Source organism: Streptomyces sp. CA-179760 (genome assembly GCF_050937045.1).
Taxonomy (GTDB): domain Bacteria; phylum Actinomycetota; class Actinomycetes; order Streptomycetales; family Streptomycetaceae; genus Streptomyces.
In genome coordinates this window covers 1,817,844-2,273,953 of sequence record NZ_JBNJLZ010000001.1, presented here as the reverse complement: position 1 = coordinate 2,273,953, position 456,110 = coordinate 1,817,844, and the positions used below count along the sequence as shown (strand labels likewise).

Genomic DNA, 456,110 nt, shown 5'->3' with positions numbered 1-456,110 from the left:
CCCATCAGCGGCGTCGGACGGTCGGCGAGGTCCTCCACACCACCGAGGGAGGCCAGCGACAGCCAGCCGCCCCAGCAGGCCACGGCACCCGAGCCGACCCAGGCGAGCCCCAGCGGCACCGCCACGGGCAGGGCCCGGCCCCGCCGGAACGCCAGCAGGAAGCCACCGGCGACGGCCGCGACGAGGAACAGCACGTACACGGCCTCCAGGACGTGGAAGTCGGCGGTGCGCTCCGCCGCCCGGCCCTCGCTGAGCCCGGCGCTGACACCGCAGGCCCACAGCAGGTGGACGGTGAGCGGCAGCAGGGCGAGCACGGCGGCCGCGACGGCGAGCGCGCGGTGGGCGGGCCCGAGGACTCCGACGGGCAGCTCCCGCACCCGGCCGCGCCACAGGTGCCCCCAGCGGTCGCGGGCGTAGAGCACGAACAGGGCGCCGAGAGCGATCCCTTGGAGGATGAACCCGGTGTACACCACGGTGAACACCCAGGCGTGGAGGAAGGAGTCACGTCCCGGGTCCGGCGCCGCTCCGCCGCCGAACGCCTTCACGACCAGCTGCGCCGGGAACCCGGTCAGGATCGGCGCGAGCAGCCCGGTGGCGACCCAGACGGGAAACGCCAGCAGCCACGCGGGCACCTTCAGCCCCCACGGCCGGGTCAGCATCAGCGCCAACACGATCACCGTGCTGTCCAGCAGCACGGAGAGACCGTTGATCACGGCCATGCCGACACGGTCGTCGAGCAGGGCGCTCCCCTCGGGGACACCGACGTGGCTTCCGGCGATCCAGGCGGCCTTGAGCCCGAGGTACGGCAGGCAGGAGAGGACGGCGACGGCACGCAGAATCCGCCGGGGGCGGCTCGAACGGACGGTGGGGCCGGGAGCGGTGAGGGGAGTGATCGACTGCGTCATGCGATCAGGCTCCCGCGTGGGAGGCGGACGGCACGTCCTCAACAGTGACGATCCGCCTCCGCCGGACGGGGGAGACCACAGGGAGGCTTCTCAGCCCTCCAGGAGCAGCACCGTCTCGTCGATCTCGGCGTCCCGGGCCTGGGCGTACCCCGTGGCCGTCGCCACGGCACGGAACCCGCATTTCTCCAGGACGCGCAGCGACCCCACGTTGTCCGAAGCCGCCCGCGCGTAGAGAGGACGGTCGTCCACCTCCGCCACCAGCGCCCGCAGCGCCTCGGTCGCGATGCCCTTCCCCCAGTACGCGCGGTCGATCCAGTACGTGACCTCGCGCTCGCCCGGCTCCCCGTACACCGCCGTGCTGCCGACCACATCGCCGTCGGCCAGCACCGTGCGGACGACGGCGGACGAGGAGAGGATCTTGGCCCAGTGGGCGTCGAAGGCGTCCCGGTCGGCCGGGTCCTTGGGAGTGAAGGCCGCTATGTGCAGCGCCTCGGGGTCGTTCATCTGCCGGTAGAAGACCGGCAGATCGCTGTCGTGGACCGTACGCAGCTCGACATTCATGCCTCAGAGCCTACGGGTGGCCAGTGTCAGCCGGTCCCGCGCGTCGAACAGCGCGTCCTTCACCAGCTGTTCGTGCGCCGGCGTGAGCCGGGCCACCGGCACCGAGCAGCTGATCGCGTCCCGCGCCGGAGTGCGGTACGGGATCGCCACGCCGAAGCAGCGCAGCCCCAGCGTGTTCTCCTCGCGGTCCACGGCGAAGCCCTGCTCCCGCACCTGGCGCAGCTCCTCGATGAGCTTCTCCCGGTCGGTGATCGTGTGCTCGGTCAGCGCGGGCAGCGTCTCCGGGAGCATCTTGCGGACCTGCTCGTCCGAGTACGTGCTCAGCAGCGCCTTGCCGAGGGACGTGGAGTGCGCGGGGAGCCGGCGGCCGACCCGGGTGAAGGGGCGCAGATAGTGCTGCGACTGGCGGGTGGCGAGGTAGACGACGTTCGTGCCGTCCAGCCGGGCCAGGTGGATCGTCTCCGTGGTGTCGTCCGAGAGCCGGTCCAGCGTCGGGCGGGCCGACGCGACCACCTCGTCGCCGTCGATGTACGACGTGCCGACCAGCAGGGCCCGGACGCCGATGCCGTACCGCGTGCCCGTCGCGTCCGTCTCCACCCAGCCCAGCTCGACCAGGGTGCGCAGCAGCATGTACAGGCTGGACTTGGGATACCCGACGGCCTCCTGGACCGCCGCCAGGGAGTGCATACCGGGCCGGCCCGCGAAGTACTCCAGCAGTTCCACGGTCCGCACCGCGCTCTTGACCTGCGCACCGCCGCCTGTCTCGCCTGCCGACATCGCCTGTGACCCCTTCGTTCGACGAGATGCTGGAGTTATAGTCTCCGACAGCATTCATCATCAGAGACAGCGTTCAGTATATCGAACATCCCTGGTGATGACGTACATACTGCGGCATTGCATGCGGCAACGAATGTGGAGGGATCCGCGGTGGCAGCAGCACCAGTCTGGAGTGTCGACCCCCGAACCGGGAAGCAGCGCGAGCAGGTTGCGGTGGAGGCCACAGCCCAGGAGGTGGACGCCGCCGTCCGGGCCGCGGACGAGGCGCGGGGCGCGCTCGCCGACCGCGCCGTCCGCTCGGCCTTCCTGCGCACGGCCGCCGACGAGTTGCAGGCGGCCAAGGACGGTCTCGTCGAGACCGCCGACGCCGAGTCCGCGCTCGGCCCGGTCCGGCTGACCGGCGAACTCACCCGCACCTGCTTCCAGCTGCGGGCCTTCGCCGACATAGTCGACGAGGGCGCCTTCCTCGACGTCGTCATCAACCACCCCGACGACACCGCGACCCCGCCGATCCCGGACCTGCGCCGCTACAAGGTGTCGCTGGGCGTCGTCGCCGTCTACTCGGCGTCGAACTTCCCCTTCGCCTTCTCGGTCGCGGGCGGCGACACCGCGAGCGCCCTCGCGGCCGGCTGCCCGGTCGTCGTCAAGGCCCACCCGGACCACCCGGCCCTGTCCGAGTACGTCGCCGTGGTGCTGCGCCGGGCCGCCGCCCGGCACGGCATCCCCGAGGGTGTCGTCGGGCTGGTGCACGGCTTCGAGGCGGGCGTCGAGCTGATCAAGCACCCGCTGGTCGCGGCGGCCGGCTTCACCGGGTCCGTACGCGGTGGCCGGGCCCTCTTCGACGCGGCGGCCGCCCGCCCCGTTCCGATCCCCTTCCACGGCGAACTGGGCTCCCTGAACCCCGTCGTCGTCACCGAGGCCGCGGCCGCCGAGCGCGCCGAGGCGATCGGCGCGGGCCTCGCCGGGTCGATGACGCTGGGCGTCGGCCAGTTCTGTGTGAAGCCGGGCCTTGTACTCGCCCCCGCCGGCGCCGCCGGTGACGCGCTGCTGAAGTCCCTGACCGACGCCGTCAGCGACACCGACGCCGGGGTCCTGCTCGACCACCGCATGCGCGACAACTTCGTCGCCGGTGTCGCCGAGCGCGCGCGGCTGTCCGACGTGGAGTCCCCGGTCACGCCCGGCTCGGGCGGCGACCACACCGTCAGCGCGGGCTTCCTCACCGTCCCGGCGAGCAGGCTGGCCGCGGAGGGCGAGCACGACCTGCTCCTGGAGGAGTGCTTCGGGCCGGTCACCGTGGTGGCCCGCTATGAGGACGACGCCGAGGTGAAGGCGGTGCTGTCGCGGCTGCCGGGGAATCTCACGGCGACGGTGCAGCTCTCCGAGGAGGAGGCCGCGGGGGAGGGCCGCGGGGCGGAGATCCTCGCGGACCTGACGCCGCTGGCCGGTCGCGTCCTCGTGAACGGCTGGCCGACGGGGGTCGCGGTCGCACCCGCGCAGCACCACGGCGGCCCGTACCCGGCCACGACCTCCACGTCCACGTCGGTCGGCGGCACGGCCATCGAGCGGTGGCTGCGGCCGGTGGCGTATCAGAACGCGCCGTCTGCGTTGCTGCCCGCGGAGTTGCGGGACGAGAACCCGCTGGGGCTCCCGCGTAGGTTCAACGGGCGTTTGGAGCGGTAGCGCCGGAGGGGCGCGGTCAGCTGCGGTCTGCCGGTTCGTTGTGGCTTGTCGCGCCCACGCGGCGGAGCCGCAAATTGGCACAGTCCCGCGCCCCTGAGGGGCGGACCTGGAAGAGTTGGTTGGATGGATCTGGAACTCTCCGAACTTCCTTTCGGTCTGCGTACGTATGGGCCTGACGGTCACTGGTCTTATGAGGACGGTGTGCTCTCCGGGTGGGCCGGGCCCAGGCAGGATCGGTTCGTGCCGCCCACCGGTGAAGGGCTGGACCCCGCCGCCGACGCGCCCCGACTGCTCGGGGCGCCCGAAGGGGACTTCCAGCTGATCGCCCGGGTCACCGTCGGGTTCGGTGCGGCCTTCGACGCGGGCGTGCTCTACGTGCACGTCGGGGAGCGGGCCTGGGCGAAGCTCTGCCTGGAGTACTCCCCGGACGTCCCCACCGTCTGCACGGTAGTCACCCGGGGCCACTCCGACGACGCCAACTCCTTCACCGTGGGCGGCAGTTCCGTCTGGCTGCGGGTCAGCCGCACCGGCCGGGCCTTCGGCTTCCACGCCTCCCGCGACGGTGAACACTGGACCTTCGTCCGCCTCTTCACCCTGGGCGAGGAGAAGGAGACGGGCGCGGCCCTGGTCGGCTTCATGACCCAGTCCCCGATGGGAGAGGGCTGCGTGGTGACGTACGACCACATCGAGTTCCGCCCGAACTGGCCGAAGGACCTGCGGGACGGCAGCTGAGCCCCGCGGGGGAACCGGCGCCCGGCCGGGTACGTCCTCCGTTCCATGATCAGGGACCGACTGACCCCAGGCCGTGTGATCCGTACCGTGCTGCCCGCCGAGGTGGCGGAGATCGTCGCGCTGCACGCGCGGGCCCGGGCGACGTACTACCCCGACGGGCTGCCGCAGGACGGCACCGACTGGACCGCCTCCTGGCGCAGCGCTGTCGCACGGCCGGACGGCCGCGTGCTGTGCGTCGTGGAGGCGGGCCGCGTCATCGGCCTGGCCTCCTTCCGCACTCCCGAAAGTTCGCCGGCGGACACGGTGAAGCTGTTCCAGTTCCACGTCGACCCCGAGCACTGGCGCCGCGGTGTCGGGGCGGCCCTGCACACCGCCTGCGTGGCGGAGTGGCAGGCCGACGGCAAGCGGACGGCCGCCCTGGACGTGCACATGGACAACCGGCGGGCGCAGGGGTTCTACCGGCGCCAGGGATGGGTGCCGGAGCCGGCCGGGCAGGGCGATCATCATCTGCGGATGCGGTTCGCCCTGCCCGGGGAATGAAGCCTCCTGCTTGAACGTTCATGCACTCGACGGAGGGAGTCTCCGTACCCGTACGAGCTGGAGAGAGCCGAGACATGCGCGTCGAGATCTGGAGCGACATCGCCTGCCCCTGGTGCTACGTGGGCAAGGCCCGCTTCGAGAAGGCGCTGCGGGACTTCCCGCACCGTGACGAGGTCGAGGTCGTGCACCGCTCCTTCGAGCTGGACCCGGGCCGCGCCAAGGACGACATCCAGCCGGTGATCACGATGCTCACCAGGAAGTACGGCATGAGCGCCGCGCAGGCCGAGGCCGGTGAGGACAATCTGGGCGCGCAGGCCGCCGCCGAGGGGCTGGACTACCGCACCCGGGGCCGCGACCACGGCAGCACCTTCGACATGCACCGGCTGCTCCACCTCGCCAAGGAGCACGGCCGCCAGGAGCGGCTGCTCGACGCGCTGTACCGGGCCAACTTCGCCGAGGAGCGCTCGGTCTTCGGCGCGGACGAGCGGCTCGTGGAGCTGGCCGTGGCCGCCGGGCTCGACGCGGACGCCGTCCGCGCGGTGCTCGCCGACCCGGAGGCGTACGCGGCCGAGGTCCGAGCCGACGAGCGGGAGGCCGCGCAGCTCGGCGCGAACGGGGTGCCGTTCTTCGTGCTCGACCGCAAGTACGGCGTCTCCGGAGCCCAGCCCGCCGAGGTCTTCACCCAGGCCCTGACGCAGGCGTTCGGCGAGCCCGCGCCGCTGAAGATCGTCGACGGCGGAGATGGCCGAGATGGCGGAGACGGCGGAGACACCGACGGCGCGGACGCGTGTGGTCCGGACGGCTGTGCGGTGCCCCAGCACTGAAAACCGCAGGTCAGGGTGTATCCATAAGCGTTTCTTAGCGACATCACGCAGTTATCGGCAATGGACGGGGGGTTCCCCGGGGACGCAGAGTGGTCCCATGGAGACCTTCGAGAACCTCGTCCGCGCCGAGTTCACCCCGAAGCACACCTACCTCAACACCGCGAGCAACGGGCTCCTGCCCGCCCGTACCGTCACCGCCCTGCACCGGGCGGTGGGGATGCGTGCCGAGGGCACGCCCCTGGGTCCCCTGTACGAGGAGGTGGAGGCCGCCCGCGCGTCCTTCGCCCGGCTGGCCGGGGTGCCGGCCGAGCGCGTCGCGACCGGCGCCTCGGTCGCCGAGTACGGCGCTCTGATCGCCGCCTCGCTGCCCGCAGGCGCCGAAGTCCTCACGGCCGAGGGCGACTTCGCCTCCCTGGTGAACCCGTTCCACGTGCGCGGCGACCTCAAGGTGCGCGCCGTGCCCCTGGAGCGCCTCGCCGAGTCCGTCCGCCCCGGCACCGCGCTCGTCGCGGTCAGCAGCGTCCAGTCCGCCGACGGCCGGCTCGCCGATCTGCCGGCCGTGCGCGAGGCGGCCCGGGTGCACGGGGCCCGCACCTATGTCGACGCCTCCCAGTCCGCGGGCTGGCTGCCGATGGCGGCCGACGCCGACGACTTCCTCGCCGCCGTCGGCTTCAAATGGCTCTTGGGTCCGCATGGGGCGTCGTTCTTCGTCGTCCCGCAGGACTTCGGAGGGCTCACCCCGCTGCTGGCCGGCTGGGTCGCCGGTGAGGTCCCCTGGGACAGCTGCTACGGCCCCGTCGAGCAACTCGCCCGGTCCGCACGGCGGTTCGACATCAGCCCGGCCCTGTTCACCTACGCCGGGCTGCGCGCCTCACTGGCGCTGATCGAGGAACTCGGCGTCGACGCCGTGTACGCCCACGATGTCGCGCTCGCGGACCGCTTCCGCGCCGGGCTCGACGGACTGGGCCATGTGCCGGTGGCCGCGCCGGGCTCGGCGATCGTGTCCGTGCCGGGGCTCGGCCACCGGCAGGGCGAGCTGAGCAGGGCGGGCATCGAGGTGTCCGACCGGGCCGGTAATCTGCGGGCCGCGTTCCACCTCTACAACACACCGGCGGACGTCGACCGGCTCCTGGACGTCCTGTCCGGCTGAGGACATGACCGGGCCGGACCTCCCGTCCCACACGAGGAGGCCCGGCCCGGTGCTCAAAGGGGCGTCACCGCACCGGCGTCACCGCACCGGCGTGAACTCCCGGGCGCCGATGAACTCGGGACGCCGGACCGGCGCCGCGAACGGCTCGACCGCCGTGTTCTCCACGCTGTTGAACACGATGAACACGTTGCTGCGCGGGAACGGCGTGATGTTGTCGCCGGAACCGTGCATGGCGTTGCAGTCGAACCAGGTCGCCGAACCGGCCTTGCCCGTGAACAACTTGATGCCGTGCTGCGAGGCCAGCTGGCTCAGCGCCTCGTCGGAGGGCGTGCCCGCGTCCTGCATCTGCAGCGACTTCTTGTAGTTGTCCTTCGGCGTCTCACCCGAGCACCCGAGGAACGTCTTGTGCGACCCCGGCATGATCATGAGTCCGCCGTTGGTGTCGTAGTTCTCGGTCAGCGCGATCGAGACCGACACCGTGCGCATCCGCGGCAGACCGTCCTCGGCGTGCCACGTCTCGAAGTCCGAGTGCCAGTAGAAGCCACTGGCCCCGAAGCCCGGCTTGACGTTGATCCGCGACTGGTGGACGTAGACGTCCGAGCCGAGGATCTGCCGCGCCCGGCCGACGACCCGCTCGTCGCGCACCAGCCTGGCGAACACCTCACTGATCTTGTGCACTTCGAAGACCGTGCGGATCTCCTTGGACTGCGGCTCGACGATCGACCGCTCGTCGGCCCGCATGTCCGGGTCGTGCACCAGCCGGTTCAGCTCGTTCCGGTAGACGGCGACCTCGTCGTCGGTGATCAGCTCGTCGATGGCGAGGAAGCCGTCACGCTCGAACGACAACAGGTCGGCCGGCGCCACCGGGCCCGGGGCGTCGGGCGCGCCCCAGACGACCGGATCCTGGCGCGGCGTCAGCACCTCGGCGGCGCCACGACTCGGATAGAGGTCCGGCATACCGGTGGTGGTGTCGTAGGTGGCGGTCATGAAGCGTCACACCTCCTCGGTGAGCAGCGGGTATACGCCGTTCTCGTCGTGGTCCTCCCGTCCGGTGACAGGCGGGTTGAAGACGCAGAGGCAGCGGAAGTCCTGCTTGATCCGCAGCGTGTGCTTCTCGTGCCCGTCCAGGAGGTACATGGTGCCGGGCGTGATCGTGTACGACTTTCCGGTCTCGTGGTCGGTCAGCTCGGCCTCACCCTCCACGCAGACAACGGCCTCGATGTGGTTCGCGTACCACATCGACGTCTCCGTACCCGCGTACAGGACCGTCTCATGCAGGGAGAAGCCGACCTTCTCCTTGGCGAGGACGATGCGTTTGCTCTCCCACGTACCGGACGCCGACTTCACATGCCGGTCGGTACCTTCGATCTCCTTGAACGAACGGACAATCACGGTGCTGCGATGCCTCCTAGGTGAGTGATGCTCGGTTGGTGTGTCAGGCGGTCTCTCGGACGGCGCGGGCGAGCGTGCGCAGGCCCTCGTCCAGCTCTTCGGGGGTGATGGTGAGGGCGGGGAGCATCTTGACGACCTCGCTCTCGGGACCGGACGTCTCGATCAGGAGCCCCAGCTCGAAGGCGCGCTTGGCGACCTTGTTGGCGCGCTCCTTGTCGTGGAACTCCAGGCCCCACACCAGGCCGCGGCCCCGGTACTCCTTCACGTCGGCCAGGTTCTCCTCGGTGATGGAGATCAGCGCCTGCTCGACCTGCTCGCCGCGCTTGCGGGTCTGCTTCTCCATCGCGGAGCCGTCGGCCCAGTACGTCTCCAGCGTCGCGGTGGCCGTGACGAACGCGGGGTTGTTGCCGCGGAACGTGCCGTTGTGCTCGCCGGGCTCCCAGACGTCGAGCTCCGGCTTGAACAGGCACAGCGACATGGGCATGCCGTAGCCGCTGATGGACTTCGAGACGGTGACGATGTCCGGCACGATGCCCGCCTCCTCGAAGGAGAAGAAGGCGCCGGTACGGCCGCAGCCCATCTGGATGTCGTCGACGATCAGCAGCATGTCCTGCCGCTCGCACAGCTCGGACAGGGCGCGCAGCCACTCGGGCCGGGCCACGTTGATGCCGCCCTCGCCCTGCACGGTCTCGACGATCACGGCGGCCGGCTTGTTGAGGCCGGAGCCCTGGTCCTCCAGCAGCCGCTCGAACCACAGGAAGTCCTCGACGGTGCCGTCGAAGTAGTTGTCGAACGGCATGGGCGTGCCGTGCACCAGCGGGATACCGGCGCCGGCCCGCTTGAAGGCGTTGCCGGTCACGGCCAGCGAGCCCAGCGACATGCCGTGGAAGGCGTTGGTGAAGGACACGATCGACTCGCGCCCCTTCACCTTCCGCGCCAGCTTCAGCGCGGCCTCCACGGCGTTGGTGCCGGTCGGGCCGGGGAACATGACCTTGTACGGCAGATCGCGCGGCCGCAGCAGCAGGTTCTGGAAGGCCTCCAGGAACGTGCGCTTGGCGGTGGTCGACATGTCGAGCCCGTGCGTGACGCCGTCACGCTCCAGGTAGTCGATCAGGGCGCGTTTCAGGACCGGGTTGTTGTGCCCGTAGTTCAGTGACCCGGCTCCGGCGAAGAAGTCGAGGTACTCATGGCCGTCCTCGTCGTACATACGGCTGCCCACGGCGCGGTCGAAGACGGTGGGCCAGCCGCGGCAGTAGCTGCGCACCTCGGACTCAACGGTCTCGAAGACACTCAGGTCGGGCTGGGTGATGGTCACGACGAATCGCTCCTCGGTACGTGGGGGAAGTCTGCGGGAGTGGGATGGGGCGGGAAGTCTCAGTGGGGCAGCGGACCGATGCGGTACAGGACCTCGGGGTCGTGCGGCCCGTCGGGGAACACGGCCGTGTCGAAGAGCACCTCGCGCTCCAGCCGGGCGCCGTGACGCTCGGCGAACGATGTGAACAGGCGCTCCGAGGCGGCGTTGCCCGGAGTGATGGTGGTCTCCACGGTCGTCACGCCGCGCTCGGCCACGGTCCGGGCGACCAGACCGTCGAGCAGCGTGGCGGCCAGCCCGCGCCCGCGGTGCGCCTCGTCCACGGCCACCTGCCAGACCAGCAGGGTCTGCGGGCTGTCCAGCCGCACGTACCCGGTGACGAAGCCCATCGGCTCGCCGTGCTCGTCACGCGCCACGGCCGACGTGGCCGCGAAGTCGCGGCACCACAGCAGATAGCTGTAGGACGAGTTCAGGTCCAGGACCTTGGAGTCCTTCGCCATCCGCCACAGCGCGGCTCCGTCGGCCACGGTGGGTCGGTCGATTTGCGGGTCCGCTTGTACGGCAGTCATGCCAATTGAATTTACCCAGAGAAATTCAAAATCGCATCGCCAGTCGGGGTTACGTATGAGCCATGTCTGTGTTATCGCGCGGGCGCGAGTCTTTGGGTGTCGGAGGAGCGAGATGTCTGGTATTGTCCCGGAAATAAGGGGCGAAGCGGTCACAGTGTGTAACGCGTCACAGCCATGTAATCCCCACGAGATCTGCCCGAATTTCCTCGCCGAGTGTCCCCAAAATCTCTGGGTTTAGGACCGAGGAAAGCGGGCAGAAGAATACGGGAAGCTGTTCCCTGATGAATTCTTAATTGTGCGCCAGCTTACATCCGGGATGTAGCGCAATGCGCGTGCAATTCAGGCTCCGGTCACTCCGTCGATGCGTTCTCGCAGGAGATCGGCGTGACCGTTGTGCCGGGCGTACTCCTCGATCATGTGAATCAGCACCCAGCGCAGACTGACCTCCATCCCCGGGACCGGCCCCTCGGCGACCCGCCCGACGTGGTCCAGCGGCAGGCCCGCGCACAGCTCCCGCCCGCGCGCGGTCTCCCGCCGCCAGATCCCCAGCGACTCGTCGAGGCCCCGCTCCGGATCCAGCGTGTATCCGGTCGGGTCCTCGAACAGCGGCGGCACGTCGAGACCGGCCGTCACCCGCTGGAACCAGTTCCGCTCGACCTCCGCGAGATGCTGCACCAGCCCCAGCAGCGTCAGCGCGGACGGCTCGGCGGACGGTGTCCGCACCTGCGCGTCGTCAAGACCCGCGCACTTCAGCGCCAGGGTGGCCCGGTGGAAGTCCAGCCAGCTCTCGAGCATGGCCCGCTCGTCACCGCTGAGGTGCGGCACGGGACGGCCGTCGGGGAGGGCCAGCGGGCGGTCGGCAGGTGTGTCGGTGGTCATGCGGGGAGCATGGCACGCGGCACCGACAACGGGGTGTGCCGTCCCGCTGACGACGGCCGGTGCCTCTCTCGGCCGACCGGCCTCACTCAGCCCGTCCGGCGCTCGAGGACGAGGCCGTTCAGGCCGAAGCGGGGGTTTGGGGGCGCAGCCCCCAGCGGGGTCGAAGGGGCGGAGCCCCTGGAGGCAGGGACGGGAAAGGGCGGCGGGGGCGAAGAGCCGAAAGCCTCAGCCCCCGACCCGACTACGGCCACGCCCCCGGCGAACTACCGCCACGCCCCCTCCACAGCCCGCAGCGCCCCCTCCACATCCACCCGCAGCCCCTGCTCGGAGAGAGCCACCCCCAACGCCGCCAAGCTCGCCCGCACAGCCCCCCGTGTCGCATCCGCCCCGTAGTGGTTGACCCGGATCATCTCCTTGGCCAGCGCACCCCCGCCGGCGGCGACCGGCAAGGCGGGATCCGACGACAGCGCCCTGGCCACCAGCTCCGCCGCCACCACCCCGGACGGCGCCCGGAGCGTCGTGGCGACGGGCGCCGCGTCCCGGGCGTCGTACACATACGGCTCCAGGCCGCCGGCGAGCGCGACCGCCCCGGCCCGCGTGGCCGCCGCGGCGGAGGCGTGCCGGGCCATCACGGTGTCCAGCCCCGCCGCCTCGATCCGCTCCACGCACGCCTCGAGCCCCAGCATCTCCAGCTGCGCCGGAGCATGCGGCAGTGCCTTGCGGCCGCCGTCGATCCACCGCTCCTTCCAGTCGAGGAGCGACAGGTACGACCGGCGCGGCGCCCGCGGGTTCGCCGCCATCCGGGCCCAGGCCCGCTCGCTCACCGACACCGCCGAGACACCGGCGGGACCGCCCATCGCCTTCTGCGCCCCGATCACGCACAGGTCCACGCCCCACGCGTCCGTCAGCACCGGCTCGGCACCGATCGACGCCACCGCGTCCAGGTAGAACAGCGCTCCGTGCGCCCGCACCACCTCGCCGATCTCCGCGACCGGGTTGGTGTTGCCGGTCGCCGCCTCCGCGTGCACCAGGGACACGAAGTCGATCTCCGGGTGCTCGGCGAAGGCCTGCCGGATCTGCTCGGCCGTGACCGCCGTGTGGAAGGGCACCGCCAGGTCGACCACCGTGGCGCCGCAGTCCCGCAGCCAGTCGCCGAAGGTCTGCCCGTACGGGCCCGTGATCACGTTCAGCGCCGTCGTACCCGGACCGGCCGCGGCTCGGATCGCGCCCTCCAGCGGCAGCAGTGCCTCGCCCTGCATGATCACGACGTCCTGGTCGGTGCTCAGCAGCCGCGCCACACGGTCCTCGATCGCGGCGAAGCGGTCCGCGCCGAGCGGGGCCAGGTCCAGAAACGGGTGCGTCACGGTGGGGCTCTCTTCATTCACGGGGCGGGCGCCATCTGCCCGGGGCCGACGGCATCGAGGGTAACCGGCGGGTACGTGCCCCCTCGCAGCCGAGGTCACCGGCTCATTAGGGTGCGGTGCATGAGCGATCGCACGGTGCTGCACGTGAAGGGTCGGGTGCTCGTCGGGCCCGAGGACGTCCGCGACGAACTGTGGGTGGTGGACGGCCGTGTCTCCTACGACCGTCCCGCCGGCGCCCGCGACATCCGCACCGTCAAGGGCTGGACCCTGCCCGGCCTGGTCGACGCGCACTGCCACGTGGGACTCGACCGGCACGGCGCGGTCCCCCAGGACGTCGCCGAGAAGCAGGCCCTGACCGACCGGGACGCGGGCACGCTGCTGATCCGCGACGCGGGCTCGCCCTCCGACACCCGCTGGGTCGACGACCGCGAGGACCTGCCGAAGATCATCCGAGCCGGGCGGCACATCGCCCGCACCCGCCGCTACATCCGCGACTACGCCTGGGAGATCGAGCCGGAGGACCTGGTCGCCTACGTCGCCCAGGAGGCCCGGCGGGGCGACGGCTGGGTCAAGCTGGTCGGCGACTGGATCGACCGCGACCTCGGCGATCTGTCTGCCTGCTGGCCCCGCGGCGCGGTGGAGGCGGCGATCGCCGAGGCGCACCGCCTGGGCGCCCGCGTCACCGCGCACTGCTTCGCCAAGGACTCCCTGCGGGACCTCGTCGAGGCGGGCATCGACTGCGTCGAGCACGCGACGGGCCTGACCGAGGACCTCATCCCGCTGTTCGCCGAACGAGGCGTCGCCATCGTGCCGACCCTGGTCAACATCGCGACCTTCCCGCAGCTCGCCGACGGCGGCGAGTCCCGGTTCCCGCGCTGGTCGGCCCATATGCGCCGGCTTCACGAACGCCGCTACGACACCGTCCGGGGCGCCTGGGACGCCGGCATCCCCGTCTTCGTCGGCACCGACGCCGGCGGCACCCTCGCCCACGGCCTGGCGGCGGCCGAGGTCGCCGAACTGGTCACCGCCGGAATCCCGCCCCTCGACGCCCTGGCGGCCGGAACCTGGACGGCCCGCACCTGGCTCGGCCGCCCCGGCCTGGACGAGGGCGCCCCGGCCGACCTGGTCGTCTACGACCAGGACCCGCGGGCGGACGTACGCGTTCTGGCGGCGCCGCGCCGGGTGGTGCTGAACGGGCGCGTGGTCGGGTAGCCGAGCGGGTGACACGAGGGAACGCCTGTACCGAGGGATTCGAAAACTTCCACGGTATCGCCATGTTGGAGTGAAGAGGCGTCAGATCGCTGACGCCCTACGCCGGGTGCGCGATTCTTTCCGGGTCCCGAGCCTGTCACTCCAGGAGTCCCCGCCGTGAACAGCACTTCCTGCCGCATGCCCGCACGCCGTCTGGCGACCGTGGCGACGGCCACGGCCCTCGCCGCAGGGCCCGTGGCACTGACCGGTGTGAGCCCGGCGCACGCCACCGGCGACCACGGCCGCGCGAGCGCCGCCGTCCTGCGCACCGGCCTCGATGTCTCCCTGCTGAACAAGTCGGTCGTGGCCCCGCTCGCCGTCTCTCTCAACGAGGTCCAGGCCCCGCGGAGCGCCGGTAAGACCGCGCTGACCGCCCGCCTGGACGGGGTGAACGGCGGAAAGCCCTTCAGCGTGCTGCGCGCGGACGTGGCCGAGGCGAGAGCCACCGCGACCGCCACGAAGGCCGAGGGCAGCACCACCCTGGCCCGCGCCCGCGTCCATGTCCCCGGCCTGCCGCTGCTGTCGGTCATCGAGATCGAGCAGATCACCGCGAAGGCCGTCTGCGAGGCCGGGAAGAAGCCGGTCGCCACGACCGGCCTGCCCGGCTCGGTGACCGTGCTCGGCAAGCGCGTCACCCTGACCGCCGACGGCCCGACGGACGTCGAGGTGCCGGGCGTCGGCGACGTACGCCTGGACCTCTCCCAGACGCGGACGACGTCCCGGACGGCTGCCGCCACCGCCCTCGAACTCAAGGTGGCCGTCAACCCGTTGAAGCTGAACGTGGCCGAGGTGAACGGCACGCTCACCCTGGCCGAGGCGACCTGCGAGACACCTGAGGCCGCACCCGCCGCACAGCCACCGGCCGACCTCTCCGCCGAGCCGTCCGACGCCCCCGCCGCGATCGAGCCGCAGGGCGCACCCGCCGAGGAGGGCCTGGCCGAGACGGGCGGCAGCTCGACGACCCCCTACGTCATGGGCGGTGCGATCGCCCTGCTCGCCGTGGGCGGGGGAGCGGTGGCCCTGGCACGACGCCGGGGCTGACCTCTGGCCGACGGGGCGCCAGGCGGGGCGGGAGACCGTGCCACGAGGACGGCAGGACCCGGTCACGCGCTGCCCCGCCGACCCGCCCGGGCCGCACACGGCACACCGACCGGCGCGGAGACAACGGGGGCCGCCCCGGTCGGGCAGCCGCCCGCCGGTGCCGCAGACAGCACGAACGCCTCCGCCGGTGCCGTCGACAGCAGCCCAGCTCCACCGGAGCGCCTTTGCCGTGCCGCCACCGCCACCCGTGCGGGGCGCTCGTCGGGGCACCCCGACGAGCCCGACGGGCGGGCCGAACGCCTGCAGGGAAGCCCGGACAGGGCGCGCACAAAGCGCTGTCAGCCCGTCACCGCACGCTCCCGGAGCCTGTCCGTCGTGGGGCGGCCACGGGCGGCTACCGTGAGCCCTCAGCCGGCCACCGCACGTTCCAGCGCCCGCAGGAACCCGTCCGTCGTCGTCCGGTCCCGTACCGCCAGCCGCAGCCACTCCTCGTCCAGGCCGGGGAACGTGTCGCCGCGGCGCACGGCGTAGCCGAGGTCGCGCAGGCGCCGGCGCACGGCCGCCGCGTGCGGCAGGCGGATCAGGAGGAACGGGCCCTCCGCCGGCTCCACCACCCGCACCCCGGCCTCGGCGAACCGCGCGAGACCCGCCACCAGGTGGGCGCGGTCCGCCGCGACGCGATGGGCGGCGTGGGCCGCCTCGGCCACGCCCCGGGGACCCACGCACGCCCGCGCCGCGGCCAGTGCCGGTGTCGACACCGGCCACAGCGGCTGCGCCCGCTCCAGGTCCTCGACGGTCTCGGGCGCCGCCAGCACGTACCCGATGCGCAGCCCGGCCAGCCCCCAGGTCTTGGTCAGGCTGCGCAGCACCACCAGGCCGGGGACGTCGACGCGGCCCGCGAGGGCCTCGCGCTCGCCCGGCACCGCGTCCATGAACGCCTCGTCCACCACCAGCACCCGCCCGGGACGGGCGAGCCCGGCGATCGTCTCCGCCGGATGCAGCACCGACGTCGGGTTCGTGGGATTGCCGATCACCACCAGGTCCGCGTCCTCGGGGACGGCCGCCGGGTCCAGCCGGAAGCCGTCCGCCGCGCGCAGCAGCACCCGGCCGACCGTGTGCCCCGCGTCCCGCAGCGCCGCCTCCGGCTCCGTGAACTGCGGGTGGACGACGACCGGCCGCCGCACCTTCAGCGCCCGCGCCAGCAGCACGAACGCCTCCGCCGCGCCCGCCGTCAGCAGCACCCGCTCCGCCGGCAATCCGTGCCGCTCCGCCACCGCCGCGCGTGCGGCCCGCCCGTCGGGGTAGGCCGCGAGCCCGCCCAGCGACGCGGCGATGTGCTCCCGCAGCCACACCGGGGGAGTGCCGGCCCGGACGTTCACGGCCAGATCGACGAGCGAGCCGCCGTCGTCCCGGACCTCCGCGTCCCCGTGGTGGCGCAGATCGTGCCCGCTCTCAGTGCGCACGGTGGCCCCGGACGGTCTCTTCGTAGCGTTCCCACACCAGGTCCAGCAGCTCCGGCTCCGGACCGATGACGCCGGCCGAGCGCACGTCGACCTCGGGGTGCGCCTCCGTCCAGCCCTCCGTCTGCTGCCGCACCCGGTCCGGCTGGACGCCGGTGAACAGGAAGTACGGCAGGACCACGATCCGCCGGGCCCCGAGCCGCACACACCGGTCGAGCCCGTTCGGCACGTCAGGCGCCGCCAGCGAGGCGAACGCCGTCTCCACTCCCGCGTACCCGCGGCCCTCCCACAGCAGCCGCGCCGCCCTGTGCACCTCGGCGTTGGCGTCCGGGTCCGTGGACCCGGGCCCCACCAGCAGCACCGTCACATCGGCCCGGTCACCCGGTCTGCGCCCGGCGGTGCCGCCCAGTGCCTCGTTCAGCCGCCGTTCCAGCACGTCCAGCAGCGCGGGGTGCGGGCCGAGCGGGGGCCCGTACGTGTACGAGATCCCGGGGTGCCGCTCCTGCTCACGGGCCAGGGCCGCCCGGAAGCCGCCCTGGGCGTGCCCGGCGGGCACCAGCGTCAGCGGAACGGCGGTGAAGTGCCGTACGCCCCGCTCGACCAGCTCGGTGACGGCCTCGCCCAGCGGCGGCCGCGACTGCTCGACGAAGCCGCCCGCCACGGGCAGTTCGGGGCGCCGGGCCCCCAGCTCCCGTACGAACGCGCGGAACGCCTCGGATCCGGTGTCGTCACGGGTGCCTTGGCCGGCGATGAGCAGGGCGGGCGGGGTCGTCACAGGTGCTCCTCGGCGGAAGGGGGGTGATACGGCGGTACGTTGAGCGCGGCAGGGTACGCGATGCCCGCCGCGGCGGTCCCGATGTCGTGTGAGGTGTCCGGGCGGGCACCGGTCCGGAGCCCGTCCACAGCGAGCCGTCCGGGCCCCGGCCGCCGGACGACGGCACAGGTCGCCCTCGCCGGGCTCGCGGCCGACTTGCGCTTGGGGACGAGGAGTTCACCTCCGCCGGCGAGCGCGGCGGCCTCGGCCACCGACGGGGTGCCGACGGCGGCGAGCGGCGCGTCGGACGGGTTCGGCACCCCGACCTCCGCCAGCTCCCCGGCGGAGTACGTCACCAGGGGCACTCCGAGCAGCCGCGCGGCCTCGGCCACGCCCGGCTCCCCGGCCTTGGCGTCGAAGGTGGCGAGCTCGGCGACGGACGCCGTGGACAGCCCGGCCTCCCGCAGGGTGTCCTCGACGAGCCCGAGCACCTCCTCGACGGGGGCACCCCGCGACGCTCCGACCCCGACGACCAGCGACGGCCCCGCCACCACGCCCGGCCGGGCCTCGAAGTCCCGCAGGGCGGTGATGCCGGGCACGGTCTCCACCGCCACTCCCGGCACCGACTCGGCGACGGTCCGCGCGAGGTGCGCGAAGGCGGAGTCCTCATGGGGGTCGCCGACGGCCGCGAAGGCGACGCGGCAGCGATTCCCCAGCAGCCGGGCCACCCGGTCCCCGGCCGGCGCGAGCACGACCCGGACGACCTTCTCCTCGGGCACGTAGTGCAGCACGGTCGCCTCGGCCCGCCCGCGCTCCCCGGTGTCCGGCACGGGCACGACGACGACGTCCGCCTCCCGCAGGGCGTTCACGCCCCGCACCGTCACCAGCTCCGGGTCACCGGGCCCGACCCCGACGCCGACCAGCGTGCCGCTCATGACGTCCGGCACCTCTCCACGAACCGGAGGACGGCACCCGGCTCGGACGCCCAGTGCGTGTGCAGATAACTCGCGTGCACACCGCGCCGTACGAACCCCTCGACCCGCCGCTCCGGGGTCCGGAACCCCCAGGCGGGATCGGGCCCCGAGCCGGGCTCCACGGCGGTGCGGTGGAATTCGTGACCCCGCATCCGTGTCCCCGCCGCCGCGAGCACACTGTCGCCGACCGCCACGGCGTCCCGGTACCCCAGGGTGAGCCGCCGCGTCATCCGCGCCCCGGCGTCCAGCACCCCGCACATCGGCTGCCCGTCCAGCTCCCGGCACAGATACAGCAGCCCCGCGCACTCGGCGGCTACCGGAGCGCCGCTCTCGGCCAGGCCGGCGACGGCCTTGCGCAGGGGTTCATTGGCCGACAGCTCGGAGACGTACACCTCCGGGAACCCACCCCCGATCACCAGCCCGCTCGTTCCTTCGGGCAGTTCCTCGTCCCGCAGGGGATCGAAGGGCACGACGTCGGCACCGGCGGCGGTGAGCAGCTCGGTGTGCTCGGCGTAGGAGAAGGTGAACGCCTCACCGCCGGCCACGGCGACCCGTGGCCGGGGTCTGTCGTGCGACCGCGTCGGCCGGTGGCCGGCTGAGGAGACCGCCTCGGCCGCGTCCCAGGCCGCGCAGGACAGGGCGCCCGCGCCCCGGGCCAGCCGCATCAACGCGTCCAGGTCGCACCCCTCGGAGACCTGCTGGGCCATGGCGGCGACGGCGGCGACCGCCTCCTCGCGCCGCTCGGCGACCGGCACCAGCCCCAGATGCCGGGACGGCGTGTCCACCTGCGGCGCCCGACGCAGCACCCCGAGCACCGGCACCCCGACCTGCTCCATGGCCTCCCGCAGCAGCCACTCGTGCCGGTCCGACGCGACCTTGTTGAGGATCACGCCCCCGACCCGCACCTCCGGATCCCAGGAGGTGAACCCGTGCACCAGCGCCGCCACCGACCGGGACTGCGACGACGCGTCGACGACCAGCACCACCGGTGCCCGCAGCAGCTTGGCGACATGAGCCGTGGACGCCAGCTCGCCCTCACCGGCCGCCCCGTCGAACAGCCCCATCACGCCCTCGACGACGGCGATGTCACACCCCCGCGCCCCGTGCAGGAACAACGGCCCGACCAGCTCCGGCCCGCACAGATAGGCGTCGAGGTTCCGTCCCAGGCGCCCGCTCGCGAGCGCGTGATACCCGGGGTCGATGTAGTCCGGCCCGACCTTGTGCGGGGACACGGCGAGTCCCCGCGCGGCGAACGCGGCCATCAGCCCCGTGGCGACGGTGGTCTTGCCGCTGCCGGAAGCAGGCGCGGCGACCACCAGCCGGGGGACGGAAGAGGACATCACCACTCGATGCCCCTCTGCCCCTTCTGACCGGTGTCCATGGGGTGCTTGACCTTGGACATGTCGGTCACGAGGTCCGCGAAGTCGACGAGCTTCTCGGGCGCGTTCCGCCCGGTGATCACGACATGCTGGGTCCCGGGCCGGTTCCGCAGCACCTCCACGACCTCGTCGGTGTCGATCCAGCCCCAGTGCAGCGGGTAGGCGAACTCGTCCAGCACATACAGCTTGTACGTCTCCGCCGCCAGGTCCCGCTTGACCTGCTCCCAGCCCTCCCGGGCCTTCTCCTCGTTGTCCATCTGCCCGTCGCGCTGCACCCACGACCAGCCCTCGCCCATCTTGTGCCAGTCGACGGACCCGCCCTCACCGGACGCCCCGAGCACGCGCAGCGCGTTCTCCTCGCCGACCTTCCACTTCGCCGACTTGACGAACTGGAACACCCCGATGGGCCACCCCTGGTTCCAGGCCCGCAGCGCGAGCCCGAAGGCGGCGGTGGACTTGCCCTTGCCGACGCCCGTGTGCACGAAGACGAGCGGCCGGTTCCGGCGCTGTCGGGTCGTCAGACCGTCGTCCGGAACGACACTCGGTTGTCCCTGCGGCATTAAGCGGCCCTCCTCGAAGTGCCCTGCACATCCTTGACCAGCCCGGCGATCGAGTCGGCCCGCAGCTCGTCCAGCGTCACCGCGGTCCCGCCCAGCTCGCCCGCGAGCTGCCCGGCGAGCCCCAGCCGCACCGGACCCGACTCGCAGTCCACGACGACGGACGCGACGCCCTCGGCCGCGAACAGCCGCGCCGCCCGCCCGGCCAGGGCGACCGGCTCCGGCCCCCCGGTGGCCCGTCCGTCCGTCACCACCACGACCAGCGGCCGCCGCGCGGGATCGCGCAGCCGCTCCACCCGCAGCACATCGTGCGCGCGCAGCAGCCCGGCCGACAGCGGCGTACGACCGCCGGTCGGCAGCGACTCCAGCCGGGCCGCCGCCGCGTCCACGGACGAGGTCGGCGGCAGCGCGACCTCCGCGCCCGACCCCCGGAAGGTCACCAGACCCACCTTGTCCCGCCGTTGGTACGCGTCCAGCAGCAGCGACAGCACGGCCCCCTTCACGGCGCTCATCCGCTGCCGCGCCGCCATCGACCCGGAGGCGTCCACGACGAACAGCACGAGGTTGCCCTCGCGGCCCTCGCGGGAGGCCTGCCGCAGGTCGTCGCGGCGCACCACGAGCCCAGGACCGGACCGCCCGCGCGCCCGCTGGTGCGGGGCCGCGGCCTGCACGGTCGCCGCCAGGTGCAGCTTGGTGAGGGAGCCCTTCGGACGCCGGGCGCCCGTGGTCCGCCCGTGCTCGGTCCGGGCCCGCGAACGCCGCCCGGCGGCACCCTCGCCGAGTCCGGGCACGCTCAGCACCTTGGTCCGGAACGGTTCGGAAGCGCGCGCGGCCGACTGTTCGCCGGCTCCCGAAGGCTGCGGCTGCGGCTGTCCGTCCTGTTCGGCCTCCGGCCGGGCCTCCTGGTCACCGCCCCGGGGCCCGTCGTCGGGGGCCGGCTGTCCACCGCCCCCGCCCGGCCCGTCCGGCCCCGAGTCCGGGTCCGGGTCGAGGTCCGGGTCAGGGTCCGGGTCATCGTCCCCGGAGAACTCCTCCAGGGTCTCGTCCAGCTTGTCCTCATCGAGGCCCGGCGCGTCGAAGGGGTTGCGGCGCCGGCGGTGCGGCAGCGCGAGCAGCGCGGCCTGCCGTACGTCCTCGGCGAGCACGTCCGTACGCCCGGCCCAGGCCGCAAGCGCCGTAGCGGTCCGGGCCATCACGATGTCGGCGCGCATGCCGTCCACCTCGAAGGCCGCACAGGTCGCCGCGATCTGCCGCAGCGCGTCGTCGCCCAGCCGCACCGACGGCAACAGCTTCTTCGCGGCCACGATCCGGGCCCGTACGTCGGCCTCCTCCTCGGCCCAGCGGGCGGCGAAGGCGGCCGGGTCGTCGTCGTACGCCAGCCGCCGTCGCACGACCTCGACCCGCTGCTCGGGCTCCCGCGAGGCCGCGACCTCGACGGTCAGCCCGAACCGGTCGAGCAACTGCGGCCGCAGCTCGCCCTCTTCGGGGTTCATGGTGCCGACGAGCAGGAAGCGGGCGGCGTGTCGCACGGAGACGCCCTCGCGTTCCACGTACGAGGCGCCCATCGCGGCCGCGTCCAGCAGCAGGTCGACCAGGTGGTCGTGGAGGAGGTTGACCTCGTCGACGTAGAGGATGCCGCGGTGCGCGTCGGCGAGCAGGCCGGGCTCGAAGGCCTTCACGCCCTCGGACAGCGCCCGTTCGATGTCCAGCGCGCCCACCAGCCGGTCCTCGGAGGCGCCGACGGGCAGCTCGACCATGCGGGCCGGCCGGGAGGCGAAGCCCCCGGGCTCGTGCGGTCCGTCCGGGCAGCCGGGGTCGGGCGAGCCGGGGTCGCAGGAGAAGCGGCACTCGGAGACGACGTCCACCTCCGGCATGAGCGCCGACAGCGCCCGCACGGCCGTCGACTTGGCCGTGCCCTTCTCGCCGCGCACCAGCACACCGCCGACCGCCGGTGACACGGCGTTCAGCAGCAGCGCGAGCCGCAGATCGTCCTGGCCGACCACGGCCGTGAACGGAAAGGGGGTGGTCACTTTTCGTCGTCCTCCAAGTCGCCTTCGAGTTGCGGATGGATGTCGGGTCGAGGATGGATCAGGCAGCCGTCCCAGCGTCTCAGGTGGCTCGCGGTCGCCGTGCCGGCGGTCCGCGCCACCGCCACGGTCCTCATGTGGGCGCTCCCGGCGGGACGAAGGGCAGCCCCGACGGCGCGCCGGACTCGATGAGCCGCCACAACGCGTCCGTGTCCGCGTGCTGTTCGATCAGGTCGCCGAGCCGGTCGAGCTGCTCCTCGCGCAGCGCCGCGAACGAGGTGTCCGGCGCCGGTACGAAGCGGCGGCCGGCGGCGGCCGCCACCTCGCGCAGGAAGGCACGCCGAAATCCGTCCGACTCCAGAGAGCCGTGCCAGTGCGTGCCCCAGGCCTGGCCGACCCGGCAGCCGTCCAGGAAGGGAGTGCCACCGGTGACGTCGGCGACCCCGTGGTGGATCTCGTAGCCCTCGACGTGCTCCCCGAGGGCCTCGCCCGCCGGCCGGGTGAGGGTCTTCTCCCGGGCGAACCGCACCCGCACGGGCAGGACCCCGAGCCCGTCGACCTCGCCCCTTCGGCTTTCGACGTCGTCCTCGATGTGCTCGCCGAGGATCTGGAAGCCGCCGCAGATGCCGAGGACCGGCCGCTGTTCGGCGGCCCTGCGCACGAGCGCGTCGGCCAGCCCGCGCTCCCTCAGCCACTCCAGGGCACGGACGGTCCCCCGGGTCCCCGGCACGATGACGAGGTCCGCGTCGGCCAGCTCCTCCGGCCGGTCCACGAACCGCACGACGACACCGGGTTCGGCGGCCAGCGCGTCGACATCCGTGAAGTTGGACATGAGAGGGACCGCGCAGACGGCGACGCGCAGCACGTCCTCGCCGACGGGCGGGGAGACGACGGACTCCCGGACCGTCCCCCGCAGGGAGACGCGCAGCCCGTCCTCCTCGTCGATCCCGAGCCCGTGCCGGAAGGGCAGAACGCCGTAGGTGTGCCGCCCGGTGAGGCCGTGCAGCATGTCGAGCCCCGGCTCCAGCAGGGAGACGTCCCCGCGGAACTTGTTCACGAGGAACCCGGCGACACACTCCTGGTCCTCGCGCGACAGCAGGGCGACGGTCCCGAAGAACGAGGCGAAGACCCCGCCCCGGTCGATGTCGCCGACGACGACCACGGGCAGACCGGCGTTGCGGGCGATCCCCATGTTGACGATGTCCGTCCGCCGCAGATTGATCTCGGCGGGAGAACCGGCCCCCTCACAGATCACCGCGTCATACGTGCCCCGCAGTCGCTCAAGGCAGTCCAGCACCGTCCCGAGCAGCTTCTGCTGCCGTCCGCCGTGATACCCGCGCGCACTGAGCTCGCCGACCGGCCTGCCCAGCAGCACGACCTGACTGCTCTGCTCGCCACCGGGCTTGAGCAGCACGGGATTCATCAGCGCGGTCGGCTCCACGCGGCACGCCTGCGCCTGCATGGCCTGCGCCCGCCCGATCTCGGCGCCCTCCCGTGTCACGAACGAATTCAGGGACATGTTCTGCGCCTTGAACGGCGCGACCTTGACGCCCTGCCGCACCAGCCACCGGCAGATTCCGGCGGTCACGACGCTCTTGCCCGCGTCGGAGGTGGTACCGGCGACGAGAAGCCCACCGCCCGTCATGACGTACGCCCCTTCACGATGTGGCGCGCGGCGACACAGACGCCGAGCGCGAGCCAGCCGACGCGCCTGGACAGCCGTACGGCCCGTTCGATGTCCCGGGTACCGACGCCGCGCCCCGCGCCGTTGAGGACGGGCCGGTGCTCCACGCGCCCGCCGTAGGCCAGGGTCCCGCCGAGCCGCACCCCGAGCGCCCCCGCGAACGAGGCCTCCACGGGCCCGGCGTTGGGACTCGGATGCTTGGTGGCATCGGCACGCCAGGCAGCCACGGCTCCCCGGGGATCGGCCCCGGCCACGGCCGCGAGCACGGCGGTCAGCCGAGCCCCCGGCCACCCCACGACATCGTCCAGCCGCGCGGAGGCCCACCCGTAGCGCCGGTACCGGGCCGACTGGTGCCCGACCATGGCGTCGAGGGTGTTGACGGCCCGGAACCCGAGAAGCCCCGGCACACCGCCGATCGCCCCCCACACGAGCGCTCCCACGACCGCGTCGGAGGTGTTCTCCGCGACGGACTCGACGACGGCCCGGGCGATCCCGTCGGCGTCCAGTGCCTGCGGATCCCGTCCGCACAGATGCGGCAGCCGCGCACGGGCCGCTTCGACGTCCCCGGCCTCCAGGGCGCGCCCGATGGCCAGCGCCTCCCGCGCGAGCGAAGTCCCCCCGACGACGGCCCAGGTGGCCGCACCGGTCACCACGACGGAAGCGGCATCGGACGTACGCACGGCACGCGCGGCGACGGCCCCCAGCGCGACAGCCCCGCCCGCACACACCACGGTGTGCAGCGCGCCCCATCCCCGGTGGTCCCGCCACAACACCCGTTCCACCGCGCCCGCGGCCCGCCCGAACGCGGCGACCGGATGCCCCCGGCGAGGATCGCCGAGCAGCAGATCACCGATCAGACCGGCGGCGGCACCGTACGCGTGGATGCGACCGGCACTCATGGGCTCAGCCGGCCGCGGGGGCGGGCAACGGCGGGGTACAGACCCTGAATCGGCAGCCGAACATGGCGATATGTCCTCACTCAGGGTGTCCACGCCCTGGTTCGACGAGACCGGCGGGGAGAGTTCCTGGCTCCCGGTGAGTGCTACCCCGGTGACAGTGGCGGGACCGCGCCGGACTTTCACCGGCTTCCTCTCCTGCCGCCGCATTGGCCCCGGCAGTCCACCACGGCCGCGAACAGCCGTCAACTTGCCGTTGACCTGCGAGGGGAGAGTGTGGACAAGCCCACACCGCCTGCCTGGCAGGGGGTGCTGACGGCCGCCCCGCACACGGCAACCGGGCGGCCCGGGGCCGAAGCCCCGTGCCGCCCGGTGACAGACGATCGCGGTCAGGCCACGATCAGATAGATCCCGTACCCGACAGCCGCCGCACACCCCGCGAAGCACGCGTACGCACCCGTCACCGCGAGCCCCGCGGACCCGCCCGCCGCCACCGCTCGTTCGCGGCGCGACAGGCCGGTGATGCCGAGGGTGAACAGGCCGACGAGGGTCACGGTGGCCACGAGGCTGACACCGAAGACGGAGCCGAGGGTCGCCCAGTCGATCTTCATCTCAGAGATTCTTCCTTGTCACCGGGTGGGCGGGATCAGACCGGGGTGGTCGTGGTGGAGGGTTCCCGTTCGGCCTGGGCCTGGGCCGGGATCGTGGCGGCCAGTTCCTCGGACGGGCCCGCCGGAGGCGGCGTCACCGCGGCGATCGCGGTGGTCACGACACCCGCCGGCTCCTCGTCGACCTCGTTGACGTTCGTGTGGTCGACGACCTCGCGGCGCGACAGCTTCCAGATCACCGCGCTGGAGACGACCAGGAAGACCGCCACGACCGCCGTGCCCCAGCTCCCGAAGCCGGTCACGTACTCGGCGAGCGCACCCACCAGGGCCGCCGCCGGCAGCGTCAGACCCCAGGCGACGAACATCCGCGTCGCCGTCGACCAGCGGACCACGCCGCCCTTGCGGCCGAGCCCCGCGCCCATCACCGCGCCGGACACGGAGTGGGTGGTGGAGAGGGAGAAGCCGAGGTGCGAGGAGGCCAGGATGACCGTCGCCGCGCTGGTCTGGGCGGCGAAGCCCTGCTGCGGCTGGAGGTCGGTCAGGCCCTTGCCCATGGTGCGGATGATGCGCCAGCCGCCGAGGTAGGTGCCGAGCGCGATGGCGATACCCGCCGAGAGGATGACCCACATGGGCGGGTCGGAGTCGGGGGCGACGGCGCCGCCGGCGACCAGGGCGAGGGTGATGACACCCATCGTCTTCTGGGCGTCGTTGGTGCCGTGGGCCAGCGAGACCAGGCCCGCGGAGGCGATCTGGCCGGCCCGGTAGCCCTTCTTGGAGCCCTCGCCGTCGGCCTTCTTGCCGAGCGAGTACGTCAGCCGGGTGGCGAGCAGCGCCGCGATGCCCGCGACCAGCGGGGCGGCGATCGCCGGGATCAGCACCTTGGTGACCAGGACGTCACCGTGCACCGCGCCGACGCCCGCCGAGGCGATCGTGGCGCCGATCAGGCCGCCCATCAGGGCGTGCGACGAACTGGACGGCAGACCGACGAGCCAGGTCAGCAGGTTCCAGAGGATCGCTCCGACCAGGGCGGCGAAGATGACCTCGGGACGGATTCCGGCCTCGTCGACGAGGCCTTTGGAGATCGTGTTCGCGACTTCGACGGACAGGAAGGCGCCGACCAGGTTGAGGACCGCGGACATGGCCACCGCGATCTTCGGTCTCATGGCGCCCGTGGAAATGGTCGTGGCCATCGCGTTCGCGGTGTCGTGGAAACCGTTCGTGAAATCGAACGCGAGTGCGGTTACCACCACAATCGCGAGGATCAGCGAGAAGCTTTCCATTTACCCAGGCAATCGTTCGGCGTCGTTGGCGGGACGAACGTAGGTAACCCGAGTGAACGGAAGATGAACTGGGAGGGGCGCAGGGGTGTCGGCAACAGAGGGTCGTCATTCCGCCCTGGTGGAGCTGTCCTTGCGCCCCGACGATCAAGTGCCCCTGGCGAACTGTTTCAGTCGATCGAGTGACCCGTCGAAGAGATTCTGATCACCCGGCAGGGTGCCGCTGCCGTTGTCGTACTGCCAGAAGGTCCAGGAGGACCAGCCGGCCGGCAGCGGCCCCGCGCTCGCCGCGTCGTAGCGGGCGACCCACAGGGGGTGGTTCGCGGCAAACGCGCGGCTGTTGCCCGTGCACGTGTTCCACCAGTGGGTGGTCGTGTAGATCGCCGGGCGGCGGCCGGTGAGCCGCTTGATCTCGTCACTGAACGACTCGACCCAGCCGACCATCGCTGCCTTGCTCAGGCCGTAGCACTTGTGCTTCTTGTCGTACGGGTTGTACTCGATGTCGAGCGCGGGCGGCAGTGTCCAGCCGTCCGCGCTCCAACTGCCGCCGTTGCGTACGAAGTGGGCCGCCTGCGCCCGGCCCGACGACCTGTTCGGCAGCGCGAAGTGGTAGGCGCCGCGGATCAGGCCCGCCGCGCGTGAGCCGTTGTACTGCCGACTGAAGTAGGGGTTGCGGTAGGTGGTGGACTCGGTCGCCTTGACGTAGACGAATCTGGCGCCCTTCGCCCTGGCGCTCCGCCAGTCGACGTTCTTCTGGTGGGACGAGACGTCGTGCCCCTTCGGGCGGCTCGCCGCCTCGGCCGGGGACTCCGCGAGCGAGGTCCCTCCCAGCGCGAGTGCCGCGGCGGAGGCCGCCAGTAAGCGGCTGCGGCGGCGGGTGGGTATGTGGTCACGGGCCATGCGATTCCCCCCGGAATGGCGACGTGCACGGCAAATCACCCAGAGGGTACGGGAGGGCCGTTGAATACCCGATGATCTCCAGCCAAGAGAGGTCCATTACTGGTTTGCGTCGGTATGCGCCCTTACGGATGCTTGGTTTCCGGCCTAAAGTGCCCCCGCCCGGCGGCGCGTTGAAGGGCTGCCTGGCAGGATCGCCGCATGGCTGAGCAGCGAGGCGACGAGCGGGACACGGGGGACGTCCGAGGCGGCGGACAGGGTGTGGGGGAGTCACGGCGGAGCGGTGTGCGACCCGAGGAGGAGCGCGCCTGGGAGGACCTCGTCGCGACGGCCCGCCGGACGGTCAGCGACGGGCTCGTGGTCGGAACGTCCGGCAACGTCTCGGTGCGCGTCGGGGACACCGTGCTGGTCACGCCGTCGGGCGTGCCCTACGACCGGCTGGCGCCGGGCGACGTGACCGGGGTCGACCTCGACGGCCGGCAGGTCCTCGGCACGCTCGTGCCGACCAGCGAGCTGCCCATGCACCTCGCCGTCTACCGCACGACCGGCGCCCGCGCCGTCGTCCACACCCACGCCGTGCACGCGACGGCCGTCTCGACACTCGTGAGCGAGCTCCCACTGATCCACTACATGGCCGCGGCACTCGGCGGACCCGTCCGGGTTGCCCCGTATGCCACGTACGGCAGCGACGAGTTGGCCGAGAACATGCTCCGCGCCCTCGCCGACCGCTCCGGCTGCCTCCTCCGGAACCACGGCACGATCACCCACGGCGCGACCCTGGACCAGGCCTACGACCGCACCGCCCAGCTGGAATGGATGTGCCGGCTGTGGCTGACCGCCGCGTCCGTGCCGGGTCTGTCCCCGAGCCTGCTGTCCACGGAACAACTGGCAGAGGTGCGGGACCGGCTACGGGGTTACGGCCAGCGCGGCTGAGCCCCTCCGGGACCGCCCGGCACCGGCACCGGCACCGCGAGCATCACCTGTCCGACGGCTCCTTCGGCGGCCCCCTGCCCGCCCCAAGGGTGCCCGCTGCCCGCACGGTCGCCGCGCCCCGCGGGTCACCGGTGTTGCGCCCTGCTCGCGTGGCCACGAGCTCTGCCGGCCGTGGCATCTCGCTCTGCGGGTGCGGTCACCGCTCCGTCCGGTCTCCGGTGTTCCGCGCCGCCCTGCTCGTGCGGCCACGCGTTCCGCTGACCGCCGGCGCCCCGCCCTGCGGGTGCGGCCTCGCCCCGCCGACCGCCCGGGCCCGCCCACCGCGTACAACCGTCCCGCCGACCACCCGCGCCCGTCACCCCACCGCCCCCGCCCACTGGTCCGTCGCCCGGTCCGCCGGGACACTGGAGCCGTGCGCACTGTCAGAGCGGCGGCCGCCGCCGCCACCGCCGTGATCGGAGCCGGCGCAGCGGCCGTGGCCGCCGGCCGGTTCGCCAGCGACGCCGCGCTCAAGGCCCCTCCCGGCAGACCGCTGCCCACCGAACCCCGGCTCACCGTGCACGGCACCGCCGCCGGGCAGATCAGCCTCACCCGGCACCTGGCCGCCCTGAGGCCCGGCCGCTACGGCCTCTCCGGTGACGGCGTCCACGCGGTGGTCGGGCCGGTCCTGAGCGCCGCCCCGCACACCGCCGACACCGTCGTACGCCGACTGGAGAGCGTCACGCACGGCACCCTGAAGGCCGGGGACAAGGCCTGGCTCACCCCGAACGTGTACGTCGGCAACCCGAGTGACGCCCTCGGCCTGGAACACTCCGACGTCGACATCCCCGGCGAACTCGGCCTCCTGCCCGCGTGGTTCGTGCCCGGTGCCCGTGACACCTGGGTGATCGCCGTGCACGGCCTGGGCGCCACCCGGGAACTGGCCATGAACGTCATGGAGTTCCTGCACCGCAACCGCTTTCCGGTGCTCGCCCTCGCCTACCGCGGTGACCTGGGCGCACCCCGCCGCCCCGACGGACTGAACCACCTCGGCGAGACCGAGTGGCGCGACCTCGACGCGGCGATCCGCCACGCCGTGCGCCACGGCGCCCGGCAGGTCGTCCTGCACGGCTGGTCCACCGGCGCCACCATGGCCCTGCGCGCCGCCACGCACTCGGGACTGCGCGACCGAGTCTCGGGGCTCGTCCTGGACTCCCCGGTGCTCAGCTGGCAGACCACGCTGCGCGCCCTCGCCGCGGCCCGCCGCACCCCGGGCCCGCTGCTGCCCCTCGCGGTCCGCGCCGCCCAGGGCCGCACCGGCCTGTACGAGGACGGCCTCGCGGGCCCGGCCCAGTTCGACGGTCTCCACATCCCTGCGCTCGTCTTCCACGGACCGGACGACACGGTGGCTCCCTGGCGGTTCTCCCGTCACCTCGCCGACACGCGCCCCGACATGGTCGCCCTGTACACCGTCGGCAACGCGCCCCATTCAGCGATGTGGAACGCGGACCCGCAGGCCTACGAGGAGGCGCTGCGACGCTTCCTGACGCCTCTCATGTGATCCCGTACCTCACCCCGCGCCCCGTCGCGTGCCTGTCCCGCCCCGCTCCCCACCGACCGGTCGCGATGATTCCGTTTAGCGTCGTACCAGTGGCTTGTTCCCGGCCTTCGACCGCTCCCGGGAACCCGTGCGTTGGCCATCCCCGTCGCCCGCCGTGACATTCCGTTTGGGTTTTCGGACCGTCAACCGGAAGACTGCACCCGTGACGTCCCGTATCCCGCGCGACTCCAGGCTTCGACTCGTCCGCCCGCGACCCCTGGCCGCCGCCCCCAGAGCGATGAACCAGCGGCGCTCGCGCCGACCCGCACCGCGCCCTCCGGAGGGCACCCCGGCACCGGCGGAGCTGGCCAGAATGGCGCGCTCAGGTCTGGCCGCCGCGGCCCGCGTCGCCCGCTGGGCCGACGCCGCGCTCGGCCCCGGCGGGGACAGCGCCACCGCCGACGGCAAGGCCACCCTCTCCGACGCGACCGCCGAACGGGCCGCCCGCGACCTGGGTCTGACCTCGGCTCAGGTCAGGGGGGACTGGGACACCGCCCGACTCGCCGGCCTCGTCGAGGTGCACGGCGACAGCGCCCGCCCCGGCTGGCGGCTGCGCGCCTGGGACCGCGACGACAGCGCCGTCCTGCGCGGCTGGGTCGCCCTCTTCGACGCCTGGTCGCTCGCTCATCCGGAGCCCGGGGACCGCGAGGCCGCCGCCGTGGCCGAGGTCGTCTCGGCCATGCCGCAGGCGCTCTCCTTCCTCCAGCTGTCCGCCGGCCCCGTCCCCGTGGAGCAGCTCCTCGACCTCCTGGAGCAGCGCGTCACCGAGCTGCGCACCGCACGCTGCGAGATCCCCTACGGCCCCCAGCCCGAGCCGGTGGCCGAGCAGGAGCCCACCGACGCCCCGCTCGCCCCCCTCCTCGACTGGGCCCTGCGCGCCCTCGCCTCCGTCGGCGCCCTCACCTACGGCGACGGCCAGGCCACGCTCACCCCGCTCGGCAGCTGGGCAGTCTGGGTCAAGCTGGAGCAGATCTGCGTCGCCGCGCAGAGCCCCGCCGGGAACATCGAGCAGGCGGCCGAGGACATGCTCCGCGGCTGCGCCCAGCTGCGCCCGAACGCGGCCCGTGCCGAGTACCGCGCCTGGCTCGCCGCCCGCCCCGTCGGCAGCGCCGTCACCGAACTCCTCGGAGCCGCCCGCGGCGAGGACGCCCTGCTGCGCGGCCTCGCCTTCGAGGCGCTGCGCGTCGTCGGCGCCCCCGCCGAGCCCGACGTCCGCGGTGTGGTCGCCGAGCCGACGCTCAGGCCGTACGCCCTGCTGTGGCTGGCCGAGCACGACGGCGCGGATCCGGAGGACGCCCACGAGGTCCTCACCCGCCAGGAGGCGACCTGGCTGTGGGTGGACACCGCGGCCGCCGTCGCCGACCACGGTGAGGCCCCGCTGCTCGTCCGCCATCTGGAGTCCGCGGTGCAGCCGACCGTCCCGATGCTCCTCGACGAGGTACGTGCCGTGGGACACCCGCGCACCGTGCAGGTCCTGGTCGCCCTCGCCGCCGCCCACCCCGACCCGGCCCTGGCCAAGGCCGTACGCCGGGCCGCGTTCCAGGTGCACACCGGCGGCGGCTAGCCAGGGGCCCGGGGGGCGCTCAGCCCGCCGTCTCGGGCGCGTACGTCCCGAAGCTCCACACATTGCCCTCGAGGTCCCGGGCCAGGTAGTCCCGCGAGCCGTAGTCCTGGTCCGTCGGGGGCATCAGGATCTCCACGCCGTGGTCCACGGCGCGGCGGTGGTGCGCGTCCACGTCGTCCACCACCACGTACACCCCCGTGGTGCCCGCGCCCTTCATGGCCGCGTCGAACACGCCGCCGCGGCCCTTGGTACCGACCATCACCGCGCCGTTGCCCTGCGTCAGCTCGGCGTGCACCACCGAGCCGTCCTCGCCCTCGTACACCGAGAGCTCCGTGAAGCCGAAGGCCTCGGTGAGCTGCCGGATCGCGGCCTTCGCGTCCACGTAGAGCAGCGTCGGGTAGATGCTCGGACGTCCGCCGGACGAGCCTGCCATGGCGATCACTTCCTCGTTGTCCCGCTGCCTGACTCAGTCAAAAGGTGGTTGCACGTCCCCGTTAGACTGTCCCCTATGGCCATTCTCCTCGCGCATTAGACGGCGGGAACGTCCTCAGCCGCCCATCCCGCCCCCGTATCCGCCCTGGAGTCTGTCCGTGATCTCCGCCTCCGGTATCGAGCTGCGCGCCGGTGCCCGCGTCCTCATCGAAAACGCCACCTTCCGTGTCGCCAAGGGCGACCGCATCGGCCTGGTCGGCCGCAACGGCGCAGGGAAGACCACTCTCACCAAGTGCCTCGCCGGCGACGGCATCCCGGCCGGCGGCACCATCACCCGCTCCGGCGAGGTCGGCTACCTCCCGCAGGACCCCCGCACCGGCGACCTCGACGTCCTCGCCCGCGACCGCGTCCTCTCCGCGCGCGGCCTGGACGTACTGATCCGCAAGATGCGCGAGAACGAGCAGCGCATCGCCAACGGCAAGGGCGGCACTCGCGACAAGGCGCTCAAGCAGTACGAGCGCCAGGAGACGGAGTTCCTCACCAAGGGCGGGTACGCCGCCGAGGCCGAGGCCGCCACCATCGCCGCCGCGCTCAATCTGCCCGACCGCGTGCTCGGCCAGCCCCTGCACACGCTCTCCGGCGGTCAGCGCCGCCGTATCGAGCTGGCCCGCATCCTGTTCTCCGACGCGGACACGCTGCTGCTCGACGAGCCGACCAACCACCTCGACGCCGACTCGATCATCTGGCTGCGGGACTACCTGAAGACCTACCGCGGCGGCTTCATCGTGATCTCGCACGACGTCGAGCTGGTCGAGACGGTCGTGAACAAGGTGTTCTACCTGGACGCGAACCGCTCCCAGATCGACGTCTACAACATGGGCTGGAAGCTCTACCAGCAGCAGCGCGAGGCCGACGAGAAGCGCCGCAAGCGGGAGCGGCAGAACGCCGAGAAGAAGGCCTCCGCGCTGCATTCGCAGGCCGACAAGATGCGGGCCAAGGCCACCAAGACCGTCGCCGCCCAGAACATGGCCCGCCGGGCGGACAAGCTGCTGGCCGGCCTGGAGGCCGAGCGGAAGTCCGACAAGGTCGCCAAGCTGCGCTTCCCCGAGCCCTCCCCGTGCGGCAAGACCCCGCTCATGGCCGAGGGCCTGTCGAAGTCCTACGGATCGCTGGAGATCTTCACCGACGTCGACCTCGCCATCGACAAGGGCTCGCGCGTCGTCATCCTCGGCCTCAACGGCGCGGGCAAGACGACCCTGCTCCGGCTGCTCGGCGGGGCCGAGAAGCCCGACACCGGCGAGGTCATCGAGGGCCACGGCCTCAAGCTCGGCTACTACGCGCAGGAGCACGAGACCCTCGACCCGGAGCGGACGGTCCTGGAGAACATGCGCTCGGCCGCCCCCGACCTGGATTTGGTGGAGGTCCGCAAGACGCTCGGCTCGTTCCTGTTCTCCGGCGACGACGTCGACAAGCCGGCCGGGGTCCTCTCCGGCGGCGAGAAGACCCGTCTGGCGCTCGCCACCCTGGTCGTGTCCTCGGCGAACGTGCTGCTCCTCGACGAGCCGACCAACAACCTCGACCCGGCCAGCCGCGAGGAGATCCTCGGCGCGCTGCGCACGTACAAGGGCGCTGTCGTCCTCGTCACACACGACGAGGGCGCGGTCGAGGCGCTCCAGCCGGAGCGGATCATCCTGCTGCCCGACGGTGTCGAGGACCTGTGGGGCGCCGACTACGCGGACCTCGTCGCCCTGGCCTGATGGTCAGTGCCGCTTGATCGAATACGTGATCAACGGCGTATGGATCATTCGGCCTAGCGGTGATCCATCATCTGTGTGAGATCTCCTCGTACCGAGGTGTGTCCTACATCGATTTCGCGGCCGAGCCCCCGATTCTTCCGGGCTCGGCCGCGACGCCTTTCTGACCTGGCATTTTCCGGAACATTCCGTTCGGGTGTACGGGTGTCGATCTTCGGAATTATGTATTCCGGATGTGGGGATGTGCTCCCGTCGTCACAACCTTGTCTCACGGACCTTGCCGAATGGGTGGCCATGAAGGCCCGGAGGGGTGATCATGAGGAGACCAGAGCGCACTTCCCATGAGGAGGCACGGGTGGCCGAGACTCTGAAGAAGGGCAGCCGGGTGACCGGCGCCGCGCGCGACAAGCTCGCGGCAGACCTGAAGAAGAAGTACGACGCCGGTGCGAGCATCCGGGCGTTGGCCGAGGAGACCGGCCGCTCGTATGGCTTTGTGCACCGCATGCTCAGTGAGTCGGGCGTCACGCTGCGAGGGCGTGGCGGGGCGACCCGGGGCAAAAAGGCTACGGCCTGACCCCGGGTGGCCCCTCGGCTTCGATGGTGGCCACCCGGTCGGTCGGCTGATCGACCGGGTGGTTACTGTGCAGTCACTTAGCTGACCGCACACATCGGAGGCGTCCATGGCTTCGCCCGACAAGGACCTCGTTCCCGTACTCGACAAGGACGGCGTACGGCTCACCGTCGACGACGCGGTCGCCACGGTGACGCTGACCAATCCGGACAAGCGCAACGCGCAGAGCCCCGCTCTGTGGCGGGCGCTGACCGAGGCCGGTCGGCAGCTGCCGGGCTCCGTCCGTGTCGTGGTGCTGCGGGCCGAGGGCAAGTCCTTCTCGGCCGGTCTCGACCGGCAGGCGTTCACGCCCGAGGGCTTCGACGGGGAACCGTCGTTCATCGACCTCGCGCGTGGTGACGACGCCGAGCTGGACGCGACCATCGCCGAGTACCAGGAGGCGTTCACCTGGTGGCGGCGCAGCGACCTCGTCTCCGTCGCCGCCGTCCAGGGGCATGCCATCGGGGCGGGCTTTCAGCTCGCCCTCGCCTGCGATCTGCGCGTCGTTGCCGACGACGTGCAGTTCGCCATGCGCGAGACCAGCCTCGGACTCGTGCCCGATCTGACGGGCACGCATCCGCTGGTGGGACTCGTGGGATACGCCCGCGCGCTGGAGATCTGCGTGACCGGGCGCTTCGTCACGGCCGAGGAGGCCGTGAACACCGGTCTTGCCAATGTGTCCGTGCCCGCCGGCCAGCTCGACGACACGGTCCGCGACCTCGCCTCGGCCGTCCTCGCCGCGCCCCGCGACGCCGTCGTCGAGACCAAGGCACTGCTGCGCGGTGCCCAGGACCGCACGTACGAGGCCCAGCGCGGCGCGGAACGCCAGGCCCAGGCCCGCCGGCTGCGGGACCTCGCGGGCATCGGGGACTGAGGCAGACCCTCCCGGCGTAGCGGACCCTCCCGGCGTAGCAAACCCTCCCGCCGTACCGGAACGCCCTGGCGTATCAGGGATCCCTCAGCCGATCCTGCTCACCAGGACCGCCACCGTCGGGTGGTCCGGCAGTGTCCTGCGCACCGCCGTGCGGACCGCGCGGGCCACCTCACGGGCCTGGTGGTCCGCTCCCACCGACAGTTCCAGCCGGACATGACGGTGCGGCAGCGCCGCCTCGCCCGGGAGTTCCTCGATGTGTACGGGGTGGCCCAGCGCTGCGGTGAGGTGGAGCACACCCGGGACTTCGAGGGCGGCGGTCGCGACGCGGCCCTCGTCGCCCGCCTCGGGCCGCGTGGCCCGAGGCGGTTCGGGGAGCCGTACGGCGGGCCCGGGTTCCGGCTCCTCGTCCAGCAGCCCCGTCACACGCAGGTCCACATCCGACACCGCCAGACCAAGCCCCTGCGTCGCGGCGGTCGCCAGCGTCGACCGCAGCAGGGACGCCGTCGCCGGCAGCGGCCGCGAGGCCGTGGTCGCGAACTCCGCCGTCACCCGCAGCGGTCCGGGCGGCTGCGCACTCGGCGGGGCCGGTACGGCCGGTTCCCGGGTGTCCGCCGGGTCGGCGAGCGCGACATGGAGCGCGTCGAGGCGTACGCCCGGAGCGTCCTGAGCCGCGCGCCGCAGCACCGCCTCGGCCGCCTGCCCGGCGATCCACGCGCCGTCGCGCACGTCACCCAGCGGCAGGAGCCTGCCGAGGCCCAGCTGATGTCTCACTGCCTGCGTCCACCGGTCGGCCGTCATTCCTCCAGCCTGCCGCATCAAAGGCGCGCAACCACGTAACCGTGCTTACGGTGGTCGAAGACGACAACCGAAAAGGACGTACGCCGATGACTGACATGACCGAGAACCGGGGCGGGGAGAGCGAGACGCCGGCGGCACGCAGAAGTCCGCTGGCCAAGCGCACTGGCGGAGACCCGGGCTCGCGCGGGCGGACGACCATCGCGGACGGCGTCGTGGAGAAGATCGCCGGGCTCGCCGCACGCGACGTGGACGGCGTGCACGCCATGGGCAGCGGAGTCGCCCGCACCTTCGGAGCCGTGCGCGACCGTGTGCCCGGCGGCGCCAAGTCCGTGACACGCGGGGTGAAGGCCGAGGTCGGTGAGGTGCAGGCGGCCCTCGACCTGGAGATCGTCGTCGTGTACGGCGTGTCGATCGCGGATGTGGCCCGGGACGTACGGGAGAACGTCATCACCGCCGTCGAGCGGATGACCGGCCTCGAGGTCGTCGAGGTCAACATCGCGGTGAGCGATGTGAAGCTGCCGGACGAGGAGGAAGAGGAACCTGAGCGGCGGATCCAGTGAGACGCGGGTCACCGGACGGCACAGCGGCTGAGGAGCTGAGGAGCGCATGAGCATGGCCGTGGTCGGCATGATCGCCGGCATGGCGTTGGCATTCGCCGGATACTTCGGCGGGTTCGGCGCCTTCCTGCTGGTGGCGGCGCTGGGCGCCGTCGGCTTCGTCGTCGGCCGGTTCCTGGACGGGGACATGGACTTCGGCGACTTCTTCCGTCCACGTCACGAACGGCGGCGGTGACGCCTGTGAGCGCGGGGGCCGGTGAGCTCGACAGACCCGTGGCCGCCGTCCCGCCGGGTGAGCGCGGCGGGACCAGGATCGCCGACCGGGTGGTCGCGAAGATCGCCTCGCAGGCGGCCCGTGAGGCCGTCGGGACACTGCCGCCCGACGCCGGCCGGCCGTCCGCCGGCGTGGTCGTCCACCACGAGGTCGCCCATGTCCGGGTGCACGTCGAACTCGAGTACCCCTGCGACGTCGGCGAACGCTGCCGCCGGGTGCGTCACCAAGTCGCCGAGCGGGTGAGCACCCTGGCGGGCATGGAGGTTCCGGAGGTCGTCGTCCAGGTGGAGCGGCTGCATCCGGTCGCCGGGCACGGCGCGGCACAGGGGAGGACACGATGAGCGAGCCCCGGGGCACCGGTCCGGCCGAGCCGCCCGAGTCCGAGGGCACCACACAGCGGCTGCCGGTCGTCGACACGTCGAAGACCGGCGACGGACCCGACAGCTCCGCGCCGGCGGACGCCGGCGGACAGCCGCCCGCACTCGACGGGGAGACCGGAAGCGAGGGCCGCTTCTGGTCGGCGCGCCGCGTCCCCGCGGGCATCGTCGCGCTGCTGCTCCTGGGCCTCTTCGGACTGTTCCTCTACGACATCGTCTCGGTACGGGCCGGCCGGCCCGGCATGTACTGGCGGGGCGAACTCGCCCGGCAGCTCGCCGAACGGCCCCTGGACGACGTCTGGGTGCTCGTCGGGGCCGGGGTCGCCGCCGCTCTCGGGCTCTGGCTGCTCGTCCTGGCCGCCACGCCCGGTCTGCGGGCCGTGCTCCCGATGCGGCGCGCGCACGCCGACGTACACGCCGGACTGCACCGCGACGCCGCCGCGTCCGCGTTGCGGGACCGGGCCATGGAGGTGTCCGGCGTGCAGTCCGTGGACGTCCGGGTGCGCCGGACCAAGGCCAAGGTCCGCACCGCGTCGCATTTCCGTGAACTGGACGACGTACGAACCGAACTGGACGCCGTGCTCACCGACGCGGTCCGCGGACTGGGGCTGTCCCGGCCGCCCGCGGTGTCGGTGCGCGTCCGGCGGCCCGGCCGGAAGGGGTGACCGGAGGTGCTCCGGATCGTCAACCGTGTGTTCCTGGGGCTCGTGGGCCTCGTCCTGCTGGTGCTGGGTGGCTCGGTGCTGGCCGTCGGCCTCGGCGCCCCGGTGCCCTCGTGGTGGATCCACGACAGCCGGCACGACGTCCTGCTGAGCCACGCCGAACGCACGCGCTGGCGGGAGGACGGCTGGTGGTGGCCGACCGTCATCGCCGTACTCGCCGTCGCTCTGCTGCTCGCCCTGTGGTGGCTCGTCGCGGTACTGCGCCGACGCCGCCTCGCCGAGATCCTCGTCGACACCGGCGACGGCGAGGGTGCCCTGCTGCGCGGCCGAGCCCTGGAGAGCGCCCTCGCCCAGGACGCGGAACAGGCCGACGGAGTGGACCGCGCCGACGCCCGCCTGACAGGCCGCCGTACCGCCCCCGAGGCCCGTGTACGGCTCGCGCTGGAACCGCACGTGGACCCGGGAACGGCCCTGCACGACCTGACGACCGGCGCCCTGGCCCACGCCAGAACCTCGGCAGGCCTCGCCTCACTCCCGGCGGAGGTGAGGCTGCGGGGCCTCAAACACCGTGCGGAACGGGTGAGTTGAGTACGACCGGCCTGTCAGGGAGGGGCGCGCGGAGCTGTATGAATGTGCGGCTCCGCCGCGTGGGCGCGACAAACCCCACAGACCCGCAGCCGGCCCAACCTCAGAACCCGTGGCGTGCTCCCCCGTCGACCGGCACCATGACCCCGGTCAGATACGAAGCGGCCGGCGACAACAAGAAGGCGGCCACCCGCCCGAACTCTTCGGGCGCCCCGTACCGCCGCAACGGAATACGCGATTCCGAAGCCGCCCTGGTCGCCTCGGGATCCGCCGACAAGCCGTCCAGCTGGCGCACCCGGTCCGTGTCGATACGGCCGGGCAGCACCCCGACCACCCGGATCCCCCGCGGCCCCAGCTCCTCCGACAACGACTTGGCGAACCCCGCGAGCCCGGGCCGCAGCCCGTTCGAGATCGTCAGTCCCGGAATCGGCTCGTACACCGAGCCGGACAGCACGAACCCGATGACACCCCCGGCCTCCAGCTCGGAGGCGGCGGCGCGGGCCAGCCGTACGGCACCGAGGAACACCGACTCGAACGCAGCCTGCCACTGCTCGTCCGTGTTGTCGGCGACGAACCCGGCGGGCGGGCCGCCCACGCTGATGAGGACACCGTTGAAGCGTCCGAAGTTCTCCCGCGCGGCCCCGATCAGCCGGGCCGCCGCATCCGGGTCGGCGTTGTCGACGGCCACCCCGACCGCGTTCGGGCCCAGCGCGTCCGCCGTCTCGGCGACGCTCTTCTCGTCCCTGCCCGAGACGACCACCTTCGCCCCGTCCGCGACCAGCTCGCGCGCGGAAGCGTTGCCGAGGCCTCGCGTGGCCCCGGTGACGACGTACACCCGGTCCTTCAGTCCAAGATCCATGGTCCCTATCCTGCCCCTTCCTCGCCGAACAGGGCGAGGGCGGTGTTCACGAGTCCGATGTGGCTGAACGCCTGCGGGAAGTTGCCGAGCTGCCGGCCGGTCACCGGGTCGAACTCCTCGGACAGCAGGCCGACGTCGTTGGCGAGCCCCACCAGCCGCTCGAACAGCGCGCGGGCCTCCTTCGTACGGCCCGTCATGTACAGGGCGTCCGCGAGCCAGAACGAGCACACCACGAAGGTGCCCTCGGAACCGGGCAGTCCGTCGACGTCCGCGTCGTCGGTCGTGTAGCGGAGCAGCAGCCCGCGGTGGTCCAGCTCCTCGCGGACCGCGTCGATGGTGCCGATCACCCGCGGATCGTCGGGCGGCAGGAAACCGACGCGCGGGATGAGCAGCAGCGCGGCGTCCAGTTCGCGCGAACCGTAGGACTGCGTGAAGGTGTTGCGTTCGGGGTCGTATCCCCGCTCGCACACCTCGCGGTGCACCTCGTCGCGCAGCGCGCGCCAGCCCTCCAGGTCGCCGTCCAGCTCCGGATGGCGCTCCATGGTGCGCACGGCACGGTCGGCGGCCACCCACACCATCACCTTCGAGTGCACGAACTGGCGCCGGCCGCCGCGCACCTCCCACAGTCCCTCGTCGGGCCGGCGCCAGTGGGTCCGCAGGAAGTCCATCAGGGCCGTCTGCAGCGCCCACACGTCCGGCTGGGCGGAAAGGCCCGACTCGCGGGCCAGCGACAGGGAGTCCATGACCTCGCCGTAGACGTCCAGCTGAAGTTGGTTCACGGCGTCGTTCCCGATACGGACGGGCCTGGACCCGGCGAAGCCGGACAGCCACGGCAGCTCGGACTCCGGCAGCCGCCGCTCGCCCGCCAGGCCGTACATGATCTGCAGATCGGCCGGGTCGCCCGCGACTGCGCGCAGCAGCCAGTTCCGCCAGGCCTCGGCCTCGTCCTGGTAGCCCGCCGCCAGCAGCGCGCCCAGGGTGAGGGTGGAGTCGCGCAACCAGCAGTAGCGGTAGTCCCAGTTGCGCACCCCGCCCGGCTCCTCGGGCAGTGAGGTGGTGAGGGCGGCGACGATGCCGCCGGTCGGGGCGTAGGTGAGCGCCTTGAGGGTGATCAGGGAGCGGACGACGGCGTCCCGGTACGGCCCGTCGTAGCGGCAGCGCGACACCCAGGCCCGCCAGTCCTCGACGCTGTGGCGCAGCGCGTCGAACGGGTCGACGAGCGGCGGGCGCGACTCGTGGGAGGGGTGCCAGGTCATGACGAACGCGACCTTCTCGCCCTTCTTGACGGTGAACTCCGCGTGCGTTCCGAAGTCCTCGCCCCAGCTGCGCACCTCGGGCTCGCTGCGCAGCCAGGTGGAGTCCGGGCCGGCGACGGCGACGCGGTGGCCGTCGGACCGGCGCATCCACGGAATGATCGAGCCGTAGTCGAAGCGCAGCTTGAGGACGCTGTGGAGCGTCACCTCGCCCTCCAGGCCCTCGACGATCCTTACGAGGTCGGGGGCCTGGTCGCGCTGAGGCATCAGGTCGGTGACCCGGACCGCCCCCTGCCCGGTCTCCCACTCGGTGTCCAGGACGAGCGTGTCGGGGCGGTAGGCGCGCCGGGTGCACCGGTCCGCCCCCACGGGGGCGATGCGCCAGAAGCCGTTGTCCTCGTCGCCGAGCAGCTTGGCGAAGCAGGCGGCCGAGTCGAAGCGGGGCAGGCACAGCCAGTCGACGGAGCCGTCCGTGCCCACCAGGGCGGCGGTCTGTTCGTCACCGATGAGCGCGTAGTCCTCGATACCGGTATGCACGGAGTGCGGGTTCCCGGCAAGTCGGGCCTGCAATCAGGGGTGGAGCCGGGGGAGTGACGGGCCCTCGGCGGCGGAGGTGCCGGAGAAGATGACACCGGGATCCGATGGCGCCTGGTTGAGCACCCACAGGCCGATCACCACGGCCAGGGCGAAGACGACCGCGATCAGCACGGCGAGCACGAGCCGCCGCCGGCGTTCGCGCCGCAGCCACTCGCCGCGTGCCGTGCGGTAGGCGTCGGGGTCGGGGAGTACCCCGCCGGCCAGTGCGTCGAGGGCCTCGCGCAGCTCGCGTTCGGTGCGGCCGTCGCCGTCGCCGTCGCCGTGGCCGGTCCGGTCCGGGCTGGTGCCACGCGACGGAGTCGCATCTCGATTCGTCATCGCCGGGCCTCCATCGCCTGGGTCAGGGCGGCGATGCCGCGCGCCGTGTGTGTCTTGACCGAACCGCCGGAGATGCCCATCGCGGCGGCTATCTCACTCTCCTTCAGACCGAGCCAGTGCCGCAGCACCAGTGCCTCGCGCTGTCTGGGCGGCAACCGCTGGAGCGCGTCGATGAGCACGCGCTGGTCGTCGCGCAGCAGCGCGGCGTGCTCGGCGGAGGCGGCCATCTCGTCCGGCGGGCTCGGCGGGTTCTCCTCGTGCCGGCGGGCGACCTGGAGGTGGCGTATCCGCATCCGCGTCAGATTGCAGACGGTGGACCGCAGATACGCCTCCGCGGCGGCCGCTTCCCGCAGGCGCCGCCACTTGCGGTAGATCTGGTAGTACGCCTCGGCCACCACGTTCTCCGGGTCGTCCGCGCCCAGCAGGACGGCGAGCCGCAGCATCGAGGAGTAGTGCGCCTCGAAGAGGCGGGCCACGCCGGCCTCCCGCTCCAGGTCGGCCGGATCGGCGGCCGCCGGGGGCAGGGGCACGGCGGCGGGCGCCGGCACGGCCGGCGCCGCGGTGGGGGAGTTCTCTCTGCGTCTCACGAGTTGTTCGCTCCGGTCTCCGGGCGTCGCCGGACGGTCAGGCGGGACGGCAGGTCGGTCGAGTCGGCGCCGCGCGGGACGCCCAGGCGGTCCAGCACCGGAGTGCCGGCCACCGCGACGGCCAGATTGAGCAGCAGGGCCGCGAGCCCGGCGTAGACCTCCAGGGGCCCGGCGCCGGTGCCGAGCGGCACGATCGAGGAGAACCCCTCGCGCACCACCAGGTACGTCCCCGAGGCCATTCCCACGGCCCACCCGGCGAGCAGCGCCCGCGGATGCAGCCGCCCGGTGAACAGTCCGACGGCGACGGCCGGGAAGATCTGCAGGATCCACACGCCGCCGAGCAGCTGGAGGTTGATGGCGTCCTGGTCGCGCAGCCCGAACACGAACGCCACGGCTCCCGCCTTCGCGGTGATCGACACCGCCTTGGCGATGCGCACCTGGCGCTTGGGCGTGGCCGTCGGCTGGACGTACTCCACGTACACGTTGCGGACGAAGCTCGTCGCCGCGGCGATCGACATCACCGCCGCCGGGACGAGCGCCCCCACGGCGATCGCGGCGAACACCAGCCCGGCCAGCGGCGCCGGCATCAGCCGGTCGACCAGCATCGGCACGGCCGCCTCGGCAGCACCGCGCGGCGCCCGCACCCCCGCCGCGAGGGCGGCGAAGCCGAGGAACCCGAACAGCGCGAGCAGCCCGGTCCAGGCCGGCAGCGCCACCGAGACCTTGCGCAGGGTGCGCGGCCCGTCGGCGGCGAACCCGGCGGTGAGCACATGCGGGTACATCAGCAGGGCGAGGGCGGAGCCCAGGGCGAGGGTGGCGTAGGCGGGCTGCTGGGCGGGGGACAGGAGCAGCGCCGGGTCGCCCAGCCGCGCCGCGGCGCCGTCGAAGACCGGCCCGGGGCCGCCGAACCGTTCGAGGACCAGCCAGGTCACGGCGGTCAGCGAGACGAACACGGCCACCGCCTTCAACGCCGAGATGACCGTGGGCGCGCGCAGCCCGTGCCGGTACGTGGCCACCGCGAGCCCCGCGAACAGCGCCACCAGCACCAGATCGCCGACCACGCCCCGCGGCTGGACGCCCCCGGCCGTCAGCACCGCACGGATGCCGATCAGCTGCAGCGCCAGGTACGGCATCGTCGCGAGGATCCCGGTCAGCGCGACCACCAGGGCCAGCGGCGGCGACCCGTACCGGCCCCGTACGAAATCGGCGGCGGTGACATAGCCGTGCCGGCGGGCCACGCTCCACAGCCGGCTCAGCAGCACGAAGGCGAGCGGGCAGACGATCACTGTGTACGGCACCGCGAAGAAGGCGGGCGCGCCGTTGCCGTACGCGAGACCGGGCACGGCGGTGAAGGTGTACGCGGTGAAGATCGTGCCGCCGAGCAGCAGCCAGGTCCAGCCGGGGCCGAGGGAGCGGTCGGCCAGCGCCCAGCCCTCCAGGGAGGGCAGCCGGTCCACCGGACGCAGCCGCCGCGCGGTGACCGCGAGCAGCGACGCCCCGCCGATCACGGCGAGAAACGTCGCGGTCATGGCGCCGTCAGCCATGGGTCACCGTCCTTGGTGTGCCTGTGCCCTTGCGCGAGAGTTGCGCGGACGGCCCGTCCGGAGGACAGGAAACCGGCGGGAAATCTTTCGCGAACGCCGTGTCATCCACCTCCGGCGGGAGCGCAACTCTTGCACAGACCGACAGCGAGCGGGAGAGCCGCGAGCGCCCCCGCACCGGCACCCGCGCAGGTCCTGTCGCACACCACCGCCACGGTGAGGAGCCGCCATGCCCGTATCAGTCCTGCCCGAATCCGGCCGGTCAGCGCCCGAAAAGCAGCGAATGTCGCCTCGGTCCCTCCTGCTCTGGACCGCCGTCTCCCTGCTCGGCGCGATCGCCTGGGGCGTCCTCGCCCTCGCCCGGGGCGAGGACATCTCGGCGGTCTGGCTGGTCGTCGCGGCGCTCGGCTCGTACGCCATCGCCTACCGCTTCTACTCCCGCTTCGTCGCCCGGCGGGTGCTGCGGCCCGATGACCGCCGGGCCACCCCCGCCGAGCGTCTCGAGGACGGCGTCGACTTCCACCCCACCGACCGCCGCGTGCTGCTCGGTCACCACTTCGCCGCGATCGCCGGTGCCGGACCGCTGGTGGGGCCGGTCCTCGCGGCGCAGATGGGCTATCTGCCCGGGACCCTGTGGATCGTCGCCGGCGTGATCTTCGCGGGCGCGGTGCAGGACATGGTCGTGCTGTTCCTGTCCATGCGACGGGACGGCAAGTCGCTCGGGCAGATGGCCCGGGACGAGATCGGACGGTGGGGCGGGGCCGCCGCCCTGGTCGCCGTGTTCGCCATCATGATCATCCTGCTGGGCGTGCTGGCCCTGGTCGTCGTCAACGCCCTCGCCCACTCCCCGTGGGGCACCTTCTCCGTCGCGATGACCATCCCCATCGCCCTGTTCATGGGCTTCTGGCTGCACGTCCTCCGCCCGGGCCGGGTCGTCGAGACCAGCCTGATCGGCGTCGCGCTGCTGCTGCTCGCCATCGTCGGGGGCGGCTGGATCCAGAATTCCTCCCTGGCCTCCGCCTTCACCCTCAGCCCCACGACTCTCGTCTTCTGCCTGGTCGGCTACGGCTTCGTCGCCTCCGTCCTGCCGGTGTGGATGCTGCTCGCGCCGCGCGACTACCTCTCCACCTTCATGAAGATCGGCACGATCGCGCTGCTCGCGGTGGGCGTGGTGGTCGCCGCCCCGGTCCTGCGCGCGGACGCGGTGACCGACTTCGCCTCGTCGGGCGCGGGGCCCGTCTTCGCGGGCGCGCTCTTCCCCTTCCTCTTCATCACCATCGCCTGCGGCGCGCTGTCCGGCTTCCACGCCCTGGTCGCCTCCGGCACCACACCGAAGCTGATCCAGAAGGAGTCCCAGGTCCGGATGATCGGCTACGGCGCCATGCTGATGGAGTCGTTCGTCGCGATCATGGCGCTGATCGCGGCGGCGACCCTGGAGCCGGGCCTGTACTACGCCATGAACGCCCCGGCCGCCCTTCTCGGCACCACGGCGGAGTCGGCGTCCCACGCGGTCGCCGGTCTCGGCTTCACCATCACCCCCGACCAGCTCACTCAGGCCGCCAAGGCCGTGGAGGAGCAGACACTGATCGCCCGCTCCGGCGGCGCCCCGACCCTCGCGGTCGGCATGTCGGAGATCTTCTCCGGGGTCATCGGCGGCACCGCGATGAAGGCCTTCTGGTACCACTTCGCGATCATGTTCGAGGCGCTGTTCATCCTGACGACCGTGGACGCGGGCACCCGGGTCGGCCGCTTCATGCTCCAGGACATGCTCGGCAATGTGTGGAAGCCGGCCGGCCGGGTCAACTGGAAGCCGGGCATCTGGCTGTGCAGCGCCCTGGTCGTCGCCGCCTGGGGCTACTTCCTCTACACCGGCGCCACCGACCCGCTCGGCGGGATCAACCAGCTCTTCCCGCTCTTCGGCATCGCGAACCAGCTCCTCGCCGCGATCGCCCTGGCCGTCTGCACCACGGTCCTGATCAAGTCCGGGAAGCTGCGCTGGGCCTGGGTCACCGGCGTCCCGCTCGCCTGGGTCGTCGCCATCACCTTCACCGCCGGCTGGCAGAAGATCTTCTCGGACGACCCGAAGGTGGGCTTCTTCGCCCAGCGCGCCCGCTACGCCGACGCCCTCGACGCCGGTCAGGTCCTGCCGCCCGCCAAGAGCCCGGCCGACATGGCGACCGTCGTCACCAACTCCACGGTCGACGGCGTACTGATCGCCCTGTTCCTGCTGCTCGTCGCCGTGGTGCTCGTGAACGCGGCGGTGGTGTGCGTACGGGCGATCCGGGCCCCGGCTCCGCTGCCGACCACCGAGGCGCCGTACGTCGAGTCCCGCATCGAGGCGCCGGGGGAGCAGCCGGCCGAGCCCCTGGCGGGGTCCCGCTCATGAGGGCCGTGCGCTGTGCGCGGGCCGTGGCCTGGTACGTCCGCGAGCTGCTGCGCACGCTGGACCGGGGGTCGGGGCCGCGGGGGCGCTGCTGCTGACCGGGCCGGTGAGCAGCCGGCGGTCACACGGCCGCCGGCTCCGTCTCCGTCGAGTCGGTGTTCTCGGCCGCCGCCTGGGCCCGGTCGCGGGCCTCGCGGCGGGCCAGGACCACCCAGCCGACCGGGACGGCCGCGGCGAACAGCCACCACTGGATGGCGTACGCGTAGTTCAGCGCGGCGTCCTCCTTGCCCGGGTTGCCGAGGAGCTCGGGGGTGTCGCCCTTGGGCTCGGGTGCCGTCTGGACGATGTAGCCGCCGAGTGCCTGGACGTCCAGGCGCCGTGCCTCCTGCTCGCTGCTGATCAGCATGATCTGCCGGTCCGGCAGCCCTTCGAGGTTCTTGATGCCGCTCGCCTCGGTCGTCTCGTCGGGCATCAGCCGCCCCTTGACGGTGACCTCGCCGCCCGGCGGTGCGGGAACCTTCGGGAATGTGGTCTGGCTCGGGCCGTCGGAGGGGATCCAGCCCCGGTTGACCAGCAGGACCTTGCCGTCGTCGAGGACGAACGGGGTGAGGACGTGGTACCCGACCTCGTCGTCGGAGTTGGTGCGGCGGCGGACGACGACCTCGTCCTCCGTGTCGAAGCGACCCTTCGCGGTCACGGTGCGGTACCGCTCGGCGCTGGTGACGGTGTGCCCGGGCCCGGTCAGCTTCTCCACGGGCACCGGGTCGGCCGCCAGCGCGTTCGAGACCAGCTGGTTCCGGGCGGTGCGCTCCTCGTAGCGATGCATCTGCCAGATGCCCAGCCTGATCATCGTGGGGATGAGAAGCAGAGCGATCAGAGTGAGGATCACCCACTGCCGGGACATCAGGAAGCGGTACACCCCACGACCGTACAACTCGGTCGTGGGGTGCCATCAGGCGGGTACGGTTTCATACCTTGTCGACAATTCCCGCCTTTCCCTCCGCGCGTGCGCAGTGCGCGCCGCAGTACCAGTGGCCCTCGACCTCCACGCCCTGGCCGATGATCTGCACCCGGCAGTGCTCGCAGATGGGTGCCATGCGGTGGATCGCGCAGGAGAAGCAGTCGAAGACGTGCACCGCGCCCTGCGCGTGCACCTCGAAGGTCATTCCGTACTGATTGCCACATACCTCACAGGTCGCCATGCGCCACAGGGTGAGCCGTCACCCCGGCCTGGGCGAGCGGGTGCCGGGCGAGTCGCCTCCCAATCACCCGTCCGTACGGTCGCGCTCCGGCGCGGCTCCGCTTGCGGTCACCCCTCCGACGCCGGCTCCACATCCGCGAGGAGCTGCCCGAACGCCGCCTCGTCCACGACCGGCGTGCCGAACTGCCGCGCCTTGACCACCTTGGACGTGCCCGAGTCCGGGTCGTTCGTGACGAGCAGGCTGGTCAGCCGGGACAGACTGGTGGCCACGTGCAGCCCGGCCTCGGTCGCGCGGTCCTCCAGCAGATCGCGCTCCACCGAGGTGTCACCCGAGAAGGCGACCCGCATGCCCTGCTTGAGCCGCCCGCCCGCCTCGTAGCGCCCCGGGTTGGGATAGGGGCAGGCGGGGCGCTTGCGGGCCGGGCGCCAACTGGTCGGCCGGTAACCGCCGTAGCCCGCCTGCTGTCCGATGCGGGGCGCGGGACGGTCCGACCACTCGGTCAGCGGCCGGCACTCGAGCAGCGGCAGTCGCACCCCGTTCGCCGCCGCGGCCCTGAGGCTGGGCCGGAACGCCTCGGCCAGTACGCGCGCGTCGTCCAGCGCGTGGTGCGCCCGCTGCTGGACGACGCCGAAGTGCGCGGCGAGGGACTCCAGCTTGTGGTTGGGCAGCGGAAGCCCGAGTTCCTTGGAGAGCGCGATGGTGCACAGCCGCTGGCGCACCGGTGCCTCGCGCTTCGCGCGCGCGTACTCCCGGGCGATCATCTGCCAGTCGAAGACGGCGTTGTGCGCGACGAGCACTCGCCCCTCGAGCCGGGTCGTGAACTCCTCGGCGATGTCCTGGAAGAGGGGAGCGCCCTCGAGTGCCTCGCTCGTCAGTCCGTGGATCCACACGGGGCCGGGGTCGCGCTCCGGGTTCACCGTCGAGTACCAGTGGTCCTCGACCTCGCCGCGTGCGTCAAGCCGGTAGACGGCCGCGGAGATGATGCGATCGTCCCGGGCCAGACCTGTGGTCTCCACGTCAACGACCGCGTATCCCTGGGGATACGCGGCCGGCCATGACGTGGGAGAGGGCACTGCGGTCGTCAGGTCATCGAGCATGGTCCCTGAGGATACGGGCCACGACTGACACCACCGCCCGCCAGGTGCGCTCACTTGGCCCTTCCGATACTCCCTCAGGCGTGTTGTCCGGTCTGTCCGTTCGCGAGGCGTACGTCTGTCCGACGCTCAGTCATGCCGATTGCACTCCGATTGGTGGAGATCACCAAGAAGCAAGCGCGTACCGTCGGTAATACTTGTGGGTAACAACGTCTAGTCGGGGCAGGACGGCGGTCCTACGGTGCTTGCATGCCGAACCTGCCCGATGTCGTGCTGTGGTCGATCCCCGCCTTTGTGCTGCTCACCGTGGTCGAGATGGTGAGCTGCCGTCTCCATCCCGACGAGGACGCGGAGGGCTACGAGGCGAAGGACGCCGCCACGAGCGTCGGCATGGGCCTCGGCAGTCTCGTCTTCGACTTCCTCTGGAAGATCCCGATCGTCGCCCTCTATACGGCCCTCTACGAACTCACGCCCCTGCGCGTGCCCGTCCTGTGGTGGACCGTCCCGCTGATGCTGCTCGGGCAGGACTTCTTCTACTACTGGTCCCACCGCGGCCACCACGTCATCCGCGTCCTGTGGGCCTGCCACGTCGTCCACCACTCCAGCCGGAAGTTCAACTTCACCACCGCGCTGCGCCAGCCCTGGACGTCCCTGACCGTGTGGCCGTTCTACGTCCCGCTCATAGCCGCCGGAGTCCACCCCGCGGCGCTCGCGTTCTGCTCCTCCGCGAACCTCGTCTACCAGTTCTGGATCCACACCGAGCGGATCGACAAGATGCCCCGCTGGTTTGAGTTCGTCCTCAACACCCCCTCGCACCACCGCGTCCACCACGCCTCCCAGGGCGGTTACCTCGACCGCAACTTCGGCGGCATCCTCATCGTCTGGGACCGGCTGTTCGGCTCGTTCGCCCCCGAGACCGAGCGGCCCGTGTACGGACTGACCAAGAACATCGACACGTACAACCTGCTGAAGGTGGCGACGCACGAATACGTGTCCATCGCGAAGGACTTGAAGGCGGCGCAGAGCTGGCGCGAGCGCGCGGGACGCGTGTTCCGGGGCCCGGGCTGGGGGCCCGCCCCCGCTCCCGCACCGACGGCGACCCTGGCTACGGCTACGGCTACGGCTACGGCTACGGCTACGGTTTCGGCTCCGCCGACAGACCCTGCCGCGGCCCCGACCACCCCCGCCGGTGAGAGCACGCCGGCGTGACCCCCTCCCGCCTCCTCCTCGCAGCCTTCGGTCTCGCCGCCGCCGTCGACCTCGTCTCCCTCGCGGCCGGCTTCGACGCCGGGCACACCGTGGCCAAGCCCCTGCTGATGCCGCTCCTGGCCCTGTGGGCCGGCCTGCGCCAGGCTCCCCGGCTGCTCCTGGCCGCCCTGCTGTTCGGCTGGGGCGGGGACGTCCTGCTGCTGTCCGACGCCGAGCCGGCCTTCCTCGCCGGCATGGGCTCCTTCGCCGCGGGCCATGTCTGCTACCTCGTTCTCTTCAGGACGTACGGCAGCCGGAACGCGGTCCCACGCGCGCGTGCGGGCCTGATCGCCCTCGGCTACGGCACCGCCCTCGTCACGACCGTCGCGCTGCTGTGGCCGGACCTGCCCGCGGACCTGCGCGTGCCCGTCGCCGGATACAGCCTCCTGCTCACGGCCATGGCGTACGGGTCCGTCACCCGGCTCGGCCTCTACGCCGGGCTCGGCGGCGCGCTGTTCCTGCTTTCCGACACGCTCATCGCGACCGGCGTCGCCGACTGGCCGCAGCTGCCCAGGCCGGACTTCTGGATCATGCTCACCTACATCGCCGCGCAGGCCCTGCTGGCCGGCGGCACGCTGGGGACGCTCAACGCGCGCAGGGCACCGGCCGCGACGTACGGCGAGATGCGGGCCGTCTGAGGCTCATGGCTCACCAGCGAATGGGGACCGGAAGGGCCGTCAGCAGTCCGGACAGCGCGACCACCAGGCCCAGCGCGACGACCTCCGCCCGTGCGGGCGCACACGCGCTCAGCGGATCGGCCGCCCGGCGCAGCCGGCTCCGGGCCCACAGGGCGAGGGCGGCGACGGCGGCCACGAGCAGCGCCTTGGCAAGCAGGGCACGCCCGTACGCCGTGGCCGTCAGCTGCTCCAGGATCGTCCCCGGCGGCATCCGGCGCAGCGAACTCCACACACCCGTCGCGGTGATGGCGGCGAGCAGCACGGCCGCCACGCGCGCGTAGAGGCCCAGCAGGGCCGCGCCCGCTCCCTTGTCGGACCGGGCGTGCCACAGGCGCAGGATCCGCAGCGCGTGCAGCAGACCGCCCACCCACAGTGCCGCGCAGGTCAGGTGGACGAGCGTCAGTCCGGAGCCGGTCAGCGGGCTCTGCTCGGCCGGGGGGTGCGCGCGCAGCGCCTCCGTGACGACCACGGCGGCCAGCGGCCACACCTGCGCGGCCGGCCGGCGCGACACGGAGCACAGCCCTGCCACCAGGAAGGCGTTGACCTCGAGCAGGGCGAGCTTGCCGTCCCGGGACGCGTGGAGCCCGCCGACGTCCATGTCCGACAGGTTGCCCGGGGCGAGATTGCCCGTGGCCACGACCGAGGCGAGCCCCAGGGCGGCGACGAAACCGACGGCGGCGGCGAAGGGCGACCAGCTGCGGGGTACGGCCAAGGGGTGGTCGGTGGCCCCCTCCGTACCCGGCACGGAACGTGCCAGCCGGTTCACGAACAGCTCACCGACCGGGACGCACAGCGCCGCGAACAGCATTGTGCGCAGCAGGGCGATGCCGCCGGCCCCGGGCGCCGAGGCCTCCCCGGTGCCGTGCAGCGCGGTGGACGGGCCGAGCAGCGGGATCAGCGCGGCCAGGGCCACCAGGACCAGGACGGCGACGGCACGGCCCGCACCGGTACGCCCTGCGGGCCCGCCGCTGTCGGGCACTCCTGGCGTGGGTCTTGTCAAGGTCACCCCAAGATCTTCACCAACCTTCACATGGTCGGGCAAGTCCAGGGGAGCGAACTCAGTCGGCGTCGGACGCGGCCGCCCACCACAGCCGCACTTCCCTGCTCACGTCCGTGGGGCGCAGCTCCCACCCCTGTGCGAGCGCGACCTCGGCGACGTACCACCCGCCGACACCACGGTATTTCCGTATGGGTATCGCACACTCCAGGGGCGGTCGTGGCTTCTGTCGCTCGACCGGGGCCGAGGCTTGGGCGGTCCACTTCGCGACCGCCTTGTCCACGCGCGCCTTGTAGAAGCCGGCGTCACCCTCATGGCGTAGCTCCGGCCAGGACACGCACCAGGAGGCCAGGCGCCCGACGCGCAGCACCGTCCCGCCCGCGGCTTCGATGAAGCGGCGTTCGAGGGTGCTGCTGAAAGCCGTGATCACCTCGGCGAACATCCCGACGACGAAGAGCACCGCCGCCACCGCCACCCACAGCGCACACACCACCGGAAACCACACCACGCTCCCCGCGAACCGCAGAGCCAACTGCCACCGTGGCCGCACCGGTTCGGCGGTCCAGGTCGGGGGATCTTCGTACACGTCCATGACAAGAGATCCTGCCGCAGGGACGCAGCGGGCCGGGCGGGTGCCCCCGCCCGGCCCGGACCGCTTTCACACGAGCTCTACCTGGTCACCGCGTCCAGTGCGTCCGCGATGCCCCAGCCGTAGAAACCGTTGCGGTTCTTGGAGCCCTCGCACACCGCGTCGATCTTGCCGTCGGCGTCGATGTCGTAGGGGTCCGTGCACGGCGTGGCGTCGGCCTCCGCGTAGAGCAGGGCCTTCACCAGGGCCGGGGAGCGTACGGGTGGGTCGACTTGATGAGGGCGGCGACGCCCGCGACATGCGGGGACGCCATCGACGTACCGGCCATGTAGCCCCACTTGCCGCCCGGCAGCGTGCCCAGGATCAGCCCGCTCGTGGCAGGCGCCTCCGGCTTCTGGTAGGCGGTCGAGTCACCGCCCGGGGCGGCGATGTCGGCGACGCCCAGCCCGTAGTTGGAGAAGGACGACTTGATGCCCTTCGCGCCCGTCGAGGCGACCGTGACGACACCCGGCAGCTGGGTCGGGATGTCGAGGCACTCCGAGGGGTCGACGGTGCGGTCGCCCGGCGTGGTGTCGTTCGGGGACGACGGGTCGGTGATCTCGTCGGCCGAGAGGTCGTAGTTCTCGTTGCCCGCCGCCGCGACGTTGACCGCACCCTTCTTCTCCGCGTACCGGGAGGCCCGGCCGACCGCGTCCAGGAGCGCCTTCTGGTCCGGGTCGTCGCCGCAGTTGAAGTACCAGGGGTCGGTGTAGTAGCTGTTGTTGGTGACGTCGACCCCGTGCTCGGCGGCCCAGACGAAGCCGCACACCACGGCCTCCGTGTAGAAGAAGCCGTCCGGGTTGGACACCTTGATGCCGGAGACCTTCACCCCGGGCGCGACACCGGTCATGCCGATGCCGTTCTTGGCGGCCGCGATCTCACCCGCCACATGGGTGCCGTGCGGGCTCTCCGAGGCACCGGGCCGCCAGGCCCCGTCCGCGGTGTCCGGCTTGCCCGACACGCAGTTGACCGACGCCTTGCGGTCGAAGTTGGGCGCGATGTCGGGGTGGGTGTCGTCGACGCCGGTGTCGATCACGGCGACCGTGACCTTCTTGCTGCCGAGCGACTTCTCGTGTGCCTTGTCCGCCTTGATGGCCGGCAGGTCCCACTGCTGGGGCTGGAGCGGGTCCTGCCCGGCGGGGGCCTCGGCCTTGGCGACCTCGGCCGCGCTCAGCGCCTTCGGCGTGCCCAGGTCGCCCGTCGTCGCCGTGGGCAGCGGCTTGGTGCGGGTGGCACCGGCTGACTGGACGCCGCGCACCTTGCGGACGGTCTTGGCGAAGTCGGGGTTCGAGGAGTGGACGACGATGACGCCTATCTGGTCGTACGACGTCACGATCGTGCCCCCGGCCTTGCCGACGGCCTTCTTCACATGCGCCGAAGTGCCGTGCCCCGGCTTGACGTTGACCACGTAGCTGAGCGGGGTCGCGTCGGCCGAGACCGCCGGGGTGGCGTCCTCGGCGGCCGTGGCCGTGGTGTTCGGCAGGAACGCGAGGGCCGTGGCCATGGCCATCCCGGCCGGGATCGCGACGGCGCGGCGGTAGCGCGCGTGCGGCGCTGTCATGGTGTCTCCAGTAGGTTCGCGGTACGAGCTGATGAAGCTGACGGTGCGTGAAGTCTCAGGATGCACACGTCACTTGACCGCGCGCAGCGCGTTGACGATGCCGTATCCGTAGAAGCCGTTGACACGCTTGCCGCCCTCGCACGTGGCGTCCTGGGTGCCGTCGCCGTCCTGGTCGTAGGACTCGGGGCAGGCGGTCCGGTCGGCCTGCGCCTTCAGCAGCGCCTGGAGCTGGGCCGGAGACGCCTTGGGGTGCTTGGACTTCAGCAGCGCGGCGACACCGGAGGCGTGCGGGGAGGCCATCGAGGTGCCCTGGAGGAAGCCCCAGGTGCCGCCCGGCATGGTGGACAGGATGCGGCCGTTCTTCGAGGGCGTGTCGGGTATCTGGTAGCGCCCGTCACCGCCCGGCGCGGCGACGTCGACGACGCCCTTGCCGTACGTCGAGAAGTACGACTTGACGTTGTTGACGCCCGTCGAGCTCACGGTGACGACACCCGGCAGCTGGTTCGGCACGTCGAAACACTCGTGCGGGTCGATGGTGCGCGGGGCGGGGGTGGAGTCGTCCGGGCTGGAGTCGTCGACGATCGCGTCCGAGTCCAGGTCGTGGTTGGAGTTGCCCGCCGCGGCGACGTTCAGTGTGCCCTTCTTCTGGGCGTACAGCTGGGCCCTGTTGACCGCGTCGACGATGGCCCGCTGGTCCGGATCGTCCATGCAGTTGTACAGCCAGGGATCGACGTAGTAGCTGTTGTTCGTGATCTCGACGCCATGGTCGGCGGCGAACACGAAGGCACACACGACGCTCTCCGGGTAGAAGAGGCCGTTGGCCCGGTCGGTGACGTTGATGCTGGACACCTTCACACCAGGTGCGACGCCCGCAACGCCCGTGCCGTTGCGGGCGGCGGCTATCTCACCCGCGACATGCGTGCCGTGGTAGTCCTCGGGGGTGTACGGCCGCCAGGAGCCCTCGCTGGTGTCGGGCTTGCCGCCGGCGCAGTTGGCGGACTGCGACGCGGAGAAGTTCGGGGCGATGTCGGGGTGGGTGTCGTCGACGCCGGTGTCGATCACGGCGACGGTCACCTTGCGGCTGCCCGGGTTGATCTTCGCGGCCTTGTCGGCGCCGATCGCGCGCAGATCCCACTGGTCGGCTTCGAGGGGCTCGCTCTCGGGCGTCTTCGCCGAGGCGGCCTCGACCCGCGCGGCCTGGGCGCCGGTCAGATACTGCGCCGCGCCCTCCTCCTTCGTCCCCGCCGCGGTCAGCGGCGTCGTCCTGGTCGCACCCGCCGACCGGACGCCGCGCACCTTGCGGATGGACTTGGCGAAATCGGCGTTCGAGGAGTGGACGACGATCACGCCGATCCGCTCGTACGTGGTCACGACCGAGCCGCCGGCCTTGCCGATCGCCTTCTTCACCGACGAGATGGTGCGACGGTCCACCTTGGTGTTCACGACGTACGCCAGCTTCGGCGCGTCCGCCGAGGGCGCGGACGACTCCACACGCGGGGCCGCCGAAGCGGCAGCCGGCAGAAAGCCCAAGGAGGCCGTGAGTGACAGCACGACGGGCACGGCGAGGGCGAGCCGGCGTCTGGAACGCAGCTGGGACATGGGGTCTCCACATCATCCGGAAACGAAACCGGCCCGAGGCACAGGTGGTGCTCGGGCAGGTACATGACGGGGTGGTGCAGGGCGAAGCTATCCCGCGCTCTCGCTGGCCAGCAACGGTTTGCCGAAACGACTTCGGAAAGAACGCCGGGCGGTTGAACCGGTTCTCGCGTGCCGCCGTGACGTTGAGCAGGGAGCGCGAGGACACTCGCCTCCGTCCCCGTACAGAACCGCTTCCGTCGTCACGAGGAGACTCTCCGTGTCCACCGATGCACCGCCCCCCTCGAAAGAGCAACACAAACTCCCCTCACCCGAGGAGTTCGCCGAGGTGCAGGAGAGCGCGGAGTTCGGTGAACTGCGCCGCTCCTACCGCTCCTTCGCCTTTCCGCTGACCGTCGCCTTCATCGCCTGGTACCTGCTGTACGTGCTGCTGTCGAACTACGCGGGCGGCTTCATGGGCACCAAGCTGTTCGGCAACATCAACGTCGCCCTTCTCCTCGGCGTCGCGCAGTTCATCACCACGTTCCTCATCGCCTGGTGGTACTCGCGGCACGCCGCCGCGAAGCTCGACCCCAAGGCCGAGGCCATCAAGTCCCGGATGGAGGGCGGCGCATGAGCACCGCACAGCAGACCCTGCTCGCCGCGAACGAGGCCAGCGAGCACCGCCCGCTGATCATCACCCTGTTCGCGCTGTTCGTCCTGGCCACGCTCGGCATCACCGTCTGGGCCGGCCGCCAGACCAAGGACGCCGCCGACTTCTACGCGGGCGGCCGCCAGTTCAGCGCCTTCCAGAACGGCCTCGCGGTCTCCGGCGACTACATGTCGGCCGCGTCCTTCCTCGGCATCGCGGGTGCGATCGCCCTCTTCGGCTACGACGGCTTCCTGTACTCCATCGGCTTCCTGGTCGCCTGGCTGGTCGCCCTCCTCCTGGTGGCGGAGCCGCTGCGCAACTCCGGCCGCTACACCATGGGCGACGTGCTCGCGTACCGCATGCGCCAGCGCCCGGTCCGCACTGCCGCAGGTACGTCCACGATCGTCGTGTCGATCTTCTACCTGCTGGCCCAGATGGCCGGCGCGGGCGTCCTCGTCTCGCTGCTGCTCGGCATCACCTCCGACGCCGGCAAGATCCTCATTGTGGCCCTCGTCGGCCTCCTGATGGTCGTGTACGTCTCCATCGGCGGTATGAAGGGCACCACCTGGGTCCAGATGGTCAAGGCCGTGCTGCTCATCGGCGGCACGATCCTGATCACCTTCCTGGTCCTGCTGAAGTTCAACTTCAACATCTCCGACCTGCTCGGCCAGGCCGCAGAGAACAGCGGAAAGGGCGCGGCGTTCCTGGAGCCCGGCCTCCAGTACGGCATGACCGGCACGTCCAAGCTGGACTTCATCTCCCTCGGCATCGCCCTGGTGCTCGGCACCGCCGGCCTGCCGCACATCCTGATCCGCTTCTACACGGTGCCCGACGCCAAGGCCGCCCGTAAGTCGGTGAACTGGGCGATCGGCATCATCGGCGGCTTCTACCTGATGACCATCGCCCTCGGCTTCGGCGCCGCCGCGCTGATCTCCCAGGACGAGATCATCGCCTCCAATCCGTCCGGCAACACGGCGGCACCCCTGCTCGCGCTGCACCTCGGCGGTGTCGACTCGACCTGGGGCGCGATCCTGCTCGCCACGATCTCGGCGGTCGCCTTCGCGACGATCCTCGCGGTCGTCGCCGGCCTCACCCTCGCCTCGTCGTCGTCCTTCGCGCACGACATCTACGCCAACGTCATCCGCAAGGGGAAGGCGTCCGGCGCCGAGGAGGTCCGTGCGGCCCGCTGGGCGACCGTCTTCATCGGCGTCGTCTCCATCGGCCTCGGCGCCCTCGCCCGCGACCTGAACGTGGCCGGCCTGGTCGCCCTCGCCTTCGCGGTCGCGGCCTCCGCCAACCTGCCGACGATCCTCTACAGCCTGTTCTGGAAGCGCTTCACCACCCAGGGCGCCCTGTGGTCGATCTACGGCGGTCTGATCGTCGCCGTCGGCCTGGTGCTGTTCTCGCCCGTCGTCTCCGGCGACCCGAAGGCGATGTTCCCCGAGGTGGACTTCGCCTGGTTCCCGCTGAAGAACCCGGGCATCATCTCCATCCCCTTCGGCTTCCTCATGGGCTGGCTCGGCACCGTCCTGTCCAAGGAGGAGCCGGACGCCAAGAAGTACGCCGAGCTGGAGGTCAGGTCCCTGACCGGTACCGGCGCCCACTGAGCACCAGCCCCCTCACGCGGCCGCGTCGTAGGAACCTCCAGGTCCCTGCGGCGCGGCCGCGTTCCGCGTCGTGGGATCGGGCCTGTGGAGTTGTCAGTGGGGTCACGTAGGCTCGCAGGTGCCGGAGAAGAAATGCTCCGGGCACGATCCGCGTCGAGGGAGGGGGCCCACGTGCTCATCGACACCTACGGCCGGCAGGCCACCGACCTGAGGGTCTCGCTGACCGACCGGTGCAACCTGCGCTGCACCTACTGCATGCCCGAGGAAGGTCTGCAGTGGCTGGCCAAGCCGGATCTGCTCACGGACGACGAGATCGTCCGGCTGATCGACATAGCGGTCATGTCCCTGGGTATCGAGGAGGTCCGCTTCACCGGTGGCGAGCCCCTGCTGCGCCCAGGCCTGGTCGGCATCGTCGAGTGCGTCGCGGCTCTGGAAAAGCGCCCCCAGATGTCGTTGACCACCAACGGCATCGGCCTCAAGCGCACGGCGTCGGCCCTGAAGGCGGCGGGCCTGGACCGGGTCAACGTCTCCCTCGACACGCTCCGCCCGGACGTCTTCAAGACCCTCACCCGCCGCGACCGCCACAAGGACGTCATCGAGGGCCTGCACGCCGCCCGCGACGCCGGCCTGACCCCGGTCAAGGTCAACTCGGTCCTGATGCCGGGTCTCAACGACGACGAGGCCCCCGACCTCCTCGCCTGGGCCGTGGAGCACGACTACGAGCTGCGCTTCATCGAGCAGATGCCCCTGGACGCCCAGCACGGCTGGAAGCGTGACGGCATGATCACGGCAGGGGACATCCTGACCTCCCTGCGCACCCGCTTCGAGCTGACCGCCGAGGGCGAGGAGAAGCGCGGATCGGCCCCGGCGGAGCGCTGGCTGGTGGACGGCGGGCCGCATGTCGTCGGCGTCATCGCCTCCGTCACCCGCCCCTTCTGTGCGGCCTGCGACCGCACCCGCCTCACCGCCGACGGGCAGATACGCACCTGCCTCTTCGCCCAGGAGGAAACCGACCTCCGCGCCGCCCTGCGCTCAGACGCCCCGGACGAGGAGATCGCCCGCATCTGGCGCCTGGCGATGTGGGGCAAGAAGGCGGGAGCGGGCCTGGACGACCCGACGTTCGTACAGCCGGACCGTCCGATGTCGGCGATCGGGGGCTAGGAGCCCTGCGCGGACTCCCACTCCTGCAGAAGAACCACGTCCTTCAAAAACCCCCGCACCCCGAGGAACTGCGACAGATGCTCGCGATGCTCCTCACACGCGAGCCACGTCTTGCGCCGCTCCGGCGTATGGATCTTCGGGTTGTTCCACGCGAGCACCCACACCGCATCGGCGCGGCAGCCCTTCGCGGAACAGATGGGCGTCTCGTCACTCACAGCTCTGTCTCACCACTGCACACATAAGAACCGCACACAGAAAAGGCGACGCCGAGCAGCCACGGGGGGAGCTGCCCGGCGTCGGTCCGTCGCTCCGACGGGGGATGCGGAGCGCGTACGAAGTATGTCACGGGTAACCCCGACCCCGGCACCTGAACAACATGATTGATCTGAGCTTTTCTTGAGCTTGGCAGGAAGATGACTTCCGTTTGTCACCGCCCCCGGACGCCCCTACTGCTCCCGCGAATCGGTCTTCGCACCCGGCGTGTGCCCGGACTCCGCATCTTCCGCGGCGGATTCCGCGGAACCGTCCGGCGCACCCGGCGGCGCGATCATCGGCCGCGTCGGCGCCGCGACGAACGTCGACGGCAGAGACGGCGCGTTCTCGCGCCCGGCATTCGCGATCACCACCGCGATGTACGGCAGCACCAGCCCGAGCACCAACGCCACGATGGCGACGTGCCGTTCGACGTTCCACAACGTGGCCGCGAGGATCACGGAGATCGTGCGGACCGTCATCGAGATCACGTACCGGCGCTGCCGCCCGCGTACGTCCTCCTGAAGTCCCGTCCGGGCGCCGGTGATCCGGAAAACCTGGACGTTGCCGTCGCCATGCTGCTTCCGCATCGCATTCCACCATCCGCCCGTATCGGACTCTCCCCGCCCCGTGGCCGTCCCCGGCCGGCCGGGGAACCCGACCAGGACAGCTTCCACGTTACGCCGCGGCTGCGCCCGCTACGAGACCGGGGCCCGTCCGGCCGAGGCGATGGGCGTGCGCCGTGGCGCGTACGGCCATCCCCGGCATGCGGCGTACGGCACCTGGGCCGACACTGGCCGTAGAGCTCACGTCGAGCCGTACGAGGAGGCAGCGATGGGCTGGTTGTGGGCGATCATCGTGGGACTGGTACTCGGCCTGCTCGCCAAGGCGATCATTCCGGGCAAGCAGCACTTGCCCCTGTGGCTGACCGTCATCCTGGGCATCATCGGAGGCATCGCCGGCAACGCCATCGCCCGGGCGGCCGGTGTCGACGCCACATCGGGCATCGACTGGTGGCGGCATGTCTTCCAGCTGGTCATGGCGATCATCCTCGTCGGCCTCGGGGACAAGGCCTGGACGGCCGCACGGGGAGACAGACAGAGGGCGTGACGGCGGGGCGCACGGCGAAGGGGGCCGCCTCCGCACCGGAGACGACCCCCTTCCCACGCATGCTCAGCCGCCCGTGACCTCGACCGCCGCCAGGTTCTTCTTCCCCCGGCGCAGCACCAGCCACCGGCTCTGCAGCAGGTCCTCCTTGGCGGGGACCGCGTCCTCGCCGGTGACCTTGACGTTGTTCACGTACGCGCCGCCCTCCTTGACCGTGCGGCGCGCGGCCGACTTGCTGGCCACCAGGCCGACCTCGGCGAACAGGTCGACGACCGGGCCGAGCTCGGAGACCTGGATGTGAGGCACCTCCGACAGGGCCGCGGCCAGCGTCTTCTCGTCGAGCTCCGCCAGCTCGCCCTGCCCGAAGAGGGCCTTGGACGCGGCGATCACGGCGGCCGTCTGGTCGGCGCCGTGCACCAGCGTCGTCAGCTCCTCGGCCAGGGCACGCTGCGCGGCACGGGCCTGCGGACGCTCCTCGGTCTGCCGCTCCAGCTCCTCCAGCTCCGCACGGGAGCGGAAGGACAGGATGCGCATGTACTTCGAGATGTCCCGGTCGTCCACGTTCAGCCAGAACTGGTAGAACGCGTACGGCGTCGTCATCTCCGGGTCGAGCCAGACGGCGCCGCCCTCGGTCTTGCCGAACTTGGTGCCGTCCGCCTTGGTCATCAGCGGCGTCGCCAGAGCGTGTGCCGTGGCGTCCGGCTCCAGCCGGTGGATCAGGTCCAGGCCCGCTGTGAGGTTGCCCCACTGGTCGCTGCCGCCCTGCTGGAGCGTGCAGCCGTACCTGCGGTAGAGCTGCAGGAAGTCCATGCCCTGCAGCAACTGGTAGCTGAACTCCGTGTAGCTGATGCCCTCGGAGGACTCCAGGCGCCGGGCCACGGAGTCCTTCGTCAGCATCTTGTTGACGCGGAAGTGCTTGCCGATGTCCCGCAGGAACTCGATCGCGGAGAGGTTCTCCGTCCAGTCGAGGTTGTTGACCATGAGGGCCGCGTTCTCGCCCTCGAAGGTCAGGAACGGCTCGATCTGGGAACGCAGCTTGCCGACCCAGCCGGTCACCGTCTCCGGGTCGTTCAGCGTGCGCTCCGCCGTCGGGCGCGGGTCGCCGATCAGGCCCGTGGCACCGCCGACCAGCGCCAGCGGCCGGTGACCGGCCTGCTGGAGCCGCCGCACGGTGAGCACCTGCACCAGGTGCCCCACGTGCAACGACGGGGCCGTCGGGTCGAAGCCGCAATAGAACGTGACGGGACCGTCCGCGAGCGCCTTGCGCAAAGCGTCCTCGTCAGTGGACAGGGCGAACAGCCCGCGCCACTTCAGCTCGTCGACGATGTCCGTCACGGTTCTCGTATCTCCTTGAGTGGGCTCGAACGGAGTGGTCTCGTAATCAGGTACGAGGTTATACGCCCTGACTGACAGAGCTCATATTGAAGTCGGGCACCCGCAGGGCCGGCATCGCGGCCCTGGTGAACCAGTCGCTCCATTCCCTCGGCAGCGTCTTCTCCGTCCGCCCGGCCTCCGTCACCCGGCCCAGCAGGCCGATGGGCGTCTCGTTGAACCTGAAGTTGTTCACCTCGCCGGTCACCTCGCCGTTCTCGACCAGGTAGACGCCGTCCCGGGTCAGGCCCGTCAGCAGCAGGGAGGCCGGGTCGACCTCGCGGATGTACCACAGACAGGTCAGCAGCAGCCCGCGCTCGGTGTTCGCCACCATCTCGTCCAGGGAGCGGTCGTCGCCCCCGTCCAGGATCACGTTGTCGATGCCCGGCGCCACCGGCAGACCGGTCAGGCCCGCGCTGTGGCGGCTGGTCGTCAGGTGCCGCAGCTCTCCCTCACGCATCCACTCCGTGGCCGCCAGCGGCAGCCCGTTGTCGAACACCGACTCGTCGCCACCGGAGGAGTGCGCGATCACGAAGGGCGCCGACTCCAGACCGGGCTCGTTCGGGTCGCTGCGCAGGGTCAGCGGCAGATCGGTCAGCTTCTCGCCGACCCGCGTGCCGCCGCCCGGCTTGGAGAACACCGTGCGGCCCTCGACCGCGTCCCGGCCCGACGCCGACCACAACTGGTAGATCAGCAGGTCCGCCACGGCCGACGGCGGCAGCAGCGTCTCGTACCGGCCCGCGGGCAGCTCCACACGCCGCTCGGCCCACCCGAGGCGCACCGCCAGCTCCGCGTCCAGGGCCGCCGGGTCGACGTCCTTGAAGTCCCGCGTGGAGCGCCCGGCCCAGGCGGACCGGGTCCGGTCCGGGGACTTGGCGTTCAGCTCCAGCGTCCCGTTCGGCTGGTCGTGCCGCAGCCGCAGCCCCGTGGAGGTGCCCAGGTACGTCGACACCAGTTCGTGGTTGGCGAACCCGTACAGCTCCCGGCCGCCCGCACGCGCGCGTGCGAAGGCCTCGCCGAGCGCCGGGGCGAAGTCGGCGAACACCGCGGAGGAGGTCTCGGCGGGCGCCTCCGTGTACTCCGGACTCGCGGCCACGCCCGTGACCAGCGGCTGCGCGTCCTCGGCGGGCCCGGCCCCCCGCGCGGCCGCCTCGGCGGCCCGCACCAGGGGCTCCAGCTCGTCGGCGGTCACGGCGGACCGCGACACCACCCCCGAGGCCGTGCCCTCCTTGCCGTCCACCGTCGAGACGACGGTGAGCGTGCGCCCGCGCGTGACGCCGTTCGTGGTCAGGGCGTTGCCCGCCCAGCGCAGGTTGGCGGTGGACTGCTCGTCGGCGATGACGACACAGCCGTCCGCCCGGGACAGTTCGAGGGCGCGCTCGACGACCTCGTGCGGCTTGCTGGTACGAGGGCTCATCGACCGGCCTCCTGCGTCGTGTTGAGAATGTTGACGCCCTTGAAGAGGGCCGACGGACAGCCGTGCGACACCGCCGCGACCTGGCCCGGCTGGGCCTTGCCGCAGTTGAAGGCACCGCCGAGCACATAGGTCTGCGGCCCGCCCACCGCGGACATCGAGCCCCAGAAGTCGGTGGTCGTCGCCTGGTAGGCCACGTCCCGCAGCTGTCCGGCGAGCCGCCCGTTCTCGATCCGGTAGAAGCGCTGACCCGTGAACTGGAAGTTGTAGCGCTGCATGTCGATCGACCAGGACCGGTCACCGACGACGTAGATCCCCCGTTCCACGCCCCCGATCAGGTCCTCGGTCGACATCCCGGCCGGGTCCGGCCGCAACGACACGTTGGCCATGCGCTGCACCGGCACATGCCCGGGGGAGTCGGCGTAGGCGCACCCGTTGGAGCGCTCGAACCCGGTCAGCTTCGCGATCCGCCGGTCCAGCTGGTAGCCGACGAGCGTGCCGTCCTTCACCAGGTCCCAGGACTGGCCCTCGACGCCCTCGTCGTCGTACCCGATCGTGGCGAGCCCGTGCTCGGCGGTGCGGTCGCCCGTGACGTTCATCAGCTCCGAGCCGTAGCGCAGCCTGCCCAGCTGGTCGAAGGTGGCGAAGGAGGTGCCGGCGTAGGCGGCCTCGTAGCCGAGCGCCCGGTCCAGCTCGGTCGCGTGCCCGATGGACTCGTGGATGGTCAGCCACAGGTTGGACGGGTCGACGACCAGGTCGTACAGGCCCGGATCCACACTCGGCGCGCGCATCTTCTCGGCGAGTAGCTCCGGGATCCGCTCCAGCTCGCCCTCCCAGTCCCAGCCGGTGCCCCGCAGATACTCCCAGCCGCGTCCCACGGGCGGCGCGAGGGTGCGCATCGAGTCGAACTCGCCGCTCGACTCGTCCACCGACACGGCGTTGAACACCGGGTGCAGCCGTACCCGCTGCTGCGTGGTCACGGTCCCCGCGGTGTCGGCGTAGAACTTGTTCTCGTGGACGGTGAGGAGCGAGGCGTCGACATGGTCCACCCCGTCGGCCGCCAGCAGCCGCGCGCTCCAGTCCGCGATCAGCCCGGCCTTCTCCTCGTCGGGCACCGTGAACGGATCGATCTCGTACGACGAGACCCACGTCTTCTCGGCGTGCACCGGTTCGCCGGCCAGCTCCACGCGCTCGTCCGACCCGGCCGCCTTGATCACCTGGGCGGACAGCTTCGCCATGGCGACCGCCTGCCCGGCGACCCTGGCGGCGGCGTCCATGCTGAGGTCGACACCGGACGCGAAACCCCAGGTGCCGCCATGCACCACCCGCACCGCGTACCCGAGGTCGGTGGTGTCCGACGACCCGGCGGGCTTGGCGTCCCGGAACCGCCAGGAGGCGCCCCGCACCCGCTCGAACCGGAAGTCCGCGTGCTCGGCACCGAGCGCACGCGCGCGTGCGAGGGCCGCGTCGGCGAGGGCGCGCAGGGGGAGGGCCGTGAAGGCCTCGTCGATGGTATGAGGCACCGCCGTCTCTTTCTGTCGAGGTGAGCGTGGTTGCCGTACTGCGTGACTGCTCCGATCATGTCGTCCATCCCGCGCGCGGGCCACGAGTTTCCGTACCCCGGGTGCGTGGCTTTCTGTAGGGACCCGACAGTGAGTCCCGTACGCCACTGTCGGTGCCCGATTGTCCGCGGGCGTGCCGGGACCGATAGGTTTTCGGGAAAGCCGCCTGTCATTGCCGCCTGTCGTCCAGGCGCCCGGGCGGGCGTTCCAGTCCGCTATCGAAAGGGTGATCCGTTGAGCCGCTCGGTTCTCGTCACCGGAGGCAACCGGGGGATCGGCCTCGCCATCGCCCGTGCCTTCGCCGATGCCGGCGACAAGGTCGCCATCACGTACCGCTCGGGTGAACCGCCGGCAGCCCTGACAGAATTGGGCTGCCTGGCCGTCAGGTGCGACATCACCGACCCCGAGCAGGTGGAGCAGGCCTACAAGGAGATCGAGGAGAACCACGGCCCCGTCGAGGTCCTCGTCGCCAACGCCGGCATCACCAAGGACCAGCTCCTGATGCGCATGTCCGAGGAGGATTTCACCTCGGTCATCGACACCAACCTCACCGGCACCTTCCGTGTGGTCAAGCGCGCCAACCGCGGCATGCTGCGGGCCAAGAAGGGCCGCGTCGTCCTGATCTCCTCGGTCGTCGGCCTCTACGGCGGCCCGGGCCAGGCCAACTACGCCGCCTCCAAGGCCGCCCTGGTCGGCTTCGCGCGCTCCCTCGCCCGTGAGCTGGGCTCGCGAAACCTCACCTTCAACGTCGTCGCGCCCGGCTTCGTCGACACCGACATGACCAAGGTGCTCACCGACGAGCAGCGTGCGGGCATCGTGAAGCAGGTGCCGCTCGGCCGGTACGCGCAGCCCGAGGAGATCGCCGCGACGGTGCGGTTCCTCGCCTCGGACGACGCCTCGTACATCACTGGAGCCGTCATTCCCGTTGACGGCGGACTGGGAATGGGTCACTGATCACCATGAGCGGAATTCTCGAGGGCAAGCGCGTCCTGATCACCGGTGTGCTGATGGAGTCCTCCATCGCCTTCCACGCCGCCAAGCTGGCCCAGGAGCAGGGCGCCGAGATCATCCTGACCGCCTTCCCGCGGCCCACGCTGACCGAGCGCATCGCCAGGAAGCTTCCCAAGCCCACCAAGGTCATCGAGCTGGACGTGACCAACGACGAGCACCTCGGGCGTCTGGCCGACATCGTCGGCGAGGAGCTGGGCGGCCTCGACGGCGTCGTCCACTCCATCGGCTTCGCCCCGCAGGACGCGCTCGGCGGCAACTTCCTGAACACCCCGTTCGAGTCGGTCGCCACGGCCATGCACGTCTCGGCGTACTCCCTGAAGTCGCTGACCATGGCCTGCCTGCCGCTGATGCAGAACGGCGGCTCCGTCGTGGGTCTGACCTTCGACGCGCAGTACGCCTGGCCGCAGTACGACTGGATGGGCCCGGCCAAGGCCGCCCTGGAGGCCACCAGCCGCTACATGGCCCGCGACCTGGGCAAGCAGAACATCCGCTGCAACCTGGTCTCGGCGGGCCCGATCGGCTCCATGGCCGCCAAGTCCATCCCGGGCTTCGGCGAGCTGGCCGCCGTCTGGGACGACCGTTCGCCGCTGGAGTGGGACCTCAAGGACCCCGAGCCGGCCGGCCGCGGCATCGTCGCGCTGCTGAGCGACTGGTTCCCGAAGACCACGGGCGAGATCATCCACGTGGACGGCGGTCTGCACGCCATCGGAGCCTGATCTCCCGTACGTCGTCGACGCCCCGTTCCCCGCAGCGCGCGGGGAGCGGGGCGTCACCCTTTCGGCCCAGCAGGCCGGGCGGGGGAGGCCCGTGACCGGGCACTCTGGAGTACGCGTTTCACCACGCGGTCCCCTCCCCAGCACGGCCGAGGAGGTCCCCTTGTGCGCTTGTCCCGCCGAACGGCCTCACTGTCCGTCGCCGTCGCTCTCGTGCTGACCCTGGGTTACGAGGCGGTGCCGCACGCGCGCGTGCCCGCCGACGACGAGCGGGAACGGGTCGCCCCCTTCGGGGCAGCGTGCCGGATCCGTGTCGACGACTCCAGGGTGACCGCGTACTGTCACAACCCCTACCCGGAGCCCGACCGCGTGAGCCTGCATGTCGAGTGCGCCCGCTGGTGGGACATCGACACCGACAGCTCCCCGATGGAGGCCGGGCCCGCACAGACCGTACGGATCGAGGGACGCTGCTGGAAGGAAGTCGGCGACGCCTGGGTCAGTCACCGGAGGGCGAGCTGATCCCGCCCAGGCGGCACAGGAACGGATAGCGGGCCGCCTCCGCCCCGCCCTGTCCGCGTCCCCCACGCGGATTGCGTCGAGCAGCCGCCCGTGGTCCATGTACGTCTCCGGCGTGAGCTCCTCGCCGACGTCCTCGCGCAGCCAGTCCCGCAGCACCTCGCCCAGGTCCGCGTACATGGCGGTCATCACGTCGTTGCGGGAGGCGGAGACCACGGCCAGGTGGAAGGTCGCGTCCGCGGTCACGAACGCCTCCGCGTCACCCGACTCCCAGGCCTCCTCACGCCGCAGCAGCAGCGCGTCGAGCTGCTTCAGGTCCTTCTCGGTCCGCCGCTCGGCGGCCAGCCGGGCGGCGGACGACTCCAGCGTGGAGCGCAGCTCGGCGATGTGCCGGGGGTCGGCGCCCGCGAACCGCCGCTGCATCACCCCCGCCAGCTCACTGGTGGCCACGACATAGGTGCCGGAGCCCTGGCGGATGTCCAGCAGGCCGTTGTGCGCGAGCGCGCGGACGGCCTCACGGACCGTGTTGCGGGCGACGCCCAGCTGCTCGACCAGTTCCGGCTCGGTCGGGATGCGGGAGCCGACCGGCCACTCGCCCGACGTGATCTGGGCCCGCAGCGCGGCGATGACCTGTTCGGACAGCGCCGAACGACGGGGATGGCTCAGAGGCATGGTTCACCTTCGCACGGCCGGGGCACCGGACGGCAGCCGAGGAGTGGACGGATTGGACAGTCAATCATCCCATGATTCTATGATGGGCCTCATGGCTAGTGAGGAAACCCGGACGATGACGCCGCCCCGACCGTTCGCAGCTCGGCCGCGCACGAGGCCGGGAAGCACGACGCCGGAAAACCGGGCGGCCCGTCCACGCGCGCGTGGACGACACGGCTGCTCGTCCTCGGCATCGTGCTGTCCGCCCTGAACCTCCGGCCCGCCATCACCAGCCTCGGCGCCCTCCTGGAGGAGGTCCGCGACGGGCTCGGCATGAGCGCCGGCGTGGCCGGACTGCTCACCTCCGTGCCGCCCCTGTGCTTCGCCGTCTTCGGCGTCATGGCCCCGCGGCTCGCCCGCCGCTTCGGAGCGGGCGCCGTGGTGTGCGCCGGCATGGCCGCCACCGGCCTGGCGATCCGGCCGTACGCCGGCGGCACGGCCGGCTTCCTGGCCGCCAGTGCCCTCGCCCTCATGGGCATCGCGGTGAGCAACGTCCTGATGCCGGCCATCGTCAAGCAGTGGTTCCCCGACCGCGTGGGTTCCATGACCGGCGTCTACTCCATGGGACTCGCCCTGGGCACGTCCCTCGCGGCCGCGGTCACGGTGCCCGTGTCGGACGTCCTGGGCGGGAGCTGGCAGTCAGGCCTGGCCCTGTGGGCGGGGCTCGCCGCGGCGGCCGTCCTGCCGTGGCTGCCGTTCGTACGGAGGCGCGCGGCGGCGTCCGGGCCGGGGCGGCGGGCCGAGGGCTACGGCCACGGGACGACGCGGGACCCGGAGACCCCGGCCTCCGGCCGGACGGAGGCCGGGCGCGAGGACGGGAAGGAAACCGGCCGCGAGGACGGGAAGGAAACCGGCCGCGAGGACCGGGCGGGAACCGGGCGTGAGGAGCGCCCCGACCACGCCCCGGCGGACCCCGCGCGCGTGGAGGCGCGGCTGCGGATCACCCGGAGCCGCACCGCCTGGGCGCTGGCCGTCTTCTTCGGGCTCCAGGCCACCGCCGCCTACATCACCATGGGCTGGATGGCGCAGATCTTCCGGGACGCCGGGGTGCCCGCCGGTACCGCCGGGCTGCTGCTGGCACTCACCATGGCGATGGGCGTGCCCCTGGCCTTCGTCATACCCCGCCTGGCGACGCGGCTGCCGCACCAGGGCCCGATCGTGCTCGCCCTGGGCGTCTGCGGCCTCGCCGGCTACGCCGGGCTGTATCTCGAGCCGGCCGGCGGCGCCTGGGCCTGGGCCGTGCTGCTCGGCGTCGCGAACTGCGCCTTCCCGCTCGCCCTCACCATGGTCGGCATGCGGGCCAGGACCGGCCCGGGCGTGGCCCAGCTGTCGGCGTTCGCGCAGAGCACCGGCTACCTCATCTCCATCCCGGGACCGCTCCTGGTGGGCGTCCTCTACCAGCACAGCGGCGGCTGGGGCCTGCCGATCACACTGATGAGCGCCCTGATGGTCCCGCAGATGGTGGTCGGCTGGCTGGCGGGCCGCGACCGCACGGTGGAGGACGAGGCGGGCCGCTGAGAGGACGAGGCGGGCCGCTGAACCGGCCTCGTCGCGTCGGCCTCACCCCGGGGCCCAGCGCGCCCGGGGTGGGTGCGACACTTGCCCCATGCCAGTGCTCGATCCGAATCCCCAGCATGGTCAGAAGAAGATGCTGCTCGTGTTCGGCGCATTCTTCGCGATCTTCATCGTCATCGGCGTCATCGCGACGCTCGCCTCGCCATGACCGGGCCTCGCCCCGTCGATGGTGGGGCTAGCCCCCTGTCCCCTAGGGGGTGAGGGTCAGGGTCAAGTGGGTGGGTCACCGGATGGGTTGCCTGCCGCGGATTCCGTAACTTCGAGGTGTGGCCGCGAGACGGGGGCCACCGGCCACTCGAAGAGCGGAGGCACCCATGTCGGCCCCTACGCAGACCCCGCCCCACCCGGCGACCCGGTCCGGCGCCGACAGCCGGCTTCCCTGGTGGGCCCTGGCCCTGCCGGCGCTTGGCTTCACCGCGCTGCTCGTCCTGATCCTGAACCCGTCCGGCGCCCACGCGGCCACCGGCGATCCCGTGGTCACCCACCTCTTCGAGCGACTGCAGCAGCTGACAGCCCGCTGAGCACGCCGAAACCGGTGGTCAACTCCCTGCGCCCCATGGCGTGTTTCATGCGAAGCTGGATCTCATGAGCGTCGCAGAACCCCGCACGATTGTCCTCTTCCGCCATGCGAAAGCCGACTGGCCACAGGTGACCGATCACGAGCGTCCGCTCGCCGACCGGGGCCGAAAAGACGCGGCGGAGGCCGGGCGCAGGCTGGCCGACACCGGCATCCCCTTCGACCTGGCCCTGTGCTCCACCGCGGTCCGGACCCGGGAGACCTGGAAGCTCGCCGTCCATGAGTTTCCGCATCGGCCGAAAACCGTCTACGAAGAGCGGATCTACGAGGCCTCGCCGGGCGAACTGATCGCCCTGCTCAACGAGACCCCCGACGATGTGCGGAACGTCCTCGTGATCGGCCACAACCCGGGTGTCCAGGGCCTCGCCGACGTCCTGGCGGGCTCGGCCGAGGACGACGCCCGCGAGCGCATGGACCGCCGCGGCTTCCCGGCCGCCGGCTTCGCCGTCCTGTCGTTCACCGGCTCGTGGAAGAGCGTGGAGCCGGGCGTGGCCGCGCTGCGGGACTACTGGGCGCCGGCCGAGTGACCGTCTCCGTGTGAAAGCGGGGCCGTGACAATGAGGCTGTGACAGGGACCCGGCACCGGTGCGGTGCCGGGCCCCTCCAGCCCGCTTCAGACCGTGTCGAGGGTGTCCGCCGCCTCGACCTCTTCGCGCGTGACGCCCAGCAGATACAGGACCGTGTCCAGGAACGGGAAGTTCACCGCGGTGTGCGCGGCCTCGCGCACCACCGGCTTGGCGTTGAAGGCGACACCCAGACCGGCCGCGTTCAGCATGTCCAGGTCGTTCGCACCGTCACCGATCGCCACGGTCTGCGACAGCGGCACGCCCGCCTCCGCCGCGAACCGGCGCAGCAGCCGGGCCTTGCCCGCACGGTCGACGATCTCGCCGGTGACCTTGCCCGTCAGCCTGCCGTCGACGATCTCCAGCGTGTTGGCCTGGGCGAAGTCCAGCCCCAGCCGCTCCTTCAGATCGTCGGTGACCTGGGTGAACCCGCCCGAGACGACACCGACTTGGTAGCCGAGCCGCTTCAGCGTACGGATCAGGGTGCGGGCGCCCGGCGTCAGCCGCACCTCGCTGCGCACCTTGTCCACCACTGAGGCGTCCAGCCCCTCCAGCAGCGCCACGCGCGCGTGCAGGGACTGCTCGAAGTCCAGCTCCCCGCGCATCGCGGCAGCCGTCACCTCGGCGACCTTGTCCTCGCAGCCGGCGTGCGCGGCGAACAGCTCGATGACCTCGTCCTGGATGAGCGTCGAGTCGACGTCCATGACGACCAGGCGCTGCGCACGCCGGTACAGACCGGCGGCGACCACCGCCACGTCGATGCCGAGCTTCGCCGCGTCGGGTGCCAGGGCGGTGCGCAGCGGCTCGGTCTCCACGCCGGACACGGCGAACTCGACCGCGGTCACGGGGTACTTGGCGAGCCGGAAGATACGGTCGATGTTGCCGCCGGTCCTGGTGATCCGCGCGGTGACCGCGGCGGTCGCCTCCGACGTGAGCGGATGCCCGAGCACGGTGACCAGGGAGCGGCCCAGTCCACGCGGCCGGTTGTCGCCGAGGCCGGAGATGATCTCCGCCTGCATCTTCATCGACTCGGCCCAGCTGTGGACGGTCGCCCGCAGATCTCCCTCGAGTCCGGGGGGCGGCTCGGTCACGAGCGCGCACAGCACCATCCGGCCGCGGGTGACGACCTGCTCGATGTCGACGACGTCGACGGAGTAGGCGGCGAGGGTGTCGAAGAGGCCGGCCGTGATGCCCGGCCTGTCCTTGCCGAAGATCTTGACAAGGAGGGTGGGGACGTCAGAGGACGAGGTCTGCGATGCGCTCATGGTGGTTCCACCGTATCCGGCGGGCAGGTCACACCGCCCGTGAGGTCCGGCTGGCGGACAGCGAACAGTGGGTATCGCGTCGATGGCGTGCATCTTACGTACCGGTACGGCGCCCCTCCGGCCTCGGGATCACCTCCCGCCCCGCGGTTTCCGCGGTGGCGGGGGAGGAGGCGGGGGCGGCGGCCCGTCGTCCGGCCGGGCCGGCGGCCCGTTCCCGCCCCGTGGCCCGGGCGGCCGACGGGGGCCTCGCGGAGGCGGCCCGACCGGCCGCGCCACGGTGGGCGCTCCGTACACGTCGCCGTTCCCGGGCTCGGTGGCCCTTGTCTCCGGCCGTCCCTCGTCCGGGGTGTCCGACCGTCCTCCGTCCGGCCACCCTCCGTCCGGCCACCCTTCGTCATGCGGGCCCCGGCGTGCGTCCCCGGGCCGCGCGTCCTCCGGTTCTCGCAGTTCGTCCGGAACCCGGAGGTACGGATTGGTGGCCGGGTTCGGCGGCCGGTACGGCGTACCCGGGGCGTAGGGCCCGGCCTCCCTCCCGTACGACGCCCGCTCGCCCTGCGGATCACCCAGGTTCCCGGACCGCCCGGTGCCCTCGCTCTGCCGGCCCGGAGCCTCGTCCTGCCGGTCCGTGCCCTCGCTCTGCGGGCCCTGGGCCTCGTGGTGCCGCCGGGCCCCGCTGGGCCAGCCGGTGCCCTCGTCGTACCGGCCCGTGCCCTCGTTGTGCCGCCCGGCCACGTCGAATTGGCCCTGGCCCTCGCCGTGCCAACCCTGGCGGCCCTGGCCGTACCGGCCCTGGCTCTCGCCGTACCGGCCTACCCCCGAGCCGCCCCCCGCCCCTGCCACCCCATCCCCCGGGCCAACGCCGCCGCCGACCGCCCCGCGGCCCCGCTCGCCCACGCCAGCGACGCCCCCACGGCCCCGGCTCCCGCGCCCCACACCGCGCCCAGCAGCAGGGCAATGCCGAGATGCCCGTGCAGTTCGATGCCCGCGCCGAACGCGTCGAAGCCGAGTACGGACAGGGAGGCGGTCACGGACACATCCGTCAGCCAGGCCAGCAACGGCAGGGCCGACGCGGTCGCGACCCCCAGCCGCAGCGCGCACCCGCCCGCGAAACCGAGGGCGCCGGGACCCCGTACCGCCGCCTCTTCCCGCACCCCCGCCACAGCGCCCACCGGCGACCGCACCGCCGTCAACACCCCCGCCAGCAGCATCATCAGAGCCGCCGCCACCCCGAGCAGCCACACGCGCCCGTCCAGCTCGGCCAGCCTCCCCAGCGTCACCTGCTGGTCGGGGCGGGCCACGAGCAGGTCGTCCAGCGGGTCAGGCAGGAAACGGGTCAGTTCGCCCGTGGCCCTGCCGTCCCACGGCACGAACAGGCCGATCGGCACGCCCAGCCACACCCCGTTCGGCGCCCCGAGCAGCGCCGCGCCGGTGACGCGCCCGGGGTGGTCGTCGCCGCTCGCCGCGTACGCCGCCGCGGCGAGGCCCGCCGCCACGGCCACCAGCAGCACGGTCACCACCGCGGAAACGGCCGGCCGTACGACCCGGTGCACGGCCTCCCACCCCCGGGGCAGCGGCGTGCGGCGCGAGGCCAGCAGGGCGACGAGGAGGATCCCGGCCGACCAGCCGAGACCACCGAACAGCGTGGGCACGGTGTCGACCGTGAAACCGATCGCCGCCCGCGCGTCGACCAGGTCCCCGATCCGGTCCGGCAGCAGCCCGCCGATGTCCCCGACGTCCCCGAGCCCGGGGATGTCCAGGCCGCCGCTTCCCTCTCCGCCCCCGCCGGTCAGGTCGTCCAGCCCCAGTGAGCCGCCGTCGATCGTGATGACGTCGTGCCCCGCCCAGGCCAGCCCGCCGAGCATCGCCACGAACAACGCGACCACCGCACCGGCGCGCGCGAGGAGTTCGGCCGGTGAGATCACAACTCCCGCCGCCCGCAAGGACCGCAGGAAGAAGTACGACAGCAGCAGCGCTCCGACCAGGCTCACCCCCAGTGGCGTGATCTCGATGGCCGTGTCCGCCTCCGCGCCCGTGAGACCGAACACCGACACATCGCCGGACGGCGTGACCGAACCACCCGCCCCAAGGGCCACCACCGCCGCGGTCATCGGCCCCAACGAGCCCGCCGCGTCCGCTTGCAGCAGACGCAGCCCCAGCGCCGCCGTGCCCGCCATCCCGATCAACGCCCAGCTCACAGCGGCGACGGCGGACATCAGCACGTCACCCCACGGCACACGCGTGCCGTCACTCGCCCTCTCGACACCTGTACCGGCACCCATGGCAGACCCCCCGATCCGCTACGCGGCGGGAACTCCGCGCATGTCCCCCTCGCGACGAAATACCACTCTCCGGCCCGGTTTCAACCCCGTCAACGGAATCGGCCGAGGCGTCCGTGCGCGGTTTTCACAAGGCCCGACTTTCGGTCAGGGGGCCGCTACTGAAATAGTTCCCCCGATGTTCGACATCCCTAGACTCCCCATGTCGGGGGTAACTCGGGGGACAACTCAGTGGGGCATGGAGTGCCGGAACTCGTACTGGAATCAAACGGACGTACCTGGACGCTCGATCCGTCCAGGGCATACACCCTCGGACGTGATCCGCAGGGGGACGTCGTCTTCGACGACGCCAGGGTCTCCTGGCGTCACGCCACGGTCAGCCACAACGGCCGCAGTTGGGTCATCGAGGACCATGGCAGCACCAACGGCACGTTCGTGCAGGGTCAGCGGATCCACCACATGGAGCTCGGCGCGGGCTCGGCGGTGAACCTGGGCAACGCCACCGACGGACCGCGTCTGAACCTCTCCGGCGCCGCGGCCTCCGTCGCCACGCCGCAGGCCCAGCCCCAGCAGCAGCCGTACGCCGCGCAGGGCGCGAACCCCGGCTGGGCCCAGCAGGCGCCCTCCCAGCAGCAGGCTCCGCAGGCCGGCTGGCAGCAGCCGCAGCAGCCCGGCGGGCACATCCCGCAGCAGCAGGCCCCCGGCGGTGCCGCGGGGGCGCCGCCGGCCCACGGCGACCGCAGCCCCACCACGTTCCACCAGTTCTCCCTCGGCCGCGTGATGCGCATCGGCCGTGCCCTGGAGAACGAGCTGGTCGTCTCCGACCTGCAGGTCTCCCGGCACCACGCCGAGTTCCACGCCACGCCCGACGGCCGCATGGAGATCCGCGACCTCGGCTCGCACAACGGCACGTACGTCAACGGTCTGCCGATCCCCAAGGGTGGCGGGCAGTTGCTCGGGCCGGCCGATGTCGTCGGCGTCGGCCACTCGACGTTCCGGCTCGTCGGCGACCGGCTCGAGGAGTTCGTCGACACCGGTGAGGTGTCCTTCTCCGCCCGCCATCTGACCGTAACGGTCGACGGCGGCAAGCAGATCCTCAAGGACGTCTCCTTCGGCGTCCCCGAGAAGTCGCTCATCGCGGTCATCGGCCCGTCCGGTTCCGGCAAGTCGACCCTGCTCAAGGCACTCACCGGCTACCGCCCGGCCGACCAGGGCGAGGTCCTCTACGACAACCGGAACCTCTACAAGCAGTTCGCCGAGCTGCGCCAGCGCATCGGTCTGGTCCCGCAGGACGACATCCTGCACAAGGAACTGACCGTCAAGAAGGCCCTCAAGTACGCGGCCAAGCTGCGCTTCCCCGCGGACACCACGGGCCAGGAGCGCGACGCCCGCATCGACGAGGTGCTGCGCGAGCTCAAGCTGGACATCCACAAGGAGAAGAAGGTCACCTCCCTCTCCGGTGGCCAGCGCAAGCGCGTCTCCGTGGCCCTGGAGCTGCTCACCAAGCCCTCGCTGATCTTCCTGGACGAGCCGACCTCCGGCCTCGACCCGGGCATGGACCGCGACGTCATGCAGCTGCTGCGCGGCCTCGCCGACGACGGCCGCACCGTCCTCGTCGTCACCCACTCCGTGGCCGAGCTGGCGATCTGCGACAAGCTCCTGGTGATGGCCCCGGGCGGCGCGGTCGCCTACTTCGGCCCGCCGGAGGAGGCGCTGAACTTCTTCGGCTACGACACCTGGGCCGATGTCTTCTCCGCCTTCGAGAACTACCGCGACTACGACTGGGCGGGCCGATGGAAGGGCTCGCAGCACTACCAGATGTACGCCGCGGACATCGACGCCGTCGCGCCGCAGTCCGTACAGGTTCCGCCCATGCAGGCGATGAAGCCGCCGAAGCCACAGGGCTGGATGTCCCAGTTCGTCACGTTGGTGCGGCGCTACGTCTCGGTGATCGCGTCCGACAAGGGCTTCCTCGCCCTGATGGTGATCCTGCCGGCCGTGCTCGGCGCGGTCAGCCTCCTCATCGACGCGGACCGGGGCCTGCTGCCGAACCCGGTCAACCCGCAGACGGGCCGGATCATCCCGAACGGCACCGCCACCACGGTCCTGCTGATCCTCGCGGTCGGCGCCTGCTTCGCGGGCGCGGCGAACTCCGTCCGTGAGCTGATCAAGGAACGGGTCATCTACGAGCGGGAGCGCGCGACCGGTCTGTCACGCTCCGCGTATCTGATGTCCAAGGTGTTCGTGCTCGGCATGATCACCGTGCTGCAGGGCCTGCTGGTCGGTGTCATCGGCTTCTCCAGCCGGGAGATCCCCGAGGAGGGTCTGGTCTTCGGCAGCGCCACGCTCGTCGAGCTGTCGGTGCCGATCATGGCCCTGGGCTTCACGTCGATGATGTTCGGCCTGATCATCTCCTCGCTGGTGAAGACCGCCGAGAAGACCATGCCGCTGCTGGTGATGTTCGCCATCATCCAGGTCGTCTTCACGGGCTGCCTCTTCACGCTGCACGGCTCGATCGGCGTCAACCAGTTCTCGTTCCTGATGCCGTCGCGCTGGGCGGTCGCAGCGTCCGGCGCCACGCTGGACTTCAACAAGATCGCCCCGCCGGAGACCGCCGGCGACAACGACCCGCTGTGGGAGCACACGGTCGGCGCCTGGGCCATGGACATGGGCGCGCTCCTCGCGCTCGGCGTGCTCTGCGGCTTCTTCGTGGCCCGCTTCCTGCGCCGCCACGAGCCCGAGGTCATGCGCAAGTAGTCTCCGCCGCACGACGCCCCGAAGGGCGGCACCCTGTCAGGTGGGTGCCGCCCTTCGGCGTTTTCTCGTTCAGCGAGCAGAGGTCCGCGCCACCTCAGTACGCGCTGTCGACGTTGTCCATCGAGCCGTACTTGTCGGCCGCGTAGTTGCAGGCGGCGGTGATGTTGGCTACCGGGTCGTAGATGTCCCAGGAGGTGCCGGCGACGTGCCAGGTCTTGAAGGTCGGCGGGATGACCTGCAGCAGACCCTTCGACGGGATGCCGTTGATCGCGTTGATGTCCCAGTTGTTGATGGCCTTCGGGTCACCGGACGACTCGCGGATGATGTTGCGGTGGATGCCGTCGTAGGACGCCGGGATGTCGTGCTTCTTCAGGATGTCGAGCGACTCGCGGATCCAGCCGTCGAGGTTGTTCGGGTAGGTCTTCTTGGCGGCCTTCTTGGCCTCGGCGCGCTTGGCGTCGCGGCTCGCGGCCTCCTTGGCCTCGCGTGCGGCCTCGGCCTTCTTCTTCGCCGCCTCGGCGGCGGCCTTCTTCTTGGCGGCAGCCGCGGCGTCGGCCTTCTTCTTCGCCTCGATCTGCTCGGCCTTCAGGCTGGCACCGGCCATCTGGTCGGTGACGCTCGCCCTCACGTCCTTGATCTGCTGGTTGCTGAACGCCACCGGAGCCGACTGAGCGGCTTCCGTCGTGGTCTTCGTCGAAGCGCCGCTCGGCACCGCGGAGAACCCGATGGCGGCGGCGCCGAGGGTGGCGACACCTGCCATGGCGATCTTGTGGTGACGGGTGATGTTACGACTGGGGCCACGGCTGAAGATGTTCTTGGGCATGGTGGTTGGACCTCTTCGAATAGCGCGGGAGTCGCTCGGCGTCCGGCGTTGGACTCGGTGTGTTTCCGACACAAACGCCGCGGAGGTGAACCCACGGCGCTGAGCGACGGCAGCCATTCTTAGCGGCCGCAAAATGGCGTGGCAAAGGTGTGACGTACGAAGGAAGATAGTGGATCAGGGAAGGGCAAATCGGGGCAGACTGGACCGTCTGTGCCGCTCAATAGGTGCGGCTTTGTCTCCTACGTCCTTTCGTACGTGACGTGGGTCCTATGCGAGGGCTCACACCAGGCGAAGATCTGCTGCACTGTCAGTTGCTTGAGCAATGCGCTGTGTGAGGGGTCTTCCCCGGCAGGACGAGGTGCACGTCCCCGAACTCGTGCCACAGGTAGCGGCCTTGCAGCGCCGCCTCGTATCCCCGCTCGATGGCCGCCCGCCCCGCGATCGCCTCCAGCATCAGCAGATGCGAGGCCTCCGGCTCGTGCAGCCCGGTCAGCAGCCCGTCCACCACCCGCACCCCACGCTCCGGGGTCACCACCAGACCGGTCCACCCCGCCCGCGGCCGTACGACCCCGTCGGCACCCGCCGCCGACTCCACGGCCCGCACCGCCGTCGTCCCGACCGCGAGAACCCGGCCCGCACCGGCCCTGGCGGCGTTGATCAGCCGCGCCGACGCCGCAGGCACCGCGAAGCGCTCCGGATACGGCGGCTCGTGCGCCTCCGCCGACGCCACCCCCGTGTGCAGCGTGACCGGCGCGAACCGCACCCCCCGGCCCACCAGCTCCGCAACCAGCCGCGCCGTGAAGGGCCGCGCCGCACTCGGCATCTCCGCACTGCCCGCCCCGTCCGCCGACGGCAGCGCGAACACCGTCTGGTAGACGGACAGCGGCTGGTCACGCTCCGTGTAGGAGTAGCGAATGGGCCGCCCGTACGCCCGCAGCAGCCCCGCGACCCCGGGCCCGGACACCCGCGCCCACCACAGCCGCCCGCTCCGCCCGCTCAGCGGCTCCTCCAGCACCAGCCGGGCCCCTCCCGGCAGGCACACCTCCGAACCCGCCGGCCCACCCGCACGTGCGCGCGTGGTGCCCCGCCCGTCGGGCTCCCGCAGCTCCACCGCCCAGCGACCGTCGTCCCCGGAGGTGGAGAAGTGCACCACCACGCGTGCGTGCCCGACCCACCCGTCGACGGCAGCCGCCAGCGTGGCCGAGGTGTTGACCACGAGCAGATCCCCGGCCCGCAACAGCCGCGGCAGCTCCGTGAACGTGTGATGCGCCACCCCCGCACCCCGCGACACCAGCATCCGTACGGCGTCCCGGTCCAGCCCGGGCCCCCGCTGCTCGACCGGCACCCGGGCCGACAGCTCCTCCGGTACCCGCACGGCCGATGTCATCGGGCCCCGTCCAGCAGGGCCGGAGCCCCGTACCGCCCGCTCGCCGGACGCTCGTCCAGCAGCCGCAGGAACCCCGGCACCACAGCCGCCGGCTCCGGCCGCGGACCATGATCGTCCGGTACGGCCGCCGCGTACAGGTCCGTGGCCATGTCCCCGGGATCCACCGCCCAGACCCGCAGCCCCGGCTCCTCCACTGCGAGCACCGCCATGAGATGGTCCAGAGCCGCCTTGGACGCCCCGTAGCCGCCCCAACTCTCGTACGCCTCGGCCGCAGCGTCCGAGCTGACGGCGACGACCGTGCCCGCCCCCGAGGCCCGCAGCAGCGGCAGCGCCTCCCGGACCAGGCCGAGCCCCGCCACCAGGTTCACCTCCAGCGCCCGGCGCAGCCCCTCCAGGGGCAGCGCCTCCAGCCGCACCAGCGGCTCGGCGCCCAGCGCGCTCGCGTTGTGCACCAGCAGGTCGACGCCGCCCAGCCGCCCCGCCGCCGACACCAGCTCCGCCCGGTGCCCGGCGTCGGTGACGTCCCCTGGCAGGGCGGTCACACGCGTGCCGTCCGCGGAGACGGCCCGAGCCGCCTCGGTCAGCGCCTCGGCACCCCTGGCATCGAGCACCAGGTCCCAGCCCCGCCCGGCCAGCGCCTCGGCGAGCGCACGGCCCAGGCCCTTCGAGGCCCCTGTGATGATCGCAACCGGCATGATCGGCTCCCTTGTCGTGATCGCGTGCCCTCAACGTAGGAACGGAGCCGCCCGGACCACCTCGGACGGGGGCCGCAATCCACCGGGTCCCTTCGCCCTACGCCACCGGCCCGGCGCCCCGGTCCTACGCCGCGCAGCCCACCCGGCTCGGCCCCGCGACCTAGGCCCACCGGACCGGGCACCCGCCGCCACCGGTCCGATCCGCGCTGTCACAGCCCGCCGGTACCGTGAGGACATGAGTCACGGTCCCCGGTCCGGCCTCGCCGCGGTGAGCTCGGCGTTGCTGGCCATGAGCAGGCATCTCGAGGTCCGCGACGTCCTCAAGACGATCGTCGCCTCGGCCCGCGAGCTGCTCGACGCGCAGTACGCCGCGCTCGGCGTGCCGGACGATCACGGCGGCTTCGCCCAGTTCGTGGTCGACGGCGTCAGCGAGGAGCAGTGGAAGGCCATCGGCCCCCTCCCGCGCCAGCACGGCATCCTCGCCGCGATGCTGCACGAGGCCAGGTCCGAGCGCCTCGCCGACGTCCGCAAGGACCCCCGCTTCGAGGGCTGGCCGAAGGCCCACCCCGACCTGGTCGACTTCCTGGGCCTGCCGATCCGCGACGGCGACGAGGTCATCGGCGCACTGTTCCTCGCGAACAAGAACTGCGAGAAGCCCGAAGGCGGCTGTGGCTTCACGGCGGACGACGAGGAACTCCTCGGCATCCTCGCCCAGCACGCCGCGATCGCCCTCACCAACGCCCGCCTCTACGAACGCAGCCGCGAACTGACCATCGCCGAGGAGCGCTCCCGCCTCGCCCATGAACTGCACGACGCGGTCAGCCAGAAGCTCTTCTCCCTCCGCCTGACGGCCCAGGCCGCGGCCCGCCTGGTGGACCGGGACCCCTCCCGCGCCAAGGGCGAACTCCATCAGGTGGCGGTCCTGGCCGCCGAGGCCGCCGACGAACTGCGGGCAGCGGTCGTCGAGCTGCGCCCCGCAGCCCTCGACGAGGACGGCCTCGTGGCCACCCTGCGCACGCAGGTCCAGGTCCTCGACCGCGCACACACCGCCGGGGTGACCTTCGCCGGCCATGGCGTGAAGGCCCTGCCCGCTTCCCAGGAGGAAGCCCTCCTGCGCGTCGCCCAGGAGGCCTTGCACAACGCCCTGCGCCACTCCGGCGCCGACCATGTCGACGTGACCCTGGACCGCCGCGGCGGCGGAGCCGTCCTGCGGGTCACGGACGACGGCTGCGGCTTCGACCCGCAAGCGGTGCGGCGCGCGGGGCGCCATCTGGGCCTGGTCTCCATGCGGGACCGGGCGAGCGGGGCCGGCGGCACGCTGACCGTGGAATCGGCGCCCGGCAAGGGCACCACGATCGAGATGGAGGTCCCCGGTGGCTGACGCGATCAAGGTACTGCTCGTCGACGACCACCAGGTCGTCCGCCGGGGCCTGCGCACCTTCCTCGAGGTGCAGGACGACATCGAGGTCGTCGGCGAGGCCGCGGACGGCGCCGAAGGAGTCGACCGAGCCGAGGAGTTGAAACCCGACGTCATCCTCATGGACGTCAAGATGCCGGGCATGGACGGTGTCGACGCACTGCGCAGACTCCGCGAACTCGACAACCCCGCGCGCGTGCTGGTCGTCACCAGCTTCACCGAGCAGCGCACGGTGGTGCCGGCCCTGCGAGCGGGCGCCGCCGGATTCGTCTACAAGGACGTCGACCCCGACGCCCTCGCCGGAGCCATCCGCTCCGTCCACGCCGGGCACATCCTCCTCCAGCCGGAGGTGGCAGGCGCCCTGCTGTCCCAGGAGGAGGCCAACTCTGGGCCGGGAAGGGCCGGCTCTCTCACCGACCGGGAGCGCGAGGTGCTCGGCCTGATAGCGGACGGCCGCTCCAACCGGGAGATCGCCCGCGCGCTCGTCCTCTCCGAGAAGACCGTCAAGACCCATGTCTCGAACATCCTGATGAAGCTCGACCTGTCCGACCGAACCCAGGCCGCTCTGTGGGCCGTTCGCCATGGCGTGACCGGCTGACACGCTCACCCCACGGCAACGTGGAAGGTTCCACTCCGGACCGAGATTCATACTGTCGTGGGAATGTCCCCCGTACGGCGCATCCTCGGTGGAGCTCAGCCGTTCTCCAGTGCGTGCCGCGGCGCCTGCCGCGGCGATCGCAAGGAGGGCTCAGAAGTGAAGAACCTGAAGAAGGCCGCTGCCGTGACGATGGTGACCGGTGGGCTGCTGGCCGCCGGTGCGGGCATGGCCTCCGCCACGAGCGGCTCGCACGCCGACGGCAGCGCCATCGGCTCGCCGGGTGTCGCCTCGGGCAACGTGGTCCAGGCCCCGGTGCACGTCCCGGTCAACGTCTCCGGCAACAGCGTGAACGTCATCGGCGTCCTGAACCCGGCGTTCGGCAACCTCGCCGTCAACAAGTGACTTCACCTTCACCTTCACCTTCGCCTCCGAGCCGAAGGTGACCCCGGCCTCCCGGCCCGCCCGGGAGGCCGTTCGGCATAGCTGCGGGCATGCGGCCGCCCCCGCTGCGGGCATGCGTGCCGCTAGGGGCGGCACGGGTGGGCGCAGCGGCACCCCGCTCCGCCGGGCTGCGCACCCACCTGCCCCAGCACCGACGCCGAGCACCCGGCGACCGTCACCGCACCCCCCGCTCCCGCTCCTCCACAACGGAGTTGTACGCCGCGACCTGCGCCCGCCGAGCCGTCCGCTCCACCGGCCGCAACGCCTCCCGCCGCGCCCCCATCTCGGACGCACTCACCGCACCCCCGTGCCCACTCTCCGTCGCCACCACGATCAACGTCCCCACCCGCTGCGCCAACTCCAGCACCCGCACCGCCCGTGGTGGATACCCAGGTGCCAGCACCTCCCGCCCCCGCTCGGCCCGCGCCCGATACGCATCGATCGCCGCCTCGGCCACCGGCCCCGACCCGGCCACATCCAGCCGCGTCAGCAGCTCCGTCGCCTCCCGCAGGGCCTCCGCCAGCTCCCGCTCGGCCTCACCCAGCGACGGCACATCCGCGGGCGGCGCCTCCCGCACGGGCAGTACGTGCCACACGACCTCGACATGCACATCACCCTCGGGCCCTGCCTCGTACACCTCCGGCACCAGCCCGAACGCGGCGCCGTAACAGACCACCGCCTGCTCGGCATCCAGCGCCCGCGCGTTGAACTCCGGCGGCCCGCTCAGCCCCAGCGGATGCCCGGGCGCGGGCAGCGCGAGCCGCAGCCCGGTCACCCCGAGTGTCCGCAGCCGCCCCAGCGCGAGCGTGAGCCCGACGGGCGCCGAATCCCCGGGCAGCCCCTCCACCCGGTGCACCGCGTCCTCGCCGACGATGGCGAGTACGGCGTCATCAGGTGAGACAAGTCCGGCCAAAAGGGCATTTCCCCAAGCCGCGAGACGTCCAGCACGTGGTTCCGAGAGCATGCCCCCACCCTAAGAGAGCCCAAGACCCGGACCGAGGGAATGCCCGGACCGACCGGTGGCGTAGATTTCATGGAGGGCTGCGCCCACCGGCGCGGCGGACCGAGCCACAGGCTTACGCGACAGCCGAGACCGGCCACACTGCAAGGGGAGACAACGCGCTCATGAGCGATGTTCTGGAGCTTCAGGACGTATCCGTGGTCCGCGAGGGCCGGGCTCTGGTGGACCAGGTCTCCTGGTCGGTCAAGGAGGGCGAGCGCTGGGTCATCCTGGGCCCGAACGGCGCCGGCAAGACCACCCTCCTCAACCTCGCTTCCACCTACCTCTACCCGAGCGCGGGCAGCGCCGCCATCCTCGGCGAGACCCTCGGCAGGCCCGGCACCGACGTCTTCGAGCTGCGCCCGCGAATCGGCATGGCCGGCATCGCCATGGCCGAGAAGCTCCCGAAGCGCCAGACGGTGCTGGAGACCGTGCTGACCGCCGCGTACGGCATGACCGCCACCTGGCACGAGGACTACGAGGAGATCGACGAGCAGCGCGCCCGCGCCTTCCTCGACCGCCTCGGCATGAGCGACTACCTGGAGCGCAGGTTCGGCACGCTCTCCGAGGGCGAGCGCAAGCGCACCCTCATCGCCCGCGCCCTGATGACCGACCCGGAGCTGCTCCTCCTCGACGAGCCCGCCGCCGGGCTCGACCTCGGCGGCCGCGAGGACCTCGTCCGGCGCCTCGGCCGACTCGCCCTCGACCCGATCGCCCCCTCGATGCTCATGGTCACCCACCATGTCGAGGAGATCCCCCGGGCTTCACCCACGTCCTCATGATCCGCCAGGGCAAGGTCCTCGCGGCCGGTCCGCTGGAGCTCGAACTCACCTCCCGCAACCTCTCCCTCTGCTTCGGCCTCCCGCTCGTCGTCGAACAGGCGGGCGAGCGCTGGACCGCACAAGGCCTCCCGCTGTCCTGACCCGGCCCCACGCCGCACAAGTGCCAGAGTAAGAACGGCATTTCACACGCTGGGCGCCCTGTCGGCGACAGGGCGTCGGACCTACCATGACCATGTGGAAATCGACGCATGGCTGTGGTGGCTGATCGGCGCGGCAGCGCTCGGCATCGCGCTCGTGGTCACCGCGATGCCCGAACTCGGCATGCTCGCGGTGGGTGCCGTCGCCGCGGCGACGGTCACCGGCGTCTTCGGTGGCGGAGCCGTCGCCCAGGTCGTGGTCTTCGCGGTGATCTCGACCGCCGGCATCGCCGTCGTACGGCCCATCGCGAACCGGCATCGCGCCCAGCGACCCCAACTCGCCACGGGCGTGGACGCGCTGAAAGGCAGACAAGCCGTCGTCCTGGAACGCGTCGACGCCTCCGGCGGCCGGATCAAGCTGGCCGGAGAGGTCTGGTCGGCCCGCGCCCTCGACACCGACCGTGCCTACGAAGTAGGCCAGGAAGTGGACGTCGTGGACATCGAGGGAGCCACTGCGATCGTCATGTGACCTCGCAGGACGTAACTGGAGTGAACTCCTCGCCAGCTACGCGACGGTCTGACAGACTCGACCAGCAAGATCTTCAACAACCATAAGATCTGCCGAAGTCGCCGAGGCGAAGAAGGGTACGGGGAACGACGATGGAACCGGTCATCATCGTCCTGATCATTCTGGTGGTGTTGGTCTTCATCGCCCTGATCAAGACGATCCAAGTCATCCCACAGGCCAGCGCGGCCATCGTCGAGCGGTTCGGCCGCTACACGCGGACACTCAACGCGGGCCTCAACATCGTCGTCCCGTTCATAGACACCATCCGCAACCGCATCGACCTGCGTGAACAGGTCGTCCCCTTCCCGCCGCAGCCGGTGATCACCCAGGACAACCTGGTGGTCAACATCGACACCGTCATCTACTACCAGGTGACCGACGCACGGGCCGCGACCTACGAAGTCGCCAGCTACATCCAGGCGATCGAGCAGCTCACCGTCACCACGCTGCGCAACATCATCGGCGGCATGGACCTGGAGCGGACCCTGACCTCCCGCGAGGAGATCAACGCGGCCCTGCGCGGCGTCCTCGACGAGGCCACCGGCAAGTGGGGCATCCGCGTCAACCGCGTCGAACTCAAGGCGATCGAACCGCCCACCTCCATCCAGGACTCGATGGAGAAGCAGATGCGCGCCGACCGGGACAAGCGCGCCGCGATCCTCCAGGCCGAAGGTGTCCGGCAGTCCGAGATCCTGCGCGCCGAAGGTGAGAAGCAGTCCCAGATCCTGCGCGCCGAAGGTGAGGCCAAGGCGGCCGCCCTGCGCGCCGAGGGCGAGGCCCAGGCCGTCCGTACGGTCTTCGAGGCCATCCACGCCGGAGACCCGGACCAGAAGCTCCTCTCCTACCAGTACCTCCAGATGCTCCCCAAGATCGCCGAAGGCGACGCCAACAAGCTCTGGATCGTCCCCAGCGAGATCGGCGACGCCCTCAAGGGCCTCTCTGGCGCAATGGGCAACTTCGGCGGCCTCGGCGGCGGTTCCGGCGGCAACGGCGGCTCTTCCGGTGCCGGCGTCCCCGCCCAGGAGCGCCGCGAGAAGCCGTCCATCGACTGACCCGGCACACACCACGAAGGGGGCCCGCTTCCCAGAGAAGCGGGCCCCCTTCGTATGCCAGCCAGGCCATGACGGTCAGGCCACGCCAGTCGTGCCAGGTCAGCTAGGCGGCGGGCTGCGCCAGCCACTCCGGCAGCGCGTCGAAGTCGTCCTGCCCCAGCGCCAGCAGCATCGCGTCCGCCGGCGTCGGCTCGAACGGCTCCTGAAGCAACGGCATACCCGCCTCCACCGGAGTCCGGTTCGCCTTGCGGTGATTGTCCTCCGCACATGAGGCCACCGTGTTCAGCCACGAGTCCTGCCCGCCCCGCGACCGCGGCACCACGTGGTCGACCGTCGTCGCCCGCCTCCCGCAGTACGCGCACCGGTTCCGGTCCCGGACCAGCACGCCCCGCCTCGACCACGGTGCTCGTCTTCGGAAGGGCACCCGTACGTACTGGCAGAGCCTGATGACTCGGGGCGCCGGTATGTCGACTGCGGCTCCCCTCATCCGCAGTTCGGGGTGGGCCTGCTCGACGACGGCCTTGTCCTGAAGCACCAGAACGACGGCTCGGTTCAGCGTTACCGTCGACAGCGGCTCGAAGCTCGCGTTGAGTACCAGCGTGTCCCGCATACCAGCCCACCTCCCGTGTGCACCGGCCCACCCCCTGGCGGGCTGGGATCAACTCTGGCCGGGCACGCCGAGATGGACAACGCAATATCTGCTGCTCTCACGGGGGTGACCCCCGTGCCCCCGGCAACAAAAATGCCCGCTCCTGATCAATTCCAAGACCAGGAGCGGGCAAACGTTCTGTGAACGCTGGGATCGCCGGACGACGGCTCAGCCTTCGGCGGGCACCTCGTACTCACCGATCAGCTGGGCACGCCCGATGGTGTGAAACCGCAGGTTGAAGCCCACGACGGCAGGCGAAGCCTCCGCATCCGGACCGAGCTTCTCCGAATCCACGGCGTACACCGTGAACACGTAACGGTGCGGACCGTCCCCGGGCGGTGGCGCGGCACCACCGAACTCCTTGCTCCCGTAGTCGTTACGCGCCTGGATCGCGCCCTCGGGCAGACCCTCGAACGCGCCGCTGCCCGCACCCACCGGCAGCTCGGTCACCGAGCCCGGGATGTCGAACAGCACCCAGTGCCAGAACCCGCTGCCCGTCGGGGCATCGGGGTCGTAGCAGGTCACGGCGAAGCTCTTGGTCTCGGGCGGGAAGCCCTCCCACCGCAACTGCGGCGAGGTGTTGCCGGCCGCGTAGACCTGAGCGTCCTGGAGCGTCGCACCCTCCTCGACATCCTTGCTCGTGACCGTGAACGAGGGTACGGGCGGATGGAAGTCATGGGGGAGCGGCCGCCGCTTGAGCTCGGTCACCTCGGTACCTCCTGATCGATTCGTTCAGTCAGCCCCGAGCCTAGAACCAGTTGCGCTTGCTGCCGACCTCGGACAGCCACTGGTTGAGGTACGCGGTCCAGTCGGTGCCCTGGTAGTCCTGCAGCCCCACCTTGAAGGAACGGAAGGTGTCGCTGCTCTCGCTGAACAGCCCCGGCTTCTTGTCCATCTCGAGCACCACGTCCATGGCCTGCTCATCGGCCACGAAGCTCAGCTCGACCTGGTTCAGCCCCCGGTACTGCTGCGGTGGGTAGAACTCGATCTCCTGGTAGAACGGCAGCTTCTGCCGCGTACCCCGGATGACACCGCGCTCCATGTCCGCGTTCTTGAACCGGAAGCCCAGCTGGATGAACGCGTCCAGGATCGCCTTCTGCGCCGGCAGCGGGTGAACGTTGACCGGGTCCAGGTCACCGGAGTCCACGGCACGCGCGATCTCCAGCTCAGTGGACACCCCGATGTTCATGCCGCGAAGCGCCTGCCCGTCGATCATCGTGATCGGGGTCTCCCACGGGATCTCCAGCCCGAACGGCACCGCGTGCACCGCGTTCGCCTGGAGCTCGAACGCCCCGCCCAGCCGCGACTTCGTGAACTCGATGTCCTGCTTGTACTCCTGGTCGCCGCTCTCCACCTCGACCTTGGCCTGCAGCCCGACCGAGAGCCCCTCGATCTGCTGGTTCACGGACCCGCCCTGGATCCGCACCTCACCCTGGACGACACCGCCCGGGACGACGTTGACCTCGTGCAGCACCGTCTCGACCGAAGCCCCGCCGGCCCCCAGGCTCGCGAGCAGCTTCTTGAACGCCATGTCTCTCCCTCTCGCCCACTACGGGTGGATCCTTGATCCATACAAACGCGATCCGGCCGTGGCCGGTTCCATGCCCTCACCCTGGCAAGGCCGGCGTCCGCTGGCCACCCCGCCGCACCACCCGTCTTCAGTACCCTCGGACGGCATGATCGCGACCCCCGACCGTACGCCCCTGTCCAGGGAGTTCTTCGACCGGCCCGTCCTCGATGTCGCCCCCGACCTCCTCGGCCGCATCCTGGTACGCACCACCCCGGACGGTCCGATCGCCCTCCGCCTCACAGAGGTCGAGGCTTACGACGGCTCCGACGACTCCGGCTCCCACGCCTATCGCGGCCGCACGGCCCGCAACAACGTGATGTTCGGTCCGCCTGGGCACGTCTACGTCTACTTCACCTATGGCATGTGGTTCTGCATGAACCTGGTGTGCGGCCCTGAGAACAAGGCAAGCGCGGTCCTGCTCCGCGCCGGCGAGATCATCGAGGGCGCCGAACTGGCCCGTACCCGTCGACTCTCGGCCCGCAACGACAAGGAACTGGCCAAAGGCCCTGCCCGACTGGCCACTGCCCTGGGCGTGGACCGCTCCCTGGACGGCACGGACGCGTGCACCCCCGAGGACACCCCCCTTCGCATGCTGACCGGCATCCCCGTGCCCTCCGACCAGGTACTCAACGGCCCGCGCACCGGTGTGTCCGGCGACGGCGCCGTGCACCCATGGCGCTTCTGGGTCGCCAACGACCCGACGGTGAGTCCCTATCGCGCCCATGTCCCGAGGCGCCGCCGAAGTTGACGCGTCCCCGCAGGATGCGTAATGTGGCCCGAGCCGCTGAAACGGGTACGGCAATCGCCAGCACCCGGAAGCGGCCAACCCACTACCTAGTCACCCCCCTCAGCAGGGGCGAATTCGGCGTGCCCGCATGCCTGAATTCGATGTCCACAGACTCGATTATGAGTTGGACGGCGAATCGGCTAACGTAGTGAATGTCGAAAGGCCGACAGGCGAAAGCCAAGGTCCCACGGCAAATCCCGCCGACAGGGAATCGGATCGAAAAAGGATCTGATAGAGTCGGAAACGCAAGACCGAAGGGAAGCGCCCGGAGGAAAGCCCGAGAGGGTGAGTACAAAGGAAGCAACCGTTCCTTGAGAACTCAACAGCGTGCCAAAAGTCAACGCCAGATATGTTGATACCCCGTCTCCGGCCGTCAGGCTGGGACGAGGTTCCTTTGAAAAAACACAGCGAGGACGCTGTGAACGGTCGGGCCTATTCCGCCTGACTGTTCCGCTCTCGTGCTGTGGCACCGGATTACCGGTACACATTCACGGAGAGTTTGATCCTGGCTCAGGACGAACGCTGGCGGCGTGCTTAACACATGCAAGTCGAACGATGAAGCCCTTCGGGGTGGATTAGTGGCGAACGGGTGAGTAACACGTGGGCAATCTGCCCTTCACTCTGGGACAAGCCCTGGAAACGGGGTCTAATACCGGATAACACTTCCACTCTCCTGAGTGGAGGTTAAAAGCTCCGGCGGTGAAGGATGAGCCCGCGGCCTATCAGCTTGTTGGTGAGGTAATGGCTCACCAAGGCGACGACGGGTAGCCGGCCTGAGAGGGCGACCGGCCACACTGGGACTGAGACACGGCCCAGACTCCTACGGGAGGCAGCAGTGGGGAATATTGCACAATGGGCGAAAGCCTGATGCAGCGACGCCGCGTGAGGGATGACGGCCTTCGGGTTGTAAACCTCTTTCAGCAGGGAAGAAGCGAAAGTGACGGTACCTGCAGAAGAAGCGCCGGCTAACTACGTGCCAGCAGCCGCGGTAATACGTAGGGCGCGAGCGTTGTCCGGAATTATTGGGCGTAAAGAGCTCGTAGGCGGCTTGTCACGTCGGTTGTGAAAGCCCGGGGCTTAACCCCGGGTCTGCAGTCGATACGGGCAGGCTAGAGTTCGGTAGGGGAGATCGGAATTCCTGGTGTAGCGGTGAAATGCGCAGATATCAGGAGGAACACCGGTGGCGAAGGCGGATCTCTGGGCCGATACTGACGCTGAGGAGCGAAAGCGTGGGGAGCGAACAGGATTAGATACCCTGGTAGTCCACGCCGTAAACGGTGGGCACTAGGTGTGGGCAACATTCCACGTTGTCCGTGCCGCAGCTAACGCATTAAGTGCCCCGCCTGGGGAGTACGGCCGCAAGGCTAAAACTCAAAGGAATTGACGGGGGCCCGCACAAGCGGCGGAGCATGTGGCTTAATTCGACGCAACGCGAAGAACCTTACCAAGGCTTGACATACACCGGAAACGTCTGGAGACAGGCGCCCCCTTGTGGTCGGTGTACAGGTGGTGCATGGCTGTCGTCAGCTCGTGTCGTGAGATGTTGGGTTAAGTCCCGCAACGAGCGCAACCCTTGTCCCGTGTTGCCAGCAAGCCCCTTCGGGGGTGTTGGGGACTCACGGGAGACCGCCGGGGTCAACTCGGAGGAAGGTGGGGACGACGTCAAGTCATCATGCCCCTTATGTCTTGGGCTGCACACGTGCTACAATGGCCGGTACAATGAGCTGCGATACCGCGAGGTGGAGCGAATCTCAAAAAGCCGGTCTCAGTTCGGATTGGGGTCTGCAACTCGACCCCATGAAGTCGGAGTCGCTAGTAATCGCAGATCAGCATTGCTGCGGTGAATACGTTCCCGGGCCTTGTACACACCGCCCGTCACGTCACGAAAGTCGGTAACACCCGAAGCCGGTGGCCCAACCCCTTGTGGGAGGGAGCTGTCGAAGGTGGGACTGGCGATTGGGACGAAGTCGTAACAAGGTAGCCGTACCGGAAGGTGCGGCTGGATCACCTCCTTTCTAAGGAGCACTTCTAGGCAGCCGCAAGGTTGTCCAGAGGCCAGTACATCAGCGAATGTCTGATGCTGGTTGCTCATGGGTGGAACGTTGACTATTCGGCACACTTGATCGTCTTCTCCTTCTAGTACTGCTCTTTGAGTGTGGAACGTTGAGGGGAGCGGGGAGTGTGTCGGGCACGCTGTTGGGTGTCTGAGGGAACGAATTTTTCCTCAGTCGCCGGCCCCAGTGCACTCACCTGGTAAGGGTGGGGTGATGGGTGGCTGGTCGTTGTTTGAGAACTGCACAGTGGACGCGAGCATCTGTGGCCAAGTTTTTAAGGGCGCACGGTGGATGCCTTGGCACCAGGAACCGATGAAGGACGTGGGAGGCCACGATAGTCCCCGGGGAGTCGTCAACCAGGCTTTGATCCGGGGGTTTCCGAATGGGGAAACCCGGCAGTCGTCATGGGCTGTCACCCTTGCCTGAACACATAGGGCAAGTGGAGGGAACGCGGGGAAGTGAAACATCTCAGTACCCGCAGGAAGAGAAAACAACCGTGATTCCGGGAGTAGTGGCGAGCGAAACCGGATGAGGCCAAACCGTATGCGTGTGAGACCCGGCAGGGGTTGCGTATACGGGGTTGTGGGATCTCTCTTTTACGGTCTGCCGGCCGTGAGACGAGTCAGAAACCGTTGATGTAGGCGAAGGACATGCGAAAGGTCCGGCGTAGAGGGTAAGACCCCCGTAGTCGAAACGTCAACGGCTCGTTTGAGAGACACCCAAGTAGCACGGGGCCCGAGAAATCCCGTGTGAATCTGGCGGGACCACCCGCTAAGCCTAAATATTCCCTGGTGACCGATAGCGGATAGTACCGTGAGGGAATGGTGAAAAGTACCGCGGGAGCGGAGTGAAATAGTACCTGAAACCGTGTGCCTACAAGCCGTGGGAGCGTCGGATGGAAGCTTGCTTCCATCTCGTGACTGCGTGCCTTTTGAAGAATGAGCCTGCGAGTTTGCGGTGTGTTGCGAGGTTAACCCGGGTGGGGAAGCCGTAGCGAAAGCGAGTCCGAACAGGGCGTTTCAGTAGCACGCTCAAGACCCGAAGCGGAGTGATCTAGCCATGGGCAGGTTGAAGCGGAGGTAAGACTTCGTGGAGGACCGAACCCACCAGGGTTGAAAACCTGGGGGATGACCTGTGGTTAGGGGTGAAAGGCCAATCAAACTCCGTGATAGCTGGTTCTCCCCGAAATGCATTTAGGTGCAGCGTCGTGTGTTTCTTGCCGGAGGTAGAGCACTGGATAGGCGATGGGCCCTACCGGGTTACTGACCTTAGCCAAACTCCGAATGCCGGTAAGTGAGAGCGCGGCAGTGAGACTGTGGGGGATAAGCTCCATGGTCGAGAGGGAAACAGCCCAGAGCATCGACTAAGGCCCCTAAGCGTACGCTAAGTGGGAAAGGATGTGGAGTCGCAGAGACAACCAGGAGGTTGGCTTAGAAGCAGCCACCCTTGAAAGAGTGCGTAATAGCTCACTGGTCTAGTGATTCCGCGCCGACAATGTAGCGGGGCTCAAGCGTACCGCCGAAGTCGTGTCATTGCGATATATACCCCCAACGGGGATCGTGATGGGTAGGGGAGCGTCGTCTGCCGGGTGAAGCAGCCGCGTAAGCGAGTTGTGGACGGTTGACGAGTGAGAATGCAGGCATGAGTAGCGATTCACACGTGAGAAACGTGTGCGCCGATTGACTAAGGGTTCCTGGGTCAAGCTGATCTGCCCAGGGTAAGTCGGGACCTAAGGCGAGGCCGACAGGCGTAGTCGATGGATAACCGGTTGATATTCCGGTACCCGCTGTGAAGCGTCAAACATCGAGCATCGTGATGCTAAGGCCGTGAAGCCGTTCCGGACCCTTCGGGGAAAGGAAAGTGGTGGAGCCGCCGAACCAAGCGGTTAGTAGGTGAGTGATGGGGTGACGCAGGAAGGTAGTCCATCCCGGGCGGTGGTTGTCCCGGGGTAAGGGTGTAGGCCGTGGTCTAGGTAAATCCGGATCACTTGTGGCTGAGACCTGATGCCGAGCCGATTGTGGTGAAGTGGATGATCCTATGCTGTCGAGAAAAGCCTCTAGCGAGTTTCATGGCGGCCCGTACCCTAAACCGACTCAGGTGGTCAGGTAGAGAATACCGAGGCGTTCGGGTGAACTATGGTTAAGGAACTCGGCAAAATGCCCCCGTAACTTCGGGAGAAGGGGGGCCACATCCGGTGATCCGATTTACTCGGTGAGCTGGGGGTGGCCGCAGAGACCAGCGAGAAGCGACTGTTTACTAAAAACACAGGTCCGTGCGAAGCCGTAAGGCGATGTATACGGACTGACGCCTGCCCGGTGCTGGAACGTTAAGGGGACCGGTTAGTCAAGATTCGTCTTGGCGAAGCTGAGAACTTAAGCGCCAGTAAACGGCGGTGGTAACTATAACCATCCTAAGGTAGCGAAATTCCTTGTCGGGTAAGTTCCGACCTGCACGAATGGCGTAACGACTTCTCGACTGTCTCAACCATAGGCCCGGTGAAATTGCACTACGAGTAAAGATGCTCGTTTCGCGCAGCAGGACGGAAAGACCCCGGGACCTTTACTACAGTTTGATATTGGTGTTCGGTTCGGCTTGTGTAGGATAGCTGGGAGACTTTGAAACTCGCACGCCAGTGTGGGTGGAGTCGTCGTTGAAATACCAGTCTGGTCGTGCTGGATGTCTAACCTGGGTCCGTGATCCGGATCAGGGACAGTGTCTGATGGGTAGTTTAACTGGGGCGGTTGCCTCCTAAAGAGTAACGGAGGCGCCCAAAGGTTCCCTCAGCCTGGTTGGCAATCAGGTGTTGAGTGTAAGTGCACAAGGGAGCTTGACTGTGAGACCGACGGGTCGAGCAGGGACGAAAGTCGGGACTAGTGATCCGGCGGTGGCTTGTGGAAGCGCCGTCGCTCAACGGATAAAAGGTACCCCGGGGATAACAGGCTGATCTTCCCCAAGAGTCCATATCGACGGGATGGTTTGGCACCTCGATGTCGGCTCGTCGCATCCTGGGGCTGGAGTCGGTCCCAAGGGTTGGGCTGTTCGCCCATTAAAGCGGTACGCGAGCTGGGTTTAGAACGTCGTGAGACAGTTCGGTCCCTATCCGCTGTGCGCGTAGGAATATTGAGAAGGGCTGTCCCTAGTACGAGAGGACCGGGACGGACGAACCTCTGGTGTGCCAGTTGTTCTGCCAAGGGCATGGCTGGTTGGCTACGTTCGGGAGGGATAACCGCTGAAAGCATCTAAGCGGGAAGCCTGCTTCGAGATGAGTATTCCCACCTCCTTGAGAGGGTAAGGCTCCCAGTAGACGACTGGGTTGATAGGCCGGATATGGAAGCACGGTAACGTGTGGAGTTGACCGGTACTAATAGGCCGAGGGCTTGTCCTCAGTTGCTCGCGTCCACTGTGTAAGTTCTGAGACAACGAACAGTTGTCGGCTTTGAGTAGAACGAACAATTAAAGAGTGTGCTTGTTCGCTCGAAACCATTAGGGTTTCGGTGGTAATAGCGTTAGGGAAACGCCCGGTTACATTTCGAACCCGGAAGCTAAGCCTTACAGCGCCGATGGTACTGCAGGGGGGACCCTGTGGGAGAGTAGGACGCCGCCGAACAATCTTTGGAAAGGACCCCTGGTCCCAGCGTTCAGCTGGGACCAGGGGTCCTTTTTTATTTTGCGGTGCGCACCGGGTAGCCGGCTGCGCGAGAATGACTTGCGGTACCGAAGACAGGAGTCACCATGTCCACCAACTCTCCCGACGACCGACCGGAGCGCGACCAGCGGCGACGGGAGGGGGACCGGAGCGACCGCGGTGGTCAGCGCGGGGACCGTGGAGACCGTGGGGGCTTCCGCCGCGACAACGACCGTGGTGGCTACGGGCGTCGTGACGGCGGCCGAGGCGATCGTACGGACCGTGGCGAGCGTGGTGGCTTCCGGCGGGACGACAGCCGTGGTCGTGACGACAGCCGTGGTCGTGACGACAACCGTGGTGGCGGCTTCGGCCGACGCGACGACCGTGACCGGGGACCGCGCAGGGACGACCGCGACCGAGGCGGGTTCCGGCGGGACGACCGCGGTGACCGCCCCTCCTTCCGGCGCGACGACCGTGGAGAGCGTCGCGACGACCGCGACCGTGGTGGCTTCCGGCGTGATGACCGGCGGGACGACAGCCGTGGTCGTGACGACAGCCGTGGTCGTGACGACAACCGTGGTGGCGGCTTCGGCCGACGCGACGACCGTGACCGGGGACCGCGCAGGGACGACCGCGACCGAGGCGGGTTCCGGCGGGACGACCGCGGTGACCGCCCCTCCTTCCGGCGCGACGACCGTGGAGAGCGTCGCGACGACCGCGACCGTGGTGGCTTCCGGCGTGATGACCGGCGGGACGACAGCCGTGGTCGTGACGACAGCCGTGGTCGTGACGACAACCGTGGTGGCGGCTTCGGCCGACGCGACGACCGTGACCGGGGACCGCGCAGGGACGACCGCGACCGAGGCGGGTTCCGGCGGGACGACCGCGGTGACCGCCCCTCCTTCCGGCGCGACGACCGTGGAGAGCGTCGCGACGACCGCGACCGTGGTGGCTTCCGGCGTGACGATCGGCGTGACGACCGCCGCGACGGCGAGCGCGGAGGGTTCCCGCGGCGTGACGACCGTGGAGAGCGTCGCGACAACCGGGACCGTAACTTCCGTGGTGACGACCGGGACCGCGGTTCCCGTGGTGACGACCGGGACCGCGGTTCCCGTGGTGACGATCGCGACCGTGGTTTCCGGCGTGACGACCGCGGTGGATTCCGTCGGGACGACCGGCGTGATGACCGTCGCGACGAGCGCCGTGGGGACGACCGCGGGGAGCGTGGCGGTTTCCGGCGGGACGACGCAGGTCGTGGTGGCCGTGGTGGCTTCCGGCGTGACGACAGCCGTGGCCGCGACGACGCTCCTCGCGGCGAGCGCGGCGGGTTCCGTCGCGACGACCACCGGGGCGACCGCGGCGACCGTGGTGATCGCAGCGAGCGTGGCGGCTTCCGTGGGCGCGATGACCGTGGCGGGCGTGGGCCGCGGCGTGACGACCGCGACCGTGGCTTCCGGCGCGAGGGAAGCGACCGTGGCGGCTTCCGTGGCCGCGACGACCGGCATGGCGCCGGCCGGTTCCGTGAGGAGCGGGAGCGGGACAGGGAGCCGATCAAGCGGCTGCCGATCCCCGAGGACGTCACGGGCGACGAGATCGACAAGGACGTACGGCAGGAACTGCTGAGCCTGCCGAAGACGCTCGCGGACGATGTCGCCAGGAACCTGGTGATGGTCGCGCGGCTCCTCGACGAGGACCCTGAGGGCGCGTACAACTACTCGAGGATCGCGCTGCGGCTGGCGTCGCGTGTCGCCGCCGTGCGGGAGGCCGCCGGGTTCGCGGCGTACGCCAACCAGAAGTACGGCGAGGCGCTGGCCGAGTTCCGGGCCGCCAAGCGGATGACCGGGAACATCGACCTGTGGCCCGTCATGGCCGACTGCGAGCGTGGGCTCGGGCGGCCGGAGAAGGCGCTGGATATGGCCGGGGCCCCCGAGGTGCACAAGCTCGACAAGGCAGGACAGGTCGAGATGCGGCTCGTCGCCGCCGGTGCGCGGCGTGACATGGAGCAGTTGGACGCGGCCATCGTGACGCTGCAGAGCCCCGAGCTGGCCGCCAACTCCGTGCAGCCGTGGACCGCGCGGCTGCGGTACGCGTACGCCGACGCGCTGCTCGCCGCCGGGCGGGAGAGCGAGGCGCGGGAGTGGTTCGCGAAGGCCGTGGAGGCCGACCGGGACGGCAGCACGGACGCGTCGGACCGGCTCGCCGAGCTGGACGGTGTGGAGTTCGTCGACGTCATGAACGATGACGAGAGCGACGGCCAGGACTCCTCCGAGGAGGAGAAGGACTGACGTCCGGTGAAGAACGAGAAGGGGGCGGATCCCGGTGGGATCCGCCCCCTTCTCGTTTTGAGAGGACCGTGTTCAGGGGTCCAGCGTGCGCAGCACCAGGCCCGACGCCGGCTTCGGACCGAACGACGTCGACTTGCGCGGCATCGTCACGCCCTGCCGGGCCAGGTCCCGGACGACCTCCTCGCGGACCGGGTGCATCAGGACGGCCGTACCGCCGTCGCGTTCCGCCTTGGTGACCGTGGCGGCCGTGTCGTGGATGTAGGCGATGTGCGCGGGGGAGTCCTCGGGGATGTGCCAGACGTGTTCGAGGAGCGTGGCGTGCAGGACCGTGGCGTCGAGGGTGCGCCAGGCCGAGGGGCGGTCGGCGGGGATCGTACGGGCCAGGAGAGCCGGGTCAGGGCGGTCGACGAGATGGAAGGAGCCGTCGCCGGCCAGCAGGAAGGCGTTGCCCTCGCAGGCCGCGTCCGCCAGCACCTCAAGGGCCTCGGGCAGGGGGGCCACCAGGCGGCGTACCCGGAACAGACCGTGCAGGGCCGCCACGGCCCGGTCGACCGGCAGGTCGTGGAGGAGACGGTGGATGGCGCGGACCCGGAGGGGGTAGCGGGCCGTGTCGACGAGGAGGACCAGGCCGTGGTCCCAGGGGCTGGGGGAGGGGTGCTCCGTGCGGAGCCGGCGGTAGGTCGCCCAGCGGTGGTGGCCGTCGGCGATGAGGGCCTGGTGACGGGCCAGATCGGTCTGGATCGCGGCCAGGTCGGCGGGGTCGGTCACGGACCACAGGCGGTGGCTGAAACCGTCCTCCGTGGTGGTGGAGAGGAGGGGCGGTCGGTTGGCGGTGCGCTCGATCAGGTCCGCCGTGGCGTTCGTCGAGCCGTCGCCGCGGTAGGTCAGCAGGAGGGGTTCCAAGTTCGCCGAGGTGGCCCGCATCAGGGCCGCGCGGTCGGCGACGATGTGCGGCATGACGTCCTCGTGCGGCAGCACCACCTGCTCGCCGGGGTCCGACACGCGCAGGGCGCCGATGATGCCGCGCTGCAGCATGCCGGCGCCGTCCCGCTGCTCGTAGATGTACAGGCCGGGTTCCGGATCGGTGGCCAGGACGCCCTCGGAGAGCCAGCGGCGCAGGGTCTCGGCGGCCTGTTCGTTGCGGGCGCTGGGCGTCGCGGCCTGGGGCAGGATCAGGCGGACGATGTTGTGCGGGTCGGAGGACTCGAGGTGGTGCAGGCCGTCGGGGCGCACCACGACGTCGTACGGCGGAGATGTGACGGCGGCAAGGCTGCCGACCCGGTCGGGGTCGTAACGAAGGCCTCGGAACGGGGTGAGTTCCAGGCCTCGGTGCGCCGTTGCCTCCGAGTGACCTGCTGTGTTCATCCCGGCATCGTACGGGTGTCAGTGGCATGGGGGATGATCGGGGGAAAGCCGTCGAACGAGGAGCGATGCGGGATGAGCCGGAGCGTCAGGACGAGGCCCGAGGGCAGTGGGCAGGCCCTGAGCGAGGCGTACGACACGGCGCTGCTCGATCTGGACGGGGTCGTGTACGCGGGTGGGAGCGCGATCGCGTACGCCGTCGAGTCGCTGGCCGCGGCGCGGGCGGGCGGGATGCGGCTCGCGTACGTCACGAACAACGCGCTGCGCACTCCGGACACCGTGGCCGCGCATCTGACCGAGCTGGGGATACCGACGGGCGCGGACGACGTCATCACCTCGGCGCAGGCGGTCGCGCGGCTGATCAGTGAGCAGGTGCCGCAGGGTGCCCGGGTGCTGGTGATCGGCGGGGAGGGGCTGCGGGTGGCGTTGCGCGAACGCGGGCTCGTGCCCGTCGAGTCGGCGGACGACGATCCGGCGGCGGTGGTGCAGGGGTTCGGCGGGCCCGAGCTGCCGTGGGGCCGGTTCGCGGAGGCCAGTTACGCGGTCTCGCGCGGTGTGCCGTGGTTCGCGTCCAACACCGACCTGACCATTCCGAGCGGGCGTGGGATCGCGCCGGGCAACGGCGCGGCGGTGGAGGTCGTCCGGATCGCCACGGGCGCCGAGCCGCAGGTCGCGGGCAAGCCGCTGCCGCCGATGCACCGGGAGACCATTCTGCGGACCGGGGCGCGGCGGCCGCTCGTGGTGGGGGACCGGCTGGACACGGACATCGAGGGCGCGTTCAACGGGGACGTCGACTCGCTGCTCGTCCTGACCGGCGTCACCGACGGTGCGCAGTTGCTGGCCGCGCCGCCGCAGCACCGGCCGACGTATGTGGACGCCGATCTGCGGGGGATGCTCAGCGGCCAGCCGGACGTCGAGGCCCTGGAGGACGGCGGCTTCCGGTGCGGAGGCTGGACAGCGAAGGCCGGCGCGGAGGTAATGGGGCTCGACGGGGACGGCGAGGCGCTGGACGGGCTGCGCGCGCTGTGTGCGGCGGCGTGGTCGGCCGCCGGAGAGGGCGTGTGCGAGCTGGACGGGGGGAAGGCGCTGGCAAAGCTGGGCCTCTGAGCACTGGTTGGCCTCCGTGGTCTGTGGGCACGCTTGGGCCGTGCGCGCGAAGGACCGCGACCTGGATCCGAAATCCTGATCGAATGGCAGGGTAGGCTAACCTAACCTGCGTGTTGGTCGAGAGTCCCCCCGAACAGCGCGCGGAGATCGCCCCCGCGCCCCCGACTCGACGGGTGGTACGAGCCTTTGGGCTGGTCCTGGCCGTCGCGATCCTGGTGCTCGTCGCGCTGGCGAGTATCGCGATCGGAGCGAAAGAGCTGTCCCTCGGGCAGGTCTGGCACGGTCTGTTCGAGGACTCGGGGACGTACGGCGATGTCGTCGTCGCCGAGCGGATGTCACGGACCGTGCTGGGGCTGCTCGCCGGGGCTGCCCTCGGTCTGGCCGGCGCGGTCCTGCAGGCGCTCACGCGCAACCCGCTCGCCGATCCCGGACTGCTCGGCATCAACGCCGGCGCGTCCGCCGCGGTCGTCACGGCGATCACGTTCTTCGGGATCACCTCGCTCAGTGGATATGTCTGGTTCGCGTTCCTCGGCGCGGCAGCGGTCGGGGCGCTGGTCTGGTTCCTCGGCGGCAGCCGGGGCGCGACGCCGGTGCGGCTCGCGCTCGCCGGTACGGCGCTCAGTGCCGCGCTCTACGGCTATCTCCAGGCCGTGATGATCATGGACGACGCGGCGCTCGGCAAGATGCGCTTCTGGACGGTGGGTTCGCTCTCCGCGGCTACCGACTCGACCATCGAGCAGGTGCTGCCGTTCCTGCTGGCCGGGACGGTCCTGGCGCTGGCCCTGGCCCGGCCGCTCAACGCCATGGCCATGGGAGACGACACCGCCAAGGCCCTCGGCGCCAACCTGAACCGGACCCGGGCGCTGTCCATGCTGGCCGCGACCGTGCTGTGCGGGGCCGCGACCGCCGCCTGCGGGCCGATCGTGTTCGTCGGGCTGATGGTGCCGCACGTCGTGCGCTCGTTCACCGGGCCCGACCTGCGCTGGATCCTGCCGTACGCGGCGATCCTGTCGCCCGTGCTGCTGCTCGGTGCCGATGTCATCGGCCGGATGGTGGCACGGCCGGCGGAACTCCAGGTGGGCATCGTGACCGCGATCCTCGGCGGACCGGTGTTCATCTATCTCGTACGACGGCGGAGGACGGCGCAGCTGTGAAGACCACCAACCGTGTTGTGAGGTCCCCCGGCGGTCTCTCGATACGCCTGGACGTGCGGGCCTTCGTCGTCGTGCTTCTGCTGCTGGCCACGGCGCTCACGGCGAGCGTCGTGCTCATCGGCACCGGCGACTTCCCGATTCCGGCCGCCGACGTGCTGCGGACGCTGTTCGGCCAGGGCAATGAGGGCCAGGAGTTCATCGTCAACGAGCTGCGGCTGCCGCGGGTCCTGGTCGGACTGCTGGTCGGCGCCTCGCTCGGACTCGGCGGCGCGCTGTTCCAGTCCATCTCCCGCAATCCGCTGGGCAGTCCGGACGTACTCGGCCTCGGACAGGGGGCGACGGCCGGCGCGCTCACGATGATCGTGCTGTTCTCCGGGGACGCGAACCAGGTCGCCCTGGGCGCGCTCGTGGGCGGCCTGGTGACCGGGCTCGCGATCTATGTGCTCGCCTGGAAGCGGGGCGTGCACGGCTACCGGCTGGTGCTGGTAGGCATCGGCGTCTCCGCGATCGTCACCGCGGTCAACGGCTATCTGCTCACCAAGTCCGACATCGTGGACGCGGCCCGCGCCGTCGTCTGGATGACCGGATCGCTCGACGGCCGTGACTGGGACCAGGTGTGGCCGCTGCTCGGACTGTGCGCCGTGCTCGTGCCGCTCGCCCTCTGCAACGCGCGCGGGCTGCGGATGATCGAGATGGGCGACGACGTGTCGTACGCCCTCGGGGTCCGGGTGGAGCGGGTGCGCCTGCTGCTGATGGTGGCGGCCGTGCTGCTCACCGCGTCCGCGACCGCCGCCGCCGGACCCGTCAGCTTCGTCGCGCTCACCGCGCCGCAGCTGGCCCGGCGCCTGACCCGTTCGCCCGGCCCGAACCTGCTGCCCTCCCTGTGCATGGGCGCGGCCCTGCTGGTCACCGCCGACTGGCTCTCGCAGCGGGCGTTCGGCGCCGAGCAGCTGCCCGTGGGCGTGGTCACCGGCGTGCTGGGCGGTGTCTACCTGCTGTGGCTGCTGGTCACCGAGCGCAGGGCGGGCCGGATATGAGCAAGAATCAAAGGAGCACTGTGAACCGTCTGTCCGCCGAGAACGTCACCCTCGCCTACGACCAGCGGGTGATCGCCGAGCAGCTGTCGGTGGAGATACCCGACAACTCCTTCACCGTGATCGTCGGCCCCAACGCGTGCGGCAAGTCGACGCTCCTGCGGGCACTGTCGCGGATGCTCAAGCCCAGCGAGGGCCGGGTGCTGCTCGACGGTCAGGTCATCCAGTCGATGCCCGCGAAGAAGGTCGCCCGGTCCCTCGGTCTGCTGCCCCAGTCGTCCATCGCGCCCGACGGCATCACCGTCGGCGACCTGGTGGGCCGTGGCCGGTACCCGCACCAGGGCATCCTGCGCCAGTGGTCGGCCGACGACGAGCGCGTCGTCCAGGAGTCCATGCGGCAGACGGGCGTCGCCGAACTCGCCGAGCGCTACGTCGACGAACTCTCGGGCGGTCAGCGCCAGCGGGTGTGGATCGCCATGGCGCTCGCCCAGCAGACCCCGCTGCTGCTGCTCGACGAGCCGACGACGTACCTGGACATCCAGCACCAGATCGACGTACTGGATCTGTGCGCGGAGCTGCACGAGGAGCAGGGGCGCACGCTCGTGGCCGTGCTGCACGACCTGAACCACGCCGCCCGCTACGCCACGCACCTCATCGCCCTGCGCGAGGGGAGCGTCATCGCCGAGGGCGCGCCGAAGGACATCGTCACGGCCGAGCTGGTCGAGGAGGTCTTCGGGCTGCGCTGCCAGGTCATCGACGACCCGGAGACGGGCACGCCGCTGGTGGTGCCGGCGGCACGGCGGGCACGCGCCGGGGCAGGGGCCGAGAAGGTGGCTACAGAAGCTTCCTGAGCTGGAGCAGGTCCCGCACGCCCGCGTGCAGCTTGACCCGGCCCGAACCCCAGGCCTTGGCGAAGCTCAGCTCGCCGTCCACCAGCGCCACCAGATCGTCGCCGGCCATGACGAGCCTGATCTCGGCCTTGGCGGGCGGCGGTCCCTGCACGGTGTCGTGCACCTCGATCCGCCCGCCGCGCATCCGGCCGACGAAGGTGACGTCCAGGTCCGTGATGTGGCAGCTCACCGAGCGGTCCAGGGCCGCCGCGTCGCGGACGTCCCCTTCGGCGCGCTGCATGTTGTCGGAGAGCTTGTCGAGTGCGCTGCGGCACTCCTCGATCGTGGCCATCGCCGACGACGGTACCGCAGCGGTTCGCGGTAGCGTCGGGGCATGGACGACGCAGTGCCCGAAGCGGCGGCGGTGCGGGAAGACACCGAGCCGGCCCGGCCCGACCACGACCCGGCCGCCCCCGCGCCCCTGAACGCGCCCCGCACCCCCACGGGCGTCGCCGACGTGGACGCCTCCCTGGACCGGCTCGGCGACGCGGACCACCTCGCCACGGACGGACACATCGAGGTGTACGAGGATGTACACCGGGGGCTGCGCGACGCGCTCACCGCGCTCGACGCACGCCCGGGACCTCCGGCGCCCCCGTCGCAGCACCAGCACGGACCTAGGAGCTGAACCGAACGTGGCAGGAGTCGCACGCCGCCGTCTCGACGCGGAGCTGGTCCGCCGGAAGCTCGCGCGCTCGCGTGAGCATGCCGGCCAGCTGATCGCCGCCGGGCGCGTCTCCGTCGGCAAGACCGTGGCGACCAAGTCCGCCACACAGGTGGAGACGGCGGCCGCGATCGTGGTGGCCCAGGACGACGGCGATCCCGACTACGTGTCCCGGGGCGGCCACAAGCTCGCCGGGGCGCTGGAGGCATTCGTGCCGCAGGGGCTGGCCGTCGAGGGGCGCAGGGCGCTCGACGCGGGCGCCTCCACCGGCGGTTTCACCGACGTTCTGCTGAGGTCGGGCGCCGCCCACGTCGTCGCCGTGGACGTCGGATACGGACAACTCGCATGGGCCCTCCAGAACGATGAACGCGTCACCGTCAAAGACCGTACGAACGTACGCGAGTTGACGCTTGAAGTGATCGATGGGGAGCCTGTGGATCTTGTCGTGGGGGATCTGTCCTTCATCCCGCTCGGGCTGGTCCTGCCCGCCTTGGTGCGGTGCGTGAAACCGGACGCCGATCTGGTGATGATGGTCAAGCCGCAGTTCGAGGTGGGCAAGGAGCGCCTCGGCAGCGGGGGAGTCGTACGCAGCGTGCAGTTGCGGGCCGAAGCGGTGCGGGGGGTGGCCGAGAAGGCCTGGGGACTGGGGCTCGGGGTGAAGGGCGTGACGGCCAGTCCGCTGCCCGGGCCGTCGGGGAATGTCGAATACTTTCTGTGGCTGCGGGCCGGGGCACCGGAACTGGACCCGGCCGATGTCGACCGTGCAGTGGCGGAGGGGCCGCGTTGACCGAGAACCGAGCTCGTACTGTATTCCTGCTCGCCCACACGGGGCGGCCCGCGGCCGTGCGCAGCGCCGAACTCGTGGTGAAGGGGCTGCTGCGCTCCGGCCTCGGCGTGCGCGTCCTGGCCGCAGAGGCGCGTGACCTGCCGCTGCCGGACGAGGTGGAGCTGGTCAAGGAAGCCACTCCGCAGTGCCTCGACGGGTGCGAGCTGCTCATAGTGCTGGGCGGCGACGGCACGCTGCTGCGCGGTGCCGAGTTCGCGCGGGCCTCGGGTGTGCCGATGCTCGGCGTCAACCTCGGACGGGTCGGGTTCCTCGCGGAGGCCGAGCGGGACGACCTCGACAAGGTCGTCGACCGGGTGGTGACCAAGGCGTACGAGGTCGAGGAGCGGATGACCGTCGACGTCGTGGTGCACCGCAACGGCGACATCGTGCACACGGACTGGGCGCTGAACGAGGCGGCCGTGCAGAAGGTGTCCGCGGAGCGGATGCTGGAGATCGTCCTCGAGATCGACGGGCGGCCGGTGACCGGGTTCGGCTGCGACGGGATCGTGTGCGCGACGCCGACCGGGTCGACCGCCTACGCGTTCTCGGCGGGCGGGCCTGTGGTGTGGCCGGAGGTCGAGGCGTTGCTGATGGTGCCGATCAGTGCGCACGCGCTGTTCGCGAAGCCGTTGGTGACATCGCCGGATTCTGTGTTGGCTGTGGAGGTTCTGCCACACATTCCGCCGGGGGTGCTGTGGTGCGACGGGCGGCGGACCGTGGAGCTGCCTGCCGGTGCGCGGGTCGAGGTGCGGCGGGGGGCTGTGCCGGTTCGGCTGGCCCGGCTGCACCATGCGTCCTTCACGGACCGGTTGGTGGCGAAGTTCGCGCTGCCTGTTTCCGGGTGGCGGGGGGCTCCTCATTAGCGTGGTTGTCCGTGGCCGGCGGTCGCGGGGCGTTTGTGGTTGTTCGCGCCCACGCGGCGGAGCCGCATATTGACACAGCCCCGCGCCCCCAAAAGAAGAGGCGCTACCACTCTCGGGGGTGACAGGGACGGGCCGGTCGCAATCCGTGGCTCGGACCTCGTAAGGTCGTGTCCGTGTTGGAGGAGATGCGGATACGGTCGCTCGGCGTGATCGACGATGCCGTGGTCGAGCTGTCGCCCGGGTTCACCGCTGTCACCGGTGAGACGGGTGCGGGCAAGACCATGGTGGTCACCAGCCTGGGGTTGCTGCTGGGCGGGCGCGCCGACCCGGCGCTCGTGCGGATCGGGGCCGGGAAGGCCGTCGTGGAGGGGCGGATCACCGTCCCGGACCACGCGACGGCCGCCGTGCGCGCCGAGGAGGCCGGGGCCGAGCTCGACGACGGTGCCCTGCTGATCAGCCGTACCGTTTCCGCCGAGGGGAGATCCCGGGCGCACCTGGGCGGGCGCAGCGTGCCCGTGGGGGTGCTCGCCGAGCTCGCCGACGAGCTGGTGGCCGTGCACGGGCAGACCGACCAGCAGGGGCTGCTCAAGCAGTCCCGGCAGCGGCAGGCGCTCGACCGGTACGCGGGCGACGCCGTCGCCGTGCCGCTGGCCAAGTACGGCGAGGCGTACAAGCGGCTGCGGGCCGCCTCCGTCGAGCTCGACGAGATCACCACGCGCGCGCGTGAGCGGGCCCAGGAGGCCGACTTGCTGCGCTACGGCCTCGACGAGGTCGCGGCCGTCGAGCCCCGGGCCGGTGAGGACGTGGAGCTGGCCGAGGAGGCCGAGCGGCTGGGGCACGCCGAGGCGCTGGCATCCGCCGCCGCGGCCGCCCATGCGGCGCTGGCGGGCAATCCGGAGGACCCCGAGGGCATCGACGCCGGGACGCTCGTCGCGGGCGGCCAGCGGGCCCTGGACGCCGTACGGTCGTACGACCCGGCGCTGGCCGCGCTCGCCGACCGCATCGGGGAGATCGGGATCCTGCTGCGTGACGCGGCGGGAGACCTGGCCGGGTACGCCGACGATCTTGACGCCGATCCGCTGCGGCTGTCGGCCGTCGAGGAGCGGCGGGCCGCGCTCACCGGGCTGACCCGGAAGTACGGCGAGGACATCGCCACCGTGCTGGCCTGGGCCGAGGCGAGCGCCGCCCGGCTGACCGAACTCGACGGCGACGACGAGCGGATCGGGGAGCTGACCGCCGAGCGGGACGCGTTGCGGTCCGAACTGGGTGGTCTCGCACAGGCGTTGACGGATGCCCGGACGGAGGCCGCCGAGCGGTTCGCCGCCGCCGTGACCGCCGAGCTGGCCTCGCTCGCCATGCCGCACGCGCGCGTGTCCTTCGACATCCGGCAGACCGAGGACCCGGAGGGCGTCGAGGTCGGCGGACGTGCGGTCGCGTACGGGCCCGCGGGTGCCGACGAGGTCGAGCTGCTGCTGGCCCCGCACCCGGGCGCACCGCCGCGGCCGATCGCCAAGGGGGCGTCGGGTGGTGAGCTGTCGCGCGTGATGCTGGCCGTGGAGGTCGTGTTCGCCGGGACGGATCCCGTGCCGACGTATCTCTTCGACGAGGTCGACGCCGGTGTCGGTGGCAAGGCGGCGGTCGAGATCGGCCGTCGGCTCGCACGCCTGGCGAAGACGGCGCAGGTCGTGGTCGTGACCCATCTCCCCCAGGTGGCGGCCTTCGCCGACCGGCAGTTGCTGGTGGAGAAGACCAACGACGGTTCTGTCACCCGTTCCGGAGTGAAGGTGCTGGAGGGGGAGGACCGGGTCCGGGAACTGTCCCGCATGCTCGCCGGCCAGGAGGACTCCGAGACGGCCCGGGCGCATGCGGAGGAGTTGCTGGCGACGGCTCGGGCGGACATGTAACGGGAAGGCGCACTGGCGTTCGGTCGCATGGTCGGGCAGGCGTGCCTCATCTTCACTCGTGTGAGTGACTCGGCCCGGCGCATTCCTCCCGGTGCCGCGCCCCACTGTCGCGCCGCCGGGGTTCCGGCGTTCCCGGAACCTCCCTGTGTCCTGGCATCCTTGGCGGAGTACGCGTAGGAAACCGCGCGGTGCGTTCCCCGCGCTCGTTCGTTCTGTACGTTCGTCGTGACCGCCCGACCCGAACCAGGAGCCCGGCCCCACGTGACCCTCGTGAGCAGCCACTCACCGCCTGGCCAGTCGCCGCTGCGCACCGTGCAGGTGCTGGGCGGAGGCAATGCCGCCAGCAGTGCGCATGTGAGATCGCTGGCCGCGGGGCTTGTCGCGAGGGGCGTGAAAGTCACGGTGTGCGCCCCCTATGAGGCGGATCGCGCCTATGACTTCAGCGGAGTCGGGGCCGATCACGTGCATGTGCCGCGCAGCAGCGACCCCGTGTCGGTGGCGGCCCTGCGGGCGGCCTGTGCCAACGCCGATCTGGTGCACGCGCACGGGCTGCACGCCTCGTTCCGTACCGTGCTCGCCCTCAGTGGACGGCGCGTGGGTACTCCGCTGGTCGTGACGTGGCACGACCGGGCGCACGCCGACGGGGCGCGTGCCCATCTGCTGCGGGTGCTGGAGCGACGGGTCGTGAAGGCGGCCACCGTCGTGCTGGGGACGACGTCGGCGCTCGTCGACCGGGCGCGGTGGACCGGGGCCAGGGACGCGCGGCTCGCGGCCGTGGCGCTGCCCGGCCCCCGCAGGCCCGTGGAGCCCGACGATCCCGACGGGCTGCGCCCCAAGGTGCGTGCCGAACTCGGCGCCATCGGGAGGCCGTTGCTGATGGCCGTCGGCTCGCTGGAGCGGCATCGCGGCTACGACGTGCTGCTGGACGCGGCGCGCGCCTGGCGCCGGCTCGACCCCGTCCCGCTGGTCGTGATCGCCGGGGAAGGGCCGCTGCGCGGCGAGCTCCAGGAGCGGATCGAGGGCGAGGGGCTGCCCGTCCGGCTCATCGGGCGGCGCGACGACATCACCGACCTGCTCGCCGCCGCCGACCTCGCCCTGCTGCCGAGCCGGTGGGAAGACGCACGCTCCGTTCTCGCCCAGGAGGCCCTGCACGCGCGCGTGCCGCTCGTCGCGACCGACGTCGGCGGCATTCCCGAACTCGTCGGCGACGCGGCCGAAGTCGTCCCGCACGGGAACGCCGAGGCCCTCGCCGGCACCGTCGTACGCCTGCTCGGCGACCCGGAGCTCCGGGAGTCACTGCGGGAGAAGGGCGCCCGGCAGGCGGCCACCTGGCCGAGCGAGGACGAGACCGTGGCCCAAGTGCTCAGCGTCTACGACGAGTTGACCCAGCCCCGGCCCCTCACCTGAGGTCGCCACCTGGGGTCGCCTGACGTCACCTGAGGTTCTGCGAGACGTGCCTGCGGGCCCGCAGCGCCAGGCTCAGGGCCAGTACCGTCTGCGGGTCGTCGAGGTCGGTGCCCAGCAACTCCCCGATGCGTGCCAGACGGTTGTACAGGGTCTGCCGGTTCAGGTGGAGCTCCCGGGCGGTCTCCGCCTTGCGTCCCGCGTGGGCGAGGTACGTCGCCAGGGTGGGCAGCAGCGGCGGCCGGGAGCGGCGGTCGTGCTCCAGCAGTGGGCCGAGCGCCCGGTCGACGAACGCGGCCAGGTCGGGGTGGTCGCGCAGCCGCCACAGCAGCAGGTCGATGTCCAGCCGGCGGGCGTCGTACCAGGGCCGGTCCGGCAGGCCCTGGGCCGCGGTCGCCGTCTCCGCCGCATGTCGCAGACCCGACGCCGCCGCCGTCCAGCCGCCGGTCATCCCCACGACCACCACCGGCGGCTGCCCGCCCGGCCGCAGCATCCCGGCCCGCTCCACCCCGGCCCGCAGCGCCGCCGCGACCCGGTCCGCGACCGTCGGCCGCTCCGACTCCGCACGCAGCCCGAGCAGCACCGGCACCCGGCCCTCCACCGGCCGCACCCCGAGCAGCACCGGTACGCCCACCGACGCCAGCTCCTCGGCGACCGCCCGGGCCAGCACGGCCCAGCCTCCCCCACTCTCGGCTCCGCTCGAGCGGGCGGTACCCCCATCCGGGGACAAGGCGTCCCCGAGCCGCATGACCATCGGCAGCAGCGGGCCCTCGCCCGGCCGGAAACCCAGTACCCGTGCCTGCGCCGGGGCGTCTTCCGGTGTGACCCGGCCCTCGGCGAGGTCCGTGAGGAAGTCGCCGCGTCCGCGTGCCGCCAGCTCCTCCTCCTGCCGTGCCTGCATCAGCACCACGGCCAGGATGCCCGCGGCCCGCTCGGCCGCCATCCGGTGCACGGGTGCCAGGGAAGTCCGCACCGGCAGCAGGACGAGACGCGCGCGGACGCCACCGCTGCCGGGCCCGCCGCCCGGTACGTCCACCAGGACCGAGCCCGCGAGCGGCGGCTCGTCCTTGTGCTGGCCGCGCAGCCCCTCCCACACCTGGAGCGGGTCGGCGCCCTCGGGACCGGCCCCGGCGGCATAGAGCAACTGCCCGTCCGCCGTCTCCAGGAAGACCGGGTTGCCGCCGAAGTCCGCGAGAACGCCCAGCACTTGGGGCACACCGCCGCCACCCAGCAGGGCCTCGGTACACCGCCGGTGCACCTCCTCGGCCCGCTGGAGCAGGGCGTAGTGGCCGTTGACGATCTCGGTGTGGACCTCCTCCGTGACCGTGACGAACGGCACCTCGCGATGCAGCTGGACCAGCGGAAGCCCGGCCGAGCGGGCCGTGTCGACGAGGGCGGCGGGCAGGCGTGTGAAGCGCGGGCCGAGTTCCACGACCAGGGCCGCGATACCGCGCTCGGCCAGCGTGCGCACGAACGCCCGCTGTTCGGCCGGGCGGGTGCCGAGACCGTAGCCCGTGGTCAGCAGCAGTTCGCCGCCCTTGAGCAGCGAGGCGATGTGCGGCACCTCACCGGCGTGCACCCAGCGCACCGACCGTCCGAGCCGGTCGGCGCCCGCCAGCACCTCGGGCAGTCCGCTGCGCAGCCCCGGCAGCTCCAGAGCCCGCTGCACGCTGATCCCGGCGCCCTGGGTGTCGTGGCCGCTGTCCGTCCCGCTGTCCATGTGCCGGACGCTACCCGCGCGGGTGCCTCCCCGACATCTCCGGCGGGGCACGGAGCCGATCACGCCCCGGATTACGGCGTGATCGTCCGGGTACGGGCGCTGGCATGGACATCAGCGTGGTGGCGGTAGGCCGGGAGGACGACAGTCCCATCGAGGAGCCGTTGCGGGTCGCGGTACTCGCCGACCGGCTCGGGTACCGGGAGGTGTGGGCGGGCGAGGGACCCACGTGGGACTCGTTCGTCCTGGCGACGGCGATCGGCGCGGCCACCGAGCAGGCCGTGCTGACGGCCGGGCCCGTGCCGGTGTCGGTGCGCGACCCGCTCACCATCGTCCGGGGCGCGGCGTCCACCGCGGCCCTCACCGGCCGGCCCGTCGGTGTGGCCCTCGGCACGTCCAGCAAGCGGGTCGTCGAGGGCGTCCACGGCCGGCCGCGGACCCGGCCCGCCGCAGCCCTCGAAGAGTCGGCGGCTGCCGTACGCGCGCTGTGGGACAGCGTGCCGGGCGAGCCGATCGTGCCCGGCAGCGGCTTCCCGCGCCGGCTGCCGCCGCCCGGGGGCGAGGTCACCGTCGCGGCGTTCGGCGAGCGCGCGATCGCGGCCGCGGTCGCGCACGCCGACCGGATGCTGCTCGACATCGTCTCGCCGGAGCAGGTCCGCGTCCTGCGGGCGCGCATGCTCGCGGCCGCCGAGCGGGCGGGTCGTACGCCGCCCCGGCTGGCCGCCTGGCTGCCCGCCGCCGTGGACCCGGAGCCGGAGACGCTCACACAGGTCCTGCGCAGCGTCGTCGGCTATCTCGCCGTGCCCGGCTACAGCGACATGTTCGTCGAGGCGGGACTCGCCGAGGTCGTCGAACTGGCCGCCAAGGGCGCCGACCGGGACACCCTGCTGCGGGCCCTGCCGCCCGAGGCGGCGGACACGGTCGCCCTCGTCGGCGACGCCGGAACCGTCCGCGCCCGCATCGACGCCTACGCCGAGGCCGGACTCGACGAGATCGCCCTGGTCCCGGCCACGGCGGGCGACCCGGCCGGGGAGCGCACACTCACCGCGCTCACGCCGGCATGACGCGGCGCGCCGCCCCGTCACACGAGGCGGCGCGCCCATCCGCTGTCCGGACCGGTCAGCCGCCGTACGCGCCCGAGGCCGTCAGACGCAGCGCCGTGTCGATCAGCGGCACGTGGCTGAACGCCTGCGGGAAGTTGCCCACCTGGCGCTGCAGGCGCGGGTCCCACTCCTCGGCCAGCAGGCCGAGGTCGTTGCGCAGGGACAGCAGCTTCTCGAAGAGCTTGCGGGCCTCGTCCACGCGGCCGATCATCGCCAGGTCGTCGGCCATCCAGAACGAGCAGGCGAGGAACGCGCCCTCGTCGCCGGGCAGACCGTCGACGTTCTCGTCGCCGCTGGTCGTCGGGTAGCGCAGGATGAAGCCGTCCGACGTGGACAGCTCCCGCTGGATCGCCTCGATCGTGCCGATGACACGCTTGTCGTCCGGCGGCAGGAAGCCCATCTGCGGAATCAGCAGCAGCGACGCGTCCAGCTCCTTCGAGCCGTACGACTGCGTGAAGGTGTTGCGCTCCTTGTCGTACCCCTTCTCGCACACGTCCCGGTGGATGTCGTCGCGCAGTTCCTTCCACCGCTCCAGCGGGCCGTCGGCGTCGCCGGACTCGATCAGCTTGATCGTGCGGTCGACCGCGACCCAGGCCATCACCTTCGAGTGCACGAAGTGGCGGCGCGGGCCGCGGACCTCCCAGATGCCCTCGTCCGGGTCCTGCCAGTGGGTCTCCAGGTAGCGGATCAGCTTCAGCTGGAGCAGGGAGGCGTAGTCGTTGCGTGAGAGGCCCGTCATGTGAGCCAGGTGCAGGGCCTCGGTGACCTCGCCGTACACGTCCAGCTGGAGCTGGTGGGCCGCGCCGTTGCCGACCCGGACCGGGGCGGAATTCTCGTAGCCCGGCAGCCAGTCCAGCTCCGCCTCGCCGAGCTCGCGCTCGCCGGCGATGCCGTACATGATCTGCAGGTTCTCCGGGTCGCCCGCGACCGCCCGCAGCAGCCACTCGCGCCAGGCGCGGGCCTCCTCGCGGTAGCCGGTGCGCAGCAGCGAGGACAGGGTGATCGCCGCGTCGCGCAGCCAGGTGTAGCGGTAGTCCCAGTTGCGGACGCCGCCGATGTCCTCCGGCAGGGAGGTGGTGGGCGCGGCGACGATGCCGCCGGTCGGGGCGTACGTCAGGGCCTTCAGCGTGATCAGCGAGCGGATCACGGCCTCCCGGTAAGGGCCGTGGTACGTGCAGTGGTCGACCCACTCGCGCCAGAAGTCCTCCGTCGCCTCCAGGGACTGCTCCGGCTCGGGCAGCGGCGGCGGCTCCTTGTGCGAGGGCTGCCAGGAGATCGTGAACGCGATCCGGTCACCCGGGGCGACCGTGAAGTCCGCGTACGTCGTCAGAGACTTGCCGTAGGTCTCGGCGGATGTGTCGAACCACACGGAGTCGGGGCCCGCCACGGCGACCGTGCGCCCGTCGTGCTTGTGCACCCACGGCACCACCCGGCCGTAGGAGAACCGCATCCTGAGCGCCGAGCGCATCGGCACACGGCCCGAGACGCCCTCCACGATCCGGATCAGCTGCGGGGCGCCGTCACGCGGCGGCATGAAATCGGTCACCCGGACCGTGCCCCGCTGGGTGTCCCACTCGGATTCCAGGACCAGCGAGTCACCGCGGTAGCTGCGCCGGGCGGCGGTGGGTGGCTGCTGGTCGGAGGCGTACGCGGGGCCGAGCCGCCAGAAGCCGTGCTCCTCGGTGCCCAGCAGGCCGGCGAAGATGGCGTGCGAGTCGAAGCGGGGCAGGCACAGCCAGTCGACCGTCCCGTCCCGGCAGACCAGGGCAGCGGTCTGCATGTCTCCGATGAGTGCGTAGTCTTCGATGCGCCCGGCCACGTGCAACTCCAGTCGAACGGCCACGTCACCCCACGAGGGGGCTGTCGCTAGTGCGGTCAAGGGGGGTCAGCAGGTCTTGCAATGCGTCGTTGAGCTGTGAAGCAAAACAGGTCACTCAGCCGTGACGCAAAGCGCCAATTGTTGCTCAACGAACTGACGAGCTCACGTTGTTCCGGCGCTCACGGGCGGTGGGTGGTGCCGCCCGGCCGGGCGGGCTCGGCAGCGAGTGTCCGAGCAGGATACGACGCACGCAGATGATCTGTGTGCCGCTCCGGACAACGCGGGTACGCCGAACGAGTGAGCAACGGGTGAGGGACCGGTAACGGTGCTCGCCTCCGTGTCGGTATGTGTGCGGAGCGTGGCCGGAAGCCATCGCCCCGAGGCGCTGATACGCTGGTAGCCCGTGGACCGGTGGGCCAGCAAACCCCCGAACCGCAGCGACGGCCACCCCCGGAGAAGCCTCCGGCAGGCAGCCGCACCGCACCCCCAGACCGCGACCACGGGAGCCCCGTCTTGGCCATGCCGCCCGCCGCTTTTCGTAATTCGACGACCAAGCACATCTTCGTCACCGGGGGTGTCGCCTCCTCGCTCGGCAAGGGCCTGACGGCCTCCAGCCTCGGCATGCTGCTCAAGGCCCGCGGTCTGCGCGTCGTGATGCAGAAGCTCGACCCGTACCTGAACGTGGACCCGGGCACGATGAACCCCTTCCAGCACGGTGAGGTGTTCGTCACGAACGACGGCGCCGAGACCGACCTGGACATCGGCCACTACGAGCGTTTCCTCGACCGCGACCTCGACGGCTCCGCCAACGTCACCACGGGTCAGGTGTACAACACCGTGATCGCCAAGGAGCGGCGCGGTGAGTACCTGGGCGACACCGTGCAGGTCATCCCGCACATCACCAACGAGATCAAGCACCGCATCCGCCGCATGGCGACGGACGAGGTCGACGTCGTGATCACCGAGGTCGGCGGCACGGTCGGCGACATCGAGTCGCTGCCGTTCCTGGAGACCGTCCGCCAGGTCCGTCACGAGGTCGGCCGTGACAACGTCTTCGTCGTCCATATCTCGCTCCTGCCCTACATCGGCCCCTCGGGTGAGTTGAAGACGAAGCCCACCCAGCACTCGGTTGCGGCGCTGCGCAACATCGGTATCCAGCCGGACGCGATCGTGCTGCGCTGCGACCGCGAGGTGCCCACCGCGATCAAGCGGAAGATCTCGCTGATGTGCGACGTCGACGAGGCCGCCGTCGTCGCCTGCCCCGACGCCCGCTCGATCTACGACATCCCGAAGACCGTGCACGGCGAGGGCCTGGACGCCTACGTCGTCCGCAAGCTGGACCTGCCGTTCCGGGACGTCGACTGGACCACCTGGGACGACCTGCTCGACCGCGTCCACAAGCCCGACCACGAGATCACCCTCGCCCTGGTCGGCAAGTACATCGACCTGCCCGACGCTTATCTGTCGGTCACCGAGGCGCTGCGCGCCGGCGGCTTCGCCAACCGCGCCCGAGTGAAGATCAAGTGGGTCACCTCCGACGACTGCAAGACCCCGGCGGGCGCGGCCCAGCAGCTCGGCGACGTCGACGGCGTCTGCATCCCCGGCGGCTTCGGCGACCGCGGCGTGCTCGGCAAGGTCGGCGCGATCAAGTACGCCCGCGAGAACAAGATCCCGCTGCTCGGCCTCTGTCTCGGCCTGCAGTGCATCGTGATCGAGGCCGCGCGCAACCTGGTCGACATCCAGGACGCCAACTCCACCGAGTTCGACCCGGCCACCGGCCACCCCGTCATCTCCACCATGGCCGAGCAGCTCGACATCGTCGCCGGTGAGGGTGACATGGGCGGCACCATGCGGCTGGGCATGTACCCGGCCAAGCTGGCCGAGGGCTCGATCGTGCGCGAGGTGTACGACGGCAAGGAGTACGTCGAGGAGCGGCACCGTCACCGGTACGAGGTGAACAACGCCTACCGGGCGGAGCTGGAGAAGAAGGCGGGTATCCAGTTCTCCGGCACCTCCCCGGACGGCAAGCTCGTCGAGTACGTCGAGTACCCGCGCGACGTCCATCCGTACCTGGTCGCCACCCAGGCACATCCGGAGCTGCGCTCGCGCCCGACGCGTCCGCACCCGCTGTTCGCCGGGCTCGTCAGGGCCTCGGTCGAGCGGAAGACTTCGAAGTAACACACCAGTTGTACGGTGGCCGGGGTGCATCCCTTCAAAGGGTGTGCACCCCGGTTTCTTTTCAGCAGGTCGGGTCGGGTACGTGGAAGGACAGGCATGACGATCAAGGACACCCCGGAGGAGTGGGAGGTCCGGGCGACGGACACCCCCTTCGTCGGCAACAAGACCTCCGTCCGTACCGACGACGTGGTCATGCCCGACGGCACCGTGGTCGGCCGTGACTACCAGGTCCACCCCGGTTCCGTGGCCGTCCTCGCCCTCGACGAGGCCGACCGTGTCCTGGTCCTGCGCCAGTACCGCCACCCCGTGCGCCACAAGCTGTGGGAGATCCCGGCCGGTCTGCTCGACGTCCCCGGCGAGAACCCGCTGCACGCCGCGCAGCGCGAGCTGTACGAGGAGGCGCACGTCAAGGCCGAGGACTGGCGGGTGCTGACCGACGTCTACACCACCCCCGGCGGCTGCGACGAGGCCGTACGGATCTTCCTCGCCCGCGATCTGGCCGAGGCGGAGGGCGAGCGCTTCGCGGTCGAGGAGGAAGAGGCCGACATGGAACTGGACCGGGTCCCGGTCGAGGACCTCGTCCGGGGCGTACTGGCCGGCGAACTGCACAACAACTGCCTCGTGGTGGGCGTCCTGTCCCTGGTCGCCGCCCGCGCGGGCGACGGCCTGGACGCACTGCGCCCGGCCCAGGCGCCGTGGCCGGCGCGACCGTTCGAGGCGTAGACGCTCCGCTGGGGGCGCCGCGACAAGTGGGTGCCGATATGGTCGTCGGCCGGGTGCGGCGTCGTCGTGGCCGGTCGCGCCCGCGCGGCGGAGCCGCAGATCAGGCACAGCCCCACGCCCCTTTGGTGCGCGACCCTGATGCCGACAGTCCTACGATCGGCTGATCCGATCGGGGGATGTGGCTGCCGTACCCGTCGCGCTCCACCTGGAACGTTGCAGAGCGTGAACTAGGCTCTGAGGCACGCCCGAACCGGATTCCCGGCGGGCTTGCGTGCGTGGGACGGGAGTGTGGCCCGTGACGGATCAGGTCGTGGAGACAGGCGACGTGCGGCTGACCGGACACGCTGCCGGCGAGAGTCAGTTCCTGGGCCGCACACGGGAGTTGAAGGAGCTGCGCGCCGACATCGAGCGCGCCGGCCTGGACACCCTCGCCGGCCGCAAACCCCCACGCGCGCGCGTGCTGCTCATCGCCGGCCGGCCCGGCTCGGGACGCACCGCACTCGCCGAGGAACTGGTGCACCAGGTCGCGGACCGTTACCCGGACGGGGTATTGCGCGCCCGGCTGACCGACCCGGACGGCACCCCCGTACCCGTCGAGCGCGCCGCCCGCGACCTGCTCGCCGCCCTGGAGCACCAAGCCCCGGCCGGGGCCTGCGGCGACGAGCTCAGCGACTCCCTGCGCGACGCCCTGGCCGACCGCCGCGCCCTGCTCCTGCTGGACGACGCGGCCGACGCCGAGCAGGTCGACGCCCTGCTGCCCGACACCCCGGACTGCCTGGTCGTCGCGGTCTCCGAGGGCCCGCTGACCGGCATCCCGGACGTCCGCCCCTGCACGCTGGGCGGCCTGGACGCCAAGTCCGGGGTGGAGCTGCTGTCCCGGCACACCGGCTCGGTCCGCATCACCGTCGACCCCCGGGCCGCCGAGGGCCTCGCCGAGGAGTGCCAGGGGCAGCCCGCCGCGCTGATGCTGGCGGGCGGCTGGCTCGCGGCCCGCCCCAAGGCGGCCGTCCTGGACCTCGCCAAGCAACTGCGCACCGACCCAGCCGAGGGGACCGCCCTGAGCCGGGTCTTCCGCCTCGCCTACGACGCCCTGCCCGCCACCGCCGCGAGGATGCTGCGCCTGCTCGCCCTCGCCCCGGCCGGGCTGGTCGACCCGCAGACCGCCTCCGCGCTCGTCGGCTGCTCGGTCGACAGCGCCCACACCACCCTGGACGAGTTCGTCGCCCTCGGCTTCCTGCACGCGGTGGACTCGCCGCTGCCGCAGTACGAGGTCCCCGGCTGTCTGCACCCGCTGCTCCGCGTCCTCGCCGGGCACCACGAGCGTCCGGTCGAGCTCCAGGTGGCCCGTGCCCGCATGCTGGAGCGGACCGTACGGCTGCTCCAGGTCTGCCGTGCCATCACCGAGACCGACAGCCCCCAGGCACGCCAGAGACTCCTCGACATGCCGCGTGCCCTGCGGTTTCCCACTCCCAGGGCGGCCGCCGACTGGCTGCGCCTGACCCGGCCCGCGCTACTGGCCTCGGCCCGGCTCGCGGTCGGCGACGGGGAGCTGGACACCCTGGCCCGGCGGCTGATGTCCCAGCTGGTGCGGGCGATGGTGGCGCACGTCGGCACCCAGGCGGCCGCGCCCGACCTCTACGAGATCCACAGCCTGGTCCTCGATGTGGCCGAGCGCCGCGAGCTGCCCCGCGAGCGGGCCGCCGCTCTGCTCAACCTCGGCGATCTCGACGCCAGGTCAGGCCGCACGGCCGACGCGCTGGTGCGCTACCGGGCCGCGCTGGACGCCGGACGCGAGGTCGACGATCCGTACGCGGCCGGACGCGCGATGGAATCCGTAGGCGGCGCGCACCTGGAGCTCGGCGACTACGACCGGGCCGCCGACTGGTTCGGCCGGGCCCTGGTCGAGCGGCTCGCCCGGGGCGAGCGCGCCGACGCCGCCCGGCTGTACGGGCGGATCGCCGCCGCCCACACCTTCGCGGGCCGCTACGGCGAGGCTCTGCGGAACTGGCGCGCCGCGATCTCCGGGCATCGCAAGCTCGGCGACGTGGCCGCGCAGGCGCGGGCCCTGAGCGAGCTGGCGCGGGTCCAGGAGTACGCCGGCCGGCCCGACGAGTCGCTGCGCACCTGCCGGGAGGCCGTGGAATGGGCGCGGCGCGCCGAGGACACGCGGTTGCAGGCCGCGCTGCATCTGCGGGTCGCCGACACCCTCGAACGCCTCGGCGACCCGGCGTCGGCCGGGCTGCACCGGGGCGCCGCCGAGCGGCTCCTCGGAGAGGTAAACCAGGAAGATGACGCTGACGCCTGCGAAATCCGTACCACATCCGCTGAAGATTGATGCAATGAAAGGCTAGACAGCGGGAACACCTTCATTAGACTGGCTCTGCCGCACGTTCTCCTGCGGTCTCTCCCGGTGTGCCCGTGTGCGGCCGGGTATGTGTAGTAATGCCCCCATACCCTCTGAGCCAAGGACCGTGATCGACGTGAAGGTCGGCATCCCCCGCGAGGTCAAGAACAACGAGTTCCGGGTGGCCATCACCCCCGCCGGCGTGCACGAGCTGGTGCGCCATGGCCACCAGGTCGTCATCGAGCGCGGCGCGGGTGCCGGCTCCTCGATCGTCGACGAGGAGTACGTCCTCGCCGGGGCCCGGATCCTGGGCACCGCCGACGAGGTGTGGGCAGCCGCCGACCTGCTGCTGAAGGTCAAGGAGCCCATCGCCGAGGAGTACCACCGCCTCCGCAAGGACCAGACGCTCTTCACCTACCTGCACCTCGCCGCGTCCAAGGAGTGCACGGACGCCCTCCTGGAGTCCGGCACCACGGCGATCGCGTACGAGACGGTCGAGCTGCCCAGCCGCGCGCTCCCGCTGCTCGCCCCGATGTCCGAGGTCGCGGGCCGGCTGGCCCCGCAGGTCGGCGCCTACCACCTGATGCGCGCCAACGGCGGCCGGGGCGTGCTGCCCGGTGGCGTCCCCGGCGTCCTGGCCGGCCGGGCCGTCGTCATCGGCGGCGGCGTCTCGGGCTGGCAGGCGGCCCAGATCGCCATCGGCATGGGCTTCCACGTGACCCTGCTCGACAAGGACGTCAACAAGCTCCGCGAGGCGGACAAGATCTTCGGTACGAAGATCCAGACCGTCGTCTCGAACACCTTCGAGCTGGAGAAGGCCTGCCTGGAGGCCGACCTCGTCATCGGCGCGGTGCTGATCCCCGGCGCCAAGGCCCCGAAGCTGGTCACCAACGAGCTCGTCTCGCGGATGAAGCCCGGAAGTGTCCTTGTCGACATCGCGATCGACCAGGGCGGCTGCTTCGAGGACTCCCGCCCGACCACCCACGCCGAGCCGACCTTCCCGGTCCACGAGTCGGTCTTCTACTGCGTCGCCAACATGCCCGGCGCGGTGCCCAACACCTCCACCTACGCGCTGACCAACGCCACGCTGCCGTACATCGTGGAGCTCGCGAACCATGGCTGGGCGCAGGCGCTGCGCCGCGACCCGGCGCTGGCCCGGGGCCTCAACACGCATGACGGCAAGGTCGTTTACCGCGAGGTCGCCGAGGCCCATGGCGTGGAGCACGTGGAGCTGGCCTCGCTGCTCGTCTGAGCCCGGCGGCCCCGGCGGCCGGTAAATCGGCTAAGTCATCAACCCGTAAAGGCGATACGTCAACACAGGCCGTCAACGCCGCGCACCCGGCCGGACCTTGCCCGACAAGGTCCGGCCGGATGTGTGTATGGTCACTTCGCGCTTCTCGAGCAACTCGCCTCGAACGTAACCCTTCAACCGATTCGCACACCGGTGAAACCTGCCGTGCGACGGCCGTACGCCCTTGACAGCGGGATGTTTCATTGCCGACACATCGGGCCGGGTCCGGCGGATTGTGTTGCTGCGGACGCCCGACACGCCATAGAGTCGCCAGCTGTCGGCATGGTGCCACGCTGACCTGTCTAGAAGTTTCCTGGTCACCAAGGAGGTAAGACGACTTGTGAATGAGTCGACATTTACTCCCGGGGGTGGCCAACCAGGAATGCCTGCACGGGACCAGGAGCCCGCGGGATTCGCGGCTGTCGGCTCCGTCGCTGTGCGCACCTTCGCAGCCCACCAGAGTCAGCAGGCGACTCACACAGCACACCAGAAGATGGATGGCCATCACGTGAACGCCATGGCCGGCGGCGGAAGTGGCGCGCCCCACAACCAACTCGCCGACTTCGACGACCTGCCCGAGGGGCACTTCTACGACCCCGACGCGGAGTACGAGCCCGACCCCGAGTACGCGGCCACTCTCGCACCCGACGCGGCCAGACAGCGCCGGGAGCGCATCGGTCCGACGGGGCGTCCGCTGCCGTACTTCCCGATCCCGGGCCCGCTGGGCGACCACGGTCCCGCGAAGATCATCGCGATGTGCAACCAGAAGGGCGGCGTCGGCAAGACGACGTCGACCATCAATCTGGGTGCCGCGCTCGCGGAGTACGGACGCCGGGTCCTGCTCGTGGACTTCGACCCGCAGGGCGCGCTGTCGGTCGGTCTCGGCGTCAACCCGATGGAACTCGACCTCACCGTCTACAACCTGCTCATGGAGCGGGGCATGGCGGCCGACGAGGTGCTGCTGAAGACGGCGGTCCCCAACATGGACCTGCTGCCCAGCAACATCGACCTGTCGGCGGCCGAGGTCCAGCTGGTCTCCGAGGTCGCCCGCGAGTCGACGCTGCAGCGCGCCCTTAAGCCGCTGCTGCCCGACTACGACTTCATCGTCATCGACTGCCAGCCCTCGCTCGGCCTGCTCACGGTCAACGCCCTGACGGCCGCGCACAAGGTGATAGTGCCGCTGGAGTGCGAGTTCTTCGCGCTGCGCGGTGTGGCGCTGCTGACGGAGACCATCGAGAAGGTCCAGGAGCGGCTCAACCCGGAGCTGGAGCTCGACGGGATCCTCGCCACGATGTACGACTCGCGCACGGTGCACAGCCGTGAGGTGCTCGCGCGTGTCGTCGAGGCGTTCGACGACCACGTCTACCACACGGTCATCGGGCGCACGGTCCGCTTCCCGGAGACCACGGTCGCCGGTGAGCCGATCACCACGTACGCCTCCAACTCCGTCGGTGCCGCCGCCTATCGCCAGCTCGCCAGGGAGGTGCTCGCCCGGTGTCACGCCGAGTGAGTCTGCCGGGGGCCGACGAACTCTTCCGTACGACAGGGGGGATGGGACTGCAGTCGTCCTCGCCCAGGCGCCAGGTCAACGGCGACGCCCGGGTGCCCGCTCCGGCGGGTGAGGGCGACGCGGCGGCGGGCGCGGAGGACGCGCCGCAGTCGGTGCCCGCCCAGGGCGGCGACGGCGAGGGCGCCGAGCATGTGGCGGCGGACGCGGAGTCGGCCGATGCCGGGGAGTCCCGCAGCCGCTCCGCGGCCGCGGAGCGCTCCGGCTCCGGGCGGCGCCAGGCGGCGCAGGAAGGTTCTGCCGCCGGGGCCGCGGACGCGGCGCCACGCAAGCGCGGACGGGCGGCCGCGCGCCGCCCCAGCGGCCGTGAGCGGCACGACGAGAAGATCACCGTGTACGTGTCCGCCGAGGAACTCATGGACCTGGAGCACGCCCGTCTCGTGCTCCGCGGCGAGCACGGCCTGGCGGTCGACCGCGGGCGCATCGTCCGCGAGGCGGTCGCCGTGGTCCTCGCCGACCTGGAGACCCGCGGGGACGCCAGCATCCTCGTACGACGTCTGCGCGGGCGGTAACGGTAGCCTGCGGGGGCTATGACCTCGAACGCTTCTCCTCCACCCGCCGACGGCCCGACCGGCCGTCGGCGCGCGTTGGGGCGAGGCCCGGGCGCTGCGCGCGTGGAGCCGGAACCGCCTCCGGAGGTGGTGGCGTGGGCCGAGGCCGCGCCGCCTGAGCCCATGGCACCGGCCGAGCCGGCAGAGGCGGGGGCCTTGGAGCCGGTGGCCGAGCCGGTGGCGCCCGGCGAGCCGGCGAAGCCCGTTGTGCCGGTGGAGGCCGTCGAGGCGACGCAGTCGGTTGTGCCGGTGGCGACCGTCGAGCCGGATGCGGGGCCCGAGAGACCGGGCGATGCCGGTGACGGGGTATTCAAGGTCAGGCTCGCCAACTTCGAGGGCCCCTTCGATCTGCTGCTCCAGTTGATCTCCCGGCACAAGCTGGACGTCACCGAGGTCGCGCTGTCGAAGGTGACCGATGAGTTCATGGCGTACATCCGGGCGCTGGGGCCGGACTGGGATCTGGACGAGACGACCGAGTTCCTCGTCGTCGCGGCCACGTTGCTCGATCTGAAGGCGGCCCGGCTGCTGCCCGCCGCCGAGGTGGAGGACGAGGGCGATCTGGCGCTGCTCGAGGCCCGGGACCTGTTGTTCGCCCGGCTGCTCCAGTACCGCGCGTACAAACGGATCGCGGACATCTTCAGCGGGCGGCTCGACGACGAGGCCCTGCGCTATCCGCGGACCGTCGGGCTCGAACCCCAGCATGCCGAGCTGCTGCCCGAGGTCGTCATCAGCATCGGGGCGGAAGGGTTCGCCAAGCTCGCCGTGAAGGCGATGCAGCCGAGGCCCAAGCCGCAGGTGTACGTCGACCACATCCACGCCCCGCTGGTCAGCGTGCAGGAGCAGGCCCATCTCGTCGTGGCCCGGCTCAGGGAGCTCGGTGAGGTCAGCTTCCGGGCGCTCATCGAGGACACCGAAGACACACTCACCGTCGTAGCCCGCTTCCTCGCACTGCTGGAGCTGTACCGCGAGAAGGCGGTGGAGCTGGAGCAGGAGGCCGCGCTGGGCGAGCTGCTCGTGCGGTGGACCGGCGGGGACGGGGACGAGACACCGACCGTCACCGACGAGTTCGACCGGCCGCCCGAGCCGCCGAAGGAGGAGAAACCGGCGTGAGCGAAGAAAACAGCGGGATCCCGGCCGGGCTGCGTACCGTCGCCGACCTCGACCTCAAGCCCGCTCTGGAGGCCGTCCTGATGGTCGTGGACGAGCCCGCGAGCGAGGAACATCTCGCGAAGATCCTCGACCGCCCGCGCCGCCAGATCGCGGACGCGCTGCGCGAGCTGGCCGACGAGTACACCGTGCAGGGGCGCGGCTTCGAGCTGCGGTTCGTCGCGAACGGCTGGCGTTTCTACACCCGCGCCGCGTACGCGCCCGCCGTCGAGCGCTTCGTGCTGGACGGCCAGCAGGCCCGCCTCACCCAGGCCGCTCTGGAGACTCTGGCCGTCGTCGCGTACCGGCAGCCGGTCAGCCGCAGCCGGGTCTCGGCCGTGCGCGGAGTCAACTGCGACGGCGTCATGCGCACCCTCCTCCAAAGGGGTCTGGTCGAGGAGGCGGGCACGGAACCCGAAACAGGTGCGATCCTGTACACGACGACGAACTACTTCCTGGAGCGGATGGGCCTGCGCGGTCTGGACGAGCTCCCGGAGCTCGCGCCCTTCCTCCCGGAGGCGGAGGCGATCGAGGCCGAGACCCAGGAGGGCGTACCGTCGTTCGACCCGGACGCGCCTGATGACGACGTGCCGGGCCGCCCGGTCACCCCGGGTACCGACGACGAAGACGACCAGACGGAACTTTGATGCGAAGCAGCGGCAGGAACGGCGGAAACGGCGGGCGCGGCAATCAGCGCGGCGCCGGCAACAACAGGGATGACAAGCAGGGGCAGGGCCGCCCCAGCAAGCCCCGCCCCGAGGAGCGCCGCTACGACGTGGGCCCCGGGGCGACGAAGGACGGGCCCAAGTCCGGGCGCGGCGGCGCGGCGCGCGGCGGCGCCAAGGGCGGCCCCAAGCAGCCCCAGCAGCGTGGGCGCTCGGCCCCGGCGCGCCCACGCGAGTACGAGGCGCAGATCGAGGAGCGCAACCGCGACCGGTACGCCGGGAAGAAGGACGTCAAGCCGCCGAAGACCTTCCCGGGCGCCGAGCAGGAGGGCGAGCGGCTCCAGAAGGTCCTCGCGCGCGCGGGCTTCGGCTCCCGGCGCGCCTGCGAGGAGCTGATCGAGCAGGCCCGGGTCGAGATCAACGGCGAGATCGTCCTGGAGCAGGGGCGGCGCGTCGACCCGGAGAAGGACGAGATCAAGGTCGACGGGCTGACCGTCGCCACGCAGCGCTTCCAGTTCTTCTCGCTGAACAAGCCGGCCGGTGTCGTCTCGACGATGGAGGACCCGGAGGGCCGGCAGTGCCTCGGTGACTACGTCACCAACCGCGAGACCCGGCTCTTCCACGTCGGCCGGCTCGACACCGAGACCGAGGGCGTCATCCTGCTCACCAACCACGGCGAGCTGGCCCACCGGCTGACCCACCCGAAGTACGGCGTGAAGAAGACCTACCTCGCGCACATCGTCGGCCCCATCCCGCGCGACCTGGGCAAGCAGCTCAAGGACGGCATCCAGCTGGAGGACGGCTACGCGCGCGCGGACCACTTCCGGGTCGTCCAGCAGACCGGCAAGAACTACCTCGTCGAGGTCACCCTCCACGAGGGCCGCAAGCACATCGTGCGCCGGATGCTCGCCGAGGCCGGGTTCCCCGTCGACAAGCTGGTGCGGGTCGCCTTCGGGCCGATCACCCTCGGCGACCAGAAGTCGGGCTGGCTGCGGCGGTTGTCCAACACTGAGGTGGGGATGCTGATGCAGGAAGTCGATCTCTAAACGCAGCGCCGACCTCGACATGCTTGAGTTCCCCGTGCCCGGTGGGTGCGGGGAACTGTTCGTGACCGGCCGGAAGGAAACAACCCCGCATGACCCTCCTCGTCCACAAGCAAGCCGCCACCGGAACGCTCACCGGCCTCGCCCTGGGCGACGCGCTCGGCTATCCGACCGAGTTCAGCCTGGTGGACAGGATCGTCGCCAGATTCGGTCCGTGGCGGCAGCTGGAGCTGCCGACGCCGGCGCTCGTCACCGACGACACGCAGATGACACTGGCGCTCGGCAGGGGCGTACGGACGGCGATGGACCGGGGCGTGCTGGAGCCCGAGGGGATGGCCGAGGCCGTGCGGCAGGAGTTCATCGCCTGGAACCGCTCCCCCGAGAACAACCGCGCCCCCGGCAACACCTGCCTGCGGGCCTGCCGCCTGCTGGAGCTCACGGACCGCCCCTGGCAGGAGGCCAGCCAGATCCAGTCCAAGGGCTGCGGTGCCAACATGCGCGTCGCGCCGCTGGGCGTGATCCAGGGCCTGAGCGACGAACAGCGCGCGGGCGCCGCCCAGTTGCAGTCCGCCCTCACCCACGGGCACCCCACCGCGCTCGCCGCCTCCGACCTCACCGCGCACGCCGTACGACTGCTCGCGCAGGGCACCGAGCCGGCCGAGCTGATCGGCCTGCTCCGCTCGTACGCCCTGGAGAACCGCAGCCACTACCACGAGCGCTGGCTCGGCGACCTGTGGAGCCGGGCCAAGGCTCCGACGCCCGAGCAGTTCATCGCGCTCGGCTGGGACGAGTGTCTGGCGATCCTCGACCGGCTCCGGGACGCCGTGGGCACCGTCTCGCCCGAGGACGACCCCTGCCTGGCCACCGGCGACGGCTGGATCGCCGAGGAGGCCCTGGCGACCGGCTTGCTGTGCTTCCTGCTCTTCCCCGGCGAACCGGTGACTGCCCTGCGGCGCGCCGCCTGCACCGCCGGCGACTCGGACTCGATCGCCTGCCTGGCGGGCGCCTTCGCCGGTGCGCATCTGGGCGCGGAGGCCTGGCCGGCCGAGTGGGCCGACCGCATCGAGTACCGGAGCGACCTGCTCACGCTCGGGGCGCTGTGGGACGCGTGACGGTCAGGTGAGGCGGACCGAGTTTCCCTCCACCGTGATCTGCTCGGAGGGCAGGGCGCGTGTCGCCGGGCCGTGGGCGACCGCGCCGTCGGTGATGCGGAACTTGCTGCCGTGGCAGGGGCAGTTGATCGTGCCGTCGGCGACGGTCGTCACCAGGCAGCGCTGGTGGGTGCAGATCGCCGAGAACGCCTTGAACTGACCCTGCTCCGGCTGGGTCACCACGACCTCCTCGTTCTTGAAGATCTTGCCGCCGCCGACCGGGATCTCGTCGGTGGCGGCCAGTTCCTGACCGGCGGGGGCGTCCGTGGTCTCCTTGCCGGTGGGGGAGACCGTCGACGTGGAGCCGTTGCCGTCGCCGCCCCCGCCGCAGGCCGCGACCAGTGCCACCGCGCCTGTCGCGCCCGTCGCGAGGAGAACCGTCCGGCGCGTGGTGTCGTAGGTCATGTCGTCACTCCGAACGTGCCGAAAAGGGAGAAAAGGGACTTTTCTGAATCTTGGCACTGAAAATACCCAAGGAATAGTGATTCGGGTGTCTCATCGGGCGGGCGCCGCGCATCCAGTTCGCGGGGGCTGACTAGGCTGGACGGACGTAGAGCGACACGCACGTCAGCAAGGAGCAGCGCCGTGGCGGTACGAGCGGTCCGGGGGGCCGTCCAACTCGAGCGGGACGAGGCCGGGCACATGGACGAGCAGGTGGGAGCCCTGCTCACGGCCATCCTGGAGCGCAACGAACTCGAGGCCGACGACCTGATCAGCATCTGGTTCACGGCCACGCCCGATCTGCACAGCGATTTCCCGGCGGCCGCCGCCCGCAAGCTCGGCATCGTCGACGTACCGCTGATCTGCGCCCAGGAACTCGACATCGAGGGCGCCATGCCGCGCGTCGTCCGGGTCCTCGCGCACATCGAGTCCGACCGGCCCCGGGCCGGCATCGCCCACGTCTACCTCGGCGCCGCGGCCGCCCTGCGCAAGGACATCGCCCAGTGAGAACCGCACTCGTCATCGGCACCGGCCTCATCGGCACCTCCGCCGGTCTGGCCCTGTCCCAGCGGGGCGTCGTCGTGCACCTCGCCGACCCGGACCCGGAGCAGGCCCGCACGGCGGCCGCGCTCGGCGCCGGCACGGACGAGGCGCCGGACGGACCCGTCGACCTCGCGATCGTCGCCGCCCCGCCCGCCCACGTGGCGGACGTGCTCGCCGACGCCATGCTCAGCGGAGCGGCCCGCGGCTACCTGGACGTCGCCAGCGTCAAGGGTGGTCCGCGGCGCGAGCTGGAGGCACGCGGCCTCGACCTGTCCGCCTACATCGGCACGCACCCCATGTCGGGCCGGGAGAAGTCCGGCCCGCTCGCCGCGACCGGGGACCTCTTCGAGGGCCGGCCCTGGGTGCTGACCCCGACCAGGGACACCGAGACCGAGGTGCTGAACCTCGCCCTGGAGCTGGTCTCGCACTGCCGTGCCGTGCCGGTGGTGATGGACGCCGACGCCCACGACCGTGCCGTCGCCCTCGTCTCCCACATGCCCCACCTGGTCTCCAGCCTGGTCGCCGCGCGCCTGGAGAACGCCGAGGAGGCGGCCGTACGGCTGTGCGGGCAGGGCATCCGGGACGTGACGCGGATCGCCGCCTCCGACCCCCGGATGTGGATCGACATCCTCTCCGCCAACCCCGGGCCGGTCGCCGACCTGCTCACGGACGTCGCCGGCGACCTGGAGGAGACCGTACGGGCCCTGCGCGCCCTGCAGTCCACCGACGACCACAAGCGCCGCGAGGGCGGAACCGGCATCGAGGACGTCCTGCGACGCGGCAACGCGGGGCAGATCCGCGTCCCCGGCAAGCACGGGTCCGCCCCGCGGGTCTACGAGGTCGTGGCGGTGCTCATCGACGACCAGCCCGGACAGCTGGCCCGGATCTTCGCGGACGCGGGCATGGCCGGCGTCAACATCGAGGACGTACGCATCGAGCACGCGACGGGGCAGCAGGCCGGCCTGGTGCAGCTGATGGTCGACCCGAAGGCGGCACCCGTGCTCAGTGCCGCGCTGCGCGAGCGGGGCTGGGCGATCCGGCAGTAGGGCATCCTGGAACAGGGCAGGCCGACGCGCGGCCGGACGAGTGACCCGCACCCAGTAACCTTGTGCGGGGCCCTCGCGCCCTCACCCCGCCAGCCCGGTCCAGGAAGGTCTCCACTGTGGAAAGCCCCACGCCCGTGATTGTCGCCATCGACGGCCCCTCCGGCACGGGCAAGTCGAGCACCTCGAAGGCCGTGGCGGCGCAGCTCGGGCTGAGCTACCTGGACACCGGTGCCCAGTACCGGGCGATCACCTGGTGGATGGTGAGCAACGGCATCGACATCGACGACCCCGCGGCGATCGCCGCCGCGGCCGGCAAGCCGGAGATCGTCTCGGGCACCGACCCGCAGGGCCCGACCATCACCGTCGACGGCGTCGACGTGGCCGGGCCGATCCGCACCCAGGAGGTCACCTCCAAGGTCAGCGCGGTCAGCGCGGTCTCCGACGTGCGGGCCCGGATCACCGAGCTGCAGCGCACGATCGCCGCCTCCGCGCCGGACGGCATCGTGGTCGAGGGCCGTGACATCGGCACGACCGTGCTGCCCGACGCCGACCTGAAGATCTTCCTCACCGCCTCCCCGGAGGCGCGTGCCGCCCGCCGCAGCGGCGAGCTGAAGGGCTCGGACGTCCACTCCACCCGCGAGGCCCTGATCAAGCGGGACGCGGCCGACTCCAGCCGCAAGACCTCGCCGCTCGCCAAGGCGGGCGACGCGGTCGAGGTGGACACCACCGAGCTCACGCTGGCCCAGGTCATCGAGTGTGTCGTCACCCTCGTCGAGGAGAAGCGGGCGGGGAAGTGACCGAGCTGCCTTCGGTACGGGGTGCCGAGGTCGGGCGGCGCATCGGCGTCGGCCTGATGTACGGGTTCTGGAAGCCGCGCGTGCTCGGCGCCTGGCGGGTGCCGACGAACGGCCCGGTGATCCTCGCGGTCAACCACTCCCACAACATCGACGGCCCGATGGTCATGGGCGTGGCGCCCCGGCCGACGCACTTCCTGATCAAGAAGGAGGCGTTCATCGGGCCGCTGGACCCCTTCCTGCTCGGCATCGGGCAGGTGAAGGTGGACCGCGACACCACCGACCGAACGGCGATCACCCAGGTGCTCGGCATCCTGGAGAACGGCGGCGTGCTCGGCATCTTCCCGGAGGGCACCCGGGGCGAGGGCGACTTCGCCGCGCTGCGCGCCGGGCTGGCGTACTTCGCGGTGCGCAGCGGCGCCCCGATCGTGCCGGTCGCCGTGCTGGGAAGCACCGAGAAGCGCGGACGGTTGATAAAGGGGCTGCCTCCGCTGCGCTCGCGCGTCGACGTCGTCTTCGGCGAGCCCTTCGACGCGGGCGACGGCAGCGGGCGCCGTACGCGCAAGGCGCTGGACGAGGCCACCGGCCGCATCCAGAAGCAGCTCGCCGCCCACCTGGAAAACGCCAGGCGCCTCACCAGGCGCTAGGCAACAACACTGAGTAGTGGATCAGCCCGGAAGACAGCGGGTACTCCACCGACCACCAAGATGAACGACGAGGTACGGACTTCATGAACGACCACATCCAGCCCGACGGCTCGGCCGCCTCCGAGGGCGCGCACGAGCACGACCACGGGGCGCTCGGCGACGCCGAGTTCGCGGAGTTCATGGAGCTCGCCGCGGAGGAGGGCTTCGCCCCCGAGGACGTCGAGGGCGCCATCGAGGCGGCCGGACACGGCCCGCTGCCCGTGCTCGCCGTGGTCGGCCGGCCCAACGTCGGCAAGTCGACTCTCGTGAACCGGATCATCGGACGCCGCGAGGCCGTCGTCGAGGACAAGCCGGGCGTCACCCGCGACCGGGTGACCTACGAGGCCGAGTGGGCGGGCCGCCGCTTCAAGGTCGTCGACACCGGCGGCTGGGAGCAGGACGTCCTCGGTATCGACGCCTCCGTGGCCGCCCAGGCCGAGTACGCCATCGAGGCCGCCGACGCGGTCGTCTTCGTCGTCGACGCCAAGGTCGGCGCCACCGACACCGACGAGGCCGTCGTACGACTGCTGCGCAAGGCCGGCAAGCCGGTCGTGCTGTGCGCCAACAAGGTGGACGGCCCGAGCGGCGAGGCCGACGCGTCGTACCTGTGGTCGCTGGGCCTGGGGGAGCCGCACCCGGTCTCGGCGCTGCACGGCCGGGGTACCGGCGACATGCTGGACCAGGTGCTGGAGGCGCTTCCCGAGGCCCCGCGTCAGGCGTTCGGCCCGGGCGGTGTCGGCGGGCCGCGCCGCATCGCCCTGATCGGCCGCCCGAACGTCGGCAAGTCCTCGCTGCTGAACAAGGTGGCGAACGAGGAGCGCGTCGTCGTCAACGAGCTGGCGGGCACCACCCGTGACCCGGTCGACGAGCTGATCGAACTCGGCGGCGTCACCTGGAAGTTCGTCGACACGGCGGGCATCCGCAAGCGCGTCCACCTCCAGCAGGGCGCCGACTACTACGCCTCGCTGCGGACCGCCGCCGCCGTCGAGAAGGCGGAGGTCGCCGTCATCCTCATCGACGCCGCCGATTCGATCTCGGTGCAGGACCAGCGGATCGTCACCATGGCCGTGGAGGCGGGCCGCGCGATCGTCGTCGCCTTCAACAAGTGGGACACCCTCGACGAGGAGCGCCGCTACTACCTGGAGCGGGAGATCGAGACCGAGCTCGGCCAGGTGGCCTGGGCCCCGCGGGTCAACGTCTCGGCCCGCACCGGTCGGCACATGGAGAAGCTGGTCCCGGCGATCGAGACGGCCCTGGCGGGCTGGGAGACCCGGGTCCCGACGGGCCGGCTGAACGCGTTCCTCGGTGAGCTCGTCGCCGCTCACCCGCACCCGGTCCGCGGCGGCAAGCAGCCGCGCATCCTGTTCGGCACCCAGGCGGGCATCAAGCCGCCGCGGTTCGTGCTGTTCGCCTCCGGCTTCATCGAGGCGGGCTACCGGCGCTTCATCGAGCGCCGGCTGCGCGAGGAGTTCGGCTTCGAGGGCACGCCGATCCACATCTCGGTACGGGTGCGCGAGAAGCGCGGCGCGAAGAAGAAGTAGCGCGACGTAGCGCGAAACAGTGGAAGGGGCGGCCCCGCGGGGCCGCCCCTTCCACTGTCCGGTGCTCGCTCAGACGCCGCTGCGGGGTACCGGCGGCAGGGCGGTCGGCACATAGTGCATCGCCGTGCCGTGCGCGCTGACGGTCCCGACGCGCTGCCAGTGCGGCTGCTGTGCGGCGTGGCGGGCGCTCTGGGCTCCCGCGCTGTACGCGCTGTACGAGCTGCCGTACGAATGGCTGTACGAGCCCGTACTGTGCGGGATGCTTCCGAAGGCGGTGAAGCCCAGCTTCTCCTCGCCGCTGCGGTCGCCGGGCAGTGCGCGGAAGGACTTGACGTACTCGGTGTAGAGCGCGTCGTAGATCGGCGTGGCCGATGGGCCGCCCAGGGAGTCCTGAGCCGACCGTGCGGAGGGGATCGGCGAGTAGGACTGGCGGCGGGGAACGTCGTATGCGTGCACGTATGTCCAAACGACCCCGAGGGTCAGGAGATGCGGCCCTTGTACGGCTTTCGCCGGTGTGCGGCGCGTGCGGGTGACCCGCCGGTTCAGGTGCCGGCCAGCGGGAGGGCCGCGCCGACCAGCACTCCTGTCGCCGCCGCCTTGTCCAGGGCGTCCCGCATCAGGTCCTCGCGCGGCTGACGGCCGATCGAGCCGACGGGCGCGGCGAACATCAGTACCTGTTGGTGCTTGTTGGCGGCCGCGCGCCAGGGGTCGGTCACCTGGAGCGGCTGGTGCGCCTGCCACCAGGCCACCGGCTGGCCGCCGTTGGTGCCGGGCTGCAGCACAGCGTGCAGCTGGCCCACGGCGAGCAGCACAGACCAGCCGTGCAGCACCGGCGGTACGGCGGACAGGTCGGCCAGCGGCATGAAGCCCTGCTCGGTGAGCAGCGGCAGGAAGTCGTCGCCGGAGCCGGTGGTGCCGGCCCGGGCGATGGGTGCGGTCGGCTCCACCACCAGGGCCGGGTGCAGCTCCCCGGCGATCAGGACGAGCCCGCTCGTCACGCCGAGTACCGCCGGCTCGGGCGACGACTGGTCGGACACCATGCCGCCGGTGTCGCCGGCGATGGACTTCACGGCGCCCCGGAGCTGCTCCTCGGTCACCTGGACGACCTGCGAGGGCAGACAGCCGGAGTGGGCGAAGGCGAGGACGGCGGTCTCGTCCCCGATGAAGAGGACGGTGCTGGTGCGCTCCTGCTCGGAGTCGCCAGGAGTACGGCAGGACGTGCAGTCGTAACTGCCCGGGGCGGTCTCTCCGGCGAGCAGGCGGTCTGCTTCTTCGTCGCCGATCTCGGCGCGTACCTCGTCGCTGACGTCGAGCATGCGCGGCACGGGGGGCTCCCTCGGGGGTGCGGTGCGTGGCAAAGCCGGGGTGGCTCCCGGCCCGTGGTCCGGGTAGGCCCCGGCTCATGAAGGAGACAACGGGCGATCTGTGGCGGGAGTCACGCCCCAGGGCGAACGGAATCGAACCAACCAGCGCGCAGGGTCACGTTCGGCGCGGAATCGCACACTCACGGTCAAGTCGCCGATTTGCAGGGGACGTTGAGGTGGTGAAGTGGGTCACAGGTCATCAAGCCGGTTGGTCGATAAATCACGAAATCCAGGAATGAAGTGGGTGTCCGGAAATTGCCGTTACCTGGGGTATCGGTGAACTGGCCTGGCGTGACGGGCCGCTGGTTGATGACAGGCCGTCAACTCCTTAGATTCCTCCGCCGTGTGCAGCGAGCACCGCTCGGGTACGTCCGCCGGCCGCACGGTTCTCCGGAACCGCGCAGCATGAACCACCGGCGGGCGGGGCGAGCGCGACCCACGCGCCCCATGGCGCGGGGAGTGGCGTTCCGCCTTGGGGGACCCCGGGTGCTTCGAGAGGGAACTACATGTCCGAATGTGCCGATACCACCCGCGACAGCGCTCGGAAGAACCCGGTTCGTACGACGGCGGTCCTCGCCGGGGCGGCCCTGCTCGCGCCCCTCGGACTGCTGGCGGCGACCGGCAACGCCGCGGCGGCTGACAGCGGGGTGTGGGACCGCATCGCCCAGTGCGAGAGCGGCGGCAACTGGCACATCAACACCGGCAACGGCTACTACGGCGGACTTCAGTTCGCCCCGTCGACCTGGAGCGCCTACGGCGGCACGGCCTACGCGGCCACGGCCGACCGGGCGAGCAAGCCCCAGCAGATCGCCGTCGCCACCAAGGTCCAGCGCGCCCAGGGCTGGGGCGCCTGGCCGACCTGCTCGGCTCGCGCCGGGGCGAGCGGAAGCGCACCCGCGGCTTCCGCCGCCGACCCGGTCACCTCCAAGCCCGCTCCGGCGAAGCAGTGGAAGGCGCCGGCACGGTCCGCGGAACACCCGGACCGCAGCTCGTCCCGCGGCGACTACACCGTCCGCGCGGGCGACACCCTGAGCGGCGTCGCCGCCCGGCACGGAACCACCTGGCAGCGCCTCTACGCCGCCAACCAGGCCGCCATCGGCGCAGACCCCGGCTTTATCGTGCCCGGCCTGCGCCTCGACATCTGAGCCGCTGCCCCCCCCTCGCCGGGACACGGGTCCCGTCCGGTCGGCCGACCGGACGGGACCTTCGCGGTGCGGGGCGGGCGCCGGGTCATCGCCTGAGCTCGCCCGCCTCCCCGGCGAACACGACCGATCCGCGGCGCAGTTCGTAGACGAGGGCGGGCCGGTCCCGCAGGGCGGGCGGGAGCCGCTGCTCGGCGATCACCACGCACGCGTCGAGCGCGCTCAGCAGCTGGTACGTCCGGGTCGCGACCGGGGGCGACATGCCCTGGGCGGGCTCGTCGACGAGCACCACGCGCGCGCGTGCCAGCAGGGCCCGGGACAGCGCAAGCATGCGCTGCTCCCCGCCGGAGAGGGTGCCGGCGCGCCGCTCCAGCAGGGGGCGCAGCTGCGGATAGGCGTCGAGGGCCGGGGCGGGGTCCGGGGCGGCGAGCCCCAGGTTCTCGCGCACGCTGAGCGAGCCGAACACGGCCTGCCGCTCCGGCACCAGGCACAGCCCGCGCCGGGCCCGCCCATGGGCCGGTACGCGGGTCACGTCGGCGCCGTCCCACACCACGGCCCCGCCCGACAGAGGCACGGTGCCGGCCAGCGCGCGCAGGGCGGTGGTGCGGCCGGAGCCGTTGCGGCCCAGCAGGACGGTGAGACCGGGGCCGGGGGCGGCGAGGGTGACGCCGTGCAGGGCTTCCAGCGGGCCGTAGCGCACGCGCGCGTGGCGCAGGGAGATCGTCGTCATCGGCCGGCCGCCGTTCCCAGGGCGTCCAGGACGCGCTCGGGCGGACCGGAGGCGACGATCCGGCCCGCGGCCATCACGTGTACGACATGGGCGAGGCCCGCGACCAGGTCCAGGTCGTGCTCGACGACGAGCAGGGCCGTGCCGTCGGCGGCCAGGGCCTTCAGGACCCGGGCCAGAGCGGTCACTTCGGCGCTGTCGAGGCCGGCGGCGGGCTCGTCGAGCAGCAGCACCCGGGGGCCACCCGCGAGGACCCGGGCCAGTTCGACGCGGCGCAGTGTCCCGGTGGGCAGCCCGGCGGCGGGCAGGGCCCGCACCGGCCCGTCCAGCCCGAGCAGCCTGAGTGTCCGCTCCACCGCGCCGGGGTCGGTCACCCGGCCCTGCTCGGCGCCCACCCGGACGTTCTCGGCCACGGTCAGAGACGGGAAGACGGCCAGTTGCTGGAACGTCCGTGCGACACCGAGCCGGGTCCGGGCATGAGCGGGGAGCGCGGTGATGTTCCGCCCGCCGAGCCGCACGGTTCCGCGCGCCGGGCGCAGCGTCCCGGCCAGACAGTGGAACAGGGTGCTCTTCCCGGCCCCGTTGGGGCCGACGACGGCGGTGATCCGGCCGGGGGAGAGGTCCAGGTCGACTCCGTCGAGGGCGGTGAAGCCGCCGTAGCGGACGTGGAGGTGGCCGGCGGTGAGGAGGGCGGCGGGGGCGGTGGTGGTCGGGTCCGTGGGCGGTGGGGTGGCCCGGGCCGGCCCCGCCGGGCGCCGCCGTCGGCTCGAGGAGGGTTCGCCCGCCGCCTCGGGCCGGGCGGCCGGCGGGCGGCTGACGCCGCTCGGCGCGCGGTGGGGAGCCGGGCCCGACGGGCCGCGTTCCTCACCGCTCTCGCCGTTCCGGTACCCGCGCCGCCCATCCGCTCCTGAGGTCTCCGCCCTCCGCCCCACGCGCGTGGCCCCCGTCGGTGTCGGCGCGCTCCGGGCCGCCCGTGGCTCCGCCGGGCGCAGCAGCGCGCGGGCCCGGGAACCGAGCGGGGTCAGGGCCGATGCCCGGCGCAACCGCAGGCGTTCCGCCGCCATGTGCAGGGCCTCGTACGGGCCGCCGGGGAAGCGGCCCACGAGGATCGCCAGGACGCCGATCAGGGCCGCGGCGACCCCGCCCCGGGTGCCCGCGTCCAGGCCGACCAGGAGGGCCGCGGCGGCCAGGGCGCCGAGGGTGCTGTCGGCGCCCAGCACCACGACCGCCGCGAACCACAGCAGGCCGCGCACCGGGTCGTACGCGGCGGCGTCGAAGGCGCGCAGGCCCATGCCGAGCATGCCGCCGCCCAGCGCGGCCAGCGCCGCGCCGGCGACGAAGGCCAGCAGCTTGAGGGACGGCACCCGGACGCCCGCCGCCTGCGCGCCCCGCTCGTGGTCCCGCATGGCCGCCAGGGCCCGGCCGGTCCGCCCCCGGCGCAGGACGTGCGTCACCAGCAGCGCGACCGCCAGCAGGAGCAGCTCCAGGACGTAGTAGGCACGGTCACCGTCGAAGCCCGCCGGGCGGCCCAGGGACAGGCCCGACGTGGCGTACGGCTGGGCGAAGACGAAGCGGCTCACCCCCACGCCGACCGCGAACGTCGCCAGCGCCAGCGCCAGGCCCCGGCGGCCGATCGCCGGCCAGCCGGTGAGCAGGCCGAGCGGCGCCACCAGCACGACCGCCACCGCGAGGGCCGCCAGCTCCGGCAGCCGGGGCAGCCCCGGGAAACGGCCCGCCGCCAGCAGCGCGGTGAACAGGGCACCCAGACCCGCGTACGCCGCCTGGCCCAGCGAGATCTGGCCGCCCCGGCCGGTGACCACCACCAGGGACAGCAGGATCACGGCCAGCGCCGGCACCTGGACCGAGGTGTGCAGGTCCCGGCCGGCGAGGCCCAGCGGCAGCAGGAACAGGACGAGTGCCACGACCCAGGCACCCGGCGGGGTCCGCACGCGCGCGGTGGCCGTGCGCGGCAACGCGTCACGCGTGTCGGCCACCGGCAGGGCCAGCGCAGCGATCAGCAGCGCGACGACGAACAGGTTCGTGCCTACGGCCTGGAGCAGCGGCTCGACCCAGCCCGGCGGATGCAGCCGCGTCAGCTGGCTCTGTGCCACCCCGATGCCCAGCGCCACCACCACCGCGACCGGCAGGCTCCGCATCCGCGCGGCCACCGCGACCGCCACGACCTCCATCACGAGCAGCGGCAGCCCGTACGGGTCGAGACGCACGTACGGCGCCAGCAGAACGCCCGTCAGACCCGCCGTGAACGAGCCGAACGCCCAGCCCGCCGCCGCGACCCGGTCCGCGTCGATGCCGCCCAGCACGGCGAGCTGCCGGTCGTCCACCACGGCCCGCAGCTCCCGCCCGAACCGCGTCCGGCGGACCACCACCGCGACCCCGGCGGCCAGCAGCAGCACCACCGCCAGCTGGCCCCACGGCTCGTCCGGCACCAGCTCCGGCGCGTCCTCCCGTGCCCCCTGCCCCCACAGCAGCGCGGCCCCGCCCACCAGCAGCACGAACACCCCGATGGACGCCACCAGCGTCTGCGCCGGGTCGCCGCCGAGGACCGCCAAGGGCCGGAAGACGAACCGTTCCAGTACGACACCCAGCCCCGGCGCCAGCACCAGCAGGGTCACCGTGGCCCCGAGCCACAGCGGCCAGCCCCACTCGACCACGCACTGCCGCAGGACATACGCGCACACCATCGCGATCGCGCCGTGCGCGAAGTTGAGCACGCCGGTCGCGCGGTACGTCACGATCAGGCCGATCCCGGTCAGCGCCGCCGCGCTGCCGACCGAGAGGCCGGCCAGGGTGAGGTCGTACGTCAGTGAGGACATCAGTCGGTTTCTTCGGCCGGCTCACAGATCGGGCAGGGGCCCAGTTCACCGCTCGCCACCAGCTTGGAGTCCACCGGGACCGCCTCTGCCTTGCCCGCGACCAGCGGGCAGTCCGCGCGGTGCCACAGCGTGCCGCCCGGCACCATCAGCTGCTCGCCGCTGACCGCGAGCGGCGCGACGGAGGCCTGCCCGGTCTCGTCCGCGTCGGTGGGCTCGGCGGCCACCAGCAGGTCGTACAGCTCCTCGACGCGCGCGGCGGCGATCGACCCCCGGCCCTGGGCCAGCAGCACCGCCCCGGAGACGATCAGCGCGGCGCCGGGGACCGTGCAGGAGGCGAGGTAGGGCAGCTGCCGTTCCGCGAAGCGCTCGCCGGAGACGCCGTACCAGCCGACGACGCACAGCACCGCGCCCGCGGCCAGCGCGGCCCAGCCGGTCCACAGGACGGTACGCACGGTCCGCAGTCGGCTGGTCCGCATCGCTGGCTCCCACACGTCGGTTGGGCTGTGTGCCTGGTGCCTGTTCAAGTCCGGCGATCGCTTGCACTATGCCCTGTGGAAGCTGACCCTGAAAGCACCGGGCGCACATGGCCCGGACCGACACCCGGTGGTGAGCCAGATGGTTCTCGGCAGCGACCTCAGGCGGGGTAAGGCGACAGAGGGCCCGCGAGCCGCGGGACGGGGCACGGCGATCGCGGCCGCCCTGGTCCTGGCCCTCGCCCCGGCCCTCGCGGCGTGCAGTGACGACAGCGGCGGCGGAAGCGAGAGCACGCCGCCCACACCGACCGCGGAGCGGACCACGAGCGCCCCGGCGAGCGCGCCGGCGGACCGGGCCGCAGCCGAGAAGGAGATCAAGCAGAACTGGGAGACGTTCTTCGACCCGCAGACCTCGACCGAGGACAAGCAGGCCGTCCTGGAGAACGGCGACCGGATGGGCCCGGTGCTGCAGGCCTTCGGCGGTGACGAACGCGGCGGGCAGGTCGAGGCACGGGTCACCAAGGTCGAGTTCACCTCGGCGACCGGGGCGGACGTGACGTACACGCTCACTCTGAAGGGGGCCACCGCCCTGCCGGACGCCTCCGGGACAGCCGTCGAGCAGGACGGCACCTGGAAGGTGTCCGTCAAGACGCTGTGCTCGCTGGTGCAGATGAGCGGCAATGGGTCGCCGGTCCCGGGCTGCTGAGATCCTCGCCGCGGTGCTGCTGCTCGCCCTGAGCGCGGCCTGCGGCAGCCGGCTCCCGGAGAGCGACTTCGAGCGCGACGACCGCACCCCGGCGCCCCGCGACTCCGCGCCCCTGCGGGTCGGCGTCATCACCAGCGCCACCAGCCCGGTCGGTGGCAGCGCCTTCACCGGCCCGCGCGACGGCGCCAAGGCCTGGTTCGACCGGCTCAACGCGCGCGGAGGCATCGACGGCCGCCGCGTGGAGGTGCGCCTGTGCGACGACGGCGGCAGCGGCGTCGGCAACAACGAGTGCGTGCACGAACTGGTCGAGGAGGACGACGTCGTCGCCCTGGTCGCCACCACCGCACTGGACTACGCGGGCGCCTCCCGCGTCTCCCGCGCCCGCGTGCCCGACATCGGAGGCCAGCCCATCGGCGGCGCCTACGACACCTACCCGTACCTCTACGGCATCTACGGCAGCCTCGCGCCCCGCGACGGCACCACAGGCTGGGACGGCAAGCTGTACGGCGGCACCGAGGTCTACCGCTACTTCAAACGCGAGCACGGCGCCCGCACCGCCGCCGTCGTCTCCTACAACCAGTCCGCGTCCGCCGCCTACGCCCGGCTCGTCGAGCGGGGCCTGCGCGCCGAGGGCTACCAGGTCGTCACCGAGCAGGTCGACTTCGCCCTGCCCAACTTCCGCGCCGTCGCGGCCGACCTGAAGGAACAGGGCGCCGACCTGGTCTTCGACGCCATCGACTCGCACGGCAACGCCCGGCTCTGCCAGGCCATGGACGAGGTCGGTGCCCAGGTCACCGCCAAGGTGACCAACGTGCAGAACTGGACCTCCACCGTCCCCGACGACTACGAGGACGCCCCTCGCTGCCGCAACGCTCTCTGGGCGACCGGCTCCAGCCGCGACTTCGACGACACCGGCCACCCGGCCGTACGGGAGTTCCGCGAGGCGACGAAAGGCCTGAAGACGCACTCCCAGTGGCAGCTGGAGGGGTGGGCCGCCGCACGCTGGTTCACGGATGCGGCGAAGTCCTGCGCGAAGACGGGCATCACGCGCGCGTGCGTCGACGGCTACATGAACCGCAGCCAGGGCTACACGGCGGGCGGACTGCTCCTGCCCGTCGAGTTCCAGCGGCTCGCCGAGCCCCCGAAGACCCGCGAGACCTGCCTGTCGGTGGCCCGCTGGCAGGACGGCGAGGGCTGGGTCGGCCAGGGCGACATGAACCGCACCTGCTTCGACGTACCGCAACTGGCGTATGCGCCTTGAGGACAGCGGCTGTCCGCAAGGGCTGACAGACTCGCCCCATGTTGGAGACCTCGGCCCGCCTGCTGCGTCTGCTGTCCCTGCTCCAGGCCCACCGCGAGTGGTCCGGCGCCGACCTGTCCGAGCGGCTCGGCGTCAGCGCCCGCACCCTGCGCCGCGACGTCGACCGGCTGCGCGGGCTCGGCTACCCGGTCAACGCCAGCCCCGGCACGGGCGGCGGCTACCAGCTGGGCGCCGGCGCCGAACTCCCGCCGCTGCTGCTGGACGACGACGAGGCCGTGGCCGTGGCGGTCGGGCTGCGCACGGCCGCCGGGCAGGGCATCGAGGGCATCGGCGAGACCTCGGTACGGGCCCTCGCCAAGCTGGAACAGGTACTGCCGAACCGGCTGCGCCGCCGGGTGGGCGCCCTCAACGCCTTCACCGTGCCGATGCTGCGCGGCACGCTGCCCTCCTCGGTCGACCCTGCCGTGCTCACCGAGCTCGCCCACCTCTGCCGGGACGCCGAGCGGCTGCGCTTCGAGTACCGCGGCCACGACGGCACCCTCAGCCGCCGCAGTGTCGAACCGCACCGCCTGGTGTGCACCGAGCGCCGCTGGTACCTGGTCGCCTGGGACCTGGAACGGGAGGACTGGCGCACGTTCCGCGCGGACCGCGTCACGCCCCGGCCGCCGCACGGACCGCGCTTCGTGCCGCGCGAGCCGCCCGCCGAGGACCTGGCCGCCTACGTCTCCCAGGGCGTCTCCACGCGCGTGTACGCCACCCACGCCGTGGTGCGGCTCCTGGCACCCCTGGAGGAGGCCGCCGCCCACATCTCACCCTCCGCCGGGGTGCTGGAGGCCGAGGGCCCCGGCACCTGCCTGCTGCGCTGCGGCGCCGGCAGCCTCGACGTGATGGTGATCCACGTGGTGATGCTGGGCTTCGAGTTCGAGGTGCTGGAGCCGGTGGAGCTGATCGAGGCGGTCAGGAGGACTCGCGACCGGCTTGATGGCGCTTTGGCTCGGGCTGCGCAGTCACCGCCGCGTACTCCGGATGGTGCAGGTCGAACGCCGGCGACTCGGAACGGATCCGGGGCAGCGTCGTGAAGTTGTGCCGGGGCGGCGGGCAGGACGTCGCCCACTCCAGCGAACGGCCGTAGCCCCAGGGATCGTCGACCTCGACCTTCTCGCCGTACTTGGCGGTCTTCCACACGTTGTAGAGGAACGGCAGCGTCGACATGCCGAGCAGGAACGCGCCGATCGTCGAGACGGTGTTGAGCGCGGTGAACCCGTCGGCGGCGAGGTAGTCCGCGTACCTGCGGGGCATGCCCTCGGCACCCAGCCAGTGCTGCACCAGGAACGTGGTGTGGAAGCCGACGAAGAGCACCCAGAACTGGATCTTGCCGAGCCGTTCGTCGAGCATCTTCCCGGTGAACTTCGGCCACCAGAAGAAGAGGCCGCCGAAGATCGCGAAGACGACGGTGCCGAAGACGACGTAGTGGAAGTGCGCGACCACGAAGTACGAGTCCGTCACCTGGAAGTCCATCGGCGGCGACGCCAGGATCACCCCGGTCAGCCCGCCGAACAGGAACGTGACCAGGAAGCCCGTCGCCCACAGCATCGGGGTCTCGAAGGACAGCGAGCCCTTGAGCATGGTGCCGGTCCAGTTGAAGAACTTCACTCCCGTCGGCACGGCGATCAGGAAGCTCATGAGGGAGAAGAAGGGCAGCAGCACCGCGCCGGTGGCGAACATGTGGTGCGCCCACACGATCATGGACAGACCGGTGATCGCCATCGTCGCGCCCACCAGGGTCAGATAGCCGAACATCGGTTTGCGGCTGAAGACCGGGATGATCTCCGTGATGATCCCGAAGAACGGCAGCGCGATGATGTACACCTCGGGATGCCCGAAGAACCAGAACAGGTGCTGCCACAGGATCGCTCCGCCGTTGGCCGCGTCGAAGACCTGCGAGCCGAACCGCCGGTCCGCCTCCAGCACCAGCAGCGCCGCCGCCAGCACCGGGAACGCCATAAGGATCATGATCGACGTGAACAGCGTGTTCCAGACGAAGATCGGCATCCGGAACATCGTCATACCGGGGGCGCGCATCCCGATGATCGTGGTGATGAAGTTGACCGCGCCGAGGATCGTGCCGAAGCCCGCCAGCGCCAGCCCCATGATCCACAGATCGGCCCCGAGGCCCGGCGTGCGCTCCGCGCTGTTGAGCGGGGCGTAGGCGGTCCAGCCGAAGTCCGCAGGACCGGACGGCACCAGCAGCGAGCCGAGCACGATCAGCCCGCCGAAGAGGAACAGCCAGTACGAGAGCATGTTCAGCCGGGGGAAGGCGACGTCGGGCGCGCCGATCTGGAGCGGCATCAGCTCGTTGGCGAAGCCCGCGAAGGTCGGCGTCGCGAACAGCAGCAGCATGATCGTGCCGTGCAGCGTGAACGCCTGGTTGAACTGGGTGTTGTCGATGATCTGGAGCCCCGGGCGGGCCAGTTCGGCGCGCATCAGCAGTGCCATCACACCGGCGACCAGGAAGAAGAGGAACGACGTGGCCAGGTAGAGGTGGCCGATCTTCTTGTGGTCCGTCGTCGTCAGCCAGTCGACCACCACCCGCCCGTGCCGCGTCCTCGGCACGGTCCGCGCCGTCGCCTGTACGGTCTGCGTCCCCATCGCTCGCTCGCCCCTTCGCTCATCGCGCACCGGGCCCGCCGAAGCCCGCGCCGCAGGTGCCCGCGAGCCCACGCCATGATGCTCGGGTCACCGCGCGCTCCGACAGGGGCGTATCGGCCTCTCCGTGCCCGATCCACGCATTTCCCGTGCGGTGCCGGCTCGGCCGGACCGGTGGCGGTGCCGGAATGGAACGAGGCTCCGGGGGTACTTCTCCCGGAACTTTCCGCCGGGCTTTTCCAGGAGCTCATGTGACACGCGGGAATTACGATCGAATGCCTGCGGAAGGCCTACGGAACCGCTCGTCCGGGTGACGGACATCGCCGGAAACAGCTGTCGTGATCTTGTGACAGAAGTGTGACCGGGGCCGGACAGCCACCGGGGTAGCGTGGCGGCATGGCACCGATTCCGACACCTTCCGCGGAACCCGACGACAGCCCGGACACGTATGTCGGCCTGGCGGCCGACCGGGCCGAAGACCTCGCGCGAGAGCGCGGCTGGCAGACGGTGCGCTCGTTGCCGCCGGGGGCGATCATCACGATGGAGTACCGCGTGGGACGGCTGAACTTCGAGGTGAAGGGCGGCCGCGTAGCGCGCGCCTGGAAGGGCTGAGACAGGGCGAAGGCCCCGGTTCCGCTCCGGAACCGGGGCCTTCGTGTGTCTGTCAGGGGTGGGCCGAGGAGGCCGAGCCGCGCGGGTGCCGCTCCGGGTGCGGCGGGCGGCGGCTGCCGGCCGGAGTGACCGGGGTGCGCTCAGAGCGGGCCGTGTGCGGCCCCGGGGCCAGGTATGCCGGGGCCCGGGGGGCACGGGCTGCGGCGTCCTCCCGGTCGGCGGGCAGCGGCGTGACCACCACGGGCGGCGCGCTGACCGGGACGGAAGCCGTACTGCTCCAGCGGGACCGCAAGCGGTCGCGCAGCTCGAAGATCCTGACCTCGGCACGGGCGATCAGTGGCTCGAACCACGGCAGGGCGAGCATGATCAGCAGGCCGGCGACCCAGCCGAGGAGGACATCGCTCAGCCAGTGCGTACCGAGGTAGACGGTGGCCAGCCCGACGCCGAGCGAGGTCACGGCGGACACGGCGGACAGCCAGCGCTGCGCTCTCGCGGTGGAAGCCAGGTAGGCCAGGATTCCCCAGGTCACCACGGCGTTGGCGGTGTGACCGCTCGGAAATATATCGCCGCCGCGCCACATCTCGTTGGAGCCGATCACGGTCGCGTAGTGCGGTCCCAGGCGGCCCATGCCGTACTTGGCGGCGCCGACCGTGATGTTCAGCAGCAGCAGGGAGACGCCGAGGGCGAGCAGCGGACGCAGGGTGTGCTGCCGCCACGAGCGCCAGCCCAGCCAGGCCGCCACCATCACCGCGGTCGGGCCGCGCTGGCCGAGCACCACGTAGTAGTCGACGAACCAGTGGATCTCCGACCACTGCTGGTACGGCCGGAAGAACATGACCTGCCAGTCGAGCCGGACCAGCCAGGATGTGATCACCACGGCCCACACGATCGCGCCGTAGAACGCCGCGGTGGCGGCGACGAGCACGATGCGGTGCCTGCTCATCTTCGGCACATCGATGTGGGCGGGTCGTTCCGGCTCACGATCCAGCCGGGCGAACACCCGGTCCAGACGGGTGAGCTTCGGTTCGGTACGCACCCAATCGACGTTACAGCGAGTGAGCTCTGATCCCGGGCGAATCAAGGGCTTTGTGATGACGATGTGATGTGGGATTCCTCTCAGGAGGAGGTTTATTTCCACCGAATCCGTAATCGTCTGCCGCTGCGACCTTCAATTCCTTTGATCATTCCGGATGGGGGTTTTATTGCGCTTTTGAATTCGTTCACCGCGGCATGGTGCGGAATTCCCCCGGCGCTCACAGCGGGTCAGGGCGGACCGGAGCCGTTCAGCCAGAACGCCCCGTACACCGCGGAGGCTACCGCCACGGACCCGAGCACCGCCGCTGACCTGCGCGTACGTAGCCGGGCCAGGGCCAGTGCGAGGGGCAGCAGCAGCGGGAAGGCGGGCACCAGAAGGCGCGGTTTCGAGCCGAAGTAGCTCGACGCGCACAGCGCGAGCGCCGTGACGACCCCGGTGTAGACCAGCAGCGGGAGCGGCTGGCGCTGACGTACCCCGATCACGTACAGCCAGACGACTGACGCGACCCCGACGATCAGCCCGACGCCGGCCAGGGCCGAGGGGAACGACGTGAACTTCTCGCCGACGAACCGGGCGAAGGCGTAACCGCCGTCGAAGCCGTTGCGCCACCCCGCCTGCACGTCGAGATAGCCGAGCGGCCCCTTGCCGGTGTGGTGGCCGACCCACAGCACGTAGCCGGCGGTGCCGAGGGGGCCATCAGCATGCCGAGGACACGAGAGGCGTCGGCGGAGGCGGAGGCAGGGGAAGAGACGGGGGCGCCCGGGGTGTTCCGTGCGCTGTCCGGCTCGCTCGCGCGTCGGTCCCGCACGAAAGAGGCAATGGCCGCCACCCACACCGCCGCCGCCACCGCCATCCCCACCGGGCGGGTCAGCCCCGCCAGCAGGGCCAGCGTGCCCGCCACCGGCCAGCGGCCGGTCAGGACCGCGTACAGCGCCCATGCGGCGAGCGCCGTGAACAGGGACTCGCTGTAGGCCATCGACTGCACGATCCCGACCGGAAGGACGGCCCACAGCAGTACAGCGCACACCCCGGCCCGGCGGCCGTACACATGGTCGGCCACCGCGAAGATCCCCCAGGCCGCGGCGAGAGAGGCGAACAGACTGACGAGGAAACCCCCGTCCGCGCAGGACAGCGGGGACACCGCCGTCACCAGCCGCTCCAGCCAGGGCAGCAGCGGGAAGAACGCGAGATCGGAGTGCACGTCCCCGTTCGCCAGGCGCACCTCGTAGCCGTAGCCGAGCTCGGCGACCCTGGTGTACCAGAGAGAGTCCCAGCGGGCGGTCAGCAGCGTGTACGCGTTCTTGTCGCGGGCCGCGCTCCACACGGCCAGCGCGACGAGGCCCAGGGCACGCACGGCCGCGTACCCCAGCAGCGCCGGGGCCGCCCGGCGCAGCGCCCCGGCGCGGGACGGGGCCACGCGCGTCTCGAGATCGGTCACGCGCCCGATTATCGACCCGGGGCGGAACCGGGCGGCCGGCCGGGGCGTGGTCGACGCAGAGGGGAGCGGCGGATGAGTGGCGTACGCCACATCGTTCCGCCGGAACTGTGAGAGGTCCGCCACTAGGCTCCGGCGGGGACTCGCGTACGCTGACGTGTCACTCGCTTTTCGTTTGCGCGGGCCGGAGACCACCACCGCTCCTCTCCGGCCGAGTCGCGGGGGCGTCCCCACCCCGTGAGCCCGCCGATCGCGAGGGAACATCTGGGAGGTACGTACATGTCCGGGACGACCACGGCTGCCGCTGCGCTGCGCCGTCGGGCGGCCGGGGCCGGTGCCAACCGCTGGGTGGTTCTCGTCGTCCTCTGCGTCAGCCTGCTGCTGGTCGCCGTCGACGCCACCGTGCTGCACGTGGCGGTCCCCGCCGTCACCGAGGACCTGAGGCCCGGCGGGATCGAGCTGCTCTGGATCGTCGATGTCTACCCGCTCGTCTGCGCCTCGCTGCTGATCCTCTTCGGCACGCTGGGCGACCGCGTCGGACGCCGAAGGGTCCTGCTCCTCGGGTACGCGCTGTTCGGCGTGGCCTCCGGCATGGCTGCCCTGGCGGACAACGCCCAGGTCCTGATCGCGGCGCGGGCGCTGCTCGGCGTGGGCGGCGCGATGATCATGCCGGCGACCTTGTCGATCCTGCGCCAGGTCTTCCCGGACCGGCGCGAGCGGGCGCTCGCGATCGGCATCTGGAGCGCCGTGGCCGCGGTGGGCGCGGCGGTCGGGCCGCTGCTCGGAGGCTTCCTGCTGGAGCACTTCTGGTGGGGTTCGGTCTTCCTCGTCAACATTCCGTTGATGCTGGTGAGTCTTCCGGTGGGGCGGCTGCTGCTGCCCGAGTCGAAGGGCGACGGCAACGGCCCCTGGGACGTCGTCGGCGCCCTGATGGCGGCGGCCGGGCTGTTCGGCATGGTGCTGGGCGTCAAGAGGCTGGGCGGCGGGGAGCCGGTGTGGAGCATGTTCACCGTGCTGCCGCTGGTCCTGGGTGCGGCGCTGCTGGTGGGCTTCGTACGGCGGCAGCGGCGGCGGGCGTATCCGCTGGTCGACCTCAAGATGTTCGCGCGGCTGGCGTTCAGCACGTCCGTCGGCTGCATCGTGCTGGCGATGCTCGCGCTGGTCGGTCTCGAGCTGATCGCGGCGCAGTACCTGCAGCTGGTGCTCGGGCTGTCGCCGCTGGAGACGGGGCTGCGGCTGCTGCCGCTGACGTTCGCCGCGATGGCGGCCGGGCTGGCCGGTGCGCGGATGCTGCGGCGGTTCGGGCCGCGGCGGATGGTGAGCATCGGGTTCTGTGTCACGGCGTTCGCGGTGCTGCTGCTGACGGCACTGGGGCGCACGGACCAGTGTGCGCTGATGCTGGCCGCGTTCGTGCTGCTGGGTTTCGGGCTGGAGACGACGCTGTTCGGGGCGTACGAGTCGATGCTGAGCGAGGCGCCGCAGGACCAGGCCGGAGGAGCGGCGGCGATAGGGGAGACGTCGTACCAGCTCGGGGCCGGGATCGGGATCGCGCTGCTCGGCAGTGTGATGAACGCGGCGTACGCGCCCGGACTGTCGGGTGTGTCGGGGGTGCCGGAGTCGGCGTCCTCCTCGGCGGGGCATTCGCTGGGGGAGGCCTACGAGGTTGCCGCGCGGCTGGGCGGGTCGGCCGGGGCCGCGCTGCGGCATGCCGCCCGGGACGCGTTCGTGCACGGGCTGCATGTGACGTTGCTGGTGAGTGCGGGGCTGTTGCTGCTCGGGGCGGCGATGGCGTTGCGGTTGCCGCGGACCATGCAGTGCGAGGAGGAGGCGGCGGGTGCGGTGGAGGTACCCGCACCGAGGGACGCCGCGGAGTCGCGCGTCTCGGTGTAGCCGCCTCGCCCACCCACGCACCGCCCGTAACTGTTTGAGGGGGTCGAGGTCGCCCGTGGGGGCGGGGCGCCGTCGGCGCCTTGGGGGGGATCGTGGGGCGGTGCCCTGGGCCGCGCCCGGCGGTGAGCGGGCGCCCGAGCCGGAGCTCACAGCTCACGCCCGGTCCAGTGGCCATGCTGCACGGATGTTGTCATGGGCGAAATGCGTTCCGCCGGGCGATGGGAGCCGTTCTTCTCCGGGTACGGGTATCCCGCTCGGGCATGCCGGGATCAAGTCCGCAGTCGCCGATGGTGCTCTGCCTCCACGGGCGACCCTGGCCTCGTCGATCGGCAGCTACGGGTGGTGCGTGGGTGGGAAAAGGTCGTAGCGTCTTGGCTAGCGGTGCTAGTTAAAGAGTTTCGGAGGGTGCCACCATGTCCGAGTCGTCCAGGATTCCTCCTTTCGACCCCGGTGACCCGCTCGGTCTCGACGACCTGCTGGATCCGGAGGACCTCGGGATCAGGGACACCGTCAGGGCCTGGGCCGCGGACCGGGTGCTGCCGTATGTGGCCGACTGGTACGAGAAGGGGGAGCTGCCGGAGATCAGGGAGCTGGCGAGGGAGCTCGGGAGGCTCGGTGCGCTCGGGATGTCGCTGAGCGGGTACGGGTGTGCCGGTGCCTCCGCCGTGCAGTACGGGCTCGCCTGCCTGGAGCTGGAGGCCGCCGACTCCGGCATCCGTTCCCTCGTCTCCGTGCAGGGCTCCCTCGCCATGTACGCCATCCACCGCTTCGGGAGTGAGGCGCAGAAGCGGGAGTGGCTGCCCCGTATGGCCTCCGGCGAGGTCATCGGGTGCTTCGGGCTCACCGAGCCCGATCACGGCTCCGACCCCGCCTCCATGCGGACGTACGCCAAGCGCGACGGCTCCGACTGGGTCCTCAACGGGCGCAAGATGTGGATCACCAACGGCTCGGTCGCCGGTGTCGCCGTCGTATGGGCGCAGACCGAGGACGGGATCCGAGGGTTCGTCGTGCCGGCGGGCAGCAGCGGGTTCTCCGCGCCGGAGATCAAGCACAAGTGGTCCCTGCGCGCCTCGGTGACCAGCGAGCTCGTCCTCGACGACGTACGACTGCCCGCCGACGCCGTACTCCCGGAGGGCACCGGCCTGCGCGGACCGCTCAGCTGTCTGTCCCACGCCCGGTACGGAATCGTGTGGGGCGCCATGGGCGCGGCCCGCAGTTCCTTCGAGGCCGCGGTCGACTACGCGAAGTCGCGGGAGCAGTTCGGGCGGCCCATCGGGGGCTTCCAGCTCACCCAGGCCAAACTCGCCGACATGGCGGTCGAACTGCACAAGGGGATTCTGCTCGCCCATCATCTGGGGCGGCGCATGGACGCCGGCCGGCTGCGCCCTGAACAGGTCAGCTTCGGCAAGCTCAACAACGTACGGGAAGCGATCGAGATCTGCCGCACGGCCCGCACCATTCTCGGCGCCAACGGGATCTCCCTCGAATACCCCGTGATGCGGCACGCGACCAACCTCGAGTCGGTGCTCACCTATGAGGGCACCGTCGAGATGCACCAGCTCGTGCTGGGCAAGGCGCTCACCGGACTCGACGCCTTCCGCTAGACGCCGTCCGGTGAACCCCGCGCGGGGCAGGGCCGGTGAGCGGCCCTGCCTCAGCTCTGGTTGAAGAAGCCGTCCGAGCGGTGCCCGGCCGGGTCGCCGTTCACGATCTCCGTGTTGGCGGGGGTCAGCAGGAACACGCGGGTCGACACCCGCTCGATCGAACCCCGCAGGCCGAAGATCAGCCCGGCCGCGAAGTCGACCACGCGCTTTGCGTCGGCGGCGTCCATGGCCGTGAGGTTCATGATGACCGGCACGCCCTCGCGGAACAGCTCGCCGATCGCGCGGGCGTCCCGGAAGCTGTCCGGGGTCACCGTGCCGATGCGACGGCCTCTCTCCTCGGCGACGTCCGAGGCCACCTTGACACGCGGATCGGTGACCCAGGCCTCCCCGGACTCGGTCCCGTCGGAGTAGTCGTCGTCGTAGTAACGCTCGTCTTCGTTGTCGTCGACGAGGCCAAGCCAGGCACTTGCCTTGCGTACCGATCCCATGGACGCCTCCTCTCACAGCGGTCTTTCTGCTTTCCGCACCCCTATGGTCGTCCATGATGCGGATGGCGCGCCAAGTGGATAGACGCCGCACGGGGGGTTTGTGACGGTACTGGTGCACAGCGATTCCGTCGAGAGTCCGTGTTTCCCAAGGGCCTTGTCGTAAACGACTGCTGACTGTGAGTGAAATATGATTCTTCGCGGCGTATGGGTGATGGGCCGTGCGTACGGGTGAATGGGTTGGCCGATACCATGCGGCACCCAAACAACGTACGGAGCGCGGGGGACGTCGTGTTCGGAATGGTCAGGCCCTGTAGGCATCGGCTCGGTGAGAGTCTCGCCGCTCAGTGGATGGCGCATTTGTGTGGTCTGTGTCTCGCGTTGCGCGGGGACCACGGTCAGCTCGCGCGCATTGTGACCAACTATGACGGGCTTCTCGTCTCCGTATTGACGGAGGCTCAGACACGCCCTGTGGCCGGCGTGTCGAGTGGTGTGGGACGACGTACGGCGGGTCCGTGTCCGCTGCGCGGGATGCGCACCGCGTCCGTCGCGCACGGTGAGGGGGCGCGGCTCGCGGCGGCCGTGTCGCTGGTGCTCGCCTCCGCGAAGATCCGCGACCATGTCGCCGACGGCGACGGGCTGCTGGCGCGGGCGCCGGTGGCGCGCGCCGCGCGCCGGGTCGCGAAGGGCTGGGACCGCGCCGGGGCGCGGACCGGTTCCGCCGTCGGGTTCGACACGGCCGTCCTGGTCGATGCCGTGGACAGGCAGGGCGGTACAGAGGCGCTCGCCGGGCCTGGGACGCCGATCCTGACGGTGACCGAACCGACCGAGACCGCGACCGCCGCCGCCTTCGCGCACACCGCGGTCCTCGCCGGCCGGCCGTACAACGCCGCGCCGCTCGCCGAGGCCGGGCGCCTTTTCGGGCGCCTCGCCCACCTCCTGGACGCCGTGGAGGACCGGCACGCTGACGCCGCGTCAGGCGCCTGGAACCCGATCACCGCGACCGGCATCTCCCTCGTGGAGGCCCGGCGGCTCGCCGACGACGCGGTGCACGGCGTCCGGCTGGCGCTGCGGGAGGCGGAGTTCACCGACGGGCGGCTGGTCCACCGGCTCCTCGTGCACGAGTTGCGCACCTCCGTCGACCGGGCCTTCGGTACGGCCACCTGCGCTCACACCGCCGGTCCCGAGGCGGCCGGCCCTCATGCGCCGCCCGGCACCGGCGTACCGGGCGGCCCCGGCGCCCCGCTGCCGCCGCGCGGCGACCGGCGCGGGCTGCTCGCCGGGTGCGCGGTGTGGCTGGGGCTCGCCTGTACGTGTCAGATGTGCTGCGGCACGTACCAGGACCCGTGGACGGGCCAGCGCAAGGAAGGACAGTGCGGCAACGGCGACTGCGGCGGATGCGGGGACTGCTGCAGCTGCTGCGACTGTTGCGGCAACTGCTGTGACAACTGCGGCTGCGACGGATGCGACTGCGGCTGCAGCTGCTGAGGCACCGGCGGACAGCCGCGGAAGGGTGGGCTCCATGACGACGGCCGACGCATCCGAGAACTGGCGGCCGTGGCACGAGCGTCGCGTCGCGGCGGTGCCGGCGCCTTACGGGCCGTCGCGCTCACCGGCGCCTTCCCCCAGTGCCCGAACGGCCTGGGGGAACCTCCGTGCCGGAGGACTGCGCGGATGGTCGCCTTCCGGACATCCCCGGGTCCTGACGGGCCGAGGGTGACGCGGTCGTGCTGACCGATGCCCGGTCGGACAGCCTCATCGTGGACGGACGGCCCTTCGGCGGTGAGGTGCGGCTCGGGGCCGGCCCGGGCCCGGTGAGCGAGGCGCGGTCGGCGTACGGCGAGCGACGGCTGGTCGTGCTGATGCGCGAGGGGGCGTGGAGCGTACGGGGCTTCGACTCGGAGTCCCCCGCGCGCCGGGCGTTCCGTGGTGTCACGGTCACGCCGTACGACCCGCGTTACGGGGTGCCGGGGTGCCGGGGTGCTTCACGCCGTACGACGCCGATCGCACCGTCCGGGTGCCGGACGCCGACGGCGGTACGACGGTGGACTTCAACCGGGCGTTGCTGCCGCAGTGCGCGTCCGCCGACCACTTCGTCCGCCCTCCCACTGCCGGGGAACACGCTGGACTTCGCGGTCGCCGCCGGGGAGCGCACGCTGGTGTGAGGCGCGTCGGGTCGGCACTTGAGGTGCGGCGGGAGCGCACGGCGCAAAGATCGTTCAAAGGTTGACGGCCGAAAGGCACCCTTGCGCCTACCGGCCGTTCGGCCGAATACTCCCCCACAGCGCTTGTCAGGGGCACGGCGTGTTCGGGAACCGGACGCGCGGTCCCAGGCTGCGCCTCACGGGCCCGAGACCCCACGAGGGCCCCCTACTTCCCCTGTGGAGGAACGAAAAGTGAGGATCAAGCGCACCACCCCCCGCAGCGGCATCTCGAGACGGACCCGGCTGATCGCCGTTTCCACCGGCCTCGTCGCCGCCGCAGCGATCGCGATCCCCAGCGCGAACGCGTCCGACACCCCCACCACCTTCAGCGCCGCCGAGCTCAAGAGCGCGAGCGGCTCGATACTGAAGGCCGACATCCCGGGCACCGCCTGGGCCGTCGACAGCAAGACCGACCGTGTGCTCGTCACCGTCGACAGCACGGTCTCCCAGGCCGAGATCGCGAAGATCAAGCAGCAGGCCGGCGCCAACGCCGACGCGCTCACGATCAAGCGCACTCCCGGCACGTTCAACAAGCTCATCCAGGGCGGCGACGCCATCTATGCGAGTAGCTGGCGCTGCTCCCTCGGCTTCAACGTCCAGAACAGCAGCGGTCAGCAGTTCTTCCTGACCGCGGGTCACTGCACCGACGGCGCGGGGACCTGGTACTCCAACTCCGGCCGTACCACGGTCATCGGCTCCACCGCCGGCTCCAGCTTCCCGGGCAACGACTACGGCCTCGTGCGCTACAGCGGGTCCGTCAGCCGGCCCGGCACCGCGAACGGCGTGGACATCACGCGCGCGGCCACCCCGAGCGTGGGCACCACCGTCATCCGCGACGGCTCCACGACCGGTACGCACAGCGGCCGGGTCACCGCCCTCAACGCCACCGTCAACTACGGCGGCGGCGACATCGTCTCCGGCCTGATCCAGACCACCGTCTGCGCCGAGCCCGGTGACTCCGGCGGCTCGCTCTACGGCAGCAACGGCACCGCGTACGGTCTGACGTCCGGCGGCAGCGGCAACTGCTCCTCCGGTGGCACGACGTTCTTCCAGCCCGTCACGGAGGCCCTGAGCGCCTACGGGGTCAGCGTGTACTAGGCCCTACCGGGCAGCAGCAGACAGCTTCTTGTGCCCCCGCACGCACTGCGTGCGGGGGCATTCCTCTGTGAGGTGGGGCAATTTGTGGCTACTTGTCGCGGTTCAGGGAGAATGCAAGGAAAGGGATGTCAATATCCGCCCCACGGATGCCGATTGGCGCCGGTTGGTTGGGCGATTTTCAGCCATGGCCAGACCGCGCAGAGTGCGCACACATTACTCACGCGTAATGTTTGCAGTGTGAACGCGTGTGAAGCGCGTGCGAGTTGGGTCCGATTTGAGCGTGCACGGTCAAAATATGGGGGCGTGGGGCCCGTAATCTACGCGCGTCCTGAACTCGACCTTGTGTGCTCCCCGTTGTCCTCGGAATAGTGGGCGCTCGTCAACAAGGCCTTCCGGCTCGCGAGGTCCCCACAACCTTTCGGGCCGACCCCCACAGGAGGACATGAGTTGCAGCACCGACGCATACCCAAGCGACGTGCAGCCCTGGCAGGTGCGGGTGTCGCCGCACTGGTCGCCGCTGGAGTGACCTTCCAGTCTGCGAACGCCAGTGAGCCTGCGAAGGCCTCCGCGCCCGAGACCCTGTCGGTCTCCGCGGCCGGAAAGCTCGCCTCGACGCTGGCCAAGGACCTGGGCGCCGACTCGGCCGGTACGTACTACGACACGAAGAGCAAGAACCTCGTGGTGAACGTGCTCGACGAGGCCGCGGCCAAGGCCGTCGAGAAGGCCGGCGCCAAGGCGAGAGTCGTGGCGAACTCCCTCGCCGAGCTGAAGAGTGCCCGCGGCACGCTGAAGGCGGACGCGACGATCCCCGGCACCGCCTGGGTGACCGACCCGACCACGAACAAGGTCGTCGTGACCGCCGACCGTACGGTCTCCAAGGCCGAGTGGGCGACGCTGACGAAGGTCGTCGACGGGCTCGGGACGAAGGCCGAACTGAAGAGGTCGAAGGGGGAGTACAAGCCCTTCATCGCCGGTGGCGACGCGATCACCGGTGGCAGCGGCCGCTGCTCGCTCGGCTTCAACGTGGTCAAGGGCGGCGAACCGTTCTTCCTGACCGCCGGGCACTGCACCGAGGGCATCTCCACCTGGTCGGACTCCAGCGGCAAGGAGATCGGCACCAACGCGGACTCCAGCTTCCCGGACAACGACTACGGGCTGGTCAAGTACACCGCAGAGGTGGCTCACCCGAGCGAGGTGAACCTCTACAACGGCTCGACCCAGAAGATCTCGGGTGCCGCCGAGGCGACCGTCGGCATGGAGGTCACCCGGAGCGGGTCGACCACCAAGGTGCACGACGGCAAGGTCACCGGGCTGGACGCCACCGTGAACTACGGCAACGGCGACATCGTCAACGGTCTGGTCCAGACCGACGTCTGCGCCGAGCCCGGCGACAGCGGCGGCTCGCTGTTCTCCGGCGACAAGGCGATCGGGCTCACCTCCGGTGGCAGCGGTGACTGCACCTCCGGTGGGGAGACGTTCTTCCAGCCGGTGACCGAGGCACTGTCGGCGACCGGTACCGAGATCGGCTGACACCCGCACTGCTTCGCGAAGTCCCGCCCCTTGTGTGAGGGGCGGGGCTTTCGCGTGTGTCCTACGGCTCGTACGCCGGGGGCGGGGTGGCTGCTCGCTTTCGCAGCGCGGCGGCCGCCAGCGTGAGGGCCGCTCCCACCACTGCCCAGGCGGCCAGCACCAGGAGTGATGTGGTCATGGCGTTGTTCTCGAAGTAGGCGATCGAGCGGGTGGCCCAGGTGCCCGCCCCCGGGGGAGTGCCGGGCCGATCGCCTTCCAGAAGGGCGGGAGCAGGGGTGGGGGGAGGGCGCCGCCGGCGCTCGGGTTGCCGAGGATCACCACCAGCAGGATCACCAGGCCGATACCGATCGTGCCGAAGATGCCCTGGAGGGCGAGGGTGGCCGCGCCCACGGCGAAGATGATCAGGGCGCCCAGGCCCCAGAGGGCCGCCGTGCTGCCGGGGAGGGCGTCCAGGATCGGGCCGGCGATGAGGGCTCCGCCCAGGCCGCCGGTGATCGCGACCAGGGCCATGACCGCCAGGCGGATCGCCGCGCGTTCGGGGTTGGAGGGTTTCGCTCCCGCACTGATGGCCAGGGCCGCGGCGCCCAGATAGCCGCCCACGCACCAGCCGACCACCAGGTAGAAGGACGAGAGCCCGTTGGGGTCGTGGGCGGCGGACGGGATGACGTCGACCGTGCGGAGTCTGCGGTTCTCCGACTTCTCCAGCGTGGTGACGAGGGCCGTCAGGGTGCTGGCGAGGACCCGGCCGCCGCCGGTGGCCACGAGGAGGGTGTCGGTACCCGCCGGGTCGATGATCAGAGCGGCGTCGATGTCCCGGTTCGTGATCTGGTTCCGGGCCGTGGCCGCGTCGGGCAGCGCGCGGGGGTCCAGCGGGGAGCCGGGCAGCCGTTCCAGTCGGGTCACCGCTTGTGCGGAGGCGGCCTGGGGGGCGACCACCGCGAAGGGCACGTCCTTGAGTTTCGGGTCGTGCAGTGCCCCCACGTACGAGGCGATGAAGAGCAGCTGGAGGGCGATCACGCCGAGGATGAGCAGGGTGGCCCGCGGGGTGACGGCGTCCTTCACCTCGCTGAGGAACGAGCTGTGCGGCATGCCTCCACGGTCGGGGGTGGCCGGGTGTTTCCGCAGGTGGGGCGGGGCCGAACGGATGTCGTACACACATTCGAAAATTGGTCTATGGTGGGGGTGAGGTAGCTGGGAACAGATGTTCGAGAGCCGTGTGGCTCACGAGTGCGGGAGGTGCGTGTGCCGGGGTTCACGCATCTGCACACCGTCTCCGGATTCTCGTTGCGCTATGGAGCCTCGCACCCGGAGCGGCTGGCCGAGCGTGCCTCCGAGCGGGGCATGGACGCCCTGGCTCTCACTGATCGCGACACGCTCGCCGGTGCCGTCCGGTTCGCGAAGGCCTGTGCGAAGGCGGGGGTCCGTCCGGTGTTCGGGGCGGATCTGGCGGTGGCGGGCGCCCAGGCTCCGGAGAGCGGTGACCGGCGGGGGCGGCGGCGGACTCCGGTGCGGGGCGGTGCCTTCGTCGACGAGTCGGCTCCCCGCGTGATCTTTCTTGCCCGGGACGGTGCCCGGGGCTGGGCCGAGCTGTGCCGGCTCGTCTCGGCGGCGCATGCGGGGGAGGGGCCTGTGCCTCTGCTGCCCTGGGAGCACCGGCACGCCGAGGGGCTGACCGTGCTGCTGGGGCCCGGGTCGGATGTCGGGCGGGCGCTGGCCGCGGGGCGTCCCGACCGAGCGGCGCGACTGCTCGTGCCCTGGCGGGAGGTCTACGGTGACGACCTGCGGCTGGAGGCCGTCTGGCATGGCCGAAAAGGTACGGGTCCGGGGTCCCTGCGGCTGGCCGCCCGTACCGTCGGGTTCGCCGCCGAGCAGCGGATCCGGCCCGTGCTCAGCAACGCCGTACGGTACGCCGACCCGGGGCTGGGCCCGGTCGCCGACGTCCTGGACGCCGCCCGGCGTCTGGTGCCCATCGACCCGACCAAGGAGCTGGACTCCGGCGAGGCCTGGCTCAAGGGGGCGGGGGCCATGTTCGGGGCGGCGGAACGGATCGTGGAGGCCGCTGGGTTCCGGCGGGACACCGCTCATCGGCTGGTGGAGCAGACCGAGGCCGCGGCCGCCGAGTGTCTGGTCGATCCCGAGGACGACCTCGGGATCGGGACCGTCCACTTCCCCGAGCCGCATCTGGTCGGCGCCGGGCGTCGTACCGCCCAGCGGACGCTGGCCTCGCGGGCGGTGGCGGGGATGGTGCTGCGCGGGTACGACCGGCGGCGGGAGTGCTGGGAGCGGCTGCACCATGAGCTGGACATCATCGCCCACCATGGTTTCGCTTCTTATTTCTTGACCGTTGCCCAAGTGGTCGACGATGTGCGGGGGATGGGCATCCGGGTGGCCGCCCGGGGGTCCGGGGCGGGGTCGCTCGTCAATCATGTGCTCGGGATCGCGCACGCCGATCCGATCGAGCACCGGCTGCTGATGGAGCGGTTCCTGTCGAAGGAGCGGGTCGTGCTGCCCGACATCGACATCGACGTGGAGTCCGCGCGCCGGCTGGAGGTCTACCGCGCGATCATCGGCCGGTTCGGCACCGAGCGGGTCGCGACGGTCGCGATGCCGGAGACGTATCGCGTGCGGCACGCCATCCGGGATGTGGGGGCCGCCCTGTCCATGGACCCGGCCGAGATCGACCGGGTCGCCAAGTCCTTTCCCCATATCCGGGCGCGGGACGCCCGCGCGGCACTGGACGAGCTGCCCGAGCTGCGCGCGCTGGCCGGGGAGAAGGAGAAGTACGGGAGGCTGTGGGAGCTGGTCGAGGGGCTGGACGCCCTGCCGCGCGGGGTGGCCATGCATCCGTGCGGGGTGCTGCTGTCGGACGCCTCGCTGCTCGCGCGTACGCCGGTCATGCCGACCAGTGGCGAGGGTTTTCCGATGTCGCAGTTCGACAAGGACGACGTCGAGGACCTCGGGCTGCTGAAGCTGGACGTGCTGGGTGTGCGGATGCAGTCGGCGATGGCGCACGCCGTGGCGGAAGTGGAGCGGGCGTCGGGTGTCCGGGTCGATCTGGACGCCCTGCCGCCGGGGGATCCGGAGACGTACCGGCTGGTGCGGTCCGCCGAGACGCTCGGATGCTTCCAGATCGAGTCGCCGGGGCAGCGGGACCTGGTCGGGCGGCTCCAGCCGGCCACTTTCCACGATCTCGTCGTCGACATCTCGCTGTTCCGGCCCGGGCCGGTCGCCGCCGACATGGTGCGGCCGTTCATCGAGGCGCGGCACGGGCGGGCGCCGATCCGCTATCCGCATCCGGACCTGGAAGGGCCGCTGAATGAGACGTACGGCGTCGTCGTCTTCCACGAGCAGATCATCGACATCGTCGACATCATGACCAGGTGCGGACGTGGTGAGGCGGACCGGGTGCGGCGGGGGTTGTCGGATCCGGAGTCGCAGGGGCGGATCAAGGTGTGGTTCGCGCAGCACGCGGCGGCGAACGGCTATGACGCGGCAACGATTCAGCGGACCTGGGAGATCGTCGAGGCCTTCGGGTCGTACGGCTTCTGCAAGGCGCACGCGGTCGCCTTCGCGGTGCCGACGTACCAGTCGGCGTGGCTGAAAGCGCATCATCCTGCCGCCTTCTACGCCGGGCTGCTGACGCATGACCCCGGGATGTATCCGAAGCGGCTGCTGCTGGCGGACGCGCGGCGGCGGGGGGTGCCGGTGCTGCCGTTGGATGTGAACGCGTCGGGGGTCGCACATCGTATCGAACTGGTGTCCGGTATTTGGGGGCTGCGGCTGGCTCTCTCCGATGTGCACGGCATCAGCGAGGCCGAGGCGGCGCGGCTCGCCGAGGGACAGCCGTACGCCTCGCTGGCCGACTTCTGGGAGCGCGGCCGGCCCAGCCGCCCGCTGGCCCAGCGGCTCGCACAGGTGGGGGCGCTGGACGCGTTCGGCGCCAACCGCCGTGATCTGCAACTGCATCTGACCGAGCTGCACCGGGGCGTGCGGGGCGCGGGTGGTGGGCAGTTGCCCTTGGCCGGAGGACGGAAGACCGCCCCGGCCGGGCTGCCCGACCTCACCTCGGCGGAGCGGCTCAGCGCCGAACTGGGCGTGCTGTCCATGGACGCCTCGCGCCATCTGATGGACGACCACCGTGCCTTCCTGGACGAGTTGGGCGTCGTTTCGGCGCGGCGGCTGCGCGAGGCCCGGCACGGGGAGACGGTGCTGGTCGCGGGAGCCAAGGCGGCCACCCAGACGCCGCCGATCCGGTCCGGCAAGCGGGTCATCTTCTCCACCCTGGACGACGGCACGGGCCTGGTCGACCTCGCCTTCTTCGACGACTCCCACGACGCCTGCGCCCACACCGTCTTCCACTCCTGGCTGCTGCTGGTGCGCGGGGTGGTGCAGCGGCGCGGCCCGCGCAGCCTCAGCGTGGTGGGCGCCGCCGCCTGGAACCTCGCGGAACTGCTGGAGGTGCGCCGGGAGGAGGGGCTGGAAGGTGTCGCGGCCCGGCTGGCCGGCGGCGCCGCCGGGGGTGGTTCCGACGACGACGGTGAGGACGACGGGGAGGGGGCGGCGCGCCGGCGGCTCGCCGGGTCGGAAGGGGCACCGGCACCGGCGGGCTCCGCGGCCCAGGATCCGACGGAGCAGCGGAAGATCCGCATGGCCACGGGGTACGAGATGCACCCCTGGGCCGATCTGCGTCCCGCGGGCGAAGGGCCCGCGGTGGGACGAAAGTTGTGGCACCAGAGTCCGGGGAGTGCGGGATGACCATCCTCTGCGTACGTTTCCAGCTGCCTCCGACGCGCGAGGCCGATCTGCCCCGACTGCTCGGGATGCTCGAGGAGTTCACGCCCGTCGTCCAGGCCCTGCCACCGGACGGGGCACTGGCCGACCTGGGGGGCGCCGAGCGGTACTTCGGGCGGGACGCCGTCGCACTGGCCTCGGTGATCCGGGTGCGGTCGCTCGCGCTGTACGGCGTCGACTGCGTGATCGGCGCCGGGCCCGGGCCGATGCTGGCCCGTGTCGCGCTGGGCGACGCCGTGCCCGGGGTGACGTCCGCGGTGCCCGAGGGGCGGGACGCCATCGCGGAGTTCCTCGCGGCCAAACCCGTCGCCGCGCTGCCCGGCATCGGCACCAAGACCGCCCGTACGCTGGGCGACTACGGCCTCGACACCCTCGGCCTGGTCGCCGCTGCGCCACTGTCCACGCTCCAGCGGCTGATCGGCGCCAAGGCCGGCCGCGAACTGCACGAGAAGGCGAACGGCGTCGACCGCGGCCGGGTCGTCCCGAACGCCGTCTCCCGATCGCTCGCCACGGAACGCCCCTTCGAGCGCGACGAACTGGACCCGGACCGGCACCGCCGGGCGCTGCTGTCGGCCGCCGAGGAGATCGGTGCCCGGCTGCGCGCCCTGGACAAGGTCTGCGGCACGCTCACCCTCACCGTGCGCTACGCCGACCGGTCGGCCACCACCCGCAGCCGCACGCTGACCGAACCGACCGCGCACTCACCGGCGCTGACCAGGACCGCGTACGGCATGTACGAGGCGCTCGGGCTGCAGCGCGCCCGGGTGCGCGCGCTCGTCCTGCGCGCCGAGGGGCTCGACCCCGCCGACCAGGCCTCCTATCAGCTGACCTTCGATCCCGTGGACGAGCGGGTCCGCCGTATCGAGGAGGTCGCTGACCGCGCGCGAGCGAAGTTCGGGCCGCGGGCGGTGATGCCCGGGGGCTAGGGGGACTGGCGGCGTGAATCCCTCCACGTGACGTCAGTTGGCCCACGGCGGTGCGATGCGGGTGCCGTCGGCCAGGCGGGCCTCCAGGCCGATGGAGGTGGTGACCCAGGAGTACGCGGTCCGGTCGGTCGGGTTCTCCACGGTCAGGGTGGTGCCGGGGTTGATGATCACCGTGTCGCCGGCCGTGATGCGGTCGGTGCGGCCGTCGAGGGTGATCAGGAGCTCGCCGTCGAGCAGATGGAAGATCTCCTCCCGGCTGACCGTGTGCGCGGGGGCCTCGAGGCCGGCGGGGATCTCACCCCGCCAGGCGCACAACTCCTTGCTCCCGCTCAGCGGTGTGGCGTACGAGACGAAACGGGCGCCGTGGATCTCGTGTGTCACGGCGTCCGAGGAGCGGATGACGGGCATGGTTGCCTCCGGTCGGTCGGGTCGGTCGGGTCGGTCGGGTCAGTTGGTCAAGTAACTTGACTATATGGTCAAGCTGCTTGACCGTCACGTCAAGGGTGTTTCAATGCATGCGTGCAGAACTCCGAGGCCATGGCCCTGTCCGCCGCCCTGCTCGCCGCCGCCGGCGGGCTCACGCAGCGCATCCACGAGGGCGTGGTCGCGCGCGGCTTCGAGGGGCTGCGGCCGGCGCACGGCTTCGCCTTCGCCCGGCTCGCTCCCGACGGCGCGACGGTCACCGACCTCGCCGTCCATCTCGGGGTGACCAAGCAGGCCGCCAGTCAGCTCGTCGACGAGATGGTGCGCAAGGGGTACGCCGAGCGGCGGGCGCACCCCGGGGACGCGCGGGCGCGGCTGGTCGTGCTGACCGCGCGGGGGTGGTCCTGCACTCGGGCGGCCGAGGAGGCGGCCGCGGAGGCGGTGCGGGAGTGGGGTGCGGTGCTGGGGGAGGGGGAAGCGCGGGTGCTGCGGGAGCAGTTGCTGCGGATCGCGCCGCAGGGGCCCGTGCGACCCGCCTGGTGAGAGCGGTGGCAGGGGTGGGGCGGTCGGCGCCGGTTACCACCGGAAGTTTTTGCTGACGCGTAACTTCCCAGGTTGGCTACTCGCCCGTAACTTGACGAGTGAACAGCATCCTCGTGATCCGGATCACAGGCGTCGTGCCGTCGCACTTCCCTTGACCCGCAAGGAGATCACTCGATGCTGCCCTGGAAACAAGTGCTCAGACCCCTGGCCGCGCTGCTGCTGACCGCCGCGGCCGTCACCGTCCCCGCCACCACCGCCCAGGCCGCCGCCGCCCCCAGCGCCGGCTGGAACGACTACTCCTGCAAGCCGTCCGCCGCCCATCCCCGCCCCGTCGTCCTGGTCCACGGCACCCTCGGGAACTCCGTCGACAACTGGCTGGGCCTCGCCCCCTATCTGAAGGTCCGCGGCTACTGCGTCTTCTCCCTCGACTACGGCCAGCTGGAGGGCGTCCCCTTCTTCCACGGCCTGGGGCCCGTCGAGAAGTCCGCCGGACAGCTGAAGGAATTCGTCGGCAAGGTGCTCGCCGCGACCGGCGCCGCCGAGACCGACGTCGTCGGACACTCGCAGGGCGGCATGATGCCCCGCTACTACCTGCGGTTCCTCGGTGGTGCGGCCAAGGTGAATGCCCTGGTCGGCATCGCACCCTCCAATCACGGCACCACCTTGAGCGGCTTCACGAACCTGCTGCCCTACTTCCCGGGCGCCGCGGACCTGTTGGCGAAGAACACCCCGGCCCTCGCCGACCAGGTCGTCGGCTCCGACTTCCTCGAGCGGCTGAACGCGGGCGGCGACACCGTGCCCGGTGTGCGCTACACCGTCATCGCCACCAAGTACGACGAGGTGGTCACGCCGTGGCGCAGCCAGTACCTGAGCGGGCCGGACGTGCGCAACGTCCTGCTCCAGGACCTGTGCCCCGTCGACCTGTCCGAGCACGTGGCCATCGGGCTGTTCGACCGGATCGCCTTCCACGAGGTGGCCAACGCGCTGGATCCGGGGCGGGCTCGGCCCACCACGTGTGCTTCGGCGTTCGACTGACACGTGTAGGTCGCTGACACGCGTACCGCTGACACGTGTAGAGGAAACGTTTCGGGGCCTGTCCGGCCTGAGCCGCCCGACAGGCCCCGAGTCAGAGGGGCCGGCGCTGGTCAGCGGAGGTCGCGGCCGCCGCTCACCGCCCGGCGCCGGGTGGTGAGGAACAGGGCCGACGAGCCGAGCGCCAGCGCGGCGGCGCCGCCGATCGCGAGGTACGTCGTGCTGGTGTCGCCGCCGGTCTCGGCGAGGTTCTCGGTGGCACCGGCCGCCTTCGGGCGGTTCAAGGCTTCGGCAGTCGCTTCGTCCGGGGTGTCGGCCGGGGTGTAGGCCGGCGTGTCCTTCGAGGCCGGTTCTGCCGACGTACTGGCGTCGTGATCGCCGTGTCCGTGGTTCTCGATCGTCGACCTGTCGCTGCCGTCCTCGATCTGTTTCCTGGTGGGAGCCGAGGCGGCCGGGGCCGGGGCCGGGGCCGTGCCGCCCTTCCCGGTGTCACCGCCACCGCCGAAGGAGACGTCCGAGCAGGAGTAGAACGCCTCCGGGCTGTCCGACCGCTGCCATACCGCGTACAGCAGATGTCTGCCCGAACGCTTGGGCAGGGTGCCGGAGAAGGTGTAGAAACCGCCTGTGGCGGCCGGGTCGGTGGATGTCGCCACCGGGTTCTTCAGATCCAGGTCCTTCCAGGCCGGCGGCTTGGCCGGGTCGTAGCCGGACTTGGTGAGGTACACCTTGAAGGTGCCTTTGTGGGGCGCCGTCACGCGGTACTTGAAGGTGTGCGAGCCGCTGCGCACGGAGGTCGCGGGCCAGTCGGCGCGGGGCAGGTCGAGCCCCTTGAACTGGGCGTTGTTCGCGCTGCACAGCTTGCCGTCCGGGATGAGCCGCTGATGCCGTCCGCCCGCGTCGCCGATGCGGATGCCGTTCCAGTCGTAGAGGGCCTGCGTGCCGCCCGCCGCGACCGCCGCCTTGCACGCGGCCGACTTCGGGCTCTCGGGGCCCTCGGCGTAACACTGCGAGACCCGGCTGACCGGGTCGCCCATGGAGCCGTGCGCGGCCGCCGGTGTGGCGGTCAGCGCGGTCAGGGTGAGCGGCAGGCTGCCGAGGGCGACGACGGTGGCGACCGTGCGGCGTGCGGGCATGCGGGAACTCCTCGAAACGGTTCATGGGACAGGGCCGGGCCCGAGTGGGCCGGATCCCGTGGGGTGATCCGAAGCTAGCCCCAGAGAACCGTGAAATCGCCTGCTGGGGGCGGGTGGAGCAGATCCTTATGGCCGCGTTAAGGGAGTGCTCAGACTGGCATCAGGTAGGTACCGTCGCGGCATGGCAGACGAGGAGATCCGGCCGGCCGGAGCCGCCGACGTACCGGTCGTCGAGAGCGTGATCGACGCGGCCTTCCGCCCTTACGTCGAGCGCATCGGCCGGGTGCCGCAGCCCATGGAGGAGGACCACGCGGCGAACGTGGCCGCGGGGAAGGTGTTCGTGACGGGCGAGCCCGTGATCGGCCTCGTGGTGGTCGAGGCCTTCGAGGACCATCTGTTCCTCGACACCATCGCCGTCCACCCCACCGTGCACGGCAGGGGAGTGGGGCGACGGCTGCTCCGGTTCGTCGAGGCACGCGCGCGTGTGCTGGGTCTGCCCGAGATCAGGCTCTACACGAACGCGATGATGTGGGAGAACCAGGAGATCTACCCGAGGTACGGCTACGAGCTGGTGGAGCGGCGTGTGGACGGGCCCTACGACCGGATCCACTACCGCAAGCGGCTGCTCTGAACGCGTCTCATGATCGGCACCGGCCGGTCAGCTGTCGGGCCACCACGTGCGTGCGATGTCCTTGCGAACCTCCGGGCGCCCGCCGGGGCACTCGTCGGCCTCCTCGCGGACCCTGCGGACGTCGGACTTCTTCAGGGGCTTCTGCACGGTCACACGGCGCATGGCTGCCTCCTTGGGGGCTACCGGGTTCCGCGTTCTCACGGAGGTAGACCTTTCGGGGGAGAGTTCCTCATCGCTCCCGGTCTGTCTGTGGCGGCTGTCACCATTCGAGTGTCAGTGGCGGGTGTCACTCTTGGGTTCATGACGCCTGACGGTGAACCTGTGACCTCGGTGAACAGGCCCTGCCCGGACGTGGACTGGGACGCGCGGGCCGCCTCCTTCGACGAGGAGCCGGACCACGGGCTGCGCGATCCCGGGGTGCGCGGCGCCTGGTCCGGGCGGCTGCGCGGCTGGCTGCCCGGGCACGCGGGCGACGTCCTCGACCTGGGCTGCGGCACCGGCAGCCTGTCGCTCCTCGCGTCCGAGCAGGGACACCGGGTGACCGGCGTGGACCTTTCCCCGGCGATGGTGATGCTCGCCCGGGAGAAACTGGCCGGGCGCGACGCGGTGTTCCTCGTCGGTGATGCCGCGGCCCCGCCGATCGGGGAGCAGCGCTTCGATGTCGTTCTCGTACGGCATGTCCTGTGGGCCCTGCCCGACCCCGGCCGCGTCCTGCGGCACTGGGCCGGACTGTTGCGGCCGGGAGGGCGGCTCGTGCTGGTCGAGGGCGTGTGGGGGACGCTCGATCCGGTCGGTATACCGGCGGGGCGGCTCACCGCCCTCCTCGCCCCGGTCGCCGGGCAGGTGCGTGTGGAGCGGCTGTCGGACGATCCGCTGCTGTGGGGCGGGGAGGTGGCGGACGAGCGGTATGCGGTGGTCGCGGTGACGGACTGAAGCGGGGATCAGGCCAGGAGGGCGGCGAAGTCGCCGTCGCGGGCCAGGGTCTCCAGTTCGTCGAGTGCGGACAGGGCGGCGGCCGCGGCCTGCGGGTCCGTCTCGGCGAGGCCGCTGTCGGCGAACTCGTCCTCGTCCAGACGTCGTACGTCCGTGCCGTCGGCGGAGCGCCACAGGTCCAGGTCGAGGTCCTCGACGACCAGTTCCGGGCCGGACATGACGGCGGGGCGGGTGATGTCGCAGTACCAGCCCTTCAGCGTGCCCGTGGCGGAGCGGACCTCCTTCACCGCGTAGCAGCGGTCGCGCCAGTAGTACTCCGTGAAGACGTCCCCGGGCTCGAAGCGGACGAACCCGAAGTCGCGTACGCCGCCGCCCGCCCACGGGGCGCGGACCGTGACGCGGGTCCCGTCGTCCGCGAGCAGCTCCCCGGTGTAACGGATCTTCGTACGGCCCGCCTTGACGAGTACGACGTCCACCTGGCCGGGCCGGTCAGCCGAGTTCACGGACATATCGCACTTCCTTCGCGCAGATCTCGTAGCCGAACCACTTGTTGATGGCGATCATCGGGTCGTTGCCGGTGTCGTTGCCGGTGAACGCCTCCGTGCACCCGGCGGCGCGGGCGCGGTGCAGCGAGTCGTTCTTGGCGAGCTTGGCCAGGCCCCGGCCGCGGAACTCTCGGGCGGTGCCCGTCATGGCCGTGGCGTAGCGGGTGCCGCCGTCGGTGTACGCCACGCTGAAGGCCGCTGGGCGGCCGTCGACCAGCGCGACCGTGGTCAGTTCGCGATCGAGGAGCGGGTGCTTCCAGTCCTGCTCCATCCAGGCCTCGTAGTCCGTGAACTGGGTCTCGATGTCGCTCGGTTCGTCGGTGGACGTCGCGGCGTCCAGTTCGAACACCGGGCGCGGGTCGTCCGCGAAGTCGACGGCCGTGCGCAGCTCGACGCCCGTCGGCGGCTCCTGGCGGGGCGGCAGCGTGCCGGCCGCCAGGTCGAGGCGCAGGAAGTAGGCGGAGCGGCTGGCCCGGAAGCCGTTCCGCTCGGCGAAGGCGAGGTTCTCCGGCTCGTCCAGCACCCAGGCGAACAGTTTTCTGACGCCCAGTGCCGCCAGGCGCTCCTCGGCGGTGCGCAGCAGCAGCGAACCGGCACCGCGATGCCTGCGGTCGGGGCGCACATAGATGTTGGCGGAGCCCTGGCCGGGTTCCGGGCTGTCGTGGGCGACGCTGATCTGGGCCGTGCCGATGATCTCGCCGTCCTCCTCGGCGATGAGCTGACCGAAGTGGGCGTCCGGATGGACGTGCGTCAGGGTGTGCACCACCGACTCGGGGGTGGACAACATGTAGGGAAGGGCGAGGCGGCGGGTGTCGGAGAACCCCTCGGCGTCGGCTCGGACGTCGGGACGCAGGTCGCGCACGATCACAGTCATGGAGGCGGACGTTACGTGGAGGCACACCCCGGGTGCCTCTCATTTTCCGCCGGGTACGGGACAATCGGCCTGTGACCTTGAAGATCGACATCGATGACAGTGCTCCGCCGTACGAGCAGGTGCGGGCGCGGATCTCCGAGCAGGCGCGGTCGGGGGCGCTGCCGGTGGGATACCGGCTGCCGACCGTGCGAGGGCTGGCCGAGTCGCTGGGGCTCGCCGCCAACACGGTCGCCAAGGCGTACCGGGCGCTGGAGGCGGACGGCGTGATCGAGACACGGGGGCGCCACGGCACGTTCGTGGCAGCCGCCGGATCCGCGGCGGACCGGGAGCTGGCGACCGCGGCGCAAACCTATGTGGAGCGGGCCCGGCGGCTCGGGCTCACGGAGGCCGACGCGCTGGCGGCGGTACGGGACGCCCTGCGGGCGGCTTACGGGGAGTAGGGCGTCGGGCTGCTGGTCGGGTTGGGCCGTCGGCCGGGCAGGGATCGGTACCGCCGGATCGCGTTTGTGCGGGAGCGTACGGATGTCGTCCGGGTGCGGGCCGGTGGGGATTGTTCGCGCAGTTCCCCGCGCCCCTTGAGGGCGTCGCCCGAGGAAGGTCCGGTTCAGCCGGCCCGCGCCAGACGCCCGGGCGTCCGTGTGATCTCCAGGCCCGCCGATCTCCCCACCCGGGCGAACGTTCTCGCGTCCTCCACCGCCGCTCCGCCCGGGTCGTTGTTGAAGTACGCGTAGACGTCCTCGCCACTCGGCCAGGTCGTGGCGATGCGGTCGAGCCAGGTGGCGAGGGAGCGCCGTCCGTAGCGGGGCCAGGGGTGGGCGCGGCCCTGGTGGAAGCGGACGTAGCCCCAGTCGGTGGTGCGCCACAGCGGCGTCGCGGGGCGGGCCAGGACGTCGGTCCAGCAGAGGGCCGCGCCACGGGACCGGAGGACCGCGCGGACCTCCGGTGTCCACCAGGAGTCGTGGCGGGGCTCGACCGCGACCCGGGTCGAGGCGGGGAAGGAGGCGAGGCAGGCGTCCAGCAGGCCCGGGTCGGCGCGCAGGTCGGGCGGGAGCTGGAGGAGGACCGGACCGAGGCGGCTCCCCAGACCCGCCGCGTGGCTCATCAGGCGGTGCACCGGCTCCTCGGGGTCCTTGAGCCGCTTGATGTGGGTCAGATAGCGGCTCGCCTTGACCGCGACCACGAAGTCCCCGGGCACCCGGCCCCGCCAGTCCTCGAAGGTCTCCCGCGCCGGCAGCCGGTAGAACGCGTTGTTGATCTCGACGGTCGCGAAGTGCCCGGCGTACTCCTCCAGCCAGAGCCGCATCGGCAGTCCGGACGGGTACAGGACGTCCCGCCAGTCCTTGTACTGCCATCCGGACGTGCCGACGAACAGGGTCATAACCCCATCAAAACACCGGCTGGTGGAGACGTCCTACAGATAGAGCCCCGCGTCGGCGTCCCCACGCGGCTCCGGCAGGGCCGTCGGGGACGTGCCCCGGCGCAGCGCGTACAGCTCGGCCAGGGTCGCGCCCTCGCGGCCGACGCCGTCCTCGTGGCCCAGCCAGCCCACCGCCTCCGAGCGGGTCAGCGGGCCCACCTCGATCCGGGCGAGGCAACGGCCGGGGCGGACGACGGCGGGGTGCAGGCGTTCCAGGTCCTCGTTGGTCGTGACACCGACCAGGACGTTGCGGCCCTGGCCGAGCAGTCCGTCCGTCAGGTTCAGCAGCCTCGACAGTGCCTGGCCCGCCGTGTGCTTGGCCTCGCCGCGGATCAGCTCGTCGCAGTCCTCCAGCAGGAGCAGCCGCCAGCGGCCCTTGCCCGTCGCGTCCTCCTCGCCGATCGCGATGTCCATGAGATAGCCGACGTCGGAGAAGAGCCGCTCGGGGTCCAGGACACAGTCCACCTGGCACCAGTCCCGCCAGGACCGGGCCAGGGTGCGCAGCGCGGACGTCTTGCCGGTGCCGGGCGGGCCGTGCAGCAGGAGCAGCCGGCCCGCGATGTCCTCCGGGGTGGTCTTCATCAGGCGGTCCATGGCGTCCGCCACCGGCGCGGTGTAGTTGGGCCGCACCTCGTCCCAGGTGCCCGCCGCGATCTGGCGGGTCGTGCGGTGCGGGCCGCGGCGCGGGGAGACGTACCAGAAGCCCATCGTGACGTTCTCCGGCTGCGGTTCGGGTTCGTCCGCCGCGCCGTCCGTGGCCTGGTCGAGGACCTTCTGCGCCAGCTCCGCGCTGGTCGCCGTGACCGTGACGTCGGCGCCCCGGTTCCAGCGGGAGACCAGCAGCGTCCAGCCGTCGCCCTCCGCCAGCGTGGCGCTGCGGTCGTCGTCCCGGGCGATGCGCAGCACACGGGCGCCGGACGGCATCAGCGTCGCCCCGGACCGGACGCGGTCGATGTTCGCCGCGTGGGAGTACGGCTGCTCACCCGTCGCGAAGCGGCCGAGGAACAGCGCGTCGACGACATCGGACGGGGAGTCGGAGTCGTCGACGTTGAGCCGGATCGGCAGCGCCTCGTGCGGGTTTCCAGACATGCCGCCATGATCCGGCACCGGGGCGCCGCGTGCACCCGGTTTCCCGGTGCACGCGGCAGGTTCCCCCCGCGCGGGTCAGGCCCCGAAGCCCGCGCAGGTCAGACCCCTGAGCGGGACACCAGCCGACGGGCCTGCCGGGTCCTGCGGACCAGGGCGTACCCCTTGGTCAGGGCTCGGTCCCCGGCGAACGTACGGGCGATCGCACGGCCCTCGATCACCCGCTCGAACTCGTCGATGTCCGTGCCGCGGCGCACCGTCACGCGCCGCAGGGCGTACGGTCCCTGTGTGCGGCGCGCGAGGCCGTTGCCCACAGCGAGTGCCTGGGCATACCCCGTCTCGCGCACCGCCCGCCGGACCCGGCGGCTGGAGTAGCCGTAGGGGTAGGCGAACGAGGCCGGCACGGTGCCCAGTTGGTCCGCGACGATCTCTTTGCAGTGGATCAGCTCGAACCGCAGCGTGGCATCGGAGACCTGGTCGAGCTGGGGGTGGCTGTGGCTGTGCCCGCCGATCTCGACGCCCGCCGCGGCGAGCTCGCGGACCTGGTCCCAGTCCAGCATGGTGTCCAGGCCGCCGCCGGTGTCGTACGGCCCCTTCAGCCATCCGGTCGAGACGAACAGCGTGGCCGGGAAGCCGTGCTTGGCGAGCACGGGCAGCGCGTGCCGGTGCACGCCCTCGTAGCCGTCGTCGAAGGTGATGAGGACCGGCCGTTCGGGCAGCGGGCGGCCGGAGCGCCAGCACGCCGCCAGTTCGGCCGTGGTGACGGGCCGCAGCCCCCGGTCCGCGAGCACCGCCATCTGCTCGGCGAACGCCTCCGGGGCCACGGACAGGGCGCGGGTCGCGTCGTTCGGATCGGTCGCGACCGCGTGGTACATGAGGATCGGTACGCGTACGTCACTCACGGGCCGTCACCTCCACCTCGGGCACTGGCACCTCGGGCACCGAGAACGTCGCCCCGCCCCGGCGGGCCCGCACGCTCCCCACCACGTACCCGCCCGCCGCCGTGAGCACCCCGGCGACGATCGCGCCCGCCCGCCCCACACCGCCCGGCCGGGCCAGCAGGGCGTCCCGCAGGCCCCGGGCCACCCCGGCCGGCAGTACCCGGGTGGCGTACCGGCGCTCCGACTCGAGCCCCTTCCCGGCGCCGACACTCCGGGCCACCAGAGCCTTGGACAGGCCCTCGGCGTAGGCGCGCGTACGGAAGTAGCGGAAGTGCTCGCGGACCTCCGGCACCCGGTGATGGATCACCGCCCGGTCGTCGATCAGCAGCACCGCGTCGGGCCGGGCGCGGCTGAGACGGATGCACAGTTCCGTCTCCTCGCAGCCCAGCGGGCGTTTGTCGCCGTCCCTGCCGATGCCGGTGGCGAAGCCGCCTGCCGTGCCGAAGGCGCTGCGGCGGAACGAGGCGTTGCCGCCGAGGACGTTGCGCACCCGGACCCGGCCGCGGGGCAGACCCCGGTAGGTGCAGCCCACCACCCAGTCGAACTCCTCCGGGAACCAGTCCGGCCGCCGCCCCGACGCCCAGACCGGCACCGTACGCCCGCCGACCGCCATCACCCGCGGGTCGGTGTACGCCCCGGCGAAGTGCCGCAGCCAGTCGCGCTCGGCCACGGCGTCGTCGTCGAGGAAGGCGACGATCTCACCGCGCGCCGCCGCGATCCCGGTGTTGCGGCCCGCGGACAGGCCACGGGGGCCCGCGTTGGCGAGCACCCGCACCACAGCGCCCTCGGAGGGCTCCTTGTACTCCTTGGCCAGCCGCTCCCGGAGCGCGTCGTTGTGGTCGACGACCAGCAGCGTCTCCAGGGCCGGCCGTGACTGCGCCCGCACCGAGGCGACCGCCGCGAGGATGTCCTCCCAGCGGTCCTCGGTGTACGCGCAGATCACGACGGAGATGCCCGGACCGCTCAAGACACCTCTCCCCGCATGGCGTCCACCATCGGCGACTGAGGCGAACGGCGGCGCAGCGCACGGCGGTTGGAGCGCTCCTGGAGGATCACCCGCAGCACGCGCAGCCCGTCCCGCACGGCCCGCAGATTGCTCACGCCGTGGATGCGCAGGTACTCGTGGCTCGGGATCTCCTGCACCTTGAGCCCGGCCTTGACGACGCGGATGTTCATCAGGGTCTCGACCTCGAAGCCGGTGCAGTCGAGGTCGATCTTGTCGAGGCAGTGCCGCCAGAACGCGTTGTACCCGTAGCACAGGTCGGTGTAGCGGGCGCCGAACTTGCGGTTGACGGCCGTGCACAGCGCCCAGTTGCCGAGCTTGCGGATGAAGGTCATGTCGTCGGTGCCGCCGCCGTTGGCGAAGCGGGAGCCCTTGGCGAAGTCCGCGCCGGAGACCAGGGCGGAGACGTACGACAGGATCTCGCCCCCGTCGGCCGAGCCGTCCGCGTCGACCATCACGATGATGTCGCCGGTGCAGGCCTGGAACCCGGTGATCAGGGCGTCGCCCTTGCCCTTGCCGCGCTGCTCGACGACCTTGACCTCGGGCCACAGCTCGCGGGCCACCTGGACGGTGTCGTCGGTGGAGTTCCCGTCGACCAGGACCACTTCGTGTATCCAGTCGGGCAGGGTCTTGAAGACGTACGGAAGGTTCTCCGCCTCGTTCATGGCCGGGATGACCACGCTCACCGGCGGCGCGATGGCCAGGTGAGAGGAGACGGGTCGGTACTTGGAGACGGTCGGCGGATGCTGCTCCGCGGCGGCCGGCTGCAGAACTGAGCTCATGAGTCTGGGCCCTCTCGTCCGGTGGACCGCCCCCCCAGGGCAGTCCGGATCCAGTCCGGTTCGAAAGGGGGTTCTCACCCGTGGCACGCCGAGATGGAGCTTCGGGCACGCCGGGTGAGCTGGCAAATCTGGCCGGCCGCGAAAACGGCAGCCGACCGCGCGGCACGGCCCGGCCACCAAAAGCGGTCACCGAGCACGGCACCCCCCTACCGCGCCCCGCGCCGGTACGTCGCGGTCCTTGAGCCCTCCCCTAGAGCCGCGTACTGACGGACCGATGCGGGTGAGATGTATGACGGTATTGACGATTGAACCCGTATGGCAAGACCTGGAACGGCCACTCACGTTTTTGTTGGTTTGGTCGTTACGTGATGTCTTTTGTGAGTCGTAAGTTGAAAAGTTCCGGTCGCGGAAACAGTCGTTCCCCGCAGACTCGGCCGAGCCTGCGGGGAACGGTTCTTCAGGTGCCGGTGTCTGTGCTGGTGTCCCTGCCGGTTACTGCACGAGCTTCAGCAGCCGGTTCGGCGAGCCCGTACCCGCGCTGGTGACCTTGCCGGTGGTGGCGCCGGTGACCAGGGCCGAGGCGACCTGGGCCGGGGTGGAGGAGGTGTGGCCCGCCAGGTAGACCGCCGCCGCGCCCGCGACGTGCGGGGTCGCCATCGAGGTGCCGGAGATGGTGTTGGTCGCGGTGTCGCTGGTGTGCCAGCCGGCCGTGATGGACGAGCCGGGCGCGAAGATGTCCAGGACCGAGCCGTAGTTGGAGTAGCTCGCCTTGGCGTCGGTGTTGGTCGTGGCGCCGACCGTGATGGCCTCGGCGACCCTGGCAGGGGAGGACGAGGAGGCGGTGGTGCTGCTGTTGCCCGCGGCGACGGCGTAGGTGACGCCGGCGGCTATGGAGTTGCGGACCGCCGTGTCCAGCGAGGCCGAGGCGCCGCCGCCGAGCGACATGTTGGCGACCGAGGGGCCGGAGTGGTTCCGTGTCACCCAGTCGATGCCCGCGATCACACCGGCCGTGGTGCCGGAGCCGCTGTTGTTCAGCACCCGCACGCCCACGATCTTCGCCTTCTTGGCGACACCGTAGGTCGTGCCCGCGATCGTGGTGGCCACATGGGTGCCGTGGCCGTTGCCGTCGGAGGCGTTGTTGTCGCCGTCGACGGCGTCGTAACCGTGCGCGGCACGGCCGCTGATCTGCTGGTGGGTGACGCGCACACCGGTGTCGATCACATAGACCGTCACGCCGCTGCCCGCGCTGTCCGGGTAGGTGTAGGTGCCGGAGAGCGGGAGCGAGGTCTGGTCGATACGGTCCAGACCCCAGGGAGCGCTGGTCTGGGTGGCGTCGGCCTGGACGCGCTGGTTCTGCTCGACCGCGGCCACGGCCGGGTCGGCGGCGAGCCGCTTGGCCTCCGTGGCGGAGAGGGCCGCGGAGTAGCCGTTCAGCGCCTTGCCGAAGGTCCGCTCGACCGTGCCGCCGTACTCCGTCACCAGGCCCTTGCCCGCGGCCGAGGACGCCTTGAGCCCCGCGCTCTTCTTGAGCGTGACGATGTAGCTGTCCTTGATCGCGGTCGGGGAGTCCGCCGCGAGCACCCGGCCCTCGGCGGGAGCGGCCTGGGCGGGCAGGGCGGTGAACCCGCCCACGAGGGCGGCGGTCGCCGACAAGGTGATAGCGGCGGTTCCGAGTCTCTTGCTACGCAGTTGTGCCATACGAGGGAGTCCTCCTCTAGGCGGCGCGCGCCTGGGTGGGACGCGCGTCATGTGGGGGTGGTGCGCGGGCTCGCGCACACGGCCAGGAGCGTCGCGTTCCGCTCGCTGCCGGAGTAAAGCGTCGACCATCTACCGGCGTAGAACAAGAGAGTTGAGCACTGGTCAACAAATCTGTCATGAGCACGAAATAAAGCAACAGACTTGGCATGGACACTTCCTGTCAACACGCGTAGCTGCTACGACGGTTAAGGCAGAGATCCTGCTAAAGGGAGGTTCCATGAGACGTTCCCGACTTGTCGTCCTCGTGAGCTCGCTCCTCCTCGCCGTCGGCACCGCCCTCACCGGGGCCGCGACGGCGCAGGCGTCCTCACTCGCAGCAACTGGCGGCTATGTGGCGCTCGGTGACTCCTACTCCTCCGGAGTGGGCGCCGGCAGCTACATCAGCTCCAGCGGCGACTGCAAGCGCAGCACCAAGGCCTTCCCCTACCTCTGGGCGGCCGCCCACTCACCCTCCACCTTCGACTTCACGGCCTGCTCGGGCGCCCGAACGGGTGATGTTCTGTCCGGTCAGCTCGGCCCGCTCAGCAGTGCCACCGCCCTCGTCTCGCTCAGCGTCGGCGGCAACGACGCCGGATTCGCCGACGTCATGACGACCTGTGTGACCCAGTCCGACAGCTCCTGCGTCTCCCGCATCAACACCGCCCGCGCGTACGTCGACTCCACGCTGCCCGGCAAGCTCGACGGCGTGTACTCGGCGGTCCGCTCCAAGGCACCGGGCGCACGCGTCGTCGTCCTCGGATACCCCCGCTTCTACAAGCTCGGCACGACCTGTCTCGGCCTCTCCGAGACCAAGCGCAAGGCCATCAACGACGCCTCCGACTACCTCAACACCGCCGTCGCCAAGCGCGCCGCCGACCACGGCTTCACCTTCGGCGACGTACGCACCACCTTCACCGGCCACGAGATCTGCTCCGGCGACTCCTGGCTGCACAGCGTCAGCTGGCTCAACATCGGCGAGTCCTACCACCCGAAGGCCCCCGGCCAGTCGGGTGGCTATCTGCCGGTGCTCAACGCCAACGACTGACCGGTCACCCGGAGTCGGAGTCGGAGTCCGAGTCCGAACCCGGGTCCGCGTCCGTGCCTGAAGGAGAAGGGGAGGCCCCGTCCGTCGGGGTCTCCGTCTCGCAGGTCACCGAGAACGGCACCCCCTCGGACGTCGTCCGCACCGGCTCCCGCACCTCGACGCTGATCTCGTTCTCGAACGCCCCGCTCTCCGCGTCCGTCGTCACGGTCACCGCGTCCTGTTTCGTACGCCCGCCCCCGTCCGGGAACGACAGCGTCTTCCAGCCCCCGTCCAGCTCGGAGCCGTCCTGCGTCACCCAGCGGTAGCGCACCTCGGCCGGCAGCCGGCCCACCGTGAACGTCGCCGTGAACTGCGGCGCCTCGGCGTTCGGCGGCGGGCACGGACCCGAGTAGTCCGTGCGCCTGCCCTCCAGAGCCACCCGCACCGACTGCGCCGGCGGACTGCTCTTCTCGCTCTCGCTCTCACTCGGCGTCGGGGAGGGGCTCGACTTCCCGGCCCCGGTGTTCTCCTTCGGGCCGGTCTCGGCCGGCGTACTCGCCCCGGCCCCCTGGTCGCTGTCCCCGGAGCCGTCACCGCCCCCGCCGTTCAGCAGCGCGTACGTCAGCCCGCCCACCGCGAGGGCCAGGGCGGCCACGCCCGCTACCAGCACCCGGCCGGTCCGGCGGTCGCGATCCTGACGGGCGGCCGTCGCCGTCGCACCCGAGCCGGAGGACATCGGCTGCCCCGGGAAGGGCATCGGGGGCGTGGCGGCGGGCTCGGGGCGGGCCGCGGCCGGCGGCGGGAACGGGACCGCCCGGGTGGTGTCCGCGCTCGGAGCGCCGCCCGCGGCGATGACCCGCAGGTCCTGTTCGGCCCGCTCGGGCGGCAGCCGCTGCTCGGGATCCTTGCGCAGCAGTCCCTCGATGACCGGGGCGAGCGGACCGGCCCGGTACGGCGGCGGCAGCTCCTCGTCGACGATCGCGCGCAGCGTGCTCAGCGGCGTGTCGTGACGGAAGGGGGAGTGGCCCTCGACCGCCGCGTACAGCAGCACCCCGAGCGACCACAGGTCGGACTCCGGACCCGGCGTACGGCCGAGCGCCCGCTCCGGGGCGAGGAACTCCGGCGAGCCGATGACCTCCCCGGTCATGGTCAGCGCGGAGCTGCCCTCGACCATGGCGATCCCGAAGTCGGTGAGCACGATCCGGCCGTCGTTCGAGATCAGCACGTTGGCCGGCTTCACGTCCCGGTGCAGCACCCCGGCCTCGTGCGCGACCCGCAGCGCGGCCAGCACCTCGGCGCCGATGTGCGCGGCCCGCTGCGGCGGCATCGGGCCCTCGGCGTCCAGCACCTCCGCCAGCGAGAGCCCGCGGACCAGCTCCATGACGATCCACGGCCGGCCGCCGTCCGTCGCCACGTCGTACACGGTCACCACGTTCCCGCTGGCGACACGGGCAGCCGCCCACGCCTCCCGCTCCAGCCGGGCGTACATCCGCTGTACGTCGTCGGCCGCGATGCCGGCCGGGGCGCGCACCTCCTTGACGGCGACCTCGCGGTGCAGCACCTCGTCGCGGGCGCGCCACACGGTCCCCATGCCGCCCTCGCCGAGCGGCGCCAGGAGCCGGTAGCGGCCCGCGATCACTCGCTCATGGCCCGGTTCTTCGGACACGGAGCCCCCATTCACAGCCGGGCGAAATCTCCACGAGGTCTGTTTTCCCCACGAGGTCGGATTTCCTCACGACGTCCGCTTTCCCACTGACGCCTGTTTTCTCACGAACGTAACTCAGCCGAGTGCGGATGCCGCCCCCTTGAACACCAGTCCGGCGCCGAGCACCACCACGGCGAACGCCGAACCGAGGGGCGCGGTGCGGCGTACCAGGGCCGCCATCGGGCCCGCCGTCCAGCGGGGGCGCCGGTCCAGAAGCCGGGTCATCCCGCTGCCCGCCTTGACGACGGCGTACCCGCAGGCCGTCAGGGTGAGTGCCAGCCCGACGCCGTACGCGACGACGAGCAGCAGACCGAACCAGGCCTGCCCGAGGGCCGCGGCACCGACGAGCACCACCACGGCGGACGGGCTGGGCACGAGTCCGCCCGCGAAGCCCATGAGGATCGTGCCGCGGAGGGTGGGGGCGACGGGGTGCGAGTGGGTGAATCCGCCGTGGGTGTGCACGACCGTGTGCGGGTGGGAGTGAGTGTGGTCATGGTCGTGCGGGTGGTCGTGGTCGTGCTTGTGGTCCTGGTCGTGCGCGTGGTCGTGCTTGTGGTCGTGATGGTGGTGATCGTCGTGCGCGTGGCTGTGCGCGTGGCTCTTGTCGTCGTGTGTGTGGGTGTGGCCGCCATGGGCGGGTCCATGCGTGTGCGCGCGGCTGCGCAGCGCGCGGCGGACCAGGCTCGCGCCCGCCAGCGTGACCAGCAGGCCGCTGGCGACGCCGAGCCAGGCGATCACCGAGGGGGCCGCCGCCGAACCGGCCGTGACCAGCAGGCCCAGGGCGACCACGCCCAGGGTGTGGGTGACCGTCACCGAGGCGGCCATGGGCAGGACGTCCTTCATCCGGGCCTGACCGCCCCGGGCCGCCGCTGTCGCGGCCATGATGGTCTTGCCGTGGCCCGGGGCGATCGCGTGCATCGCGCCGAGGACGACGGCGATGCCGAGAGCCAGCGCGGCGAAGCCCGCGGTGAGGTCGTGCCGGGCGACCAGGTCGTCCAGGGCACGCGTCCAGCGGTCGGCGCCGCGCGGCAGCACGGAGGCGGCGGGGGCGTCCGACTCCTCCTCGGCCAGCGCCGCCCCGCCGGGACGCACCCGCAGGGCGGCGGACGCGGTGTCGGCCGGAGAGGAGAGCAACTCCTCGGGATACTTGGTCAGTTCGGCCGATATCGACTTCTCGGGTACGTCGGACGCGGTGAGGGTCATGCGGTCGCCCCGGGCCGTGACCTCCCGCCAGCCCGGGCCCGAGGAGGCGCCCGCGCCACGGAAGCCGAGCGACACGCTCTCCTTGTCCGACGGGAGGGGAGCGGTCAGCTCGCACTCCACGCGAAGGGTGTCGAGCCCTGCCTGCCCGGGACGCACCCGCGCCCGGCTGCGCTCGACGGTGAGGGCGGCGCCGCGGCCGTCGACGGTCACCTTGCTGTCCTCGGCGGCGGTGGCGCACCGCTCGCGGGCCCACAGGGCGATGCCCAGCCGTTCGATGTCCGGCTTCGCCTGGGTCGCCGGGATCTCGGCGAGGTCCTCGACGTGCTGGACCCGCAGTTCGCCGGGAGCGGCGACGAGACCGTCGTAGCGGTTGACGGTGAAGTTGCCCAGCGGGTGGGCGCTCGCCGTGGCGGCGGGCAGCAGAGTGAGCGCGCAGGCGGCCGTGAGGACGGCTGCGCCGGACGCGAACAGTCGGCGCAGGGTCACCGGTTCTTCTCCAGGTCCTTGAGCGCGGTACGGGCCTCGCGGGCGCCGAGGGGCGAGAAGCCGGGGTTCAGGTCGAGCGCGGCCTTCAGGTGGTCGCGGGCCTCCCGCTCGTCGCCGGTGGCGCGTTCGATGATCCCGCGGTGGAACAGGAAAGTGGCGTTGCGGTAGCCGGTGGCGGTGGCCCGGCGGGCGTACGGCAGGGCCTCCTCGTCGCGGCCGTTGACGTGCAGGGCCCAGGCGAGCGCGTCGGCGGTGTGCACGCTGTGGCGGCGGTCCCACTCGGCGCGGGCGGAGCGCAGGGCTTCCTTCTTGTCGCCGTGGTCGGCGGCGGCCATGGCCGAGTCGAGGTCGGCGTTGACACCGCCGGCGCGGGCCAGCGCCGTCCAGGCGTCGACCAGGGCGTACTGGTCGCCGGCCTTCGCCCGGTCGCCGTCGGCGCCGCGGTCCTCGTACAGCTCGCCGAGGGCGACGAGCGGGCCGGGCAGCGGGAAGCGGGCGACGACCTGCTCCAGGCCCTTCACGGCGGCCGCACGGTCACCGTCCGCCGCCTCGGCGCGGGCGCGGCCCTCCAGGGCGGGCAGGTAGGAGTCGTCGGCGGCGAGCGCGCGGGCATAGTGGCCGCGGGCCGCCTTGTAGTCGCCCTGGTTCCAGGCGAGTTGCCCGAGCGCGGTGGCGACGTACGCGATGTCGGCGGGCGAGTGGGCGGAGTCCAGGGCGCGTTCCAGCACCTCACGCGCCGTGCGGACGTCGCCGCGCAGCTCGCGCACGTACGCGTACCGCGTGAAGACGGGCACGCCGGGGCGCCGGTCGTCGGCGGTGTCGGCGGCCTTCTCGGCGTCGTCGTACCGGCCGAGTTCGACGAGGGCGTCGATACGGGTGCACAGGGCACGTTCGTTGTAGGGGTTCTGCCTCAGGGCCCGGTCGGCGTACTTCAGAGCGCCGGGGAAGTCGTGCCGGGCCGCGGCCAGGGCGGCCTGGGCGGCCAGGGCCGGGTCGTTGCCGGGCTCCAGCTTGAGGGACCGCTTCAGCGCGCGCTCGGCCTGCGGATAGCGCGAGGGGTCGCCCTTCGTCCGGGCCTGTTCGACGTAGGCGAGGCCGAGGGTGGCCCAGTTGCCGAAGTCCCTCGGCTGGGCCCGGAGGTGCTTCTGCAGGGACACGATCCCCGCGTCGAGATCCCCCCGGGCCAGCGCGCCCGGAGACAACGCCCCGGCCGCGGACACGGCGGCCACGCCGCCGTCGGCCGGACCGTTTCCCGCGCCCCCGAAGGCGATGGCCCCACCGGTGAGCGCGACGGCCAGCAGCGCGGCGCAGCCGGCGAGATGAGCCGCCCGCCAGCGCCGGGCGCCCTCAGCGGTCCGCCGCAGCGTGGTGACGCGCTGGTCGACGTTCTGGCCTTCGGCGGGTGCGCTGTCGCTGTCCGGCCGGGCACCCTCCGTATCGGCCTGTGCCTCGCCGGCCTCCTCGGCACGCCCGGCCGCGGCATCCGCCTCCGGCTCGACGGCCGGGTCGACAGCGTGCTCGGTCCCTGCCTCCGAGGCCTCCGCGGCCCGCTCGTGGTCCGGGCGTGGGCGGTCGTCGTCGCGCCTCTCCGGTGCGCTGTCCGTCGTACGCGGAGGCATGGGTCTCCTCAGTCGGCTGTGCGGGTGCGGGTGCAGGTGCGGGTGCGGGGAGGTGGAAGGCGCGGCCCGTGCCGTGGGGGATGGGTGGGAACGGGCCGCGCCGGCAGGGGGAGCGGAGCGGGTCAGTACGCCCGGTTCCGCATACGGCGCCACCACACCAGGGCCGCGCCGATCAGGACGATGCCGCCCGCGCCGGCCCCGGCGGACGCGGCGATCAGGCGCATGTCGTCCGAGCCCTCGGCGCCGGCCGGCTGCAGCGCGTCGCCCAGCTGGCTGCGGACGTCGTTGCCGCCGTCCACGCCCTTGGCGAGCGGGCCGCGCGAACCCTCGGTGGGGTTGGCCAGGTACGGGAAGGACTTGCCGAACTTCTTGTCGTTCTCGTTCACCGCGTCGCCGAGGTCGTTCTTGGCGCCGAGCAGCTCACCCTCGACGACCTGGAGCGACGCGTCGATCACGTCGTCGGTGAGCCGACGCCCGTTCGGGAAGCCCGCGTTGTCACCGTCCAGGACACCCAGCCGCTTGGGCTTGGCGGCCGGCTTGATGGACGTGTTGAGCCGCAGCTGCTCCGACGGCGTCACGTGCGGCGGCTGGTTGAGGTCCTTGACGCCCTTGAGGAACACGTCGACCAGGTCGTTGCGCGGCTCGTCGGGCGCCGGGATCTTGTAGATCGCCTCGATGAGCTTGGGCAGCTCCGGGTTGGTGACGTTCTCCAGGAACTGGGCGTCGTCCCGGGGCGCGGACGCGTTGAACTTGTCCTTGTCCTTCAGCGGGTTGACGACCTCGTTCACCAGCGGCATGCCGAGGCGCGAGACCTGCGAGTAGTAGCCCTTGGCGTTCTTGCGCTGCGTCGTCGACCAGATGCCGACGATCGGCTGCTCGTGCGACTCGGAGATGAAGCTGTTGGGGACCTGGAGGGCGATCGAGTTGACGTTGTAGCCCTTGAGCGTGTCGTTGCCGACCTCGGAGAGGTTCCCGCCGTACAGCAGGTCGAAGACCCTCAGGTCCAGGAAGAACGGGTCGTCGGCCTGCCCGGCGAACGTCTGGGCGCCCCCGGCGAGCTTGTGGATCGCCTGCTTGCGCAGGGTGTTGTAGTCCGGCATCGACGCCTTGCCGACGTTCGAAGGCGCCACCGGCACGTCGTCGGCGACCTTGGTCTTCGACACCGCCTTGAGGTCCTTCAGCTTGATCAGCTCGAGGTCGTAGGTCTGCGTGATGTTGAGGTCGGGGTCGTCGAGGCTCTCGACCGGACCCGTGTTGTACAGGAACGTCTTGTCGTTCTTCGTGTGCGTCTTGAACGTGTACCGGAACAGCAGGTCTTCCTGTGCGTCGCCGTTGCTGTCGATGCGCAGGTCGTACTCGGCGTCCTCGGCGAAGGTGAAGAAGTTGGGCCCGCCCGCCGGTTCCTCCATGGGGATCCAGTTTGCGACGATGGTCGTCGTGTCCGGCTTGTCCGGGCTGACGAACGCGTACACGTCGGTGTTGTCGAACTGAGGGGTCCCCGAGATCAGCGGGGCCTCGCGGTGACTGGAGGCGGAGGCCTCCTCAGGTGCCAGCGCGGTCACACCGGCGGCGGCGAGGCCGCCGGATGCCAGCGCACCACAGATCACAGTCGCGATGCTCCGGCGCCCCGCGCCGGTCCTGAAGCTAGGTGTCATGCCATCCGTCCTCGGTGCCAACTTGCCTGACACACGCCATTCGGAGTGGCCGGCAGAGCGGATTGGTCGAATCTCAAACGTTCTTACGGCGCGCGTGAAAAGTTGTTTCATCGCCGGGGACCCGCGTTTTCGACGAGTTGATCCGTAACCCCATCCGGAGGTGTGTGCGTTGCGAATACCTCGTGTGAGGGGACAGGCCCGGTGCGGCCTCGGAGAGGGGGAACGGGTGGAGGCGGACGAGCTGCTGCTGCTCGTGGCGGGTGGGAACCATCAGGCCTTCGAGGAGTTGTACGGACTCGTGTCCGGCCCGGTGTTCGGCCTTGTACGGCGTGTGGTGCGCGATCCGGCCCAGTCGGAGGAGGTGGCTCAGGAGGTGCTGCTGGAACTGTGGCGGTCCGCCGCGAGGTTCGACCCGGGCCGGGGGAGCGCGCTGTCCTGGATCCTCACCCTCGCCCACCGCCGTGCCGTCGACCGGGTGCGCAGCGCCCGCGCGGCGGGGGAGCGCGAGCAGCGTGAGGCCTGGCGCGCCCACTTCCCGGCCTTCGACCAGGTCACCGAGGAGGTCGAGGCGGGACTCGAACGTGAGTGGGTACGCCGCTGCCTGGACCGCCTCACCGACCTCCAGCGCCAGTCCGTCACCCTCGCCTACTACGAGGGCTACACCTACCGTGAAGTGGCCGAGCGGCTCTCGCTGCCGCTGGGCACCGTCAAGACCCGGATGCGCGACGGGCTGACCCGGATGCGCGAGTGCCTCGGAGGCGTGGCATGAGCCTCTTCCGCCGCGAGGACCCGCACTCGCTCGCCGCGCCCTACGCGCTCGACGCCCTGGAACCCCGGAGCGGGTCCGTTTCGAGAGGCATATGAAGGACTGCGACCGCTGCGCCGCCGAGGTGCGCGCACTGTCCGAGGACGCCGTCCGGCTCGCCTGGTCCGCGGCCGCCCCGGCCCCGGCCGCGATGCGCGACCGCGTCATGGCCGCCGCACGGACGACCCCGCAGGACCCGGCGCCCAAGGAGGCGGCGCGTGAGCCGGCACGCGCGCGTGCGACGCAGCTGCCGCCGCACGTGTGGGGCGCCCAGCCTCCGCCGCGGCAGCGGGTGCGACGCCGGATCCCGCTGTTCGTGCCCTTCGCCACGGCCACCGCCGCCGCGGCCCTCGTCGTCGCCTCGCTGTTCGCCGTCCAGGCGAACCAGACGCAGGACGAACTGACCGCCGAGCGGGACCGGTCGCGTGAGATCGCCCACGTTCTGGCGGCTCCGGACGCCCGTGCCGGCAGCGGCAGGGACGCGCGGGGGAGAACCATCGGAGTGATCGCTTCCGCGACGGAGGGGAGCGCGGTGGTCACCCTCGGCGGATACAGCACCCCGCCGGGCGGCCGAGTGCACCAGTTGTGGCTCATGCGCCCGGGCGCGCAACCACGCTCCCTGGGGCTCCTCAAAGGCGACACGCCCCTGGTCGCGACCCGTCTCGGCTCCTCCGCGACGTCACTGGCCGTAACCGTCGAGCCCGCCGGTGGATCACCACAGCCCACCACGCAGCCCATCGTCCAACTCGCCCTGAAATCTGTTGGATTCGGAGAGTAATCGGAGATACATCGTCAACCCCCTTATGGGGAAGGTGAATCCTGTGACCGCGATACACGAGTGCCCGGGCGGGGCGATAGGGTTAACCTGCCCGGGCCGGGTGGACTCGTACGGGTGGGGAGTGACATGGAACAGATAACAGTGCGCAGCAGGGCGAGGGTCCCTGCGATCACCTGCGGGAGCAGCGCGACCAGTTCGCGCCTCGACCGCCATCTGTCGGTGCTGGGCGGTCCCGCCGTCCCGCAGCGGGAGACGGTCGAGGCGACCTCGCTGATGCGTGAACTGACCGCGCGCCAGCCGCACGACCGCAGTGGCAGGGGAGCGCGCGTACGCCGCGTCTCGCTCTTCGCACCGCTGCGCCGACTGCGCCGCTCGCTCTTCGGCGGCAGGTAGGGGCCCGCGCTCGGGCGGTCACACCGCCCCCGGCGTCACGCTGCGCACTCGTCGTCCGTCATCCCCACGGCACGCAGCAGCGCCAGGTGTGTTCCCGAGCGCGGTACGTCCCCCCTGTCGGCGCCTCGTCCCCGCCCGTTCACCGCTCCCCGCGCGCGTACTGACGCACGGCCAGCGGCACGAAGATCCCGAGCAGCACGGCGCACCACATCAGCGACCCCGCGACGGGGTGGGCCACCGGCCAGGCCGCTTCGCCGGGCACCGGCGCGTTGCCGAACAGGTCCCGCAGGGCCGTCGCCACCGCGCTGATCGGATTCCACTCGGCGACCGTCCGCAGCCACCCGGGCAGTCCCGTCGTCGGGATGTACGCACTGGACAGCAGCGGCAGCAGGAAGGTCGCCCCGCCCAGCTGACCGGCCGCCTCCTCGTTCCGGGTGAGCAGGCCGAGGTAGATCCCGGCCCAGGTGCACGCGAAGCGGAACAGCAGCAACAGCCCGACGGCCGCCGCCGCTTCGAGCGGGCCGCCTTCGATCCGCCAGCCCACCGCGAGCCCCACCAGCAGGAACGGCACCGTCCCGACGGTCGTGACCACCACGTCCGCCGCGGCCTGTCCGAGCGGTACGGCCGTCCGGCTCATCGGCAGCGTGCGGAAGCGGTCCGTCACGCCCCGGTGCGTGTCCTGGGCCGCCTGGAACATGCCGGTCATGATGCCGCCCGCGGCGGTCGCCACCAGCAGGCCCGGCACGAGGAACGACCGGTACGTCTCGCCCGGCATCGCCAGCGCGCTGCCGAACACGTAGCCGAAGAACAGCAGCATGCTGATCGGCATCGTCTGGGTGAGGATCAGCAGTCCCGGGTTGTTCCGCATCCGCAGCAGCTGACGCCCCAGCATCACGGTCCCGTCGTACGCCGGCGTGCTCATGCGGCAGCCTCCCTTTCCTCGGTGGTGGTCTCGGTCAGGCGCAGGAACACGTCGTCCAGCGTCGGTGGCCGCAGGCTCACGTCGAGCAGCGGCACGCCCGCCGTGTCCAGGGCGCGCACCAGCAGCGGGAGGGTGAGGGTCGGGTCCTTGCTGACCGCGCCGACGGCGTTGCGCTCGTGGTCGAACGACGGCTGTGCGCCGGTCAGCCGGTCGAGCACGCCCGCCGCTCTCACGAGTACGTCCGCGTCCGTCACGACGACCTCGGCGTGCGCCCCGACGAGCGCCTTGAGCTGCGCGGGCGACCCGGTGTGGGCGACCCGGCCCCGGTCCACCAGGGCGATGTCGTCGGCGAGTCGGTCGGCCTCCTCCAGGTACTGGGTGGTGAGGAGCACGGTCGTGCCGTCGGCGGTCAGATCGCGCACCACGTCCCAGATGAGGTTGCGGCTGGCCGGGTCGAGGCCGGTCGTCGGCTCGTCCAGGAACAGCACGTCGGGGCGGCGGATCAGGCTCGCCGCCAGGTCCAGGCGGCGGCGCATGCCGCCCGAGTAGGTGGACGCGGGCCGGTCGGCGGCCTCCGTCAGCCCGAAGCGGTCGAGGAGTTCCGCGGTCCGGCCGGCCGGGCCGCGCACCCGGTGCAGCCGGCCGAACAGCTGGAGGTTCTGGCGTCCGGTCAGGTCCCCGTCGATCGAGGTGTCCTGCCCGGTGACACCGATCCGGCTTCGTACGGCGGCGGCCTCGCGGACGAGGTCGTGCCCGGCGACCCGCGCGGAACCCGCGTCCGGCCGCTGGAGCGTGGTCAGCAGCCGTACGGCCGTGGTCTTGCCCGCCCCGTTCGGCCCGAGGACCCCGCACACCGTGCCCTCGGCCACCGCGAGGTCCAGCCCGCGCACGGCACGGACCTCCCCGAACCGCTTCTCGAGACCCTCACTAAGTACAGCGTACGTAGAAGTCATGGCTCGACCATAGCGCACTACGTACGCTGTACGTAACTAGGATGGTGGCCGAGGTGATGATCGATGGCGGGCCGAGCGGCCGTACCCGAAGTGATCTGGGCGCGCCCCGAGCGCACCGGCCGTGGGCCGAAACCGGCGTTCACCCGTGCCGGCATCGCGGCGGCGGCGGTGCGGATCGCCGACGCGGAGGGGCTTGACGGGGTGTCGATGCGGCATGTCGCCGCGGAGTTGGGCTGCGGCACGATGTCGCTGTACAACTACGTCCCCCGAAAGGAGGACCTGTACGAGCTGATGGTGGACGCCGTCGGTGCCGAGCACGAGATGTTCGAACCCACGGGCGACTGGCGCGCCGACATGCTCCGCAACGCGGAGGAGACGCGGGCCATCATGTACCGCCACACCTGGGTGCCGCGCCTGATGGCGGGGGTGCACGGCTTCAGCCCCAACACCCTGCGCTACCTGGAGCACTGCCTGGCCTGCCTCGAACCGCTCGACGCTCCGGCCGGTACGAAGACGGAGCTGATCGCGCTGCTCAACGGCATCGTGTCGACGTACACCGCGAACGACATCGCGACCACCGAACGCACCCGCGCCATGCCGTGGTCCGAGGAGGAGGAGAACGCCGTGCGGATGGCCTATCTGGGCAGCCAGGTGGCCACCGGCGCGTATCCGCGCCTGGCCGCGGCCTTCATGGAGCAGAGCGGGCCGGTCGATCTGGAGGCGGTGTTCCGGCGGGCACTCGAACGCGTCCTGGACGCCTACGACCCCGATCTGCGGTAGGAGCCGTGACCCCGGCCCACGCTAGAGCAGCGCGAGCTGGCCCTCCGGGCCCTCCTCGGGGCCGTCCAGCACCGAGGCCGGGCGGCGGGCCGTCGCCGGTACGGGGAGGAGGCCCGCCTCGCGGAGTTCGGCCGTCGTGATCGGGTCGGGGACCGTCAGGTCGTCGAGGGGGCGCAGTTCGGCCAGCAGGGTGAGGACCGTGATCAGTTCGAGCAGTTCCGACGTCCAGGTCTGCGACCAGGTCGCGGGGCGGATCGCCGCGAGGGTGCCCGGCTCGGCCTCGGTGACGCGCGCCGCGAACCACTGTTCCAGGACGCGCACCCCGCCCACCTCGAAGTCCCAGGCCTGGGGCGGCACCGGGGAGATGCGGCCCTCGCCCAGCAGCAGGGCCTCCTCGTCCCTGTCGTAGTCCAGGGTCAGGGGCCGCGAGGGCAGCGGGGCGCGGACGTAGGGGCGGCGGCCGCCGGGGAGCTTCGGGCGTTCGCCGTCACGGCGCATCAGCCACAGCAGGCGGTGGCCCAGCTCCACGCCCCGCGCCCACTCGTCGGCGTCACCGGTGAGAGGGACGGTGAGATCCGGGCGCGCCGTCGCCGTGATCCAGGCCAGCACGTCCAGAGGTGCGGGGGCGTCGCCCAGGCGGGTGCCCAGATGCTCCAGCAGGCCGGGGGCCAGGTTGGGTTCCCGCCCGCGCGGCCGGCGGAACAGCGGGCGGACGCGGCCGGGGCGGAGCAGCGGGAGCAGTGAGGTGACGAGGAGGGGAGGTGCGAGGGCCTCGGGCGCCTCCACCACGAAGACCTGATGCTCGTCCGTCACCCGCCACAGCTCAGGGCGGGCCGCGTCGATCAGCCGCTGGTCGGGGATCAGCCACTGTTCGTCGAAGGGCGCGTGCAGCACGCGCACCGGCTCGGGGCACGGGCCTGAGGCGCGGAACAGCTTCTCCGTGCCGCCCGTCCGGCCGGGCAGCTGGCCGACCGCCGTGTGCAGCGTGCGCGAGCGGGTCGGCTCGAACAGGGTCTCGCGGTCGGGTCCTGCGGCCTTCACCAAGGCGTCCCAGCGGGCCTTCAGGGCAGCCGCGTCGGGAGCCGCCGGCCAGCCCCGGCCGAGCCGCGGCGGTGCGACGGACCACGGCATGAGGTCCGCCAGCGGCGGAGCGTCGTCGTGCGTCACGCAGGGCATCGTACGACGCCCCCGAGGGGCGCGGGGCTGTGTCATGTGCGGCTCCGCCGCGCGGGCGCGATCGGCCCCCACCGGCCCGCGGGGCGACCGCTACGCGTCAAGGGTCACCGTGAAGGAGAACCGGTCGCCCCGGTACTGGATGACGGCCACGTCCAGCGGCCGGCCGTCGGTGTCGTACGTGATGCCCGTGTAGTGCAGGATCGGGCTGAGCAGCGGCACCTGGAGCAGCTTCGCCGTCTCCGGGTCGGCGAGACGGGCCTCCACCGTGTCCGTGATGCGGCTGATGTCCACCCCGACGACATCCCGCAGCACCTTGGTCATGGGCCACCGGACGAGGTCGTCCAGGTCGATCCGCGCGGCCAGTTCGGAACGGACGTAGTTCCGCGCGTGATTGGTCGGCTCGCCCGTCTTCTCGTCGCTCCGCAGCCGGTGGTACGTCGAGACCTCCCGCACCTCCCCGAAGAACTCGGCGAGTTCGCCCGGCACGGGGATCGTGCCGTGGTCGAGCAGTTCGGTCGTCATGCCGGACTGCTGGGCCACGATCGCGTCCACCGAGCCGAGCAGCCGGACCGGGGAACCCCTGCGCGCGTGCGGCTCGATGAAGGTGCCCCGCCGGCGGTGGCGGGAGATCAGCCCCTCGTCCTCCAGCTCCTTCAGCGCCTGCCGCATGGTCAGCACGCTCACGCCGTAGTGCCCGGCCAGCTGCTCCTCGGTGGGTAGGCGCAGCGGGTCCCGGGGCGAGCGGCCGAGGATCGAGGCGCGCAGCGACTGCGACACCTGGTACCAGAGCGGCAGCTTGCGGTTCAGGACGATCGAGTCCGGGGCGAAGGAGGTCACGGGCCATCCGTACCGGTCAGGGGTGCTCAGTGCAAGGGACGGAAGTGCCGCTCCAAGCCCTGCCAGACGTCGTCGTAACGTTGTTGGAGGTGATCCGCCCGGGCAGCGTGCGGCGTGAGGGTCAGCGGCCAGCGGGTCTCGAACATGAACGCCAGTCCGTCGTCGATCTTCTGCGGCTTCAGCTCGGCGGCGCTCGCCCGGTCGAAGGTCTCCCGGTCCGGGCCGTGCGCCGACATCATGTTGTGCAGCGACCCGCCGCCCGGAACAAAACCTTCCGCTTTCGCGTCGTAGGCGCCCTCGATCAGGCCCATGTACTCGCTCATCACGTTCCGGTGGAAGTACGGCGGCCGGAAGGTGTCCTCGCCCACCAGCCAGCGCGGCGCGAACACCACGAAGTCGACCCCGGCCAGGCCCGGCGTGTCCGACGGGGACGTCAGCACCGTGAAGATCGACGGGTCCGGGTGGTCGTAGGTGATGGTGCCGAGCACATTGAAACGGCGGAGGTCGTAGACGTACGGCACATGGTTGCCGTGCCAGGCGACGACATCGAGCGGGGAATGGTCGTAGGTGGCCGTCCAGAGGTTGCCGCAGAACTTGTTCACCACCTCCACCGGGCCCTCGACGTCCTCGTACGCGGCGACCGGGGCGCGGAAGTCCCGGGGGCTGGCGAGGCCGTTCGCGCCGATCGGGCCCAGGTCGGGGAGGCGGAAGGGCGCGCCGTAGTTCTCGCACACATAACCGCGGGCGGACTCGTCCAGCAGCTCCACGCGGAAGCGGACCCCACGAGGGACGAGCGCGACATGGCCCGGCTCCACATGGAGCAGACCGAACTCCGTGCGCAGCAGCAGTCCGCCGCGCTCCGGGACGATCAGCAGCTCGCCGTCGGCGTCGCTGAACACCCGCTCCATCGAGGCGTTGGCGGCGTAGAGGTGCACGGCGACGCCGGTGCGCTGAGTGGCGTCGCCGTTGCCGCCCAGCGTCCACAGTCCGGCCAGGAAGTCGGTCTCGGGGCCGGGGTCGGGAAGGGGATTCCAGCGCAGCCGGTTCGGGTCGGGCACGGTCTGGGTGAAGGGAGCGGTGCGGACCGAGCCGTTGTGGGTCCGGGTGAACGCCGGGTGCGCGGCCGACGGGCGGATCCGGTACAGCCATGAGCGGCGGTTGTGGGAGCGCGGCTCGGTGAAGGCCGTACCGCTCAGCTGCTCCGCGTACAGCCCGAGCGGGGCCCGCTGGGGCGAGTTGCGGCCCTCGGGCAGCGCGCCCGGGAGGGCCTCGGAGCCGTGCTCGTTGCCGAAGCCGGAGAGATAGGTCAGCCCTTCGGCGGTCTTCCGCGCGTCCGCACCCATTGATCGCTGCTCCCTTGCGGTCTGATTCCTATGTAACACCGTAGGATTGCGTTTTCCCCGGCGCAAGGGGGACACGCGCCCTCCTCTCGAGGGATGACCTGAACCCGACTTGAGGACGATCCGCCGGGCCGGACGCGCGCTCTACGCTCGCGGATATGTCGTGGACACGTAGACCTCTCGCCCTGCTCGCGGTCTGCGTCCTGCTGGCCGGAGCCGCGGGGTGCGGCTCCGGTGAGGAGCGGGAGAGCGGGGCCTCTCCCACGCCCGTGGGCACGCTCCTGGAGGACCAGGACCCGGAGGGGCGGCCCTACCGTCAGGTGGCCCGGCGCGACGCCCCCGACGTGGGCATCGAGGTGCAGCCCGACGCGGCCGGCGGCTGGGACGTCCGGCTGGCCGTCCGGAAGTTCCGTTTCTCGCGGGCGGGTGCCGCGGATGCGGCGGTGGCCGGGCGAGGACTCGCGCACCTCTACGTGGACGGCCGCCTCGTCACCCGGCTCCGTACCTCCGGGTACCGGCTGGCCGCCCACCTCGTGCCGCGCGGCACGCACCACGTCACGGCCCGCCTCTACGCCGATGACGGCACCGCCTGGGCGGTGGACGGCAGGCCCGTGGAGGCCACGGCCGACATCACCGCGTCTCAGCCGGGCCCGGGCGCGAAGCCGAGTGCGAGCGCCCCGAGGGAAGCGCGGACGCACGCGACCAACGCCCGGTCCCGGATCGGGGGGCGAGGTTCACCCGATCGCGCCGGAAGGGCATCATGAAGCCCGTGCCCCAGTCGACATCGCTCCGTCGTGCGCCCGTGCAGCGGCGCAGTGCCGAACGCCTGACCAGGATCCTCGACGCCTGCGCCGACCTCCTCGACGAGGTCGGCTACGACGACCTGAGCACCCGCGCCGTCGCCCAGCGGGCCGGCGTCCCCATCGGCTCGGTCTACCGCTTCTTCGGCAACAAGCGCCAGATGGCGGACGCGCTGGCCCAGCGCAACCTCGAGCGGTACTCCGCCCGCGTCACCGAGCGCCTGCGGGAGACGGGCGGCGGGGACTGGCGCGTGGCCATGGACGCCGTGCTCGACGAGTACCTGGAGATGAAGCGCACCGCGCCCGGCTTCTCCCTCGTCGACTTCGGCAACCAGATCCCGGTCGGCTCTCGCCACACCGAACCCAACCACCGCGTCGCCGACCGCCTCACCGAACTCCTCTCCGGCTACCTCGGCCGTGAGCCCGACGAGGAGCTGAGCCGGGTGTTCCTCATCGCCGTGGAGACCGCGGACACGCTCGTGCATCTGGCGTTCCGGGTCGCGCCGGAGGGAGACCCGAAGATCATCGAGGAGATGCGGGAGATGCTGCGGGCGTATCTGTCCCGGGTGCTCGACTGACCCGGTGGGCGGGGTCAGGGCCCCCTCGGTGATCCGGTGCCGTCAGGGCCTCCCCTCCATGCATACCGGTCGGTATGCTCGGGCGCGTCCGCGCGTCGCCGTAGCCGCCGTCCCCGGGAGGACCCGTGCCCCGCACCGCCCTGCGTATCTGTCCCTTGTGCGAGGCCACCTGCGGCCTGACCCTCACCATCGAGGGGACGCGCGTCACCCACGCCCGAGGTGACCGCGACGACGTGTTCAGCAAGGGGTTCATCTGCCCCAAGGGAGCCTCCTTCGGAGCCGTCGACTCCGACCCCGACCGGCTGCGCACCCCGCTGGTGCGCAGGGACGGCGAGCTGCGCGAGGCCACCTGGGAGGAGGCCTTCGACGCCGTCGCCGCCGGCATCCGGCCGGTCGTCGAGCGGTACGGCCCGAACTGCGTCGGCGTCGTCCTCGGCAACCCCAATGTGCACACCGTCGCCGGTGGCCTCTATCCGACGGTGCTGCTCGCCGGACTCGGCACGCACAGCGTCTTCACCGCCTCCACGGTCGACCAGATGCCCAAGCACGTCTCCAGCGGACTGCTCTACGGCGACGCGAACGCCATCCCCGTGCCCGACCTCGACCACACCGACCATCTGCTCCTGATCGGCGCCAACCCGCTGGAGTCCAACGGCAGTCTGTGCACCGCCCCCGACTTCCCGGGCAAGCTGAAGGCACTCAAGGCCCGTGGCGGCACCCTCGTCGTCATCGACCCGCGGCGCACCCGGACCGCCAAGCTCGCCGACCGGCACATCGCCGTGCGGCCCGGCACGGACGCGCTGCTGCTGGCGGCGATGGCGCAGGTGCTCTACGCCGAGGGCCTCGTCGAGCCGACCCCGCACGTCCAGGGCGTCGAGGAACTGGCCGACGCCCTGCGGGAGTTCACCCCCGAGGCGGTCGCCCCGGCCTGTGACGTCGACGCCGGCCTCATCCGCACCCTCGCCCGCGAACTCGCCGCCGCCCCCACCGCCGCCGTATACGGCCGCATCGGCAGCTGCACCGTCCCGCACGGCACCCTGGCCAGCTGGCTCGTCGACGTCCTGAACATCCTCACCGGCAACCTGGACCGGCCGGGCGGGGCGCTCTTCCCGCAGGCCGCCACCGACAAGACCCCGCGCCCCGCCGGACCCGGCCGCGGCTTCGCCCTCGGGCGCTGGCTCTCCCGGGTGAGCAGGCACCCGGAAGCGAAGGGCGAGCTGCCCCTGTCGGCGCTCGCGGAGGAGATCGACACCGCCACCGAGGAGGGCGAGCCGGTCCGCGCGCTGATCGCCGTCGCCGCCAACCCCGTGCTGTCCGCGCCCGACGGCGACCGGCTCGACAAGGCGCTCGGCTCGCTCGACTTCATGGTCAGCGTCGACCCCTACCTCAACGAGACCTCACGCCACGCCCACGTCGTGCTGCCCCCGCCCCCGCCCTCCCAGAGCCCGCACCACGACTTCGCCCTCAACACCCTCGCCGTACGCAACCAGGTCCGCTACACCCGCCCCGCCATCCCGCTGGAACCCGGCCGCATGGCGGAGACCGAGATCCTGGCCCGGCTGATCCTCGCCGCGACGGGCATGCACGGAGCCGACCCCGCCGCCGTGGACCAGATGGTCATCGACCAGACCCTCGGCAAGGCGGTCACGGAACCCCACTCGCCCGTACACGGCCGCGAACCCCGCGAACTCGCCGTACGGCTCACCGGCGACACCGGCTCCGAACGACGGCTGGACATGATGCTGCGCCTCGGCCCCTACGGCGACGGCTTCGGCGCACGACCGGACGGGCTCACCCTGGAGAAGCTGCTCGCGCATCCGCACGGCATCGACCTCGGCCCGCTCGAGTCCCGGCTCCCGCAGCCACTGAAGACCCGCAGCGGCCTGGTGGAGCTGCTGCCGGGGCCGATCGCGGAGGACCTGCCCCGCTTGCGCGCGGCGCTGGCCGAACGCCCCGAAGGGCTCGTCCTGGTCGGCCGCCGCCATCTGCGCTCCAACAACAGCTGGATGCACAACGTCCCCGCCCTCACCGGCGGCTCCAACCGCTGCACCCTGCACATCCACCCCGAGGACGCCGCACGGCTGGGCGTGACGGACGGGGCGCCGGTGCGGGTGAAGGGCGCCGGGGGAGAGGTGACCGCGCCCGCCGAGGTCACGGACGCCGTTCGCAGGGGGGTGGTGAGCCTGCCGCACGGCTGGGGCCACGACCGGCCCGGCACCCGCCTCCGCCACGCCTCGACCGACCCCGGCGTCAACGTCAACCAGCTCCTCGACGGCAGTCTGCTCGACCCGCTGTCGGGCAACGCGGTTCTCAACGGAGTGCCCGTCGAATGCGCCCCGGCGGCCGAAAAGCTCATGCCGCTGACCTGAGCAAAGCTGTGACCAGCAGTTCTGCGCTTATTGCTCGCACGTCAACGTCTTGTTAACGCTGCTTGACGGGCCCTAACGTCTCGGGAACCGCCGGCCCTGGTGGAATGTTCAAGGGCGAACGTTAGGTACCCACTCATGCTGACCATCCTCGGCTTCGCCATGATCGCGACCTTCCTGGTCCTGATCATGATGAAGAAGATGTCGCCGATCGCGGCGCTCGTGCTGATTCCCGCTCTCTTCTGCGTGTTCGTCGGCAAGGGCGCCAAGCTCGGCGACTACGTCCTCGACGGCGTGACCGACCTCGCCCCCACCGCGGCGATGCTCATGTTCGCGATCGTCTACTTCGGTGTGATGATCGATGTCGGTCTCTTCGACCCGATCGTCCGCGGGATCCTCAAATTCTGTAAAGCGGACCCGATGCGGATCGTCGTGGGCACCGCCCTGCTCGCGGCGATCGTCTCGCTGGACGGCGACGGGTCCACGACCTTCATGATCACCGTCTCGGCGATGTACCCGCTGTACAAGCGCCTGAAGATGAGCCTGGTCGTCATGACCGGTGTCGCCGCGATGGCCAACGGTGTGATGAACACCCTCCCCTGGGGCGGCCCGACCGCCCGCGCCGCGACCGCGCTCAAGCTCGACGCCAGCGAGATCTTCGTCCCGATGATCCCGGCGCTCCTGGTGGGTCTGCTCTTCGTCTTCGGCCTCTCCTACGTGCTCGGTGTGCGTGAGCGCCGGCGGCTCGGCATGCTGACGCTGGACGAGGTGCTGGAGGAGGAGCAGGAGACCGAGACGGTCCTCGTGGGCTCCGGCGGCTCCGGTAGCTCCGGCGACGGCAAGGTCTCCATGAGCAAGGGCGGCGGCACGGGTGCCGGCACCGGTACGGGCTCCGGCAGCGGCGCGGCCGCCGACCCGGGCGCCGAGGACGACACCGAGGACGACGGCTTCAAGGGTCTCGACCCGAACCGGGCCACCCTGCGCCCCAAGCTCTACTGGTTCAACGCGCTGCTCACGGTCGCCCTGCTCACCGCCATGATCATGGAGCTGCTGCCGATCCCGGTGCTGTTCCTGCTCGGTGCCGCGCTGGCCCTCACCGTGAACTTCCCGCACATCCCCGACCAGAAGGCGCGCCTCGCCGCCCACGCCGACAACGTCCTGAACGTCTCCGGCATGGTCTTCGCCGCCGCCGTCTTCACCGGCGTCCTCCAGGGCACCGGCATGGTCGACAACATGGCCAAGTGGATGGTGGACGTCATCCCCGAGGGCATGGGCCCGCACATGGCCATCGTCACCGGTGTGCTGAGCCTGCCGCTGACGTACTTCATGTCGAACGACGGCTTCTACTTCGGTGTCCTGCCCGTCCTCGCCGAGGCCGGTGCCGCGCACGGCGTCTCCCCGGTGGAGATGGCCCGCGCCTCGCTGGTCGGCCAGCCCCTGCACATGTCGAGCCCGCTCGTCCCGGCCGTCTACGTCCTGGTCGGCATGGCCAAGGTGGAGTTCGGCGACCACACCAAGTTCGTCGTGAAGTGGGCCGCCCTCACCTGCCTGGTCATCCTCGGGGCGGGCATCCTGTTCGGCATCGTCTGACGTCGCTCGATCGATGCCGCTGGATTGATGTTGCTGGATTGATGTTGCTCGGTTGATGTTGTTCGATCCCCGTGGGAGGACATCGTGAGGCCCGGTGGGAACCGCGGCTGGCTGCTCCGTCTCGTCATCGCCTTCAGCTTCGCGCAGGCGGCGGTGTCGATGGCCCGGCCCGCCGTCTCCTACCGGGCCCTCGCGCTGGGCGCGGACGAACGCGCCGTCGGTGTGATCGCCGGTGTCTACGCGCTGCTTCCGCTGTTCGCCGCCGTCCCCCTGGGCCGCCGTACCGACCACGGCCGCTGCGCGCCCCTTCTGCCCTTCGGTGTGGTCCTCATCTCCGGCGGCTGCGCCCTCAGCGGCGTCGCCGGCTCCCTGTGGACGATGGCCCTGTGGAGCGGGGTGATGGGCCTCGGCCACCTCTGCTTCGTCATCGGCTCCCAGTCCCTCGTCGCCCGCCAGTCCGCGCCGCACGACCAGGACCGCAACTTCGGGCACTTCACCATCGGCGCCGCGCTCGGCCAGCTGGTCGGACCCGTCGCGGCGGGCGCGCTGATCGGCGTCGAGGACATGGCGGGCACCAGCGCGCTCGCCCTGATCGTCGCGGGCGGGGTCGCGGCGGTCGCGTTCACCTCGCTGTGGCGCATCGAGCACCGCCGTACGGCGGCCGCGTCCCGCGCGGACAAGGGCGACCGGGTCCCGGTCCGGAGCATCCTGCGGACCCGGGGCGTGCCCGCCGGCATCCTCATCAGCCTCGCCGTGCTGTCCGCGACCGACATCCTCACCGCGTACCTCCCGGTGGTCGGCGAGCACCGGGGCATCGCGCCGTCCGTGATCGGCGTCCTGCTCAGCCTGCGCGCGGCGGCCACCATCGCCTGCCGCCTGGTGCTGACGCCTCTGCTGCGGCTGCTCGGCCGGACCATGCTGCTCACCGTGACGTGTCTGCTCGCGGCCCTGCTGTGCGCGGGGATCGCCCTGCCGGTGCCGGTGTGGGCGCTCGGGCTGCTGCTCGTCCTGCTCGGATTCTGCCTGGGCGTCGGGCAGCCGCTGTCCATGACGACGGTCGTCCAGGCGGCACCCGACGAGGCCCGTTCCACCGCTCTCGCCCTGCGGCTGACCGGCAACCGGCTCGGCCAGGTCGCCGCGCCCGCCGCGGCCGGGCTGATCGCCGGGGTCGCGGGGGTGGCGGCGCCGTTCGTGATGCTGGGGGTGCTGTTGCTGGCGTCCGCGGGGGTCGCGGTGCGGTCGCCGCGGGAGCCGGACGAGGCAGGCGGAGCGGACGACTCCGAACCCCGGCGGAACGGGACGCCGTTGGGCCGGAAGGGCGATATCTGACGCGTCGTGGGCGCTGCTCCGGCGTTTCCGGGTGACATGTGGCAGATAGTCAGGTGACGAGGTGTTTGTATGAAAATCATCTGACTTGGAGGCATGTTCATGCCCGACGTACCCCTCGCACGCCGTGCCGGCGCCCGCACCACCGTCCTCGCCGCTCTCACCCTCGCCGGGACCACCCTGAGCGGGGTGCCCGCTGTCGCCGCTCCGGGGGACAACGGGGACGTCAAGATCCACGCCACGGAGACGGCCGCCGGAGACCGGCGCAACGATCCGAAGGTCTGCGACTTCTACCTCGCCGCGTTCGACTTCGAGGCGGGTGAGACGGTCAACTGGACCATCCAGGCCCTGCCCGAGGTGCCGGCCAAGAGCGGCTCGGTCATTCTCAACGCGGCCGGCGCGGGCCGCAGTCCGCTCATCGACCTGCCCAACGGGCAGTACAAACTGACGTGGCTCACTGACCGGGCCCACGGCGCGGGCAAGTTCAAGGTGTTCCAGGTCTCCTGCCCCGACTCCAAGGCCACCATCACCCCGAACGGCGGTGCGCCGGCGGGTGGTGGCGGCATCGCCCGCGCCGAGGCCTTCACCCCGGTCGCCGGAGCCGCCGCCGTCGGCCTGGCCGCCGTCGCCGGAGCGGTCTGGTTCCGCCTCCGCCGCCGCCCCGATGGCGCGGCGTAGGACACCTTCCGCGTATCGCGCAGCCCCTCCTGTGGGGCGGCGCGAGTCCGGGGCGGGTTCGGCGCGGGGCGGGGGTGAAGCCGGAGCCGTTTCGGAGGTTCGGCGTGGGGCTGGTTCTCGTTCTGGCGGCGCTCCGGCGGGGCGGCGCGGGGCCGGGCCCGGTTCTGGTGCCGTGGGGCGGCGTGGGGCTGGGGGTGCGGCTGCCTCGGAGTCCCGGCGTGGGGCTGGTGCCGGGGCCGCTGCCGGCCCGGTGCCCCGGCGTGGGGGCGGGGCCGGATCCGTCGCCGCTCCGGTGAGTCGCCGTGGGTCCGGGGTCGTCGCCTCGTCGGGGTCTCCGCGAGGTGGAGCTGGTGCTGCCGCCACCGCGGCAGGCCGGCGCAGGGGCGGGGTCGGTCCGGGTGCCGAGCCGGTGGTCCGGCGTGGGGGCGGGGCCCGTGGCGGGTCCGGGGCCCCGGTGGGGCCGGAGGCCGCCGTGGGGCCGGAGGCAGAGGCCCCGAGGCCCGGCCCCGGCGGTCTCGCAGGCCCTGGTACCGGACGCGCGCCTACCGGCTGGCGCGGACGATCGCGGTGACCTTCTCGTTGTTGTTGCTCGGTGTCTGCTGGGACCCGGGCGAGGTGCCCGGCGGAACGGTCACGGCCCTCCCGAGCGGCTCCGCGGGAGCCGCCGCGGCAGCCCTGCCGAGCGCCTCCGGCGCGGCCTCCGCTGCCCCCTCGGACGACACGGGCGTCACCGCGGCCCGGCCGAGCCGCTCCAGCGCGTCCCCCGCCCTTTCGCGCGACTCCTCCGGCTCCCCGCCCGCCCGGCCCGGCCCCTCCCGGACCCCCGGCACGCCCCAGGCACCCGCACCCCGTACGGCCCCGCCCCAGGCTTCCGGCCCCCACACCTCCGAGCCCCCCGCCGGCAGCCGAACCGCACCGCCCCCGCGCCCCACAGCCGGCACCCCCGGCCCGACCCGCACCCGACCCCCCACCCGGCCCTCCACTCGCGGCCCTCTGCCCCGCTCCCCAGCCACGCGCCTCCTCATCCCCTACCTCCGCGTCGACGCCCCGATCATGCCCCTGGGCCTCGACCGCGAACGCCGTCTCACCGCGCCCCCGGAGGACGACCCGAAGCTGGTCGGCTGGTACCGGCACGGCGCCTCGCCCGGGGAGCAGGGCGTCGCCGTCGCCGTCGGGCATCTCGACACGGACCGTGGTCCCGCCGTCTTCGCGGGGCTGACGGAGCTGAAGCGCGGCCGGGTCGTCGAGGCCCGCCGCGCCGACGGGCGGATCGCCGTCTACACGGTCGACGCGATCAAGTCGTACGAGAAGGCGCGGTTCCCGAGCCAGGAGGTGTACGGCGCCCGGGGCCGCCCCGAACTGCGCCTGATCACCTGCGGCGGTGCCTACGACCGCAGGAAGGGCTACTCCGGGAACGTCGTGGTGTTCGCCCATCTCACCGCCGTCCGCTGACGACCTGGCCGAATCAGGCCGTCCGCCTTCTCAGCAGATGGACCGAAGCCCCGATCTTGTCCGGTCTCTTCCCTCGGCCGCACACATTCCGTTAACTTCCGTGACCCACAGCCCCGTACGACCCGTACGGAGCCTCCGGCCCGCGGAGCACCAGCGCCCTGAAGACCCCTCGGGGGCACTCATGACACGCGCCATCTCCCTGCACGACGTGAGCAAGGCCTACACACGAGGCGCCCGCGTGGTGGACCGGCTGTCGCTGGACATCACCCCGGGCGAGTTCCTCGTGCTGCTCGGCCCGTCCGGCTGCGGCAAGTCGACCGTGCTCAGAATGATCGCCGGGCTGGAGGAGATCGACGAGGGCCGGCTGCTGCTCGACGGCGAGTACGCCAACGACCTGCCGCCGTCCGGCCGGGACATGGCGATGGTCTTCCAGAACTTCGCCCTCTACCCGAACATGACCAGCCGCGCGAACATCGGGTTCCCGCTTCGTATCGAGGACCCGGGCACGGACCCCCGCCCCCGCGTCGACGCCACCGCCCGCATGCTCGGCATCGAGGACCTCCTCGACCGCCTGCCGGCCCAGCTCTCCGGCGGCGAACGCCAGCGGGTCGCCATGGGCCGGGCCATCGCTCGCCACCCCTCGGCCTTCCTCATGGACGAGCCGCTGTCCAATCTCGACGCCAAGCTCCGTAACCACCTGCGAGCCGAGATATCCCAGCTCACCCGGGAGCTGGGTGTCACCACCGTCTACGTCACCCACGACCAGGCCGAGGCCATGTCGCTCGGCGACCGGGTCGCCGTACTGCGCGGCGGCGTGCTCCAGCAGGTCGACGGCCCGCGCGCGGTGTACGCGCTGCCCAGCAACGTCTTCGTCGCCGCGTTCATCGGCACCCCGCGCATCAACCTCCTGCGCGGACTGGTGCGTGCCCCGCTGGACGGAGCGATGACCATCAGCCTGGGCAAGCAGTTCCTGCGCCTGCCCGAGCCGCTCTCCCTGGACCATCAGCTGCTGCGCGTCCAGCAGGGCCGCGAGGTCATCGTCGGTCTGCGCTCGGAGGCCGTCCGGATCGCCAAGCACAGCGCGGCCCGCCCCGGCGAGGTGCCGATCACCGGCCTGGTCGAGCACGTGGAGTTCCAGGGGCACGAGATCCTCGTCCACTTCAACACCGGCTCCAGCCCGGCCGTCGTCCCCGAACTGGAAGCCCCGCGCCCCCGCCCCGGCCGCCCCGCCCGGCGGCGCCGCCGCGAGGGTTCGGTGCTCACCCGGCTGCGGGAGCGGTCCGCGGCCGGGCGGGCCGGGCCCGTGGTCACCCTGGACCAACCCGAGGCCGCCGCCCCCGCCACCGCCGATCCCCGTCTGCCCGGTGACCTCATCGTCCGCACCACCCCGGACCTGGCCCTGCGCCACGGTATGCAGGTGCCGCTCCTCGTCGACCTCGCCCACCTCTTCGTCTTCGACCAGAACGGCGACCGCATCTGCCCGCATCCGGCGCGCCTGCCCGATCTGGGGGCGTGAGGAGCCGCACACCCGGGCGGGGCCCGCCGCGTGCTGTGATGTCCGCGGTGACCGGGACGTCTGGCGTCAGAAAACTATCGCCGCTAGTTTATGTGCCGGACGACGACGCCCCGCCCCGGAGGAAGCGCGATGAAGGCATACGACGGCATGTACATCCAGGGCGCCTGGCGCCCGGCCGCCGGCCAGGACGTGATCGAGGTCGTGAACCCGGTCGACGAGCAGGTGATCGGCACGGTCCCGGCGGGCACCGCCGAGGACGTCGACACTGCCGTACGGGCCGCCCGTGCCGCCCTCGCGGACTGGGCCGCGACCCCGCCCGCCGAGCGTGCGGCGCGCCTGACCGCCCTCCGGGACGTGCTCGTGGCCCGCGCCGACGAGATCGCCGAGACGGTCACGGCGGAACTCGGCTCGCCCCTGAAGTTCTCGCAGGCCGTCCACGCGGGCGTGCCGATCGCGGTCGCGGGCTCCTACGCCGAGCTGGCGGCGACGTACGCCTTCGAGGAGAAGACCGGCAACTCGGTCGTGCACCACGAGCCGGTCGGTGTCGTGGCAGCGATCACGCCCTGGAACTACCCCCTGCACCAGATCGTCGCCAAGGTCACCCCGGCCCTCGCGGCGGGCTGCACGGTCGTCGTGAAGCCCGCCGAGGACACCCCGTTGGTCGCCCGTCTCTTCGCCGACGCGGTGCACGGGGCCGGGATCCCGGCGGGCGTCTTCAACCTGGTCACCGGTCTGGGCCCGGTCGCCGGCCAGGCCCTCGCCGAGCACCCGGGCGTCGACCTGGTCTCCTTCACCGGATCCACCGCCGTCGGCCGGCAGATCGCCGCGATCGCCGCCGGGCAGGTCAAGAAGGTCGCCCTCGAACTCGGCGGCAAGTCCGCCAACGTCATCCTCCCGACCGCCGACCTGGCCAAGGCGGTCAACGTCGGGGTCGCCAACGTCATGTCCAACTCCGGGCAGACGTGCAGCGCCTGGACCCGCATGCTCGTCCACCGTGACCGGTACGAGGAGGCCGTGGAACTCGCGGCCGCGGCCGCCGCCAAGTACGGCGACCGCATCGGCCCGGTCGTCAACGCCAAGCAGCAGGCGCGGGTGCGCGGCTACATCGAGAAGGGCGTCGCGGAAGGCGCTCGCCTGGTCGCCGGCGGCCCCGAATCCCCGCGCGAGACCGGATACTTCGTCAGCCCGACCGTCTTCGCCGACGTCACCCCGGACATGACCATCGCCCAGGAGGAGATCTTCGGCCCGGTCCTGTCGATCCTCCCCTACGACGACGAGGAGGACGCCCTGCGCATCGCCAACGGCACGGTCTACGGCCTGGCCGGCGCCGTCTGGGCCGGTGACGAGGCCGAGGCGGTGGCCTTCGCGCGCCGGATGGAGACCGGCCAGGTCGACATCAACGGCGGCCGCTTCAATCCTCTCGCCCCCTTCGGCGGTTACAAGCAGTCGGGCGTGGGCCGCGAACTCGGCGTGCACGGCCTGGCCGAGTACCTCCAGACCAAGTCCCTCCAGTTCTAGAACCAGGGGAGTCCCTTCCGCCATGGCTGTCCGCGCCGCCGTTCTGCCCGCCGTCGGATCCCCGCTGGAGATCACCGGCATCGACCTGCCCGACCCCGGACCGGGACAGGTTCGCGTCCGGCTCGCCGCCGCCGGGGTCTGCCACTCCGACCTGTCCCTGTCCGACGGCACCATGCGCGTCCCCGTCCCCGCCGTCCTCGGCCACGAGGGCGCCGGCACGGTCGTCGCCGTCGGCGAGGGCGTCAGCCACGTCGCGCCCGGCGACGGGGTCGTCCTCAACTGGGCCCCGTCCTGCGGCGCCTGCCACGCCTGCTCGCTCGGCGAGGTCTGGCTGTGCGCCAACGCGCTCAACGGCGCCGGCGACGTCTACGCCCGCACCACCGAGGGCACCGACCTCCACCCCGGCCTGAACGTCGCCGCGTTCGCCGAGGAGACGGTCGTGGCCGCCTCCTGCGTCCTCCCGGTCCCGGACGGGGTCCCGCTCACCGACGCGGCCCTCCTCGGCTGCGCCGTCCTCACCGGCTACGGCGCCGTCCACCACTCGGCCCAGGTCCGTCCGGGCGAGACGGTGGCGGTGTTCGGCGTCGGGGGCGTGGGACTCGCCGCCCTCCAGGCGGCCCGGATCGCGGGCGCCTCGAAGATCGTCGCGGTGGACGTCTCCGCCGAGAAGGAGGAACTGGCCCGGGCGGCCGGCGCCACCGACTACGTCATCGCCTCCGAGAACACCGCCCGCGAGATCCGCGCCCTCACCGGCAAACAGGGCGTCGACGTCGCCGTGGAGTGCGCCGGCCGCGCGGTCAGCATCCGCACGGCCTGGGACTCCACCCGGCGCGGCGGCCGCACCACGGTCGTCGGCATCGGCGGCAAGGACCAGCAGGTCACCTTCAACGCCCTGGAGATCTTCCACTGGGGCCGCACCCTCGCGGGCTGCGTCTACGGCAACTCCAACCCGGCCGAGGACCTCCCGGTGCTCGCCGAACACGTCCGCGCGGGCCGCCTCGACCTGAGCGCGCTGGTGACGGAGCGGATCTCCCTGGAGGGCATCCCGGCCGCGTTCGAGAACATGCTGGCGGGCAAGGGCGGCCGGGCGCTGGTCGTCTTCTAGCCCGGTTCCTCCGCACCCCGGCCTCCGCGCGAGGCCGGGGCATCAGGCATGCCCGCCCGCACGGTCGGTGCCAAGTACAGGTAAAAGTCCTGGTGCGCGACCCGTTGACGTCCATACCGTCCGGTCAGTACGTTCCCGGAACCCGAGCCACCCCCCGTTCCGTCCCCGCATCCACCGGAGCGTGCACCGCATGGACACGGCACCTTCCGCTCAGCCCGCCACCACCACCCCGGCCGCCGGCAACCGCCGCCGGGTAGCCACCGCGGCAGCGCTCGCCTCGGCCGTCGAGTGGTACGACTACTTCGTCTTCGGCATCGCCGCGGCCCTCGTCCTCGGCGATCTCTACTTCCCCGCGGGCAGCCCCACCGCCGGCGTCCTGGCCTCGTTCGCCACCTTCGCCGTCGGTTTCCTCGCCCGCCCCATCGGCGGCATCGTCGCCGGCCACCTCGGCGACAAGCGCGGCCGCAAGCCGATGCTGGTCCTCGCCCTCACCCTGATGGGCGTCGCCACCACCGGCATCGGCCTGCTGCCGACGTACGACACGATCGGCGTCGCGGCCCCGATCCTGCTGGTCCTGCTGCGCATCGCCCAGGGCGTCGCCGTCGGTGCCCAGTGGGGCGGCGCGATGCTCCTGGCCACCGAGTACGCCCCGGAGGGCAAGCGAGGTGTCTACGGCAGCGTCGTCCAGCTCGGCGTCCCCATCGGCGTGGTGACCGCCAACACGGTCTTCCTCGCCGCCGGCGCGTTCACCACCGACTCGGCGTTCGCGGCCTGGGGCTGGCGCGTGCCGTTCCTGGTCGGCCTGCTGGTCCTCGGACTCGCCTGGTACATCCACACCAAGGTCGAGGAGACCCCCGCGTTCCGGGAGGCCGAACGCGCCCTCGCGAAGAAGGAGAAGACCGAGCAGAGCTCGCCGCTGCGCACCATCCTGCGCGGGCACCTCGGCACGGTGCTCCTCGCGGGCGGCTCCTTCGCCGTCAACACCGCGACCTTCTACATCCTGATCACCGGCGTCCTCGACTACACGACCCGCGAGCTGGACATGAAGAAGAGCGCGGTGCTCACCGTCTCGCTTTGCGTCAGCCTCACCCAGCTCGTGCTGATCCCGGCGGCCGCCGCGCTCTCCGACCGTGTCGGCCGCATCCGGATCTACGCCATCGGCGCGGTCGGCATCGCACTGTGGGCCGTACCGCTCTTCCTGCTGATCGACACCGGCTCGCTGCTGTGGCTCGCGGTCGGCACGTTCGTCGCCAGCTGCTTCCTGAGCATCATGTACGGTCCCCAGGCCGCCCTGTTCGCGGAGCTGTTCACGCCCGAGATGCGCTACACCGGCGCTTCGCTCGGTTACCAGATCGCGGCCGTCGCCGGCGGCGGGCTCGCGCCCTTCGTCATGGTGCTGCTGCTGGAGTCGACGGGCACGTCGATGGCCGTGTCCGGCTACATCATCGTGCTCTCGGTGATCGCACTGGTCTCGATCAAGGTCCTCGCGGACCGCGCGCGTTCGGCCGAATCGGCGGCGGAACCCGCGGCCGAGCCGGCGGCGGAGGCCGAGTCAGCGGGCTGAGTCCGCGGCCTCCTCGGGCCGGGGCTCCGGAGCCGCTCCCGGAGCCCCGCCCCGAGCCGCCGACCGCGCCCCCCTCCGCGACCGTGACCGGGACACCGCGACACCCGCCAGGCACAGCACGCCGCCGACCAGGGTCAGCAGCCCCGGCACCTCGCCGAGGAACAGCCAGGACATCAGGACGACCAGCGCGGGCGCCGCGTATGTCGTCGCGCCCATCTTGCTCGCGGTCGTCCGGGACAGGGCGTACGCCCACGTCGTGAAGGCGAGGGCGGTCGGAAAGACGCCCAGGTACACCATGTTGAGCGTCGCGGAGGCCGGAGCGTCGGCGGCCTCCCGGACCAGCTGCCCGGCGAACGGCAGACACAGCACCGCGCCGACCAGGCACCCGAACGTCGTCACCTGCAAGGGACTCGCCGTGCCCAGCGCCGGCTTCTGCGCCACGACACCACCGGCGTACGCGACCGCCGCCAGCAGGCACAGCACCACCCCGAGCACCGAGGATCCGCCCTCGCCCGACATCGAGAGACCCACCGTCACCGCACCGGCGAACGACACCGCCATCCCCGCCAGCAGCCGCGGTGGCATCGGGTCCCCGAGCAGCCGGGCACCGAGCAGCGCGATCAGGATGGGACCGGTGTTCACGACCAGGGCGGCCGAACCCGCGTCGACCTGCTGCTCGCCCCAGTTGAGCGCGACCATGTAGAAGCCGAACCACAGCAGCCCCGATATCGCGATGCCGCGCCAGGCCGAGCGGGGCGGCACCCCCTCCCGTCGCAGCAGGCAGATCGCCCCCAGCGTCAGCACCCCGGCCAGCAGCCGCCCGAGCGCCAGCGCGCCCGGCGAGTAGGCGTCACCCGCACTGCGGATCGAGACGAAGGCGGACGCCCACAGCACGACGGTGACCGTGGCCGCGCCGGCGGCCAGCAGCTCCGCCCGGCGGCCGGGACGGGTCGGGGATGTGTTCATCATGCTCCCGAGGCTAGGAGGGGTGGAGGGACGGACGCTCGCGGTTTTCGGACCGTGTGTCCGGGCAGGCCGGGCGGCGCGTCAGGGCCGGCCCTGCCGGGCTTCGGGATCAGCGCAGCGCCGCCGCCTCCACGCCCAGCAGCTCGAAGAGGGCCCGGGCACCGGCCGCCGTCACCTTCACGGCACGCTCGGAGCCGATGCGCACGCACCATCCCGTGTCCAGGGCGTGCCGGCACAGGGCCGCGCCCGCCACGCCCGCGAGATGGGGCCGCCGTTCGGTCCAGTCGAGACAGGCCCGTGCCATGGGGCGTCGGCCACGCCGTTCGAGGCCGATACCGGCCGACGCGAACCACGCCACGCCCGCGTCGGTGAGCGCGAACCCGGTCTCCTGCCGCAGCAGCCCACGCGCCGTCAGCGCGTCCGTGACCGCGATGCCGAGCCGGCCGGCGAGATGGTCGTAGCAGGTGCGCCCCCGGGCCATCGCCGAACCCGCGCTCGACTCCCGCAGGCTCCGCGGCCGTACGGCCGTGCCCGGCGCGACCTGCGCGGCCAGGTCCTCCAGCAGTTGCGCGACCCGTGCGTCCGCCAGCCGGACGTACCGGTGCCGGCCCTGCCGTTCCTCGGTGAGCAGCCCGCCCGCCACGAGCCTGCTCAGGTGCTCGCTCAGCGTCGACGCGGCGACCCCCGCGTGCCGGGCCAGCTCGCTCGCGGTCCGGGCCCGGCCGTCGAGCAACGCCAGCAGGCACGCGGCCCGGGTCTCGTCCGCGAACAGTCCGGCGAACCGTGCCAGGGCCGTGGCCCGCGGGTCCCTCGTCGTCATGGCCCCAGCATGGGACACGGATCGTTCGGCCGCCGCCGAAGTGTGCCTACGCGGTCCGCCGCACCTGCTCGTACTGCCGTGCCAGCCCGTCCAGCAGGGCCGTCAGCCCGGTCTCGAAAGCCCGCTCGTCGATCTTCTCCTGCTGCTCGGCGAGGAGGTGGGCCTGCTGGAGGTGGGGGTAGTCGGCGGGGTTGTAGGCGCTCGCGTCGTCCACGAAGCCCCGGCGAAGGAGCCGAGCGCGGAGCCCATCACGAAGTACCGCATCAGCGCGCCGATGGACGTGGCCTGCGCCGGCGGCCAGCCCGCGGCGACCATCGCGCCGTAGACGGCGTCCGCGAGGCGCAACCCCGCCGGGCGGCGGCCCGGGCCGCGGGCCAGCACCGGGACGATGTTCGGGTGGTCGCGCAGCGCGACCCGGTAGGAGACGGCCCAGTCATGCAGCGCGGTCCGCCAGTCGCGGCCGTCCTCGAACATCGTCAGATCCACCTGGCCGCTCACCGAGTCGGCGACCGCCTCCAGGATCTCGTCCTTGGTGCGGAAGTGGTTGTAGAGCGAGGGCCCGCTCACGCCCAGTTCGGCGGCGAGCCGACGGGTGGAGACGGCCGCCAGGCCCTCCGCGTCCACGAGCGCGCGGGCTGTCTCGACGATCCGGTCGGTGGAGAGCAAGGGCTTGCGCGGTCGGGCCATGGCGCACATAGTAGGGCTGCGCACGGAAACTAGCAGTGCTAATTTAAAGGTGCGGCTTTCAATGACGTCCGGCTTTCCCTGGGGTGACGTGTGGTGAACCTGGAACTCGGCGAGGAGCAGACCGCGGTCCAGCGGCTCGCGCGGGACTTCGTGGAGCGCGAGATCACCCCGAACGTCATCGCCTGGGACCGCGCCGAGGAAGTCGACCGCGCACTCGTCAAGAAGCTCGGCGAGGTCGGCTTCCTGGGCCTGACCATCGACGAGGAGTACGGCGGTTCCGGCGGCGACCATCTCGCGTACTGCCTGGTCACGGAGGAACTGGGGCGGGGTGACTCGTCCGTGCGCGGCATCGTCTCCGTCTCGCTGGGGCTCGTCGCCAAGACCGTCGCCGCCTGGGGGAGCGAGGGGCAGAAGCGGCAGTGGCTGCCGGGGCTCACGTCCGGCGAGGCGGTCGGCTGCTTCGGGCTCACCGAGCCGGGCACGGGCTCGGACGCGGGCAACCTCGCGACACGGGCGGTACGGGACGGCGACGACTACGTCATCAACGGCACCAAGATGTTCATCACCAACGGCACCTGGGCCGACGTCGTCCTGCTCTTCGCCCGCTCCACGGACGCCCCCGGCCACAAGGGCGTCTCCGCCTTCCTGGTCCCCACCGGCACACCCGGCCTGACGCGCCGCACGATCCACGGCAAGCTGGGGCTGCGCGGCCAGGCCACGGCCGAACTGGTTCTGGAGGACGTGCGCGTGCCCGCCTCGGCGCTGCTGGGGGAGGAGGGCAAGGGCTTCTCGGTCGCCATGTCCGCCCTCGCCAAGGGCCGGATGTCGGTCGCCGCGGGCTGTGTCGGCATAGCCCAGGCCGCGCTGGACGCGGCGGTGCGGTACGCGGGCGAGCGCGAGCAGTTCGGGAAGCCCATCGCCCGGCACCAGCTGGTCCAGGAGCTGATCAGCGACATCGCCGTGGACGTCGACGCCGCCCGGCTGCTGACGTGGCGGGTCGCCGATCTGATCGACCGCGGACAGCCGTTCGCCGTCGAGTCGTCCAAGGCCAAGCTGTTCGCCTCGGAGGCGGCCGTCCGCGCCGCGAACAACGCGCTCCAGGTCTTCGGCGGGTACGGCTACATCGACGAGTACCCGGCGGGCAAGCTGCTGCGGGACGCCCGCGTGATGACCCTCTACGAGGGCACCAGCCAGATCCAGAAGCTGGTCATCGGGCGGGCGCTGACCGGGGTTTCGGCGTTCTGAGTACCTTCTGAGTACGCCGGCGGATGTGGCGCGGGCCACTTCGGCCGAAGCTTGCCCCCATGAGTGACACACCGGGCAAGCAGAACACCGCGGCCTTCTACGGCCAGGCCGTCGCCTCCTTCGCCGTCGCCATGGCGGCCACCGCCATCGGCATCTACCAGCTGAGCGCCGACGCCTGGGTGCGTGGCTTCCTCGCCATCGCCGTCCTGTACCTGGTCACCTCCTCCTTCACCCTGGCCAAGGTGATCCGGGACCGGCAGGACGGGGCGGCGGCACCCACGTACACCCCCTTCGAGAAGCACTGAGCGCTTGCGGGGTCGAACACGCCCTAAGCGCCCGCTCACCTTCGGCGGTATGGTGGTGCCCCTGCCAGTGGAGAGGGGCACGTGATGGGTACGGCGGAGGAGACGGCCGGCGGCGAGGCGCAGGCGTGGGGCGAGGTCACGCCCGACGCGGCGCGGCGGCTGCTGATCGCCGCGGTGGAGGCCTTCGCCGAGCGCGGGTACCACGCCACGACGACCCGTGACATCGCGGGTCGCGCCGGGATGAGTCCGGCCGCGCTCTACATCCACTACAAGACCAAGGAAGAGCTGCTGCACCGCATCAGCAGGATCGGGCACGCGAAGGCCCTGGAGATCCTGCGGACGGCGGCCCGGCGCGAGGGCAGTGCCCGCGAGCGCCTGGCCGGCGCGGTCAGCTCCTTCGTCGGCTGGCACGCCGGCGGCCGCACCACGGCCCGGGTGGTCCAGTACGAGCTGGACTCGCTCGGGCCGGACGCCCGGGCCGAGATCCTCGCGCTGCGCCGGCAGTGCGACGACGAGGTGCACCGGGTCATCGAGGACGGCGTGGCGTCGGGCGAGTTCGACGTGCTCGACGTCAAGGGGACCACCCTCGCGGTGCTCTCCCTCTGCATCGACGTGGCCCGCTGGTTCAACGTCGACGGGCCGTGGACGCCGGACGAGGTCGGCGCGCTGTACGCCGACCTCGTGCTGCGGATGGTCGGCGCCGGGGAGCCGGCACCGGCTCAGAAGTAGTAGCGCGCCACGGACTCGGCGACACAGACGGGCTTGTCGCCGCCCTCGCGTTCCAGAGTGAAGGCGACGGTGACCTGGACGCCGCCGGTCACGTCCTCGACGCCGGTGATCGTGGCGGTCGCGCGCAGCCGGGAGCCGACCGGCACGGGCGCGGGGAAACGCACCTTGTTCGTCCCGTAGTTGACGCCCATCTTCACGCCCTCGACGGCGATCAGCTGCGGCCCGAAGAGGGGGAGCAGCGACAGGGTCAGATAGCCGTGCGCGATGGTCGTGCCGAAGGGGCCCGCGGCGGCCTTCTCGGGGTCGACGTGGATCCACTGGTGGTCACCGGTGGCGTCCGCGAAGAGGTCGATCCGCTTCTGGTCGATGTCGAGCCAGTCGGTGTACCCCAGTTGCTCACCCACCGCCGACCTCAGGTCGTCGACGGACGTGAAGATCCTCGGCTCTGCCATGTCCCGGCCTCTCGCATGTCAGGGATGCTGCTTCTCTAAGCGACTGCTTAGCATGGTCGGCCGCGGGGGGTCGTGTCAACGGACTGGGTAGGGTTCGATGGGTGCCCCAGATTCCAGAGAAGATCCATGAGCTCACGGTCGGCCAGCTCGCGGCGCGGAGCGGCGCGGCCGTGTCCGCGCTGCACTTCTACGAGTCCAAGGGCCTGATCGACAGTCGCCGGACGTCAGGCAACCAGCGCCGCTACGCACGTGACACGCTCCGCCGGGTCGCCTTCATCAGGGCCGCGCAACGGGTCGGCATCCCGCTGGCGACGATCCGCGAGGCCCTCGCGGAACTCCCCGAGGAGCGGACGCCGACGAAGGAGGACTGGGCGCATCTCTCGGAGGCCTGGCGCTCCGAACTGGACGAACGCATCAAGCAGCTGAACCGCCTGCGCGACCACCTCACCGACTGCATCGGCTGCGGCTGCCTCTCCCTCGAAGGCTGCGTCCTCTCCAACCCGGACGACGCCTTCGGCGAACGCCGCACGGGCTCCCGCCTGATGGTGGACAAGAACCGGGGGTAGCTGCCCTTGGCCTTAGCTGCGCGCATGCGTGCCTCCCCCAGTGTTTTAAGGGCCTGGGAGGTGCCCCCAGGGCGGTACGGGTGGGCGGTGGGGGTCCCCCCCGCTCATGGGGCCCCCGCTCATGGGGGTCCCCCCCCGCTCGAGCGAAGCCGAGTGTGGGGGAGGCACCCCGCTCCGCCGGGCTGCGCAACGCCCCGACCTCAGCGACAACGCCGAGCACCCGCAGACCGACCAACCGCGTACTCACCCAACCCCGCCACAACCAACTCCGCATTGGACCCGGCCCGCCTCCCGTCCGGCAGCAGCAGCACATCCTCCAGCCCGACCCGCGTGGTCACCCCCAACCGCCCCGCGAACCGCAGCACAGGCCAAGCGCCCCCGTCCTCTCCGTGCAACAACACAGGACGGCCATGAGCGGAACCGATCTCGCACAGCAGCGCCCGCGCAGAGGCGACGGCCCCCGCCGCATCCGTGTCCGTCACCTCCGCCAGCACCCGCAATACCCTCGGCCCCAGCGAAGACGCGGCAAACCGCTCCGCCCCGTCCGTCCCCGACCAGATGCCGGCCTCCACCCCACCCCGAGATCGATGAGCGCGGCGGCCACCTCCTCCGCCCCCGGCTCATGCCAGTTGACCGACGCGTGGTCGGGCAGCACGGTCCAGCCGCGGACCCGGTCCAGCCTGGCGGCGGGGTCCGGCTCCGCCCACGCCCCCGTCGTCACACCGACCGGCACCGACACCCGCGCCCGAATCGCCTCCAGCGTCACCGCGAGCACCCGCGGCGACAGCGTGTCCCGCCCGCACGGCGTCTTGGGGTGGACGTGGATGTCCGTGGCCCCGGCCGCGACGGCCTCCGCCGCGGACGCGGCCATCGCCTCGGGCGTCAGCGGCACCGCCGCACCGTCGGCGGCTCCCCGCGCCCCGTTCAGACACACCTGCACCATGTCCCGATGGTGCCAGTCACCACTGACAGCCGGCCCCGGCGGCGACAGTGGGGGTGCGGCATCCCCGGCGCACCCCCCGCGCGCCCGCGTTCGTCAAGCCGACATCAGCAGTGGCCTCGCCCGCCTGGCGTACGCCAGGGACTCGGGCGTGAGCACGGGACGCGGCACCAGGATTCCGCAGTCCGTGCAGACCGGACCCGCCGATGGTTCGTGGTCCAGGTCGTACTTCCAGGTGAGTTGCTCCCCGCCGCACACCGGGCACGCCGAGCCCGGTTCGCGCTCCAGCGCGGCGATCAGCCGGCGCAGCACCTCGGCCAGCGGTTCACGGGGGTGTACCGCCGGATCGTCGCACCACGCCACGCCGAACCCGCCCCAGGTCAGCCGGTGCCAGTCGTCCACGCTGCCCGGCCGGCGCAGTCCGTCGTGCTTCTCCTTCTTGCGGCGCTCGGCGAACTCGACCTCGTAGGCCAGCCAGACCGCCCGCGCCTCCTCCAGTTCGTCCAGTGCGGCCACGAGCCGCACTGGATCGGGGGACCGGTCCTCGGGACCGAACCCCGCCCGGGCGCACAAATGGTCCCAGGTCGCCCTGTGCCCGTAAGGGGCGAACCTCTCAAGGCACTTGCGCAGCGAATAGCGCCGCAATGCGAGATCGCACCGCGGATCGCGGACCTGTCTCGCCAGACTCCGGAAACCGGCCATCGTCCTGCACCTCCGTCACACCTGCACCTGTAATCCGGTCACTTCGGCGTCGTCGTACGGACGTCGCCGAATAGACGTATCGACAAGCGAATCGGCTCCATCCGATTTCAAATGCCCTCCATAAGCCGTCCTAAGAGGCTCGCGAGTCGACTGCCGTGGTCCGTGTGCCTGTTGTGCTGACTCCAAGAAGTGACGCTTGTTCATCTTCAAACTCGGGGATACCGGCGGTAACATCCGGCCACCCCCTCGGGAGGAGCCCCCCATGGCACGGCGTACCCCACGCACCGTTCTCGGCAGAATGAGAACTCCCCGGGGATTCCCCGGGTTCCTGAAGACCGCTTCGGTATGCGCCCTGATCGCAGGTCTTTTGTCGCCGCTTGCCCCGGCGGCCGCGGCGGAAACGCCGATCGCGCAGGCCACGGCCGCCGCGAACGACTACTGCGGCAACCAGTGTTCGGACATCCTCCCGCCCGGCCAGAACGGCAACGCCACCCTCGCCCAGATCCTCCTCAACCAGGCCTTCGGCACCCAGCCCGAGCACGCCGAGGACCAGCTCGGGCCCTACGCGAACCTCGCCAAGGGTCATACCGGGCTCACCAACGACAAGATCAACAACTTCTTCAACGACGCGTCCTTCGGAGTCCCGGCGGATCAGGTCGCCTCCACCGTCAAGCCCGCCGGGCGCGGCGACGTCACGATCGTCCGTGACAAGAAGACGGGCGTGCCGCACATCACCGGCACCACCCGGTACGGCACCGAGTTCGGGGCGGGCTACGCGGCCGCCCAGGACCGGCTGTGGCTGATGGACGTCTTCCGGCACGTCGGGCGCGGTCAGCTGACCTCCTTCGCCGGCGGCGTACCCTCCAACCAGGGCTTGGAGCAGCAGTTCTGGCGGCACGCCCCGTACACCGAGGCCGATCTGCAGGCCCAGATCGACAACGCCGTCGCCACCAACGGCGAGCGCGGCAAGCAGGCCCTCGCCGACGCCAAGGCCTATCTCGACGGCATCAACTCCTACATCGACGCCTCCGACAGCGCCCGCAACTTCCCCGGCGAGTACGTCCTCACCGGGCACAAGGACTCGGTCACCAACGCAGGGACGATCGATCACTTCAAGATCACCGACCTGGTCGCGCTGGCTTCCGTCATCGGCGCGCTGTTCGGTTCCGGCGGGGGCGGCGAGGTCAACAACGCGCTCTCGCTGCTCGCCGCCCAGGAGAAGTACGGCGTGGCGGAAGGCACCAAGGTCTGGGAGTCCTTCCGCGAGCGCAACGACCCGGAGGCCGTGCTCACGGTCCACGACGGCAGCTTCCCGTACGCGACCAAGCCCGACGCCCCGCAGGGCACGGCCCTGCCCGACGCCGGTTCCGTGAAGTCCGAGCCGCTCGTCTACGACCGCACCGGCAGCGCCACGGCCTCCAGCGCCACCGGAGCGTCCGGCGAGGCGGCGAAGACGGCCCTGTCGTCCGCCAAGCGTGGCATGTCCAACGCCCTCGTGGTCGGCGGCAAGCACACCGCGAGCGGCCACCCCGTCGCCGTGTTCGGCCCGCAGACCGGCTACTTCGCCCCCCAGCTGCTGCTGCTCCAAGAGATCCAGGGCCCGGGCATCAGCGCCCGGGGCGCCTCCTTCGCGGGCCTGAGCATGTACGTGGAACTCGGCCGCGGCCAGGACTACGCGTGGAGCGCCACGACCTCCGGCCAGGACATCATCGACAGCTACGCCGTCGAACTGTGCCAGGACGACTACCACTACCTGTACCGCGGCACCTGCACACCGATGGAGAAGATCGAGCAGAAGAACGCCTGGAAGCCGACCACCGCCGACGGCACCGCCGCCGGCTCGTACACCATGCGCGTCTGGCGCACGAAGTACGGCCCCGTCGAGTACCGCGCGACGGTCGGCGGCAAGAAGGTCGCCTACACCTCCCTGCGCTCGTCCTTCATGCACGAGGCCGACTCCATCATCGGCTTCCAGATGCTGAACGACCCCGACTACGTCAAGGGCCCGGAGTCCTTCCAGAAGGCGGTGCAGCACATCAACTACACCTTCAACTGGTTCTACGCCGACTCCGAGCACACCGCGTACTACAACAGCGGCGACAACCCGGTGCGCGCGAACGGCGTCGACGCCGAGTTCCCGGCGTGGGCGCGGCCGGCGTACGAGTGGCGGGGCTGGGACCCGGCGACCAACACGGCCGACTACACCCCGCCCTCCGCCCACCCCAACTCGATCGACCAAGACTACTACATCTCCTGGAACAACAAGCAGGCCAAGGACTACACGACCGCGCCCTGGGGCAACGGCTCCGTGCACCGTGGCAACCTCCTGGAGGACCGGGTGAAGAAACTGGTCCGGCAGGGCGGGGTGACCCGGGCCGCGCTGGTGAAGGCCATGGCCGACGCGGCGACGGCCGACCTGCGGGCGGAGGACGTCCTGCCGAAGCTGCTGAAGGTCGTCAACAGTTCACCGGTCACCGACTCCACCGCCGCCGCGGCCGTGAGCAAGCTCCAGGCCTGGGTCGCGGCCGGCGGCAAGCGCACGGAGACCTCGGCCGGCTCCAAGAAGTACGCCGACGCCGACGCGATCCGCATCCTCGACGCCTGGTGGCCGCTGCTGGTCAAGGCCGAGTTCGAACCGGGCCTCGGCAGTGAGCTCTACGCCGCCATGACCGCGAACCTGCCCGTCGACGAGTCCCCGTCGGCGGCCCACGGCCCGACCGGCTCGCACGCCGGAAGCTCCTTCCAGTACGGCTGGTGGAGCTATGTCGACAAGGACGTCCGGACCGTGCTCGGCGAGCAGGTGCAGGGTCCGCTCACCAGGAAGTACTGCGGCGACGGGAGCCTCAGCGCCTGCCGTGACACCCTCATCAGCACCCTGAAGGAGGCGGCCGCCAAGACCGCGGCCCAGGTCTACCCCGGTGACGACCAGTGCTCGGCGGGCGATCAGTGGTGCGCCGACTCGGTCATCCACCGCACTCTCGGCGGCATCAAGCACGGCAAGATCAGCTGGCAGAACCGGCCGACCTACCAGCAGGTCGTGGAGTTCACCTCGCACCGGTGACGCGCGCACAAGTGACACACGGTCCGGCGGCGGGTCAGCGGACGCGGCCCGCCGCCAGCACCAACCGGGCCAGTTCCTCGTGCAGGATGTCGCTGTGCGCTCCGGCAGGCGGCCCGCCGCGTCTGACCACCGCCGCGGCGTCGACGTTCACGCAGCCCGAGGCGGGCAGTTTCACCGTCAGGGCCTCGGCGAGGGAGTACGCGCGCGTGCCCGGCACCGCCCGCACCCCGCCGCAGCCCATCGCGCCCCACTTCTCGCCCAGGGCACGGCTCAGGTCGAGGCCGGTGACCGACCGGCTGTCGCCCGCCATCCGCGACGCCAGCGGATAGACGGTGCCGAGGGCCGAGTCGTGCCGGGAGTGGCAGCACACCAGGGGGCCGTCGATGCGGTTCTGCTGCCCCTGGAGCACCCCTCCCGCACGCGGGTCGTGCGGCAGCCGGGCAGCGAACGCGTAGTGCGAGAACGCCCCTTGGAGCAGCGTCACGGACTTCACCGTGCGCACGCCCTCGGGGAGCCCGCGCAGCGCGAACGACACCAGCCGCGCGCCGAAGCTGTGCCCCACCAGGTGCACGCGCACGCCCGGCGCCGCCGCCGCGAGCTGCCCGACCACCCGGCCCAGCCCCCGCTCACCGACGGTTCCGGCGCGCCGCTTCATCGCGTAGTACGTCGCCTGCCGCAGCAGTTCGTGCGCACCGTCCCAGGGGTTCGGGAGCCTGAAGTCCCGCCGCTCGCCGGAAGCTTCCAGTTCCGCGAGCGCCTGCGCGAACTCCTCGCAGGCCGCCGCCGAGGATCCGGCGAACATCTCCGGCTCGCTCTGCGGCACTCCCTCCGCCACCGTGTCCGCCGCGAACAACTCCTGCGGCCCGGGCGCCACCACCTCCACCAGCAGCCGCACCAGCCGCCCGAACTCCTCCAGCTCGGACTCCTCCCGCGGCTGCTGCTCCAGCAGCCGCGCGATCTGGTCGACCAGGATCGCCCGGCCCGGGAAGGTCTCCAGCAGCGCGTGCCGGGTGTCCTTGTCGAGCACGGGACGCCCGGGGGCCTCGGCCGCCACGGCCCGCGGCAGGTCCGGGATCGGTTCGTCGGAGAACCGCATCGCCGGCCACAGCACCCCGACGTACCCGACCCGGGCCGCCGGTGCCAGCCGCGGGACGGGCGCGAGGAAACGGTCGTAGAGCCGGGTCGCGCCCGAGCGGTCGTTGTTCCACCCGTGCGCGAAGACGATCAGGTCGCGCACCTTCCGTTCGGCCACCCCGGCGAGCAACCGGTCCCGCTGGCGGCCCGCCGGGTCCCCGTCCGCGTCGAAGGTCAGCTCCCAGTAGGGAGTCACACTCATCGCCGGATCCGCCATGACAGGCCCCCTAGCCCCCGGGTGACGCCACGATCTGGGCGCATCGTCCTGCCAACGGGGCGACTTGGCCATACGTCACGGGCGCATCGGGGGCGGTGCGCCTCGCTCAGCGGTAGACGAGGTACTCCCGCCGCATCCGCCGGAACGCCGCCAGGTCCCGCTGCCACCCCGCCACGACCTCGTCGGTGTCCGCGCCCGCGTCGATCATCGTGCGCACGCGCGTGGAGCCGGTGAGCTTGTCGATCCAGTTGTCGGGGCGCCAGGCGAAACCGCCCCAGACCCGCTTGGCGGTCACGAGCAGGGCGATTCCCGTCCGCACGGGGTCGAACGCGGCCCGGTCGTGCACATGGACCTGTACGCCGCCGATCGTCTTGCCCTGGAACTTCGAGAAAGTGGGCGCGAAGTACGCCTCCCTGAACCGCACACCGGGCAGTCCGAGTTCGTTCGCCCCGTCCGCCCAGCGCCGGTCGATCCCCTCGGCGCCCAGCAGCTCGAACGGCCGTGTCGTGCCGCGCCCCTCCGACAGGTTCGTGCCCTCGAACAGACACGTCCCCGAGTACACCAGGGCCGTCTCCGGTGTCGGCATGTTCGGGCTCGGCGGCACCCAGGGAAGCCCGGAGGCGTCGTAGAAGTCCGAGCGCTTCCAGCCCGACATCGTCACGGTCTCCAGCGGCACGGGGGCGGTCAGGAACTCGCCGTTGAACAGCCGCGCCAGCTCCGCGACGGTCATCCCGTGGGCCTGGGAGATGGGCTGCCGGCCGACGAACGTCGCGAACTCCTTGTGCAGCACGGGCCCCAGCGCCGCGCGCCCCGTCACCGGGTTGGGCCGGTCCAGCACCACGAACCGCTTGCCGGCGAGCTGTGCGGCCTCCATGCAGTCGTACAGGGTCCAGATGTACGTGTAGAAGCGGGCGCCGACGTCCTGGATGTCGAAGACGACCGTGTCCACGCCGGACGCGGTGAAGATGTCGGCGAGGGGCCGGCCGCTCTTGAGGTACGTGTCGTAGACGGGCAGGCCGGTCGCCGGGTCGTCGTAGCGGCCCTCGGAGCCGCCGGCCTGGGCGGTGCCCCGGAAGCCGTGCTCGGGGCCGAAGACGGCGGTGAGGTCGACGCGGTCGTCCTCGTGCATGACGTCGACGATGTGGCGGGCGTCGCGGGTGATGCCGGTGGGGTTGGTGACGATGCCGGCCTTCTGGCCGTCGAGCAGGGCGTAGCCGTCGTGGGCGAGTCGTTCGAAGCCGGTGCGCAGTCGCCTGCGGCGCTGGGCGGCGGACGCGGTGGAGGTGGCTGATACGGCTGCCGCCGTGGCGGTGGTGAGTACGGCTCGTCTGGAAGGGCGCATGCGGTGACCTCCGTGGTCCGTTTTGTGCCGCTTCTTCGTGGCTGGTCGCGCCCACGCGGCGGAGCCGCAAATCGGTACAGCCCCGCGCCCCTAAGGGTGTTGCGGTTGCCCCTTCCTTGAAACATACCGACCGGTTAGTCTGGCGCTATTGCTGAGCCGCGACTGAGGAGACCGATGGTGGGAGCCTTTCAAGGGGCCGGAGTCGTTGTCACGGGGGCCGGTGGGGGGATCGGAGCCGCGCTCGCCCGGCGCTTCGCCGCCGAGGGGGCCCGGGTCGTCGTCAATGACCTGGACGCCGAGCGGGCCAAGCACATCGCGGACGAGGTCGGCGGGATCGCCGTGCCCGGTGACGCCTCGGCGATCGTCGGGGACGCCCGGGACGCGCTGGGCGGGACCGTCGATGTGTACTGCGCCAACGCCGGTGTCGCCTTCGACGGCGTCGATGCCGGTCAGGCATTGGACGAGAAGGCATGGGCGACGTCCTGGGACGTGAACGTCATGGCCCATGTCCGGGCCGCCGAGGAGCTGCTGCCGGCCTGGCTGGAGCGCGGCAGTGGCCGGTTCGTCTCCACCGTGTCCGCCGCCGGGCTGCTCACCATGATCGGCGCCGCGCCCTACGCCGTCACCAAGCACGGCGCCCTCGCCTTCGCCGAGTGGCTGTCGCTGACCTACCGGCACCGGGGCGTGAAGGTCCACGCCATCTGCCCGCAGGGCGTCCGCACCGACATGCTCGCCGCCACCGGCAGCGCGGGCGACCTGGTGCTGCGGTCGACCGCGATCGAGCCGGAGGACGTCGCGGACGCCCTGCTCAAGGGCATCGAGGAGGACCGGTTCCTGATCCTGCCGCACCCGGAGGTCGCCGCCTACCATCAGGCCCGGGCCGGCGACCCCGACCGGTGGCTGGCCGGCATGAACCGTATCCAGCAGCAGTGGGAGGAGAACCGGTGACCGAGTCCCGTTACGCGGCCAAGCCTTGGCTGGACCTGCTCGACGAGGCCCAGAGGGGCCCGATCAGCCCCGCCGGCTCCCTCGTGCACGCCCTGCGGCGGGTGATGGCCGAGATGCCGGACCGTGACTTCCTGGCCTACTTCGACGGCCGGCTGACCTACCGGGACGTCGACGAGTTCAGCGACTCCGTCGCGGGGCACCTCGCGGCACGCGGCCTGCAGCGCGGCGACCGGGTCGCGGTGCTGCTCCAGAACTCCCCGCACTTCGTGCTCGCCGTGCTCGGCGCGTGGAAGGCGGGCGCGGTCGTCGTGCCCGTCAACCCGATGTACAAGTCGGGCGAGGTGAGCCACGTCCTGCGGGACGGCGAGGTGGCCGCGCTGATCTGCTCGGACCGGGCGTGGGAGACGTATCTGCGCGAGACGGCGGCGGACTCGCCCGTGCGGATCGTGCTCACCGGATGCGAGCTGGACTTCCAGACGCGTGACGACGCGCGCGTGCTGACCTTCGAGCGGGTGCCGCAGGCCCCCGACGCCGACGATCTGGTGACGGTGGCGCGAGCGGGGCACAAGGCACCGGCGGACCGTGCGCCCGGCCCCTCCGACATCGCGCTGATCAGCTACACCTCCGGCACGAGCGGCACGCCCAAGGGCGCCACCAACACGCACGGCAACATCATGTACAACGCCGAGCGGCAGCGGACCGGCCTGGGGCTGCCCGAGCGGCCCGTGTACTTCGCGATGGCGCCCCTGTTCCACATCACGGGCATGGTCTGTCAGTTCGGCGCCTGCCTGAACAGCGGGGGCACGCTCGTGCTGGCCTACCGCTTCGAGGCGGGCACGGTGCTGGACGCGTTCGCCGAGCACGCGCCGCACTACACGGTCGGCCCGTCCACGGCCTTCATGGCGCTGGCCGCCCACCCCTCCGTCACCCGTGACCACTTCTCCTCCTTCCGGGTGATCTCCTCCGGCGGTGCCCCGCTGCCGCCCGCGCTGGTGGAGAAATTCCGGGCGGGCTTCGGGCCGTACATCCGTAACGGCTACGGGCTGACCGAGTGCACCGCGCCCTGCGCCTCCGTGCCGCCCGGTCTGGAGGCGCCCGTCGACGCGGCGTCCGGGACGCTCGCCGTGGGCCTGCCCGGCCCCGACACGGTCGTACGGATCATCGACGACAACGGCGACGACGTGCCCTTCGGCGAGCAGGGCGAGATCGCCGTGCGCGGCCCGCAGGTCGTGCCCGGCTACTGGCGGCGCGCCGACGCCACCGCCGAGACGTTCCCCGGCGCCGAACTGCGCACCGGCGACATCGGCTTCATGGACGAGCAGGGCTGGCTGTACGTCGTCGACCGCAAGAAGGACATGATCAACGCGTCCGGCTTCAAGGTGTGGCCGCGCGAGGTCGAGGACGTGCTCTACACACACCCGGCGGTGCGCGAGGCCGCCGTGGTCGGGGTGCCCGACGGCTATCGCGGGGAGACCGTCAAGGCGTACATCAGCCTGCGTCCGGACGCCGAGACGGACCCGGATGCACTCGCCGCCTACTGCAAGGAGAGACTGGCCGCCTACAAATACCCGCGCCAGGTGGAGATCCTGCCCGACTTGCCGAAGACGGCCAGTGGGAAGATCCTCCGTCGGGAACTGCGTTCCCGGACGCAAGGCAATTGACGGCAGTACGGAAAGGCAGGTGGCGGCAGTGCCCAGGACCACGGACTCGGACGGCACCCCCGTGCCTCAGCGGCTCCTGGCCGCCGCCACCCGGCTCTTCGCGGAGCAGGGCTACGACCGCACCTCGGTGCAGGAGATCGTCGAGGCGGCCGGCGTCACCAAAGGGGCGCTCTACCACTACTTCGGCTCCAAGGACGATCTGCTGCACGAGGTGTACGCGCGCGTGCTGCGCATCCAGCAGGAGCGGCTGGACGCCGTCGCGGGAGCCGACGAGCCGGTCGAGAAGAGACTGCGGTCGGCGGCCGCGGACGTCGTGGTGACGACGATCGACAGCCTCGACGACGCGATGATCTTCTGGCGGTCGATGCACCATCTCAGCCCCGAGAAGAACAAGCAGGTCCGCTCCGAGCGCCGCCGCTACCACGAGCGCTTCCGCGCGCTGGTCGAGGAGGGCCAGGAGGCGGGCGTCTTCTCCAAGGCGACCCCGGCGGACCTGGTCGTCGACTACCACTTCGGCTCGGTCCACCACCTGTCGACGTGGTACCGGCCGGATGGTCCCATGACGCCCCAGCAGGTCGCAGACCACCTGGCCGACCTGCTGATGCGGGCGCTGCGCCCCTGACCCAGGGGGCTCCGCCCCCTGGACTCCGGCCTATGTCCACCCACCACCCGACACGGTGAGCCAAGAGGCCGGGCTGCCCCCACCAGCCCGTCCGGCGTTTGAGGACGAGGCCGTTCAGGCCGATCGGGGGTCAAGGGGCGGAGCCCCCTGAGGATGGGACGGGTAAGGGCGGCGGGGGCGAAGAAACCCCCACCGCCCGCACCGCCTACAGGTACTTCTTCAACTCCCGGCGAGCCAACGACCGCTGATGCACCTCATCAGGCCCGTCCGCGATCATCAGCGTCCGTGCCGCCGCATACAGCTCCGCCAGCGGGAAGTCCTGACTGACACCACCCGCCCCGTGCAACTGGATCGCCCGGTCGAGAATGTCCACCACCGCCCGAGGCGTAGCGATCTTGATCGACTGGATCTCGGTGTGCGCCCCCTTGTTCCCGGCCGTGTCCATCAGCCAGGCCGTCTTCAGCACCAGCAGCCGCAACTGCTCCACCGTCACGCGCGCGTCCGCGATCCAGTTGTGCACCACACCCTGCTGCGCCAGCGCCTTGCCGAAGGCCGTACGGGACGCCGCCCGCCGGCACATCAGCTCGATCGCCCGCTCAGCCATGCCGATCAGCCGCATGCAGTGGTGGATCCGGCCCGGACCGAGCCGGGCCTGGGCGATGGCGAAGCCGCCGCCCTCCTCGCCGATCAGGTTCGACGCCGGCACACGCGCGTCGTCGAAGATCACCTCGGCGTGGCCGCCGTGGGAGTGGTCCTCGTAGCCGAACACCCGCATCGCACGCTTGACGGTCACGCCAGGCGTGTCACGGGGGACCAGAACCATGGACTGCTGACGGCGGATGTCGTCCCCGTCCGGGTCCGTCTTGCCCATCACGATGAAGATCTTGCAGTCCGGGTTCATCGCCCCGGAGATGTACCACTTGCGGCCGGAGATGACGTACTCGTCGCCGTCCCGCCGGATGTGCGTGGTGATGTTGGTGGCGTCCGAGGAGGCCACCTCCGGCTCGGTCATCGCGAACGCCGAGCGGATCTCGCCCGCAAGCAGCGGCTCCAGCCACTGCTTGCGATGCTGCTCGTCACCGAACTGGGTCAGCACCTCCATGTTCCCGGTGTCGGGCGCCGCGCAGTTCGTCGCCGTCGGCGCCAGGTGCGGGGACCGGCCCATGATCTCGGCGAGCGGCGCGTACTGGAGGTTGGTGAGCCCGGCCCCGTACTCGGAGTTCGGCAGGAAGAGGTTCCACAGCCCCTGCCTGCGGGCCTCGGCCTTCAGCTCCTCCACCACGGCCGGCGTCTCCCACGGGGAGGCGAGCAGGGCGCGCTGCTCCTCCGCCACCGCCTCGGCCGGATAGACGTGCTCGTCCATGAAGGTGAGCAGCTTGGCGCGCAGCTCCTCGGTGCGTGCGTCGAACGCGAAGTCCATACGGATCAGCCCTCCTGAAGGCCCTCGTGAAGCGTGGTCAGGCCGTGCCGGACGAAGACGGGCACGAGGTCGCCGATGCGGTCGAACCCGCGCCCGACCGTCTGGCCCAGCGTGTAGCGGTAGTGGATGCCCTCGAGGATCACGGCGAGTTTGAACCAGGCGAACGCCGTGTACCAGGAGACCGCGGAGACGTCGCGCCCCGAGCGCGCGGCGTACCGCTCGATGAGTTCGGACGGCGCCGGATGCCCGGGGGCCTCGGCGGTCGTGGAGACGGGGGACTCGGGCATGCCCAGCGGCATGCTGTACATGACCAGCAGGCCGAGGTCGGTGAGCGGGTCGCCGAGCGTCGACATCTCCCAGTCGAGGATGGCCTTGATCTGGTCGTCCTCGCCGATGAGGACGTTGTCGAGCCGGTAGTCGCCGTGCACGACGGCCGGGGCGGGGGAGCGGGGCAGGTCCCGGCCGAGGGCGGCGTGCAGTTCGTCGATGCCGTCCAGGTCGCGGTTGCGGGAGGCGTCCAGCTGCTTGCCCCAGCGCCGCAGCTGCCGGTCCAGGAAGCCCTCGGGCCGGCCGAAGTCCGCGAGACCCGCCTCGCCCGGGTCCACCGCGTGCAGCTCCACCAGCGTGTCCACCAGGTTCAGCACCGCTCCCCGGGTCCGCTCCGGACCGAGCGGCACGAGCTGGTCGGCGGTGCGATAGGGGGTGCCCTCGACGAACTCCATGACGTAGAAGGGCGACCCGAGCACCTCCTCGTCCTCGCACAGCAGCACAGGGCGGGGAACCGGCACGGCCGTCGGATACAGCCCGCTGATCACCCGGTGCTCGCGCTTCATGTCGTGCGCGGTGGCCAGCACATGACCGAGCGGAGGCCGCCGTACGACCCAGCGCGCGGTGCCGTCGGAGACCGCGTACGTGAGGTTCGACCGTCCGCCCTCGATCAGCCGGCCGGACAGCGGGCCGTTCACCAGGCCGGGGCGTTCCCGGTCGAGCAGGCCGCGCAGCCGGTCGAGATCGAGTCCGGGCGGGTGGTCGGGGCTCATGCGTCGCTCCTACGGGGAGATGGACGGTTCCCGACACATGATGCCGACCGGTCGGTATGTCGTCCAGAGGGGGGCCGAAACGTGATCGGAGCCACGATAGGCCGACGGCTCCTCACGCGAGACGCCGGGGAGGTTCCGGCCGCTTCGTTCAGGCCATCCGGCTTGCGTGCCGCGCGGGGAGCCCGGAAGGTCGGAGCCATGAAGGCCATCAGCTACTCACGGTACGGCGGACCCGAGGTGCTGGCGTTCGGGGAGGTCCGCGATCCCAAGGTCGGCCCGGACGCGGTGCTGGTGAAGGTGCGGGCGGCGGCCGTGAACCCCGTCGACTGGAAGGCCCGCGAGGGCTACCTCGACGCCATCCTCGAACCCGCCTTCCCCGTGGTGCCCGGCTGGGACGTCTCGGGCGTCGTCGTACGGCCCGGCGTGGCCGTCTCGGAGTACGACGTCGGGGACGAGGTCATCGGGTACGTACGCGAGGACTTCCTCTCCCGGGGCACCTTCGCCGAGTACGTGGCCGCGCCCCTGCGCACCCTTGCCCGCAAGCCGCGCAACCTCTCCTTCGAGGAGGCGGCCGGGCTCCCGCTGGTCGGGCTCACCGCTTACCAGGTGCTGCTCAAGGTGCTCCAGGTGAAGCGGGGCGAGACCGTCCTGGTGCACGCCGCGGCCGGCGGCGTCGGCTCGCTCGCCGTACAGCTCGGCACTCATCTCGGCGCCCGGGTGATCGGTACGGCGAGCGAGCCCAACCACGACTTCGTGCGGGGCCTCGGTGGCGAGCCGGTGACGTACGGCGAGGGCCTGGGCGAGCGGGTGCGGGGTCTGGCGCCCGAGGGCGTGGACGCGGTGTTCGACACGGTCGGCGGTGACGCGCTGAAGGTCTCGGCGAACCTGCTGGCCCCCGAAGGCCGCCTGGTGTCGATCGCCGACGGCGACGTCGTGAACTACGGCGGCCGCTACTACTTCGTGCGCCCCGACGCCGAGGATCTCCAGCGGCTGTCCGAACTGGCGGAACAGGGTGTGGTGAGCGTGCACGTCTCCGAGACGTTCCCGCTGGAGCGGGCGGCGGACGCGCACCTGCTGAACCAGGAGGGCCGGACCCGCGGCAAGATCGTCGTGACGGTGGACTGGGAGACGGAGGGCGCGTAGCCGCGGCCGTCGAGGACCAGAGGCCTCAGAGAACGAGGGCCGCCCCGCACACCGCCATCGCCACCGTGCACAGCACCGCGGCCGTGGCGTGCCGGGGCGCGAACGCCGCCGGGCTGCCGGAGGCGGAGAGGGTGCGGATACGGCGATGGGCGACGCCGAGGAAGCCCAGCCACAGGACACAGCACAGGGCGCATCCGACGACCCCGGCCACCGACGCGCCGCCGTGCAGCGCGGTCTTCACGGCGAGCACGGCGGCGACCGTGCCCGAGAGTGTCGTGCGCCGCCACGCGAGCCGGGTCCGCTCGGGCTGGAGCCCGGGGTCGCGGTCGGGGGTCCGAGACGTGCTGTGAGCCGCGCTCACCCCTCCCACCCCACGAGCACCACCAGCGCCATCGCGACGGCGACCACCGCGACGACGATGCTCAGCAACGCCGGGAACCGGGACACCGGCAGATCCTCGCCCCGGCGCATGGCCCGCTCGCAGCGCACCCAGTGGTTGACCGCCCGCAGCGAGCACAGCACGCCCGCGACGAGCAGCGCGAGGGCCATCCCGACCCGCCACCCCCAGCGCAGGTCAGGCAGGAACTGGTCCACGGCGAAGCCGCCGCCGATCAGCGCGAGCGCGGTGCGCAGCCAGGCAAGGAAGGTGCGTTCGTTCGCCAGCGAGAACCGGTAGTCGGGCGTCTCGCCGTCCTGCCGGACCTCCGCGGGCGCGAACCACAAACGGACGTTCCGTACGAACTCGATCACGCGTGCGACCCTACCCGGCCGACCGGAAGGCCTTGAGCCGCTCGTACGCCGCCAGCCCGTCCGGCACCCACTCCCAGTCCCCGAGGCGCCGCTCCACCTCGTCCTCGGGCAGGAAGTCGTGCCAGGCCACCTCCTCGACCTGCGGCCGCACGGGAAGCTCGCAGCGGACCTCGTACACCGCCGACCACCAGCTCCGGCCGGCGCCGTCGTCGTAGAGGAACTTGAAGAGGTACCGCGGCTGCGGCAGGCCGGTCACGCCCAGCTCTTCCTCGGCCTCGCGCAGGGCTGCCGTGTCGTAGGCCTCGCCCGCGCCGACCACGCCGCCGACGAACATGTCGTAGAGGGAGGGGAAGACCAGCTTGGCCGGGGTCCGCCGGTGCACGAAGATCCGTCCCCCGGCGTCCCGGGCCTGGATGAACACGCAGCGGTGCCGCAGGCCCTCGCCGTAGACCTCGCCTCGGGGCGACTGTCCGATGACCTGGTCGTTCTCGTCGACGATGTCGAGGATCTCGTCAGCAGCGCTCATGCCCTCATCCAAGCAGGGGCCGCGTCCGTGCGGCGGGCGGCGCCGGCTTCACACCTGCTGCGGCTGTGCCTGCAGCTTGCCCACGCGGGCCCGCTCCGCCAATCCGTGCGGCATCGCCGGATGCAGCCCGAGCAGCACGATCCCGGCGACCACGGCCAGCAGACCGCCGGCCTCCCAGCTCAGGGCCACCGCGTCGGTCCGCAGCCGGTCGCCCAGGAAGCCGACACCGCAGATGATCCCGGCGAGCGGCTGGGCGGCGGTCAGGGCGGGCAGCGACTTGCGCAGGGAGGCGGTCTCGAAGGCGCTCTGCACGAGGACCAGCCCCGTGACGCCCAGCGCGAGGACCGCGTACGGCTGCCAGCCGGTCAGCAGCTCGGCGAAGCCGCCCTCGGAGAACTTCTGCCCGCTCACCCGGGTCAGCGCGTCCTGCACGCCGTACAGCAGCCCGGCGGCCAGGGCCAGCAGCACCGGTCCGGAGCTCAGCCGCGAACGCTTGGCGTGTGTCGTGAGCAGCAGGGCGAGCCCGACCATGGCACCGATGATCAGCCACTGTCGCACCGGATCGGCCGTCGCGGCGCCGCCCTGCGGCTGACCCGCCACGATGAACGCGGTCACTCCGCCCGCCAGCAGCAGGAGGCCCGCCCAGCCCTGGCGGCCCAGTGGCTGCTTGGTCTGCCTCCGGGACAGCGCGAGCGCGAACAGCAGGTTCGTCGCCAGCAGTGGCTCCACCAGGGACAGCTCGCCCTGCCCGAGGGCGGCGGCGCCCAGCGCCATGCCGACGACCATCAGCGCGATGCCGCCGAGCCAGCGCGGCACCTTCACCAGGTCGATCAGCAGGCGGAAGGAGAGGAAGTCGCTCAGCGGAGCCCGCTGGGCCGCGTTCTGCTGCAGGACGAAGCCGAAGCCCAGACAGCAGGCGGCGCTCAGGGCGAGCACGAGTACTAGAACCGACACGCGGTGTACCTCGATCATCAGGTCGGGTTCACGGTTGCGTAGGGGCCGACTGTACCGGCCGGCTCCGCCCGGCGCGCCCGTACGTCCTGCCATGGTCCGGGGCGAAACCGGCAAACGCTATGACGTACGTCACAAAGGGCGAAACGGAAAAATCGGATGCCGGTCACACGCTCCTCCCACTCCCCGTTGATCACAAAACCCTCACGAGTAACGCCACTTGACGCGTGTAACGCGAAGACGGCCCTTGACGTCAACCATTGGCGGGGGGTTGGCTGTGCGTGATCAGTTCATGGCATTGCGCACACCCGCGCCCCATCGACCGCCGTGAGCCGAAACACCAGAAGAGCGCGTGAGGAAGTTCCGCGGTGTCCCCACCCCCGCCTCCCCTCGGCCGTGGCCGCAGACGTGCGGCACAGGCCTTCGACGAGGCTCTCGACGACGCCGACCTCGTGGCCGCGCGCGCCGCGCTGGCGCAGGGCCGCTGGCAGCACGTCCGTTCCCTGCTGGTCCGCACCGGGGACGACTGGGACCGCCGCGGCCACCGGATCACGGTCCTCGCGGCCGAGTCCTACAGCGCTGCCTGGGCCCGTGAGTGGCTGCTCGCCGAACCCGAGTCCGCCGACGCCTCCGTCCTGCTCGCCCTCGCCGAGGTCCGGCGGGTGCTGCGCGGCAAGGGCAAGCCGGCCCGCGCCCGCGAGGCCTGCGAGAGCGCCGTCGCCCGCGCCCCGGCCGACCCCACCCCCTGGCTCGGCCTGCTCATGCTGGAGTGCGCGACCGGCACCGACATGGACGTGGTCCGGCGTTTCGAGGCGGTCCGCGGCCGGTACGCCGACCACCACCACGCCCACCACCTGATGGTCGCCCGGCTCGCCGCACGCCGCATCGAGGCCGGCCCGGACCCGCTGCACGAGGTCTACGACTTCGCCAACTGGGCCGCCGAACAGGCACCGGCCGACTCCCCGCTCGCGATCCTGCCCGTCATCGCCCACGCCGAGCGCTACCGCGTGCTGGCGGCCGCCGGGTACGAGCCGGCCGATCCGGCCGCCTCGGGCCACTGGGCCGGCCGCCGCGCCCGGCAGGTGATGAAGACCGCCTTCGACTGGTGGCTGGAGTGGGAGCTGGAAGGCCACCCGCGCCGGCTGATCGACCTGAACTTCCTCGCCCACGCCAAGTTCTGCGAGGGGCGGGGCGCCGAGGCCGCCGCCCTGTTCCACCGGATCGGCCGGTACGCCACCCCGGCGCCCTGGTCGTACCCGGACCGCGACCCGCACACCGCCTTCGCCGCCGCCCGCGCCGGCGCGCTCGGCACGGCCTGACCCCCGCCATCCCCAGAAGTGAGGACGCTCTCCCGATGACCACGGACAGTTCGAGCACGAGCACGTCCGCCGCAGGCGGCGGCATCAGTACGTTCAAGGGGCAGGAGCGCGCCCTGCGCGCCGACCGCCTCGGCACCGGGGGACTGCTGCTCTCCGTCCTCGCGGCGACGGCCCCGCTCATGGTGGTCGCGGGTGTCATGCCCACCACATTCGCGGTGATGGGCATCGTCGGCCAGCCGCTGCTCTTCGTCGTCCTCGGCGTCGTGCTGGTCCTGTTCAGCGTGGGCTACGCCGAGATGAGCCGCCACGTCCACAACGCGGGCGCCTTCTACGCGTACATCTCCCGCGGCCTCGGCGGCACCGCCGGCGCAGGCGCTGCCCTGGTCGCCCTCGTCGCCTACAACGCGCTCCAGATCGGCATCTACGGCATCTTCGGCTTCGAGGTCTCCGGCCTCCTCGCCACCTACGCCGACGTGGAGATCGCCTGGTGGATACCGGCCCTGGTGGCCGCCCTCGCCGTCGGACTGCTCGGCTGGCTCAAGATCGACGTCAACGCGCGGGTGCTCGGCGTGCTGCTGGTCATCGAGGTGCTGCTCGTCGTGATCTTCGACATCGCCGCCCTCGCCGACCCCGGCAAGGAGGGCCTGTCGCTGCACGCCTTCAACCCCGACACACTCACCGGCGCGGGCGTCGGCACCGCGCTGTGCTTCTGCATCGCCGCGTTCCTCGGCTTCGAGCAGGCCCCCGTCTACGCCGAGGAGACCAGCCGCCCGCACGTCCTGGTGCCGCGCGTGATGTTCTTCGCCGTCGGCGGGGTCGCCGTCTTCTTCGCGCTGAGCAGCTGGGCCCTCACCGTCGCCACCGGCCCCTCGGCGATCGTCGGCACGTCCCAGAAGCAGAGCGCGGGACTGCTGTTCTTCCTCACCGAGTCCCGCCTCGGCGGCACCTTCACCGACGTCCTGCACGTCCTGTTCGTCACCGGCATGTTCGCCGCCCTGCTCAGCTTCCACAACGTCGTCGCCCGGTACGCCTTCGCCATGGGCCGCGAGGGCCTGCTGCCCGCCGCCTTCGGCCGCACCAGCGGCACCAGCGGCGCCCCCGGCACCGGCTCGCTGCTGCAGACCGTCACGGCCGTGGTGGTCGTGGCCGCCTTCGCGATCGCCGACGACAAGCCGGTCGGCGACCCGACCGCGCCCGTCCTGCAGCTGTTCACCTGGCTCGGCAACATCGGCGCCCTCGGCGTGATCGTGCTGATGGCGGCGGCATCCCTGTCGGTCGTCGTCTTCTTCGTCCGCCGCGGCGCCGCCGGCGCCCAGGCCTGGCGGCTGGCCACCGCCACGCTGTCGGGCCTCGCTCTCCTCGTGATCGCCGGCTACACCGTGAAGGACTTCGAGGTGCTGGTCGGCGCCGGCCCGGACTCCTCGCTGAGCTGGGTCCTGCCCGGCGTCATCGGCCTCGCTCTCGTCGCCGGCCTGGTCCTGGGCCTGGTGCTGCGCGCCCGCGCTCCCGAGAAGCACGCCCGTATCGGCCTCGGCAACGAGGCGTTCCAGCTGGACAAGGCGGCGTCGTCCTGACGCAGCCGACGTAAGAAGTGGTTACGGAAGTCTGACGAGCACCCGCGATCCCTGTCCTGCCGGGGCCGCGGGTGCTCGAATGAGAACGTGAACGCGGACGCGAAGAGGGACGACGAGGATGTGAATGGAGGCGTGCCCGAGGACGTACAGGACGGCGTGAACGACGGACACCCCGAGGAGCGGGGCACCCCGATCGGCCGCCGCGTCTTCCTCGGCACCCTCGGCCTGGGGGCCCTCGGCGTCGTCGCCGCGCCCAAGCTGCAGCGTGGCCTGGAGGGCTTCCTCGGCGGCGCCGCCGACAACGATCCCACCGGCCTGACCGGACTGCTCCCGAACGGCGGCGGATTCCGCTACTACTCGGTCGCCTCGTCCGTCCCGCGCAAGAACGACGACACCTACCGCCTCAAGATCGACGGCCTGGTCGACCGCCCCGCCACCTACACCCTGGACGCGTTGAAGGCCCTCCCGCAGACCCGCATGGTCCGCGACGTCCAGTGCGTCACCGGCTGGCGGGTCCCGGACACACCGTTCGAAGGCGTACGCCTCTCCCGGCTCCTCGACGCGGCCGGCGTACGCCCCACCGCGAAGGCGATCCGCTTCACCTGCTTCGACGGCACCTACAGCGAGAGCCTCACCCTCACCCAGGCCCGACGCGCGGACGTCTTGGTCGCCCTGCGCATGCAGGACAAGGACCTCGGCCACTCCCACGGCGGCCCGGTCCGCCTCTATGTGGCGCCCATGTACTTCTACAAGTCCGCCAAGTGGCTCTCCGGCATCACCCTCACCGACGACGTCGAGCCGGGCTACTGGGAGGAGCGCGGCTACGACGTCGACGCCTGGGTGGGCCGCTCGAACGGACGCGACGATGCACCCACGAGCTGACACCGCGGCCGAGGTCAGCCGCTTCACCCAGGCCGAGCGCTGGATCCACCGCACGACAGCCGCCCTGATGGGCCTCTGCGTCCTGACGGCGGCCTGCCTCTACGTCCCCCAGCTCGCCGAACTCGTCGGCCGCCGTGCCCTGGTCGTCACCCTGCACCAGTGGTCAGGCCTGGCCCTGCCCCTCCCGGTCCTGGCAGGCCTCGCCTCCCGGGCCTTCCGCGCCGACCTCGGCCGGCTCAACCGCTTCGGCCCGCACGACCGCACCTGGCTGCGCGCCGCCCTGCACCGCGACAAACGGCACGCCTCCCGGCCGGCCGCCAAGTTCAACGCCGGCCAGAAGGTCTACGCGGCCTGGATCGCCGGAGCCACCCTCGTCATGCTCGCCACCGGCCTGATGATGTGGTTCACCCACCTCACCCCCCTGCTCTGGCGCACCAGCGCGACCTTCGTCCACGACTGGCTCGCCCTCACCATAGGAATCGTCCTGGCCGGCCACATCGGCATGGCTGTGGCGGACCCGGAATCCCGCAGAGGCATGCGCACGGGCAAGGTGAGCAGAGACTGGGCGGACCGGCAGCATTCACTATGGCGCCGGTAGCTCGCTGCCTTCAGGGGGCGCGGGGAACTGCGCGAACAACCACAACGCACCCGCAGCCCCCGCCAACATCAACCCCTACGGCGCGACGTCAAAATCCAACAGCACCTTGCAGGACCGACTCCGATCAGCGGCCAGCGCAAACGCAGACTCCGCCTCCCCCACAGGAACCACCGCACTCACGAGACCGTCGAACGAAGACTCCACCGCCAGCAATTCCAGCGCCTCATCGAACTCCGTGTCGAACCGGAACGCCCCGCGCAGCTCGATCTCCCGGCTCACCACAAGGTTCCCCGCGAACGGACTCTGCCCCGGCGGCAACATCCCCAACTGCACGACAACCCCACCCCGCCGCACCCGCCGCAGACACGCGTCGAGCCCCGCGGCCACCCCGGACGCCTCGATCGCCACATCGACCTCATCGGGCCACCCGGCGTCATCCGGGTCATCGGCCCGGACAACCGTCTCCGCACCGGCGACCCGGGCATACTCAAGCGCCTCGGGCAGCAGATCCGTCACAGTGACCCGCGCCGCCCCCGCCGCCTTCGCCGCCGCGACCACCAGACACCCGATCGGCCCGGCCCCGGTCACCAGAACATTCCGCCCGGCCACGTCCCCGGCCCGCCGCACCGCGTGCAGCGCGACGGACAGCGGCTCGGCGAGCGCGGCCCGGCGCAGCTCCAGACCGTCCGGCAGCGCCCGCAACTGCTCACTCGGCACGACCACCTGCGCCGCGAACCCGCCCTGCACATGCGGGAAACGCGCCGCACTGCCCAGATAGCTGGTGTCCCGGCACACGTTCCGCCGCCCGGCCGAGCACTCCGGGCACACCCCGCACGGGGTCGCCGGGTGCACGGCCACGGCCGTACCCGGAACCGGACCCGAGGCACCGGCCCCGTACTCAAGGACCGTCCCGACGACCTCGTGCCCGAGCACCATCGGTTCCCTGAGCCGGAAGTCCCCGACGCCGCCGTGGCGCCAGTAGTGCAGATCGGACCCGCACACCCCGCCGTACCGGACGGCGACCAGCGCCTGCCCCGGCCCGGGCTCCGGATCCGGCAACTGCGCGACCCGGAGGTCGTCCTGACCGTGAATCACACAACCCAGCATCGAAACCTCCTGAATCGTCACAGCAATGGTCACAGCGACGGCCACAGCAATGGCCACAGCGATGTCACAGCACGCTCGTCATGCCGCCGTCCACGTACAGCACCTGCCCGCTGATGAAGTCGGCGGCCGGGGAGGCGAGGAACAGCACCCCGCCCACCAGGTCCTGCGTACGGCCCCAGCGCCCGGCCGGGGTACGCCGCCGCACCCAGGCGCTGAACTCCTCGTCGTCGACGAGGGGCTTGGTCAGCTCGGTTTCGATGTAGCCCGGGCCGAGCCCGTTGACCTGCACTCCGCTCGGGCCCCAGTCGGCGCACATGCCCTTGGTGAGCATCTTCAGGGCGCCCTTGGTGGCGGCGTACGGCGCGATCCCGGGCCGCACGACCTCGCTCTGCAGCGAGCAGATGTTGATGATCTTGCCGTGGCCGCGTTCCGTCATCCGGCGAGCGGCCTCACGGCCGGTCAGGAAGGCACTGGTCAGGTTGGTGTCCAGGATCCGGTGCCAGTCGGAGTCGGTGAACTCCAGCAGCGGGGCGCGCAGTTGCATGCCCGCGTTGTTGACGAGGATGTCGAGCGGGCCCACCCGCTCCTCGACCTCGGCGATCCCGTCCGCCACGGAGGATCCGTCGGTCACGTCGAACGCGGCCGTGTGCACCTTGTCGCCGGGCAGCCCGGCGGCGGCCTCGGCGAGGCGGTCCTTGTCGCGTCCGTTCAGGACGACCGTGCAGCCGGCTTCCGCCAGGCCACGGGCGAGGGCGAGTCCGATGCCCCGGCTGGAGCCGGTCACCAGGGCGGTGCGGCCGCCGATGTCGAACAGGGGGTGAGCGGTCATGGCCGTACCTCTCCTAGAGCACCAAGGACAACAGCAGGACGATGCCGCCGGCGACCACCGAGATGATCGTCTCCATGACGGACCAGGTCTTGATGTTCTGGCCGACACTCAGCCCGAAGTACTCCTTCACCATCCAGAACCCGGCATCGTTCACATGGCTGAAGAAGAGCGAACCGGCGCCGATGGCCAGGACGAGGAGGGCCGCGTGCGTCGTCGACATGTCGGCCGCGAGCGGGGCGACCAGACCGGCCGCCGAGACCGTCGCCACCGTCGCCGAACCGGTCGCCAGCCGGATCGCCACCGCGATCAGCCAGGCCAGCAGCAGAGCCGGGATCGACCAGTCCTCGGAGACCTCCAGGACCATCCGGCCCACGCCGGTGTCGATCAGCGTCTGCTTGAAGCCGCCGCCCGCGCCGACGATCAGCAGGATGCCCGCGATCGGCATGAGGCTCTTCTCGACGAGCGGCGAGACGCGCTCCTTGGAGAACCCGGCGGGCCGCAGCAGCGTGAAGATGCCGACCAGCACCGAGGCGAGCAGCGCGATCATCGGGGCGCCGATGACGTCGAAGACGCGCTGGACCGGGTTCTCGACATCGTCGATGACGATGTCGACGAGCGCCTTGGCGAGCATGAGGATCACCGGCAGCAGGACCGTGAACAGCGTGGCGCCGAAGCCGGGACGCTTCTCCAGGTCCTCGGAGGCGCGCTGCGGAATCATGTTTTCGGGGGCGGGCACGTCCACCCAGCGGGCCGCGTACTTCGAGAACACCGGACCGGCGATGATCACCGTGGGAACGGCGACCAGGACACCGAGCGCCAGCGTCACGCCGAGGTCGGCCCCGACCGCGTCGATCGCGACCAGCGGACCGGGGTGCGGCGGCACCAGGCCGTGCATCACGGACAGGCCCGCTAGCGCCGGGATGCCGATGCGCATCAGCGAGTAGTTGCCGCGCTTGGCGACCATCAGCACCACCGGGATCAGCAGCACGATGCCGACCTCGAAGAAGAGCGGCAGCCCGATCACGGAGGCGATCAGCACCATCGCCCAGGGCATCGAGCGCCCGCCGGCCTTCTCCAGGATGGTGTCGACGATCTGGTCGGCGCCTCCGGAGTCCGCGAGCATCTTGCCGAGGATCGCGCCGAGGGCGATCAGCACGCCCACGCCGGCGACCGTGGTGCCGAGGCCGGCGCTGAAACTGAGGAGGACCTTGTCCAGCGGTGCCCCGGCGATCGCGCCGAGCGCCAGCGACCCGATGGTCAGCGCCAGGAACGCGTGCAGCTTGAACTTGGTGATGAGCAGGACGATGACGGCGATGCCCGCCAGAACGGCGATGCCCAGCTGAGCGTGTCCGGCCGTGGTGATCGGCTCGGGTGCGTCCGCTGCCAGCATCTCGACGCTGAGTCTGGTCACGGGGGGTGTCCTTGGGTTAGGGGACTCGTAAGAAGGGAGGGAGGGGCTACAGGACGGGCTCGGGGAGATCCTCGAGGGCGCTCGCCGCCCGTTCGGTGATCTCCTCCGGGCTGCCCAGGACGTCCACGCGGACCCCCGCCTCGTCACCCTCCAGCGGCTGGAGCGTGGCGAACTGGGAGTCGAGCAGCGCCGTGGGCATGAAGTGCCCCTGCCGGTGCGACATCCGGTCCTCGATCAGCGCGCGGTCGCCCGCGAGGTGCACGAAGACCACGCCGGGTGCGGCGTACCGCAACCGGTCGCGGTACGACCGCTTCAGTGCCGAGCAGCTGACCACCCCGCCGAGCCCGGCCCGCCCGTGCGCCCACGCGCCGATGGCGTCCAGCCAGGGCCACCGGTCCTCGTCGGTGAGCGGCGTACCGGCCGACATCTTGGCGATGTTGGCCTGCGGGTGGAAGTCGTCGCCCTCGGCGTAGGGAACGCCGAGCCGGGCCGCGAGCAGGGGACCGATGGTGGTCTTGCCGGTGCCCGCGACGCCCATGACCACGACGACGTGGGGGGTGTTCATCGCTGCCTCACTGTCTGCTGTCTTCGTCGACACGTGATGTCGACGCAACTGAAACCCATTAGGTACGACTAATTCAAGAGGCCGTGGCAAATAAGTCTGACTTTTTATCTCCGTGATCTACCCCGTACGCTGAGTGCATGAGCACACCGGGTCGAGGGCTGCACGGCCATGTACTGGACACCCTCGGCCCCGAGATCACGGCGGGCGAGTACCCGCCGGGCAGTGTGCTGCGCACGGACGAGCTGGCCCAGCGTTTCGATGTCTCGCGCTCCGTGATGCGCGAGGCGGTCCGCGTCCTGGAGTCCATGCACCTCGTCGAGTCCCGCCGCCGCGTCGGCGTGACGGTCCTCCCCAAGTCCGAGTGGAACGTCTACGACCCCGAGGTCATCCGCTGGCGCCTGGCCGGCGCCGACCGCCCCCGGCAACTGCGGTCCCTCACGGTGCTGCGCTCGGCGGTCGAACCGGTCGCTGCGGGTCTCGCCGCCCGGCACGCCACCGCCGAGCAGTGCGCCGAACTCACCGAGTGCGCCCTCGGCATGGTCGCCAACTCACGCGGTCACAAGCTGGAGGAGTACCTCGTCCACGACGTCGCCTTCCACCGCGCCGTCCTGGCCGCCTCCGGCAACGAGATGTTCGCCCGCCTCGGCGACGTCGTCGCCGAGGTCCTGGCCGGCCGCACCCACCACGACGTGATGTTCGAGGACCCCGACCCGGCCGCCGTCACCCTGCACGTCCAGGTCGCCGAGGCGGTCCGCGCGGGCGACGCGGTCCGCGCGGAGGAACTGACCCGCGAGATCACGGTCGGCGCCCTCCAGGAACTCGACATCCTGGCGCCCTAGCGCTCAGCAGGTCTCAGTCGAGGATGTCTCCGTCGACGTAGACCCAGGCCCCGTCGACCCGCTCGAAGCGACTCCGCTCGTGCAGCGATCCGCCCCGGTACGAGGCCCGGAACGTCACGGTCCCGGTGGTGTGGAACGCGGACCCGTCACTCGTGTCCAGGATCTCCAGGCCCGTCCACCGCATCCCGGGATCGAGGTCCAGCCGCCCGGGCCGCGTCCGCGGATGCCAGGTCCGCAGCAGATACCCGGCGTCCCCCTTCACGAAGGCGCTGTACCGCGACCGCATCAGGGCCTCGGCGGTCGGCGCGGCGGCGGTGCCGGAGTGGTGGCGCCCGCAGCACGCCTGGTAGGAATCGGGCAGTCCGCACGGGCAGGAACGGGTCGTCATGCCAGTCATTCTCCTGGTCCGGGCAGCGGCGGCAGCGTCGTCCCGTACAGCCACGCGTCGAACAGCTCGTCCAGCGGCTCGTCCGTGAACCGCCCCACGTGCGCGGTGAAGGTCGCCGTCGTCACCGCCCCGCCCCGGTGCTGCCCCGCCCACCCGCGCAGCATGCGGAAGAACGCGTCGTCGCCCAGGGCGCACCGCACCGCGTGCAGGACGAGCCCGCCCCGCTGGTAGAGACGGTCGTCGAACATCGACTTGCGCCCCGGATCGGCCAGCCGGAGGTCCTGAGGCAGCGAGAACAGCAACCGGTGCGCACTGGCGGCCAGTTGCTGGGCGCTGCGGCCTCCCGAGCGCTCCGACCACAGCCACTCGGCGTACTTCGCGAACCCCTCGTTCAGCCAGATCTGCCGCCAGTCGGCGATGGACACGCTGTTGCCGAACCACTGGTGCGCCAGCTCGTGCGCGACCAGCCGCTCCGAACCCCGCTCCCCGTCCACATGGTTGGATCCGAACAGCGACAACCCCTGCGCCTCGACGGGGACGTCGAGCTCCTCCTCGGTCACGACGACCGCGTACTCGTCGAACGGGTACGGCCCGAACAGCTCCTGGAACAGCTCCATCATCGCGGGCTGCCGTGCGAAGTCCCGGGCGAACAGGGGCAGCAGGTGCGCCGGGATGTGCCCGTGCTGCGGAACCCCGCCCGGGCCCGGGTCACCCAGCAGCACGGTCTGGTACTTCCCGATCGACAGCCCCACCAGATAGCTGGACGTCGGCGCCGCCTGCTCGTACACCCAGGTGGTCGTCGAAGCCTTCGTCGTGCGGGTGAGCAGGCGACCGCCGGCCACCACCGCGTAGGCCGACGGCGTCGTGACCGAGATGTGGTACGAGGCCTTGTCGGCGGGCCGGTCGTTGCACGGGTACCACGACGGTGCCCCGACCGGCTGGCTCGCCACCAGCGCCCCGTCCTCCAGTTCCTCCCAGCCGAGGCCGCCCCAGGGACTGTTCACCGGCCGGGGGTTCCCCGACCACTGCACCTCGACGGTGAAGGCCGCACCGGCGCGCACCGGCTTCGCGGGGCGCACGCGCAGCTTGCCGCCCCGGTGCGTGTAGTGCGGCGTACGGCCGTCGACCTTCACCCGGCCCACCCGGAAGTCCGCGAGGTTCAACTGGAACTCGGTGAGCTGGCCGCGCCCCGCTATGGCGTTGATCCGCGCGGTTCCCGACAACCGGTTCGGCGCGGGGCGGTAGTCCAGCGTGAGCTCGTACCGGTGCACCCGGTACCGGAGGTCACCGTTGCCCGGGAAATACGGGTCCTGACCCACTGACTGCTGAACCGCCACTGTTGCGTCTGCTCCCTGCACTGCGCTCGTACGATGTCCGCCGCTCGTCGGCCCCCGGCCCCGCGGGTTGTGCCTAGCGACGCCATGCCTCGATCGGGTTGCCCAGCCAGCGCGTGTCGTCGGGCACGGACTCCGCGGCCATCACCAGGGACGCCGGACCCAGCGTGGCGCGGGCCCCGACGGCGCTGCCGGGCAGGATGATTCCGCCCGGGCCCAGAGTGGCGCCCTCACGGAGGACCACAGTATCCGTCCGCAAGATCCGGTCGTGGAAGAGGTGCGTCTGGAGCACACAGCCCCGGTTCACGGTCGCCGCGTCCCCGAGCGTCACCAGATCCGTCTCCGGCAGCCAGTAACTCTCGACCCACACCCCCCTGCCGATGTGCGCGCCGAGTCCGCGCAGCCACGCCGACAGCAGCGGCGTCCCCGGCACCGCACCGGCCAGCCACGGCACGGCCAGCACCTCGACGAAGGTGTCCGCCAGCTCGTTGCGCCACACGAAGGAGCTCCACAAGGGGTGCTCGGCCCGGCGATGCCGCCCCACGAGCAGCCACTTCGCCACGATCGACACGAGCCCCGCCGCACAGCCCGCCCCGAGCAGCACAAGACCGGACAGCAGGGGAGCCCACACCCCGAGCGCGCACAGCGCCGCCGCCGTCCCCACCGCCAGCGCCGCCGAGCAGAACACCGGCACGATCCGGCAGAGCTCCACAAGACCGCGCGCCCACAGCAGCCGCGCGGGCGGCTCGTACGTCCGGCTCTGCTCGCCGTCGGAGACGGCCCGCGGCAGCTTCACCGGCGGCAGCCCCAGATACGAGCTGCCCTTCTTGGCCTTCTTCGGCGTCGCCGACAGCACACCCACCAGACCGCCGTCGGGCACGCTCCGCCCCGGCCCGGTCATCCCCGAGTTGCCTAGGAAGGCACGCCGGCCGATCTCCGCCCGCCCGACCCGCAGCCAGCCGCCGCCGAGCTCGTACGGCGCGGTCAGGGTGTCGTCCGCCAGGAACGCGCCCTCACCGACCGTGGTCAGACTGGGCAGGGCCAGCACGGTGGACACCTCGGCCCGCCGCCCGATCCGCATCCCGAGCAGCCGCAGCCACACCGGGGTGACCAGCCCCGCGTACAGCGGGAACAGCGTGTCCCGCGACCGGTCCATCAGCTGCGTCACGGTCCAGGCCTGCCAGCCCACCCGGCTGTGCGTGGCGTGCGTGCCCTCCCGCAGCCCGAGGCTCAGCAGCCGTACGGCGATCACGATCAGCATCGCGTACGCCAGCCCGAACGCGAGCGTCGCCGGCACCAGCGCGAGGGCGGCACCCCGCAGGGCCGTGCCGAGCCCGGCGTCCGGAGCGACGAACAGCCACGCGACCAGCAGCGCCGCAGTCGCCGAGAGCACGGGCAGCGCGGTCAGCCCGAAACCCGTCACGCCGTACATCACCCGCCAGAACGCGCCCCGCCCGGGCCGGTCCTTCGGCCAGTTGCGCTTGGCCCGGCCCAGCTTGACCGCGGGCGCGCCGGCCCATCGCTGCCCGGTGGGAACCTGTCCGGAGACCGCCGACCCCGGCGCCACCTCGGATCGCTTGCCCACCCGCGCGCCCGGGAAGAGCAGGCTGCGCGTGCCGACGACGGCGTGCGCGCCCACCTTCACCGGCCCGACCTCCAGCCGGTCACCGTCCAGCCAGTACCCGGACAGATCCACCTCGGACTCGACGGCAGCGCCCCGGCCCAGCTTGAGCATGCCGGTGACCGGCGGCAGCGAGTGCAGGTCCACGTCCTGCCCGACCTTGGCGCCCAGCGCCCGCGCGTACCGTTCCAGCCAGGAGCCGGTCAGTGAGGTCGCCCCGCTGAACTCGGCCAGCCGCTCGGCCGTCCACAGCCGCAGATGGACGCTCCCGCCGCGCGGGTACCGGCCCGGCCGCACACCCCGCAGCAGCAGCCGGGCCCCGCCCGCGGCGAGCGCCAGGCGCCCGGGCGGGCTGAAGAGCAGCACGGCACCGGCCGCGACGAGCCACCAGGGCGCGGTCGGCAGCCAGGCGTAGGCGGGCAGCACGTTCCCGAGCGCGGCGAGCAGCACGGTCCAGCGCAGCCCGAGCAGCGTGAACAGCGGAACCAGCAGCACAAGCTGGACGAGTTGGGCACGCCTCGGCACCGGTGCCACGACCCGCTCGGCGTTGTCGTCCTGTACCGACTCCTCCAGATGCCGGGCCAGCTTCCGCAGGACGGGCCGCTGGTAGATGTCCAGGACGGCGGCGCTCGGATAACGCGTACGCAGTCTCGTCGTCAGCTGGGCGGCGGCCAGACTGCCCCCGCCGATCGCGAAGAAGTCGTCCGAGGCCGACGTCACCGGAATGCCCAGGACGTCCGTCCACTGCTCGGCGAGCCAGGCCTCGGTGCCGTACAGCGCCTCGGCCGGGCCGCCCGTCTCCAGCTCCTCCAGCGGCCAGGGCAGCGCGTTCCGGTCCACCTTGCCCGACGTACGGGTCGGCAGCTCCTCGACCGGCGCGAGCAACGGCACCAGAGCGGCGGGCAGCTCGGCGCGCAGCCGCTCCACGGCGGCCGAGTGGTCCCAGCCGTCCTGGACGACGACGTAGCCCACGAGCAGCTGGTTGCCGCTGCGGGCCGCCCGCACCGCGGCGGCGGCCCCGGCCACCCCGGGCAGCGCCTGAAGTGCCGCGTCCACCTCACCGAGCTCGATACGGCGCCCGCCGAGCTTGATCTGCTCATCGGCCCGTCCGAGGAAGACCAGCCCCTCCGGTTCGGCCCGCACCAGGTCACCGCTGCGGTACGCCCGCTCCCAGCCCAGCGACTCAAGCGGCGCGTACTTCTCCGCGTCCTTCCCGGCGTCGAGATACCGCGCGAGCCCGACCCCGCCGATCACCAGCTGACCGCTGCCGCCCATCGGCACGGGCTCCCCGGCCTCGTCCACGACGGCCAGCTCCCAGCCGTCCAGCGGCAGCCCGATCCGGATCGGCTCCTCGCCGCTCATCAGCGACGCGCACGCCACGACGGTCGCCTCGGTCGGCCCGTAGGTGTTCCACACCTCGCGCCCCTCGGTCACCAGGCGCTGCGCCAGCTCGGGCGGGCACGCCTCGCCGCCGAAGATCAGCAGGCGTACGTCGTTGAGTGTCTCGGGCTCCCACAGCGCCGCCAGTGTCGGCACGGTGGACACGACGGTGATCTCCTGCTCGACCAGCCACGGCCCGAGATCGGCACCGCTCCTGACCTGCGAACGCGGCACCGGAACCAGACAGGCCCCGTGCCGCCACGCCAGCCACATCTCCTCACAGGACGCGTCGAACGCGACGGACAGCCCCGCCATGACCCGGTCACCGGGCCCGATCGGCTCGTCGGCCAGGAACAGCGCGGCCTCCGCGTCCACGAAGGCGGCGGCGCTGCGGTGGCTCACGGCCACGCCCTTGGGCTTCCCGGTGGAGCCGGAGGTGAAGATGATCCACGCGTCGTGCCCGGCACCGGGCCGGTCGGCGGAATGCCCGGCGGCATCGCCGACGGTCAGCTCGTGACCGGCCCCGATGACCGCCCGCACCCCGGCCTCGCCGAAGACCAGCGCGGCCCGCTCGTCGGGGTCCTCGGCGTCCACGGGCACGTACGCGGCACCGGCGGCCAGCACGGCGAGGATCGCCACGTACAGGTCGTTGGTGCCCGACGGGACCCGCACCCCGACGCGGTCCCCGAGCCCGACCTTCGCGGCGGACAGCTTCCGCCGCAGGTGCTCCACCTCGACGGCCAGCGCGCGGTAGCTGAGCAGCCGGTGGCCGTCGTCCAGCGCGGGCTCGTCGGGATAGGACCGTACGGACGCCTCGAGGATGTCGACCAGGGTGCGGGGCGAGGCCGCGGGACCGGCGGAGAAGCGGCCCACGTCGCGGAGTCCAGTGCTCCACTCCCGGTCCAGCAGCGTGAGGTCGGGGCTTTCGTGCAGGGCGGCCATCGGATCCTCGCGTCTCCAACCCGGACGGTCCGGGGCGCCGTCGGACCCGCAGGTCTGCCTGGGGATGTTCCGATCCGGCGCGAACAAGCCCAATACTCTAGTGGTCGGGTTACTTCGTCCTGTCATGTCCGCCACCCGGAGGCAAACGCGAGACGCCGCTTCGGCGCTTCGCCGCCCCCTCCCACCTGGGCTTCTTCCGGCAGGGCGAGATGTCGCCCACATTCCTCGCATCCCCGGGGAAAACGACGAAAAGCCCCTCGGCGAGAGGGGCTTTTCGATCTGTGTCCGAGGGGGGACTTGAACCCCCACGCCCGATAAAGGGCACTAGCACCTCAAGCTAGCGCGTCTGCCATTCCGCCACCCGGACAAGGTGTCTGTCGCGTGGGTTTTCCCCGCGGCGACGACGTAAACATTACCAGGCTTTCAGGGGTGGCCGATCACCCCCCGCCCGCGCCCGGCGAGGTGTGAACGGCGCGTGACGGGCCGGGCGCGGTCTTGGGGACCGGGCCGTCTGGGGAGAGGATGAGAGGGACCCACCAGCAGTGACAGCGGGAGGAAGCACGTGAGCGAGACGGACACGGCCAGGAGCGTCACCGGCGAGGACGAGGTCGTGGACCTCTGCCGCGAGCTGATCCAGATCGACACCAGCAACTACGGCGACCACTCGGGTCCGGGCGAGCGCGAGGCGGCCGAGTACGTCGCCGAGAAGCTCGCGGAGGTCGGGCTCGAACCGCAGATCTTCGAGTCACACCCGGGCCGAGCCTCCACGGTGGCCCGGATCGAGGGCGAGGACCCCTCCCGGCCCGCGCTCCTCATCCACGGCCACACCGACGTCGTACCGGCCAACGCGGACGACTGGACCCACCACCCCTTCTCCGGCGAGGTCGCCGACGGCTGCGTGTGGGGCCGTGGCGCCGTCGACATGAAGGACATGGACGCGATGACCCTCGCGGTCGTCCGCGACCGGCTGCGCAGCGGGCGCAAGCCCCCGCGCGACATCGTCCTCGCGTTCCTCGCGGACGAGGAGGCGGGCGGCACGTACGGCGCCAAGCACCTCGTGCGCAACCACCCCGACCTGTTCGAGGGCGTCACCGAGGCGATCAGCGAGGTGGGCGGATTCTCGTTCACCGTGAGCGAGCAGCGGCGGCTGTACCTGATCCAGACGGCCGAGAAGGGCATGCACTGGATGAAGCTCACCGTGGCCGGCACGGCCGGGCACGGGTCGATGATCCACCGGGACAACGCGATCACCGAGCTGTCGGAGGCCGTCGCGCGGCTGGGGCGGCACAAGTTCCCGGTGCGGGTCACCAAGACGACCCGCGCCTTCCTCGACGAGCTCGGCGACGCGTTCGGCACGGAACTCGACCCGGAGGACATGGAGTCGACCCTCGCGAAGCTCGGCGGCATCGCCAAGCTCATCGGCGCGACCTTGAGCAACACGGCCAACCCGACGCAGCTCGGTGCCGGCTACAAGGTCAACGTCATCCCGGGCGAGGCGACCGCCCATGTCGACGGACGATTCCTGCCCGGGCACGAGGAGGAGTTCCTCGCCGACCTCGACCGGATCCTCGGCCCGAAGGTGCGGCGCGAGGACGTCCACGCCGACAAGGCCGTCGAGACCACTTTCGACGGGGCGCTCGTGGAGGCGATGCAGTCCGCGCTGCTGGCCGAGGACCCGACCGCCAAGGCCGTCCCCTACATGCTCTCGGGCGGCACGGACGCGAAGTCCTTCGACGACCTGGGCATCCGGGGCTTCGGCTTCGTTCCGCTGAAGCTGCCCCCGGAGCTGGACTTCGCGGGCATGTTCCACGGCGTCGACGAGCGGGTGCCGGTGGATGGCCTGAAGTTCGGCGTGCGGGTGCTCGACCGTTTCATCGACGCGTCCTGAACCGGCCCTCCGATACGGAGATATTCGCTCGCCCGTACGGAATCGACTGGGAAGAGTGAATGTGACCATAAGCTCGTAGCCTCATTACTCCCTCCTCGTTACAGGTAATGCGATCGCAAGATGGGTCGCTTTGCCAACTAGGAGGAATAATGATCAAGAAGGTCGTCGCTGCTGCGGCTGCCACCGGTGGGCTGGTTCTCGCGGGCGCGGGCCTGGCCGTCGCCGACTCGGGTGCCCAGGGTGCCGCCGTGCACTCCCCGGGTGTCCTGTCCGGCAACGTTGTTCAGGTGCCCGTTCACGTCCCGGTGAACGTCTGCGGCAACACGGTCTCCGTGATCGGGCTGCTGAACCCCGCCTTCGGCAACACCTGCATCAACAAGTGATGCTTTCCCCTCTCTGAGGGGAGCTCAAAAGCCATCGGTCCCGGAGCGCGTGCCATGCGCTCCGGGACCGAACGCTTCTTTCGAGTAATTCGAGAAGAATTCGAGACAGGGCCGAAGGTAGGTATTCAGCAATGCGACAGGTCACCCGCAAGGGTCTGATGACCGTGGCGGCCGCGACCGGCGTGATCGCCGCCGCGGGCGGCTCCGCCTACGCCGACTCGGGCGCGCAGGGCTCCAGTTCGGGCTCGCCCGGCGTGCTCTCCGGGAACACGGTGCAGGCGCCGGTGCACGCGCCGGTCAACGTCTGCGGGAACACGGTCAACGTCATCGGCGTCCTCAACCCGTCGGTGGGCAATTCGTGTGCCAACAAGGGCGGTGGATCGCCGTCGGGCGGCCACGGCGGTTCGCAGGCGGGCGGTCACGCCAGTGACTCGCCCGGCGTCGGCTCGGGCAATCACGTCCAGGTGCCTATCCACGTGCCGGTCAACGCCTGCGGCAACAGTGTCGACGTCATCGGCGTCGGCAACTCCAGCACGGGCAACGACTGTGCGAACGGTTCCGGCGGGCGTCACACCGACCCGCCCGGCGGCGGATACGAGACGCCGCCCGGGCAGCCGGGCGATCCGGGTGAGCCCGGTAACCCCGGCGAACCGGGTGAGCCCGGTAACCCGGGTGAGCCGGGGGAGCCCGGAAATCCCGGCGAACCGGGTGAGCCTGGCAACCCCGGTGAGCCCGGTAACCCGGGTGAGCCCGGTAACCCGGGCAACCCCGAGAACCCCGGAAACGAGCCGGGCGGCCAGTTCGTCACCCAGCCCGAGGGCGACGCCCAGCTCGCGGAGACCGGCAGCGGCCTGCCGCTCGGCCTCACCCTGCCGGCCGGCGCGGGCGCGCTGCTGGCGGGCGCGGTCCTCTACCGCAAGGCGCGTGCCTCGGCCTGACCCCCACGGCAAACGGAGCGGGCCCCGCCGATGCGGGGCCCGCTCCCGTGTATGCCATCTCCCGGTGCGCCGTCTCAGCTCACCACGTGGCCCGCACCTGGCGGATGATCCGCCGGCGCAACCGCACCTTGCGGCTGCCGTCGCGCAGCAGGCTCAGACGGTGCAACTCCCAGTGTCCGTACTCGGCGTGGTCCGTCAGCAGACGTGCCGTTTCCTTGCGGGAGACCCCGCGCGGTACGTACACGTCGACAAATTCGTATTCCGGCATCGCATCTATTGTGCGGGCTGGGGCCTGGTACGGATAGCGTCTGCACTATGTCTGATGCTGCGCAGCCCACCGCTGCCGAGGTACGCGCCGCCGCCGAGGCGGTCAAGACCGCGCTCGACCGCCACCTGGCCGCGGTCGAAGGCAGGTCGGGAGAGGACGACCCGGCCGTCTACGAGGCGTTCAACCAGCTGGCCGCGGCCGCAGAGGTGTACGACGAACTGCTCTACGACCGATACGACGAGGTCACCCCCTTCGAGATCCCCGGTGCGGAGGACGCGCTGCCCCCGTACGCGGGACCTGAGGAACCGAACGCGCTGAGCGTACTGATCCGCCGTGACTACGCGGTGGCGGAGCCGCAGCGTCTCCTGGCGCAGGCACAGCGAATCGAGGCCGCCGAAGGCGAGGACGGTCCGGCCGCCTCCGGGACGACCCATGGCGCACTCGGCCTGCTGTTCGGCGAGTTCGAGCCCGACGAGATCGCCTCCCGCCACAAGGAGTTCGGACTCGAGGAGGGGGACTCCACGCTCTGGGTGATGGCGGCGGACGATCCGGCCGACCCCGGGGAGTGGCTGGAGGCCCCCTTCGAGCAGGTCGATCCGCAGCAGGTGGTCTGCCGCTTCGACGTCAGTGCCGTCTTCGACGACGTCGAGGACGACGATGACGAAGAAGACGACGAAGAAGACGACGACGGGGAGGACCTGGAGGAGGGCCTCGACACCGACCTGGACGAGGACGAGGACCTGGAGCGCCTGGACGCGGACCGCCGCTGAGCGGACCCGCCGGCCACCCGACGGCGGTGGTCACGGGGACGGCCCCGTGACCACCGCCGTTGTCAGTCGCTGCCGATCTGAGGAGCGAGCAGCACCGGAAGCCGGGTCGTCCGGGGCTTCGCCGAAACCTCGGCCACGGCCCTGTGCAACGCCTGTTCCACGCCGTGCACCACGGACAGATGACGGTCGGCCCGCCCGAACGCCGTGTACACCCAGGGACGGCTGAGCGCCTGCGCCGCGTCGCCGGGCAGCACCACGACCACCGCGGGCCACCTGCTTCCCACCGCCTGGTGCGCGGTCAGCGCCCACCCGTGCCGTACGGACTGCTCCACCCGCTCCTTCCGCACGACGACGGCGTCGCCCTCGCACGTGAGGTGGAGCCCCTCGGCGTCCGCCTTCACCACACGGCCCGGCAGCGCACGGCCCGGCGCGGGGGAGTAGACGATCCGGTCACCGGGGTCGAAGCCACCGAAGCGGCCCGGGCCAGGGTTGAGCCGCTCCTTCAACGCCGTGTTGAGCGCGCGGGTGCCGACGGCGCCGCCGTGGCCCGGTGTGATCACCTGCGTCTCCTCGGCCGGTACGCCGATCGCCCGCGGCACCGAGTCGACGACGAGCTGCACCGCACGGTGCACCGCCTCGCCCGCGTCCCGCACGGGGACGATCACGACCTCCTTGCCGGGCGCTTCGACCTGGTTCAGCTCGCCGATGCCGATACCCGAGACCAGCTCGCCGAGCGGCCCGGGATCGGGCCGCCGCGAGGCGATCTGCGGGCAGATCCGCGCCGCGAGCAGATCCGCGAACACCCGCCCCGGCCCCACGGACCACAGCGCCGCCGGATCCCCGGCCAGCACCAGCCGCGCCCCGTCGGGCAGCGACTCCGTCAGCAGCGCCGCCGTCTCGACGTCCAGCTGCGGCGCGTCGAGCACGACGAGCAGATCGAGATCCAGCGCCCCCTCGGCATCCCGGCCGGGCCCTTCGAGGCCGGCGAGCAGCCCGGAGACGGTGGCGACGGGGAGATCGGCCATGGAGGAGGGGGCGTCGGCCGTCCGGTGGCGGTCGGGCACGTCCCCGTCAGGCGCGTCGGGCTGCTCGGGTGCGGCCGCCGCTTCGCCCGCAGTCCCGCCGATCTGTCGCAGCAGAGCCGCGAAACGGTTCCGGCCGATCGGGCCATGGGCGGCCGCCCAGGCGCGCAGCCCGAGGGAGTGCGCGGCGGTCAGCAGTGCGGCCGGTTCGGCCAGGGACGCCTCCCCGCCGGTGTGCAGGACGAGGCCATGAGCGGCGACCGCGCGGAGCAGCTCACCCGCCGATCCCTGGGCCGCTGCGGCGACCCGCTCCCACTCCTCGGCCGAACCGTCCTGCTTGGGTGCCGAGTTGACCAGCCGGGCCAGACCGTCGGCCAGGCTCTCCTCCGCGAGGGCGTACCGCTCGAGCCCGATCAGGACACGGACCGGTCGCTCCTCGTCCTCCTCGGAGTCGTCCTCCGAGTCCTCCTGCTTCGCCCGGGCCGGCGCACCGGTCTCTTCCAGGGCGTCCTGGAAGACCAGCGCGTCACCCTCCGCGATAGCGTCCTGCACCGCGCTGTCGGGTTCCGGAACGCCCCGCTGCGCCAGGGCCGCGAGAAGCACCGGCATCTCCAGGGCGGTGTGCCCGGCCAGCGCGGCCTGCTCCAGGAGCCAGACGGTGACGGCCCGGCCCCGTCGCTCGTCGTCCGGGCCGCACTCGGCGCCGAGCAGCGCCCGCGCGAACCCGTCGGCCTGCTCGGGCCGCACGCCGGCGACCCGCAGCAACTGCCATGGGTCGACGCGCAGCCGCTCGTCCGCACCCTCGCCGAGTGCCTCGGCCACCTGTGGCGCGATTGTCTCCGGGGCGCCGCCCTCGCCGAGCACCCGCCGCACGGCCTGCACCGCCTCCGGCGCGGGAGCCGACGACGCGGCGACGGTCTCGGTCGACGGCACCGGCCGCGCTTGCCGTACCGGCTCCGGTGCGGAGCGGCGGGGGCGGGCGCGGGCTCCTCGAACGCCGCGGCCGCCGGCTTCTCGCCGCTCTCCACGGCCCGTACGGCGGCGAGCAGATCGGCGGCCTTGCCGCTCAGCCTGGTGCCGCTCTCGATCGGTGCCTTTTTCTCGGCCTTCCGCTGCTCGATGCGCTCCCGCTCGGCCTGCTGGGCCCGCAGTTCGGCCTCGGCCTCGGACACCTGACCGGCGTCGGCCGCTTCCTCCTGGGCCTCCTCGGTCTCCGCACCACCGGTCGGCGTCCCCGGCTCGGCGTCCTCCGTGGTCTCCGGCTCCGTGCTCACAGCGTGCTCCAGTCGTGATCGGGATAGCGGTGCACAGGCGCCGACACATCGTCGAGCGCCCGGCAGATCTCGTCAGGAAGACTAAGGGCCTCCACTGACAACGCGGCCGTGAGCTGCTGCGCGTTGCGCGCGCCGACGACGGGAGCGGCCACGCCCGGCCGGTCACGGACCCATGCCAGGGCCACCTGGAGCGGCGTCACCGCCAGGCCGTCGGCGGCGGTCGTCACGGCGTCCACGATGCGGCTCGCCGTGTCGTCGAGGTACGGAGCGACGAACGGGGCGAGGTGCTCCGAGGCGCCGCGCGAGTCCGACGGAGTCGTGTCGCCCCGGTACTTGCCCGTCAGCACCCCACGCCCCAGTGGAGAGGACGGCAGCAGGCCGATGCCCAGGTCCAGCGCGGCCGGCAGCACCTCGCGCTCGATGCCGCGCTGGAGCAGCGAGTACTCCAGTTGCGTACCCGCCAGCCGGGTCCGGGTGCCGGGGGAGGCGAGCTGCCAGGTGCCGGCCTTGGCCAGCTGCCAGCCGCAGAAGTTGGAGACGGCGGCGTAGCGGGCACGGCCGCTCGTGACCGCGAGGTCCAGGGCCTGGAGGGTCTCCTCCAGCGGGGTTTCCGGGTCGAAGGCGTGTATGTGCCACAGGTCGACGTAGCCGGTACCGAGCCGGGCGAGCGAGGCGTCCAGCGCGGAGAGCAGATGGCCACGGGAGCCGTCGAAGCGGCGGTCGGGGTCCGGTACGCTGCCGGCCTTGGTCGAGATGACCAGGTCCCGGCGGGGCACCAGGCCGTCTATGAGCCTGCCGAGCAGATACTCGGCTTCTCCGTCGCCGTACACGTCCGCGGTGTCGACGAGGGTCCCGCCCGCTTCCCAGAACGTCTTCATCAGGTCCGCGGCGTCGTGCTCGTCGGTGTCCCGCCCCCAGGTCAGGGTGCCTAGCCCGATCCGGGACACACGAAGGCCGGTGCGGCCGAGATGCCTCTGCTCCATGAACGCCGAGATTACTGGCCATAACCTACGGTGTGGGGGGCTGTGGACCACCGATTTCCGCGCGCTATGGTCTGCGGACAAGGCACGTTACTGATGGGTAAGGGGAATCGGGATGCAGCTCGGTATCAACCTCGGCTACTGGGGTGCCGGCATGGACGCGGACAATCTGGCCGTCGCCCAGGAGGCCGACCGGCTCGGATACGACGTCTGCTGGGCCGCCGAGGCCTATGGATCCGACGCCGCCACCGTACTGACCTGGGTCGCCGCCCAGACCGAACGGATCGACGTCGGCTCCGCCATCTTCCAGATCCCCGCTCGCCAGCCCGCGATGACCGCCATGACGGCCGCCACCCTCGACTCGCTCTCCGGCGGCCGGTTCCGGCTCGGCCTCGGCGTCTCCGGCCCGCAGGTCTCGGAGGGCTGGTACGGCGTCAAGTTCGACAAGCCGCTGGCACGCACGCGTGAGTACGTCGAGATCATCCGCAAGGCCATGACGCGCGAGCGCCTGTCGTACGAGGGACAGCACTGGACGCTGCCGCTGCCGGGCGGTCCGGGCAAGCCCCTCAAGCTGACCGTTCACCCGCAGCGCGAGCACATCCCGCTCTACATCGCCGCGATCGGCCCGAAGAACCTTGAGCAGACCGGCGAGATCGCCGACGGCGCCCTGCTGATCTTCCCCTCCGCCGACCACCTCGAGGACACGGCGATCCAGTACCTGCGGGCCGGCCGCGAGAAGGCGGGCAAGACCCTCGAGGGCTTCGACATCTGCCCGACCCTGCCCCTGGCCCTCGGCGAGGACAAGGACGTGGCTACCCTCGCCGACACCTTCCGCCCCTACACCGCGCTGTACGTCGGCGGCATGGGCAGCCGCAAGCAGAACTTCTACAACCAGCTCGCCCAGCGCATGGGCTACGAGAAGGAAGCCGCCGAGATCCAGGACAAGTACCTGTCCGGCGACAAGCAGGGCGCCGCGGCCGCCGTGCCGCACGACCTGATCGACAAGACGACCCTGCTCGGTTCCGTGGAGCGCATCGCGGACCGGATGAAGGCCTACGCGGAGGCCGGTGTCACCACGCTCACCCTGGCCCCGGCGGGCTTCACGCTCGACGAACGGATCGCGTCGCTCCGCGCCGGTACGGAGGCCCTGGAGCGCGCCGGGCTCGCCTGACACGGCTGAGCCCGACGGAGATTTCTGCGGCCGTGGTGGGGGCTCGGGGGTCTTCCCCGCCACGGCCGTCACGCAGAACAACGCGGGGAGCCGCCGACGGTTACGTCCTCCATTTGGCGGAGTTGTCCGTCGCACCTGTTGCAGCACCACGCAGCCCGCACTTGACTCGTTCTTTGCGGAAACTGCGGAATCCTGCAGCACGCGCACGCGCGCGGGAGAGGTGCCCACGATGCTTTCGGCCAAGAGTCTGTTCCAGGAGATCCTCGCCAACGACGAGTCCTTCGCCCTGTTCTGCTCCATCGCCGCGAGCGGCGAGTCCCAGGGCGGCTGGGAGAACGCCCGGATCGCCGCGCTCGTTCCGGAGAGCGAGCGAGAACTCGCCCCCAAGATCACCCGCCATGGCGCCGACGAGGACAAGCACGGACGGATCTTCAACGCCCTGATGAAGAAGCGCGGCCTCGACCCCGTCCCGGTCCCGCCGGAGACCGACTACACGATGCTCCTGGAGAAGAACGGCATCGGCCTCGCGCACGAGCAGCTGGGGCGCGACGAGCGGCTCGCGGTCCAGGACATCGTCACGTACCTCTCGCACAGCCGGGTCACCGAACAGCGCGCCTCCGAGCAGATGGACCTGCTCCGCAAGCACTTCGCGGACGACCCCGACATCGGCCGCGCGGTCAAGCAGATCTCGGGCGACGAGGACAACCACCTCGCCTACTGCCACGAGGAACTGCTGCGCTTCGCCTACGCCGGCCACGGCCGGGCCATCCAGCGGACCCTGCGCGAGTGCGCGCTCGCCGAGATCCGGATCTACCGGGACGTCAGCCTCGCGGTCATGGCGAACATGGGCCGCATCCTGGGCTGGTCGAAGGCCAAGTCGGCGGTGCTGGCGGCGGGCATCCACGCGATGTACGCCTACGAACGGCTGGGCGGCTGGCGCCGGATGGTGTCCCTGGAGATGCCCGAGCGCCGTGACGCGCTCGGCGGCCCGGCCTCCGCGGCACCCGAGTTCGCCTGAGACCACCCGGCTCTACAGCCACCCCCGGCGCTTGAACAGGCGGAACACCAGCACCTCCAGGACGACCATCAGCAGGATGAGAGCCGGGTAGGACCACTCCCAGCGCAGCTCGGGCATGTGCTCGAAGTTCATGCCGTAGATCCCCGCGACCATCGTGGGGATCGCGGCCATGGCCGCCCACGCGGAGATCTTCCTCATGTCGTCGTTCTGCCGCACGCTCATCTGCGCCAGATGCGCTGAGAGGATGTCCGACACCAGCCGGTCCAGGCCCTCCACGGACTCGTTCACGCGGGTGAGGTGGTCGCCGACGTCCCGGAAGAAGGGCCGGGCCCGGTCGTCCACGAACGGCACCGTCGCACCGGACTGTGCCGTGCCCGCCAGCCGGCTCACCGGCAGGGCCAGTGGCCCGGTCGCCCGGCGGAACTCCAGGACCTGGCGCTTGAAGGCGTAGATCCGGGACGCGGTGTTCCGTGAGCCGCCGTCCAGCGGCGAGAACACCTCCGCCTCCAGCCCCTCCAGGTCGGCCTGCAGCTCGATCGCGACGTCCAGGTAGTGGTCGACGGCGGCGTCGGCGATCGCGTAGAGCACGGACGTGGGGCCGGTGCCCAGCAGCTCCGGTTCCTGCTCCAGCCGGTTGCGTACGGCCTTGAGCGGGGCGCCCTCGCCGTGCCGGACGGTGACCGCGAACGAGTCGCCCAGGAAGATCATGATCTCGCCGGTGGAGACGGTGTCGCTCCGCGGCTCGTACACCACCGGCTTGAGGACGACGAAGAGCGAGTCGTCGTACACCTCCAGCTTGGGCCGCTGATGGGCCTTGAGGGCGTCCTCGACGGCCAGCGGGTGCAGGCCGAACTCCCGGGTGACATGGTCGAATTCGCGCTCCGTCGGCTCGTGCAGCCCGATCCAGACGAAACCTCCCGCGTCACGGGCCTCACCCAGGGCGTCGGAGAAGTCCTCCGGCCCCTCCGTCCGGTGTCCGTCGCGGTAGATGGCACAGTCGACGATCACGAAGCAAGTCTCCTGTCACTCGAACGACACCGTACGCGCGCGTGCGCCTACGCTGGATCGCATGCCCACGTTGATCCTCGTCAGGCACGGACGCTCCACCGCCAACACCGAGGGACTGCTCGCCGGCTGGACGCCCGGTGTCGCCCTCGACGAACGCGGTGCCGCGCAGGCCGCCGCGCTGCCCGGACGGCTCGCCGAACTGCCCCTCGCCGAAATCGTCACCAGCCCGCTCCAGCGCTGCCAGGAGACGATCACTCCCCTGCTGGCGGCCCGGCCGGAACTGAACCCGCACACCGACGAGCGCATCGGCGAGTGCCACTACGGCGACTGGTCCGGACGCAAGCTCGCCGAGCTCAAGGACGAGCCCCTGATGGAGGTGGTGCAGGCGCACCCGTCCGCGGCGGCCTTCCCCGGCGGCGAGTCGATGCGGGCCATGCAGACGCGTGCCGCCGAGGCCGTACGAGAGTGGAACGCGCGCGTGGAGCGCGACCACGGCGCCGACGCCGTCTACCTCATGTGCTCGCACGGCGACATCATCAAGTCGCTCGTCGCCGAGGCACTCGGACTTCATCTGGACCTCTTCCAGCGGATTTCCGTTGAACCGTGTTCCATCACCGCGATCCGTTACACACGACTGCGACCGTTCCTCGTCCGCCTCGGCGACACCGGCGACTTCACGGCCCTGGTGCCGCGCGAGGAACCGCCGGGCGACGACGCCCAAGTCGGGGGTGGTGCGGGCGCACCGTGATCGTCCGCCGCAGTAGGGTGAAGCGGTCGCAGCAGTGCCGTGGTCACACGGCCCCCACGATTCCAATGGAGACAGGACGTGTCCCGTCAGGTGTTCCTCTACGACCATCCGGAGCGTTTCGTGGCCGGCACGGTCGGACTGCCCGGGCGCCGTTCGTTCTTCCTCCAAGCCACCGCCGGCTCCCGGGTGACCAGCGTGGCCCTGGAGAAGACGCAGGTCGCCGCGCTCGCCGAGCGGATGGACGAACTGCTCGACGAGGTCGTACGCCGTAGCGGCGGGAGCGCCTCCGTCCCCGCCGTCGCACCGACGGAGGTCAACGACAGCGCCCCGCTGGACACCCCCGTCGAAGAGGAGTTCCGGGTCGGCACCATGGCGCTGGCCTGGGACGGCGACGAGCAGCTCATGATCGTCGAGGCGCAGGCGCTCGTCGAGCTCGACGCCGACTCCGAGGAGGACCTCGCCGAGGCCGAGGAGCGGCTGCTCCAGGACGAGGAGAACGGGCCGCCCATGCTGCGGGTGCGGCTCACCGGCGCGCAGGCGAGGGCCTTCGCCAAGCGTGCCCTCGACGTCGTCAACGCCGGGCGGCCGCCGTGCCCGCTGTGCAGCCTCCCGCTCGACCCGGAAGGACACGTATGTCCGCGCCAGAACGGATACCGCCGCGGAGCGTGACGCCTCCCGAGGACCCCGCCGAGCTGCTCGCCCGGGGCGAACTCACCGTACGCGGACGCATCCGTGACGCCTCCAACGCCGCCCTGTACTGCACGGTTTCGTACGACGGCCGGGAAGCGGCCTGCGTCTACAAGCCGGTCGCCGGGGAGCGGCCCCTGTGGGACTTCCCCGACGGGACGCTCGCCCAGCGCGAGGTCGCCGCGTACGAGGTCTCCGAGGCGACCGGCTGGAGCCTCGTCCCGCCCACCGTGCTGCGCGACGGGCCCTACGGCGAGGGCATGTGCCAGCTGTGGATCGAGGCGGCGCCGGACGCCGAGCTGCTCGCGCTGGTCGACGGGGAGGAACCCGAACCGGGCTGGAAGGCGATCGGGTTCGCCGAGGTCGGGGAGGGACGGACCGCGCTGCTCGTGCACGCCGACGACGAACGGCTGCGGCGGCTCGCGGTGCTGGACGCCGTGATCAACAACGCCGACCGCAAGGGCGGGCACCTGCTGCCCACCGGCGAGGGGCGGTTGTACGGGATCGACCACGGAGTGACCTTCAACGCCGAGAACAAGCTGCGGACCCTGCTGTGGGGCTGGGCGGGGGAGCCGTTCACGCGGGAGGCCGCCGACGTCCTGGAGGGCCTCAGGAAGGACCTGGCCGAAGGCGGGTCCCTCACCGCACGGCTCGAACCGCTGATCACCGGCGCCGAGATCGACGCCGTACGCGCGCGTGTCGGTGCGCTGCTCGCCTCGGGCAAGCATCCGGAGCCGAGCGGGGAGTGGCCGGCGATTCCCTGGCCACCCGTGTAGAAGCACAGAGGCCGAGGTCGCGCAAGAACGCCTTCTCGGCCGTCCGGACCGCTCCCATTCGTATATGGAACTTCAGTCCGGTTACGCTCATGACATGCATGCCTGGCCCGCTTCCGAGGTCCCCGCCCTGCCTGGTCAGGGCCGCGACCTGAGGATCCACGACACCGCGACCGGCGGCCTCGTCACCCTCGACCCCGGTCCCGTCGCCCGTATCTACGTCTGCGGCATCACCCCGTACGACGCCACCCACCTGGGACACGCGGCGACGTACAACGCGTTCGACCTCGTGCAGCGCGTGTGGCTCGACACCAAGCGTCAGGTTCACTACGTCCAGAACGTCACCGACGTCGACGACCCGCTCCTGGAGCGAGCACAGCGCGACGGCATCGACTGGGCCGCCCTCGCCGAGAAGGAGACGGTCCTCTTCCGGGAGGACATGACGGCCCTGCGGATGCTGCCGCCGCGGCAGTACATAGGCGCCGTCGAGGCGATACCCGGCATCGTCCCGCTCGTCGAGCGGCTGCGGGACGCCGGCGCGGCGTACGAACTCGAAGGGGACGTCTACTTCTCCGTCGAGTCCGACCCGCACTTCGGCAAGGTCTCGAACCTCGACGCCGAGGCGATGCGGCTGCTCTCCGCCGAGCGCGGCGGCGACCCGGACCGGCCGGGCAAGAAGAACCCCCTCGACCCGATGCTCTGGATGGCGGCCCGTGAGGGCGAGCCCAGCTGGGACGGCGGATCGCTCGGGCGCGGACGGCCCGGCTGGCACATCGAGTGTGTGGCCATCGCCCTCGACCATCTCGGCATGGGCTTCGACATCCAGGGTGGCGGCTCCGACCTCGCCTTCCCGCACCACGAGATGGGCGCCTCGCACGCCCAGGCCCTCACCGGCGAGTTCCCCATGGCCAAGGCGTATGTGCACGCCGGCATGGTCGCCCTCGACGGCGAAAAGATGTCCAAGTCCAAGGGCAACCTGGTCTTCGTCTCCAAGCTCCGGCACGACGGCGTCGACCCGGCCGCCATCCGGCTCGCGCTGCTCGCCCACCACTACCGCGCCGACTGGGAGTACACCGACCAGGTCCTGCGGGACGCCGTCGCCCGGCTCGGCCGCTGGCGCGCCGCCGTGTCCCGGCCCGACGGCCCGCCCGCGGAGGCGCTCGTGGAGGAGATCCGCGAGGCCCTCGCGAACGATCTGGACGCCCCGGCCGCGCTCGTCGCGGTCGATCGCTGGGCCGCCCTCCAGGAGGAGAGCGGCGGTACGGACATCGGCGCACCCGGTGTTGTCTCCCGCGCGGTGGACGCGCTGCTCGGCGTCGCGCTCTAGCCGAGGACGGACGCGAGGGGCGCCTCCCGGCCGGGAGGCGCCCCTCGCGCTGTGCTTGCGTGCCTCAGTCCTCCGACGACTCCTCGTCGTCCGTGCCCGGCTTGGGCTGGGCCGAGGACTCCTCGTCGTCCGTGCCTGCCCTGGGCGGCTTCGGCGGTCGCGTACGGCCGCTGGGGCTGTCGCGCAGGTAGTTCGTGCTGTCGCTGCCGTCCGCCGTCGCGTGTCCGCCGGAGGCGGTCGGTCCGCCGCCGTCCCGGCGTCTCAGATAGCGCTCGAACTCGCGCGCGATGGCCTCGCCCGAGGCCTCCGGCAGCTCGGCGGTGTCCCGGGCCTCCTCAAGCGACTGGACGTACTCGGCGACCTCGCTGTCCTCGGCGGCCAGCTGGTCCACGCCCACCTGCCAGGCGCGCGCGTCCTCGGGCAGCTCGCCCAGCGGGATGCGCACGTCGATCAGGTCCTCCAGGCGGTTCAGGAGAGCCAGCGTGGCCTTCGGGTTTGGCGGCTGCGACACATAGTGCGGTACCGCCGCCCACAGCGAGACGGCGGGTACGCCCGCGTGTGTGCAGGCCTCCTGGAGGACGCCCACGATGCCCGTGGGGCCCTCGTACTTGGTCTCCTCCAGGTCCATCCGGCGGGCCAGGTCCGCGTCGGACGTCGTGCCGCTGATCGGAACCGGCCGGGTGTGCGGAGTGTCGCCGAGCAGGGCGCCCAGGACGACCACCAGCTCCACGCCCAGTTCGTGCGCGAAGCCCAGCAGTTCGTTGCAGAACGAGCGCCACCGCATGGACGGTTCGATGCCCCGCACGAGAACCAGGTCGCGTGGCTTGTCCCCGCCGACCCGGACCACCGACAGCCGTGTCGTCGGCCAGGTGATCTTGCGGACGCCCGCTTCCATGAACACCGTGGGGCGGTTCACCTGGAAGTCGTAGTAGTCCTCGGCGTCCAGCGCCGCGAACACCTCGCCCTTCCATTCCCTGTCCAGATGCGCGACCGCGGTGGAGGCGGCGTCGCCGGCATCGTTCCAGCCCTCGAACGCGGCCACCATGACCGGGTCGACCAGCTCGGGAACCCCCTCGAGCTCGATCACCCAGTGCCTCCTTCCGACGTACCCTCGCGAACGCCCCAACCTTACGGCGTGCCAAGGGGGCGCCCGCAGCCCCCTCGCAGGGGGAGTGACCCCATCACTGCCCCGCGAGCTGCCCCTGAACACCCCGGATTCATCCGAGCTGTCCGTGAGGCTCCGGTCACAGCGTGGAACGCAGCCACTGCTCGACGCTCGCGATGTGCACGGTCGCCCACGAGCGAGCCGCCTCGGCGTCCCGGTCGCGCAGGGCGGCGAGGATCGCCCGGTGCTCGCGCAGGGTGCGGCCCACGGCGTCCTCCTGGGTGAGGCCGCGCCAGATCCGCGCTCGGGTGGTGGGGCCGGACAGCCCGTCGAGCAGCGAGCACAGCACGGAGTTGCCCGAGCTGTGCACGATGCCCCGGTGGAACTCCAGGTCGCAGGCGACGAGATCCTCCACGGACGGGGCGTCGCCGAGCCTGTCCAGCTGGGCCGAGAGCGCGTCCAGCTGCTGCTCGCTGATCCGCAGCGCCGCCATGGCCGTCGCGGCCGGCTCCAGGATGCGGCGTACGGCGAGGAACTCCAGGACCGTGTCGTCGCGGTGGAAGTCCACGACGAAGCTCATCGCCTCCAGCAGGAGTTGCGGGTCGAGACTTGTCACATAAGTGCCGTCGCCCTGCCGGACGTCCAGGATCCGGATGAGCGACAGCGCCCGCACTGCCTCCCGCAGGGAGTTGCGGGACAGGCCGAGATCGGCGGCGAGCTCGCTCTCCTTGGGCAGCCGGTCGCCCGGGCGCAGCGCGCCGGAGACGATCATGCCCTTGATCTTCTCGATCGCCTCGTCGGTGACTGCCATGGCCGGCCTCCTGTCGCGTAAGACCTCCGACGTATCACGTCATTATGCGGCCACGGACACGGGGAAGGGGCGGCTCCGTCGGCGGGGAGCCGCCCCTTCGCGCACGGGGCCCGTATCGCGCCTACTTCTTGTCGAGCAGGTCCTGGACCTTGGCGCGGACGTCGTCCGTGGCCAGGCCGCGGATCGTCAGCGTCGTCCGGCGGCGCAGCACGTCGTCCTGCGTCTCGGCCCACTCGTGGTCCCGGGCCCAGGCGACCTGCGCCCAGATCTCCGGGGCGTCCGGGTGCACGCGCTCGGCGAGCTCCGGGCTGTCGTTGGCCATACGAGCGATGTCGAACGCCAGCGAGCCGTAGTGCGTGGCCAGGTGCTTGGCGGTGTCGGCTCCCATGCGGGGGCCGGGCGCCGGGCGGTCGGTGAGCAGCCGGTGGGCGACCGCGCGCGGGTTGGCGATGCCGGGCAGCGGCAGCTTCTTCGGCAGCGAGCTGATCGGCTCGAAGTCGTCGCCCAGGGGGTGGCCCGGCAGCGACTCCAGCTTCTGCATGATCGTCCGGCCGATGTGCCGGAAGGTGGTCCACTTGCCGCCCGCGACGGACAGCATGCCGCCCCGGCCCTCGGTGACGACCGTCTCGCGCTTGGCCTTGGAGGTGTCGCCGGGGCCGCCCGGCAGCACCCGCAGGCCCGCGAAGGAGTAGGTGATGAGGTCGCGGCTCAGCTGCTGGTCGCGGACGGAGAAGGCGGCCTCGTCGAGTATCTGGGCCGTGTCCTTCTCGGTGACCGAGACATCCGCCGGGTCGCCCTCGAACTCCTCGTCGGTGGTGCCGAGCAGCAGCATGTCCTCCCAGGGGAGGGCGAAGGTGATGCGGTACTTGTCGATCGGAGTGGCGAGCGCGGCCTTCCAGGGGGAGGTGCGCTTCAGGACCAGGTGCGCGCCCTTCGACAGCCGGATGGACGGCGCGGCGTTCGCGTTCTCCATGCGGCGCAGGTGGTCGACCCACGGGCCGGTCGCGTTCAGCACCAGCCGTGCGTTGACGCCGAACTCGTCGCCGGACAGGCGGTCCTTCAGCTCGGCGCCCGTGACGCGGCCCTGGGTGAAGCGCAGGCCGGTCACCTCGGCGTGGTTGAGGACGACCGCGCCCGCCTCCACTGCGCCGCGGACGGTCATCAGCGCCATGCGCGCGTCGTTCATCTGGTCGTCGCCGTACACGGCCACGGCCTTGAGGTTCTCGGTGCGCAGCTCCGGCACGTCCTGCGCGGCCTTGGCCGGCGAGAGCAGGTGGCCGACGCCGTCACCGAACGCGGAGAGCGCGGAGTAGGCGAAGACGCCCGCCCCGAGCTTCGCCGCGCCGTGCGGCCCGCCCTTGTACACGGGGAGGTAGAACGTGAGCGGGTTCGCCAGGTGGGGGGCCACCTGGCGGGAGACCGCACGGCGCTCGAAGTGGTTCTCCGCCACCAGCTTCACCGCGCCGGTCTGCAGGTAGCGCAGACCGCCGTGGAGAAGCTTGGAAGAGGCGGAGGACGTGGCACCGGCGAAGTCGCCGGCGTCGACCAGAGCCACCCTGAGGCCGGACTGCGCGGCGTGCCAGGCGGTGGAGATGCCCAGGATGCCGCCGCCGATCACGAGAAGGTCGTACGACGCCTTGGCGAGCTGCTCCCTGGTCTCGGCTCGGCTCGGGTTCGAGCCGGAGGCCGGGTGCGTCCCCAGGGCAGGTACGGACTGCAGGGTGGACTGAGTGGTCATGCTGTTTCTTACTCCTCGTCCTCGAGCCAGCCCATGGTCCGCTCGACGGCCTTGAGCCAGCTCTTGTACTCACGGTCGCGGATTTCCGCGTCCATGCGGGGGGTCCACTCGGCGGCCCGGCGCCAGTTGGCGCGCAGGTCGTCGGTGCTGTTCCAGAAGCCGACGGCGAGGCCGGCGGCGTAGGCGGCGCCGAGGCAGGTGGTCTCGGCGACCATCGGGCGCACCACGGGGGCGTCCAGGAAGTCCGAGAGTGTCTGCATCAGCAGGTTGTTGCTGGTCATGCCGCCGTCGACCTTGAGGGCGGTCAGCTCGACGCCGGAGTCCTTCGTCATGGCGTCGGCGATCTCCCGCGTCTGCCAGGCGGTGGCCTCCAGGACGGCGCGCGCGAGGTGCGCCTTGGTGACGTACCGGGTCAGGCCGGCGATCACACCGCGGGCGTCGGAGCGCCAGTACGGGGCGAACAGGCCCGAGAAGGCCGGCACGAAGTAGGCGCCGCCGTTGTCCTCGACCGACAGGGCGAGGGTCTCGATCTCGGCGGCGGTGGAGATCAGGCCCATCTGGTCGCGCATCCACTGCACCAGCGAACCGGTGACCGCGATCGAGCCCTCCAGGGCGTAGACCGTCTTCTGGTCGCCGATCTTGTAGCCCACGGTGGTCAGCAGGCCGCTGTACGAGTTGATGATCTTGTCACCGGTGTTCATCACCATGAAGGTGCCGGTGCCGTAGGTCGACTTGGTCTCGCCCTCGGCGAAACAGGTCTGGCCGAACAGGGCCGCCTGCTGGTCGCCGAGCGCGGAGGCGACCGGGATGCCGCCGAGCAGGTCGCCCAGCTTTCCGCCGGTGATCTCGCCGTAGACCTCGGCGGAGGAGCGGATCTCGGGCAGGATCCGCTTCGGGACGCCGATGGACTCGCAGATCTTGTCGTCCCACTGCATGGTGTGCAGGTTCATGAGCATCGTGCGGGAGGCGTTGGTGACGTCCGTGACGTGCTTGCCGCCGTCGGCACCGCCGGTCAGGTTCCAGATGACCCAGGTGTCCATGGTGCCGAAGAGGATGTCGCCCGCCTCGGCGCGCTCCTTCAGCCCGTCGACGTTGTCGAGCAGCCAGCGGGCCTTGGGCCCGGCGAAGTAGGAGGCCAGGGGGAGGCCCGTCTCGCGGCGGAAGCGGTCCTGGCCGACGTTGCGGCCGAGGTCGCGGCAGAGGGCGTCGGTGCGGGTGTCCTGCCAGACGATGGCGTTGTGGACGGGCTCACCGGTGTTCTTGTCCCACAGCACGGTCGTCTCGCGCTGGTTGGTGATGCCGATGGCCTTGATGTCGTCGCGGGTGATGCCGGCCTTGGCGATGGCCCCGGCGACGACCTCCTGGACGTTCGTCCAGATCTCGGTGGCGTTGTGCTCGACCCAGCCCGGCTTCGGGAAGATCTGCTCGTGTTCCTTCTGGTCGACGGAGACGATCCGGCCGTCGCGGTCGAAGACGATGCAGCGGGAGGAGGTCGTGCCCTGGTCGATGGCGGCGATGAAGGGGCCGGCGGTGTGCGCGTCGGTCACTGTGTGCTCCTGGAAGTTCCGTGTTTAAGGGGCTTTACGTACGGCGCGTGCTGAGAGTTTCGTCTCGCGAGGTGCGAAATGACTGTTCCTAAGCGAATGCGACGTTGTAGATGCCTGCGGCGATGGCCCCGCCGATGAGCGGACCGGCCACCGGGATCCAGGCGTAGCCCCAGTCGGAGCCGCCCTTGTTGGGCAGCGGCAGCAGGGCGTGCACGATACGCGGACCGAGGTCACGGGCCGGGTTGATCGCGTACCCCGTCGGGCCGCCGAGGGACAGACCGATGGAGACCACCACGAGCGCGGTGATCAGGGCACCCAGGGTGCCCAGGCCGTTGCCCTTGTCGTTCAGGCCCTGGGTGAGCACGGCGAGCACCAGCACGATGGTGCCGATGATCTCCGTGGCCAGGTTCTGCCAGGCGACCCGGACCTCGGGTCCGGTGGAGAAGACGCCCAGCACGGGGCCGGCGCCCTTCTCCTGCGCCTCGACGGCCTTGGCCGCCACGGTGTCCTGCGCACCCGGACCGCCGACGATCTCGCGGTCGGTGAGGTGCGCCTGGAACTGGCCGTAGTAAGCGATCCAGACCAGGGCCGCGCCGATCATGGCGCCGAGCACCTGTCCGGCCCAGTAGACGGGGACGTTCTTCCAGTCGCCGTCCTTGATGGCGAGCGCGAGCGTCACGGCCGGGTTGAGATGGGCGCCGGACAGCGGCGCCGTGGTGTAGACCGCCGTGAGCACCGCGAAGCCCCACCCGAAGGTGATGGCGAGCCAGCCGGCGTTGCGGGCCTTGGAGGCCTTCAGTGTGACGGCGGCGCAGACGCCGCCGCCGAGGAGGATGAGTATGGCGGTACCGATGGTCTCGCCGATGAAGATGTCGGAGCTGGACACCCGCGACTCCTTTGTCCTTCGTCCAGGGGTGAAGTTCGATACCGGCCTGGCGTTGTCCCACTCTAGCGCGTATTGCCGGTAGCTGTTCGACAATGTCGACCGATGGACGGGAGTCTTGCTTCGGGGTTACGAGCACGTCAAGGGCTCTGTTGTCGAAAATACGATCGTTACTGATCGCCTTGGTCTCCTGGATCCTTGCCGCAGGTGAGCCCGGACATGCCGAGGACCGGAACGCCGTACGACGCCCCGGCCCCGCCGCGTGCCGTCAGAACCGCCCGGCGCCCAGGTCCCGCGACACCGCGCGGGCGCAGTCCCGGACGGCCGCGATCAGCTCCGGCCGCACCGCGCGCTCCTCGTCGGACCGGCACAGCCGCTCCACGGCGCCGGTGATGCCGACCGAGCCGACGGGCATGCGCCGCCGGTCGTGGATGGGTGCGGCGAGGGAGGCGACGCCCTCCCAGGTCTCCTCGACGTCCGCCGCGTAACCACGTGCGCGGGTGAGGTCGAGGAGGTGCTCGAAGTCCTCCGGATCGCACACGGTCCGGTCGGTGAACGCCTTGCGGTCGTTCTCCAGGGCCTCGCTGTGCGCCACCGGGTCGTAGGCGGACAGCACCTTGCCCAGGGCCGTGGAGTGCAGCGGCTGCATGGCCCCGATCTCCAGGACCTGCCGGCTGTCGTCGGGCCGGAAGACGTGGTGCACGATCAGCACGCCCTGCTGGTGCAGGACGCCCAGGTAGACGCTCTCGCCGCTGGAACGGGCCAGGTCGTCGGCCCACACCAGGGCGCGTGCCCGCAGCTCGTGCACATCGAGGTAGGTGGTGCCCAGGCGCAGCAGCTCCGCGCCCAGCTGGTAGCGCCCGGAGGCGTCGTCCTGCTCCACGAAACCCTCCTGCTGGAGCGTGCGCAGGATGCCGTGGGCGGTGCCTTTGGCCAGGCCCAGCGAGGAGGCGATGTCCGACAGGCCGAGCCGTCGCTCGCCGCCCCCGAGCAGCCGCAGCATCGCGGCCGCCCGTTCGAGCGACTGGATGTTCCGTGCCATCGCCGTACTGCCTCCGTCCCCTTCGACCGCCGACAAGCGGCACCACAGCCCTTGTTCGGCAATGTCGAACACTACCGGTCGATGCCGACCTCTCGCTAATGGCCGGACGCCATTTGTTGCGTCACAGACGGTTCATCGGACGCCCGACGGCCGCCCCGCCGCCATCGGCGTCCGCCTCGTGGACGCGCTGCCCATCCAAGCCGACTCCCGGTTACGCTGGCGCGGTGCGCCCTTCCCCGGATGCCCTCCGGATGTCCGGGAAGCCGCAAAGCCGACAGCCGTCGCATCCGAGGGAGCCCTTTACATGGCCTCGTTGCCGCTGACCCCTTCCGCAGACAGCCGGACCCGCGTGTCCGCGCTCCGAGAGGCCCTGGCCACCCGTGTGGTGGTGGCCGACGGAGCCATGGGCACCATGCTCCAGGCACAGGACCCCACGCTCGAGGACTTCGAGAATCTCGAGGGCTGCAACGAGATCCTGAACCTGACCCGGCCGGACATCGTCCGTTCCGTCCACGACGCGTACTTCGCGGTGGGCGTGGACTGCGTCGAGACCAACACCTTCGGCGCCAACCACACGGCCGCGGCGGAGTACGAGATCTCCGACCGCGTGCACGAGCTGTCCGAGGCGGGCGCCCGGATCGCCCGCGAGGTGGCCGACGAGTACGCCGCCCGGGACGGCAGGCCGCGCTGGGTGCTCGGCTCCGTCGGCCCCGGCACCAAGCTGCCCACGCTCGGCCATGTCGCGTACGCCACCATCCGCGACGGCTACCAGGCCAACGCCGAGGGCATGCTCGCCGGCGGCGCCGACGCGCTGCTCGTGGAGACCACGCAGGACCTGCTCCAGACAAAGGCGTCCATCCTGGGCGCCCGCCGGGCCATGGAGGCCACCGGCGTCGACGTGCCCCTGCTGTGCTCGATGGCCTTCGAGACCACCGGCACCATGCTGCTCGGCTCCGAGATCGGCGCGGCGCTGACCGCGCTGGAGCCCCTCGGCATCGACATGATCGGCCTGAACTGCTCCACCGGCCCCGCCGAGATGAGCGAGCACCTGCGCTACCTGACGCGCCACTCGCGCATCCCGCTGCTGTGCATGCCGAACGCCGGCCTGCCGATCCTGACCAAGGACGGCGCCCACTTCCCGCTCGACGCCGAGGGCCTGGCCGACGCCCAGCAGAACTTCGTCCAGGACTACGGCCTGTCCCTCGTCGGCGGCTGCTGCGGCACCACCCCCGAGCACCTGCGCCAGCTGGTCGAGCGCGTCCGGGACGTCACCCCGACCGAGCGCAGCCCGCAGCCCGAGCCGGGCGCGGCCTCCCTCTACCAGAGCGTGCCGTTCCGGCAGGACACCTCCTACCTGGCCATCGGTGAGCGCACCAACGCCAACGGCTCGAAGAAGTTCCGCGAGGCCATGCTGGACGCCCGCTGGGACGACTGCGTGGAGATCGCCCGGGAGCAGATCCGCGAAGGCGCGCACATGCTCGACCTGTGTGTCGACTACGTCGGCCGGGACGGCGCCGCCGACATGGAGGAGCTGGCCGGCCGCTTCGCCACCGCCTCCACTCTGCCGATCGTGCTGGACTCGACCGAGATCGACGTCATCCAGGCCGGCCTGGAGAAGCTCGGCGGCCGCGCGGTGATCAACTCGGTGAACTACGAGGACGGCGACGGCCCCGAGTCCCGCTTCGCCAAGGTCACCCAGCTCGCCAAGGAGCACGGCGCCGCCCTCATCGCGCTGACCATCGACGAGGAGGGCCAGGCCCGCACCGCCGAGAAGAAGGTCGAGATCGCCGAACGCCTCATCGACGACCTGACCGGGAACTGGGGCATCCACGAGGAGGACATCCTCGTCGACTGCTTGACCTTCACCATCTGCACCGGCCAGGAGGAGTCCCGCAAGGACGGCATCGCCACCATCGAGGGCATCCGGGAGCTGAAGCGGCGCCACCCGAAGGTGCAGACCACCCTCGGCCTCTCCAACATCTCCTTCGGCCTCAACCCGGCCGCCCGCATCCTGCTCAACTCCGTCTTCCTCGACGAGTGCGTCAAGGCGGGCCTGGACTCGGCGATCGTGCACGCGTCGAAGATCCTCCCGATCGCCCGCTTCAGCGAGGAAGAGGTCCAGACGGCCCTGGACCTGGTCCACGACCGCCGCGCCGAGGGCTACGACCCGCTCCAGAAGCTCATGCAGCTGTTCGAGGGCGCCACCGCCAAGTCCCTCAAGGCCGGCAAGGCCGAGGAACTGGCCGCCCTGCCGCTGGACGAGCGCCTGAAGCGGCGCATCATCGACGGCGAGAAGAACGGCCTCGAAGCGGACCTCGACGAGGCCCTCCAGGAGCGCCCCGCCCTCGACATCGTCAACGAGATCCTGCTGGACGGCATGAAGGTCGTCGGCGAGCTGTTCGGCTCCGGCCAGATGCAGCTGCCGTTCGTCCTGCAGTCCGCCGAGGTGATGAAGACGGCCGTCGCCCACCTCGAACCGCACATGGAGAAGTCCGACGACGAGGGCAAGGGCACCATCGTCCTGGCCACCGTCCGCGGCGACGTCCACGACATCGGCAAGAACCTCGTCGACATCATCCTGTCCAACAACGGCTACAACGTCGTCAACCTCGGCATCAAGCAGCCGGTCTCCGCGATCCTGGACGCCGCCGAGGAGCACAGGGCCGACGTCATCGGCATGTCCGGGCTCCTGGTCAAGTCCACCGTGATCATGAAGGAGAACCTGGAGGAGCTGAACCAGCGCGGCCTTGCGGCGAACTTCCCGGTCATCCTCGGCGGCGCCGCCCTCACCCGGGCCTACGTCGAGCAGGATCTGCACGAGATCTACGAGGGCGAGGTCCGCTACGCCCGCGACGCCTTCGAGGGACTGCGCCTGATGGACGCGCTGATCGGCGTCAAGCGGGGCGTGCCGGGAGCGAAGCTGCCCGAGCTGAAGCAGCGCCGCGTGCGGGCCACCGCGGCGGCCGTGGCCGAGGAGCGCCCCGAGGAGGGGCACGTCCGCTCCGACGTCGCCACCGACAACCCCGTCCCCGAGCCGCCCTTCCGGGGCACGCGTGTGATCAAGGGCATCCAGCTCAAGGAGTACGCGAGCTGGCTCGACGAGGGCGCCCTGTTCAAGGGCCAGTGGGGCCTGAAGCAGAACCGCGCCGGCGACGGCCCCTCGTACGAGGAACTCGTCGAGAGCGAGGGCCGGCCCCGGCTGCGCGGCCTGCTGGACCGGCTCCAGACGGAGAACCTCCTGGAGGCGGCCGTGGTCTACGGCTACTTCCCGTGCGTCTCCAAGGACGACGACCTGATCCTCCTGGACGAGCGGGGCAACGAGCGCACCCGCTTCACCTTCCCGCGCCAGCGCCGGGGCCGCCGCCTGTGCCTGGCCGACTACTTCCGCCCGGAGGAGTCCGGCGAGACGGACGTCGTGGGCCTCCAGATCGTCACCGTCGGCTCGCGCATCGGCGAGGAGACCGCCCGGATGTTCGAGGCCAACGCCTACCGTGACTACCTCGAACTGCACGGACTGTCCGTACAGCTGGCCGAGGCGCTCGCCGAGTACTGGCACGCGCGCGTGCGTTCCGAACTCGGCTACGCCGGCGAGGACCCGGACGAGATGCAGGGCATGTTCGAACTGAAGTACCGGGGCGCGCGCTTCTCCCTCGGCTACGGCGCCTGCCCCAACCTGGAGGACCGCGCCAAGATCGCCGACCTGCTCCAGCCGGAGCGCATCGGCGTCCACCTGTCCGAGGAGTTCCAGCTGCATCCCGAGCAGTCCACGGACGCCATCGTGATCCACCACCCGGAGGCGAAGTACTTCAACGCCCGCTGAGCCGCCCCGCTGAGCCGCCTCACCGGGCACACGGGCCAAAAGAGGCGCATCGTCCGCGCACGACGTAGACTGGTCGGTCCACCGCAGGCCGGTTCCCCTCGTGGGAGCCGGCCTGAACGTCCCTCAAGGAGGTACGTGGATGACCAGTACGGTCCCCGCGCTCGGAACCCGCACGGCCGAGGGCTCCGCCCTGCAGGCGGTGCTCCTCGACATGGACGGCACCCTGGTGGACACGGAGGGCTTCTGGTGGGACGTCGAGGCCGAGGTCTTCGCCTCCCTCGGCCACACGCTCGACGAGTCCTGGCGCCATGTCGTGGTCGGCGGCCCCATGACCCGCAGCGCGGGGTTCCTGATCGAGGCCACCGGCGCCGACATCACTCTCGACGAGCTCACCGTGCTGCTCAACAACGGCTTCGAGGACCGCATCGACCGCGCCCTGCCGCTGATGCCGGGCGCCGGCCGGCTGCTGGCCGAGCTGTACGAGTACGAGATCCCGACGGCCCTGGTCTCCGCGTCGCACCGGCGCATCATCGACCGCGTGCTGACCTCGCTCGGCGCGCACCACTTCCGTCTGACGGTTGCCGGTGACGAGGTGCCGCGCACCAAGCCCCACCCGGACCCGTACCTGGCGGCGGCCGCCGGCCTCGGCGCGGATCCGGCCCGGTGCGCCGTCATCGAGGACACCGCGACCGGGGTCGCCGCCGCCGAGGCCGCGGGCTGCCAGGTCGTGGCGGTGCCCTCCGTGGCCCCCATCGCCCCGGCCCTCCGCCGTACGGTCGTCACCTCCCTCGAAGAGGTCGACCTGACATTTCTGCACGGGCTGATGACGGAAATGCGCTAGCTGTTCACCCAGCGTGCAGTGCGGTTAAGGCAGTAATTTCGCAGCTGAATTCGACCCTCTCCGGACGATCTTCGGGCGTTCTCCGATCCGTCGAATTACCGCACTCCGGAACCCGTTTGCAGTGTGACGTTCCCCACGCCACCGGGGGTCGACAGCGGCTCCCGCGTGTGCAGCGGGGGGCTTCTGGAGTGCCTTTGTGTCCCGATTGGTGGAACGCTGCACCAAAGCTTCCGCCATCGGGTTTTCGGTGTGTCCACGCCCGGTTCCGCAGCGTGATGAGGGCTCAACTCCGGTCGCTGTGAACCTTCCTGCCGGCCCGGACTAATCTCGTTGCGAGAACATCGCCCCACCCCCGTGATCCGCTGCGCCACCCCTGCATGCCGGGTACACGGAGTCGACAGCTGTGGAGAAACTCGAGCATGAACCGCAAGATTTTGGTGCTGCCGGCCGTGATCGGCCTGCTCGCGCCGGTGCTCGCCGCCTGCGGCGGGTCCGACAGCGGGAGCGACGACGGCGGTGCGATCGTCGTCGGCACCACGGACCGGTTCACCGCCTCGAAGGACGCCCCCGCACCCCTCGACCCTGCGTACGCCTACGACGTCGGCACCTGGAACATCCTGCGCCAGACCGTGCAGACCCTGATGATCCAGCCGCGCGGCGAGGGCGACCCGGTGCCGGAGGCGGCCGAGAGGTGCGGCTTCACCGACACGGGCAACGAGCGCTACGCCTGCACCCTGCGCGAGGGCCTGAAGTTCGCGAACGGCGACCCCGTCACCGCGTCCGACGTGAAGTACTCCATCGACCGCGCCCGCTCGCTCAAGGCCGACAGCGGCGTGTTCGCGCTGCTGTCCACCATCGACACCGTCGAGACGCAGGGCGAACACGACGTCATCTTCCATCTGAAGACCGCCGACGCCACCTTCCCGTACAAGCTGTCGACCCCGGTCGCCGGCATCGTCGACCCCGACGACTACCCGAAGAACAAGCTGCGCGACGGCTTCGACCTCGAAGGCTCCGGCCCGTACACCCTCAAGGCCGACGTCGAGAACGACGAACTGGTCAGGGCCGAGTTCACCCGGAACCCCGACTACAAGGGGAACCTCAAGGTGAACAACGACAAGATCGACATGGTCTCCTTCAAGGACACCGACGCCATGGGTGAAGCGCTCGACAAGGGCGACATCGACCTGATGACCCGCACCATGTCGCCGGACCAGATCCGCAAGCTCTCGGGCGACACGGACACCGGCATCGACCTCGTCGAGATGCCCGGCCTGGAGATCCGCTACCTGGGCTTCAACACCGACGCCCCGACCGTCGAGTCCAAGGCCGTGCGCCAGGCGATGGCCCAGGTCGTCAACCGCAGCGCCCTGGTCTCCAAGGTCTACGGCTCCCAGGCCGAGCCGCTGTACTCGCTGGTCCCGGCCAGCGTCACGGGCCACTCCAACTCGTTCTTCAACAAGTACGGCGACGCGAACGTCACCAAGGCCCGCTCCCTGCTGAACCAGGCGAACGTCACCACCCCGGTGAAGCTGACCCTGCACTACACGACCGACCACTACGGCCCGGCAACGAAGAAGGAGTTCGAGGTCCTGCGCGACCAGCTGAACTCCAGCGGCCTGTTCGACGTAACCATCAAGGGAACGCCGTGGGACACCTTCCGCCCGGCCGAGAAGAAGGGTGAGTACGACGTCTACGGTATGGGCTGGTTCCCCGACTTCCCGGACGCCGACAACTTCCTCGCGCCGTTCCTCGACAGGGACAACACCCTTGGCTCGCCTTATGACAACAGCCAGATCCGCAACACCCTGATCCCGGAGTCCCGCCGTGAGGCGGACCGGTTGTCCGCCTCCACCAGCCTGACGGACATTCAGGACATCGTCGCCTCCGACGTGCCGGTGCTGCCGCTGTGGCAGGGCAAGCAGTACGTCGCCGCGCGCGACGACATCACGGGTACCGCCTACGCGCTCAACTCCGCGTCCACGCTCCAGCTGTGGGAGCTCGGGCGGGGCGTGAGCGGCTGACGTACCCGCAGGAACCCCGGGGCCTGTGACCGCGGCCCCCGGGGAGCCGTGCCCCGGAGCCAGGGACATGCTCCGGGTGTTCTCGAGAACCGACGACAAGGCACACACGTGAACATACGCAACCAGTGGCCGGTCCTGCCGATCGTGGCGGGGCTCGCCTCCGGCCTGCTGACCGGCTGCGGCACGGAGAGCGGGGACTCCGCGGGGGAAGGCTCCAACGTGGTGGTGGGGATGTCCGACGACGTCCTGGCCACCGACCCGGCCTCCGGCTACGACCCCGGCTCCTGGCTGTTGTTCAACAACGTCTTCCAGTCGCTGCTCAGCTTCCCCAAGGGCGCCACGGAACCGCAGCCCGAGGCCGCCGAGAGCTGCTCCTTCACCGACACACAGAGCTCGGTCTACCGGTGCACGCTGAAGGACGGCCTCAAGTTCAGCAACGGTGACGCCCTCACCTCGGAGGACGTCAAGTTCTCCTTCGAGCGGATGCTGAAGATCAACGACCCCGACGGGCCCGCGATCATGTTCCCCACGCTGGACGAGGTCGAGACCCCGGACGAGCAGACGGTCGTCTTCCACCTCAACACGTCCGACGCCACCTTCCCCAGCAAGATCGCCTCCGGCGCCGGCTCCATCGTCGACCACAACGAGTACGACGCGGGCAAGCTGCGCAAGGACGGCGGGGCCGTCGGCTCCGGCCCCTACAAGCTCGACTCGTTCGACGACGGCCAGGCCGTCTTCTCCGTCAACGAGAGCTACAAGGGGAGCGCCAAGGTGAGCAACACCGGCGTGACGCTGAAGTTCTTCGACGGCGACCAGACCGCCCTGAAGCAGGCCATCCAGAACGAGGAAGTCGACATCGCCTACCGCGGTCTCACCGCGGGCGACATCGCCGACATGGAGAAGGCCGACGACGGCACCGGCGCCGAGGTCGTCGAGGGCAGCAGCGCCGAGGTCCAGCACCTGGTGTTCAACATGGACGACCCGGTCGCCGGAAAGATCGGCGTACGCAAGGCCATCGCTCACCTGCTCGACCGCGAAGCCCTCATCAAGGACGTCTACCAGGGCACCGCGACCCCGCTGTACTCGATCATCCCGGCCGGTGTCGCGGGCCACAACACGGCCTTCTTCGACACCTACGGCGCCCGCCCCTCCCGGTCCAAGGCGGCCGACGCGCTGCGCGCCGACGGCATCACCGGCAAGGTGAAGCTGACCCTCTGGTCGACCCCGTCCCGCTACGGACCCGCCACCGACCAGGAGTTGACGGCCATCGCCGGCCAGCTCAACGCCAGCGGCCTGTTCGACGCGGACGTCAAGTCGGTCCCCTTCGCCCAGTACGAGAAGGACATCGCGGCCGGCAAGTACGGCGTCTACGTGAAGGGCTGGGTGCCGGACTACCCGGACGCCGACAACTTCACGGCCCCCTTCTTCGGCAAGGGCAACGTGCTGGGCAACAACTACGACAACGACACCATCACCGGCACGCTCATCCCGAGCACCGCGGCCCTGACCAACCGCGCCGCCACCGACAAGGAGTTCGGGGAGCTGCAGGACATCGTCGCCGACGAACTCCCCGTCCTGCCGGTGTGGCAGGCCAAGCAGTACGCGGTCGCCCGCGAAGGTGTCTACGGACTGGAGTACTGCCTCGACGCGTCGACAGTGTTCCGCTTCTGGGAGCTGAGCAAGGACGCGTGACGCACACACGTGAAGGGCGCCCCTGCCGAGGCAGGGGGCGCCCTTCACGTTGCCGGCGTCACTGCGCGCCGGGGCGCACCAGCCCGCTCTCGTACGCGTACACCGCGGCCTGTACCCGGTCGCGCAGGCCCAGCTTGGTCAGCACATGCCCGACGTGCGTCTTGACGGTGGTCTCGCTGACGAACAGGTCGGCGGCGATCTCGGCGTTGGACAGTCCGCGCGCCACCAGCTTCAGCACCTCGACCTCGCGGTCGGTGAGCGTGTGCAGCGTGTCCGGCACCGGCTCGTCACCGGACGGCAGATGTGTGGCGTACTTGTCGAGCAGCCGGCGCGTGATGCTCGGCGCGAGCATCGCCTCGCCGCCGGCCACGACCCGGATCGCCTGCACCAGCTCGTTGGCCGGGGCGTCCTTCAGCAAGAAGCCGCTGGCACCGGCGCGCAGGGCCTCCACCACGTATTCGTCGAGGTCGAAGGTGGTCAGCACCAGCACCTTCGCCGGGCCGTCCCGCTCGGGGCCCGTGATCTGCCGGGTCGCCTCCACACCGTCCATCCGCGGCATGCGGATGTCCATCAGGACCACGTCGGGCTGCAGGGCCCGCACCTGGTCGAGCGCCTGGAGGCCGTCTCCGGCCTCGCCGACGACCGCGATGTCCTGCTCGGCCTCCAGAATCATCCGGAAGCCCGTGCGGAGCAACGGCTGGTCGTCGACCAGTAGGACACGGATGGCCACGTAAGTCTCCTTAGCTAGTCCGGCCCCATTCTGCCCTGCGCGGGCCCGCCGGACTCCGCCGCCCTCACCGGCAACGGATAGGGCGGGGGAGTACCGCCGAACTCCGGGCAGTGCGCCTGGTGGTCGCACCAGCCGCACAGCTTCGTGGGGCGCGGCCGCCAGTCGCCCGTCTCCGTCGCCAGCCGGATCGCCTCCCACAGCGCCAGCAGCTTGCGCTCGACCCGCTCCAGGTCGGCGACGACCGGGTCGTACGTCAGCACCTGACCGTTGCCCAGATACACCAGCTGGAGCCGCCGCGGCACCACGTTCTTCAGCCGCCAGACCACGAGGGCGTAGAACTTCATCTGGAAGAGGGCGCCCTCGGAGTACTCGGGCCTCGGTGCCTTCCCCGTCTTGTAGTCGACGATCCGGACCTCGCCCGTCGGGGCGACATCGACCCGGTCGATGATCCCGCGCAGCCGCAGCCCGGAGTCCAGCTCGGTCTCGACGAACAGCTCCCGCTCGGCCGGCTCGAGCCGGCTGGGGTCCTCCAGGGAGAACCAGCGCTCGACGAGCTGCTCCGCCTCGCCCAGCCAGCGTGCCAGCCGCTCGCCCTGCGGATCGTCGGCGAACAGCTCCACGACCTCCGGCCGTGACTCGCGCAGCCGGTCCCACTGGCCCGGGATCAGCGACTTCGCCCGGGGCGCCGTGCGCTCGGCCGCCGGGGCGTCGAAGAGCCGCTCGAGGACCGCGTGCACCAGCGTGCCCCTGGTCGCCGCCTCGCTCGGCTTCTCCGGCAGCCGGTCGATGACCCGGAAGCGGTAGAGCAGTGGGCACTGCATGAAGTCGCTCGCACGCGAGGGGGACAGTGCCGAGGGCGGTATGGCGGTCGGCGCGGTCACGGGCGCCGTCTCCACCGCCGTCTCGATGACCGTCTCCACGGACCCGGCCGGGACCGGTGGATCCACCGCCGCGGCAGGGCTGCTGTCGGGCTGCGCGGCGCCCTCGGTGCTCGTCTCCATGCCCCAGACCATACGGGCCGCCACTGACAGTGACCCATCCGCGGGCCGGGCCGCGGACGGTGCGAGGAGCGGGGAAGGGACGGGACGGACGGGAAACACAGGGGTGCCGGGGCGGAAGGCACCTCGACGGACGCATACCATCGACTCGGGACCCTCCCGGCCGGCAGGCGCGGGAGACGCTTCGAACGAGGGGACACCGGTGGACGAGAGCGGCGGGCGAGGGCAGCCGCGGTCCGGCAACGACGAGTCGGCCGAGCGCCACACAGGGGCTCCGCCCCGGGCCACCGACCCGACCGCCGCCGACGAACAGCCCACGGACGGACGGCGTTTCCCCCCGAGCAGCACGAGGACACCCCGGCGGCAGGCCCCGCGACCACACCGCCGCCCGGACCGGACGCCGAGGGCGACTCCGTCGAGGGCCAGGACTCCGGCGCGGCGGAAGGCGACCGTCCCTCGTTGCGGAAGCCCGGCCCGACAGGTGACTCCGCGACCGGCCGGAACGCCGGTGCGACCCCCTCCCCGGACCCCGGCACCCCGGACCCCCGGCAACAGCCCTCCACCCCTGACTCGAACAGCCGTACCGAGCCCGCCGCGCCCGGCACCGGCGAGCGCCCCCTCGCCCACTCCGCCGACGGCAAGGGGCCCGCCCCCCAGCGGCCGCCGGAGCCGCGGGGCGGCCTGCTCATGGGACGGCCCTTCGGGGTGCCCGTGTACGTCGCGCCCAGCTGGTTCCTCGTCGCCGCGCTGATCACCTGGGTGTTCGGCGGGCAGCTGGAGCGCGTCCTGCCCGAGCTCGGCGCCGCCCGCTACCTGGTCTCCCTGTTCTTCGCGGTCGCCTTCTACGCCTCCGTGCTCGTCCACGAACTGGCCCACACCGTCGCAGCCCTCCGCTTCAAGCTCCCGGTCCGCCGCATCCAGCTCCAGTTCTTCGGCGGCGTCTCCGAGATCGAGAAGGAGGCCGAGACCCCCGGCCGCGAGTTCGTGCTCGCCTTCGTCGGGCCCCTGCTCTCCCTCCTGCTCGCGGGCGTCTTCTACCTCGCCATGCAGACCGTGGACCCCGGCACCGTCCCGGGCGTCCTGCTGGCCGGCCTGATGATCTCCAACCTCATCGTCGCCGCGTTCAACCTCCTGCCCGGCCTGCCCCTCGACGGCGGCCGCATGCTCCGCGCCGTGATCTGGAAGATCACCGGCAAGCCGATGACCGGCACCGTCGCCGCCGCCTGGGTCGGCCGCGCCCTCGCCGTCTCCGTCCTCATCGGCCTGCCGCTGCTGACCCAGTCCGGCGCCCTCGGCTCCGACGCCGTCGACAACGTCGGCATGGACACCGTCCTGGACGCCCTGCTCGCCGCCATCCTCGCCGCGATCATCTGGACCGGCGCCGGCAACAGCCTGCGCATGGCCCGGCTGCGCGAGCACCTCCCCGAGCTGCGCGCCCGGGCGCTCACCCGCCGCGCGGTCCCCGTCGAGACCCACACCCCGCTCTCGGAGGCCCTGCGCCGCGCCAACAGCGCCGGAGCCCGCGCCCTGGTCGTCGTCGACGCCGACGGCAAACCCCTCTCCCTGGTCCGCGAGGCCGCGATCGTCGGCGTACCCGAACACCGCCGCCCCTGGGTCGCGGTCAGCGGCCTCGCCCAGGACCTCACCGACGGCATGCGCGTCTCGGCGGATCTGTCGGGCGAGGAACTCCTCGACGCCCTCAGGGCGACGCCCGCCACCGAGTACCTCGTCGTCGAGGAGACCGGCGAGATCTACGGCGTCCTGTCGGCGGCCGACGTGGAGCGGGCCTTCGTGAAGGCCATGGCAAGGCCCAGCTGAAGTGGTCGGCGCCCCCTCCGGGGACCGGTAGGCTGTTCACATGTCCGAACCGACCGGTGCCGCCCGCAGGCGCGGGCCCTTCAAGGTCGGGGACCAGGTTCAGCTGACCGACCCCAAGGGCCGCCACTACACGTTCACGCTCGAGGCCGGGAAGAACTTCCACACCCACAAGGGTTCCTTCCCCCACGACGAACTGATCGGCGCTCCCGAGGGCAGCGTTGTCCGCACCACCGGTAACGTCGCCTATCTCGCGCTGCGCCCCCTGCTCCCCGACTACGTCCTGTCCATGCCCCGCGGGGCAGCCGTCGTCTACCCGAAGGACGCGGGGCAGATCCTCGCCTTCGCCGACATCTTCCCCGGCGCTCGCGTCGTCGAGGCCGGCGTGGGCTCCGGCTCTCTCAGCAGCTTCCTGCTGCGCGCCATCGGCGACCAGGGCATGCTGCACAGCTACGAGCGCCGCGCGGACTTCGCCGAGATCGCCCAGGCGAACGTCGAGCGCTACTTCGGAGGCCCGCACCCCGCCTGGGAGCTCACCGTCGGTGACCTCCAGGACAACCTGTCCGACGCCGACGTGGACCGCGTCATCCTCGACATGCTCGCCCCCTGGGAGTGTCTTGAGGCCGTCTCCAAGGCCCTCGTCCCCGGCGGCATCCTGTGCTGCTACGTGGCGACCACCACCCAGCTCGCCCGGACCGTCGAGTCCATCCGCGAGATCGGCTGCTTCAACGAGCCGAGCGCCTGGGAGTCGATGATCCGCAACTGGCACATCGAGGGCCTGGCCGTGCGCCCGGACCACCGGATGATCGGCCACACCGGCTTCCTGCTCACCGCCCGCCGCCTCGCCGACGGCGTCGAGCCGCCCATGCGCCGCCGCCGCCCCGCCAAGGGCGCCTACGGCGAGGACTACGCCGGACCCAACGCCGACGGCGGCGCCGGCCGCTGAGGGCGGCCCCACTGCCGCACCCAACGCGCAGGCGCCGTGGCGGAGTTCCCGGATCCACTCAGGGAACTCCGCCACGGCGCCTTTCTGTTGTCCCTGACGGCCGCCGCGGGTGAACCACGGCGCTTATCGGTTGACCTGACAGAACACAACCGCGGCCCGCCCCGCCGACGCGATGCGCGGCGACAGCGGCCCGTGCGCGAGCGGGCCCGCTGACACAGCGGCAGGAACCGTAACCCTTCTGACTTCCCCGGCACAGGACGTGCACACCCTGCCGTTCCCACGTGGTGTGACGTGTGGCACCATCTTGGCCATCCCCCTTGGCCATCCCACCGGCACAGCCCTCAGGAGACCCTCCTAGTGCAGCCTTCCGCCGTCCCGGAGCTCGCCCACACCCACACCCGCCCCATCCACTGGCTCGCCACCGCCACGGCCGTCGCCGGCGTCATGGCCCTCTCCTCGTTCCTGCAGCCGGGTGCGGCGACGGCGGCCCAGGCGGCCGCCCCCGAGACGAGGAGCGCCCCGGCGGCCCTCGCCCCGCCCGACCCGGCCGCGGTGACCTTCCCGATCGAGTGCGGCCCGGTGAAGGCCGTGGTGAAGAAGCGGGCTTCCGGAGACCTCGACGGCGACGGCTCCCCCGAGACGGTGGCCGTGGTCCACTGCGACTCCCCGATGGGCACCCCGCCGGACGGGGTCTACGTCCTCACCGGGGACGGCGCCGGCGGCAAGCCGCGCGTGGTGGCGACCCTGCTCGACCCCAAGGACGGCAACACCGTCAGTGACTTCGCCGTACGCCGGGGCGCCGTCACGGCCACGCTCTTCGGCTACTCGTCGGCCGACGTGCCGCGTTGCTGCCCCGACGTGAAGAGCGACGTGAAATGGCGTTGGCAGAACGGCGCGTTCGTCCGCTCGACACCGTCCGGCGCCCGCAGCGTGTGAGGCGTGTGCGCCGGTGCGTGTGAGATATCAGACAGGAGTGACGGAGTGTATGGAAGGAGTCACTCCGCGTCCGGTCCGTAGACCTCGGCCCTGTCCGAAACTCGACGTACGTGGATGCACTCGCCCGGACACTCCTTCGCGGAGTCGACCACGTCCGTGAGAAGCGGCAGCGGTACGGGCGTTGTGGCGCCCTTGTCCTGGAGCAGCTCGTCGTCGCGCTCTTCACATAGGCCAGACCGTCGATGTCCAGCTCGAACACCTCGGGCGCGTACTGGGCGCAGATGCCGTCGCCGGTACACAGGTCCTGGTCGATCCAGACCTCCAGAGCCTCGCCGTCGACCCCGGCCTCCTGCTGCACGCTCATGTCTCCTGCCGTTTCATGCGTCGAGCCGTATCGGGAATCCGGCCAGCTCTGACGGGTGTTGAACGCTTCGACCCTACCTCCGGCTGGGTTCCATTCATGTTCGGTGGGTATTCCCCTGGCGTGAGGGAGAGCGCAAGGGTGAAGATCGGACACACCCCGACCGTCTTTGTGATCTAGGGGTTTCAATCGACACCCGCCCAGGTAGGGTCTGGAAGCGTCCAGCTCCCCTTGGAGGAGGTGAGGACCGTGGCAGCCCACGACGACGACATGAACCGCGGCATCCGCCCGGGACGCGGGTCCGACGACCCGGCCGGGCAGATCGCCTACCTTGAGCAGGAGATCGCCGTCCTGCGGCGCAAGCTCGCCGACTCTCCGCGGCACACGAGGATTCTCGAAGAGCGGATCGTCGAGCTGCAGACCAATCTGGCCGGCGTGTCCGCGCAGAACGAGCGGCTCGCCAACACGCTCCGTGAGGCCCGTGACCAGATTGTGGCCCTCAAAGAGGAGGTCGACCGGCTCGCGCAGCCGCCGGCCGGCTTCGGGGTCTTCCTGCAGGCGAACGAGGACGGCACCGCCGACATCTTCACCGGCGGCCGCAAGCTCAGGGTAAATGTCAGCCCCAGCGTCGAGCTCGACGAGCTCCGGCGCGGCCAGGAATTGATGCTCAACGAAGCGCTCAACGTGGTCGAGGCCATGGAGTACGAGAGCGTCGGAGACATCGTCACCCTCAAGGAGATCCTCGAGGACGGCGAGCGGGCCCTGGTGCTCGGGCACACCGACGAGGAGCGGGTGGTGCGGCTCGCGGAGCCGCTGCTGGACGTCACCATCCGTCCCGGCGACGCCCTCCTGCTCGAACCCCGCTCCGGCTACGTCTACGAGGTCGTGCCGAAGAGCGAGGTCGAGGAGCTCGTCCTCGAAGAGGTCCCCGACATCGGCTACGAGCAGATCGGCGGTCTCGGCGGCCAGATCGAGGCCATCCGCGACGCGGTCGAGCTCCCGTATCTCTACCCGGACCTCTTCAAGGAGCACGAACTGCGGCCGCCGAAGGGCGTCCTGCTGTACGGGCCCCCTGGCTGCGGAAAGACCCTGATCGCCAAGGCCGTGGCCAACTCGCTGGCCAAGAAGGTCGCCGAGGTGACCGGCCAGGCCGCAGGCAAGAGCTTCTTCCTCAACATCAAGGGCCCGGAGCTGCTGAACAAGTACGTCGGTGAGACGGAGCGGCAGATCCGCCTCGTCTTCCAGCGGGCCCGTGAGAAGGCCAGCGAGGGCACCCCCGTCATCGTCTTCTTCGACGAGATGGAGTCGCTCTTCCGCACCCGTGGCTCCGGTGTCAGCTCGGACGTGGAGAACACCATCGTCCCGCAGCTGCTCGCCGAGATCGACGGTGTGGAGGGTCTGCAGAACGTGGTCGTGATCGGCGCCTCCAACCGTGAGGACATGATCGACCCCGCCATCCTGCGGCCCGGCCGGCTCGACGTGAAGATCAAGATCGAGCGTCCGGACGCCGAGGCGGCCAAGGACATCTTCGGCAAGTACCTCACCGAGCGCCTCCCGCTGCACGGTGACGACGTCGCCGAGCACAGCGGCTCCAAGGCCTCCACGGTCCAGAGCATGATCCAGACGGCCGTCGAACAGATGTACGCAGAGTCCGAGGAGAACCGCTTCCTGGAGGTCACCTACGCCAATGGTGACAAGGAAGTCCTCTACTTCAAGGACTTCAATTCCGGCGCCATGATCGAGAACATCGTCGGCCGTGCCAAGAAGTCGGCGATCAAGGACTTCCTCGAGAAGAACCAGAAGGGTCTCCGCGTCTCCCACCTCCTCCAGGCCTGCGTGGACGAGTTCAAGGAGAACGAGGACCTGCCCAACACCACCAACCCGGACGACTGGGCCCGGATCTCCGGAAAGAAGGGCGAGCGGATCGTGTACATCCGTACGCTCATCACCGGAAAGCAGGGCGCGGACACCGGACGCTCCATCGACACGGTGGCGAACACCGGTCAGTACCTGTAAAAGGCAGGGCGGCTGCGGGTGCCCTCGGCGGGTACCCGCAGCCGACTGTTTTTCAGGCCACGGCTGGAGCAACGCAATGACGCAAATGATCTCCCCACCAGCGCAAAGGCGTTCTAGGCTCTTCCGTACCGCCAAGTCGCGCAGTGCGGGGACGGGCACCGCACACGCAACCGAGCGCCAGCGGTATCTGAGTGGCGCCCACGACCGAGGGTGCCGCCGGGCAAGGAGGGCCGCATGACCGTACGGCGAGTAATGGGCATCGAGACGGAGTACGGGATCTCCGTCCCCGGCCACCCCAACGCCAATGCCATGCTCACCTCGTCCCAGATCGTGAACGCCTACGCGGCTGCGATGCACCGGGCCCGCCGGGCTCGCTGGGACTTCGAGGAGGAGAACCCGCTGCGGGACGCGCGAGGCTTCGACCTCGCCCGCGAGGCCGCCGACTCCAGCCAGCTCACCGACGAGGACATCGGCCTGGCCAACGTGATCCTCACCAACGGTGCACGGCTCTACGTCGACCACGCGCACCCCGAGTACAGCGCCCCCGAGGTGACCAACCCCCGGGACGCCGTCCTCTGGGACAAGGCCGGCGAACGGATCATGGCCGAGGCCGCGGAGCGGGCCGCACAGCTGCCCGGTGCCCAGCCGATCCACCTGTACAAGAACAACACCGACAACAAGGGCGCGTCCTACGGCACGCACGAGAACTACCTGATGAAGCGGGAGACCCCCTTCTCGGACATCGTGCGCCATCTGACGCCGTTCTTCGTCTCCCGGCAGGTCTTCACCGGGGCGGGCCGCGTCGGCATCGGCCAGGACGGGCACGAGCACGGCTTCCAGCTCAGTCAGCGGGCCGACTACTTCGAGGTGGAGGTCGGCCTCGAGACGACGCTCAAGCGCCCGATCATCAACACCCGCGACGAGCCGCACGCGGACGCCGAGAAGTACCGCCGCCTGCATGTGATCATCGGCGACGCGAACCTGTCGGAGATCTCGACGTATCTGAAGCTGGGTACGACGGCTCTCGTCCTGTCGATGATCGAGGACGGCTTCATCGCGGTCGACCTGGCCGTCGACCAGCCGGTTCGCACGCTGCACCAGGTCTCGCACGACCCGTCGCTCAAGCGCCTGGTCACCCTCCGCAGCGGCCGGACGCTCACCGCGGTCCAGCTGCAGATGGAGTACTACGAGCTCGCCCGCAAGTACGTGGAGGAGCGGTTCGGGGCCGACGCCGACGACCAGACCAAGGACGTCCTGTCGCGGTGGGAGGACACTCTCACCCGTCTGGAGCACGACCCGATGAGCCTGGCCGGCGAGCTGGACTGGGTCGCCAAGCGGGAGCTCATGGAGGGCTACCGGCGCCGGGACAGCCTCGACTGGGACGCGGCGCGGCTGCACCTGGTCGACCTCCAGTACGCCGACGTGCGGCCCGAGAAGGGCCTGTACAACCGTCTGGTGGCCCGCGGGCGCATGAAGCGGCTGCTGACCGAGGCGGACATCGAGCGGGCCCGTACGGCCCCGCCTGAGGACACTCGCGCGTACTTCCGTGGTCGCTGCCTGGAGCAGTACGCGGACGATGTCGCGGCGGCCTCCTGGGACTCGGTGATCTTCGATCTGCCGGGCCGCGACTCCCTGCAGCGCGTCCCAACCCTGGAACCGCTTCGCGGAACGCGTAATCACGTCAAGGAGCTCCTGGACCGCTGCCGCACGGCGGAAGACCTGGTCAGGGTCCTGTCCGGCGGATGATCGCGTTCCGTGGGTACTCGGGAGGAGGCGGCCGGACAGGGTGGAAAATCCCGGGTCCGGGAATCATCGAGGTGGTCCCCGTACGTTGGAGCAACTGCGGGGCCATTGTCAGACCCGGCGAGTAGGGTCTGATCTTGACCGAGCAACTGTGTCGGGCGAACCGAGCGGGGTGAGGGATATGGCGACCAAGGACACCGGCGGCGGACAGCAGAAGGCCACCCGGTCCACCGAGGAGGTCGAGGAGCAGGCGGCGGAGACGCAGGCTTCGGAGGACCTCAAGGAGCGTCAGGAGAAGCTGAGCGACGACGTGGACTCGGTTCTGGACGAGATCGACGACGTCCTCGAGGAGAACGCCGAGGACTTCGTGCGCTCCTTCGTTCAAAAGGGTGGCCAGTAAGGCGCCTTTGCCTTCATTCCGAAGGTGAACGGGCACGGGTGACGGACGGGCGGAGCGCGGAGCGCTGTGCGCGGGGCAGTAGGTGACGTGATGCCTCCGTGTACGGCGCTCCGGGCGTCGGTGGCGTCCCGGGCCCGGGCGGCCCCCGCCGGTCGTGCGCGGGCGGCAAGTGCGGCGTCGATCCGGCGGAGTTGGTCCCGCCGGACATGTGGATCACCGCCGAAGGACGGGTAGGGTCCGAGACATACCGTGCCCCCGGTCGCAACCGGACCGGGGTTGTTCCAAAGGATCGGCCCGACGTCACAGGGCGGGCTGTCGCATACGTGGAAGGAATCGCGTGGAAGCCAACACTCGTAGCACCGGGCGTCTACCAGCTGCCTTCCTGACGCCAGGGTCCTCCTCCTTCATGGACTTCCTGTCCGAGCACCAGCCGGAGATCCTGCCCGGCAACCGGCAACTGCCTCCCACCCAGGGCGTGATCGAGGCGCCGCACGGGACCACGATCGTCGCCGTGACGTTCCCCGGGGGCGTCGTCCTGGCCGGTGACCGCCGGGCGACGATGGGGAACGTCATCGCGCAGCGTGACATCGAGAAGGTCTTCCCGGCCGACGAGTACTCCGCGGTGGGCATCGCCGGCACGGCGGGTCTGGCCGTGGAGATGGTGAAGCTGTTCCAGCTGGAGCTGGAGCACTTCGAGAAGGTCGAGGGCGCGCAGCTGTCCCTGGAGGGCAAGGCGAACCGGCTGTCGACGATGATCCGCTCCAACCTCGGCATGGCCATGCAGGGCTTGGCCGTGGTGCCGCTGTTCGCGGGGTACGACGTGAGCCGCGACAGTGGCCGGATCTTCTCGTACGACGTGACGGGCGGCCGCTCCGAGGAGACGAACTTCGCGGCCACCGGATCCGGCTCGATCTTCGCGCGCGGCGCCATGAAGAAGCTCTACCGTGACGATCTGAGCGAGGAAGAGGCCACGACCCTCGTCATCCAGGCCCTGTACGACGCGGCCGACGACGACTCGGCGACGGGCGGTCCCGATGTCGCCCGCCGGATCTACCCGATCGTCACCGTGATCACCGAGGACGGCTTCCGCCGGCTCACCGATGAGGAATCCTCCGAGATCGCCCGCTCGATCCTGGCGCGGCGCCTGGAGCAGCCGGACGGTCCGCGGGCCTCGCTGCTGTAGACAGCGGCCGTTTCTTGTCAAGGTGATCCAGTGACTTCCACAGAAAGGGACGGATAACCGGTGTCGACGCCGTTCTATGTTTCACCCCAGCAGCAGATGGCCGACCGGGCGGAGTACGCCCGCAAGGGCATCGCCCGTGGCCGCAGCCTGGTCGTGCTGCAGTTTGCCGACGGCATCGTGTTCGTCGGCGAGAACCCGTCCCGTGCGCTGCACAAGTTCAGCGAGATCTACGACCGGATCGGCTTCGCGGCCGCCGGCAAGTACAACGAGTACGAGAACCTGCGGATCGGCGGGGTGCGGTACGCCGACCTGCGGGGGTACACCTACGACCGCGACGACGTCACGGCCCGTGGCCTGGCCAACGTCTACGCGCAGACCCTGGGCACGATCTTCTCCTCCGCGGGCGAGAAGCCGTACGAGGTGGAGCTGGTGGTCGCCGAGGTGGGGGAGACCCCGGAAGGTGACCAGCTCTACCGTCTCCCGCACGACGGCTCGATCGTGGACGAGCACGGCTCGGTCGCGGTGGGGGGCAACGCGGAGCAGATCAGCAGCTACCTGGACCAGCGCCACCAGGACGGTATGACGCTGGCCGAGGCCCTGAAGCTGGCGGTGCAGGCACTTTCGCGCGACACCAACGGCAGTGAGCGGGAGATTCCCGCGGAGCGGCTGGAGGTGGCGGTGCTGGACCGTACGCGGCCGCAGAAGCGCAAGTTCAAGCGGATCGGGGGGCGTCAGCTGGCTCGGCTGTTGGGGGCACCCGAGGGCGACGGGGGCGCGGAGGACGCGGAGTCCGAGGACGCCGAGTAGGCCGGCACGATCGTCGTACCGCGCGTCCTGGCTGCTGTCGTGGTGGCCGGGGCGTGCGGTTTTGTGTGGTGGGCGCAGCGGCACCCCGCTACGCCGGGCCCCGGACCCACCCCGGCTCCGGCATCGGTGCCGGGGGGCTACGGCAGCCCGGGCGGTGCCGTGGAGCCCCTTACCACCAGTTGCACCGGGATGTCCCCGCCCTCGGGCGCCCGGCCCTCCATGACGGCCAGCAGGGCCCGCATGCCCCGCTCTCCGAAGAGCTCCGCGTCCAGGCGGACCGTCGTCAGTTCCGGGTCGATGGCCGTGGCCAGGGCCAGATCGTCCAGGCCGGTGACCGAGACGTCGTCCGGGACGCGCAGGCCGAGACGGCGGATCGCCTTGTACGCACCTGCGGCCAGCTTGTCGTCGTCGCAGACAAGTGCGGTGGGGCGCGGACCGGGGAGCGAGAGGGCGGCCTCCGTGGCTGTCACGGCGCCCTCGATGGAGATCGGCGCGCGGGTCGTGCGGACCGACGTACCGGGCACATCGCTCAGCCGGCTCGCCAGTTCATGGGCCCGTACCTCGAAGGTCCAGGACGGTACGTCCGCGGCCAGATGGAGGAAGCGGCGGTGGCCCAGGGACAGCAGGTGTTCGGCGACCTGGCGGACGCCGTCGGCGATGTCCAGGTTCACTGTCGCCGCCCCCAGACTCCCCGCGGGGTCGCTGTCCAGCATCACCAGCGGCAGCTGGTCCCCGCGGATCGCGGTGAGCGCGCCGGCGGCCATGGAGGAGGCGATCACGCCGTCCAGGGCGGCCTGGGCGGAGGCGAAGGGGTCGCGGGCGGGGCCGACGCCCTCGGGGGAGGGGTAGAGGACGACGCCGAAGCCGTGCTCGGCGGCGACGCGGGCAGCGCCCGTGTAGACGCCCGCGAAGAACTCCGTGGTGAGGGCCGGGACCACCAGGAGGACCGTGCGGGTGCGGCCCAGGCGGAGGTTGCGGGCGGCCAGGTTGGGGCGGTAGCCCAGGTCGCGGGCGGCCTCGCGGACCCGCTCCGCCGTCGTCTCCGAGACGCGTCCGCGCCACTTGTCGCCCAGGACCAAGGAAACCGCGGCCTGGGAGACGCCGGCGGCCTGGGCGACGTCCCGGCTCGTGGGGCGGGTGCTGCCTCGTTCCACCGTCGGGCCGCTCCTTCGTCTGGACTGTTGAACAGCGGACATGGTACGTATGCATCGTTGACGTTATACGTAAAACCTAGGGTGGGGACATGGCTACGGGATACCTGGAGATCCTTCGGGCGCGGCACGCCGCCCGGTTGCTCGTCGGCACACTCGTGGGCCGGCTGCCCAATGCCACCGGCGCCATCGCGATCCTGCTCTTCGTGCGGGCGCAGGGCGGTTCGTACAGCCTGGCGGGGGCGCTGGCGGGTGTGTACGGCGTCGCCAACGCGGTGGGGCAGCCGGTGCTGGGCAGGCTCGTGGATCTGCGCGGGCAGCCGCGCGTGCAGTTGCCCGCGGCCGTTCTGTCGGCGCTCGCCATGGCTGTGTTCGCCTTCGCCGGGATCGGGTCGCTGACGGTCGCGTATGCCGCCGTCGCGGCCGCCGGGCTCTTCACGCCGCCCCTGGAGGGCGGGCTGCGGGCCCTGTGGTCGTCGGTCCTCCGGAAGGAGAACCAGGTGCACACGGCGTACGCCATGGACGCCGTGGCCCAGGAGGTGATGTTCACCGTCGGGCCGCTGCTCGTCACGCTGTGCGTGTCCCTGTGGTCGGCCCAGGTCGCCCTGCTGGTGCTGAACGTGATCGGGGTGCTGGGGGCGCTTTCCGTGGTCGTCTCGCCGCCCTCGCGTGCCTGGCGGTCGGCGCCGCGGGAGGCGCACTGGCTGGGCGCGCTGCGCTCGGCGGGGCTGCTGGCGTTGCTGGCGGCGTTCCTGTTCATCGGGATGGCGCTCGGATCCATCACCGTCGCCTCGGTGCCCTACGCCGACGCGCACGGCGGTGACGCCGTGTACGGCTGGATGATGGCGGCCCTGGGATTCGGGGCGCTGATCGGCGGCACCGTCTACGGGGCCCGGCAGTGGGCCGGTGAGCCCGCGCGGCGACTCCAGGTGCTGGTAGCCCTTCTGGTGGTGTGTTACCTGCCGCTGCTTCTCATGCCGGACGCGGTGCCCATGGTGGCACTGACCGCGCTCGCCGGTGTCTTCCTCGCGCCCGCCATCGCCTGCGCGTTCGTCCTGGTCGACCGTCATGCCCCGCGCGGCACGGTCACCGAGGCGTTCTCCTGGCTGGTGACGACGTTCACCGTGGGCCACTCGGTCGGAGCGGGCGTCGCGGGGCCCGTCGTGGAGACGGGCGGGGCCCTGTGGGGCTTCGCCGTGCCGGGTGCCGCGAGTGGCGTGTCCCTGCTGGTTTTGGCCGCCACGTGGCGGGTACTCGCAGCTCCCGGCGGGGGAGCGGTTGTTGTGTCCGGTTCGGAAAATGATCCAAACCGTGCCCCCGAACCCCGTTTCAGTTCAGGGGATCGGGCGTAATGTTCCCTCATGGACCGCCGCATTTTCGGGCTGGAGAACGAGTACGGCGTCACGTGCACGTTCAGGGGACAGCGCCGCCTGTCTCCTGACGAGGTGGCGCGGTACCTCTTCCGCCGTGTCGTGTCATGGGGCCGCAGTAGCAATGTCTTTCTGCGAAACGGCGCCCGCCTCTATCTCGACGTGGGCTCACATCCGGAATACGCCACACCGGAATGTGACAACGTGACCGAACTGGTCACCCACGACAAAGCGGGCGAGCGCATTCTCGAAGGACTCCTGGTGGACGCCGAACGACGCCTGCACGAGGAGGGAATCGCGGGCGACGTCTACCTCTTCAAGAACAACACCGATTCGGCGGGCAACTCCTACGGCTGCCACGAGAACTATCTGGTCGCCCGGCACGGGGAGTTCTCCCGGCTCGCGGACATTCTCATTCCGTTTCTGGTGACGAGGCAGCTGCTGTGCGGTGCCGGCAAGGTGCTGCAGACGCCACGCGGGGCCGTCTACTGCGTCAGCCAGCGGGCCGAGCACATCTGGGAGGGCGTCTCCTCGGCGACGACCCGCTCCCGGCCGATCATCAACACGCGGGACGAGCCGCACGCGGACGCCGAGCGCTACCGCCGCCTGCACGTCATCGTGGGCGACTCCAACATGTCCGAGACGACCATGCTGCTCAAGGTCGGCGCCACCGACCTGGTGCTGCGCATGATCGAGGCGGGCACCGTGATGCGCGACCTGACCCTGGAGAACCCGATCCGGGCGATCCGCGAGGTCAGCCACGACATCACCGGCCGGCGCAAGGTGCGCCTGGCCAGCGGCCGCGAGGCCTCCGCCCTCGAGGTGCAGCGCGAGTACTACGAGAAGGCCGTGGACTTCTGCGAGCGCCGGGGCATCCGCACCGGCACCGTCGAGCAGGTCCTGGAACTGTGGGGCCGCACGCTGGACGCGATCGAGGCCGAGGACCTCGACCGCATCGGCACCGAGATCGACTGGGTCATGAAGTACAAGCTCATCGAGCGGTACCGCAGCAAGAACAACATGACCATGTCGCACCCGCGGGTCGCGCAGATAGACCTCGCCTACCACGACATCCACCGGCGTCGTGGCCTGTACTACCTGCTCGAGAAGAAGGGCCAGGCAGCACGGATCTGCAACGACTTGAAGATCTTCGAGGGCAAGTCGGTTCCGCCGCAGACCACTCGGGCCCGGCTGCGCGGCGACTTCATCAGGCGCGCCCAGGAACAGCGCCGTGACTTCACGGTCGACTGGGTTCACCTCAAGCTCAACGACCAGGCTCAGCGCACGGTCTTGTGCAAGGACCCGTTCCGTTCCGTGGACGACCGGGTGGAGAAGCTGATCGCCGGAATGTGAGGAAATGCTCCGGCGGGGAATTAGCCGGAACGCCACACGGGCGCCGTACGTTACAAGTGCGGCGCCCTGCTCACGCCGTAGAGTTGCGCGCACGCCATCAACGAGACGATCGATTACGAGGCCCCCACAGTGCGCCGACGCTCACTTCTCATCTCTGTACCCGCAGGACTGGCCACACTCGCCGCGTGCGGCGACGACAAGTCGGATTCGAGCAAGGCCAGCGACAGCCCCTCGCCCTCGCCCTCGGCATCGGCCCCGTCCGCTGCGCCGCCGCCGAAGATCGTGGACGGTCCGCTGCCGGCGGTCACCGCGGGCACCAAGTTCGACGAGAAGCCGACGATCGCCAAGGGCAGCGGAGAGCCGTCGAAGCAGCTTGCGGTGAAGACGCTGATCGCGGGCAGCGGCAAGAGCATCGCGGAGAACGACTTCGTCGTCGCGAACTACCTGGGCCAGGTCTGGAGCACCGCCAAAGTCTTCGACAACTCCTACGACCGCAAGACCCGCCTGGCCATTCAGCTCACCCAGGGCCAGATCATCGACGGCTGGCGGTACGCGCTGGCCGGCAAGAAGGCCGGCAGCCGTGTCGAGATGGCCGTCCCGCCCACCTGGGGCTACGGTTCGCAGGGCAACCCGCAGGCGGGCATCAAGGGCACCGACACGCTGGTCTTCGTCGTCGACGTGCTGGACACGTTCAACGCCAAGAGCTCCGCCGACGGCGAGAAGGTCGCCCAGGACGACGCGGACCTGCCCAAGGTCGGCACCGACACCGACGGCAAGGCGCCCTCCATCGAGGTGCCCAAGGCGACCGCCCCGACGAAGCTCGTCGCGGAGTACGTCCTGGAGGGCGACGGCGAGAAGGTCGCCGCCGCCGACAGCGTCCTGGTGCAGTACAAGGGCGTGCTGTGGGACGGCGGCAAGGAGTTCGACTCGTCGTACGCCAACAAGCAGCTGGTGTCGTTCTCGCTCCAGCAGGTCGTCAAGGGCTGGGCGCAGGGCCTGACCGGCAAGAAGGTCGGCAGCCGCGTCCTCATCGTCATCCCGCCCAAGCTGGGCTACGGCGACAACCCGCCGCAGGGCAGCGGCATCAAGAAGGACTCCACGCTGGTCTTTTCGGTGGACATCCTCGCGAAGCTGTGACGCGCGGGGGATGTAAGACTGTGCGTGTTCGCCTTTTCGCAGACAAGCAGGAGCTAGAGACGTGAGCATCGACAAGCCCGAGGTCGACTTCCCGGGCGGCGAGCCCCCGGCGGACCTCGAGATCAAGGACATCTGGGAGGGCGACGGCCCGGTCGCGCAGGCCGGCCAGACCGTCACCGTGCACTACGTGGGTGTCTCCTTCAGCACGGGCGAGGAGTTCGACGCCAGCTGGAACCGCGGCGCCCCGTTCCGCTTCCCGCTGGGCGGCGGCCGGGTCATCCAGGGCTGGGACCAGGGCGTGCAGGGCATGAAGGTCGGCGGCCGCCGCCAGCTGACCGTCCCCGCGCACCTCGCCTACGGCAACCAGAGCCCGACCCCTCTGATCAAGCCCGGCGAGACGCTGATCTTCGTGGTCGACCTGCTCGGCGTCTGAGCAAGGTCCGTACAGACTCGATCACGTGGGGCCCATGCCTGTTCGGGCATGGGCCCTCGGCTTTGCCGGGCCACCGCGGGGCGGTACGGTCATCGGTCGTAAGCACCATAGGGAGGCGAAGGGCGTCGATGGCCATTGCCAAGGCCGAGCGGCTGATGAATCTGGCGCTGTGTCTGCTCGGGACGCGGCGGCCGCTCAGCAAGCGTGAGCTGCGCGACTCCATCGAGGCATACGTCGAGGCCTTCGGACCGGGGAACGGCGCCGGCGGATCCGACGACTCCTTCAACCGCATGTTCGAGCGCGACAAGGACGATCTGCGCGAACTCGGACTGGTCATCGAGACCGTCGAGAGCCTCGACGGCGACATCGGCTATCTGGCCCGGCGCGACAGCAACCGCCTCCCGCCCATCACCCTGGACGCCGAGGAGGCCGCGGCCCTCGGGGTCGCCGCCAAGGTGTGGCAGCAGGCCCGGCTCGCCGGGGCGGCCAGCGGTGCCCTGCAGAAGCTGCGCGCGGCAGGTCTCCCCGAGGACGTCGACCCCTACGGGCCGCACGGCGCGCTGGAACCGCGGATCCCCGTGCACGAGGCGGCGTTCGAGCCGCTGATGCTCGCCTGCCGGGACCGCCGCCCCGTCGTCTTCGACTACCGCAAGGCCACCGCCGCCCACCCTGAGCAGCGGCACGTGGAGCCATGGGCGCTCGAGTGCTGGCGTGGCCACTGGTACCTCGCGGGCTGGGACCGCGACCGGGGCGCCGAGCGGGTCTTCCGGCTGTCCCGGATCACCGGCAAGGTCCGCTCGCGCGGTGGCCGGTACACCGTTGATGTGCCGGACGTCGTCACCGTCCGTGAGACCGTCGCCGGATGGGCCGGGGAGATCGCCGACCGCTCGGCCCGGATCCGGCTGCGCTCGGGCGCGGGGTACCCCCTTCGGGCGAAGGCCACCGTCGTACGGGAACTTGGCGGCGGCTGGGACGAGTTGGAGATTCCGTACGGCCACGGGCTGGACGCCTGGCTGGTGGAGTTCGGGCCGGACGTGGTTGTCCTGGAACCCGCCGAGCTGCGGGCAGACGTGGTGGACCGGCTGCGGGCCGTGGCCAAGGGCTGAGGGGGAGCGGACGAAACAGTGGCAGGCAAACCGGTCAGGCCCGTGAACGCCATCGACCAGACCCGGCGGATGCTCTCGCTGGTGACGTATCTGAAGGAGCGTCCCGGCGCCCGGGTCGAGGACGTCGCGCGCGCCTTCGGCATCACCGAGGACGAGCTGGTCTCCGACCTCGATGTGCTGCCCATGTGCGGCACCAGCTTCCGCGGTGGCGATCTGCTCGACATCGACACCGACGGCGAGCGCATCTGGTGGCACAACCCCGACGATGTCGCCGAGCCGCTGAGACTCGCCGCCGACGAGGCCACCGCCCTGCTGGTCGCCGCCCGGGCCGTGGCCACGCTGCCCGGACTGCGCGAGAGCGACCGGCAGGCGCTGCTGCGGGCGACGGCCAAGGTGGAGACCGCGGCCGGCGAGACGGCGGGCGCCAGCTCGCGGCTGTCGGTGACCTTCGAGTCCGAGGGCGGGGTCTTCGCGGACGTCGACCGGGCGATCGCGGAGCGCCGCCGCCTGTGGATCCGCTATTACTCGCCCGCGCGCGACGAGGTCACCGAGCGGGAGATCGACCCCATCCGCCTGGTCAGCGTCGGGCACACCTACGTCGAGGCCTGGTGCCGGCGCTCCGAGGCGCGCCGCACGTTCCGGCTGGACCGGGTCGCCGAGATCAAGATCCTGGACGAGCCCTCGGCGCCGCCGGAGATCGAGCTGCGGGACCTGTCGGAGGCCCTGGTGCAGCCCGCGGCCGAGGACCCGGAGGTCGTGGTCGAGGTCGGGCCCGGCGGCCGCTGGGTCGCCGAGTACTACCCGCACGACAGCGCGGACGAGCTGCCCGACGGCGGCCTGAGGATCACCCTGCGCACCCCCGACCCTGCGTCGCTCCGCCGCCTGGCGCTGAGGCTCGGCCAGGACGGCCGGATCGTCTCGCCGCCGGAGCTCGCCGACAGCGCCCGGCAGGCGGCCCGTGAGGCGCTGACGGCGTACGACGGGAACGAGGCGGCCGGGGCGGCCGGCGCGGTGGAGACGGCCGAGGCCGGCGGGCCGCGCGGCGCGAGCGCGGTGCGCCTCGCGCCGGACGGGCCGGACGGCGGGCGCGCGTGATGCGCGGGTGCCCGCGGCGTCGACGGCGGAGTGGGGCCGCCCCCGGCACAGGCCGTGGTGCCGGGGCACGGACCCGGCCGATGTCGGTGGTGAGCCGGCCCGCGCCGGCGGCACCCGGGCGCCCCGGAGGCGTACCACCCGAGACAGAGGAGCGAGGCCTGTGAGCGAGTCGGCGACGCCCGGTGTGCGCGGCATGACGGTGGAGTCCGCGTTCGCCGGGATGACGAGCGTGTCCCCGGTGGTCTTCAAGGCGGGCTGCCCGGACTGCCGGGAGCGCTTCGAGCTCACCGCCGGAGCCCTGCGCCTCGCCATCGGCGCCACCAGCCGCACCACCTTCTACTCCTTCACTTGCCCGGAGTGCGGCGCGTCCGTCCGCAAGCCCGCGGGGGAGCGGATCGTGGAGCTGCTCACCGGCGGCGGCGTGCGGACCCTGCGGCTTGCTCCGACCCCCTGAGGGTCTGGCCGTCCGCCCCTACTGGAGGGTCTAGGCTCGACGGCATGTTCTGGCCGATGTTCGCGGTTGCCGTGGGGTTCGTGGGTCTCGCCGTGCTCGGGGTGCTCGCCGTCCGGGTCTTCGTGGAGGCAGAGCGCCTGGGCAGGCAGGTCACCGACTCCGCGCGCCGTATCAACCGGGCCGCCGAGGACCTGGAGCGGGCCGCGGGGAGCGCGGCCCGGTCCGTGGACGCCCTGTGAGCCGTACAGCAGGCGGCTGTGAGTTGCGCTTTGGGTCACTTCGCCCTGTCACCTCCGTGGTCCGGACAGGTACGCTGCTGGTCGCGGCCCGGTTAACGAGGCACTGGCCGCGGACGGGAGTACGCACAGGGGATGCAGAGGGATTGCCTCACGTTTACCCCTGAGCGTTACGATCGCTGTCAACACGATCGTTCGGACATATGTCCGACCGGTCGGACAGCACCCCACCCCAGCCGCCTCGGTGAGAAGGTAAAGACTTATGTTCGGAAGGCTCGGAGCCCCCGAGATCATTCTCATCCTCGTCGTCATCATCCTGCTGTTCGGCGCGAAGAAGCTTCCGGACATGGCTCGGTCGCTCGGCAAGTCCGCCCGCATCCTCAAGAGCGAGGCCAAGGCGATGAAGGACGAGAGCAAGTCGTCCACGACCCCGGCCGGCCCGCCCAACAACGACGAGCAGCCCTCGCAGCGCACCATCCAGGCGTCGCCCGGTGACGTGACCAGTTCGCGCCCGGTCAACGAGCCCACGGACACGACCAAGCGCTGACGCAGGGCCGGTCACCTCCGGCCCACTGCACGAGATGGGAACGTGGGTTGCTGAAGTCTGCCCGCAAGCAGGAAAGGGATCCCGAGGGGCGGATGCCCCTCGCGGAGCACCTTCGCGAGCTCCGCAACCGGCTCGCCAAGGCGATGCTGGCGATCGTCCTCGTCACGGTCGTCGCCGCCTTCTTCTACAACGACATCATCAACTTGATCACCAAGCCGATCCTCGACTCGGTCGGCTGTGACAAGACCTTCCAGGAACTGGCCAGGTCGCAGTCCTCGAAGCCGTGTGCGCAGATCACCATCAACGGTCTGATCACCCCCTTCACGCTGGCGCTGAAGGTGTCCCTGATGGCCGGTGTCGTGCTGGCCTCGCCGGTCTGGCTCTACCAGCTGTGGGCCTTCGTCGCGCCGGGCTTGCACCGGCACGAGAGGAAGTACGCCTACGCCTTCGTCGGCACGGGCGCCCCGCTGTTCATCACCGGCGCCTACTTCGCCTACACGGTGCTTCCCACCACGGCGAGGGTGCTCCTCGAGTTCACCCCGGGGGGCACGTCCAACCTCCTCCCGCTGGACGACCTGCTCGATCTGGTCATGCGGATGGTGATCGTCTTCGGCCTCTCGTTCGAGCTGCCCCTGCTGCTGGTCATGCTCAATCTCACCGGGGCGATCACCGGCAAGCGGATGCTCGGCTGGTGGCGCGGCATGATCATGGGCATCACGGTCTTCGCGGCCATCGCCACGCCCAGCACCGACCCGCTGACCATGCTGATGCTCGCCGGGCCGATCTGGATCCTGTACTTCGCGGCCGTTGCCTTCTCCCTGCTCAACGACCGCCGTCGCAGCCGTCGCGAGGCCCTGGGCCCCGCCGACGACGAGGCCTCCGAGCTGGACCTCACGCCCGACGACATCGGCGCCATCGAGCCCGTGACCACCGGCCGCGCCGCCCTGCCCGAGCAGGCGAGTTCGGACCGCTCGGACCGGGTCAACGGTTATGACGACGTGACCTGAAGATCGGCGGGCAGATCGTAGGGTCGGTCGCGTGACCAGCGAGATCACCCTCTTCGTCAACCCCACCGCGGGCCGCGGCCGGGGCGCCCGCGCGGCGCAGCCGGCCGCTTCCGCTTTGCGGGCGGCCGGTTTCTCGGTGCGTACGGTGCTCGGCGAGGACGCCGCGGACGCCCTCACTCGCGCCCGTGCCGCCGTCGAGGGCGGTACCGGAGCGCTGATAGCCGTCGGCGGTGACGGCATGGCCAACCTCGCGCTGCGGGCGGTCGCGGGCACCCGCACCCCGCTCGGCCTGGTCGCCGTCGGCACCGGCAACGACTTCGCCCGCGTCCTCGGCCTGCCCGTGCGCGAGCCGGCCGCCGCGGGCCGCATGATCGCCGACGCCCTCAAGTGCGGCCGGATCCACGACATCGACCTCGGTCAGGTGGGCGACCGCTGGTTCGGCACCGTCCTCGCCTCCGGCTTCGACTCCCGCGTCAACGACCGCGGCAACCGCATGCGGTGGCCCGCAGGCCGCTTCAAGTACGACCTGGCGATGATGGCCGAACTCGCCGCTTTCCGGCCCGTCCCGTACCGGATCCGGCTCGACGACGGCGAGGTCCGTGAGATCGAGGCGACCCTGGTGGCCGTCGGCAACGGCTCGTCGTACGGCGGCGGGATGCGGATCTGCCCCGGCGCCGACCTCACCGACGGGCTGTTCGACATCACCGTGGTCGGGGACTGCAGCCGTACGACACTGCTGCGGGTGTTCCCGAGGGTGTACCGGGGGACTCACGCCGGGCATCCGGCGGTGACCGTGCTGCGTGCCGCCCGGGTCGAGATCGCCGCCGAGGGGATCACCGGGTACGCGGACGGGGAGCCGCTCGGCCCGCTGCCGCTGAGCGCGCGCTGCGTGCGCGGGGGCGTGCGAGTCGTCGGCCCCTGAACTGCGCCGATCCCTGGTTTCACAGCAATGGATCCGGATAATGATCGTCCTGTTGTCAGTGCGGCCCGGTACGCTCGAAAGCACGATGACAGAGGACCTCTCACCGGCCGAGCGGTACGCGGCAGCCCGCAAGCGTGCTGTCGAGCAGGCCACCGCGCTCGCCTTTTTCCGCGAGATGTACGACTTCGGCCTCGACCCCTTCCAGATCGAGGCCTGCCAGGCGCTCGAGGCGGGCAAGGGCGTCCTGGTCGCCGCACCCACCGGCTCCGGCAAGACGATCGTGGGCGAGTTCGCCGTCCACCTCGCTCTCCAGCAGGGCAAGAAGTGCTTCTACACGACACCCATCAAGGCGCTGTCGAACCAGAAGTACGCCGACCTGTGCCGCCGCTACGGCACGGACAAGGTGGGCCTGCTCACCGGCGACAACAGCGTCAACTCCGACGCCCCGGTGGTCGTGATGACCACCGAGGTGCTGCGGAACATGCTGTACGCCGGTTCGCAGACCCTCTTGGGCCTCGGCTACGTGGTCATGGACGAGGTGCACTACCTCTCCGACCGGTTCCGCGGCGCCGTATGGGAAGAAGTGATCATCCACCTTCCCGAGTCGGTCACGCTCGTCTCGCTGTCGGCGACCGTGTCGAACGCCGAGGAGTTCGGCGACTGGCTCGACACGGTCCGCGGTGACACCGAGGTGATCGTCTCCGAGCACCGGCCCGTGCCGCTGTTCCAGCACGTGCTCGCCGGGCGGCGGATGTACGACCTGTTCGAGGAGGGCGAGGGCCACAAGAAGGCCGTCAACCCCGACCTCACGCGCATGGCGCGCATGGAGGCGAGCCGGCCGTCGTACCAGGACCGCCGGCGCGGCCGGTCCATGCGCGAGGCCGACCGCGAGCGCGACCGCAGACAGCGCTCCCGGGTGTGGACGCCGAGCCGGCCCGAGGTCATCGAACGGCTCGACGCCGAGGGGCTGCTGCCCGCCATCACCTTCATCTTCAGCCGCGCCGCCTGCGAGGCCGCAGTCCAGCAGTGCCTGTACGCGGGGCTCAGGCTCAACGACGACGAGGCACGCGGGCGAGTCCGCGCGCTCGTCGAGGAGCGCACGTCGTCCATCCCGACCGAGGACCTGCACGTCCTCGGCTACTACGAGTGGCTGGAGGGCCTGGAGCGCGGCATCGCGGCCCACCACGCGGGCATGCTGCCGACCTTCAAGGAGGTCGTCGAGGAACTGTTCGTACGCGGCCTGGTCAAGGCCGTGTTCGCGACCGAGACCCTCGCCCTCGGCATCAACATGCCCGCCCGCTCGGTGGTGCTGGAGAAGCTCGTCAAGTGGAACGGCGAGCAGCACGCCGACATCACCCCGGGCGAGTACACGCAGTTGACGGGGCGTGCGGGGCGGCGCGGCATCGACGTCGAGGGTCACGCCGTGGTGCTGTGGCAGCGCGGCTCCAGCCCCGAGCACCTGGCGGGCCTGGCCGGCACGCGCACGTACCCGCTGCGCTCCAGCTTCAGGCCGTCGTACAACATGGCGGTCAACCTGGTCGAGCAGTTCGGCCGGCACCGTTCGCGCGAGCTGCTGGAGACGTCCTTCGCGCAGTTCCAGGCGGACAAGTCGGTCGTCGGCATCTCCCGACAGGTGCAGCGCAACGAGGAGGGCCTTGAGGGCTACAAGGCCTCCATGACCTGCCATCTCGGCGACTTCGAGGAGTACGCGCGGCTGCGCCGCGAGCTGAAGGACCGTGAGAACGACCTGGCCCGGCAGGGCGCGGCGGAGCGGCGCGCCGAGGCCGCCGTCGCGCTGGAGAAGCTGAAGCCAGGTGACGTCATCCATGTGCCCACCGGCAAGTACGCGGGCCTGGCGCTGGTGCTGGACCCGGGCCTGCCCGCGGGCCGTTCGAACGGCCACCGGGGCTTCGAGCACCACGACGGTCCGCGCCCGCTGGTGCTGACCGCCGAGCGGCAGGTGAAGCGGCTGGCGTCCATCGACTTCCCGGTGCCGGTCGAGCCGCTGGAGCGGATGCGGATCCCGAAGTCCTTCAACCCCCGTTCCCCGCAGTCCCGTCGGGACCTCGCCTCCGCGCTGCGCACCAAGGCCGGGCACATCCCGGCCGACCGGCACCGCAAGCGGCGCTCCCAGGCGGCCGACGACCGCGAGATCGCCCGGCTGCGGACCGAGCTGCGCGCGCACCCCTGCCACGGGTGCGACGACCGTGAGGACCACGCCCGTTGGGCCGAGCGCTACCACCGGCTGCTGCGGGACACCTCGCAGCTGGAGCGGCGGATCGAGGGCCGTACGAACACGATCGCGCGGACGTTCGACCGCATCGTCGCGCTGCTGACCGAGCTCGACTATCTGCGCGGCGACGAGGTCACCGAGCACGGCAAGCGGCTCGCGCGGCTCTACGGCGAGCTGGACCTGCTCGCCAGCGAGTGCCTGCGCGAGGGCGTCTGGGAGGGGCTCGGCCCGGCCGAACTGGCGGGCTGCGTCTCGGCGTTGGTGTACGAGGCCCGCGCGGCGGACGACGCGATGGCGCCGAAGCTGCCGTCGGGGAAGGCCAAGGCCGCGCTGGGGGAGATGGTGCGGATCTGGGGGCGGCTGGACGCGCTGGAGGAGGAGTTCCGGATCACCCAGACCGAGGGTGTCGGACAGCGTGAGCCGGACCTGGGGTTCGCCTGGGCCGCGTACATGTGGGCCTCCGGGGCGGGGCTCGACGAGGTGCTGCGCGAGGCGGAGATGCCGGCGGGGGACTTCGTGCGGTGGTGCAAGCAGGTCATCGACGTGCTGGGGCAGATCGCGGCGGCGGCGCCGCAGGGGTCTTCCGTGGTGAAGAACGCGCGCAAGGGTGTTGATCTGTTGCTGCGGGGAGTTGTCGCCTACTCGTCGGTGGGGTGATCGTTTGTCGCGCGGGTGCCGACCGCTCGTGGTCTCGCGCCCACGTGGCTGAGCCGCAAATCGACACAGCCCCGCGCCCCTTCAGGGGCGTTGCTCTGAGAGTCCCTCACCCGTAGCGGTGAGGGACTCTCGTATGGCTGTTCGTCGCTACGCATCGTATTCGAACGATGTCGCTGCGTGTAAACGACCGAGCGTACTATCCCTTCGCGTCCGGTTTCCGGCGGATGCCGAATATGACACGGCGATGATCCGGTCGGACTAAGCTCGCCCGCAGCGCACCGGCTTGAGATGAATTCGTGCGCTTGTTCCCCAATTGTGTGGAACTCCAGCCGACTCCTGTCAGAAGGCCTACATGGTGAGTGTTCAACCCCCTCCCGTTCGCCGTGAACTTCCCTACGCGCGCGTGCTGTTGCTGCCGGCCATAGCGATGGCCGCGGCATCCGGAGCCGCCGTCGCCCTGGTGACGGAGTCGGCCCGGCTCGCCGTCGGCTGGTGCGGCGGCATCGCCACCGCACTGGTGATCGCGACGGCAGCCGAGGCGGTCCGCCGCGGCCGTGCACTGCGCAACCAGCGTGCCGAGCACGCCCGTCACAGCGCGTATCTGGAGCAGCGGATCGCCGGCCACGAGCACGAGTTGGTCCGCTTCACGCGGGAGATCGTCCCTGCCGCGCTCGACCTGCTGCGCACCGGAGAATCCCCCAGGGAGGTGATTCGCAAGCTCGGAGTGGCCAACCCCGCCTACCGCGACCTCCCCGCGCCGGAGGTCGAGACGCTGCTGACGGTGCTCAGGATCGTCGACCACGAAGTGACCATGCGTGACGCCGCCGCTCGCTCCTTCGTCACGGTCGCCCGCCGCGTCCAGGCGATCGCCCACCAGCAGGCCGAGGAACTCCGGGAGATGGAGGAGGACCACGGCCGCAACCCCGAGGTCTTCGACGACCTGCTGCGCATCGACCACGGCAACGCGCTGATCGGCCGCCTCGCCGACTCCGTCTCCGTCCTCGGCGGCGGCCGCCCCGGCCGCCAGTGGCCCGAGCCGGTGTCCCTGTACAGCACGCTGCGCGGCGCCATGTCCCGCATCCTGGAGTACCGGCGCATCCAGCTGTCCTCCATCGCCAAGGTCAGCGTCAAGGGCATCTACGTCGAACCCGTCATCCACGCCGCCGCCGAACTCCTCGACAACGCCACGCGCTACTCGCCGCCGCAGACCAAGGTGCACGTCACCGCCACCGAGGTGCAGACCGGCGTCTGCATCGAGATCGAGGACGGCGGAGTCAACCTCAACGAGGAGGCACGGGCCCGGATCGAGGGCATGCTGGAGGCCGCCAAGGCGGGCGTCGACCTCCAGGACATCGGTGAGCACCCGCGTCTGGGCCTGGCCGTGGTCGGCCGCCTCTGCACGGCGTACAACATGCAGGTCTCGCTGCGGGCCTCCGCGTACGGCGGTGTCCGCGCCATCCTCATCGTGCCGAGCGAGATGATCACGCATGAGCCCGGCGTCGGACTCGCCCACGGTATCGGCGCCACCGGCATCCCCATGACGGTCGGCATTCCCGAGGGCCCGAAGCGCGCGCCCAAGAGGCGGCGCCCCACCATGCCGAAGATCCCCGCGACGGCCTCCCTGGAGGACGACGACGTTCCCGAGGTCACCGAGTGGACGACGAACGGTCTTCCGCAGCGCCGCAGCCGGGTGAAGATGCCGCTCGCGGAGCGGCTCGCCCAGCAGGCCGCCAACGAGAAGGCCGACCGGGAGGCCGCCGAACGGGGCGAGTACAACCCCTGGGCGGCGGTCGCGGAGCCCGAGACCAAGCCCCTGCGCGACATGTCGGCCCCCGACGCCCCCGGAAAGGGCCTCGAGGCCTTCTGGGAGGGACTCAAGCAGGGCATCGAACCCGGCACCCACCCGACCGACTTCATCAGGAACCCGACCAAGTACCTGCACCTGATCAACGACCCGGCCCCCAGCGAGGCCGACGACGAGGGGGACCTCAAGTGATCCAGCAGCGAGGCAACTTCGACTGGATGCTCAAGCAACTCGCCGACGGCGTACCGGGCATCGAGATGATCGTGGTGCTCTCGGCCGACGGACTGCGCATCGCCCGCCACGGCGGCGAGCCCGACGCGGCCGACCGGGTCGCCGCGGCCTGCGCCGGCCTGCAGTCCCTCGCGGGCAGCATCTGCCAGGAACTCACGGTCGGCGACGGCGAGATGAAGCTCGTCATGATCGAGATCGACCGCGGCTACTTCTATCTGATGAACGCTGGAGCCAACGCCTTCCTCGCGGTGCTCTCCGACGTGCGGTGCGAACCCGGCCGGATGAGCGCGATGATGCGCGACCTCGTCGTCCGGATCGGCGGCCATCTGACCAGTCCGCCCCGGCGCAACGGGCAGATCGTATGACGCCTCCGCAACGCCAGAGGCGCGACCCCACCCCGGAACCGCCCCCGCCCCAGGAGGGCGAGGGCAAACCCGGGAACCCGGAGCGGATGTACGTGGTGGCCGGCCCGGACGGTGAACGGGCCGAGCTCGACCTGGTCACGTTAATCGTGGCGCGTGCCGAGGACCCGCCGCCTTCCGCCTCCCCCGAGCAGGCGGCGCTGCTGAGGCTCTGCGCCGCCCCCCTGTCCGTGGCCGAGCTGTCGGCCTACCTCCACCTGCCGTTCAGTGCGATGGGCGTGCTGCTCACCGAGCTGCTGACGGCGGAACTGGTGCAGGCGCGCGCCCCGATCGTCCGCCAGTCACGCACCGATCGTTCCCTCCTCGAAGCGGTGATGAATGGACTTCAAAGGCTCTGACACCATCCCGGGCCCCGGACCGAGGACCAGTTGCCCCACACGGCACAGTCCGCGGCCAAGATCGTGATCGTGGGCGGCTTCGGCGTCGGCAAGACCACCATGGTCGGCTCGGTCAGCGAGATCACACCGCTGACCACCGAGGAGACCATGACTCAGGCCGGCATCGGTGTCGACGACAACTTCGGTTCCGCGTCCAAGACGGCCACCACCGTCGCCATGGACTTCGGCCGCATCAGCATCACCGAACAGCTGGTGCTCTACCTCTTCGGCACACCGGGCCAGCAGCGCTTCTGGTTCCTGTGGAACGGCCTGTTCGAGGGCGCGCTCGGCGCGGTGGTGCTGGTCGACACCCGTCGGCTGGAGGTCAGCTTCGATGTCATGGGGCGCTTGGAGGAGCGCGGTGTGCCGTTCGTGGTGGCGGTCAACTCCTTCCCGGACGCGCCCCGTTACGACCTCGAGGAGCTGCGCACGGCCCTCGACCTCACCCCGGACATCCCGATCATGGAGTGCGACGTACGCCGCCGGGCCTCCAGCCGTGACGTCCTGATGACCCTCATGCGCTTCCTGCACTCGCTCGCCATGACGGGCGCACGCCGCTGATCCCGCGTCCTGCCCGTCCCACCCCCACTTTCCCCACCTGCTTTCCCCCACCAGACACCTGGATCCACTTCAGTTTCGGAGCGACCACTGTGACGCCTGAATCCCACGCCCCGACCGATACGGACGCCTCCCGGCCCGGCCCGCCCCCCGGCTGCCCCGCACACGGCCTAGGGCCCGGCGGACTGCACCGGCTGCACGAGTCGGAGGATCTGGGAGCGCTGTACGAGCAGCTCCGGAAGGACCACGGCCCCGTGGCCCCCGTGCTGCTCCACGACGACGTACCGATCTGGGTCGTCCTCGGACATGCCGAGAACCTGCACATGGTGCGCTCGCCCTCGCAGTTCTGCCGGGACAGCCGTATCTGGACCCCGCTCCGGGACGGTCTGGTCAAGCCCGACCACCCGCTGATGCCGCACATCGCCTGGCAGCCCATCGCCTCGCACGCCGAGGGCGATGAGCACAAGCGGCTGCGCGGCGCCGTCATGGGCGCGATCTCGACCATCGACTTCCGCAGCCTGCGCCGCTACATCAACCGCAGCACGCAGGCCATCGTCAACCGCTTCTGCGAGGAGGGCGAGGCCGACCTCGTCGGCCAGTTCGCCGAGCATCTGCCGATGGCTGTGATGTGCGAGATCCTCGGCATGGCCGACGAGTACAACGACCGTCTCGTCGAGGCCGCCCGCGACGCGCTCAAGGGCACCGAGACCGCGATCGCCAGCCACTCCTACGTCATGGACGCCCTGAGCCGGCTCACCGTACGGCGCCGCGCCCAGCCGGAGGAGGACTTCGCCAGCTATCTGATCACCCACCCGGCCCGGCTGACCGACGACGAGGTCAGGGAACACCTGCGCCTGGTGCTCTTCGCCGCCTACGAGGCCACCGCCAATCTGCTGTCGAACGTGCTGCTCACGGTGCTGATCGACCCGCGCTTCCGGGCCCAGCTCAACGGCGGCCAGATGACGGTGCCCGAGGCGGTGGAGCAGTCCCTGTGGAACGAGCCGCCGTTCAGCACGGTCTTCGCCTACTTCGCCAAGCAGGAGACCGAGCTCGGCGGACAGCGCATCCGCCGGGGCGACGGACTGCTCTTCGCCCCGGCCCCGGCCAACGTCGACCCGCGGGTACGGCCCGACCTGTCCGCCAGCATGCAGGGCAACCGCTCCCACCTCGCGTTCGGCGGCGGCCCGCACGAGTGTCCCGGCCAGGACGTCGGCCGCTCCATCGCCGATGTCGGCGTCGACGCGCTGCTGATGCGGCTGCCCGACGTCGAACTCGACTGCGACGTGGAGGAGCTGCGCTGGACGGCGTCCATCGCCTCCCGGCACCTGGTGGAGATGCCGGTGCAGTTCTCGCCCAAGCCGCCGCAGGACGTGACGGAGCCGCCGAACCACCAGCAGGTGCCGGCGCAGCGCTCCGACTGGCAGATCGGCAGCCCGCAGCCGCAGGCAGCACCGGCCGCCGCACAGCCGCAGCCGGCCCCGGCGCAGCCCCAGCCGGCACCGGTGTTCCCGCAGGTTCAGCCGACGGCGCCGGAACCGGCCCACCGCAAGGGAGCCTGGCAGCGTTTCCTGAGCTGGTGGCGTGGCTACTGACCGGCTGACGGGCCGTCGTACGTCCCGGCGGCCCACCGGTCGTACGACGCCCAGGCCGCGAGCTCGCGGCCGCTGCGGAACCGGTGCTCCTCGCCCGTGACCGGATCGGTGAACGCAAGGGCCCGTGCCAGCAGTTGGAGCGGGCGCCGGAAGTCACCGGCCGGTACGGGGCCGGTCACCTCCGGGTAGAGCGGGTCACCGAGGATCGGCACGCCCAGCGCGGTCATGTGCACCCGCAGCTGGTGCGTCTGCCCGGTGCCGGGCACCAGTCGGTACCGGGCGAGTCCGCCGGCTCCTCCCGGGCGGTGCCCGAGGAGTTCGACCCGGCTCACGGCGTTCGGCTCGCCTGTCACCTCCCGGGCCTGGAGCACTCCGCGCTCCTTCACGATCCGGCTGCGTACGGTCCGAGGCAGCATGAGGGCGGGGCCGTACGGGGCGACCGCCTCGTATTCCTTGTGGACCCGGCGGTCGCTGAACAGGGTCTGGTACGCGCCGCGCTCCTCGGGGCGCACGGTGAAAAGCACGAGCCCCGCGGTGAGCCGGTCCAGGCGGTGTGCGGCGCCGAGCGTGGGGATGTCCAGCTCCCGGCGCAGCCTGGCCAGCGCGGTCTCGGTGACATGGCTGCCGCGCGGGATGGTGGCGAGGAAGTGGGGCTTGTCCACGACGACGATGTGCTCGTCCCGGTGCACGACCTCCAGCGGGAAGGGCACCGGCACCTCCTCGGGCAGCTCCCGGTGGAACCACACGAACATCCCCGGCACGTACGGCGCGTCCGCCGCCACGGCCCGCCCGTCCGCCCCGATGATCCGCCCCGCGAAGAACATCTCGTCGACGACCCCGGCACCCGCCCCGCTCAGCCGCTCCACCAAGTACTCGCGCACCGTGGCCCACGACCCCGCGACGGGCAGTCGCACCCGCACCGGATCCACGCCGTGGCGCTGCGGCAGGGGAGCGGGCGGGATGCGGGGCTTGCGTCTCATCGCGGCCCAGCCTACGAGGCCCGGTGCGCCGGACGGAAAACCACTGGGCCCGCCCCGGCGTCCTTGCCAGGATGCGGGGCATGCCGTTCCTCACCAGCCCGGTCCTGACCGCCGGGTCCCTCGCCCGCAGCCCGCAGCCCACCTTCGCCACCGGCGACGGACTTCTTCTGCGTCCCTGGCGCATCGTGGACACGCCCGCGGTGTACGAGGTCTTCCAGGATCCCGTGATGCACCAGTGGCACGCCCGGACAGCCGACTCCGAGGACGAGGTGGCCGGGTGGATCGGCGACTGGCACCGGGCGTGGGAGGAGGAAAAGGAGGCGCACTGGGCGGTCACCGACGCGGACTCGGGCTCGCTGCTGGGGCGGGTCGCGCTGCGCGAGATACGGCTCGACGACGGTGTGGCGGAGGTGGCGTACTGGACCGTCCCGGCGGCCCGGGGCCGGGGCATCGCCGTGCGTGCCACGACCGCGCTGACCCGCTGGGCCTTCGACGAGACCGGCTTCCACCGCCTGGAACTCCTGCACGCCGTACGCAACGAGGCGTCCTGCCGTGTCGCCACCAGGACGGGCTTCGCCCTGGAGGGCACGAAGCGCGATGCCGTCCCGCACCCGGACGGCTGGCACGACATGCATCTTCACGCGCGGGTGCGGGGCGACTGAGGGTGCGTCGCGGCAGCTGAGAGTGCGTCGCGGCGGGCCGTCGCGCTCGCCTCGCTCAGGCGGCCGGGCTGCTCTCCTGCTCCGACTCGATGCGCGCGTTCCAGTCCCGCTTCGAGGCCTGCCAGCCGTCCTCGTTGTGGCCGCGTCGCCAGTAGCCGGAGATCGACAGGTCCTCGCGCGCGATGTGACGCTCGACCCGGAGCAGATGGCGCAGCTCCTTCACGAAGTGCGCCTCGCCGTGCACGAAGGCGTGCACCCGGCCCTCGGGGAACTCCAGGTTCCGCACCGCCTCGACCAGCGCCTCGCCGAGGGGCCGGTCGCCGCGGTGCAGCCAGACGACCTCCACGTCCGAGTCGATCTTCTGCTCCTCCTCGGGGCCGGAGATCTCCACGAAGGCGCATGCCTTGGCCCCGCGCGGCAGGGCCTCCAGGGCGCAGGCGATCGCGGGCAGCGCGCTCTCGTCACCGATGAGCAGATGCCAGTCGGCGTCGGTGTCGGGCGCGTACGCCCCGCCCGGTCCCATGAAGCGCACGGTCTCGCCCGGCTGGACGCGGGCCGCCCATGGACCGGCCAGGCCCTCGTCGCCGTGGACGACGAAGTCCAGGGTCAGCTCGCGGTGCTCGGCGTCCCAATGGCGCACCGTGTACGTCCGGGTCACCGGCCACTGTTCGCGCGGGACCTCGTCGCGGATGCGCTGCATGTCGAAGGGTTCCGGGTAGGTCACGCCCTCGGGCGGGAACAGCAGCTTCACATAGTGGTCGGTGCATGTGCCCGCCGCGAAGTCGGCGAGGCCCTCGCCGCCGAGCACCACACGCTGCATGTGCGGAGTCAGCCGCTCGGTGCGGACGACCTGAGCGGAGTGCGGCTTACGCGGCTGGCGTCCGGGTCGCTCTGCCATGAGGACCTCCCTGTCTCACATAGTTAGGCTTACCTAAGTTAGCACCTCGTCCCCACTTAACACCTCCCGAATGAGAGGTTCATGAACATCACCGGCCTCCGGAAGGCCGTCGGCCCGCCCTCGTCACACCGCCAGTGTGGTCAGAAGACGCTCCAGTGAGCCGCCCAGTCCCCACTGCGCCGCCAGGGTCCGAAGCTCCTCCGGGTCGCGCGGGGCCTTCGGCAACGCCGTGGTGACATCGGGCAGCGGTACGTCGTCCGCGACCCGGACCACCTTCGGCGCGACCGCGAGATAGGGGCGTGACTCGTCCAGCCGCCTGCGCTGTGTCGGCGTGAGCTTCGACCGCCGGTCCTCGACCGCCGCCATGATCCCGGCCAGGTCCCCGTACTCGGCCAGCAGCTTGGCGGCCGTCTTCTCTCCGATGCCCGGCACGCCCGGCAGGCCGTCGCTGGGGTCGCCGCGCAGCAGGGCCAGATCCGCGTACCCCCTCCCGTCGACCCCATACTTCGCGCGGAGCCATGCCTCGTCGGTGAGCTGGAGCGTCCCCACACCCTTCAGCGGGTACAGCACACGCACCCCCCGCGCGTCGTCGACCAGCTGGTACAGGTCCCGGTCGCCCGTGACGATGTCGACCGGGCCCCCGGCGCGTGCGGTGAACGTGCCGATCACGTCGTCCGCCTCGTACCTCGCGACGCCCACGCGCGCGATGCCCAGTGCGTCCAGCACCTCCTCGATGACCGGCACCTGCGGCGACAGCGTGTCGGGCACCTCCTCCTCGTCCGGGCCTGCCGCGCGCTCCTCGGCGACGCGGTGCGCCTTGTACGAGGGGATCAGCTCCACCCGCCAGTGCGGCCGCCAGTCGGCGTCCATGCAGGCTACGAGCTGGTCGGGCCGGTGGTCCTTGACCAGGCGGTCGATGAAGTCGAGCAGCCCGCGCACGGCGTTCACCGGCGTGCCGTCCGGGGCCCGGACCGAGTCCGGGACGCCGAAGTAGGCGCGGAAGTACAGGGAGGCGGTGTCGAGGAGCATCAGTCGTCCGGTCACGCCACGCATCATGCCGTACGCCGCTGACAGCCACTTGCCGCCGCACAGCGCGTTGCCGTGTGTGCGTCCTGTGTGAAGCGCCCCACTTGTGGGTTTGGGTTTTCGGATCCGGGGGAGGCGCGCGCCCAGAGCGAGGCTGGTTGCGCATTTCAACTGTTTGCGGCCCTGTCCTCGCTCTGTTCTGTTGCCGTCGAGATTGAGGTGCACGTGTCAGCAACGCTTGAGGCGGAGAGCCTCTACAAAGTGTTCGGCAGAAGACCGGACCGAGCGGTAGAGCGGCTCCGCGACGGAGCCGACCGGGAGGAACTGCGTGCCGAGGGCACGACCGCCGCCGTGGTCGACGCGTCCTTCACCGTGGAGCCCGGCCAGATCTTCGTCGTCATGGGGCTGTCCGGATCCGGCAAGTCCACCCTGCTGCGCATGCTGAACGGCCTGCTCGAGCCGACCGCCGGGCACGTCCGCTTCGACGGCCAGGACCTGACCACGCTCGGCGACCGCGAGCTGCGCAAGGTCCGCTCCCGGAAGATCAGCATGGTGTTCCAGCACTTCGCGCTCTTCCCGCACCGCAGCGTGCGCGAGAACGCCGCCTACGGTCTGGAAGTGCAGGGCGTGCCCCGCGCCGAGCGCGTACGCCGCGCCGACGAGGCGCTCGCCCTGTGCGGCCTGGCCGGCTGGGAGAAGTCCTGGCCCGACGAGCTGTCCGGCGGCATGCAGCAGCGCGTCGGTCTCGCCCGCGCGCTCGCCACCGACGCCGACCTGCTGCTGATGGACGAGTCCTTCAGCGCCCTCGACCCGCTGATCCGCCGTGACATGCAGGACCAGCTGCTGGAACTCCAGCAGAAGCTCAAGAAGACCATCGTCTTCATCACCCACGACCTGAACGAGGCCATGCGCCTGGGCGATCGCATCGCCGTCATGCGCGACGGCCGGATCGTCCAGATCGGCAGCGCCCAGGACATCCTGCTGCGGCCGGAGAACGACTACGTCGCCTCCTTCACCCAGGACGTCGACCGCTCCCGCGTCCTGACCACCGGCGAGCTCATGGACGCCTCGGTCACCGCCGACGACCCCGGCTGCCACTGCGAGACCGCCACGCCCGACACCCCCTTCACGGAGCTGTGCGCCATCAGCGCCCGGCTCACCCACCCCGTCTCGGTCGTGGACAAGGACAACAAGCAGATCGGCGTCGTCCCCCGGCAGCGCCTGATCGGCTTCCTCGGCGACGAGCAGGACGCCACCCCGCAGCCCTGCGACTCCCCGCGGGACAAGGGCGGAGAGAAGGTGACCGCCCGTGCCTAGGATCGAGCTCGGCAGCTGGGTCAACGACGCGGTCGACTGGCTCACCACCCACATGGCGTGGCTGTTCGACTTCTGCAAGACCGTCTTCCTCGGCCTCTACGACGGCATCAACGCCGTCCTCCAGGCCCCCGAACCGCTCCTCCTCGCGGGCATCTTCGCCGTGATCGCCTTCTGGCTGCGCGGCACGCTCGCCGGTGTCCTCACCTTCGTGGGATTCGCGTTCATCGACTCCCTCGAACTGTGGGAGAACGCGATGATCACCCTGGCGCTCGTCCTCGTGGCGACCGTCATCGCGCTCGTGATCTCCATACCCGTCGGCATCTGGGCGGCCCGCTCGGACCGCGTCAGCGGTCTGGTCCGGCCCGTCCTGGACTTCATGCAGACGCTGCCCGCGATGATCTACCTCATCCCGGCGATCCTGTTCTTCGGCACCGGCGCCCCCGCCGGCATCGTCGCCACGCTGATCTTCGCGCTCGCACCGGGCGTGCGCATGACCGAGCTGGGCATCCGGCAGGTCGACAAGGAACTGGTCGAGGCCGCCGACGCGTTCGGCACCACGCCCCGCAACATCCTGCTGCGTGTCCAGCTCCCGCTCGCCCTGCCCACCGTCATGGCCGGCATCAACCAGGTCATCATGCTCGGTCTGTCCATGGCCGCGATCGCCGGCATGGTCGGCACCGGCGGCCTCGGCGGCGACGTCAACGAGGCCATCGGCCAGCTCAACGTGGGCCTGGGCTCCGAGGCCGGTGTGGCCATCGTGATCCTCGCGATCTACCTGGACCGCATGACCAGCGCCCTGGGCACCCAGGTCTCCCCGCTCGGCCGCCGCGCCGCCGCCAAGCTGCGCGCCGCCCAGGGGCTGAGGATCTGGTCCTACCGGCCCCGCCCGGCCGTCGCCGTGATCGGCGTCGTCGTCCTCGCGCTCGCCGCGGGCGGCATGGGTGTCTTCGGCAAGAGCACCGACTCCACCGCCGCGGCGGGCGGAAAGAACGTCGGCCAGGGCAAGAAGATCAGCATCGGCTACATCCCCTGGGACGAGGGCGTCGCCTCCACCTTCCTGTGGAAGGAGGTCCTGGAGCAGCGCGGCTACGAGGTCGAGGCCAAGCAGTTCGACGCTGGCCCGCTGTACACGTCCCTCTCCCAGGGCGACGTCGACTTCCAGACGGACGCCTGGCTGCCCACGACCCACGCCCAGTACTGGAAGAAGTACGGCAAGCAGCTCGACGACCTCGGCGCCTGGTACGACAAGACGTCCCTGGAGCTGTCCGTGCCCTCCTACATGAAGGGCATCGACTCCCTGGCGGACCTCAAGGGCAAGGCCTCCCAGTTCGGCGGCAAGATCACCGGCATCGAGTCCAGCGCCGGCGAGATGGCCCTGCTCAAGAGCAAGGTCCTCAAGGAATACGGCCTGGACAAGGAGTACAAGGTCGTTGACAGCTCCACGCCCGCGATGCTGGCCGAGCTGAAGCGCTCCTACGCCCAGAAGAAGCCGATCGTCGTCACGCTCTGGTCGCCGCACTGGGCGTACAACGACTACGACCTCAAGAAGCTCAAGGACCCCAAGGGCGCCTGGGGCGCGGGCGACGGCGTGCACACCCTGTCCCGCAAGGGCTTCGCGGACGACGATCCGACGGTCGCCGAGTGGCTGAAGAACTTCAAGATGAACGAGAAGGAACTCACCAGCCTCGAAGCCGAGATCAACAAGGCGGGCAAGGGCAATCAGCAGGATGCCGTCCGCGCCTGGCTGAAGCAGAACCCCGGCTTCGCCGACAAGATGGCCCCGGTCGAGAACGCCGGCGGCAGCACGCCCGCCGAGGCCGAGCAGCCCCTGGACGTGGCGTGGTTCCCCTGGGACGAGGACATCGCCGTCACCTACCTGTGGAAGAACGTCCTCGAGCGGCGCGGTTACAAGCTGAACCTGAAGCAGATGGACGTCGGCCCCGTCTACACGGGCCTGGCCTCGGGCGACCTCGACCTCAACTTCGACGCCTGGCTGCCCTACGCCCAGAAGAACTACTGGGACAAGAACAAGGACCGGCTCAGGGACCTCGGAACCTGGTACGAACCGACCTCCCTGGAGATCGCCGTACCGTCCTACGTGAAGGGCGTCGACTCCCTGGAAGACCTCAAGGGCAAGTCAGGCACCTTCAAGGGGAAGATCATCGGCATCGAGCCGGGCACCGGCGAGATGGACCTGGCGAAGAACAAGGTCCTGCCCGCCTACGGCCTGGACAAGGAGTACGAGGTCGTCGACGGCTCCACGCCCGCGATGCTGGCGGAGCTGAAGCGCGCCTACGCCAAGAAGGAGCCGATAGCCGTCACGCTCTGGTCGCCGCACTGGGCGTACAGCGACTACGAGCTGACCAAGCTGAAGGACCCCAAGAAGGCCTTCGGCGAGGGCAACACGATCCGCACCATCTCCAACGAGAAGTTCCCCGAGGAGTACCCGCAGCTCACGAAGTGGATCAAGAACTTCAAGATGACCGAGGACGAGCTCGGCACCCTGGAGAGCGAGATCAAGAACCGCGGTCAGGGCCATGAGGAAGAGGCCGTCGCCGCGTGGCTGAAGGAGCACCCCGACATGGTGGAGCGCATGACGCCGCAGTGACGCCGCGGTGAGGCCGGATGCGGGGCGGGACGCGACACGACGCGTCCCGCCCCGCACTCGTGTCCACGAGCGGGATCAGGACAACCACATAGCGCGACGCCACCCCCCGAGCCTCTCCTGGCTCGCTGTTCTTCCCGCCCCCGCCCTGTTCCTCCCCTAGGAGGAATCCGCCCGCCGCCCTCGGAGACGGCGGATCCCCTGGCGCGAAGTGACAGGTCACGCATCGCCCTGTATGACGTCGATGTGACGGGCGCATGAAACGGTTTGCCGAACATGCGTAGGGTGCAGACAACTCAACAGAAGCAGTGCGCCGGGACACTGGTGCACGGGGACCGGATCGACGGGCGAAGGAGGGAGCCGGAGCGATGGGCGACCACAAAGAGCAGTCCCTTCGGGTGGGCGCTGCCGTGCGCCGCCGGCGCCGAGCGCTGGAGCTCACCCTCGCCGCCGTGGCCGAGCGCAGCGGCCTGTCGGTCCCGTTCCTGAGCCAGATCGAGAACGACCGGGCACGTCCCAGCCGAAGCTCCCTGGAGAAGGTCGCCGACGCCCTGCGCACCACCGCCGTGGAACTCCTCGCCGCGGCCGACCCGGCCTGCAGCGTGGACGTCGTCCGCGCCGAGGACGACGAACCGCTGCCCCGGCCCCGGACCCGGTCGCTGGTGCGCGGCCACCACCAGATGCACGCCTCCGAGTTCCTCGGCGACCATGACGCGGGCCGTGAATTCCAGTACCGCAACGACCAGTTGATGTACGTCGCCGACGGCGCGGTGGAGATCGAGGCCGAGGGCCGCGCCTACCGGCTCGGCCGCGGCGACACGCTGTACCTCACCGGCGGCGTACGGCACCGCTGGCGGGCCACGGAGTCGGACACCCGCGTGATCGTCGTCGCCGTGGCGGAGCACATCGAAGCGGTCCGGGACCGGCCACGCCGGTGAGGGTCGTCTCGCTCGTCCCCTCGCTGACCGAGGCGGTGGCCCTCTCCGCGCCCGCTGCCCTGGTGGGCGTCACCGACTGGTGCACCCATCCGCCGGGCCTGGACGTCGTACGCGTCGGCGGTACGAAGAACCCGAAGCCCGACCGGATCGTCTCCCTCGCTCCCGACCTGGTGATCGCCAACGAGGAGGAGAACCGCGAGCCCGACCTCACGGCCCTGCGCGCGGCGGGCGTCGAGGTCCTCGTCACGGAGATCCGCGACGTGCCGGGGGCCTTCCGGGAACTGGCCCGGGTCCTGGACGCCTGCGGGGTGGCGGCCCGCCCGCGCTGGCTGGACGAGGCTGAGCACACCTGGTCGTCCCTGCCCCGGCCGGTGACCCGCCTGACGGCGGTCGTGCCGATCTGGCGCCGCCCGTGGATGGTCCTGGGCCGCGACACCTTCGCGGGCGACGTCCTGGCCCGCCTCGGCATCGACCACCTGTACGCGGCACACCCCGACCGCTACCCCCGCATCCCGCTGGAGGAGTTGCGCGCCGCGGCGCCGGACGTGGTGGTCCTCCCGGACGAGCCCTACCGCTTCACCGCCGACGACGGTCCTGAGGCCTTCCCCGGCCTGCCCTGCGCGCTCGTCAGCGGACGGCACCTCACCTGGTACGGGCCGTCACTGGCCGAGGCGCCACGGGTGCTGGACCGGGCCCTGCGAGCAGCTCGCCTCTGAGCAGCCCGCGTACGGTGCCCGCCACGGCCGTGCCCCACGCGACGACCAGCATCCCGAACAGCACGACCGCCGGCCCTTCGTAGACCACGAGCCCGGTGTGCCGGCCCAGGGCCTCGGCGCCCGTGACACAGGTGCCGACCGGGAAGGTGAACGACCACCACGTCATCGCGAACCGCATCCCGTGCCGCCGGGCGCGCAGCACATGGACGGTGGCGAGGCAGAACCACAACAGCGCGAACCCCATCACGGGCACGCCGTAGAGCACGGCGAGGACGCCGAAGCCCTGGCTGTACGGCGCGGGTACGACGCCGGGGGCGTTGTCGGCGAAGGCGCCGACGGCGGTCGTCGACTGCCCGAGCGGTCCCAGCACCAGGAACAGTGTGGGGGTGAGGGCGAGGGGCAGCGGTCCGCCGGTGAGCAGCCGCCCGAAGACCAACGGCAGCATGACGAGCGTCGCGAGCAGACTGAGCCCGAACAGCGCGAAGCAGACCAGAAGCAGCGTCTCCCGGGCCTGACCGGGAGGCAGATGAGGCACCAGCAGCGGCCCGACGGCGGCAGACACCATGGGCGCGACCAGCGGCAGCAGCCAGACGGGGGTCGCCTGTCCCGGCTCGACCCGGTGCCGCACGGCCATCAGATACGGCACGGTGACGGCGACGGCCAGCCCGAGAGCCGTACCGGCGACGAACAGCACGGCGTCGAGCGCGACGGCCGCCCGCACACCGATCACGTCCCGGCCCACGGTGAGAGCACCGCCGCCCACGGCGAGCAGGGCCATGGCGAGACAGCCGTAGAAGGGAGCCGTCGCCGGGTCGAGGAGATGGGCGCGGGCCTGGTCCCGATGGTGGGCCCAGTGCACGGCCCGGGCCCCGAGCAGGGCCAGGAGCAGGACGAACGCTAGGGCCCAGACACCGGCGAGCACGGGGCGCAGCCCGGGAAGGTGCGACGCCAGGGCGGCTCCGGCGGTGGCGACGACGGCGGTGCCCATGACGGTGGCGTACCAGTTGGGGCCGAGATGACGGACCGACACGGGGTACGCGAGGGGCTGGGCTGCGGTGACCATGACCCAACGGTCGGTCGGCCGGATCCGTACCACCAGGGAGTATGCCTCTATGGCGACATAAGCTGGGTTTATGAGCAGGACGGATGATCAGGGTGACGTGCCGACCGCCGGGACCGGGTCCCTGGCGCACCGGGTGCCGGATCTCGGGGCGCTGGAGCTGCTGTTGGCGGTGGCGCGGCTCGGCAGCCTCGGTGGGGCAGCGCGGGAACTCGGCATCACCCAGCCCGCGGCGAGCAGCCGGATCCGGTCGATGGAGCGGCAGCTCGGCGTGGCGCTGGTCGACCGTTCGCCGCGCGGGTCGCGGCTGACGGACGCCGGTGCGCTGGTGACGGACTGGGCGCGGCGGATCGTCGAGGCGGCGGAGGCGTTCGACGTGGGGGCGCAGGCGCTGCGCGACCGCCGTGACTCGCGGTTGCGGGTGGCGGCGAGCATGACGATCGCCGAGTACCTGCTGCCGGGCTGGCTGCTCGCGCTGCGCGCCCAGCGGCCCGACACGGCGGTGTCCCTGCACGCCGGCAACTCGACGGTGGTGGCGGAACGCCTGCTGTCGGACGAGGCGGATCTGGGGTTCGTGGAAGGGCTGTCGGTTCCGACGGGGCTGGACTCCGTGGTCATCGCCCACGACCGGCTGATAGTGGTCACGGCCCCCGGCCATCCCTGGGCCCGCCGCCGACGGCCCTTGGCGGCGGGGGAGCTGGCGTCGACGCCGCTGATCCTCCGGGAGAAGGGGTCGGGTACGCGGCAGGTCCTGGACGCGGCTCTCGGGGGACTGGCCCGGCCGCTGATCGAGTTGTCCTCGACGACGGCGGTCAAGGCGGCGGCGGTGAGCGGGGCGGGGCCGTCGGTGCTGAGCGAACTGGCCGTGGGGGAGGAACTGGCGATGCGACGGCTGGTGAGCGTGCCGGTGGAGGGCGTGGCCCTGGCGCGGGATCTGAGGGCGGTGTGGCCTACGGGGCATCGGCCGACCGGTCCGGCCCGGGATCTGTTGTCGCTGACGCGGGGATAGTTTTTCGCCCCCGCCGCCCCTACCCGTCCCATCCCCAGGGGCGCTGCCCCTTCGTCCCCCCCCGCTTGGGGCTGCGCCCCCAGACCCCGCTTCGGCCCGAACGGCCTCGTCCTCACAAGCCGGACGGGCTGGATGGGGGGCGGAGCCCCCTGGGGCCGTCGCGCACCGAGGTCAGTTCGCCGCTGCCGTCTCCACCAACGCCCGCATCACCCGCAGATCCTCACCCATCTCCGGATGCCACTGCACCCCCAGCACCCACCCCGGGTGGCTCGGCAGTTCCAGCGCCTCGATCGTCCCGTCCGCCGCGTGCGCCGACGGGACCAGGCCCTCGCCCAGCCGGTCCACGGCCTGGTGGTGATACGTCGGTACGAACGTCTCCTCCGGCACGACACCGCCGTAGAGGCTCCCCGGCACCGGCTTGACCGCGTGGCCGCCGAAGACGCCCACGACCTCCGCGTGTCCCTCGATGTGCTGGACGAGCGTCCCGCCGAGAGCCACGTTCAGCAGCTGCATGCCCCGGCAGATGCCCAGCAGCGGCACCCCCGCCGCCAGCGCCGCGTCGATCAGGGCCAGCTCCCACGCGTCCCGCTCCCGCGCCGGCGGTCCGGTCCGCGGGTCGCGCTCCGCGCCGTAGCGGACCGGCTCGACATCCGGCCCGCCCGCGATGACCACTCCGTCCAGCCGGGCCACGACGTCGGCGGCGTGCAGCGGGTCGTCGGGCGGAAGCATCGCGGCCAGGCCGCCCGCCTGACGCACCAGCCGCGGATAGCCGGCCGGCAGCAGTGCCGCCTCCAGCTCCCACACGCCCCAGCGCGCACCGGACTCCAGATACGTGCTGACCCCGATCAACGGCCTGGACACGGAAACTCCCTCACAGTCGACGCCTCGCACGCCTCGTTCAATCTCAGTCCCGTGACAACTCTGCCTCGGCCGCGGCCAGCGCCGCGAACTCCTCCTCGGGCGCCCTCGCCACCAGCCGCTTGCGGCTGTACAGGCCGAAGTACCCGACGGCGACGACGTACACCACGAGCGCGATGACCGCCGCCGTCACATCCACCAGGAAGGTGGCGACCAGCGCCGCACAGGCCAGCACCAGGGCGACCGAGGAGGTCAGCACCCCGCCCGGCGTGCGGTACGGCCGCGGCAGCTCAGGCTCGCGGCGGCGCAGCACGATGTGCGACAGGGACATCAGCGCGTAGGAGATGGTCGCGCCGAACACGGCGATGTTCAGCATGCGGGCGCCATTGCCCGACAGCGCCGCCAGCAGGAAGCCGATCGTGCCGGGCACCAGCAGGCCGAGGTACGGCGCCTTGCGGCGGCTGGTGAGGGACAGGAAGCGGGGCAGGTATCCCGCGCGGGACAGGGCGAAGAGCTGGCGCGAGCCCGCGTAGATCAGGGAGAAGAACGAAGCCACCAGGCCGGCCAGGCCCGCGTAGTTCACGATCCGGCTCAGTGTCGTCGCCTCGCCGCCCGGCTGCAGCGCCTCCACCAGCGGGTTGCCCGCCTCCTGGATCGCCGCGGAACCGCGTGCGCCCGCCGCGGCGAAGAACGTGACCACGGCCAGCACCACCAGGATGCCCATGGACCAGCGGATCGCCTTCGGCAGCGTCCGGGCCGGATCCTTGGTCTCCTCGGCGGCCAGCGGCACCCCTTCGACGCCCAGGAAGAACCACATGCCGAACGGGAAGGCCGCCCAGATGCCGAGCAGACCGAACGGCAGCCAGGAGTTCGAGCCCGCCGCCGAGGCGTCGACCGGGATGTCGTCCAGCGACGCGAAGGAGAAGTCGGGCAGGGCCGCCAGCGCGAACACGATCAGGGCGGCGACCGCGATGCCGGTGACGACGAAGCTGAACCGCAGCGCCTCTCCCACGCCCCACAGATGGATGCCGAGGAAGATCGCGAAGCAGACCAGGTACATCGGCCACCCCGACTCCAGGCCGAACAGGCCCAGCGACTCGACGTAGTCCCCGATGAAGATGACGATCGCGGCGGGCGCGAGGACGTACTCGATGAGGATCGCCGTGCCGGTCAGGAAGCCGCCCCACGGGCCGAGCGCCCGCCGGGCGAAGCCGTAGCCACCGCCCGCGGTAGGCAGGATCGAGGAGAGCTCGGCGAGGGCGAAGACCATGCAGGCGTACATGGCGCCCATGAGGACCATGGCGATCGCCAGGCCCCCGAAGCCGCCTTCGGCCAGGCCGAAGTTCCAGCCCGAGTAGTCGCCGGAGACGACGTAGGCGACGCCGAGGCCGGTCAGCAGCACCCATCCGGCGCTGCCGCGACGCAGCGCTCTGCGTTCCAGATAGTCGTCGCCCTCCGGGGCGGCGGGTGTGACGGTGGGTTCCTGGGGCATGGGCAGACTCCCGACAGGGCGGCGGCGGTCACGGGATCGAGTGGGCTCCGACTCAATGGAATGGAGCCATACCTTTGCGGTGCCGACCCAGGAAGGCAATACCCCTGCGTCAATCGCCCGCAAATCCTCACCGCGCCACGACAGCGCCCGGCTCAGCCCAGGAAGCCGCGCAGCAGCGCCGCCGTTCCCCCGCAGTGCTCGCGCATGATCTCCCGCGCCTGGTCCGCGTCGCCCTCGATCACGGCCTCCACCAGGGCGGTGTGCTGCCGCTGGGAGTGCTCCAGATTGCGCACGAGGAGCGGGATGCAGTCGAGGAGGTCGTTGACGCTCGCGCGGACGCCCGCGTACTGGGCCGTGAGCGTGGGGGAGCCGGACAGCTCGGCGATCGTGAGGTGCAGCAGCGTGTCCAGGCGGCGGTAGCCGGAGAGCGGGGCGTCGTGTGTGCGCGCCAGGGCCGTACGGAGCCGCTCCGCCTGCTTCACGTCCAGTCCGTGCGCCGCGCACAGCCCCGCCGCGCCCACCTCCAGCACCTCGCGGAAGCGCAGCACGTCCTCTATGTCGACCTCGGTGATCCGCCGCCGCAGCTCGTCCTCGCCGCCCGCGTCCGTACGCGGCAGCACGAACGTGCCGCCATAGCGGCCGCGCCGCGACTCGACCAGGCCCTGGTCCTGGAGCACCTTCAGCACCTCGCGCAGCGTCACCCGGCTGATCCCCAGCCGCTCCGCCAGCTCCCGCTCGGCCGGCAGCCGCTCGCCCCCCGCCACCAGGCCCAGCCGTACGACCTGGAGGATCTGCTCCAGCGCCTCCTCGAAGCCGTTGCCCGCGCGCACCGGCCGCAGCACCGGCGTCAGCCCGTCCCGCATCTCGCCCCCAGCTTCCTCCGGCATGTGGCCGTACCCCCTTCCCAAGCAATGGTTCTCGGCAATACCTTATGGCTCCCAGCGGATCCAAGGCAGCGGATCCAAGGAGCCTAGGAGGCCTTCCCGTGGCAGAGCGCACACCCCCGCTGAGCGTCGAGGAGCTGCACGCCCTCGTCGCGGGCGGTGAGATCGACACTGTCGTCCTGGCCTTCCCCGACATGCAAGGGCGGCTCCAGGGCAAGCGGTTCGCCGCCCGCTTCTTCCTCGACGAGGTGCTCCAGCACGGCACCGAGGGCTGCAACTACCTGCTCGCCGTCGACACCGAGATGAACACCGTCGACGGCTACGCGATGTCCTCCTGGGACCGCGGCTACGGCGACTTCGCGATGCACCCGGACCTGAGCACGCTGCGCCGCGTCCCCTGGAACGAGGGCACGGCCATGCTCCACGCCGACCTCGCCTGGAGCGACGGCTCCCCGGTGGTCGCCGCCCCCCGCCAGATACTGCGCCGCCAGCTGGAGCGCCTGGCCGAGCTCGGCTACACCGCCCAGGTCGGCACCGAGCTGGAGTTCATCGTCTTCAAGGACAGCTACGAACAGGCGTGGGACGCCAACTACAGCGGTCTCACCCCGGCCAACCAGTACAACATCGACTACTCGGTCCTCGGCACCGGCCGCATCGAACCCCTGCTGCGCCGCATCCGCAACGAGATGGCGACGGCCGGCCTCACCGTCGAGTCCGCCAAGGGCGAGTGCAACCCCGGCCAGCACGAGATCGCCTTCCGCTACGACGAGGCCCTGGTCACCTGCGACCAGCACGCCGTCTACAAGACCGGAGCCAAGGAGATCGCCGCCCAGGAGGGCATGTCGATCACCTTCATGGCCAAGTACAACGAGCGCGAGGGCAACTCCTGCCACATCCACCTCTCGCTCGGTGACGCGGACGGCGGCAACGCCATGGCCGGGGACGGCGAAGGCGGCATGTCGGACGTCATGCGGCACTTCCTCGCCGGACAGCTCGCCGCCCTCCGCGACTTCTCGCTCCTCTACGCCCCCAACATCAACTCCTACAAGCGGTTCCAGCCCGGCTCCTTCGCCCCCACCGCCGTCGCCTGGGGCCATGACAACCGCACCTGCGCGCTCCGCGTGGTCGGCCACGGCCGCTCCCTGCGCTTCGAGAACCGGCTGCCCGGCGGCGACGTCAACCCCTACCTCGCCGTCGCCGGACTCGTGGCGGCCGGGCTGCACGGCATCGAGCAGAAGCTGGAGCTGCCCGAGCCCTGCCCCGGCAACGCCTACACCGCCGACTTCGCCCATGTCCCCACCACCCTGCGCGAGGCCGCCGAGCTCTGGGAGAACAGCCCCGTAGCCCGGGCCGCCTTCGGGGACGAGGTCGTCGCGCACTACCGCAACATGGCCCGGGTCGAACTTGACGCCTTCGACGCCGCGGTGACCGACTGGGAGCTGCGCCGCTCCTTCGAACGTCTGTGAGGCCCGTCTTGTCTTCCGAAAACCTCCTGGAAGTACTGAACCCCGCGACCGAGGAGGTCGTCGCCGCCATCGCGGCGGCCGGCCCGGCCGACGTCGACGCGGCGGTCACCCTGGCCACCCGGGCCCAGACCGTCTGGGCCGCCCTCGCGCCCGGTGACCGCGCCCGGCTGCTGCGCCGCTTCGCGGCCACCGTCGACGAGCACCTGGAGGAACTGGCCCGGCTGGAGGTCCGGGAGGCCGGCCACCTCATCGGAAACGCACGCTGGGAGGCCGGCAACGTCCGTGACCTGCTGGACTACGCGGCCGGGGGAGTGGAACGGCTCACCGGCCGGCAGATCCCGGTGCCCGGCGGCCTGAACGTCACGATCCTCGAACCGCTCGGCGTCGTCGGCGTGATCGCGCCCTGGAACTTCCCCATGCCGATCGCCGCCTGGGGCACCGCCCCCGCCCTCGCGGCCGGCAACGCGGTCATCCTCAAGCCCGCCGAGACCACACCCCTCACCGCGCTGCGTCTCGCCGAACTCGCCTTGGAGGCAGGCCTTCCGGAGCACCTCTTCCAGGTCCTGCCGGGGCACGGTGCCGTCGCGGGTGAGGCACTGGCACGGCACCCCGGCGTCGCCAAGATCGTCTTCACCGGCTCCACCCGCACCGGCACGCGCGTCGCCGCGCTCGGCGCCGAGCAGGTCAAGCCGGTCACCCTCGAACTCGGCGGCAAGAGCCCCAACATCGTCTTCGCCGACGCCGACCTCAAGACCGCCGTCGACCCGTTCTCCTTCCTGGACAACTCCGGCCAGGACTGCTGCGCCCGCACCCGCATCCTGGTCCAGGAGCCGGTGTACGACGAGGTCCGCGAGCTGCTGGCGAAGACACTGGCCGCGGTGGTGGTGGGCGACCCGGCCGACGAGAAGACGCAGATGGGCCCGCTGATCTCCCGGCAGCAGCTCGACCGCGTCCGGGGATACGTGCCCGACGACGCCCCGGCCCTGCGCGGCAGCGCACCCGAAGGGCCCGGCTTCTGGTTCCCGCCGACCGTGCTCACCGGCGAGCGGCCCGACTCGGCGGCGGCCTGCGAGGAGATCTTCGGCCCGGTGGCCGTCCTGCTGCCGTTCACCGACGAGGCGGACGCGATCCGCCTGGCCAACGACACCCCGTACGGCCTCTCCGGATCCATCTGGACGAGGGACGTCGGCCGGGCGCTCCGCGTCTCCCAGGCCGTCCGCGCGGGCAACCTGTCCGTCAACTCCCATGCCAGCGTCCGCTACTGGACCCCGTTCGGCGGCTACAAGCAGTCGGGCGTCGGCCGCGAGCTCGGCCCCGAGGCCCTGGCCGCCTTCACCGAAACCAAGAACGTCTTCATCAGCACGGAAGGCCCCGCACAGTGACCCAGGCTCAGGAGAACATCTGCCGCCGACTGGTCGGCCGCACGGCCGTCATCACCGGAGCCGGCAGCGGCATCGGCCTCGCCGCCGCGCGCCGCCTCGCCTCCGAGGGCGCGCACGTCGTCTGCGGCGACGTCGACGAGGTGCGCGGCAAGGCCGCCGCCGAGGAGACCGGCGGCACCTTCGTCAAGGTCGACGTCACCGACCCCGAGCAGGTCGAGGCCCTCTTCAAGGCGGCCCACGACACCTACGGCAGCGTCGACATCGCCTTCAACAACGCCGGCATCTCCCCGCCCGACGACGACTCCATCCTGGAGACCGGCCTGGAGGCCTGGAAGCGCGTCCAGGAGGTCAACCTCACCTCCGTCTACCTGTGCTGCAAGGCCGCCATCCCCTACATGCGGCGCCAGGGCAGGGGCTCCATCATCAACACGGCGTCCTTCGTGGCCAGGATGGGCGCCGCCACCAGCCAGATCTCGTACACGGCCTCCAAGGGCGGTGTCCTCGCCATGTCCCGCGAACTGGGCGTCCAGTTCGCCCGCGAGGGCATCCGCGTGAACGCCCTGTGCCCCGGCCCGGTCAACACCCCCTCCTCCAGGAGCTGTTCGCCAAGGACCCGGAGCGCGCCGCGCGCCGCCTGGTGCACGTCCCGGTCGGCCGCTTCGCCGAGGCCGAGGAGATCGCCGCCGCCGTCGCCTTCCTGGCCAGCGACGACTCCTCCTTCGTGAACGCCACCGACTTCCTGGTCGACGGCGGGATCGCGGGGGCGTACGTCACACCCCTGTAGGCCCTGGCTCTAGAGTGCCGGGATGAGCATGACGCCTCCGCCCGGCTGGTATCCCGACCCGCACGGCCCTCATCTGGAACGCTGGTGGGACGGCGCGGCCTGGACCGAGCACCGCCGTGCGCCCGGGGCCGCGGCGGGCCCGGTGCCCCCGCCCCAGGGCGGCGGCACCGGGCGCGCGAAGGCGGTCGCCCTCGTCGCCGCCGGGGCGGTCCTGGTCGCGGCGATCGTCACCGGGGCCCTGGTCCTCACCGGCGGCGACGACAGCGGTGCGGAGACGAGGACGGCTCCGACGCCCTCCGGTCCCACCGCGTCGGATTCCTCGGAGCCGACGCCCGACACGTCCTCCTCCGAGCCCTCCGCCGACGACCCGGCCGTCGTAGAGGACCAGCTCAACGGCGTCACCTTCCCGCTGCTCGACGGCTGGGTCCGCCCGCAGTACGTCGCCGAGGACGACGTCGTCATGACGACGGACGGCACGTACGACTGCCCCGGCGACGGCACTGCCTGCCGCCACGGCCTCGTCATCTCCCGCACGGTCACAGCGAACGACGAGAAGTCCCCCGAGGCCCTGGCCAAGGCGGACATCTCCGACGCGGCCGAAGAGGCCTACGACCGCGACAGGATCGGCCGCAAGCCGCACGGGGGCATGGAATCCCACGAGGTCGTCAAGTCCGGGCCGGTCGCGGTGGCGGGACGCGCCGGGTACTTCGTGCGCTGGCGCGTCCACACGGCCAAGGGGCCTGGCGGCTACGTCCAGTCGCTGGTGTTCCCCTCCAGCGTCGGCACCGAGTCACCCGTCCTCGTCCGCTACGTCTTCGACGCGGGCGAGGACGGACCGCCGCTGGCCGACATGGACCGCGTCACCAAGGGCATCCGCCCGGTCGGCGACGCGGACACGGGCGGCGGCGTCGGCAGCAGCATCGGCCCGTCGGACTGAACGGCCGACCGGCCGACCGGCCGACGTCTTACAGGAACGTGTGTCCCTCACCGCGGTAGGTCGGGACGGCCGCCGTCACCGCGTCGCCTTCGATCAGCTGCAGCCGGTCGAACCGCTCGCACAGCTCACCGGCCTTCGCGTGCCGGAACCAGACCTTGTCACCGATCAGCAGATCGTCGGCGGGCGAGCCGAGCAGCGGCGTCTGCACCTCACCGGCCCCCTCCTGCGGGTCGTAGCGCAGCCCCTCGGGCAGGTACGGCACGGGCGACCGGTCCGCTCCGGCGGCCCCGGAAGCGGGATACCCGCCACCGAGCACGGTCACCACACCCACCCCGGGCCGCCGTACGACCGGCTGGGCGAACAGGGCGGACGGACGGCCGCTGAACGACGTGTAGTTGTCGAACAGCCGCGGCAGGTACAGCCCCGACCCGGCGGCGATCTCGGTCACCGAGTCCTCCGCCGCCGTGTGCTGCACCGAGCCGGTGCCACCGCCGTTGACGAACTCCAGACCCGGCACGACGGCCCGCACCGCGCGCACCACCTCCGCACGCCGCGCGGCGAGTTCACGCTTGGCGGCGGCCTGCATCAGCCGTACGGCACGCGACCGCAGCGGATGCCCCGCCACCGCGTCACCGACACCGGCGACATGCCCCTCGTACGCCATGATCCCCACGACCTCGAAGCCGGGCCGCCGGGCCACCGACCGGGCCACGTCCGCGACCTGCGCGGGGGAATGCAGCGGCGAACGCAGGGCCCCGACGCGCACGCGCCCGCCGAGCAGCCTCAGGGACGTGTCCAACTCCAGGCACACCCGCACCACTTCACGACCGCCGCCCCGCGAGGCGTCGATCAGATCGAGCTGGGCGACGTCATCGATCATGACGGTGACGGCGGCGGCGAGCTTGGGATCACCGGCGAGCTCGGCGTACGCGGCGCGGTCGGCCGACGGGTAGGCGAGCAGCACGTCCTCGAACCCCGAGCGGGCCAGCCACAGCGACTCGGCGAGCGTGAAGGACATGATCCCGGCGAAACCGTCCCGGGCCAGGACGCGTTCCAGCAGCGCCCGGCACCGCACGGACTTGCTGGCGACCCGGACGGGCTTGCCCCCGGCACGGCGGACCAGATCGGCGGCGTTGGCGTCGAATGCCTCCAGGTCCACGATCGCGAGAGGGGCGTCGAGATGGGCTGTGGCCCGGTCGTAACGGGCCCGGTCGGCGGCGCGCGCAGTCATGAACGCAGCCTGCCAGACTGGATTACCGCAGGGTAGGGGGACGTTCCGGGCAGATGCCCCGGGGTCGTGGACTGGTTCCCGTTCGTGCAGGGACAAGCCGTAGAGTGACGCGCACGTACGGCGGACGAGCCGGCCGGGGATCCGCGCCGGGATGACGCTCCGTCCGTACGGGTAGATGTGCCCGGGACGATTCGTGCCGGGCCTCGGGCAGGACGCCACCGGCCCGCGCAGAACGCAGCGGCCCGGGCACGAGGAAACGGGGGGTGCATGAGCACGGAAGCGCGGCGTGCCTCCTTCCCCTCACGCCCCACCAGTCCGCCTCGTCCCCCGCACCCCCCGGAGAACACGTCGGCCGAACCGTCCGACGCAGCCAGGGGCGACGATGCCCAGCGCGACTCCTCTGACACAGGCCGGTCGACCACGACGTGGCGCGAGGACTCGGCGGCGGGTTCACCGCGGCCGTCCCCGGCACGGAACACCGACCAGGCCGGGCCCGCCACCGGGCAGGTGTCGCCGGGTTGCGGCGCCGGCGGCTCGGCGGCGAGGTCGTTGCGGCCGTCCCCCGAGCGGGACGCCGGCCGGGCCGGGTCTGCTGCCGCCGGGACGCGTGGTGCGCCCGACGGGCGCGTATCGCCGGGCGGCGGTGCTTCCGGTCCGCGTGCGTCGGCCGAGACGCAGACGGACGGGCGCGGGCGCTCCGGTGCCAGTGGCCCGACGGCGGGTCCGCCGCGGCCGTCGGTGGAGCGGGACGCCGACCTGCCCGGGTCTTCCGTTGCCGGAGCGCGGGGTGTGCCGGACGGGCGTGGGTTCTTCGGTGCCGGTGGCCTGACGACCGATGCGCAGGGACCCTCCTCGACGCGCGAGGCGACCTGGACCGGCTCTGCCGCCGAGGACCGGGACCCGTCCCGAAGGCGTTTCGGCATGGGCGGCTCGTCGCCGGAGGACGGCACCGGCCCCGGAACGACGGCTCGGCGTGGCGGCGCCGCCGGTCCCGTGCCCTCCGGCTCCGGCGACGGCTCGAACGGGCGCCCCCGCTTTCCGAGTCTCGGTGCCACCGCGACCGAGCGCACCGAGGCCACGACACCGCCCCCACCGCTCGCCTCCGCCCGCTTCCCGGACACGCCGCCCGGCATCCGCCCCGAGACCCGGCCCGAGCCCAACAGGCAGCCCACACCCCCCGCCACCCCTCCGCGACCGCGTCACCTGCCGGGCTCCTCCGGCCGGCCCGGGCCGCTCCCCACGCCACCCCGTACCGGCGCCGAGAACGCGGCGGAGACGACCCGACGCCTGCGGCCGATCCCCGCGAACCCGTCACCCGCCGAGACCACCGAAGCCTCCGGCCGCCCCGGCCACGCACGCCCCGGCACCCCGCCGCGCCCCACCCATGAGCCCCAGGCCGGCGCGGGCCCGCTCGCCGGAGCCGATGCCGGTTCCGGTGCCATGCCGGCGATGCGCATGCCGTCCGCGCCCACCCAGCGGCCCCGCCCCGCCCACCCGGCCACTCCGCCCCCGGAGTCCCCCCGTGTCTCTCCCGACCCGGCCTTCTCCTGGAGCGCCCCGCTGACCCCCGGCGGGACACGCACCGGCGCCCGGCCCGTCGTGTCGTTCGGTGAGCCCGAGGGATACGACGGTGGCGCCCGGCCCCGCCCGCTCGGCCGGCGCGGCGCATCGCAGGCCGCCGCGGCCGCCGCCTGCCTCGTGCTGGGACTGGGACTCATCTCGGGTGCGGTCACCGGCAGCTGGCTGGTCGGGGACTCCGGCGAGGAGGGCTCGCGCGACACCTTCGCGACGGCCGGAAGCCTCTGGCACAGCGTCCCCGTCGACCAGCTGTTCCCGCCCACCGTGCAGGGCCGGGGCGCCGGCCCCGGCGGAGCCGACCGCACCTGGACCCGTATCGCCGTCGCCCCGGACAGCGGCTGCGAGGACGCCTTCGACCCCCTGCTGCGCAAGGCCCTCGCCCCCGTCGGCTGCGAGCGGCTCGTGCGCGCCACCTACACCGACGCCACCCAGAGCTACGTGACCACCGTCGGCCTGCTCTTCACCACGGCCGACGCCCCGGGCATGACCTCCCTCGCGAACCGTTTCCGCAAGGAGCGACTGGACCGCCGCATCGACCTGATGCCCCTGCCGTACGCCGCGAAGAACACCCTCGCCGCGGACTTCGGCAGGGAACAGCGCGCCGCCTGGACCGTCTCCGTGCTCACCGAGGCCCCGGTCGTTGTCTACGCCGTCTCCGGCTGGGCCGACGGCCGCACCGTCGACGACCCGCAGCCCGCCGAGGACGCCATGGAGCCGAACGCCACCACGGCGCCGGCCCAGGCCGGCCTCGGCAACGAGGCGCAGGGCCTCGCCGACCGCGTCGAACGCGGACTCCGCAAGAACGTCCGCTCGGCCACGGAGCAGCCGTCGTGAAAGCCGCAAGCCGCCCGGCCGGGCGCTCCGCCGCGACCCGGCGGGCCGGAGCCCTCGGCGTCCTGCTCGCCGCGAGCCTCGTCCTCCTGCCCGCTCCCGCCGCCCACGCCGACAGCATCCGCGCCCAGCAGTGGGCCCTGGAGGCCATGCACACCCAGGAGGCCTGGCAGACCACCAAGGGCGAAGGCGTCACCGTCGCCGTCCTGGACACCGGCGTCGAGGCCGACCACCCCGACCTGATCGGCAACGTCCTCACCGGCAAGGACCTGGTCGGCTTCGGAGCCGAGCCGGGCGAGCGCGCCTGGGCCCGGCACGGCACCGCCATGGCCGGCATCATCGCCGGCCACGGACACGGCCCGGGCAACGCCGACGGCGTCCTCGGCATCGCCCCCGAGGCGAAGATCCTCCCCGTCCGCGTGATCCTGGAGGACGGCGATCCCTCCCGCGCCAAGGCCCGCAGCACCCGCGGCAACGCCCTAGCCGAGGGCACCCGATGGGCCGCCGACCACGGCGCCGACGTCATCAACCTCTCCCTCGGCGACGACTCCGCCTCCGCGCACCCGGAACCCACCGAGGACTCGGCCATCCAGTACGCCCTGAAGAAGGGCGTGGTCGTCGTCGCCTCCTCGGGCAACGGCGGTGAGAAGGGCGACCACATCTCCTACCCGGCCGCCTACCCGGGCGTCATCGCCGCCACCGCCGTCGACCGCGCCGGAACCCGCGCCTCCTTCTCCACCCGCCGCTGGTACGCCACCGTCAGCGCCCCGGGCGTCGACGTCGTCATCGCCGACCCCGACCACAAGTACTACGAGGGCTGGGGCACCAGCGCCGCCGCCGCCTTCGTCTCCGGCGCCGCCGCCCTGGTCAAGGCCGCCCACCCGGACCTGACCCCGGCCCAGATCAAGTCGCTCCTCGAGGACACCGCCCGCAACGCCCCCGTCGGGGGCCGCGACGACTCCCGGGGCTTCGGCTTCATCGACCCGGCCGCCGCCATCAAGGCCGCCGACGGGCTCGAGCCGGAGGACCTGCGCGCGGCGTCGCACGGTGAGGAGTACTTCGGCAGCGGCCCGGACGACGCGGCCTCGGGCGACGACACCGCCGGCTGGGCCGCACCGCTCGCGGGCAGCGCGGGCGGCGTCCTGCTGGTGGCGGCCGTGGTCCTGTGGCGCGGCCGCCGTACGCACCGCGACGACTTCTAGCAGCCCGCCGTCAGAACCGCTGCCGAAGCGGCGGCACCCGGCCGATAGGGTCGGTGACCGTGGCGAACAAGAACATCCCCGACTCCGGCTTCTCCGACGACGACGGCTCCGCCGACCCGAGGCTGAGCGCGGCGCTCGCCGCCTGGTCGGAGGAGCGCGGCGCGGTCGGCCCGGTCCTCGACGCCCTCAAGGGCGCCCGGCTGCTCGTGCCCGTCGTGGCCGTGCTCGGCGAGGTCGAGGAGGACGAGCGGGGACTGCGTCACGACAAGACCAGCGACATGGCCGTACCGACCCTGAAGGCCGGAAACCGCACCGCCCTCCCCGCCTTCACTTCCACGGACTCCCTCGCCCGCTGGGACCCGGCGGCCCGCCCCGTCGCCGTCCCCCTGCACCAGGCCCTCCAGGCCGCCGCCCACGAGAAGGCGGACACGGTCGTACTGGACCTGGCCGGACCCGTGCCCTTCGAACTCACCGGCTCCGCGCTGCTCGCCCTCGCGGAGGGCCGGTCGAGCACCGACCCGCTGGCCGACCCGGCCGTGATCACGGCCGTACGCGAGGCCGTGGCCGCCGAGCCCGCCGTCCTGCGCGCTCATCTCGGACCGGGCCGCGCCGACGGCACCCTCGCCCTGGTCCTGGACCCGTCCGCGACCCCGGCCGAGGCCGCCCGGGCCGTCGCCGAGCGGATCGCCGCCGACGAAACACTGAGGGCCCGCCTGGTGCGCGGCCTCGACCTGGCACTGCTGCCGGCCGAGGCGACGCCCCCGGGCGAGCCCTTGTACGAACGCTGACGGACCGGCCGCGGCCGGCCGGCCTCAGGGACTAGCCGTAGACCGGCCCCGTGTACTTCTCGCCCGGCCCCTGGCCCGGCTCGTCCGGGCGGAGCGAGGCTTCACGGAACGCCAGCTGCAGCGACTTCAGGCCGTCGCGCAGGGGCGACGCGTGGAACGAGCTGATCTCGGTCGCGGAGGCGTCCAGCAGGCCGGCCAGCGCGTGCACCAGCTTGCGGGCCTCGTCCAGGTCCTTGTGCTTGTCACCCTCCTCGGTCAGACCGAGCTTCACCGCGGCGGCGCTCATCAGATTGACGGCGACCGTCACGATCACCTCGACCGCCGGGACCTCGGCGATGTCGCGGGCCATGGCGTCGAAGTCGGGGGACTCAGGAGGGGTCTCACTCATGCCCCACACGATAGGCGCAGGACGGGCCCGGGCCGCACCAGGCCCCACGGCGCCCCAATTAGCCGTTGCTGGCCAATGCTGGTAACCTCGTGTAACGACCGGTCGGACCCGTATGCCTCACGGCCCGCGAGCCCGACCCACAAGTGGAGGCTTTCGAACTCCCACCTGTCCGCCCCCAGGGCGGCGGGTCACCGGTCAGACGATCCCGCCCCAGCGGCGGCGATCCGTCCGAAAGCGCGCCCCGCGGTCACCGCGGCGGTGCTCCGGTAGTTCGAGGAGCCCCGCCTGGGATCGTCCGGGGCATTTTTTCTGCTTCGGCGCGGTTAGGTCTATCGAATAGAGACGTTACGCGGCCGTCCGCCAGACCGTCGCGTGGTGCTACCGAGGAGGATCCATCAGCGCCGAGCCCCGCATCAACGACCGGATTCGCGTTCCCGAGGTGCGACTTGTCGGTCCCAGTGGCGAGCAGGTGGGCATCGTCCCCCTGGCCAAGGCACTGGAGCTTGCGCAGGAGTACGACCTGGACCTGGTCGAGGTGGCGGCGACCGCCCGTCCGCCTGTGTGCAAGCTCATGGACTACGGGAAGTTCAAGTACGAGTCGGCCATGAAGGCCCGTGAGGCGCGCAAGAACCAGGCGCACACGGTCATCAAGGAAATGAAGCTCCGGCCGAAGATCGACCCGCACGACTATGACACCAAGAAGGGTCACGTCGTCCGGTTCCTCAAGCAGGGCGACAAGGTCAAGATCACGATCATGTTCCGTGGTCGCGAGCAGTCCCGGCCCGAGCTGGGCTACCGACTGCTGCAGCGTCTCGCGGAGGACGTCCAGGACCTCGGTTTCGTCGAGTCGAACCCGAAGCAGGACGGCCGAAACATGATCATGGTTCTCGGTCCGCACAAGAAGAAGACCGAGGCGATGGCCGAGGCTCGCCAGGCGCAGGAGGCCCGCAAGGCGGACGCGAAGGCCAACCCCGGCCGCTCGCAGAACGCCGCGGAAGCCGACGCGGAAGCCGACGTGGACGCCGACGTGGACGTCGAGGCGCCGGCCGAGGAGCCCGCCGAGGCGTGACCCCTGGGGACGCGAGTCCCGAGGAAGCAACCGAAACAAGACGACGCTCCACCGTGCCCGGTTTCACGACCGGGCACCGGAGCGCCACCGACGAGGAGAGTACGGCGCTATGCCGAAGAACAAGTCGCACAGCGGGTCCAGCAAGCGCTTCAAGGTCACCGGCTCCGGCAAGGTGCTCCGCGAGCGTGCCGGCAAGCGCCACCTGCTCGAGCACAAGTCGTCCCGTGTGACGCGTCGCCTCACCGGCAACGCCGAGATGGCCCCGGGCGACGCCAAGAAGATCAAGAAGCTTCTCGGCAAGTGACGCTCCGGCGCGTGAGCGCCGTACGTCAGGACCGGGACCCAATCGATTTCGGGCCGTGTGAGGACCACCGCGGCCCCGCTACAAGGAGTTAAAAAGTGGCACGCGTCAAGCGGGCAGTGAACGCCCACAAGAAGCGCCGGGCGATCCTCGAGCAGGCTTCCGGCTACCGCGGTCAGCGTTCGCGCCTGTACCGCAAGGCCAAGGAGCAGGTCACCCACTCGCTGGTCTACAACTACAACGACCGCAAGAAGCGCAAGGGTGACTTCCGTCAGCTGTGGATCCAGCGCATCAACGCCGCTGCCCGCGCCAACGGCATCACGTACAACCGCTTCATCCAGGGTCTGAAGGCCGCGAACGTCGAGGTCGACCGCAAGATCCTGGCCGAGCTGGCCGTCAACGACGCCGGTGCGTTCGCCGCGCTCGTCGAGGTCGCCCAGAAGGCGCTGCCGAGCGACGTCAACGCGCCCAAGGCTGCGTGACGCCGCGCCGGCCGCAAGCCGACGTGATTCAAGGACCCGCAGGCCGAACGGCCTGCGGGTCCTGCTGTGCAGCTAGCAGAAAGTGAACAGGATGTCCCCCGCCACGCCCGAGCTCATCTCCCCCCGCTCACCCCGCGTCCTGGCCGCGCGGCGGCTGGCCAAGCGGAACTTCCGGGGGAAGGAGCGGCTGTTCCTCGCGGAGGGGCCGCAGGCGGTGCGGGAGGCGGCCGGGCACCGGACCGGGGACACGGCCACGCTCGTGGAGCTGTTCGCGACCCTGGAGGCCGCCGAGCGGTACGCCGACATCCTGGGGGCGGTCCGGGACGCCGGCGCCCGGGTGCATCTCGCCTCCGAGCAGGTCATCGCCGATATCTCCACCACCGTCACCCCGCAGGGACTCGTCGGCGTCTGCCGCTTCCTGGACACGCCCTTCGAGGAGATCCTGGAAGCGCGCCCCCGGCTCGTCGCCCTTCTCGCGAACGTCCGCGACCCCGGCAACGCCGGGACCGTGCTGCGCTGCGCCGACGCCGCCGGTGCCGAGGCCGTCGTCCTGACCGACGCCTCCGTCGACGTGTACAACCCCAAGGCCGTGCGCGCCTCCGTCGGTTCCCTGTTCCACCTGCCCGTCGCCGTCGGTGTCCCCGTGGAGCAGGCGGTCGACAGGCTGCGGGCCGCCGGAGTCCGGGTCCTCGCCGCAGACGGGGCAGGTGACCGCGACCTCGACGACGAGCTCGACAAGGGCACCATGGGCGGGCCGACCGCCTGGGTCTTCGGGAACGAGGCCTGGGGCCTCCCGGAGGAGACCCGCGCCCTCACCGACTCCGTCGTGCGCGTCCCGATCCACGGGAAGGCCGAGAGCCTGAACCTCGCCACCGCCGCCGCCGTATGTCTCTATGCGTCCGCGCGTGCACAGCGCGCCGCCGGAGGGTGCCGTTCCGTCACCGGGAACTAGTAGGGTGACCAGCTCAGGGACCCTCCCCCAAGCTGTCGGCTGCGCTCGAGCAGGGGGACCCCCATGGAACCTGAGAGGCGGGGAACGGGGATGAGCGTCGGCACGAGCAGCGCACCGGGAGCCCAGGACGCCGGGAACCCGCCCGCCGCGTTCGGGCCGCCCGGTGATCTCGCCGGCCTCGGCATAGACCCCGACCAGCTGCCCGACGGACTCGTCGTCGCCGACGAGCGGGGCCGCGTCATCTGCTTCAACACCGCCGCCCAGCGCATCACCGCCGTCACCGCCCGGGACGCCCTCGGGCAGCGGCTGGAGAAGGCCCTGCCATTAGAGGACCTGGAGGGCCGCCGCTGGTGGCAGCTGACCGACCCGTACGGCGGCCTCACCATCCGTGTCGGGCAGCCCGAGCGCAACCTCCTGCTCCCCGGCGGCCGTGAAGTGCTGGTCTCCGCGCGCTACGTCCGCAGCCGGCCCACCGGGCCCCTCCGGCGCCTCGTCGTCACCCTGCGCGACACCGAGGCCCGGCGCCGCACCGAGCGCAGCCACGCCGAGCTGATCGCCACCGTCGCCCACGAACTGCGCTCCCCGCTCACCTCGGTCAAGGGCTTCACCGCCACCCTGCTCGCCAAGTGGGAACGCTTCACCGACGACCAGAAGCGGCTGATGCTGGAGACCGTCGACGCCGACGCCGACCGGGTCACCCGGCTCATCGCCGAGCTGCTCGACATCTCGCGGATCGACTCCGGCCGGCTGGAGGTGCGCCGCCAGCCCGTCGACATCGGCGCGGCCGTAGGACGGCACATCCAGGCCTATGTCGCCGCCGGGCAGGGGGCCGACCGGTTCCTGCTGCGCGTCCAGCAGCCGCTGCCCGCCCTGTGGGCCGACCCCGACAAGATCGACCAGGTGCTCAGCAACCTCCTGGAAAACGCAGTGCGGCACGGCGAGGGAACTGTCACGATCGACGTCACGGCCACGGCGTCCCTCCGCGAGGGCGAGTTCGCCGAGAACGCAGCCACGTCGGTCACGGTGAGCGACGAGGGGCCCGGCATCCCGGAGGAGTCCATGAACCGCGTCTTCACCCGCTTCTGGCGGGGCAGCAAGCGCGGCGGCACCGGCCTCGGGCTCTACATCGTCAAGGGCATCGTCGAGGCCCACGGCGGCACCATCACGGTCGGCCGCGCGCCCGGCGCCGGCGCCGAGTTCCGATTTACGTTGCCCGTGAGCGCTCCGGCCTACCTCGCCTGAGCCGCCCGCGGGCGCATTCGTATACCTCCACCCCGTTAGACTCGGCCACTGGCACCTTTGTGTCCCTTCAGACAGCCGTCCGAGTCGGTGACGGGGACCTTCAGCCAGCCAATCGGAAGCACGGGAAGAGATGTCGGCACCGAATAAGTCGTACGACCCTGTCGAGGTCGAGACGTTGAAACCGGAAGAGATCGAGCGCATGCGGGACGAGGCGCTCGCCGCCTTCGCCGCCGCGGACTCACTCGACGCGCTCCAGGAGGCCAAGGTCGCCCACACCGGCGGCACCTCCCCGCTCGCCCTCGCCAACCGCGAGATCGGCGCCTTGCCCCCGCACGCCAAAGCCGAGGCCGGCAAGCGCGTCGGCCAGGCACGCGGCGCCGTGAACAAGGGCCTCGCCGCCCGCCAGGCCGAGCTCGAGGCAGAGCGGGACACCCGTGTGCTCGTCGAGGAGGCCGTGGACGTCACGCTGCCCCACGACCGCGTACCGGCCGGGGCGCGGCACCCGCTCACCACGCTGTCGGAGCGCATCGAGGACATCTTCGTGGCCATGGGCTACGAGGTCGCCGAGGGGCCCGAGGTCGAGGCCGAGTGGTTCAACTTCGACGCCCTGAACATCGGCCCGGACCACCCGGCCCGCGGCGAGCAGGACACCTTCTTCGTGAAGGGCCCGAAGGGCGGTACCGAGTCCGGCGTCGTGCTGCGCACCCACACCTCGCCCGTGCAGATCCGCTCCCTGCTCGACCGCGAGCTGCCGGTCTACGTGATCTGCCCCGGTGTCGTCTACCGCACCGACGAGCTGGACGCCACGCACACCCCCGTCTTCCGCCAGGTCGAACTGCTCGCGATCGACGAGGGCCTCACCATGGCCGACCTCAAGGGCACCCTGGACCACATGGTCCAGTCGCTGTTCGGCGAGGGCATGAAGACCCGGCTGCGGCCGAACTTCTTCCCCTTCACGGAGCCGTCCGCCGAGATGGACATGGTCTGCTACGTCTGCCGCGGCGCATCCGTCGGCAACCCCGACCGCTCCTGCCGCACCTGCTCGTCCGAGGGCTGGATCGAGCTGGGCGGCTGCGGCATGGTCAACCCGCGCGTGCTGCGGGCCTGTGGTGTCGACCCGGAGAAGTACAGCGGTTTCGCCTTCGGGTTCGGCATCGAACGGATGCTGATGTTCCGCCACAACGTCGAAGACATGCGAGACATGGTCGAGGGTGACGTCCGGTTCACCCGGCCGTTCGGGATGGAGATCTGATGCGGGTCCCGCTTTCCTGGCTGCGGGAGTACGTCGACCTGCCGGAGACGGAGACCGGTCGTGACGTGCAGGCCAAGCTGATTTCGGCCGGTCTGGAGGTCGAGACCGTCGAGCAGCTCGGCGCCGACCTCAAGGGCCCCCTGGCCGTGGGCCGGGTGGCGACGATCGAGGAGCTGACGGAGTTCAAGAAGCCGATCCGCTTCTGCACCGTCGACGTCGGCCAGGCCAATGGCACCGGCGAACCTCAGGAGATCGTCTGCGGCGCCCGCAACTTCGCCGTCGGCGACAAGGTCGTCGTCGCGCTGCCCGGGGCCGTCCTGCCCGGTGACTTCCAGATCGCCGAGCGCAAGACCTACGGCAAGATGTCGCGCGGCATGATCTGCTCCAGTGACGAGCTGAACATGGGCGACGACGGCACTAAGGGCATCATCGTGCTGCCCCCGGAGACCGAGGTCGGCAAGGACGCCGTCGAGCTGCTGGAGCTGGTCGACGAGGTCCTGGACATCGCCGTCACCGCCAACCGTGGCGACTGCCTGTCGATCCGCGGCGTCGCCCGCGAGACCGCCATCGCCTACGGCCTGCCGCTGCGCGACCCGGCCCTGCTCGACGTGCCCGGCCCGAACGCGTACGGCTACCCGGTCCAGATCTCCGAGCCCACCGGCTGCGACCGCTTCACCGCCCGCACGGTGGCCGGCCTGAGCGCCGAGGCCCGTTCCCCGATCTGGCTGCGGCGCCGGCTGCAGAAGGTCGGCATGCGCCCGATCTCGCTCGCCGTCGACGTCACCAACTACGTCATGATGGAACTCGGCCAGCCGCTGCACGCCTACGACCGCGGCCTGGTCCAGGGCACCATCGGCGTGCGCCGCGCCGAGCAGGGCGAGAAGCTCACCACCCTCGACGGTGTCGAGCGCACGCTGGGCGCCGAGGACCTGGTGATCACCGACGACCGCGGCCCGATCGGGCTCGCCGGTGTCATGGGCGGCGCCAACACGGAGATCGCCGACCACGACGACACGGAGAACGCCACGGCCGACGTCGTCATCGAGGCCGCGCACTTCGACGCGGTGTCGATCGCGCGTACGGCGCGCCGCCACAAGCTGTCCTCCGAGGCGTCCCGGCGCTTCGAGCGCGGCGTCGACCCGCAGGCCGCGGCCGCTGCCGCGCAGCGCACCGTCGACCTGCTGGTGCTGCTCGCGGGCGGCACCGCCGAGGCAGGTGTCACCGAGGTCCTCGCCCCGACCGCGCCGCACACCATCACCGTCCCGGCCGACCACCCGGACAAGGTCGCGGGTGTCGTGTACGGCCGCGAGACCGTCGTACGCCGCCTCCAGCAGGTCGGCTGCGACGTGTACGGGCAGGACGAGCTGATCGTCACCGTGCCGTCCTGGCGGCCCGACCTCACCGCCCCGAACGACCTGGCCGAAGAGGTCATCCGCCTGGAGGGCTACGAGAACCTGCCCTCCACGCTGCCCAGGCCGCCGGCCGGACGTGGCCTGACCCACCGGCAGCGGCTGCACCGCCGCGTCGGCCGGGCCCTGGCCGGGGCCGGGTACGTCGAGGCGCCGAACTACCCGTTCATCAGCGAGCAGGTCTTCGACCGGCTCGGCCTGGAATCCGACGACCCGGCCCGCCGTGTCGTGAAGCTCAGCAACCCGCTGAGCGACGAGGAGCCCGCGCTGCGCACCTCGCTGCTGCCGGGCCTGCTGGGTGCCCTGCGGCGCAACGACGGCCGGGGATCGCACGATCTCGCGCTGTTCGAGACCGGCCTCGTCTTCCAGCCGCGTGAGGAGCAGCCCGTCGCCGTCCGGCTGCCCGTCGACCGTCGCCCCACCGACGAGGAGATCGCCGAGCTGAACGCCGCACTGCCTGTGCAGCCGCGGCACGCCGCCGTCGTTCTCGCCGGTGCCCGCGAGCAGGCCGGCTGGTGGGGCAAGGGCCGTCCGGCCGACTGGGCCGACGCGGTCGAGTCGGCGCGGGCCGTCGCCCGTGAGGCGGGTGCCGAGCTGATCATCCGCAAGGGGCAGTACGGGCCGTGGCACCCGGGCCGGTGCGCCGAGCTGGCGATCACCGTGGACGGTGCCGAGCGGGTCGTGGGGCACGCGGGGGAGTTGCACCCGCGCGTCGTCAAGGCGCTGGGGCTGCCCGCGCGTACGTGCGCGATGGAGATCGACCTGGACGCGGTGGAGAAGGCCGGCGACGCCGCGCTGACGGCACCGCGGATCTCCGCGTTCCCGGTGGCCACGCAGGATGTCGCCCTGGTCGTCGACGCGGTGGTTCCGGCGGCGGAGGTCGAGGAGGCCCTGCGTGCCGGTGCCGGGGAGCTGCTGGAGTCGATCCGGTTGTTCGATGTGTACGAGAACGCCGAGCAGTTGGGCGAGGGGCGGAAGTCGCTCGCCTATGCGCTGCGTTTCCGGGCGGCTGACCGGACGCTGACGGTGGATGAGGCGTCGGCTGCCCGGGACGCGGCGGTGACGCTTGCGAGTGAGCGGGTGGGCGCCGAGTTGCGGAGCTAGGGCCGGATCACCCATCCGGGTGGTAAAGGGAGGAAAACCTGCCCTTTCCGGCTTGCTGTCGACAGAATCGGACCGGCCTTCTTGGGCCGGTCCGATTCTGTGTGTCAGGGCCTATTTGGGGGGCCATCGGCATGATCCGCTTCAGGGGTCGGGTGTGCAGCCTCGGTCTGCCCGGTGCCGTGTTCTTCGTGGTCGGTACCGGGCTGATCCTTCATGTGCGGACGCTGGTGCGTGAGTTGCGGCAGCTGCGCAGGGTCGCGGCCGCCGCGCAGAACGCGGTGCTGCGGCCGCTGCCCCCACGTATCGGCGGGCTGGACGTCGCCGCCGCCCAGTTGTCGGCGGAGCACGGGGCCGCGGTCGGTGGTGACCTGTACGAGGTCGTCGCCACCGAGCGCGGCGTGCGGGCCGTGATGGGCGACGTACGCGGACACGGGATCGGCGCGTTCGGGACCGTCGCCGCCGTGCTCGGCTGTTTCCGCGAGGCCGCGTACGACGAGGAGGACCTCGGCGGGGTGCTGCGCCGGCTGGAACGCGCCCTGGACCGGCATCTGCGCCAGGAGCATCCGGCGAGCGTCGCCGAGGAGTTCGTGACCCTGCTCCTGGTGGAGATCCGCGCCGACGGCGAGATGGTCGCCCTGAACTGCGGGCACCCGTGGCCGTACCGGCTGAGCGGCGGCCGGGTCGAACAGCTCGCCCCCGCTGATCCGTACCCGCCTCTGGGAGTGTTTCCACTGCCGGACGTGCTGTCGACCGTCGGTCTGGGTCATCTCCCGCCCGGCGACACGCTGTTCCTCCACACGGACGGTGCTCAGGATGCGAGGGATGCCCGTGGCCGGTTCTTCCCCCTGCCGTTCGTGCTGGCCGGCGTCGCACGGGAGGGGCCGCTCGCGCCGCAGGCGGTACTCCGCCGTGTCCAGAACGCGCTGGTCGACCATTGCCAGGGCACCCCGGCCGACGACATCGCCCTGTTGGTCCTGAGGAACGGCGGGTGCATGCCCTCAGGGGTGCGGGGCTGTGTCGACCTGCGGCTCAGCCGCGCGGGTGCGACCAGCGACGACGGGCCCGCAGGAGACAATCAGCCTCTGACACCACCGCGATAGAGCACATGGCCGGCGATGCCGTCCGCCCCGCCACGGAGTGTCGGGCAGGCGGCTGGGCGGACGGCGGAAGCGGGCCGCCGCACTGTACGAGGGGGAGCCGGCGGCCCGGCCGGCCTCTTTCGAGGCATTTCAGTCAACCGGCCGGCGACTCTGCGCGACAGCGCGCACACAGCGCGGATTCGAGTACTCCGTTCACACCCCGTGTGAAGGCGGAGCCACTAATCTGGCCGCACCGAGCCACCGGGGGGCCCACATGCAGCCCAACACTCTGCTCGACGCGATCCTGGACGAAGCCGGGATCTCGCACGCGGGGCTGGCCGCACACGTCAATCAGGCGGGACGGGCACGTGGCCTGTCCCTGAGGTACGAACACACCGCCGTCGCCCGGTGGTTGAAGGGGCAGCGCCCCAGGGGCCAGGTGCCCGACCTGATCTGCGAGGTGCTCGCCGCCCGGCTGCAACGGCACGTCACCCTCGACGACATCGGCCTCGGCGTGCCCGGCGAGCCGGCCGCCCCGCACACCGGTTCCCTGTCCGGGTTCGTCGAGCGGGCCACCGCCCTGTGGCGCTCCGACCAGCAGCAGCGCCCGCACATCCTGGGCGCGCCCGCGCTCACCGGTACGCCCGCCGTCATGCCGGTGTGGGAGTGGGAGAACCCGCCCGAGGACGTGGACGTCTCCCGCGGCGGCAGACACCGGGTCACCGCGGGCGATCTGGAGATGCTGCGCTCGGCCCGGACCCACTACGAGCAGATGTACCGCAAGGCCGGGGGCATCGCGACGCGGGCCCGTATCGTCGGCTTCCTCAATTCCGAGGCCGCCCCGCTGCTGCGCGGCAGCTACACCGACGAGACGGGGCGGCAACTGCACCGTGCGACGGGCGGGTTGGTGGCCGTCGCCGGGATCTGTGCCTATGACTCCGACGCCCACGGCCTCGCGCAGCGCTACTTCCACCAGGCGCTGCGCCTCGCGAAGGCCAGCGGGGACCGGGGGCTCGGGGCGTATGTGATCGCCCTGCTCGTCAACCAGTCGCTGTTCATGCGGGAGTACCGGCAGTCCGTCGCCTTCGCGGAGGCCGCGCTGCGGGCCGCCGGCAAGCAGATCACCCCGGCGCTCTCCTCCGACCTGTACGCGATGCAGGCCAAGGCGTACGCGCATCTCGGCGACGGCACCAGCGCCCTGTCCTGCATCCGGCGGGCCGAGCAGTCCGCCGAGCGCATCCGGCGCGGGTACGAGCCCGACGAGACCGGCTATGTCCAGCCGGGGCTCGTCAATGTCCAGGTGGCTGAGGCGCTGCTCAGTCTCGGGGAGATCGCGGCCGCCGGGGAGCATGCCGCTGCCGCCGTCGACAACCCGGCGCACGACCGCGGCCGGGTGCACCGGCTGGCCATGCTGAGCACCATCGAACTGCGGCAGGGCAACGCCGACAAGGCGGTGGTCATCGCCGTGCAGATGGCCGAGCAGGCCCGCGGCATGGAGTCCCAGCGGCTGCGGGACCGGCTGCGCGCGGTGCGCGAGCACCTGGTGCGCAGCGGGGGCGCGGGCACGGCCGAGGCCGCCGAACTCATCGACGGGGCGCTGCGCGTACCGTTGTAGATCCGGGGCAGCGGCGTCCGCGTCATCCCGAGCGACGTCCTGTGCGCCTGCTGTCCGTACGTCCCTGCTGCGATATTGCCACTTACTCGACGGAAGGTGGCAGAACCGTGCAGTGGACGAAACACAACGAACAAACTGTGTACTCAAACCGCTGGTTCAGCGTCAATCTCGCGGATGTCGAACTACCGGACGGCCGACACCTCGACCACTTCCTCATACGGCTGCGGCCGGTGGCGGTGGCCACGGTGGTGAACGAGGCCAACGAGGTGCTGCTGCTCTGGCGGCACCGTTTCATCACGGACAGCTGGGGGTGGGAACTCGCGGCGGGCGTCGTCGAGGACGGCGAGGACATCGCCCGCGCGGCCGCCAGGGAGCTGGAGGAGGAGACCGGCTGGCGGCCGGGACCGCTGCACCATCTCATGAGCGTGGAGCCGTCCAACGGGCTCACCGACGCCCGGCACCATGTGTACTGGGCCGACGAGGGCGAGTACGTCGGGCACCCCGTGGACGACTTCGAGTCGGACCGCCGGGAGTGGGTTCCCCTCAAGCTCGTCCCCGACATGGTCGCCCGCGGCGAGGTCCCGGCCGCCAACATGGCGGCCGCGCTACTTCTGCTGCACCATCTCAGGCTCGGACAGGACGCGTTGCCCTAGGCCGGCAGGGCCTCAGCGGCCCAGTGCCTGCCAGATCGCCAGGACGAGGGCACCCACGGCGGTGAGGGCGGCGACCGCGGGCAGCGGCCAGCGCGTGTGTTCGAGCGTGTGGATCCGGGTGTTGAGCTCGTCGATCTCCTTGGCGGTCTCCTCGGTGCGGTGGCTGAGCAGAGCCAGCCCGCCCTCGACGCGGGCGTAGGCCACGTCGAGGCGGCGTCGTAACTCTGCGAGTTCTCCGGATACGACGGGATGCTCGGGATCGGCGGCCACGAGTCCGCTCCTTTCCGTAGTCGTTTCACATCCCTGGTTTGCGCATGTGGAGTCAACTCGCCTGGTGGGCGCCTGGGGAGAGTGTGCGAGGGGCATATGCGAGCCCGGCGCGCACACGGTGTGTGAATACTGCGGGCCCGGCACCCATTCCGGTGCCGGGCCCACAGGTTGGCCGAAATCTGACCGTCCGTAATCGGCCTCGGGGGGTACCCGGGGCGTATGACGAAGTGGCAGAAGAACGCGGCGTGCGCGCTGGCGATCTACGCGCTGTCGGTCGTGGTGTTGCGGTTCTCCGTCGGCGGACAGGGGTGGGGCACGGCGCTGCTGCTCGCTCTCGTGGTCACTCCGCTCACCCTCTGGATGGGCTGGCTGCGCGGTCGCCTCAACGAGCAGGCGGCGGAATGGGGACGCCGCCGCGCCTGGCCGTGGCCGGAGGAGCGGCGGCGTTGAGGTGGCGGCGTCGGCCGGCCCGTCAGTCGTACGTGTAGAAGCCCGAGCCCGACTTGCGGCCCAGACGGCCCGCGTCGACCATGCGCTGGAGCAGCGGGGGAGCGGCGTACAGGGGCTCCTTGTACTCCTCGTACATCGACTGGGCCACCGACGCGACCGTGTCCAGGCCGATGAGGTCGGAGAGCTTCAGCGGGCCCATCGGGTGGGCGCAGCCCATCTCCATGCCGTTGTCGATGTCCTCGCGGCTCGCGATGCCCGTCTCGAACATGCGGATCGCGGAGAGCAGGTACGGGATCAGCAGCGCGTTGACCACGAAGCCGGAGCGGTCCTGGGCGCGGATCGCGTGCTTGCCCAGGAGCTTCTCGGTGAACTGCTCGGCCCGGCCGATGGTGTCCTCGGACGTGGTGAGCGCCGGGATCAGCTCGACGAGCTTCTGCACCGGGGCCGGGTTGAAGAAGTGGATGCCGATGACCCGGTCGGGCCGGGAGGTCGCCACCGCGAGCTTCACCAGCGGGATGGAGGAGGTGTTGGAGGCCAGGATGGCGTCGGGCCGGGTCACGACCTGGTCGAGCACCTGGAAGATCTCGGTCTTGACGTGTTCGTTCTCGACGACGGCCTCGATCACCAGGTCACGGTCGGCGAACTCGCCGAGGTCGGTGGTGAAGCTCAGCCGGTCCAGCGTGGCCTCCCGCTCCTCCTCGGTGATCTTGCCGCGCTCCGCCGCCTTGGCCAGGGAGTTGTACAGCCGGGTCCGGCCGATCTCCAGGGCCTCGCCGGTGGTCTCGGCGACCATGACGTCCAGACCGACCCGGGCGCACACCTCGGCGATCCCCGCGCCCATCTGACCGCAGCCCACGACTCCGACGCGTGCAATGTCTCCCGCTGGGATGTCCGTCACATCGTCCCTTTCGCTGCTGATCCACGTCCGGGCAGGTGCTCCGCGGTCCGGGGCCTGCTCCGTTCGAGCACGTTACTCCCAAGTATCGATGATCGATCGCGGGGGTCGGCTCAGAGTCGGGCATTCTGGGCCCGGAGTGATCCGCGACCGGGCGGATCCGCGGCATTTTGGGGCATGCGGATGGGACGAGTGTCACGCAGGGCGTTCGCGGTGGCGGCGCTGTCGGCTTTCACGATGGTGCCTCCGGCGTCGGCCGCGCCCAAGGGGGACGTCGAGTGGGACGGCAAGGGAGGTGACAGGGCGGCTTCCGCGATGCGGGGCGTATGGCTGGCGACCGTGGCCAACCGCGACTGGCCGTCCAAGCCGGGGCTGAGCGCTTCGCAGCAGCGCGCCGAGCTGCGCAAGCACCTCGACACAGCGGTCCGCAGGCGGCTCAACACCGTGTTCTTCCAGGTCCGGCCCACGGCGGACGCCCTGTGGCCGTCACCGTACGAGCCGTGGTCGCAGTACCTCACCGGCACCCAGGGCAAGGACCCGGGCTGGGATCCGCTGGGCACGGCCGTGAAGGAGGCCCACGCCCGCGGGCTGCAGCTGCACGCCTGGTTCAACCCGTACCGGGTCGCCACGCACGCGGACCTGTCCCGGCTCGCCGCCTCCCACCCCGCGCGCCGCAACCCGGACTGGGTGGTGACGTACGGCGGGAAGCTCTACTACAACCCGGGGCTGCCCGAGGTCCGTGCCTTCGTGCAGGACGCGATGCTCGACGCGGTGCGGAAGTACCCCGTGGACGGCGTCCACTTCGACGACTACTTCTACCCGTACCCGGTGGCCGGCCAGAGCTTCGACGACGACGCGGCCTACGCCGAGCACGGCGGCGGTTTCCCGAGCCGGGCCGCGTGGCGGCGGGACAACACCGACAAGCTGGTGCGGGAGACGGCGGCCCGCATCAAGAAGGTCAGGCCGAGCGCCCGCTTCGGCATCAGCCCCTTCGGCGTGTGGCGCAACGCCGCCACGGACAAGCGCGGCTCGGACACCCGGGCCGGCGTGCAGACGTACGACGACCTGCACGCGGACACCCGCAAGTGGGTGCGCGAGAGCTGGATCGACTACATCGTCCCGCAGCTGTACTGGAACATCGGCTTCGCCGCCGCCGACTACGCGAAGCTGGTGCCCTGGTGGGCGGAGGTCGCACGCGGCACCAAGACGCAGCTCTACGTGGGGGAGGCGCTGTACAAGGCCGGTGACCCGGCGCAGCCCGCGGCCTGGCAGAACCCGGCCGAGCTGTCCCGGCACCTGGCGCTGGCCGAGGACTACGCGCAGGTGCGCGGGCACGTCTTCTTCGCCGCCAAGGACGTGGCGACCGATCGGATCGGGGCGATGGCGAAAGTGGTCTCCGACCACTACGAGTGAGGGCTGCCCCTTACGAGTGAGGGCCACCCCCGGGCCGCGTCACGGCCCGGTGGTGGTCTCCCGGTGCCGGATCTCGGTGTCGGGTCCCGGTGAGCACACTCCCTCGTGCCCGTCCTCGAACCGGACGCGGTACGGGGGGTTGCCCTCCTGGCCGAGCACTTCGACGATCTCGCCGACCTTGTCGTGCTGACCGACCACCCTGCCGTGCTGGACAAGCTGGTCGCCCACGGTTGCGCGCATCTGGGGCCTCCTCACGAGGTGCGGAGCAGCGGTCCGTGGCCTTCGAGTCTACGGCTGGGGGCGCTGCTCGGCAGGGTGCCGGGCGCGCCCCGTTCAGCCGCGCGCCCGCTGTGTGACGGCGATACAGACCAGCACCGCCGCTGCCGTCAACGGGGCGGCCACCGGCAGGTGCTCGCCCAGCAGCAGCACCGACCACACCAGTGTGAGCAGGGGCTGGGCGAGCTGCAACTGGCTGGCCTTCGGGATGCCGATGGCCGCCATGCCCCGGTACCAGACGACCAGGCCGACGAACTGCGAGCCCACCGCGACCCACAGCAGTCCCGTGACGCTGTGCGCGGACAGCCGCACGGGTTCGTGCGCCAGCGCGAGCGCGGCGACGGGCACGGTCAGCGGCAGGCACAGCACCAGCGCCCAGCCGATGACCTGCCAGCCCGGCATGACCCGGGCCAGCCGGCCGCCCTCGGTGTAGCCGGCCGCGCACACCAGCAGCGCCGCGAAGAGGTACAGGTCGGCCGTGCTCAGGGCGCCGCCGCTCTGCCGCACGGTGAAGGCCAGCACCGCTGTCGCGCCCGCGAGGGAAGCCGTCCAGAAGGTGCGCGAGGGCCGGGTACCGACGCGCAGGGCGGAGCAGAGGGCGGTGGTGAGGGGGAGCAGGCCGACCACGACGGCGGCGTGCGCGGTGGTCGAGGTCTGCAGCGCCAGCGTGGTCAGCAGCGGGAAACCGAGCACCACCCCGCCCCCGACGACCGCGAGACCCGGCCAGTGCCGTCGGGCGGGCGGCGGGACGCGAAGGGCGAGTAGACAGCCGCCCGCGATCACCGCGGCCAGGACACTCCGGACGGCCACCAGAGACCAGGGCCCGAAGCCCTCGAGGCCCCAGGCGGTGGCGGGGAACGTGAGGGAGAAGGCGATGACGCCGAGGGCGGCCTGGAGGGTGCCGAGGCCGGCACGGTCCCGGTCTGCGGCGACTGCTATCCGAGGTGCGGTAGTAGCGCTACTCTGTGCTCTCATGCATGAGCGTAGCAGCGTCGCAGAACTGGCGGAACGGCTCCGTAGAGAGCTCGACCGCTACTCTCCAGGTGGAAAGCTGCCGTCTAGCCGGGCCCTCGTCGAGCGGTTCCGGGTGAGCCCCGTGACCGTGTCCCGGGCCCTGGCCCAGCTCGCCGCCGAGGGGCTGGTGGTCACCCGGCCCGGCGCGGGCGCGTTCCGCGCACAGGCCAGAACGGCACCGGCACCCACCGGGGACACCTCCTGGCAGGAGGTCGCGCTCAGCGCGGATGGCGCCGCCGACCTCGTCCCGCGCTCGGTGGACGCCTCCGGGGTACTGGCGACGCTGGCCACCCCGCCGCCGGGTGTGATCGAGTTCAACGGCGGCTATCTGCACCCGTCGCTGCAGCCGGAGCGGGCCATGGCCGCCGCCCTCTCGCGCGCCGGACGGCGTCCCGGTGCGTGGGGGCGTCCGCCCATGGAAGGGCTGCCGGAGTTGCGCGAGTGGTTCGCGCGCGGCATCGGCGGGTCCTTCACCGCCGCCGAGGTACTGGTCACCGCGGGCGGACAGTCCGCGCTCACCACCGCCCTGCGCGCCCTCGCCCCGCCCGGCGCTCCCGTCCTGGTCGAGTCGCCGACCTACCCCGGCATGCTCGCCATCGCCCGTGCGGCGGGCCTGCGCCCGGTGCCCGTACCGGTGGACCCCGACGGAGTGAGACCGGCGCTGCTCGCCGACGCCTTCCGGGCCAGCGGCGCCCCGGTCTTCGTCTGCCAGCCCCTCTTCCAGAACCCCACCGGCGCGTCGCTCGCACCCGAGCGGCGCCACGAGGTGCTGCGCATCGCCCGCGAGGCGGGCGCGTTCGTCGTCGAGGACGACTTTGTACGGCGGCTGGTGCACGAGGACGCCGGGCCGCTGCCGCGCCCGCTGGCCGCCGACGACCCCGACGGCGTCGTCGTCCACGTCTGCTCGCTGACCAAGGCCACCTCGCCGAGTTTCCGGGTGAGCGCCCTGGCGGCGCGCGGGCCGGTCCTGGAGCGGCTGCGCGCCATCCAGGTCGTCGACACCTTCTTCGTGCCCCGGCCCCTTCAGGAGGCCGCGCTCGAGCTCGTCGGCTCGCCCGCCTGGCCGCGTCATCTGCGGTCTGTCTCCGCCGAGTTGAAGGCGCGCCGGGACGCGATGACCACCGCGCTCGGACTGCACCTGCCGGGCTTCGCGCTGCCGCACGTCCCGTCCGGCGGCTACCACCTGTGGCCGCGGCTGCCCGACGGCGTGGAGGAGTCCGCCCTGACCGGTGCCGCCCTGCGCGCGGGTGTCGCGATCACTCCCGGGCGTCCCTACTTCAGTGCCGAGCCGCCGGCCGCGCACATCCGGCTGAGCTTCGCGGCGGTCGCGGGGGCCGGGGAGATCGCGGAGGGGGTACGGCGGCTGCGTACGGCCTGCGAAGAGGTGCTGCGGTAACCGCTGACGTGCTGCGGTGACAGCTGAGGCGCCGGGATAACGGCTCGACGCGCCAGTCGCCGCCCTGCGAGCATCCCGTCATGACCGACACGCCGAGCCTGCCCGAGGGCTACGAGATCTCCACCGACCCCGGCCGCCTCGACGCCGAGCGCGTGCACGGCTGGCTGTCCACCGACGCGTACTGGGCGCTGGGCCGTTCCCGCGAGAAGCAGGACCGGGCGATCGAGGGCTCGCTCAGCTTCGGCGTGTACGAGACGGTCTCGGGGGGTCAGGTGGCATACGCCCGGGTCATCACGGACCGGGCGACCTTCGCGTGGCTGTGCGACGTGTACGTGGACCGGTCGGTGCGCGGCAAGGGGATCGGCACCGCGTTCCTGGCGGCCGTAAGGGACGAGCTGCGGTCGTACGGTGTGCGGCGCGTCCTGCTCGCGACGCACGACGCGCACGGCGTCTACGAGCGGCTGGGCTTCGCGGAGTTGGAGCACCCCGAGCACTGGATGGCGCTCATCTTCGGCCAGTGAGGGCCGGAGCACCCTGGGTAACTCCCAGGTAACACCTCTTGACCTGCGCACTTGCGGCACTCACGATCGCCGCATGCCACTTCGGGTCACGTTCGTCGCCGCCGCGCGCAGCTCCTCGCTGCTAGCCGAACGATTCGCGGACGACCGGCCGCTGGACCAGGCCGGCTGGGGTGAGGTGGAGCATGCCGCCCAGGGGCTGCTGCCGCTCGCCGCGGCCGAGCTGCGCTACTGCTCGCCGACCCCGCGCAGCCGTTCGACGGGGGAGGGGCTCGGGTACGCGCCGCTCGTGCAGCTCGCCCTGCGGGACTGCGACATGGGCCGCTGGCGCGGGCTGACGCTGGGCGAGGCGATGGCCCGGGAGCCGGAGGCCGTGGACGCCTGGCTCGCCGACCCCCGTGCCACACCGCACGGCGGTGAGTCCCTGGTGGACTTCATCACCCGGGTCGGCGGCTGGCTCGACACCCGGCCCGTCGAGGACGGCTGCCGTGTCGTGGCGGTGGCCGAGCCGTCCGTGATCCGCGCCGCCCTGGTCTACGCCCTGAAGGCGCCGCCCTCGACGTACTGGAACATCGACGTCCGCCCGCTGTCGACGACCTCCGTGACGGGCCGGGGCGGGCGCTGGAACCTGCGCTTCGACGGGGTGTCCGCTCAGCCCTCGCGCGCGTAGCGGGGGAGTCCGCTTCAGGCTTCGCGCGCGTAGTCGGTGCGCAGCACCAGGTCCTTGGCCGGGCCGCGCACCCGCCACACCGTCCGCCAGTGGTCCGTGTCCAGGACCGTGAACTCGCCGCGGTAGAGGTCCGCCGAGCAGGGGTGGTCGGCGACATACCGCCCGGACGTCAGGTTCAGGTCGTGGAACGGCCGACCGTCCGCGAAGCGCACGTCCGCGGTGCCGGCCGGGCCCGGCAGGAACCGCAGCGTCCGCTCGGCGGGCCGGGCGACGCCCTGCCAGAGAAAGATGCCGGACTCGTGGTGCACCAGACCGCCGTCCGCCTCCGTCCGGAAATCGGTGGTCCCGGAGAACTCCCCTTGCTCTCCGCTCGCGAGATCCCGCACCGACCGCGTCACGCCCCAGCGTCCGGCCAGATACGCCAGGACGTCCGGTACTGGCCAGAACTCGCTCATTCCGTACCGCTCTCCGGCCCACCCGTTGCTGCGCGACCCATTGACGCGCATCGGCCCCCTCCCTATCTTGCCGTTCGAAGTGCTGATCAATGTCTGATATTTCGAACACTCCTCTACCAGAGAGCCGCGGAGTATCCATGCCACGCACCGCCCGCACCCGATGGAGAATCGGTCTCACGACCACCGCTCTCCTGATGGCAGCAGCCCTCGTACCGGCCCCCGCGCACGCCGAGGACGTCACCGACTACGCGATCACCCTCGACCCGTCCGCCAAGGGCGCTGCGATCGACGACACGATGTACGGCGTCTTCTTCGAGGACATCAACCGGGCCGCCGACGGCGGTCTGTACGCCGAGCTCGTGCAGAACCGATCCTTCGAGTACTCCACCGCCGACAACGGCTCCTACACACCCCTGACCTCCTGGGCGGCCGGCGGCACGGCCGAGGTCGTGAACGACTCGGGCCGCCTCAACGCGCGCAACCGCAACTACCTCTCCCTGGGCGCCGGTTCGTCCGTCACGAACTCCGGATACAACACCGGCATCCGGGTCGACAAGGGCAAGCGGTACGACTTCTCCGTGTGGGCCCGTGCCGCGAGCGGCACCACGCTCACGGTCTCGCTCAAGGACACCGCGGGCACGCTGGCCACCGCCCGCCAGGTCGCCGTGAAGGGCGGCTGGGCCAAGTACAAGGCAACCTTCACCGCGACCCGCACCAGCAACCGAGGCCGCCTCGCCGTGGCCTCGTCGAACGCCGCCGCGCTCGACGAGGTGTCGCTGTTCCCGCGCGACACGTACAAGAACCAGCCGAACGGCCTGCGCAAGGACCTCGCCGAGAAGATCGCCGCCCTCAAGCCGGGCTTCGTGCGCTTCCCCGGCGGCTGTCTGGTCAACACCGGCTCCATGGAGGACTACAGCGAGGCGTCCAACTGGCAGCGCAAGCGCAGCTACCAGTGGAAGGACACCATCGGCCCGGTCGAGGAGCGCGCCACCAACTCCAACTTCTGGGGCTACAACCAGAGCTACGGCCTCGGCTACTACGAGTACTTCCGCCTCTCCGAGGACATCGGCGCCATGCCGCTGCCCGTCGTCCCCGCGCTGGTGACGGGCTGCGGCCAGAACAAGGCCACCGACAACGAGGCGCTGCTCAAGCGGCACATCCAGGACACCCTCGACCTCATCGAGTTCGCCAACGGACCGGCGACCTCCAAGTGGGGCAAGGTGCGCGCGAAGATGGGCCACCCCAAGCCCTTCCACCTGACCCACATCGGGGTCGGCAACGAGGAGAACCTCCCGAAGGAGTTCTTCGCCCGCTTCGAGCGGTTCCGGTCGGCCATCAAGGCCGAGTACCCGGACATCACCGTCATCTCCAACTCGGGCCCGGACGACGCCGGCACGACCTTCGACACCGCCTGGCAGCTCAACCGCGAGGGCAAGGTCGACATGGTCGACGAGCACTACTACAACAGCCCGAACTGGTTCCTGCAGAACAACGACCGCTACGACTCCTACGACCGCAAGGGCCCGAAGGTCTTCCTCGGCGAGTACGCCTCCCAGGGCAACGCCTGGAAGAACGGCCTCTCCGAAGCCGCCTTCATGACCGGCCTGGAGCGCAACGCGGACATCGTCAAGCTCGCCTCGTACGCCCCGCTGCTCGCCAACGAGGACTACGTCCAGTGGCGGCCGGACATGATCTGGTTCAACAACCGGGCCTCCTGGAACTCGGCCAACTACGAGGTCCAGAAGCTGTTCATGACCAACGTCGGCGACCGCGTGGTCCCGTCGAAGGCGACCACCACGCCGGACGTCAGCGGCCCGATCACGGGTGCCGTCGGCCTGTCCACGTGGGCCACCAGCGCGGCGTACGACGACGTGAAGGTCACCTCGGCGGACGGCTCGACCCTGCTGAGCGACGACTTCTCGGGTGACGCCTCGAAGTGGAAGACCAGCGGCCGCGGCAGCTGGAGCATCCAGGACGGGCAGTACGTACAGACCGACGCCGCGACCGAGAACACCATGGTCACGGCGGGCGACCCGGCCTGGAAGGACTACGACCTGCATGTGAAGGCCACCAAGAAGTCCGGCAAGGAGGGCTTCCTGGTCGCCTTCGGCGTCAAGGACACCGGCAACTACTACTGGTGGAACCTGGGCGGCTGGAACAACACCCAGGGCGCGATCGAGCAGGCCGTGGACGGCGGCAAGGGCACGCTGATGACGAAGGCGGGCTCGATCGAGACCGGCCGCGCCTACGACATCGACATCAAGGTGCGCGGCCGCCAGGTCACCCTGTTCCTCGACGGCAAGGAGTGGGGCAGCTTCACCGACGACAAGCCGGCCGAGCCGTTCCGCCAGGTCGTCACCAAGGACGCCAAGACCGGCGACCTGATCGTCAAGGTCGTCAACGCCCAGTCCACCGAGGCCCGTACGGCCGTCGACCTGGGCGGCGCGAAGGTCGCCTCCACCGCCCGTGTGACCACGCTGGCCGCCGAGCCGGACGCGGTGAACACCGAGACGGACACGCCGGTCACTCCGGTGACGTCCACCTTCAGGGGCGTCTCCGGGAAGTTCACGTACACCTTCCCGGCGGACTCCGTCACGTTCCTGCGGATCAAGCAGAGGTAGCACCCGCCGGGCGTGGGCCGCTGTCCCCCGGGCAGCGGCCCACGCCCGGCCGTCATCCGTAGCAGAGCCCGTTGCCGGACCACGTCCACAGCGTTCCGCATCCGCTGTCGGAACGCGCGCACGAGTTCTCCACCCAGATGCAGGGGCTGGCTGCCCCAGCACTTGTCGCTGTAGGTGTCGTGATGTGACTGAGCGGTTCGCTCGGCTGGTTTCGCTGTCTGTCGTGCTCAGGCCAGTACGCCCTGCCTGAGCCGCGCCCATGTGGCAGGATCGGTGGCGTGATCGAATCCTCAGCATGGAAGGGCGGCCTCCGCCCTCGTCGGTGAAGTGGCTGGACGAGGCCGTGGCCGACGGGACCGCCACGACGCCCGCCCATCCTTCCCGTGTCCGGATCCTCGCCGCGGCACGCTCGGACCGTGCCGGTCCCGTCGCCACCCGGCTTCTGTGGCTCGCGCACGCCGAAGAGCCGGTCGTACGACGCGAGGCCATGGACCTCCTCCTCAGCGTGACCGGCGAACGGCCTTGGCCCGAAGCCGTCGAAGCGGCGTTGACCCGGCTCACCGACCCCGACGAGGAGGTACGGCGCAGAGCCGCGCACCTCGTCGGGTATCGCGGACAGACGGAGCTCGTCCTCACCGCACTCGACGACCTCGCGGACCCCATGGTGCGTACCGTCCTGGCCAGAGCGCTCGGCCCCGCCGTCGCCCGGCTGAGGACCGACTCCCTCGCGGCGGTCCGCTTCCTCGCCCATCTCGAGATCCTGCGGGCGGCTCCCCCCGCGCGACGGCCCGCCCTGGACAGGGCACTGCTCACGGATGCCCGGGAGGCCGCGGTACACCTGGCGGACATCGGCCACCTCTGGGGCCGGGTCCTCCACGGATCGGGCCGCGAGCGGCACGCCTACGCCCTCGTGGCGCGACTTCTCACCGACCTCACCACCCGGGAGACCGGCGCTGGACTCGCCCGCGAAGCGTGCCACAAGTGGCGGGCGGCCCCGGTGACACTGCTGCCGCTGCTCATCCGGTACGACGGCCAGGAAAGCACCCCGAGCCTGTCGGCCGCCCTCAAGACGGCATTGATCTCGGGAGCGGCGAGGCGGAGGCACCGGGCTCTCATCGCCGGGATCCCGTTCGCACCGTCGTCGGAACCCCACCGTTCCCCGTTCGGAAATCAGCCGGTGTACGACAGCCCGTCCGCCGCCGCGCTCCTCGCCACCAAGCCCGTGGGCATCGTCCGCCTCGGCCACGCCACGGCGATCTTCAGCGCCCTGCTGGACGACGGCCCGCTGACCTTCCGGCAGGCGGCCCAGCTGTACAACCTCACCTTTCACCACCCGGGGCGTTCACAGGCGGAAGGCGCCCCGCTGTGGCTCCGGCACGCCGGTTCTCCCGCGCTGCCCCACCTGCTGAGCCTGATGACACCCCATCTGGCCGATTACGCGGTCGGTGAGTTCTACCTGACGGGTCTGGCGCGCATGGGCCCCGACGCGCTGCCCGCGCTGCCGGCCGTGACGGCGATCATCGAACGACGGACCCGAGTCCCCGTCAACGACTCCACACCCGACGCCGAGATGGAACTGGACGAGCGCCTCCTGTCCGCCGCGCTCCATACCCGCCGTGCGATCCGGGCATGATGACCACCGTGCATGTGGACAGGGACTCTCGCGGGCAGGGGCGGTACTCGCTGACGGACACAGGCAGCGGCCATGTCTGGGGTGTCTGCGCCGAGGCGGAGGGATTGTTCCGGGAACCCCTGCGCGGGACGTACGAACTGTTCGGCTGGGTTCCGGACGGAGCCGAGGTGCGCGGCTGGGTCGGCAGCCGGGTGTGGCTGGTGCCGGAGGACAGGACGCTCGACACCTGGCTGCTGGAGGACGCCGAGAGCCTTGGACGGCACCCGGGAACGGACGCTCTCGTCCTCACAGGTCTGGACGACTGCGAGGGCCCGCCCGAGGGGCACCGGGCTCCCGTCCGCCTGCACGACGGGCACCGGTGGCTGGGCTCCTGCCGGGAGTTCGCCCGCGTCCTGCCGCCCGAGGAGGCAGAGCCTCCGCTCGTCCTGCGGGGGCTCGCCCCGAGTGGTCGGCTGCGGCGGGCGCTGACGACGGGCACCCGGCGCGCGCTGGACTTGGAGGAGGCCTGGCTGGAGATACGGGACGACCGGGGCGAGCCGCTCACCGACCGGTTGCTGCGGCCCGGAGTCCGCTCATGGCAGCCGTCCTCCCTCGGGACGGACCTGATCGATCTGGAACTCGACGGATACCTCGAACCCGTTCCGGGATACGCCCGGCCCGTCTGGGAGCGCTGGCTCGCCGGCCCGCCGGACACCCCTGGCGCCTGGGCCGGGCTCGAGACCCGTCGGCGTGGGGCCTGGCTCGATCTCGTCCGGGAGCGGGGCTGCCGGCTCAAGCACCAGGACCGGCAGGCCGGACGCGTGTACGAGCTGGACGGCCGGCACATCACCGACGAACCGGGCCTCTACCTGGCACTCGGTGAGGCCGTCAACGGGCCCGGCGGCTACTTCGGCGGCTGCCTGGACGCCGTCGTGGACTGTCTGCGCGGCGACTTCGGCCATACCGCCCCCGCAACCTTGCTCTGGCGGGACCTCGCGACCGCGCGCGAGCACCTGTGCCGCGTCCTGGCGCCTGAGGGCGAGCAGTATGACCTGGTCGCCCTGGTGCTCGAAGTCCTGACCGAGGGCGGGATGCACGTGACCTCGGCGTGAGTCGGCCGGGCTACCGCGATGGTGACCCAACCGGCAGGGCGGATGCTCTCCGGTCCCTGGGCAAGTTCCTTGAGTGGGATGCCTCCTTAGATTGCATAAAACTGCGGCTAAACGTATAGTCATGCTCTCTAAGGAGGAGGTTCCATGGCGGTACGTGCGGCAGTGGCCGGAGCGAGTGGATACGCGGGCGGGGAACTGCTGCGTCTGCTGCTGGCCCACCCCGAGGTCGAGATCGGTGCCCTCACCGGCAACTCCAACGCGGGGCAGAAGCTCGGTGCGCTCCAGCCGCACCTGCTGCCCCTGGCCGGGCGAGTGCTCCAGGAGACCACCCCCGAGGTTCTCGCCGGTCACGACGTCGTCTTCCTCGCACTGCCGCACGGGCAGTCCGCCGCCGTCGCCGAGCAGCTCGGCCCGGACGTGCTCGTGGTCGACATGGGCGCGGACTTCCGGCTGACGGACGCCGCCGCCTGGGAGAAGTTCTACGGCTCGCCGCACGCCGGAACCTGGCCCTACGGCCTTCCCGAACTGCCGGGTGCCCGCGCCGCGCTGGAGGGGTCCAAGCGCGTCGCGGTGCCCGGTTGCTACCCGACCGCCGTGTCCCTGGCCCTCTTCCCGGCGTACGCCGCCGGACTCGCCGGGAACGAGGCCGTGATCGTCGCCGCCTCCGGCACGTCCGGCGCGGGCAAGGCACCCAAGCCTCACCTGCTGGGAAGCGAGGTCATGGGGTCGATGACCCCGTACGGCGTCGGCGGCGGGCACCGGCACACCCCGGAGATCACCCAGAACCTCAGCGCGGCCGCAGGTGAGCCGGTCTCCGTGTCGTTCACCCCCACCCTCGCGCCGATGCCGCGCGGCATCCTCGCCACGTGCAGCGCCGCCGCGCAGGAGGGCGTCACGGCCGAGTCCGTGCGCGCCGCCTACGAGAAGGCCTACGCCGACGAGCCCTTCGTGCACCTGCTCCCCGAGGGGCAGTGGCCCGCCACGGCGTCCGTCTACGGTTCGAACGCCGTTCAGGTGCAGGTCGCGTACGACGCCGCCGCCGGACGGATCATCGTGATCAGCGCCATCGACAATCTCACCAAGGGCACCGCGGGCGGTGCCGTCCAGAGCATGAACATCGCCCTCGGTCTCGACGAGACCACGGGACTGACGACGATCGGAGTCGCACCGTGAGTGTGACGGCAGCACAGGGATTCACGGCGGCCGGGATCGCCGCCGGGATCAAGGAGAACGGCAACCCCGACCTGGCCCTCGTGGTCAACACCGGCCCCCGCCGCGCCGCCGCCGGCGTCTTCACGGCCAACCGGGTGAAGGCCGCGCCGGTCCTGTGGTCCGAGCAGGTGCTGAAGGGCGGCCAGGTGTCCGCAGTCGTCCTCAACTCCGGCGGCGCCAACGCCTGTACGGGTCCGAAGGGCTTCCAGGACGCGCACGCCACGGCCGAGAAGGTGGCCGAGGTGCTCGGCCGCGGCGCCATCGAGGTCGCCGTCTGCTCGACCGGCCTCATCGGCCTCCTCCTGCCGATGGACAAGCTGCTCCCGGGCGTCGAGACAGCCGCCGCCCAGCTCTCCGAGCACGGTGGTGAGAAGGCCGCGATCGCCATCAAGACGACCGACACCGTCCACAAGACGTCCGTCGTGACCAAGGACGGGTGGACCGTCGGCGGCATGGCCAAGGGCGCGGGCATGCTCGCCCCCGGCCTCGCCACCATGCTCGTCGTGCTCACCACCGACGCGGACCTGGACGACGAGGTCCTCGACAAGGCCCTGCGGGCGGCCACCCGGACGACCTTCGACCGGGTCGACTCCGACGGCTGCATGTCCACCAACGACACCGTGCTGCTGCTCGCCTCCGGCGCCTCCGAAGTCACCCCCGGGTACGAGGAGTTCGCCGAGGCCGTACGGCAGGTCTGCGACGACCTCGGCCAGCAGCTCATCCGGGACGCCGAGGGTGCCAGCAAGGACATCAAGGTCGAGGTGATCAACGCCGCGACCGAGGACGACGCCGTCGAGGTGGGCCGCTCCATCGCCCGCAACAACCTCCTCAAGTGCGCCATCCACGGCGAGGACCCCAACTGGGGCCGCGTGCTCTCCGCGATCGGCACGACGTCCGCCGCCTTCGAGCCGGACCAGCTCAATGTGGCCATCAACGGTGTCTGGGTGTGCAAGAACGGCGGCGTCGGCGAGGACCGCGACAAGGTCGACATGCGCTACCGCGAGGTGCACATCGTCGCCGACCTGGCCGCCGGGTCCGAGACGGCCACCATCTGGACCAACGACCTCACCGCCGACTACGTCCACGAGAACAGCGCCTACTCGTCATGAGCATCACGCGTAAGCACACCGCCCTGCCCAAGGCGCAGATCCTCATCGAGGCGCTGCCGTGGCTGGTCCGGCACAACGGCAAGACGGTCGTCATCAAGTTCGGCGGCAACGCCATGGTCGACGAGGACCTGAAGGCCGCCTTCGCGCAGGACGTGGTGTTCCTGCACCATGCCGGCCTCAAGCCCGTCGTCGTGCACGGCGGCGGCCCGCAGATCAGCGCCGCCCTCGACCAGCACGGCATCGTCAGCGAGTTCAAGGCGGGCCTGCGGGTGACCACCGAGGACGCCATGGACGTCGTCCGCATGGTGCTGGCCGGTCAGGTACAGCGCGAGCTGGTCGGGCTGCTCAACCAGCACGGCCCGCTGGCCGTCGGCCTCACCGGCGAGGACGCCCACACCATCTCCGCAGTCAAGCACCAGCCCGAGATCGACGGAGAGCTCGTCGACATCGGCCGGGTCGGCGAGATCACCGCGATCGACACGGGCGCGATCGAGGCCCTGCTCGCCGACGGCCGGATCCCGGTCGTCTCCTCGATCGCCCGCTCCCAGGACGACGGGCATGTCTACAACGTCAACGCCGATACGGCGGCCGCGGCACTCGCCGCCGCACTGGGCGCCGAAACCCTCATGGTCCTCACGGACGTCGAGGGACTCTACGAGGACTGGCCGAACAGCGACGAGGTGATCAGCCGCCTCACCGCCTCCGAACTGGAGCGACTGCTGCCGGACCTGTCCTCCGGCATGGTGCCGAAGATGGAGGGCTGTCTGCACGCCGTCCGGGGCGGCGTGACCACCGCCCGCGTCATCGACGGCCGGGTCCAGCACTCGATCCTGCTGGAGATCTTCACCGACGAGGGCATCGGCACGATGGTCGTGGCCGACGAGAAGCCCGGGGGACCGGGCGAACAGGGGGAGTCATGAGCAATGAGGAACTGACCACGCGGTGGCAGGGCGCCCTCATGAACAACTACGGCACCCCGCTGCTGCCCCTGGCGCGTGGTGAGGGCAGCCGCGTGTGGGACACCGAGGGCAACGCGTACCTCGACTTCGTCGGCGGCATCGCGACCAATGCCCTCGGCCACGCCCACCCGGCGATCGTCGAGGCCGTGAGCCGGCAGATCGGCTCCCTCGGCCACGTCTCCAACTTCTTCATGGCCGAACCCACCGTCGCCCTCGCCGAGCGGCTGCTCCGGCTCTTCGGCCGGGACGGCAGGGTCTTCTTCTGCAACTCCGGCGCCGAGGCCAACGAGGCCGCCTTCAAGATCGGCCGGCTGACCGGGCGGACCCATGTGGTGGCCACCGAGGGCGCCTTCCACGGGCGGACCATGGGCGCCCTGGCGATGACCGGCCAGCCCGGCAAGCGGGAGCCGTTCCTGCCGCTGCCCGGCGACGTCACCCACGTCCCCTTCGGCGACGCCCAGGCACTGGCCGCCGCGGTCACCGAGGAGACCGCGCTCGTCATCATCGAGCCGGTCCAGGGCGAACTCGGCGTCGTCGTGCCGCCCACCGGCTACCTCAAGGCCGCCCGTGCCATCACCGCCTCGACCGGCGCGCTCCTCGTCCTCGACGAGGTGCAGACCGGCATCGGCCGGACCGGGCACTGGTTCGAGTACCAGGCCCACGAAGGTGTCCTGCCCGACATCGTCACCCTCGCCAAGCAACTCGGCGGTGGCCTGCCGCTGGGCGCGACCGTCGCCTTCGGGCGGGCTGCCGAGCTGCTCCAGCCCGGGCACCACGGCACGACGTTCGGCGGCAACCCCGTCGCCTGCGCGGCCGGACTCGCCGTCCTCGACACCATCGAGAACGAGGGTCTGCTGGAGAACGTCAAGCGGCAGAGCGCGGCATTGAGGGACGGGATCGAAGGCCTCGGCCACGAGTTGATCGATTTTGTCCGGGGCGCGGGCCTACTCCTGGGTATCGTGCTCACCGAGCCTCTCGCGCCGCAGGTGCGCCAGGCGGCTCAGGAGGCCGGTTTCCTGGTGAACGTGCCCGCCCCGGACGTCGTCAGGCTGATGCCGCCGCTGAACCTCGGCGACGACGAGGTGGACGCCTTCCTCGGGGCGCTGCCCGGCATCCTCCAGGCAGTGCGCGGGGACGGACGATCCGGAGAATGAGACGACGATGAGCCAGGCGCAGGACCACGAGCAGGGGGCGAACGGGCCCGCCGTGCCGCAGACCCGCACCGCACGCCACCGCCGGATCGTGGACATCCTCAACCGGCAGCCGGTGCGCTCGCAGAGCCAGCTCGCGAAGCTGCTCGCCGACGACGGGCTGAGCGTCACGCAGGCGACGCTCAGCCGGGACCTGGACGAGCTGAACGCGGTGAAGATCCGCAACACCGACGGCGACCTGATCTACGCGGTGCCCAGCGAGGGCGGCTTCCGTACGCCCCGGGCGCCGCTGGGCGGGTCGGCGAAGGAGGAGCGGATGCGGCGGCTGTCGCAGGAACTGCTCATCTCCGCGGAGGCCTCGGCGAATCTCGTGGTGCTGCGGACCCCTCCGGGGGCCGCGCAGTTCCTGGCGTCGGCGATCGACCAGGCCGAGCTGCACGACATCCTGGGGACGATCGCCGGTGACGACACGCTGATGCTGATCAGCCGGGAGCCGGACGGGGGACAGGCGCTGGCGGAGCATCTGCTGAGGCTGGCGCAGAACGGGCACGGAGCGCCGTAGGGGGTGCGTGCCGGTGGTTGTGTGCGGGTGGACTGTGGCTGATCGCGCGGTTCCCCGCGCGCCCCTGAGGGCACACCGCGCCGACTCACCCCAGCCGCGCCGCCAACCCCCCGGTGCACCGCACCTCGTCACCAGCCGTGATCAACAGCGCTTCCACATCCGGCAGCGACTCCAGCCAGGCCAGCCCCTCCCGCGACCCCATCGCGAACGCCGCCGTGGCCCAGCAGTCGGCCCAGGTGAGCCGAGGACCCACCACCGTCACGGCGACCAGGTCGGTCACGGCCGAATGCCCCGTACGCGGGTCGAGGATGTGCGCGCCCCGCTCCGCGGTACCGGATGTCGCCACCGACAACTCGTCCACCCCGGACGCCGAGATGACGGCCGCGAGACCCCCCGGCCGCAACGGGTCCGACACCCCCACCCGCCACGGCCGCTGCGCCCCCGGCGCCCCGAGCAGCTGCACATCGCCGCCGCCGTTGACGCTCACCCCGCACACCCCCGGCACCGCCGACAACCGCCGGGCGGCCCGCTCGACCGCCCAGCCCTTGACGATGCCGGTCGGGTCGAGACGGCCCTGGTACGACGTGCTGAACCAGCCGTCGCTCAGCCGCTCCGCCTCGGCCGCCAGGTCCAGGACCTCGGCGACCTCGGGATCGCACTCCGCGAGGGTCAGTTCACCGCGTCGCAGCCGGGCGATCTGGCTGTCCTCACGGTAGGTGCTGAACACCTCGTCGACGCGGTGCAGTCCGGCGACGGCCTCGTCCAGGGCCGCGCGCACGGCGGCCGGATCCCCGCCGCGGACGTCGAGGGAGAAGACGGTCCCCATCGTCTCTTCCACATGACGTACCGCGGCGGGAGCCTGTGCGGATTCGGCCACAGTGTCAGCCACCGGCCTGGTCCAGCGCCGACTGGAGGGACTGCTTGTAGCCCGCGCTCGTGTAGGTGGCACCGGAGACGGCGTCGATCTGCGCGTTCCCGGCCGCCACGGCGGCCTGGTTGAGGCGGGGCACCGAAGAGGACGTGATCTGGTCGCTGCGGCCGCCCTTGGGCGCCTGGACCGCCTCGGCCTTGGTGATCTTCCCGCCCGCGACGGTGATACGGACCTGGACGGCACCGTACTGGGTCTGCGCGGCCGTGCCCGTGACCGTCTTGGCCTGCGCGCTGCCCGCCCCGGCACCCTGCCCGGAGTCCTGCGCGGCGCCGCCGCCTCCCCCTGCCGGAGCCTTGTCCAGCGCGGACTGGAGCGATTTCTTGTAGCCGGCGCTGGTGTAGGTCGCGCCCGAGACGGCGTCGATCTGCGCGTTCCCGGCCGCGACCGCCGCCTGGTTGAGGCGGGGGACGGAGGAGGCGGTGATCTGGTCGCTGCGGCCGCCCTTGGGTGCCTGGACCGCCTCGGCCTTGGTGACCTTCCCGCCGGCCACGGTGACCCGCACCTGGACCGGGCCGTACTCCGTCTGCACGGCATCGCCGGTGAGGGTCTGGGCGTTGCCCGAGCCCTGCGCGGCGCCGCCGGCGGCCTTGGCCTTGTCCAGGGCCGACTGGAGGGACTTCTTGTAGCCGGCGCTGGTGTAGGTGGCGCCCGAGACGGCGTCGATCTCCGCGCTCTGCGCGGCGACCGCCGCCTGGTTGAGGCGGGGCACCGAGCTGGCGGTGATCTGGTCGCTGCGGCCGCCCTTGGGCGCCTGGACCGCCTCGGCCTGGGTGACCTTCCCACCGCTCATGGTCAGGCGGACCTGCACCGGGCCGTACTGCGTCTGCTGCGCGTCACCGGTGACGGCGCCGTTCACGCCGCCCTGCGGCGCCTGCCCGGCCGCCGCCGGAGGAGCCTGCCCGGCCGCCTGGGCGGAACCCGGGTCGGAGGCCGGCTTCATGGACAGCAGCAGCACGATCCCGGAGACGGTGGCTGCGCCGGCGAGCACGGCACGCCGGACGGGGTGACTCTTCCTCATCGTTTCTCAAGCTCCTGAAGGGCCGTTGATGTCCCGTCGCTCACATCTCGAACGACTCGTGATGGATACGGCGGGCGGGGACTCCCGCACCGCGCAGTGCTTCGTAGACCGACTGCGCGAAGCCGGGCGGCCCGCACATGAAGACGTCGTGGTCGTCGACGTCGGGGATCTTCCGCTGGAGGGACTCCGCGGAGATGTCGGGGCGTTCCCCGTCGGGGCTGTTGACCGCGTACATCAGCCGCGCGCCGCGCTCATCGGCGATCTTGGCCAGCTCGCCCCACAGCGCCAGGTCCTGGGTGGTGTTGGCCCGGTAGAGAAGGGTGATGTCGCCGGACCCGCCCGGCAGCGTCTCGAACAGCGCCCGCATCGGGGTGATGCCGACACCGCCCGCGACGAGCAGTACCTTGCCGCGGCTGCGGCGCTGCGCGGTCATCGCGCCGTACGGGCCCTCGGCCCACACCTTGGTGCCGGGCTGGAGCTCGCGCAGCCGGGAGGTGTGGTCGCCGATCGCCTTGACGGTGATCCGCAGCATGTCCGGGCGGGGCGCCGCCGACAGGGAGTACGGGTGCGAACTGAAGCGCATGCCGGGCGCCTTGAACCGCCAGCGGAAGAAGTGCCCGGCCTCCGCGCCCATCCGGTGCAGCTTGCGCCCGCCGATCAGCACGGACACGATCCCCGGGGTCTCCTCGATGACCGCCTCGACCCGCATGCGGTGCCGCAGGTTCAGGCGGATCGGGGTGATGATCCGGTACCACAGCACCAGCGCCGTCACCACGCCGTAGAGCCCGTACCAGAAGGTCTTCGCGGCCGGCTCGACGGCGAACTCGTTGCCGGTCGTGATCTGGTGCCAGAACGTCATGTACACCGACGCGTAGGTGAGCAGGTGCACGTGGTACCAGGTGTCGTACCCGATCAGTCGGCGCACCCCGCCGATCGAGAGGATCCCGATGACGAACAGCAGACCCGTGCCGATGGCGGCCTTGCCCATGTCCGGCAGCTGGTTGATGGAGTCGGTCGTCTGCTGGACGATGTCGCCGAGTCCCTTGCCCGCCTGCATGGCGTAGCCCCACATGGTGAGGAAGACATGGGCGAGGACCAGACAGAGCGTGTAGCGGCCGGTCATGGCGTGCCAGCGCGCGACCCGGTCGGTGCCAACCCGGCGCTCCAGCGCGGGCACCCGGGCCATCTGGAGCACCACCAGCGCCATGAGGTAGCCGGCGAGCAGGCCGGTGATCCGGCCCGCGGCCAGGATCTTGCTCGCGTTGTCCGCGAGGGACGGAGTGTTGTCCCACCACAGCCACAGCACGGCCGCCGCTCCCGCCCACAGGGCGATCAGCAGCGGGACGGCCGGGGAGCGGCGCGGGCGGATGCGGCGCATCGTCTGGCGACGGGCGGCACGGCCGCCTGCGAGCGTGGTGGTCACGGTTCCTCCGTGGGGACTTGACCCTTGGCCCACAGATACGTGCCGGAACACGGGAGTGTTCAGCCGCGTACCGCGTCATGTGCGGACAGGAGTGACCGGCGGTAATACGCCCGCGTGCCCGCGTGGTGTCGTTGTTTCAGTAGCGCGTGACGGCGGTGGTCCCGCTCTTCGTCCCGACGGCGATGTGGGGGCGCTTCGCCGGGTCGGCCCAGGTGAGGATCCGCCGCATCGCGTCCTTCGGCACGGAGACGCAGCCGGCAGTCGCTCCCCGCCCGTCGACATGCAGGAAGATGCCCGCGCCGCGCCCCCGGACGGGACGCTCGTAGTTGAAGTCGATGACGAGCGCGTGCGCGTACTGCGCCCGGTAGGTGATGAGCTGCTCGGACTCGGCGGCCCGGCAGTCGGCCGCGCGGGGCTCCGTCCAGCGGTTGTAGGAGCGGGAGTCATTGTCCTGGCACCACCAGGAGTCCCGGTGCACCCGGCGGTAGGTGTACGCCGTCCCGCGTGGTGCCGCCTTGATGCCGAAGGCGTACGGCAGTCCGTACAGGCCCGTGGGTGTCGTGTCCGTTCCCTGCTTGCGGACAGCGCCCTCGACGAGCCCGTTCGCTCCGAAGCGCGCGGGTGCGGAGCCGGCCTTCACCCACCGCCCGTCCTCGCGGTCCCACCAGGTGACCGTGCCCGTGGTGGAGGCCGGCTCCGGGGCCACCGCGGTGATCAGCTGGGTGCCGCCGCCGGTGTACGCCATCCGGTCCGGCAGGGGCGCCGCCCGGAGGGGCGGCCCGACGCCGAGCACAAGCAGGGAGGAGACGGCGAGGACGGCGGCACCTGGGCGCATGTCTCAGACCGTAGAGGGAGGCAGCGGCAACGGCAGCCCGGGTAGTCCGTCCAGGCTGGTCGCGATGTGCTCCTTCTTGGTGAAGTAGGCGTCGAGCGAGGCGTCGTCCTCGCGCGCGAAGCGCTTGCCGTGCAGATCGCGCTCCGCCTCGTACTCCATGAAGGGCACGGCGTAGCCGCAGGTGTCGCGGACGAGTTCGGCCGTCACGACGATGATCGCGCGCAGGCCGTGCCGGGTCGGGTCGATGTCCGGGAAGCGGGCGAGGAGTTCCCCGAAGCGCGGGTCGTCGCGGAAGACCGGCTCGCCCCGTCCGTGCACGCGGACGATGTTCGGCGGGCCCTGGAAGGCGCACCACATCAGGGTGATCCGCCCGTTCTCCCGCAGATGGGCGATGGTCTCGGCGTTGGAACCGGCGAAGTCGAGGTAGGCCACGGTGAGCTCGTCGAGCACCACGAAGGAGCCCTTGAGGCCCTTGGGGGAGAGGTTGACCGTGCCGTCGGCGGACAGGGGAGCGGTGGCGGTGAAGAAGACCGGCTGCGCCTCGATGAACGAGCGGAGCCGGCCTTCTATGCGCTCATGAGTCTTTCCCATGTCAAACGATTATGGGCGCAGGTCCTTTGACTGTCTAAGGATTTATGGGCGACCGTCAAAGGGGTCACGGGATCCGGTCACCTCTGCCGGAGCCCGAGTCGGACGCCTGCCCGTGGCCGCCCCGGCCGGCGCTCACTCGGGGCGGCCACGGCGCCTGTCACCTCACTGGTTGAGCTGGCAGGCGGCGAAGGCCTCAAGGCCTTCGGGCTTCTCGGCGGCGCGGCCGATGGCGGTCTCGATGCGGTTGAGGGCGGCGACGCGCTTGTCCTCCAGGGGGCCGAGGATGGCGTTCTGGACGAAGTTGGGTCCGCCCTGGCCGACCGTGTCGACGAGGCGCTTGTTCGCCTCCGCGATCTGGGTGTCCAGCTGCGCCAGGTTGCGGTCGACCTCCGCCTGGGCCGAGGCGGGGATCGCGGGCAGCTCGCCCGTGACGTCCGGGCAGCTGATGGCACCGGCACCGGCGTTGCCCGCCTCGCCCGCGCCCGCACCCGCGTCCTCTCCGGCACCCGCACCGGCCTCGGCACCCGCACCCGCTTCGGCACCGGCCTCGGCGCCCGCTTCCGCTCCGGCCTCGGCACCCGCCCCTGCCTCGGCACCGGCCTCCTCACCGGCGCCCGCCTCGCCTCCCGCCGCTTCGCCCGCCCCGGCGCCGCCCTCGGCGTTGAGCTGGCAGGCGGCGAAGGCCTCAAGGCCTTCGGGCTTCTCGGCGGCGCGGCCGATGGCGGTCTCGATGCGGTTGAGGGCGGCGACGCGCTTGTCCTCCAGGGGGCCGAGGATGGCGTTCTGGACGAAGTTGGGTCCGCCCTGGCCGACCGTGTCGACGATGCGCTTGTTCGCCTCCTGGATCTGGGTGTTCAGCTGGGCGAGGTTGCTGTCGACCTCCGCCTTCGCCGAAGCGGGCACCGCGGGCAGCTGCCCGGTGACGTCCGGGCACGAGATGGTGCCGGGGCCCGCCAGCGTCCGGGCGTTCGTCCCGCCGCTCGCGGGCGTCTCCTCCCCGGCGAGGGCGAAGCCGGCGATCACCGTGCCGGACAGTGCCACCGCGGCGGCGCCGCCGATGAACGCGACGCGACGCTTGTTGTACTTCGGAAGAGCCCTGGACATGCGGATGCCTCACTAGGGGTCGGGGGACGGGGGTGTCCTCGGTGTGCTGAAACGCGGCGCCTGCGTTCGGCGAGAGGTACGAGTAAGCGGTTTCCCGCGTTCAAAGGATCTTCAAATTCTTCTCGGCCTGACCAAAAACCGCCCCCTGTTCCGAGTTGGATTGACGAATCATGCAGTGCTCTGCATACTCATGCATGACAGTGATTGCAGTACGGAGGAGAAGAACCCGTGACCGAGCGCGTCGTACTCGCCTACTCAGGCGGTCTTGACACCTCCGTAGCCATCGGCTGGATCGCCGAGGAGACGGGCGCCGAGGTCATCGCGGTCGCGGTCGACGTCGGCCAGGGCGGCGAGGACCTGGACGTCATCCGCAAGCGGGCGCTCGCCTGCGGTGCCGTCGAGGCCGAGGTGGCGGACGCCAGGGACGAGTTCGCCGAGGAGTACTGCCTCCCGGCGATCAAGGCCAACGCCCTCTACATGGACCGCTACCCGCTGGTCTCCGCCCTGTCCCGGCCGACGATCGTCAAGCACCTGGTCGCCGCCGCACAGAAGCACGGCGCCACCACGGTCGCCCACGGCTGCACCGGCAAGGGCAACGACCAGGTCCGCTTCGAGGCCGGCATCGTCGCCCTCGCCCCCGGCCTGAAGTGCATCGCCCCGGTCCGCGACTACGCCATGACCCGGGACAAGGCCATCGCCTTCTGCGAGGCCAAGGGCCTGCCGATCGCGACCTCCAAGAAGTCGCCGTACTCCATCGACCAGAACGTCTTCGGCCGCGCCATCGAGACCGGCTTCCTCGAGGACATCTGGAACGCGCCGATCGAGGACATCTACGAGTACACCGAGAACCCGGCTCTCACCCGCGAGCCGGACGAGGTGGTCGTCTCCTTCAAGGAGGGCGTCCCGGTGGCGATCGACGGCAGGCCCGTCACCGTCCTCCAGGCGATCCAGCAGCTCAACGAGCGCGCCGGCGCCCAGGGCATCGGCCGGATCGACATGGTCGAGGACCGGCTCGTCGGCATCAAGTCGCGCGAGGTCTACGAGGCTCCGGGCGCGATCGCCCTGATCACCGCCCACCAGGAACTGGAGAGCGTCACCGTCGAGCGTGAACTCGCCCGCTACAAGCGCGGCGTCGAGCAGCGCTGGAGCGAGCTGGTCTACGACGGCCAGTGGTTCTCCCCGCTCAAGCGTGCGTTGGACGGCTTCGTCGACGAGGCGAACCAGCACGTCACCGGCGACGTCCGGATGACCCTGCACGGCGGCCGCGCGGTCGTCACCGGCCGGCGTTCTCAGCAGTCGCTGTACGACTTCAACCTCGCGACCTACGACACGGGCGACACCTTCGACCAGTCCGCGGCCAAGGGCTTCATCGACATCTACAGCCTGTCGTCGAAGATCGCGGCGAAGCGCGATCTGGCCTAGGCGCATCGCGACCCCGCCTGGGCATATAAAGGTCTGCGTCACATCCACACCCCTCTAGGAGCAACGCAAGTGAGCAGCAACAGCGGTGACGTCCGGCTCTGGGGCGGCCGTTTCGCCGACGGTCCCGCCGAGGCCCTGGCGAAGCTGTCCGCGTCCGTCCACTTCGACTGGCGGCTCGCGCCGTACGACATCGCGGGTTCGCGTGCCCACGCGCGCGTGCTGCACAAGGCCGGGCTGCTCACGGACGACGAGCTGACGAGGATGCTCGAAGGCCTCGACCGGCTCGAAGCGGACGTCGCCGACGGCTCCTTCGTCGGCACCATCGCCGACGAGGACGTGCACACCGCGCTGGAGCGCGGCCTGCTGGAGCGGCTCGGCCCCGACCTCGGCGGCAAGCTGCGCGCGGGCCGCTCCCGCAACGACCAGGTCGCCACCCTCTTCCGGATGTACCTGCGCGACCACGCCCGGGTCGTCGGCGGCCTGATCGCCGAGCTTCAGGACGCCCTGATCGGCCTCGCCGAGGCGCACCCCGACGTGGCGATGCCCGGCCGCACGCACCTCCAGCACGCCCAGCCGGTCCTGTTCGCGCACCACGTCCTGGCTCATGTCCAGTCCCTCTCCCGGGACGCGGAGCGGCTGCGCCAGTGGGACGCGCGCACGGCCGTGTCGCCCTACGGCTCGGGCGCCCTGGCGGGCTCCTCCCTGGGCCTGGACCCCGAGGCGGTGGCGAAGGACCTCGGCTTTGAACACGGCTCCGCGGGCAACTCCATCGACGGCACGGCCTCGCGGGACTTCGTCGCCGAGTTCGCCTTCATCACGGCGATGATCGGGGTCAACCTCTCCCGGATCGCCGAGGAGGTCATCATCTGGAACACGAAGGAGTTCTCCTTCGTGACCCTGCATGACGCGTTCTCCACGGGCTCGTCGATCATGCCGCAGAAGAAGAACCCGGACATCGCGGAGCTGGCCCGGGGCAAGTCCGGCCGGCTGATCGGCAACCTGACGGGCCTGCTGGCCACGCTCAAGGCCCTCCCCCTCGCGTACAACCGCGACCTCCAGGAGGACAAGGAGCCGGTCTTCGACTCCATCGACCAGCTGGAGATCCTGCTGCCGGCCTTCACCGGCATGATGGCCACCCTCACGGTCCACCGCGAGCGCATGGAGGAACTGGCCCCGGCCGGCTTCTCCCTCGCCACGGACATCGCCGAGTGGCTGGTCAAGCAGGGCGTCCCGTTCCGAGTCGCCCACGAGGTCGCCGGCGAGTGCGTGAAGGTCGCCGAGGCGGAGAACAAGGAACTGGACGAGCTGACGGACGACCAGTTCGCCAAGATCTCCTCCCATCTGACCCCCGAGGTCCGCACCGTCCTCAACGTCCCCGGCGCCCTGGCCTCCCGGAACGGCAGGGGTGGCACGGCTCCGAGCGCGGTCGCCGTCCAGCTGGCAGAGGTGAAGGCGGACGTGTCGGCCCAGCACGAGTGGGCAACAGCACGACGGCAGGCCTGAAAGGGGCGCGGGGAACCGCGCGACAAGCCACCCCGCAACCCGCGCTCGCGAACACACAACAAGCCCCGAGCTCTCAGACGAAGGTCATCGCGGGGGTTACGTTGGTCGAAAGCCGTAGCCGACCGAACGGAGCCCGCGATGCCCTTCGCCCGCCTGGCCACAGCAACCACCCCCACCTGTCACATCGGCCTCGGCCTCGCCGCCGTCGGACGCCCGGGCTACATCAACCTCGGCCGAGACGAAGACCTCGGAGAAGACCGCAGCGTAGAGACGCTCCGCAACCGCACACACGAACTCCTGGACGCCGCCTACGCCCAGGGCGTCCGCTACTTCGACGCGGCCCGCTCCTACGGCCGCTCTGAGGAGTTCCTCGCCGACTGGCTCAAGGCGAGGCCCGCCTTCGACGACATCGTCGTCGGCAGCAAGTGGGGCTACACCTACACCGCCGACTGGTCCACCGACGCCGACCGGCACGAGGTCAAGGACCACGCCCTGCCCGCCTACGAACGGCAGCGCGCGGAGAGCGACGCCCTGCTCGGCGACCGGCTCGACCTCTACCAGATCCACTCGGTGACCCCGGACAGCCCGGCCCTCACCGACAAGGAACTGCACGCGAAGCTCGCGGAGGCCGCCGCCCAGGGCCTCACCATCGGCTTCTCCACCAGCGGGCCGGCCCAGGCGGACGCCATCCGCGCCGCCCTCGCCGTGACGGTCGACGGCGAACCCCTCTTCCGTACCGTCCAGTCCACGTACAACGCCCTGGAGACCTCCGCCGCGCCCGCCCTCGCCGAGGCGCACGACGCCGGGCTCACCGTGATCGTCAAGGAGGGCATGGCCAACGGCCGGCTTGCCGGGCCGCACGCCCCGGACGCGCTGAGGGAGGTCGCCGAGGAAGCGGACCTGGGCTGCGACGCCGTCGCTCTCGCCGTGATCCTGCGACAGCCCTGGGCCGGTGTGGTCCTCTCCGGCGCCGCCACCGCCAACCAGCTCGCCTCGAACCTGCACGCCGCGGTCGTCGACCTCGATGACGACCAGCTGACCCGCCTCGCCACGCTGGTCGAGGAACCGCACACGTACTGGGAGCGGCGCGGGCAGCTGCCCTGGCACTGAGTCTCACCTCTCCTCACAGCGACAACCGCCGACCGGCACCCGACAGCCATGAGACGAGCACGCCCAGTGTGAGACATCAATGTCTCATATGGGCTATGCTCGTCTCATGGCTGTCGATCCTGATCACGTGCTGCGCACCGCCGCGGCCCTGCTGACCCGCAAAGCCAGCGCGACCATGGACGAGGTCGCCAAGGCCGCCGGGATCAGCCGGGCCACGCTGCACCGCCACTTCGCCGGGCGTGACGCCCTCGTCCGCGCGCTGGAGTCGCTGGGCATCGCGGAGTGCGAGGCCGCGCTGGACGCCGCCCGGCTCGAGGAGGGCACGGCGAGCGATGCCGTACGCCGGCTCGTCGGGGCCGTCGAGCCCGCCGCCGGACTGCTCGCCTTCCTCTACACCGAGAACCAGCTCTTCGAGGGCGAGGAGCAGAACGCGGGCTGGGCCCTGATCGACGACCGGATCTCCGCCCTGTTCCGGCGCGGCCAGCTCGACGGCGAGTTCCGTATCGACCTCACACCTGCCTGGCTCACCGAGGCGCTCTACGGCCTGATGGCCTCCGGCGCCTGGATGGTGCACAGCGGCAAAGGTGCCCCCAAGGACTTCCAGCACATGATCGTCGAGCTGCTGCTCGGCGGCGCCCTACGGAGAGAGGAAACATGACCAGCACCTTGCAGGCGGCGGAAGCGACCGAGGCGGTGAAGCGCCCGGGCCGCTGGCTCGCGCTCGGCGTCCTCGTGCTCGCCGTGCTGCTGGTGGCCGTCGACGCGACCGTGCTCGGTCTCGCGACCCCCTACATCAGCGAGGATCTGAAGCCCTCAGGCACGCAGCTGCTGTGGATCGGCGACGTCTACTCGTTCGTCATCGCCGGTCTGCTCGTCTCCATGGGCAGCCTCGGCGACCGCATCGGCCGCAAGCGGATCCTGCTGATCGGTGCCACGGCGTTCGGCGCGATATCCGTGTTCAACGCCTATGCCACCACCCCCGAGATGATGATCGTCGCGCGGGCCCTGCTGGGCGTCGCCGGCGCCACCCTGATGCCGGCCACGCTCGCGCTGATCCGCAATCTCTTCCACGACCCGCGCGAACGCAGTCTCGCCGTCGGCATCTGGGGCGCCACCGCCTCCGCGGGTACGGCCGTGGGCCCGATCGTCGGCGGCTTCCTGCTGGAGCACTTCTGGTGGGGCTCGGTCTTCCTGATCAACCTGCCCGTGATGGCGGTCCTGGTCCTCGTCGGCATCAAGCTGCTGCCCGAGTCGCGGACCGCGAACGCCGGGCCCTGGGACCTGGTCAGCGTCCTGCTGTCGCTGGTCGGCATGATCGGCGTCGTCTACGCGATCAAGGAGGCCGCCACCCACGGCTTCGCCTGGGCCACCCTGGCCGCCGGCCTGCTCGGCGCGGCCGCCCTCTACGGGTTCGTACGCCGTCAGCTCACGCTCCCCGCACCGCTGCTGGACATGCGGCTGTTCCGCCACCGCGGCTTCAGCGGGGCCGTCCTGGCGGACCTGCTGACCATTCTCGGCCTGTCCGGGCTGGTCTTCTTCCTCTCCCAGTACCTGCAACTCGTCCAGGGCAGGCGCCCGTTCGAGGCGGGCCTGGCCGAGCTGCCCGCAGCGATCGGCGCGGTGGTGGCCGGTCTGGCAGCCGGGCGCGCGGCCCGGCGTTTCTCGGTGCGGGCCGTCGTCGCCGGGGGCCTCGCGGCGATCGGCCTCGCGCTGGCCGCGCTCACGGTGATCGACCAGTCCACCGGCTACCCGCTGCTCGGGACCGCGCTGCTGGCCGTCGGGGTCGGTGCCGGTTTCTCCTTCACCGTGACCGCCGACGTGATCCTCTCCAGCGTGCCCAAGGAGCAGGCGGGCTCCGCCTCCGCCGTCTCCGAGACGGCGTACGAACTCGGCGCGGCCCTCGGCATCGCCGTGCTCGGCTCCATCGTGACCGGTGTCTACCGAGACTTCACCGGTCCGGCGGGCACCCCGGCCGCGGCCCACGAGTCACTCGGCGGCGCCGTCGAAGCGGCCGCGAGCATGCCCGCACACAGCTCGGCGGTGATGCTGGACGCGGCCCGCACGTCCTTCGTCGACGGCCTGGCTCTCGCGGCGGGCGTCGGCGCGGCGGTCCTGCTGGCCGCGGCGGTGGCGGCGTGGTTCCTGCTGCGAGGGCAGAAGCTGGAAGGCGGCACAACGGAACACGCGTGAGGGTCATGCCCTCAGGGACGCGGGGAACAGCGCGAATGGGCACATGGCCGCACACGGTCTCGCCTCGGAGGTCACGCCCTCAGGGGCGCGGGGAACCGCGCGACCAGCCCCACAATTCGCAGCCGCCCAACGCCCCCGGCAGCCGAGCCCTCCCGAGCCCCGGAAGACCTATGCCGCTTCCTTCGCCTTGCTGGCGTACATGTCCACGTACTCCTGCCCGGACAACCGCATGACCTCGCTCATCACCGAGTCCGTCACGGCCCGCAGCACATAGCGGTCCCGGTCCATCCCCTCGTACCGGGAGAACTCCATCGCCTCACCGAAGCGCACGGTGACCTTCCCCGGCCGGGGAAGACCCGCCCCGCCCGGCTGCAGCCGGTCCGTGCCGATCATCGCGAACGGCACCACCGGCGCCCCCGTCATCAGGGTGAGCCGGGCGATGCCGGTACGCCCCCGGTAGAGCCGCCCGTCGGGCGACCGGGTGCCCTCCGGGTAGATGCCGAACATCCGGCCCTCCTCCAGCACCCGGCGCCCGGTCATCAGCGCGGCGACCCCGCCCCGGCCGCCGTCGCGGTCGACCGGGATCATGCCGACGCCGGTGAAGAACCAGGCCATCAGCCGGCCTTTGAGGCCCTTGCCGGTCACGTATTCGTCCTTGCCGATGAAGAAGACCTGCCGGTCGCAGACCAGCGGCAGGATCATCGAGTCGATGAACGTCAGGTGGTTGCCGGCCAGGATGACCGGACCGTCGCCGGGAATGTGCTCCGCACCTTCCACCTGTGGGCGGAACATCAGGCGCATGGCCGGGCCGAGCACTGCCTTGATGAGCGCGAAGCGGGACAACGGACCCTCCGGTGTCAAGGGAATCTGTATGAGTATGTGCAGGTGAGGACGATACTCGTGGCCCCGGGGATCGTGCACATCGGGCACGGCGACTTAACCAGGGCCTTACGCACTGTTGACGCGTGTTTACCTGCGGTGGCGTGTCGTCGACGGTGTGTAACCCGGCCGCCATGATGTGACGGACATCGCCTCGGATGGCACCGGACGCGTTCCCAGAACCGCCGCACCGAATCGAACGGGATACGACGAATCGTCAGTTCACCGTCCCCACCAGCCACTACGACATCCGGAGTCACCCGCGTGTTCCGCCCGAGGTCTCACACTCGTCATGTACGCGCCCGTACGATCGGCCCGCACTGACGAGTCGACGGCAGGGAGGGCGCTCACATGGGAACGCAGGAGTCGAACGAAGAAACGAGCGGGACCGGACGGCGGGCCCTGCTCGGCGCGGCGGTGCTCACTGCCGGCGGAGCGGTGCTCGGCATGACCGGCACGGCGCGAGCGGAGGGCTCCCGGCACGGCGGCGGACACGGCGGACTGGGGAGTCTGCCCAAGCCGACGATCGTCGGCCACCGCGGTGCCAGCGGCTACCGCCCGGAGCACACCCTGGGCTCGTACCAGCTGGCCCTCGACCTGGGCGCCGACATCGTCGAGGCGGGCGACCTGGTGCCGACGAAGGACGGGCACCTGGTCTGCCGGCACGAGCCGGAGATCGGCGGCACCACGGACGTCGCCGACCACCCCGAGTTCGCCGGCCGCAAGAAGGCCAAGCTCCTCGACGGCGTCTCCACCACGGGCTGGTTCACCGAGGACTTCACGCTCGCCGAGCTGAAGACACTGCGCGCGATCGAGCGCATCCCGGCCAACCGCCCGCACAACACCCTCTACAACGGCCGCTGGGAGATCCCCACCTTCGAAGAGGTCCTGAGGTGGCAGGACGAACAGACTCGCGAGCGCGGCAAGCAGGTCTGGATCTATCCCGAGCTCAAGCACCCCACCTACTTCCGCAAGCAGGGCCTGCCGCTGGAGGAGCGGGTGGCCAAGGTGCTGCGCAAGTACCGCAAGGACCGGCGGACCTCCCCGGTCGTCATCCAGTCCTTCGAGCCGACCAGCGTCGAGCGCCTCAACAAGCTCGTCGACAACCCCCTGGTCGTCCTGCTGTCCTCGGCGGACACCCGCCCCTGGGACTTCGTCGAGACCGGCGACCCGCGCACCGTCGCCGACCTGGTCAAGCCGGCCGGCCTCAGGGAGATCGCCTCCTACGCGCAGGGCATCGGCCCGACCCTCGACCTGGTCATCCCGCGCGACGCCAAGGGCAATCTCACCAAGCCGACGACGCTCGTACAGGACGCGCACAAGGTGGGCCTGATCCTCCACCCGTGGACCATGCGCAACGAGAACCCCTTCCTGCCCGCGAACTTCCGCGAGGGCACGGACGCGGACGCCTACGGCGACGTCTTCGGCGCGTACAAGGCGTACTTCGCGACCGGCATCGACGGCGTCTTCACAGACCAGCCCGACACGGGCGTGCTGGCCCGCGAGGACTTCGTCAACGGCTGAGCTCACACCACCCGGTCGAGTGAGCTTCGGCCGCCCGGGCAACCCGCCACCCGGGCGGCCGCGTCGCTCCGCATATGACGCCCGACCTGGTCACCGCCCTGAGCCCACTGCTCACCGCCGAGGCCTCCGCGGAGGCATATGCCACGGGAACCGAGCCGAGTGACCTGGAGCAAGCGGTCTGGCTCCGCCTGCTGGAGCGCCTCGACGCCGACGACCCGCCGCTCGACCCCCAGGGGTGGCTCCGCCGCGCCGTCCGTTCGGAAGCCCGCCGCACTCGCCGTACGAGCCGCCTCGAACGGCCGTACGTCGGTGAACCCGTCGACGGCGGCGACCGGGACCCCGAGCAGCTCGCCCTCGCCGCCGCCCGCGGCCGTGCCCTGCGTGAGGCCGTACGCCGCCTCCCGGGCCGCTGCCCCCGGCTGATGGAGGCGCTGCTCTCCCCACAGGACCTGACATACCGGGAAATCGCAGGGGAGTTGGGTATGTCACAGGGGAGTCTTGGCCCGGAACGTTCCAGATGCCTGGGATGTCTGCGCAGATTGCTCGCGCCGGAGGTTGCGGCCCACTGAGGACGGGGATAGGAGTGGGGGACGACAGGTGATCAGATGAGCGGGAGGCGTGCGCACATGGGCATGAGCGTGACCATCTCTGCGGCGACCGAGCAGGACGCGGAGCAGATCTTCAGGCTGCAGTACCTGTGCTTCCAGCGGGAAGCGGCGCTGTACGGGAACTACCGCATCGACCCGCTTGTCCAAACCCTCGACTCGGTCCGCGAGGAGGTCGCCCGGGACTGCGTCTTCGTGGCCCGGCTCGGCGACGAGGTCGTCGGCTCGGTCCGCGGCTCGGTCACCGAGGACGGCGCCGCCGCGATCGGCAAGCTCTGCGTCCACCCGCGCCTCCAGGGTCACGGCATCGGAGCCCGCCTCCTCCGAGCGGCCGAATCGGCCCTCGCCGGCCAGCGCGGCGCCAAGCGCTTCCGCCTCCACACCGGTCACCGCAACGAGGGCAATCTCCGCCTCTACCGCAAGGTCGGCTACGAGACCGTAGGCACCTCCCAGGGCGCGGACGGCATCCCCATGATCGTCCTCGAAAAGCCCGCCGGTACTTACGCAGCGACAGCTTGAGGTCCGCCCTCAGGGGCGCGGGGAACTGCGCGACAAGCCACATCTGGCCCGCGGCCGCCTGTTCACCTCAGGCGGCATCCCCATCTCGCGAACGCGAAGCCCGCAGCCAGTAAATAGCGGACAACGGCAACAACACCGGGATGAACAGATACCCCATCCCGAAGTCCGACCACACGGTCGCGTCCGGAAACGCCGAGGGTTCGACCAGCGTCCAGGTCCCCACCGTCAGCACGCCCACCAACTCCGCGACACAACACACCAGCGCCGCCCGCCGGGCAGTCTCCCCACCCCGCACCAGCGAGTACGTGATGAACCCGTACACCACACCGGCCACCGCCGACAGCGCATACGCGAGCGGCGCCCGGTCGAACTCCGTCGCGATCTGATACACCGACCGCGACACCGCCCCGACGACCATCACGCCGTACAGCCACACCAGCAGCGTGCCCGGACCGCTGATCAGCCGCTGCCGGCTCACCTCAGCCTCCCCAGATGTCATAGAGCCGCACCTCCAGCACCGCCAGCACCACACCGCCGGCGGCAACGGTCACCGAGCCCCACCGGGTGCGCTCGGCCAGTGACATGAACCCCGCCGCCGGGACGCACGCGAACGCCCCCAGCAGATACGCCACGAAGATCGTCGTGCCCTGCTCCGGCTTCTCGCCCTGCGCCAGCAGCACGATCCCCACCACCAGCTGGACCAGCGACAGCAGGGTGGCGACGGCCATCCCGATGAAGTGCCAGTCCTTCGTCGGCTGGTCACGGTAGGCCGCCCAGCCGCACCAGGCGGCGAGCAGCAGCGCGGCGACGCCGGTCACCAGCGTCAGAGCAGCAAGCATGCTGCGACCTTATTACGGCCGAAAAGGCCCGATGCTTCCGGCCCTGGCCCGCACCGTAGGGTCGAGGGCATGAAGATCCACGCCCAAGCCCTGCTGTTCGACAACGACGGAACCCTGGTCTCCTCCCTCGACTCGGTGGACCGCTGCTGGACGCGGTGGGCCGCGGAGTACGGGATCACGGCCGAGGAGTTCGCGCGCGTCGAGCTGCACGGCCGGCCGGCCGCCGAGATAGCCGCCGACCTGTTGCCGGCCGAGATCGTGCCGGGGGCCGTCGCGCGGATCGAGGACCTGGAGGTGGAGGACGTGCCCAACGGCGGTGTGCACCTCCTGCCCGGGACGCGGGCGTTCCTGGACTCCCTGCCCGCCGAGCGCTGGGCCGTCGTCACCTCCGCCACCCGGCGGCTGGCCGAGGCGCGGCTCGACGCCGTCGGTATCCTCCCCAAGACGCTCGTCGCCGCCGACGACATCACCCGCGGTAAGCCCGACCCCGAGCCCTACTTGCTCGCCGCCCGCACCCTCGAGGTCGAGCCGGCCCACTGCGTCGTCTTCGAGGACGCCCCCGCGGGCCTGACGGCCGGCCGCGCCGCCGGCATGACCACCGTGGCGTTGACCACAACCCACCAGGCCCACGAGCTCGACGCCGACCTCGTCGTCGAGAACCTCTCGGCCCTGTCCGCACTGGTCGCCGAGCGGGGGCTGGAAATCTCCCTCCGCGGCTGACGCGTTCCCGTCCCTGTCCACCGCTGTCCAGCATCCGGACAGCGGCGTGACCGTCAGGACCGTACGCGTGTTTTACTGGCGACATGACCACGACGAGCGACCGCATCCCCGCGACCGAGGCGACCATGACGCCCGGTGCTCGTTGTATGTGTCGAATGTGCGCCTTCTAGAGGGCCCCCGCACCACCCCCTGAGCTCGCGCCCCGAAGCGAGACAGCGGCAGGTCCGCACGCCCTGAGCGGTGCGAGAAGCCAAGCCGCCCGCGCGCATGTTCTCCCCGGTTCCCCGCCTCAGCGAGAACCGTGTCGCGTCCCTGAACGAATGCCTCTGTGCCCGGGCACACCCACGCCCGCGCACTCGACAGTGACGGAAACCCACGTGATCACCACAACGGACCTGACCAAGGTCTACCGTTCAGGCGGCCGCGAGGTCACCGCCCTGGACGGCGTCGACCTGCACGTCCGCGAAGGCGAGGTGTACGGCGTCATCGGCCAGTCCGGCGCCGGCAAGTCCTCGCTCATCCGCTGCGTCAACCTGCTGGAACGCCCCACCTCCGGCACCGTGACCGTCGCCGGACAGGACCTCACCGCCCTGGCCGGCCGCGGCCCGCGCGCCGGAAGGGAACTGCGGGAGGCACGCAGCCGGATCGGCATGGTCTTCCAGCACTTCAACCTGCTGTCCTCCCGGACCGTCCAGGACAACGTCGAACTGCCGCTGGAGATCCTCGGGAAGTCCGGCAGGGAACGCTCCCGCAAGGCGCTGGAACTGCTCGACCTGGTCGGCCTCGCCGACAAGGCGGGCGCCTACCCCGCGCAGCTCTCCGGCGGCCAGAAGCAGCGCGTCGGCATCGCCCGCGCCCTGGCCGGCGACCCCAAGGTCCTGCTGTCCGACGAGGCCACCAGCGCCCTCGACCCGGAGACGACCCGGTCCATCCTGGCGCTGCTGCGCGACCTCAACCGGCAGCTCGGCCTGACCGTCCTGCTCATCACGCACGAGATGGACGTCGTGAAGTCGGTCTGCGACTCCGCCGCGCTCATGGAGAACGGCCGCGTCATCGAGTCGGGCACGGTCAGTGAACTGCTCGCGACCCCCGGCTCCGAACTGGCCGCCGCGCTCTTCCCGCTCGGCGGCGAGGCCTCCGGCGACGACCGCACCGTCGTCGACGTCACCTTCCAGGGCGAGAGCGCGACCCAGCCCGTCATCTCGCAGCTCGCCCGTACCTACAACATCGACATATCGATCCTCGGTGCCGCCATCGACACCGTCGGCGGCCTCCAGGTCGGCCGGATGCGCATCGAACTGCCCGGCCGCTACGAGGACAACGTCGTACCGATCGGGTTCCTGCGCGAGCGGGGCCTGCAGATCGACGTCCTGGGCCATGAGTCCGAACTGGTGAAGGAGGGTGCCAAGTGACCTGGTCCGAGATGCAGCCACTGCTGGAACAGGCGTGTTGGGACACGCTCTACATGGTCGGCTGGTCCACGGTCATCGCCGTCGCCGGCGGACTCCCGCTCGGGATCCTGCTGGTCCTCACCGACCGTGGAGGCCTGCTCCAGAACCTCGCCGCCAACAAGGTCATCGGGCAGATCGTGAACATCGCCCGCTCCCTGCCGTTCATCATCCTGATGGTCGCGCTGATGGGCTTCACCCGCTCCATCACCGGGACGACCATCGGCGTCGAGGCGGCCATCGTGCCGCTCGCCGTCGGCGCCATCCCGTTCTTCGCGCGCCTGGTCGAGACGGCCGTCCGCGAAGTGGACCACGGGCTCGTCGAGGCCGTGCAGTCCATGGGCGGCAACACCTGGACCATCGTCCGCAAGGTCCTCGTACCGGAGTCCCTGCCGTCGCTGATCTCCAGCACCACCACCACGATCGTCGCCCTCATCGGCTACTCGGCCATGGCGGGCACGGTCGGCGCCGGCGGTCTCGGGGACATCGCCATCCGCTACGGCTACCAGCGCTTCGAGACCCAGCTGATGTGGATCACCGTCGCGATCCTCGCCGTCGTCATCTCGGTCATCCAGTTCGCCGGCGACTACGCGGCCCGCTCCCTGCACCGCCGCGGCGCCCACTCCGGCCCCGCCCCGAAGCTGCGGCTGCTGAAGGCCGCCTCCTGAACTCCCCGTTCCGTCACAAACTCCCCGTTCACCCACGACGGGGCCGCACCACCCGCAAGGCCATAAGGAAAGGCACTTTTCGTGCGTAACACCGCCAAGATCACCGCCGCCGCCCTCGCCGCCGGAGCCCTCACCCTCGGGCTCAGCGCCTGCGGCGCGGGCGACTCCGGCTCCGACGGACCGCTGATCGTCGCCGCCAGCCCCACCCCGCACGCCGAGATCCTGAACTACGTCAAGGACAACCTGGCGAAGAAGGAGGGCCTCGACCTGGAGGTCAAGGAGTTCACGGACTACACCACGCAGAACCCCGCGACGCAGGACGGCTCCGTCGGCGCCAACTACTTCCAGAACAAGCCGTACCTCGACGACTACAACAAGAAGAACGGCACCGACATCGTGCCCGTCGTCACGGTCCACCTGGAACCGCTCGGCCTTTACTCCCACAAGGTCAAGAAGGCCGACGCCCTGAAGAGCGGTGCGACCGTCGCCGTCCCCAACGACACCGTCAACGAGGCCCGCGCCCTCAAGCTCCTCGCCGCGCACGGGCTCATCACGCTCAAGGCGGGTGTCGGCAACGAGGCGACTCCTTCGGACATCACCAAGAACCCGAAGAACCTCAAGTTCAAGGAGCTGGAGGCGGCCCAGACCCCGCGCTCCCTCGACGACGTGGACGCCGCCGTCGTCAACGGCAACTACGCCCTCGAGTCCGACCTCGAGCCGGCGAAGGACGCCCTCGTCCTGGAGTCCCCGAAGAACAACCCGTACGGCAACTTCCTCGCCGTGAAGAAGGGCGAGGAGAAGGACCCGCGCGTGAAGAAGCTCGCGAAGCTCCTCACCTCGCCCGAGGTGAAGAAGTTCATTCAGGACAAGTACGACGGCGCCGTGCTGGCCTCCTTCTGAGACCCCGCCGGGCACCGCTCAGCACGGGGTCCTCCCTCACCCGGTGGGGAGGACCCCGTGGTGCGGAGCAGTGCTTTCATGCTGCATGCTGGGCAGTTGAGCAGGCCCTGAAGGTTCACCGAAGGTTACGGAGCGGCGCATGACGAGCACCTTTCCCAACGTCTCCATCAGCACGGAGCGGTTGGTGCTGCGTCCCCTTGACGAAGACGACGTCGCCGCCCTGGCCGCGATGATGAACGACGAACAGGTGGCGGCCTGGACCTCCGTCCCCCAGCCCTTCACGGAGGACGGCGCCCGCACCTGGATCACCGAGTACGCCCCCGCCGAGCGCACCGAGGGGCGCGGCCTCGACTTCGCGGTCACCGAGTTCCTCACCCAGCGCCTGGTCGGCGTCATCCAGCTCGGCAAGACGAACTGGCGCGTACGTTCCACCGAGCTGTCGTACATCATCGCCCCCTGGGCCCGGGGTGAGGGCTATGCCTCCGAGGCCGCGCTCGTCACCGCCCGGTGGCTCTTCTCGGACCAGAAGTTCGAACGTATCGAACTGCGCACGGCGGCCGACAACACCGCCTCCCAGCAGGTCGCCCAGAAGATCGGCTGCATCAGCGAGGGCGTGCTGCGCAACGCCTGTATAGCCCGCAGCCGTGCCGAGGACGGCACGTGGACCGACGTACGCACCGACTTCATCGTCTGGAGCCTGCTCCCGGAGGACCTGGAGGGCGTCGGCGGCCGGCTGCCCGGCGGCCACACGTCCTTCGGCGACTGGAACTGACCGCAACGGCCACCGTGCGCGAACGCACCGCCGTCCCCTCCGCCGGCTCCACCGGGTACTCTCACCAAGCCCGCCCACGGGCCGCCCGCGACACGACACGCAGACGACCTGCGACATCCTCTGGAGACTGACGACGATGGCCGACCGGGTCACGGTGATCGGCTGGGACGGTTCGCCGCTGACCGACGCGGCACGCGCCGCCCTGGGAGCCGCCACGCTCGTGGCGGGTGCAGCCCACCACCTGGCGCTTCCCGAGGTACCCGCCCGCGCCGAGCGCATCCGCCTCGGCAGCGTCGCCCTCGCCGCCCGCCGCATCGCCGGCCACCGCGGCACGGCCGTCGTGCTGGCCGACGGCGACCCCGGCTACTTCGGCGTCGTACGGACCCTGCGCGCCCCCGAGTTCGGCCTCGAGGTCGAGGTCGTCCCCGCCGTCTCCTCCGTCGCCGCCGCCTTCGCCCGTGCCGGCATGCCCTGGGATGACGCACAGGTGGTCGTCGCACACCGCCGCACCCTGCGCCGGGCGGTGAACGTATGCCGAGCCCACACCAAGGTGGCCGTCCTCACCTCACCCGGCGCCGGACCGGCCGAACTCGGCCTGCTCCTCGAAGGAGTCCACCGCTCCTTCGTCATCTGCGAGGAACTCGGCACCGACCGCGAGCGCGTCACGATCGTCACCTCCGACAAGGCCGCCGACCACGCCTGGCGCGACCCCAACGTCGTCATCGTCCTCGGCGGCCCGGCCGGACCCGGCACCGCGGGGGAGGCCGGCGGCTGGATCGCAGGCCGCGACCCCTCCGCCGGGCCCCGCGGCTGGTCCCTGCCCGCCGAGGCCTACGGCGCCGGCCTCGGCGAGGGTGAGACCCAGCCGCTGCGCGCCTCCCAACTCGCCCGCCTCGGACCGCGCGTCGGCGACCTCGTGTGGGACATCGGCTGCGGCAGCGGCGCCTTCGCCGTCGAGGCCGCACGCGCCGGCGCCGCCGTCATCGCCGTCGACAGCGACCGGGCCGCCTGCGCCCGTACCGACGCCACCGCCCGCCGCCTCGGCGTCCAGCTCCAGATCGTGCACGGCACCGCCCCGCACATCCTGGAGAACCTCCCCGAACCGGACGTCGTCCGCGTCGGCGGCGGGGGAGCGGCCGTCGTCTCGGCCGTCACCGACCGCCGCCCGCAGCGCATCGTCACGCACGCCGGCACCCGCGACGCCGCCGAACTCATCGGCCGCGACCTGACGGAGCACGGCTACGCCGTCGAGTGCGCCCTGCTCCAGTCCGTCGAACTCGACACCCGGGCCTGGACGGAGAAGGAACGGAGCGTCGCGTTCCTGCTCAGCGGCGTGCTGCCGCGGCGCAGCGCCTGATCCCGCCGCCGTCCCCGTGATCGGGTTGTCGTACTGCGCGCGGTAGGCTGGCCGATCGTTGCACCGCACGCGGGCGCCCGGCACTTCGTCGGTCAATGTCCGGAAAACCCGCCCGTTTTGGGGTGTGTGTGGTACGGCAGAACCGAAGGACGCGCAACGTGGCGCAGTCCACAGCGGAACCGTCGCGGATCAAGCTGCCGCGAGGGCGGTACGGCCGCGACAATGCCAGTGAATGGCTTTGTCGCCTTTTTGGGGCGGGCCGCTCGTGCCGCTGGGGACGCACGCTCGTTCTTCACTGCGGGGCGGTCGGTGCGCCGTTCCGGGCGAGCTGGTCGTAGGAGCACAAACCGATGGGCGAGGGGTACGCATGACCGACACCGGCCAGGTCCCGGGTGAGGGACTGCCGGAGAACGCAGGCATGGTGGAGCAGCCGGGCGTCCCCGCGCACGGTTCGTACACCTACCTCTCCGAGCCCGAGACCACCGCCGAGGACGACGACCTGCTGCTGTTGCCGGGCGCCCAGGGTGCCTGGGGCAACGAGGTCGCCCCGCCCGTGCCGGAGCCGGTCGCCGAGACCGTGCACGAGCCGGGTCCGCACGAGATCTCCGGCCGCGACAGCGGCTCGGTCGACCTCGGCGGCGTCAGGCTGCCCGACCCTCTGCCGATCCCGCCCGTCACTCCGCGACGCCCGCTGCACCTCGGCCCGCCGCTGCCCGACAGCTCCGCCAGCCCGGTCCGCTCCCTCGCCGACCGCGGCCCCGCGGACGCGCCGCTGCGGCAGCCCGCGCCGCCGTCGGCGGGGCCCGAGTACTTCGACGCCCCGCACGCCCCGGAGATGTCCTCGCCCCCAGCGGCGCCCTGGGACGCGCAGGTCACCCACCAGGCCCCGGTGGGCGCCGGGGCGGCCCCTGCGGAAACGGTTGTTCCGGAAGCGCAGCCGTTGCCCGCGGCCGTCGCCACCGGTGTGGCGACAGAGGCGGAGCAGAGCGTCCCTGCCGAGCAGCCTGCGCCGGTGGCCGAGGCCGCTCCCGTGCCTGAACCGGTGCCGGGGGAGGAGCCGGTGCCGGCCGCCGGCTCTCCCGAGGCTTCCGAGCCGGCCCCCGTCGGCGACTCCGCCGATGCCGGCGATCAGATTCCGGCGGCTGTCGGGGAGCAGCACGTGATCTCCGCTCCTGCTGCTGAGGCCGCTCCTGTTGCTGAGGCCGCACCGGCCCCTGAGGCGGTGCCGTTCCCGGAGGCCGCGACCGCGCCCGAGGCTCCGGCCGAGGAGCCCGGGACAGTCGCTCCCGAGACCGTCGCAGAGATGCCGGTCGAGGTTGTCGCCCCCGAGCCTGCCGCACCCGGCCCGGACGCGACCGCCCCCGAGGCCGTGTCGCCGGAGCCGGACGCCCTCGGCGTCGAGGTCCCCGCGCCGGTTGCCGAGCCGGTCGCCCCGCAGGCCGCCCCTGCTCCTCAGGCGACTGACGCCGAGGCAGCCGCCCCTGCCCAGGCCACCGTGACACCCGAGCCCGACGCGCCCGTCGAGGCTCCCGCACAGCTCCAGGCACCCGAGGCACCCGAGCCTGCCCCCGTGGCCGAAGCTCCCGAGCCTGCTCCCGTCGTCGAGGCAGTCGAGCCTGCCCCCGTGGCCGAGGAAATCGCTCCCGAGCCCGTCCCCGTGGCCGAGGAAATCGCTCCCGAGCCCGTCCCCGTGGCCGAGGAAATCGCTCCCGAGCCCACCTCTGAGCCGGTTCCCCCCACGCCCGAGCCGGTTCCCCCCACGCCCGAGACCACGGACATTCCTCCGGTATCCGCCGAGGACGTCACCGTCGTACCCCCCGAGCCGATCGCGGACGAAAAGCCGGACGAAAAGCCGGAAGGGAAGCCGGACGAAATGCCGGACGAACACAACATGCAGCCGGTCCAGGGCCCCCAGCAGTCCCAGCCGCCCGCCACCCCCGAGCCGGCACAGGCCGAAACCGAGCCCGCGCAGCCCGAGACCCCGGAGCCCCCGGCCCCCGCCGCCACCGTCCCCGCACCCCGCGACGGCGACGCCGAACTCGCGCAGAACGCGGACGACCTGGACACCCGGGCCGCGGAGCAGGAAGACTTGGCCGACCAGGTACGCCACGACGAAGAGAGCACGGCCGCAGTGGCAGAGGCACCACAGCCCACCGGCCCCGCCGCCCCCGGCTACGACCCCGCCGAGCGCGAGGCCGTACTGAAGGTCATGCGCGAACGCCGCGACATCCGCAACGGCTTCCGTAGCGACCCGATCCCGCACGAGGTGCTGCTCCGTGTCCTGGAGGCCGCTCACCACGCGCCCTCCGTCGGCCACTCGCAGCCCTGGGACTTCGTCGTCATCCGCTCCGCCGACACCCGGCGCTCGATGCACGAACTGGCGATGCGTCAGCGCGACGCGTACGCCAAATCCCTCCCCAAGGGCCGGGCGAAGCAGTTCAAGGAACTGAAGATCGAGGCCATCCTCGACACCCCGGTGAACATCGTCGTCACCGCGGACCCGACCCGCGGCGGCCGCCACACCCTCGGCCGTCACACCCAGCCCCAGATGGCGCCGTACTCGGCGGCCCTGGCCGTGGAGAACCTCTGGCTCGCCGCCCGCGCCGAAGGCCTCGGCGTCGGCTGGGTCAGCTTCTTCGACGAGCGCGAGATGGTCCGCGCTCTCGGCCTGCCCGAGCACCTCGAAGTCATCGCCTATCTGTGCGTCGGTTACGTCGACGAGTTCCCGGACGAGCCCGAGCTGTTGCAGGCGGGCTGGTCCAAGCGCCGCCCGCTGTCCTGGGTCGTGCACGAGGAGACGTACGGCCGCCGCGCACTGCCCGGAGAGGAACCGCACGACCTGCTCGCCGAGACCGTGGCGCAGATCCGCCCGCTGGACGCCAAGGCGCTCGGCGAGGCGTGGGAGCGCCAGAAGCGCATGACCAAGCCGGCCGGTGCGCTGGGCATGCTGGAGATCATCTCCGCACAGCTGTCCGGCCTGTCCCGCCAGTGCCCGCCGCCCATCCCGGAGCCCGCGGCCGTAGCGATCTTCGCCGGCGACCACGGCGTGCACGCGCAGGGGGTCACCCCCTGGCCGCAGGAGGTCACGGCCCAGATGGTGGCCAACTTCCTCGGCGGCGGCGCCGTCTGCAACGCCTTCGCCACCCAGGTGGGCGCCGAGGTCTGCATCGTCGACGTGGGCGTCGCAGCCGACCTCCCGGCCACCCCGGGACTGCTGCCCCGCAAGGTCCGGGCCGGTACGTCCGACCTGACCACCGGGCCCGCGATGACCCGCGAGGAGGCCAAGCAGGCCATCGAGGTCGGCATCGAGACCGCCCGCGACCTGGTCGCCGCCGGCAACAAGGCGTTGCTCACCGGCGAGATGGGCATCGCGAACACGACCGCGTCCGCCGCCCTGATCTCCGTCTTCACGGGTGCGGACCCGGCCGAGGTCACGGGCCGGGGCACCGGCATCAACGACGAGACCCTCGCCCGCAAGACGGAGGTCGTCCGCCGCGCGCTGGAACTCCACCAGCCGGACCCGGCCGACCCGGTCGGGGTGCTCGCCGCGATCGGAGGCTTCGAACACGCCGCCATCGTCGGCCTCCTCCTCGGCGGCGCCTCCCTGCGTACGCCGGTGATCCTGGACGGCGTCAGCGCCGGCGCCGCCGCCCTGGTGGCCCGGGCCATCGCCCCCGAGGTCCTGGCCGCCTGCATCGCCGGTCACCGCAGCGCCGAGCCGGGCCATGTCGCGGCTCTCAACAAGCTGGGTCTGCGCCCCCTGGTCGACCTCGACCTCCGCCTGGGCGAGGGCACGGGCGCCCTCCTGGCCCTGCCGCTGGTGCAGAGCACGGCCCGGGCGATGCACGAGGTGGCGACGTTCGACTCGGCGGGAGTCACTGAGAAGTAGGTGCCGAGGGCCGGCTCTGGTGCCCAGCCACTGGACCACCGGAGCCGCCCTGACCCCCGCCTATTAAAATCCGCACGTCAGGGCTACCGCACCGCCGTCAACAGGAGCCGCACCCCCATGGCCGAACACCCCGCCTACCCCGTAGGCCTCCGCCTCACCGGCCGCCGCGTGGTCGTTCTCGGCGGCGGCCAGGTCGCCCAGCGCCGCCTCCCGGCGCTGATCGCGGCAGGTGCGGACGTCTTCCTCGTGTCCCCCAGCGCCACCCCCTCCGTCGAAGCCATGGCGGACGCCGGCGAGATCACCTGGCAGCGGCGCCGCTATGAGGAAGGCGACCTCGAGAACGCCTGGTACGCGCTCATCGCCACCGGTGACACGGAGGCGAACAACCGGGCCTCCGCCGAAGCGGAGCGCCGCCGCGTCTGGTGTGTCCGTTCCGACGACGCCGACGAGGCGACGGCCTGGACCCCGGCCACCGGCCACAGCGAGGGCGTCACGGTCGCCGTCCTCACCACGGACGCCAAGGGCCGCGACCCCCGCCACACCGCCGCCATCCGCGACGCGGTCGTGGAGGGCCTGCGTGACGGCACGCTCGTCGCCCCGCACCACCGCACCCGCACACCCGGAGTCGCCCTGGTCGGCGGCGGCCCCGGCGACCCGGACCTGATCACGGTGCGCGGCCGCCGCCTGCTCGCCGAGGCGGACGTCGTCATCGCGGACCGCCTCGGCCCGCGCGACCTCCTCGCCGAACTCCCGCCCCACGTCGAGGTGATCGACGCGGCGAAGATCCCCTACGGCCGCTTCATGGCCCAGGAGGCCATCAACAGCGCGCTGATCGAGCACGCGAAGCAAGGCAAGTCGGTCGTCCGCCTGAAGGGCGGCGACCCGTACGTCTTCGGCCGCGGCATGGAGGAGCTCCAGGCCCTGGCCGAGGTCGGCATCCCGTGCACGGTCGTCCCCGGGATCTCCAGCTCGATCTCGGTCCCGAGCGCGGCCGGTATCCCGGTCACCCACCGCGGCGTCGCCCATGAGTTCACTGTGGTCAGCGGCCATGTCGCGCCCGACGACGAGCGTTCCCTGGTCGACTGGCCGTCCCTGGCCAGGCTGACCGGGACGCTGGTGATCCTCATGGGCGTCGACAAGATCGGAAAGATCGCCGAGACGCTCGTCGCGCACGGAAAGCCGGCCGACACCCCCGTCGCCCTCGTCCAGGAGGGCACGACGGCCGCCCAGCGCCGGGTCGACGCGACCCTCGCGACGGTCGCGGAGAGGGTCCGGACCGAGGACGTGAAGCCCCCGGCGGTCATCGTCATCGGCGAGGTCGTGAAGGTCGGAGCCGCGACCCCCGCGCCCCACGAGTAACCCCGGGTAACACAACCCGTACCGAGCCGTTGGCACCGCACCCAGGACAAGGCAGTATCACCCTGTGGCCGATCTCATCACCGTCGAGGATCCCGACGACCCGCGCCTCTCCGACTACACCGGCCTGACCGACGTGGAACTGCGCCGCAAGCGCGAACCCGCCGAGGGCCTGTTCATCGCCGAGGGCGAGAAAGTCATCAGAAGGGCCAAGGAAGCGGGCTACGAGATGCGGTCCATGCTGCTCTCGGCCAAGTGGGTCGACGTCATGCGCGACGTCATCGACGAGCTCCCGGCCCCGGTCTACGCGGTCAGCCCGGAGCTCGCCGAGCAGGTCACCGGCTACCACGTGCACCGCGGCGCCCTCGCCTCCATGCAGCGCAAGCCGCTGCCCACGGCGGCCGACCTCCTGAGGACCGCCCGCCGCGTCGTGATCATGGAGTCGGTCAACGACCACACCAACATCGGTGCGATCTTCCGCTCGGCCGCCGCCCTCGGCATGGACGCGGTCCTCCTCTCCCCGGACTGCGCCGACCCCCTCTACCGCCGCAGCGTGAAGGTCTCCATGGGCGCGGTCTTCTCCGTCCCGTACGCCCGTCTGGACACCTGGCCCAAGGGCCTGGAGTCGGTCCGCGAGGCCGGCTTCACCCTGCTGGCCCTCACCCCGGACGAGAAGGCCCGGCCCCTCGACGAGGCCGCCCCGCACACCATGGACCGTGTGGCCCTGATGCTCGGCGCCGAGGGTGACGGCCTGTCCACCCAGGCCCTCGTCGCCGCCGACGAGTGGGTTCGCATCCCCATGTCCCACGGCGTCGACTCCCTCAACGTGGGCGCGGCGGCGGCCGTGGCCTTCTACGCCGTGGCCACCGGCCGACCCAGCGTCTAGGAACAGCGGCAAGCCCGAGCCGGCGAGGTCGCCGAAGCCCGTCAGCTACGAGTCGTACCGTCCGGCCGCGCGCGAACGTCGTCCAGCGGCTGCGACCGGTGGACCTGCTGCTCCCGTACGCCCGCTCCGGCGCCGCCGAGTCCCCGCGCCGGGCCCTGACATCCCTGTACCAGGGCGATGCCGATCGCCACCAGCAGCGTGACCACGACGAACACGAACAGCCGCTGCCGCAGCAACCGTGGATTGGCGGGCCGCAGCCCGGTCCCCGTCCTGGACGGGCGCCCGGTACCACTGTGCGGGGCGGGACGGTTGCCGCTGCCCGACCGGGTCCCGTTGCGCCCGGTGGGTGTCGGCCGCGCCCCGGACCGTGCCGATGCGCCGCGTCCGCGCGCCGGCGTCCTGCCGCGGTTCGCGCCACCCGCCGAACGGTTCCCGCTCCCGTTGCCGGCAGGCCGGGTACCGCCCCGGGCACCGGCTCCGCCCTGGGAAGCCGTACCGTCCGCGGACGGAACACCGTCCCGGGACAGGGAGGAACCCCGCGGTGGGGGAGTGCCCCGGCCCCGCTGCGCGCCGGCCGGGCCCGCGCCCTGCTGTCCCTGCGGACGCCGGGTTCGCTCGGGGTAGGTGTCGACGGGCCGGTCGCTCTCGGCGCCGCGCGGCGCGGGCGGTCGTACCCCGGCGAGGTCCTGCGCCTCCCGGGCCGCGATCTCCTTGAGCCTCAGCGACAGTTGGAGCGTGCTCGGCCGCTCCTCGGGGTCCTTCGCCAGGCACGCCCGGACGAGCGGAGCCAGCGCGTCGGGCACGCCGTGCAGCTGCGCCTCCTCGTGCACGACGCGGTACAGCATCACCTCGGAACTGCCGTGCCCGAACGGCGAGTCGCCCATCGAGGAGTACGCGAGCGTGGCCCCCAGTGAGAACACGTCCGTGGCCGGGGTGACGGCCGCTCCTCGCACCTGCTCCGGCGCGAGGAAGCCCGGCGAGCCGACCGCGGTGCCGACGTGGGTGAGCGTCGAGGCACCGGTGGCCCAGGCGATGCCGAAGTCGATGATCCGCGGCCCCTTCGGGGACAGCAGGATGTTGGACGGCTTCAGGTCCCGGTGCACGACCCCGGCCTCGTGCACGGCGACCAGGCCCTCGGACAGAGCCGCCCCGACGGCGGCGACATCGGCGGCGCCGAGCGGTCCCTCGGCGGCGATCTTGTCGTGCAGTGAGGGTCCGGGTACGTACTGTGTGGCGAACCAGGGCCGGTCCGCTTCCAGGTCCGCGGCCACGAGCCGGGCCGTGCAGCCGCCGCGGATCCGCCGTGCCGCCGAGACCTCACGAGCGAAGCGCGAGCGGAACTCCTGATCCTCCGCCAGGTCAGGCCGGATGACCTTGAGCGCGACCCGTTGCCCCTTCTTGTCGGAGCCCAGGTAGACCACGCCCATCCCGCCCGCGCCGAGCCGTCTGTGAAGCCTGAACGAGCCGACGACGCGCGGGTCCTCGCGCCTCAGGCGCATCATCGCCATGTTCATCCCCGCTGCCCGGTCCTGTGACGAGCCACAGCTTACGTTTCCACGGCCGCCCACGCGCAGAGGCCGCGCCCTCTCGGACCGATGGATTGTCAGTGGTGGGTGGGAGACTTGAAGTGTGGTCAGGGGGCGTGCGGACAGGCCGTGTTCGCGCGAGGGGCGAACCCAACCACCTGCCACGGAAGGGGGATTGGACCCGTGAAGGGTGACAATGTGGAGATAGTCGTGGACGCCGGCGACACGACGCGCACATACGAGGTGGTGGCGAGCAGGGCGGGCCGCAAGGTGGAGACGGCGGTACGTCGAGGTGTCGTGGAAGTGAGCGAAGTCACCCGAAGTGGGGCTGTGGTGCGTACAGCCCGCTTCATGGCGAACCGGGTGCTGGCCTTGGTGGAACAGCCGGTTCCGCGCGAGGAAAGCTCGGACAAAGCAGGGTGACCCAGGCATCCCTTCGGGGAAGACCCTGAGACCTGGCTCTCCGTCTCCACCCAGGGGAGTACATCGCAGGTAGCGGCTCATCCTCCGGGAGGCCCGGCAATAGGTACGAGGGCATGACGCCCGTGGAGGGCCGGACGCCTAGATTTGAGGTCAAGCGGCGGGTGCAGCACTCGTCCCCCGAGGTCAGACGCCCGCCGCTGCCGACGACAACTGAGAACGGTCAGGAGAGGGACCATGGCCCACCCGGCACCGCGGACGCTGGTCCGCACGCGGGAGCGCAGTACGGGCCGCCGCCACCCCCTGGTGGCGACAGTGATGGCCCTTCCCCTGGCGGTCCTGCTCCTCCTCGTCTTCGACGGGTGGGAGACAGTGGCCACACAGGCGTCGTCCGTGGGAGAGATGCTGGGGCGCTGAGCGGCGACCCCAGGCCCGGAAGAGCGGTCCGGGCGGGGACATCCACCCATGAAACCCCGTGGGGACGGGGGTACGGCGGACGGCAAAAAATGCCGGCGCAGCTGGGGAGCTGCGCCGGCATTGCTTTGTCTCGGCCCGGCCGCGGGCAATCGTGCCTCCCCAGTGCTTCAAGGGCCGGGGAGTGCCCCCAGGGCGGCACGGGTGGGCGGTGGGGGTCCCCCCGCTCATGGGGGTCCCCCGCTCGAGCGAAGCCGAGAGTGGGGGAGAAACCGAGAGGGGAGGGGGAGGCACCTCGTCGCGCCGAGCCGCGCACCCACCCGGCCTCAGCGCCAACGCCCAGCACCGGCCCCGACAGGTCTTACGGCAAGTCCCGCACCCCCACGTACTCTCACCCCGTGACCCCCGCCCCCCTCCTGGCCGACCTCACCGCCAAGGCCCGAGCAACCGCCCACGCCCGCTCGTCGACCTGCCCCTGCGGAACAGCCGTCCTCGCGGACCGCCCCGACGCGACGGTCGTCCGCCACGCCGGCCTCGTCGCGAAGGCCCACCCCCCGGAATCCGACCCCACCGAACTGACCGGCCGCCTCACGGTGGCCACCCGCCACCCCGAGATCCTCCTGGCGCCGCTCACTCCCACCCCGGCCGACCTGCACGACAGACTCGTGACGTGCTGGCCGTACGGAACCCCCGTGGACCCGGACGACCCGGACGCCGCGCCCTGGGAAGCGGCCGCCACCCTCCTCGCCCGTCTCCATCGCACCCCCGCACCCGACGCCCTCCCCGCCATGCGGGGCCCCGCCAAGGCGGCCCGGGCCATCGGCAAGCTCCGGAACGCCGCCCCGCATCCCGCCGCCAACCCCGTCCTGCGGGCCTGGGACACCCTCCCCGCGTGGGCCCGTTCGGAGGCCCCGATGCCGCACACCCGCACGCTCTGCCACGGCGACCTCCACCTCGGCCAGCTCATACGCCACCCCGCCCCGAAGGCCCCTGGCTGCTGATAGACGTCGACGACCTCGGTGTCGGCGTCCCCGCCTGGGATCTCGCCCGCCCCGCCGCCTGGTACGCCTGTGGGTTCCTCCTGGCCGAGGAATGGGCCCGGTTCCTCGCTGCCTACCGGGAGGCCGGTGGCCCGGCCGTACCCGCCGACGGCGACCCCTGGCCCGCTCTCGAAGTCCCCGCCCGCGCCCTCACCGTGCAGACCGCGGCTCGGGCCGTCGCCAAGGCGGCAGCCGCCGGCCGCGATCTGGACGAGGTCGAGCAGTTGGTCGTAGACGCCTGTGACCGAATGGCTGCCCTCCCGCCGCAGTTGGCGCAGGAGCACGCGAAGTAGGGTGCAACCGACCACAGCGGGACAGAGTCTGTCCTGGCGAGACACGAAGCAGGACCGACCGGCGAGGAGTTGAACCACCATGCAGTGTCCGAAGTGCCGTGCGCCCATGCACACGTACAACCGCAACGGTGTCCAGATCGAGCAGTGCAGCGGCTGCCGCGGGATCTTTCTCGACTACGGCGAGCTGGAGTCGCTGACCCGCCTGGAGTCCCAGTGGTCCCAGGGCGCGCCGCCGCCCCCGCCCGCCCCGCAGGCCTACCCCGCCCCTCCCGCTCCCGCCTGGGGTGCTCCGCACGGCGGTCACGGTCATCACGGCGGCCATGGCCACCACGGTCACCACCGCAACAAGGGCTTCGGGCACATGCTGTTCTCGTCGTGACGCGACACGACAAGAGCCCCCGGCCGCGAACGGCCGGGGGCTCCGGTGTGGTGTGGACGATACTGGGATTGAACCAGTGACCTCTTCCGTGTCAGGGAAGCGCTCTCCCGCTGAGCTAATCGTCCTCGGGACCATGACCACTCCGTGGAGCGGATCATGGGCACTGCGTGCGCGATACTGGGATTGAACCAGTGACCTCTTCCGTGTCAGGGAAGCGCTCTCCCGCTGAGCTAATCGCGCGGGTTCGGATCTTGGAACAGATCCAGTGGACGATACTGGGATTGAACCAGTGACCTCTTCCGTGTCAGGGAAGCGCTCTCCCGCTGAGCTAATCGTCCTTGGAGGTGGAGACGGGATTTGAACCCGTGTAGACGGCTTTGCAGGCCGTTGCCTCGCCTCTCGGCCACTCCACCAGGAGTGTAGGGGACCGGGAGCCCCCTGTTCCTGCGAGCGGACGACCAGGTTCGAACTGGCGACCTCAACCTTGGCAAGGTTGCGCTCTACCAACTGAGCTACGTCCGCTTGTCGTTTCCGGTCCGCTCTCGCGGCCCGGCGACGTGTTGAACTCTAGCGGATTCCGGGGCCAGTACAAAAACGCGTTTGTGCAGCGTGCTGCGCTTCCCCTGCTCAGGGATGTCGCGGAGCCCCCGGAGGGACATCATCCGGTCACCCCCAGGACACCGCCATAGACTCGACTGCGTGTCCGACCTCCCTCCTCTGGCCCGCTTCGGCGACCGCGTCGCCACCGGGCTCCTCGACGTCACCGATGATCCCGAAGCCCTGGAATCCAGCGGCTTCTGGGCCGTCTGCGCCGACTTCGAGGGCCGTCTGACCTGCGCCCGCTTCAGGGACGTGCGGGAGCAGCCCGTGCCCGCCCCCGTCCCCGGCGCGTGGCGCGCACCGGCGGCGGACGACTGGACGTCCTCGCTCGATCACGCCGCGTACACGGCGGCCGTGCGGCGGATCCGCGAGCACATCGCGGCCGGCGAGGTCTACCAGGCGAATCTGTGCCGCGTGCTGTCCGCGCCCGTCGCGCCCGGCGCGGACGTGGACGCCCTCACCGCGCTGCTGGCCCGCGGCAATCCGGCACCGTTTGCAGGGACGATCCGCCTGCCTGGACACGGTGTGGAGATCGCCACCGCGTCCCCCGAACTGTTCCTGCGGCGCCACGGGCAGGTCGTGGAGTCCGGACCCATCAAGGGCACCGGCCGCACCGAGGCGGACCTGCTGGAGAAGGACTTCGCCGAGAACGTGATGATCGTGGACCTGGTCCGCAACGACATCGGACGGGTCTGTGCCACGGGCAGTGTGACGGTGCCCGATCTGTGTGCCGTCGAGAAGCATCCGGGACTGGTCCATCTCGTGTCGACCGTCCGCGGTGAGCTGGGGAACGGGGCCGGCTGGGCCGAGCTGCTCGGCGCCGCCTTCCCGCCCGGTTCGGTCACCGGCGCGCCCAAGTCGAGCGCCCTGCGGATCATCGACGCGCTGGAGACAGCGCCCCGAGGGCCGTACTGCGGCGGGATCGGCTGGGTCGACGCCGACCGGCGTGCCGGTGAGCTGGCCGTCGGCATCCGTACGTTCTGGATCGACCGCTCCGACGGCGTGCTGCGTTTCGGTACCGGCGCGGGGATCACCTGGGGCTCGGACCCCGAGGGGGAGTGGCGGGAGACCGAGCTGAAGGCGTCCCGGCTGCTCGCGATAGCGTCGGGAGGGTATGCGGTGAGTGGAGAGGACCTGACGTGAAGATCTGGCTCGACGGCGGGCTGCAGGACAGCGAGTCCGCCCGCGTCTCCGTCTTCGACCACGGACTGACCGTGGGCGACGGCATCTTCGAGACGGTGAAGACCGTGGACGGCAGGCCGTTCGCGCTCACCCGGCACCTCGACCGGCTGACCCGGTCGGCGCGCGGCCTCGGGCTGCCCGACCCGGACCACGACGAGGTGCGCCGCGCCTGCGCGGCCGTCCTCGAGGCCAACCCCGCGCCGCTCGGCCGCCTTCGGATCACCTACACCGGTGGCCACGGCCCGCTCGGGTCCGACCGCGGCGAGCACGGCCCGACCCTCCTCGTCGCCCTCGGCGCGACCCACCGACGGCCCGACTCCACCGCCGTGATCACGGTCCCCTGGACCCGCAACGAGCGCGGCGCGCTCACCGGCCTGAAGACCACCTCGTACGCCGAGAACGTCGTGGCCCTCGCCCGCGCCCGCGAACGGGGCGCGTCCGAGGCACTGTTCGGCAACACGGCGGGACAGCTCTGCGAGGGCACCGGGTCCAACGTCTTCGTCGTCCTCGACGGTGAGATCCACACCCCGCCGCTCGCCTCGGGCTGTCTCGCGGGCATCACGCGCGCGCTGGCCATCGCGTGGACCGGTGCTCGGGAGACCGATCTGCCGCTGGACGTACTGGAACGGGCCGACGAGGTCTTCCTGACGTCCACGCTGCGGGACGTACAGGCCGTGCACCGCGTCGACGACCGTGAGCTGCCGGGCGCGCCGGGCCCGGTGACCGCCAAGGCCATGCGGATCTTCGACGAGCGCTCCGGGCACGACCTCGATCCCTGACAGCCTCCTGCATATTCGGCTGACCGGAGGCCTGGTTGCGGGTAGAACACCCCTGATGACCACGACCCTGCGGCCGACCGAGCCGCTTCAGCAGAACGCCGACGGGACGCGCTCACGCCGCTACCAGGTGTGCGTGAACAGTCGTCCCGTAGGAGCGATACACCTCGGGACGCATCCCGTGTTCGGCGACGCGGTGGCCCGGATCACGAAGCTGCGCATCGAGGAGCCGGACCGCAGGCGCGGCCGGGGCACGGTGGCCGCGCTCGCCGCCGAGGAGGTGGCGCGCGGCTGGGGGTGCCGGCGCATCGAGGCGGCGGTGCCGGCCGAACCCGAGTCGGCGTTCCGGCTCGCCAGGGCGCTCGGCTACGTCGTGCGCAACCGCGGCATGGAGAAGCCGCTCGGCGACACCCCGCCGGACCTGCCGCAGGGCAGCCGTGCCCGGCCCATGACCGAGGCGGAGTACGGCCCCTGGCTGGAGAAGGGCAAGGTGGACTACGCGCAGAGCTGGATCGAGCGGGGCGTGCCGGAGGCCGAGGCCCGGGCCAAGTCGGAGCGGGACCACGCCACCCTGCTGCCCGAGGGCCTGGCCACCCCCGGCATGCTCATCAGCGTCGTCGAACACGAGGGGGCACCGGTGGGCGCGCTGTGGCTCGCGGTGCGCCAGGACGATGCCTTCGTCTTCGACGTCGAGGCCGAGGCCGCGCACCGGGGGAAGGGACACGGCCGCACCCTCATGCTGCTGGCCGAGGCCCAGACGATCGCCGAGGGCAGACGGACCATCGGCCTCAACGTCTTCGCCGGCAACACCCCGGCCGAACGGCTCTACGCGTCACTCGGCTACGAGAATCAGCAGTACGCCATGTACAAGCCGCTGTAGCGGAGGCCCGGCAGGGGCCGGATCAGCCCTGCTCCTGTCCGGTCAGCAGCCGGTCCGCGATCTCCTCGATCCGCTCGCGCAGCCCCTCCTGGCTCTTGCCGCCGTCGAGCCGCTCGCCGTCGATGACGTAGGTCGGGGTGCCGGTCACGCCGATCGCCTTGCCCTCGGCCTGGTCGGCATCCACGATCAGAATGTGCCGGCCGTCGATCAGCGCGGTGTCGAACTCCTCGGCGTCCAGGCCCAGTTCGCCGGCCACCTCGACCAGGAAGGGTTCTCCCTTACGGGACAGCTCCTCCACCCGCCCCAGCAGGGCCTGGGCGTACGGCCATCCCTGGCCCTGCTCCCATGCCTCCTCCGCGGCCTGGGCGGCGGCGAAGGCGTGCTTGTTCTTCTCCAGGGGGAAGTGCCGCAGCCGCAGCTCCAGACGGTCGCCGTAGCGGGCGCGCAGCGAACGGAGGTCGTCCAGCGCGGTGCGGCAGTCCGGGCACTGGAGGTCGCACCAGATCTCGAGGACGGGGACGGCGGAGGGGGCAGGGGAGGAGTCGCTCATGCCGACAGTCTTCCAGCCCGTGCACCCGCACCGGCACCTGCGGAGGAGGCGACCCGGAGATCTCCCCGATGTAGCGGCGAGGCATGGCCCGCCGGGGTGCGGCGGGTGCAGGATGGAAGGGACGAAGTGCCCCTGCCCGACCGCGCCACGCCTGGAGGACCGGATGATTGCCGAGACCGTCTGCTCCGCCGTGTCCGCGGCAGGCCTGGGCATTGCGGCCATTACGGCGTACCGCAAGCGTTTCCTCGCCGCGGCCCGCATCGCGGCGTACTCGCTCGTGCCGATCGGCCTGGTGATGACGGGAGTCGTCGAATGGCTGGCCGACACCGCGTTCAGCCCGACCGCCTGGGCGGGCTTCGGGGTGCTGGGCCTCGCGTGGGCGCTGTTCGCGACCACCCGCGTCGTGGAGCGCCGCCGCGGCGGCACCCGCAAGGAGCGCAGGGCGGCCCGGGCGGCGGCACAGCCCGATGCGGTGGCACCGGCGGCCTCGGCGCCCTCTCTGGGGCAGGGCGGGCAGGGCTCCCGCCCCGCCTCCCGGCCCGCGACGGCGTCCCGGGGAGAGGACGACTTCAGCGACATCGAGGCCATCCTCAAGAAGCACGGCATATGACTGCCGTGCAGCGCGCCGGACTGAATCGTCACAGTGGGTCCGAGGACGCGCGGAAGTGATCACAACCTGAACCGGACCTCACGCAATCGGCGCACCCCCGGACGGAACGAGGGCGCTGATCGCGCCGGGCGGGGCGGCTGCGTCATCATCACCGCGAGATGCTGGACACGACGAGACAGAGCGACCCCGCGCCGCCGCAGGACGAGCCACGTGGTTGTCTCTTCGCCCTTTCCCAGCCACCGCTGATGATCTTCCTTGCGGTGATCGGGTGTCTGCTGCTCATGGCCTCGTTGCACGATCTGCTGATGCTGTGAGCCTTACCCGCGGCCCCGGCGCCACCCGCCGGGGCCGCGTCGGCATCGACATCAGCCCGCCGCCTCCCTGCGGCGGGCCCGGTACGCGGCCACGTGCAGACGGTTGCCGCAGGTGCGGCTGTCGCAGTACCGCCGGGAGCGGTTGCGGGAGAGATCGACGAAGGCGCGGCGGCAGTCGGGCGCCTCGCACCGCCGCAGCCGCTCCTGCTCCCCGGCGACCACGAAGAACGCCAGTGCCATCCCGCAGTCGGCCGCCAGGTGGTCGGCGACGGAGGCACCCGGTGCGAAGTAGTGCACATGCCAGTCGTAGCCGTCGTGGTCCGTGAGCCGGGGTGTGGTGCCGGCGGCCGCGATCAGCTCGTTGATCAGTCCGGCGGCGGCCCGGGCGTCGGGGGCGGCGAAGACGGCGGCGAACCGTCCGCGGATCTTCCGCACCGCGGAGAGGTCGAACTCCGAGAGCGCTCCGACGTCGCTGATCGCGTGGTTGCTCACGAAGTCCGTGAGCGTCGCCACGTCCGGCAGCCCGTCCGCTGCCGTGTCGTCCTCCGGTGCGGTGTTCACCAGATCGACCACGGTGTCGAGGGCGCACCGGGTGTCGTGGGTGATCAGCACGATTCGCTCCCTGGCCTGGGGGTCGGGCAGACGCCCGCCGATGCTGGCCGATGGTAATGGCTCCGGATCCACCGGACGGCCCTCATGCCCGCACATGGCTTCGAATAGAACGCCGCCGGGTCCGCCATGGTTCCCGCCTACCGACAGTGACGACGACCGTTCCCGTCACCTCCCCGTTCTCCCGGGGCCTCCCCGCCGGCGCACACGTACCGGCGCCGGCATCGCGTGATCCGCGGCGCCGGCGCCGGTGTATCCCGTATGCGGTTGTCCGAGCCCGAGCCGTCTCCCCGAGTCGACGGCGCCGGGCGGCTTTGTGAGGGCCTCGCGCTAGCTTTCCGCCAGGATGTGCGAGAGCTCCTGATCGAGGTCGAAGTGCCGGTGCTCCGTGCCGGGCGGCACGGCGGCGTCGGTCCGCTTCAGGAAGGACTCCAGGGCCCGTGCCGGGGCCTCGAGCAGGGCCTCGCCCTCCGGTGAGCTCAGGGCGATGCACACGACGCCCTGGCCGTGACTGCGCGACGGCCAGACGCGGACGTCGCCGGTGCCGGTAGGGCGGTGAAGTCCCTCGGCGAGGAGGTCGCGGGCGAACACCCACTCGACGGTCTCCTCGGCTCCGGTGTGGAAGGTGGCGTGCACGGCGTAGGGGTCGGCCGTGTCGTACCGCAGGCCTGCGGGGACAGGCAGGGAGGACTCGCTCGACACAACGAGGCGCAGGTGCAGCTCGCAGCTGACCGTGGTGTTCATAAGCGCCAGGGCCTTTCGCTCAGTGTGCGCTCGGGGATTCGCACGTCGGCGAAATCGACATGCCACCTACGGTGCCGTTGTAAACCCCTCTGAGTGTTTTGCGTGCCTTTACGTAACTCTTCCGGCCCTAAGATCGTTCGCGTCGTGCGTCCATTCCGGTGACTGGTTTCGCTCGGGTAGTGTTTGGCCGTATGAATACGGGGAGTAACGAGCCGGGCGAGGTGGCCATGGCATCGGACGAGACGGGGACGGACGAGGTGCGCAGCGAGCAAGAGCGGGGGCTTGGCTCGCGGGCACCGGAATTCATCAAAGCGCGCCGGATGCTGCATGTGAGCTGGCAGGTCGGTGTCTTCGTCATCGGGCTCGCGGTCGTGGTGGCCGGCATCATCATGCTGCCCCTTCCCGGGCCGGGATGGGTCGTGATTTTCGGCGGCATGGCGATCTGGGCGACCGAGTTCGTATGGGCCCAGCTGGTGCTCCGCTGGACCAAGCGGAAGGTCACCGAGGCCGCGCAGCGTGCCCTCGATCCCAAGGTGCGGCGGCGGAACATCATCCTGACGGCCATCGGGCTGGTGATCGTGGCCGTACTGGTCGGTATCTACGTCTGGAAGTTCGGCATAGTGATGCCGTGGAAGATCAAGGACCAGTGAGTCGCGCCGGGGTGCCGGTGCCGTCCCTGCGCTGGTCACAGGCACTGCCTGACATGGGGTAATGTTCTTCCTGCGTCCGGGCGATTAGCTCAGTGGGAGAGCACTTCGTTCACACCGAAGGGGTCACTGGTTCGAACCCAGTATCGCCCACCCGGATCAGCGGCCCACCTGCGATTGAGCAGGTGGGCAGCTTCGTTTTCGGCGGGTGAGAGTGTTCGCCGGGGCGGGCGTTCAGCTGGTGTACGCGGGTTCGGCTGGTGTGCGCGATCCGCCAGGGGGGTGCCCCGCAGGAGCGCGACCGCCCCTGCCGCACGGTCGTGCCGCCCCTGACCCGGGCCTGTCCGGTCGTGCCGCCCGTGCCCCGGCCTTGTCCGGTCGTGCCGCTCGTACTTCCCGGCCTGTCCGGTCGTGCCGCCCATGCCCCCGGCTGTCCGGCGGCCGCCCCCTCCCGCGCCGCGCCGCTGTGCTGCCCGTGCCGCCCTGATTCCGTTCGCCGCCCCCGGCGAGCCTCGTCGTCGCCCCGCCTCGCGGCCCTGGCTCCCACCGGCCGCCACATGCCCCGACGGCACCCCCACTCAAGCGCCACATGGCCGAAACCAGACCTCTCCCCGTCACTCCCGGCCCTCCATCCCACCGTCGTCTTTCGGTCGCCCCCGAAACCCGTACGACCGGCCCTCCTTCGTTCGCCTCCTCGGCCGCACACGCCTCACCAGCAACGTCCTCCCGCCCGGCCCTGGCCCCCGCCTCCCGGCCCCTCTCCGCCCCCGACCCGATCGGTAAGAAATTCTTGTCCGAATCATTGACGCACTCTCAGCCCCTCCGTACCTTGTGCCAGCAAGCGCTTACTTGAAACGATTCATGCGAGCGGGACGACGTGCGGGGAGGTCCAACCGTGGTGAACGGCAGGAATGTTGAGAGACGTACGGTCCTGAAGGCGGCCGGGGCCACGGCGGCCACTCTGGGGCTGGCCGCGACGACCGGCTGCGGTGGTGACGGAGGGGCCTCCGCCGACGGGACGGTGACGATTCGTTATGCGTGGTGGGGAGCGGAGGACCGCGCCCAGAGAATCAACAAGACCATCGCGCTCTTCGAGAAGAAGTACCCGAAGATCAAGGTGAAAACGGACTTCCAGCCCTATCTCGACTTCTGGAAGAAGTTCAACACCCAGGCTTCCGGTGGGAATCCGCCGGACGTCTTCCAGAATGCCATCGGCTTCCTCCGCAAATACGACGCGAAGAACGTGCTGCTCGATCTCAGTGAGCAGGCCGAGGCGGGCAACCTGCGGATGGAGGGATTCCGGGCCGGTCTGGAGAAGTTCGGCGAGGTCGACGGCAAACTCCTCGGCGTTCCGGTCGGTTCCAACTCGATGTCCCTCGTCATCGACAAGCCCGTCTACACCCGGGCCGGCGTCAAGCCCGAGCAGGGCTGGACCTGGGACGACTTCGACGCGGCGATGAAGAAGATCCGCGACAAGACGGGGCGCGCCGGGGACAGCGGCCTGTACGGCGTCATGTACCTCTACGACCTGTACCTGCGTCAGAACGGCAAGGCGTTCTTCACCGAGGACGGGCTCGGCTTCACCGAGGCGGACCTGACGGACTGGTGGACGAAGGCCAGGAAGGGCGTGGAGGAGGGCATCTACGCCGATGCCAAGAAGGTCGTCCAGAACAAGCCCAAGTCGGCGGTCGCCGCCGAGCTGGCCGGAGGCGAGTTCACCTGGGACAACTTCACCGTCCGTTACACCAGCGAGGGCAAGAGCGAGTACGGCCTGGCCCCCATCCCGACGACGGACGGCAAGAAGACCGGCCAGTACCTCGGCTCGCTCATGCTGAGCGCCTCCAAGCGCACCCAGCACCCCAAGGAGGTCGCCCAGTTCATCGACTTCATGGTCCACGACCCCGAGGTCGCCAAGATCATGGGCTACGACCGAGGTGTGCCCGCGACGCAGGCCCAGTACGACGCGTACCAGCCGACCGACGAGGTCAACAAGGCGATAGCCGCCTACGAGGAGTCCCTCGTCAAGGCCGGCGTCCTGGAGCCCATCACACCGCACCCGAACGGCGCGGACATCTGTGAGTCCGCGTTCCTGCGCATCGCCGAGGAGCTCGCCCTGGGCAAGCGGTCGGTGGACGAGGCCGTCAAGCAGTTCTTCACCGAGTCGAAGACGGCTCTCGGCACCTGATGGGAACCACCGTGACGCACGCCCCTGCGATGGAGGGCCTGTCCAAGGACAAGGACTCCGAGCCGCGGCACGGTCCGGTGAAGCCCGTGCGCCCCGCCGCCCTCAAGCGGCGGCGGCGCCGGGAGAACCTGGCCGGCTATCTCTTCATGTCCCCGTGGATCGCCGGGTTCCTGCTGCTCACCGCGGGTCCGATGGTCGCCTCGCTCTACTTCGCGTTCACCGACTACAACCTCTTCGACGCGCCGAAGTGGATCGGCCTCGACAACTTCTCCGAGATGTTCGGCGATCCGCGCTGGCGTCACTCGGTGCAGGTGACGTTGTGGTACGTCGTCGTGGGAACGCCGCTGAAGCTGATCGCGGCCCTAGGAGTGGCCCTGCTGCTGGCCCAGAGCCGTCGCGGGCAGGCCTTCTACCGGGCCGCTTTCTACGCGCCGTCGCTGATCGGGGCGAGCGTCTCCATCGCGATCGTGTGGAAGGCGATCTTCTCGGACGACGCCATCGTGGACCGGATGCAGAAGAGCTTCGGGATCGACGTCGGCGGCTGGACCGGCGACCCCGACATGATCATCTACAGCCTGGTGGCGCTCACCGTCTGGCAGTTCGGCGCCCCCATGGTCATCTTCCTGGCCGGCCTCAAGCAGGTCCCGCGCGAGCTGTACGAGGCCGCCGAGGTCGACGGCGCGGGTCCGCTGCGCCGGTTCTGGAACATCACGCTGCCGATGATCTCCCCGGTGCTTTTCTTCAACGTCCTGCTGGAGACGATCCACTCGTTCCAGATCTTCAGCTCGGCGTACATCGTCGGCGGCGGCGCCGGAGGCAACGCCTGCGGTCCGGCCGACGGCTCGATGGTCTACACCTGCTACCTCTATGTCCAGGGCTTCGAGAACAGCCGGATGGGTCTGGCCTCCGCCATGGCCTGGATGCTGCTCGTCGCGGTCGCCCTGGTGACGGCGGTGCTGTTCTGGTCCCAGAAGCGCTGGGTGCACTACGAGGAGGGCGCCTCATGAGCGCACCGGCCACCGACGTCACCCCGCGAGCGGGCGGCCTCCGGCACAAGCTGCCTGGCTCCGTCGCCTGGCACATCGCGTCCCTGCTGGTCCTCGCGGTGATCCTCTACCCGGTGATCTGGGTCATCGGCGGTTCCTTCAAGAAGAGCGAGGACGTCGTCGGCAGCCTGGATCTCTTCCCGGGCGATCCGATCACCTCGAACTACACGCGGCTCAGCGAGGGCATCGCGGACATCTCCATCTCCACGTTCTTCCTCAACTCGCTCATGCTCGCGCTGGGTTCCGTGGTCGGGATCCTGCTGTCCTGCTCGCTGACGGCGTACGCCTTCGCGAAGATCAGGTTCGCGGGCCGCAACCTGCTCTTCACGCTGATGATCGGCACGCTCCTGTTGCCCTATCACGTGCTGCTCATCCCGCAGTACGTGCTGTTCCGCAACATGGAGATGATCAACACCTACACCCCGCTGCTGCTGGGGAAGTACCTGGCGACGGAGGCGTTCTTCGTCTTCCTGATGATGCAGTTCATGCGCAACCTGCCCAAGGAGCTGGACGAGGCCGCCCGGCTCGACGGCTGCGGGCACCTGCGCATCTACTGGTCGATCGTGCTGCCGCTGTGCCGCCCGGCCCTGATCACCAGCGCGATCTTCACGTTCATCAACGCGTGGAACGACTTCATGGGTCCGCTGATCTACCTCAACGAACCCGACAAGTACACGGTCTCCCTGGGGCTGAAGATGTTCGTGGACCAGGAGGGCGTGGCCGACTACGGCGGCATGATCGCCATGTCGCTCGTCGCGCTGCTGCCGGTCCTCGCCTTCTTCCTGGCCTTCCAGCGGTATCTGATCGACGGTATGGCCACGTCGGGGCTGAAGGGCTGAGGTGAGCATGGCCGGGACCCGAGTGAAGGCGCGGGGCGAGTCGGTGCTCGCCGAGCGGTTCGCCGTGTTCGCCGAGTGTCTGCTGACCGGGGTGTGGATCGCGGTGGCCTCGCTCGGGGTCGTGACGTACCCGGCCGCGTTCGCCGCGGGCGCGCGGCATCTGCGGCGTCGTACCGCGCACGAGGGCGGTGGGTGGCGGGAGTTCGTCGCCGACTTCCGTACGGCTCTGCGCGGCGGGTGGCTCGCCGGGCTCGCAGGGTGGGCCGCGGTGGCCGCGGTCTGGGTGGACGTCCAGGCGGCCCGGGCGGGGATTCCCGGTGGGCCGCTCGTCGGAGCCGTCGGGGTCGTCGCGCTGATCGCCTTCGTCGTGGCGGGGCTGCGCGCGGCGGCGGTCTGGGAGGCGGACGCCCGGTGGCGGACGCTGCTCGCGCAGGCCTGGCGCCGGACGGTCCTCGACCCCGCCGGGTCCTTCCTGATCATCGCCGGGCTGGCCGTGGTGGCCCTGTCCGCCTGGTTCGTCGCGCCGCTGGCGGCCCCCGTCCTCGGGGCCGTCGCGGCGGCGGCCGTCGCCGTGGAGGAGCGGTACCGGCACCGCTGACCGGCGATGCCCTCACCTCAGGTCGGCGCCCCGGGCGCCGCACCTCGCACTGTCATGCCCCTGACCAGCGTACGGAATTGCTTCCCCGCACGGAATTGCTTCCCGCACGGACGAGGAAAGGCAGCATCTCTATGTCTCCCATCCCCCGCAGGTCCCTCCTCAAGGCGGCCGCCGTCGCCGGAGCCGCCGCCCAGTTCAGCTGGGCACTGGGGGCGCAGGACGCGCAGGCCGCCCCCGGAGCCGAGGCCGCCGACGCCGACCCGGTGACCCTCGACTGGCTGGAGGACGGCGGACTCGGCGCGGCCCCCGGCTCCACCGTCGGCGTCCCCTGGCCGAAGGGCGCCTACCAGAAGGACCAGACCTTCGCGCTCAAGGACGCGGCCGGCAAGGCCGTTCCCGTGCAGTCCTGGCCGATCGCCTACTGGCCCGACGGCTCCCTCAAGTGGACCGCGCACGCGGTCGGTTCGGGCAACGGCAAGCTCACCCTCGCCGCGGGCACGCCCGCCGCACCCGAGAAGAAGGTCACCGTCGACAAGAGCGGCGGCACCATCGACATCTCGACCGGCGTCATCACGGCGAAGATCGGCAAGTCCGGTTCCACGATCGTCAAGTCGGTCATCCGGGGCTCGACGGAGATCGCGAAGAACGGCCGGCTCGTGCTGATCCGCCAGCCCGAGATCGAGGACGAGGACCAGGGCGCGGTCAAGACCGAGCGCTTCGACGGCGCCGTCTCCAAGGTCGAGGTCGAGCAGGCGGGCCCGGTCCGCGCGGTCGTCCGCATCGACGGCAAGCACCGCAAGGGCGGCCGCAGCTGGCTGCCGTTCTCGATCCGGCTCTACTTCTACGCCGGCGCCGACTCCTTCCGCATGGTCCACACCCTCACCTTCGACGGCACGCAGGAGCCCGCGAAGGCGAGCGGCGACTTCATCCGCGGACTCGGCGTGCGTTTCCAGGTGCCGATGCGGGACAAGGCGTACGACCGTCACGTCCGTATCGGCGGCGACGGCACCGGCCTGCTCCGCGAGGCCGTCCAGGGCATCACCGGACTGCGTCGCGACCCCGGGGCGGCCGTGCGCACGGCCCAGTTCGAGGGCAAGAAGCTGCCCGACCCGGCCACCTGGGACCAGCGGGTCACCACCCGCCTCCAGTACATCCCCGAGTGGGGCGACTACTCCCTCTCCCAGCTCTCCGCCGACGGCTTCACGGTCCGCAAGCGGACGAAGAAGGGCCACGGCTGGATCGGCGCGGGCGGCGGCCGCCGGGCGAGCGGCTTCGGATACGTCGGCGGCGCGAGCGGCGGATTCTCCTTCGGGCTCAGGGACTTCTGGGAGAAGTTCCCCGCCCAGCTCGACATCCGCGACGCCCAGACCGACACGGCCGAGGTCACCCTCTGGCTCTGGTCGCCCGAGGCGCAGCCCATGGACCTGCGCTTTTACCACGACGGCATGGGCCAGGACACGTATCCCGAACAGCTCGAAGGCCTCAACATCACCTACGAGGACTACGAACCCGGGTTCGGCACCCCCTACGGCATCGCCCGCACCAGCGAACTCCTCTTCTGGGCCCACGACTCCACCCCGAGCGCCGAGGCGATGGCCCGGCAGGTCGAGGCCGTACGCACGCCGCCGCAGCTCGCCGCCCCACCCCAGCAGCTGATCAAGGCCGGCGTCTTCGGCAAACTGTTCTCCGCGCCGGACCGCTCCACCAGCGCCAAGGCGAAGATCGAGGACCACCTCGACTTCCTCTTCACCTACTACAAGGACCAGGTGGAGCAGCGCCGCTGGTACGGCTTCTGGGACTACGGCGACATCATGCACAGCTACGACCCCAGCCGTCACCAGTGGTGCTACGACGTCGGCGGCTACGCCTGGGACAACTCCGAGCTGTCGCCCGACCTCTGGCTCTGGTTCGCCTACATGCGCTCCGGCCGCTCCGACATCTTCCGCTTCGCCGAGGCCATGACCCGGCACACCGGCGAGGTCGACGTCTACCACCTCGGCAAGTGGGCCGGCCTCGGCACCAGGCACGGTGTCCAGCACTACGCCGACAGCGCCAAGCAGCAGCGCATCGCCAACACCACCTACCGCCGCTACTACTACTTCCTCACGGCGGACGAACGCGTCGGCGACCTCATGCACGCCAACGTCGACTCCGACGAGACGTTCCTCGTCCTCGACCCCATCCGCAAGATCCGCACCGAGCCGTACACCCCTGACCGCAACGCCCTGTCCATCGGCTTCGGCACCGACTGGAGCGGTCTGGTCTCGGCCTGGCTCACCGAGTGGGAGCGACGTGGCCCCAAGTGGGAGAAGGCCAAGGCGCGTGTCCTGTCCACAATGGAGACCATCACCGCCCAGCCCAACGGCTTCGTCCAGGGCAACGCGCTGTACGACCTGGACACCGGGAAGTTCGCCGTGGCCAAGGAGGCCAAGGTCGGCGTCTCGCACCTGTCGGCCATGTTCGGCCTGGTCGAGCTCTGCGCCGAGCTGATCGACCAGGTCGACATGCCGAAGTTCAAGGAGGCGTGGCTCGACTACTGCCGCTACTTCAACGCCACCAAGGCCGAACAGAAGGCCCGCTACGGCTCCGACTTCGGTTCCCTGCTGCTCTTCCAGGGCCACTCCCGGCAGGACGCCTACGCCGCCGTCCAGGCAGGCGACGACAAGCTGGCTGCCCGGGCGTGGCGGCAGTTCTACAACAGCGCCGACACCTGGGACTACAAGGAGTCCACCGACTGGTCCACGAAGAAGATCGAGGGCCCGACCGCCCTCGTCCCCGGCAGCGAGGCGGCCTGGGTGTCCACCAATGCCACGGCGCTGTACGGCCTGGCGGCGATCCAGAACCTGGCACTGGTCGGGGACAAGATGCCGTAGCCGTTCCCCAGGAGGCGGCTAGTTCATCCTCCCCAGGACCTCCCGAACCCGCCGGACGTCCCTGATCCGCTGCTCGTACGTCGCCCCGAGTGCGAGCAGCAGGAGTCCGGCGAGGGCGGGGGGCGCCCAGCGGGGGAGCGCGCCCGTCACCTGCACGACGTACGGGGCGAGTTCGTGCAGTGTGACCAGAGCCAGCACCGCGCCGCCGAGCACCAGCGGCGCCTGGAGGTGGTGCCGCGCGCCCAGCAGGGTGACCAGCAGTGCCGCCGTGCCCAGCAGCAGCGGTCGCGTCCAGTGCGGCTCGGCCCAGGCCGCGACGAGGCTCGGCAGGAGGGTGGCGGCGAGTCCGGGGCCGTACGCCGTCCAGGAGGACGCCCGCGGGTCGTGGCGCCGGCGCAGGGCGCCGACGAGCAGTGCGGGCACGGTCACCGGGAGCGTGTAGGCCTCGGGTGTGCCGACGTCCCAGGCGGCCAGGCGTACCCAGGCGGCGAGCACGAACAGGGCTGTGGCCGCGTAGCCGACGGGACGACGGCCGGGACGGAGTGCCGTGCCCGCGGCGATCACTCCGCACAGGGCCAGCACCAGAGCGAGCAGCGGCGGATCGGTGATGGTGAGGCCCACGGCGAGCAGTCCGGTGACGGCTCCCACGATCTCGACCGGCAGGGTCGCCCGGTGCTCACCGAGACGCGCCGCGAGCAGCGCGGCGGCCATGGGGACGACGAGGACCAGCAGGGCGGTTATGGCCGGAGGCCAGTCCGCGGCGGCACCGGTGGCCGACGCCAGGGCGGCGGCGTACCCGAGGGCGGCCGGAGCCGTGACCGGGGCGACGCTCGCCTGCCATGAGGCCGCGGCGAACAGTGCCACCAGCACGGACAGCACCACGAGGGTCGCGGCCTGGGAGGCGAGAGCGGTCAGGGCGAGGCTGACGGAGGTGACCAGGGCCAGGCCGAGAGTGGCGAGCCGCGTGGCAGGCACCGCGTCCCGGCGCACGTACAGCGTGGCCGCCGTCACGACCCCGAGGACCGACATCCCCGCGACGTACGGAGTCCCGAGAACCGCCGGAAGCGTCAGCGCCGTCGCCCAGAGCAGGCCCAGCGCGCCGAGCCGGGCCCGAGCACCCCAAGGCTCCGTACGGATCGCCAGGGCGAGAACGGCCGCGACGGCGACCAACACGGCCGGTGCCGCCGCCGAGTCCGGAGGCCAGGGAGCGTCGACGGTCACCGCGGTGCGGGCATCCGAAGGAGCGCCGCTCCACACCCGGCCCACCCAGCCCGCCGGACCCAGCAGCACCACGATGACGACGGGCAGGGTCCACAGCAGCGCCAGCGCCTGTACGACACCGGAGGCCCAGGCCAACCCCCGCCGTATCGCGTCGGGCAGCCGTCCGGCCCACACCACCGCCAACAGGGTGATGCCGCAGACCAGATGGGCCGGAACCGCCCACATGTCCGGCAGCGCGGAGCGGGCCACTCCGCCCAGAGCGCCGACCATGAGCAACCCCGAGGCCATCGCGAGACCGAGGGGGTGCCCCGTGCCCGGGCCCCGCCAGGCCGCGACCAGCGCGATGGCCGCCGCGAGCAGGAGAAGCCCCCCGGCTCGGGCAGCGGCTCCCGGATCGTCCGCCGCCAGGGACAGCCAGCCGGCGGCCAGGACGCCCCAGCCGCCCATGCCGTACGCACCGACGACAGCGGCGATCCGCACCGGCCCGGCCGTCAGCCGCAGCGCAACCACCGTGTCGAGCCCGGCCGTCACCAGCAGCGCGGCCGTGATCACGTACGGGCCCGCGTCTGCGGCCAGGGCCCACAGCAGCAGCGGGAACTGGGCCGCGGCCAGGGCGGACGGCAGGGGCAGCCGCAGGGCGGCCGTGGCCGGAAGCAGGCCGTACGCCGACCAGATCACCGCGAGCACCGCTGACGCGGCCGCCGCGTACCCGGTCCCGTCCGTCTGGGTGAGGGCGGCCTCGTGCAGCGCGTAGGCGTCCAGGACGGTCAGGGCGAGCCCGAGCCCCGCCACGGACTCGGCCGTCGACCGCAGCCCCCGCTTCAGCAGGAGCACGGGCCCGGCGAGCGCGGCCAGCGTGACCGCGCCGAGCACCAGCGCCCGCCCGGTGATGCCCATATGACCCCAGCTGACCAGGGTGAAGACCGCGGCCGCGAGCGTGAGCAGTACACCGCCGAGGACCAGGAGGACGTTCTGCACGCTGGGCGCGGCGGTCTCCGGGCGGGGCGGCGCCGTGGGTGACCATGCCACCGGCAACGGCTGCTGGGCCCGTTGCAGGGCCGAGACCAGCCAGGCGCGACGGGTCAGCAACTGGGCCCTGCGGGCTTCCAGTTGCCGGAGTTCGGCATCGAGGAGCCGCAACTCCTCGGCCGGGGGCGGAAGGTGCGTCATGCCTGGGAGTGTGGTCCGCGTCACCTCGCACGGCATGAGTGCGGATACTCAGGCGCGTACTCATACAAGCCCCCGCCAGGAGTGGGCACACTGCGGGCATGGACTGGAACCACTATCGTTTCCGCAGTCTGTGGCCCCTGACCGCGCCGCCCGCCGCCGTGTACGAGGCGCTGGTCCGGGCCGAGGACTACCCCCGCTGGTGGCGCCAGGTCCGGCAGGTCACCCGGCTCGACGAGACCACCGGCGTGATCCGGATCCGCTCCGTCCTGCCGTACGACATGACCTTCACGGCACGGGAGGTGCGGCGCGATCCCGCGGCCGGGGTACTGGAGACCGCCCTGTCCGGGGACGTCGAGGGCTGGGCACGCTGGACGGTCACGCCGCTCGGACCGGGAAGTCTGGCGCGGTACGACCAGGTCGTGAGCGTGACCAAGCCGCTGCTGAGGAGGCTCGCCGTACCGGGACGGCCCGTCTTTCGCGCCAACCACGCGCTGATGATGCGGTCCGGGCGGCGCGGACTCGTCAGGCACCTCGCAGCGGTTTGAAGGAAACGTGCCGGGGCCTGTATTGTTCAGTGCGTTCCCGGGCGATTAGCTCAGTGGGAGAGCACTTCGTTCACACCGAAGGGGTCACTGGTTCGAACCCAGTATCGCCCACCGGAAACAGCCGGTCCGTCTCAGACGGACCGGTTTTTTCATGCCCGGACGCCCCGGGCCAGGTGCTCAGGCCGCCGCCGGCAGATCCGGACGCAGCGGCCAGGCCGGGTCGACCGACTCCTCGACGCCGCTGCGCGCGAACCACGCCTGGAGGCCCCGGGCCTGGGCCGCGTGCCAAACCGCCTGCAGGGTGTGCAGCTCACCGGGGGCGAGCCGCTCCAGCCGGGACGCGAACCGGCGGCCCACCGCCCGGGTGACCTCCAGCGCAGCCACGGCATCGGCCGCCGCGTCGTGCGCGCCCTCCAGCGTGACGCCGTAGTGCGCGCACAGGTCGGTCAGTGTGCGGCGGCCCTTGCGGTAGCGGTCCAGGTGCTTGTCCAGGACCCTCGGGTCGAGCACGAGCAGCGGCGCCGGCTCGAACCAGCGGTCCAGGGCCGAGGCGCGATGGCGGCGCAACTCCCGGTCCAGCAGGGTCAGATCGAACGGCGCGTTCATCACCACGACCGGGCGTCCGGCGTGGGCCTGCTCGGCCAGCACCTCCGCTATCTCGTACATCACCGGTGCCGGCCACCGGCCGTTGCGCTGCAGGTGTTCCTCCGTCAGCCCGTGCACCGCCGTCGCCTCGGCGGGCACCGGAACCCCCGGGTTCACCAGCCAGCGGCTGACCCGCGGCCGGACGCCCGGGGCGTCCTGGACGACGACGGCGGCCGACACGATCCGGTCGGTCTCGACGTCCACGCCTGTCGTCTCCGTGTCGAAGGCGGCCAGCGCCCCCTCGTACCAGCACGTCGTCATAGCCACACAACCCCTCGGTCACCTTCGGCAGTTGACGCACCGTCCGCTGCCCGATTCGGTGATACCCGGGCTGTTTGCGTACTACGCCGGGAGGAGACAACAGGAGTACGGGTTGTTGCAGTTCAGCGGCCCGCCACGGGGACTCACTTGTTCTGGAAGGCTGTTGGCCATGGCCATTGCGCAGCCCGAACGGGGCGGGCTGCTGCCCGAGCGCACGGCTCCCTCCCGCGGCACTCTCGCCACCACCGCCTGCATGGAGACACTGCAGGTCGGCTATCTGCACGCCGTCGCGGCGGCCGCCGGCTGCTCGCTGTCCCAGCCGTTTCCGGACAACGGCATCGACTGGCACGTCAGTCACAGCGCCCCCGGGCACACGGTCGACGACGAGGTCACCATCAAGGTGCAGCTCAAAGCCACCTACCAGGTGCCGCCCGACCCGCCGGGCCGCAGCTTCTCCTTCACTCTCGACAACGCCCATCTGGCGAAACTCGCCCGCACACCCGTGTCGGTGCACAAGATCCTGGTGGTGATGCTGGTGCCGCGCTCCCAGGACGACTGGCTGCGCGCCGGCCACGACCGGCTCGACCTCAGGCACTGCTGCTACTGGACCAACCTCGCCGGCCAGCCGATCACCGGCCGCAGCCGCACCACCGTGCGCATACCGACCGCACGCATCTTCGACGACCGGGCCCTGTGCGAGATCATGACGCGGGTCGGGACGGGAGGGAAACCGTGACGCACCGCCCGACCGAGGAACCGCTGAGGGCCGTGCGGCCCCACCCCGTCGACTCCTGGAGCGGCCCTCCGCCCGAGCCCCGCGAGGTCGACCCGGCCGTGCTGAGCGCCCTGCTGCGCCGGCACGGCTGGCTGCGGCGCGGCGGCGCCCCCGGACGCTACGGCCGCTGGACCCCGCCCGGCCCGGGCCCCGGCAGCGGCAGCGGCAGCGGCAGCGGCACGAGTCTGCTGGTGCCGGAGAGCCGCGCCTTCCCCGACAGCGACGACCTCCTCGGCGAGGCCCTGCTCGCCCTGTCCCGCAGCGGATCGCCCTCCGCCCGCGAGGTCCTCGTCTCCCTCGCCGTGCCCAGTGACGAGATCCGCTGGTGGCACGACGTCCCCGCCGGGCCCGCCGGAGCGGCGCCCTGGGCCGTCGAGGACCGGCTGCGTGCCGCGGCCCGCCGGATGCTGCTCGCGGCGGCACTCGCCGCACGCGCGCGTGCCGGCTATCACGGCGCCCGTCACCGGCGCTCCGCCGCCGCGTCCCTGGAGAGCGTCCTCGTCGGCTCCGCCGCCGACGGCCGGCTCACCGCCTTCGTGCCCGTCGCCGCCGGCCGGCCCGTGGCCGTACGCCTCCATCAGGCGCTGTACGCCGCCCGTGAGGCCATCGACTACCAGCGCGCCACGGGCGGCATGGACGCCTTCGACGCCGCGGTTCAGGCGGGGGTGAGCCACGAGCTCACCGAGGCGCTCATCGCTCTCGTCACAGGCACGGAGGGCGCCCGGATCGCCGTCGCGTGGGCCCCGGCCGCCGGTGTGCCCGAGGGCTGCGCGCCCTCCGTCGACCCAGTCGAGTTCTCGCCCGGCGACCTGTCGGTCCTGCGCGAGGCGGGCGCCCGCTACCTGCGCGAGGAACCCGCCGTGCCGGTGCGGATCACCGGAGCGGTGGTGCGGCTGCGCCGGTCGGGGCCGCGCGGCGAGGGCAGCGTACGGCTGCGGGTGCTGGCCGGGGCCGAGATCCCGAACGTCCGGATCACCCTCGACGAGGAGGGCTACCGGATCGCCGGGCACGCCCACCTCGTCGGACTGCCGGTGCGGGTGCAGGGCCGGCTGGAGAGCCGGGGCGGCTTCCGGCGCCTCACCGGCGCCCACGGCGTCGTACCCGTGCAGGTCGACGACGCCGAACGGGACCGGCTCATGAAGGCGCTGCAGGAGAACGCCGGGATGGCGGCCTTCTTCGAGGAGGCCTGCGGAGGGGAGCGCGGGGACTGCGGGGACTGAGGGGACCGCGGGGACTGCGGGGACTGATTTCGCGGTGGGCGGCCCGGGGTCGGTACGATCCATACTCGTGCGCGCTCCCGTACGGCGCCGCAGCCCCACCTTCAGTCAGGAGAGACCGGTGTCAGACGTCCGTGTGATCATCCAGCGCGATTCCGAGCGGGAAGAACGCGTGGTGACGACGGGCGCTACGGCCGCCGAGCTCTTCGCCGGCGAGCGCTCGATCATCGCCGCGCGCGTGGCCGGCGAACTCCGGGACCTGTCGTACGCCCTGTCCGAGGGCGACGAGGTCGAGGGCGTCGAGATCTCCTCCGAGGACGGGCTGAACATCCTGCGCCACTCCACCGCGCACGTCATGGCGCAGGCCGTGCAGGAGCTCTTCCCCGAGGCCAAGCTCGGCATCGGCCCGCCCGTGAAGGACGGCTTCTACTACGACTTCGATGTCGAGAAGCCGTTCACGCCCGAGGATCTCAAGGCCATCGAGAAGAAGATGCAGGAGATCCAGAAACGCGGGCAGAAGTTCGCCCGCCGTGCGATCACCGACGAGGCCGCCCGCGAGGAGCTCGCGAACGAGCCCTACAAGCTGGAGCTGATCGGCCTCAAGGGCTCGGCGTCCAGCGACGACGGCGCGGACGTCGAGGTCGGTGCCGGCGAGCTGACGATCTACGACAACCTGGACGCCAAGACCGGCGAGCTGTGCTGGAAGGACCTCTGCCGCGGTCCGCACCTGCCCTCCACCCGGAACATCCCGGCGTTCAAGCTGATGCGCAACGCGGCCGCCTACTGGCGCGGCAGCGAGAAGAACCCCATGCTCCAGCGCATCTACGGGACCGCCTGGCCCACCAAGGACGAGCTGAAGGCGCACCTGGAGTTCCTCGCCGAGGCCGAGAAGCGCGACCACCGCAAGCTCGGCAGCGAGCTGGACCTGTTCTCCGTCCCGGAGCAGATCGGCTCCGGCCTCGCCGTCTTCCACCCCAAGGGCGGCATCATCCGCCGGGTCATGGAGGACTACTCGCGGCGCCGCCACGAGGAAGAGGGCTACGAGTTCGTCTACACCCCGCACGCCACCAAGGGGAAGCTCTTCGAGACCTCGGGCCACCTGGACTGGTACGCCGACGGCATGTACCCGCCCATGCAGCTCGACGAGGGCGTGGACTACTACCTCAAGCCCATGAACTGCCCGATGCACAACCTGATCTTCGACGCGCGCGGGCGTTCCTACCGTGAACTGCCGCTGCGTCTCTTCGAGTTCGGGACGGTGTACCGCTACGAGAAGTCGGGCGTCGTGCACGGCCTGACCCGGGCCCGCGGCTTCACCCAGGACGACGCGCACATCTACTGCACCCGCGAGCAGATGTCGGAGGAGCTCGACAAGACGCTCACCTTCGTCCTCGGCCTGCTGCGCGACTACGGCCTGACCGACTTCTACCTGGAGCTCTCCACCAAGGACCCGGAGAAGTTCGTCGGCTCGGACGAGGCCTGGGAGGAGGCCACGGAGACGCTGCGCCAGGTCGCCGAGAAGCAGGGCCTGCCCCTCGTGCCCGACCCGGGTGGCGCAGCCTTCTACGGCCCGAAGATCTCCGTCCAGACCAAGGACGCCATCGGCCGCACCTGGCAGATGTCGACGATCCAGCTCGACTTCAACCTGCCGGAGCGCTTCGACCTGGAGTACACCGGCGCGGACGGCGCCAAGCAGCGCCCCGTCATGATCCACCGCGCGCTGTTCGGCTCGATCGAGCGCTTCTTCGCGGTGCTCCTCGAGCACTACGCGGGTGCCTTCCCGGCGTGGCTGGCCCCGGTCCAGGCGGTCGGCATCCCGATCGGCGACGCGCACGTCGAGTACCTGGAGAAGTTCGCGGCGGCGGCCAAGCGGAGGGGCCTGCGCGTCGAGGTCGACTCCTCCTCCGACCGGATGCAGAAGAAGATCCGCAACGCCCAGAAGCAGAAGGTGCCCTTCATGGTCATCGCGGGCGACGAGGACATGTCCCACGAGTCCGTTTCCTTCCGCTACCGCGACGGCTCGCAGGAGAACGGCATCCCCTTCGACGAGGCCATCGCCAAGATCCAGAAGGTCGTCGAGGAGCGGGCGCAGGTCTGATCACACGGCGCATGGGCCCCCGGTGAGATCCCGGGGGCCTTTGCCGTCCCCCCAGCTCGACGCCATATGCTGCACTGCATGACGAGTGAGCCGGAGCAGCAGCTGGGAGTGGGGACGCAGGACGCGTTCCAGCGTCTGTGGACGCCCCATCGGATGGCCTACATCCAGGGCGAGAACAAGCCGAGCGGCCCGGGCGCCGGCGACGGATGCCCCTTCTGCTCCATCCCGGCCAAGTCCGACGAGGACGGGCTGGTCGTCCGGCGCGGCGAGCAGGTCTACGCCGTGCTCAACCTCTACCCGTACAACGGCGGTCACCTGATGACCGTGCCCTACCGGCACGTCGCCGACTACACGGACCTCACGGCGGGGGAGACCGCCGAACTAGGCGAACTCACCAAGCAGGCGATGACGGCCCTGCGCACGGCCTCCGGCGCGCACGGCTTCAACATCGGTATGAACCAGGGCACGGTGGCGGGTGCGGGCATCGCGGCGCACCTGCACCAGCACATCGTGCCGCGCTGGGGCGGGGACACGAACTTCATGCCGGTGGTGGGACATACGCGGGTGCTGCCGCAGCTACTGGCGGACACGCGGAAGATGCTGGCGGAGGCCTGGCCGACGAGCTGAGTCCGGCGCGGGTCGCCGCTTCCCAGCCCGTCCGGCGTTTGCGGACGAGGTCGTTCAGGCCGATGGAGGTCTGGGGGCGCGGCCCCCAGGGACACCAGCCCCCACCTGCCCGCGGGTGATCGGCCCGACCGCCGGAGGCTTACGCGTCGTACACATCCGCCTTCTTCGGCGAAGCCTCCTGCACAGCCCCACTAAGCGCCGCGGACCTGGACCCGAACTTCTCCACATTCACCCCGTTCTCCCGCAGTACCTTCAGCGCCGCCGAATGCACCACACGCAGCACAGGCGTAGCCGCCCGCAACGCGTCGTCCGCCATGAAGCGGTGCCGCCACGGCTGGTCGGCCCACGCGTGTCGCAGACCGAAGGGCTCCGGGAGCGTCAGGCTGCCGCCGAGCCAGTTCAGCAGCGGCGGGTACCAGGTCAGCGGGGCGCGCGCGGCCAGCCGTACCACCTCGTCGGCGTCGATCAGCGGGAGCTTCACGGTGCGGGTCTCCCAGAACCGCAGAGCCTTCTGCACCGCCTTCTCCTTGGCCGCCGGCTTCTCGTTGAACAGGGGGTTGACCGGCCCCAGGGCGTGTCCGGTGATCTCGATGCGCAGGGTGTCGTGCAGCACGGTCACCGTGATCAGCATCGTGATCACCAGATGGCCGTCCCAGAGGGTCCACTGCACACCGAGGTAGTGCCGGTCGCCGCTGCCGAACTGCTGCTTGTTGCAGATGTCCTGTATGGCGTGCGTCCGGACCGTGTACGCGTCGACGTCCGTGCCGCTCGGCCGGGACACCTCCGTCGCCTTCTCACCGATCGGCGTGACGATCCAGTGCGTGATGGACGGCTTGGTGAAGCCGCCGGTGTTGATGGACGTGCGCTCCAGCATGCCCAGGCCGCCCTGGATCGCCGTGATGACGTCCCAGCTGCGGAAGGGGTGGAACTCCTTGTCCGGGTCGGCGGAGACCAGCTCCTCGGCCAGCTGCCAGCTGCCCCACCGCGTGCCCATGCCGAGTATGCCCTTGGGGCCGGCGTAGAAGACCGAGTTGGATCGCTGCTCGGCGCCGAGGCGGGCCAGCTCCTTGCGCACCTGCTCGGCCGCGTCGCCCGGGTTGCCCGGAACAGCCTCGGGGATCTTGGCGCCCACGCCGCCGCCCGCCAGCAGGCTCGACCAGCGCTCCCGCAGGTCACGGGCCGTCCGCTCGCAGATCTGCTTGGCCCAGAACCAGCCGACGACCGGCATGATGACCGCCGCGCGCCCGTACAGGGCCCAGAATCCCGTGAAGGGCATTTTGATCAGGAACAGCACGGCGAGCGCGCCCACCGCGACCAGCAGGGTCGTGGCGAGGGCGCCGGCGCGCTTGTCCTCGCGCTTGGCCATGGTGGTGCGCAGCGTGAACACCAGCAGCCACACGAGGAAGCCCGGCAGGAAGAGCACCCCGCACAGGACCGTGACCGCCGAGAGCCAGTTGTCGCGGTCGCGGCGGATACGGTGGGCCGCCAGGCAGTGCTCCACGACGACCTGGGGTTCGATGCCGAAGGACTGGATGACGGGGTTGCGCCCGGCACCCAGCATCCGGTCGATGATGGCGCGGGAAAAGGCCTCGCCGAACCGGGGACGGAGGATCTTCGCCCAGGGACGCGGCGGTTTCACCTTCGACTGATGCCACTCGTTGTCGGCGTTCAGGATCTTGGTGACCTCGTCGTCCCGGTACGCCGCCGCGGCCAGTGCGTAGGTCGCCGCCGTCTGCCCAGCCGAACCCGCCAAAGGCACCTGGGCCCCTGGGCTGAAGTCGAATCCGTCTGTCACTGCCGCCCCCATCGCTGCCGCATCCGCATCTGCGGCCTTCCCGACTTCCGCGCTCCGCACACCTGTTGATCAGGTCATCAGCGTATCCGCACGCACCGACATCCGTCGGCGGGCGGCTGTCAAGCCGCCCGCCGATGCGGAGGGGAGCGCTCACCAGGTCCATTTGGTGGCGCCGGGCGCGAACTACGAGGCCTCGCGCGCCTCTTCACGCACCCGTTCCGCGACCTGTGGAGGCATCGGCTCGTGCCGCGCGTACCGGCGGCTGAACCGCGCCGTGCCGTGCGACAGCGACCGCAGGTCGACCGAGTACCGGCCGATCTCGATCTCGGGCACCTCGGCCCGGATCACCGTGCGCCCGCCGGGCGTCTGCTCGGTGCCGAGCACCCGGCCGCGCCGCCCCGACAGATCGCTCATCACGGCGCCCACGAAGTCGTCGCCGACCAGCACCGACACCTCGGCCACCGGCTCCAGCAGATGGATCCGCGCGTCGGACGCCGCCTCCCGCAGCGCGAGCGCGCCGGCCGTCTGGAACGCGGCGTCGGAGGAGTCCACCGAGTGCGCCTTGCCGTCCAGGAGGGTCACGCGTACGTCGATGAGCGGATGCCCGGCGGCGACTCCCCTGGCGGCCTGGGCCCGTACTCCCTTCTCCACCGACGGGATGAACTGCCGTGGCACCGCGCCGCCGACGACCTTGTCGACGAACTCGATGCCGGAGCCGCCCGGCAGCGGCTCGACCTCGATCTCGCAGATGGCGAACTGCCCGTGGCCGCCGGACTGCTTGACGTGCCGGCCGCGTCCGCCCGACTTGACCGCGAAGGTCTCGCGCAGGGACACCCGGTGCGGTACGACGTCGACCTGGACGCCGTAGCGGCTGCGCAGCCGTTCCAGGGCGACGTCCGCGTGCGCCTCGCCCAGGCACCACAGGACCACCTGGTGGGTGTCCTGGTTCTGTTCGAGCCGCATCGTCGGGTCCTCGGCCACCAGCCGGGACAGCCCCTGCGAGAGCTTGTCCTCGTCCGGCTTGCTGTGCGCCTGGATGGCCAGCGGCAGCAGCGGGTCGGGCATCTGCCACGGCTCCATGAGCAGCGGGTCGTCCTTGGCGGACAGGGTGTCACCGGTCTCGGCGCGGCTCAGCTTGGCCACGCACGCCAGATCGCCCGCGATGACGTGCGACACCGGGCGCTGCTGCTTGCCGAACGGCGTTGACAGGGCGCCGATCCGCTCGTCGACGTCGTGGTCCTCGTGGCCGCGGTCGGACAGTCCGTGCCCGGAGACGTGGACCGTCTGGTCGGCGCGCAGGGTGCCGGAGAACAGGCGGATCAGCGACAGCCGGCCGACGTACGGGTCGGAGGAGGTCTTCACGACCTCCGCGACCAGCGGCGCGTCCGGGTCGCACGGCTTGAGCTCGCGCGGCTTGCCGTCGATCGTCGTCACCCGCACCGTCTCGTGCTCCAGCGGCGTCGGGAAGCCCCGCGTGATCAGCTCCAGCACCTCCACTGTGCCGAGCCCCTGCCGGGCGCCGTCGGACGCGGGGGCGGCGGCCAGGACGGGGAAGAAGACCCCGCGCGCGACGGCTCGCTCCAGGTCCTCGATCAGTGTCCCGACATCGATCTGTTCCCCGCAGAGGTAGCGGTCCATGAGGGTCTCGTCCTCGCTCTCCGAGATGATCCCCTCGATCAGCCGGTTGCGGGCAGCCTCGATCAGCGGCAGCTCGTCCTCGCCCGGCTCCGACTCCTTGCGCTCGCCGGTCGAGTAGTCGAACAGTTTCTGCGACAGCAGCCCGATCAGGCCGGTCACGGGCGCGTGCCCGTCGGGCGCCTGCGGGCCGTGCAGCGGCAGGTAGAGCGGCAGGACCGCGTCGGGGTCGTCCGCGCCGAAGGCCTCCGCGCAGATCCGCGTCATCTCCTCGAAGTCGGCGCGCGCCGCCTCCAGGTGCGTGATGACGATGGCCCGGGGCATGCCCACGGCCGCGCACTCCTCCCACACCATGCGGGTCGAGCCGTCCACGCCGTCCGAGGCCGAGACGACGAAGAGGGCCGCGTCCGCCGCTCGCAGACCGGCCCTGAGCTCACCGACGAAGTCGGCGTATCCGGGGGTGTCGAGAACGTTGATCTTGATGCCGTCCCACTCGACGGGCACCAGGGAGAGCTGCACCGAGCGCTGCTGCCGGTGCTCGATATCGTCGTAGTCGGAGACGGTGCCGCCGTCCTCCACACGGCCCGCCCGGTTCACCGCCCCCGCGGTGAGAGCGAGAGCTTCCACCAATGTGGTCTTGCCCGATCCGGAGTGGCCGACCAGCACCACATTCCGTACGGACTGAGGGTGGTCGGCCGCTTGTGCCCTGCCGGCGGCCCCAGGGTGTGTCTGTCCTTTGTCGCCCATGATCCTGCCTCCCGTGCACGGTGAGGTCACTGTGGGCGCGGACACGCGGTTCCGCGTGCATGGCGGCTCCGGCGACGCCCGCGGTCATTCGACCTTCCCACTCCCGTCACGGTGCGTCCATACGAAGGACGCGATCGCGCCGCCCACCAGCGGCGCGATCGGATCCACCGCGGGGGTCCGGGTGCCCGCCCCTCGGCCACGCGCGCGCGTGGCTACGATGGGCCAGCCGGTGGCCAGCAGGGGTCATGCGGCGACACCGACCCTCGGGAAGGCCATGCTGAACAAGTACGCGCGTGCATTCTTCACGCGTGTCCTCACACCGTTCGCCGCGTTTCTCATCCGGCTGGGCGTCAGCCCCGACGCCGTCACGCTCATCGGCACCGCCGGTGTGGTCGCGGGCGCGCTGGTCTTCTACCCCATGGGCGAGTTCTTCTGGGGCACGATCGTGATCACACTCTTCGTGTTCTCCGACCTCGTCGACGGCAACATGGCCCGCCAGCTCGGCCGCTCCAGCCGCTGGGGCGCCTTCCTGGACTCCACGCTCGACCGGGTCGCCGACGGCGCGATCTTCGCCGGCTTCATCCTCTGGTACGCCGGGGGCGGCGACGACCTCGTCCTGTGCGCCGTCTCGATCTTCTGCCTGGCCAGCGGCCAAGTGGTGTCGTACACCAAGGCCCGCGGCGAGTCGATCGGTCTGCCGGTCGCCGTCAACGGGCTCGTCGAGCGGGCCGAGCGGCTGGTGATCTCGCTCGTCGCGGCCGGGCTCGCGGGCCTGCACGGGTTCGGTGTGCCCGGCATCCAGTATCTGCTGCCCGTCGCCCTGTGGATCGTCGCCGTGGGCAGCCTCGTCACGCTGATCCAGCGGGTCGTCACGGTCCGCCGGGAGTCGGCCGAGGCCGAGGCCGCCGCGCAGGACAATGAAGGCGAGCAGCACAACGCCTCTCACGGGAGCGAGGCGGCCACGTGAGCGCGCAGGACCGGCTGACGGACACGCTGTACGGCCTCGGCTGGAGCACCGTCAGGAAGCTCCCCGAGCCGGTCGCCGTACGGCTCGGGCATGCCATCGCCGACCTCGCCTGGAAGCAGCGTGGCAAGGGCGTACAGCGCCTGGAGAGCAACTACGCGCGCGTGGCGCCCGACGCCGGCCCCGAACGGCTGGCCGAGCTCTCCCGCGCGGGCATGCGCTCCTACCTGCGCTACTGGATGGAGTCCTTCCGGCTCCCCGCCTGGAGCAAGGAGCGGATCAAGGCCGGTTTCGACCCCAAGGACATCCACAACCTCACCGAGGGCATGGCCGCGGGCAAGGGCGTCATACTCGCCCTCCCGCACCTGGGCAACTGGGACCTCGCCGGCGCCTGGGTCACCACCGCGCTGGGCATCCCGTTCACGACCGTGGCCGAGCGCCTGAAGCCGGAGACGCTGTACGACCGGTTCGTCGCCTACCGCGAGAGCCTCGGCATGGAGGTCCTGCCGCACAGCGGCGGAACCGCCTTCGGCACCCTGGCCCGGCGGCTGCGCGACGGCGGCCTGGTCTGCCTGGTCGCCGACCGCGACCTGTCCGCCTCCGGCGTCGAGGTCGACTTCTTCGGCGACACCGCCCGCATGCCGGCCGGACCCGCCCTGCTCGCCCAGCAGACGGGCGCACTGCTGCTCCCCGTCACTCTCTGGTACGACGACTCGCCCGTGATGCGGGGCCGCCTCCACCCACCGGTCGAGGTGCCCGAGTCAGGCACCCGCGCCGAGAAGACGTCTGTGATGACACAGGCGCTGGCCGACGTCTTCGCCTCGGGGATCGCCGACCATCCGGAGGACTGGCACATGCTGCAGCGTCTGTGGCTCGCGGACCTCGATCCAGCGAAGGGATCCACGTGAGGATCGGCATCGTCTGCCCGTACTCCTGGGACGTACCGGGCGGCGTCCAGTTCCATATCCGCGATCTGGCCGAGTACTTCATCCGCCTCGGCCACGAGGTCTCCGTCCTCGCCCCGGCGGACGACGACACCCCGCTGCCGCCGTACGTCGTCTCGGCCGGGCGCGCTGTGCCGGTGCCGTACAACGGCTCGGTGGCCCGGCTGAACTTCGGCTTCCTCTCGGCGGCCCGGGTGCGCCGGTGGCTGCACGACGGCGCGTTCGACGTGATCCACATCCACGAGCCGACCTCGCCCTCGCTGGGCCTGCTGACCTGCTGGGCGGCGCAGGGCCCGATCGTCGCCACGTTCCACACGTCCAACCCGCGCTCCCGGGCCATGATCGCCGCGTACTCGATCCTCCAGGCCGCCCTGGAGAAGATCAGCGCGCGGATCGCGGTGAGCGAGTACGCCCGGCGCACGCTGGTTGAGCACCTCGGCGGGGACGCGGTCGTGATCCCGAACGGCGTCGACGTCGACTTCTTCGCCGAGGCCGAGCCCAAGGCCGAGTGGCAGGGCGACACAATAGGGTTCATCGGGCGCATCGACGAGCCCCGCAAGGGACTGCCGGTCCTCATGAAGGCCCTGCCGAAGATCCTCGCCGCCCGCCCGCAGACCCGGCTGCTGGTCGCGGGGCGCGGCGACGAGGTGGAAGCGGTGGAGACACTGCCGGCCGAGCTGCGCTCCCGCGTCGAGTTCCTCGGGATGGTCAGCGACGAGGACAAGGCGCGCTTCCTGCGCAGCGTCGACCTGTACGTCGCCCCCAACACCGGCGGCGAGAGCTTCGGCATCATCCTCGTCGAGGCCATGTCCGCCGGCGCCCCCGTCCTCGCCTCCGACCTGGACGCCTTCGCGCAGGTCCTGGACCGGGGCGAGGCCGGCGAACTGTTCCCGAACGAGGACGCCGACGCCCTCGCCGACGCGGCCGTCCGGCTTCTGGACGACCCGGATCGGCTCGCGGAACTGCGCGAGCGGGGGAGCGCCCATGTGCGGCGCTTCGACTGGTCGACCGTCGGCGCGGACATCCTGTCCGTCTACGAGACGGTGACGGCGGGCGCGGCGGCGGTGGCCGAGGACGACCGGGTGACCGGCTTGCGGGCCAGGCTGGGGTTCGCCCGGGACTGAAGCCGGACGGACTGCTTCCTCTCGGGCCGAGCCGAAGGGCGGCTCGGCGGGGGCGGGGTGAACCGGGATGCCGGTCGGGCCGCTAGCCTTGCCGCCCGTGACCACCACTCTCATCTGGATCGCCGTCGCCCTGGTCGCGATCGGGCTGTACCTGAGCTGGACCGCCGGCCGGCTCGACCGTCTCCACGCCCGGATCGACGCCGCCCGGGCCGCCCTGGACGCGCAGCTGCTGCGCCGGGCCTCGGTGGCGCAGGAACTGGCGACATCGGGGGTCCTGGACCCGGCCGCCTCGATCGTGCTCTACGAGGCCGCGCACGCCGCCCGTCAGGCGGAGGAGGAACAGCGGGAGGTCTTGGAGAGCGAGCTGAGTCAGGCACTGCGCGCCGTGTTCGCCGAGTCCGCGCAGGTGGAGGCGGTACGCGAGGCGCCCGGGGGAGAGGAGGCGGCGCGGGAGCTCACCGAGGCCGTCCGCAAGGTTCCGATGGCCCGGCGCTTCCACAACGACGCCGTACGGGCGGCCCGGGCCCTGCGCAGGCACCGCAAGGTGCGCTGGTTCCGGCTGGCCGGTCACGCGCCCTTTCCGATGGCCTTCGAAATGGACGACGAGCCTCCGGCGGCTCTGGTGGACCGGGCCGCCTAGACCTTTCTGCTTGAGTTCAGGGTTGGCGAATCGGATTGCTGTGCGGAACTCGAAATTCGGAGGTGCTGTGCTGCCGATTCAGGCTCTGGTCGGCACCGTCCTGCATGCCGTCGTCATCGACGACCCTCTTCATCGGGGATCGGTCCATGGCTGACGGATTCATCCGCTGGTACCGGGAGTCGGGGGCCACGTCGGTCTTCGCCGAGCAGGTGCGGCTCTTCGAGGCACACGGCATCGGGCTCGTGCACCCGGTGAGAGGCGCGGCCGTGGTGCTCGACGTCGAGGGCGACCAGGTCCTCATGCGTCCGGAGGAGTTGGGTCACCTCCTGGGCATGCGTATCGCGTCCGTCACGATGCAATGGTGGTTCTCCGCGGACATCGACGTCGTCGATTCCTACTCGTACGAACCGCTCGGCTGCGAGATCCAGACGCTCTGGCTGGACGGCCTCACACCGGAGCAGGCCGACACGGTCGAGGCAGCCGTCGTCGCGGCGGCGACGGGACTTTCGACGCCGGCCCGCGCCGTGATCGTCGACCGGCGGGGAGAAGGTGACCCTGATGACTGGGACTCGGCCGTGCTCTACGAAGGGGAGAGGCTGCCGGTCGTCCGGGACCGGATGCTGGTACGCGAACCGCTCACGGCCAGGCTCCTGAGGTCGTCGCCGGAGCCGATGAGTATGAAGACCGGGGCAGGTCTGACCGTGATCTCTCCCGCCCGTCCGCTCTGACATCCGGCTGTCCAGCCAGCGGCACGAGCCGGAAAAAGAATCCACCGGCTTCCCATTGGCCCTTGCTGTGGCCTGCTCCCCTCACGTTTCCTCGGTGCTGCACAAAACCCCTCTTTCCCAGCAGCGAGGTCACCCGTGTCCATCTCCGAAAACCAGGCTCCCGAGACCGGTACCGCCCGTGTGAAGCGCGGCATGGCCGAGCAGCTCAAGGGCGGCGTCATCATGGACGTCGTCACGCCGGAGCAGGCGAAGATCGCCGAGGACGCGGGCGCCGTCGCCGTCATGGCCCTGGAGCGGGTCCCGGCCGACATCCGCAAGGACGGCGGCGTGGCCCGCATGTCCGACCCGGACATGATCGAGGGCATCATCGGCGCCGTCTCCATCCCGGTCATGGCCAAGTCCCGCATCGGCCACTTCGTCGAGGCCCAGGTCCTGCAGTCCCTCGGCGTCGACTACATCGACGAGTCCGAGGTCCTCACCCCGGCCGACGAGGTCAACCACAGCGACAAGTTCGCCTTCACCACCCCCTTCGTCTGCGGCGCCACCAACCTGGGCGAGGCCCTGCGCCGCATCGCCGAGGGCGCCGCGATGATCCGCTCCAAGGGCGAGGCCGGCACCGGCAACGTCGTCGAGGCCGTGCGCCACCTGCGCCAGATCAAGAACGAGATCGCCCGCCTGCGCGGCTACGACAACAACGAGCTGTACGCCGCCGCCAAGGACCTGCGCGCCCCGTACGAGCTGGTCAAGGAGGTCTCCGAGCTGGGCAAGCTCCCGGTGGTGCTGTTCTCCGCCGGCGGCGTCGCCACCCCGGCCGACGCGGCCCTGATGCGCCAGCTCGGCGCCGAGGGCGTCTTCGTCGGCTCCGGCATCTTCAAGTCCGGCGACCCGGCCAAGCGCGCCGCCGCCATCGTGAAGGCCACCACCTTCTACGACGACCCGAAGATCATCGCGGACGCGTCCCGCGACCTCGGCGAGGCCATGGTCGGCATCAACTGCGACACCCTCCCCGAGACCGAGCGCTACGCCAACCGCGGCTGGTAAGGCAGAGGAACCCATGAGCGACACCCCCGTCATAGGCGTCCTGGCCCTCCAGGGCGACGTACGGGAGCACCTCGTCGCCCTGGCCGCGGCCGATGCCGTGGCCAGGCCGGTGCGGCGCCCCGAAGAGCTCGCCGAGGTGGACGGCCTCGTCATCCCCGGCGGCGAGTCCACCACCATCTCCAAGCTGGCCGTCCTGTTCGGCCTGATGGAGCCGCTCCGCGCGCGCGTGCGGGACGGCCTGCCCGTCTACGGCACGTGCGCAGGCATGATCATGCTCGCCGACAAGATCCTCGACCCGCGCTCGGGCCAGGAGACCATCGGCGGCATCGACATGATCGTGCGCCGCAACGCCTTCGGCCGGCAGAACGAGTCCTTCGAGGCGGCCGTCGACGTCGAGGGCGTCGAGGGAGCCCCGGTGGAGGGCGTCTTCATCCGCGCCCCCTGGGTCGAGTCCGTCGGTGCCGCGGCCGAGGTGCTCGCCGAGCACGACGGCCATATCGTCGCGGTCCGCCAGGGCGTGGCTCTGGCCACGTCGTTCCACCCGGAACTGACCGGCGACCACCGTGTGCACGGCCTGTTCGTGGACATGGTGCGCGCGAACCGTACAGCCGAGTCCTTGTAGGATTCCTGCGTTCGTTGCTGAGATGGGTTACGCGAAGGAGACAGGCAGATGTCCGGCCACTCTAAATGGGCTACGACGAAGCACAAGAAGGCCGTGATCGACGCCAAGCGCGGCAAGCTCTTCGCGAAGCTGATCAAGAACATCGAGGTCGCGGCCCGGATGGGCGGCGTCGACATCGAGGGCAACCCGACTCTCTACGACGCGATCCAGAAGGCCAAGAAGCAGTCAGTTCCGAACAAGAACATCGACTCCGCGGTCAAGCGCGGTGGCGGCCTCGAGGCCGGCGGCGCCGACTACGAGACGATCATGTATGAGGGCTACGGCCCGAACGGCGTCGCCGTGCTCATCGAGTGCCTCACCGACAACCGCAACCGCGCCGCCTCCGACGTGCGCGTGGCCATGACCCGCAACGGCGGCTCCATGGCCGACCCGGGCTCGGTGTCCTACATGTTCAGCCGCAAGGGCGTCGTCATCGTCCCCAAGGGGGAGCTGAGCGAGGACGACGTCCTCACGGCCGTCCTGGACGCGGGCGCCGAGGAGGTCAACGACCTCGGCGAGTCCTTCGAGGTCATCAGCGAGGCCACCGACCTGGTCGCGGTTCGCACCGCTCTCCAGGAGACCGGGATCGACTACGACTCCGCCGACTCCAGCTTCGTGCCGTCCGTCCAGGTCGAGCTGGACGAGGAGGGCGCCAAGAAGATCTTCAAGCTGATCGACGCGCTCGAGGACAGCGACGACGTGCAGAACGTCTTCGCCAACTTCGACGTCAGCGACGAGGTCATGGAGAAGGTCGACGCGTAACGCTGCCGCGCGCCGCGAGTCTCGGCGGGCCGGTGGGACACGTCCCACCGGCCCGCCGCTGTTGTCAGTGCCAGCGGATAGCCTGGCGGCAGTCAAAGATCACCGTCCACGGACCGTAACCATCAATTGAGGAACCCCGACGGTGCTCAGCCAGGTCCGCGAGAGCGGCGGCGGTTCAGCCGCAAAGAGGGGAGGGCGCGCGTGCGCGTGCTGGGGGTGGACCCGGGACTGACCCGGTGTGGTGTCGGCGTGGTCGAGGGCGTCGCCGGACGGCCGCTCACGATGATCGGCGTCGGCGTCGTCCGGACATCGGCGGACGCCGACCTCGGCCACCGCCTCGTCGCCGTCGAACAGGGCATCGAACAGTGGCTGGACGAGCACCGGCCGGAGTCCGTCGCCGTCGAGCGCGTCTTCAGCCAGCACAACGTCCGTACGGTGATGGGCACCGCCCAGGCCAGCGCCGTCGCCATCCTGTGCGCCTCGCGCCGCGGGATCCCCGTGGCGCTGCACACCCCGAGCGAGGTCAAGGCCGCCGTCACCGGCAGCGGCCGGGCCGACAAGGCCCAGGTGGGCGCGATGGTGACCCGCCTCCTCCGGCTCAGCGCACCGCCCAAGCCGGCCGACGCGGCCGACGCCCTCGCCCTCGCCATCTGTCACATCTGGCGCGCCCCCGCGCAGAACCGACTCCAGCAGGCCGTCGCCCTGCACACAGCCAAAGCACCGAAAGGCCGAACGACATGATCGCCTTCGTCAGCGGCGCGGTCGCCGCGCTCGCCCCCGATGCCGCGGTCGTCGAGGTCGGCGGCGTCGGCATGGCCGTGCAGTGCACGCCGAACACCCTGTCCACGCTCCGCGTCGGCCGCCCCGCCAAGCTGCACACCTCCCTCGTCGTACGGGAGGACTCACTGACCCTGTACGGCTTCGCGGACGACGACGAACGGCAGACCTTCGAGCTGCTCCAGACGGCGAGCGGCGTGGGACCGAGACTCGCCCAGGCCATGCTGGCCGTCCACACCCCGGACGCCCTGCGCCGGGCGGTCGCCACCGCCGACGAGAAGGCGCTCACCGCCGTTCCCGGCATCGGCAAGAAAGGCGCCCAGAAGCTGCTCCTGGAGCTGAAGGACCGGCTCGGCGAGCCGCTCGGCGCCCCGGCGGTCGGTGCGCCCGTCAGCACCGGCTGGCGCGACCAGCTGCACGCGGCCCTGATCGGCCTCGGGTACGCGACCCGGGAGGCCGACGAGGCCGTGACCGCCGTCGCTCCGCAGGCCGAGGCCGCCGAGGGTGCTCCACAGGTCGGCCAGCTGCTGAAGGCCGCCCTCCAGACCCTGAACCGCGCCCGCTGAACCCCACACACCGAGGCACATCATGAACTGGGACGACACGACCGACCCGACCGGCACCTCCGCCGCCGAGCGGCTCGTCGGGCCCGCCGCGGAGCGGCTGGTGGACTCTGTCGCCGACCGTGAGGACCAGGCTGTCGAGGCCGCCCTGCGCCCGAAGGACCTGGGCGAGTTCATCGGCCAGGAGAAGGTCCGTGAGCAGCTCGACCTCGTCCTGCGCGCCGCACGCGCGCGTGGCGCCACCGCCGACCACGTGCTGCTCTCCGGCGCCCCCGGCCTGGGCAAGACCACCCTGTCGATGATCATCGCGGCCGAGATGGAAGCCCCCATCCGCATCACCTCGGGCCCCGCCATCCAGCACGCCGGCGACCTCGCGGCGATCCTCTCCTCCCTCCAGGAGGGCGAGGTCCTCTTCCTCGACGAGATCCACCGCATGTCCCGGCCCGCCGAGGAGATGCTGTACATGGCGATGGAGGACTTCCGCGTCGACGTCATCGTCGGCAAGGGCCCGGGAGCCACCGCCATCCCCCTGGAGCTGCCCCCGTTCACCCTGGTCGGCGCCACCACGCGCGCGGGGCTGCTGCCGCCCCCGCTGCGCGACCGCTTCGGCTTCACCGCCCACATGGAGTTCTACGAACCGGCCGAACTGGAGCGGGTCATCCACCGCTCGGCCCACCTCCTGGAGGTCGAAGTCGTTCCGGAGGGCGCCGCCGAGATCGCCGGCCGCTCCCGCGGCACCCCCCGCATCGCCAACCGCCTGCTGCGCCGCGTCCGGGACTACGCCCAGGTCAAGGCCGACGGACTGATCACCAAGGACATCGCGGCGGCCGCCCTCGCCGTCTACGAGGTGGACGAGCGCGGCCTCGACCGCCTCGACCGAGGTGTCCTGGAAGCCCTGCTCAAGCTGTTCGGCGGCGGCCCCGTCGGCCTGTCCACGCTCGCTGTCGCGGTGGGGGAGGAGCGTGAGACGGTGGAAGAGGTCGCCGAGCCCTTCCTGGTACGGGAGGGCCTGCTGGCCCGCACCCCGCGCGGCCGGGTCGCCACGCCCGCCGCATGGGCACATCTCGGCCTCACCCCGCCCCGCTCCCAAACCGGTGGAAAGGGACAACAGGACCTGTTCGGGGCGTGACGGCGCCGTCACCGTTCCGGGACGGCGAGGCCAGTGGCCGCAGCAGGAACCCCGGTGCCATGCTGAGCGTTGTTCCATGCGCGCGGACTCGCTTAGACTCCGCCGATGCCGTCTTTGTCGGCGGCGTACATACCCCCAACCATCTGGCCGCTCACAGCGCGGTCGTGTGAAGGAAGTACCGACCGTGAGTCTCCTGACCCTCCTCCCGTTCATTGTGCTCATCGGGGCCATGTTCCTCATGACCCGGTCGGCCAAGAAGAAGCAGCAGCAGGCCGTGGACATGCGGAACCAGATGCAGCCCGGCAGCGGTGTCCGCACCATCGGGGGCATCTACGCCACGGTCAAGGAGGTGAACGAGGACACCGTCCTCGTCGACGCCGGCCCGGGTGTCGAGCTCCTCTTCGCCAAGAACGCCATCGGTGCCGTACTCAGCGACGACGAGTACAACCGCGTCGTCCACGGCATCGAGCACGACCTGAAGTCCGACGCCGACATCGTCCCGGACGACGCCTCTTCCCTCACCGAGACCGACGACTCCGCCGCCGACGCCGGCGCTGACGACAAGGCCGTCGACCTCGGCAAGAAGGACGCGGCCGACGAGCCGGCCGGCGGCGACGCCCCGGCCGATGACACCCCGGCCGCCGAGGCGAAGACGGACGCAGAGCCGAAGAAGACCGACGGCGGCTCCGAGGCGAAGTAGTCGTGTCCCGGGGTGCGCGGGCCCGGCCCGCGCACCCCGGGACACGCCCAGCTCGCACGGAGTCCCGACACCATGTCATGGCCGCCCGTCCGCCGATCCGGAGCGAGGTGGCCCGAGAGGGAGTACGAGAAGGTGGCCACACCTAAAAAGGGCCGGAGCGCGAGCACCCAGAGCAAGCCGGGTCGCTCGCTGGTCCTGATTCTGATCGCCCTCGTGGCGCTCACCGGTGGGATGTTCGCTTCGGGGCACACGAAACCACGTCTCGGCATCGACCTGGCCGGCGGCACGAGCATCACGCTCCGCGCGGTCCCCGAAGCCGGCAACGAGGCGGCCATCAACAAGACCAACATGGACACCGCCGTCTCCATCATGGAACGACGGGTCAACGGTCTTGGCGTCTCGGAGTCCGAGGTCCAGACACAGGGCCGGGAAAACATCATCGTCAACATCCCCAAGGGGACGAACTCCGAGCAGGCCCGCAAGCAGGTCGGCACCACCGCCAAGCTCTACTTCCGCCCGGTCCTCACCACCGAGGTCTCCGGCGGCAAGGGCACGGCCAGCCCCTCCCCGAGCCCCACCGGCAGCCCCTCGGACAAGCCGTCCGGCAAGGCCACCGACAAGCCCGAGGCCACCGACAAGAACTCCGCCTCCCCGTCGGCCACCCCCACCACGCAGGGCCGCGCGGTCACCGACGCGCTGAAGGCCGACGCCACCCCGTCGGCGAGCGCCTCGGACGACAAGGCCAAGGCCAGCCCCTCCCCGTCGGCGAGTGGAGGCTCCGCCGAGGCCGAGGCGAGCGCGCTGCAGGCGAAGTACGCCAAGCTCGACTGCACCGATGAGAAGACCCGCTCCACCGTGGGCGACGGCGTCAAGGCCTCCGAGATGACCCTGGCCTGCGGCAAGAACTCGCAGGGCCAGTGGCAGAAGTACATCCTCGGCCCCGCCGAGGTCGACGGCACGGACGTCGACAAGGCTCAGGCCACTCTGGACACCCAGAGGGGCGCGGGCTGGACGGTCCAGATGGACTTCACCGACGGGGGCGCCAAGAAGTTCGGCGACATCACCGGCAAGCTGGCCCAGAACCAGCCGCCGCAGAACCAGTTCGCGATCGTCCTGGACGGCGACGTGGTCTCCGATCCGTCCGTCAAGGAGGCCTTGACCAGCGGAAACGCCGAGATCTCCGGAAACTTCAACCAGCAGTCCGCTCAGGAACTGTCCAACATGCTGAGTTACGGCGCGCTGCCACTGACCTTCAAGGTCGACAGCATGACGACCGTGACCGCGGCGCTGGGTGGCGACCAACTGCAGGCCGGACTGATCGCCGGCGCCATCGGTCTCGCGCTGGTCGTCATCTACCTGCTGGCGTACTACCGCGGTCTGTCGTTCATCGCGCTCCTCTCGCTGCTGGTCTCCGCGGCCCTCACCTACACGCTCATGGCCCTGCTCGGCCCGGCCATCGGCTTCGCGCTGAACCTGCCGGCCGTGTGCGGCGCCATCGTCGCCATCGGCATCACCGCGGACTCGTTCATCGTGTACTTCGAACGCGTCCGTGACGAGATCCGCGAGGGCCGCTCCCTGCGCCCCGCCGTCGAGCGGGCCTGGCCGCGCGCCCGGCGCACCATCCTGGTCTCCGACTTCGTGTCGTTCCTCGCCGCCGCGGTGCTGTTCGCCGTCACCGTGGGCAAGGTCCAGGGCTTCGCGTTCACGCTCGGCCTGACCACCCTGCTCGACGTGGTCGTCGTGTTCCTCTTCACCAAGCCGCTGCTGACACTGATGGCCCGCCGCCCGTTCTTCGCGAACGGCCACAAGTGGTCCGGCCTCGACCCGAAGAGCCTGGGTGCCGAGCCGCCGCTGCGCCGTACCCGCCGCCCCGCCGCCCCCGCCGACCCGAAGGAGGCCTGAGATGTCGAAACTCGGCAACCTCGGCGCCCGACTCCACCGCGGCGAGGTCGGCTACGACTTCGTCAAGAACCGCAAGATCTGGTACGGCGTCTCCATCCTGATCACCATCCTGGCCATCGCCGGCCTGGCGGTGCGCGGCCTGAACATGGGCATCGAGTTCCAGGGCGGCGCAGTCTTCAACACCCCGAAGAACACCAGCGCCTCGGTGTCCCAGGCGGAGGAGTACGCGGAAGAGGCCTCCGGCCACGACGCGATCGTCCAGAAGCTCGGCGACGGCAGCATGCGTATCCAGGTCGCGGGGATCGACACCGACGCGGCAAACAAGATCAAGAACACGCTCGCCGACGACCTCAAGATCGACACGGAGCAGATCAACGCCGAACTGGTCGGCCCCAGCTGGGGTGAGCAGATCGCCAACAAGGCCTGGCAGGGGCTCGGTATCTTCCTGGTCCTCGTGGTGATCTATCTGGCGATCGCCTTCGAGTGGCGCATGGCCATCGCCGCCTTCGTCGCACTGATCCACGACATCACCATCACGGTCGGCATCTACGCCCTCGTCGGCTTCGAGGTCACGCCCGGCACGGTGATCGGCTTGCTCACCATCCTGGGCTACTCGCTCTACGACACGGTCGTGGTCTTCGACAGCCTCAAGGAACAGACCAAGGACATCACCAAGCAGACCCGCTGGACCTACAGCGACGTCGCCAACCGCTCGATCAACAGCACCCTGGTCCGCTCCATCAACACCACGGTGGTCGCGCTGCTGCCGGTCGCGGGCCTGCTGTTCATCGGTGGCGGTGTCCTCGGCGCCGGCATGCTGAACGACATCTCGCTGTCGCTGTTCGTCGGTCTCGCCGCCGGCGCGTACTCCTCGATCTTCATCGCCACGCCGCTCGTCGCCGACCTCAAGGAGCGCGAGCCGCAGATGAAGGCCCTGAAGAAGCGCGTCCTGGCCAAGCGGGCCGCCAAGGGTGAGACGCCTCAGACGGAGACCGGGGACGAGGCCTACGCCGACGAGCCCGAGGACGTCGCTCCGGCTGTCGTCGGCCCGCGCAACCAGCCCGCGTCCCGCAACCGCGGCCGGGGCCGCCCCTCGGGGAAGCGCCGATGACCGACATCAAGGAACTGCTGCTCAGCCGCATCAGGGACGTGGCCGACTACCCGGAGCCGGGCGTGATGTTCAAGGACATCACCCCGCTCCTGGCGGACCCGGCGGCGTTCACCGCGCTCACCGATGCCCTCGCCGAGATCGCCGAGGAGGCCGGTGCCACCAAGATCGTCGGTCTCGAGGCGCGCGGCTTCATCCTCGGCGCCCCGGTCGCCGTCCGCGCCGGCCTCGGCTTCATCCCCGTACGCAAGGCGGGCAAGCTCCCCGGAGCCACCCTCGGCCAGGCCTACGACCTGGAGTACGGCTCGGCCGAGATCGAGGTGCACGCCGAGGACCTGGTCGCCGACGACCGCGTTTTGATCGTCGACGACGTCCTTGCCACCGGCGGCACCGCCGAGGCCTCGGTCCAGCTCATCCGCCGGGCCGGCGCCGAGGTCGCCGGTCTCGCCGTCCTCATGGAGCTCGGTTTTCTCAGCGGCCGGGCCCGTCTGGAACCGGCGCTGCGCGGTGCGCCGCTCAAGGCACTGCTCACGGTCTGACAAGCCCACAGCAGCCCGGTGGACACCGGCAGGACACCGCGGAGGCGGGCCCGGAGGAATCCGGTGCCCGCCTCTCACGTTCTCGGGGTAGACGGTCCTCACATTGGCCTGAAGGCGATCCTGGGGCACAGGATGGCTACCATGGGGTCTCCGGAGCCTGACCGGGGGACCCGGAACGCGCACGAGGAGCCCTCTTGTCAGACGAGGCCCAGCACCTGACCGCCGCCAAGCCCGAGTCCGCCTCGGCAGCGGCGAAGCCCGCGCCGAACGCGCCGCACGCGAAGAACGACGCCCGCGGGCCGGTCGAGCACGCCCAGTCGGCGCCCGTCGACAAGACCGCGGAGCAGTCGCGCCCCAAGCCGGCCCCTCCCGCGGTGCGCCAGGCCGGCGGCCAGCCCGCCCGCACCGGCTCCTCCAACCGTGTCCGTGCCCGCCTCGCCCGGCTCGGCGTCCAGCGCGCCAACCCGTACAACCCGGTGCTGGAGCCGCTGCTGCGGATAGTGCGCGGCAACGACCCGAAGATCGAGACCGCCACGCTCCGCCAGATCGAGAAGGCCTACCAGGTCGCCGAGCGCTGGCACCGCGGTCAGAAGCGCAAGAGCGGCGACCCGTACATCACGCACCCCCTCGCCGTGACCACCATCCTCGCCGAGCTGGGCATGGATCCGGCCACGCTGATGGCCGGACTGCTGCACGACACGGTCGAGGACACCGAGTACGGCCTGGACGACCTGCGCCGTGACTTCGGCGACGTCGTCACCCTGCTCGTCGATGGCGTCACCAAGCTCGACAAGGTCAAGTTCGGCGAGGCGGCCCAGGCCGAGACCGTGCGCAAGATGGTCGTCGCCATGGCCAAGGACCCCCGCGTCCTGGTCATCAAGCTCGCCGACCGCCTGCACAACATGCGCACCATGCGCTACCTCAAGCGCGAGAAGCAGGAGAAGAAGGCGCGCGAGACCCTGGAGATCTACGCGCCGCTCGCCCATCGCCTCGGCATGAACACCATCAAGTGGGAGCTGGAGGACCTCGCCTTCGCGATCCTCTACCCCAAGATGTACGACGAGATCGTACGGCTGGTGGCCGAGCGGGCACCGAAGCGCGACGAGTACCTGGCCATCGTCACCGACGAGGTCCAGCAGGACCTGCGGGCGGCTCGTATCAAGGCGACCGTCACCGGACGCCCCAAGCACTACTACAGCGTCTACCAGAAGATGATCGTCCGCGGCCGTGACTTCGCGGAGATCTACGACCTGGTGGGCATCCGCGTCCTCGTGGACACCGTCCGCGACTGCTACGCGGCCCTCGGCACGGTGCACGCGCGATGGAACCCGGTCCCCGGCCGGTTCAAGGACTACATCGCGATGCCCAAGTTCAACATGTACCAGTCGCTGCACACGACGGTGATCGGCCCCGGCGGCAAGCCCGTCGAGCTGCAGATCCGCACCTTCGACATGCACCGCCGCGCCGAGTACGGCATCGCCGCGCACTGGAAGTACAAGCAGGAGGCCGTCGCCGGCGCCTCGAAGGTACGCACCGACGCCCCCAAGTCGTCCGGCAAGAGCAAGGACGACCATCTCAACGACATGGCCTGGCTGCGCCAGCTGCTGGACTGGCAGAAGGAGACCGAGGACCCGGGCGAGTTCCTGGAGTCCCTGCGCTTCGACCTCTCCCGCAACGAGGTCTTCGTCTTCACCCCCAAGGGCGACGTCATAGCGCTCCCCGCCAGTGCCACCCCGGTCGATTTCGCGTACGCGGTCCACACGGAGGTCGGGCACCGCACGATCGGCGCCCGCGTCAACGGCCGCCTGGTCCCGCTCGAATCCACCCTCGACAACGGCGACCTGGTCGAGGTCTTCACCTCCAAGGCGGCAGGCGCCGGCCCCTCCCGCGACTGGCTCGGCTTCGTCAAGTCACCGCGCGCCCGCAACAAGATCCGGGCCTGGTTCTCCAAGGAGCGCCGCGACGAGGCGATCGAGCAGGGCAAGGACGCCATCGTCCGCGCGATGCGCAAGCAGAACCTGCCGATCCAGCGCATCCTGACCGGCGATTCCCTGGTGACCCTCGCGCACGAGATGCGCTACGCGGACATCTCCGCGCTGTACGCGGCGATCGGCGAGGGCCATGTCTCCGCGCAGAACATCGTGCAGAAGCTCGTCCAGGCCCTCGGCGGCGAGGAGGCCGCCACCGAGGAGATCGACGAGTCGGTCCCGCCGGCCCACGGACGCAGTCGCAAACGCCGCTCCAGCGCCGACCCGGGCGTCGTCGTGAAGGGCGTCGACGACGTGTGGGTGAAACTGGCCCGCTGCTGTACGCCCGTCCCCGGCGACCCCATCATCGGCTTCGTCACCCGGGGCAGTGGCGTATCGGTTCACCGCAACGACTGTGTGAACGTGGAGTCACTCTCCCGCGAGCCCGAGCGCATCCTCGAGGTCGAGTGGGCGCCCACCCAGTCCTCGGTCTTTTTGGTCGCCATCCAGGTCGAGGCGCTGGACCGCTCCCGGCTGCTGTCGGACGTCACACGCGTGCTCTCCGACCAGCACGTCAACATCCTCTCCGCGGCCGTCCAGACCTCCCGCGACCGTGTCGCCACCTCCCGCTTCACCTTCGAGATGGGCGACCCGAAGCATCTCGGCCATGTGCTGAAGGCGGTCCGGGGCGTGGAGGGCGTCTACGACGTGTACCGGGTGACGTCGGCGCGCAGCAGGTCGTGACGACCACGCGAAAGATCACGCGAAAGATCACGTGAAAGAGGGCCCCGTACGGCAGGTACGGGGCCCTCTTCCGACCGGCTGATCAGCCTCCGAACTCCTGCAGACCCTTCTGCGCCTGGTCCAGCAGCGCCTGGCGGCCCTCGAGCTCACGCTCGAGCTTGTCGGCCCTGGCGTTGTTGCCCTGCGCGCGGGCCTGCTCGACCTGGCCCCGCAGCTTGTCCACGGCGGCCTGGAGCTGACCGGTCAGACCCTCGGCACGCGCGCGTGCCTCCGGGTTCGTCCGGCGCCACTCGGTCTCCTCGGATTCCTGCAGGGCCCGCTCGACGGCGTGCATCCGGCCCTCGACCTTGGGCCGCGCGTCCCGCGGCACGTGGCCGATGGCCTCCCAGCGCTCGTTGACGGATCGGAAGGCGGCCCGGGCCGCCTTCAGGTCCGTGACCGGCAGGAGCTTCTCGGCCTCCTCGGCCAGCTCCTCCTTGAGCTTCAGGTTCTCCGCCTGCTCGGCGTCCCGCTCGGCGAAGACCGAGCTGCGGGCCGCGAAGAAGACGTCCTGGGCGCCGCGGAAGCGGTTCCACAGATCGTCCTCGTGCTCACGCTGCGCACGGCCCGCGGCCTTCCACTCGGCCATCAGCTCGCGGTAGCGCGCTGCCGTCACACCCCAGTCCGTCGAGTTCGACAGCGCCTCGGCCTCGGAGACCAGCCGTTCCTTGGTCCGCCGCGCCTCCTCGCGCTGGGAGTCGAGCTGCGCGAAGTGCTGCTTGCGCCGCTTGGAGAACGCCGACCGCGCGTGCGAGAACCGGTGCCACAGGTCGTCGTCGGACTTCCGGTCCAGGCGCGGCAGGCCCTTCCAGGTGTCCACCAGGGCCCGCAGCCGCTCACCGGCCGCCCGCCACTGGTCGGACTGCGACAGCTCCTCCGCCTCGGCGACCAGCGCCTCCTTGGACTTGCGTGCCTCGTCGGACTGCCGGGCCCGCTGCGCCTTGCGCTCCTCGCGGCGCGCCTCCACCCGCTCCACGAGCTTGTCCAGCCGGACCCGCAGCGCATCCAGGTCGCCCACCACGTGGTGCGCGTCGACCTGCTCCCGGATGTGGTCGATGGCGACCTGGGCGTCCTTGGCCGACAGGTCGGTGGTCTTCACTCGCTTCTCGAGGAGGCCGATCTCGACAACCAGGCCCTCGTACTTGCGCTCGAAATAGGCCAGCGCCTCTTCGGGAGTGCCCGCCTGCCAAGAGCCGACAACCTGCTCGCCGTCGGCCGTACGCACGTACACGGTCCCCGTCTCGTCGACGCGGCCCCACGGGTCGCTGCTCACAGCGCCTCCTCCACATGATGCCTGCGAGGGGCCTCAGCACCCCCGGGCATCGTCCACAGTTTCGTCACGGCCAACATAGGCGACCGGCGGGGGCGTGTCCGCATCCCGCGCGACCGAAATTTCGCAGTTGAGGGTCAGGATTTCGTGATCGTGGCCTTGTTGATCACGACCGTCGCATTGGGCGCCGTGGTGCCCGTCTGAGGGTCGGCGGGCTGCGCCCCAGCCTTGGCGATCTTCGTCAGGACCTTCATGCCCGACTCGGTCACCGTACCGAACGGTGTGTAGTCGGGCGGCAGCTCACTGTCCTGGTAGACGAGGAAGAACTGGCTGCCGCCGCTGTCCCGCCCCTGCTTCGTCTGGGCGTTGTACTGGTTCGCCATCGCGACCGTGCCCGCCGGGTACACCCCGCCCTTGAGGCTCTTGTCCTTGAGGTTCTCGTCCGGGATCGTGTAGCCGGGTCCGCCCATGCCAGTGCCCTGCGGGTCACCGCACTGCAGGACGTAGATGCCCTGATTGGTGAGCCGGTGGCACTTGCTGTGGTCCAAGTACCCCTTGCCGAGAAGGTAGTTGAACGAGTTAACGGTGTGCGGCGCCGCCGACGCCTTCAACGCTACGTCTATCTCACCGCACGTCGTGTCCAGCTTCATCGTGTACTTCGCCGACTCGTCGATCGACATCGCAGGTTCCTTCTTCCAGGTCTGCGACTTGACCTTGCCCGCGGCGGGCTTCTCGCACGGGTCCGGGGCCTTGCTGGGCGTGGCGCTCGGCGTGACGTCCGCGTTCGCGTTCTCCGTCTTGCCGTCGTCCTCGAACGGCTTGGTCAGAAAGACCGTCACCGAGAGCACCACGATCACGCCGAGAGTCGAGGCGATCACGGAGTTGCGGATACGGGCCTTGCGTCGCGCGTCCGTGCGTCGCTGCTGCTGCCGCAAGAACTTCTCCCGGGCGAGCTGACGCCGCCGCTGTTCCTGGCTGACCACCGGGTTCTCTCCTCATGGGTCTCGAACGTCGACCGGTACGCGTGCGTCCTGTGTGCCGAGCGCCCGCGTGTGCCCCGTACCGTATATGGGTTCGCTGAGGAATCGGCAGCGCCGGTAGGCTCTGTCACCAGCCGCAGCCTCCCGTATCGACACAACGAAGGACGATCGTGCTCATTGCCGGGTTCCCCGCCGGGGCCTGGGGGACGAACTGCTATCTCGTCGCCCCCGCCGCCGGTGAGGAGTGCGTGATCATCGACCCCGGCCATCAGGCCGCCGACGGCGTCGAGGAAGCGATCAGAAAGCATCGGCTCAAGCCCGTCGCCGTCGTCCTCACCCACGGCCACATCGACCACGTGGCCTCGGTCGTCCCGGTGTGCGGCGCGCACGACGTGCCGGCGTGGATCCACCCCGACGACCGGTACATGATGAACGACCCCGAGAAGGGGATCGGCCGTTCCATCGGGATGCCGCTCCTGGGCGAGCTGACAGTGGGGGAGCCGGACGACGTCAAGGAGCTGGCCGACGGGGCGAAGCTGGAGCTGGCGGGCCTGGAGCTGTCCGTCGCGCACGCGCCCGGCCATACCAAGGGGTCGGTGACCTTCGGCATGCCCGAGGCGGCGGACATCCCGCCGATCCTTTTCTCGGGCGACCTGCTGTTCGCCGGCTCCATCGGGCGCACGGACCTGCCCGGCGGTGACATGGCCGAGATGCTCGACTCGCTGGGCCGCGTGTGCCTGCCGCTCGACGACTCGACCGTGGTGCTGTCCGGCCACGGCCCCCAGACGACCATCGGCCAGGAGCGCGCCACCAACCCGTATCTGCGGCAGGTGGCCGCCGGCCAGGGAGCTCAGCCCGCTCCCCGACGAGGAATGTGACGAGACCTTCCGTGAGCACCTTCAAGGCCCCCAAGGGCACGTACGACCTGATTCCGCCGGACTCCGCGAAGTACCTGGCGGTGCGTGAGGCGATCGCCGCTCCGCTGCGGGACTCCGGATACGGCTACATCGAGACGCCGGGCTTCGAGAACGTCGAGCTCTTCGCACGCGGTGTCGGCGAGTCGACGGACATCGTGACGAAGGAGATGTACGCCTTCGAGACCAAGGGCGGCGACAGGCTGGCCCTGCGCCCCGAAGGAACGGCGTCCGTCCTCCGCGCCGCGCTGGAGGCCAACCTGCACAAGGCGGGCAACCTCCCGGTCAAGCTCTGGTACTCCGGCTCGTACTACCGCTACGAGCGTCCGCAGAAGGGCCGCTACCGCCACTTCTCCCAGGTCGGTGCCGAGGCGATCGGCGCGGAGGACCCGGCGCTGGACGCCGAGCTGATCATCCTGGCCGACCAGGCGTACCGCTCGCTGGGCCTGAGCGACTTCCGGATCCTGCTCAACAGCCTTGGCGACCAGGAGTGCCGCCCGGTGTACCGGACGGCGCTGCAGGACTTCCTGCGCGGCCTGGACCTGGACGAGGACACCCTGCGCCGTGCGGAGATCAACCCCTGCGCGTCCTCGACGACAAGCGGGAGGCGGTCCAGAAGCAGCTGGGCGACGCCCCGCTCCTTCGCGACTACCTCTGCGACGCGTGCAAGGCGTACCACGAGGAGGTCCGCGAGCTGATCACGGCGGCGGGCGTCGCCTTCGAGGACGACGTGAAACTGGTCCGCGGTCTGGACTACTACACCCGCACCACCTTCGAGTTCGTCCACGACGGCCTGGGCTCCCAGTCCGCGGTGGGCGGCGGCGGCCGTTACGACGGTCTCTCCGAGATGATCGGCGGCCCGGCCCTGCCGTCCGTCGGCTGGGCCCTCGGAGTCGACCGCACGGTCCTCGCCCTGGAGGCGGAGGGCGTCGAACTCGAACTCCCCGCCACCACCAGCGTGTTCGCCGTCCCGCTGGGCGAGGAGGCCCGCCGGGTCCTGTTCGCCAAGGTCACAGAACTCCGCAAGAACGGCATCGCGGCCGACTTCTCCTACGGCGCCAAGGGCCTCAAGGGCGCCATGAAGAACGCCAACCGCAGCGGCGCCCGCTACACGGTCGTGGCGGGGGAGAGGGACCTTGCCGAGGGCATCGTCCAGCTCAAGGACATGGAGTCGGGCGAGCAGACGGCGGTGGGCGTGAACGAGATCGTGGCAGAGCTGGAAGCCCGGCTGGGCTGACGTGAGCGCGAAGGCGCCGGAGGTCACCCGGCGCCTTCCTCACTGCTCCAGCAGCCCGTACCGCATCGCGCTGGTGACGGCCGCCGTCCGGTCGTCCACCCCCAGCTTGCCGAAGATCCGCAGCAGATACGTCTTCACCGTCGACTCCCCGATGAACAACCGGCGTCCGATCTCCGCGTTCGTGCAGCCCTCGGCCACCAGGCGCAGTACGGCCGTCTCGCGCTCCGACAGCCGCGGCCGCTCCGGCTTCGTCCGCAACTGGTCGACCAGCCGGGCCGCCACGGACGGCGCCAGCACCGTCTCACCCCGGGCGGCCGCCCGTACGGCATCCGCCAGCTCCGCACGCGGCAGGTCCTTCAGCAGATAGCCCGCGGCCCAGGCCTCCACCGCCCGCAGGATGTCCCGGTCGGTCTCGTACGTCGTCAGCACGACCACCCGGCACGGCAGCCCGGCCCGCGTCATCCGCACGATGGAGTCCACACCGCCACCACCCGGCATCCGCAGATCCATCAGCACGATGTCGGGCCGCAACTCCACCGCCAGCGCCTCCGCCTGAGGACCGCTGGACGCGTCGGCGACGACCTCCAGGTCCCACTCGGCACTGAGCATCGCCCGCAGTCCCTCCCGTACGACGGGATGGTCGTCGGCCAGGATGATCCGGATCACGGCAACTCCCTCCTCACGACCGGCAGCCGGACGGTGACGGCAGTGCCCTCACCCGGGGCACTGCGCACCTCCGCGGTCCCGCCCACCTCGACAGTCCGGGCCCGCAGCCCCGCGAGACCGTATCCGCCGCGGACCGCTGCCGGGTCGAAACCGCAGCCGTCGTCCCGTACGGACACCATGAGTGAGTCGTCCGCGTACGCCAGCGACACGCCGACCGTCACAGAACTCCCCGCGTGCTTGCGCGCGTTGGCGAGTGCCTCCTGGCAGGCGCGCAGCGCGACCACCTCGGGTCCGGCGGGCAGCATCCGCACCGGCCCGGTCACCTCCAGCCTCGCGTCATGGCGCGCGGTGAGCCGGTGCAGCGCGTCCGGCAGAGTCGCGCCGTCCAGGTCGGCGGGAGCGCCCCGGCGACCAGGGCCCGGGCCTCGGCGAGGTTCTGCCGGGCCGTCTCGTCCATCAGCCGCAGATGCCGCCGCGCCTCGGGCAGGTCATGATCCAGCTCCGCCTCGACCGCCTGGACCAGCATCACCAGACTCGTGAAGCCCTGCGCGAGCGTGTCGTGGATCTCCCGGGCCAGCCGCTCCCGCTCGGCCAGTGCCCCGTGGGCCTCGGACAGCCGGCTGATCTCGTGCCGACTCGCGTCCAGCTCCGTGATCAACTCGGCCCGTTCCTGGCTCTGTTCGATGATCCGGATGGTCCAGATGCCGAGCGCCACCGAGAACACCAGTGTGACCACGCAGAACAGCACATTGAAGACCACGTCCCGGGCTTCGGGACGCCACAGCAGAGCCCAGCCCACCACGGGCACGAGGTTGATCACGGACACGGCGACCAGCGCCGACCGCGACCGCAGCGTCATGAAGCACTGTGGGATCAGCGCGAAGGTCAGCAGCCGCGTCTCCCCGACGAGGACGGCTGACGGCAGGAACAGCGCCAGCGCCGCCGTCAGATAACCGATCGCCTGCCGCTGGTCGGGCGGGTCGCCCTGGATCAGCCGGCGTCCGACCATCACATAAAGCGGCACCAGCGGGACGAGCAGCGCCGGGGCGATCGCACGGACCGGCCAGCCGGGATGCTCCGCGGCCAGCACATAGGCCACGGTGGCCATCCAGATGAGCGCGAAGTACGTGTCCCAGAGCCGGAACGAGCGCTCCCAGGTGTAAGCGCTGCCGGCATCCGCCGCATCGCTCATCCCTCGCGCCGGTCCTTCCAGCGGAACGTCAGGAGGCACAGCGCCAATCCTCCGACGCACCACGCGGCGAGCACCAGAGCCACGCGTCCGAGCTCCCAACTGCCCGCCTGCTCCAGCACCTGCGCCGACTCCGGCAGGAACACCCCGCGCAGCCCCTGGCACATCCACTTCAGCGGGAACAGCGCACCGACGTCAAGCATCCAGTCCGGGATGGTGCCGATGGCGATGTACACGCCTGAGATGAACTGCAGCACCAGGAACGGCAGGACGACCACGGAACTGGCGCTTGTCGCGGACTTCGGGACCGAACTGATCGCGATGCCGAGCAGCGCGCACGCCGTGATCCCCAGCACGAAGATCCACGCCAGGTCGAACCAGCGGCCCGGGTCCGAGGGCAGGTCCACGTCGTACAGGGTCGTACCGACGGCGAGCAGGATCACCGTCTCCAGCAGCCCGGTGAAAAGAACGAGCCAGATCTTGCCCAGGAAATACGCCGTCGGCGGCATCGGCGTGCCGCGCAGCCGGCGCAGCACCTTGTCCTGCCGTTCGACGGCGATCGAGATGCCGAGGGCCTGGAAGCTCGTCGACATGATGCCGGCGGCCATCATCGCCGGGACGTACAACTGCGAGGCGGTGATGCCCGCGCCCTCCACGTCGTCCTTGAAGATCGACGCGAACAGGAACAGGAACACGACCGGGAAGGCGAAGGTGAACACCACCTGGTCGCGCTGCCGGAAGAACTGCCTGATCTCCAGCGCGCCTCGCCCCAGCCCGAGCCCCCAGGCACCGGGCAGCCGCTCGCCACCGACCTCACCGCGCTCCCGCACGACGGTCGCGGTCATCCCAGGTCCTCCTGTCCGGTGAGCCGGAGATAGACGTCCTCCAGCGTGGGGCGGCTCACCGTCAGCCCCGGGATCTCGCCGTCGAAGCGGTGCAGGAGCCCGGCGATCGTCCGGGTCGGCGTCCCGGTGCGCGCCACGCGCGGCGTGCCGTCCGGCTCCGTCCACTCGACCACGGCCTCGGTGCCGAACCGCTCCCGCAGCGCCCCCGGCTCGCCCTCGGCGACGATCCGGCCCTTGGCGACGATGGCCAGCCGGTGCGCGAGGGCCTCCGCCTCCTCCAGGTAATGGGTGGTCAGCAGGATCGTCGTGCCGTCGTCGGCCAGCGCGCGGATCAGGGACCAGAACTGCCGCCTGGCCGCCGGGTCGAACCCGGTCGTCGGCTCGTCCAGGAGGAGCAGGTCCGGGCCGCCGATCACGCCGAGCGCCACGTCCAGGCGCCGGCGCTGACCGCCCGACAGCGCCTTGATCCGGCTGTCCGCCTTGGCCTCCAGACCGACCAGGCCGATGATCTCCTCCGGGTCGCGCGGCCGGGGGTAGTAGCGGGCGAAGTGCCGTACGGTCTCCCGGACCGTCAACTCGCCGGGCGCGGATTCGTCCTGCCAGACGATTCCGACGCGTGAGCGCCACGCGCGCGTGGCGCTCGCCGGGTCCGACCCGAGCACGGAGACCTCGCCCGCGTCCCGGGCCCGGTTGCCCTGCAGGATCTCCACTGTGGTGCTCTTGCCCGCGCCGTTGGGTCCCAGCAGGCCGAACACCTCGCCGCGCCGGATGCCGAGATCGACGCCGTCGACGGCGGTGACGTCCCCGTAGCGCTTGCGCAGCCCCCGCACGTCCACGGCGAGGTCGTACCCGTGTGCTGTCATTCGACGATCGTCGGCCGGAACCGAGCGTTCAGGGCCGACCGTGCGGACATGCTTATGTCCACTGAACGGTGGACGGACCCCCGTGTGCGGCACAATGGCCCATGCCCGAAGTTGGTCAGGCCTCAAGCGACGGAATCGGCGTGATGAGCAAGACGACAGTCAAGGACGTCTCCATGGAGCCCGAGACGGAGCGCGCCGAGACCGCGCCCCGCACCGAGGGCGGCAGCCGGGCCCTCGCCCTGCTGCTGGTGATCACCGGCGCGGCCGGACTGCTCGCCGCCTGGGTCATCACGATCGACAAGTTCAAGCTCCTCGAGGCCAAGGTCGAGGGCAAGACGTTCACGCCCGGCTGCAGCCTCAACCCCGTCGTCTCCTGCGGCAGCGTCATGGAGAGCAAGCAGGCCGCCGTCTTCGGCTTCCCGAACCCGATGCTAGGCCTCGTCTGCTACGGCATCGTCATCGCCGTCGGCATCAGCCTCCTCGCCCGCGCCCGCTACCCGCGCTGGTACTGGCTCACCTTCAACGCGGGCTGCCTGTTCGGCGTCGTCTTCTGCGCCTGGCTGATGTTCCAGTCCCTGTACCGGATCAACGCACTGTGCCTGTGGTGCTCCCTGGCCTGGGTCGCGACGATCCTCATGTTCTGGTACGTGACGTCGTTCAACATCCGCAAGGGCTTCCTGCCGGCCCCGAACTGGCTCAAGAGCTTCTTCGGCGAGTTCACCTGGGTCCTGCCCGTACTGCACATCGGGATCATCGGCATGCTGATCCTGACCCGCTGGTGGGACTTCTGGACCAGCTGACCCGGCCGTCCCGGGGGCCCGCGGGATTGTCAGTGCCGTGATTTAGGGTTTCTGACGTGGAGCCCGACCTGTTCACCGCCGCAGCAGAAGAACGCCAGGAGAAGGAGCCGTCCAGCAGCCCCCTGGCCGTGCGGATGCGCCCGCGCACCCTCGACGAGGTCGTGGGACAGCAGCATCTGCTGAAGCCGGGCTCGCCCCTGCGCAGACTGGTCGGCGAGGCCTCCGGCCCCGCCGGTGCCTCCTCCGTGATCCTCTGGGGCCCGCCCGGCACCGGCAAGACCACCCTGGCGTACGTCGTCTCCAAGGCCACCGACGCCCGCTTCGTCGAGCTGTCGGCGATCACCGCGGGCGTCAAGGAGGTCCGCGCGGTCATCGACGGCGCCCGCCGCGCCTCCGGCGGCTACGGCAAGGAGACCGTCCTCTTCCTCGACGAGATCCACCGCTTCAGCAAGGCCCAGCAGGACTCCCTGCTCCCGGCCGTCGAGAACCGCTGGGTGACGCTGATCGCGGCGACGACGGAGAACCCGTACTTCTCGGTGATCTCGCCCCTGCTGTCCCGCTCCCTGCTGCTCACCCTCGAACCGCTCACGGACGACGACATCAAGGACCTCGTCCGGCGTGCCCTCACCGACGAGCGCGGCCTCAAGGGCGCCGTCGCCCTCCCCGAGGAGACCGAGAGCCACCTCCTGCGCATCGCAGGCGGGGACGCCCGCCGCGCCCTCACCGCCCTGGAAGCGGCCGCCGGAGCCGCCCTCGACAAGGGCGAGACGGAGATCGGCCTGACCACCCTGGAGGAGACGGTCGACCGGGCCGCCGTGAAGTACGACCGCGACGGCGACCAGCACTACGACGTGGCCAGCGCCCTGATCAAGTCCATCCGCGGCTCCGACGTCGACGCCGCCCTGCACTATCTGGCCCGGATGATCGAGGCCGGCGAGGACCCCCGTTTCATCGCCCGCCGCCTGATGATCTCCGCGAGCGAGGACATCGGCCTGGCCGATCCGAACGCCCTGCAGATCGCGGTCGCCGCCGCCCAGGCCGTCGCCATGATCGGCTTCCCCGAGGCCGCCCTCACCCTCAGCCACGCCACGATCGCCCTCGCCCTGGCACCCAAGTCCAACGCCGCGACCACCGCGATCGGCGCCGCCCTGGAGGACGTGCGCAAGGGCCACGCCGGGTCCGTGCCCGCGCACCTGCGCGACAGCCACTACAAGGGCGCGACCAAGATCGGCCACGGCCAGGGCTACGTCTACCCGCACGACCTGACCGAGGGCATCGCCGCCCAGCAGTACGCCCCGGACGCGCTCAAGGACCGCGAGTACTACACACCGACCCGGCACGGCGCGGAGGCCCGCTACGCCGACGCGGTCGAATGGACCCGGAAGAACCTCGGTCGAAAGCGGTCCTGAGCACCCTGTAAACTCGGCCGGAGTGCCGCGTCCCGTGCAGTCAGAACGGGACAGTCGGCCGGAGCCGATCCTCGGACCGGCTCCAGGAGCGTCGCGCACCGTCGAACGGTGTCGCGGGCAGCCCACCACCACCCGTCCTTGGACGGGGCCGGCCGGTGGGCCACTCGCGTGCTGCACGTATGTGCCCAGACCAGGGAGCGGCTGCCCACCACGTCCGCAGGTCCGCCAGGACAAGGACGGTGTGGGTTTCCCCGGCTGCGGATGCGACCTCCCTCAACCCTGACAAGCCGGAAACCAGGAAAGAGAAAAAGACAGTGGCGAACCAGCCCCGCCCCAAGGTCAAGAAGTCGCGTGCCCTCGGCATCGCGCTGACCCCGAAGGCCGTCAAGTACTTCGAGGCCCGTCCCTACCCCCCGGGTGAGCACGGCCGCGGCCGCAAGCAGAACTCGGACTACAAGGTCCGTCTGCTCGAGAAGCAGCGTCTGCGCGCGCAGTACGACGTGTCCGAGCGCCAGCTCGTCCGCGCCTACGACCGCGCCTCCAAGGTCCAGGGCAAGACCGGTGAGGCCCTGATCATCGAGCTCGAGCGCCGTCTCGACGCGCTGGTCCTGCGTTCGGGCATCGCTCGCACGATCTACCAGGCCCGCCAGATGGTCGTCCACGGCCACATCGCGGTCAACGGCAAGAAGGTCGACAAGCCCTCCTTCCGTGTCCGTCCGGACGACGTCGTGCAGGTGCGCGAGCGCTCCAAGGAGAAGACGCTCTTCACGATCGCCCGTGAGGGTGGCTTCGCCCCCGACGGCGAGACCCCGCGCTACCTCCAGGTGAACCTCAAGGCCCTGGCGTTCCGCCTGGACCGCGAGCCGAACCGCAAGGAGATCCCGGTGATCTGCGACGAGCAGCTCGTCGTCGAGTACTACGCCCGCTGATCCTCGGCAGGCACGCGGTACAACAGCCCGCCGTCTCCCCGTCCCTTCCGGTCGGGCGAGGCGGCGGGCTTTCGCGAATCCGCCGTCGCCGGGCGGCAATCCGGTGCGGAGCCGCACCCCCGGCGCGATAGGCTCGTGGCACGACTTTCTCGTATTCAGGCAGATGTTCAGGCACGTTTCAGGGAGCGGGTGCACACAGTGTCCGGTGGAGAGGTGGCCGGAATCCTGGTGGCCGTCTTCTGGGCGATCCTGGTCTCCTTCCTCGCCGTCGCGCTGGCGAGGCTGGCCCAGACGCTCAGGGCGACCACCAAACTCGTGGCGGATGTGACCGACCAGGCCGTCCCGCTGCTGGCCGATGCCTCCTCGGCGGTGCGCTCCGCGCAGACCCAGATCGACCGGGTCGACTCGATCGCCTCCGACGTCCAGGAGGTGACATCGAACGCCTCCGCGCTCTCGACCACCGTCGCCTCCACCTTCGGCGGCCCCCTGGTCAAGGTCGCCGCCTTCGGCTACGGCGTGCGCCGGGCCCTCGGCGGACGCAAGGAGGACGTGCCCGCCAAGGCGTCCAGGCGTACCGTGATCGTGGGCCGCACCGTCTCGCGACGCGGCGCCCGAGGGAAGAAGGACTGAGAGCAAGCGATGTTCCGCCGTACCTTCTGGTTCACCACGGGCGTCGCCGCCGGCGTGTGGGCCACCACCAAGGTCAACCGCAAGCTGAAGCAGCTGACGCCCGAGAGCCTCGCCAGAACCGCGGGAAACAAGGCGATCGAGGCCGGCCACCGGCTCAAGGACCGCGCGGTCGACTTCGCGCTCGACGTCCGGGACAACATGGCCCAGCGGGAAGAAGAGCTGGGGGACGTCCTCGGAATCAACAGCGACCCCGAACTCCCCGCGCCCCGGCGGTACACCGCCATCGAGAACCGCAACAACCCGAAGTCCGTCGACAGCGACAGGACGACGTACTCGTACAACCGGAATGAGGACCACTGATGGAGTCGGCTGAGATTCGCCGCCGCTGGTTGAGCTTCTTCGAGGAGCGCGGTCACACCGTCGTCCCTTCGGCGTCGCTCATCGCGGACGACCCGACTCTGCTCCTCGTCCCGGCCGGCATGGTGCCCTTCAAGCCCTACTTCCTGGGTGAGGTCAAGCCGCCCTTCGACCGCGCCACGAGCGTGCAGAAGTGCGTCCGCACGCCGGACATCGAAGAGGTCGGCAAGACCACCCGGCACGGCACGTTCTTCCAGATGTGCGGCAACTTCTCCTTCGGCGACTACTTCAAGGAAGGCGCCATCAAGCACGCCTGGGAGCTGCTCACCGGCTCCCAGGACAAGGGCGGTTACGGCCTCGACCCCGAGCGCCTGTGGATCACCGTCTACAAGGACGACGACGAGGCCGAGCGCATCTGGCACGAGGTCGTCGGCGTGCCGAAGGAGCGCATCCAGCGCCTCGGCATGAAGGACAACTACTGGTCCATGGGCGTCCCCGGCCCGTGCGGTCCCTGTTCCGAGATCAACTACGACCGCGGCCCCGAGTTCGGCGTCGAGGGCGGCCCCGCGGTCAACGACGAGCGGTACGTGGAGATCTGGAACCTCGTCTTCATGCAGTACGAGCGCGGCGAGGGCATCGGCAAGGACAACTTCGAGATCCTCGGCGACCTGCCCAGCAAGAACATCGACACCGGCCTCGGCCTCGAACGCCTCGCCATGATTCTGCAGGGCGTGCAGAACATGTACGAGATCGACACCTCGATGGCCGTCATCGAGAAGGCCACCGAGCTGACCGGCGTCCGGTACGGCGACGCCCACGACTCGGACGTGTCCCTGCGCGTGGTCACCGACCACATGCGCACCTCCGTGATGCTCATCGGCGACGGCGTCACCCCCGGCAACGAAGGCCGCGGTTACGTCCTGCGCCGCATCATGCGCCGCGCCATCCGCAACATGCGCCTGCTCGGTGCCACCGGCCCGGTCGTCAAGGACCTGATCGACACCGTGATCGGCATGATGGGCCAGCAGTACCCCGAGCTCATCACCGACCGCGAGCGCATCGAGAAGGTCGCCCTCGCCGAGGAGAACGCCTTCCTCAAGACGCTGAAGGCCGGCACCAACATCCTCGACACGGCCGTCACCGACACCAAGTCCTCCGGCGGCACCGTCCTGCCCGGCGACAAGGCCTTCCTGCTCCACGACACCTGGGGCTTCCCGATCGACCTCACCCTTGAGATGGCCGCCGAGCAGGGCCTCTCCGTGGACGAGGACGGCTTCCGCCGCCTGATGAAGGAGCAGCGGGAGCGCGCCAAGGCCGACGCCCAGGCCAAGAAGACCGGCCACGCCGGCACCGGCGCCTACCGCGAGATCGCCGACCGGGCGGGTGCCACCGACTTCATCGGCTACACCGCCACCGAGGGCGAGTCGAGGATCGTCGGCATCCTCGTCGACGGCGCCTCCTCCCCGGCCGCCACCGAGGGCGACGAGGTCGAGATCGTCCTCGACCGCACCCCGTTCTACGCCGAGGGCGGCGGCCAGATCGGCGACACCGGCAAGATCAAGGTCGACACCGGTGCCGTCATCGAGATCCGCGACTGCCAGAAGCCGGTCCCGGGGGTGTACGTGCACAAGGGCGTCGTCCAGGTCGGTGAGGTCACCGTCGGCGCCACGGCCCACGCCTCGATCGACTCCCGTCGCCGCACGGCCATCGCCCGCGCCCACTCGGCCACGCACCTCACCCACCAGGCGCTGCGCGACGCCCTCGGCCCGACGGCCGCCCAGGCCGGTTCCGAGAACCAGCCCGGCCGCTTCCGCTTCGACTTCGGCTCGCCGTCCGCCGTTCCCACGGCAGTGATGACCGACGTCGAGCAGCGCATCAACGAGGTCCTCTCCCGCGACCTCGACGTGCAGGCCGAGGTCATGGGCATCGACGATGCCAAGAAGGCCGGCGCCATCGCCGAGTTCGGCGAGAAGTACGGCGACCGCGTGCGCGTCGTGACCATCGGCGACTTCTCCAAGGAGCTGTGCGGCGGCACGCACGTGCACAACACCGCCCAGCTGGGCTTGGTGAAGCTGCTCGGCGAATCATCCATCGGCTCCGGTGTCCGGCGTATCGAGGCCCTGGTCGGTGTCGACGCCTACAACTTCCTCGCCCGTGAGCACACGGTCGTCGCCCAGCTTCAGGAGCTGATCAAGGGCCGTCCTGAGGAGCTCTTGGAGAAGGTCTCCGCCATGCTCGGCAAGCTGAAGGACGCCGAGAAGGAGATCGAGAAGTTCCGCGCCGAGAAGGTCCTCCAGGCCGCCGCCGGTCTCGCCGAGTCCGCCAAGGACGTGCGCGGCATTGCTGTCGTGACCGGTCAGGTCCCGGACGGCACGACCGCCGACGACCTGCGCAAGCTCGTGCTCGACGTGCGCGGACGCATCCAGGGCGGACGGGCCGCCGTGGTCGCCCTCTTCACGGTGGCGAACGGCAAGCCGCTGACGGTCATCGCCACCAACGAGGCCGCCCGCGAGCGGGGCCTCAAGGCCGGCGATCTGGTCCGTACGGCCGCCAAGACCCTCGGCGGCGGCGGTGGCGGCAAGCCGGACGTCGCCCAGGGCGGCGGCCAGAACCCGGCTGCCGTCGGCGAGGCCACGGACGCCGTGGAGCGCCTGGTCGCCGAGACGGCCAAGTAAGAGACGGGTCAGGACACATGCGCAGAGGACGTCGACTCGCGATCGACGTCGGGGACGCCCGGATCGGGGTCGCCTCGTGCGACCCCGACGGGATCCTCGCCACCCCGGTGGAGACGGTCCCGGGGCGTGACATCCCCGCAGCTCAGCGGCGGTTGAAGCAACTCGTCGAGGAATACGAACCGCTCGAGGTCGTCGTCGGTCTCCCACGCTCCCTCAAGGGGGGCGAGGGTCCGGCCGCGGTCAAGGTCCGTGCCTTCGTCCAGGAACTGGCCCGCATGATCGCCCCGGTTCCGGTCAGACTCATTGACGAACGTATGACCACGGTGACGGCCAGCCAGGGACTGCGCGCTTCCGGTGTGAAGTCCAAGAAGGGCCGTTCCGTGATCGACCAGGCAGCTGCGGTGGTCATCCTCCAGCAGGCGCTTGAATCCGAACGGGTGTCAGGTAAAGCACCCGGCGAAGGCGTCGAAGTGGTCATCTGATCGCGATACGGTAACGTTCCGCGCGATGCGCCGGTGTTCGAACAGCTGACGCACCAGAGAGAGGCGGACGGGAGCCCGGCCGGAAGCCGAGCGACCGCCGCCTCGCGGCTCTAGGGGATCGATGACTGAGTATGGCCGGGGCCAAGGCTCCGAACCGTGGCATCCGGAGGACCCGTTGTACGGGGACGGCGGATGGGGCGGACAGCAGGCCCACCCGGGTCAGCAGTCCCCCTACGGCGGCCAGCCACAGCACTATCCAGAGCAGCCGCAGCAGCCGCAGTACGGCGACTGGGGCACCGGTGAGCAGGCCGGATACGGTCAGGCGCAGCAGCACTACCAGTACGACCAGCAGCAGTACGCGGCCCAGACCCACGGGCATCAGCAGTACCCGGGGCAGGGGGACCACGGTCACCCGCAGGACCAGGGGTACCACCAGCAGCCGTACGACAACGGCGGGTGGGCCACCGGAGGGCACCAGCAGGTCTCATATCCCGGTGACCCGGGCGACCCGTACGGGCAGCAGCAGGCCGGCGGCTACGGCGGGGGCCAGTCCGACTACTACGGCACGCCCGACGCGTATCCACCGCCGGAGCCGCCAGGCCGGCGCCGGGCCGAGCCGCCTCCGCCGGAGCCGGAGACCGACTGGGACCCCGGACCCGACCAGGGCGAGCACGCCTTCTTCGCGGGCGGCGACGACGATGACGACGGCGACGAGCCGGGGGACCGCCGCCGACGCGATGACCAGCGAGGTCGCGGCGGCAAACCCAAGAAGCGCCGCAGCGGAATGGCCTGCCTCCTGGTCGTCCTCATCCTCGGCGGAGGCGTGGCAGGCGCCGGTTACTTCGGCTACCAGTTCTACCAGGATCGTTTCGGCGACGCCCCGGACTTCGCGGGTGACGGCAGCGGGAAGCAGGTCACCGTCGAGATTCCCGGGGGAGCGGGCGGCTATGAGATCGGACAGGTGCTGAAGGACGCCGGCGTCGTCAAGAGCGTCGACGCGTTCGTCGCGGCTCAGGGGGACAACCCCGACGGCAAGAGCATCCAGGACGGCGTGTACACGCTGCAGAAGCAAATGTCTGCCGCCAGCGCGGTCGAACTGATGCTCAGCCCGGAGAGCCGCGACAACCTGATCATCGCCGAGGGCAAGCGCAACGCCGACATCTACCGGCTCATCGACAAGCGGCTGGAGGTCAAGCAGGGCACCACCGCCGCGATCGCCAAGAAGGACTACAAGAAGCTCGGCCTGCCCGCCTGGGCGCTGAACCACCCGAACGTCAAGGACCCGCTGGAAGGGTTCCTCTACCCGTCCAGCTACGGCATCGCCAAGGGGCAGAAGCCCGAAGGCGTACTGAAGCAGATGGTGGCGCGGGCCACCGCGACGTACGAGAAGCTGGGAGTGGAGAAGAAGGCCGCGAGCCTCGGCCTCGAAGACCCCTGGCAGCTGATCACGGTCGCGAGCATGGTTCAGGCCGAGGGCACCAGCCACGCCGACTTCCGCAAGATGGCCGAGGTCGTCTACAACCGGATGAAGCCCGGAAACCCGCAGACCAACGGCTTGCTGGAGTTCGACTCCACGTACAACTACATCAAGAACCAGAGCAAGATCGACCTGAGCCTGAGCGAGCTGCGGACCTACGACAACCCCTACAACACGTACTTCCACAAGGGGCTGACGCCCGGGCCGATCGACAACCCCGGAGAGGACGCCATCAAGGGCGCCCTCAACCCGACGGACGACGGCTGGTACTACTTCATCTCGCTGGACGGCAAGACCAGTGAGTTCACCAAGACCAACGCCGAGCACCAGAAGCTGGTCGACAAGTTCAACGCCTCGCGGAACAACTGAGGAACACCCTGATGGCCGCACCACGCCGGGCCGCCGTACTCGGCTCCCCGATCGCCCACTCGCTCTCCCCGGTCCTGCACCGCACGGCTTACCAGGAGTTGGGGCTGAGCGGCTGGACGTACGACAGGTTCGAGGTCGACGAGGCCGCCCTGCCCGGGTTCTTCGAGACGCTCGGTGCCGAGTGGGCGGGGCTCTCGCTGACCATGCCGCTGAAGCGGGCCGTGATCCCGTTGCTCGACGGGATCAGCGAGACCGCGGCCTCGGTCGACGCGGTCAACACGGTGATCTGCACCCCGGACGGACGCCGGACCGGCGACAACACCGACATCCCCGGCATGGTCGCGGCTTTGCGCGAGCACGGCATCGACAAGGTCGAGGCCGCCGCGGTCCTCGGCGCGGGTGCCACCGCCTCGTCCGCGCTGGCCGCGCTGTCGCGGATCTGCCCCGGCGAGATCGCCGTGTACGTCCGCAGCGAGGCCAGGGCCGCCGAGATGCGGCAGTGGGCCGAGCGGCTCGAGGTCCCGGTGCGCATCGCCGACTGGGCGGACGCCGCGCAGGCCCTGCATGCCCCGCTGGTGATCAGCACCACGCCGGCAGGTGTCACCGACGCCCTCGCCCGGTCCGTGCCGGAGCGGCCGGCGGCCCTCTTCGACGTCCTCTACGACCCCTGGCCGACCGACCTCGCCGCCCGCTGGTCGGCGTACGGCGGCGCGGTCGTCAGCGGCCTCGACCTGCTGGTGCACCAGGCCGTGCTGCAGGTCGAGCAGATGACGGGGCAGGCGCCGGCGCCCCTGGACGCCATGCGAAAAGCGGGCGAACGCGCCTTGGCGGCCCGCTAGGATCCGCTCTCGGTTCCGCAGGGGGGCGGAACAGGGGAGGGGAGACGAACCATGGCCACCGGCATGCCTCAGGCGTCCGTGAAGTCCCAGATATTCGAGTCGCTGCTGGGATTCCTGCCCGACTGGGTGCAGATCACCGTGCTCGCCCTGATCGTGCTCGCGGTCCTCGCGTCCTGGGCGGTCAAGATCAAGCGCAAGATCGCCTACCGGCGGGCCGTGCGGAGCGGGCAGCCCGTCCACGCGGCGGCCCGGTACGGGCAGGGGCGCGGAGCGGACTACCTGGGGGAGTACGCACCTCAGCAGGCGCCGCAGCAGGGAAGTGGAGCGGACCACCTGGGCGCCTACGCGCCGCAGCAGGCGTCACAGGCGCAGCCCGCCCGGCAGCCCAGCGGCGCGGACTTCCTCGGCACGTACGCGCCGCAGCGGCAGACCGGCGACCCGGCCTCGTCCGCCTGATGGACCGGCGGCCGGGTCCGCGCTCCGGACGTGGGAGGATCGTAGGTGGCGGACCGGGGCCGCGCACCCGGTCAGGCCGTCGCCGTACGCGAGGACGTGCGTACGAGGGCAGTACGGGCGCGAGCACTGAGGAGCACCGTTGAGCAGGTTGCGCTGGCTGACCGCTGGGGAGTCCCACGGTCCCGCACTCGTCGCGACGCTGGAGGGTCTGCCCGCCGGCGTGCCGATCACCACGGACATGGTGGCGGACCATCTCGCGAGGCGGCGCCTGGGCTATGGGCGCGGCGCCCGGATGAAGTTCGAGCGCGACGAGATCACCTTCCTCGGCGGCGTCCGGCACGGCCTCACCCTCGGCTCCCCGGTCGCGATCATGGTGGGCAACACCGAGTGGCCGAAGTGGGAACAGGTCATGGCCGCCGACCCGGTCGACCCCGAGATCCTCGACGGGCTCGCCCGCAACGCCCCGCTGACCCGCCCGCGGCCCGGCCACGCCGACCTCGCCGGCATGCAGAAGTACGGCTTCGACGAGGCCCGGCCGATCCTGGAGCGTGCCTCGGCGCGTGAGACCGCGGCCCGCGTCGCCCTCGGCGCGGTGGCCCGGTCGTACCTGAAGGAGACGGCCGGCATCGAGATCGTCTCCCACGTGGTGGAGCTGGCGGCCGCGAAGGCGCCGTACGGCGTGTACCCGACGCCGGCGGACGTGGAGAAGCTGGACACGGACCCGGTGCGCTGCCTGGACGCCGACGCGTCGAAGGCGATGGTCGCCGAGATCGACCAGGCCCACAAGGACGGCGACACCCTCGGCGGTGTGGTCGAAGTGCTGGCCTACGACGTGCCGGTCGGCCTCGGTTCGCACGTGCACTGGGACCGGCGTCTCGACGCCCGGCTGGCCGCGGCCCTCATGGGCATCCAGGCGATCAAGGGCGTGGAGGTCGGCGACGGCTTCGACCTGGCGCGGGTACCCGGTTCCAAGGCGCACGACGAGATCGTGACCACCGACGAGGGCATCCGGCGTACCTCCGGCCGCTCCGGCGGCACCGAGGGCGGGCTGACCACCGGTGAGCTGCTGCGGGTGCGGGCGGCCATGAAGCCGATCGCGACCGTCCCGCGGGCGCTCAAGACGGTGGACGTCGCGACCGGTGAGGCGACGGCCGCCCACCACCAGCGCTCCGACGTGTGCGCGGTGCCGGCCGCCGGCATCGTCGCCGAGGCGATGGTCGCCCTCGTCCTCGCGGACGCGGTCGCGGAGAAGTTCGGCGGCGACAGCGTGGCCGAGACCGGCCGCAACGTGCGGTCGTACCTCGACAACCTGGCCATCCGGTGACCCCGCTGATCGTGCTGGTCGGCCCGATGGGCGTGGGTAAATCCACCGTCGGGCAGCTGCTGGCCGAGCGGCTCGGGGCCGGATACCGGGACACCGACGACGACATCGTCACCGCGCAGGGCCGGACGATCGCCGAGATCTTCGTGGAGGAGGGCGAGGCCGCCTTCCGCGCTATCGAGAAGCAGGCCGTTCGCGAGGCGCTGGCCGGACACGACGGCGTGCTGTCCCTGGGAGGCGGCGCCGTCCTCGACCAGGACACCCGCGAGCTGCTCGCCGGGCAGCGGGTGGTGTACCTGTCGATGGACGTCGAGGAGGCGGTCAAGCGCACCGGCCTCAACGCGGCCCGGCCGCTGCTCGCCATCAACCCGCGCAAGCAGTGGCGCGAACTGATGGAGGCCCGTCGGCACCTGTACGAGGAGGTCGCCACGGCCGTCGTCGCCACCGATGGCCGTACGGCCGAAGAGGTCACCGAAGTCGCCCTGGACGCACTGGAGTTGAAGGAAGCATGAGCGAGGCAGTGACGCGGATCCAGATCGGCGGCACGGCGGGCACCGAGCCCTACGAGGTCCTGGTGGGCCGGCAACTGCTGGGCGAACTGTCCGGGTTGATCGGCGGCAGGGCCAAGCGGGTCGCGATCGTCCACCCCGAGGCTCTGGCCGAGACCGGTGACGCGCTGCGCGCCGACCTGGCCGAGCAGGGTTACGAAGTGGTCGCCATCCAGGTGCCCAACGCGGAGGAGGCCAAGACCGCCGAGGTCGCGGCCTACTGCTGGAAGGCGCTGGGCCAGTCCGGGTTCACACGCACGGACGTCATCGTCGGTGTCGGCGGCGGCGCGACGACCGACCTGGCCGGTTTCGTGGCCGCCACCTGGCTGCGCGGGGTGCGCTGGATCGCCATCCCGACCACCGTGCTGGCCATGGTCGACGCGGCCGTCGGCGGCAAGACCGGCATCAACACCGCCGAGGGCAAGAACCTGGTCGGTGCCTTCCACCCGCCCGCCGGTGTGCTCTGCGACCTGGCCGCGCTGGACTCCCTGCCGGTCAACGACTACGTCTCCGGACTCGCGGAGGTCATCAAGGCCGGCTTCATCGCCGACCCGGTGATCCTCGACCTCATCGAGTCCGACCCCGAGGCCGCCCGCACGCCGGCCGGCCCGCACACCGCCGAGCTCATCGAGCGCTCCATCCGGGTCAAGGCCGACGTGGTGTCGTCCGACCTGAAGGAGTCGGGCCTGCGCGAGATCCTCAACTACGGCCACACACTCGGCCACGCCATCGAGAAGAACGAGCGCTACAAGTGGCGCCACGGCGCCGCCGTGTCCGTGGGGATGCACTTCGCCGCCGAACTCGGCCGCCTGGCAGGCCGGCTGGACGACGCCACGGCCGACCGCCACCGCACCGTCCTCGAAGCGGTCGGACTGCCGCTGCACTACCGCCACGACCAGTGGCCCAAGCTGCTCGAGACCATGAAGGTCGACAAGAAGTCCCGCGGCGACCTGCTGCGCTTCATCGTCCTCGACGGTCTGGCCAAGCCCACCGTCCTTGAGGGGCCCGACCCGGCCGTGCTGCTCGCGGCGTACGGCGAAGTGGGGCAGTAAGTCCTCCCGCGCTCCTTCTGCCCGAAACAGCCTTACGGCGCCGGGCACTTCGGGCCGCCCCCGGCCGTTCACACAACGATCGCCGGGGCGGTACCGTTCGGTAGCAGCGGGTTCCGCCCCCGCAGTCAGCGCCCATCGCCTGTACGAGACGGAGTGGCACCGGATGCAGCACGCAGTGGGTTCTCCGCTGCCGCCGCCCCACCAGCCGGGGCAGGGACCGGCCGCCGGCTGGTCGCCGGCCGCACACCACCCGGGGTCGCACCACCCGGGCGCGCACCAGGGCTCCGCCCCCGTGCCCCGCCGCCCCTGGCCCCGGATACCCCGCGCCACCGCCCGGACCGGCCTCACCTCCGCATCAGGCCTCCGCGCCCGCCGCGCCGGACACCACCGGTCATGTGCCGCTGCCGCCGGGCGGTCCGGTCGCCATGCCCAGCGTGCCGCCCGCCGCTGCGGGCCCCGACCTGGCGGGCACGACGCTCGCGGTGCTGCTCATCGGCCCCGCGGGCGCCGGGAAGACCAGCGTCGCCAAGTACTGGGCGGACCACCGCCGGATCCCCACGGCCCACATCAGCCTGGACGACGTACGCGAATGGGTCCGCTCGGGCTTCGCCGACCCCCAGTCCGGGTGGAACGACAACTCTGAAGCGCAGTACCGCCTCGCCCGCCGCACCTGCGGCTTCGCCGCTCGGAACTTCCTGGCCAACGGCATCTCCTGCATCCTCGACGACGCCGTCTTCCCCGACCGTCCCGTCGTCGGCCTCGGCGGCTGGAAGCGACACGTCGGTCCGGGCCTGCTGCCGGTCGTCCTCCTGCCGGGCCTGGAGATCGTCCTGGAGCGCAACGCCGAACGCTCCGGCAACCGCCGCCTCAGCGACGACGAGGTCGCCCGCATCCACGGCCGCATGGCCGGCTGGTACGGCTCGGGCCTCCCGATCATCGACAACTCCCAGCTCGACATCCCGCAGACGGCCCAGGTCCTGAACGACGTCCTGTCCCGCTCCATCGCCAGCCCACCCCAGTGGTGAGAGCCCCATAGGGGCGCGGGGAACTGCGCGACAAGCCCCCACGCACCCGCGGACGGCACAGAACCCCGCGCGGCACACCCTCTCCCGAACGGCACCCCGCCCACCCGGACACCTCGGGCACCGCCCACTCAGACGCCCTCAACCGGCGCCGAACCCGCGGAGCTCATACGCTCGGGTCATGTCAGAGGTGTACGCGGCCCGCCGGACGCGTCTGAGGGATTACTGCAACGCGGGCGGCAGCGCGGCGGCGCTGGTCACCCGCCCCGCCAACGTGCGCTATCTCGCGGGCCCCGCCCCGCACGGCGCCGTTCTGCTGCTGGGCAAGACCGAGGACCTCCTGGTGTGTGCCGGCCCGATCGAAGGCCGCTCCACGCAGGAACGCCCCGACGAGGCCCTGCGCATCCAGAACCTGCCCGGATCCGGCGGCGACCCGGCTGTCGCGGCCGCCGACCTCGCCGCGGGCCAGGGTGCCGACTCCCTCGCCGTGGAGGAGCACCACCTCACCGTGGCCCGGCATCGCGCCCTCGGCTCGGTCGCGCCCCGACTGCGCCTGGGGGCCTCGGCTGCGCCGTGGAGCAGCTCAGGGTGGTCAAGGACGAGGAGGAGATCTCCTGTCTGCGCATCGGCGCCGAGATCGCCGACCAGGCCCTGGGCGAACTGCTGGAGTCCATCCTCGTCGGCCGGACCGAGCGCCATCTCGCTCTGGAGCTCGAAAGACGCCTCGTCGACCACGGGGCCGACGGACCGGCCTTCCCGACCTCCGTCGCCACCGGGCCCAACGCCGGCCGCCCCGGCCACCGGCCCACCGACCGTCGTGTGGAAGAGGGGGACTTCCTCTCCGTCTGCCTCGGCGCGACATATCGCGGCTACCGCTGTGAGATCGGCCGTACGTTCGTCATCGGCACGGCTCCCGCGGACTGGCAGATCGAGCTGTACGACCTGGTCTTCGCCGCTCAGCGCGCCGGACGTGAGAGCCTGGTACCCGGCGCCGCCTGCCGGGACGTCGACCGGGCCGCACGCCAGGTGCTGGACTCCGCGGGGTACACGGAGGGCCTCACGGCCCTGACCGGACACGGGGTCGGGCTCGAAATCGACGAGGACCCTCAATTGAGTCCCGCGGCCATGGGTAAACTGGACGCTTGCGTGCCGGTCACCGTCGAACCGGGGGTCCACCTCCCGGGCCGGGGTGGTGTCCGGATCGATGACACGCTCGTCGTCCGCCCCGAGGCGGACGGCGGACCCGAGCTACTCACCATCACGACCAAGGAGCTGCTCGCCCTGTAGCCAGGCAGGTGCGTGCCCCAGGGTCGTACGTCAGTCCAGGAGATTCCGCAACCGTGGCTTCCACGAACGACCTCAAGAACGGCATGGTGCTCAAGCTCGAAGGCGGCCAGCTCTGGTCCGTCGTCGAGTTCCAGCACGTCAAGCCCGGCAAGGGCCCGGCCTTCGTGCGCACCAAGCTCAAGAACGTGCTCTCCGGCAAGGTCGTAGACAAGACCTTCAACGCCGGCGTCAAGGTCGAAACGGCCACCGTCGACAAGCGGGACATGCAGTTCTCCTACATGGACGGCGAGTACTTCGTCTTCATGGACATGGAGACCTACGACCAGCTGCACGTCGACCGCAAGTCCGTGGGCGACGCCGCCAACTTCCTGATCGAGGGCTTCACCGCCACCGTCGCGCAGCACGAGGGCGAGGTGCTCTTCGTCGAGCTGCCCGCCGCCGTCGAGCTCGTCATCCAGGAGACCGAGCCGGGCGTCCAGGGCGACCGCTCCACCGGCGGCACCAAGCCCGCCACGCTGGAGACCGGCCACCAGATCCAGGTGCCCCTCTTCATCACCACCGGTGAGAAGATCAAGGTCGACACCCGTAGCAGCGACTACCTCGGCCGGGTGAACAGCTAACCGTGGCTGCCCGCAACACGGCCCGCAAGCGCGCCTTCCAGATCCTCTTCGAGGGTGACCAGCGCGGCGCCGAGGTCCTGACGGTCCTCGCCGACTGGGTCCGGCTCTCCCGTGCCGACACCCGGCAGCCGCCGGTGAGCGAGTACACGATGGAGCTGGTCGAGGGCTACGCGCAGCGCGCGAAGCGCATCGACGAGCTGATCGCCCAGTACTCGGTCGGCTGGACGCTCGACCGGATGCCGGTCGTCGACCGCAATATCCTGCGGCTCGGCGCCTACGAGCTGATCTGGGTCGACGAGACCCCGGACGCCGTCGTCCTGGACGAGATGGTGCAGCTGGCCAAGGAGTTCTCCACGGACGAGTCGCCCTCGTTCGTGAACGGCCTGCTCGGCCGGCTGAAGGACCTCAAGCCCTCGCTCCGCCGCGACGAGGACTGAGACAGACGGAATGCCGGAGGGCCCGCAGCAAGCTTGCTGCGGGCCCTCCGGCATTCCCTACGCGACCGGGGGCCGTCAGCCCCCCAGAACGCCGCCGGGGTGGCCGGAACCGTATGGTTCCGGCCACCCCGGCGGCACGTTTCTGCGCTGGCCCCTGGGGGCTCAGGCGAGGGCTCAGGCCTCCTCGTGGGAGGCGACCGCGCGACGCGCGTCCGCATCCAGGACACCCCAGCTGATCAGCTGCTCGGTGAGGACGGACGGCGACTGGTCGTAAATGACGGCGAGTGTGCGCAGATCGTCCTGGCGGATCGAGAGCACCTTGCCGTTGTAGTCGCCGCGCTGCGACTGGATCGTGGCCGCGTAGCGCTGCAGTGGGCCCGCCTTCTCGGCCGGCACCGTGGCCAGCCGCTCCAGGTCCAGGACCAGCTTCGGCGGCGGCTCGGCGGCGCCGCCCGGGGTGGTGCCCGGGAGCAGCTCCTGCACGGGAACGCCGTAGAAGTCCGCCAGCTCGGCGAGGCGCTGCACGGTCACGGCGCGGTCGCCGCGCTCGTACGACCCGACCACGACCGCCTTCCAACGTCCCTGGGACTTCTCCTCGACACCGTGGAGGGAAAGGCCCTGCTGGGTGCGGATCGCCCGGAGCTTGGCCCCGAGCTGTTTGGCGTATTCGCTGGACATATAGCTCCCCGGCACTGTGTCGACGCGGTCAGCTGTGTTGCCGGACCGCGCGGCTGGTAACTCACTGTGAGGTTACGCAGCGTTACTCTGCCGCGTCAAGCCGAATGGTCCGCACCGACTCTTCCGTGGTATCGGCACTCTGTTAGGCCGAACGGGTGATCCGAGGGGGCCGTCGGGATGATCGTGGGGGCCTGCTACCGTGTATGGCGCAATCCCGACGTCCTTTAAGGTCCGTCCCGTGAGGCGGAGAAGGAGGTCCGTTTCATATGGACACGCACGACACGCAGTCCGATGCCCGGCCCGTTCTCGAAGGGCCCGACATCGCGCGGGTGCTGACCCGCATCGCCCATGAGATCGTCGAGCGCGCCAAGGGCGCCGACGACGTGGTGCTCCTCGGCATTCCGACCCGGGGCGTCTTCCTCGCCCGGCGGCTCGCCGACAAGCTCGAGCAGATCACCGAGCGCAAGGTTCCGTGCGGCTCGCTCGACATCACCATGTACCGCGACGACCTGCGCATGCACCCGCCGCGTGCGCTGGCCCGCACCGAGATCCCCGGTGACGGCATCGACGGCAAGCTGGTCGTCCTCGTCGACGACGTGCTCTTCTCCGGCCGCACCATCAGGGCCGCCCTCGACGCGCTGAACGACATCGGGCGCCCGCGCGCGGTGCAGCTCGCCGTCCTCGTCGACCGCGGTCACCGCGAACTGCCCATCCGCGCCGACTACGTCGGCAAGAACCTCCCCACGTCGTTGCGGGAGACGGTCAAGGTCCAGCTCGCCGAGGAGGACGGTCGCGACACCGTGCTGCTCGGTGCCAAGCAGACCTCCCAGTAGCGCTTCAGGCGTACGCCGCTGTCGTACGCCGGCTCAGTGCGCCCCCTGGCGCACCCGTCTGCCCGAAATTCTCCTGAACTGCCTTACGGAGCCTGACAGATGCAGCGTCATCTCATCTCGGCCGCCGACCTCACCCGCGACGACGCCGTCCTGATCCTCGACACCGCCGAGGAGATGGCCCGGGTCGCCGACCGGCCGATCAAGAAGCTGCCGACCCTGCGCGGCCGCACGATCGTCAACCTCTTCTTCGAGGACTCCACCCGGACCCGGATCTCCTTCGAGGCCGCCGAGAAGCGGCTGTCCGCGGACGTCATCAACTTCTCCGCCAAGGGCTCCAGCGTCTCCAAGGGCGAGTCGCTCAAGGACACCGCCCAGACGCTGGAGGCCATGGGCGTCGACGCCGTGGTCATCCGGCACGGCGCCTCCGGAGCCCCGTACCGGCTGGCGAACTCCGGCTGGATCGACGCGGCCGTCGTCAACGCCGGCGACGGCACCCACCAGCACCCCACGCAGGCCCTGCTGGACGCCTTCACCATGCGCCGCCGTCTGGTCGGCCCGGACGCCGGGCTCGGCCATGACCTCGCCGGCCGGCGCATCACCATCGTCGGCGACGTCCTGCACAGCCGGGTCGCCCGCTCCAACGTCGACCTGCTTCACACCCTGGGGGCCGAGGTCACCCTCGTCGCCCCGCCGACCCTGGTGCCCGTCGGCATCGAGACCTGGCCCTGCGAGGTGTCGTACGACCTCGACAGCACGCTGCCCAAGTCCGACGCGGTGATGATGCTGCGCGTCCAGCGCGAGCGCATGAACGCCGCCTTCTTCCCGACCGAGCGCGAGTACTCCCGGCGCTACGGCCTCGACGGCGAGCGCATGGCGCGGATGCCCGAGCACGCCATCGTGATGCACCCCGGCCCGATGGTCCGCGGCATGGAGATCACCGCCGAGGTCGCCGACTCCGACCGCTGCACCGTCGTCGAGCAGGTCGCGAACGGAGTGTCCATCCGGATGGCCGTCCTGTACCTGCT

General features: G+C 71.1%; 403 protein-coding genes, 8 tRNA genes, 3 rRNA genes, 21 pseudogenes and 1 riboswitch (2 of these 436 cut by a window edge). Of the genes and pseudogenes, 271 read left to right on the top strand and 164 right to left on the bottom strand.

Features of this window, described 5'->3' with window-relative positions:
• The 3 genes from ACQEV8_RS10160 to ACQEV8_RS10150 all read right to left on the bottom strand — a co-directional run.
• Positions 1–905: the 5' portion of a hypothetical protein gene (locus ACQEV8_RS10160; protein ID WP_432959165.1), read on the bottom strand. 103 nt of this gene lie to the left of the window's left edge; 905 of the gene's 1,008 nt are visible here — the first part of the coding sequence; the start codon lies at positions 903–905; its stop codon lies beyond the left edge, outside the window.
• A 90-nt stretch (positions 906–995) separates the two neighbouring features.
• Entirely contained in the window at positions 996–1,466 is a 471-nt protein-coding gene (locus ACQEV8_RS10155) for a GNAT family N-acetyltransferase (protein WP_432959164.1), read from the bottom strand.
• A gap of 3 nt (positions 1,467–1,469) precedes the next feature.
• On the bottom strand, positions 1,470–2,243 hold the full coding sequence (locus tag ACQEV8_RS10150; RefSeq protein ID WP_193480774.1) for an IclR family transcriptional regulator: 774 nt from the start codon (positions 2,241–2,243) through the stop codon (positions 1,470–1,472).
• Between the two features lie 150 nt (positions 2,244–2,393).
• Here ACQEV8_RS10150 and ACQEV8_RS10145 point away from each other — a divergent pair, with 150 nt between their 5' ends.
• The 5 genes from ACQEV8_RS10145 (at position 2,394) to ACQEV8_RS10125 (ending at position 7,169) form a co-directional block, all read left to right on the top strand.
• Positions 2,394–3,923: an aldehyde dehydrogenase (NADP(+)) gene (locus ACQEV8_RS10145; protein WP_432959162.1), complete on the top strand. Its 1,530-nt coding sequence runs from the start codon at positions 2,394–2,396 to the stop codon at positions 3,921–3,923.
• A gap of 123 nt (positions 3,924–4,046) precedes the next feature.
• Positions 4,047–4,655 (top strand): DUF1349 domain-containing protein, encoded by a 609-nt coding sequence (locus tag ACQEV8_RS10140; protein WP_432959160.1) that lies wholly within the window; start codon positions 4,047–4,049, stop codon positions 4,653–4,655.
• 45 nt (positions 4,656–4,700) lie between these two features.
• Positions 4,701–5,195 (top strand): N-acetyltransferase family protein, encoded by a 495-nt coding sequence (locus tag ACQEV8_RS10135; protein ID WP_432959159.1) that lies wholly within the window; start codon positions 4,701–4,703, stop codon positions 5,193–5,195.
• Between the two features lie 74 nt (positions 5,196–5,269).
• A complete protein-coding gene (locus tag ACQEV8_RS10130; protein WP_432959158.1) occupies positions 5,270–6,019 on the top strand; it encodes a DsbA family oxidoreductase in 750 nt (249 codons plus the stop codon).
• A 97-nt stretch (positions 6,020–6,116) separates the two neighbouring features.
• Positions 6,117–7,169 carry an aminotransferase class V-fold PLP-dependent enzyme gene (locus tag ACQEV8_RS10125; protein ID WP_432959156.1) on the top strand — a complete coding sequence of 351 codons (1,053 nt, stop codon included), beginning with the start codon at positions 6,117–6,119 and terminating at the stop codon, positions 7,167–7,169.
• 78 nt (positions 7,170–7,247) lie between these two features.
• Here ACQEV8_RS10125 and thpD read toward each other — a convergent pair whose 3' ends face one another.
• The 6 genes from thpD to ACQEV8_RS10095 all read right to left on the bottom strand — a co-directional run bounded on the left by thpD (position 7,248) and on the right by ACQEV8_RS10095 (position 12,685).
• A complete protein-coding gene (gene thpD / locus ACQEV8_RS10120) occupies positions 7,248–8,156 on the bottom strand; it encodes an ectoine hydroxylase (protein WP_432959154.1) in 909 nt (302 codons plus the stop codon).
• 6 nt (positions 8,157–8,162) lie between these two features.
• Positions 8,163–8,561 (bottom strand): ectoine synthase, encoded by a 399-nt coding sequence (locus tag ACQEV8_RS10115; protein WP_184599670.1) that lies wholly within the window; start codon positions 8,559–8,561, stop codon positions 8,163–8,165.
• Positions 8,562–8,604: 43 nt separating this feature from the next.
• Positions 8,605–9,876: a diaminobutyrate--2-oxoglutarate transaminase gene (gene ectB / locus ACQEV8_RS10110; RefSeq protein WP_215122286.1), complete on the bottom strand. Its 1,272-nt coding sequence runs from the start codon at positions 9,874–9,876 to the stop codon at positions 8,605–8,607.
• 59 nt (positions 9,877–9,935) lie between these two features.
• Positions 9,936–10,442, bottom strand: a complete 507-nt coding sequence (gene ectA / locus ACQEV8_RS10105; protein ID WP_432959152.1) for a diaminobutyrate acetyltransferase — start codon at positions 10,440–10,442, stop codon at positions 9,936–9,938.
• A gap of 339 nt (positions 10,443–10,781) precedes the next feature.
• Positions 10,782–11,321, bottom strand: a complete 540-nt coding sequence (locus ACQEV8_RS10100) for a DinB family protein (RefSeq protein WP_432959150.1) — start codon at positions 11,319–11,321, stop codon at positions 10,782–10,784.
• A 263-nt stretch (positions 11,322–11,584) separates the two neighbouring features.
• Entirely contained in the window at positions 11,585–12,685 is a 1,101-nt protein-coding gene (locus ACQEV8_RS10095; RefSeq protein ID WP_432959148.1) for a pyridoxal-phosphate-dependent aminotransferase family protein, read from the bottom strand.
• A 120-nt stretch (positions 12,686–12,805) separates the two neighbouring features.
• Here ACQEV8_RS10095 and ACQEV8_RS10090 point away from each other — a divergent pair, with 120 nt between their 5' ends.
• Positions 12,806–13,897 (top strand): amidohydrolase family protein, encoded by a 1,092-nt coding sequence (locus tag ACQEV8_RS10090; RefSeq protein WP_432959146.1) that lies wholly within the window; start codon positions 12,806–12,808, stop codon positions 13,895–13,897.
• Positions 13,898–14,053: 156 nt separating this feature from the next.
• The gene (locus ACQEV8_RS10085; protein ID WP_432959144.1) at positions 14,054–14,977 is read left to right on the top strand and encodes an SCO1860 family LAETG-anchored protein; all 924 of its coding nucleotides are present in this window, start codon (positions 14,054–14,056) and stop codon (positions 14,975–14,977) included.
• Positions 14,978–15,384: 407 nt separating this feature from the next.
• Here ACQEV8_RS10085 and cobC read toward each other — a convergent pair whose 3' ends face one another.
• The 11 genes and pseudogenes from cobC to ACQEV8_RS10030 form a co-directional block, all read right to left on the bottom strand.
• On the bottom strand, positions 15,385–16,440 hold the full coding sequence (gene cobC / locus ACQEV8_RS10080) for an Rv2231c family pyridoxal phosphate-dependent protein CobC (RefSeq protein WP_432959143.1): 1,056 nt from the start codon (positions 16,438–16,440) through the stop codon (positions 15,385–15,387).
• The gene (locus tag ACQEV8_RS10075) at positions 16,430–17,212 is read right to left on the bottom strand and encodes a sirohydrochlorin chelatase (protein ID WP_432959141.1); all 783 of its coding nucleotides are present in this window, start codon (positions 17,210–17,212) and stop codon (positions 16,430–16,432) included. Before ACQEV8_RS10075 ends, cobC begins: the two co-directional genes overlap by 11 nt.
• Positions 17,213–17,313: 101 nt before the next feature.
• Positions 17,314–18,126: pseudogene (locus ACQEV8_RS10070) on the bottom strand (cobalamin biosynthesis protein); the annotation flags it as partial.
• Complete coding sequence (locus ACQEV8_RS10065; RefSeq protein ID WP_432959139.1) at positions 18,123–19,505, bottom strand: cobyrinate a,c-diamide synthase; 1,383 nt, start codon at positions 19,503–19,505, stop codon at positions 18,123–18,125. The pseudogene ACQEV8_RS10070 and the gene ACQEV8_RS10065, both read right to left, overlap by 4 nt.
• Complete coding sequence (gene cobO, locus ACQEV8_RS10060; RefSeq protein WP_311124958.1) at positions 19,505–20,104, bottom strand: cob(I)yrinic acid a,c-diamide adenosyltransferase; 600 nt, start codon at positions 20,102–20,104, stop codon at positions 19,505–19,507. The genes ACQEV8_RS10065 and cobO overlap by 1 nt, the downstream gene beginning before the upstream one ends.
• On the bottom strand, positions 20,104–22,131 hold the full coding sequence (locus tag ACQEV8_RS10055) for a putative cobaltochelatase (RefSeq protein WP_432959137.1): 2,028 nt from the start codon (positions 22,129–22,131) through the stop codon (positions 20,104–20,106). Before ACQEV8_RS10055 ends, cobO begins: the two co-directional genes overlap by 1 nt.
• Before the next feature lie 130 nt (positions 22,132–22,261).
• Positions 22,262–23,773 carry a cobyric acid synthase gene (locus ACQEV8_RS10050; RefSeq protein WP_432959135.1) on the bottom strand — a complete coding sequence of 504 codons (1,512 nt, stop codon included), beginning with the start codon at positions 23,771–23,773 and terminating at the stop codon, positions 22,262–22,264.
• Positions 23,770–24,711: a cobalamin biosynthesis protein gene (locus tag ACQEV8_RS10045; protein ID WP_432959134.1), complete on the bottom strand. Its 942-nt coding sequence runs from the start codon at positions 24,709–24,711 to the stop codon at positions 23,770–23,772. The genes ACQEV8_RS10050 and ACQEV8_RS10045 overlap by 4 nt, the downstream gene beginning before the upstream one ends.
• A 100-nt stretch (positions 24,712–24,811) precedes the next feature.
• Positions 24,812–24,951: riboswitch (cobalamin riboswitch) on the bottom strand.
• Between the two features lie 146 nt (positions 24,952–25,097).
• Positions 25,098–25,319 carry a hypothetical protein gene (locus ACQEV8_RS10040; RefSeq protein WP_432959132.1) on the bottom strand — a complete coding sequence of 74 codons (222 nt, stop codon included), beginning with the start codon at positions 25,317–25,319 and terminating at the stop codon, positions 25,098–25,100.
• Between the two features lie 35 nt (positions 25,320–25,354).
• A complete protein-coding gene (locus ACQEV8_RS10035) occupies positions 25,355–26,596 on the bottom strand; it encodes an anion permease (protein ID WP_432959131.1) in 1,242 nt (413 codons plus the stop codon).
• A 144-nt stretch (positions 26,597–26,740) separates the two neighbouring features.
• A complete protein-coding gene (locus ACQEV8_RS10030; RefSeq protein ID WP_432959129.1) occupies positions 26,741–27,493 on the bottom strand; it encodes a lysozyme in 753 nt (250 codons plus the stop codon).
• Positions 27,494–27,691: 198 nt separating this feature from the next.
• On the opposite strand from ACQEV8_RS10030, the gene ACQEV8_RS10025 reads away from it, so the two are divergent.
• From ACQEV8_RS10025 to ACQEV8_RS10015, 3 genes are all read left to right on the top strand, one after another.
• Positions 27,692–28,423, top strand: a complete 732-nt coding sequence (locus ACQEV8_RS10025) for a class II aldolase/adducin family protein (RefSeq protein ID WP_432959127.1) — start codon at positions 27,692–27,694, stop codon at positions 28,421–28,423.
• 412 nt (positions 28,424–28,835) lie between these two features.
• The gene (locus ACQEV8_RS10020; protein WP_432959125.1) at positions 28,836–29,963 is read left to right on the top strand and encodes an alpha/beta hydrolase; all 1,128 of its coding nucleotides are present in this window, start codon (positions 28,836–28,838) and stop codon (positions 29,961–29,963) included.
• A 352-nt stretch (positions 29,964–30,315) separates the two neighbouring features.
• Complete coding sequence (locus ACQEV8_RS10015) at positions 30,316–31,566, top strand: hypothetical protein (RefSeq protein ID WP_432959123.1); 1,251 nt, start codon at positions 30,316–30,318, stop codon at positions 31,564–31,566.
• A 19-nt stretch (positions 31,567–31,585) separates the two neighbouring features.
• On the opposite strand, the gene ACQEV8_RS10010 is transcribed toward ACQEV8_RS10015, so the two are convergent.
• Complete coding sequence (locus ACQEV8_RS10010; RefSeq protein ID WP_432959121.1) at positions 31,586–31,999, bottom strand: VOC family protein; 414 nt, start codon at positions 31,997–31,999, stop codon at positions 31,586–31,588.
• Positions 32,000–32,156: 157 nt separating this feature from the next.
• Here ACQEV8_RS10010 and abc-f point away from each other — a divergent pair, with 157 nt between their 5' ends.
• The 3 genes from abc-f (at position 32,157) to ACQEV8_RS09995 (ending at position 35,236) form a co-directional block, all read left to right on the top strand.
• Positions 32,157–33,755: a ribosomal protection-like ABC-F family protein gene (gene abc-f / locus ACQEV8_RS10005; RefSeq protein WP_432959119.1), complete on the top strand. Its 1,599-nt coding sequence runs from the start codon at positions 32,157–32,159 to the stop codon at positions 33,753–33,755.
• 352 nt (positions 33,756–34,107) lie between these two features.
• Complete coding sequence (locus tag ACQEV8_RS10000; protein WP_010037790.1) at positions 34,108–34,326, top strand: helix-turn-helix domain-containing protein; 219 nt, start codon at positions 34,108–34,110, stop codon at positions 34,324–34,326.
• A 106-nt stretch (positions 34,327–34,432) separates the two neighbouring features.
• Positions 34,433–35,236 (top strand): enoyl-CoA hydratase/isomerase family protein, encoded by an 804-nt coding sequence (locus ACQEV8_RS09995; protein ID WP_432959116.1) that lies wholly within the window; start codon positions 34,433–34,435, stop codon positions 35,234–35,236.
• Between the two features lie 84 nt (positions 35,237–35,320).
• On the opposite strand, the gene ACQEV8_RS09990 is transcribed toward ACQEV8_RS09995, so the two are convergent.
• Positions 35,321–36,034 (bottom strand): nucleopolyhedrovirus P10 family protein, encoded by a 714-nt coding sequence (locus ACQEV8_RS09990; RefSeq protein ID WP_432959114.1) that lies wholly within the window; start codon positions 36,032–36,034, stop codon positions 35,321–35,323.
• A gap of 86 nt (positions 36,035–36,120) precedes the next feature.
• On the opposite strand from ACQEV8_RS09990, the gene ACQEV8_RS09985 reads away from it, so the two are divergent.
• The 5 genes from ACQEV8_RS09985 to amaP are packed head-to-tail and all read left to right on the top strand — an operon-like array spanning position 36,121 to position 38,492.
• Positions 36,121–36,594, top strand: coding sequence for an Asp23/Gls24 family envelope stress response protein (locus tag ACQEV8_RS09985; RefSeq protein ID WP_432959112.1), 474 nt, complete (start codon positions 36,121–36,123; stop codon positions 36,592–36,594).
• 46 nt (positions 36,595–36,640) lie between these two features.
• A complete protein-coding gene (locus tag ACQEV8_RS09980; protein WP_382499823.1) occupies positions 36,641–36,826 on the top strand; it encodes a hypothetical protein in 186 nt (61 codons plus the stop codon).
• Positions 36,823–37,206: an Asp23/Gls24 family envelope stress response protein gene (locus ACQEV8_RS09975; protein WP_432959109.1), complete on the top strand. Its 384-nt coding sequence runs from the start codon at positions 36,823–36,825 to the stop codon at positions 37,204–37,206. Before ACQEV8_RS09980 ends, ACQEV8_RS09975 begins: the two co-directional genes overlap by 4 nt.
• Positions 37,203–37,907, top strand: a complete 705-nt coding sequence (locus ACQEV8_RS09970) for a DUF6286 domain-containing protein (RefSeq protein WP_432959107.1) — start codon at positions 37,203–37,205, stop codon at positions 37,905–37,907. Before ACQEV8_RS09975 ends, ACQEV8_RS09970 begins: the two co-directional genes overlap by 4 nt.
• 6 nt (positions 37,908–37,913) lie before the next feature.
• Entirely contained in the window at positions 37,914–38,492 is a 579-nt protein-coding gene (amaP, locus tag ACQEV8_RS09965) for an alkaline shock response membrane anchor protein AmaP (RefSeq protein WP_432959105.1), read from the top strand.
• Positions 38,493–38,592: 100 nt separating this feature from the next.
• On the opposite strand, the gene ACQEV8_RS09960 is transcribed toward amaP, so the two are convergent.
• The 5 genes from ACQEV8_RS09960 to ACQEV8_RS09940 are packed head-to-tail and all read right to left on the bottom strand — an operon-like array spanning position 38,593 to position 43,647.
• A complete protein-coding gene (locus ACQEV8_RS09960; RefSeq protein WP_432959104.1) occupies positions 38,593–39,348 on the bottom strand; it encodes an SDR family oxidoreductase in 756 nt (251 codons plus the stop codon).
• A gap of 5 nt (positions 39,349–39,353) precedes the next feature.
• Entirely contained in the window at positions 39,354–41,138 is a 1,785-nt protein-coding gene (locus ACQEV8_RS09955) for a glycoside hydrolase family 15 protein (RefSeq protein ID WP_432959102.1), read from the bottom strand.
• A 33-nt stretch (positions 41,139–41,171) separates the two neighbouring features.
• Positions 41,172–41,516: a hypothetical protein gene (locus ACQEV8_RS09950; protein ID WP_432959101.1), complete on the bottom strand. Its 345-nt coding sequence runs from the start codon at positions 41,514–41,516 to the stop codon at positions 41,172–41,174.
• Entirely contained in the window at positions 41,513–42,103 is a 591-nt protein-coding gene (locus ACQEV8_RS09945; RefSeq protein ID WP_432959100.1) for a sigma-70 family RNA polymerase sigma factor, read from the bottom strand. The genes ACQEV8_RS09950 and ACQEV8_RS09945 overlap by 4 nt, the downstream gene beginning before the upstream one ends.
• Positions 42,100–43,647 (bottom strand): sodium:solute symporter family protein, encoded by a 1,548-nt coding sequence (locus tag ACQEV8_RS09940; RefSeq protein WP_432959098.1) that lies wholly within the window; start codon positions 43,645–43,647, stop codon positions 42,100–42,102. Before ACQEV8_RS09940 ends, ACQEV8_RS09945 begins: the two co-directional genes overlap by 4 nt.
• 226 nt (positions 43,648–43,873) lie before the next feature.
• Between ACQEV8_RS09940 and ACQEV8_RS09935 the strand changes: the two genes are divergently transcribed.
• On the top strand, positions 43,874–46,030 hold the full coding sequence (locus ACQEV8_RS09935) for a carbon starvation CstA family protein (RefSeq protein ID WP_432959096.1): 2,157 nt from the start codon (positions 43,874–43,876) through the stop codon (positions 46,028–46,030).
• Positions 46,031–46,148: 118 nt separating this feature from the next.
• Here the strand turns inward: ACQEV8_RS09935 and ACQEV8_RS09930 are convergent, their stop codons facing one another.
• The 3 genes from ACQEV8_RS09930 to ACQEV8_RS09920 all read right to left on the bottom strand — a co-directional run bounded on the left by ACQEV8_RS09930 (position 46,149) and on the right by ACQEV8_RS09920 (position 48,326).
• Positions 46,149–46,946, bottom strand: a complete 798-nt coding sequence (locus ACQEV8_RS09930) for an SURF1 family cytochrome oxidase biogenesis protein (protein WP_432959094.1) — start codon at positions 46,944–46,946, stop codon at positions 46,149–46,151.
• 49 nt (positions 46,947–46,995) lie between these two features.
• The gene (locus ACQEV8_RS09925; RefSeq protein WP_078615365.1) at positions 46,996–47,229 is read right to left on the bottom strand and encodes a hypothetical protein; all 234 of its coding nucleotides are present in this window, start codon (positions 47,227–47,229) and stop codon (positions 46,996–46,998) included.
• A gap of 107 nt (positions 47,230–47,336) precedes the next feature.
• Positions 47,337–48,326 carry a DEDDh family exonuclease gene (locus ACQEV8_RS09920; protein ID WP_432959091.1) on the bottom strand — a complete coding sequence of 330 codons (990 nt, stop codon included), beginning with the start codon at positions 48,324–48,326 and terminating at the stop codon, positions 47,337–47,339.
• A 246-nt stretch (positions 48,327–48,572) separates the two neighbouring features.
• Here ACQEV8_RS09920 and ACQEV8_RS09915 point away from each other — a divergent pair, with 246 nt between their 5' ends.
• Together ACQEV8_RS09915 and ACQEV8_RS09910 are read left to right on the top strand one after the other, a co-directional pair.
• Positions 48,573–49,532, top strand: a complete 960-nt coding sequence (locus tag ACQEV8_RS09915) for a sterol desaturase family protein (protein WP_432959090.1) — start codon at positions 48,573–48,575, stop codon at positions 49,530–49,532.
• Positions 49,529–50,209 carry a lysoplasmalogenase gene (locus tag ACQEV8_RS09910; protein ID WP_432959088.1) on the top strand — a complete coding sequence of 227 codons (681 nt, stop codon included), beginning with the start codon at positions 49,529–49,531 and terminating at the stop codon, positions 50,207–50,209. The genes ACQEV8_RS09915 and ACQEV8_RS09910 overlap by 4 nt, the downstream gene beginning before the upstream one ends.
• Before the next feature lie 10 nt (positions 50,210–50,219).
• Here ACQEV8_RS09910 and ACQEV8_RS09905 read toward each other — a convergent pair whose 3' ends face one another.
• The 4 genes and pseudogenes from ACQEV8_RS09905 to ACQEV8_RS09890 form a co-directional block, all read right to left on the bottom strand.
• Positions 50,220–51,254 carry a CopD family protein gene (locus ACQEV8_RS09905; RefSeq protein WP_432959086.1) on the bottom strand — a complete coding sequence of 345 codons (1,035 nt, stop codon included), beginning with the start codon at positions 51,252–51,254 and terminating at the stop codon, positions 50,220–50,222.
• 52 nt (positions 51,255–51,306) lie between these two features.
• Positions 51,307–51,837 carry a hypothetical protein gene (locus tag ACQEV8_RS09900; protein WP_432959084.1) on the bottom strand — a complete coding sequence of 177 codons (531 nt, stop codon included), beginning with the start codon at positions 51,835–51,837 and terminating at the stop codon, positions 51,307–51,309.
• Positions 51,838–51,914: 77 nt separating this feature from the next.
• A pseudogene (locus ACQEV8_RS09895) lies at positions 51,915–53,434 on the bottom strand (S8 family serine peptidase).
• A 69-nt stretch (positions 53,435–53,503) separates the two neighbouring features.
• Positions 53,504–55,033, bottom strand: coding sequence for a S8 family serine peptidase (locus ACQEV8_RS09890; RefSeq protein ID WP_432959082.1), 1,530 nt, complete (start codon positions 55,031–55,033; stop codon positions 53,504–53,506).
• Positions 55,034–55,289: 256 nt separating this feature from the next.
• Here ACQEV8_RS09890 and ACQEV8_RS09885 point away from each other — a divergent pair, with 256 nt between their 5' ends.
• The 3 genes from ACQEV8_RS09885 (at position 55,290) to moaA (ending at position 58,429) form a co-directional block, all read left to right on the top strand.
• A complete protein-coding gene (locus ACQEV8_RS09885; RefSeq protein WP_432959081.1) occupies positions 55,290–55,646 on the top strand; it encodes a DUF485 domain-containing protein in 357 nt (118 codons plus the stop codon).
• Entirely contained in the window at positions 55,643–57,268 is a 1,626-nt protein-coding gene (locus ACQEV8_RS09880) for a solute symporter family protein (RefSeq protein WP_432959080.1), read from the top strand. Before ACQEV8_RS09885 ends, ACQEV8_RS09880 begins: the two co-directional genes overlap by 4 nt.
• Before the next feature lie 171 nt (positions 57,269–57,439).
• Positions 57,440–58,429 (top strand): GTP 3',8-cyclase MoaA, encoded by a 990-nt coding sequence (gene moaA, locus ACQEV8_RS09875; RefSeq protein ID WP_432959078.1) that lies wholly within the window; start codon positions 57,440–57,442, stop codon positions 58,427–58,429.
• Here moaA and ACQEV8_RS09870 read toward each other — a convergent pair.
• Together ACQEV8_RS09870 and ACQEV8_RS09865 are read right to left on the bottom strand one after the other, a co-directional pair.
• On the bottom strand, positions 58,426–58,644 hold the full coding sequence (locus tag ACQEV8_RS09870) for a hypothetical protein (protein WP_432959076.1): 219 nt from the start codon (positions 58,642–58,644) through the stop codon (positions 58,426–58,428). The genes moaA and ACQEV8_RS09870 overlap by 4 nt on opposite strands.
• A gap of 231 nt (positions 58,645–58,875) precedes the next feature.
• Complete coding sequence (locus ACQEV8_RS09865; protein ID WP_432959075.1) at positions 58,876–59,271, bottom strand: DUF3099 domain-containing protein; 396 nt, start codon at positions 59,269–59,271, stop codon at positions 58,876–58,878.
• A gap of 244 nt (positions 59,272–59,515) precedes the next feature.
• Here ACQEV8_RS09865 and ACQEV8_RS09860 point away from each other — a divergent pair, with 244 nt between their 5' ends.
• Positions 59,516–59,791, top strand: a complete 276-nt coding sequence (locus tag ACQEV8_RS09860) for a GlsB/YeaQ/YmgE family stress response membrane protein (RefSeq protein ID WP_399020083.1) — start codon at positions 59,516–59,518, stop codon at positions 59,789–59,791.
• A 63-nt stretch (positions 59,792–59,854) separates the two neighbouring features.
• Here ACQEV8_RS09860 and tyrS read toward each other — a convergent pair whose 3' ends face one another.
• Genes tyrS through ACQEV8_RS09845 form a run of 3 tightly spaced genes read right to left on the bottom strand, consistent with a single transcriptional unit; the run spans position 59,855 to position 64,096 of the window.
• The gene (gene tyrS / locus ACQEV8_RS09855) at positions 59,855–61,123 is read right to left on the bottom strand and encodes a tyrosine--tRNA ligase (protein WP_432959074.1); all 1,269 of its coding nucleotides are present in this window, start codon (positions 61,121–61,123) and stop codon (positions 59,855–59,857) included.
• 58 nt (positions 61,124–61,181) lie between these two features.
• Positions 61,182–62,576, bottom strand: a complete 1,395-nt coding sequence (locus ACQEV8_RS09850; protein ID WP_432959072.1) for a metallopeptidase TldD-related protein — start codon at positions 62,574–62,576, stop codon at positions 61,182–61,184.
• Entirely contained in the window at positions 62,573–64,096 is a 1,524-nt protein-coding gene (locus ACQEV8_RS09845) for a TldD/PmbA family protein (RefSeq protein ID WP_432959071.1), read from the bottom strand. Before ACQEV8_RS09845 ends, ACQEV8_RS09850 begins: the two co-directional genes overlap by 4 nt.
• Positions 64,097–64,369: 273 nt before the next feature.
• Here ACQEV8_RS09845 and fabG point away from each other — a divergent pair, with 273 nt between their 5' ends.
• The 3 genes from fabG to ACQEV8_RS09830 all read left to right on the top strand — a co-directional run bounded on the left by fabG (position 64,370) and on the right by ACQEV8_RS09830 (position 66,378).
• Positions 64,370–65,089 carry a 3-oxoacyl-[acyl-carrier-protein] reductase gene (gene fabG, locus ACQEV8_RS09840; RefSeq protein WP_432959069.1) on the top strand — a complete coding sequence of 240 codons (720 nt, stop codon included), beginning with the start codon at positions 64,370–64,372 and terminating at the stop codon, positions 65,087–65,089.
• Positions 65,090–65,094: 5 nt separating this feature from the next.
• Positions 65,095–65,862: an enoyl-ACP reductase FabI gene (gene fabI, locus ACQEV8_RS09835; protein ID WP_432959067.1), complete on the top strand. Its 768-nt coding sequence runs from the start codon at positions 65,095–65,097 to the stop codon at positions 65,860–65,862.
• 162 nt (positions 65,863–66,024) lie between these two features.
• Positions 66,025–66,378 carry a hypothetical protein gene (locus tag ACQEV8_RS09830; RefSeq protein ID WP_432959065.1) on the top strand — a complete coding sequence of 118 codons (354 nt, stop codon included), beginning with the start codon at positions 66,025–66,027 and terminating at the stop codon, positions 66,376–66,378.
• Here ACQEV8_RS09830 and ACQEV8_RS09825 read toward each other — a convergent pair.
• Positions 66,356–67,047: pseudogene (locus tag ACQEV8_RS09825) on the bottom strand (FadR/GntR family transcriptional regulator). The gene ACQEV8_RS09830 and the pseudogene ACQEV8_RS09825 sit on opposite strands and share 23 nt — an antisense overlap.
• Before the next feature lie 234 nt (positions 67,048–67,281).
• Here ACQEV8_RS09825 and ACQEV8_RS09820 point away from each other — a divergent pair.
• From ACQEV8_RS09820 to ACQEV8_RS09805, 4 genes are all read left to right on the top strand, one after another.
• The gene (locus tag ACQEV8_RS09820) at positions 67,282–68,604 is read left to right on the top strand and encodes an MFS transporter (RefSeq protein ID WP_432959063.1); all 1,323 of its coding nucleotides are present in this window, start codon (positions 67,282–67,284) and stop codon (positions 68,602–68,604) included.
• Positions 68,605–68,692: 88 nt separating this feature from the next.
• Positions 68,693–68,809: an SGM_5486 family transporter-associated protein gene (locus tag ACQEV8_RS09815; RefSeq protein WP_351346634.1), complete on the top strand. Its 117-nt coding sequence runs from the start codon at positions 68,693–68,695 to the stop codon at positions 68,807–68,809.
• Between the two features lie 166 nt (positions 68,810–68,975).
• Positions 68,976–69,182: a hypothetical protein gene (locus ACQEV8_RS09810; RefSeq protein WP_432959062.1), complete on the top strand. Its 207-nt coding sequence runs from the start codon at positions 68,976–68,978 to the stop codon at positions 69,180–69,182.
• Between the two features lie 64 nt (positions 69,183–69,246).
• A complete protein-coding gene (locus ACQEV8_RS09805; protein WP_432959060.1) occupies positions 69,247–69,765 on the top strand; it encodes a SixA phosphatase family protein in 519 nt (172 codons plus the stop codon).
• A gap of 86 nt (positions 69,766–69,851) precedes the next feature.
• Here ACQEV8_RS09805 and serB read toward each other — a convergent pair whose 3' ends face one another.
• Together serB and ACQEV8_RS09795 are read right to left on the bottom strand one after the other, a co-directional pair.
• Entirely contained in the window at positions 69,852–71,066 is a 1,215-nt protein-coding gene (gene serB, locus ACQEV8_RS09800; RefSeq protein WP_432959058.1) for a phosphoserine phosphatase SerB, read from the bottom strand.
• 129 nt (positions 71,067–71,195) lie between these two features.
• A pseudogene (locus ACQEV8_RS09795) lies at positions 71,196–73,345 on the bottom strand (streptophobe family protein).
• 240 nt (positions 73,346–73,585) lie between these two features.
• Between ACQEV8_RS09795 and ACQEV8_RS09790 the strand changes: the two are divergent.
• The gene (locus tag ACQEV8_RS09790; protein ID WP_432959056.1) at positions 73,586–76,099 is read left to right on the top strand and encodes an FHA domain-containing protein; all 2,514 of its coding nucleotides are present in this window, start codon (positions 73,586–73,588) and stop codon (positions 76,097–76,099) included.
• Positions 76,100–76,193: 94 nt separating this feature from the next.
• Here the strand turns inward: ACQEV8_RS09790 and ACQEV8_RS09785 are convergent, their stop codons facing one another.
• The 3 genes from ACQEV8_RS09785 to ACQEV8_RS09775 all read right to left on the bottom strand — a co-directional run bounded on the left by ACQEV8_RS09785 (position 76,194) and on the right by ACQEV8_RS09775 (position 79,004).
• Positions 76,194–76,922 (bottom strand): transglycosylase SLT domain-containing protein, encoded by a 729-nt coding sequence (locus ACQEV8_RS09785; protein WP_432959054.1) that lies wholly within the window; start codon positions 76,920–76,922, stop codon positions 76,194–76,196.
• Between the two features lie 307 nt (positions 76,923–77,229).
• Complete coding sequence (locus tag ACQEV8_RS09780; protein ID WP_432959052.1) at positions 77,230–78,309, bottom strand: S-adenosylmethionine:tRNA ribosyltransferase-isomerase; 1,080 nt, start codon at positions 78,307–78,309, stop codon at positions 77,230–77,232.
• Positions 78,306–79,004, bottom strand: coding sequence for an SDR family NAD(P)-dependent oxidoreductase (locus ACQEV8_RS09775; protein ID WP_432959050.1), 699 nt, complete (start codon positions 79,002–79,004; stop codon positions 78,306–78,308). Before ACQEV8_RS09775 ends, ACQEV8_RS09780 begins: the two co-directional genes overlap by 4 nt.
• A 235-nt stretch (positions 79,005–79,239) precedes the next feature.
• Between ACQEV8_RS09775 and ACQEV8_RS09770 the strand changes: the two genes are divergently transcribed.
• The 3 genes from ACQEV8_RS09770 (at position 79,240) to ACQEV8_RS09760 (ending at position 81,421) form a co-directional block, all read left to right on the top strand.
• Positions 79,240–80,385 carry a GAF domain-containing sensor histidine kinase gene (locus ACQEV8_RS09770; RefSeq protein ID WP_432959049.1) on the top strand — a complete coding sequence of 382 codons (1,146 nt, stop codon included), beginning with the start codon at positions 79,240–79,242 and terminating at the stop codon, positions 80,383–80,385.
• Entirely contained in the window at positions 80,378–81,019 is a 642-nt protein-coding gene (locus ACQEV8_RS09765) for a response regulator (RefSeq protein ID WP_432959047.1), read from the top strand. The genes ACQEV8_RS09770 and ACQEV8_RS09765 overlap by 8 nt, the downstream gene beginning before the upstream one ends.
• 156 nt (positions 81,020–81,175) lie before the next feature.
• Positions 81,176–81,421: a chaplin gene (locus ACQEV8_RS09760; protein ID WP_432959045.1), complete on the top strand. Its 246-nt coding sequence runs from the start codon at positions 81,176–81,178 to the stop codon at positions 81,419–81,421.
• A gap of 214 nt (positions 81,422–81,635) precedes the next feature.
• Here ACQEV8_RS09760 and ACQEV8_RS09755 read toward each other — a convergent pair whose 3' ends face one another.
• Positions 81,636–82,424 carry a hypothetical protein gene (locus ACQEV8_RS09755; protein ID WP_432959043.1) on the bottom strand — a complete coding sequence of 263 codons (789 nt, stop codon included), beginning with the start codon at positions 82,422–82,424 and terminating at the stop codon, positions 81,636–81,638.
• A gap of 161 nt (positions 82,425–82,585) precedes the next feature.
• Between ACQEV8_RS09755 and ACQEV8_RS09750 the strand changes: the two are divergent.
• The 3 genes and pseudogenes from ACQEV8_RS09750 to ACQEV8_RS09740 all read left to right on the top strand — a co-directional run bounded on the left by ACQEV8_RS09750 (position 82,586) and on the right by ACQEV8_RS09740 (position 84,999).
• Positions 82,586–83,382 (top strand): annotated as a pseudogene (locus ACQEV8_RS09750) (ABC transporter ATP-binding protein).
• Between the two features lie 94 nt (positions 83,383–83,476).
• A complete protein-coding gene (locus tag ACQEV8_RS09745; RefSeq protein ID WP_432959041.1) occupies positions 83,477–83,908 on the top strand; it encodes an NfeD family protein in 432 nt (143 codons plus the stop codon).
• Between the two features lie 131 nt (positions 83,909–84,039).
• Positions 84,040–84,999, top strand: coding sequence for an SPFH domain-containing protein (locus ACQEV8_RS09740; protein WP_432959039.1), 960 nt, complete (start codon positions 84,040–84,042; stop codon positions 84,997–84,999).
• A gap of 103 nt (positions 85,000–85,102) precedes the next feature.
• Here the strand turns inward: ACQEV8_RS09740 and ACQEV8_RS09735 are convergent, their stop codons facing one another.
• The 3 genes from ACQEV8_RS09735 to ACQEV8_RS09725 form a co-directional block, all read right to left on the bottom strand.
• Positions 85,103–85,609: an HNH endonuclease gene (locus ACQEV8_RS09735; protein WP_432959037.1), complete on the bottom strand. Its 507-nt coding sequence runs from the start codon at positions 85,607–85,609 to the stop codon at positions 85,103–85,105.
• A 207-nt stretch (positions 85,610–85,816) separates the two neighbouring features.
• Positions 85,817–86,356, bottom strand: a complete 540-nt coding sequence (locus tag ACQEV8_RS09730) for a YbhB/YbcL family Raf kinase inhibitor-like protein (RefSeq protein WP_391108327.1) — start codon at positions 86,354–86,356, stop codon at positions 85,817–85,819.
• 40 nt (positions 86,357–86,396) lie between these two features.
• Positions 86,397–87,179, bottom strand: a complete 783-nt coding sequence (locus tag ACQEV8_RS09725) for a sporulation protein (RefSeq protein ID WP_432959035.1) — start codon at positions 87,177–87,179, stop codon at positions 86,397–86,399.
• Positions 87,180–87,324: 145 nt separating this feature from the next.
• On the opposite strand from ACQEV8_RS09725, the gene ACQEV8_RS09720 reads away from it, so the two are divergent.
• From ACQEV8_RS09720 to ACQEV8_RS09695, 6 genes are all read left to right on the top strand, one after another.
• Positions 87,325–87,966, top strand: a complete 642-nt coding sequence (locus ACQEV8_RS09720) for a DNA-3-methyladenine glycosylase (RefSeq protein WP_432959033.1) — start codon at positions 87,325–87,327, stop codon at positions 87,964–87,966.
• A 526-nt stretch (positions 87,967–88,492) separates the two neighbouring features.
• Positions 88,493–90,020: ribosomal RNA gene (locus ACQEV8_RS09715) — 16S ribosomal RNA — on the top strand.
• A gap of 303 nt (positions 90,021–90,323) precedes the next feature.
• A 23S ribosomal RNA gene (locus ACQEV8_RS09710) occupies positions 90,324–93,444 on the top strand.
• 105 nt (positions 93,445–93,549) lie between these two features.
• Positions 93,550–93,666 (top strand): 5S ribosomal RNA (gene rrf / locus ACQEV8_RS09705).
• Together the 16S, 23S and 5S rRNA genes form the textbook arrangement of a ribosomal RNA operon.
• A 216-nt stretch (positions 93,667–93,882) precedes the next feature.
• On the top strand, positions 93,883–95,307 hold the full coding sequence (locus tag ACQEV8_RS09700) for a hypothetical protein (protein ID WP_432973424.1): 1,425 nt from the start codon (positions 93,883–93,885) through the stop codon (positions 95,305–95,307).
• Positions 95,244–95,969 (top strand): hypothetical protein, encoded by a 726-nt coding sequence (locus ACQEV8_RS09695; protein WP_432972573.1) that lies wholly within the window; start codon positions 95,244–95,246, stop codon positions 95,967–95,969. The genes ACQEV8_RS09700 and ACQEV8_RS09695 overlap by 64 nt, the downstream gene beginning before the upstream one ends.
• A 72-nt stretch (positions 95,970–96,041) precedes the next feature.
• On the opposite strand, the gene ACQEV8_RS09690 is transcribed toward ACQEV8_RS09695, so the two are convergent.
• Complete coding sequence (locus tag ACQEV8_RS09690; protein WP_432959032.1) at positions 96,042–97,334, bottom strand: DUF1015 domain-containing protein; 1,293 nt, start codon at positions 97,332–97,334, stop codon at positions 96,042–96,044.
• A gap of 72 nt (positions 97,335–97,406) precedes the next feature.
• Between ACQEV8_RS09690 and ACQEV8_RS09685 the strand changes: the two genes are divergently transcribed.
• The 4 genes from ACQEV8_RS09685 (at position 97,407) to ACQEV8_RS09670 (ending at position 101,477) form a co-directional block, all read left to right on the top strand.
• Complete coding sequence (locus ACQEV8_RS09685) at positions 97,407–98,438, top strand: HAD hydrolase-like protein (RefSeq protein ID WP_432959031.1); 1,032 nt, start codon at positions 97,407–97,409, stop codon at positions 98,436–98,438.
• Positions 98,439–98,548: 110 nt separating this feature from the next.
• Positions 98,549–99,592 (top strand): FecCD family ABC transporter permease, encoded by a 1,044-nt coding sequence (locus ACQEV8_RS09680; RefSeq protein WP_432959029.1) that lies wholly within the window; start codon positions 98,549–98,551, stop codon positions 99,590–99,592.
• Complete coding sequence (locus ACQEV8_RS09675; protein ID WP_432959027.1) at positions 99,589–100,629, top strand: FecCD family ABC transporter permease; 1,041 nt, start codon at positions 99,589–99,591, stop codon at positions 100,627–100,629. The genes ACQEV8_RS09680 and ACQEV8_RS09675 overlap by 4 nt, the downstream gene beginning before the upstream one ends.
• Positions 100,626–101,477 carry an ABC transporter ATP-binding protein gene (locus ACQEV8_RS09670; RefSeq protein ID WP_432959025.1) on the top strand — a complete coding sequence of 284 codons (852 nt, stop codon included), beginning with the start codon at positions 100,626–100,628 and terminating at the stop codon, positions 101,475–101,477. The genes ACQEV8_RS09675 and ACQEV8_RS09670 overlap by 4 nt, the downstream gene beginning before the upstream one ends.
• On the opposite strand, the gene ACQEV8_RS09665 is transcribed toward ACQEV8_RS09670, so the two are convergent.
• Positions 101,461–101,808, bottom strand: a complete 348-nt coding sequence (locus tag ACQEV8_RS09665) for a sterol-binding protein (RefSeq protein WP_328337666.1) — start codon at positions 101,806–101,808, stop codon at positions 101,461–101,463. The two genes, ACQEV8_RS09670 and ACQEV8_RS09665, sit on opposite strands and share 17 nt — an antisense overlap.
• Positions 101,809–101,850: 42 nt before the next feature.
• Between ACQEV8_RS09665 and ACQEV8_RS09660 the strand changes: the two genes are divergently transcribed.
• The 5 genes from ACQEV8_RS09660 (at position 101,851) to ACQEV8_RS09640 (ending at position 107,180) form a co-directional block, all read left to right on the top strand.
• The gene (locus ACQEV8_RS09660; RefSeq protein WP_432959023.1) at positions 101,851–102,144 is read left to right on the top strand and encodes a hypothetical protein; all 294 of its coding nucleotides are present in this window, start codon (positions 101,851–101,853) and stop codon (positions 102,142–102,144) included.
• Between the two features lie 7 nt (positions 102,145–102,151).
• Positions 102,152–102,967 carry a TlyA family RNA methyltransferase gene (locus tag ACQEV8_RS09655; RefSeq protein WP_189731105.1) on the top strand — a complete coding sequence of 272 codons (816 nt, stop codon included), beginning with the start codon at positions 102,152–102,154 and terminating at the stop codon, positions 102,965–102,967.
• Positions 102,964–103,869 carry an NAD kinase gene (locus tag ACQEV8_RS09650; protein ID WP_189731107.1) on the top strand — a complete coding sequence of 302 codons (906 nt, stop codon included), beginning with the start codon at positions 102,964–102,966 and terminating at the stop codon, positions 103,867–103,869. The genes ACQEV8_RS09655 and ACQEV8_RS09650 overlap by 4 nt, the downstream gene beginning before the upstream one ends.
• 185 nt (positions 103,870–104,054) lie before the next feature.
• The gene (gene recN / locus ACQEV8_RS09645; protein ID WP_432972570.1) at positions 104,055–105,773 is read left to right on the top strand and encodes a DNA repair protein RecN; all 1,719 of its coding nucleotides are present in this window, start codon (positions 104,055–104,057) and stop codon (positions 105,771–105,773) included.
• A 261-nt stretch (positions 105,774–106,034) separates the two neighbouring features.
• On the top strand, positions 106,035–107,180 hold the full coding sequence (locus ACQEV8_RS09640) for a glycosyltransferase family 4 protein (protein WP_432959020.1): 1,146 nt from the start codon (positions 106,035–106,037) through the stop codon (positions 107,178–107,180).
• 25 nt (positions 107,181–107,205) lie between these two features.
• Here ACQEV8_RS09640 and ACQEV8_RS09635 read toward each other — a convergent pair whose 3' ends face one another.
• Positions 107,206–108,897 (bottom strand): PucR family transcriptional regulator, encoded by a 1,692-nt coding sequence (locus ACQEV8_RS09635; RefSeq protein WP_432959019.1) that lies wholly within the window; start codon positions 108,895–108,897, stop codon positions 107,206–107,208.
• Positions 108,898–109,001: 104 nt separating this feature from the next.
• On the opposite strand from ACQEV8_RS09635, the gene ACQEV8_RS09630 reads away from it, so the two are divergent.
• On the top strand, positions 109,002–109,958 hold the full coding sequence (locus tag ACQEV8_RS09630; protein WP_432959017.1) for an LLM class F420-dependent oxidoreductase: 957 nt from the start codon (positions 109,002–109,004) through the stop codon (positions 109,956–109,958).
• Between the two features lie 55 nt (positions 109,959–110,013).
• Here ACQEV8_RS09630 and ACQEV8_RS09625 read toward each other — a convergent pair whose 3' ends face one another.
• Positions 110,014–111,816, bottom strand: a complete 1,803-nt coding sequence (locus tag ACQEV8_RS09625; RefSeq protein ID WP_432959015.1) for a glycoside hydrolase family 15 protein — start codon at positions 111,814–111,816, stop codon at positions 110,014–110,016.
• 519 nt (positions 111,817–112,335) lie between these two features.
• Between ACQEV8_RS09625 and ACQEV8_RS09620 the strand changes: the two genes are divergently transcribed.
• The 10 genes from ACQEV8_RS09620 to ACQEV8_RS09575 all read left to right on the top strand — a co-directional run bounded on the left by ACQEV8_RS09620 (position 112,336) and on the right by ACQEV8_RS09575 (position 124,436).
• On the top strand, positions 112,336–113,994 hold the full coding sequence (locus ACQEV8_RS09620) for a CTP synthase (RefSeq protein WP_432972567.1): 1,659 nt from the start codon (positions 112,336–112,338) through the stop codon (positions 113,992–113,994).
• 96 nt (positions 113,995–114,090) lie between these two features.
• Complete coding sequence (locus tag ACQEV8_RS09615; protein ID WP_432959013.1) at positions 114,091–114,717, top strand: NUDIX domain-containing protein; 627 nt, start codon at positions 114,091–114,093, stop codon at positions 114,715–114,717.
• Positions 114,718–115,012: 295 nt separating this feature from the next.
• On the top strand, positions 115,013–117,052 hold the full coding sequence (locus ACQEV8_RS09610; protein WP_432959011.1) for a tetratricopeptide repeat protein: 2,040 nt from the start codon (positions 115,013–115,015) through the stop codon (positions 117,050–117,052).
• A 136-nt stretch (positions 117,053–117,188) separates the two neighbouring features.
• Positions 117,189–118,313 (top strand): alanine dehydrogenase, encoded by a 1,125-nt coding sequence (ald, locus tag ACQEV8_RS09605; RefSeq protein ID WP_432959010.1) that lies wholly within the window; start codon positions 117,189–117,191, stop codon positions 118,311–118,313.
• Between the two features lie 421 nt (positions 118,314–118,734).
• Positions 118,735–119,862 (top strand): ParA family protein, encoded by a 1,128-nt coding sequence (locus ACQEV8_RS09600; RefSeq protein WP_432959008.1) that lies wholly within the window; start codon positions 118,735–118,737, stop codon positions 119,860–119,862.
• Positions 119,847–120,431 (top strand): hypothetical protein, encoded by a 585-nt coding sequence (locus ACQEV8_RS09595; RefSeq protein ID WP_432959006.1) that lies wholly within the window; start codon positions 119,847–119,849, stop codon positions 120,429–120,431. Before ACQEV8_RS09600 ends, ACQEV8_RS09595 begins: the two co-directional genes overlap by 16 nt.
• A gap of 18 nt (positions 120,432–120,449) precedes the next feature.
• On the top strand, positions 120,450–121,580 hold the full coding sequence (locus ACQEV8_RS09590) for a segregation and condensation protein A (protein WP_432959004.1): 1,131 nt from the start codon (positions 120,450–120,452) through the stop codon (positions 121,578–121,580).
• A complete protein-coding gene (gene scpB / locus ACQEV8_RS09585) occupies positions 121,577–122,263 on the top strand; it encodes an SMC-Scp complex subunit ScpB (RefSeq protein ID WP_432959002.1) in 687 nt (228 codons plus the stop codon). The genes ACQEV8_RS09590 and scpB overlap by 4 nt, the downstream gene beginning before the upstream one ends.
• Positions 122,263–123,327 (top strand): pseudouridine synthase, encoded by a 1,065-nt coding sequence (locus tag ACQEV8_RS09580; protein ID WP_432959000.1) that lies wholly within the window; start codon positions 122,263–122,265, stop codon positions 123,325–123,327. The genes scpB and ACQEV8_RS09580 overlap by 1 nt, the downstream gene beginning before the upstream one ends.
• 89 nt (positions 123,328–123,416) lie before the next feature.
• A complete protein-coding gene (locus ACQEV8_RS09575; RefSeq protein ID WP_432958999.1) occupies positions 123,417–124,436 on the top strand; it encodes an ADP-ribosylglycohydrolase family protein in 1,020 nt (339 codons plus the stop codon).
• Positions 124,437–124,439: 3 nt separating this feature from the next.
• Here the strand turns inward: ACQEV8_RS09575 and ACQEV8_RS09570 are convergent, their stop codons facing one another.
• The gene (locus tag ACQEV8_RS09570; RefSeq protein ID WP_432958997.1) at positions 124,440–124,880 is read right to left on the bottom strand and encodes a Rieske (2Fe-2S) protein; all 441 of its coding nucleotides are present in this window, start codon (positions 124,878–124,880) and stop codon (positions 124,440–124,442) included.
• 180 nt (positions 124,881–125,060) lie between these two features.
• Between ACQEV8_RS09570 and aroH the strand changes: the two genes are divergently transcribed.
• From aroH to der, 5 genes are all read left to right on the top strand, one after another.
• Positions 125,061–125,423 (top strand): chorismate mutase, encoded by a 363-nt coding sequence (aroH, locus tag ACQEV8_RS09565; protein WP_215122378.1) that lies wholly within the window; start codon positions 125,061–125,063, stop codon positions 125,421–125,423.
• A complete protein-coding gene (locus tag ACQEV8_RS09560; RefSeq protein ID WP_432958995.1) occupies positions 125,420–126,505 on the top strand; it encodes a prephenate dehydrogenase in 1,086 nt (361 codons plus the stop codon). The genes aroH and ACQEV8_RS09560 overlap by 4 nt, the downstream gene beginning before the upstream one ends.
• 116 nt (positions 126,506–126,621) lie before the next feature.
• Positions 126,622–127,302, top strand: coding sequence for a (d)CMP kinase (gene cmk, locus ACQEV8_RS09555; RefSeq protein ID WP_432958994.1), 681 nt, complete (start codon positions 126,622–126,624; stop codon positions 127,300–127,302).
• Positions 127,299–127,946: a lysophospholipid acyltransferase family protein gene (locus ACQEV8_RS09550; protein WP_432958992.1), complete on the top strand. Its 648-nt coding sequence runs from the start codon at positions 127,299–127,301 to the stop codon at positions 127,944–127,946. The genes cmk and ACQEV8_RS09550 overlap by 4 nt, the downstream gene beginning before the upstream one ends.
• 83 nt (positions 127,947–128,029) lie before the next feature.
• The gene (gene der, locus ACQEV8_RS09545) at positions 128,030–129,526 is read left to right on the top strand and encodes a ribosome biogenesis GTPase Der (protein ID WP_432958990.1); all 1,497 of its coding nucleotides are present in this window, start codon (positions 128,030–128,032) and stop codon (positions 129,524–129,526) included.
• A 69-nt stretch (positions 129,527–129,595) separates the two neighbouring features.
• On the opposite strand, the gene ACQEV8_RS09540 is transcribed toward der, so the two are convergent.
• Both ACQEV8_RS09540 and ACQEV8_RS09535 read right to left on the bottom strand, forming a co-directional pair.
• The gene (locus ACQEV8_RS09540; RefSeq protein ID WP_432958988.1) at positions 129,596–129,982 is read right to left on the bottom strand and encodes a hypothetical protein; all 387 of its coding nucleotides are present in this window, start codon (positions 129,980–129,982) and stop codon (positions 129,596–129,598) included.
• Between the two features lie 86 nt (positions 129,983–130,068).
• Positions 130,069–130,851 carry a hypothetical protein gene (locus ACQEV8_RS09535; protein WP_432958987.1) on the bottom strand — a complete coding sequence of 261 codons (783 nt, stop codon included), beginning with the start codon at positions 130,849–130,851 and terminating at the stop codon, positions 130,069–130,071.
• A 545-nt stretch (positions 130,852–131,396) separates the two neighbouring features.
• On the opposite strand from ACQEV8_RS09535, the gene ACQEV8_RS09530 reads away from it, so the two are divergent.
• Positions 131,397–132,035 carry a transglycosylase family protein gene (locus tag ACQEV8_RS09530; RefSeq protein WP_432958985.1) on the top strand — a complete coding sequence of 213 codons (639 nt, stop codon included), beginning with the start codon at positions 131,397–131,399 and terminating at the stop codon, positions 132,033–132,035.
• 85 nt (positions 132,036–132,120) lie between these two features.
• Here the strand turns inward: ACQEV8_RS09530 and ACQEV8_RS09525 are convergent, their stop codons facing one another.
• From ACQEV8_RS09525 to ACQEV8_RS09515, 3 genes are read right to left on the bottom strand one after another with little or no spacing between them, the layout of a single operon-like run.
• Positions 132,121–132,762, bottom strand: coding sequence for an ATP-binding cassette domain-containing protein (locus tag ACQEV8_RS09525; protein ID WP_432958983.1), 642 nt, complete (start codon positions 132,760–132,762; stop codon positions 132,121–132,123).
• Entirely contained in the window at positions 132,759–135,593 is a 2,835-nt protein-coding gene (locus ACQEV8_RS09520) for an ABC transporter permease subunit (RefSeq protein WP_432958982.1), read from the bottom strand. The genes ACQEV8_RS09525 and ACQEV8_RS09520 overlap by 4 nt, the downstream gene beginning before the upstream one ends.
• Positions 135,593–136,069, bottom strand: coding sequence for a hypothetical protein (locus ACQEV8_RS09515; protein WP_432958980.1), 477 nt, complete (start codon positions 136,067–136,069; stop codon positions 135,593–135,595). The genes ACQEV8_RS09520 and ACQEV8_RS09515 overlap by 1 nt, the downstream gene beginning before the upstream one ends.
• A 139-nt stretch (positions 136,070–136,208) precedes the next feature.
• Between ACQEV8_RS09515 and ACQEV8_RS09510 the strand changes: the two genes are divergently transcribed.
• From ACQEV8_RS09510 to ACQEV8_RS09500, 3 genes are read left to right on the top strand one after another with little or no spacing between them, the layout of a single operon-like run.
• Positions 136,209–136,772, top strand: coding sequence for a hypothetical protein (locus tag ACQEV8_RS09510; RefSeq protein ID WP_432958978.1), 564 nt, complete (start codon positions 136,209–136,211; stop codon positions 136,770–136,772).
• Positions 136,747–138,033, top strand: coding sequence for an ABC transporter substrate-binding protein (locus tag ACQEV8_RS09505; RefSeq protein ID WP_432958976.1), 1,287 nt, complete (start codon positions 136,747–136,749; stop codon positions 138,031–138,033). Before ACQEV8_RS09510 ends, ACQEV8_RS09505 begins: the two co-directional genes overlap by 26 nt.
• A 38-nt stretch (positions 138,034–138,071) precedes the next feature.
• Positions 138,072–139,112, top strand: a complete 1,041-nt coding sequence (locus ACQEV8_RS09500) for a helix-turn-helix transcriptional regulator (protein ID WP_432958974.1) — start codon at positions 138,072–138,074, stop codon at positions 139,110–139,112.
• Here ACQEV8_RS09500 and ctaD read toward each other — a convergent pair.
• Positions 139,111–140,682 (bottom strand): annotated as a pseudogene (gene ctaD / locus ACQEV8_RS09495) (aa3-type cytochrome oxidase subunit I); the annotation flags it as partial. The gene ACQEV8_RS09500 and the pseudogene ctaD sit on opposite strands and share 2 nt — an antisense overlap.
• Positions 140,683–141,075: 393 nt before the next feature.
• On the opposite strand from ctaD, the gene ACQEV8_RS09490 reads away from it, so the two are divergent.
• Positions 141,076–141,291, top strand: coding sequence for an I78 family peptidase inhibitor (locus tag ACQEV8_RS09490; RefSeq protein ID WP_432958972.1), 216 nt, complete (start codon positions 141,076–141,078; stop codon positions 141,289–141,291).
• A 52-nt stretch (positions 141,292–141,343) separates the two neighbouring features.
• On the opposite strand, the gene ACQEV8_RS09485 is transcribed toward ACQEV8_RS09490, so the two are convergent.
• Complete coding sequence (locus ACQEV8_RS09485) at positions 141,344–142,327, bottom strand: phosphatase PAP2 family protein (RefSeq protein WP_432958970.1); 984 nt, start codon at positions 142,325–142,327, stop codon at positions 141,344–141,346.
• Positions 142,328–142,554: 227 nt separating this feature from the next.
• Positions 142,555–143,765: pseudogene (locus ACQEV8_RS09480) on the bottom strand (glycosyltransferase family 39 protein).
• A 276-nt stretch (positions 143,766–144,041) separates the two neighbouring features.
• On the opposite strand from ACQEV8_RS09480, the gene ACQEV8_RS09475 reads away from it, so the two are divergent.
• The gene (locus ACQEV8_RS09475) at positions 144,042–145,652 is read left to right on the top strand and encodes an MFS transporter (protein WP_432958969.1); all 1,611 of its coding nucleotides are present in this window, start codon (positions 144,042–144,044) and stop codon (positions 145,650–145,652) included.
• 413 nt (positions 145,653–146,065) lie between these two features.
• Positions 146,066–147,256: an acyl-CoA dehydrogenase family protein gene (locus tag ACQEV8_RS09470; protein WP_432958967.1), complete on the top strand. Its 1,191-nt coding sequence runs from the start codon at positions 146,066–146,068 to the stop codon at positions 147,254–147,256.
• Between the two features lie 50 nt (positions 147,257–147,306).
• On the opposite strand, the gene ACQEV8_RS09465 is transcribed toward ACQEV8_RS09470, so the two are convergent.
• Positions 147,307–147,744: a cell division protein SepF gene (locus ACQEV8_RS09465; protein WP_432958965.1), complete on the bottom strand. Its 438-nt coding sequence runs from the start codon at positions 147,742–147,744 to the stop codon at positions 147,307–147,309.
• A gap of 288 nt (positions 147,745–148,032) precedes the next feature.
• Between ACQEV8_RS09465 and ACQEV8_RS09460 the strand changes: the two genes are divergently transcribed.
• The 4 genes and pseudogenes from ACQEV8_RS09460 (at position 148,033) to ACQEV8_RS09445 (ending at position 152,573) form a co-directional block, all read left to right on the top strand.
• Entirely contained in the window at positions 148,033–149,229 is a 1,197-nt protein-coding gene (locus ACQEV8_RS09460; protein WP_432958963.1) for a DUF5685 family protein, read from the top strand.
• 34 nt (positions 149,230–149,263) lie between these two features.
• Positions 149,264–149,906, top strand: a pseudogene (locus ACQEV8_RS09455) (DUF1684 domain-containing protein).
• 231 nt (positions 149,907–150,137) lie between these two features.
• Positions 150,138–151,043, top strand: coding sequence for a S1 family peptidase (locus ACQEV8_RS09450; protein ID WP_432958961.1), 906 nt, complete (start codon positions 150,138–150,140; stop codon positions 151,041–151,043).
• 447 nt (positions 151,044–151,490) lie between these two features.
• Positions 151,491–152,573, top strand: a complete 1,083-nt coding sequence (locus tag ACQEV8_RS09445; RefSeq protein WP_432958959.1) for a S1 family peptidase — start codon at positions 151,491–151,493, stop codon at positions 152,571–152,573.
• 61 nt (positions 152,574–152,634) lie between these two features.
• Here the strand turns inward: ACQEV8_RS09445 and ACQEV8_RS09440 are convergent.
• A pseudogene (locus ACQEV8_RS09440) lies at positions 152,635–153,662 on the bottom strand (DUF3533 domain-containing protein).
• Between the two features lie 153 nt (positions 153,663–153,815).
• Between ACQEV8_RS09440 and ACQEV8_RS09435 the strand changes: the two are divergent.
• The gene (locus ACQEV8_RS09435; RefSeq protein ID WP_432958958.1) at positions 153,816–157,328 is read left to right on the top strand and encodes a DNA polymerase III subunit alpha; all 3,513 of its coding nucleotides are present in this window, start codon (positions 153,816–153,818) and stop codon (positions 157,326–157,328) included.
• Positions 157,325–158,290, top strand: coding sequence for a DNA polymerase Y family protein (locus tag ACQEV8_RS09430; protein WP_432958957.1), 966 nt, complete (start codon positions 157,325–157,327; stop codon positions 158,288–158,290). The genes ACQEV8_RS09435 and ACQEV8_RS09430 overlap by 4 nt, the downstream gene beginning before the upstream one ends.
• Before the next feature lie 33 nt (positions 158,291–158,323).
• Here the strand turns inward: ACQEV8_RS09430 and ACQEV8_RS09425 are convergent, their stop codons facing one another.
• Positions 158,324–158,698, bottom strand: a complete 375-nt coding sequence (locus tag ACQEV8_RS09425; protein ID WP_432958956.1) for a cupin domain-containing protein — start codon at positions 158,696–158,698, stop codon at positions 158,324–158,326.
• Positions 158,699–158,809: 111 nt separating this feature from the next.
• Between ACQEV8_RS09425 and ACQEV8_RS09420 the strand changes: the two genes are divergently transcribed.
• Complete coding sequence (locus ACQEV8_RS09420) at positions 158,810–159,256, top strand: MarR family winged helix-turn-helix transcriptional regulator (protein WP_432958955.1); 447 nt, start codon at positions 158,810–158,812, stop codon at positions 159,254–159,256.
• Positions 159,257–159,430: 174 nt separating this feature from the next.
• A complete protein-coding gene (locus ACQEV8_RS09415) occupies positions 159,431–160,291 on the top strand; it encodes an esterase/lipase family protein (protein ID WP_432958954.1) in 861 nt (286 codons plus the stop codon).
• Positions 160,292–160,401: 110 nt separating this feature from the next.
• Here ACQEV8_RS09415 and ACQEV8_RS09410 read toward each other — a convergent pair whose 3' ends face one another.
• Positions 160,402–161,421 carry a lytic polysaccharide monooxygenase auxiliary activity family 9 protein gene (locus tag ACQEV8_RS09410; protein ID WP_432958952.1) on the bottom strand — a complete coding sequence of 340 codons (1,020 nt, stop codon included), beginning with the start codon at positions 161,419–161,421 and terminating at the stop codon, positions 160,402–160,404.
• A 181-nt stretch (positions 161,422–161,602) separates the two neighbouring features.
• On the opposite strand from ACQEV8_RS09410, the gene ACQEV8_RS09405 reads away from it, so the two are divergent.
• Entirely contained in the window at positions 161,603–162,052 is a 450-nt protein-coding gene (locus ACQEV8_RS09405) for a GNAT family N-acetyltransferase (RefSeq protein WP_432958950.1), read from the top strand.
• 27 nt (positions 162,053–162,079) lie between these two features.
• Here the strand turns inward: ACQEV8_RS09405 and ACQEV8_RS09400 are convergent, their stop codons facing one another.
• Positions 162,080–162,214, bottom strand: coding sequence for a hypothetical protein (locus tag ACQEV8_RS09400; RefSeq protein ID WP_432958949.1), 135 nt, complete (start codon positions 162,212–162,214; stop codon positions 162,080–162,082).
• Positions 162,215–162,352: 138 nt separating this feature from the next.
• Between ACQEV8_RS09400 and ACQEV8_RS09395 the strand changes: the two genes are divergently transcribed.
• Positions 162,353–162,985 carry a class I SAM-dependent methyltransferase gene (locus tag ACQEV8_RS09395; protein ID WP_432958947.1) on the top strand — a complete coding sequence of 211 codons (633 nt, stop codon included), beginning with the start codon at positions 162,353–162,355 and terminating at the stop codon, positions 162,983–162,985.
• An 8-nt stretch (positions 162,986–162,993) separates the two neighbouring features.
• Here the strand turns inward: ACQEV8_RS09395 and ACQEV8_RS09390 are convergent, their stop codons facing one another.
• Entirely contained in the window at positions 162,994–163,494 is a 501-nt protein-coding gene (locus tag ACQEV8_RS09390; RefSeq protein ID WP_432958946.1) for a DUF402 domain-containing protein, read from the bottom strand.
• Positions 163,475–164,404, bottom strand: coding sequence for an N-acetyltransferase family protein (locus tag ACQEV8_RS09385; protein ID WP_432958944.1), 930 nt, complete (start codon positions 164,402–164,404; stop codon positions 163,475–163,477). Before ACQEV8_RS09385 ends, ACQEV8_RS09390 begins: the two co-directional genes overlap by 20 nt.
• A 71-nt stretch (positions 164,405–164,475) precedes the next feature.
• Here ACQEV8_RS09385 and ACQEV8_RS09380 point away from each other — a divergent pair, with 71 nt between their 5' ends.
• Positions 164,476–164,844 carry a GntR family transcriptional regulator gene (locus ACQEV8_RS09380; RefSeq protein WP_432958943.1) on the top strand — a complete coding sequence of 123 codons (369 nt, stop codon included), beginning with the start codon at positions 164,476–164,478 and terminating at the stop codon, positions 164,842–164,844.
• A gap of 164 nt (positions 164,845–165,008) precedes the next feature.
• Here ACQEV8_RS09380 and ACQEV8_RS09375 read toward each other — a convergent pair whose 3' ends face one another.
• The 6 genes from ACQEV8_RS09375 to ACQEV8_RS09350 form a co-directional block, all read right to left on the bottom strand.
• Positions 165,009–165,782 (bottom strand): DUF72 domain-containing protein, encoded by a 774-nt coding sequence (locus tag ACQEV8_RS09375; RefSeq protein WP_432958941.1) that lies wholly within the window; start codon positions 165,780–165,782, stop codon positions 165,009–165,011.
• Between the two features lie 33 nt (positions 165,783–165,815).
• On the bottom strand, positions 165,816–166,910 hold the full coding sequence (locus tag ACQEV8_RS09370; RefSeq protein ID WP_432958939.1) for a DUF5925 domain-containing protein: 1,095 nt from the start codon (positions 166,908–166,910) through the stop codon (positions 165,816–165,818).
• Positions 166,911–167,008: 98 nt separating this feature from the next.
• Positions 167,009–167,809: a polysaccharide deacetylase family protein gene (locus ACQEV8_RS09365; RefSeq protein WP_432958937.1), complete on the bottom strand. Its 801-nt coding sequence runs from the start codon at positions 167,807–167,809 to the stop codon at positions 167,009–167,011.
• A complete protein-coding gene (locus ACQEV8_RS09360) occupies positions 167,802–168,815 on the bottom strand; it encodes a glycosyltransferase family 2 protein (RefSeq protein WP_432958935.1) in 1,014 nt (337 codons plus the stop codon). The genes ACQEV8_RS09365 and ACQEV8_RS09360 overlap by 8 nt, the downstream gene beginning before the upstream one ends.
• Positions 168,812–169,633: a glycosyltransferase family 2 protein gene (locus tag ACQEV8_RS09355; protein ID WP_432958933.1), complete on the bottom strand. Its 822-nt coding sequence runs from the start codon at positions 169,631–169,633 to the stop codon at positions 168,812–168,814. Before ACQEV8_RS09355 ends, ACQEV8_RS09360 begins: the two co-directional genes overlap by 4 nt.
• 492 nt (positions 169,634–170,125) lie before the next feature.
• A complete protein-coding gene (locus ACQEV8_RS09350) occupies positions 170,126–171,331 on the bottom strand; it encodes a S8 family peptidase (protein WP_432958931.1) in 1,206 nt (401 codons plus the stop codon).
• Between the two features lie 277 nt (positions 171,332–171,608).
• Here ACQEV8_RS09350 and ACQEV8_RS09345 point away from each other — a divergent pair, with 277 nt between their 5' ends.
• Complete coding sequence (locus ACQEV8_RS09345) at positions 171,609–172,415, top strand: SGNH/GDSL hydrolase family protein (protein ID WP_432958929.1); 807 nt, start codon at positions 171,609–171,611, stop codon at positions 172,413–172,415.
• A 4-nt stretch (positions 172,416–172,419) separates the two neighbouring features.
• Here the strand turns inward: ACQEV8_RS09345 and ACQEV8_RS09340 are convergent, their stop codons facing one another.
• From ACQEV8_RS09340 to ACQEV8_RS09325, 4 genes are all read right to left on the bottom strand, one after another.
• Positions 172,420–174,060, bottom strand: a complete 1,641-nt coding sequence (locus ACQEV8_RS09340) for a serine/threonine-protein kinase (protein ID WP_432958927.1) — start codon at positions 174,058–174,060, stop codon at positions 172,420–172,422.
• A 114-nt stretch (positions 174,061–174,174) separates the two neighbouring features.
• Positions 174,175–175,788: a nickel transporter gene (locus ACQEV8_RS09335; protein WP_432958925.1), complete on the bottom strand. Its 1,614-nt coding sequence runs from the start codon at positions 175,786–175,788 to the stop codon at positions 174,175–174,177.
• Positions 175,785–177,407 carry a tetratricopeptide repeat protein gene (locus ACQEV8_RS09330; RefSeq protein ID WP_432958924.1) on the bottom strand — a complete coding sequence of 541 codons (1,623 nt, stop codon included), beginning with the start codon at positions 177,405–177,407 and terminating at the stop codon, positions 175,785–175,787. The genes ACQEV8_RS09335 and ACQEV8_RS09330 overlap by 4 nt, the downstream gene beginning before the upstream one ends.
• 122 nt (positions 177,408–177,529) lie before the next feature.
• Positions 177,530–179,062 carry a DUF4331 domain-containing protein gene (locus tag ACQEV8_RS09325; protein ID WP_432958922.1) on the bottom strand — a complete coding sequence of 511 codons (1,533 nt, stop codon included), beginning with the start codon at positions 179,060–179,062 and terminating at the stop codon, positions 177,530–177,532.
• 226 nt (positions 179,063–179,288) lie between these two features.
• Here ACQEV8_RS09325 and ACQEV8_RS09320 point away from each other — a divergent pair, with 226 nt between their 5' ends.
• The 3 genes and pseudogenes from ACQEV8_RS09320 (at position 179,289) to ACQEV8_RS09310 (ending at position 181,038) form a co-directional block, all read left to right on the top strand.
• A complete protein-coding gene (locus tag ACQEV8_RS09320; protein WP_432958920.1) occupies positions 179,289–179,831 on the top strand; it encodes a sigma-70 family RNA polymerase sigma factor in 543 nt (180 codons plus the stop codon).
• Positions 179,828–180,645: pseudogene (locus ACQEV8_RS09315) on the top strand (anti-sigma factor). The gene ACQEV8_RS09320 and the pseudogene ACQEV8_RS09315 overlap by 4 nt, the downstream one beginning before the upstream one ends.
• 126 nt (positions 180,646–180,771) lie before the next feature.
• Positions 180,772–181,038 (top strand): hypothetical protein, encoded by a 267-nt coding sequence (locus ACQEV8_RS09310; RefSeq protein WP_184562045.1) that lies wholly within the window; start codon positions 180,772–180,774, stop codon positions 181,036–181,038.
• 139 nt (positions 181,039–181,177) lie between these two features.
• On the opposite strand, the gene ACQEV8_RS09305 is transcribed toward ACQEV8_RS09310, so the two are convergent.
• Positions 181,178–181,960 carry an ABC transporter permease gene (locus ACQEV8_RS09305; protein WP_432958918.1) on the bottom strand — a complete coding sequence of 261 codons (783 nt, stop codon included), beginning with the start codon at positions 181,958–181,960 and terminating at the stop codon, positions 181,178–181,180.
• Positions 181,957–182,913 (bottom strand): ATP-binding cassette domain-containing protein, encoded by a 957-nt coding sequence (locus ACQEV8_RS09300; RefSeq protein ID WP_432958916.1) that lies wholly within the window; start codon positions 182,911–182,913, stop codon positions 181,957–181,959. The genes ACQEV8_RS09305 and ACQEV8_RS09300 overlap by 4 nt, the downstream gene beginning before the upstream one ends.
• Before the next feature lie 63 nt (positions 182,914–182,976).
• Here ACQEV8_RS09300 and ACQEV8_RS09295 point away from each other — a divergent pair, with 63 nt between their 5' ends.
• On the top strand, positions 182,977–183,693 hold the full coding sequence (locus ACQEV8_RS09295) for a TetR/AcrR family transcriptional regulator (protein ID WP_432958915.1): 717 nt from the start codon (positions 182,977–182,979) through the stop codon (positions 183,691–183,693).
• Positions 183,694–183,714: 21 nt separating this feature from the next.
• Here the strand turns inward: ACQEV8_RS09295 and ACQEV8_RS09290 are convergent, their stop codons facing one another.
• The 3 genes from ACQEV8_RS09290 to hmgA all read right to left on the bottom strand — a co-directional run bounded on the left by ACQEV8_RS09290 (position 183,715) and on the right by hmgA (position 187,049).
• Positions 183,715–184,869 carry a type ISP restriction/modification enzyme gene (locus ACQEV8_RS09290; protein ID WP_432972564.1) on the bottom strand — a complete coding sequence of 385 codons (1,155 nt, stop codon included), beginning with the start codon at positions 184,867–184,869 and terminating at the stop codon, positions 183,715–183,717.
• 90 nt (positions 184,870–184,959) lie between these two features.
• Positions 184,960–185,706 carry a GntR family transcriptional regulator gene (locus ACQEV8_RS09285; protein WP_432958914.1) on the bottom strand — a complete coding sequence of 249 codons (747 nt, stop codon included), beginning with the start codon at positions 185,704–185,706 and terminating at the stop codon, positions 184,960–184,962.
• A 26-nt stretch (positions 185,707–185,732) separates the two neighbouring features.
• On the bottom strand, positions 185,733–187,049 hold the full coding sequence (gene hmgA / locus ACQEV8_RS09280) for a homogentisate 1,2-dioxygenase (protein ID WP_432958912.1): 1,317 nt from the start codon (positions 187,047–187,049) through the stop codon (positions 185,733–185,735).
• 155 nt (positions 187,050–187,204) lie between these two features.
• On the opposite strand from hmgA, the gene ACQEV8_RS09275 reads away from it, so the two are divergent.
• From ACQEV8_RS09275 to ACQEV8_RS09250, 6 genes are all read left to right on the top strand, one after another.
• Complete coding sequence (locus tag ACQEV8_RS09275) at positions 187,205–187,810, top strand: hypothetical protein (protein ID WP_432958910.1); 606 nt, start codon at positions 187,205–187,207, stop codon at positions 187,808–187,810.
• Positions 187,807–188,424, top strand: a complete 618-nt coding sequence (locus tag ACQEV8_RS09270; RefSeq protein WP_432958908.1) for a TetR family transcriptional regulator — start codon at positions 187,807–187,809, stop codon at positions 188,422–188,424. Before ACQEV8_RS09275 ends, ACQEV8_RS09270 begins: the two co-directional genes overlap by 4 nt.
• Positions 188,425–188,549: 125 nt before the next feature.
• Positions 188,550–190,793, top strand: coding sequence for a molybdopterin oxidoreductase family protein (locus ACQEV8_RS09265; RefSeq protein ID WP_432958906.1), 2,244 nt, complete (start codon positions 188,550–188,552; stop codon positions 190,791–190,793).
• A 135-nt stretch (positions 190,794–190,928) separates the two neighbouring features.
• Positions 190,929–192,380: a CitMHS family transporter gene (locus ACQEV8_RS09260; protein ID WP_432958904.1), complete on the top strand. Its 1,452-nt coding sequence runs from the start codon at positions 190,929–190,931 to the stop codon at positions 192,378–192,380.
• Positions 192,381–192,464: 84 nt separating this feature from the next.
• Positions 192,465–193,709 carry an MFS transporter gene (locus ACQEV8_RS09255; protein WP_432958902.1) on the top strand — a complete coding sequence of 415 codons (1,245 nt, stop codon included), beginning with the start codon at positions 192,465–192,467 and terminating at the stop codon, positions 193,707–193,709.
• A 93-nt stretch (positions 193,710–193,802) separates the two neighbouring features.
• On the top strand, positions 193,803–194,384 hold the full coding sequence (locus ACQEV8_RS09250) for a hypothetical protein (protein WP_432958900.1): 582 nt from the start codon (positions 193,803–193,805) through the stop codon (positions 194,382–194,384).
• Between the two features lie 542 nt (positions 194,385–194,926).
• On the opposite strand, the gene ACQEV8_RS09245 is transcribed toward ACQEV8_RS09250, so the two are convergent.
• A complete protein-coding gene (locus ACQEV8_RS09245; RefSeq protein ID WP_432973421.1) occupies positions 194,927–195,268 on the bottom strand; it encodes a hypothetical protein in 342 nt (113 codons plus the stop codon).
• 109 nt (positions 195,269–195,377) lie between these two features.
• Between ACQEV8_RS09245 and ACQEV8_RS09240 the strand changes: the two genes are divergently transcribed.
• The 5 genes from ACQEV8_RS09240 to ACQEV8_RS09220 all read left to right on the top strand — a co-directional run bounded on the left by ACQEV8_RS09240 (position 195,378) and on the right by ACQEV8_RS09220 (position 201,539).
• Entirely contained in the window at positions 195,378–195,836 is a 459-nt protein-coding gene (locus ACQEV8_RS09240; RefSeq protein ID WP_432972561.1) for a class F sortase, read from the top strand.
• A gap of 181 nt (positions 195,837–196,017) precedes the next feature.
• Positions 196,018–197,352, top strand: coding sequence for an ABC transporter ATP-binding protein (locus ACQEV8_RS09235; protein ID WP_432958898.1), 1,335 nt, complete (start codon positions 196,018–196,020; stop codon positions 197,350–197,352).
• Between the two features lie 129 nt (positions 197,353–197,481).
• Entirely contained in the window at positions 197,482–198,870 is a 1,389-nt protein-coding gene (locus tag ACQEV8_RS09230; RefSeq protein ID WP_432958896.1) for an aldehyde dehydrogenase family protein, read from the top strand.
• A gap of 22 nt (positions 198,871–198,892) precedes the next feature.
• A complete protein-coding gene (locus ACQEV8_RS09225; protein WP_432958894.1) occupies positions 198,893–199,975 on the top strand; it encodes a Zn-dependent alcohol dehydrogenase in 1,083 nt (360 codons plus the stop codon).
• 190 nt (positions 199,976–200,165) lie between these two features.
• Positions 200,166–201,539, top strand: a complete 1,374-nt coding sequence (locus tag ACQEV8_RS09220; protein WP_432958892.1) for an MFS transporter — start codon at positions 200,166–200,168, stop codon at positions 201,537–201,539.
• On the opposite strand, the gene ACQEV8_RS09215 is transcribed toward ACQEV8_RS09220, so the two are convergent.
• The 3 genes and pseudogenes from ACQEV8_RS09215 to ACQEV8_RS09205 all read right to left on the bottom strand — a co-directional run bounded on the left by ACQEV8_RS09215 (position 201,528) and on the right by ACQEV8_RS09205 (position 204,012).
• Entirely contained in the window at positions 201,528–202,508 is a 981-nt protein-coding gene (locus tag ACQEV8_RS09215) for a DMT family transporter (protein WP_432958890.1), read from the bottom strand. The genes ACQEV8_RS09220 and ACQEV8_RS09215 overlap by 12 nt on opposite strands.
• Positions 202,509–202,614: 106 nt before the next feature.
• The gene (locus ACQEV8_RS09210; RefSeq protein WP_432958888.1) at positions 202,615–203,325 is read right to left on the bottom strand and encodes an ArsR/SmtB family transcription factor; all 711 of its coding nucleotides are present in this window, start codon (positions 203,323–203,325) and stop codon (positions 202,615–202,617) included.
• A gap of 46 nt (positions 203,326–203,371) precedes the next feature.
• Positions 203,372–204,012, bottom strand: a pseudogene (locus ACQEV8_RS09205) (TetR/AcrR family transcriptional regulator).
• A 93-nt stretch (positions 204,013–204,105) separates the two neighbouring features.
• Here ACQEV8_RS09205 and ACQEV8_RS09200 point away from each other — a divergent pair.
• From ACQEV8_RS09200 to ACQEV8_RS09190, 3 genes are all read left to right on the top strand, one after another.
• Complete coding sequence (locus ACQEV8_RS09200; RefSeq protein WP_432958886.1) at positions 204,106–205,257, top strand: acyl-CoA dehydrogenase family protein; 1,152 nt, start codon at positions 204,106–204,108, stop codon at positions 205,255–205,257.
• Positions 205,258–205,316: 59 nt separating this feature from the next.
• Positions 205,317–205,562 carry a YiaA/YiaB family inner membrane protein gene (locus ACQEV8_RS09195; RefSeq protein ID WP_432958884.1) on the top strand — a complete coding sequence of 82 codons (246 nt, stop codon included), beginning with the start codon at positions 205,317–205,319 and terminating at the stop codon, positions 205,560–205,562.
• Between the two features lie 84 nt (positions 205,563–205,646).
• The gene (locus ACQEV8_RS09190; RefSeq protein ID WP_432958883.1) at positions 205,647–206,291 is read left to right on the top strand and encodes a TetR/AcrR family transcriptional regulator; all 645 of its coding nucleotides are present in this window, start codon (positions 205,647–205,649) and stop codon (positions 206,289–206,291) included.
• On the opposite strand, the gene ACQEV8_RS09185 is transcribed toward ACQEV8_RS09190, so the two are convergent.
• Entirely contained in the window at positions 206,282–206,743 is a 462-nt protein-coding gene (locus ACQEV8_RS09185; RefSeq protein WP_432958882.1) for a MaoC family dehydratase, read from the bottom strand. The genes ACQEV8_RS09190 and ACQEV8_RS09185 overlap by 10 nt on opposite strands.
• 101 nt (positions 206,744–206,844) lie before the next feature.
• On the opposite strand from ACQEV8_RS09185, the gene soxR reads away from it, so the two are divergent.
• Positions 206,845–207,309, top strand: coding sequence for a redox-sensitive transcriptional activator SoxR (soxR, locus tag ACQEV8_RS09180; RefSeq protein ID WP_432958880.1), 465 nt, complete (start codon positions 206,845–206,847; stop codon positions 207,307–207,309).
• A gap of 200 nt (positions 207,310–207,509) precedes the next feature.
• On the opposite strand, the pseudogene ACQEV8_RS09175 reads toward soxR, so the two are convergent.
• Positions 207,510–208,252 (bottom strand): annotated as a pseudogene (locus ACQEV8_RS09175) (3-keto-5-aminohexanoate cleavage protein).
• 93 nt (positions 208,253–208,345) lie between these two features.
• Positions 208,346–208,951: a hypothetical protein gene (locus tag ACQEV8_RS09170; protein WP_432958878.1), complete on the bottom strand. Its 606-nt coding sequence runs from the start codon at positions 208,949–208,951 to the stop codon at positions 208,346–208,348.
• Between the two features lie 262 nt (positions 208,952–209,213).
• On the opposite strand from ACQEV8_RS09170, the gene ACQEV8_RS09165 reads away from it, so the two are divergent.
• Positions 209,214–212,012: a penicillin acylase family protein gene (locus ACQEV8_RS09165; protein WP_432958877.1), complete on the top strand. Its 2,799-nt coding sequence runs from the start codon at positions 209,214–209,216 to the stop codon at positions 212,010–212,012.
• 34 nt (positions 212,013–212,046) lie between these two features.
• On the opposite strand, the gene ACQEV8_RS09160 is transcribed toward ACQEV8_RS09165, so the two are convergent.
• Both ACQEV8_RS09160 and ACQEV8_RS09155 read right to left on the bottom strand, forming a co-directional pair.
• Complete coding sequence (locus ACQEV8_RS09160; RefSeq protein ID WP_432958875.1) at positions 212,047–213,363, bottom strand: serine-threonine protein kinase; 1,317 nt, start codon at positions 213,361–213,363, stop codon at positions 212,047–212,049.
• Between the two features lie 106 nt (positions 213,364–213,469).
• Positions 213,470–214,705 (bottom strand): exo-beta-N-acetylmuramidase NamZ family protein, encoded by a 1,236-nt coding sequence (locus ACQEV8_RS09155; RefSeq protein ID WP_432958873.1) that lies wholly within the window; start codon positions 214,703–214,705, stop codon positions 213,470–213,472.
• Positions 214,706–214,879: 174 nt separating this feature from the next.
• Between ACQEV8_RS09155 and ACQEV8_RS09150 the strand changes: the two genes are divergently transcribed.
• Genes ACQEV8_RS09150 through ACQEV8_RS09140 form a run of 3 tightly spaced genes read left to right on the top strand, consistent with a single transcriptional unit; the run spans position 214,880 to position 217,936 of the window.
• Positions 214,880–215,653 carry an SDR family oxidoreductase gene (locus tag ACQEV8_RS09150; RefSeq protein ID WP_432958871.1) on the top strand — a complete coding sequence of 258 codons (774 nt, stop codon included), beginning with the start codon at positions 214,880–214,882 and terminating at the stop codon, positions 215,651–215,653.
• Entirely contained in the window at positions 215,650–217,314 is a 1,665-nt protein-coding gene (locus tag ACQEV8_RS09145; RefSeq protein ID WP_432958869.1) for a class I adenylate-forming enzyme family protein, read from the top strand. The genes ACQEV8_RS09150 and ACQEV8_RS09145 overlap by 4 nt, the downstream gene beginning before the upstream one ends.
• Before the next feature lie 28 nt (positions 217,315–217,342).
• Positions 217,343–217,936 carry a TetR/AcrR family transcriptional regulator gene (locus ACQEV8_RS09140; RefSeq protein ID WP_432958867.1) on the top strand — a complete coding sequence of 198 codons (594 nt, stop codon included), beginning with the start codon at positions 217,343–217,345 and terminating at the stop codon, positions 217,934–217,936.
• Positions 217,937–218,141: 205 nt separating this feature from the next.
• On the opposite strand, the gene ACQEV8_RS09135 is transcribed toward ACQEV8_RS09140, so the two are convergent.
• The gene (locus tag ACQEV8_RS09135) at positions 218,142–219,356 is read right to left on the bottom strand and encodes an acyl-CoA dehydrogenase family protein (RefSeq protein ID WP_432958866.1); all 1,215 of its coding nucleotides are present in this window, start codon (positions 219,354–219,356) and stop codon (positions 218,142–218,144) included.
• Positions 219,357–219,361: 5 nt separating this feature from the next.
• Entirely contained in the window at positions 219,362–220,396 is a 1,035-nt protein-coding gene (locus ACQEV8_RS09130) for a phosphotransferase family protein (protein ID WP_432958865.1), read from the bottom strand.
• 198 nt (positions 220,397–220,594) lie between these two features.
• On the opposite strand from ACQEV8_RS09130, the gene ACQEV8_RS09125 reads away from it, so the two are divergent.
• Positions 220,595–221,539 carry an NADP-dependent oxidoreductase gene (locus ACQEV8_RS09125; RefSeq protein WP_432958863.1) on the top strand — a complete coding sequence of 315 codons (945 nt, stop codon included), beginning with the start codon at positions 220,595–220,597 and terminating at the stop codon, positions 221,537–221,539.
• 25 nt (positions 221,540–221,564) lie between these two features.
• Here ACQEV8_RS09125 and ACQEV8_RS09120 read toward each other — a convergent pair whose 3' ends face one another.
• The 4 genes from ACQEV8_RS09120 to ACQEV8_RS09105 are packed head-to-tail and all read right to left on the bottom strand — an operon-like array spanning position 221,565 to position 223,787.
• A complete protein-coding gene (locus ACQEV8_RS09120; protein ID WP_432958862.1) occupies positions 221,565–221,900 on the bottom strand; it encodes a DUF202 domain-containing protein in 336 nt (111 codons plus the stop codon).
• Positions 221,897–222,289: a YidH family protein gene (locus tag ACQEV8_RS09115; protein ID WP_432958860.1), complete on the bottom strand. Its 393-nt coding sequence runs from the start codon at positions 222,287–222,289 to the stop codon at positions 221,897–221,899. The genes ACQEV8_RS09120 and ACQEV8_RS09115 overlap by 4 nt, the downstream gene beginning before the upstream one ends.
• A gap of 10 nt (positions 222,290–222,299) precedes the next feature.
• The gene (locus ACQEV8_RS09110) at positions 222,300–222,815 is read right to left on the bottom strand and encodes an NUDIX hydrolase (RefSeq protein ID WP_432958858.1); all 516 of its coding nucleotides are present in this window, start codon (positions 222,813–222,815) and stop codon (positions 222,300–222,302) included.
• Positions 222,816–222,863: 48 nt separating this feature from the next.
• Complete coding sequence (locus ACQEV8_RS09105) at positions 222,864–223,787, bottom strand: DMT family transporter (RefSeq protein WP_432958857.1); 924 nt, start codon at positions 223,785–223,787, stop codon at positions 222,864–222,866.
• A 347-nt stretch (positions 223,788–224,134) separates the two neighbouring features.
• Between ACQEV8_RS09105 and ACQEV8_RS09100 the strand changes: the two genes are divergently transcribed.
• The 4 genes from ACQEV8_RS09100 to ACQEV8_RS09085 all read left to right on the top strand — a co-directional run bounded on the left by ACQEV8_RS09100 (position 224,135) and on the right by ACQEV8_RS09085 (position 228,139).
• Positions 224,135–225,085 (top strand): hypothetical protein, encoded by a 951-nt coding sequence (locus ACQEV8_RS09100; RefSeq protein WP_432958855.1) that lies wholly within the window; start codon positions 224,135–224,137, stop codon positions 225,083–225,085.
• Between the two features lie 35 nt (positions 225,086–225,120).
• Positions 225,121–226,659 carry an APC family permease gene (locus ACQEV8_RS09095; protein WP_432958853.1) on the top strand — a complete coding sequence of 513 codons (1,539 nt, stop codon included), beginning with the start codon at positions 225,121–225,123 and terminating at the stop codon, positions 226,657–226,659.
• A gap of 156 nt (positions 226,660–226,815) precedes the next feature.
• Positions 226,816–227,541 carry a molybdopterin-dependent oxidoreductase gene (locus ACQEV8_RS09090; protein ID WP_432972558.1) on the top strand — a complete coding sequence of 242 codons (726 nt, stop codon included), beginning with the start codon at positions 226,816–226,818 and terminating at the stop codon, positions 227,539–227,541.
• Entirely contained in the window at positions 227,525–228,139 is a 615-nt protein-coding gene (locus ACQEV8_RS09085) for a cytochrome b/b6 domain-containing protein (protein WP_432958851.1), read from the top strand. The genes ACQEV8_RS09090 and ACQEV8_RS09085 overlap by 17 nt, the downstream gene beginning before the upstream one ends.
• Positions 228,140–228,214: 75 nt before the next feature.
• Here the strand turns inward: ACQEV8_RS09085 and ACQEV8_RS09080 are convergent, their stop codons facing one another.
• The 4 genes from ACQEV8_RS09080 to ACQEV8_RS09065 all read right to left on the bottom strand — a co-directional run bounded on the left by ACQEV8_RS09080 (position 228,215) and on the right by ACQEV8_RS09065 (position 232,051).
• Positions 228,215–229,246: an L-idonate 5-dehydrogenase gene (locus ACQEV8_RS09080; protein ID WP_432972555.1), complete on the bottom strand. Its 1,032-nt coding sequence runs from the start codon at positions 229,244–229,246 to the stop codon at positions 228,215–228,217.
• 64 nt (positions 229,247–229,310) lie between these two features.
• Entirely contained in the window at positions 229,311–230,075 is a 765-nt protein-coding gene (locus ACQEV8_RS09075) for an SDR family oxidoreductase (protein WP_193480350.1), read from the bottom strand.
• A 13-nt stretch (positions 230,076–230,088) separates the two neighbouring features.
• Entirely contained in the window at positions 230,089–231,486 is a 1,398-nt protein-coding gene (locus tag ACQEV8_RS09070) for a gluconate:H+ symporter (protein ID WP_432958849.1), read from the bottom strand.
• Between the two features lie 46 nt (positions 231,487–231,532).
• On the bottom strand, positions 231,533–232,051 hold the full coding sequence (locus tag ACQEV8_RS09065) for a gluconokinase (protein WP_432958847.1): 519 nt from the start codon (positions 232,049–232,051) through the stop codon (positions 231,533–231,535).
• Positions 232,052–232,188: 137 nt separating this feature from the next.
• Between ACQEV8_RS09065 and ACQEV8_RS09060 the strand changes: the two genes are divergently transcribed.
• Positions 232,189–232,890 (top strand): FadR/GntR family transcriptional regulator, encoded by a 702-nt coding sequence (locus ACQEV8_RS09060; protein WP_432958846.1) that lies wholly within the window; start codon positions 232,189–232,191, stop codon positions 232,888–232,890.
• 13 nt (positions 232,891–232,903) lie between these two features.
• Here ACQEV8_RS09060 and ACQEV8_RS09055 read toward each other — a convergent pair whose 3' ends face one another.
• The 4 genes from ACQEV8_RS09055 to ACQEV8_RS09040 form a co-directional block, all read right to left on the bottom strand.
• Positions 232,904–233,278: a YchJ family protein gene (locus tag ACQEV8_RS09055; RefSeq protein WP_432958845.1), complete on the bottom strand. Its 375-nt coding sequence runs from the start codon at positions 233,276–233,278 to the stop codon at positions 232,904–232,906.
• A gap of 5 nt (positions 233,279–233,283) precedes the next feature.
• Positions 233,284–234,615, bottom strand: coding sequence for a M1 family metallopeptidase (locus ACQEV8_RS09050; protein ID WP_432958843.1), 1,332 nt, complete (start codon positions 234,613–234,615; stop codon positions 233,284–233,286).
• A 73-nt stretch (positions 234,616–234,688) separates the two neighbouring features.
• Entirely contained in the window at positions 234,689–238,555 is a 3,867-nt protein-coding gene (locus ACQEV8_RS09045) for a Pls/PosA family non-ribosomal peptide synthetase (protein ID WP_432958841.1), read from the bottom strand.
• 282 nt (positions 238,556–238,837) lie between these two features.
• Positions 238,838–238,922, bottom strand: a tRNA-Leu gene (locus tag ACQEV8_RS09040).
• 195 nt (positions 238,923–239,117) lie between these two features.
• Between ACQEV8_RS09040 and ACQEV8_RS09035 the strand changes: the two genes are divergently transcribed.
• The 3 genes from ACQEV8_RS09035 to ACQEV8_RS09025 all read left to right on the top strand — a co-directional run bounded on the left by ACQEV8_RS09035 (position 239,118) and on the right by ACQEV8_RS09025 (position 241,764).
• Positions 239,118–240,443, top strand: a complete 1,326-nt coding sequence (locus ACQEV8_RS09035) for a M20/M25/M40 family metallo-hydrolase (RefSeq protein WP_432958839.1) — start codon at positions 239,118–239,120, stop codon at positions 240,441–240,443.
• 149 nt (positions 240,444–240,592) lie between these two features.
• A complete protein-coding gene (gene chpH / locus ACQEV8_RS09030; RefSeq protein ID WP_030608446.1) occupies positions 240,593–240,826 on the top strand; it encodes a chaplin ChpH in 234 nt (77 codons plus the stop codon).
• A gap of 131 nt (positions 240,827–240,957) precedes the next feature.
• Positions 240,958–241,764 carry a chaplin family protein gene (locus ACQEV8_RS09025; protein WP_432958836.1) on the top strand — a complete coding sequence of 269 codons (807 nt, stop codon included), beginning with the start codon at positions 240,958–240,960 and terminating at the stop codon, positions 241,762–241,764.
• A 79-nt stretch (positions 241,765–241,843) separates the two neighbouring features.
• On the opposite strand, the gene ACQEV8_RS09020 is transcribed toward ACQEV8_RS09025, so the two are convergent.
• Positions 241,844–242,032, bottom strand: coding sequence for a DUF5703 family protein (locus ACQEV8_RS09020; RefSeq protein WP_010045410.1), 189 nt, complete (start codon positions 242,030–242,032; stop codon positions 241,844–241,846).
• 47 nt (positions 242,033–242,079) lie between these two features.
• Between ACQEV8_RS09020 and ACQEV8_RS09015 the strand changes: the two genes are divergently transcribed.
• Positions 242,080–242,802, top strand: a complete 723-nt coding sequence (locus ACQEV8_RS09015; RefSeq protein ID WP_432958834.1) for a hypothetical protein — start codon at positions 242,080–242,082, stop codon at positions 242,800–242,802.
• Positions 242,803–242,864: 62 nt separating this feature from the next.
• On the opposite strand, the gene ACQEV8_RS09010 is transcribed toward ACQEV8_RS09015, so the two are convergent.
• The gene (locus ACQEV8_RS09010) at positions 242,865–244,757 is read right to left on the bottom strand and encodes a helix-hairpin-helix domain-containing protein (RefSeq protein ID WP_432958832.1); all 1,893 of its coding nucleotides are present in this window, start codon (positions 244,755–244,757) and stop codon (positions 242,865–242,867) included.
• A gap of 9 nt (positions 244,758–244,766) precedes the next feature.
• On the opposite strand from ACQEV8_RS09010, the gene ACQEV8_RS09005 reads away from it, so the two are divergent.
• Complete coding sequence (locus tag ACQEV8_RS09005; protein ID WP_432958830.1) at positions 244,767–245,000, top strand: hypothetical protein; 234 nt, start codon at positions 244,767–244,769, stop codon at positions 244,998–245,000.
• A gap of 94 nt (positions 245,001–245,094) precedes the next feature.
• Here ACQEV8_RS09005 and ACQEV8_RS09000 read toward each other — a convergent pair whose 3' ends face one another.
• Positions 245,095–246,081, bottom strand: a complete 987-nt coding sequence (locus ACQEV8_RS09000) for an aldo/keto reductase (RefSeq protein WP_432958828.1) — start codon at positions 246,079–246,081, stop codon at positions 245,095–245,097.
• 112 nt (positions 246,082–246,193) lie between these two features.
• On the opposite strand from ACQEV8_RS09000, the gene ACQEV8_RS08995 reads away from it, so the two are divergent.
• The gene (locus tag ACQEV8_RS08995) at positions 246,194–247,249 is read left to right on the top strand and encodes an LLM class F420-dependent oxidoreductase (protein WP_432958826.1); all 1,056 of its coding nucleotides are present in this window, start codon (positions 246,194–246,196) and stop codon (positions 247,247–247,249) included.
• Between the two features lie 229 nt (positions 247,250–247,478).
• Complete coding sequence (locus ACQEV8_RS08990; RefSeq protein WP_432958824.1) at positions 247,479–248,267, top strand: ferritin-like domain-containing protein; 789 nt, start codon at positions 247,479–247,481, stop codon at positions 248,265–248,267.
• A gap of 12 nt (positions 248,268–248,279) precedes the next feature.
• On the opposite strand, the gene ACQEV8_RS08985 is transcribed toward ACQEV8_RS08990, so the two are convergent.
• Complete coding sequence (locus ACQEV8_RS08985; RefSeq protein WP_432958822.1) at positions 248,280–249,275, bottom strand: magnesium and cobalt transport protein CorA; 996 nt, start codon at positions 249,273–249,275, stop codon at positions 248,280–248,282.
• Positions 249,276–249,336: 61 nt separating this feature from the next.
• On the opposite strand from ACQEV8_RS08985, the gene ACQEV8_RS08980 reads away from it, so the two are divergent.
• The 4 genes from ACQEV8_RS08980 (at position 249,337) to mshC (ending at position 252,810) form a co-directional block, all read left to right on the top strand.
• A complete protein-coding gene (locus ACQEV8_RS08980) occupies positions 249,337–250,023 on the top strand; it encodes a histidine phosphatase family protein (RefSeq protein WP_432958820.1) in 687 nt (228 codons plus the stop codon).
• Positions 250,024–250,101: 78 nt separating this feature from the next.
• Positions 250,102–250,692 (top strand): DUF3090 domain-containing protein, encoded by a 591-nt coding sequence (locus ACQEV8_RS08975; RefSeq protein WP_432958818.1) that lies wholly within the window; start codon positions 250,102–250,104, stop codon positions 250,690–250,692.
• Complete coding sequence (locus ACQEV8_RS08970; RefSeq protein ID WP_432958816.1) at positions 250,656–251,486, top strand: SCO1664 family protein; 831 nt, start codon at positions 250,656–250,658, stop codon at positions 251,484–251,486. Before ACQEV8_RS08975 ends, ACQEV8_RS08970 begins: the two co-directional genes overlap by 37 nt.
• Before the next feature lie 94 nt (positions 251,487–251,580).
• Positions 251,581–252,810 carry a cysteine--1-D-myo-inosityl 2-amino-2-deoxy-alpha-D-glucopyranoside ligase gene (gene mshC, locus ACQEV8_RS08965; protein WP_432958814.1) on the top strand — a complete coding sequence of 410 codons (1,230 nt, stop codon included), beginning with the start codon at positions 251,581–251,583 and terminating at the stop codon, positions 252,808–252,810.
• A 64-nt stretch (positions 252,811–252,874) separates the two neighbouring features.
• Here mshC and ACQEV8_RS08960 read toward each other — a convergent pair whose 3' ends face one another.
• The 6 genes from ACQEV8_RS08960 to ACQEV8_RS08935 all read right to left on the bottom strand — a co-directional run bounded on the left by ACQEV8_RS08960 (position 252,875) and on the right by ACQEV8_RS08935 (position 259,936).
• Positions 252,875–253,897, bottom strand: a complete 1,023-nt coding sequence (locus tag ACQEV8_RS08960; protein ID WP_432958812.1) for a PAC2 family protein — start codon at positions 253,895–253,897, stop codon at positions 252,875–252,877.
• A 157-nt stretch (positions 253,898–254,054) separates the two neighbouring features.
• On the bottom strand, positions 254,055–254,726 hold the full coding sequence (locus ACQEV8_RS08955) for a FadR/GntR family transcriptional regulator (protein WP_432958810.1): 672 nt from the start codon (positions 254,724–254,726) through the stop codon (positions 254,055–254,057).
• Positions 254,727–254,847: 121 nt separating this feature from the next.
• Positions 254,848–256,464: an FAD-dependent oxidoreductase gene (locus ACQEV8_RS08950; protein WP_432958808.1), complete on the bottom strand. Its 1,617-nt coding sequence runs from the start codon at positions 256,462–256,464 to the stop codon at positions 254,848–254,850.
• 8 nt (positions 256,465–256,472) lie between these two features.
• The gene (gene glpK, locus ACQEV8_RS08945; RefSeq protein ID WP_432958806.1) at positions 256,473–258,011 is read right to left on the bottom strand and encodes a glycerol kinase GlpK; all 1,539 of its coding nucleotides are present in this window, start codon (positions 258,009–258,011) and stop codon (positions 256,473–256,475) included.
• Between the two features lie 88 nt (positions 258,012–258,099).
• Positions 258,100–258,897 carry an MIP/aquaporin family protein gene (locus ACQEV8_RS08940; RefSeq protein WP_432958804.1) on the bottom strand — a complete coding sequence of 266 codons (798 nt, stop codon included), beginning with the start codon at positions 258,895–258,897 and terminating at the stop codon, positions 258,100–258,102.
• A gap of 265 nt (positions 258,898–259,162) precedes the next feature.
• Positions 259,163–259,936 carry an IclR family transcriptional regulator gene (locus ACQEV8_RS08935; RefSeq protein ID WP_432958802.1) on the bottom strand — a complete coding sequence of 258 codons (774 nt, stop codon included), beginning with the start codon at positions 259,934–259,936 and terminating at the stop codon, positions 259,163–259,165.
• A 304-nt stretch (positions 259,937–260,240) separates the two neighbouring features.
• Here ACQEV8_RS08935 and metH point away from each other — a divergent pair, with 304 nt between their 5' ends.
• The 4 genes from metH (at position 260,241) to ACQEV8_RS08915 (ending at position 268,313) form a co-directional block, all read left to right on the top strand.
• The gene (metH, locus tag ACQEV8_RS08930) at positions 260,241–263,756 is read left to right on the top strand and encodes a methionine synthase (protein WP_432958800.1); all 3,516 of its coding nucleotides are present in this window, start codon (positions 260,241–260,243) and stop codon (positions 263,754–263,756) included.
• Between the two features lie 139 nt (positions 263,757–263,895).
• Positions 263,896–264,597 carry an HAD family hydrolase gene (locus ACQEV8_RS08925; protein WP_432958798.1) on the top strand — a complete coding sequence of 234 codons (702 nt, stop codon included), beginning with the start codon at positions 263,896–263,898 and terminating at the stop codon, positions 264,595–264,597.
• Between the two features lie 419 nt (positions 264,598–265,016).
• Entirely contained in the window at positions 265,017–266,621 is a 1,605-nt protein-coding gene (locus ACQEV8_RS08920; RefSeq protein WP_432958796.1) for an ABC transporter substrate-binding protein, read from the top strand.
• A 108-nt stretch (positions 266,622–266,729) separates the two neighbouring features.
• Positions 266,730–268,313 carry an ABC transporter substrate-binding protein gene (locus ACQEV8_RS08915; RefSeq protein WP_432958795.1) on the top strand — a complete coding sequence of 528 codons (1,584 nt, stop codon included), beginning with the start codon at positions 266,730–266,732 and terminating at the stop codon, positions 268,311–268,313.
• A 58-nt stretch (positions 268,314–268,371) separates the two neighbouring features.
• Here ACQEV8_RS08915 and ACQEV8_RS08910 read toward each other — a convergent pair whose 3' ends face one another.
• Both ACQEV8_RS08910 and ACQEV8_RS08905 read right to left on the bottom strand, forming a co-directional pair.
• A complete protein-coding gene (locus ACQEV8_RS08910) occupies positions 268,372–269,043 on the bottom strand; it encodes a response regulator (protein WP_053673884.1) in 672 nt (223 codons plus the stop codon).
• Positions 269,044–269,057: 14 nt separating this feature from the next.
• Positions 269,058–270,044, bottom strand: coding sequence for a RecB family exonuclease (locus ACQEV8_RS08905; protein ID WP_432958793.1), 987 nt, complete (start codon positions 270,042–270,044; stop codon positions 269,058–269,060).
• A 456-nt stretch (positions 270,045–270,500) separates the two neighbouring features.
• Here ACQEV8_RS08905 and ACQEV8_RS08900 point away from each other — a divergent pair, with 456 nt between their 5' ends.
• From ACQEV8_RS08900 to ACQEV8_RS08890, 3 genes are all read left to right on the top strand, one after another.
• Entirely contained in the window at positions 270,501–271,859 is a 1,359-nt protein-coding gene (locus ACQEV8_RS08900; protein WP_432958791.1) for a site-2 protease family protein, read from the top strand.
• Positions 271,860–271,899: 40 nt separating this feature from the next.
• Positions 271,900–272,802: a tRNA (adenine-N1)-methyltransferase gene (locus ACQEV8_RS08895; protein ID WP_432958790.1), complete on the top strand. Its 903-nt coding sequence runs from the start codon at positions 271,900–271,902 to the stop codon at positions 272,800–272,802.
• A gap of 357 nt (positions 272,803–273,159) precedes the next feature.
• Positions 273,160–273,738 (top strand): hypothetical protein, encoded by a 579-nt coding sequence (locus ACQEV8_RS08890; protein ID WP_432958788.1) that lies wholly within the window; start codon positions 273,160–273,162, stop codon positions 273,736–273,738.
• A 59-nt stretch (positions 273,739–273,797) separates the two neighbouring features.
• Here the strand turns inward: ACQEV8_RS08890 and ACQEV8_RS08885 are convergent.
• Positions 273,798–274,102 (bottom strand): annotated as a pseudogene (locus tag ACQEV8_RS08885) (ferredoxin).
• 246 nt (positions 274,103–274,348) lie between these two features.
• Here ACQEV8_RS08885 and arc point away from each other — a divergent pair.
• From arc to prcA, 5 genes are all read left to right on the top strand, one after another.
• A complete protein-coding gene (gene arc, locus ACQEV8_RS08880; RefSeq protein ID WP_215122496.1) occupies positions 274,349–276,115 on the top strand; it encodes a proteasome ATPase in 1,767 nt (588 codons plus the stop codon).
• 234 nt (positions 276,116–276,349) lie between these two features.
• Positions 276,350–277,861 (top strand): depupylase/deamidase Dop, encoded by a 1,512-nt coding sequence (gene dop / locus ACQEV8_RS08875; protein ID WP_344985039.1) that lies wholly within the window; start codon positions 276,350–276,352, stop codon positions 277,859–277,861.
• A 178-nt stretch (positions 277,862–278,039) separates the two neighbouring features.
• A complete protein-coding gene (locus ACQEV8_RS08870; protein WP_019757212.1) occupies positions 278,040–278,258 on the top strand; it encodes a ubiquitin-like protein Pup in 219 nt (72 codons plus the stop codon).
• Between the two features lie 337 nt (positions 278,259–278,595).
• Entirely contained in the window at positions 278,596–279,441 is an 846-nt protein-coding gene (prcB, locus tag ACQEV8_RS08865) for a proteasome subunit beta (RefSeq protein ID WP_432958785.1), read from the top strand.
• Positions 279,442–279,501: 60 nt separating this feature from the next.
• A complete protein-coding gene (gene prcA / locus ACQEV8_RS08860) occupies positions 279,502–280,248 on the top strand; it encodes a proteasome subunit alpha (RefSeq protein WP_432958783.1) in 747 nt (248 codons plus the stop codon).
• Between the two features lie 137 nt (positions 280,249–280,385).
• Here prcA and ACQEV8_RS08855 read toward each other — a convergent pair whose 3' ends face one another.
• Positions 280,386–281,402 carry a LacI family DNA-binding transcriptional regulator gene (locus tag ACQEV8_RS08855; RefSeq protein WP_432958782.1) on the bottom strand — a complete coding sequence of 339 codons (1,017 nt, stop codon included), beginning with the start codon at positions 281,400–281,402 and terminating at the stop codon, positions 280,386–280,388.
• An 89-nt stretch (positions 281,403–281,491) separates the two neighbouring features.
• Between ACQEV8_RS08855 and ACQEV8_RS08850 the strand changes: the two genes are divergently transcribed.
• From ACQEV8_RS08850 to ACQEV8_RS08770, 17 genes and pseudogenes are all read left to right on the top strand, one after another.
• Complete coding sequence (locus ACQEV8_RS08850; RefSeq protein ID WP_432958780.1) at positions 281,492–282,751, top strand: MFS transporter; 1,260 nt, start codon at positions 281,492–281,494, stop codon at positions 282,749–282,751.
• 9 nt (positions 282,752–282,760) lie between these two features.
• Positions 282,761–284,122, top strand: coding sequence for a Pup--protein ligase (pafA, locus tag ACQEV8_RS08845; protein WP_184597419.1), 1,362 nt, complete (start codon positions 282,761–282,763; stop codon positions 284,120–284,122).
• A gap of 129 nt (positions 284,123–284,251) precedes the next feature.
• Positions 284,252–285,259, top strand: a complete 1,008-nt coding sequence (locus ACQEV8_RS08840) for an FKBP-type peptidyl-prolyl cis-trans isomerase (RefSeq protein WP_432958778.1) — start codon at positions 284,252–284,254, stop codon at positions 285,257–285,259.
• Positions 285,260–285,320: 61 nt separating this feature from the next.
• The gene (locus ACQEV8_RS08835) at positions 285,321–285,692 is read left to right on the top strand and encodes an FKBP-type peptidyl-prolyl cis-trans isomerase (RefSeq protein ID WP_432958776.1); all 372 of its coding nucleotides are present in this window, start codon (positions 285,321–285,323) and stop codon (positions 285,690–285,692) included.
• Positions 285,693–285,820: 128 nt separating this feature from the next.
• A complete protein-coding gene (locus ACQEV8_RS08830; protein ID WP_432958774.1) occupies positions 285,821–286,798 on the top strand; it encodes a helix-turn-helix transcriptional regulator in 978 nt (325 codons plus the stop codon).
• Between the two features lie 18 nt (positions 286,799–286,816).
• Positions 286,817–287,893, top strand: a complete 1,077-nt coding sequence (locus tag ACQEV8_RS08825) for a helix-turn-helix transcriptional regulator (RefSeq protein ID WP_432958772.1) — start codon at positions 286,817–286,819, stop codon at positions 287,891–287,893.
• 160 nt (positions 287,894–288,053) lie between these two features.
• Positions 288,054–288,347, top strand: coding sequence for a hypothetical protein (locus tag ACQEV8_RS08820; RefSeq protein WP_432958770.1), 294 nt, complete (start codon positions 288,054–288,056; stop codon positions 288,345–288,347).
• A 44-nt stretch (positions 288,348–288,391) separates the two neighbouring features.
• Positions 288,392–288,586 carry a hypothetical protein gene (locus tag ACQEV8_RS08815; RefSeq protein ID WP_432958768.1) on the top strand — a complete coding sequence of 65 codons (195 nt, stop codon included), beginning with the start codon at positions 288,392–288,394 and terminating at the stop codon, positions 288,584–288,586.
• Positions 288,587–288,845: 259 nt separating this feature from the next.
• Positions 288,846–289,130 carry a Sec-independent protein translocase subunit TatA gene (tatA, locus tag ACQEV8_RS08810; protein WP_399021114.1) on the top strand — a complete coding sequence of 95 codons (285 nt, stop codon included), beginning with the start codon at positions 288,846–288,848 and terminating at the stop codon, positions 289,128–289,130.
• A gap of 47 nt (positions 289,131–289,177) precedes the next feature.
• The gene (gene tatC / locus ACQEV8_RS08805; RefSeq protein ID WP_432958766.1) at positions 289,178–290,137 is read left to right on the top strand and encodes a twin-arginine translocase subunit TatC; all 960 of its coding nucleotides are present in this window, start codon (positions 289,178–289,180) and stop codon (positions 290,135–290,137) included.
• 31 nt (positions 290,138–290,168) lie between these two features.
• Positions 290,169–291,059: a diacylglycerol kinase gene (locus ACQEV8_RS08800; protein WP_432958764.1), complete on the top strand. Its 891-nt coding sequence runs from the start codon at positions 290,169–290,171 to the stop codon at positions 291,057–291,059.
• A 40-nt stretch (positions 291,060–291,099) separates the two neighbouring features.
• Positions 291,100–293,949 carry a DEAD/DEAH box helicase gene (locus tag ACQEV8_RS08795; RefSeq protein WP_432958762.1) on the top strand — a complete coding sequence of 950 codons (2,850 nt, stop codon included), beginning with the start codon at positions 291,100–291,102 and terminating at the stop codon, positions 293,947–293,949.
• Positions 293,950–294,301: 352 nt separating this feature from the next.
• Positions 294,302–295,945, top strand: a complete 1,644-nt coding sequence (locus tag ACQEV8_RS08790; protein WP_432958761.1) for a sensor histidine kinase — start codon at positions 294,302–294,304, stop codon at positions 295,943–295,945.
• Complete coding sequence (locus ACQEV8_RS08785) at positions 295,942–296,349, top strand: roadblock/LC7 domain-containing protein (RefSeq protein ID WP_215122510.1); 408 nt, start codon at positions 295,942–295,944, stop codon at positions 296,347–296,349. Before ACQEV8_RS08790 ends, ACQEV8_RS08785 begins: the two co-directional genes overlap by 4 nt.
• The gene (locus ACQEV8_RS08780) at positions 296,346–296,744 is read left to right on the top strand and encodes a DUF742 domain-containing protein (protein WP_432958758.1); all 399 of its coding nucleotides are present in this window, start codon (positions 296,346–296,348) and stop codon (positions 296,742–296,744) included. Before ACQEV8_RS08785 ends, ACQEV8_RS08780 begins: the two co-directional genes overlap by 4 nt.
• Positions 296,725–297,344: pseudogene (locus ACQEV8_RS08775) on the top strand (GTP-binding protein). The gene ACQEV8_RS08780 and the pseudogene ACQEV8_RS08775 overlap by 20 nt, the downstream one beginning before the upstream one ends.
• Before the next feature lie 89 nt (positions 297,345–297,433).
• Positions 297,434–298,933 (top strand): cytochrome P450, encoded by a 1,500-nt coding sequence (locus ACQEV8_RS08770; protein WP_432958756.1) that lies wholly within the window; start codon positions 297,434–297,436, stop codon positions 298,931–298,933.
• Here the strand turns inward: ACQEV8_RS08770 and ACQEV8_RS08765 are convergent.
• A complete protein-coding gene (locus tag ACQEV8_RS08765) occupies positions 298,927–299,913 on the bottom strand; it encodes an RluA family pseudouridine synthase (protein WP_432958753.1) in 987 nt (328 codons plus the stop codon). The genes ACQEV8_RS08770 and ACQEV8_RS08765 overlap by 7 nt on opposite strands.
• Before the next feature lie 80 nt (positions 299,914–299,993).
• Here ACQEV8_RS08765 and ACQEV8_RS08760 point away from each other — a divergent pair, with 80 nt between their 5' ends.
• Complete coding sequence (locus ACQEV8_RS08760) at positions 299,994–300,575, top strand: GNAT family N-acetyltransferase (protein WP_432958751.1); 582 nt, start codon at positions 299,994–299,996, stop codon at positions 300,573–300,575.
• 55 nt (positions 300,576–300,630) lie between these two features.
• On the opposite strand, the gene ACQEV8_RS08755 is transcribed toward ACQEV8_RS08760, so the two are convergent.
• On the bottom strand, positions 300,631–301,473 hold the full coding sequence (locus ACQEV8_RS08755) for a siderophore-interacting protein (RefSeq protein WP_432958748.1): 843 nt from the start codon (positions 301,471–301,473) through the stop codon (positions 300,631–300,633).
• 123 nt (positions 301,474–301,596) lie between these two features.
• Positions 301,597–302,526: a 5'-3' exonuclease gene (locus tag ACQEV8_RS08750; RefSeq protein WP_432972552.1), complete on the bottom strand. Its 930-nt coding sequence runs from the start codon at positions 302,524–302,526 to the stop codon at positions 301,597–301,599.
• 198 nt (positions 302,527–302,724) lie between these two features.
• Between ACQEV8_RS08750 and ACQEV8_RS08745 the strand changes: the two genes are divergently transcribed.
• The 4 genes from ACQEV8_RS08745 to ACQEV8_RS08730 all read left to right on the top strand — a co-directional run bounded on the left by ACQEV8_RS08745 (position 302,725) and on the right by ACQEV8_RS08730 (position 308,075).
• Positions 302,725–303,816 carry a quaternary amine ABC transporter ATP-binding protein gene (locus ACQEV8_RS08745; protein WP_432958746.1) on the top strand — a complete coding sequence of 364 codons (1,092 nt, stop codon included), beginning with the start codon at positions 302,725–302,727 and terminating at the stop codon, positions 303,814–303,816.
• On the top strand, positions 303,809–306,424 hold the full coding sequence (locus ACQEV8_RS08740; protein WP_432958743.1) for an ABC transporter permease/substrate binding protein: 2,616 nt from the start codon (positions 303,809–303,811) through the stop codon (positions 306,422–306,424). The genes ACQEV8_RS08745 and ACQEV8_RS08740 overlap by 8 nt, the downstream gene beginning before the upstream one ends.
• A 365-nt stretch (positions 306,425–306,789) precedes the next feature.
• Positions 306,790–307,359: a helix-turn-helix domain-containing protein gene (locus ACQEV8_RS08735; RefSeq protein ID WP_432958740.1), complete on the top strand. Its 570-nt coding sequence runs from the start codon at positions 306,790–306,792 to the stop codon at positions 307,357–307,359.
• Positions 307,356–308,075: a helical backbone metal receptor gene (locus tag ACQEV8_RS08730; RefSeq protein WP_432958738.1), complete on the top strand. Its 720-nt coding sequence runs from the start codon at positions 307,356–307,358 to the stop codon at positions 308,073–308,075. The genes ACQEV8_RS08735 and ACQEV8_RS08730 overlap by 4 nt, the downstream gene beginning before the upstream one ends.
• On the opposite strand, the gene ACQEV8_RS08725 is transcribed toward ACQEV8_RS08730, so the two are convergent.
• Positions 308,002–309,138 (bottom strand): TDT family transporter, encoded by a 1,137-nt coding sequence (locus tag ACQEV8_RS08725; RefSeq protein ID WP_432958736.1) that lies wholly within the window; start codon positions 309,136–309,138, stop codon positions 308,002–308,004. The two genes, ACQEV8_RS08730 and ACQEV8_RS08725, sit on opposite strands and share 74 nt — an antisense overlap.
• Positions 309,139–309,208: 70 nt before the next feature.
• Here ACQEV8_RS08725 and ACQEV8_RS08720 point away from each other — a divergent pair, with 70 nt between their 5' ends.
• Entirely contained in the window at positions 309,209–310,144 is a 936-nt protein-coding gene (locus tag ACQEV8_RS08720; protein ID WP_432958733.1) for a LysR family transcriptional regulator, read from the top strand.
• Positions 310,145–310,315: 171 nt separating this feature from the next.
• Here the strand turns inward: ACQEV8_RS08720 and ACQEV8_RS08715 are convergent, their stop codons facing one another.
• The 3 genes from ACQEV8_RS08715 to ACQEV8_RS08705 form a co-directional block, all read right to left on the bottom strand.
• Positions 310,316–311,005, bottom strand: coding sequence for a gamma-glutamyl-gamma-aminobutyrate hydrolase family protein (locus tag ACQEV8_RS08715; RefSeq protein WP_432958731.1), 690 nt, complete (start codon positions 311,003–311,005; stop codon positions 310,316–310,318).
• A 43-nt stretch (positions 311,006–311,048) separates the two neighbouring features.
• On the bottom strand, positions 311,049–312,494 hold the full coding sequence (gene eat / locus ACQEV8_RS08710) for an ethanolamine permease (RefSeq protein WP_432958728.1): 1,446 nt from the start codon (positions 312,492–312,494) through the stop codon (positions 311,049–311,051).
• A gap of 152 nt (positions 312,495–312,646) precedes the next feature.
• Entirely contained in the window at positions 312,647–313,381 is a 735-nt protein-coding gene (locus ACQEV8_RS08705; RefSeq protein ID WP_432958725.1) for a FadR/GntR family transcriptional regulator, read from the bottom strand.
• Positions 313,382–313,479: 98 nt separating this feature from the next.
• Here ACQEV8_RS08705 and ACQEV8_RS08700 point away from each other — a divergent pair, with 98 nt between their 5' ends.
• The 4 genes and pseudogenes from ACQEV8_RS08700 (at position 313,480) to ACQEV8_RS08685 (ending at position 317,947) form a co-directional block, all read left to right on the top strand.
• Positions 313,480–314,844 (top strand): glutamine synthetase family protein, encoded by a 1,365-nt coding sequence (locus tag ACQEV8_RS08700; protein ID WP_432958723.1) that lies wholly within the window; start codon positions 313,480–313,482, stop codon positions 314,842–314,844.
• A gap of 8 nt (positions 314,845–314,852) precedes the next feature.
• Positions 314,853–316,226 carry an aldehyde dehydrogenase family protein gene (locus ACQEV8_RS08695; RefSeq protein ID WP_432958720.1) on the top strand — a complete coding sequence of 458 codons (1,374 nt, stop codon included), beginning with the start codon at positions 314,853–314,855 and terminating at the stop codon, positions 316,224–316,226.
• Positions 316,223–317,010, top strand: a pseudogene (locus ACQEV8_RS08690) (3-oxoacyl-ACP reductase). The gene ACQEV8_RS08695 and the pseudogene ACQEV8_RS08690 overlap by 4 nt, the downstream one beginning before the upstream one ends.
• Before the next feature lie 28 nt (positions 317,011–317,038).
• On the top strand, positions 317,039–317,947 hold the full coding sequence (locus tag ACQEV8_RS08685) for a DUF2510 domain-containing protein (RefSeq protein WP_432972549.1): 909 nt from the start codon (positions 317,039–317,041) through the stop codon (positions 317,945–317,947).
• A 28-nt stretch (positions 317,948–317,975) separates the two neighbouring features.
• Here the strand turns inward: ACQEV8_RS08685 and ACQEV8_RS08680 are convergent, their stop codons facing one another.
• Entirely contained in the window at positions 317,976–319,178 is a 1,203-nt protein-coding gene (locus ACQEV8_RS08680; RefSeq protein WP_432958717.1) for an amino acid deaminase/aldolase, read from the bottom strand.
• A gap of 789 nt (positions 319,179–319,967) precedes the next feature.
• Between ACQEV8_RS08680 and ACQEV8_RS08675 the strand changes: the two genes are divergently transcribed.
• From ACQEV8_RS08675 to ACQEV8_RS08665, 3 genes are read left to right on the top strand one after another with little or no spacing between them, the layout of a single operon-like run.
• Positions 319,968–321,590 carry a hypothetical protein gene (locus ACQEV8_RS08675; RefSeq protein ID WP_432958715.1) on the top strand — a complete coding sequence of 541 codons (1,623 nt, stop codon included), beginning with the start codon at positions 319,968–319,970 and terminating at the stop codon, positions 321,588–321,590.
• Positions 321,587–322,789, top strand: a complete 1,203-nt coding sequence (mycP, locus tag ACQEV8_RS08670; RefSeq protein WP_432958712.1) for a type VII secretion-associated serine protease mycosin — start codon at positions 321,587–321,589, stop codon at positions 322,787–322,789. Before ACQEV8_RS08675 ends, mycP begins: the two co-directional genes overlap by 4 nt.
• 59 nt (positions 322,790–322,848) lie before the next feature.
• The gene (locus ACQEV8_RS08665) at positions 322,849–323,577 is read left to right on the top strand and encodes an SseB family protein (RefSeq protein WP_432958710.1); all 729 of its coding nucleotides are present in this window, start codon (positions 322,849–322,851) and stop codon (positions 323,575–323,577) included.
• Positions 323,578–323,608: 31 nt separating this feature from the next.
• Here ACQEV8_RS08665 and ACQEV8_RS08660 read toward each other — a convergent pair whose 3' ends face one another.
• On the bottom strand, positions 323,609–323,965 hold the full coding sequence (locus ACQEV8_RS08660; RefSeq protein WP_184597362.1) for a DUF1844 domain-containing protein: 357 nt from the start codon (positions 323,963–323,965) through the stop codon (positions 323,609–323,611).
• Positions 323,966–324,359: 394 nt separating this feature from the next.
• Here ACQEV8_RS08660 and infC point away from each other — a divergent pair, with 394 nt between their 5' ends.
• From infC to ACQEV8_RS08610, 10 genes are all read left to right on the top strand, one after another.
• Positions 324,360–325,034 (top strand): translation initiation factor IF-3, encoded by a 675-nt coding sequence (gene infC, locus ACQEV8_RS08655; RefSeq protein WP_432972546.1) that lies wholly within the window; start codon positions 324,360–324,362, stop codon positions 325,032–325,034.
• A gap of 109 nt (positions 325,035–325,143) precedes the next feature.
• Positions 325,144–325,338 (top strand): 50S ribosomal protein L35, encoded by a 195-nt coding sequence (gene rpmI, locus ACQEV8_RS08650; protein ID WP_003989075.1) that lies wholly within the window; start codon positions 325,144–325,146, stop codon positions 325,336–325,338.
• A 95-nt stretch (positions 325,339–325,433) separates the two neighbouring features.
• The gene (rplT, locus tag ACQEV8_RS08645) at positions 325,434–325,817 is read left to right on the top strand and encodes a 50S ribosomal protein L20 (protein WP_004002577.1); all 384 of its coding nucleotides are present in this window, start codon (positions 325,434–325,436) and stop codon (positions 325,815–325,817) included.
• Positions 325,818–325,908: 91 nt separating this feature from the next.
• Positions 325,909–326,769 carry a TrmH family RNA methyltransferase gene (locus ACQEV8_RS08640; RefSeq protein WP_432958706.1) on the top strand — a complete coding sequence of 287 codons (861 nt, stop codon included), beginning with the start codon at positions 325,909–325,911 and terminating at the stop codon, positions 326,767–326,769.
• A gap of 90 nt (positions 326,770–326,859) precedes the next feature.
• Positions 326,860–328,011: an ATP-binding protein gene (locus ACQEV8_RS08635; protein ID WP_432958704.1), complete on the top strand. Its 1,152-nt coding sequence runs from the start codon at positions 326,860–326,862 to the stop codon at positions 328,009–328,011.
• A gap of 130 nt (positions 328,012–328,141) precedes the next feature.
• Positions 328,142–329,263, top strand: a complete 1,122-nt coding sequence (gene pheS / locus ACQEV8_RS08630; RefSeq protein ID WP_432958703.1) for a phenylalanine--tRNA ligase subunit alpha — start codon at positions 328,142–328,144, stop codon at positions 329,261–329,263.
• Entirely contained in the window at positions 329,263–331,776 is a 2,514-nt protein-coding gene (gene pheT / locus ACQEV8_RS08625) for a phenylalanine--tRNA ligase subunit beta (RefSeq protein ID WP_432958701.1), read from the top strand. Before pheS ends, pheT begins: the two co-directional genes overlap by 1 nt.
• A 131-nt stretch (positions 331,777–331,907) precedes the next feature.
• The gene (locus ACQEV8_RS08620; protein ID WP_432958699.1) at positions 331,908–332,876 is read left to right on the top strand and encodes a PP2C family protein-serine/threonine phosphatase; all 969 of its coding nucleotides are present in this window, start codon (positions 331,908–331,910) and stop codon (positions 332,874–332,876) included.
• 253 nt (positions 332,877–333,129) lie between these two features.
• Complete coding sequence (locus ACQEV8_RS08615; protein ID WP_432958697.1) at positions 333,130–334,470, top strand: transcriptional regulator; 1,341 nt, start codon at positions 333,130–333,132, stop codon at positions 334,468–334,470.
• 107 nt (positions 334,471–334,577) lie between these two features.
• Complete coding sequence (locus ACQEV8_RS08610) at positions 334,578–335,123, top strand: NUDIX hydrolase (protein ID WP_189726532.1); 546 nt, start codon at positions 334,578–334,580, stop codon at positions 335,121–335,123.
• A 12-nt stretch (positions 335,124–335,135) separates the two neighbouring features.
• Here ACQEV8_RS08610 and ACQEV8_RS08605 read toward each other — a convergent pair whose 3' ends face one another.
• Complete coding sequence (locus ACQEV8_RS08605) at positions 335,136–335,393, bottom strand: hypothetical protein (protein ID WP_215122537.1); 258 nt, start codon at positions 335,391–335,393, stop codon at positions 335,136–335,138.
• A gap of 219 nt (positions 335,394–335,612) precedes the next feature.
• On the opposite strand from ACQEV8_RS08605, the gene ACQEV8_RS08600 reads away from it, so the two are divergent.
• Positions 335,613–335,843, top strand: coding sequence for a hypothetical protein (locus tag ACQEV8_RS08600; RefSeq protein WP_432958695.1), 231 nt, complete (start codon positions 335,613–335,615; stop codon positions 335,841–335,843).
• Positions 335,844–335,865: 22 nt separating this feature from the next.
• On the opposite strand, the gene ACQEV8_RS08595 is transcribed toward ACQEV8_RS08600, so the two are convergent.
• Positions 335,866–336,741, bottom strand: coding sequence for a 3-hydroxybutyryl-CoA dehydrogenase (locus tag ACQEV8_RS08595; protein ID WP_382833502.1), 876 nt, complete (start codon positions 336,739–336,741; stop codon positions 335,866–335,868).
• A 180-nt stretch (positions 336,742–336,921) separates the two neighbouring features.
• Between ACQEV8_RS08595 and ACQEV8_RS08590 the strand changes: the two genes are divergently transcribed.
• Complete coding sequence (locus ACQEV8_RS08590) at positions 336,922–338,151, top strand: glycoside hydrolase family 10 protein (RefSeq protein WP_432958692.1); 1,230 nt, start codon at positions 336,922–336,924, stop codon at positions 338,149–338,151.
• Between the two features lie 39 nt (positions 338,152–338,190).
• On the opposite strand, the gene ACQEV8_RS08585 is transcribed toward ACQEV8_RS08590, so the two are convergent.
• Together ACQEV8_RS08585 and ACQEV8_RS08580 are read right to left on the bottom strand one after the other, a co-directional pair.
• Entirely contained in the window at positions 338,191–338,391 is a 201-nt protein-coding gene (locus tag ACQEV8_RS08585; protein WP_010045242.1) for a DUF1918 domain-containing protein, read from the bottom strand.
• Positions 338,392–338,484: 93 nt separating this feature from the next.
• Positions 338,485–339,402 carry a DMT family transporter gene (locus ACQEV8_RS08580; RefSeq protein WP_432958689.1) on the bottom strand — a complete coding sequence of 306 codons (918 nt, stop codon included), beginning with the start codon at positions 339,400–339,402 and terminating at the stop codon, positions 338,485–338,487.
• Between ACQEV8_RS08580 and ACQEV8_RS08575 the strand changes: the two genes are divergently transcribed.
• The 3 genes from ACQEV8_RS08575 (at position 339,401) to ACQEV8_RS08565 (ending at position 342,025) form a co-directional block, all read left to right on the top strand.
• Positions 339,401–340,837, top strand: a complete 1,437-nt coding sequence (locus ACQEV8_RS08575; protein WP_432958688.1) for a PLP-dependent aminotransferase family protein — start codon at positions 339,401–339,403, stop codon at positions 340,835–340,837. The genes ACQEV8_RS08580 and ACQEV8_RS08575 overlap by 2 nt on opposite strands.
• Positions 340,838–340,917: 80 nt before the next feature.
• Positions 340,918–341,358: a GNAT family N-acetyltransferase gene (locus tag ACQEV8_RS08570; RefSeq protein ID WP_432958686.1), complete on the top strand. Its 441-nt coding sequence runs from the start codon at positions 340,918–340,920 to the stop codon at positions 341,356–341,358.
• A 73-nt stretch (positions 341,359–341,431) separates the two neighbouring features.
• The gene (locus ACQEV8_RS08565) at positions 341,432–342,025 is read left to right on the top strand and encodes a histidine phosphatase family protein (RefSeq protein ID WP_432958684.1); all 594 of its coding nucleotides are present in this window, start codon (positions 341,432–341,434) and stop codon (positions 342,023–342,025) included.
• Positions 342,026–342,039: 14 nt separating this feature from the next.
• On the opposite strand, the gene ACQEV8_RS08560 is transcribed toward ACQEV8_RS08565, so the two are convergent.
• Positions 342,040–342,480, bottom strand: a complete 441-nt coding sequence (locus ACQEV8_RS08560; RefSeq protein ID WP_432972543.1) for a DUF6314 family protein — start codon at positions 342,478–342,480, stop codon at positions 342,040–342,042.
• Positions 342,481–342,617: 137 nt separating this feature from the next.
• Here ACQEV8_RS08560 and ACQEV8_RS08555 point away from each other — a divergent pair, with 137 nt between their 5' ends.
• From ACQEV8_RS08555 to ACQEV8_RS08520, 8 genes are all read left to right on the top strand, one after another.
• On the top strand, positions 342,618–345,101 hold the full coding sequence (locus ACQEV8_RS08555; RefSeq protein WP_432958682.1) for an alpha-L-arabinofuranosidase C-terminal domain-containing protein: 2,484 nt from the start codon (positions 342,618–342,620) through the stop codon (positions 345,099–345,101).
• 295 nt (positions 345,102–345,396) lie between these two features.
• The gene (locus tag ACQEV8_RS08550) at positions 345,397–346,734 is read left to right on the top strand and encodes a HEAT repeat domain-containing protein (protein WP_432958680.1); all 1,338 of its coding nucleotides are present in this window, start codon (positions 345,397–345,399) and stop codon (positions 346,732–346,734) included.
• Positions 346,731–347,825, top strand: a complete 1,095-nt coding sequence (locus ACQEV8_RS08545; RefSeq protein WP_432958678.1) for a barstar family protein — start codon at positions 346,731–346,733, stop codon at positions 347,823–347,825. Before ACQEV8_RS08550 ends, ACQEV8_RS08545 begins: the two co-directional genes overlap by 4 nt.
• Positions 347,826–347,969: 144 nt before the next feature.
• A complete protein-coding gene (argC, locus tag ACQEV8_RS08540; RefSeq protein WP_432958677.1) occupies positions 347,970–348,998 on the top strand; it encodes an N-acetyl-gamma-glutamyl-phosphate reductase in 1,029 nt (342 codons plus the stop codon).
• Positions 348,995–350,146 carry a bifunctional glutamate N-acetyltransferase/amino-acid acetyltransferase ArgJ gene (gene argJ / locus ACQEV8_RS08535; RefSeq protein ID WP_432958675.1) on the top strand — a complete coding sequence of 384 codons (1,152 nt, stop codon included), beginning with the start codon at positions 348,995–348,997 and terminating at the stop codon, positions 350,144–350,146. Before argC ends, argJ begins: the two co-directional genes overlap by 4 nt.
• The gene (gene argB, locus ACQEV8_RS08530; RefSeq protein ID WP_432958673.1) at positions 350,143–351,066 is read left to right on the top strand and encodes an acetylglutamate kinase; all 924 of its coding nucleotides are present in this window, start codon (positions 350,143–350,145) and stop codon (positions 351,064–351,066) included. The genes argJ and argB overlap by 4 nt, the downstream gene beginning before the upstream one ends.
• Positions 351,063–352,259: an acetylornithine transaminase gene (locus tag ACQEV8_RS08525; RefSeq protein WP_432958671.1), complete on the top strand. Its 1,197-nt coding sequence runs from the start codon at positions 351,063–351,065 to the stop codon at positions 352,257–352,259. The genes argB and ACQEV8_RS08525 overlap by 4 nt, the downstream gene beginning before the upstream one ends.
• 7 nt (positions 352,260–352,266) lie before the next feature.
• Positions 352,267–352,818, top strand: a complete 552-nt coding sequence (locus ACQEV8_RS08520) for an arginine repressor (RefSeq protein ID WP_382497738.1) — start codon at positions 352,267–352,269, stop codon at positions 352,816–352,818.
• An 85-nt stretch (positions 352,819–352,903) separates the two neighbouring features.
• On the opposite strand, the gene ACQEV8_RS08515 is transcribed toward ACQEV8_RS08520, so the two are convergent.
• The 6 genes from ACQEV8_RS08515 to ACQEV8_RS08490 form a co-directional block, all read right to left on the bottom strand.
• Positions 352,904–353,707 (bottom strand): FAD:protein FMN transferase, encoded by an 804-nt coding sequence (locus tag ACQEV8_RS08515; RefSeq protein ID WP_432958668.1) that lies wholly within the window; start codon positions 353,705–353,707, stop codon positions 352,904–352,906.
• Positions 353,700–354,767 carry an FMN-binding protein gene (locus ACQEV8_RS08510; protein WP_432958666.1) on the bottom strand — a complete coding sequence of 356 codons (1,068 nt, stop codon included), beginning with the start codon at positions 354,765–354,767 and terminating at the stop codon, positions 353,700–353,702. Before ACQEV8_RS08510 ends, ACQEV8_RS08515 begins: the two co-directional genes overlap by 8 nt.
• 40 nt (positions 354,768–354,807) lie before the next feature.
• A complete protein-coding gene (locus ACQEV8_RS08505) occupies positions 354,808–356,190 on the bottom strand; it encodes a ferredoxin reductase family protein (protein WP_432958664.1) in 1,383 nt (460 codons plus the stop codon).
• Positions 356,191–356,326: 136 nt separating this feature from the next.
• Positions 356,327–357,025, bottom strand: coding sequence for a L,D-transpeptidase family protein (locus tag ACQEV8_RS08500; RefSeq protein WP_432958661.1), 699 nt, complete (start codon positions 357,023–357,025; stop codon positions 356,327–356,329).
• Positions 357,026–357,028: 3 nt separating this feature from the next.
• Entirely contained in the window at positions 357,029–357,616 is a 588-nt protein-coding gene (locus ACQEV8_RS08495; RefSeq protein ID WP_432958658.1) for a pyridoxamine 5'-phosphate oxidase family protein, read from the bottom strand.
• A gap of 162 nt (positions 357,617–357,778) precedes the next feature.
• Complete coding sequence (locus ACQEV8_RS08490; RefSeq protein ID WP_432958656.1) at positions 357,779–358,720, bottom strand: hypothetical protein; 942 nt, start codon at positions 358,718–358,720, stop codon at positions 357,779–357,781.
• A 228-nt stretch (positions 358,721–358,948) separates the two neighbouring features.
• Between ACQEV8_RS08490 and ACQEV8_RS08485 the strand changes: the two genes are divergently transcribed.
• The 5 genes from ACQEV8_RS08485 (at position 358,949) to ACQEV8_RS08465 (ending at position 364,945) form a co-directional block, all read left to right on the top strand.
• On the top strand, positions 358,949–360,142 hold the full coding sequence (locus ACQEV8_RS08485; RefSeq protein ID WP_432958654.1) for an argininosuccinate synthase: 1,194 nt from the start codon (positions 358,949–358,951) through the stop codon (positions 360,140–360,142).
• Positions 360,143–360,211: 69 nt separating this feature from the next.
• Complete coding sequence (gene argH, locus ACQEV8_RS08480; protein WP_432958652.1) at positions 360,212–361,645, top strand: argininosuccinate lyase; 1,434 nt, start codon at positions 360,212–360,214, stop codon at positions 361,643–361,645.
• A gap of 138 nt (positions 361,646–361,783) precedes the next feature.
• Positions 361,784–362,755, top strand: coding sequence for an aldo/keto reductase (locus ACQEV8_RS08475; protein WP_432958649.1), 972 nt, complete (start codon positions 361,784–361,786; stop codon positions 362,753–362,755).
• A 106-nt stretch (positions 362,756–362,861) separates the two neighbouring features.
• Positions 362,862–363,413, top strand: coding sequence for a TetR/AcrR family transcriptional regulator (locus ACQEV8_RS08470; protein WP_432958647.1), 552 nt, complete (start codon positions 362,862–362,864; stop codon positions 363,411–363,413).
• Positions 363,410–364,945 carry an MFS transporter gene (locus ACQEV8_RS08465; RefSeq protein WP_432958645.1) on the top strand — a complete coding sequence of 512 codons (1,536 nt, stop codon included), beginning with the start codon at positions 363,410–363,412 and terminating at the stop codon, positions 364,943–364,945. The genes ACQEV8_RS08470 and ACQEV8_RS08465 overlap by 4 nt, the downstream gene beginning before the upstream one ends.
• 168 nt (positions 364,946–365,113) lie before the next feature.
• Here the strand turns inward: ACQEV8_RS08465 and ACQEV8_RS08460 are convergent, their stop codons facing one another.
• Positions 365,114–365,788, bottom strand: a complete 675-nt coding sequence (locus tag ACQEV8_RS08460) for a lysophospholipid acyltransferase family protein (protein WP_432958643.1) — start codon at positions 365,786–365,788, stop codon at positions 365,114–365,116.
• Between the two features lie 387 nt (positions 365,789–366,175).
• Here ACQEV8_RS08460 and ACQEV8_RS08455 point away from each other — a divergent pair, with 387 nt between their 5' ends.
• From ACQEV8_RS08455 to ACQEV8_RS08445, 3 genes are all read left to right on the top strand, one after another.
• Positions 366,176–367,348: a glycerophosphodiester phosphodiesterase gene (locus ACQEV8_RS08455; RefSeq protein WP_432958641.1), complete on the top strand. Its 1,173-nt coding sequence runs from the start codon at positions 366,176–366,178 to the stop codon at positions 367,346–367,348.
• A gap of 74 nt (positions 367,349–367,422) precedes the next feature.
• A complete protein-coding gene (locus ACQEV8_RS08450; protein WP_432958640.1) occupies positions 367,423–367,917 on the top strand; it encodes an RNA polymerase sigma factor in 495 nt (164 codons plus the stop codon).
• Positions 367,918–367,974: 57 nt separating this feature from the next.
• Positions 367,975–368,472, top strand: coding sequence for a GNAT family N-acetyltransferase (locus tag ACQEV8_RS08445; protein WP_432972540.1), 498 nt, complete (start codon positions 367,975–367,977; stop codon positions 368,470–368,472).
• Positions 368,473–368,539: 67 nt separating this feature from the next.
• Here the strand turns inward: ACQEV8_RS08445 and ACQEV8_RS08440 are convergent, their stop codons facing one another.
• Together ACQEV8_RS08440 and ACQEV8_RS08435 are read right to left on the bottom strand one after the other, a co-directional pair.
• The gene (locus tag ACQEV8_RS08440) at positions 368,540–368,971 is read right to left on the bottom strand and encodes a hypothetical protein (RefSeq protein WP_432958638.1); all 432 of its coding nucleotides are present in this window, start codon (positions 368,969–368,971) and stop codon (positions 368,540–368,542) included.
• A complete protein-coding gene (locus ACQEV8_RS08435) occupies positions 368,952–369,311 on the bottom strand; it encodes a hypothetical protein (RefSeq protein WP_432958636.1) in 360 nt (119 codons plus the stop codon). The genes ACQEV8_RS08440 and ACQEV8_RS08435 overlap by 20 nt, the downstream gene beginning before the upstream one ends.
• Before the next feature lie 69 nt (positions 369,312–369,380).
• Here ACQEV8_RS08435 and ACQEV8_RS08430 point away from each other — a divergent pair, with 69 nt between their 5' ends.
• The 9 genes from ACQEV8_RS08430 (at position 369,381) to ACQEV8_RS08390 (ending at position 381,307) form a co-directional block, all read left to right on the top strand.
• A complete protein-coding gene (locus ACQEV8_RS08430; protein WP_432958634.1) occupies positions 369,381–370,031 on the top strand; it encodes an HAD family hydrolase in 651 nt (216 codons plus the stop codon).
• A 377-nt stretch (positions 370,032–370,408) separates the two neighbouring features.
• Positions 370,409–371,443, top strand: a complete 1,035-nt coding sequence (locus ACQEV8_RS08425; RefSeq protein ID WP_432958633.1) for a methionine ABC transporter ATP-binding protein — start codon at positions 370,409–370,411, stop codon at positions 371,441–371,443.
• Entirely contained in the window at positions 371,440–372,147 is a 708-nt protein-coding gene (locus ACQEV8_RS08420) for a methionine ABC transporter permease (protein ID WP_432958631.1), read from the top strand. Before ACQEV8_RS08425 ends, ACQEV8_RS08420 begins: the two co-directional genes overlap by 4 nt.
• Before the next feature lie 81 nt (positions 372,148–372,228).
• Positions 372,229–373,047 (top strand): MetQ/NlpA family ABC transporter substrate-binding protein, encoded by an 819-nt coding sequence (locus ACQEV8_RS08415; RefSeq protein ID WP_432958629.1) that lies wholly within the window; start codon positions 372,229–372,231, stop codon positions 373,045–373,047.
• Between the two features lie 139 nt (positions 373,048–373,186).
• Complete coding sequence (locus tag ACQEV8_RS08410; RefSeq protein ID WP_432958626.1) at positions 373,187–373,819, top strand: GNAT family N-acetyltransferase; 633 nt, start codon at positions 373,187–373,189, stop codon at positions 373,817–373,819.
• Positions 373,820–373,955: 136 nt separating this feature from the next.
• Entirely contained in the window at positions 373,956–375,176 is a 1,221-nt protein-coding gene (gene cbiE, locus ACQEV8_RS08405; RefSeq protein WP_432958624.1) for a precorrin-6y C5,15-methyltransferase (decarboxylating) subunit CbiE, read from the top strand.
• A gap of 367 nt (positions 375,177–375,543) precedes the next feature.
• Entirely contained in the window at positions 375,544–379,065 is a 3,522-nt protein-coding gene (cobT, locus tag ACQEV8_RS08400) for a nicotinate-nucleotide--dimethylbenzimidazole phosphoribosyltransferase (RefSeq protein ID WP_432958621.1), read from the top strand.
• 117 nt (positions 379,066–379,182) lie between these two features.
• Complete coding sequence (gene cobA, locus ACQEV8_RS08395) at positions 379,183–380,424, top strand: uroporphyrinogen-III C-methyltransferase (RefSeq protein ID WP_432958619.1); 1,242 nt, start codon at positions 379,183–379,185, stop codon at positions 380,422–380,424.
• A 64-nt stretch (positions 380,425–380,488) separates the two neighbouring features.
• Positions 380,489–381,307, top strand: coding sequence for a TrmH family RNA methyltransferase (locus tag ACQEV8_RS08390; protein ID WP_432958617.1), 819 nt, complete (start codon positions 380,489–380,491; stop codon positions 381,305–381,307).
• Between the two features lie 41 nt (positions 381,308–381,348).
• On the opposite strand, the gene ACQEV8_RS08385 is transcribed toward ACQEV8_RS08390, so the two are convergent.
• Complete coding sequence (locus ACQEV8_RS08385; protein WP_432958615.1) at positions 381,349–382,821, bottom strand: protein kinase domain-containing protein; 1,473 nt, start codon at positions 382,819–382,821, stop codon at positions 381,349–381,351.
• 195 nt (positions 382,822–383,016) lie between these two features.
• Here ACQEV8_RS08385 and ACQEV8_RS08380 point away from each other — a divergent pair, with 195 nt between their 5' ends.
• From ACQEV8_RS08380 to ACQEV8_RS08365, 4 genes and pseudogenes are all read left to right on the top strand, one after another.
• A complete protein-coding gene (locus ACQEV8_RS08380) occupies positions 383,017–383,256 on the top strand; it encodes a hypothetical protein (RefSeq protein ID WP_432958613.1) in 240 nt (79 codons plus the stop codon).
• A 234-nt stretch (positions 383,257–383,490) separates the two neighbouring features.
• A complete protein-coding gene (locus ACQEV8_RS08375; protein ID WP_432958611.1) occupies positions 383,491–383,670 on the top strand; it encodes a hypothetical protein in 180 nt (59 codons plus the stop codon).
• A gap of 395 nt (positions 383,671–384,065) precedes the next feature.
• A pseudogene (locus tag ACQEV8_RS08370) lies at positions 384,066–385,000 on the top strand (phosphotransferase family protein).
• Positions 385,001–385,079: 79 nt separating this feature from the next.
• The gene (locus tag ACQEV8_RS08365; protein WP_193480248.1) at positions 385,080–385,379 is read left to right on the top strand and encodes a zf-TFIIB domain-containing protein; all 300 of its coding nucleotides are present in this window, start codon (positions 385,080–385,082) and stop codon (positions 385,377–385,379) included.
• A 53-nt stretch (positions 385,380–385,432) separates the two neighbouring features.
• Here the strand turns inward: ACQEV8_RS08365 and ACQEV8_RS08360 are convergent.
• From ACQEV8_RS08360 to ACQEV8_RS08340, 5 genes are all read right to left on the bottom strand, one after another.
• Positions 385,433–385,504: transfer RNA gene (locus ACQEV8_RS08360), tRNA-Val, on the bottom strand.
• Between the two features lie 43 nt (positions 385,505–385,547).
• Positions 385,548–385,619: transfer RNA gene (locus tag ACQEV8_RS08355), tRNA-Val, on the bottom strand.
• Between the two features lie 26 nt (positions 385,620–385,645).
• Positions 385,646–385,717: transfer RNA gene (locus ACQEV8_RS08350), tRNA-Val, on the bottom strand.
• 1 nt (position 385,718) lies between these two features.
• Positions 385,719–385,792 (bottom strand) — tRNA-Cys (locus tag ACQEV8_RS08345).
• Between the two features lie 36 nt (positions 385,793–385,828).
• Positions 385,829–385,901 (bottom strand) — tRNA-Gly (locus tag ACQEV8_RS08340).
• Between the two features lie 177 nt (positions 385,902–386,078).
• Between ACQEV8_RS08340 and ACQEV8_RS08335 the strand changes: the two genes are divergently transcribed.
• From ACQEV8_RS08335 to ACQEV8_RS08325, 3 genes are read left to right on the top strand one after another with little or no spacing between them, the layout of a single operon-like run.
• Positions 386,079–387,122, top strand: a complete 1,044-nt coding sequence (locus tag ACQEV8_RS08335) for a chorismate-binding protein (protein WP_432958609.1) — start codon at positions 386,079–386,081, stop codon at positions 387,120–387,122.
• On the top strand, positions 387,119–387,940 hold the full coding sequence (locus ACQEV8_RS08330; protein WP_432958607.1) for an aminotransferase class IV: 822 nt from the start codon (positions 387,119–387,121) through the stop codon (positions 387,938–387,940). The genes ACQEV8_RS08335 and ACQEV8_RS08330 overlap by 4 nt, the downstream gene beginning before the upstream one ends.
• Positions 387,941–387,995: 55 nt before the next feature.
• Complete coding sequence (locus ACQEV8_RS08325; protein WP_432958605.1) at positions 387,996–388,817, top strand: N-acetyltransferase family protein; 822 nt, start codon at positions 387,996–387,998, stop codon at positions 388,815–388,817.
• 22 nt (positions 388,818–388,839) lie between these two features.
• Here the strand turns inward: ACQEV8_RS08325 and ACQEV8_RS08320 are convergent, their stop codons facing one another.
• Positions 388,840–389,367, bottom strand: coding sequence for a DsbA family protein (locus tag ACQEV8_RS08320; protein ID WP_432958604.1), 528 nt, complete (start codon positions 389,365–389,367; stop codon positions 388,840–388,842).
• A 163-nt stretch (positions 389,368–389,530) separates the two neighbouring features.
• Between ACQEV8_RS08320 and ACQEV8_RS08315 the strand changes: the two genes are divergently transcribed.
• Positions 389,531–389,977 (top strand): hypothetical protein, encoded by a 447-nt coding sequence (locus ACQEV8_RS08315; RefSeq protein WP_432958601.1) that lies wholly within the window; start codon positions 389,531–389,533, stop codon positions 389,975–389,977.
• A gap of 158 nt (positions 389,978–390,135) precedes the next feature.
• Entirely contained in the window at positions 390,136–390,291 is a 156-nt protein-coding gene (locus tag ACQEV8_RS08310) for a hypothetical protein (RefSeq protein ID WP_382837751.1), read from the top strand.
• Positions 390,292–390,342: 51 nt separating this feature from the next.
• On the opposite strand, the gene ACQEV8_RS08305 is transcribed toward ACQEV8_RS08310, so the two are convergent.
• Positions 390,343–390,903 carry a CGNR zinc finger domain-containing protein gene (locus ACQEV8_RS08305; protein WP_432958597.1) on the bottom strand — a complete coding sequence of 187 codons (561 nt, stop codon included), beginning with the start codon at positions 390,901–390,903 and terminating at the stop codon, positions 390,343–390,345.
• A gap of 327 nt (positions 390,904–391,230) precedes the next feature.
• Complete coding sequence (locus tag ACQEV8_RS08300; protein ID WP_004002642.1) at positions 391,231–391,644, bottom strand: SsgA family sporulation/cell division regulator; 414 nt, start codon at positions 391,642–391,644, stop codon at positions 391,231–391,233.
• Positions 391,645–391,835: 191 nt separating this feature from the next.
• On the opposite strand from ACQEV8_RS08300, the gene ACQEV8_RS08295 reads away from it, so the two are divergent.
• From ACQEV8_RS08295 to ACQEV8_RS08265, 7 genes are all read left to right on the top strand, one after another.
• The gene (locus ACQEV8_RS08295) at positions 391,836–392,294 is read left to right on the top strand and encodes a TIGR02611 family protein (RefSeq protein WP_432958596.1); all 459 of its coding nucleotides are present in this window, start codon (positions 391,836–391,838) and stop codon (positions 392,292–392,294) included.
• A gap of 78 nt (positions 392,295–392,372) precedes the next feature.
• Positions 392,373–392,444: transfer RNA gene (locus ACQEV8_RS08290), tRNA-Val, on the top strand.
• A gap of 742 nt (positions 392,445–393,186) precedes the next feature.
• A complete protein-coding gene (locus tag ACQEV8_RS08285) occupies positions 393,187–394,476 on the top strand; it encodes an ABC transporter substrate-binding protein (RefSeq protein WP_432958594.1) in 1,290 nt (429 codons plus the stop codon).
• A complete protein-coding gene (locus ACQEV8_RS08280; protein ID WP_432958592.1) occupies positions 394,476–395,483 on the top strand; it encodes a carbohydrate ABC transporter permease in 1,008 nt (335 codons plus the stop codon). Before ACQEV8_RS08285 ends, ACQEV8_RS08280 begins: the two co-directional genes overlap by 1 nt.
• Positions 395,480–396,361 (top strand): carbohydrate ABC transporter permease, encoded by an 882-nt coding sequence (locus ACQEV8_RS08275; RefSeq protein WP_432958590.1) that lies wholly within the window; start codon positions 395,480–395,482, stop codon positions 396,359–396,361. The genes ACQEV8_RS08280 and ACQEV8_RS08275 overlap by 4 nt, the downstream gene beginning before the upstream one ends.
• 7 nt (positions 396,362–396,368) lie before the next feature.
• Positions 396,369–396,959, top strand: a complete 591-nt coding sequence (locus ACQEV8_RS08270) for a hypothetical protein (protein ID WP_432958589.1) — start codon at positions 396,369–396,371, stop codon at positions 396,957–396,959.
• 131 nt (positions 396,960–397,090) lie between these two features.
• Positions 397,091–399,832, top strand: coding sequence for a Tat pathway signal sequence domain protein (locus ACQEV8_RS08265; protein ID WP_432958588.1), 2,742 nt, complete (start codon positions 397,091–397,093; stop codon positions 399,830–399,832).
• A gap of 18 nt (positions 399,833–399,850) precedes the next feature.
• On the opposite strand, the gene ACQEV8_RS08260 is transcribed toward ACQEV8_RS08265, so the two are convergent.
• Positions 399,851–402,259 (bottom strand): SCO7613 C-terminal domain-containing membrane protein, encoded by a 2,409-nt coding sequence (locus ACQEV8_RS08260; RefSeq protein ID WP_432958587.1) that lies wholly within the window; start codon positions 402,257–402,259, stop codon positions 399,851–399,853.
• Between the two features lie 62 nt (positions 402,260–402,321).
• On the opposite strand from ACQEV8_RS08260, the gene ACQEV8_RS08255 reads away from it, so the two are divergent.
• On the top strand, positions 402,322–402,768 hold the full coding sequence (locus ACQEV8_RS08255; protein ID WP_432958585.1) for an SRPBCC family protein: 447 nt from the start codon (positions 402,322–402,324) through the stop codon (positions 402,766–402,768).
• Positions 402,769–402,807: 39 nt separating this feature from the next.
• Positions 402,808–402,879: transfer RNA gene (locus tag ACQEV8_RS08250), tRNA-Val, on the top strand.
• Positions 402,880–402,945: 66 nt separating this feature from the next.
• On the opposite strand, the gene ACQEV8_RS08245 is transcribed toward ACQEV8_RS08250, so the two are convergent.
• On the bottom strand, positions 402,946–403,674 hold the full coding sequence (locus tag ACQEV8_RS08245) for a 3'-5' exonuclease (RefSeq protein WP_215122594.1): 729 nt from the start codon (positions 403,672–403,674) through the stop codon (positions 402,946–402,948).
• A gap of 169 nt (positions 403,675–403,843) precedes the next feature.
• Between ACQEV8_RS08245 and ACQEV8_RS08240 the strand changes: the two genes are divergently transcribed.
• The 4 genes from ACQEV8_RS08240 to ACQEV8_RS08225 all read left to right on the top strand — a co-directional run bounded on the left by ACQEV8_RS08240 (position 403,844) and on the right by ACQEV8_RS08225 (position 408,391).
• Positions 403,844–404,410, top strand: coding sequence for a DUF4365 domain-containing protein (locus tag ACQEV8_RS08240; RefSeq protein ID WP_432958584.1), 567 nt, complete (start codon positions 403,844–403,846; stop codon positions 404,408–404,410).
• Positions 404,407–405,669, top strand: coding sequence for a hypothetical protein (locus ACQEV8_RS08235; protein ID WP_432958583.1), 1,263 nt, complete (start codon positions 404,407–404,409; stop codon positions 405,667–405,669). The genes ACQEV8_RS08240 and ACQEV8_RS08235 overlap by 4 nt, the downstream gene beginning before the upstream one ends.
• Positions 405,670–405,787: 118 nt before the next feature.
• Entirely contained in the window at positions 405,788–407,764 is a 1,977-nt protein-coding gene (gene thrS / locus ACQEV8_RS08230; protein ID WP_432958581.1) for a threonine--tRNA ligase, read from the top strand.
• A gap of 66 nt (positions 407,765–407,830) precedes the next feature.
• Positions 407,831–408,391 carry an HIT family protein gene (locus tag ACQEV8_RS08225; protein WP_403891242.1) on the top strand — a complete coding sequence of 187 codons (561 nt, stop codon included), beginning with the start codon at positions 407,831–407,833 and terminating at the stop codon, positions 408,389–408,391.
• Between the two features lie 139 nt (positions 408,392–408,530).
• Here the strand turns inward: ACQEV8_RS08225 and ACQEV8_RS08220 are convergent, their stop codons facing one another.
• Together ACQEV8_RS08220 and ACQEV8_RS08215 are read right to left on the bottom strand one after the other, a co-directional pair.
• Complete coding sequence (locus ACQEV8_RS08220; protein ID WP_432958579.1) at positions 408,531–410,198, bottom strand: hypothetical protein; 1,668 nt, start codon at positions 410,196–410,198, stop codon at positions 408,531–408,533.
• Between the two features lie 171 nt (positions 410,199–410,369).
• On the bottom strand, positions 410,370–412,568 hold the full coding sequence (locus tag ACQEV8_RS08215) for an elongation factor G-like protein EF-G2 (protein ID WP_432958577.1): 2,199 nt from the start codon (positions 412,566–412,568) through the stop codon (positions 410,370–410,372).
• 217 nt (positions 412,569–412,785) lie between these two features.
• Here ACQEV8_RS08215 and pgsA point away from each other — a divergent pair, with 217 nt between their 5' ends.
• From pgsA to relA, 16 genes are all read left to right on the top strand, one after another.
• A complete protein-coding gene (pgsA, locus tag ACQEV8_RS08210; RefSeq protein ID WP_432972535.1) occupies positions 412,786–413,535 on the top strand; it encodes a phosphatidylinositol phosphate synthase in 750 nt (249 codons plus the stop codon).
• Positions 413,532–414,440, top strand: coding sequence for a phosphatidylinositol mannoside acyltransferase (locus tag ACQEV8_RS08205; RefSeq protein WP_432958574.1), 909 nt, complete (start codon positions 413,532–413,534; stop codon positions 414,438–414,440). The genes pgsA and ACQEV8_RS08205 overlap by 4 nt, the downstream gene beginning before the upstream one ends.
• The gene (locus ACQEV8_RS08200; RefSeq protein WP_432958572.1) at positions 414,437–415,600 is read left to right on the top strand and encodes a glycosyltransferase family 4 protein; all 1,164 of its coding nucleotides are present in this window, start codon (positions 414,437–414,439) and stop codon (positions 415,598–415,600) included. Before ACQEV8_RS08205 ends, ACQEV8_RS08200 begins: the two co-directional genes overlap by 4 nt.
• 97 nt (positions 415,601–415,697) lie before the next feature.
• On the top strand, positions 415,698–416,240 hold the full coding sequence (locus tag ACQEV8_RS08195; RefSeq protein ID WP_432958570.1) for a hypothetical protein: 543 nt from the start codon (positions 415,698–415,700) through the stop codon (positions 416,238–416,240).
• Between the two features lie 146 nt (positions 416,241–416,386).
• Positions 416,387–416,968: a hypothetical protein gene (locus tag ACQEV8_RS08190; RefSeq protein ID WP_432958568.1), complete on the top strand. Its 582-nt coding sequence runs from the start codon at positions 416,387–416,389 to the stop codon at positions 416,966–416,968.
• Positions 416,969–417,103: 135 nt separating this feature from the next.
• The gene (gene pdxS / locus ACQEV8_RS08185; protein ID WP_432958566.1) at positions 417,104–418,009 is read left to right on the top strand and encodes a pyridoxal 5'-phosphate synthase lyase subunit PdxS; all 906 of its coding nucleotides are present in this window, start codon (positions 417,104–417,106) and stop codon (positions 418,007–418,009) included.
• A 13-nt stretch (positions 418,010–418,022) separates the two neighbouring features.
• Entirely contained in the window at positions 418,023–418,631 is a 609-nt protein-coding gene (gene pdxT, locus ACQEV8_RS08180) for a pyridoxal 5'-phosphate synthase glutaminase subunit PdxT (protein ID WP_432958564.1), read from the top strand.
• A gap of 48 nt (positions 418,632–418,679) precedes the next feature.
• Positions 418,680–419,432: a YebC/PmpR family DNA-binding transcriptional regulator gene (locus ACQEV8_RS08175; protein WP_328337440.1), complete on the top strand. Its 753-nt coding sequence runs from the start codon at positions 418,680–418,682 to the stop codon at positions 419,430–419,432.
• A gap of 201 nt (positions 419,433–419,633) precedes the next feature.
• Positions 419,634–420,173: a crossover junction endodeoxyribonuclease RuvC gene (ruvC, locus tag ACQEV8_RS08170; protein ID WP_432958562.1), complete on the top strand. Its 540-nt coding sequence runs from the start codon at positions 419,634–419,636 to the stop codon at positions 420,171–420,173.
• Positions 420,170–420,775, top strand: coding sequence for a Holliday junction branch migration protein RuvA (gene ruvA / locus ACQEV8_RS08165; protein ID WP_432958561.1), 606 nt, complete (start codon positions 420,170–420,172; stop codon positions 420,773–420,775). The genes ruvC and ruvA overlap by 4 nt, the downstream gene beginning before the upstream one ends.
• A 22-nt stretch (positions 420,776–420,797) precedes the next feature.
• Positions 420,798–421,901 (top strand): Holliday junction branch migration DNA helicase RuvB, encoded by a 1,104-nt coding sequence (ruvB, locus tag ACQEV8_RS08160; protein WP_432958558.1) that lies wholly within the window; start codon positions 420,798–420,800, stop codon positions 421,899–421,901.
• A gap of 184 nt (positions 421,902–422,085) precedes the next feature.
• Positions 422,086–422,601 carry a preprotein translocase subunit YajC gene (gene yajC / locus ACQEV8_RS08155; protein ID WP_432958555.1) on the top strand — a complete coding sequence of 172 codons (516 nt, stop codon included), beginning with the start codon at positions 422,086–422,088 and terminating at the stop codon, positions 422,599–422,601.
• A gap of 132 nt (positions 422,602–422,733) precedes the next feature.
• Positions 422,734–424,503, top strand: a complete 1,770-nt coding sequence (gene secD / locus ACQEV8_RS08150; RefSeq protein WP_432958553.1) for a protein translocase subunit SecD — start codon at positions 422,734–422,736, stop codon at positions 424,501–424,503.
• Between the two features lies 1 nt (position 424,504).
• Positions 424,505–425,614 (top strand): protein translocase subunit SecF, encoded by a 1,110-nt coding sequence (gene secF, locus ACQEV8_RS08145; protein WP_432958550.1) that lies wholly within the window; start codon positions 424,505–424,507, stop codon positions 425,612–425,614.
• A complete protein-coding gene (locus ACQEV8_RS08140) occupies positions 425,611–426,150 on the top strand; it encodes an adenine phosphoribosyltransferase (RefSeq protein ID WP_432958548.1) in 540 nt (179 codons plus the stop codon). The genes secF and ACQEV8_RS08140 overlap by 4 nt, the downstream gene beginning before the upstream one ends.
• 194 nt (positions 426,151–426,344) lie before the next feature.
• Positions 426,345–428,861, top strand: coding sequence for a GTP pyrophosphokinase (gene relA, locus ACQEV8_RS08135; protein ID WP_432958546.1), 2,517 nt, complete (start codon positions 426,345–426,347; stop codon positions 428,859–428,861).
• 82 nt (positions 428,862–428,943) lie between these two features.
• On the opposite strand, the gene ACQEV8_RS08130 is transcribed toward relA, so the two are convergent.
• Positions 428,944–430,173, bottom strand: coding sequence for a DUF349 domain-containing protein (locus ACQEV8_RS08130; RefSeq protein WP_432958543.1), 1,230 nt, complete (start codon positions 430,171–430,173; stop codon positions 428,944–428,946).
• A gap of 134 nt (positions 430,174–430,307) precedes the next feature.
• Positions 430,308–431,153 (bottom strand): peptidylprolyl isomerase, encoded by an 846-nt coding sequence (locus tag ACQEV8_RS08125; protein ID WP_432958540.1) that lies wholly within the window; start codon positions 431,151–431,153, stop codon positions 430,308–430,310.
• Between the two features lie 167 nt (positions 431,154–431,320).
• Between ACQEV8_RS08125 and ACQEV8_RS08120 the strand changes: the two genes are divergently transcribed.
• Together ACQEV8_RS08120 and hisS are read left to right on the top strand one after the other, a co-directional pair.
• Positions 431,321–432,028: an MBL fold metallo-hydrolase gene (locus tag ACQEV8_RS08120; RefSeq protein WP_215122620.1), complete on the top strand. Its 708-nt coding sequence runs from the start codon at positions 431,321–431,323 to the stop codon at positions 432,026–432,028.
• 11 nt (positions 432,029–432,039) lie between these two features.
• Positions 432,040–433,301, top strand: a pseudogene (gene hisS / locus ACQEV8_RS08115) (histidine--tRNA ligase).
• 39 nt (positions 433,302–433,340) lie between these two features.
• Here the strand turns inward: hisS and ACQEV8_RS08110 are convergent.
• The 4 genes and pseudogenes from ACQEV8_RS08110 to ACQEV8_RS08095 all read right to left on the bottom strand — a co-directional run bounded on the left by ACQEV8_RS08110 (position 433,341) and on the right by ACQEV8_RS08095 (position 436,864).
• A complete protein-coding gene (locus ACQEV8_RS08110; RefSeq protein ID WP_432958537.1) occupies positions 433,341–433,967 on the bottom strand; it encodes a response regulator in 627 nt (208 codons plus the stop codon).
• A pseudogene (locus ACQEV8_RS08105) lies at positions 433,964–435,159 on the bottom strand (sensor histidine kinase). Before ACQEV8_RS08105 ends, ACQEV8_RS08110 begins: the two are co-directional and overlap by 4 nt.
• The gene (locus ACQEV8_RS08100; protein ID WP_432958535.1) at positions 435,156–436,001 is read right to left on the bottom strand and encodes an ABC transporter permease; all 846 of its coding nucleotides are present in this window, start codon (positions 435,999–436,001) and stop codon (positions 435,156–435,158) included. Before ACQEV8_RS08100 ends, ACQEV8_RS08105 begins: the two are co-directional and overlap by 4 nt.
• Positions 435,998–436,864: an ABC transporter ATP-binding protein gene (locus ACQEV8_RS08095; RefSeq protein WP_432958533.1), complete on the bottom strand. Its 867-nt coding sequence runs from the start codon at positions 436,862–436,864 to the stop codon at positions 435,998–436,000. The genes ACQEV8_RS08100 and ACQEV8_RS08095 overlap by 4 nt, the downstream gene beginning before the upstream one ends.
• Before the next feature lie 143 nt (positions 436,865–437,007).
• Between ACQEV8_RS08095 and ACQEV8_RS08090 the strand changes: the two genes are divergently transcribed.
• The 18 genes and pseudogenes from ACQEV8_RS08090 (at position 437,008) to nusB (ending at position 453,574) form a co-directional block, all read left to right on the top strand.
• Positions 437,008–437,664, top strand: a complete 657-nt coding sequence (locus tag ACQEV8_RS08090) for a vitamin K epoxide reductase family protein (protein WP_432958531.1) — start codon at positions 437,008–437,010, stop codon at positions 437,662–437,664.
• A gap of 56 nt (positions 437,665–437,720) precedes the next feature.
• Positions 437,721–439,073, top strand: coding sequence for a replication-associated recombination protein A (locus ACQEV8_RS08085; RefSeq protein ID WP_432958530.1), 1,353 nt, complete (start codon positions 437,721–437,723; stop codon positions 439,071–439,073).
• Positions 439,074–439,387: 314 nt separating this feature from the next.
• Positions 439,388–440,002 (top strand): 30S ribosomal protein S4, encoded by a 615-nt coding sequence (rpsD, locus tag ACQEV8_RS08080; protein ID WP_432958528.1) that lies wholly within the window; start codon positions 439,388–439,390, stop codon positions 440,000–440,002.
• A gap of 189 nt (positions 440,003–440,191) precedes the next feature.
• Positions 440,192–440,632: a DUF948 domain-containing protein gene (locus tag ACQEV8_RS08075; RefSeq protein ID WP_432958526.1), complete on the top strand. Its 441-nt coding sequence runs from the start codon at positions 440,192–440,194 to the stop codon at positions 440,630–440,632.
• A gap of 9 nt (positions 440,633–440,641) precedes the next feature.
• On the top strand, positions 440,642–440,992 hold the full coding sequence (locus ACQEV8_RS08070; RefSeq protein WP_432958524.1) for a hypothetical protein: 351 nt from the start codon (positions 440,642–440,644) through the stop codon (positions 440,990–440,992).
• Positions 440,992–443,664, top strand: coding sequence for an alanine--tRNA ligase (gene alaS / locus ACQEV8_RS08065; RefSeq protein WP_432958522.1), 2,673 nt, complete (start codon positions 440,992–440,994; stop codon positions 443,662–443,664). Before ACQEV8_RS08070 ends, alaS begins: the two co-directional genes overlap by 1 nt.
• A gap of 17 nt (positions 443,665–443,681) precedes the next feature.
• Positions 443,682–444,146 (top strand): Holliday junction resolvase RuvX, encoded by a 465-nt coding sequence (gene ruvX, locus ACQEV8_RS08060; protein ID WP_382497604.1) that lies wholly within the window; start codon positions 443,682–443,684, stop codon positions 444,144–444,146.
• Between the two features lie 121 nt (positions 444,147–444,267).
• Positions 444,268–445,992: an endolytic transglycosylase MltG gene (gene mltG / locus ACQEV8_RS08055; RefSeq protein WP_432958517.1), complete on the top strand. Its 1,725-nt coding sequence runs from the start codon at positions 444,268–444,270 to the stop codon at positions 445,990–445,992.
• Between the two features lie 11 nt (positions 445,993–446,003).
• Complete coding sequence (locus ACQEV8_RS08050) at positions 446,004–446,831, top strand: shikimate dehydrogenase (protein ID WP_432958515.1); 828 nt, start codon at positions 446,004–446,006, stop codon at positions 446,829–446,831.
• Between the two features lie 51 nt (positions 446,832–446,882).
• On the top strand, positions 446,883–447,287 hold the full coding sequence (locus tag ACQEV8_RS08045) for a hypothetical protein (RefSeq protein ID WP_432958512.1): 405 nt from the start codon (positions 446,883–446,885) through the stop codon (positions 447,285–447,287).
• A gap of 139 nt (positions 447,288–447,426) precedes the next feature.
• Entirely contained in the window at positions 447,427–448,611 is a 1,185-nt protein-coding gene (aroC, locus tag ACQEV8_RS08040; protein ID WP_432958510.1) for a chorismate synthase, read from the top strand.
• Between the two features lie 26 nt (positions 448,612–448,637).
• Positions 448,638–449,120 carry a shikimate kinase gene (locus ACQEV8_RS08035; protein WP_432972532.1) on the top strand — a complete coding sequence of 161 codons (483 nt, stop codon included), beginning with the start codon at positions 448,638–448,640 and terminating at the stop codon, positions 449,118–449,120.
• Positions 449,117–450,208 (top strand): 3-dehydroquinate synthase, encoded by a 1,092-nt coding sequence (gene aroB / locus ACQEV8_RS08030; RefSeq protein ID WP_432958507.1) that lies wholly within the window; start codon positions 449,117–449,119, stop codon positions 450,206–450,208. Before ACQEV8_RS08035 ends, aroB begins: the two co-directional genes overlap by 4 nt.
• A gap of 163 nt (positions 450,209–450,371) precedes the next feature.
• Positions 450,372–450,521 (top strand): annotated as a pseudogene (locus ACQEV8_RS08025) (Pro-rich N-terminal domain-containing protein); the annotation flags it as partial.
• A gap of 70 nt (positions 450,522–450,591) precedes the next feature.
• A pseudogene (locus tag ACQEV8_RS08020) lies at positions 450,592–451,233 on the top strand (AAA family ATPase); the annotation flags it as partial.
• Between the two features lie 178 nt (positions 451,234–451,411).
• Positions 451,412–452,517 (top strand): annotated as a pseudogene (locus ACQEV8_RS08015) (aminopeptidase P family protein).
• 53 nt (positions 452,518–452,570) lie between these two features.
• Positions 452,571–453,137, top strand: a complete 567-nt coding sequence (gene efp / locus ACQEV8_RS08010) for an elongation factor P (protein ID WP_189726434.1) — start codon at positions 452,571–452,573, stop codon at positions 453,135–453,137.
• Between the two features lie 2 nt (positions 453,138–453,139).
• On the top strand, positions 453,140–453,574 hold the full coding sequence (nusB, locus tag ACQEV8_RS08005; RefSeq protein ID WP_184597187.1) for a transcription antitermination factor NusB: 435 nt from the start codon (positions 453,140–453,142) through the stop codon (positions 453,572–453,574).
• Between the two features lie 174 nt (positions 453,575–453,748).
• Here the strand turns inward: nusB and bldD are convergent, their stop codons facing one another.
• Positions 453,749–454,252, bottom strand: a complete 504-nt coding sequence (bldD, locus tag ACQEV8_RS08000) for a transcriptional regulator BldD (RefSeq protein WP_018570201.1) — start codon at positions 454,250–454,252, stop codon at positions 453,749–453,751.
• A 266-nt stretch (positions 454,253–454,518) separates the two neighbouring features.
• On the opposite strand from bldD, the gene pyrR reads away from it, so the two are divergent.
• Positions 454,519–455,085 (top strand): bifunctional pyr operon transcriptional regulator/uracil phosphoribosyltransferase PyrR, encoded by a 567-nt coding sequence (gene pyrR, locus ACQEV8_RS07995; protein WP_184597184.1) that lies wholly within the window; start codon positions 454,519–454,521, stop codon positions 455,083–455,085.
• A gap of 99 nt (positions 455,086–455,184) precedes the next feature.
• Positions 455,185–456,110, top strand: the 5' portion of a protein-coding gene (locus ACQEV8_RS07990) for an aspartate carbamoyltransferase catalytic subunit (protein WP_432958503.1). Its footprint extends 52 nt past the window's final position; the window shows 926 of its 978 coding nt (coding positions 1–926); the start codon lies at positions 455,185–455,187; its stop codon lies off the right edge, out of view.

Excerpts from the sequence above, each read along its gene's own strand:
- ACQEV8_RS09250 (WP_432958900.1), top strand. The coding sequence starts at position 193,803 with ATGTTCATGCCCGACGTACCCCTCGCACGCCGTGCCGGCGCCCGCACC.
- ACQEV8_RS10030 (WP_432959129.1), bottom strand. The coding sequence starts at position 27,493 with ATGGCCCGTGACCACATACCCACCCGCCGCCGCAGCCGCTTACTGGCG.
- ACQEV8_RS08050 (WP_432958515.1), top strand. The coding sequence starts at position 446,004 with ATGGCCGCACCACGCCGGGCCGCCGTACTCGGCTCCCCGATCGCCCAC.
- ACQEV8_RS08490 (WP_432958656.1), bottom strand. The coding sequence starts at position 358,720 with ATGTCCAGGGCTCTTCCGAAGTACAACAAGCGTCGCGTCGCGTTCATC.
- ACQEV8_RS09210 (WP_432958888.1), bottom strand. The coding sequence starts at position 203,325 with ATGACGACGAGGGACCCGCGGGCCACGGCCCTGGCACGGTTCGCCGGA.
- ACQEV8_RS08225 (WP_403891242.1), top strand. The coding sequence starts at position 407,831 with ATGCTGCACTGCATGACGAGTGAGCCGGAGCAGCAGCTGGGAGTGGGG.
- cbiE (WP_432958624.1), top strand. The coding sequence starts at position 373,956 with ATGGCCGACCGGGTCACGGTGATCGGCTGGGACGGTTCGCCGCTGACC.
- ACQEV8_RS08295 (WP_432958596.1), top strand. The coding sequence starts at position 391,836 with ATGAATACGGGGAGTAACGAGCCGGGCGAGGTGGCCATGGCATCGGAC.
- ACQEV8_RS09165 (WP_432958877.1), top strand. The coding sequence starts at position 209,214 with ATGGCACGGCGTACCCCACGCACCGTTCTCGGCAGAATGAGAACTCCC.
- pheT (WP_432958701.1), top strand. The coding sequence starts at position 329,263 with ATGCGGGTCCCGCTTTCCTGGCTGCGGGAGTACGTCGACCTGCCGGAG.
- ACQEV8_RS08640 (WP_432958706.1), top strand. The coding sequence starts at position 325,909 with ATGTCCCCCGCCACGCCCGAGCTCATCTCCCCCCGCTCACCCCGCGTC.
- ACQEV8_RS08615 (WP_432958697.1), top strand. The coding sequence starts at position 333,130 with ATGCAGCCCAACACTCTGCTCGACGCGATCCTGGACGAAGCCGGGATC.
- ACQEV8_RS09805 (WP_432959060.1), top strand. The coding sequence starts at position 69,247 with ATGAGCGTCGCAGAACCCCGCACGATTGTCCTCTTCCGCCATGCGAAA.
- ACQEV8_RS08565 (WP_432958684.1), top strand. The coding sequence starts at position 341,432 with ATGCCACTTCGGGTCACGTTCGTCGCCGCCGCGCGCAGCTCCTCGCTG.
- ACQEV8_RS09925 (WP_078615365.1), bottom strand. The coding sequence starts at position 47,229 with ATGGCGACCTGTGAGGTATGTGGCAATCAGTACGGAATGACCTTCGAG.
- ACQEV8_RS09045 (WP_432958841.1), bottom strand. The coding sequence starts at position 238,555 with ATGGCCGCCCTGCACGAAAGCCCCGACCTCACGCTGCTGGACCGGGAG.
- ACQEV8_RS10135 (WP_432959159.1), top strand. The coding sequence starts at position 4,701 with ATGATCAGGGACCGACTGACCCCAGGCCGTGTGATCCGTACCGTGCTG.
- ACQEV8_RS10025 (WP_432959127.1), top strand. The coding sequence starts at position 27,692 with ATGGCTGAGCAGCGAGGCGACGAGCGGGACACGGGGGACGTCCGAGGC.
- ACQEV8_RS09155 (WP_432958873.1), bottom strand. The coding sequence starts at position 214,705 with ATGCGCCCTTCCAGACGAGCCGTACTCACCACCGCCACGGCGGCAGCC.
- cobT (WP_432958621.1), top strand. The coding sequence starts at position 375,544 with ATGACCGACACCGGCCAGGTCCCGGGTGAGGGACTGCCGGAGAACGCA.
- argC (WP_432958677.1), top strand. The coding sequence starts at position 347,970 with ATGGCGGTACGTGCGGCAGTGGCCGGAGCGAGTGGATACGCGGGCGGG.
- ACQEV8_RS08475 (WP_432958649.1), top strand. The coding sequence starts at position 361,784 with ATGCCCTTCGCCCGCCTGGCCACAGCAACCACCCCCACCTGTCACATC.
- ACQEV8_RS09080 (WP_432972555.1), bottom strand. The coding sequence starts at position 229,246 with ATGCTGGGTTGTGTGATTCACGGTCAGGACGACCTCCGGGTCGCGCAG.
- ACQEV8_RS10050 (WP_432959135.1), bottom strand. The coding sequence starts at position 23,773 with ATGACGGGCGGTGGGCTTCTCGTCGCCGGTACCACCTCCGACGCGGGC.
- ACQEV8_RS08920 (WP_432958796.1), top strand. The coding sequence starts at position 265,017 with ATGAACCGCAAGATTTTGGTGCTGCCGGCCGTGATCGGCCTGCTCGCG.
- ACQEV8_RS10065 (WP_432959139.1), bottom strand. The coding sequence starts at position 19,505 with ATGTCCTCTTCCGTCCCCCGGCTGGTGGTCGCCGCGCCTGCTTCCGGC.
- ACQEV8_RS09375 (WP_432958941.1), bottom strand. The coding sequence starts at position 165,782 with ATGACCCTGTTCGTCGGCACGTCCGGATGGCAGTACAAGGACTGGCGG.
- ACQEV8_RS08310 (WP_382837751.1), top strand. The coding sequence starts at position 390,136 with ATGCTGGACACGACGAGACAGAGCGACCCCGCGCCGCCGCAGGACGAG.
- ectA (WP_432959152.1), bottom strand. The coding sequence starts at position 10,442 with ATGACTGCCGTACAAGCGGACCCGCAAATCGACCGACCCACCGTGGCC.
- ACQEV8_RS08260 (WP_432958587.1), bottom strand. The coding sequence starts at position 402,259 with ATGCCGTGCGAGGTGACGCGGACCACACTCCCAGGCATGACGCACCTT.
- ACQEV8_RS08315 (WP_432958601.1), top strand. The coding sequence starts at position 389,531 with ATGATTGCCGAGACCGTCTGCTCCGCCGTGTCCGCGGCAGGCCTGGGC.
- ACQEV8_RS09920 (WP_432959091.1), bottom strand. The coding sequence starts at position 48,326 with ATGCTCGATGACCTGACGACCGCAGTGCCCTCTCCCACGTCATGGCCG.
- ACQEV8_RS08570 (WP_432958686.1), top strand. The coding sequence starts at position 340,918 with ATGACCGACACGCCGAGCCTGCCCGAGGGCTACGAGATCTCCACCGAC.
- ACQEV8_RS10010 (WP_432959121.1), bottom strand. The coding sequence starts at position 31,999 with ATGGCAGGCTCGTCCGGCGGACGTCCGAGCATCTACCCGACGCTGCTC.
- ACQEV8_RS09425 (WP_432958956.1), bottom strand. The coding sequence starts at position 158,698 with ATGCCCGTCATCCGCTCCTCGGACGCCGTGACACACGAGATCCACGGC.
- ruvB (WP_432958558.1), top strand. The coding sequence starts at position 420,798 with ATGAACTGGGACGACACGACCGACCCGACCGGCACCTCCGCCGCCGAG.
- ACQEV8_RS09220 (WP_432958892.1), top strand. The coding sequence starts at position 200,166 with ATGGACACGGCACCTTCCGCTCAGCCCGCCACCACCACCCCGGCCGCC.
- ACQEV8_RS09170 (WP_432958878.1), bottom strand. The coding sequence starts at position 208,951 with ATGGCCGGTTTCCGGAGTCTGGCGAGACAGGTCCGCGATCCGCGGTGC.
- ACQEV8_RS09995 (WP_432959116.1), top strand. The coding sequence starts at position 34,433 with ATGGCTTCGCCCGACAAGGACCTCGTTCCCGTACTCGACAAGGACGGC.
- ACQEV8_RS08435 (WP_432958636.1), bottom strand. The coding sequence starts at position 369,311 with ATGCTTGCTGCTCTGACGCTGGTGACCGGCGTCGCCGCGCTGCTGCTC.
- ACQEV8_RS09775 (WP_432959050.1), bottom strand. The coding sequence starts at position 79,004 with ATGCCGGTTGCGATCATCACAGGGGCCTCGAAGGGCCTGGGCCGTGCG.
- ACQEV8_RS08990 (WP_432958824.1), top strand. The coding sequence starts at position 247,479 with ATGCTTTCGGCCAAGAGTCTGTTCCAGGAGATCCTCGCCAACGACGAG.
- ACQEV8_RS08525 (WP_432958671.1), top strand. The coding sequence starts at position 351,063 with ATGAGCAATGAGGAACTGACCACGCGGTGGCAGGGCGCCCTCATGAAC.
- ACQEV8_RS08465 (WP_432958645.1), top strand. The coding sequence starts at position 363,410 with ATGACCAGCACCTTGCAGGCGGCGGAAGCGACCGAGGCGGTGAAGCGC.
- ACQEV8_RS09720 (WP_432959033.1), top strand. The coding sequence starts at position 87,325 with ATGATCGCGACCCCCGACCGTACGCCCCTGTCCAGGGAGTTCTTCGAC.
- mshC (WP_432958814.1), top strand. The coding sequence starts at position 251,581 with ATGCATGCCTGGCCCGCTTCCGAGGTCCCCGCCCTGCCTGGTCAGGGC.
- ACQEV8_RS09135 (WP_432958866.1), bottom strand. The coding sequence starts at position 219,356 with ATGGACTTCGCGTTCGACGCACGCACCGAGGAGCTGCGCGCCAAGCTG.
- ACQEV8_RS08325 (WP_432958605.1), top strand. The coding sequence starts at position 387,996 with ATGACCACGACCCTGCGGCCGACCGAGCCGCTTCAGCAGAACGCCGAC.
- ACQEV8_RS09810 (WP_432959062.1), top strand. The coding sequence starts at position 68,976 with ATGTCGGCCCCTACGCAGACCCCGCCCCACCCGGCGACCCGGTCCGGC.
- ACQEV8_RS09395 (WP_432958947.1), top strand. The coding sequence starts at position 162,353 with ATGACGCCTGACGGTGAACCTGTGACCTCGGTGAACAGGCCCTGCCCG.
- ACQEV8_RS08440 (WP_432958638.1), bottom strand. The coding sequence starts at position 368,971 with ATGACATCTGGGGAGGCTGAGGTGAGCCGGCAGCGGCTGATCAGCGGT.
- rpmI (WP_003989075.1), top strand. The coding sequence starts at position 325,144 with ATGCCGAAGAACAAGTCGCACAGCGGGTCCAGCAAGCGCTTCAAGGTC.
- ACQEV8_RS08935 (WP_432958802.1), bottom strand. The coding sequence starts at position 259,936 with ATGGCACGGAACATCCAGTCGCTCGAACGGGCGGCCGCGATGCTGCGG.
- ACQEV8_RS09915 (WP_432959090.1), top strand. The coding sequence starts at position 48,573 with ATGCCGAACCTGCCCGATGTCGTGCTGTGGTCGATCCCCGCCTTTGTG.
- ACQEV8_RS09690 (WP_432959032.1), bottom strand. The coding sequence starts at position 97,334 with ATGAACACAGCAGGTCACTCGGAGGCAACGGCGCACCGAGGCCTGGAA.
- ACQEV8_RS10140 (WP_432959160.1), top strand. The coding sequence starts at position 4,047 with ATGGATCTGGAACTCTCCGAACTTCCTTTCGGTCTGCGTACGTATGGG.
- ACQEV8_RS10130 (WP_432959158.1), top strand. The coding sequence starts at position 5,270 with ATGCGCGTCGAGATCTGGAGCGACATCGCCTGCCCCTGGTGCTACGTG.
- ACQEV8_RS09465 (WP_432958965.1), bottom strand. The coding sequence starts at position 147,744 with ATGGGATCGGTACGCAAGGCAAGTGCCTGGCTTGGCCTCGTCGACGAC.
- ACQEV8_RS09025 (WP_432958836.1), top strand. The coding sequence starts at position 240,958 with ATGCGACAGGTCACCCGCAAGGGTCTGATGACCGTGGCGGCCGCGACC.
- ACQEV8_RS09415 (WP_432958954.1), top strand. The coding sequence starts at position 159,431 with ATGCTGCCCTGGAAACAAGTGCTCAGACCCCTGGCCGCGCTGCTGCTG.
- ACQEV8_RS09160 (WP_432958875.1), bottom strand. The coding sequence starts at position 213,363 with ATGGCGGATCCGGCGATGAGTGTGACTCCCTACTGGGAGCTGACCTTC.
- ACQEV8_RS08320 (WP_432958604.1), bottom strand. The coding sequence starts at position 389,367 with ATGAGCGACTCCTCCCCTGCCCCCTCCGCCGTCCCCGTCCTCGAGATC.
- ACQEV8_RS09185 (WP_432958882.1), bottom strand. The coding sequence starts at position 206,743 with ATGGCAGAGCCGAGGATCTTCACGTCCGTCGACGACCTGAGGTCGGCG.
- ACQEV8_RS09660 (WP_432959023.1), top strand. The coding sequence starts at position 101,851 with ATGGACGACGCAGTGCCCGAAGCGGCGGCGGTGCGGGAAGACACCGAG.
- ACQEV8_RS09615 (WP_432959013.1), top strand. The coding sequence starts at position 114,091 with ATGACGATCAAGGACACCCCGGAGGAGTGGGAGGTCCGGGCGACGGAC.
- ACQEV8_RS09150 (WP_432958871.1), top strand. The coding sequence starts at position 214,880 with ATGGTGGGAGCCTTTCAAGGGGCCGGAGTCGTTGTCACGGGGGCCGGT.
- ACQEV8_RS08760 (WP_432958751.1), top strand. The coding sequence starts at position 299,994 with ATGCCGTTCCTCACCAGCCCGGTCCTGACCGCCGGGTCCCTCGCCCGC.
- ACQEV8_RS09940 (WP_432959098.1), bottom strand. The coding sequence starts at position 43,647 with ATGGCTGACGGCGCCATGACCGCGACGTTTCTCGCCGTGATCGGCGGG.
- ACQEV8_RS09275 (WP_432958910.1), top strand. The coding sequence starts at position 187,205 with ATGTCGTGGACACGTAGACCTCTCGCCCTGCTCGCGGTCTGCGTCCTG.
- ACQEV8_RS08270 (WP_432958589.1), top strand. The coding sequence starts at position 396,369 with ATGGCCGGGACCCGAGTGAAGGCGCGGGGCGAGTCGGTGCTCGCCGAG.
- ACQEV8_RS09475 (WP_432958969.1), top strand. The coding sequence starts at position 144,042 with ATGTCCGGGACGACCACGGCTGCCGCTGCGCTGCGCCGTCGGGCGGCC.
- ACQEV8_RS08100 (WP_432958535.1), bottom strand. The coding sequence starts at position 436,001 with ATGACCGCGACCGTCGTGCGGGAGCGCGGTGAGGTCGGTGGCGAGCGG.
- pheS (WP_432958703.1), top strand. The coding sequence starts at position 328,142 with ATGTCGGCACCGAATAAGTCGTACGACCCTGTCGAGGTCGAGACGTTG.
- fabI (WP_432959067.1), top strand. The coding sequence starts at position 65,095 with ATGAGCGGAATTCTCGAGGGCAAGCGCGTCCTGATCACCGGTGTGCTG.
- chpH (WP_030608446.1), top strand. The coding sequence starts at position 240,593 with ATGATCAAGAAGGTCGTCGCTGCTGCGGCTGCCACCGGTGGGCTGGTT.
- ACQEV8_RS09355 (WP_432958933.1), bottom strand. The coding sequence starts at position 169,633 with ATGAGCTCAGTTCTGCAGCCGGCCGCCGCGGAGCAGCATCCGCCGACC.
- ACQEV8_RS08830 (WP_432958774.1), top strand. The coding sequence starts at position 285,821 with ATGGCCATTGCCAAGGCCGAGCGGCTGATGAATCTGGCGCTGTGTCTG.
- ACQEV8_RS08500 (WP_432958661.1), bottom strand. The coding sequence starts at position 357,025 with ATGCGCCCAGGTGCCGCCGTCCTCGCCGTCTCCTCCCTGCTTGTGCTC.
- cobA (WP_432958619.1), top strand. The coding sequence starts at position 379,183 with ATGGCCGAACACCCCGCCTACCCCGTAGGCCTCCGCCTCACCGGCCGC.
- ACQEV8_RS08755 (WP_432958748.1), bottom strand. The coding sequence starts at position 301,473 with ATGGCAGAGCGACCCGGACGCCAGCCGCGTAAGCCGCACTCCGCTCAG.
- eat (WP_432958728.1), bottom strand. The coding sequence starts at position 312,494 with ATGCCCCAGGAACCCACCGTCACACCCGCCGCCCCGGAGGGCGACGAC.
- tatA (WP_399021114.1), top strand. The coding sequence starts at position 288,846 with ATGTTCGGAAGGCTCGGAGCCCCCGAGATCATTCTCATCCTCGTCGTC.
- ACQEV8_RS08735 (WP_432958740.1), top strand. The coding sequence starts at position 306,790 with ATGGGCGACCACAAAGAGCAGTCCCTTCGGGTGGGCGCTGCCGTGCGC.
- ACQEV8_RS09300 (WP_432958916.1), bottom strand. The coding sequence starts at position 182,913 with ATGACTTCTACGTACGCTGTACTTAGTGAGGGTCTCGAGAAGCGGTTC.
- ACQEV8_RS09215 (WP_432958890.1), bottom strand. The coding sequence starts at position 202,508 with ATGATGAACACATCCCCGACCCGTCCCGGCCGCCGGGCGGAGCTGCTG.
- ACQEV8_RS09860 (WP_399020083.1), top strand. The coding sequence starts at position 59,516 with ATGGGCTGGTTGTGGGCGATCATCGTGGGACTGGTACTCGGCCTGCTC.
- ACQEV8_RS09500 (WP_432958974.1), top strand. The coding sequence starts at position 138,072 with ATGTTGGAGACCTCGGCCCGCCTGCTGCGTCTGCTGTCCCTGCTCCAG.
- ACQEV8_RS08375 (WP_432958611.1), top strand. The coding sequence starts at position 383,491 with ATGGCCCACCCGGCACCGCGGACGCTGGTCCGCACGCGGGAGCGCAGT.
- ACQEV8_RS09225 (WP_432958894.1), top strand. The coding sequence starts at position 198,893 with ATGGCTGTCCGCGCCGCCGTTCTGCCCGCCGTCGGATCCCCGCTGGAG.
- ACQEV8_RS08365 (WP_193480248.1), top strand. The coding sequence starts at position 385,080 with ATGCAGTGTCCGAAGTGCCGTGCGCCCATGCACACGTACAACCGCAAC.
- ACQEV8_RS08255 (WP_432958585.1), top strand. The coding sequence starts at position 402,322 with ATGGACTGGAACCACTATCGTTTCCGCAGTCTGTGGCCCCTGACCGCG.
- ACQEV8_RS09890 (WP_432959082.1), bottom strand. The coding sequence starts at position 55,033 with ATGTCCCAGCTGCGTTCCAGACGCCGGCTCGCCCTCGCCGTGCCCGTC.
- ACQEV8_RS09015 (WP_432958834.1), top strand. The coding sequence starts at position 242,080 with ATGTCTGATGCTGCGCAGCCCACCGCTGCCGAGGTACGCGCCGCCGCC.
- ACQEV8_RS09815 (WP_351346634.1), top strand. The coding sequence starts at position 68,693 with ATGCCAGTGCTCGATCCGAATCCCCAGCATGGTCAGAAGAAGATGCTG.
- ACQEV8_RS08470 (WP_432958647.1), top strand. The coding sequence starts at position 362,862 with ATGGCTGTCGATCCTGATCACGTGCTGCGCACCGCCGCGGCCCTGCTG.
- ACQEV8_RS08555 (WP_432958682.1), top strand. The coding sequence starts at position 342,618 with ATGCCACGCACCGCCCGCACCCGATGGAGAATCGGTCTCACGACCACC.
- ACQEV8_RS09865 (WP_432959075.1), bottom strand. The coding sequence starts at position 59,271 with ATGCGGAAGCAGCATGGCGACGGCAACGTCCAGGTTTTCCGGATCACC.
- ACQEV8_RS09370 (WP_432958939.1), bottom strand. The coding sequence starts at position 166,910 with ATGTCTGGAAACCCGCACGAGGCGCTGCCGATCCGGCTCAACGTCGAC.
- ACQEV8_RS09310 (WP_184562045.1), top strand. The coding sequence starts at position 180,772 with ATGGAACAGATAACAGTGCGCAGCAGGGCGAGGGTCCCTGCGATCACC.
- ruvA (WP_432958561.1), top strand. The coding sequence starts at position 420,170 with ATGATCGCCTTCGTCAGCGGCGCGGTCGCCGCGCTCGCCCCCGATGCC.
- ACQEV8_RS09505 (WP_432958976.1), top strand. The coding sequence starts at position 136,747 with ATGGGTCGCCGGTCCCGGGCTGCTGAGATCCTCGCCGCGGTGCTGCTG.
- ACQEV8_RS08510 (WP_432958666.1), bottom strand. The coding sequence starts at position 354,767 with ATGAGGAAGAGTCACCCCGTCCGGCGTGCCGTGCTCGCCGGCGCAGCC.
- ACQEV8_RS09665 (WP_328337666.1), bottom strand. The coding sequence starts at position 101,808 with ATGGCCACGATCGAGGAGTGCCGCAGCGCACTCGACAAGCTCTCCGAC.
- ACQEV8_RS08585 (WP_010045242.1), bottom strand. The coding sequence starts at position 338,391 with ATGCGCGCAACCGTGGGCGACCAGCTTGTCCAGCACGGCAGGGTGGTC.
- ACQEV8_RS09970 (WP_432959107.1), top strand. The coding sequence starts at position 37,203 with ATGAGCGAGCCCCGGGGCACCGGTCCGGCCGAGCCGCCCGAGTCCGAG.
- ACQEV8_RS09935 (WP_432959096.1), top strand. The coding sequence starts at position 43,874 with ATGCCCGTATCAGTCCTGCCCGAATCCGGCCGGTCAGCGCCCGAAAAG.
- ACQEV8_RS08950 (WP_432958808.1), bottom strand. The coding sequence starts at position 256,464 with ATGACCACTCAGTCCACCCTGCAGTCCGTACCTGCCCTGGGGACGCAC.
- ACQEV8_RS09055 (WP_432958845.1), bottom strand. The coding sequence starts at position 233,278 with ATGACGACCCGTTCCTGCCCGTGCGGACTGCCCGATTCCTACCAGGCG.
- pdxT (WP_432958564.1), top strand. The coding sequence starts at position 418,023 with ATGAGCGACACCCCCGTCATAGGCGTCCTGGCCCTCCAGGGCGACGTA.
- ACQEV8_RS08450 (WP_432958640.1), top strand. The coding sequence starts at position 367,423 with ATGACGCCCGACCTGGTCACCGCCCTGAGCCCACTGCTCACCGCCGAG.
- recN (WP_432972570.1), top strand. The coding sequence starts at position 104,055 with ATGCGGATACGGTCGCTCGGCGTGATCGACGATGCCGTGGTCGAGCTG.
- ACQEV8_RS10045 (WP_432959134.1), bottom strand. The coding sequence starts at position 24,711 with ATGAGTGCCGGTCGCATCCACGCGTACGGTGCCGCCGCCGGTCTGATC.
- pafA (WP_184597419.1), top strand. The coding sequence starts at position 282,761 with ATGGACCGCCGCATTTTCGGGCTGGAGAACGAGTACGGCGTCACGTGC.
- ACQEV8_RS10090 (WP_432959146.1), top strand. The coding sequence starts at position 12,806 with ATGAGCGATCGCACGGTGCTGCACGTGAAGGGTCGGGTGCTCGTCGGG.
- ACQEV8_RS08925 (WP_432958798.1), top strand. The coding sequence starts at position 263,896 with ATGACCAGTACGGTCCCCGCGCTCGGAACCCGCACGGCCGAGGGCTCC.
- ACQEV8_RS10040 (WP_432959132.1), bottom strand. The coding sequence starts at position 25,319 with ATGAAGATCGACTGGGCGACCCTCGGCTCCGTCTTCGGTGTCAGCCTC.
- ACQEV8_RS09075 (WP_193480350.1), bottom strand. The coding sequence starts at position 230,075 with ATGACCGCTCACCCCCTGTTCGACATCGGCGGCCGCACCGCCCTGGTG.
- ACQEV8_RS09780 (WP_432959052.1), bottom strand. The coding sequence starts at position 78,309 with ATGACATCGGCCGTGCGGGTACCGGAGGAGCTGTCGGCCCGGGTGCCG.
- ACQEV8_RS09590 (WP_432959004.1), top strand. The coding sequence starts at position 120,450 with ATGACCTCGAACGCTTCTCCTCCACCCGCCGACGGCCCGACCGGCCGT.
- der (WP_432958990.1), top strand. The coding sequence starts at position 128,030 with ATGAACGACCACATCCAGCCCGACGGCTCGGCCGCCTCCGAGGGCGCG.
- ACQEV8_RS08660 (WP_184597362.1), bottom strand. The coding sequence starts at position 323,965 with ATGAGTGAGACCCCTCCTGAGTCCCCCGACTTCGACGCCATGGCCCGC.
- ACQEV8_RS09325 (WP_432958922.1), bottom strand. The coding sequence starts at position 179,062 with ATGACACCTAGCTTCAGGACCGGCGCGGGGCGCCGGAGCATCGCGACT.
- ACQEV8_RS08265 (WP_432958588.1), top strand. The coding sequence starts at position 397,091 with ATGTCTCCCATCCCCCGCAGGTCCCTCCTCAAGGCGGCCGCCGTCGCC.
- ACQEV8_RS10125 (WP_432959156.1), top strand. The coding sequence starts at position 6,117 with ATGGAGACCTTCGAGAACCTCGTCCGCGCCGAGTTCACCCCGAAGCAC.
- ACQEV8_RS09470 (WP_432958967.1), top strand. The coding sequence starts at position 146,066 with ATGTCCGAGTCGTCCAGGATTCCTCCTTTCGACCCCGGTGACCCGCTC.
- ACQEV8_RS09620 (WP_432972567.1), top strand. The coding sequence starts at position 112,336 with ATGCCGCCCGCCGCTTTTCGTAATTCGACGACCAAGCACATCTTCGTC.
- ACQEV8_RS09735 (WP_432959037.1), bottom strand. The coding sequence starts at position 85,609 with ATGCGGGACACGCTGGTACTCAACGCGAGCTTCGAGCCGCTGTCGACG.
- ACQEV8_RS08455 (WP_432958641.1), top strand. The coding sequence starts at position 366,176 with ATGGGAACGCAGGAGTCGAACGAAGAAACGAGCGGGACCGGACGGCGG.
- secF (WP_432958550.1), top strand. The coding sequence starts at position 424,505 with ATGTCGAAACTCGGCAACCTCGGCGCCCGACTCCACCGCGGCGAGGTC.
- ACQEV8_RS08090 (WP_432958531.1), top strand. The coding sequence starts at position 437,008 with ATGAGCAAGACGACAGTCAAGGACGTCTCCATGGAGCCCGAGACGGAG.
- ACQEV8_RS08780 (WP_432958758.1), top strand. The coding sequence starts at position 296,346 with ATGACGCCTCCGCAACGCCAGAGGCGCGACCCCACCCCGGAACCGCCC.
- ACQEV8_RS08035 (WP_432972532.1), top strand. The coding sequence starts at position 448,638 with ATGGGCGTGGGTAAATCCACCGTCGGGCAGCTGCTGGCCGAGCGGCTC.
- ACQEV8_RS10155 (WP_432959164.1), bottom strand. The coding sequence starts at position 1,466 with ATGAATGTCGAGCTGCGTACGGTCCACGACAGCGATCTGCCGGTCTTC.
- ACQEV8_RS08895 (WP_432958790.1), top strand. The coding sequence starts at position 271,900 with ATGTCCGAACCGACCGGTGCCGCCCGCAGGCGCGGGCCCTTCAAGGTC.
- ACQEV8_RS08765 (WP_432958753.1), bottom strand. The coding sequence starts at position 299,913 with ATGAGACGCAAGCCCCGCATCCCGCCCGCTCCCCTGCCGCAGCGCCAC.
- metH (WP_432958800.1), top strand. The coding sequence starts at position 260,241 with ATGGCCTCGTTGCCGCTGACCCCTTCCGCAGACAGCCGGACCCGCGTG.
- ACQEV8_RS09095 (WP_432958853.1), top strand. The coding sequence starts at position 225,121 with ATGACCACGGACAGTTCGAGCACGAGCACGTCCGCCGCAGGCGGCGGC.
- ACQEV8_RS09125 (WP_432958863.1), top strand. The coding sequence starts at position 220,595 with ATGAAGGCCATCAGCTACTCACGGTACGGCGGACCCGAGGTGCTGGCG.
- hmgA (WP_432958912.1), bottom strand. The coding sequence starts at position 187,049 with ATGGGTGCGGACGCGCGGAAGACCGCCGAAGGGCTGACCTATCTCTCC.
- ACQEV8_RS09295 (WP_432958915.1), top strand. The coding sequence starts at position 182,977 with ATGGCGGGCCGAGCGGCCGTACCCGAAGTGATCTGGGCGCGCCCCGAG.
- ACQEV8_RS08790 (WP_432958761.1), top strand. The coding sequence starts at position 294,302 with ATGGTGAGTGTTCAACCCCCTCCCGTTCGCCGTGAACTTCCCTACGCG.
- ACQEV8_RS10150 (WP_193480774.1), bottom strand. The coding sequence starts at position 2,243 with ATGTCGGCAGGCGAGACAGGCGGCGGTGCGCAGGTCAAGAGCGCGGTG.
- ruvX (WP_382497604.1), top strand. The coding sequence starts at position 443,682 with ATGCGCAGAGGACGTCGACTCGCGATCGACGTCGGGGACGCCCGGATC.
- ACQEV8_RS08140 (WP_432958548.1), top strand. The coding sequence starts at position 425,611 with ATGACCGACATCAAGGAACTGCTGCTCAGCCGCATCAGGGACGTGGCC.
- ACQEV8_RS09850 (WP_432959072.1), bottom strand. The coding sequence starts at position 62,576 with ATGAGCCCTCGTACCAGCAAGCCGCACGAGGTCGTCGAGCGCGCCCTC.
- ACQEV8_RS08705 (WP_432958725.1), bottom strand. The coding sequence starts at position 313,381 with ATGCCGGAGGAAGCTGGGGGCGAGATGCGGGACGGGCTGACGCCGGTG.
- ACQEV8_RS09020 (WP_010045410.1), bottom strand. The coding sequence starts at position 242,032 with ATGCCGGAATACGAATTTGTCGACGTGTACGTACCGCGCGGGGTCTCC.
- cobO (WP_311124958.1), bottom strand. The coding sequence starts at position 20,104 with ATGCCGCAGGGACAACCGAGTGTCGTTCCGGACGACGGTCTGACGACC.
- ACQEV8_RS08070 (WP_432958524.1), top strand. The coding sequence starts at position 440,642 with ATGTTCCGCCGTACCTTCTGGTTCACCACGGGCGTCGCCGCCGGCGTG.
- ACQEV8_RS08520 (WP_382497738.1), top strand. The coding sequence starts at position 352,267 with ATGAGCCAGGCGCAGGACCACGAGCAGGGGGCGAACGGGCCCGCCGTG.
- ACQEV8_RS08095 (WP_432958533.1), bottom strand. The coding sequence starts at position 436,864 with ATGACAGCACACGGGTACGACCTCGCCGTGGACGTGCGGGGGCTGCGC.
- ACQEV8_RS09670 (WP_432959025.1), top strand. The coding sequence starts at position 100,626 with ATGAGCAAGAATCAAAGGAGCACTGTGAACCGTCTGTCCGCCGAGAAC.
- ACQEV8_RS09880 (WP_432959080.1), top strand. The coding sequence starts at position 55,643 with ATGAGCACCGCACAGCAGACCCTGCTCGCCGCGAACGAGGCCAGCGAG.
- ACQEV8_RS08580 (WP_432958689.1), bottom strand. The coding sequence starts at position 339,402 with ATGAGAGCACAGAGTAGCGCTACTACCGCACCTCGGATAGCAGTCGCC.
- ACQEV8_RS09400 (WP_432958949.1), bottom strand. The coding sequence starts at position 162,214 with ATGCGCCGTGTGACCGTGCAGAAGCCCCTGAAGAAGTCCGACGTCCGC.
- ACQEV8_RS08175 (WP_328337440.1), top strand. The coding sequence starts at position 418,680 with ATGTCCGGCCACTCTAAATGGGCTACGACGAAGCACAAGAAGGCCGTG.
- ACQEV8_RS10100 (WP_432959150.1), bottom strand. The coding sequence starts at position 11,321 with ATGACCACCGACACACCTGCCGACCGCCCGCTGGCCCTCCCCGACGGC.
- ACQEV8_RS08870 (WP_019757212.1), top strand. The coding sequence starts at position 278,040 with ATGGCGACCAAGGACACCGGCGGCGGACAGCAGAAGGCCACCCGGTCC.
- ACQEV8_RS09515 (WP_432958980.1), bottom strand. The coding sequence starts at position 136,069 with ATGCGGACCAGCCGACTGCGGACCGTGCGTACCGTCCTGTGGACCGGC.
- ACQEV8_RS08385 (WP_432958615.1), bottom strand. The coding sequence starts at position 382,821 with ATGAACATGGCGATGATGCGCCTGAGGCGCGAGGACCCGCGCGTCGTC.
- ACQEV8_RS09580 (WP_432959000.1), top strand. The coding sequence starts at position 122,263 with ATGCGAAGCAGCGGCAGGAACGGCGGAAACGGCGGGCGCGGCAATCAG.
- ACQEV8_RS09305 (WP_432958918.1), bottom strand. The coding sequence starts at position 181,960 with ATGAGCACGCCGGCGTACGACGGGACCGTGATGCTGGGGCGTCAGCTG.
- ACQEV8_RS09575 (WP_432958999.1), top strand. The coding sequence starts at position 123,417 with ATGACCCTCCTCGTCCACAAGCAAGCCGCCACCGGAACGCTCACCGGC.
- ACQEV8_RS09525 (WP_432958983.1), bottom strand. The coding sequence starts at position 132,762 with ATGACGACGATCTCCCTGCGCCACGCGCGCGTGCGCTACGGCCCGCTG.
- ACQEV8_RS08750 (WP_432972552.1), bottom strand. The coding sequence starts at position 302,526 with ATGCGTGGCGTGACCGGACGACTGATGCTCCTCGACACCGCCTCCCTG.
- ACQEV8_RS08980 (WP_432958820.1), top strand. The coding sequence starts at position 249,337 with ATGCCCACGTTGATCCTCGTCAGGCACGGACGCTCCACCGCCAACACC.
- ACQEV8_RS09770 (WP_432959049.1), top strand. The coding sequence starts at position 79,240 with ATGAGTCACGGTCCCCGGTCCGGCCTCGCCGCGGTGAGCTCGGCGTTG.
- bldD (WP_018570201.1), bottom strand. The coding sequence starts at position 454,252 with ATGTCCAGCGAATACGCCAAACAGCTCGGGGCCAAGCTCCGGGCGATC.
- ACQEV8_RS09430 (WP_432958957.1), top strand. The coding sequence starts at position 157,325 with ATGACCATCCTCTGCGTACGTTTCCAGCTGCCTCCGACGCGCGAGGCC.
- thpD (WP_432959154.1), bottom strand. The coding sequence starts at position 8,156 with ATGACCGCCACCTACGACACCACCACCGGTATGCCGGACCTCTATCCG.
- ACQEV8_RS08590 (WP_432958692.1), top strand. The coding sequence starts at position 336,922 with ATGGGACGAGTGTCACGCAGGGCGTTCGCGGTGGCGGCGCTGTCGGCT.
- ACQEV8_RS08970 (WP_432958816.1), top strand. The coding sequence starts at position 250,656 with ATGTCCGCGCCAGAACGGATACCGCCGCGGAGCGTGACGCCTCCCGAG.
- ACQEV8_RS09950 (WP_432959101.1), bottom strand. The coding sequence starts at position 41,516 with ATGACGAATCGAGATGCGACTCCGTCGCGTGGCACCAGCCCGGACCGG.
- ACQEV8_RS09635 (WP_432959019.1), bottom strand. The coding sequence starts at position 108,897 with ATGGACAGCGGGACGGACAGCGGCCACGACACCCAGGGCGCCGGGATC.
- ACQEV8_RS09900 (WP_432959084.1), bottom strand. The coding sequence starts at position 51,837 with ATGGACGTGTACGAAGATCCCCCGACCTGGACCGCCGAACCGGTGCGG.
- ACQEV8_RS08280 (WP_432958592.1), top strand. The coding sequence starts at position 394,476 with ATGGGAACCACCGTGACGCACGCCCCTGCGATGGAGGGCCTGTCCAAG.
- ACQEV8_RS09085 (WP_432958851.1), top strand. The coding sequence starts at position 227,525 with ATGCACCCACGAGCTGACACCGCGGCCGAGGTCAGCCGCTTCACCCAG.
- pyrR (WP_184597184.1), top strand. The coding sequence starts at position 454,519 with ATGGACACGCACGACACGCAGTCCGATGCCCGGCCCGTTCTCGAAGGG.
- ACQEV8_RS08850 (WP_432958780.1), top strand. The coding sequence starts at position 281,492 with ATGGCTACGGGATACCTGGAGATCCTTCGGGCGCGGCACGCCGCCCGG.
- ACQEV8_RS09405 (WP_432958950.1), top strand. The coding sequence starts at position 161,603 with ATGGCAGACGAGGAGATCCGGCCGGCCGGAGCCGCCGACGTACCGGTC.
- ACQEV8_RS09385 (WP_432958944.1), bottom strand. The coding sequence starts at position 164,404 with ATGACTGTGATCGTGCGCGACCTGCGTCCCGACGTCCGAGCCGACGCC.
- ACQEV8_RS08430 (WP_432958634.1), top strand. The coding sequence starts at position 369,381 with ATGAAGATCCACGCCCAAGCCCTGCTGTTCGACAACGACGGAACCCTG.
- ACQEV8_RS09350 (WP_432958931.1), bottom strand. The coding sequence starts at position 171,331 with ATGGCACAACTGCGTAGCAAGAGACTCGGAACCGCCGCTATCACCTTG.
- ACQEV8_RS08275 (WP_432958590.1), top strand. The coding sequence starts at position 395,480 with ATGAGCGCACCGGCCACCGACGTCACCCCGCGAGCGGGCGGCCTCCGG.
- ACQEV8_RS08495 (WP_432958658.1), bottom strand. The coding sequence starts at position 357,616 with ATGGGAAAGACTCATGAGCGCATAGAAGGCCGGCTCCGCTCGTTCATC.
- ACQEV8_RS09510 (WP_432958978.1), top strand. The coding sequence starts at position 136,209 with ATGGTTCTCGGCAGCGACCTCAGGCGGGGTAAGGCGACAGAGGGCCCG.
- pgsA (WP_432972535.1), top strand. The coding sequence starts at position 412,786 with ATGGGCCAGCCGGTGGCCAGCAGGGGTCATGCGGCGACACCGACCCTC.
- ACQEV8_RS08215 (WP_432958577.1), bottom strand. The coding sequence starts at position 412,568 with ATGGGCGACAAAGGACAGACACACCCTGGGGCCGCCGGCAGGGCACAA.
- ACQEV8_RS08190 (WP_432958568.1), top strand. The coding sequence starts at position 416,387 with ATGGCTGACGGATTCATCCGCTGGTACCGGGAGTCGGGGGCCACGTCG.
- ACQEV8_RS08955 (WP_432958810.1), bottom strand. The coding sequence starts at position 254,726 with ATGGCAGTCACCGACGAGGCGATCGAGAAGATCAAGGGCATGATCGTC.
- ACQEV8_RS08550 (WP_432958680.1), top strand. The coding sequence starts at position 345,397 with ATGGAAGGGCGGCCTCCGCCCTCGTCGGTGAAGTGGCTGGACGAGGCC.
- ACQEV8_RS08240 (WP_432958584.1), top strand. The coding sequence starts at position 403,844 with ATGGCCATTGCGCAGCCCGAACGGGGCGGGCTGCTGCCCGAGCGCACG.
- ACQEV8_RS08045 (WP_432958512.1), top strand. The coding sequence starts at position 446,883 with ATGGCCACCGGCATGCCTCAGGCGTCCGTGAAGTCCCAGATATTCGAG.
- ACQEV8_RS09755 (WP_432959043.1), bottom strand. The coding sequence starts at position 82,424 with ATGCTCTCGGAACCACGTGCTGGACGTCTCGCGGCTTGGGGAAATGCC.
- ACQEV8_RS08410 (WP_432958626.1), top strand. The coding sequence starts at position 373,187 with ATGACGAGCACCTTTCCCAACGTCTCCATCAGCACGGAGCGGTTGGTG.
- ACQEV8_RS08725 (WP_432958736.1), bottom strand. The coding sequence starts at position 309,138 with ATGGTCACCGCAGCCCAGCCCCTCGCGTACCCCGTGTCGGTCCGTCAT.
- ACQEV8_RS08635 (WP_432958704.1), top strand. The coding sequence starts at position 326,860 with ATGAGCGTCGGCACGAGCAGCGCACCGGGAGCCCAGGACGCCGGGAAC.
- ACQEV8_RS09130 (WP_432958865.1), bottom strand. The coding sequence starts at position 220,396 with ATGAGCCCCGACCACCCGCCCGGACTCGATCTCGACCGGCTGCGCGGC.
- ACQEV8_RS10035 (WP_432959131.1), bottom strand. The coding sequence starts at position 26,596 with ATGGAAAGCTTCTCGCTGATCCTCGCGATTGTGGTGGTAACCGCACTC.
- ACQEV8_RS09490 (WP_432958972.1), top strand. The coding sequence starts at position 141,076 with ATGGCACCGATTCCGACACCTTCCGCGGAACCCGACGACAGCCCGGAC.
- ACQEV8_RS09195 (WP_432958884.1), top strand. The coding sequence starts at position 205,317 with ATGAGTGACACACCGGGCAAGCAGAACACCGCGGCCTTCTACGGCCAG.
- ACQEV8_RS08795 (WP_432958762.1), top strand. The coding sequence starts at position 291,100 with ATGATCGTCCTGTTGTCAGTGCGGCCCGGTACGCTCGAAAGCACGATG.
- ACQEV8_RS09190 (WP_432958883.1), top strand. The coding sequence starts at position 205,647 with ATGGGTACGGCGGAGGAGACGGCCGGCGGCGAGGCGCAGGCGTGGGGC.
- ACQEV8_RS09785 (WP_432959054.1), bottom strand. The coding sequence starts at position 76,922 with ATGCCCAAGAACATCTTCAGCCGTGGCCCCAGTCGTAACATCACCCGT.
- ACQEV8_RS08245 (WP_215122594.1), bottom strand. The coding sequence starts at position 403,674 with ATGACGACGTGCTGGTACGAGGGGGCGCTGGCCGCCTTCGACACGGAG.
- ACQEV8_RS09685 (WP_432959031.1), top strand. The coding sequence starts at position 97,407 with ATGAGCCGGAGCGTCAGGACGAGGCCCGAGGGCAGTGGGCAGGCCCTG.
- ACQEV8_RS08545 (WP_432958678.1), top strand. The coding sequence starts at position 346,731 with ATGATGACCACCGTGCATGTGGACAGGGACTCTCGCGGGCAGGGGCGG.
- ACQEV8_RS09990 (WP_432959114.1), bottom strand. The coding sequence starts at position 36,034 with ATGACGGCCGACCGGTGGACGCAGGCAGTGAGACATCAGCTGGGCCTC.
- ACQEV8_RS08995 (WP_432958826.1), top strand. The coding sequence starts at position 246,194 with ATGCAGCTCGGTATCAACCTCGGCTACTGGGGTGCCGGCATGGACGCG.
- ACQEV8_RS09725 (WP_432959035.1), bottom strand. The coding sequence starts at position 87,179 with ATGGCGTTCAAGAAGCTGCTCGCGAGCCTGGGGGCCGGCGGGGCTTCG.
- ACQEV8_RS09260 (WP_432958904.1), top strand. The coding sequence starts at position 190,929 with ATGCTGACCATCCTCGGCTTCGCCATGATCGCGACCTTCCTGGTCCTG.
- serB (WP_432959058.1), bottom strand. The coding sequence starts at position 71,066 with ATGAGCGCATCGCAGACCTCGTCCTCTGACGTCCCCACCCTCCTTGTC.
- ACQEV8_RS09235 (WP_432958898.1), top strand. The coding sequence starts at position 196,018 with ATGACACGCGCCATCTCCCTGCACGACGTGAGCAAGGCCTACACACGA.
- ACQEV8_RS09570 (WP_432958997.1), bottom strand. The coding sequence starts at position 124,880 with ATGACCTACGACACCACGCGCCGGACGGTTCTCCTCGCGACGGGCGCG.
- ACQEV8_RS09105 (WP_432958857.1), bottom strand. The coding sequence starts at position 223,787 with ATGATCGAGGTACACCGCGTGTCGGTTCTAGTACTCGTGCTCGCCCTG.
- ACQEV8_RS09270 (WP_432958908.1), top strand. The coding sequence starts at position 187,807 with ATGAAGCCCGTGCCCCAGTCGACATCGCTCCGTCGTGCGCCCGTGCAG.
- argB (WP_432958673.1), top strand. The coding sequence starts at position 350,143 with ATGAGCATCACGCGTAAGCACACCGCCCTGCCCAAGGCGCAGATCCTC.
- ACQEV8_RS09230 (WP_432958896.1), top strand. The coding sequence starts at position 197,482 with ATGAAGGCATACGACGGCATGTACATCCAGGGCGCCTGGCGCCCGGCC.
- ACQEV8_RS08600 (WP_432958695.1), top strand. The coding sequence starts at position 335,613 with ATGACGAAGTGGCAGAAGAACGCGGCGTGCGCGCTGGCGATCTACGCG.
- ACQEV8_RS09290 (WP_432972564.1), bottom strand. The coding sequence starts at position 184,869 with ATGCCCTGCGTGACGCACGACGACGCTCCGCCGCTGGCGGACCTCATG.
- ACQEV8_RS08220 (WP_432958579.1), bottom strand. The coding sequence starts at position 410,198 with ATGGGGGCGGCAGTGACAGACGGATTCGACTTCAGCCCAGGGGCCCAG.
- ACQEV8_RS08815 (WP_432958768.1), top strand. The coding sequence starts at position 288,392 with ATGTTCTGGCCGATGTTCGCGGTTGCCGTGGGGTTCGTGGGTCTCGCC.
- ACQEV8_RS08560 (WP_432972543.1), bottom strand. The coding sequence starts at position 342,480 with ATGAGCGAGTTCTGGCCAGTACCGGACGTCCTGGCGTATCTGGCCGGA.
- ACQEV8_RS09530 (WP_432958985.1), top strand. The coding sequence starts at position 131,397 with ATGTCCGAATGTGCCGATACCACCCGCGACAGCGCTCGGAAGAACCCG.
- ACQEV8_RS08905 (WP_432958793.1), bottom strand. The coding sequence starts at position 270,044 with ATGGAGACGAGCACCGAGGGCGCCGCGCAGCCCGACAGCAGCCCTGCC.
- ACQEV8_RS09630 (WP_432959017.1), top strand. The coding sequence starts at position 109,002 with ATGGACATCAGCGTGGTGGCGGTAGGCCGGGAGGACGACAGTCCCATC.
- ACQEV8_RS09110 (WP_432958858.1), bottom strand. The coding sequence starts at position 222,815 with ATGAGCGCTGCTGACGAGATCCTCGACATCGTCGACGAGAACGACCAG.
- ACQEV8_RS08445 (WP_432972540.1), top strand. The coding sequence starts at position 367,975 with ATGGGCATGAGCGTGACCATCTCTGCGGCGACCGAGCAGGACGCGGAG.
- ACQEV8_RS09330 (WP_432958924.1), bottom strand. The coding sequence starts at position 177,407 with ATGCCTCCGCGTACGACGGACAGCGCACCGGAGAGGCGCGACGACGAC.
- ACQEV8_RS09390 (WP_432958946.1), bottom strand. The coding sequence starts at position 163,494 with ATGTCCGTGAACTCGGCTGACCGGCCCGGCCAGGTGGACGTCGTACTC.
- ACQEV8_RS09345 (WP_432958929.1), top strand. The coding sequence starts at position 171,609 with ATGAGACGTTCCCGACTTGTCGTCCTCGTGAGCTCGCTCCTCCTCGCC.
- ACQEV8_RS09520 (WP_432958982.1), bottom strand. The coding sequence starts at position 135,593 with ATGTCCTCACTGACGTACGACCTCACCCTGGCCGGCCTCTCGGTCGGC.
- ACQEV8_RS09060 (WP_432958846.1), top strand. The coding sequence starts at position 232,189 with ATGAGCACACCGGGTCGAGGGCTGCACGGCCATGTACTGGACACCCTC.
- ACQEV8_RS09985 (WP_432959112.1), top strand. The coding sequence starts at position 36,121 with ATGACTGACATGACCGAGAACCGGGGCGGGGAGAGCGAGACGCCGGCG.
- ACQEV8_RS08685 (WP_432972549.1), top strand. The coding sequence starts at position 317,039 with ATGACGCCTCCGCCCGGCTGGTATCCCGACCCGCACGGCCCTCATCTG.
- ACQEV8_RS08680 (WP_432958717.1), bottom strand. The coding sequence starts at position 319,178 with ATGACTGCGCGCGCCGCCGACCGGGCCCGTTACGACCGGGCCACAGCC.
- ACQEV8_RS09600 (WP_432959008.1), top strand. The coding sequence starts at position 118,735 with ATGCCTGCACGGGACCAGGAGCCCGCGGGATTCGCGGCTGTCGGCTCC.
- ACQEV8_RS09960 (WP_432959104.1), bottom strand. The coding sequence starts at position 39,348 with ATGGATCTTGGACTGAAGGACCGGGTGTACGTCGTCACCGGGGCCACG.
- ACQEV8_RS09065 (WP_432958847.1), bottom strand. The coding sequence starts at position 232,051 with ATGAACACCCCCCACGTCGTCGTGGTCATGGGCGTCGCGGGCACCGGC.
- ACQEV8_RS09000 (WP_432958828.1), bottom strand. The coding sequence starts at position 246,081 with ATGGAGCAGAGGCATCTCGGCCGCACCGGCCTTCGTGTGTCCCGGATC.
- aroB (WP_432958507.1), top strand. The coding sequence starts at position 449,117 with ATGAGCGAGGCAGTGACGCGGATCCAGATCGGCGGCACGGCGGGCACC.
- ACQEV8_RS09980 (WP_382499823.1), top strand. The coding sequence starts at position 36,641 with ATGAGCATGGCCGTGGTCGGCATGATCGCCGGCATGGCGTTGGCATTC.
- ACQEV8_RS08300 (WP_004002642.1), bottom strand. The coding sequence starts at position 391,644 with ATGAACACCACGGTCAGCTGCGAGCTGCACCTGCGCCTCGTTGTGTCG.
- mltG (WP_432958517.1), top strand. The coding sequence starts at position 444,268 with ATGACTGAGTATGGCCGGGGCCAAGGCTCCGAACCGTGGCATCCGGAG.
- alaS (WP_432958522.1), top strand. The coding sequence starts at position 440,992 with ATGGAGTCGGCTGAGATTCGCCGCCGCTGGTTGAGCTTCTTCGAGGAG.
- ACQEV8_RS09410 (WP_432958952.1), bottom strand. The coding sequence starts at position 161,421 with ATGCCCGCACGCCGCACGGTCGCCACCGTCGTCGCCCTCGGCAGCCTG.
- dop (WP_344985039.1), top strand. The coding sequence starts at position 276,350 with ATGACCGTACGGCGAGTAATGGGCATCGAGACGGAGTACGGGATCTCC.
- ACQEV8_RS08620 (WP_432958699.1), top strand. The coding sequence starts at position 331,908 with ATGATCCGCTTCAGGGGTCGGGTGTGCAGCCTCGGTCTGCCCGGTGCC.
- ACQEV8_RS08720 (WP_432958733.1), top strand. The coding sequence starts at position 309,209 with ATGAGCAGGACGGATGATCAGGGTGACGTGCCGACCGCCGGGACCGGG.
- ACQEV8_RS08575 (WP_432958688.1), top strand. The coding sequence starts at position 339,401 with ATGCATGAGCGTAGCAGCGTCGCAGAACTGGCGGAACGGCTCCGTAGA.
- ACQEV8_RS09740 (WP_432959039.1), top strand. The coding sequence starts at position 84,040 with ATGGAACCGGTCATCATCGTCCTGATCATTCTGGTGGTGTTGGTCTTC.
- ACQEV8_RS10015 (WP_432959123.1), top strand. The coding sequence starts at position 30,316 with ATGGCGCGCTCAGGTCTGGCCGCCGCGGCCCGCGTCGCCCGCTGGGCC.